Consider the following 450412-nt stretch of genomic DNA (forward strand, 5'->3'; position numbering starts at 1 on the left):
CGAGGAGGTCGAGCGCCTCCGCGACCTGCTCGGCCGGGATCCGGCCGCCGGCCACCACCTCGGCACCCGCGGCGCGCATCGCGCTGACGAACGGGCCGGCCCAGGTGTTCTCGTAGACGAGGAGCGCGACCGCCTGGCCGGGCTCGACCAGCGAGGCCGTCTCGGCGACGTCCTCGTCGTCGAGGAGCCCGGAGCGGACGCCCTCGAAGATCGCGAGGTCGAGCTCCCCGTCCCCGTCGAGGTCGGCGACCTCGACGGCGGTGACGGTCCCGTCCTCAGCGACGACGCCGACGACCAGGTCGAGGACGCGGATGATGCCCCGCTCGCTCAGGTCGATGAGCTCCTTCAGGCCGTCCCCCTGCATCTTCGCGGCCGGCAGCGCAACGGCGAGGTAGTCGATCGGTCCTACGTCCAGCTGGGTCATCGGGTCCTCCCTCGGCTCCGCGCCGGCACCGCACCGGCCGCGCCGATGGTCACACGCCGTCGGGTGGTCGAGCCCCACCCGGCGACGGGTGAGGCGGGACCACCCGTGCGGTCCGGAGGATGAGCCTCGGACGACGGCGGAGGAGGAGGACACATGACCACACTCCCGACGTACGACGCCGACCAGCTGGCCGGACTGCTCGAGGCGCTGCCCGGCGCGGACTCGGTGGAGCTCAAGCTGACCGTGCCGGGCGTGGACCACCGGGCGCTCGCCCACGACCTCGGCATCGACACCCTGGACGCCGTGGTGCGGCAGGTGGCCTTCGTCGACACCGCCGATCTCCGCTTGTCGGCGAGCGGCCTGGTGCTCCGGGTCCGGCGCACCCAGCGCAAGCCGGGGGACGTGACGGTCAAGCTCCGCCCGATGCTGCCCGCGGACGTGCCCGCCGAGCTGCGCGGGCTCCCCGGTCTCAAGGTGGAGGTCGACGCCTCCCCGGCCGGCTACACGTGCTCCTGCTCGCTGACCGCCTCGGTGTCGGACCGCAAGGCGCGCGCGGTCCTGCTCGGTCAGCGCCCGTTCGCGGACCTCCTCACGCCCGAGCAGCGCGCCGTGGTCGCGGACCGACTGCCGCCGGGGACCCGGATGGCGGACCTCCTGCTCCTCGGCCCGGTCCACCTCCTCAAGTGCCGGTTCGCGCTCGAGGACCAGCCACGGAAGATGATCGCCGAGCTGTGGTTCCTGCCCGGAGGAGCGCGTCTCCTCGAGCTGTCGACGAAGGCGCCGCCCGCCCGGGCCTTCCAGACCGCGGCCGAGACCAAGCTCGTCCTGACCCGGCACGCGATCGACCTCGGCGCTCCCCAGGAGCTGAAGACCCGCTCGGTGCTGGCGGCGCTGAGCGCCGAGGCGAGGTGAGATCGATGGCACCCCGCCCGCCCGCCCGCGACGAGCCGGACCTCGACCTGCTGGAGTACGTGCTGATCTCGGCCCCGAGCGTCTCGGCCCTGGCCCCGGCCGGCAGCGCGGCGGCCGCGCTCGTCGCCCGGGGCTCGATCCGCATCCTCGACGCGGTCGTGCTCGTCCGGCGGCGCGCACGCCCGCAGGTCGCGGTCGCCGACGTGTCCGAGCACGAGGAGCTCCAGTCGCTCGCCGCGGTGCTCAGCACCACCATGCTGCTCTCCACCCACGACACCGAGCTGGCGGCCCTGACCCTCGCTCCGGACGAGGCGGCGCTCCTCCTGCTCCTCGAGCACCGCTGGGCGGGCAGCCTCTCCGCAGCCGCCCGCGCCGCCGGCGGCCGGCTCGACGCCGGGGAGCGGATCCAGCGCGATCGCGTCATGGACGCCCTCACCGCCCACCAGGGCCACCAGCCCGCCGTCCGCGCCGAGAGCATCGATCTCCTCGTGCGCGGCCCGGGCGACGTCCCCGCGGTCGACCGGGCCGAGCAGGTGCGCGAGCTGGCCGGGCTCGTCGACCGCGGCGTGCTGTCCGTGGAGCTCTACGAGGTTCAGCGGCGGCGGTTGCTCGAGAGCTGAGCCGGCCTCCGGAGCGAGGTGAGCGACCGGGCGATCTCCGCCGCCTCGGCCCGCGAGGAGCAGCCGAGCTTGCGGTAGATCACCTTGAGGTGGAACTTCAGGGTGTTGATCGAGACGCAGAGCTCGTCGGCGATCTCGCGGTGTGTCAGGCGGCTCGGCAGCAGGCGCAGCACGTCCTGCTCGCGCTCGGTCAGCGTCTCGACCGACACCGCATCGAACTCCGGGGCCCCGAGGGTCAGCGCGCGTCGTACCCGGGCCAACCAGCCCTCGGGTGCCGTCCACCCGAGGCGCTCGATCGCCTCGACGACCTCGAACCCCTCCGACGCGACGGTCTGGACGAGGCCGTGGTCGGCGGCCACCCGCACCGCGACCACCAGGGCCTGCTCGGCGGCCACCGGGTCCGCGACGACCTGCGCGGCGACGAGATCGGCGACGACCCGGTGCCGGACGCAGCGCGGCTCCGCGGTCTTGAGCTCGTCGACGGCGGTGCCGCTCTCCTCCGCCATCGCGACGCGGGCACCGCACAGGCCGCTCCAGAACGGGTCGCGGACACCGGCCAGCCAGCCGCGAGCCTCGTCGAGGTCGTCGGTGGCCAGGGCGAGAGCGACACCGGTCCGCGCGAGCCAGGACCGGGCGCCGGGGCCGGGCATCTCGGTGTCGATGAGCTCCGAGGCGGCGCCGAACGCCCGCCGTGCCGCGGCCAGGTCACCGGACCCGGACCACGAGCGCGCGAGCGCGAGGTGGGCGAGCAGCTGGCAGTGCGGGGCGGCCTCGATCCGACCCGCCACCAGGCGCAGCAGCTCGGTCCGGGCCTCCGAGGTCTCACCCAGCTCCAGGCGCGCGAGCGCCTCCGCGGTGCTGACCTCGGTGTCCAGGATGGTCATGCTCGACAGCGCGGCCGCCTGCCGCGCGCCCGTCGCCACCCGCAGCGCGTCGACCGGCCGGCCCGCGAGCGCCTCGCCCAGCGCCCGGGTGCCCTCCAGGGTCATCCGGCGCTCCAGGACCACCGAGACGGCGCGGACGACGCGTCGGACCTCAGGCCCGTCGTCGGCCCACCGTTCCCCGAGCGCGATGTCCCGGCCCACCAGGTTCCACGCGAACTGTCCGAGGTAGTCGAGCCACCAGCCGTCGCCGAGCTGCTGGAGGGAGGACCTGGCGAGGGACGCTCCGTCCGCCCAGTGACCGCGCAGGGTGGCCGCCACCGACTGCAGGAGCTCGATCCTCCCCCGTTCCCGGGCCGCCAGCGTGAAGTCCTGGCTGGTCGCCTGGCCGAGCCGTTCGACGAGGGCGACGAAGCGGCGCCGGTCGATGAGCAGGTGGCACCACGCGAGCTCGGTGAGCGCCTCGACGTCGTCGACGACGGCGTCCGGGATCATGGCGACCGTCCGGAGGATGGCGCTCTCGTGGCCACCGTCGTAGAGGCCCGCGGCCTCCACGGCCAGCAGCCGGAGCGCGTCCCGCCAGCGTTCGGCCCGGGACCAGTGCTCCAGGGCCGCGATCGTGTGCCCGTGCGCCTCGTACCAGCCGGCGGCCCAGCCGTGGAGCCGCGCCGGCCGGTCCGGGGCCAGTCGGGTCATCATCGCGAGGAGGACCTCCCGGACGAGCTGGTGGACCTCGTACTCGCCCGTCGACTCCCGCCGCGTGACGAACAGCCCCCGCGTCGCGGCGAGGTCGAGGAGGGCCGCGGCGTCGGGACGGTTGGTGAGCACCTGCGCGAGGCCGGGGTCGACCCGGTCGACGATCGAGGTCGCCATCAGGACGTCGACGACCTCCGGCTGCTCCCCGGCGAGGATCTCCTCCCAGACGTAGCTGGCGAGGTGCTGCTGGACACCCTCCTCGCCCAGCACGTAGGGCAGGCCGCGCGCGCCGGCGGACCGGGCTGCGAGCGCCGCCATCTGGATGCTCGCCGCCCAGCCACCGCAGCGGCCCGCCACCGCGCTGGCGGTGTCGGCGGGCAGCCCGGGGGCGAGCCGGGTGAGCATCTCCCGGGCCTCGTCGAAGGAGAAGCGCAGCTCGGGGAAGCGCAGCTCGGCGAGCTGCCCCCGGGCCATCCACCGGTGGACGGGCAGGCGGGGGTCGCGGCGGCTGGCGACGACGACGTGCAGCCAGGCCGGCAGGTGCCCGAGGAAGAGCGCCACCGAGTCGGCCACCTCGTCGTCACCGTCGGCCAGGTGCAGGTCGTCGATCACCAGGACCGCGCGCTCGGGCTCCGGACCGCCCTGGCCCTCGGCGTCGAGCGCGTCCACGAGCGTCGACACGGTGTCGGCCACCCGCCCCGGCCGCCGCAGCAGGCGAGCGCACGGGTCGACGGCGTTCGGCGCGAGGGGTCGCAGCGCGGCCAGGATCCCCTGCCACCACCGGACGGGGTCCTCGTCGGCCTCGTCCACCGAGAACCAGACGCAGCGCACCGGCGTCCCCTCCGCCCACGACCGGAGCAGCGACGTCTTGCCGGCGCCGGCCGGTGCCACGACGAGGGTCAAGGGGGAGGCGGCGGTCGCCTCGTCCAGCAGCGCCACGAGCCGCGGTCGGGGCAGGAGGTACGCCGGGCTGCTGGCGGGCCGCAGCTTCGCTGCCAGCCCGGGTGGTGCGCTCCGCGGTGGTTCCGGTCGACTGTCGTGCATCAGCCCGCCTCGAGTCGGTGGCATCTCGCCCAGTCCTTCAGGCTGGCACCCGGCTGACGCGTGCGAATCCCCTGAATCGGGCGGAAATGCCACCGGGGCGACGCCCATCCCGCCCGGTGGCCGGCCGGGCACCCCCGATCACCTACCGCGGGCGCGCGCCTCAGTCCGCCCGCAACGCACGCTCCACGGCGAGCGCGATGGCGACCTCGCCACCCGGCGTCGGGTGGAAGGGCGCCGGGTCGTCGACGCCCTGCACGAAGGGGGTCGCACCGCAGAGCCCGTGCCCGTCGAAGTTGGGCTCCGCGGTCCTGAACGACGCCGCCTCGGCGCCGGAACGGAGGATCTCGTTGATCGCCGTGAGCTTCGAGAGCATCGCCTCCTGCTTCTCGGCGGTCACGCCCAGGTCGGCGAGACAGTCGATGTCGCCGGCGAACGGGTCGTAGTAGAGGTCGATGACGACCTCGGGCTGGGTCGGCAGCTGCTGGAGCGCCGAGAGCAGCTCGAGGTAGTCGACGCTGAAGGCGGAGAGGTCCTGCTGGAAGGCGGCCTGCTCGGCGTTGTTCTGGCAGCTGACCGACACGGCGCACACGAGGAGCTGGTCCGACCACCGGACGTCGTTGGCGCCGACACTCACGACGACGGTCGCGGCGTCGGCGAGTGCGCGCGAGCTGAGCTGGGCCGGCACGGTCCTGGATCCGGCTGCCTGCGGGCCGAGCAGGCCGGCGCGGATGGTGGCGCCGCTGCAGGCGAGGTTGGTGACCGGTGCGGTGCCGACGTTCGCAAGCGCGACCGCGAACGCGTCGGAGCTGCGGTGGCACGCCTCGTCGTCCGGGGTCGGATCCGGCAGGGGGCTGTTGCCGATCCCGGCTGCCGTCGAGTCGCCGATGACGACGACCCGTCCGGCCACGTCGTCCCGGGGCTGCTTCGCCGGCACCCGCAGCTCGGGGGCGTCCCCGACGAGTGCCTGCAGCGAGCGCACGTCGCCGAGCTTGTCGGGGGCGGTGTAGGCGGTCGACATGATGGCGCCGACGTTGATCGCCTCGGTGACCACGAGCACCAGCGCGATGAAGACGAGGCTCGCGCGCCAGCCGCGCCGCAGCCAGCCGGTCACCGCGCCGGCGATCAGCACGGCGACCACGCCGACGACCGCGATCTCCCAGTAGATGTAGCGCCGGAAGCCGTCGACGAGCGCACTCGACAGCGACGCCGCCGAGTCGCCACCGCCGCTCGTGAAGTCGCGCAGCTGTTGGGAGAGCGTGATGTGGGTGAGCCGGATGCGGGGGCGGACCGGTCCCGCGAACTCGACCGTCGTGTCGAGGCGCTGCCCGAAGAGGTCGAGCTCTCCGGGCCCGGAGAGGTCCAGCGTGGGCGCCGAGACGCCGACCTCGATCGTCTGGCCGGCGGTCGCGACCTGCTGGTCCGGGGTGACCACGAGACCCACGCCGATGGACACGGCGGCGATGAGCAGCGCGAGCACGACGAGGATGCCGCGCCTCACGTGTCGCCCCACGCGACCATGGTGACAGGAGCCTGCAACGAGCCCGCCTCCCCCAACGCCGAAGGCCCCGGTCAGCGCGTGCTGACCGGGGCCTTCGTGGTGAGTACCCCGTACGGGATTCGAACCCGTGCTTCCGGCGTGAGAGGCCAGCGTCCTGGGCCGCTAGACGAACGGGGCATGTCTCTTCACTTGTTACTGCGTGTGTCCTCCGGGGATCTCCCCGAACAACCTCGGAAAGGTTATCGGAGCCCGTCCTTCACACAAAATCGCGGCCACGGAGGGCCGCGATCTGGCTGGGATACTAGGACTCGAACCTAGAATAACTGGACCAGAACCAGTCGTGTTGCCAATTACACCATATCCCAATGGCCCGTCTCCGAGCCGAGAAGAAACCTTACACGCGACGCCCGGAGGCCACCAAAACGCCCGGTTCCCGGGTCGTGTCGGTGGTCGCGCTGGTGCCCAGGCGACGGGCTGCGAGGAGCACCAGGCCGAGGTAGACCAGCGACTGGGTGAGCGTCACCGGGATGGTCCACCAGCTGCCGCCGGTCGGGTTCAGGGTCGAGGCCATGTCGCCGTAGGCCAGGGCGAGGCCGAAGGCCAGCCAGTTGTTCAGCACGTGCATCGCGATCCCGGCCTCGAGGCCACCGGTGAGCACGACGGCCAGGCCGGCGACGACGCCGAAGGCGAAGCGGTCGAAGAAGACCGGCGGGCTCTGGCCGCCGTGCGCCAGCGCGAAGAGCACCGCGGGCAGGACGACCGCGGCCCACGGCCGGCCGAACAGTCCACCGAAGGCCTGGGTGAGGTAGCCCCGGAAGGCGTACTCCTCCCCCGCCGCCTGGAGCGGGGTCAGCAGCAGCACCACGAGCAGGAAGTCGCGGGTGGTCGAGGTGAAGTCGTTGAGCCCGCCGTTGACGTCGAGCGCCTCGCCCGACGAGGACGGCACGACCGCGGAGACGACGAGCGTCGCGAAGAGCGCCACGAACGACAGCGCGAAGCACACGAGGAGCCAGCGCCACCGGATCCGCGACGTCACCGAGGCGAGCCAGCCCGGCCGCAGCCCGTGCACGACCCGCGCGATCAGCCACGTGGTCGGGATCGCGCACGCCAGGGTGAGGTTGAGGTAGGCCAGCCCGAGGGGGGTCGGGTGGTCGAAGTCGAGCAGCTGCGTCAGCTCCGAGCTCACGTCCCGGCCGGCGATCGCGAGCCCGATCGCGAACGGCACCTGGAGCAGCACCGGGACCACGACCAGGAACGCCGCGACGAGCATGCCGACGCCCAGGAGCGGACGCCACGACCCGGGGCGACCACCACGCTGGATCAGGTGGTAAGGCAGGCCCGCCATCAGCCGGCCCCGCTCAGACGAGCACGGACTGGAGTCGCGCCAGCGAGCGCTCGCGCCCCAGCAGCTCCATCGACTCGAAGAGCGGCGGCGAGACCCGACGGCCCGTGACGGCGACACGGACCGGGCCGAACGCGTTGCGCGGCTTGATCCCCATCGCCTCGACCAGCTCGGCCTGCAGCGCGTCCTGGATGGCCGCTGTCGACCACTCGGTCAGGGTCTCGAGCTTGAGCAGCGCGCGGCGTACGACGGCGCGCCCGTCGTCGTTCAGCAGCTTGTCGGCGTCGGCCGCATCGACGGCGAAGTCGGCGTCGGCGACGAAGAGGAAGCCGAGCATGTCGACGGCCTCCACGAGCTTGTTGATCCGCTCGGCGACCAGCGGCATCGCCTGCTCCAGCAGCTCGGCGTCGGCGTCACCCACCGGGTCGGAGACGACGCCGGCGGCCTTGAGGAAGGGCAGCGCGCGGTCGGTGATCTCCTCGACCGGCAGCAGCCGCATGTGGGCGGTGTTGATCGCCTCGGCCTTCTTCAGGTCGAAGCGGGCCGGGTTGGGGTTGACGTCCTTGATGTCGAACGCCTCCACCATCTCCTCGAGCGTGAAGATGTCGCGGTCGGCGGCGATCGACCAGCCGAGGAGCGCCAGGTAGTTGAGCAGGCCCTCGGGCAGGAAGCCCTGGTCGCGGTAGAGGAAGAGGTGCGACTCGGGGTCGCGCTTGGAGAGCTTCTTGTTGCCCTCGCCCATCACGAACGGCAGGTGCCCGAACTCGGGGACGACCGTGCCGATGCCGAGGTCGACGAGCGCCTGGTGCAGCGGGATCTGGCGCGGCGTGCTCGAGAGCAGGTCCTCGCCGCGGAGCACGTGGGTGATGCCCATCAGCGCGTCGTCGACCGGGTTGACCAGCGTGTAGAGCGGATCGCCGTTGGCGCGGCAGAGCGCGAAGTCGGGGACGAACTGCGTCTCGAAGGTGATGTCGCCGCGCACCAGGTCGGTCCACGTGACCGAACCGTCGGGCATCCGGAAGCGGACGACGGGCTTGCGGCCCTCCGCCTCCCAGGCCGCGCGCTGGGCGGGGTCGAGGTCGCGGCAGAAGCCGTCGTACCCCATCACCTTGGAGCCGGAGGCCTTGCGACGGGCGTCGACCTCCTCGGTGGTGCAGAAGCAGTCATAGGTGTACGACGAGGCCGCGAGCCGCTCGAGCACGTCGCGGTAGAGGTCGCCGCGCTCGGACTGGCGGTAGGGGCCGTGCGGGCCGCCGACCTCCGGGCCCTCGTCCCAGTCCAGGCCGAGCCAGCGCATCGCGCCGAGCATCGCGTCGTACGACTCCTCGGTGGAGCGCTCCTTGTCGGTGTCCTCGATCCGGAAGACGAAGGTGCCGCCGTGGTGACGCGCGAACGCCCAGTTGTAGAGCGCCGTCCGGGCGAAACCGACGTGCGGCGAGCCCGTCGGGGACGGGCAGAAACGGACGCGGACGTTGTTCAACGCTGGGCCACCTTGTTCGTGAGAGTGCCGAGACCGGCGATCGAGACCTCGACCTCGTCACCGACCTCCATGGGACCGACACCCTCGGGGGTGCCGGTGAGGAGGACGTCGCCGGGCAGCAACGTCATGACGCTGGAGACGTAGGAGATCAGCGTCGGGATGTCGAAGATCAGGTCGGCGGTGCTGCCGTCCTGCTTGAGCTCGCCGTTGAGGTGCGTCTGCACCTGCCGGCCGACCTCGAAGTCGTGGGGGTCGAGGTCGGTCTCGATCCAGGGACCGAGCGGGCAGAAGGAGTCGAAGCCCTTCGCCCGGGTCCACTGGCCGTCGCTCTTCTGGAGGTCGCGCGCGGTGACGTCGTTGGCGATCGTGTAGCCGTGGATGACGTCGGTCGCCTGCTCGACCGGCACGTCGCGGCAGATTCGACCGATGACGACCGCGAGCTCCCCCTCGAAGTGGAGGTTCTGCGTCTGCGGCGGGTAGAAGATCGGGTCGCCGGGTCCGACCACACTCGTGTTGGGCTTGAGGAACATGAGCGGCTCGGTGGGGAGGTCGTTGCCCATCTCGGCCGCGTGGGCGGCGTAGTTGCGGCCGATCGCCACCACCTTGCTGCGCGGCAGCACCGGCGCCAGCAGCCGGACGTCCTCGAGCCGGTGCTCCTGGTCGAGCAGCTTCACGCCGACGTAGAGCGGGTCTCCCGCCAGCGCCACGACGACGCTGTCGGGATCGGGCTGCCCGAACTGGTCGAGCTCGCCGGTGACCACGCCGTACATCGGGTCCTCGCCCGTGGTGAATCTCGCGATACGCACCCACTGAGCCTATCGACCCACGTCGAGTCGAGGTCTTCCGCGTGACGAGTCGAGGTCTTCCGCGGCGTGCGCCCACGGAATCCCTCGACTCGACCGACGGAAACCCTCGACTCGACGGGGTAAGTCAGCCCAGGTGGACGGTGTCCACGAGCTGCTTGGCGATCTGCGCGTCCGTCCACGGGAAGGAGACCCAGCCCTCGTCGGAGTAGATCCGGGTCTGGTCGTTCGACCACGGCGAGGACGGGTCCTCGTAGAGGCCGTAGGTGAGGACGTTGCGGGCGATCACGCCGTTCTTGGTGAACGCGATCGCCTGGATGTACGACGACCCCTGGGTCACCCCGCCGATGGCCGAGCCGTTGTTCGACGCGGCGTTGGCATCGCCCGAGGAGTTGCCGACGCCGCCGCCCAGCGGGATGCCGGCCTCGTCGCCACGGTCGCCGGAGAAGTGCATCGAGCCGTACGGCGCGTCCAGCGCGTAGCCCTGGTCGCGCAGCGACTGGATCGCCGCCGCCATGGTGTCGACGACGTCCTGCGAGGTCGACAGCGTGTTCGGAGTCGTGAACGGCTTCGCCGCCGAGAACGGCGTCTTCCACAGGTCGACGCCGTTGGCGTCGGCGATGCGGACGAACTCCTCGAAGATCCCGGCACCGACCGAGGTCTTGTCGGAGCGGCCGTCCCAGTCGTGCAGGACCTGGCACGCCTCGGTCTCACCGGTGGCGTCGCAGACCTGGTCGAGGCGACCGCCCACGCGGGCGACCTCCGCGGCGTACACGCGGTTGGCGTACTCGTGCGAGCGCAGCGTCCGCGGGCTCTCCTTGCCCTTCTTCAGCTGGTTGCGCACGTAGGACATGACCACCTTGGTGCGCATCGAGCGCTCGCAGTCCTCGCAGCCGATGATCCGCGGGAAGCCGGTCAGCCGGGTGTCGTCGTTGGGCGCCCAGTAGGAGTTGTTGGCGTTCATCACCCAGCCCTTGGTGAGGACCGAGGGCAGGTGCTGCGGTCCGAGGATGCCGGGTCGCTCCGCGTCCGCATCCGTGCCCCACGCGCACCTGCTGTCGGCGTACGTGCCGTCGAGGCCGGGCAGACCGACCTGGCTGTACATCAGGCTGCCGACGCCGGTGACGCACTTCTTGGCGAGGGCGTCGGTGACGTTCGGGACGACCGAGTGGTCGGCGTAGAGCACGTGGCCGGTGCGGTCCGCCGCGATCGTGTTGACCCACGGCACGCCGCCGCCCTCGTCCTGGCGGTGGAGGAGGTTCTTGGCCGAGCTGGCCTGCCCCATCGAGAGGAAGGTGTCGAGGGTGCGGAGGTGCTCGGCGTTGGCGTCGCGCATCGCCCAGAAGCTGGTGGCCCGCCAGGACATGAGGTTCTCCGGCGAGTTGAGGACGTAGCCCTGCGGGGTGCGCCAGAGGGTCTTGGTGACGGTCTCGACGCCGTCGTCGGTCTTCACCTGGACCTGCACGTCGCGCCGCTCGAGCTGGGCCGTGCCGTTCGCGGTCTGGTAGCTGGTCGGGGTGCCGGCCGTCTTGTACTCGTACGGCGTGAAGCGGTAGGCCGTCGACACCGTGTGGCTCCACGCGACGTCGTCGTTGAAGCCGATGTTGATGGTCGGGAAGCCGACCAGGGCACCACCGGCGACGTCGAGCTTGCCGGGCACCGTCAGGTGCATCTCGGTGAACCGGTAGCGGCCCAGCCACGGGAAGTGCGGGTTGCCGAGCAGCATGCCGCGCTTCGTGGTGGTGTCAGCGCCACCGACGGCGGTCGCGTTGGACCCGAAGGACTCACCGCTGTCGCTGCCGAGGGTCTCGCGCAGGTCCGCCGCGGTGACGTGCGGGGCCGCGACCTTCGCGCCGCTGCCCGGCGGGGTGGCCGTGGTGATCGCGCCGAGGAACTTGGTGGTCGAGCCGATCAGCTGCGCGAGGTAGATGGCGTACCAGACGTCGGTCGAGGTGACGTCGGGCTGGATCCAGTCCTGGTCGGCACAGGCGGGGTCGGTGATCTCGTGGGTGCTCAGCCACTCGTCGATGCCGGCGGCCTCGGCCTCGACCATCGACTTCGCGCGGTCGCTCGGACCGGCGACCGGGTCGGCCAGGAGGCTCTCGACGACCTGGCGGTCGTGCAGGTCGGTGACCAGGGTGTCCCACTGCAGGTTGGTGCCGCTGCCGCCGACGCGGTCGGCGTACGTCGCGTCCGGGCCGAGCTCCAGCGAGCGCTCGCCGCGGGCGGTCAGGATCGTGTCCATCAGCGTGCACGTGACCGCGGCGGTCGTCGCCCAGCCCGCGCCGTAGGCCACGTCGGCGAACGTGTCGCCCTCGATGTGCGGGATGCCGTGCTTGGTGACCTGGATGGTCACGTCGTACGGCGAGTCCGCCTGCGCCGCGGCGTCGGCCGCCGTGCTCACGCCGGCGGTCGTCGCGATCGGCACCACCAGCAGCAGGCCGGCGAGGCCGAGGCGGATCGGCGACTGGTTACCTCTGAACTTCACGTGCGGCACGCTCCTTCTCCCGACGACCGCCGATGTGGCGGTCGTCACTCCCGCGCGCACGCTAACCCATGCTCTCTACATTCGTAGCGATCGGGTCCCCGGAACTACTCTCGTGGGCGTGGAGACGCTGGACCGGGCCCTGGAGCGTGCGCAGTGGGAGCCGCGCGCCGCGGCCCACGCCGCCCGGGTCGACGCCTTCGTCGAGCCCCACCTCGAGCGCCGGCAGACGCGGGTCAAGCACCCGGTCCACGACTTCCTCTTCACCTACTACTCCCAGCGGCCGGCGCAGCTGCGCCGCTGGCACCCGGGCTTCGGCGTCGCGCTCGCCGATGCGCCGGAGTACGACGGGCTGAAGGGCTACGAGGACGGCGCCGTGACGGACGCGTACGTCGCCTCCCAGCGTCCGCTGCTGGTCGCCCTGTCCCGGCTGCTGCGCGCGACCGCGTCGCGGCCGGCCAACTTCGGCTGCTTCGGGATGCACGAGTGGGCGATGGTCTACCGGCTCGACGAGGACGAGACCCGGCACGCCGACTGGCCGCTGCGGCTCGGCCCGGCCGGCACCGACGCGGTCGTCGAGTCGCACCGGATCGCGTGCTCGCACTTCGACGCCTACCGCTTCTTCACCCCGCCCGCCCTCCCGCTCAACACGCTGTCGCCGACGTCGGGTGACCGCGAGGAGTTCGAGCAGCCCGCCTGCCTGCACGCCGGCATGGACCTCTACAAGCACGCCTTCCGGCTGACGCCGATGATCTGCTCCGACCTGGTCGCGGACTGCTTCGAGCTGGCCCGCGACATCCGCGTCCTCGACATGCGGGCGGCGCCGTACGACCTCGTCGACCTGGGCTTCTCCCCCGTCGCCGTCGAGACCGCCGCCGGCAAGGCGGAGTACGCCGACGCGCAGCGGACCTTCGCGGAGCGCGGTGCTCCGCTGCGGGCCGCCCTGCTCGCCGAGTGCGAGCGACTGATGTCGGTCGCGGAGGCGCTGGTCGACGCCTAGGGTCGCGCCGTGCCGCTCTACCACGTGACCTCCAGCCTCAACCGGGCGTCGATCCGGGAGTTCGGCCTGGACTGGGACCGCATGGGAGCAGCGACGGGGATCGCCGGGAGCCGACGTCCCGAGACCGCGGGCTGCTTCCTGGCCTACGAGTGGTCCGTGGACTTCTTCCTGCGCTTCCACGAAGAGGGGTCCGTCGACGTCTGGCAGGTCGACGGCGTCGACGAGACCGCGCTCGTCGACTGGGACGGCTTCCACTACCTGCCCGCCCGGATCCCGCCCGCCCAGCTGACGTTGCTGCGGACCAACATCCCGCCCCGACGGTGACCGGGCGGGACCTTCGCCCCTGCTCCGCCGGCGGTCCGCGACCTAGCGTCGAGGACATGGCGAGGCCCGTCCCGCAGTGCCCGATCCGGCTCGGCGAGCCGTGCTCGCTGTGCGAGCCGGGCGTCACCGGCCCCGAGGACTGCGGGCTCGTCTGGCTGGTCATGAACGATCCCGACCTGCGTGCCCGGCTGGCCGAGCTGCGGCGCGAGCAGCGGCTGTGACGAACCTCCCAGATGGCGGCCCCGGGCTTGCGTAGTCGCCTGGGATCCGGCACGGTCCATTAGGTAAGCCTTACCTAAATCCGTTTCTCGGAAGGATCGACGGTGACCGCGATTCCGCCTGCCCAGAGACCGGCACAGACACCGGCACAGACACCGGCACAGACACCGCTCTCGCACCTGTTCCACCCCGACCACGCCGACGCGTACGTCGCCACGATGCGGCAGGGGATCGACCACCTCGCCGCCACCCTCACCGCCGTCCGCGGGCCGTCGGCGGGGGTCTCCCCGGAGGCCGCCGCGAAGGCGGTCGTCGACGTCGACCTCGACCGACCCCTGGGCGACGTCGGCGACGCGCTGGCGGAGATGAGCCGGCTCTGGCTCGACGACACGGTCTGGTTCCACGAGCCCGGGTACGCCGCGCACCTCAACTGCCCCGTGGCGATCCCGGCCCTGCTCGCCGAGGTCTTCGTCAGCGCGGTCAACCCGAGCCTGGACACCTTCGACCAGAGCGTCGGCGGAACCTTCGTGGAGCGCCACATCGTCGACTGGACGGCGGGCCGGATCGGCTTCGGGCCGGGCGCCGACGGGATCTTCACCAGCGGCGGCACGCAGTCCAACCTGCAGGGCCTGCTGCTCGCCCGGGACCACGCCCTCGCCGCCGGCGCCCGGAGCGCCGACCTGCGCATCGTCGCCAGCGCCGACGGCCACTTCAGCGTCCAGAAGGCCGCTCGCCTCCTCGGCCTGGGCGAGGGCGCCGTGGTCACCGTCGCGACCGACGGCGACCGGCGCATGGACGTCGGCGCCCTCGGCCGAGCCCTCGCCACGGTCGCGGACGCGGGCCACCACCCGATGGCCGTCGTCGCCACCGCCGGCACCACCGACTTCGGCGCGATCGACCCGCTCCCCGAGATCGCGGCGCTCTGCGAGGGGTACGGCGCATGGCTGCACGTCGATGCGGCGTACGGCGGCGGCCTGCTCGTCTCCCCCACCCACCGCCACCGGCTCCACGGCATCGACCGCGCCGACTCGGTGACCGTCGACTTCCACAAGACCTGGTTCCAGCCGGTCTCGGCCAGCGCGCTGGTCGTCCGCGACGGCCGCCACCTCGGCCACGTGACCTGGCACGCCGACTACCTCAACCCCCACGACGCGGCCCACCCCAACCAGGTCGACAAGAGCATCCAGACCACGCGCCGCTTCGACGCGCTCAAGCTCTGGATGACGCTGCGCGTGATGGGGCCCGACGCCATCGGCGGGTACGTCGACCACGTGGTCGCGCTGGCCGCCGAGGTCGGCGCGGTGCTCGGCGCGAACCCCGACGTCGAGCTGGCCGCGACCCCGCAGCTGAGCACGATCGTCTTCCGGCCCGCCGGTCTCGACGAGGCGCAGGCCGACGCCCTGCTCCCCCGGATCCGCGCGACCCTCTACGAGCGCGGCCGCGCGATGGTGGCCGCGACCCGGGTCGACGGCCGTCGCTGGCTCAAGCTCACGCTGCTCAACCCGCTCGCCACCACCGACGACGTGCTGGCCGTGACCGGCGAGGTCCTCGACGTCGCCGCCGAGCTCCGCCAGGCGGTGGCCAGGTGAGCAGCGGCGTGAAGGACTTCATCGGCATCGGCGTCGGCCCGTTCAACCTCGGCCTCGCCTGCCTCGCGGACCCGCTCGACGAGCTCGACGGGCTCTTCCTCGAGGCCCGCGAGGAGCTCTCGTGGCATCCCGGGATGATGCTCGACGACGCCACCCTCCAGGTGCCCTTCCTGGCCGACCTGGTGACGATGGCCGACCCGACCTCGCGCTGGTCGTTCCTCTCCTACCTCAAGGAGACCGGCAACCTCTACCCGTTCTACATCCGCGAGTCCTTCTACCCGCTGCGCCGCGAGTACGACGACTACTGCCGGTGGGCCGCCGAGCGGCTGCCGTCGGTCGAGCTCGGCCAGGCGGTCACCTCGGTCGAGCACGACGGCGCGTCGTACGTCGTCACCACCGGGACCGGCGACGTGCACCGCACCCGGCGACTGGTGCTCGGCGTCGGCACCTCGCCAAAGGTGCCCGAAAGCCTGCAGGGACTGGGGATCCACTCCTCGGCCTACCTCGACCACAAGCGCGACCTGCAGCGGCTCGACTCGATCACCGTCGTCGGCAGCGGGCAGAGCGCGGCGGAGATCTACCGCGACCTGCTCGCCGAGAGCCCCGACCACGGCTACCGCCTGACCTGGCTCACGCGCAGCCCGCGCTTCTTCCCGATGGAGTACACGAAGCTCACCCTGGAGATGACCTCGCCGGAGTACACCTCCTACTTCCACGACCTCCCCGACGCGACCCGCGAGCGGCTCGGCCGGGAGCAGCGCTCGCTCTACAAGGGCATCAGTGGCGACCTGGTGGACGAGATCTTCGACCTCCACTACCGACTCCGCGTGCAGGGCGACGGTCCGCACACGACGCTGGTCACCAACACCAGCGTCACGGACGCGTCGTACGACGGCGGCTACGAGCTCGCCTGCCACCACGACGAGACCGGCGAGGACTTCACGCTGCGCACCGACGGCCTGGTGCTCGCAACCGGGTACGCCGCGCAGGTGCCGGCCTTCCTCGAGCCGGTCCGGGACCGGATCCGCTGGGACGAGCAGGGCCGCTACGACGTCGCCCGCGGCTACACCATCGACCACCAGGACCGGGAGATCTACGTGCAGAACGCCGAGGAGCACACCCACGGCCTCGCTGCGCCCGACCTCGGGATGGGCGCCTACCGCAACTCCGTGATCCTCGCGGCGATGACCGGCCGCGAGGTCTACCCGATCGAGAAGCGGATCGCCGTCCAGAGCTTCGGGGTGCCGCGATGAGACCGACCCTCGAGCCGCTCGACCTGACCGAGCACCTGCCGCTGGTGCACGCATGGGTGACCCACCCGCGCAGCGTCTACTGGCAGATGCAGGACGCGACGCTCGCCGACGTCGAGCGGGAGTACCGCCTCATCGAGGACGATCCGCACCACCACGCCTGGCTGGGCCGCGTCGACGGGACGCCGGCCTTCCTCGCCGAGACCTACGACCCGGCGCACTCCGAGCTGGCCGGCCTGCCGGAGCTGCGGCCCGGCGACCTCGGCATGCACGTGCTCGTCGCGCCGACCGAGCGGCCCGTGCACGGCTTCACCCGCGCGGTCTTCGGGGCCGTGCTCGACCACTGCCTGGCCGACCCCGCCGTACGCCGCGTGGTGGTCGAGCCGGACGCCCGCAACCACAGGATCCGCGCGCTCAACCGGGAGTTCGGCTTCCGCGAGCTGCGCACCATCACCCTGCCGACCAAGGAGGCGACTCTCTCCGTGCGCACCCGCTCCGATCAGCAGAGCCACCTGACCCCCGACGTCCTGGCCGCTGCGCAGCGGCACCTGGTCACCAAGGCGATCAGCGAGCTCGCCCACGAGCGGGTGCTCGCGCCCGTGGCCGACGGCGACCGGTGGCTCCTCACCACGCCCGCCGGCGACACGACGTACTCCTTCGCCGCGGAGCGGCTGGCCCTGGACCACTGGGCCGTCGACCCCGCGACGGTGGTGCGGACCGTGAAGGACGAGCCGGCCGAGCTGGACGCGCAGGACTTCGTCGTGGAGTTCTCCGAGCTGCTGGGCGTCCCCGACGCCCTGCTGCCGACCTACCTCGAGGAGCTGGCCGCGACGCTGCAGTCGGCCTGCTGGAAGCTCGCCCACTCGACGCTCACGGTCGACGACCTCCTCCGCGCCGACCACCAGACGATCGAGGGCGCGATGACCGAGGGGCATCCCGGCTTCATCGCCAACAACGGGCGGGTCGGCTTCGGCGCCGACGACTACGCGGCGTACGCCCCCGAGACCGGCAGCGACGTCCGCCTCCACTGGCTCGCCGCCCGCAGGACGCTGAGCCACCACTCGGGCCCCGTCCAGTACGACGAGTCGCTGCTGGTCGACGCGGGCCTCGACCCGGCCGACTACCACCTGGTCCCCGTGCACCCGTGGCAGTGGACCAACAAGCTCGCGATCACGTTCGCGCCAGACGTCGCGCGCGGCGACCTCGTCCACCTCGGCGAGGGCCCGGACCGGCACCGGCCGCAGCAGTCCATCCGCACCTTCGCGAACGCGTCGCGTCCCGAGCAGCCCTACGTGAAGACGGCGCTGTCGATCCAGAACATGGGCTTCATGCGCGGCCTGTCGCCGACGTACATGGAGGCGACGCCGACGATCAACGAGTGGGTGCACGAGCTGGTCGTCGCCGACCCGACGCTCCGGGCGTGCGGCTTCAGCGTGCTGCGCGAGATCGCCTCGGTCGGCTACACCGGCGACGCCTTCCACCGGCTCGACCTGCCCTCGCCGTACCGCAAGATGATCGCCGGGCTGTGGCGCGAGTCGCCGGTCTCGCGGGTCGGCGACGGCGAGCGGCTGATGACGATGGCCGCGCTGCTGCACCGCGATGCCAGCGGCCGCTCGCTCGCCGCGGCGATGATCGAGGCCTCGCCGTACGACGCCGCGACGTGGCTGCGCAGCTACCTCGACGCCTATGTCCGGCCGATCGTGCACTGCCTGCTGGCCCACGACCTGGCCTTCATGCCGCACGGCGAGAACCTCGTCCTCGTGGTCCGCGACCAAGTGCCGGTGCGCGCGATCATGAAGGACATCGGGGAGGAGATCGCGGTGATGAGCACCGGGCGGCCGCTGCCCGCCGAGGTGGAGCGGGTGCGCGTCGACGTCGAGCAGGAGATCAAGGCGCTGGCTCTGCACACCGACGTCTTCGACGGCGTGCTCCGCCACCTGGCCGCGATCCTGCACACCGACGGGGTGCTCGACGAGGAGGTCTTCTGGTCGGAGGTCACCGACTGCGTGCGCCGGCACCAGGAGGACCACCCCGAGCTCGCGGACGCGGCGGCGGCGTACGACCTCTTCCGGCCGACCTTCCGGCACAGCTGCCTCAACCGGCTCCAGCTGCGCAACACGCTGGAGATGGTGGACATCTCCGACCAGGCGGAGTCGCTCATCTACGCGGGGACCCTCGATAATCCGATGGCATGAGCTCCCGGATGACCGAGATCAGCATCGACTGCGCCGACCCCGAGCGGCTCGCGACCTTCTGGTGCGGGGTGCTCGGCTACGAGGTGCTCGACGCCGAGGACGGCCTGGTCGAGATCGGACCGGCGGGCCGGCCGGACGCCGAGCTGCTCGACGCCGTACGCCGGGGGCCGGTGCCGCCGACGATCTTCCTGTGCCGCGTGCCGGAGCCCAAGCAGGGCAAGAACCGCCTGCACTTCGACGTCTCCCCCGTCGACGTCGCCCAGGCCGAGGAGGTCGCCCGGATCGAGGCGCTCGGCGCGACCCGGGCCGACATCGGGCAGACCGGCGCGGAGTCGTGGGTGGTGCTGGCCGACCCGGAGGGCAACGAGTTCTGCGTGCTGCGCAGCCTCGCGCCCGGGGAGTTCAGCCTCGGCTGACCTCGGTTAGCGTGAAGGCATGCGCCTCGGTCGCCTGCTGCTCGCCTGCCTGCTCGGACTCGGCCTGCTCGCCGGGCTCGCCTCGCCCGTCGACGCCAGGCCCGACCCGCGGTGGGTCTTCTACACCAAGGACAAGACCCGCTACACCTCGCCGTGGTTCGACGGGAGCCACCGGATCATGGTGCCGTTCGGCTGCACCAGCGCGCCCTACTACTCCCCCGACCCTCGGTGCAGCGACGACCGCGGCTTCCACCACGGCATCGACGTCGCGATGCAGTGCGGGACGCCGCTCTACTCCGGCCGGCGCTTCCGGGTCGTCTCGAACGACTCGCTCGGGCCGGCGTACGGCGACAACCCGGTGCTGATCCGCAACCGGCACCTGGGCTGGGACGTCGTCATCGGCCACACCGCGAAGGTCTACGTCTCGGTCGGCGACCGGGTGCGGAAGGGCACGATGTTCGCCCGGGCCAACGACCAGGGCGCGCCCGACGGCTGCCACCTGCACTTCGAGCAGCGCTCGGTCGGCGGCGGGCTGTCGACGGCGGTCTTCCCGCGCAAGCTGCTCGGCCTCACTCCCGTGAAGCGATGACCGCCGCCGACCCCGAGGCCGCCCGGGTCCTCTCGCACTTCCTCGACGAGGACGGCCGTCTCCACACGATCCCGTCGAAGCACGCCAAGCTGCTCGTGGTCCTCGACCACCTCGCGCAGTCCTTCGAGCCGGGCGACCGCTACGAGGAGGTCGAGGTCAACCTGGTGCTGCGTCGCTTCCACGACGACTACGCCGCGCTGCGCCGCTACCTCGTCGAGAACGGCTTCCTCACCCGCGAGGCCGGGATCTACTGGCGCAGCGGCGGCACGTACGACGTGTCGGATCCATCGTGATCGAGGTCGTCGATCCTGACCCGATCTGGCCAGCTCGGTTCGAGGGCCTGCGGCGCGAGGACGCCGCGGCATTGGAACGCGCTGGCGTGCCGGTCGTTGCCATCGAGCACGTCGGAAGCACCGCCGTACCCGGCCTAGCGGCCAAGCCCGTGATCGACTGCGACATCGTCGTGGCCGCGCACCACGTACGCGCGGCCTCCGATGTCATGGTCAGCCTCGGGTTCGAGCCTCTCGGAGAGCTCGGCATCCCAGAGCGATGGGCTTTCCGGACACCTGCACGACTCCCGGCCACTCACACCTACGTCGTTGTGGACGGATGCCTATCGCTCCGTAACCATCTGGGCGTCCGCGACATCCTGCGGGCGGACCCAGCACTTCGCGACGAGTACTCAGAGGTCAAGCGCCGCGCGGGCGCGGTGGCGTCCGACATCGATGACTATGGCAGTCGCAAGAACGCGATGGTCCAGCGACTGCTTGCAGCGGCAGGTCTCAGCGAGACCGACCGCTCATCGATCAACGGCAACCAGGTTCCATCCCACCGCGACGTCAACCGGTGACGTCGGCGAGACCCCCTTCGTCGTCCAGGCCCAACCATGCCGGTCGCGCGCATGCACAACGACGTACAGAAGTGGCTTCGGGCACGACCGGCCACGCTCAGCCGGGCGCCGGGAGTGGACTTCTGTACGTCGTTGTGACGGACGGTTCGCCGACGCTCAGCTCGCGGCCTTCCGGACCAGCTGCTCGATGGTCGCGGCGACGGCGTCGGTCATCGTGGTGACGGCGTACTCCGTCGGCCACATCTCGCCGTCGTCGAGGCGGGCGCCGTCGTTGAAGCCGAGGGTGGCGTAGCGCGCGCCGAACTTCGAGGCCGGCTTGAAGAAGAGGATCGCCTTGCCGTCGCGGCCGTACGCCGGCATGCCGTACCAGGTCTTGGCGTCGAGCTCGGGCGCGACGGCGGTGACGATCGCGTGGATGCGCTCGGCCAGGACCCGGTCCTCGTCGGGCATCTCCGCGATCTTGTCGAGCTGGGCCTGGAGCTCGTCGGCCTTCTTCACGCCCTTCTTGCCCTCGGCCTTGAGCTCGGCGGCCCGCTCCTTCATGGCGGCCCGCTCGGCCTCGGTGAACCCGCTGGTCTTCTGCTGCTTGGTGGTGGTCGTCATGCTGACAACGCTAGGAAGCACGGGGGCAGCGGTGCTTCTCGATTCCTGACCAGTGCTGGGAGACGGACATGGTGGACGAGCAGGTCATCGAGCTGTTGCGCACCAACCTTCATGGCGTGTTCGGGGAGCGTGACCGCGACCGACGCGTCGCGACCGCCGCCCGGGTCTATGTCGAGGTCCCGCGGTTCGTCGACCACGACGGCAGTGTCAGCGGGCGTGCCGCGATCGTCGAGCAGGCGCAGGCGGTCCTCGATCGGGTGCCGGACGACTTCGCGTTCAGCGAGGACGGGCCGGCGTACTCCCTGGGCGACAAGGTCGCGCTCCCGTGGCGCTTCGGACCGACGAGCGGGCCGGCCGTGGTGCGCGGGCTCGACCTCGTCACCGTCGTCGACGGCCGGATCGGCGTGCTCGAGGTCCTGCTGGCGGACTAGCCGGACCGGGCGCCGGCTCGGAGGCGGATGCCGTCCAGCACGATCGTCAGGCCGTCGGCGAAGTCCGAGCCTTCGCGAGGCGCTCCGTCGATGGCGCCGGCGGAGCCGGCCTGGAGGTTCGTCTGCTCGTCGAGCACGTGGCCGAAGGTGAAGTGCAGCAGCACCCGCGCGGCCGTCGGCACCAGGCCCGGGTCGAGGCCGGCGTCCGCGAGCGCGCCGGCCAGCTCGTCGTACGGCGCCGCCGCGCCCAGCTCGAAGGCGTGCACGGTCGCGACCAGCTCGGCACCGTCGCGGTAGGCGAGCATCGCGTCGCGCAGCTCCGCGCACACGGCGGCCGCACGGTCGTCCCACGCGATCGGCCGGTCGGCGCGGCGACCGCGGGCGAGGATCTCGTCGGCGACGGCCGCGAGCAGGGCCTGCTTGTTCGGGAAGTGGTGGTAGAGCGCGGAGGGCTGCACGCCGAGCTCCGCTCCGAGGCGGCGCATGGTGAGGTCGGCGAGGCCGTAGGCGTCCAACACGCCGAGCGCCTGCTCGACCACGTCCGCGCGGCGGTAACGCACGTCACTCGCTCCTTCTGGCTCGCTCCCGTTGACCGGTGCCGGGCCCGACCCTAACCTGAACGCCGTTCACCTGACCACCGTTCAGGTCCGTCCCGAAGGAACCGAGCATGGCCATGACCGAGACCCCCGCCACCTCCGCCCCAGCCGTCCGGCGGTCGACGACGACCGACATCGCGCTGATCGCGGCCTTCGCCGCGCTGATCGCCGCCTGCGCCGTCGTCGGCGGCATCCCGGTCGGCGGCGCCGGCGTCGACATCACCCTCCAGACCTTCGGCGTGATCCTCGCCGGTGCCGTGCTCGGCCCGGTCCGCGGCTTCCTCGCCAACGCGCTCTACCTGCTGCTCGGCGCCATCGGCCTGCCGGTCTTCGCGGGCCACACCGCGGGTCTCGCGCCCTTCACCGGCGTCTCGGCCGGCTACCTGTGGTCCTTCCCGTTCGTCGCGGCGCTCGCCGGGCTCCTGGTGCAGTACGTCGCCCGCGAGCGGCGTACCAGCGCCATCGTGGTCTTCCTCTGCTGCGTGCCAGCGATGGTGCTCAACCACCTGTGCGGCGTGGTCGGCATGAAGATCTACCTCGACGTCCCGTGGCACACCGCCTTCTCCTACGACGCGCCCTTCTGGCTCGGCGACACCGTGAAGATCCTGGTCGTGGCGCTGGTCGCGGCCGAGGTGCACCGGGCCTTCCCGCAGCTGCTCGCCCGGAGGCCGAAGGCTTGATCGAGCTCGAGGAGGCCTCGGTCGTCGTCCCCACCCCGGACGGCGACCGGACCATCCTGACGCCGACGTCGCTGCGGCTGACCGAGCAGCGGGTCGCGTTCATCGGGGCCAACGGCTCCGGGAAGTCGACGATGGCGCGGCTGGTCAACGGCCTCGTGCTGCCCAGCTCGGGCCGCGTGGTCGTGGACGGCCTCGACGTGGCGCGGGAGGGCCGCGCCGTACGCCGGCGGGTCGGCTTCTGCCTCACCGACCCCTCCGCGCAGCTGGTGATGCCGACCTGCGTGGAGGACGTCGAGCTGTCGCTGCGCCGGTCGGTCAAGGGAGCGGTCGAGCGGCGGCGGCAGGCGCTGGACGTGCTGACGCGCTACGGCCTCGCCGAGCACGCCGACCGCAGCGTCCACACGCTCTCCGGCGGTCAGCGGCAGCTGCTCGCGCTCGCCGGGGTGCTGGCCGTCGAGCCGTCGATCGTGGTCGCCGACGAGCCGACCACGCTGCTCGACCTCGCCAACACCCGGCTCGTCGGCGACGTGCTGCTCGGGGTCCCCCAGCAGCTCGTCCTGGTCACCCACGACCTCGACCTGGCCCGGCGGTGCGACCGGGTGATCGTCGTCGAGGACGCCCGCGTGCGCTTCGACGGGCCGCCCGAGGAGGCCGTCGCCGACTACGTCGGATCGGTCGCGACATGAGCTCGGCGTACCTCTTCGGGGTCTACCAGCCCGGCCACACGCTCCTGCACCGCGCGTGGGTCGGGGCGAAGGTCGCCGGGCTCGCGGCCTTCAGCCTGACCGTGGTCCTCGTGCGGAGCATGCCGGCGTCGTGGCTCTTCCTGGCGGTCGCCGCACTGCTCGCCGTGGTCGCCCGGATCGAGCCGCGCCTGCTGTTGCGCTCGTTGCGACCGGTGCTCTACATGGGGGCGATCTTCGGCGCGCTGCAGTGGGTGTTCTACGGTCCGTCGCGCGCGATCGAGGCGGTCGTCGACCTGCTCGCGCTCGCTCTGGCCGCGATCGTGGTGACCGCGACGACCCAGGTCAACGCCATGCTCGACGCCTTCATCCGCTGGATCCGTCCGCTGCGGCACGTCGGCGTCGACCCGGACCGGATCGCCCTCACCGTCGGCCTCGCCATCCAGGCGCTGCCCGGCACCGTCGCCCTCGCGGTCGAGACCCGCGACGCCGCACGCGCCCGCGGCCTCCGCCACCCTCGCGCCTACCTCACGCCCTTCGTGATCCGCGTCGTCGCCCGCGCCCACGAGACCGGCGACGCCCTCCACGCCCGCGGGATCGGCGAGGACTGACGCTGCCGGCCCGCGCGCGAGTTTTGTCGGCCGGCCGATGAAACTCTCGCCGGGACGATGAAGCTTCGTCGTCCCGGCACCAGATTCGTCGGCCGGCCGATGAATCTCCTCGTCAGCCGAGCGCGGCGACGCCGACAGCGACCAGCACCACCGCGGCCGGCGCGAACCCGACGAGCAGCACGACCCCGAGCTCGCGGCGGTGCCGCCAGCCCCACGCCGCGGCGGCCAGCGCCACCAGGAGCGACAGCACCTCGGTGCCGCCACCGACGGCGTTGCTGGCCCAGGTCAGGCCGACCGCGAGGGCGAGCAGGTAGCCGACGACGCCCGGTCGCTCACGGCCGCGCATGGTGCGGGCGAGGGCGACGAGCACGAGCGTGACCCCGGCGTACCAGATCGTGTGTCCGACGACCTCGTCCCACAGGTGCGCGGTCTCGCCCGGGTCGGCGTTGCCGACCGAGTTGCCGGCGAGGTGGATGCCGTGACCGGACGCGTAGGCGAGCGCGCCGGCGCCGAAGATCCACCAGGTGCGCTCGTCCGCGGGCGCCGCGCGCAGCGTCAGCGCCGCGGGCACCAGCACCAGCCACGGCACGAGGAGGTCGAGCCAGTCGGCGATGCGGGTGTCGTCCGGGCCGGCACCGAGGCCGTCGGGCAGCAGCCCGAGGTGGTGGAGGACGGCGTACGCCAGCGCGGTCAGCGCCAGCCACCGCGGGTACGCCGAGAGGTGCACGGCGTCAGTGTGGCGGATGCGCCGCGAGCCAGTCGGCAGCGCGCCGCTTCGACGCGCGGGACAGCCAGGCCTCCTGGACCACCTCGGTGATCTCGGCCAGCGACAGCTCACCGATCCGGCCGGCCCGCAGCAGCACGGACGGGTGGCCGTCGAAGTGCGGCGTCGTGAAGTAGGGCGTCGACGGGTCCTGCACCATCGGCTCCTTGTCCTCCATCGGCACCCAGAGCACGATCACGTCGTCGTACCGCTCCCCCGTCTCGGGGTCGAACGCATCGGGCCGCGGCGTCCGGAAGAACACGAAGGACTTGCCGCCGACCTGGTAGACGGGATTCTGCGCGCGCTCGCCATGCACGACGGTGACGTGCGGCATGGCCAGCGCCAGCTCGTGGACGTCCTCGACCCGGGCGCGGCGACTCATGGCCGAGAGCCTAGGTCGCGAGCGGCCGGCGGTCGTAGCATCCACCCATGGTCCGCAGGATCGCCCTGCTGCTCGCGGTCGTCGCGGGCGCGACCTGCGCGCTGCTGCTGTCCACGGGCGTGACGACGACGTACGACGGCCGCGACGTGTCCTGCTCCACCGTCGTCGGCGCGAGCGAGCTCGCCGACGCGCCGGCCCCGGTGTGCCGGGACGCCCTCGTCGACCGCACGCTGCTGGCCGGGCTCGCGGGTCTGGTCGCGGTGGTGGCCGGGAGCGGCGTCGTCTTCGCGGGACGGCCTCAGCCGGAGTACGTCACCTCGGAGCGCCACTCGCTCTCGTCCTGAGCGGCGGCGGCCCGGATCGCCTCCGCGACCCGGTCGGGGGTGAAGGCCCCCTCCCTGGACAGCGTGCCGCGGACCGTGACCGACACCGCGCGGATGCCGTCCTCCTTCAGGGTGGCGTCGAGGCTGTGCACCAGGTTGCGGACACCTGCCTTCTGCACGCCGAGCGACGCCGCCTTGTTCCAGGGCTTGTCCGCGGCCATGCTGCCGGTGACGGTCACGCGGCCGCCGGTGGACATGTACGGCCGCGCCGCCTGGACGGCGGTCAGCAGGGCACCGACCCCGAGGCTGACGTCCTCGAGCAGCTCCGGGACGGTCAGCTCGAGCGGGTCCTTCTCCCGGAAGGCGCTCGGGTTGAAGTGCAGCACGTCGATGTGGCCGGTGTGCTCGCCGAAGCGCGCGATCGCGGCCGCGGTCGCCTCCGCGTCCGTGACGTCGGCGACGGTGTGCCCGACGGTCGCGCCCAGCTCCTCGAGCTCGGCGGCCAGGCCGGTCAGCTGGTCGGCGTCCATGCCGAGCAGGCCCACGTCGTACCCGTCCCGCGCGAACGCGCGCGCCACCGAGCCGCTGACGCCCGGGCCTGCTCCGACGATGACGATGACCGGTCGGCTCATGGGGTCACGCTAGCCGCTGATGGAGGAACCACCGGTGGCCGAAGGGGTCACGGAAGACCGCGACCCGGCCGGCCGGCGGGCTGTCCTCGGGACCACGGTCGAGCGTCGTGCCCGACGCGGTCACCCGCGCGCAGGCCGCGTCGACGTCGGCCACGGTGAGGTGCAACGTGACCGCAGGGTGCCGGGCCGGATCGGGGGCGGCGACGCCGGCGCTGTCGAACTCGTCCGACATCATCCAGCGCGCGCCGTCGACGGCCAGCTCGACGTGCCCGACGCGACCGTCGTCCATCACGATCGGCTCGTGGGTGACCTCGGCGCCGAGCGCCGCGACGTACCAGTCGATCGCGGCACGGGCGTCCGCCACGCAGATGTACGGCGTCAGCTCGCTCACCAGACGTCGCCCTCGCGCCAGTCGCAGGTGATCGCCGCGTCGAGGTCGACCGGTGTGCCGTTGGTACGGACGTAGATCGAGCCGTCGTCGTCGGGTGTCGGCACGACCCCGACGGCGGTCGCGACCGACGAGGGGCCGCGCCAGACCTCCCAGCCGAGGGACTCGTAGAGCGGAACGCCGGCGGCCGAGGCGCTCAGCGCCAGCAGGTCGTAGCCCGGGGCGAGCTCCTCGAGCGCGGCCATGACGGCCGCACCGTGTCCGGCGCGGCGGGCGTCGTCGGCGACCGCGACGGCCTCGACGTACCCGCACCGCAGCCAGGCACTCTCGACCATCAGCCGGCGCAGCACGACGGCACCGTGCGCGACGATCCGGTCGTCGTCCTCGACGACGACGTGCATGCCGCCCAGCGCGTGGGTCCAGTCGGCGTCGGTGAAGTCGCCGAAGGACGACTCGCACAGGGCGCGCGCCTCCGTCAGCTCGGCCGGCGTCAGCTCCGCGGTGTGGCAGCGGCGCACGGTCGCGGCGTGGGTCGGGTTCACCATCCTGGGGCCTTCCTGTCGGCCCACGGCGCGGCCTGCTCGACCTGCGCCGCGAGCGAGATCAACAGCTCTTCCTCCGCCGGCCGGGCGGCCAGCATGACGCCGACGGGCAGGCCGCCGGACGTCCAGTGCAGGGGCAACGACACCGCCGGCATCCCGGTCACGTTCCAGGCGGACGTCCACGGCGTGAAGTCCTTCTGAGCCTCGAAGTCGGCCGCGGGGTCGGCGTCGTCCCGCATCGCCCCGACCTTCACCGGCGGGGTCGCGAGGGTCGGGGTGAGCACCGCGTCGTACGGCGCGAGCGCGGTGAGCGCCGCGGCCGCGTAGCGCCGCATCGCCCCGATCGCGAGGCCGAAGTCCGGGGCGCTGACCGCCCGGCCGCGCTCGGAGAGCCAGCGGGTCAGCGGGCGGAGCAGGTGCTCCTTCTCCGGGGGTACGACGGAGAGCGCGGTCAGCACCGCCCAGCAGGTCTCGAAGACGGGGACCGCCTCGCGAGGCAGCGGGACCGGCACGTCCTCGACGTCGTGACCGAGCGACTCCAGGAGTCGTGAGGCGTCCTCCCAGGCGGTGACGCACGCCGGGTCGACGGCAGTGTCGGTGATGACTGGTGTGATGAATCGACCGATCCGCAGCCGCCCCGGATCGCGGCGGCTGGCCGCCAGGAAGCTCTCGGAAGGAGGTGGCGCCCAGGCAGGGTCTCCCACCCGACGACCGGCGAGGACATCGAGCATCGCCGCCGCGTCGGCCACGGTCCGCGCGATCGGTCCGGCCGTGGCCAAGCCCACCGGGTCGCCGTACATGGGGTGACCGCTGATCCGCCCGCGGGTCGGCTTCAGGCCGACCAGGCCACAGCACGAGGCCGGGATCCGGATCGACCCGCCGCCGTCCGAGCCCTGGGCGAGCGGCACCAGTCCGGCCGCGACGGCGGCCGCGGCGCCGCCGGAGGATCCGCCGGCGGTGCGGGTCCGGTCCCAGGGCGTCACCGCGGGCGGGGCGACGTCCGGCTCGGTGTAGCAGGGCGAGCCGAACTCCGGGGTGTTCGTCTTGCCGAGGCTGACCAGGCCGGCCGCCTCGAGCGAGAGCGTGACGCCGTCGGAGGCCTCCGGGACGAAGTCGGCGAAGGCCGCCGAGCCGAAGGTGGTGCGCACGCCCGCGGTGAGGTTGAGGTCCTTGATCGCGGTCGGCACGCCGTAGAGGGGCCCGGCGTCGGCCGGACGGTCGGCCAGGGTCGCCGCGCGCTCCCGGGCGAGCTCGGGGGTGAGCGTGACGAACGCGCCGACCGTGTCGACTCCGGAGTCGATGCGGTCGGCGCGTTCGAGGTAGTGCTCGGTGAGCTCGAGCGGCGAGACCGTGCGGCGTCGCACCAGCTCGCCCTGCTCGAGCGCGGTCAGGTCGTGGAGGTCGGCCACGTCCCCGACCGTAGCCTCAGGCCGCGGCGGTCTCCACCTCGTGGTCAGCCAGCAGGCGGACCGCGTTGGTCAGCCGGGCGAGCACGTCGGGGTCGGTGAGCACGTCGACCTCGAGGGCCGACTGGGAGACGGTCACGTCCTCGACGACGACCGCCCCGGCGATGCCGGCCGAGCGGACGGCGTCGGCGTGGGCCCACTGGCCGCCGTACGGCGTCGGGGTCGTGCCGACCACGCCGAAGGGCTTCCCGGCGAGGGCGCCGGCCTGGTACGGGCGGGAGATCCAGTCGATCGCGTTGGACAGGACGGCAGGCATCCGGCCGTTGTACTCCGGGGTGACGGCGAGGACGCGGTCGGCGGCAGCGACGCGCTCGCGCAGCCGGGCGGCGGCGTCGGGCACGAGACCCGGGACGTCGACGTCCTGGTTGTAGAAGGGCACCTCGCCGAGCCCGTCGACGATGTCGAGGGTGACGTCGGCGGGGGCGAGGTCGCGCAGCGCCTCGGCGAGCTGGCGGTTCACGGAGTCGGCGCGCAGGCTGCCGACGAGGACGGCGATGGTGGTGGCGGTCATGCCAGTCAAACGGACCGCGGTCCGTTTTGTATTCCGGGGCATCGGGTGGCCTGCCTCACTAGGGTGACGGCGACATGTCCGACCCCCACTTCCTGCCGCTGGTCGGCGCTCCCCCGCCGGAGCGCCGGGACGCCGCGCGCAACCGCGAGCTGCTGCTCGATGCCGCCAAGAAGCTCGTCGAGCGGTGCGGCGCCCGGTCGGTCACGATGGACGCCGTCGCCGCGGCGGCCGGGGTCGGCAAGGGCACGGTCTTCCGCCGGTTCACCTCGCGCGAGGGCCTGATGGCGGCGGTGCTCAACCACTCCGAGACCGAGTGGCAGGCCCTGGTGATGGGCGGACCGGCACCCCTGGGCCCCGGCGCGGAGCCGTGGGACCGGCTGCTCGCCTTCGGTCGCTCCCGGCTGGACACGACGCTGCTGCACGCCGAGCTGATCCGCGAGGCCGGTCGGTCGGGCGGCCGCGCACGCGGTGCCTACTCCTTCGCCGCCACCCACGTGCGCTACCTGCTCACCCAGCTCGGCGTCACCGGCGACATCGCCCTCCTCGCCGTCGCGCTGCTCGCGCCGCTGGAGCTGCCGATCGACGAGCCGGAGACGCTCGACGACTTCCCGGCCGAGCGGGTCTTCGAGGGCTGGGTGGACCTGGCCCGCAGGATCGCCGGCCGCTGACCAACCGTCCGCCAACGCCGCGGGCGGACCCTCGAAGACGTGACGTCCGGTCACCGATCTCGAGGGAGGAAGCATGCACACACGCGGCGCGGTCATCAAGGAGGCTCCAGGCACGTACGAGGTGGTCGACCTCGATGTCGACGACCCCCAGCAGGGCGAGATCCAGGTCCAGATGACCGCCTCCGGCCTCTGCCACTCCGACGACCACGTCGCCACCGGTGACATCCCGGTCGGCGTCTACCCCTTCTGCGGCGGCCACGAGGGCGCCGGCGTCGTCCGCGCCGTCGGGCCGCACACGCCCGGGTGGGCGGAGGGCGACCACGTGGTCTTCTCGTTCCTGCCGTCCTGCGGCCGCTGCACGTGGTGCTCACGCGGCATGCAGAACCTCTGCGACCTGGGCGCGACCCTGCTGATGGGCTCGCGGTGGGACGACCCGACGAGCTTCCGGCTCTCGTACGACGGACAGCCGGTCGGCCAGATGTGCGGCATCTCGACCTTCGCCGAGGTCACCACCGTCGCCGTCGACTCGGCGATCAAGGTGCCCGACGACCTGCCGCTCGACAAGGCCTGCCTCGTCGGCTGCGGCGTCGGCACCGGGTGGGGTTCGGCGGTCAACTCGGCCGAGGTGCGGCCCGGCGACACCGTGATCGTGATGGGCGTCGGCGGCATCGGGATCAACGCGGTGCAGGCGGCGGCGTACGTCGGCGCCTCCCGCGTCATCGCGGTCGACCCGGTCGACTTCAAGCGCTCCAAGGCGCTCGAGCTCGGCGCGACCGATGCGTTCGCGACCATGGAGGAGGCGACCGAGCTCGCGCAGTCGCTCACCAACGGCCAGGGCGCCGACTCGGCCATCGTCACCGTCGGCGTCACCAAGGGCGAGCACCTCGGCCAGGCGATGGCCGCGATCCGCAAGGCCGGCACCGTCGTCGTCACCGGCCTCGGCAACATCGCCGACGTCGGCGCCCCGATCTCGCTGGCCGACATCACGCTCTTCCAGAAGCGCATCCAGGGCTCGCTCTTCGGCGCCTCCAACCCGAAGACCGACGTGCTCACGCTGCTCCGGCTCTACAGCGAGGGGCACCTCAAGCTCGACGAGCTGGTCACCCGCACCTACAAGCTCGACGAGGTCGCCCTCGGCTACGAGGACATGCACGCCGGCACCAACCTGCGCGGGGTGATCGTCTACTGAGCCGGCTCCCGTGCCTGGACGATGAAACTCCCGCGCGGGCCGGCCTCAGACCTCGTGCTTGCGCAGGCCGAAGGTGACGCCGTCGACGAGGGCGCCCCAGGACGCCTCGATGACGTTGGCGCCGACGCCGACGGTGACCCAGGAGGACTCGCCGTCGCTGGTCTCGATGAGCACGCGGGTGATCGCGTCGGTGCCGTGGCCCTGGTCGAGGATGCGCACCTTGTAGTCGATCAGCTCGAGCTTGGCGATGTCCGGGTAGGCCTGCTCGATCGCGGCGCGCAGCGCCTGGTCGAGGGCGTTGACCGGGCCATTGCCCTCGCCGGTGACGACGTACCGGACGCCGTCGGCGAGGAGCTTCACGGTCGCCTCGGAGACGGCGTCGTCGCCGGGCCGGGTCTCGGTGATGACGCGCCACGACTCGACGTCGAAGTACGACGGGCGCCGCCCCTCGACCTCCTCGAGAAGCAGCAGCTCGAAGGAGGCGTCGGCGGCCTCGAAGGTGTAGCCGCGCGACTCCAGTACCTTGACCCGCTCGGTGATCCGGGTCACCAGGTCGCGGTCGCCGGAGAGGTCGAAGCCGAGCTCGCGCCCCTTGAGCTCGATCGAGGCGCGGCCGGCCATGTCGGAGACGAGCAGGCGCATGTCGTTGCCGACACCGGCGGGGTCCATGTGCTGGTAGAGGTTCGGGTCGACCTTGATCGCGCTGGCGTGCAGGCCGGCCTTGTGGGCGAAGGCCGAGCTGCCGACGTACGGCTGCCGCGACGCGGGCGGGAAGTTGGTGACCTCGGCGACCGCGTGCGCGATCCGGGTCGCCTCGCCGAGCAGGCCCGGCGGGAGCACCGTCCGGTCCAGCTTGAGCTCGAGGTTGGCGACCACCGCGACCAGGTCGGCGTTGCCGGTGCGCTCGCCGTAGCCGTTGATGCAGCCCTGCACGTGCGAGGCGCCGGCGTCGACGGCGGCGAGCGAGTTGGCGACGGCGCAGCCGGTGTCGTTGTGCGCGTGGATGCCGACGCGGACGCCGGTCGACTCGATGACGTCGTGCACGGTGTCGGAGACCCAGGACGGCAGCATCCCGCCGTTGGTGTCGCAGAGCGCGATCACCGAGGCGCCCGCGTCGTACGCCGTGCGGAGCACCTCGAGCGCGTAGTCGCGGTTATCCCGGTAGCCGTTGAAGAAGTGCTCGGCGTCGAGGAAGACCTCCTGACCCTCGGCGCGCAGGTGGGAGACGGTGTCGCGGATCATCGCGAGGTTCTCCTCGAGCGTGGTCCGCAGCGCGAGCTCGACGTGCCGGTCGTGCGACTTGGCCACCAGCGTCACGACCGGGGCACCGCTGTCGCGCAGCGCCGCGACCAGCGGGTCGTCGGCGGCCTTCACCCCGGCACGGCGGGTGGCGCCGAAGGCCGCGAGCTTCGCGTGCTTGAGGTCGAGCTCCTGCTGGGCGCGCCGGAAGAACTCCGTGTCCTTCGGGTTGGCGCCCGGCCAGCCGCCCTCGATGTAGCCGACCCCCAGGCCGTCGAGCTGGCGCGCGATGGACAGCTTGTCGGCGACGGTGAGGTTGAGGCCCTCCTGCTGCGCGCCGTCGCGCAGGGTGGTGTCGTAGACGTGGAAGCCGCCGTGCAGGTCCATCGGGTTCTCTCTCGGTCGGTCAGCAAGCTGGTCGGAGCAACAAAAAAACCTCTCGAGGACGAGAGGTTGGCGCGTCGGGCTCTCCCGGGCGGGAGCGACGACGCGCTACGAAATGATGATCTCCTGGTGAGGCACGCCACCATCGTGCCACGCGACGCCCCCGTCGGCGAGGAGTCTCGCGATCTGGATCACGGGCTCGGCCACTGGCGGGATCACGGCCGGTCGGACAGCGGGCGCCGGTCACCCGGCGTCCAGCTGGTGCCGTCGATGTCGACGACCATCCCGAGCGCGACCCCGGCCGCGGTCACGAGCACGAGGGCGACCACCCACCGGCGCGGGTCGGCGGACAGCGGGTTCACCACCCGCGCGACGGGCCCGCGCAGCCGCGAGCCGCCCGGCCCCCACCACAGCGACACCGCGAGGGTGACGCCGCAGACGAAGAGCGCGAGCGCGACCCCGGTCGCGACGGCGTAGCAGATCAGCGCGGCCGACGCGGCCAGCGTCAGCCCCCACAGGCCCAGCAGCACCGCGCCCGGGATCGACTGCACGAGGTGCCAGGGCGCGGCGACGAGCAGCTGCACGCCGTCGTACCACTTGCGCCCCCGCAGCTGCCGGCGCTGACCGTGCGCGGACGCCGCGAGCGAGCCGCTGCGCAGCAGCCAGACCGCGAGCAGGAGGACGGACAGGCTGACCCAGGGGTACGCCGCGCAGGCGGCACCGACCACGACCGCGGCAGCGACCAGCAGCACCCCGCGCCGGAAGCGCTCGGCCGGCGCGACCCGCGGCTCGGCCGGGGCCGCGTCCCACGGCAGCGTCACGCCCTCCGGCGGCAGCGCGAGGGTGAACGGCTCGGCCTGCTCGTGGCCGGGCCACACGTCGGTCTGGTCGTCGGCCGCCGCCTGCGCGGCCAGCGCGAGCGGGACCGTGTAGGGGTCGTGCTCCGGTGCGGTCGGCGGCGCGACGGCGGGCCGCTCGGGCCGCGTCGTGAGCGGCCGCAACCAGGCCAGCACCTGCTCGAGCGTCGGGCGGTGGCGGGGCTCGGGGTCGAGCGCGGCCGCGACCACCTGGCGCAGGTCGTCGGGCAGCCCGTCGAGGTCGAACTGGCCGCGCCGGACCCGGTCCATGATCGCCATCGACGGGCCGCGGCCGAAGGGCGGTCGCCCGAGTCCGGCGTAGGCGACCGTCGCCGCCCACGAGTGCACGTCGGAGGCCTCGGTCGCGTCCTCGCCGTAGAGGATCTCGGGCGCGAGGTAGCCCGGGGTGCCGAGCAGCCAGCCGGTGTGGGTGAGCTTCGGGTCGTCGGCGACCCGGGCGAGCCCGAAGTCGATGAGGATCGGGGTCCGGCCCTCCATGAGCACGTTGGAGGGCTTCACGTCGCGGTGCAGCACGCCGACGGCGTGCACCGACGCGATCCCCTCGGCGAGGCAGGCCGCGAGCCAGGAGAGGTCCGGCCCGGTGATCGCGCCCTCCTCGACGACCAGGTCGTGCAGCGAGAGGCCGGGCACGTAGCGGGTCGCGACGTAGGGCACCTCGCCCCAGGGGTCGGCGTCGACGATCTCGGCCACCCACCGGCTGCGGATCCGGGACAGCGAGCCCACCTCGCGCGCGAGCCGCTGGCGGGCCTCCTGGTCGCCGACGATGTGCGGCCGCAGCACCTTCAGCGCGACCCGCTCCCCCTCGCCGCGACGGGCCAGGTGGACCACGCCCATGCCGCCCTCGCCGAGCGGCGCCAGCAGCGTGTAGCCGCCCACCGTGGGCCGGGGACCGGCGGGAGAGCTCGTCACGCGCCGAGGCTACCCGCGTCCGGGACGCCGGTCGGGGAGGGCGGCGTCGACACGACAGAAGGGCCTGGCTCCTCCTCGCTCGGAGGGGCCAGGCCCTTCACCGTCTGTCCGCTGGCGTTGTGGCGACGACGTCGGACAGGTCTATGTTAGGTGAGCCTAACCTTAACCCATGCCGGTCGTCGGTGCACGTCAGACGATGCGGTGCATCCAGCCGAAGGTGTCCTCGGCGCGGCCGAACTGGACGTCGACGAGCTGCTGGCGGATCTTCTGCCAGAGGCCCTCGCCCCCTTCGGGGGTGCCGACCGAGCCGCCGTCCCACTTGAGCTCCCCGACCGGGGTGACGACGGCAGCGGTGCCGCAGGCGAAGATCTCGATGATGTCGCCGGAGGCGACGCCCTCGCGCCACTCGTCGATGGAGAACTTCCGTTCCTCGACCTGGTGGCCCATCTTGCCGGCGAGCTCGATGATGCTGGCGCGGGTGATGCCCTCGAGGATGGTGCCGGTCTCGGGGGTGACCATCCGGCCGTCGGCGTAGACGAAGTACATGTTCATGCCGCCGAGCTCCTCGACGTACTTCCCCTCCTGGGCGTCGAGGAAGACGACCTGGTCGCAGCCGTGGCCGGAGGCCTCCTGCTGGGCGACCAGGGAGCTGGCGTAGTTGCCGCCGGTCTTGGCCGCGCCCATGCCGCCACGGCCGGCGCGGGTGTACTCCTCGGTGAGCCAGAGGCTGACCGGCTTCACGCCGCCCTTGAAGTAGGAGCCGGCGGGGCTGGCGATCACCATGAAGGTGACGTGCTGCGCCGGGCGCACCCCGAGGAAGGCCTCGGAGGCGAACATGAACGGCCGCAGGTAGAGGCTCTTCTCCCCCGACCCCTCGGCGGTCGTGTCCGGGACCCAGCGCTGGTCGACCTGGACGAGGGCGTCGACGGCCTGGACGAAGTCGGGGACGTCGAGGACCGGCAGCGCGAGGCGGTGGCTGGAGCGCACCATGCGGGCGGCGTTCTCCTCCGGCCGGAAGGACCAGATGGAGCCGTCGGGGTGCCGGTAGGCCTTCATCCCCTCGAAGGTCTCCTGCGCGTAGTGCAGGACCGCGGTCGCGGGGTCGAGGGTGAGGGGGCCGTAGGGCTCGATCCGCGCGTCGTGCCAGCCGGCGTCCGGGGTCCACTCGACCGTGAACATGTGGTCGGTGAAGTGGGTGCCGAAGCCGGGGTTGGCGAGGATCTCCGCGAGGCGCTCGTCCGAGACCGCCGCGCTCGACGTCGTGGTGCTGATCTCCATGGGGGACAACTTAGTAGGCCTTCCAGGTAAATGAGACCGGCCGGGCACACCAAGGTGTGCCCGGCCGTCCGTGCGAATGGACGAAGAGGCGTCAGCTCGATACTCGAGCGGCGATGGCGTCGCCGATCTCGGAGGTACGGCGGGCCTCGCCCGAGCGGGCGGCGATGTCCTCGACGGCCGCGGCCTCGATGACGGCGGCGGCGTCGGCGTACCCGAGGTGGTCGAGCAGCAGGGACGCGGAGAGGATCGCGGCGGTGGGGTCGGCCTTCTGCTGACCCGCGATGTCGGGCGCCGATCCGTGGACGGGCTCGAACATCGACGGCGTCGTCCGGTCGGGGTTGACGTTGCCGGACGCGGCGAGGCCGATGCCGCCGGTGATGGCGGCGGCGAGGTCGGTGATGATGTCGCCGAAGAGGTTGTCGGTGACGATCACGTCGAAGCGCGCGGGGTCGGTGGTCATGAAGATCGTGGCGGCGTCGATGTGCATGTAGTCCGTGGTCACCTCGGGGTACTCCCCGGCGACCTCGTTGAACAGGCGCCACCACACGGCGCCGGCGTTGACGAGCACGTTGGTCTTGTGGACCAGGGTCAGCTTCTTGCGCGGGCGCCGCTGGGCGCGCGCGAAGGCGTCGCGGACGACGCGCTCGACACCGAAGGCGGTGTTGACCGAGACCTCGGTGGCGATCTCGTGCGGCGTGCCGACACGGAGTGCACCGCCGTTGCCGGTGTAGGGACCCTCGGTGCCCTCACGCACGACCACGAAGTCGACCTCGCCTGGGTCGGCAAGCGGGCCCGGGACGCCGGGGAAGATGCGCGACGGCCGCAGGTTGACGTAGTGGTCGAGCTCGAAGCGCAGGCGCAGCAGCAGGCCGCGCTCGAGGATGCCGGGAGGCAGGTTCGGGTCGCCGGGCTTGCCGCCGACCGCGCCGAGGAGGATGGCGTCGTGCTCGCGGATCTCGCCGAGCACGGAGTCGGGCAGCACCTCGCCGGTCGCGAGGTAGCGCTCCGCGCCGAGGTCGTAGCGGGTCTGCTCGAACTTCACGCCGGCAGGGGACGCGACCTCGAGCACCTTGAGGGCCTCGGCGGTCACCTCCTGCCCGATGCCGTCGCCGGGGATGACGGCGAGCCTGATGGCGCCGGTGGCCGAGTTCGAGTCAGTGGTCATGGACGTGAGGCTAGTTGTCGTCCGGACGCTGACCGCCGTTGTCCCGCAGGTCGAGCGAGGCCTGGACGGCGGCGGAGATGTTCTCGTGGCTGCGCGGGTTGTCGGGGTGGTGCTGGGCGGGTCCCCACTCGGGGTACATGTCGTACATCGGTCTGCTCTTTCCTTGCGAGCCGCCCCCTGGACGGCGGTGGATGTGTCGTGGTGTTCCATTCGGCTCGGTACGCCTGGAACGAAGACACTCCGTGGCAAAGATCGGAGCGGGCTCGTGGATCACACGAGTGCTGACACCCAGCAGAGATGCGGATCGCGCGGATCTGTGGAGGAGATCCAGCCGCGGGGGTCTTCGATCGAGACGTACCGAGAGACCCGCAACGCCGAACACCGCGGCGAGGTGGCCTCTCTCAGGCCTCGCCGCGGCAGTCGATGAGTACGAAGACGCTCCGCATGGTGATGAAACCGTACGGTAACTCCCGCCTCCCGACCACGACATTTCGCAGAGTGTTCGCGATTCGAGACGGATGTCTCTCGATGAGAGACTGCCGAGCATGAGTGCTCCCCCGGACCTGCCCGAGATCGTGCAGCGTGCGTTCGACGTCTCCCGCAAGGCGGGCTACGTGTCGTTCTGCCGCAACGAGACCGGCCGGCTGCTCGCGGCGCTGGCCGCGACGCGGAAGGGGACGATGGCCGAGTTCGGCACCGGGTGCGGGGTCGGTACGGCGTGGCTGCGCTCCGGCGTACGCGGCGACGCCCGCATCCTCACCGCCGAGCTGAACGAGAAGCTCGCCGACGCGGCGGCCGAGATCTTCACCGACGACCCGCAGGTCGAGGTGCGCTCGGCGGACTGGTCGACGCTGCTCGACCAAGGCCCCTTCTCGCTGCTCTTCCTCGACTCCGGCGAGCCCACCGAGGTCGGCGTCGACTCCGTGGCCGACCTCCTGGAGGAGGGCGGCATCGTCGTGCTCGACGACTTCACCCCGTGCGAGCAGTGGCCGCCGGTCAGCTACGGCCGGGTCGACACCCTGCGCGAGCAGTGGCTCACCGACGACCGCTTCACCGCGGTCGAGGTGATGGTGGCGCCGGACGCGTCCGTCGTCCTCGCGACCCGGCGCTGATCGTCGGTCCCGCAGGTCTTGCCGGTGCGCCAGCCCTGAGCGCTAGCATGCGCATCCATGCCGACCCTGCCGCTCCCGGCGAGGCATGTCGGACCCGCGACGATCGCCGCCCTCCTGGTCGGCTACTCGGCCCTGTGGGCGCTCCTCCGCCCGGCGGGTGAGCCCACCCGCGCCTACGTCGGCCAGTACCTCGGCGCGGTGTCGGTCGTCCTCCTGTCGGCCGCGCTCGTGCTGATCAGCAGCCTGCCCTGGGTGGAGGCATGGTTCGACGGCATCGATCGCGCAGCCATCTGGCACCGGCGGATGGCCATCACCGGCCTGCTGCTCCTCGTCGGCCACATCCCCCTGGCCGCGAGCCCGATCCACTCCCGCTGGGGTGGCACCCTCGGCGCGATCGGCGCCTGGGGCATGGTCGGACTCGCCGTGTGGGCGATCCTGCCGCGCTGGCAGTCGGTCGTGCCGCGCCCGCTGCGGATCGTCGTCAGGCGGCTCAAGGACGTCGCAGGAGTCCGGCACGTCCGGCGGCTGTTCGGTGGCTACGACCGATGGCGCCAGGTGCATCGCCTGACCGGCGTCCTGGTCGGCGCCGCGTTCCTGCACGGGCTGCTGGACGGCTCACCGTTCCCCACGTCGGACGTCCTGCGATGGTCCTACGTCGTGCTCGGCGGAGTCGGCCTCGTCTTCTACCTCTACCGAGAGCTCATCGCTTCCTTCGTTCGCTCCCTGCACGACTACGAGGTCGACACCGTCACCCGGGTTGCCCAGGACCTCGTCGAGATCGCGCTGCGGCCACTCGGCAGGCCCATGACCTTCCGCCCGGGCCAGTTCGCCCTGGTCTACATCGAGGCCAAGGACGGGTGGCACCGCCACCCCTTCACGCTGGCGAGCGCCCCCAGCGAGGACCTCGTGCGCTTCACGGTCAAGGGACTGGGCGACTACACCCGGGCACTGCCCGAGCTGCTCGAGCCGGGGATGCCGGCGGTGATCGGCGGTCCGCACGGTCGCTTCGACCACCGCAAGGGCACCGCCCGCCAGGTCTGGATCGCCGGTGGCGTCGGCATCGCGCCGTTCCTCAGCTGGGTGCGGGCCATCGAGGAGCACCCGCCACCCGGCGAGGTCGACCTCTACTACGCGTTCACCGGCTCGCCGGCGCCGTTCGCCGAGGAGCTCGCGGCCCGGACGTCGGGAGCGGCCGCCGTACGCCTGCACCTGGCCGACTCGGCGGTGGCGGGACGCCTGACAGCGACCCGGGTGCTGGCCGAGGCCGCAGAATCCGTCCAGGGCCTCTCCGTCTTCATGTGCGGCCCCGAGCCGATGCTGCGTGACCTCCAGCGCGATCTCCGCGCCGCCGGCGTGCCCGCCCGACACATCCACCGCGAGTACTTCGACTGGCGGTGACCCCTAGCCCCGCTCGACGGGGTGGATCGTCCAGGCCGGCAGCCAGAGCTGGGTGAGCGGGCCGATCGCGAGGGCGTAGAGGACGGTCCCGATGCCCAGGGCGCCACCGAGCGAGAGGCCGACCAGGACCACGGCGATCTCGAGGCAGGTGCGCACCAGGCGCAGCGAGCGGCCGGTCCGGCGGGCGAGGCCGGTCATCAGTCCGTCGCGTGGGCCGCGGCCGAACTGCGCGCCGATGTACATCGCCGTCGCCAGCCCGCAGAGGGCCACTCCCCCGACCATGAGGCCGACCCGCAGCACGATCGCGTCGGGCTCGGGGAGGACCGCCGTGGTGGCGTCGATGGCGACGCCGATGATGACCGCGTTGGAGATCGTGCCGAGACCGGGGACCTCGCGCAGCGGGATCCACAGCAGGAGCAGCACGAAACTGACCACGATCACCGCCTCACCGAGGGTGAGCGGCACGTGCTGGATCAGGCCGGACTCGAAGACGCTCCACGGCGCCAGCCCGTAGCCGCTCTGCAGGAGCATCGCGATCGAGACCCCGTAGAGCACGAGCCCGACGTAGAGCTGGGGCAGTCGGCGGCCCAGGCGGCCGCTGCGGAGCTGGGCGAGGGGGCCGAGGTCGGCCAGGAGGATCGTGCTCACGGGACCAGTCTCGCCACGATTGGCCTTCTCCTGAATAGCCAATCGTGCGACAGTGGCCTGCATGTCCCCCACGATCGGCGCCTCGCGCGTGGCCACTCTCGTCGACGGCTTCGACCGCTCCCCCGCGTACGCCGGCCTCGCCGACGCGCTCACCCTCCTCATCGGCGACGGCCGGATCGGGGTCGGGCTGCGGCTGCCGAGCGAGCGCGAGCTGACCGAGGCGCTGGGCGTCTCGCGGACCACGGTGACCCGGGCCTACGCCGCGCTGCGCGAGGCCGGCTACGCCGAGGCGCGCCAGGGCGCCGGCACCTTCACCCGGGTGCCCGGGGGCCGTTCCCGGGCGCACGACCGCGCGCTGCTCCCCCGGGCCGGCGACGGCGACGCGATCGACCTCAACTGCGCGGCGCCGTCGGCCCCGCCGGGCATCGCGCACGCGTACGCCGAGGCGGCGGGCGACCTCCCGGCCTACCTCGGCGGGCACGGCTACTTCCCCGCCGGGCTGCCCGAGCTGCAGGCCGCGGTCGCCGCGACGTACGACGCGCGGGGGCTGCCGACCTCGCCCGAGCAGATCATGATCACGCCGGGTGCGCTGACCGCCGGCGCGATCGTGGCGCAGGCCTTCACCTCGCCCGGCGACCGGGTGCTCGTCGAGTCCCCGACCTACCCCAACGCGACCGACGCGCTGCGCCACGCCGGCGCCCGCCTGGTGCCGTCGCCGGTCGACCCGGACGGCTGGGACCTCGACGCCGTCGCCGCGACGCTGCGGCAGAGCGCGCCGCGGCTGGCCTACCTGATCCCGGACTTCCAGAACCCGACGGGGCACCTGATGACCGCCGGGCAGCGCGAGGAGTACGCCGCGGCACTGCGCCGGACCCGCACCGTCGCGATCGTCGACGAGGCCCACGCCTCCCTGGCCCTCGAGGGGCAGGAGATGCCGCGTCCCTTCGCCTGCTTCGCTCCGGACACGATCACGGTCGGGAGCGCCAGCAAGTCCTTCTGGGGCGGGCTGCGGCTCGGCTGGATCCGAGCGCCGCGGGAGCAGATGGAGCGGCTCACCCAGGCCCGCGTCTCCCTCGACCTCGGCGCCCCCGTGCTCGAGCAGCTCGTGCTCGCCCGACTCCTGGCCGACGCGTCCGCGATCCTCGCGGCCAACCGCGAGCGCCTGCGCGAGCAGCGCGACGCCCTCGCCACCGCCGTCGCTGCCTCCTTGCCCGACTGGGGGTTCCACCTCCCGACCGGCGGCCTCGCGCTCTGGTGCCGGCTGCCCGGCACCCACGGGACCGCGCTCGCCGCCGAGGCCGAGCGCCGTGGCGTGATCATCGCGCCCGGCCCCGTCTTCGCCGCCGAGGGAGGCCTCGACACCTTCGTCCGCATCCCGTGGACCCGCCCCGTCGACGAGCTCACCGAGGCGGTCCGCCGGATCGCCGACGCGTGGGCGGTCGTCCGTGAGCGGCCGACGTCGACCGGCCGGCCGAACCGGGTGATGGTCGCCTGACCACCGGGCGCGCCCGTCGCGCCACCTCCAGTCGATACCCAGACCACTCGAAGTGATCCCCAAGTGGACTGGACCACCGTTCGGACATCACTCATCCACCCGAACGGGAGAAGCACCGTGAAGACCCATCGCCTCATCCGTCGTGGCGCCGCCGCCACCGCGGCCCTCGCCGCCACGACCCTCGCCCTCGCCGGCCCCGCGGCGGCCGACGACACCACCGGGCCCACCGATGCACCGGCCAGCGGCGACACCTCCATCGAGGTGGCCGCCCTGGTCCAGCCGTCCGTCGTCTACGAGACCGTGACCTGGTCGGGCTACGTGTACGACCGCTACAACCGGCAGTACCTCACGACCGACAAGCCCTTCACCGTCACCATGCAGTGCACCGGATTCGTGGTGAACCCCGACGGCTACGTCGCCACCGCCGGCCACTGCGTCGACCCGCAGGGCGGCAAGGAGGCCGTGCGCGAGAAGGCGGCGCAGTGGGCCCTCGAGAACTACTACGGGTACAGCGGCAGCGTGCTCTCGGTCGACGACGTCGTCGGCGACTACCGCGTCGACATCCTGGGCAGCGACGACCAGGTCCACCGCGACCAGGCCGAGCGTGAGGTCAACGTGTCGTGGGGCGGCTCGGTCTCCGGCGTCGAGGTCCAGAAGCAGAAGCCCGCCCGCGTGCTCGCCTTCCAGAAGTACGAGGAGGGCGACGGTGCGCTCCTGAAGGTCGACGAGAGCGACCTGAACGCGATCGAGCTCGCCGACACCTCCGACGTCGAGATCAACTCCGGCGTGGTCGCCGTGGGCTACCCGGCCGTCATCGACTCCTTCACCGATCCCGACCTGACGCCGACGTTCGACCCGGGCACGGTCAGCTCGATCAAGACCGTCTCGCACGGCCTGCTCTCGGTCTTCCAGCTCTCGGCCGAGCTCTCCGGCGGCATGTCCGGCGGACCGACGGTCGACGCCGACGGGCGGGTCATCGGCGTGAACAGCTCCCACTTCGTGGGCGAGCCGTTCAACTACGCCGTACCGGCCGAGCGGATCCAGGAGCTGATGGCGAGCGCCGGCGTCGAGAACACCGTGTCCGACACGACCGCCACCTACCGCGACGGCGTCCGGGCGTTCTTCGGGGGCGACCGCGACGCGGCCGTCACCGACCTCCAGGAGGTGCTCGACGACCAGCCCGCCAACGGCCTGGCCGAGTCCTACCTCGAGAAGGCGAAGGACCTGCCCGCGCCGGCCGAGGACACCGACGGCTCCGGCTGGGCGGCCTGGGCGGCCCTCGCGGGCGCCGTGGTGATCGCCATCGGCGGCGGCCTCACGGCCCTGGTCGTCCTGCTCCGCCGGCGGCGCCGGCCGACCACGCCGACCACGCCGACCACCGTGATCGGCCCGTCGGCCCCTGCCGCGACGGCTCCCGTCGCCTCGGTCGCCCCGACCGCTGCGACGGCCCCGACCCCGACCGGCTTCGGCCCGGCACCCGCGCCGCCCGCGGCGCCGACGGCGGTCGCGAGCCGCCCGACGCCGTACTGCAGCAGCTGCGGTCAGCACCTCCACGAGGGCACCGCCTTCTGCGGGGCGTGCGGGGCGCGCCGCTCGTGACGCCACCACCTGCCCGCGCGAGGGCCCGGACCGTCAGGTCCGGGCTCCCGTCGGGCTCGGGGACCGCTTGCCCCACCAGGGCTTCCAGGTGCCGAAGAGCGCCACGCTCAGCAGCCAGGCCCCGAGGGCTCCGAGGCCGAAGAGCGGACCCCACCAGCCGCCCTTCCCGGGGAGGAGCTTGTCGGCGACCTGACCCTTGGCCCACCTGGTGCCTTCGTCGCGGCACTTGACCGTGGTGCTCTGGTCGTCGCCGACGAGGTCGCAGGGCGTGGTGGTCACCGCGTCCGTGTCCTCGGCCTCCGCCCCGGACCCGTCGTCGGCGAGCGCGGCCCGGTCGCGGACGGTGCCGCCGAGGCGGATGCCGACGTTGTCGTCGTCCTCGTACCAGTTCTCGAAGACCTGCAGCATCGCGGCATGGCCACGCTCGTTGGGGTGCAGGCTGTTGTGGTACCAGTTCTTCGGGTTGAACCGCTGCTCGGCGATGCCGCCGACCGACTTCAGGCCGATGTAGTTGATCCCGGGGTGGTCGTTGTTGCCGGGGTCGCAGAGCTGGAGGTGCGCGGACTTCAGCGAGTCCTCCATGTCCGCCAGGAAGAAGAAGCCCTGGCTCCGGGCGGCCTTCTGCACGGTGTCGTTCAGCATCGGCAGGAACTCGCTGATGAACGTCAGGTCGGCGGGCGACAGCGTGACCTGGGGGCAGTCGACCGGCCTCCCCTGCTCGTCGGCGTAGATCGGGTTCGGGTACGCCGTGACGACGACCGGGGTCCGCGGGAACTCGTCGGACACCTGCGCGAAGGTCGCCTCCAGGGCGGTCTCCACCTGGGGCAGGCTGCCCTCCCAGATGTCCTTCTCGTCGAGGCAGTCGCCGGGCGCGAGGCACATCGCACCGATGGTGGAGAAGCCCGAGTCGTTGCCCCCGAGGCTGATCACCGCCAGCTTCGGGGTGAAGGTGTCCGCTCCTCCCATGCTGTCGACGAACGCGTCGTACTGGTCGAGCTGGGTCGCCGGCTCGTTGTACTGCACCTTCTGGGGCGGATGCTCACCACCCTCCCGGTGCTGCACGTTGAAGGTGCGGGCACCCGAGCAGGCGAGGAACTCGACGGAGTCGAAGAGCCGTGGTGTCTGACCGGCGAGCGCGGCCCACGCGGTCGGTGCCCGGTTGCAGTGGTTCTCGTGGGTGCCCGCGTCCTCGTCGACGGCCTCCTCGTAGTAGGTCTTCGCTCCCTCGCCGGACATGTAGGAGTCGCCGAGTGCCACGAGCACCCGGCCCTGTCCGGGCTGCGGGTGGAGCGCATCGGGCTTCGGCTCCCGGGCGTTCGTGACCCCCATGAGGCAGACGAGGGCGATGACGATCGCGATGTCGGCCTGGGTGCTCGACACGATCGCGAGGACGAGGAGCCCGATGACCACGAACGCGATCAGGGCGACGCGCGGGGTGTCGACGCGGCTCATCGCCACACCCGTCGCCAGGCCGAAGAGGACCACGCCGGCGAGGCCGCCGGCCACGCCCCAGGGCCAGTGGCCGCGCCCCTGGACGAAGCGGGTGGCCGGCTCCGCCAGGAGCGCCAGGCCGATCGGCGCCACCAGCAGTCCCACCCCGGTCGCGGCGGCGGCCGCCAGACCACCGTCCGCCAGCGCCAGGAGGCCGACGAGGACGAGCACGACGGAGACGAGGAGGCAGCCCCCACCGACCGCGAGCCGGACGGTGACCGGGTGGCTCCGCCACCAGCCCCGGAAGCCGGGGTCCGGATCCCCCGGCTCCGGGTCGCGGTAGCCGCGGAACCTCATGAGCAGGTAGCCGAGGGCGAAGTAGGCGACGATCGCTCCGACCAGCAGCCAGGTCCCGCTGTCCCACCTCAGTCCGATGACGAGCAGGACGAAGCCGACCAGCGCGACGAGGCCGGAGACGGCGTAGGGGAACGCGTAGGGCCGGAGCGACTCGTCGTCCTGGCGCACCGCCTCGGTCGAGGCCTCGTACTGGCCGCGGACCCAGAGCGTCGCGGCCGCGACGTACAGGATGAAGACGATGCCGACCTGGACGGTCGAGACGCCCTCGCGACAGCGCCACGCGAGCAGGATCGCGGCGCCGATCATGAGGATCAGTCGCCAGGCGATACGTGCGATTCGGTATGTGTCCACAGCCGAGCCTCCGGAGCACCGAGTTGCTGGACTCTAGTGGCGCGGTGGGCCGGAGCCATCGCCCAAAGTGGGGGTGCCGACCTGGACGGCGCGGGCCTACTGCGAGCCGGTCTGGCGGAGCCTGCTCGCGATCGGCTCGAGAGCCGCGACCAGCTCGTCCAGCTCGTCGGCGTCGAGGCCGTCGTACGGCGCCTCCGCGAGCACGTCGGTGAGCGCCTCGACGCGGTCCTTCGTCGCTCGCCCGGTGTCGGTGAAACGACCGTCGGCGTCGACGAGGCCGCGGTCGCGGAGCCCGGCCATGAGCGCGGCGAGGGTGGGCTCCGGGAGGTGGTGGATGCGCCCGAACGACTCGGCCGGGTGGATGCCCATGTCCAGCGCCAGGAGCACGTGCGCCTCGAGGCCGGCGACCCGCTCGGACATCAGCGCGACGATGTGGCCGTCGCCGCGGTGCTCGCGGAGCATGTTGGCGGCGAACCACAGGCGGGCGACCGGCTCCTCGGGCACCGGCAACGACCGGAGGCCGGCGTACATCACGCGACCCTCGACCGGCGCGCTCACCGCGGCCTTCGCGAGGAGGTCGGCGGCGCGGACGAGCCCGGGAGTCTCGACGAGGTCTCCGAGGATCCGCCGGAGCGCGGCGACGCAGCCTCGCTGGCGCGCGGCGTGCGCGGCCTCGGGGGTGGTGGTGTCCCACACCTTCGGGAGGTGGCGGGCGACCTCGCCGGGGCCGAAGTTGTAGAACGCCGCGTCGACCACCTCGGCCGGGACGACGCCGAGGGGTGCGGAGCGGCCGGCGAAGTAGCCGTCCCAGTAGCGCGGCAGACCGATCGCCGCCATCTCCTCGTTGGGCTCGTCGGAGAAGAAGTTGACCAGGCAGATCGGCTCGGTGAGGTCGAACATCCGTCGGGCGACGGGCTCCACGTGCGGCATCGGGTCGGCTCCTCGTTCGTCGTACGGCGCCCTCGTGGGCACCCTCTCACCCGGACGACGAACGAGCGGGCCGCGATACGACACTCAGAGCGCGGTCGCGAACCAGGCCGCGAGGGCGGCGAGGAGGGCGAGCACCGCGTTCATCGACGACTCACGCTGCTCGCCGCGTCGCAGGTGCACCCGCAGGGCGAGCACTTGGAGCACGGTGAGGCCGATGGCCGCGGCCATCGCCAGCCCGACCGCGATTCCGGTCAGCGGCGGCAGCACCAGGCCGAGGGCGCCGAGGACCTCGACCACACCGATGAAGCGGACCGCGGGCATCGGGAGGTCGGTGCCGGCCCAGCCCATCATCGGCTGCAGCTGCTCCTGACTGCGCACGACCTTCATCGCTCCCGCGTACAGGTAGAAGACGGCGAGCAGAACAGCGACGATCCAGTACGCGATCTCCATGCAGGGCTCCTTGGTTATTCTCAGTAACTGACGCCATCATGGGTAACTGTCGGGCGGCGTACAAAAGGCACACGCGTGTGCCTGATGGAGAGGGGGGCCGATGTCGACCTACGAGCGGTCGTGCAAGATCCGCGGCGACGGCGGCCGCGCGATTCGCGGCATCCTCGACCGGATCGGCGACAAGTGGACGCTGCTGGTCGTGGCCACTCTGGACGGCCCGCCGCTGCGGTTCTCGGAGCTGCAGAGCCGAATCCCGGGCATCTCTCAGCGGATGCTGACCCGAACCGTGCGCCACCTCGAGCGCGACGGCCTGGTGTCTCGGACGGTGTACGCCGAGGTGCCGCCCCGGGTCCAGTACGAGCTCACCGCCACCGGCCGCACCCTCATCGAGCCCGCCGTCGCCCTCGCCGACTGGGCGATCGACCACAACCCGGAGATCGAGCGGAGCCAGGCGACGTACGACACGGGCACCGCCTAGTCCGACTACCGCGCGCCGGGGAAACCCTGCTGGCGCCAGGCCTCGTAGGTCACCACGGCCGCCGAGTTCGAGAGGTTGAGCGACCGCGGCCCGGCGACCATCGGGATGCGGAGGCGGTCGGTGACGCGCGGGTGGGCGAGCACCTCGTCGGACAGGCCGGTGGGTTCGGGGCCGAAGAGGAGGACGTCGCCGGGCTCGAACTCGACGTCGGTGTACCAGCGGGTGGCGTGGGCGGTGAACGCGAAGACCCGCGAGGACGCCAACGACTCGGTCGCCAGCGCGGTGTCGAGATCGGGCTGCACCACCACCGAGGCGAGGTCGTGGTAGTCGAGCCCGGCCCGCTTCAGCTGGGGCTCCGAGAGGTCGAAGCCGAGCGGCTCGACCAGGTGCAGCGTGGCTCCGGTGCCGGCCACCATCCGGATCGCGTTGCCCGTGTTGGGTGGGATCCGGGGCTCGAGGAACATCACGTGGAACACCCCTCGAGTATCCCGGACCCCACGTCACTCCACTGTCGGCAGGACGACGACCTTGCCGGCGAGGACGCCGTCCGCAGCACGCCTGTGGACCGAGGTGAGGTCGGACAGCAGGACTCGCTCCCCGATGTCGACGGTGAGCTCACCTCGGTCGACCCGCGCGGCCAGCTCCGTCAGCTCCGTGGCGTCGCTGCGGACGAACAGATCGATGCCGCGCACGCCGCGCACCTCGTCGGACGGGGCCGGCATCCACACGGTGGTGTTGACGATGACCCCACCGTCGCGGACGACGCCCAGCAGGGTGTCGAACTGCTCAGGGGAGATCGGCGCCACGTTGAGCAGCACGTCGACGGGCTCGGTGATCGCGTCGGCCACCTCACCCACGGAGTGGTCGACGACCTCGTCCGCTCCCTGCTTCTCGACCTGCCCGCGCGTGCGCGGGCTCGCGGTCGCGATGACGTGCGCACCCGCGGCCTTCGCCAGCTGGACGGCGTAGCCGCCGACCGCACCGCTGGCTCCGTTGACCAGGATCCGCTGCTTCGCCCGCAGGTCGGCGTGCTCGAAGAGCGCCTGCCAGGCCGTCAGTCCGACCAGCGGCAGCGCGGCGGCGTCGGAGAGCGGGATCGTGGTCGGGGCCGGAGCGAGGCTCGTGGCATCGGCGAGCACGTACTCGGCCGCGGCGCCGTCGGCACCGAAGGGCAGGAACCCGATCACCTGGTCACCGACCTCCACCCCGGTCACGCCCGAACCGACCGAGTCGACGGTGCCAGCCAGGTCGAGGCCCGGGGTGTGCGGCAGATCCATCGGCATCGGCCCCTGCATGCGGCCGGCCCGGATGTTCGCGTCGACGCCGTTGAACGAGGTGCCGGCGACGCGCACCCGGACCTCGCCCTCGCCGGGCGCGGGGACCTCGACGTCGTCGAGGCGCAGCACCTCGGGGTCGCCGTACTCGTGGAAGCGGATCGCCTTCATGGTCGCGTTCATGACTGGTCTCCTCTGTCGGTGTAGATGCTTCGAATCCGAAGCACTCCTGACGATAGGCGTACTTCGAATCCGAAGCAAGTGCTTCGAATCCAAACAATCCCGTAGGCTGGAGGGGTGACCTTCGCTGAGCCCTACTCCGACCTGGACCTCGACGACACCGAGCTCCGCGCCTACTTCGCGCTCATGGACGTGGCCGGCCTGCTCCGCCACAAGGTCGAGCAGCAGCTGCGACAGTCGGCCGACCTGACCTACGTGCAGTTCAAGGTGCTGGCCCGGCTCGGCCTGGACTCCCCCACCGGCAGCCTGCGGATGACCGAGCTCGCCGACGAGGTGGTCTACAGCCGCAGCGGCCTGACCTACCAGGCCGGCCAGATGGAGAAGTCCGGCTGGGTCGAGCGCAGTCCTTCCCCCGACGACGACCGTGGCGTGACCCTGACGATCACCGAGTCCGGACGCCAGCGGCTGGCGCGCGCCTTGCCCGGCCACGTCGATGTCCTGCGCGAGCTGCTGTTCGCGACCCTGAGCGGCGGCGACGTCGACACGCTCGCCACCCTGCTCGAGCCGGTGCTGGTCCACATGCGCGCCCTGCCGCCACGGTCGGCCTCGTCCCGCCGACGGTGACCGTCACCAGGGCTGGATGCCGGTCTCGTCGCGGAACGTGCCGGACGGGCCGCCGTCGGGCAGCGTGGCGAGCTCGAGGAAGATCGCGGCGCCCTGCTCCGGCGTACGGAAGCCCTGGAAGTTGTTGAGGTCCGTGGCGACGTAGCCGGGGCAGCCGGCGTTGATCAGCACGTTGGTCCCCGCGAGCTCCTTGGCGTACTGGATGGTGATCGCGTTGAGGTAGCTCTTCGTCGGCGAGTACGCCGCGGAGATCGGGCCGACCGCGTCGGCCTGGGCGGTCTGGAGGGTCAGCGAGCCGACCGTGCTGGAGACGTTGACGATGCGCGGCGACGGCGACCGGCGCAGCAGCGGAAGCATCGCGTTGGTGACGCGGATGACGCCGATGACGTTGGTGTCGACCACGCCGAGGACCTGCTCGGCGGTGACCTTCGTCGGCTCCTGCGGCATCCCGCCGGTGATGGCGGCGTTGTTGACCAGGACGTCGAGGCCGCCCTCCTGCTCGAGCTGCGCCGCGGCCGCGGCGACACTGGCGTCGTCGGTGACGTCGAGCGGGACACCGAACACGTCGTGACCCTCGGCCTGGAGCTTCGCCACCGCCTCCTCGCGGCGGCCGGCGTCGCGAGCGCCGACACCGACCCGGAAGCCCAGCCGGGACAGACCTGCCGCGATCTCGTAGCCGATGCCCTTGTTGGCGCCGGTGACCAGTGCTGTCTTCTTGTTCTCAGTGCTGTCTGTCATGCCTCGATCGTGGGCAGGCGACCGCCCTGCGTTCCAAGACCGATCGGGTCGGTGTCCATACCGCGGGGGTATGGCACCAGGTCAGGGGTACCGTCGACGTCGTGGAGACCCGCGAGCTGCGCTACTTCGTCGCCGTCGCCGAGGAGTCGCACGTCGGCCGCGCGGCCGAGCGCCTCGGCATGGCCCAGCCCCCGCTCTCCCGCGCGATCGCGCAGCTCGAGCGCCGGCTCGGCGCCGACCTCTTCGTCCGTACGCCGCGCGGCGTGGAGCTCACCAGCGCCGGCGAGACGCTGCTGCGCGAGGGCCGGACCGCGCTCGCCGCGGTCGAGGCCGCCGAGCGGCGTACCCGACGGACCGCGGCGGCCGGCGGCCGCGCGTCGGTGGTGCTCACCGCGAAGGCCGGCGCGCAGAGCGAGCTGATGGCCAAGCTGCTGGACGCCTACGCCGCCGAGCCGGACGCCGTCGAGGTCGACGTGGTGCTGAGCCCGCCGGGCCACCAGGCGGTGATGCTGCGCGACGGGCGCGCGGACGTGGCGATCCTGCACCGGCCGTTCGACGACCTGAGCGGCTTCGACATGGACGTGCTGGCGGTCGAGGAGCAGGTCCTGATCCTCCCCGCCGGCCACGCCGCGAGCGCCCGCCCCTCGATGACGGTCGCGGAGGCCTCGTCGATCCCCGACCTGCCGCTCCCCCGCTGGCCGAACCTCGACGGCTCCTACCCCGACGGCCCGGGGCCGGAGCTGCGCGACATGACCCAGATCCTCCAGCTGATCCGGCTCGGCCGGGCGGCGATCGTGCTGCCCGAGTCGGTCCGCGCCAGCGTGCGCGAGGGGCTGGCCGTCGTACCACTCACCGACGCGCCGCAGGTCACCACGGTCATCGCGTGGCCGCCGCACAGCACCTCGCCCGCCGTCGCCGGGCTGGTGCGCACCGCGAGCCGTCTCTGAGATGCCCGGCATCGTCTGGCTGCGGCTCGCGATGAGCCTCGACGGCTTCATCGCGGACGACGACGGGGGCTACGGGTGGATCCAGCCGGTGCCGAGCCCGGACCTCGACACCGAGCACCAGATCCCCTTCGACGACTTCCTCGACGAGATCGACGTGGTCGTGATGGGGCGGCGCTGCTACGACGAGGGCGCGCACCGCGACTACGGCCCGCTGGGCAAGGAGGTCCTCGTCGGGACCAGTCGGCCGCCCGAGCCGGTCGCGGGCGAGGAGCACGTCGTCTTCAGCACCGACCCGGTCGCCGACACGCTCGTCCGACGTACGGCGGGCGAGCGCTGCCTGCTCTTCGGGGGCGGCCTCCTGGTCGCGTCGTTCCTGGAGGCCCGGGCCGTCGACCGGTTCACCGTCAACGTGGTGCCCGTCCTGCTCGGCAGCGGTCGGCCGCTCTTCGGCGGCCACTACGACCCGCTGGAGCTGCGGCTGATCGACTACACGGTCGGCGACTCACAGGTCCGCATGGTCTACGAGCACCGCGCTCGCCGCTAGCGGGCGAGGCGGACGGTGATCCGTCCGGACTCCGACTCCTGGTAGCCGATCGAACCGTTGAACTTCGCGCTGAACGTCGGCGCGTGCTTGCCCTTCCGCGGCACGTGGTAGGTGAACCGGAAGTCGCCGGAGGCGTCGGTGGTGACGGTGCGGAACGGCTTGAACCACGAGGTCGTGCGCCACCACTTGAGCCTCCGGAGCAGGACCGGCTGCTCGTTGACGACGCTCAGGTGGCCGGTGATCGTGACCTTGTCGCCACGGTGCACCTTCGCCGTCGGCTCGTCGAGCCTGAGCTTCGTGCGGGCCTTGCCGTTGTGGGCGGTCAGCGAGTAGGCCCAGTCCTCGATGTCGCAGCAGGCCTCGTCCCAGACCGCGACGTAGAAGGTGGCGTCGCGCCACGGCGTGTAGGACATCGCGGTGGTGCCCGGACCGGACTCGAGGAGGCAGTCGGTCTCGTCGATGTTCTGGTCACTGGTCCACCAGGGCAGGAGGCACATCCGCGTGGTCCCGGCTCCCTCGACGTGCGTCAGGTCGAAGTGGGCGGTGAGCCCTTCCTGCAGCGGGATCGCCCAGTACTCGACACCGGCGTGCCCGGCGTGGTGCCACCGCAGCGCCTCAGGGTCGTCCGGGTCGACGATCTGCGAGGTGTCGACCGCGGTCGCCCCTCCGGTCTGTGCGGCCTCCACCGGCAGGGTCGGTGCCGTCGACGGCCAGCTCCCGCCGGCGGCCTCCGCGGCGGGGACGTGGGTCCAGCCCGAGATCCCGCACGCGATCAGGAGCAGGCTGAGGAGCAGCATCGAGCGATCGCGCATGCGGACATCCCACCGGCGACGCCTCCACCGGGGCATCGCTCGAATCGGGTAGGCGTCAGCTCTGCGGCTCGACCACCGCGATCGTGCACCGCGACACGCAGGTGGGCTTGCCGAGGTCGTCGACGATCCGGACCTCCCAGACCTGGGTACGCCGGCCGAGGGCGATCGGGCGGGCGGTGCCGGTGACCCAGCCGGAGCTGACCGGACGCAGGTGGTTGGCGTTGATCTCGAGACCGACGCAGGCCTTCCCGGGCTCGGCCGCGAGGGTCGCGGCGAAGCTGACGAGCGTCTCGGCGAGCAGGACCGACGCCCCGCCGTGCAGGATGCCGAACGGCTGACGGGTGCGTCGGTCCACCGGCATCCGGGCGGTCAGGTGGTCCGGGCCGGCGTCGGTGAACTCGATGCCGACGTGCCCGATGGTGCAGCCGGCGGCCAGCTCGTTGCACTGGGCGAGGTCGGGGGTGGTGCGCCAGATCGTGGTGGTCGTGTCCATGCCGACGATGCTCGCCGTACGAGCCCGACGGTCGCAGCCGTGGAACTACCGCACTTCCCGGCAGCGACCTCGAAACTCCGTTGGCGGGGCGGCCCCGACTCGCCAAGACTGACCACCATGGACCCAGCGATCACCGCGCCGCCGTACGACCGTCTCCTGCGCGTGGCCGAGGACGTCGCCCGGGAGCGGCCGGAGGTGGACCTGGAGCTCGCGCGGGAGATCTTCCTCGAGGCGGCGAGCCTGCTCCACAACGGGCTCGCGCTCGACGGGCTCGACGACCACGACGCCGATGCGGTCGTCGACGGGCTCTGCTCCGACCTCGTGGCCCCGGACCAGGGCGAGGCGATCCGGAGCCGGTCCCGTCGGGTGCTCGAGGAGCCCGGCGACCTGCACGACCCGGAGTCGGTGTCGCGGGCGCTGCTGATCGTGGTCTCCCTCTTCAAGCTCTGACGCCTCCCGCACCTGACGGAATGGTCGTGGATCGGCCGGATTCGCGACCATCTCGTCAGGTGCGTGGGCGGTTGTGCCCGCGGGAGCGATCCCGAATTCAGGTGGTTCCGTCGGGGGATACCGGGCCGGGGTCGGCGTACGGCGCTACCTTCCGTGGCGGGGACTGAAGGAGGTCCCATGCTCGTCGCCAGGTTCAAGGTCCAGGTACGCCCGGAGTACCTCTACGAGATGGCGGCACTGATCGCCGCGGTCGAGGCGCCCAGCCGCGAGCTGCCGGGCGTGGTGGAGTTCGACGTCCTGCGCAGCCTGTCGGAGCAGAACACGTTCGTGGTCAACGAGGTGTTCGAGGACCGACAGGCGCTGGAGCGGCAGAACCTCCTGCCCGAGGTCGCCGCCGTGCTCGACCTGGTCGGGAGGGGCGCGCTCACCCGCGACCTCGAGTGGACCGTCTGGGACGCGACCGAGAGCCTCTAGGCCAATCCCCCCACCGCCGTCAGCAGCCGGGCGCGCTCGTCCCCGGTCAACGGCACCTCGAGCGCGGTCAGCCAGTCGCCGAGCTCGCCGTCGCGGAGCGGTCGGTGCTCGGTCGGCTCCCCCGGGGTCCGCACCGTCAGGGTCCGGTGGGTGACGGTGATGTGGCGGCCGGGCAGGTGCTTGGTGAGCATCAGCGTCGTCGTGAAGTGCGAGGTCGGGAACGTGCTCGTGTAGTGGTGGGCCATCACCACGTCGACCGGCTTCACGGCGAGGTCGTCGGTGGTGTGCGCGACCTCCCAGCCGTCCGCACCCATCCGGCTCAGCACCCAGCCCTCGTCGGTGCGGGTCATCCGGTAGCGCCAGCCCGGGAGGTAGTCGTCCTCCGCGCCGTCGGCGAGCCCGATCGGACGCAGCAGGCTCATCCCGAAGCCCGGGTCGCAGAGCACCGACCGGCCGTCGACGGTCACCTCCACCACCATGTGGGTCCGACCCTGCTGGGTGCCGGCGGCCGGATCGCCGACCCGCCCGAGGTGGCGGCGTACGTCGTACCCGAGCCGCTCCAGCGCCGCCGCGAGCAGCGTGCTGTGCTCGAAGCAGTAGCCGCCCCGGCCGCGCCCGACGAACTTCTGCGACACGTCCTCGATCGCCACCCCGCGGTGCTGCCCCAGCAGCACGTCGATGTTGTCGAAGGTGAAGGTCCGCACGTGCGCCTCGTGCAGCTCGGCGAGCGCCGCCCCGCTCGGCTCACGCGCGGGTACGCCGACGCGCGCGAGGTAGCCCTCGAGGTCGAGCCGGTCGGTGCGCCACTCGTTCTCCACGGGGACAGTCAAGCGGATCAGGCGGACGACCCAGGCTCGAGCCGTGCGCCGGCCGGGAGGGTGACACCCGCTCCGACGGTCGAACCACGACCGATCAGGGTGATCGCGTCCGGGTCATCGGCGTCGACGTCCGGTGACCCGACGACGGCATCGGGCCCGACCACGCAGTCCTGGTCGACGACCGACCAGTCGACCCGAGCGCCCGCCCGGATCCGGGTGTCGCGGAAGACCACGCTGTCGCGCACCACCGCACCCGCCTCGACGACCGCGCCCGGGCCGATCACGCTCCGGACCACGGTGCCGCTGACGCACGAGCCCGAGCTGAGCAGGCTGTCGTGCACGTCCGCGCCGTCCAGCACTCGCGCGGCGGGGCGTTGGCTCTGGTGGCTGAGGATCGGCCAGTCGAGGTCGCCGAGCACGTCGAGGTCGTCGGTCAGGACGTCGTGGTGCGCGGCGAGGTACTTGTGCGGCTGGCCGAGGTCCTTCCAGTAGCCGGGCATCTCGTGGACGAAGGTGCGGCCCCGCTCGACGAGCCGCGGGACCAGGTGCTCGCCGTAGTCGCCCAGGCCCGTGTCGCCCTCCTCGGCCTCCGCGCCGAGCTCGCGGTGCAGCTCCTCCAGCACGGGCACGAGAACGTCGGGGTCGTAGACGAAGATCTCGGTCGCGACCGTCCCGGTCTCCGGGTCGTCGGGCTTGTAGGCGAAGTCCGTGACCCGGCCGTCGTTGTCGGCGACGACCGTGGCGTGGTCGACGGCCTCCTCGACCGGGATCGTGGTGACCACGATCGTGCACTCCGCGCCGGTGCGCCGGTGCGTCTCGACCGCGTCCATCACGTCGAAGCGGTAGACGTGGTCGGCACTCATCACGACGAGCGCCTCGGGCGCCTCGGCCATGACCTGGTCGCGGAAGCGGTAGAGCTCGTCCGCGTTGCCCTTCGCGAAGCCCTCCTCGTCGGTGGCTCCGGTGCCCTCCTGCGGCATCAGCAGCCGGAGGCCGCCGCGGTTGCGGTCGAGGTCCCACGGTCGTCCGTTGGCCACCTCCTCCCCCAGTCCGGCGCCCTGGAACTGCACCGAGAGCCACACGTCGCTGATGCCGCTGTTGGCGAGGTTGGAGAGCGGGAAGTCGACGAGCTGGAACACTCCCGCGAACGGCAGCGTCGGCTTCGCGCGCTCCCGCGTCAGGACGTCCATCCGCCCGCCGGCGCCGCCGGCCTGGACGAGGGCGAGCACATGGGACCGAGTCATCCCCTGCCCGTGCCCGGTCGGCGGGTCGGGCACACGCCGGCAGGCAACCGGATCAGGCGAGGTTGACGGCCCGCACGGAGGAGGCGTCGATGGCGTGCTGGATGTCGGCGAGCGCGTCGGCCGGGATCGCGGTGTCGACGGCGAGGGCCACCAGTGCGAGACCGCCCTTCTCCTGCCGGGAGACCTGCATGCCGGCGATGTTGATCCCGGCGTCGCCGAGGATCCCGCCGACCGTGCCGACCATGCCCGGTCGGTCGCCGTAGGTGAAGAAGGCGAGGTGCTCGGCGGGCTCGATGTCGACGTCGAAGCCGTTGACGGCGACCAGCCGCTCACGCTGGTTGATGCCGATGAGGGTGCCGCTGACCGACACCTGCGAGCCGTCGCCGAGGGTGCCGCGCAGCGTGATCAGGTTGCGGTGGTCGGGGCTCTCCGGCTCGACGACGAGGCGGACGGCGGTGCCGCGCTCGGCGGCGAGGAGGGGCGCGTTCACGTAGGAGACCTGCTCCTCGACGATGTCGGCGAAGACGCCCTTGAGGGCCGCCAGCTCGAGCACCTTGACGTCGTAGTCGGTGATCTCACCGCGCACCTCGACGTCGAGCTGCTGGGCGACCTCGCCCGCCAGGCCGGTGAAGACGCGGCCGAGCTTCTCGGTGAGCGGGATGCCGGGGCGCACGTCCTCGGCGATCACGCCACCCTGCACGTTGACGGCGTCGGGCACCAGCTCGCCGGAGAGCGCGAGCCGGACCGAGCGGGCGACGGCGAGGCCGGCCTTCTCCTGCGCCTCGTGGGTCGACGCTCCGAGGTGCGGCGTCGCGACGACGTTGTCGAGCTGGAGCAGCGGGCTGTCGGTGCACGGCTCCTCGGCGAAGACGTCGAGGCCGGCCGCCGCGATCCGCCCCTCCTTGAGCGCGGCGTAGAGAGCCGTCTCGTCCACGATCCCGCCGCGGGCCGCGTTGACGAGCACCAGCGAGGGCTTGGCGCGGGCCAGCTGGGCGGTGCCGACCAGGCCGATGGTCTCGGGCGTGCGCGGCAGGTGGACCGACATGAAGTCGGACTCGGCCACCAGGGTGTCGAGGTCGACGAGGCGTACGCCGAGCTGCGCGGCCCGGCCCGCCTGCACGTAGGGGTCGTGGGCGATGACCTGCATGCCGAACGGCGCGAGGCGCTGGGCGACCAGCACCCCGATCCGGCCGAGGCCGAGGATGCCGAGGGTCTTGCCGTGGAGCTCGGTGCCGGTGAAACGGGCCGCCCGCCACTCGCCCCGGCGCAGCGCCGCGTGGGCCGGTGCGACGTGACGCGCCGCGGCGAGCATCAGCGCGACGGCGTACTCGGCGGCGGAGACGGCGTTGGAGGTCGGCGCGTTGACGACCATGACGCCGGCCTGGGTGGCGGCGCGGACGTCGACGTTCTCGAGACCGACCCCGGCGCGGGCCACGACCTTGAGGCGGCGGGCGGCGGCGAGCACCTCGGGGTCGACCCGCGTCGCCGACCGCACGAGCAGGGCGTCCGCATCGGCGACCGCCGCCAGCAGCGCGGCGCGGTCGGCCCCGTCGCAGTGACGGATCTCGAAGTCGGGGCCGAGCGCCGCGACGGTGGCGGGGCTCAGCTCCTCGGCGATGAGAACGACGGGAAGGCTCACAGCGTGGGTCCTCGACAGCAGGTGAGTAAGGGGCTGCACGACGCTGTGCTCCGCACGACTGTACCCGAGCGAGGTCCGTAATCCGGTGGCGTCCGCCGGCACGGCCGACCTACCCTCGACGGCGTCCCATCGCCGAGACCGAGGCAGGCCCCGTTGGAGCTCTGAGGTGTCCCTGACCACCACCTCACTTCTGGAGCTTCCGCATGCCCGCATCCACCTCTGTCATCAGCGCGTCCGGCCTCGGCTTCGCCTGGCCCGACGGCACTCAGGTCCTCGACGACCTCGACCTCCTGGTCAGCCCCGGCCGCTCCGGACTGGTCGGCGTCAACGGCGCCGGGAAGTCCACCCTCCTCCGGCTGGTGGCGGGCGTCCTGCGCCCGACCGCCGGCCACCTCTCCGTCGCCGGCGAGGTCGGCTACCTGCCGCAGGACCTCACCCTCGACGTCGCCGAGCCGGTCGAGGACTTCCTCGGGATCGGCGGCGTACGCCGTGCGGTCCGGGCCGTCGAGGCGGGCGACGTCGAGCCGGCGGAGATGGCTGAGCACCTCGACACGATCGGCGACGACTGGGACGTCGACGAGCGCGCGGTCGCCGAGCTGGCCCGGCTCGGCCTGCCCGCCGACGTCCTCGACCGGCGGCTCGGCGAGCTGTCCGGCGGCGAGGTCACCCAGCTCGGGCTGGCCCGGCTGCTGCTGCGCCGGCCCGAGGTGCTGCTGCTCGACGAGCCGACCAACAACCTCGACGCCGACGCCCGGCAGCGCCTCTACGACGTCGTCGACGGCTGGACCCGGTCGCTGCTGGTGGTCAGTCACGACCGCGACCTGCTCGAGCGAATGGACCGGATCGGCGACCTGCGCGGCGGGTCGGTCCGCTGGTACGGCGGCGGCTACTCGTCGTACGCAGCCCAGGTCGCCGACGAGCAGCAGGCCGCGCGACAGGCCGTGGTGACGGCGAGGGCCGACCTGCGCAAGCAGCGCAACGAGCGGGTCGAGGCCGAGCGGCAGCTCGCCCAGCGTCGCCGTACCGCCAAGAAGGCCGAGCTGACCACGGGGCTCGGCAAGGCGGCGATCAACGCCAAGCGGCAGCAGGCCGAGGAGTCGGCGGCGCGCTACCGACGGGTCCAGGACGACCGCGTCGACCAGGCCCGCGGACGGCTCGACGACGCCGAGGCGCGGCTGCGCGAGGACCGGGAGATCCGGGTCGACCTCCCCGGCACCGAGGTGCCGCGCGGCCGGGTCGTGCTGGCGACCGACGCGCTCTCGGTCAACGGCCCGGACCGGATCGGCGTGGTCGGCCCGAACGGGTCGGGCAAGACCACGCTCCTGCGCGCGCTCGCCGGTGAGGCGCTGGTGCCGGTCGCTTTCCTCCCCCAGCGGCTCGACGTGCTCGACGACGAGGACACGGTGGTCGGCAACGTCGCCCGCCGGGCTCCCGGCGCCGACGCCAACACGGTCCGCGCCCGACTGGCCCGCTTCCTCTTCCGGGGCTCGGCGGCCGACCGGCGGGTCGGCGACCTGTCCGGCGGCGAGCGCTTCCGCGCGACCCTGGCGGCACTGCTGCTGGCCGACCCGGCGCCGCAGCTGCTGCTCCTCGACGAGCCGACCAACAACCTCGACTTCGCGTCGTACGACGCGCTCGTCTCGGCGCTGGAGTCCTATCGGGGGGCGCTCGTCGTGGTCAGCCACGACCCGGCGTTCCTCGACGACATCGGGGTGGACCGGATCGTCGACCTCGGGCCGGAGGCGGGCGACCCGGCGCACGGGGCCTGACCGCCGTACTTCTCAGGCTTCCCTGTCACTTCTCAGGCGTTGCAACGCCTGAGAAGTGCGGCATTCACCGGTGCACCGGTGAATGCCGCACCCGCCCGGTTGCGCGCCCGACTTATCCAGGTGCGGGGACTCATCGGAGCCTGCCAGGGTGGCGAGGTGCATCTCGAGACCGAACGCCTGCTGATCCGGCCGTGGCGGCACGACGAGGCCCCGCGGATGCTCGACATCCAGAGCCGCATGGAGGTCATGCAGTGGCTCGGCGACGGTGAGCCGGTGCTGATGAAGACCCTCGACGAGGCGCGGGCGCGCATCGACAAGTACGCCGCCAAGGACGACCCGCCCCGCGGCCAGTGGGCGATCGAGCGCGTCGAGGACGGCGTCGTCGTCGGCACCACGGCGCTGCTGACGCTGCCCAACGACGAGCACGGCGAGGTCGAGATCGGCTGGCACCTACACCCCGACTCGTGGGGCCGCGGCTACGCGAGCGAGGCGGCGCGGGCGGTGCTCGGCCACGGGTTCGCCGGCGGGCTGCCCGAGATCATCGCGGTGTCGCACACGAACAACGACCCGTCGATCGCGGTGATGCGGCGGATCGGGATGACCGACCACGGCGTCGTGCACACCTGGTACGAGGAGCCGTCCCGGTGCTTCGTGATGACCGCCGAGGAGTGGGCGGCGCAGCACTAGCGTCCTCGTGGCCACGGACGGCACGGCTCATCCACGCAGCGTGGCGAGGACGTCGTCGAGCAGCGGCGTGCCCGGGCGCCGCCCGACCTCGCGGAACCACTCGTGGCCGAGGACGAGCCGCCCGACCGGGCGAGGCAGCCGCAGGAGGAGGGCCAGCGTGCGGGTGTCCCCCACGCGCGCTCCGGCGGCCTGGCTGACGTGGGCGCCCAGCGCGGCCTCCTTGGCTGCCAGGTGGGCGCGGACGTCGACGCGGTGGGTGAGCTCGCTGCGCGGGGTGTACGCCGCGCGCACGTCGGGCAGCTCCGGCACGGGGAGGAGCCGCGACAGTCGTCGGAGCAGTCCGACCGCGCCGACGAGGTGCGTGCGGTCGAGCGTCGCCTCGAGCAGCAGCGGCGTGCCCGCGATCTCGGCGGCACGGGCACCGACGCGGTGCACCTGCACGTGGTCCGGATGGCCGTAGCCGCCGGCCGCGTCGTACGTCGTCAGCACGTCGGCGTCCTCCTCCCGCAGCAGCGCGGCGAGCCGCTGCGCGACGGGCTCGGTCGCGAGCTCGCTGAACGAGCCGGGGTCCACCGGTCCCGGGGCGCCCCAACCGGAGTCGCGGTAGTCGAGGCACTCGACCCGGGCCGCCCCGATCGCGCGGGCGGACTCCTCGAGCTCGCGGAGCCGCCGCGCGCCGAGCCCCGCGCCGGACCAGCCGTGCCCGGTCAGCCCCGCCTCGCCCGCGGTCGCGGTCACCAACACGACCCGGTGCCCCTCGGCGGCGAGACGCGCCAGCGTCCCCGCGGTCAGCAGCGCCTCGTCGTCGGGATGGGCGTGGAAGGAGACGACCGTGAAGGGACCGGGGCGCGCGCTGGTCATCGGCGGTCCCCGGTGTGGGGGACGAACGACGGCACCAGGCAGAGCAGGACCAGTCCGATGCCGAGCCCGAGCAGCCCGAGCTGGCCGATCCCGACCAGGGCGGTGACCACGACGGCCGCGGCCACCGGAAGGCGCACCACGTCCCGGCTGCGGACCCGTCCGCCGATCGCGATCAGCAGTCCGGCGAGGGCGGCGAGCGCCACCAGCAGGGCGAGCGCGAGCGGGTGCGAGCGCAGCACGGCGACCGCCACCAGGGCGCACGTGAGCGCGAGCGCGATCAGGCGGCGCACGTCGGGCGTCCCACCGGGTTGCGCCGCGGGTCGATGGTCAGCCGGCCGAGGACGACGGCGACGGCGCCGATCGCCAGACCGGCGAGGTCGTCGACGGCGAAGTGCCAGCCGAGGTAGACGGTCGCGACCAGCGTGCCGACGAGGAACACCGACAGGACGATGGTGGTGCGACGTAGCCGGTAGTAGGCCGCCATCAGAACGATGACCGTCGTGATGGCCACGTGCAGGCTGGCGAACGCCGAGATCTGGGCGAACGCGTCGTGTGCGGCCGGGTCGGCGAGCAGGTCGTCGCGCTGCGCCAGGTAGAGCGCCTGGGTGCGCGTCACGATGCTGACGGGCAGACCGGCGAAGTCCTGGGGGCTCTCGTGGAACGGGCCCAGCGACGGGATCGCGTAGTAGGACACCGTGCCGAGGACCCACGCCCAGCACATCGCCGCGATGAAGACCGCGCCCTCCCGCACCCGGTCGGCGAGGACGACCGCGGCGACGAAGGAGACGGTCACCAGCGTCGGGAAGGACTCGTAGACCCCGATCAGCACCCACGCGGCGACCCCCTCGCCGAGCACGTCGTGCAGCAGCACCGCCGGGGTGTGGCCGAGGAAGAGCCACTGGTCGACGCGGGCGAGCAGCGCGTCGCGCGGGGCGTTGAGCACGTCCCAGCTCTTGAGGTTGTGGTAGCAGAAGTAGACGAGGTGGTAGCAGACGAGCGCGGCCCAGGCGAGCCCGAGGCGCCGCGCGGTCCACCGCCGCCGAGCGGTGCGCACGACCTCGCGACCGCTGCGGACGCTGCGGCCGTCGCGGTGGGTCCGCACGACAGCGTCGACGACGACCAGCACGGCGAAGACGCCGACGCTGATGGCCATCTTGCCCACCAGGTACTGACCTCCGGGGTCGCGCAGTCCGATGCCGACCGCGTGGGAACGCCACAGCGTGACCGCGCCGAAGACGACCACGAGTGCGCCCAGGCGCAGCAGCCAGGCCGACCTCGACGTCATGGCCGCAGGGTGCCGCCCCGAACCTGTCGACAACCTGACTCCCGGCCCGGGCTCCGCTCCGCGCAGTCAGGTGGGTTGCAGGTGCCGCTGGCAACCCTTCCCGCGTGACTGCGCTCCTCGCCCCCGAGACCGGTACGCCGGAGCCGCCCACCCGTGCGCCCCGGCGGTGGCGGTACCTGCTGGGCGTGGCCGCCGGGGTCGGCCTGACGGCGGTCGCCGTACCGGGCCTGACCGGGGCCAGCTGGGCGGCGGTCGCGACCGCCGCCGGGCAGGTGCCGATCCCCTGGCTCGCAGCGCTGCTCGTCCTCTGGCTGGTCGGGCTGCTGGCCCACACCATCACGCTCACGGCGGCCATGCCGGGGCTGACCCATCGTCGAGCGCTCACCCTGAGCCTGACCGGCAGCGCGGTCGCGAACGTCCTGCCGCTGGGCGGTGCCGCCGGCATCGCCCTCAACTACCGGATGAGCCGGGCGTGGGGGCACGGCGGCCCGGAGTTCAGCGCCTACACGGTCGTGACCAACGTGTGGGACGTCCTGGCCAAGCTGCTGATCCCGGTCCTCGCGCTGCCCGCTCTCCTCGTGGCCGCGTCCTCGATCGGGCCCACGATCGCCCCGGCCGCGGCGATCGCCGCCGGCGTGCTCGCCGTCCTGACCGCCGTCGCCCTGGCGACGATCGCCTCGCCGCGGGCCGCCGAGCGGACCGGGTCGGCGGTCGACCGGCTCCTCGGAAGGTGGCTCCGACCCCGCTCGTGCCGGGCCGCCCTCGTGCGTCTGCAGGCCGAGGCCAGCCAGGTCGTGCGCACCCAGTGGCCGAGGCTGAGCCTGGGCATGGCCCTCTACTCGGCGCTGCTCTTCGCGCTCCTGCTCGGCTGCCTCACGGCCGCCGGCGCCGCGCTCCCGCTCGGAGCGGTCGCCGCCGGGTTCGCGGTCGAGCGACTGCTCACCCTGGCCGGCCTCACGCCGGGCGGCGCGGGCGTGGTGGAGGTCGGCCTGATCGCCGTGCTGGCGGCCTTCCCGGGGTCGTCGGTGGGCGTCGCACTGGGGGTGGTGCTCTACCGCGCCCTGACGTTCGTGATCGAGATCCCGGTGGGCGGGACGATCCTCGCCGGTTGGCTCTGGACCCAGCGGGGTCGCGCGACCGGGGCGGTGGTCTGATGCGCGTCCTGCACGTGACCGACTGCTACCTGCCGCGGCTGGGCGGCATCGAGGTCCACCTGCACGACCTCGTCACGCGGCAGCGGGAGGCCGGCCTCGACGCGCGCGTGGTCACCGTGACCCCGCAGACGCCGGACACGGAAGAAGATGACGACTGGGTCGTCCGCGTCGGCGGCGGCTCGGAGCTGGCGGCGCTGATCGACTCGTGGCGCCCCGACGTGGTGCACGTCCACGTCTCGGTCTTCTCGCCGTTCGCCACCCAGGCGGCCCGGCGGGCCTGCCGGTCGGGCCTCCCGACACTCGTGACGGTGCACTCGATGTGGAGCCGGCTCGGCCCGCTGCCGGCCGTGGCGAGGACGCTGCTCGCCCTCGACCGCTGGCCGATGGTGTGGTCGGCGGTCAGCGACGCCGCGGCACGGCCGTTGCGCGAGATGCTCGGCCCCGACACCGACGTCGCCGTGCTCCCCAACGCGGTCGATCCGGCCCGCTGGACGGCTCGTTCCGTCCGGTCCGGCACCGACCCCGTGACGCTGGTGAGCGTCATGCGCTTCACCCGGACGAAGCGCGCCCTGCCGCTGGCCAGGATGCTCCGCGCCGTCCGCGAGGCGGTGCCGGCCGAGACGCCGATCCGGGCCGTCGTCGTCGGTGACGGTCCGCAGCACGAGGCGTTCACGCGCTACGTACGCCGGCACGGCATGGCCGACTGGGTGGACCTGCCCGGCCGTCTCGACCGGTCCGAGGTCCGCGACCGGCTCGACCGCGCGGACTGCTTCGTCGCGCCCGCCGAGCTGGAGTCCTTCGGCATCGCCGCGCTCGAGGCCCGCGCCGTGGGCCTCCCGGTCGTCGCCTCCGCCCACGCGGGAGTGGGCGAGTTCGTGCGGCACGGCCGGGAGGGGCTCCTCGCCCGGGACGACGTCGCGATGGTGGCCGCGATCAGCCGGATGGTGACCGACCGGGGTCTGCGCGAGGCGATCGCCGCCCACAACGCCGGCACCCCCGTGGAGCACGACTGGGCGGCGGCCGGCGCGCGGACCGACGAGCTCTACCTCCGGGCCGCGAGGCTGGCCGGTGCGGTGCGCCGGCGCACCGCACCCCGGCTCGTCACGACCTGAGCGACTCCGTCTCGGGCTCCGGGTCGCCCGGCAGCTCGTGCGTCCGCCGGTGCGCCCCCTCCTCGTCGGAATGGGTGACCGCGACGTACGCGACGAGCGCGGCGAAGATCGCCAGGCCGATCGCGGTGACCGGGCCGGTGCCCCAGCCCAGCCCGCCGCCGGACGGCTTGGCGGCCAGGAAGTCCGCGACGCTGGCGCCGAGCGGCCGGGTGAGGGCGTACGACGCCCAGAAGCAGCCGACCGCGGGCGCACCGAGCCGCCAGATCCCGAGCGGCACCAGGATCGCCGCGCCGAAGAGCACGATCGACCACCCGAAGCCGAGGCCGGCATTGATCGCCGCCGCGTCCCCGAGCGCGGTGCCGAGCCCGAAGGTCATCAGCACGGTGCCCCAGTAGAAGCGCTCCCGGCGAGCGGTGACGATCGAGTGCACCGACAGGGTGCCCTCGCTGCGGTACCACCAGGTGAGGAGGCCGCAGAGGAGGACGAGGTAGACGATCGCGTCGAACCAGTACGGCGTACCGAGGGCCACGTGCGGTCCGTCGGCGATCATGGTGCCGAAGACGGCGACCATCAGCACGGTCACCCAGTAGCGCACGGGGTGATAGGTCTCGGCGCGCAGCTGCCACCACAGCGCCGCGAAGAAGCCGCCCACGCCGACGACACCGGCGACCGGGATGCTGTGGGTGCCCATGAAGTCGGCGGCGGTCTCACCGATCCCGGTGGTGAGCAGCTTGATGGCCCAGAAGACGAGGAAGACCTCGGGAACCTTGGGCGAGACGAAGGCGCGATTCTGCATGCGGGGAGGATGGGGGCGCGAACCTGCCGACAACCTGACCGGTCCGGTCAGTGCTGCGGCACCCGGGGTCCGCGGGCCCGGCCACGGACCACCGACACGGCGGCGGGCAGCAGCGAGACGGCGACCACGCCGAGGGTGATGAGCTCGATGTGCTGGCTCACCAGGGCGACGCCGCCGAGCAGGTAGCCCGCAGCGAGCATGAGGACGGTCCACGCGACCCCACCGATCACGTTGAAGGTCACGAAGGTGGGGTAGGGCATCCGCCCGGCACCGGCGGCGACCGGGGTGAAGGTGCGGGCCACCGGGACGAAGCGGGCCAGGACCACGGCGCGTGGACCGTGCCGGTCGAAGAAGGTGGCGGCCCGCTCGAGGTGCGCGGGCGTGAGCAGGCGCGACGACGGCCGGCTGAGGACCCTCGGCCCCGCGCGGCGCCCGATCAGGTAGCCGACCTGGTCGCCCGCGACGGCGGCCGCGGCGACGACCGGGGCGACCACCCAGATCGGGACGCCGATCGTGCCATGGGCGACGAGCAGGCCGGTGGTGAAGAGCAGGGAGTCACCGGGCAGGAAGAAGCCGGCGAGGATGCCGCTCTCGGCGAAGACGATCGCGGCGACGATGAGGACGGCGAGCGGTCCGAGCGAGGTCAGCAGCGAGTCGATGGCGCCGCTCATGCGGCGATCCGCCGCCGCGGTGACGCCAGGTCGGCCGCGGTCGGCGTCGACCGGAACCGCCACGTCAGCACCCGCCACAGCGCCTCGCGCACGATCGCCGCGGTCATCTTCGAGGCCCCCTCACGGCGCTCGACGAAGGTGATCGGGACCTCGGCGATGCGCAGCCCGAGGCGGGTCGCCCGCCAGGTCGTCTCGATCTGGAAGGAGTAGCCGTCGGCCTCGGTCCCGCTCGTGGCGATCCGGGCGAGGGCGTCGGACCGGTAGGCCCGGAAGCCCGCGGTGCAGTCGTGGACCGGCAGCCCCAGGACGAGACGGACGTAGGCGTTGCCGACCCGCGAGACCAGCCGGCGGTGCCAGGGCCAGTCGACCGTGCGACCACCGGCGACGTACCGGGAGCCGATCGCGAGATCGGCGTCCTCGAGCGCGACGACGAGCGCCGGCACCGACTCGGGCTGGTGCGAGCCGTCGGCGTCCATCTGCACGACGATGCCCGCGCCGTGCTCACGCGCCCAGGCGAAGCCCGCGCGGTAGGCGGCACCCAGGCCGTCCTTGCCGCCGCGCTCGAGGAGCAGGACCCGGTCGCCGTACGACGCGTGCGCCCGGACGACGTCGGGGGTGCCGTCCGGGCTGGCGTCGTCCACCACGAGGACCCGGAAGCGGTCCAGGTCGGGGACGGCCTGGATGCGGTCCAGGAGCGGACCGATGGAGGCTCGCTCCTCGTAGGTGGGGATGACGATCAGGTCCATGCACCGAGCGTGCGGCGGCTCCCCTGCAAGGGACCTGACTGCCGGTCAGCCGTGCAGCCCGAACGCAGTCAGAAGCGACGTCGCCGTGCGGGACGCGCGGAGCGGGTCGAACCCGCCGACCTCGGCGTAGGACCGGCCGAGCGAGTAGTGGTCGAGCGGCGCGGACACGACCGCGTGGTCGAGGCCCGGGTGGGCGACCACGGTGAGGATCTTGTTGTCGCCCGTGCGGTCGTCCTCGTCGGCGGTGATGACGATCGCGAGGTGCCCGGACCGCCAGTCGGGGCCGGTCATCATCTCACCCGCCACGCGCTCCAGCCACGCGTCCGCGACCGAGAGCGGGCAGTCGTGGGCGTCGTTGCAGAGATCGGGGATGACCATGCCGACGGCCGGCAGCGCGCCGGCACGGATGTCGGCGGAGAGCTGGTCGAGGGGGACGTCGTGCTGCGCGCACGCGGCCCGCTCGTCGACGAAGTAGGCCCACGGGTTGTGCTTGACGCCGTACCGGCCGTCCGGCTCGAGCTCGCACGTGCCGTGCATGGCGTCGGCGTACAGCGTGGCGGTGCTGCCCGCGTCGAGCGCGCTCCCGAAGATGCTCGGCCCGGATACGGGGTGGGCCGACGGCGGGTCGTCGTCGGCCACCCCGAAGAGCGATCCGCCGGCGATCGCCAGGTAGTTGGGCAGGGACGGATGCGTGAGTGCGTGGTAGTCCGTGGTGTAGCCGTACTTCTCCGCGATCCCGGTCGTCCAGGGCATCTGCGTGCGCATCTGCTCGAACGTCTTGTTCTCGACGATGAAGGTCACGAGCTTCTGCACCTGGCCCGACTGCGCGCTCGCGGAGGAGGACGCCGACGACCGGCCGGGCGTGGGGTCCGGCGTCGGAGCGTCCGACGCTCCGGAGCAGGACGCGAGCACGAGCACCGCGGCCGCGGTCGCGATCGCGACGAGACCAGGGGGCCGACGTCGGGGGATGGTCATCGATCCACCTCAGATCCGTTCGAAGACGTGCCAGTCACCCGAGCTGGTGACCTCGCGGTAGTGCTGGTCCAGCGCCCGCTGTCCGGTGGCCTCCTCGACCCCCCACGTTGCCAAGGATCCACCATCGACCACCACCCACCGCGGCGCACGCGGGCCGTCGAGGACGGACGCGAGATCGGCGAGGCGTGGGTCGCGGACCCGGACGGAGAGGCTCCACAGGTGCGGGTAGGGGCTCGGGAGACCGGCGTCGTGGACGATGTTCGGGTGGCCGAACGCCACCACCATCGTGTCGCCGGCACGGGCGTGTGCGCGCACGTACGCCGACACCTCCTGGTCCGAGCCGGGGCCCGGCACGTGGAGGCACAGGAACGCCCAGGCGACCGCCGCGGTCAGGGCGGACACGCCGACGGCCCATCGGAGCAGCTGGCTCCGAGGACCCGGGGGCAGGCCGTCGTACCGGTTCTCCGGCACGGTGGCGGCGACCAGGACGACGACCCCCGGCACGAGGGCGACCAGGTAGTGGAGCCAGTAGCTGCCGCCGAGCGCCGCGCCGGTGAGCTCCCACGCGACCATCGCGATCCCGGCCCAGCGCAGGTCCGGGCCGCGGCGCGGTCGACGGGCCGCCACCAGCGCCCCGGCGACGACCAGTGGCGCACCGGAGACGGCGGTGGCGAGCAGCAGCTCGTGGAAGCGGTGCGTGGTGGCGTCGTTGGCGTAGGCGTCGATCACGGACGCCGCCTGCGCCCGGAAGGTGACCAGCGCGTCCCAGAGCTCCCCCGGGCTCGTCCCCCGAGCGGACGCGACCCCCAGGGCGAGCCCGACGGTGACCCCGACGCCCAGGGCGAACGCGGCCAGCCGCTCGAGTGCCTCGCGACGACGACCGCGGAGGGCCAGCTCGGCGAGCAGCACGGCCGCGAGGACCAGCACGTCCAGCATGTTCTGCTTGATCAGGACCGCGCACGCCGCGCACACGCCGGCACCGGCCGCGGCCGCCGGCCGGTTCGACCGCACCAGCAGCACGGCACCGGCCAGCACGAACGGGACGGCCAGCAGCTCGCCGTCCACCGTCGTCGTCCCGAAGAGCGGCGTGGTCAGGAGGATCGCGGCGACCGCGGCCGCCCATCGGCCCCCCAGCCGACCGGCGAGGAGCACGGACGCGACGACGGCGACGATGCCGATGAGGCGGAGCGGCACCGCTCCGCCGAGCAGGTCGGCGAGGCGGAAGAGGCCGATGAGCAGCGGCGGCCGGTCGACGAAGTAGTCGCCGTACGTCGAGGTGCCGGGATGCCACTGGTCGGCGACGACGAGGTAGCCGCCCTCGTCGGGCGCCAGCGGCATCCCCAGGAACGGGAGCCGCGCCAGTCCGGCCCCGGCCGCCAGCAGGGCCGGCCACACCCACCACGACCGGCTGCCGGTGTCCGCGGCCGGCGCGGCCGCGGGTCGGGTCAGGACGGTCACGCGACCACGGTGCGGCCGGCGACCTGCAACGGACCTGACCGCCGCCAGGGGCCGCCGGCTGTCAGGTACGTTGCAGGTTCGCTGCCCCACGCTGGACCCAGCGCCGACCGACCGGCGCACCGGGAGGGAAGGACCATGGCGAAGATCGCGCTCTGCGAGGACGACCCGGCGATCCGGCGGATCGTGCTCGCCGCACTCGACCTCGCCGGGCACACCGCGGTCGTCGCCCACGACGGCCGCGAGGCGATCCGGCTCTTCGCCGAGGACGACGCCATCGACGTCGTGGTCCTCGACATCGGTCTGCCCGACGCCGACGGCCGCGACGTGTGCCAGGCGCTGCGCTCGGCCGGCCAGCCGGCACCGGTCATCTTCCTCACCGCCCTGGGCACCATGCACGACAAGCTGGCCGGCTTCAGCGCCGGCGCGGACGACTACCTGCCGAAGCCCTTCGACATCAAGGAGCTGATCGCGCGGGTCGAGGCGCTCGCCAAGCGGGGACGCATCGTCGTCGCCGAGTCGCCGGGCGACCTGCTCCTGGACCCCGCACGACACGCCCTGGTCTGCCACGATCAGGAGGTGCTGCTCACCCCCACCGAGTTCCGGATGCTGGCCGCGATCACGTCCCGGCCCGGCGAGGTCGTCCGCCGCCGCGCGGTCGTCGCAGCCGCGTGGCCCGACGGCGCGATGGTCAGCGAGAACACCATCGACTCCTACGTACGCCGGATCCGCACCAAGCTCGACCAGGTCGGGTCGCCGGTCCACCTCCAGACCGTCCGTGGCGTGGGGTTCACCCTCAGGTGAGGAGGCTGGTCCGGGCGGCCCGGCGCCGGCTGACCCCGAAGTCCTTCCGGGGACAGATCGTCGTCTCGACGGTGCTGCTCATGACCGCCGTCATGCTGGTGGTCGGGGTCGGTGTGCAGATCCTGCTGGCGTTCACCGCCCAGCGCGACATCGACAGCGTCCTGGACGACCGCGCCACCGCGGTGGTCGCCGCGATCGACGCGAGCTCGGAGGACGGACCCCGGCTCGAGGTCCCCGATGCCCTTCTCGAGCCCGGGGTCCGCGTCTACGACGGGGACGGGACGCTCGTCGCGGGCACCATCGAGCACGAGGCCCGGGACCGGGCCGACGACCTCGCCACCACGACCACCGCCCGCAACGTGGACGTCAACGACGAGGTGCGGCTGCGCGCGGTGCCGTTCACGACCGCCACCGGCCAGCACGGCGTCGTGGTCGTCAGCCAGGAGACGACGCCGTACGAGCGCGCCGAGATGTACGCGCTCTTCGCGACCATCGGGATCGGCGTGCTCGTCATCGCGATCTCCGCCGGCATCGCCAACCGCGTGACCTCGCAGGCACTGCGGCCGGTGACCCGGATGGCCGAGCGCGCGACCGACTGGAGCGAGCACGACCTGTCCCACCGCTTCGAGCTCGGCCAGGCCGACAACGAGCTCGCCCAGCTCGGCGCGACCCTCGACGGCCTGCTGGACCGGGTGGCGATGGCGATCCGCTCCGAGCAGCGGCTGACCTCCGAGCTCGCCCACGAGCTCCGCACCCCGCTCACGGCCATCCAGGGCTCGGCCGACCTGGCCCTCCTGCGGGGGGTCGAGGACCCGGCGACCCGCGACGAGCTCGAGCAGATCGCCGCCTCCGCCCGGGTCATGTCCGAGGTGATCACGACCCTCGTCGACGTCGCCCGCGACCGGGCGTCGGCCGGCTTGGCCTCCACCAGCTACGTGGGCGACGTGGTCGACGCGGTGCGCGCCCTGGTCCCGGCGCACCTGACCTTCGTCGACGAGACCGACGGGGCGGAGGGCCGGATCGCGGCGCCACCCGAGCTGGTCCTGCGGATGCTCGCGCCCCTCGTCGACAACGCCGCCGCCCACGCCCGGACGACGGTCCGCCTCGGTGCCGTCGACACCGCGACATCGGTCGAGGTCTCGGTCGCGGACGACGGGGCCGGGATCGACCCCGCCCTGCGCGACACGTTGTTCTCCGTCGGTGCCTCGGGCGGCGGCGGCACCGGCCTCGGGCTGGGCATCGCCCGACGGGTGGCGAGGTCCGTGGGCGGCAGCGTCGACGTCACGAGCCACGACCAGGGCGCCCGGTTCACGGTCAGCCTCCCGCGCGCCTGACCCTCGAGCGCCGCCGCGGTCAGGTTCTGTGCAGGAACCCTCGACCAGGCTCGCGACGTGCACGGAGACAGGTCAGGTCCGTCCTGGCGTCGACTCGCCGACCGCGAGGTCGCCACGTTCCTCGCCGTCGGGGGCGCCGGCTACATCACCGACGTCGCCGCCTTCAACTGGCTGCGCGACGCCGCCCTGCCGGGCACCCACGGCCCCCTCGCCGCCAAGGTCGGCGCGGTCGCGATCGCGACCGTGGTCACCTATCTCGGCAACCGGCTGCTGACCTGGCGCGGGCGCGGGTCGGCCAGCCGGCGTCGCGAGGTCGCCCTCTTTGCGGTCTTCAACGTGGTCGGGCTGCTGATCTCGGTGCTCACCCTGGCGCTGACCCACGACGTGCTGGGGCTGACCAGCCGACTGGCGGACAACCTCTCCGGCAACGTGCTCGGCGTCGGACTCGGCACCGCCTTCCGCTACTGGACCTACCGCCGCTTCGTCTTCGTCGGCGGGGAGCCGCCCGCCCAGCCGGACCACGAGCAGGCGGATCCCCTGCTGACGCGGTGAGAGGGCTGGATCAGGTGCGCTCGAAGAGCGATTGTCCGACGTACTCGTCGGTGCCGATGCCGGTGGGTACGGCGAAGAGCGCGGAGCCGGTGACCTTGACGTACTCCATCAGCGCGTCGGTCTTGGCCATGGCGTTCTGGACCGGGATGAAGTGGGTGTCGGGGTCGCGCACGTAGGCGATGAAGAACAGGCCGGCGTTGAGGCCGCCGAGGGCGTCCGAGCCGTCGACGAAGTTGTAGCCGCGGCGCAGCATCCGGACGCCGTCGTTGAAGTCGGGGTGCACGACCCGGATGTGGGCGTCCTTCGGGATCACCGGTCCGTGGCTGCCCGGCATCGAGAACTTCGGCTCGGTGAACTCCGAGCCGCCCGACAGCGGGGCGCCGGTGTCCTTGGTGCGGCCGATGAAGTCCTCCTGGTCGCCCAGCGTCTGCCGGTCCCAGATCTCGATGTTCATGTTGAAGCGGCGCGCGACCAGGTAGGAGCCGCCGGCGAGCCAGTCCGCCTTGGCGTCGTCGCCGGCGCCGACCCAGACGTGCTCCTCGACGTCCTGGGTCTCCTCGGACTTGATGTTGGCGGTGCCGTCCTTGAAGCCGAAGAGGTTGCGCGGCGTCGACTGCGAGACCGAGGTCGTCGAGGTCCGGCCGAAGCCGAGCTGCGACCAGCGGACGGCCACGGTGCCGAATCCGATCCGGGCGAGGTTGCGGATCGCGTGCACGGCGACCTGCGGGTCGTCGGCGCACGCCTGCACGCAGAGGTCGCCGTACGACTTCTCGGGGTCGAGCATGTCGCCCGGGAAGTGCGGGAGCGTCCGCAGCGCCGCGGGCTGCCGGTCCGCGATGCCGAACCGGTCGCGACCCTTCTCGTCGCGGAAGAGGCCGGGACCGAAGCCGAAGGTCAGGGTCAGGCCGCTCGCCGACAGCCCGATCGCCTCGCCGGTGTCGTCCGGCGGCAGGTTCGTGTCGCCCTCGGTGGGGCCGATCTCGCCGGCCGGGAGCCCCCGCGTCATCCGGTCGGCCGCCTCGGTCCACGCCTTCAGCAGCGCGACCAGCTGCGCCCGGGAGCCCGTGGTGACGTCGAAGGCCGCGAAGTGCAGGCGGTCCTGCGCCGGGGTGACGATGCCGGCCTGGTGGTCGCCGCGGAAGGAGTAGGCCGCGCGTGCGTCCGGCGCGGAACCGTCGTCGGTGGCCGCGCTCGCCCGGCCCGCCGCGAACGCACCGGCGGCGAGGCCGGCCGCGGCGACGCCGCCGCCGACCAGACCCCGCCGGGAGATGCCGTGCCGGGACTGCTCGGTCGCGTGCTCGGTCTCGGGCACCGTCTCGTGCTCGCTCAGGACAGCACCGCCGCGGTGAGCTTGGACAGCGGCTCGGACAGGGCGTTGACCGCGTTGGAGAACTGCTGGACCTCGTCCTGCGACAGGTCGGTGTAGACGGTCCAGCCGTCGCCGTCCTTCTGCGCGTCCAGGAGCGCCTGCACCGCCGCGAACCGCTCCGTGAGGCTCTTGGCCAGCGCCGGGTCCTTCTGCTCGACGATCGGCTTCACGCCCTCGAACGCTACGCGGGCGCCGTCGACGTTGGCCTGGAAGTCCCACAGGTCGGTGTGCGACCAATTCTCCTCCTCGCCGGTGATCTTGGACTTGGCGACCTCCTCGAGCAGGCCGCGCGCGCCGTTGGCGATCTGGTCGACGGTGTACGTCGACTTCTGGACCCGGGCGTCGAGCTTGCGGGTGTTGGCGAGCAGGTCGTCGCCGTACGTCGCCCGCTCAGCGGTGCTCAGCGTCTTGTACGACGGGTCGCTCTCGGGCCAGAGGTCCTTCTCGATCCGGTGCCAGCCGGTCCACTTCTGGCCCTCCTCGAGGTCGGTCTCGCGCAGGTCGAGCTTGGGGTCGAGGTCGCCGAAGGACTCCGCGACCGGCTCGATCCGCTCGTAGAACATGCGCGCCTGGGGGTAGAGGGCCCGCGCCTCGTCGTCCTTGCCGGCCTTGTAGTCGGAGACGAACTCCTGGGTCGCGACCAGGAGCTGGTCGGCCTGGTCGCGGACGTAGACCTGGTAGTTCTTGGTCGCCTGGTCGACCAGCTGCTGGTCGTCGGCGGAGACGCTCGGCTCCTCGGCGGACTTGCTGACGGTGAAGTCGCCGCGGATGCCGTCGCCCTTCATGCCCGGCTTGCACGCGGTGACGTAGCTGCCCTCGGGGGCGCTGACCACGAGCTGGCGGGAGAGCTGGGGGCCGATGTTCTCGATCTCGCCGACGATGCGCAGGCCGTCCGAGCCGAGGAGGTAGAACTCCGTGACCTTCGAGCCCTCGTTGGTGACGTCGAAGGTCAGGGTGCCCGACGGCGCGTCGGTCGAGGAGAGCTCGCACCCGTCGTCGGTGGAGGTCACCGAGACGGTCCGGGGGTCGCTGCTGTCGCCGCCGCCGTCGGTGTTCTCGGTGCAGGCGGACAGCAGCGGCGTGGCGAGCAGCAGGGTCGCAGGCAGGGCCACGAGCAGGGGCTTGCGCATCGGGTGTCTCTCGATCCTTCGAACGGGTCAGCTGACCGGAGTGGGGGTGGACGGCGCGGGCGCGTTGCTGCGGCGCCGGAGGGTGCGGAAGAAGAGCGTCATGACGGGGACGACGTAGAGGACCCAGACGGTGGCCTCGAGCACCGTGGTCTGCGGGGAGAAGTTGAAGATGCCCTTGAGGAGCGTGGCGTACCACGTGGACGGGTCGATCGTGTCCGAGACGTCCCAGGCGAGGTTGTTGAGACCGGGCAGGATGCCGGCCTCCTGGAGGTCGTGGACGCCGTACGAGAGGACGCCGCCGGCGACCAGGATCAGGAAGGCGCCGGTCCAGGTGAAGAACTTGGTGAGGTTGATCGAGATGGCGCCGCGGTAGAGCAGGTAGCCCAGGACGACGGCGGTCCCGATGCCGAGGGCGGCGCCCACGAGCGGCTGCCAGGTCGCGTTGGTGTCCCGCGACACGGCCTCGGTCGTCGACCAGAGGAAGAGGGCGGTCTCCAGGCCCTCGCGGCCCACGGCCAGGACGGCGACGAGCACGAGCGCGAACCACGATCCCTCGGCCGCGCTGTCGATCTGGCCGCGCAGCTCGCCGCTGAGGCTGCGCGCGGCCTTGGCCATCCAGAAGATCATCCAGGTGACCAGGCCGACCGCGATGATCGACAGCGAGCCGCCGATCGCCTCCTGGGCCTCGAAGGTCAGGCCGCGGGGACCGTAGAAGAGCGCGAACCCGAAGCCCAGCGCCACCGCGACTGCGATGCCGACGCCGAGCCAGATCCGCGGGAGCAGCTCGCGCCGGTCGGTCTTGACCAGGTAGGCGACGAGGATGCTGACCACGAGGCAGGCCTCGAGGCCTTCGCGGAGGCCGATCAGGTAGTTCGCGAGCACGAACCGGCACTGTACGCCTGCCTGATTAGGATTGCCTAACCAACATTGCGTACATCACGGTCCGGTCAGGTTCGGTGCAGGCTCCGGGCAGGTCGCCGGCAGGTGCGCGCCTCAGATCGGGCAGCCGTCGGGGCCGCAGGCCGCGTCGTCGGCGGCGTCTCCCCCGGCCATCTGCAGGACCGGGTGGGACGCCGTCCACGCCTGGTCGAGGACCTGGGCGAAGAGCTCGGCCGGCTGGGCGCCGGAGACGCCGTACTTCTGGTCGACGACGAAGAAGGGGACGCCGGTCGCGCCGTACGCGCGGGCCTGGGCGACGTCGGCCTCGAACGCGTCGGCGAAGTCCGAGCCGGCAAGGACCTCGCGGACGCGGGCCTCGTCGAGTCCGGCGCCGACCGCGATCTCGGTGAGCACGTCGTGGTCGCCGACGTTGCGGGCCTGCTCGAAGTACGCCGAGAGCAGCGCCTCCTTCAGGTCGCGCTGGAGCGCGGCGCCGCCGGTCTCGAGGGCCAGGTGGAGGAGCCGGTGGGCGTCGAGGGTGTTGGTGTGGACGGTCTCGAAGAGCTTGAAGTCGAGGCCCTCGACGGCCGCGAGGTCGATGAGCTGCTGCTGCATGTCGCGCATCTCGTCCTCGGTGCGGCCGTACTTGCGGGCGATGACGCCCGTGCTCAGCTCGTGCCCGTGCTGGGGAGCAGTGGGGTCGAGCTGGAAGGAGCGGTAGACGATCTCCACCTCGTCGCGGTGCGGGAAGCCCGCGAGGGCGGTCTCCAGGCGGCGCTTGCCGACGAAGCACCAGGGGCAGACGACGTCACTCCAGATCTCGATCTTCACGTCGAGCGCAACGCCGTCCGCCGCCTGGTTCTTCCCGTCGGTGCGGGCGGTCAGTGGCCGACCGGCTCCATGCCCTCCTCGGGCAGCTCGACCTCGCCGATCATCTCCTCGATCTGCTCGGTCGAGAGGGCGACGGCCATCGCCCAGTAGTAGACGACCAGGCTCCACACGGCGACGACCAGCATGTCCCAGCCGAAGCCGATGAAGGCGTCGTCGCCGTCGGGGCCGAAGTCGCTGAAGAAGACGATGAGGCCCATGACGACGAGGTAGGGAAGCAGCCACGACGCGGCCCGCCAGTCGAGCGTCGGCTTGTGCGGGTTGAGGCCGAAGACCCGGTTGCCGACCAGGATCGCGTAGCCAACCAGGATCGAGACGCCGAGCTTCCAGTCGGTGTCCCACCCGCTCCAGAGGATGATCAGGTTGGCGATGACGAAGGCGAGGGGCGAGAGGATCTCCGCGGCCGGCAGCCGGTAGGGCCGCTCCGCGTCGGGCAGCCGGCGCCGGAAGGCGCCCAGCGAGAGGGGCGCGCCGCCGTACATGAGGACGGACGCGCTGGTGATGAGGCCGACCAGCGACTGCCAGCTCGGGAACGGCAGGAAGCAGATGCAGCCGGTGACGAAGGCCGCGATCAGGCCCGCCCACGGGACGCTGCGCTTGTTGGTCCACTCGAAGACCGAGGGGACGTAGCCGTTGCGGGCCAGGCCGTAGGCCAGGCGGGAGGAGCCGGTCGTGTAGATGAGGCCGGTGCCCGCCGGGCTGATGATCGCGTCGAGGTAGATGATCGTCGCCAGCCACCCGATCGAGAGCAGGGTCGCGATCTCGGCGAAGGGCCCGGTGAAGGTCGTGTAGAGGCCGTCGCCCACCTGGTCCCACGTGTCGCCGATCGCGCTCGACGGCAGCGCCAGCAGGAAGGTGATCTGCAGCAGGATGTAGATGATCGTGCCGATCACGACCGAGCCGATGATCGCGAACGGGACGTCGCGCTTGGGGTTGCGGGACTCACCGGCGAGCTGGTCGGCCTGCTCGAAGCCGAGGTAGCTGAAGATGATGCCGCCCGTGGAGACGGCGGCGAAGATGCCCTTGAGCCCGTCGGGGTTGAAGCCGTTGGCGGCGGTCAGGTTGCCGGTGTCGAAGTTCGCGAACGCGAGCACCAGGATGGTGAGCAGCGGGATCGCGATCTTCCACCAGGTCGCCGCGCTGTTGGCGGTCGCGAGGCGCTTGACGCCGAGGAAGTTGATCGAGGTCAGGATCGCCATCAGGATGATCGCCACGATGATGCCCGTGGTGCTGAGCACCTGGGTGTCGGGGTTGATCCAGTCCTTGGCGAAGTCGTAGTGGCCGGCGTAGGTCAGCATCGCCGAGACCTCGATCGGGGCGACCGTCGCCGCGTTGAGCCAGGCGAACCAGCCGAACGACGCGCCGGCGACGCCGCCGAACGCGTAGTGCGGGAAGCGGGCGGTGCCGCCCGAGACGGGGTACATGCCGCCGAGCTCGGCGTGCACGAGCGCCAGGACGACGATCGCGACACCACCGATCAGCCAGGAGATGATCGCCGCCGGACCGGCCGCCTCGAGGGCCTCCTGGGGCCCGAAGAGCCAGCCCGAGCCGATGATCGAGCCCATCGAGGCCCACATCAGGCCGATCAGCCCGACCTCGCGCAGCAGCTTGGTGCTGCGCTCACGTGGTTGCTGCTCCGTCGCTGCCATCCGGGTCGCACCTCCTGGGCGCCGTCACCGGTCCTCCCGAGCGGAGGGGGCGCGAGCGCCGGAGATTGGTTACCCACTTCGTTCGGGAATCAACGTCCCGACCCGGAACTGCAGAACCTATATCCTCTATCGAGATCTCGGTGGCGGCCGGGGCCGCTGGGCCCGACAGTGGTCGCGTGCATCTTCGGATACCTCTGCTCGAGCACGACGACTCCCCGCGCGCGTTCATCGAGCCGACGGAGCAGATCACGCCACGCGACGTACCCGCCGCCTGTGTGATCACGTTCTTCGGCGACGTCGCCGAGCGACTCGTGGACCGCCGGGGTGCCCGGGTGCTCAGCGAGAACCGCTGGGAGGACGGCCCGCACCCGCTCCTCGAGATCGAGCACGAGGGCGAGCGGCTGGCGGTCCTGCGCGCCGGTGTCGGAGCGCCCCTGGCCGGCGCCCTCCTGGAGGAGACGATCGCCCTCGGGTGCACCCACTTCGTCGTCTGCGGTGGAGCCGGCACGCTGCACCCGGACCTCACCGTCGGGCATCTCGTCGTCGTGTCCTCCGCGATCCGTGACGAGGGCACGTCGTTCCACTACGCACCTCCGACCCGCGAGATCGAGCTCGACCCCGCTGCGCGCCGGGTCCTCGAGGACGTCCTCGACGAGCGCGGGGCGCCGTACGTCGTCGGCCGGACCTGGACCACCGACGCGCCGTACCGCGAGACGCCGACCAGGATCGCCGCCCGCCGCGACGAGGGCTGCCTGACGGTCGAGATGGAGGCATCGGCACTCGCTGCTGTCGCGGCGTTCCGCCGCGTACCCCTCGCCCAGGTCGTCTACTGCGGCGACGACCTCTCCGGCGAGTCCTGGGACCACCGCTCCTGGCAGACCCTGTCCGACGTCCGCGAGGACCTCTTCGATCTCGCCGCCTCCGCGGCCCTCGCACTCGCACGCGCCGACCTGGCTCTGAGGTCCGTGGATGGCTGAGGCGTGGCTGTTCGTCCAACGCTCGCTGGGAGTGTTGAGACCCGCCAAGGTGGAGTGCTCAGGTGCGCCGAAGAAGCCGAAGCCACCTCCCGCGTCGTGCCGGGACAGTCACTGAGACGTCCCCGTCCGAACGAGGTTCCCGATCAGCTCCGGCAAGCTTGATACCGGCATGGAAGGCAAGTACTTGCTGCTGGTCCTGGCCAAGGCCCGCCCGGTCCAACCAGCTCGCGATGCGCGCTCGCTGTCCCTCTGGAAGCGGCTCCCAGGTGGTTGCGGCACTGACGTCGAGCCAGTTTCTCAGACCGGTCCGACCGAGTCCCGACAGATGCGGGTCCGGGTCCGCGGCGCCGCGCAGGTCGGCTTCAACGCGGTGCCACCCGCCGGCAGCGCGAGCCAGGCGCCAGGCGGCACGTCGGCCCGACGGCATATCGGAGGACCACGCGGGCTCAGCGGCAGCAGGCGGCACGCCCAGGCGAGCCAGGGCTCGAGCCGCGGCGGTGCTGACCCGCGCACTCGGATCGACCAAGGCCGGCGTGAGCAGCTCCACCGCCTCAGCGCTGCTGGCGCGCGCTTCGACCGTGACGACGGCAGCAGCCCGGACCCGTCCGCTCGAATGCCGGAGTGCACTGACGGCGGCTTCGACGTCCTGCTCCCCGCCGAGGTCGGCCAAGCCGTCCAAACACGCGACAAGCACCCGCGGAGACGCGTTCTCGTCAGCGAGTGCGCGCCGGTAGAAGGCGGGGATGTCCCAGCCGCGCCGGCGCGCGCGCCAGCGTGCCTGTTCTCGAACCCGTGGCGCCCGATCGAGCAGGAGGCTGCCCAACGCACTGTCGCCAAGGATGGCCTCGGGCACGCGGGTCAGCCCGACAAGGCGCGCCTCGACGGACCTGGCACCAAGCAGGCGCGCCATCACACCTGGATCCGGTGCCTGCATGAGCCACTCGGCGCAGCTGGCTCGGATCCACTGGTCAGCGTCATCCTGGGCCGCCAGCACCAGCTGCTCGATCGTGAACAGGTCGCGCTCGTGGCCGAGCTGAAACGCCCAGCGACGCACCCGGCGCCGGTCGCTCTGTGCGAGCTGTGCCACCAGATCACTCAGTGGCACGTCGTCGAGAAGGGCACCGCTCGCCCTGTCGAGTGCCGCCGGGGAGTGCTGCCTGTTCACTCCCGCAAGGAGGACGTCGAAGACCGCCTCGGCGGTATCAGCGCGCAACAGATCTCGAAGCGACTCCCACGCCCGTTCCCGGACCGCTGGAACATGATCCAGCAGGCGTACAGCCAGGGCAGGCGCAGCGACTTCCCCGGGCATCGCACCCAGAACCCCTACGGCACGTTCCCGGAATCGGCCGTCCACGTGGAGGCTGGTGACGACGGCGACGAAGCCCGATGGCTCAGCAAGGGTCGTGCTCATCCATCCTCGAACCCCACTCACCGGGGTGCCGTCGCCATAGGTGGAAGCCCGGGCGCCCTGGTCGACGAGCAACCAGGAACGTCCGTCCAGCCGAGCCAGCACCGCGATGCCAGCGGCCCAGTCCGTAGTCACCTCGTCCGAGGCAGCGTCGGCGAGCTGCCGCGCGAGGGCTCGGGCCTCTGGCAGCGTCATCACAGACTCATTTTGTCTTGCGCGGCACTCGTGGGCTCACAGGTTTCAGCACTGGCCGAAGCGCAACGGCGTCGAGGCGCGCAACTGCGTGCTTGGTTGGGGCTTATTGGCGTCGATGGAAGCTGACCGAGCCGCTCGCGTCTCGGGTCATGTCGTAGGTGGTGTCGTGGGCGCGCATGTGGTGCCAGTGGCACAGGCCGATGGCGTTGGCCAGGTCGGTGCGTCCGCCCTTGGCCCACTCGATGAGGTGGTGGGCGTGGAGGCCGGTGGTCCGGTCGCAGCCCTCGGTCGCGCATTGGCCGTGTTGCCGCAGGGTGATCGCGATCCGTTGGGCCTGGGAGTGGAGCCGTTGTTCGCGGCCGAGATCGAGGATCTCGGACTTGCCGTTGAGGACGACGGGGAGGATCCCGGCCTCGCAGGCCAGCTGCCGGGCGAGGGCGGCGCTGATGCGGTCGCCGGTGTCGAGGATGGTCCCGGCCTGCTCCAGCCGCCCCAAGAGCGCGTCTTCGGGGATGGTGACGAGGAGGGTGGCGTTGAGGCCGCCGGTCTTGGGGAGCTTGTCCTTCGGGTAGCGCATGATCAGCTCGCTGAAGGCCTGTCCCATCTCCTCGGGTCCGGTCCCGGAGCCCTTCACCGCGTTCTGGTGCTTGGCCGCCATGGTCGCGAGGACGATCTTTGTGAACGCCGCCCCTTCGAGGGTGGGCATGACGCCTTGGTAGTGGGTCTTCCCGTGCCCGTCGTCCCAGATCCGCAGGTAGGTCGCCCTCAAGGCGGCTTGTTCTTGGCGGTCGAGGATCTCGGCCTCGTGGGCGTCGGCGCCGTCGGGGTCGATGACCTCCCACAACCGCCGCCCGAGCCGGTCCAAGGCTGTGGCGTCGTGCTCGGCCGCGAGGTCGAGCAGGTGCTGCTCCGCCTTGGTCTTCTGCTCGGCATTGGTCTCGTCGGGGAGGGTGTCGACCCAGCGGAGGATCACCCGGGCCTGGTCGCGACCGATCACCCCGGCAGCCAAGGCGGCTCGGGTGTACGGGTGGGCGTGGAGCTGCTTGCCGAGCTTCACGATCGCGTGCGCTGCCGCACGGGTGGTCCGGGTCTGGTTGGCCAGCCACACCGCGGTCGAGGACGAACCGCGGTCCTGCCCGACGTGCTGGTCGTCGGCGTGCCGGGCGAGGCGGGCCTCGAGCTCGGCGACCTGGGCCTTCAGTGACTGAAGCTCGACGAGCGCGTCCGCTGCTTCCTGGTCGGTCATCGACCATGCGGCAGTGTCGGCGACGGAGGCCAGATCAGCACTGGCGTGCGCGATCGCCACCGACACTCGGTGGGTGGGAGTCGCGCTCGTTGCCATGCCTCAACTCAAGCACTGGCCACCGACACTGAGATGCTCAGATCCGTTGTTTTGAACGGGATGTGGACAACTCTCGCGCCTCGATCATCGGGAGGGCTCAAGCCGCGGGGAGGGTGACGGTGAAGGTGGTGCCCTCGCCGAGGCGGGAGGCGACGTCGACCTTGCCGTCGTGGCGTTCGACGATGCTGGCGACGATGGTCAGCCCGAGGCCGGTGCCCTGCTCGCGGAGCGCGTCGGGGTTGGTGGTGCGGAAGAACGCCTTGAAGAGACCGCGCTGGTCCTCCTCGGAGATGCCGAGGCCGTCGTCGGCGACGCGGAGGACGACGTGGTCGCCGTGCCGGTCGGCGGAGATGTGGACGCCGCCGCCGGTGGGGGTGTACTTCACGGCGTTGCTGACCAGGTTGCCGACGAGCCGGTCGATCTCGGTCGGGTCGCCGGCGACGGTCAGCGGCTCGGCGGGCAGGTCGACGCCGAGCCGCACGCCCTTGACCTCGGCAGCGGAGTCGACCAGCGAGGCGACGTCGGTGACGACGTCGCGGACGTCGACGGCGATCCGCTCGAGCGGGTGCCCCGGGTCGCTGACCCGGGCGAGCAGCAGGAGGTCGTCGACCACCTTCTGCATCCGGACGGCTCCGCGGGTCATCGCCTGGTGGTGGGAGGCGACGGTGGGGTCGAGGTCGAGGGCACCGAGCAGCTCGAGGTTGCCGGCGATCACGGTCAGCGGCGTGCGCAGCTCGTGGGAGAGCGTCGCGACGAGGTGGCTGCGGTAGTCGTCGAGCTGCTGCAGCTCGGAGACGGCGAGCCGCTCCCGCTCCAGCGACCGGGCCGTCATCAGCGCGGCGCCGAGGTCGTGCCCGATCTGGATCGCCGAGTCGATCTCGACGGCCGACCAGGGCGGGTCGCCGACGAACCGGGAGAGCGCCAGAAAGCCGATGCACTCCGGACCCGCACCGAGCGCGACCGCCAGCGCCGTGTCGACCTCCATGGCCTCCAGCTCGCGGTGCACCGACTCCGGGATCTCCGGCGAGACGCCGACCTCCACGATCATCGCCCGCTGCTCGGCCCACAGGACCGGCGCGAGCGTGTGCGCGACCTCGACCGCCTCGTCGGAGAGCACGATCATGTCGCCGCTCCCCTTGCGGGCGTAGGCAACGCCCCGCGGATCGAGCACCTGGAGCCACGAGCCCCCCGCCTGGAAGCCGTCGACCAGGGGCCGGTGGGTGTGCTCGAGGACCGCGTCGAGGGAGACGTGCGCCGGTCGCGACGCCATCCGGATCATCCGGCGCGCGGCCTCGGCGTGTGCGATCTGCTCGACCATCTGCTCGCGCTCGATGGTGGTGAGGACGGCGCGCTCGGCCTGCGCGGCGTACCGCTCGAAGAGGCTGCGCTGCCGCGCGTCGGGCAGCCGACCCGTGACCGGCTTGTCGACCGAGATGATCCCGATGACCTCGCCGGCGTCGTCGCGCAGGATCGCCAGGAGGGCGTCCATCGGGTTCCACCCGTCGGGCCCGACGGCCTCGTCCTGCTCGAACCGGACCCAGTGCCCCTCGAGGTCCTGGGTGGTGCCCGCGGGCAGGTAGCGCAGTCGCGGTCCCCACTCCTCGGCGCGGGCCATGATGGGCTCGATGAGCGAGACCGGGTCGGGCCGGGAGAGGTACTCGCGGTGCTCCTCGGGCCCGTAGTAGGCCACCGTCACCAGCTGGTCGCCCATGACGACGGACAGCACGGAGTACTCGAAGCCGATCATCTCTCCGACCGACTCGGCCATCAGCTGCAGCACCGCGCGCGCGGAGGAGTCCGACCACCCGGCGCGGTCCGGGTCACCGGGTCGAGACGGTGGCTGCTCCTGCACGCGACCGAGTATGCAGGTCGACGCCCGCGACCGACGTGAACTCATGCGAAGTCTCGGCTATATGATCCCGCGGACCAGGAGGTTCGGATGCCACGTCCCTCTCGGACGGGGCCGTCCGTCCGCCCCATCGCGCACCGGTCGTTGGTCGATCGGGTCACCGACGAGCTTCACCGATCGATCCTGAACGGCGATCTGCCGCCGGACGGCGCCGTCTCCATCGTCGAGCTCTGTGAGCTCTTCGAGGTCAGCCACATCCCGGTTCGCGAGGCCCTGCGACGCCTCGAGCGGGAGGGACTGATCCACCTCCGCCCCGCACGGTCGGCCGTCGTCGCGGCACTGACCACGGACGACCTGGACCAGACGTACCGGCTGCTCGAGGTCGTCGAGGGCGATCTGATCATGCGGGCGGTGCCCGCGATGACCGACGACAGGCTCGAGCGCATCCGCCGGAGCCTCGCCGACCTGACCGAGCTCGACACGGCCGGCATCGAGACCGCGGCCCGCGCCGATGCCCACCGTGCCCTCCACCTCGCCTTCGTCGCCGACGTCGCCGGAGAGGTCGACCGCCGTGTGCTCGAGATGCTGTGGTACTCGGCGGACCGCTACGAGCACGTCCTCGCCGCGGCGCCCGAGTCGCGGTACGCCGAGGACCGCACGCTCGTGGAGCTGGCCCGCGCGGGTGACCCCGAGCGGCTGCGGACCGCTTGGATCGCCCACCTCCGCGACAGGTCCGCCGCTGTCCGCGAGGCCCTCCCCAGCGACTAGACCCGCCGGTGGGCGCGGCCGCCGAAGTGCAGGTACGTCGGGGTGCCGGCCGCATCGGCCGGGTCGAAGAAGACCGCGAGCAGCGCGCTGTCGGCGATCGGCAGCTCGAGCAGGAACGAGTCGTCGCGCTCCACCGGAACCAGCGGCAGCCGCTCCATCGGGGGCAGGCTCTGCATCTCGGCCGCGGCGTGCGAGGCGGTGATGGTCGCGACGAGCGCGCCGTCCGCCTCCTCGATCCGGAAGACCAGGCCGGAGCGCTCGTAGGTGCCGACGAACCGAGCCGGGTCGGCGACCACGAGGGAGTCCAGCGGCTCCGGGTCCTGCCGGGGCGTGACGCCGAGCCGCTCCTCGAAGAGCCAGGCGGCGAGCTCGCGGTACATCGACAGCGCGCTCTCGACGTTGGTCTGCAGGCAGAAGCCGAAGCGCTGCTCGGGGGCGACCCGCATGAAGGCGTTCTGGCCGAGCGAGTTGCCGTCATGGCCGATCACCGCGACGTCGCCGAAGTGGTCGAGGATCCAGCCGAGGCCCCAGGCCTCGCCGAGGACGGTGTCGTCGACGAGGGAGATCTGCGGCTGCTGCGCGGCGGCCACGAGGTCGGCGGAGAGCAGTCGGGTGCCGTCGGCGGCGACGCCGCCGTCGAGATGCAGCCGTGCGAAGCGGAGCACGTCGCCGGCGCTCGCGACCAGCGAGGCACCCATCGGGCCGCAGGAGCGGAAGAGCCCCCAGGGCTCGCTGACCCGCAGGCCGTCCGGGTTCTCGGGGTCGGGCTCGTGGCCGACGGAGTTGGGGTGCGGGATGACCTCCTCGGGGAAGACCACCGAGTGCTGGAGGCCCAGGGGCGCGAGCAGCCGCTCCTTCATCGCGGTCTCGAAGACCGTCTCCCCCACGACCTCGACCAGGCGGCCGAGGATCGAGAAGCCGCTGTTGCTGTAGCTCCAGATCGTGCCGGGCTCCGCGATCTGCGGCAGGTCGACGATCTCTTTCATGTAGCGCGGCAGCGCGTCGTCGCCACGACCGGTGTCGATGAAGACGTCACCGTCGAAGCCGCTGGCGTGGCGCAGCAGGTCGCGCACGGTGACGGTGTCGCGAGCCTCCGCGTCTCGGACCTCGAAGTCGGGGAGGTACTTCTTCACCGGCTGGTCGAGGTCGATGAGCCCCTGGTCGACGAGCATCAGCACGAGCGTCGCCGTGTAGAGCTTGCCGATCGAGCCGGGGAGGAAGAGCGCGTCGGTGGTGACCGGCGACCCGGTGCGGATGCTGAGCACCCCCGCGGCCACCTCGGTGATCTCGTCGCCGTCGAGGACCGCGAGCTGGGCGCCCGGGACGTGGTGCTGCTCGATGAGCTCGGCGAGCTTCGCCGCGAGCTCGGACTGGGTGAACGACACGATGCCTCCGATTCGCCGTACCTACACTGTAGGTAAGTAGTAACCTACACCGTAGGTAGACCTGTCAAGAGGCGAGGCGGAGATGGCGGCACTGACCCGGGAGCGGATCCTGCAGACCGCCGTGCGCCTGGCCGACCGCGACGGCCCGGACGCCGTCACGCTGCGCAAGATCGCGGCCGAGCTCGGCGTCCACGTGACCTCGCTCTACAACCACGTCCCGACCCGCGAGGCCGTCACCGACGGCATCGTCGAGCTGCTGCTCGACGAGGCGAAGCTGCCCACGGGCCCGGTGCCGTGGGACGAGTGGGTACGGCGGTACGTCGAGGGCATCGGCGAGATCGCAGCCACCCACCCAGGCGCCTTCCACGCCCTCGGCCAGCGTCCCGTCCAGGGGGCCCGGGCGGCCGCCTCCTTCGAGATCGCGCTCGCGGCCTTCGCCGAGGCCGGCTTCAGCGCCGCGGACGGCTTCGCGGCGCTCAAGGCGGCGTCGTACCTCGCCCTGATGATCGGCATGGAGCGCAGCATGGTCGCGCGCGGGCAGGTGCTCGAGACCCAGCTCGACGCGCTGCCCGAGGAGTCGTTCCCGATGGTCCGCTCAGTGGCGGCCGACGTCTCGGACTACGAGTACGTCTGGTCCTTCGGCGTCGAGACGCTGGTTGCCGGGCTCCGCGCTCAGCTCGGCCCGAAATGACGCCGACCCGGCAGAAGTGAGCGAGCCTGCGAGCTCGCCATCCAGAACTTCTGCCGGGTCAGCGATCAACTTGTGCCGGGTCAGCGGGTGGCGGTGCCCTCGGTGTAGTCCGAGTCGTGGCTCTTCACCCAGGCCATCAGCTTGCGCAGCTCGCGGCCGGTCGACTCGATCGGGTGCTGCTCGCCCTTCTTGCGCAGCTCGGTGAACTCCGGCGAGCCGGCGTCCATGTCGTCGATGAAGCGCTTGGCGAACGCGCCGTTCTTGATGTCGGCGAGCACGTCCTCCATGTTCTTCTTCACGTCGGGCGTGATGACCCGCGGGCCGGAGACGTAGTCACCGAACTCGGCGGTGTCGGAGACCGACCAGCGCTGCTTGGCGATGCCGCCCTCGTACATGAGGTCGACGATCAGCTTGAGCTCGTGGAGGCACTCGAAGTAGGCGACCTCGGGCTGGTAGCCGGCCTCGGTGAGGACCTCGAAGCCGTACATGACCAGCTGCGAGGCGCCACCGCAGAGGACGGCCTGCTCGCCGAACAGGTCGGTCTCGGTCTCCTCGGTGAAGGTGGTCTTGATGCCGCCGGCACGCAGGCCGCCGATGCCCTTGGCGTAGGACAGCGCGAGCGGCCAGGCGTTGCCCGACTCGTCCTTCTCGACGGCGACGAGGACCGGGACGCCGCGGCCGTCGACGTACTCACGACGGACCAGGTGGCCGGGGCCCTTCGGGGCGACCATGAAGACGTCGACGCCGGCCGGCGGGGTGATGTAGCCGAAGCGGATGTTGAAGCCGTGGCCGAAGACGAGGGTGTCGCCCTCGGCGAGGTTGGGCTCGATCTCCTCGGCGTAGAGCTTCCGCTGGTGCTGGTCGGGGGCGAGGATCACGATGACGTCGGCCTCCTCGGCAGCCTCCGCCGGGGTGACGACGCGCAGGCCCTCGGCCTCGGCCTTGGCGCGGCTCTTCGAGCCGGGCTGGAGGCCGATGCGGACGTCGACGCCCGAGTCGCGCAGGGACAGCGCGTGGGCGTGGCCCTGGCTGCCGTAGCCGATGACCGCCACGTTCTTGCCCTGGATCAGGGACAGGTCGGCGTCGTCGTCGTAGAACATCTCAGCCACTGGGGCTTCTCCTTCGTTGTTGTTTCGCTTGGTACGTCGGGGGGCGCCGTCAGCCAGCGGCCGGCGGTGCGGGGATGGCGACCGGGCGCAGGCTGCGCTCGGAGATGGACCGGGAGCCGCGACCGATCGCGACCATCCCGGACTGGACGAGCTCGCGGATCCCGAAGGGCTCGAGCACGCGGAGCAGGTCGGCCAGCTTGTCGGCGTTGCCGACGGCCTGGATGGTGACCGCGTCGGGGGCGATGTCGACGACCTTGGCCCGGAAGAGCTGGACGGCGTCGAGCACCTGGCCGCGCGACTCCACGTCGGCCTTGACCTTGACCAGGATCAGCTCCCGGTTGACCGAGGCGCCGCCGTCGAGCTCGACGATCTTGATGACCTCGACGAGCTTGTTGAGCTGCTTGGTCACCTGCTCGAGCGGGGACTCCTCGACGTCGACCACGATGGTCATCCGGGAGACCTCGGCGTGCTCGGTCGGACCGACCGCGAGCGAGTCGATGTTGAAGCCGCGGCGGCTGAAGAGACCGGCGATGCGGGCCAGGACGCCGGGCTTGTTCTCGACCAGCACCGACAGGGTGTGCTTGGTGTTGACCGTCGCGGTCATGCGCGGAGCTCCACATCTGCGTCGTCGTCGAACTTGGGGGCGAGGTCGCGGGCGTACTTGATCTCGTCGTTGCTGGTGCCGGCGGCGACCATCGGCCACACCATCGCGTCGCGGTGGACCCGGAAGTCCACGACCACCGGGACGTCGTTGATCTCCATCGCCTTCGCGATCGTCGAGTCGACGTCGTCCGGGCTGTCGCAGGAGAGGCCGACGCAGCCGTAGGCGTCCGCGAGCTTGACGAAGTCGGGGATCCGCTTGGAGTGCAGGTCGGTGTTGGAGTAGCGCTCGTTGTAGAAGAGCGACTGCCACTGCCGGACCATGCCGAGCGACTCGTTGTTGATGATCGCGACCTTGATCGGGATGTCGTTGATCGCGCAGGTGGCCAGCTCCTGGTTGGTCATCTGGAAGCAGCCGTCGCCGTCGATCGCCCAGACCGTGTCGTCCGGCCGGCCGACCTTGGCGCCCATCGCGGCCGGGACGGCGAAGCCCATGGTGCCGAGGCCACCGGAGTTGATCCAGGTGTTGGGCCGCTCGTAGCCGACGAACTGCGCGGCCCACATCTGGTGCTGACCCACCCCGGCGCAGTAGACCGACTCGGGGCCGGCGATCGCGCCGAGCCGCTCGAGGACGTACTGCGGGGCGAGGCTGCCGTCGGTCGGCTTGTCGTAGCCGAGCGCGTAGGTCTTCTTGATGCCCGCGACGAACTGCACCCAGCCCTCGTAGTCACCGGTGTGGCCGGCGTCCGCCTCGGCCTTGAGCGCCACGACCAGGTCGCTGATCACCTCGCGGCAGTCGCCGACGATCGGGACGTCGACCGCGCGGTTCTTGCCGATCTCGGCCGGGTCGATGTCGGCGTGGATGACCTTCGCGCCGGGCGCGAACGAGTCGAGGTTGCCGGTCACCCGGTCGTCGAAGCGCGCACCGAGGCTGATGATCAGGTCGGACTTCTGGAGGCTGGCGACCGCGGCGACCGTGCCGTGCATGCCCGGCATGCCGAGGTGCTGCGGGTGGCTGTCGGGGAACGCGCCCCGCGCCATCAGCGTCGTCACCACCGGGATGCCGGTGAGCTCGGCCAGCACCCGCAGCTCCTGAGCGGCACGCGCCCGGATCACGCCGCCGCCGACGTACAGGACCGGGCGCCGGGACTCGAGGATGAGCCGGGCGGCCTCGCGGATCTGCTTGGAGTGCGGCCGGGTCACCGGGCGGTAGCCGGGCAGGTTGAGCTCGGTGGGCCAGGCGTACGACGTCATCGACTGCAGCGCGGACTTCGCGACGTCGACGAGCACCGGGCCCGGGCGGCCGGTGGAGGCGATGTAGAAGGCCTCGGCGACGGTCCGCGGGATCTCGGCCGGGTCGGTGACCAGGAAGTTGTGCTTGGTGATCGGCATCGTGATGCCGCGGATGTCGGCCTCCTGGAAGGCGTCGGTGCCGATCATGCTGGCGCCGACCTGGCCGGTGACGGCCACCATCGGGACGGAGTCCATGTGGGCGTCGGCCAGCGGGGTGACCAGGTTGGTCGCGCCCGGGCCGGAGGTCGCCATGCAGACGCCGACGCGGCCGGTGGCCGAGGCGTAGCCCTGCGCGGCGTGGCCCGCACCCTGCTCGTGGCGTACGAGGATGTGCCGGATCGAGGAGTCCATGAGGGGGTCGTACGCCGGGAGGATCGCGCCGCCCGGGATGCCGAAGATCTCGGTGGTGCCTGCTGCCTCCAGCGACCTGATCAGGCTCTGTGCGCCCGTCATCTGCTCGCTCATCGATCCTCTGTCCTGTCTCGTTGCCTGCCGTGCCCTGCTGATGGTTTCAGCCCAACAAAAAACCCCTCGGCCCGGCTGGTGGGCGGCGAGGGGTGACGTGCGTGCGGAGTCTGCCGACTCAGCTCACACGTCGCGTGCGTACAAGAATGTCCTGGCGCATGGGCTCACCGTAGCCGCCCGGGCCTCCCGCCCGCACCCGAGTGTGACAGGCGTCCCAACATATGGGACGCCAGTCTCAGCCCGTGGAGGGCTCGCGGCCGTCGGCGGTGCAGACGCAGACCTTGTTGCCGTGGGCGTCGGCGAGCACCCAGAACGCCGGCACGGCGTCCTCGCTGACCAGCGTGCCGCCCGCCGCGACCGCCGCCGCGACCCGCTCCTCGGCGACCTCGCGCGGGACCACGATGTCGAGGTGGAAGCGCTGCTGCACCTCCCCCGTGGCGTCGGGCGCCTCCTGGAACCACAGCGTGTTGTTGCGGCCTCCGGGGTCCATGATCTCCGGCCACTCGTGGGGCTGCTCGTAGCCGAGCACGGCCGCCCAGAAGGGCTGCACCGCGGCGGCGTCCGGGACGTCGAGCGCGAGCTCGAGCGTCGAGACCTCGCGGGGCGCGGACTCGATGCCGAGCTCCGCGGCGATCGCGGAGATCCGTCGAGCGAGCGCGACGTCGCGGCTGGTGACGCCGCCGACGTCGTGGCTCTGCAGGTCGATGTCGACCTGGGGGTAGGTGAGCACCACGTCCGGGTGGTGATCGGCCTCCTCCGCCGCCTCGGTGATCCGGGTGACCAGCTCCAGCCCCTTCACGAAGCTCCCCGTCTTGAAGCGGGCGTGCAGCTTCACGAGGAAGAACCGCCAGTCGTCGAGGCCCTCCTCCCTCACCTGGGGGTAGCGCAGCTTCTGCTTCGGGTCGCTCACGGGATCACCATCTGTCCGATGTCCTGGGGGTTGTAGGCGATCTCCCAGCGATAGCCGTCGGGGTCGCCGAAGTAGCCGGAGTAGCCGCCCCAGTCGCGCTGCTCGCCGTCGTGCACCGGGTCGGCACCCGCCGCCCGGGCCGTCGCCAGCACCTCGTCGACCTCCTCAGTGGTCGCGAGGTTGTGGGAGAGGGTGATCGGCACGATCCCCGCCCCGCGGCGGATCGTCCCGACCTCCGCCTCGAAGCCGGCCTCCGCCCAGAACGACAGCACGAGGTGCTCCCCCGCCTTGATCATCAGCACCTCGCCCGGCACGAAGAGCTCGGGCGTCCAGCCCAGGCCGTCGACGTAGAAGGCCCGCGTGGCGTCGAGGTCGGCCACGGCGAGCGTGATGAAGCTGATCCGCTGGTCCATCTCATGCACTCTGGCACAGTCCGCCGACAGCCGCCCCCGGCGATCTCCGGTGGTTGAGGTGCGAAGGCGCTCTGGCGCCCTGGCGCCTCGAAACCCCCGGAACTGTCCCTAGCGTCCCTGTCCGTCTCATCTGGCGTGGCGACGAAAGACAGTCAGAGAAGTATGTGGTCACCGTTCGCTGTGGTCACCCGAAGCGATTTCCAGCTGCCTCCCGGCTTCGCCGTTCGCTCGGGTCGACCGTGGTGGCCCGGACCGAAGCACAGACATGGCTGTGGCCCCACCGGGTCCTTTCCGTCGGCCGGTGGGGTGGGGTCAGCGGGTTCGTCGTCGCTTGTGGGTGAGGTCGACGAGGTAGTGCTTGCCGGATGGTGAGGTCCATTCGAACCGGGTGCGGCCGAGTCTCCGGTAGGTCCAGTGGCCGAACGTCTTGAGGCGGTGGTGGTACCTGCACAGGGGGGCGAGGTTCCAGGAGGTGGTCTTGCCGCCGTGGGCGTAGGCGGTGATGTGGTCGAGGTCGCAGCCGCGGGCGTTCTTCGCGCAGCCGGGAAAGACGCAGGTGGGGCAGGTCAGGATCGCCTGCTCGCGCTGCTGGGCGGACGGTTCGTAGCGGTCGACGGAGAGTTCGGCGTCGAGCTCGAGGACGGGCTTGATGGTGACCTTGGTGCCGGCGAGCTGGCACCAGCCGGCGATCTGCTCGATGGTGGTGTGCCCGAGCCGGCCGTGGCGGCCCTCGATGTCGAGGATGTCGTGGATCTGGTCGGGCTCGTGGTGGGTGTAGACCACGACCTCACGCGACACGGCATCGCCGGTGGCGCCGAGTCGGCCGGCGGCCATCGCGCGGCGGATGTCGAGGTCGAGCTCGGGGTGGGCCTCGCCGAGGAGGGCGGCGCCGGTCTTGAGCCGGGCTTCCAGCGCCAGGGCGTCGGGGTAGTCCAGGAGCCCGGAGACGGGCACGAGGCCGCCGTTCAACGCGGCGGCGTCGAGGCGGACCTCGAGGTGCTGTTGCTGCCACCGGTCGAGACGCTCCATCTCCTCGTGCTCGTCGTCGACGCGTGCGGCGGCTGCGGCGACGGTCTTCTCGATCTGGGCGTAGGTGCAGGTCCCGATCACCGGCACCAGGGCGGCGTCGACTTCCGCGGCGGCGCCGGGTGGGAGGCGGCGGGTCTGTTCGGTGACCCGCCGCAGCTTCCACACCGCAACGTCACCGGCCATCACCTTCGACCAGAGGCGCGGGAGGCGGTAGTGGGCTTCGAGGGCGGCGCCGATGAGCGCCCTTCCTTGGTAGGTGGACAGTCCGCAGGCGGTGGCGAACTCCGCGATCGCGAACTCCGACATCCCGGGCGCACCCTCACCGGCCAACGTGGCGGGCTGGTCGGCGTACATGATCAGGTCGCCGAGCTCGTCGACGACGGCGTCGGTGACCGGCGCGGGGTGGGCCTGCGCCCAGCGCAAGGCGAGGGACAACCGCTCGGCCTCCGCCATGAGAGCGACCCGGGTCTGTTCCGCAGCAGCATCCAGCAGCACCGACGGTGAGGTCGGTGCGGTAGGAGTCTGCGTGGCGGCCATATCTGATTCTACATCGAATCGAACGGGTGTTCTAGTTCGATTCGAGCTTCTTTCTGGGTTCTTGGGCCCGGGCCACAGCGGTCGACCCGAGCCAACGTCGAAGCCGGGCGGCGGCTGGAAATCGCTCCCGGGTGACCACAGCGGACGGTGACCACGTATTTCTCGAACTGTCTTTCGTCACCCACGCCGGAGGACGCGCACAGGAACGCTGGGGACAGTTCCGGGGTTTCGAGGCACGGCCCTAGCGGGCCTCGCACCTCAACCAGCGGAGGAGCGTGAGTCCGAGAGAACGACCTGGCATGTCGAGAACGCGCATCCGGCACCGTCCCTGGGGTAGACCGGCAGGACGACCTCAGGAGGACCCATGCCCACGATCCACCGCTTCGACCACATCGGCGTCACCGTCAGCGACCTCGACACCGCCGTCGACTTCTTCGTCTGGCTGGGGTTGGAGGTCGAGGGGCGGACGTTCGTGGAGGGCGAGTTCCTCGACACCGTCTGCGGCATCCCCGGCGCGCGGTGCGAGGTGGTGATGCTGGTGCCGCCGGGGGGTGGGACGAAGCTCGAGCTGGCGACGTTCGTGCGACCGGAGCACGTGCCGGGCTCGCCGGACGCGATGGCCAACGAGATCGGGCTGCGCAACGTGTGCTTCCAGGTCGACGACCTCCCGGGCGTGGTCGACGCGCTCGCGACGAAGGGCTACGGGCTCGTCGGTGGGATCGGCGAGCACGAGGGCACCTGGCGGATGGCCTACGTGCGCGGGCCTGAGGGGATCATCGTGTCGCTGGCCGAGCAGATCGGGCAGGAGGGCTGAGCGGCGTCAGCTGCCGGCCGTCGGCGTCGAAGTTGGCGGGGTCGAGCCAGGCCTCGTGGGCGGCGCGTACGGCGGGCCACTCGGTGTCGGTGATCGAGAACCAGTCGGTGTCGCGGTTGCGTCCCTTGGTGACCAGGTGGTGCCGGAAGCGGCCCTCGTAGCTGAAGCCGAGGCGCGTGGCGGCGCGACGGGAGGGCTCGTTGAGCGAGTCGCACTTCCACTCGAAGCGGCGGTAGCCGAGCTCGTCGAAGGCGTGGCGCAAGGCCAGGTGGACGGCCTCCGTAGCGGCGGTCGTGCGCTGGAGCGCGTGGGAGTGGAGGACTCCGGCGACCTCGACCTGGCCGTGGGCCGGCTCGATCCGCATGAACGAGAGCATCCCCTGCGGCGCGGCGCCGGCCGGGACGATCGCGAACGTCTCCCAGTCCGGCGGCGCGAGGGTCGCCTCGACCAGCGCCGCCATGGCGGGTACGTCGGCGGGCGGCTCGGTCGGCCGGTAGGTCCAGAGGTCGTGGTCGCCGGGGCCGCACAGCGCGGCGTGCAGGTCGGCCGCGTGGTCGACGGAGAGCGGCTCGAGCGCGACGTACCGGCCCTCGAGGCGGGTCGCCACCGGCCACGGTCGCGGGGTCCACTCCGGGACCACGTCACCGACCGGTTGGCCGAAGGCATTGGTCGAGGGCATGCCCGAACCCTAGGTTGGCTCCATGACCGAGCGCGCGGGTATTGATCCGACCATCACCCCCAGCGGCACCGGCTGCGTCGAGTGCGACGCGGCGGGCGGGTGGTGGGTGCACCTGCGCCGCTGCACGCAGTGCGGCCACGTCGGCTGCTGCGACACCTCACCGGCGCAGCACGCGACCGCGCACTGGCGCGCGACCGGCCACCCGATCATCACCAGCTACGAGCCCGGCGAGGACTGGTTCTGGGACTTCACCACCGAGAGCGGCTTCGTCGGTCCGACGCTGCCGGACCCGCAGTGCCACCCCGAGGACCAGCCGACGCCCGGGCCGGCGGGCCGGGTCCCGACGGACTGGCGCGACCACATCCACTGACCGGCGACGCCTGACGCTCATGCGAGCGTCTGGGTGATCTCCCGCCGGTCACCGTCGACCACGACCCGCGCGAGCGCGCCGTTGACGAGCGGGAGGTACGGCGCGACGTGCCCGCACTCCACGTCGAGCACGATCGGGATGCCGAGGTCCCCGAGCGCGTCCGCGACGGCGCCGGCCTGGGTCAGGTCGGGGGCGTCCGGCGCGGAGGTGCGGCCGATCAGCACCGCGTTGGCGTGCGTGAACCAGCCCGCGTAGCGCAGCGCGTGCAGGGTGCGCGCGATCGTGTAGGCGTTGTCCTCGCAGGCCTCGAGGTAGACGACCAGGCCCTCGTCGGCGTGGTCTCGCCCGAACCTCGCCACGTCGCCGTACGGCGTGGCCGCGACCGGGCCGACGGTCTCGATGCAGCCACCGATCAGCCGCCCGGTCACGTCGACCTGCTGGTCGCCGAGCGTGCGCCAGGTGCCGGTCGACTCGAGCGTGAAGCGGCTGACGCCCGGCTCGGCGACGTAGTCGTCCCACCCGGCCGCCCGGTAGCGGCCCGGGCTGGTCTGGGTGAAGGGGCCCGGCCCGGACGCGAGGTCGGTCCAGTGCAGCAGGCCCTCGGGCGCGGCGTACGGCGTGTCCATGAGGTTCGATCCGTGCAGGGTCGCCCAGCCCAGCCGGAGCGAGATCGGCAGCATCAGCGTGGTGAGGTCGCTGAAGCCGACCAGCCAGGTGGGCTCGGCGTCCGCGAGCTGCTCCCAGCCGAGCCGGTCGAGCAGGTCGATCGCGAGCTCGCCGCCCCACGGCGGCACGACCCCGCGGATCGTCGGGTCGGCCAGCATCGCGGTCAGCTCGGCGGCGCGCTTCTCCTTCGGCGCCGACACCACGCCGTCGATGCCGAGGCAGTCGCCGAGGACCACCTCGTAGCCGCGCTCCTCGAGCGACCGCACCGCGGCCTCGAGCCGTGGCCGGTAGGACGGCTGCACGCCGCTCGACGGCGCCGTGACGCCGATCCGGTCGCCGGGCTGGAGTGGAGCAGGGCTCCGCAGCATCGGGAGGGGCATGAGGGTCAGGCTGTCATCCGCTCGAGGGAGTCGCGAACCGATTCCAGGCCGGCCCGCACCTCGGCGTACGACGTCGACAGCGGCGAGAGCCCGATCCGCAGGCCGTGGGGGTCGCGGTAGTCCGGGATCACGTCGCGCTCCCACAGGTCCGCGGTCACCTCGCGCATCAGCGGGTGGTTGAGGGTCACGTGGCCGCCGCGCAGCTCGGGGTCGCGGGGCGAGGCGACCACGACGCCGTACGCCGCGAGCAGGTCGTCGGCCAGGTCGATCGCGTGGGACGTCAGCCCGACCGACTTGGCGCGGACCGCGTCCATCCCGGCGCCCTCGACGAGCTCGAGCATGTCCTGGAGGGCGAGCATCCCGAGGATCGGCGGGGTGCCCGAGCAGAAGCGCCGGATGCCGGCGGCGGGGGCGTACGACGGGCCCATGAGGAAGGGGTCGACCGAGCCGAGCCAGCCCTGGATCGGCTGGGTGAGCTCGTCGAGGTGCCGCTCGGCGACGTAGCAGAACGCCGGCGACCCGGGTCCGCCGTTGAGGTACTTGTAGGTGCAGCCGACCGCCAGGTCGACGCCCCAGTCGTCGAGCGTGAGCGGCACGGACCCGGCCGAGTGGCACAGGTCCCAGAGCACGAGTGCCCCGGCTTCGTGGGCGATCCGGGTGAGCTCGCGGGCGTCGGCGAGCCACGCGGAGCGGTAGGCCACGTGCGAGACGACGACGAGCGCGGTCTGCGGCCCGACGGCCTCGGCCAGCAGCTCCGGGGTGACGCCGGCGGTGGGGTCGACCTCGATCCAGCGCAGGGTGAGCCCGCACTCGCGGGCGACCCCGTCGGCGACGTACCGGTCCGTCGGGAAGTTGTCCCGGTCGAGCACGATCTCGGTGCGGCCGGGGCGGGCGGCGACGGCCGCACGCATGAGCTTGTAGAGCAGCACGGTCGTCGAGTCGCCGATGGTGGTCTGCCCGGGCGCGGCGCCCAGCACGACGCGGGCGAGGTCGTCGCCGATCCGCTGCGGGAGATCGAGCCAGCGCTCGTCCCAGCCGCGGATCAGCCGGCCGCCCCACTCCTCCTCGACGAAGCGGGCCAGCCGCGGCCCGGTCACCGCGAGCGGCCGGCCGAGGGAGTTGCCGTCGAAGTACACGAGCCCGCTCGCGGCGCCCACGAAGTGGTCGCGGTACGCCGCGAGCGGGTCGGTGTGGTCGAGCTGGCCGACGTCCTCGGTGGTCACCCGAGGTTGTCTACCAGACCCGGCGCGCAGTGGTTCAGCAACGGCGCAGGGCCACGGCCTTCGTGACGGCGTGCGGGGCGACCGGCGGCGGCGGGGCGACGACCGAGACGGAGAAGTCCTCGTCGTAGGTGAGCCCGTCGAGGTCGGTCGCGCGGACCGTCACGGTGTAGGTGCCGATGCTCAGCGCGTCGGTGTTCGCCCAGAGCGCGGGCCCGCCGCAGCCGAAGACGTCGAAGGCGCCGTCCGGCGCCGGGACGTCGTCCTGGTCGACGGCACCGACGATGCTGAAGGTGACCTCGTCGTCCGCGTCCTGGTCGACCGCCGACAGGTCGCCGACGGGGTTCCAGCCGCTGTGGGCCTCGACCGAGGTCGCGTCGACGAGCGAGATGTCCGTCGGAGCCTCGTTGACGTCGTCGAGGTGGATCGTGAAGGACCCCTCGATCCAGGCGCCGTTGCTGTCGGTCGCGCGGATGGTGACCGGGAAGCTGTGCGGCGCGTCCTCGTAGTCCAGGTCGTACACGGACTTCAGCACGCCGGCGGAGGTGATGGTGAAGTAGCCGGCCGGGATCCGGCACAGCGACCGACGGGTCGAGGACGAGAGGCAGGCGCTGGTCAGCGTGTAGGTGACGCCCACGCCGTCGGCGACGGCGTTGCCGACGACGGCGTTCGTGCCGGCGTTCTCGTCGAACGAGTCGTGGGTGAGCCGCAGGTCGGTCGGGCCCTCCGAGACGTCGATCGCGTGGACCGTCAGCTCCTTGCTGACGGTCGCGCCGTGGGAGTCGGTCGCCTGCACCCGGATCTGGTAGGTCGGGTGGGTCTCGAAGTCGAGGGCGACGAAGGTCGTCAGCTGGTCCCCGTCGATCGCGAAGTAGCCGTTGTCGGTGGAGCCGGCGCCGTCGACGAGCGCGAACGTCGCCGTGTCGCCGGCGTCGGGGTCGACGGCGGAGAGCGTGCCGACGGTGAGGTCGGTCTGCCCCTCGGCCACGGAGTCCGGGCTCAGCTGGACGTCGGTCGGCGCCTCGTTGACGTCGGCGACGGTGATCGTGAAGTCCTTCTCGACCGTGTCGCCGGACTTGGCGACCGCCTGGACGCGCAGGCTGCGGGTCGCGGCCGCCTCGTGGTCGAGCGGCGCGGCCGTGACCAGCCGGTCGCCGGCGATCGCGAAGGCGGCGGCGTTCCCGTTGGAGAGGCCGGACAGGATCTTGTAGGTGTAGGCGCGTGGCGGCGTGTTGGGGTCGACCGTCGACAGGGTCCCGACGGTGGTGCCGGCGGGCTGGTTCTCGTCGACGGTGGTGCCCGAGAGCAGCAGGTCCGTGGGCGGCTGGTCGGCGACGTCGCGGACGTCGATCTCGAACCGGCCGTCGCGCGTGCGCCCGGTCTTGTCGGTCACGCGCACGCGGACCGAGAGCTCGGGAGCGGTCTCGAAGTCGAGGGCGCCGGCGACCTCGAGGCGCTTGCCCCGGATCCGGAAGAGGTCGTTGTCGTCGTCCCCGGCGCCGGTGACCAGCGAGAAGACGTGGCGGTAGCCCCGGTCGGGGTCGAACGACGTGAGCTTGCCGACCAGGGTGCCGCGGGCGGCGTCCTCGGCGACGCTGGAGCCGCTGAGCGAGATCTTGCCGGGGCGGTGGTGCACGGGCTGGGCGGCGGTGGCCGGGGCCGTGGCCCCGACGAGGAGTCCGCCGACGACGGCGGCGGAGCAGACGGAGGTGAGCAGGGCGCGCATGAGGTCCTCAGGGGTGGGTGTGGTGGCGCTTGACCCCGTTCCGATCGGCGCCTGTCCGAAATCCCTGAGGACCGGTCTGGTCAGGCCGGCTCGGGGCGCGGTGCCGTCATCTCCCGGACCGCGGCGTAGCGCTCACGCACCTGCGGCGTCGGGTCGACCCGGGTCTCGACCACGCCCTCCAGCGGCCATGCCGGCGGCTCGGCCGCGCCGGTGAGCACCCAGGCGGCCTGGCGGGCGGCGCCGCGCGCGACGTACTCCCCCGGCTCCGGCACGGTGACCGGCAGGCCGAGGACCGCCGAGGCGATCTCGCGGACCGCGGCCGAGCGGGCCGCACCACCGACGAGGATGATCCGCTCGATCGGGGTGCCGAGGGCGCGCACCGCGTCGACGGCGTCGGCGAGCCCGCAGATCATGCCCTCGACGGCGGCGCGGGCGAGGTACGCCGGGGTGGACGTCTCGAGCCGCAGGCCGTGGATCGCACCGGTCGCTTCGGGCTTGTTGGGGGTCCGCTCGCCCTCGAGGTAGGGCACCAGCGCCATGCCGCCGGCGCCCGCGGGCGCGGCGAGGGCGAGGTCGGACAGCTCGGCGTGCGTGACGCCGAGCATCCGCGCCGCCGCGTCGAGCACGCGGGCGGCGTTGAGGGTGGCGACGAGCGGCAGGTACCGGCCGGTCGCGTCCGCGAAGCCCGCGACCGCGCCGGTCACGTCGCCGACCGGCTGGTCCGCGACGGCGCAGGCCACGCCGGAGGTGCCGATCGAGACGACCACGTCGCCGGAGACGGCGCCGAGCCCGAGGGCGGCGGCCGCGTTGTCGCCGGTGCCGGCACCGAGCGGCGCACCGCTCGGAAGGGACAGGCCGGACTCGGCCGGGCCGAGCACCCGCGGCAGCACGACGTCGTGGCCGAGGCCGAGCTCGAGCAGGTCGCGGCGGTAGTCCTCGGTGAGCGGCGACCAGTAGCCGGTGCCGCTGGCATCGCCGCGGTCGGTGACGAGCGTGTCGAGGGAGGTGCCGCCGGCGAGCTTCCAGGTCAGCCAGTCGTGCGGCAGGCACACCGCCGCCGTACGCCGGGCGCTGTCGGGCTCGTGGTCGCGCAGCCACCGCAGCTTGGTGACGGTGAAGGACGCGACCGGCACGAGGCCGACGGCGTCGACCCACGCCTGCGGGCCACCGAGCTCGTCGATGAGGTCGAGGGCGGCCCGGGCGGAGCGGGTGTCGTTCCACAGCAGCGCCGGGCGGACGACCTCGCCGGCCTCGTCGAGGCAGACCATGCCGTGCTGCTGGCCACCGACCGCCACGGCCGCGACGTCGTCGAGCCCGCCGGCGGCCGCGATCGCCGCCTGGAGCGCCTCCCACCAGGCGTCGGGGTGGACCTCGGTGCCCTCCGGGTGCGGTGCCGAGCCGCTGCGCACGAGCGCGCCGGTCTCGGCGTCGCAGACGACGACCTTGCAGGACTGGGTGGAGGAGTCGATCCCCGCGACGAGAGCCACGGCCAGACCCTAGTACCGCCGTGACCCCCGTCTCTGCCAAGGTGTGCTCCGTGCGCGACCCAGCCGGCCAGAACCTCGTCCTCACCCACGGCGCCCACCGCGCCGAGGTCGTCACCGTCGGCGCGTGCCTGCGGTCCCTGAACCGTGACGGCATCGACCTCGTCGCCGGCTGGCCGGTCGGCGAGATGGCCCCCAGCTCGCGGGGCGCGGTGATGATGCCGTGGGTCAACCGGGTCGGCGACGGCCGCTACGACTTCGGCGGCCGGACCCTCCAGCTGGCGCTCAGCGAGCCGGCCAAGCACAACGCGATCCACGGCCTCGTCCACTGGGTGCCGTGGACCGTCGCCGACCAGGCCGACGACCGCGTCCTGCTGACCTACGCGCTCCCGCCGCAGGCCGGCTACCCCTGGCCGCTCGACCTCGAGGTCGACCACCGGCTCGGGGACGACGGCCTCACCACCACGCTGTCCGCGACCAACGTCGGCACCGAGGCGGCGCCGTACGGCTCCGGCCTGCATCCCTACCTCACGGTCGGCCGCCGGGTCGACGAGTGCGTGCTGACCCTGCCGGCCGACACCTGGTGCGCCATGGACGAGCGCGGCCTGCCGGCGCCGGCGGTGCCGGTCGACGGTACGGAGTGGGACTTCCGCGGCGGCCGGGCGATCGGTGACCTCGTCGTCGACCACCCGTACGGCGGGGTCGCCGACGGGGCGACCGCGACCCTCACCGACCCGGACACGGGCCGCTCGGCGAGCGTCACCGTCCACGAGGGGATCGGCTGGCTGCACGTCTTCACCGGCGACACCATCCGCGGTCACGAGCGCGAGGCGCTGGCCGTCGAGCCGGTCACCGCTCCCCCGGACTCCTTCCGCACGGGCGTCGACCTCGTCGTGCTCGAGCCGGGCGCCACGCACCGGGCCTCCTTCACGATCGCGGGTAGCGGACCCGCGTGAGGTAGCCGACCGCGAGCCCGGCGGCCACGCCGATCACGGTCTCGACGCCGCGGTCGGCGAGCAGCTCCGAGGTCGGCACCGGCACGGCCAGGTGCACCATCAGCAGCGCCAGCGGCGTGATCGCCACCAGCGCCAGCGCGTAGGTGCGGCCGACCACCAGCTCGGCCAGGGCCTGCAGCAGCGCGACGACCAGGATCACGGCGAGGCCGTCGAGGTCGAGCGCGAGCAGGCCGGCCGCGACGACCAGGCCGGCGGCGGTGCCGACGACGCGGTGCAGCCCGCGCACGACCTGGTGCCGGAAGTCCCGCGCCACCAGCGGCACCACGGCCGAGACCATCGCCCAGTAGGGGTGGCCGATCCCGGCGCCCGTCGCGATGCTGCCCGCGACGAAGACGCCCAGCGAGCAGGGCAGGACGTGCCAGCGCAGGCTCGCCCGGTACGACGGCCGCGGGGCGGGCTCACCCTCCTGCTGCCGCCACCAGGCGCCGGCGTTGCCGACCACGACCGAGAACGCAGCCGACCCGGCGCCCACCCCGAGCGCGACCGGCAGGTCGGCGTACGTCGACGGGATGGCGGCGCAGGCCGCGCAGGCGAAGACCAGGAAGAGCGGGCCGGGCGGGTGCCAGCCCTCGGCGTCGGAGGCGAAGGACCCCAGCGCCGCCACGCTCGCGGCCACCGGGATCGCCCACCACGCCCGGTCCGGCGAGGTGGCGACAAGGGTGCCGACGCCGATCGCGGCGGTGAGGTAGACGGCGAGCCGGGCCTGCAGCTGCAGCCGCGCGGCGCCGACGCGCTCGCGGCCGTAGAGCGAGGTGAAGGCCCCGAAGGTCGCGAAGATCGACCACTCCAGCCGGTCGGCCGCGAGCAGCACGAGCAGCGGCACCAGCACCGAGACGCTGGCCCGCAGCGCCACCCGTCTCGCAGTCATGGGGCGGTCACTGGAAGCTGACGAAGCGCACCCGCGGCCGCAGCGCGTGCACCTCGCGCGGCCCCATCCGGCGCACGTCCTCGTCGTAGAAGAGCTTGAAGCCCATCGTGAACTGCCGCGGCCGCGCCACCGCGTGGTACGTCGCCCGCTTCTGCCGCTGGGTGCCGAAGCCGTCGACGTGCTGCACCATCGCCAGGTCCGGGCGGTCGCGGACCTGCGCGATGTCCTCGACCATGTCGCGGCGGAACTGGTGGAGGACGAGGAGCTTCTGGGGCAGGTCGTGCCGGCGCACCATCCGCGCGAGCCAGGCCGTGGTGCGGTTGACCTCGCGGGCCCGGACCTGACCGACCGTGCGCGCCGGGACCTGGTGCGGTCCCATCCGCCACTCGGGGTCGAGCGCGAGCCCGACCCGCGGGTCCTTCAACGCCCACGCCCAGCGCTTCGCGACGTCGAGGAAGTCTGAGCGCCCGGGCTGGAGGTCGAGCAGGAGCAGCGCGTCGTGGCGGCGCGCGGCCGCGAGGTAGCGCTGCACCTCCGAGCGCGGGATGTCGTGGCTGTAGTCGCCGTCCGGTCCGGGCGACCCGTCCGCGATCGTGACGATCAGCTCGTAGACGTGCCGGACGTCGTAGCCGTGCCGGGCGAAGGGCTGCGCAGCGGCCCGGAGCCGCCGGTCAATCACGTTCGGCCGGCTCTCGCCGAGCACGCCGAGCGCCGGGGTCTGCCCGGAGCCGTAGTAGGCGACCAGGAAGGTTTGCCGGCCGAAGACCTTCGGCCGGACCTTCGTCCTCGGCGTGGCCTCCGCCGACGGCTCGGCGGTCGCGCTCGGGGACGCCGGCGACGGTGACGGTCTCCCAGCCGGGTGGGCGGCGGGCGCGGCACCGCCCGCGGACTCGTCCCGCGCGCCCCAGGCCACGACGAGGAGCGCGACGATCACCAGCAGGACCAGGAAGAGGATCGGTCCGCGGTGGTCGGGCTGCGATCCGGGCATCGCGGTCAGCTGGTGATGGCGCCGTGCGCGGCGGACTGCACGACCTTGGCGTACTTGCCGAGGACGCCGCGGGTGTACTTCGGCGGGCGCGGCTCCCAGCCGACCTTGCGCTGCTCCCACTCCGCCTCGTCGGCGCTCTCCACGTCCAGGCGACGGTTGGCCACGTCGAGGGTGATCTGGTCGCCGTCGCGCAGGAAGGCGATCGGCCCGGCGTCGACCGCCTCGGGGGCGATGTGGCCCACGCACAGGCCGGTGGTGCCGCCGGAGAACCGGCCGTCGGTGATGAGCAGGACGTCCTTGCCGAGACCGGCGCCCTTGATGGCGCCGGTGATGGCGAGCATCTCGCGCATGCCCGGGCCGCCCTTGGGGCCCTCGTAGCGGATCACCACGACGTCGCGGGCCTGGATCTTGCCCTGCTCGAGCGCGTCCATCGCCGCGCGCTCGCCGTCGAAGACCCGCGCCGTACCGGTGAAGACCGACTCGTCGAAGCCGGCGCTCTTCACGACCGCGCCCTCGGGGGCGAGCGAGCCCTTGAGGATCGTCAGGCCGCCGGTGGCGTGGATCGGGCGGTCGATCTTGCGGAGCACGTCGTCGTCGAGGCTCGGGGGGCTGAGCTCCTCGAGGTTCTCGGCCATCGTCTTCCCCGTGACGGTCAGGCAGTCCCCGTTCATCAGTCCGGCGTCGAGGAGCGCCTTCATCACAACGGGGATGCCGCCGATCTTGTCGACGTCGTTCATCACGTAGCGACCGAAGGGCTTGAGGTCACCGAGGTGCGGCACCTTGTCGCCGACCCGGTTGAAGTCGTCGAGGGTGAGGTCGACCTCGGCCTCACGGGCCATCGCCAGCAGGTGCAGCACGGCGTTGGTGGAGCCGCCGAGCGCCATGACGACGGCGATGGCGTTCTCGAAGGCCGGCTTGGTCATGACCTGGCGGGCCGTGATGCCCTGGCGGAGCATCGTGACCACGGCCTCGCCCGACTTGTGGGCGAAGCCGTCGCGGCGGCGGTCGACGGCCGGCGGGGCGGCCGAGCCGGGCAGCGACATGCCGATCGCCTCGGCGACCGCGGCCATCGTGTTGGCGGTGTACATGCCGCCGCAGGCGCCCTCTCCCGGGCAGATCGCGCGCTCGATGCGGTCGACCTCGTCTCGGCTGATCTTGCCGGCCAGGCAGGCGCCGACGGCCTCGAAGGCGTCGATGATGGTCACGTCGTTGCCGTCGACCTGGCCGGGCATGATCGACCCGGCGTAGAGGAAGACGCTGGCGAGGTCGAGGCGGGCCGCGGCCATCATCATCCCGGGCAGCGACTTGTCGCAGCCGGCCAGCAGCACCGAGCCGTCGAGCCGCTCGGCCATCATCACGGTCTCGACGGAGTCGGCGATCACCTCGCGGGAGACCAGCGAGAAGTGCATGCCCTCGTGGCCCATCGAGATGCCGTCGGAGACGGAGATGGTGCCGAACTCGAGCGGGTAGCCGCCGGCCGCGTGCACGCCGTTCTTGACCGCCTGCGCGAGCCGCTGGAGCGACAGGTTGCAGGGCGTGATCTCGTTCCAGCTGGAGGCGACGCCGATCTGGGGCTTCTCCCAGTCGTCGTCCCCCATGCCGACCGCGCGGAGCATGCCGCGGGCGGCGGTCCGCTCGAGGCCGTCGGTGACGTCGCGCGAGCGCGGCTTGAGGTCGGGGGTCGGGCGCGTCTCGGTCATGGAACCGAGGGTATGGCAGTACGACGAGCGGCATACCCTTGCGGCATGCCGACGCTTCGCTCCGCCACGTCCACCTCGGGCCGCAACATGGCCGGTGCCCGCGCCCTCTGGCGCGCCACCGGCATGACCGACTCGGACTTCGGCAAGCCGATCGTGGCGATCGCCAACTCGTTCACCGAGTTCGTCCCGGGCCACGTCCACCTGCGCGACCTCGGCAAGATCGTCGCCGAGCAGGTCGCCGCCGCGGGCGGCGTCGCCAAGGAGTTCAACACGATCGCGGTCGACGACGGTATCGCGATGGGCCACGCCGGCATGCTCTACTCGCTGCCCAGCCGGGAGCTGATCGCCGACGCGGTCGAGTACATGGTCCAGGCCCACTGCGCCGACGCGCTCGTCTGCATCTCCAACTGCGACAAGATCACCCCCGGCATGCTGATGGCCGCGCTGCGGCTCAACATCCCGGTCGTCTTCGTGTCCGGCGGCCCGATGGAGGCCGGCAAGACCCAGGCCATCGAGGGCATCGTCCACTCCAAGCTCGACCTGGTCGACGCGATGGTGCTGGCCGTCAACGACGCCGTGACCGACGAGCAGCTCGACGTCGTGGAGCGCTCCGCGTGCCCGACCTGCGGCTCCTGCTCGGGCATGTTCACCGCCAACTCGATGAACTGCCTGACCGAGGCGATCGGCCTGTCCCTGCCGGGCAACGGCTCGACCCTGGCCACCCACAGCTCACGCCGCGCGCTCTTCGAGGAGGCCGGCCGCCTCGTCGTCGAGATCGCCAAGCGCTACTACGAGGATGACGACGAGTCGGTCCTCCCCCGCAACATCGCCACCCACGAGGCCTTCGAGAACGCCTTCGCGCTCGACGTCGCGATGGGTGGCTCCACCAACACCGTGCTACACCTCCTGGCCGCTGCCCGCGAGGCCGGGATGACCTTCTCGGTCGACGACATCGACGCGGTGTCGCGCCGGGTGCCGTGCCTGTCGAAGGTCGCGCCGAACACGCCGAAGTACCACATGGAGGACGTCCACCGGGCCGGCGGCATCCCCGCCATCCTCGGCGAGCTGCACCGCGGCGGGATGCTCAACACCGGCGTCCACTCGGTGCACAGCCCGTCCCTCGACCAGTGGCTCGCGGAGTGGGACATCCGCAGCGGCACCGCGAGCCGGGCCGCGCTCGACCTCTTCCACGCCGCGCCCGGCGGCGTCCGCACCACCGAGGCCTTCTCGACCGACAACCGCTGGGGCTCGCTCGACACCGACGCCGCCGACGGGTGCATCCGCGACGTCGCGCACGCCTACACCGCCGACGGCGGCCTGGCGATCCTCAAGGGCAACCTGGCCGAGGACGGCTGCGTGGTGAAGACCGCTGGCGTCCCCGAGGAGATCTGGTCGTTCACCGGCACCGCCATCGTCTTCGAGAGCCAGGACGACGCCGTCGAGGGGATCCTGTCCAAGAGGGTCCAGGAGGGCCACGTGGTGGTGATCCGCTACGAGGGTCCGAAGGGTGGGCCGGGGATGCAGGAGATGCTCTACCCCACGTCGTACCTCAAGGGCCTCGGCCTCGGCCAGAAGTGCGCGCTGATCACCGACGGCCGCTTCTCCGGTGGCACGTCGGGCCTCTCGATCGGTCACGTCTCCCCCGAGGCCGCTGGCGGGGGCACGATCGCGCTGGTCGAGGACGGCGACACGATCACCATCGACATCCCGAACCGCTCGATCGTGCTCGACGTCGACCCGCTGGTGCTCGACCAGCGCCGGGCCGCCCAGGACAAGCGCGACCGCCCCTTCACCCCGCTCGATCGTGACCGGGTGGTGTCGGCCGCGTTACGGGCGTACGCCTCGATGGCGACGGCTGCGTCCGACGGTGCCTACCGCCTCGTTCCGGAGTAGTCCGGACCTCTAGCCTTTTCGGGTGACCGTGACCTGGAGCGAGTACGACGCCGTGCTGTTCGACCTCGACGGGGTGATCACCCCGACGGCCGAGGTGCACATGCGCGCCTGGGCGGAGATGTTCAACGCCTTCCTCGGCGAGTACGACGCCCCGGGCGCCGACACCGCGCCCTACACCGATTCCGACTACTTCGCCCACGTGGACGGCAAGCCGCGCTACGACGGCGTCCGCGACTTCCTCCGCTCGCGCGGCATCGACGCGACCGAGGACCTGGTCGTCGAGCTCGGCGATCGCAAGAACGACGCCTTCAACGAGGTGCTCGCGCGCGACGGGGTGCGCCCCTACCCCGGCTCGGTGCTGCTGATCGACCACTTGCAGGGCCTCGGCCTGCCGCTCGGCGTGGTGTCGTCGTCGGCCAACGCCCCGGCGGTGCTGGAGGCCGCGGGCCTGGCGGACCGCTTCCGCACCGTCGTGAGCGGCACGGTCGCCCACGAGCTCGGCCTGCCGGGCAAGCCCGCTCCGGACACCTTCCAGCACGCCGCGGAGGTCCTCGGCGCGGAGGCCGGCCGCTCGGTCGTGCTGGAGGACGCCGTCTCCGGCGTCCGGGCCGGCGCGGCCGGCGACTTCGGCCTCGTGGTCGGCGTCGACCGCGGAGCGGGCGCCGCGACGCTCACCGAGGCGGGCGCCGACGTCGTCGTCGACGACCTGGCCGACCTGGTGCCCGGGAGCGCGGCATGAGCCGGCACGTCGGCGCCGACCCGCTCGACCGCGGGCGCTTCCCGGTCGACCCCTGGGGCCTGGTCGAGGACAGCTACCAGGCCGACGACCTCGGCCTGACCGAGACGCTCTTCTCCGTCGCCAACGGCTACCTCGGCATGCGCGGCAACCCCGAGGAGGGGCGGCCGGCCTACTCCAACGGCACCTACGTCAACGGCTTCCACGAGACCTGGGAGATCCGGCACGCCGAGGCGGCCTTCGGCTTCGCGCGCACCGGCCAGACGATCGTCAACGTGCCGGACACCAAGGTGCTCAAGGTCTACGTCGACGACGAGCCGCTGACCTTCGGCACCTCCGACCTCGAGCAGTACGAGCGGTGCCTGGACTTCCGCGACGGCGTCCTGCGGCGCAGCCTGGTCTGGCGCACGCCGTCGGGCAAGCGGGTGCGGATCGACTCCACCCGGATGGTGTCGATGACCCAGCGCCACCTGGCGCTGATGACCGTCGAGGTCACCATGCTCAGCGGGGACGCGCCCGTGGTGATCTCCTCGCAGATCCTCAACCGGCAGGACGGCCGCGACGAGTACCACGGCCGGACGGCGCAGGGCTTGGTCGAGCACGCCGACCCGCGCAAGGCCGGCGCCTTCGCCGACCGGGTGCTGCTGCCGCGGATGAGCTACGCCACCGAGGACCGGATGCTGCTGGGCTACCAGTGCGCCAACTCCGGCATGACCGTCGCGGTCGCCGCCGACCACGTCCTCACGACGACCGACGTCCACGAGGTCGTCGCCCGCGCCGACGACGACCAGGCCAAGATGGTCTTCCGGATCGACGCGACCGAGGGCACCACGACCCGGCTCGAGAAGCTGGTCGCCTACCACTCCTCCCGCGGCGTACCGGTCCGCGAGCTGTCCGACCGCTGCGACCGCACCCTGGACCGCGCCGGGCGGCACGGCGTCGCCCACTACCTCTCCGACCAGCGCGCCTGGTACTCCCGCTTCTGGCAGACCGCCGACGTGGAGATCGCCACGGAGAGTCCCGAGGACGCCGCCGTGCAGCAGGCGATCCGCTACAACCTCTTCTCGCTCGCGCAGGCCAGCGCGCGCACCGACGGCATCGGCGTCCCGGCCAAGGGGGTGACGGGCTCGGGCTACGAGGGCCACTACTTCTGGGACACCGAGGTCTACGTCCTCCCGTTCCTCACCTACACCTCCCCCGAGGTCGCCCGGAACGCCCTGCACTTCCGCTCGGTCATGCTCCCGGCCGCGCGCGAGCGGGCCCGCGAGATGGCCCAGGCCGGGGCGCTCTACCCGTGGCGCACGATCAACGGCGAGGAGGCGTCGGCGTACTACGCGGCCGGTACGGCGCAGGTGCACATCGACGCCGACATCGCCTACGCGCTGATGAAGTACGTCCGCGCCACCGACGACCGCGGCTTCCTGCTGCGCGAGGGCATCGACATCCTCGTCGAGACCGCACGGATGTGGGCCGAGCTGGGCTTCTGGCGCAGCAACGGGGAGCCGTCCTTCCACATCCACGGCGTCACCGGGCCCGACGAGTACACGACGGTCGTCAACAACAACCTCTTCACCAACGTGATGGCGCGGGCCAACCTCGAGGAGGCCGCGATCGCGGTCGACCGGATCCGCACCCACGACCCCGAGGGCTGGGTCAAGGTCGCGAGCCGGCTCGGCATCACCGAGGAGGAGGTCGCGGAGTGGCAGGCCTGCGCGGACGGGATGACGATCCCCTTCGACGAGGGCCTCGGCATCCACCCGCAGGACGACTTCTTCCTCGACCGCGAGGTGTGGGACCTCTCCCAGACGCCGCCCGAGACGCGGCCGCTGCTGCTGCACTACCACCCGCTGGTCATCTACCGCTTCCAGGTGCTCAAGCAGGCCGACGTGGTGCTCGCGCTCTTCCTCCAGGGCGACCGCTTCACGCTCGAGGAGAAGCGCGCGGACTTCGAGTACTACGACCCGATCACCACCGGCGACTCCACGCTGTCGGCCGTGGTGCAGTCGGTGATCGCGGCCGAGGTCGGCTACCACGAGGCCGCGCTCGACTACTTCCACCAGGCGCTCTACGTCGACCTCGCCGACCTGCACGGCAACACCGTCGACGGGCTGCACGTCGCCTCGACCGGCGGCGTCTGGAGCGCGCTGGTCTACGGGTTCGGCGGGATGCGCGACTACCGCGGCGAGCTCTCCTTCGACCCGCGGCTGCCGGCCACCTGGCCGTCGCTGACCTTCCGGCTCTGCTGGCGGGGCTCGCTGCTGCTGGTCGAGCTGACCCAGGACGAGGCGCGCTTCTCGGTCGTCGAGGGCGACGCCGCGGTGCCGGTGACGGTCCGCGGGACGTCGTACGTCGTCGGCACGGACGCTCCGCTCGTCGTCGCGCTCCCCGACCAGGGCGCCCGCATCGACGGCCTGCTCGGCGACCACCCGGTCATCGGCGGGACGCGTGCGGACGGCAGCACGATCACCGCGGGCGTGCCGGAGCCGATCCAGCCGCCCGAGGAGCCGGACGCGACCGGGGAGCTCCCCGTCTACGCGCCCGATCCGTCGATCATGCCTCCGCCGCGGATCTGAGTCGCGCGAGCCCCTTCTCGAAGTCCTTGCCGACCAGCTTGTCCATGTTGATGAGCTTGCCGAGCACGCCCCAGACCCCCGACTGCTCGCCGCGCATGCGCCACTCGACCGTGGTGCCGCCGGCGCTGTCGGGGGCGAAGGAGAAGCGCACGTCGTTGGTCGCCGAGAAGGGCTTCTGGAAGACCAGCGCGACGTCGATGGCCTCGGGCGTGGACGCGACGATCTCCATGCTGCCCCGGCCGGCCTTGCGGTTGCCGCTCCACTCGTAGTGGGCGCCGACCCCGCTGTCGGGCCCGGTGTAGGTCCGCTGCATGGCCGGGTCGACGTCCTCCCAGGGCGACCACTGCTGCCAGTGGTGGAAGTCGTCGACGAGGGCGTGGATGCGGGCCGCGTCGGCGGCGATGGTCGTCATCCGGACGACCTCGTAGGAACCCATGGCGTGATCCTCGCTCAGATGGCCGCGGCCCGCACGACCATCACGTCCGGCAGGTCGCTGACGATCTCCCGCCAGGTCTCGCCCTCGTCGGCCGAGGCCCAGACGGCGCCGTTGCGGGCACCGAAGTAGAAGCCGGTCGTCGGCTGGTCGTCGGCGCACATCGCGTCGCGCATCACCGCGACGTAGAACGAGTCGGGCAGGCCGTCACCGAGCTCCTCCCACGTGTCGCCGGCGTCGCGGGAGCGCCATACCCGGGCCTTGGCCTCGGGCGGGTAGCGCTTGTCGCCGCCGTTGATCGGGAAGACGAAGACGGTGTCGGGCTCGTGCGGGTGCACGACGATCGGGAAGCCGAACTCCGCCGGGAGCCCGTCGGCGATCGAGGTCCAGGTCCGGCCCTCGTCGTCGGAGCGGTAGACGCCCCCGTGGTTCTGCAGGAAGAGCCGCTCGGGCCGGCTCGGGTGGCGGGTGATCTTGTGGACGCACTGGCCGAACTCGGGGTACTGCTGGCCCTCGGGGAGGAACTCCGCGCGGATGCCGTGGTTGCGGGCCTCCCAGCTCCCGCCGCCGTCGGCGGTCTGGTAGACGCCGCCACTGCTCAGCGCTGCCGTGACCGACCGCGGGTCGTCGGGGTGCGGGAGGATCGTGTGGAAGGCCTGGCCGCCGAAGCCCGCGCCCCAGTCCGGCCGGTGGGGGTGGTCCCAGAGCGCCCGCTCGAGGGTGAAGGTCTCCCCGCGGTCGGTGCTGCGGAAGACCGCGGCCGGCTCGGTGCCGGCGTAGACGACCCCGTCCTCGGGGCCGGGCACCAGCTGCCAGATGCGCTCGACGGTCGCGTCGGTGCCCTCGGGGAAGCGGACGGCGCCGTTGGGCGTCTCCTGCCAGCTCGCGCCCTCGTCGTCGGAGCGCCAGACCTGCGGGCCGAGCCAGCTCGACGACGCACCGACCAGCAGCCTCGGGGTCTCCCCGCGGCTGTCGACGAGGCAGGAGTAGACCTCCTCCATGTCGAAGTGCGGTCCGGTGAACCGCCACTCCTGACGGGCCGCGTCCGACGTCCCGATCCACAGACCCTTGCGGGTCCCGACCATCAACACCGTCTTGTCCGACATGCCTGCCTCCTGGTGCGCCCTTCGTCTCTTCTACCCTGACCCGGTGGTCGGCCGGAAGTCATCGCTCGCGCTGGTGTCCCCCGTCTGGCTGGTCCTGATCGGCATCCTGTCGGTCCAGTTCGGCGCCGGCATCGCCAAGTCGCTCTTCGACGAGGTCGCGCCGACCACGATCGTCTGGCTGCGGCTGGTGACGTCGGCGATCGTGCTCTCGCTCGTGGCCCGCCCCGTGCTGCGCGGGCGGACCCGCACCGACTGGCTGGTCGCGGTCGCGCTCGGCGTCTCCCTCGGCGTCATGAACTGGGCGATCTACCAGTCCTTCCAGCGGATCCCGCTGGGCTTGGCGGTGACGCTGGAGTTCCTCGGTCCCCTGACGCTCGCCGTCGTCGGCTCGCGGCGCGCCCGGGACCTGCTCTGGGTGGCGCTCGCCGCCCTCGGCGTGGCGGTCCTCGGGCTCGCCGGCAGCGGCGGGGCGCTCAGCCTGGCGGGCGCCCTCTTCGCGCTCCTGGCCGGCGCGATGTGGGCGTCGTACATCCTGCTGAGCGGCGCGACCGGCCGGCGCTGGCCGGGGCTCGACGGGCTCGCCGTCGCCTCGGTCGTCGCGACGCTGCTGCTCACCCCGCTGGCGCTGGCCGTCGGCGGCTCCGACCTCGTCGACCCGAGGATCCTGCTGCTCGGCGCCGCCGTCGGGCTGCTGTCCTCGGTGATCCCCTACAGCTGCGAGATGGTCGCGCTGCGCACCATCCGCCCGTCGGTCTTCTCGATCCTGATGAGCCTCGAGCCGGCCGCCGCCGCCCTCGCCGGCATCGTCGTGCTCGGCGAGTTCCTCTCGCTCGAGCAGTGGCTCGCGCTGGTGTGCATCGTCATCGCCTCGGTCGGCGCGACCCGCTCCACCCGGCCGGTGGCCCCCGCTCCGGACTGAGGCAGAGTTCACGGAACCGTCACACGGCGTTGACCGCGGGGAATCGGCGCCTGCCTACCGTGGAGGTCACCTCAAGCCAACTCGGGAGTGCCATGGGGGGCACGACATGAAGCTCGCACCACACCTGGTCGACCGGCTGGTCGAGCGTCTCGTCGACCCCATCGCCGACCGGGTGAGTCGTTGGGCCGTGGAGTCGCAGCAGCGATCCCGGCGCAACGCGATGATCGCCTCCACCGCCCTCGCACAACGGCGTGCAGAGCTCGACGACGTCGAGGAGTTCCTGGCCGCGCTCGGTCAGTCCACGGCGAGGGAGGTTGCAGCTCACGCTGCGCATGGCTGAGCTCACCGGGCGGGACCTGCCTCTCCCTGGCCGCCCGGTGAGCTCAGCACATCTGACTACCCTCTCCTCATGAGACGCCTCGTCGGAGTTCTCGCCACGGCCACGCTCGCCACCACGCTGCTCAGCTCGTGCAGCAGCAGCGACGAGAGCGACGGGGCGCCCGACGACACGGTCACCGCCGACGCTCCGTCGACCAGCGCGCCGACCACCGGGTCGAGCGGTTCGAGCGGGAGCAGCGGCTCGAGCGAGAGCGCCACCCCGACGTACGCCGGCCCGCCGAAGGTCGTCGGCGAGATCGCCACCGGCCTGGCGGCCCCGTGGGGCGTGGCGTTCCTCCCCAACGGGAACGCGATCGTCACCGAGCGGGACACCACGAAGGTGCTGGAGATCAAGGGTCCCGAGCACTCGGTCGACACCGTCGGGGTGCTCAGCGACGCGGTCGGGCTCGGCGACCAGGGCGGCGAGGCCGGCCTGCTGGGCGTGGCCGTGTCGCCCGACTTCGCGAGCGACCACCTCCTCTACTTCTACTTCAGCACCGACCACGACAACCGGATCGTGAAGGCCCGCCTCGCCCACGACCGCCTCGGGCCGATCACGCCGATCCTGACCGGCATCCCCAACGGCTTCATCCACGACGGCGGCCGGCTCGCCTTCGGGCCGGACGGCTACCTCTACGCCTCGACCGGCGAGACCGGCAACAGCGCGCTCGCCCAGGACAAGAGCTCGCTCGGCGGCAAGATCCTGCGGATCACCACCGACGGCAAGCCCGCTCCGGGCAACCCCTTCCCCGGCTCCCCCATCTGGTCCTACGGCCACCGCAACGTCCAGGGCCTCGCCTTCGACGACGACGGCCGCCTGTGGGCATCGGAGTTCGGCGAGCACACCTGGGACGAGCTCAACCTGATCCAGAAGGGCCACAACTACGGCTGGCCGACCGTCGAGGGCCGCGGCGACGTCGCCGGCCTCACGAACCCCAAGGTCGTCTGGGACACCGAGACCAACTCCCCGTCCGGGCTCGCCTACCTCGACGGCCACCTCTGGCTCGGCGCCCTCGCCGGCGAGCGGCTCTGGCGGGTGACGGTCGACGGCACGACGGCCAGCGACCCGAAGGGCTATTTCATCGGCCGCTACGGCCGGATCAGGACCGTCGTCGCCGCCCCCGACGGCCGCCTGTGGGTCACCACCAGCAACCGCGACGGGCGCGGCACCCCGCGGGCGGGTGACGACCGCATCCTGCTCGTCAGGCCCTGACTACCCGGCGACCGTCCCGGTCACGGTGGCCTTTCGCGAGGCCCGGCGCAGGGTGGTCAGCACCGCCGGGCCGAGCAGGACGATCGCGACCGCGTTGGTGATCGCCCGGATCGTGTCCCAGCTGCCGGTCGAGGTCAGCACCGTGTAGACGACGAACGTCCGCAGGTTGTCCCACACCGGCGCGCCCGCGACGTAGGACAGCGAGCCGGCGTGCCCCTGCACCACGATGCCGGCGATGAAGGGCCAGCTCGAGAGGTTCATCAGCAGCCCGAAGAGGTACGCCGAGACCACGCCGTACGCCGCCAGCATGGCGATCTCGGCCCGCCCGGTGACCCGTCGGGGCAGCAGGCCCGCGCCCATGCCGATCCACGCCGAGCACAGCATCTGGTAGGGCAGCCACGGTCCGACGCCCGCGGTCAGCAGGGCCGAGGCGAAGAGCGAGGTGCAGCCGAGCACGAAGCCGAAGCCCGGTCCGAAGACCCGGCCGGCCAGGATCAGCAGGAAGAACGTGAGCTCGACGCCGGCGGTGCCCGGCGAGATGCCGCGCAGGATGGCGTTGATCGCGCTCAGCACGCCGAGGACGGCCAGGACGCGCGGGTCGAGGCCGTTCTCGTTGAGCTCGGCGAGCACGACCGCCAGGATCACCGGCAGCAGGCCGAGGAAGAGGAACGGCGGGTCGACCCGGTCCCCCGCGTGCACCTGCAGCAGCAGCGGCCAGCAGAACATCGCGAGGCCCGCGAGCGAGGCGAGGGCCAGGATCAGCGCCGACCGCGGCCCGACCCGGACGGCAGCGACCCCGGCGCTCACGAGGCGTCCAGCTGCGCGGCGACCTCGTCGACCCGCAGCCAGGGCGGCCCGAGCACCTTGGTGACCTGCGGGGCGAAGGACGGCGACTCGGCGACCACGCGGCGTACCGGGCCGGACGAGACCACGTCGCCGTCGGCGAGCACGACCACGTCGTCGGCGGCCTGGGCGACGAACTCGACGTCGTGGGTGGCGACCAGCACCGAGCAGCCGTCGGCGGCGAGGCCCCGCAGGATGCCGGAGAGCACGTGCTTGGCGGCGTAGTCGAGGCCGCGGGTGGGCTCGTCGAGGAGCAGCACCCGGGGCCGCGAGACGAGCACGAGGGCGAGGGCCAGCGCCAGCCGCTGACCCTCGGAGAGGTCGCGCGGGTGCTGGTCGTCCGGGATGCCCGGCACCAGCCGGTCGAGCAGGTCCCGGCAGGCGCCGCTGCCGCCGTCCGCGGCGGCGCACTCGTCGGCGACCGTCTCGAGGTAGAGCAGGTCGGCGGCGTTCTGCGGCACCAGCCCGACCAGGGCCCGGCGTCCCTCGGGATCGAGGTCGGCGGGGTCGGTGCCCCAGGCCTCGACCCGACCGCCGGTCCGTCGGCCACTCCCCTGCAGCGCCCAGATCAGCGACGACTTGCCCGCGCCGTTGCGGCCCATAAGCGCGGTGACCCGGCCGGCGCCGAGGGTGAGGTCGACGTCGCGCAGCGCGACGGTGCGGCCGTGGACCACCTGGAGCCCGCGGACCTCGACCGCGGCCGCCGCGGCGCTGGTGGTCTCGACCGGCGGCCGCAGCCGCTCGCCCAGGTCGCGGGCCCGGCGGCGCGCGTCCCGGACGCTGAGCGGCAGCGGGCTCCAGCCGGCGGCGCGGCCGAGCTCGACGATCGGGGGTACGACGGGCGAGTCGACGAGCAGCTCGCCGGGCTCGCCCACGTGGACCCGTCCGTCGCCGGTGAGCAGGCACATCCGGTCGGCGAAGGGCACCACGCGCTCGAGCCGGTGCTCGGCGAGCAGCACCGAGAGACCGAGGTCGTGGACGAGCCGGGTCAGGGTCGCGAGCACCTCCTCGGCGGCCGTCGGGTCGAGGGCCGAGGTGGGCTCGTCGAGCACCAGGAGCCGCGGGTGCATGGTGAGGACCGAGCCGATGGCGACGCGCTGCTGCTGCCCGCCGGACAGCGTGCGCAGGTCGCGGGCGCGGAGGTCGGCGATGCCGAGCAGGTCGAGGGTCTCCTCGACCCGGCGGCGCATCGTCTCGGCCGGGAGGCCGAGCTGCTCCATGCCGTAGGCGAGCTCCTCCTCGACGGTGTCGGTGACGAAGCCGGCGGCGGGGTTCTGGCCGACGTACCCGATCGCATGGGCGCGCTCGCGCGGCGCGGTCCGCACGATGCTCGTCCCGTCGAGCAGCACGTCGCCGTCGAGGGTGCCGCCGGAGAAGCGCGGCACCAGGCCGGTGACCACGCCCAGGAGCGTGGACTTGCCGACGCCGGTCGGCCCGGAGACCAGCACCAGCTCGCCCTCGTCGACGGTGAGGTCGACGCCGTCGAGGACCGGGTCGTCGTCGTACCGGAAGGTGATGCCGCGCAGCTCGATCACGCCGCCACCAGCCTCGGGGCGGGCGACGCGAGCGGGCCGACGAGTGCGAGGACCACCATGAGCAGGGCGACGGCGCTCACCTGCGGGACGGCGTCGAGGTCGGGGTAGGCGATGGCCACCTGGTGCCGGCTGATCCACCAGCCCAGCGCGCCCACCAGGACGCCGGACGCGGCGACCGCGGCCTCGGGCCACTGCCACGGGTCGGGGCGGTACCGGCTGCGGCCGACCCGGCGTCCGGCGCTGACCAGCCCCGCGGCGGCGGCACCCACGCCGAGGGCGAGCATCGGCAGCGCGAGCACCCGCGGGGCGGTGGTGTCGAGCACGGCGTAGGTCCCCACGCAGATGCCGCCGAGTCCGACGAGCATGAGGGCGCCGGTGGTCCGCCGTTGCGCGGGCGTGCTGTCGCCGGACCGGCCGTAGCCGCGCGTGTCCATGCCCGCCGCGAGCGCCAGCGAGCGCTCCAGCGCGTCCTCGAGCACGGGCACCAGGAAGCGGCGCAGCCGGCGCACCCGGTGGGTGTCGCCGGCCCGGAGCGCCTGCGCGGCACGGACCCGCCGCGCGCTGTCGGCCAGCTGCGGGAGGACCGAGACGGCCACCACCAGCGCGGTGCCGATCTCGTAGAGCGCCGGCGGCACTGAGCGCAGCAGCCGCTTGGGGTTGGCCAGCGAGTTGGCGGCGCCGACGCAGATGACGATCGTCGCGAGCCGGAGCCCGTCGTAGAGGGCGAAGAGCAGCGCCTCGGCGTAGAGCGGCCCGAGCAGGGTCACGCCGGCGACCCAGTCGGGCAGCGGCACCGTGGGCAGGTCGAGCAGCACGTGGCCGCCGGTCCAGCCGCCGAAGACGACCCAGAACGCCAGCCGGATCACCACGATCACCAGGCCGAGGCCGACGTAGAGGCGGAAGGAACGGCCCCAGGGCTGGTCGGAGCGACGCAGCGACACCACCGTCGCGGCGGCGCCCACGAGCATCAGCAGCACGAACGGGTTGGTGGTGAAGGTCGCGGCGGCGCAGAGCCCGAGCGCCCACACCCACCAGGCGACCGGGTGCAGGTCGCGTGGGAGCCGGGTCCCGCTCACGACGCGCCCCGGCGGCGGCGTACGACGGCCACGCCGGCGGCGCCTCCGAAGAGCAGCACGACGACCACCGGCCCCACCCAGCCGGGCAGGCCTCCCTCGCCCGGGTCGGCCGGGTCCGAGGACGCCGGTACGGCGTCGCCGGTCGCCGTCGGCGACGCGGTCTCGGTCGGGTCGGTCGACTCCGTCGGCGTGGCCGACGCCGAGGCCGACCAGATCCGGTGCCGGTGCTTCGTGCCGGACGTCGAGGCCGAGGCGCCGTCCGTGGCGCTCGCCGACTCGGTCGGCCCGGCCGGCCCGGTCGAGGCGGAGCCCGACGGCGTGGAGGTGGTGCCGCTACCGGAGGAGGACGTCGGACGGCTGCTCGGCCGATGGGTGGGCCGCGTGGTCGGGGTGGCCGAGGCGGTCGGGTGGGGGCTCGGCGCCGCCCCGGGCTGGGCCCGGGTGGTCGAGCCCTGCCAGGAGAGCGCGACGTACCCGCCGTCGGGGACCCGCAGCCCACCGACGCCGGTCGTGGCGTACGTCCAGGAGCCCGACTCGCCGTCCGACCAGTAGAGCGCCCAGTAGGCGTCCGCTGGCGGGGTGTTGACGCAGGGGCTGTCCGAGGGGGATCCCGAGACCCGGCAGACGAAGCCGGGCTGGCGCTGCACGTAGGTGAGCGGGAAGCCCGCGGCCGGGAACAGGCTCGACGCGGCGTCGCCGCCGCCGCCCGGGACACACGCCGTCCGCACTCCGCCGCCGAGCTCGTGGAAGTCCACGACGACGCTCACGCCGGACCCCGTCGAGCAGGTCGCGGCGGATGCCGGGGGTCCCGGAAGCACCGCCGCGGCGACCACGAGGGCCGCTGCGGCGGTGCCGCGGAGCAGACGGGTCAGCAGCACGTCAGCGGACGGTGAAGCTGGCCTTGGCCTTGCGGTTGGCGAAGGCGCCCTTCACCTTCACCCGGGCGGTGCCGGCGTGCTTCGACGCGGTCAGCGAGGTGCGGACGACGCCCTGGCCGTTGGCCTGGCCGAAGGCGGACGTGCCGGAGCCGCTGTGGGCCGTCGACGGCCACGTGACATCGACCAGGACCGTCTCTCCCGGCGCGAGGCCGGAGACGCGGATGACCTGACGGCCACCCTTCGCGACCGACCGCTTCTTCAGCGACACGGTGAGCTTCTTCGCGCCGAGCGCGTTGATCGCGACGGTGTCGAAGGTGCCGCCGGCGTTGGCGACCTTGACCTTGCTCACCTTGGTCTTGTCCGGGATCGCGACCTTCAGGTCCACCTCGCCGTCGACGCCGGCGTACCCGAGGACGGACTGCTCGCCCCGCATGGCGCAGAGGGCCTCGCCCGGTGCGGCGTCGGTGACGCCGACCGGCTTGGCGCCGCCGGCCTTGACGTACTCGGAGGTGAAGTGGGCCTGCGGCTCGTCGGCGCTCGTCTGCGCGGCGAGCAGGCCCGGCAGGGCCTGCGCGGTGGCGCGGACCGCCTGGTCGTGCTTGGCCTTGCCCATGGCGTGCTTCTGGGCGTTGGCGAGCGCGGCGTCGTCGTAGGTGACCGCGCCGGCGTCGGCGTCGTCGTAGGAGACGCAGGTGGCGACGTTGGTCGCCTGGTGGGCGCGGAGCCACGCGGCCGCCCGGGCCGCCGCCTCCGGCTGGCCCGAGATGAGCAGGGCGTACGCCGCCGCGCCGGTGCTGTTGGCGTTGGCGGTCGGGATGTCCGCGTCGGAGCCGAAGCCGCCGTTGGCCTTCTGCTGGTCGACCAGCCAGTCGACGGCCTTGGCGACCTGGGCGGCGACGTCGGCGTCGTCGAGCTGGGACTGGAGCGCCTCGATCGCGAGCGCGGTGGCGTCGACGTTGGGCTGGCCGTCACTGCCGTCGCAGGTCTGGTCCGCCTCCAGGTCGACGGTGAAGTCCTGGCGGAAGTAGCCGTCCGCGCACTGCTGCTGGAGCAGGAAGTCGGTGACGGCGTCGGTCTTCGCGCTGCCGGCGGCGTCGAGCGCCTCGGCGGCGAACGCCTGCCCCAACACGTTGGCGTAGTCGGCGGCGTACTGGACGGTCGGGTCCCAGTCGTCCTGGATCCGGCCCGCGAGGGCGCCGTCGTCGCCGACGGTGCTCTCCAGGTCGCTGATCAGGTCCCGCCCGCCGTACGCCGTCGCGTCGTCGCCCGCGGCCTGGGCGAGCACCGCCGCCTTGGCGGCGCTGCCGGCCGACAGGTCGGTGCCGTAGCCAGGCGCCACGTAGCTGTCGATGGCGGCGGCCATCGCGTCGCTGATGCCCTCCACCACGGAGTGGGGCGCACCGGCCGACTCGAGCGTGTGGAAGGCGAGGCCGACGTCGATGGTCAGGCCGTAGTCGTCGAAGTCGTACTGCCGGTTGTGCACCAGGCCGTCGGTCAGCTGGCCACCGAGCCAGTAGCCGGCCGCGGTCGCCGGAGCGGGGTCGGTCGTGGCGTCGGCCGATGCCGGGGCCGACGTCGCGGCCAGCGCGGACATGGCGAGCGCAGGCACGGCCAGGACGGCCGCCGCTCCTCGGAGGGTGGGGCGCATGATGTTCCTTCCCGCAGCTGCGTTCCTCGACAGCGCGTGATCGGGACGCGTCGCGGAAGGTGCTCCGGCTCGCCGTCGTCCCCTCCGAGCGGGCGACGGCCTACGGTTGCGGGTCAGCGCCGGATTCGGACCGGCTTCCCCCACCACGGGCGTTCAGTTGGATTGCCCGCGCAGCATAACCCGCCGCTCAGCCGAGGACCTCGAAGGTCTTGGTGGCCGTCCGGCCGGCGACCTCGCCCTGCACGACGACCGTCACGGTCCGCGGCTTCCCGGTGACTCGGAAGCGGGTCGCGAAGGTCCCGTCGGACGTCGCCCGCCCACGGCCGACGCGGGCGCCGGCGATCTTCACCGTCACGCGCTCGGCCGCGGCGAGTCCGGAGACCCGGACGGTCTGCTGGTGGCCCTTGGCAACCTTCTTCCGCAGCGCGACCGCCAGCCTCTTCGGGCCCAGCCCCGTCAGCTCGACCGAGGCGAGGGTGCCGTCGACGGTGGCAGCCGAGAGCCGGAGGGACTCGCCGTCGTCCGGCCCGAAGATCACACTCTGGTAGCCGCCGGTGGCGTCGGCGCTGACGAGGACCCGTTGGAGGGGCGCCTCCGCCACTAGGCACAGCGCCTCGCCGGGGGCGAGACCGTCCACCCGGAAGGGATGCATCGCTCCAGCCGTCACGTAGCCGGACGGCAGGAGGGCTCGCGGCTCGCCAGCCCGACCCGGCGCCCACCGGAGGGCGGGCAGCGCCTCGGCGGTCGAGCGCTGGTACGCCGCGAGGTTCCCCTCGTCGATGTCGTCCTGGGAGGAGTAGGCGACCGCGCCCTCGTCGTCCGAGGCGTAGTAGTTGCACGTGCCCACATCGGTGAGCTGCCGGGAGCGCACCCAGGCGGCGGCCTCCCCCGCGGCCCCATCCTCGCCCAGGGCGCCGAGCGCGCGGGTGGCCAGCGCTGCGGTGGGGGTGTCGTCGAGGGAGCCCTGCTCCTGGAGGATCCAGTTCATCGCGTCGCGGAGGGCGTCGTCGACGGGCGCGGTGCCTTCCTGTCCCACCAGCGCGAGCACGGCCCGGGCCGTCGTCGCCATCGCATCGTCCCCGCACCCTGCACCGACGGCTGATGGGAAGGCCCCGTCGGTGCACTGTCGCGCGAGCAGATCGGCGGTCGCTTCTCCCAGCAGGTCGCTGTCGGCGAGGTCGAGGGCCTGGACACCCACGGCTTGCGCGCCCGAGTCCGCCGACACCCGCCCGCCGTCGGACAGGGACTCCAGCCGGGCGACCAGGTCGACGCCGCCGAAGTCGGTCGGATCGTCGCCGGTCGCAGCCGCGAGCAGGATCGTGTGCGCGGACGCCGCGGCGGAGCCCGCGGTCTCCTCGTCCGCCGTCGCGGCGACCTGGTCGCGGATCGACCCGACCGTCCCGGCGTACCCACCGACCTCGTCCAGCGCCAGTGCGACGTCGATGCTCAGCCCCGGATCGCCGGCGGGCAGGTGCGCCGCGAGCCAGGCGGCGCCGTCCTCGGCCGGAGCCGGATCGGCGGCGGCGTACGACGAGGTCGTGACGGCGAGCACCGGTACGGCGAGAGCGGGCAGGGTCAGGGCGGCGACGATGCCGCGGGCGAGAAGTTGCACGCGGCGATCATCCCCCGTCAGGACAGCTTCTCGAGGATCAATTCCCGAACTCGTCCGGCGTCGGCCTGGCCACGCATCTCCTTCATCACCGCACCGATCAGTGCCCCGGCCGCGGCCACCTTGCCGTCGCGGATCTTGTCCGCGACGTCGGGGTTGGCGGCGATCGCGCCGTCGACCGCGGCCGAGAGCGCGCCCTCGTCGGAGACGATCGCGAGCCCGCGCGCGGCGACGACCTCCTCGGGGGTGCCCTCACCGGCGAGCAGGCCGTCGAAGACCTGGCGGGCGAGCTTGTCGTTGAGCGATCCGCCGTCGACGAGGGCCTGGACGGCCGCGACCTGCGCGGGCGCGACCCCGAGATCGGTGATGTCCACCCCGGCGTCGTTGGCTCGTCGACCGAGCTCGGACAGCCACCACTTGCGCGCCGCCTGCGGGGACGCGCCGGCGGCGACGGTCTCCTCGATCAGTCCGACCACGCCGGCGGCGACGACGTCGCGCATCTCCAGGTCGGTGTAGCCCCAGTCGCCCTGGAGGCGGGCGCGCTTCGCGACCGGGTTCTCCGGGAGCGTGCCGCGCAGCTCCTCGACCCACTCGCGCGACGGCGCGACGGGCACCAGGTCGGGCTCCGGGAAGTAGCGGTAGTCCTCGGCGTCGGACTTCTCGCGGCCGCTCGTGGTCACGCCGGTGTCCTCGTGCCAGTGGCGGGTCTCCTGGAGGACCTTCTCCCCGGCGTCGAGGACCGCGGCGTGGCGCGACATCTCGTAGCGCACCGCGCGCTCGACCGAGCGGAAGGAGTTGACGTTCTTGGTCTCCGACCGGGTGCCCAGCGTTCCGGAGCCCTTGGGCGACAGCGACAGGTTGACGTCGGCACGCAGGTTGCCCTGGTCCATCCGGGCCTCGGAGACGCCGAGCGCGACGATCAGGTCGCGCAGCTGGGAGACGTACGCGCGGGCCACGTCGGGCGCCTTGGCCCCCGCACCGAGGATCGGCTTGGTGACGATCTCGATCAGCGGGATGCCGGCCCGGTTGTAGTCGATGAGGGAGTGGTCGGCGCCGTGGATGCGGCCGGTCGCGCCGCCCACGTGGGTGGCCTTGCCGGTGTCCTCCTCCATGTGGGCGCGCTCGATCTCCACCCGGAAGGTCTCCCCGTCGACGTCGACGTCCATGAAGCCCTCGAACGCGATCGGCTCGTCGTACTGCGAGGTCTGGAAGTTCTTCGGCATGTCCGGGTAGAAGTAGTTCTTCCGCGCGAACCGGCACCACTCCGCGATGTCGCAGTTGAGCGCCAGCCCGATCCGGATCGCCGACTCCACAGCCTTGCCGTTGACGACCGGCATCGCGCCCGGGAGGCCCAGGCAGGTCGGGCAGACCTGGGTGTTGGGCTCGGCCCCGAACTCGGTCGGGCAGCCGCAGAACATCTTCGTGACGGTGTTGAGCTCGACGTGGACCTCCAGGCCCATCGCCGGGTCGTACGACGCGAGCACGTCGTCGAAGGCCACCAGGGTGTCGGTCATGAGAGGTTCTCCTCCGGGGGAACGAGCGGGCCGCCCCACTGCTCGAGCAGCAGCGCCTCGAGGGCGGCGCCGACCCGGTAGCAGCGGTCGTCGGCGAGGGCCGGGGCCAGGATCTGGAAGCCGACCGGGAGGCCGTCCTCCGCGGCGAGGCCGGCCGGCACCGAGATGCCGGGGACGCCCGCGAGGTTGGCCGGGATGGTCGCGAGGTCGTTGAGGTACATCGCGATCGGGTCGTCGAGCTTCTCGCCGAGCTTGAAGGCCGTGGTCGGCGCGGTCGGCGAGACCAGCACGTCGACCTGCTCGAAGGCCGCCTCGAAGTCGCGGCTGATGAGGGTGCGCACCTTCTGCGCGGTGCCGTAGTAGGCGTCGTAGTAGCCGCTCGACAGCGCGTAGGTGCCGAGGATGATGCGGCGCTTGACCTCGTCGCCGAAGCCGGCGTCGCGGGTGGCCCGCATGACCTCCTCGGCGCTCGCACCCTCGGCGGGCCAGACCCGCAGGCCGTAGCGCATCGCGTCGAACTTCGCGAGGTTGCTCGACGCCTCGGCCGGGAGGATCAGGTAGTAGGTCGCCAGCGCGTGCACGAAGGTCGGGCAGGAGACCTCGACGACCTCGGCGCCGGCCTTGACCAGCAGGTCGACCGACTCCTGGAAGCGGGTCATCACGCCCGCCTGCCAGCCGTCGCCGGACAGCTCGGTGATGATGCCGACCTTGACGCCCGAGAGGTCGCCGGTCGCGCCCTGGCGCGCCGCCTCGACCAGTGGCGGGAGCGGCTGGTCGATGCTGGTGGAGTCGCGCGGGTCGTGGCCGCCGATGAGCTCGTGGAGCAGGGCGGAGTCCAGGACCGTGCGGGTCACCGGGCCGACCTGGTCGAGGGAGTTGGCGAGCGCGACGAGGCCGTAGCGGGACACCCCGCCGTACGTCGGCTTCACGCCGACCGTGCCGGTGACGGCTCCGGGCTGGCGGATCGAGCCGCCGGTGTCGGTGCCGAGCGCGAGCGGCGCCTCGAAGGCGGCCACGGCCGCGGCCGAGCCGCCGCCGGAGCCTCCGGGGATCCGGTCGAGGTCCCACGGGTTGTGGGTGGCGCCGTAGGCCGAGTGCTCGGTGGAGGACCCCATCGCGAACTCGTCCATGTTGGTCTTGCCGAGGATCGGCAGGCCCGCTGCACGCAGCTTGGCGACCACGGTCGCGTCGTACGGCGGGACCCAGCCCTCGAGGATCTTCGAGCCGCAGGTGGTCGGCAGGCCGTCGGTGGCGAGCACGTCCTTGACCGCGATCGGCACGCCGTCGAGCGCGTGGAGCGGGGCACCGGCCGCGCGCCGGGCGTCCGACTCGGCGGCCTGCGCCAGCGCGCCCTCGGCGTCGACGTGCAGGAACGCGTGCACGGGTCCGTCGACGGCGGCGATCCGGTCCAGGTGGGCCTGGGTGACCTCGGCCGAGGTCACCTCGCCGGCGGCGAGGGCGTCCGCGATCTCCGCGGCGGTCCTCCGGGTCCAGTCGGTCGTCACTGCTCGTCCCCCAGGATCCGCGGGACGGAGAAGCGCTGCTCCTCGACCTCGGGAGCGCCCGACAGCGCCTGCTCGGGCGTCAGACCCGGGACGACGACGTCGTCGCGGAAGACGTTGGTGAGCGGCAGCGCGTGCGACGTCGGCGGTACGTCGTCGCCGGCCACGCCGCTGATCGAGGCGACCGACTCGAGGATCACCGACAGCTGCGGTGCAAGGTGGTCGAGCTCGGCGTCGGACAGGTCGATCCGGGCGAGGTTCGCCAGGTGCGCGACCTCGTCTCGGGTGATCTCAGGCATGGGGTCAATCCTAGAAGCAGCATCGGGCGACGGCCCACCCGAGGGTGAGCCGCCGCCCGAGCCGCGCGGCCGGTGCTACTTCTTCTTCGGCGCCTTCACCTTCAGCACCGCGGTCGTCGAGCTGGCCTCGAAGTCACCGGTCGGCACGTAGGTGACGGTGACCCGCTTCTTGACCACCTTCGGCTTGGTCGACTGCCGGTGCGCCACGAACTTCACCGTGGCCTCGCCCGAGGTCAGGGTCGGACTGGCGACCTTGACCCCGTTGACCCGGACCACCACGGAGCCCGTCGGCGTCCCGCTCTCGGCGGTGACGGCGATCGCGACCGTGACCTTCTTCCCCTTCACGACCGTGCGTGGGGTGAGGGTCGCGCTGGTCGAGGTCTCGACGTCGACCGGGTCCGTCGGCGGGTCGGTCGGCTCGTCCGTCGGCGGGTCGGTCGGCTCGTCCGTCGGCGGATCCGTCGGCGTGGTGGTCGGCGGGCTCGTCGGCGTCTCCGTCGGGGCGATGATGCTGATCGTGCCCGCGTCGGCGGTGGAGGTCGTCGTGCCCTCGCTGCCGATGTTCATCACCGTGTCGACCGAGACCGACGTGGTGCCGGACCCGACCACCTTGAAGGTGAGGGTCGCCAGCCTGGTGTCGCCCTCCGCGCCCGGCGAGGTGCCGAGCTTGGTGTGGGTGACGGTCAGCGTGCCGTCGTCCGTCGAGGCCGCCGTGCTGCCGGTGGTGCCCGACGTGGCGGACACGAACTCCACGACGTTCGGGTCGTAGCCCAGCGACAGCTCGTAGGCGTAGAGGTCGTCCGCCGACTCGTCCACGGTGACCGTGAACGTCGACCCGACGTTGACCGTGGTGTCCGACGCGGCCACGACCACGCTGCCGTCGCCCGGGGCGTCGGTGTCGGTGCCCGGACCGGTCGTCACGTCACCGTCGATCGCGCCGTACAGGCTCGGCGTGGTGCGGTGCTCGGTGGCCTGCTCGTAGGAGTAGGCGTAGCCGAGCAGGTCGCCCTCGTCGTAGTCGCGACCGAGGAACTCCAGGTTCATGCCCGCACCGGGCAGCGTCTCGGCGTCGGTGGTCTGTCCGGCCGGCACCGTGACCGCCGGCATGCCCGTGTTGGGGCTGAGCCGGAGGTTGCTGCTGTAGGTCGTGTAGGGCAGCGCAGTCGGGTAGACGATGGCGTCGAGCCCGTCGCTGTCCATCAGGCTCGTGAGGTACGTCGAGCCGTTCTCGATCTTGGTCGTGTGGCTGCCGGTCGGCCCGGCCCAGGCGTCGTACGTCGACTGGGTGACGGCGTTGCGGCTGACGTAGGTCGACTTGTACCCGGGGACGAACTTGTTCGAGGCGATGATCGCGTCGAGCGAGTTGTTGGTGACGTCGTCGCCGAGGTGGCTGGCGATGTAGTTGTTCAGGTCGTGCTTGAACTCGTTGGTGCTGCCGGAGCCCTCACCGAGGATCCCCGAGATCGTGATCCCGGAGCTCGGGTCCGCCGCCAGGGTCGAGGGGTCGATCTCCGTGACCGTCGCGCCGGCCGCTCGCAGGTCGGCGACGGCGTCGAGGAAGATGCGTCGACCCGCGACCTGCGCCGCGTTGCTGGCCGAGGCCGGCGGCACCATCGAGGTGAAGTACGCGAAGTGCTTGCCCTCGAGCGCGTCCTTGTCGAGGTAGGAGGTGTAGGAGTCCGGGACGTGGGCGTCCGCGTCGGCGGTCGCCGCGTCGTTCGGGTCGGAGCCGACCACGGCGTCCAGCGCGATCGCGGCATCCTCGACGGACCGGGCGATCGGGCCGCCGGTGTCCTGGCTCAGCGCGAGCGGCACGATGCCGTCCCGACTGGCCAGGCCGACCGTGGGCCGCACACCGACGAGCTGGTTGTAGCTCGAGGGGTTGCGGATCGAGCCGCCGGTGTCGGTGCCGAAGCCGATCGCGCCGAGGTTCGACGAGATGGCCGCGCCGGTGCCGCCGCTGGAGCCACCGGCCGTCTTGGACGTGTTGTACGGGCTGGCGACGTACTTCACGCCGTTGGTGCTGGTCGCCGAGTCGTACGCCGAGCCCGCGCTGTAGGTCGAGGAGAAGCCGTAGGCGAACTCGTCCAGGCTGGCCTTGCCCAGGATGATCGCGCCGTCGCCGCGCAGGCCCTTGACCATGAACGCGTCGTCGTCGGTCTGGTTGTCCTCCCAGCACGCGCAGCCGGCGGTGGTCGGCATGTCCTCGGTGTCGTAGTTGTCCTTGAGCAGGATCGGGATGCCGTCGAGCATGCTGCGCGGGCCGCCGTTCTCCGCCCGCAGCCGGTCGCTCTCCGCCGCGGCCGCGAGCGCCTCGCCGCCGGTCGCGATGATCGCGTTGAGCGGTCGCCCGCCGGCACCGGTGTCGACGAGCGTGTCGTTGTACGCCGAGATGCGGTCCAGGTAGTCCTGGGTCAGCTCGACGGACGTGATGACACCGGCGTTCATCGCCTTCTGCATGTCGACCGCGCTGGCCTCGATGACGTCGAAGGAGCCGTCGTCGTAGATCATTCGCTGCGCGAGCGCGGCGAGGTCGAGGACGTCGAGGACGTCGTCACCGTTGAGGTCGGCGGCGGAGACGGCAGCCCAGCCCGGGTCGCCTGCCTGGGTGCCGAGCGCCGCGTTCAGGGCGTCGAGGTCGGCCTGGGTGATCTGGTCGTCACCCGTGAGGTCGCCCTCGGTGTAGTACGGCTCCAGGAAGGATGCCGTGGTGGTGGCGGCGGGGTCCGCCGCATTGGCCGCTGGGCCCGAGCCCACCGCCAGCGTGGACAGGGCGAGGCCGGCCGCCACCACGGCGGCACCGACTGCCCTGTTCTTGGAACGATTCACGTTCGATCTCCTTGTGCTGGATGTGGAGAGGCGAACGTAGATCGGGACTATTTCTGTCCAGTATCGATGGAGGCGGCGAGGATGACAGGGGCGTAACTTTCACCCGTCGGACCGACCCAACCGATCGCGACGCCGGCGCATCTTCACCGGTGACCGCTCGAGGAGGATCGATGGCGAGACGACAGACGGACGAGGAGTTCACCGAGTTCGTCCATGCGGTGTGGCCGGGGCTCTACCGCACGGCGTACCTCATGCTCGGCGACCACCAGCTCGCCGAGGACCTCGTGCAGACCTCGCTCGCCAAGACCTACGCCTCCTGGCGCCGGGTCAAGGAGCCCGCCGCCGCCCCGGCGTACGCCCGGACCGTGCTGGCCAACACCGCGGCCTCGTGGTTCCGGCGCCGGTCGTGGCGCAACGAACGACCGACGGAGACCATCCCGGACCACGGGGTCGAGCACGATGCCAGCACCCGACCCGCACTGGTCGACGCGCTGGCCACGCTCGCGCCGCGGCAGCGCGCCGTCGTCGTGCTCCGCTACTACGACGACCTCAGCGTCCGCGAGGTCGCCCACGCCCTCGGGATCAGCGAGGGCACCGTGAAGAGCCAGACCTCCGACGCGCTCGCGCGACTGCGGGTGCTGCTCGGCGACGAGATCGCCGCGAGCGAAGGAGCCTCCCGTGACTGACCGACTCTCCACCCTGATGCACCAGCAGGTCGACGCGCTCGAGGTGCCTCCGGCACCGGCCGCGCAGGTCATCGCCGCCGGCCGTGGACTGCGCCGGCGTCGTACGGCGGGGGTCGCTGCCGCCGTCGTCGCGACCGTGCTCGCCGTCATCGGCATCGCGGTCGTCGACCAGCGCTGGTCCGACGACGACGCGATCACCCCCGCCGAGCAGAAGGCCTACGTCGAGAAGGGTGCCTGGGCGGTCGGCAACGAGCTGCACATCGGCGACCACGTGGTCACGCTGCCCGGCATCGACCAGATCGGCTACTCCTCGCTCGGCGCCATCGTCTTCGACGTACGCCCAGGTCAGGACTACGACTCGACCACGTCCGAGACAGTGCTCGTGACGCCCGACGGGAAGGTGAGATCCCTTGCACTGCCGGGCCTGGATCTGCTGCTCAACCCTCCGGCGACAGACCCCACCTCACCGGTCATCGCCTATGTCCGTCCCTCGGACGCAGCGCAGGGCGACGTGGTCCTGGCGGACCTCTCGACGGGCGAGACCACCGTGTTCAGCGACGCCATTCCTCCCCATCAGGGCCAGGTGAGATCTGACCCCGTGGCGCTGACGCCCGACGCCGTGCTGGTGAACAACACCTGGTCGGTGGACCGGTCGACCGGCGACCGCACCCGTCTGCGTCTCGAGGGGCTCACCCCCCTCAGCGGTTACGCCCACGGCCTCCGTCTCACCTCCGACTGGCAGACGATGACCTTCCAGGTCCGTTCGGGCGACGACGTGCTCCTCGACCTGCCCGACACGAGCGGCACCAGCAACGGCCAGTCGCCGGCGCTTCTCTCCCCCGATGGGCGCTATGTCGCGGTTTCCACCGGCGACGCCGGCCTCGACGTCTACACGGTGGCGAGTGGGAGGTCGATCCACCTGGGCGGCGACTGGGACCTGGAGGACGTCGGCTGGACACCCGACGGGCACCTGGTCGGGAAGCAGTATCCGACCAATGCGTCCGAGGTGCAGACCTGCGATCCCGTGACCGGCACCTGTGTCGGCACCGGGATCACCGTCACCGAAGAGCTCCGGCTGGTCCGCGGTGCGGATGCGATCCCCAACTCATGACGATCAGCCGAGCGCGTCCGGACCACCTTCGAGCAGCGCCTTGAAGCCGTCCTCGTCGAGGACGGGGACGCCGAGCTGCTCGGCCTTGTCGGCCTTGGAGCCGGCGTTGTCGCCGACCACGACGTAGTCGGTCTTCTTCGACACCGAGCCCGCGGCCTTGCCGCCGCGGGACAGGATCGCCTCCTTGGCGGAGTCGCGGCTGAAGTCGACCAGCGACCCGGTGACCACGACGGTGAGCCCGTCGAGGGTGCGCGGGACGGACTCGTCGCGCTCGTCCTCCATGGTCACGCCGGACGCGGTCCACTTCTCCACGATCTCGACGTGCCAGGGCTCCTTGAACCACTCGATGACGGCCTCGGCGATCGTCGGCCCGACGCCCTCGGCGGCGGCCAGCTGCTCCTCGGTGGCCTCCCGGATCGCGGCCATCGAGCCGAACTCGGTGGCCAGCGCCCGCGCCGCGGTCGGCCCGACGTGGCGGATCGAGAGGGCCACCAGCACCCGCCACAGGGGAACCGCCTTGGCCTTGCCGAGGTTGTCGAGGAGGCGTTGCCCGTTGGCGCTGAGCTGCGGGCCCTCCTCCCCCTTCTTGGGCGCACGGGTGAAGAGCGGAGCGGCCATCACCTTCGCGGCGTCGAGGTCGAAGACGTCGCCCTCGTTGGCGATCGCACCCGCGTCGAGCAGCGCGACGGCGGCCTCGTAGCCGAGACCCTCGATGTCGAAGGCACCCCGGCCGGCGACGTGGAAGACCCGCTCCCGCACCTGGGCCGGGCACTTCTCGTGGTTGGGGCAGCGACGGTCCTTGTCGCCCTCCTTCTGCTCCACCAGCGTCGTGCCGCAGGCGGGGCAGTCGTCCGGGCCGACCCACGGCTCCAGGCCCTCGGGCCGCAGCGCCAGCACCGGGCCGAGGATCTCCGGGATGACGTCGCCGGCCTTGCGCAGGATCACGGTGTCGCCCGGGCGGACGTCCTTGCGCTCGACCTCGTGGTAGTTGTGGAGGGTCGCGTTCTCGACCGTCGAGCCGGCCACCCGGGTGGGCTCCATGACGCCGTACGGCGTGACCCGGCCGGTGCGGCCGACGTTGACCCGGATCTCGAGGAGCTTGGCGTTGACCTCCTCCGGCGGGTACTTGAAGGCGATCGCCCAGCGGGGCGCGCGGCTGGTCGACCCGAGCCGGCGCTGGAGCTGCACGTCGTCGACCTTCACGACCACGCCGTCGATCTCGTAGGGGACGATCGTGTGTCGCTTCTCCCCCGCGTTGGCGATGTAGGCCTCGACCTCCTCGAGCGTCGGGACCACCCGCACCTGGTCGCTGACCGGCAGGCCCCAGGCGGCCAGCGCCTCGTAGGCGTGGGACTGCGCCTCGGGCTCGAAGCCGCGGCGCTCGCCGATGCCGTGGCACACCATCCCCAGGGCCCGGGACGCCGTCACCCGGGGGTCCTTCTGGCGCAGCGAGCCCGCCGCGGAGTTGCGCGGGTTGGCGAACGGCGCCTTGCCGGCGTCGATCAGCGACTCGTTGAGCCGCTCGAAGGCCTCGACGGGCAGGAACACCTCGCCGCGCACCTCGATCAGCTCGGGCACCGGGAACTCGTCGGTCCCGGTCAGCCGGTCGGGCACCGCCTCGATGGTGCGCACGTTGGGCGTGACGTCCTCGCCGGTGGTGCCGTCGCCGCGGGTGAGCGCGCGGACCAGGCGGCCGGCCTCGTAGAGCAGGTTGATGGCGAGCCCGTCGACCTTGAGCTCGCACAGCAGCGCCGGCGACTCGACGCCGTCGCGGCCGAGCCGGGAGTACCACGCCTCGAGCTCCTCGGCGGAGAACGCGTTGTCGAGGCTCTCCATCCGGCGCAGGTGGTCGACCGCCGTGAACTCCGTCGAGACGGCGCCGCCGACCTTCTGGGTCGGCGAGTCCGGAGTACGCAGCTCGGGGAACTCCTCCTCGAGCGCCTCCAGCCGACGCATCCGCCGGTCGAAATCGGCGTCGTCGAGGGTCGGGTCGTCGAGCACGTAGTAGCGCCAGCGGGCGTCCTCGATCTCCTCGGCCAACTGTCGGTGCTCGTCCCTAGCCTCAGCAGGAGCGGCGTCGACCTGTGGCTCGGAAGGAGTGCTCATGCCCCGCATTCTGCCGGGACCCACCGACAGCCCGATGAGTCCGGGTCGGGGCGGCGGTCCAGATTTTCCTCCCAACTTTTTTCGATTGGCGGGAATGCATCGGCCGATCTACGCTGTTGGCGATGAAACGAAACCGTTTCGTTTCATCTTGGTTAACGAACGACGAACGAAGGACCGGCAGATGAGCCCCAGCACCGAGCGCCCCCGCATCGAGGGCGACCGCGAGCAGGAGATCTTCGACGCCACCCTCGCCGTCCTCGCCGACGTGGGCTACGACCGGCTCACGATGGACGCCGTCGCGGCGAAGGCCAAGGCGTCCAAGGCGACCCTCTACCGCCGCTGGAACAACAAGGTCAGCCTCGTCATCGAGGCGCTCCAGCACGAGAAGGGCGCGCACGACACCGAGGTGCCCGACACCGGGTCGCTGCGCGAGGACCTGCGGTCCGTCTTCTGCGGCGTCGGCGGCCTGACCGACCAGGACCAGGTCGCCCAGTTCGCCAGCGTCCTCACCGCCATCGCCCGCGACCCCGAGTTCGCGGAGGCGTTCCGCCGCGACGTCATCGGGCCCAAGATCGCCGTCACCCGGCAGCTCTGGGAACGCGCCCACGAGCGCGGCGAGCTGCGCGACGACGTGGACCTCGACCTGCTCGAGCCCGCCCTGGCCGGGATCGTCCTGCACCGACTCTTCGTCATGGGACAGATCCCCGACCCCGACACGATCACCCGCGTGATCGACCAGATCATCCTGCCGGCCGCCACCCGCGCCCCGGCCGACCACCAGCCAACCCAGAAGGAAGACTGATGACTGACGTCACGACGACGCCGGAGGCCCAGGCCTCGGGCAGGAAGCAACACCTGGGGTGGGCACTCGTGCTCATCTGCATCGCGCAGCTCATGGTGGTCCTCGACGGCACCATCGTGAACATCGCGCTCCCGTTCATCCAGAACGACCTCGACATCTCGACCGCCAACCTGCGCTGGGTCGTCACCGGCTACGCGCTGGCCTTCGGCAGCCTGCTGCTCCTCGGTGGCCGCCTCGGCGACCTCTACGGCCGTCGCAAGGTCTTCATGATCGGCCTGGTCATCTTCGGCGTGGCCTCGCTGCTCGGCGGTCTCGCCACCAACGAGGGGCTGCTGCTCGCGGCCCGGGCGTTCCAGGGCTTCGGCGCCGCGCTCGCCTCGCCGGCCGCGCTCGCGCTGATCACCACGACGTTCCCGGCCGGACCGTCGCGCAACCGGGCCTTCGCCGTCTACGCCGCCATGTCCGGCGTCGGGGCGGCCGTCGGCCTGCTGCTCGGCGGCTGGCTGACCGGCACCCACCTCGACATCGGCAGCCTCGACATCGACGGCTGGCGCCTCACCCTGCTGATCAACACCCCGATCGGCATCGCGGCCGCGCTCCTCGCCCCGCGGGTCCTGGCCGAGTCCGAGTCCCACCCGGGCGAGCTCGACCTGCCCGGCGCCGTCACCGGCACCCTCGGCCTGCTCGGCCTCGTCTACGGCATCAGCCGCGCCGGCAACGACGGCTGGAGCGACGTCTGGACGGTCGCCAGCCTGGTGGCCGGCGTCGCCCTGCTCGCGATCTTCCTGTGGGTCGAGAGCCGCGTCGAGCACCCGCTGCTCCCGACCCGGGTCTTCGCCAACCGCACCCGCGCGGCCAGCTTCGTGGCGATGTTCTTCGCCCCGGCCGCGATGTTCGCGATGTTCTTCTACCTCAGCCAGTACATCCAGACGGTCATGGGCTACAGCCCGATCAAGGCCGGCGTCGCGTTCCTGCCCTTCTGCGTCGGCCTGGTCGCCGCGGCGGGCATCTCGTCCAACCTGATCAACCGGATCGACCCGCGCATCCTCGCGGGCATCGGCACCCTGATGGCCGCCGCCGGCCTCTTCGGCTTCTCGCGGCTGCCCTACGACACCTCGCTGCCGATCCAGGACCTGCAGGCCAGCTACGCCACCGACCTGCTGCCCTACATCCTGCTGATGTCGTTCGGCATGGGGATGACCTTCGTCCCGCTCACGCTGACGGCGGTCCACCACCTGCGGGCCGAGGACTCCGGCATCGGCTCCGGCGTGCTCAACACCATGCAGCAGGTCGGCGGTGCGCTCGGCCTCTCGCTGCTCGCCACCGTCGCGACCCAGCGCATCGACGACCTCGTCAAGAGCGTCGGCGAGGCTGCGGCCAAGCTCGGCGGCACCCCGACCGCGGAGCAGCAGGCCGTCGCGTCCCACCAGATCTTCACCGCTGGTGCGACCGATGCGTTCCTGTTCGGCGCCGGCCTCATGGTCCTCGCCTCGCTGGTCACCTGGATCTTCCTCACCGTGAAGCACCAGGAGCTCGCGACCGACGGCCCCGAGGGCGTCCCGGTCCACGTGGGCTGACGCCGCACCGGCACCAACTGATCGCTGACCCGGCAGAAGCTCTCACTTCTGCCGGGTCAGCGTCATCTCAGGAGGCGAGGGCGTCCTGGAGGGCCTCGATGAAGGCCGGCAGGTCGTCGGGGTCGCGGCTGGTGATGAGGCCACCGTCGACGACGACCTCCTCGTCGACCCAGGTGCCGCCGGCGTTGCGTACGTCGTCGGCCAGGCTGGCGAAGCTGGTCAGCCTCTTCCCGCGCGCCAGGCCGGCCGAGACGAGCAGCCACGGACCGTGGCAGATCACCGCCAGCGGCTTGCCGTCCGCCAAGGTCTGCCGGACGATCTGCTGGGCCCTCTCCTCGGTCCGGATCCGGTCGGCGTTGACCGTCCCGCCGGGGACGACGACCGCCTGCACGGTCGAGACGTCGAGCTCGTCCAGCGTGCCGTCGACCTCGATCGTGTGCGTCGGGGTGGTGTCACCCTCGACCGCTTGGATCGGGTCGGTCCCGGTCGAGTAGATCCGGACCTCGGCGCCCGCCTCCCGCAGCGCATCCCGAGGCCTGACGAGCTCGGCCTCCTCGAAGAAGTCGGTCGCGATGATGGCCACGGTCTTGCCGGAGAGATCAGTCATGCCGGGTCGGTACCCGACCGGCCCCGGCGCACGCTCACCTGATCGGCCAGACCTGCAGGTGGAGGACGGGTCAGCGGGTCAGGTGACCGGCCGCCTGGCTGAGCAGATGGAGCGCGGCGCGGGCCCATCCCGGGGAGGCGCCGGCCAGGCCGCAGGACGGGGTGACCACCAGCCGCTCCCCCACCTCGGCCGGGTCGAGCCCGACCATGTCGAGCCAGCGCAGCACCGACTCGGTCACGCCCGCGTCGGTCGGTCGGGTCGACGGGTCGACGGACGGGACCACGCCGAGCGCGACCGTCCCACCCGCCTCGAGCGTCTCGGCGAGCGCGTCGTGGTCGGCGGCCGAGGTCATCGCCAGGTCCACCGACAGCCCCTGCGCGCCCGCGCCGCGGAGCAGCCCGAGCGGGGTACCGGCGGCGCAGCTGTGCACCCACGGCTCGGCCCCCGCCTCCGCGACCGCGGCGAGCACCCATCCGAGCGCCTCGGACGCCTCGGGCAGGTCGACGGTGCGGTGCCGGTGGAAGCCCGATGCGGTCGGGACCTTGCCGCCGAGCACGGCCGGCAGGGCGGGCTCGTCGACCTGCACCACGAGGCGCTCCACGCCCGGCAGCCGTCGGCGTACGTCGGCGACGTGGCCACGCACGCCCTCGGCGAGCGCCTGGGCGAGCTCGCGCCGGGCGCCGACGTCGGCGAGCACCTTGTCACCGCGCGGCTTCTCGACGGTCGCCGCGAGCGTCCACGGGCCGGCGACCTGGAGCTTGAACGCCGCGCCGAAGCCCTGCGCCTGCTCCTCGAGCCCGTCGAGGTCCTGGGCGAGCAGGCTCCGCGCCCGGCGGTGGTCGACGCCGCTGCCGTCGGTCCCGGTGAGCCGCCACCCGGCCGGCTGGAGGTCGGCGCCCAGGTCGGTGACCACGGCCAGCGCGCGACCGGTCATCGACGCGACGGCGCCCCGGCCGGGGACCTCGGGCAGGTGGGCCAGGTCGGTGAGCTCGCCGAGGACGACCTTGACGGCCTCGTCGTAGGCGGCCTGGTCGTCGCCGGGCATCGACCCGACGCCGGTCGCGAGGCTCACGCCGTCGCCGCGATCGTGGCCGACCCGACCACACGGGTGTCGTCGTAGATGACGGCGGCCTGGCCCGGCGCGATGCCGTACGCCGGGTCGAGCAGCTCGATGTCGACCGTGTCGCCGACGTGCACCCGGGCGCGGTGCTCGCCGCCGTGCGCGCGCAGCTGGACGGTCGCTTCCAGCCGCGACGGCACGGTGCCGCACCACCGCGGTGCGGTGCCCGTGAGCCGATGCACGGCGAGTCGCTCGCGCGGGCCGACCGTGACGGTGCCCGACACCGGCTCGATGTCGAGCACGAATCTCGGCTTGCCGTCGGCCGCCGGGACGCCGAGCCGCAGGCCGCGGCGCTGACCGATCGTGTAGGCGTAGGTGCCCTCGTGCTCCCCCACGACCGCGCCGGACTCGTCGACGATCGGGCCGCCGTGGTTGGGCGCGCGGTCGCCGAGCTTCTCGCGCAGCCAGCCCGCGTTGTCGCCGTCGGCGACGAAGCAGATGTCGTGACTGTCCGGCTTGTCCGCCACGAGCAGCCCGCGCTCGGCGGCCTCCGCGCGGACCTCCGGCTTGGTCGACCCACCGAGCGGGAAGAGCGAGTGCCGCAGCTGCTCCTGGTCGAGCACGCCGAGCACGTAGGACTGGTCCTTGCCGTGGTCGACGGCCCGGTGCATCTCGACCAGCCCGTCGGCGCCCGTGCGCAGCTGCGCGTAGTGGCCGGTCGCGACGGCGTCGAAGCCGAGCCCGAGCGCCCGATCGAGCACGGCGGCGAACTTGATCTTCTCGTTGCAGCGCAGGCAGGGGTTGGGCGTGCGGCCGGCGGCGTACTCGTCGAGGAAGTCCTCGACGACGTCCTCGTGGAAGCGGTCCGAGAGGTCCCACACGTAGAAGGGGATGCCGATGACGTCGGCCGCCCGGCGCGCGTCGTTGGCGTCCTCGATCGTGCAGCAGCCGCGAGCGCCGGAGCGGTACGACGCAGGGTTGCGCGACAGGGCGAGGTGGATGCCGGTGACGTCGTGGCCGGCCTCGACCGCTCGGGCCGCAGCGACGGCGGAGTCGACGCCGCCGGACATGGCAGCGACGACCCTCATCGAGCCCTCGCCGCCCGGGCGCGTTCGACGACCGGGCCGATCGCCTCGACGAGGGCGTCGACGTCGGACTGCGTGGAGGTGTGGCCGAGGGAGAACCGCAGCGAGTGGCGCGCCTGGTCCTCGTCGCAGCCCATCGCGAGCAGCACGTGGGACGGCTGCGGCACGCCGGCCGAGCAGGCCGAGCCGGTCGAGCACTCGATCCCGCGGGCGTCGAGGAGCATCAGCAGCGAGTCGCCCTCGCAGCCCGGGAAGCCGAGGTGGGCGTTGCCCGGGAGCCGCAGCTCGGGGTGACCGTGCAGGTGGGCGTCGGGCACCACCTCGATCACCCGGCGCACCAGGTCGTCGCGCAGGGCGGCGACCCGGGTCGCGTGCTCGGCCTGGTGCTTGACCGCCAGCTCGACCGCGGTCGCGAAGCTCGCGATGGCCGGGGTGTCGATGGTGCCGCTGCGGATGTCGCGCTCCTGGCCGCCGCCGTGCACCAGCGCGGTCACGTCGACCTCGCGGCGTACGACGAGCGCGCCGACGCCGAACGGGCCGCCGACCTTGTGCCCGGTCAGGGTGAGCGCGTCGACGCCGGAGGTGGCGAAGTCGACGGCCACGGCGCCGACCGCCTGGACGGCGTCGGTGTGCACCGGGATGCCGTACGACGCGGCCAGCTCGACGACCTCGCCGATCGGCTGGAGCGTGCCGACCTCGTTGTTGGCCCACATCACCGACACCAGCGCGACGGACTCCGGCTCGCGCTCGACCGTGGCGCGCAGCGCGGCGAGGTCGAGACGGCCCCGCTCGTCGACCGGCAGCAGCTCGACGTGAGCACCCTCGTCGGTGGTGAGCCAGTGCAGCGGGTCGAGCACCGCGTGGTGCTCGATGGCCGTGCTCAGCACCCGGGTGCGGCGCGGGTCGGCCGCGCGGCGCGACCAGTAGATGCCCTTGAGGGCCAGGTTGTCCGCCTCCGTCCCGCCGGAGGTGAAGACCACCTCGCCGGGTCGGCAGCCGAGGGCCTGCGCGATGGTCTCGCGGGACTCCTCGACGACCCGCCGGGCGTGCCGGCCGGAGGCGTGCAGCGAGCTGGGGTTGCCGACCTCGCGCAGGTGCGCCGTCATCGCCTCCACGGCCGCGGGCACCATCGGGGTGGTGGCGGCGTGGTCGAGGTAGACGGTCGGGCTGGACATCGCAGCGACCAGCGTACGGCGCCGGGTGGGCACACACCCACCCGACGCCGCCTGGTGGCTACTTGGTGACCTTCAGCGTCCCGAGCTTGGTGGGAGCGCCGTCAGCGACCGCGCACGGGAACGGCGAGGTCGGGACCGGCTGTCCGTCCTGGTTCAGGGCGTTGAAGGTGAACGCCTTCGGGATCGACACGACGTAGGAGCCGGGCTTCTTCGGCGCCTTGAAGCCGTTGGCGATGCCCTTGGCCTTGAGGGTCATGCCTCCCGAGTCGGGCACGTCGGTCTGCGGGATCTTGACCTTCGACAGCGGGACCTTCATCGAGCCCACGGCGTACTTGATCTTGCTCGCCGACCCGGAGATCGCGGTGATCCCGAGGATGTCGCGCATCGGCGTCACCAGGGTCTCCGGGAGCTTGACCTTCATGTTGACGGGGCGGGCGGCGACCTTGGAGCCCTTCTTCACCTTGGTCGGCAGGTCGATCTTGATGGTGACGCCGAGCGTCTGGTCGCCGAGCGCGGTCGTGCAGGTGTAGCTGCTGTTCAGCGATGCGGGCTTCGCCTCGGCCGCCGGGGCGGCAGCGACGACGCCTCCGGCGACCAGGGCGGTGGCGGCGCCGAACGCGGCGAGCCGGGTGGTGCGGACATGCGTGTTCACAGGTTCTCCCTCCGAGACCGCACCCCTCCCGGGTGCGGAGTGATCTCGAACCTGCCACTCCGCGCGAGAAGTTGCAACCCTCAGTTGCACTCCCTGTCGCGACTTTCTAGCCGACCACGGCCGCGGCGAGCAGATTGAGTGACTCCTCGAGCTGGTCCTCGCTGACGAGGGGGAAGCGCACCTTCTCCAGGATCGCCGGGTCGGTGACCTTGCCCCAGTCGTAGGTGAGTCGGACGTCGGTCGCGCCGGACCCCTGGGCGGTCAGCTCCCAGACCCACTCCCACCCCGGCGGCTCGGTGTCGGCCGGCGCCGTCTGCCACGCGAGCAGGTGGTTGGCGTCGTAGCCGGTGACGGTGTTGTCGGTCTGGTAGTCGCCGCCCATGTGGTCGCCCGTCATGTTCATCCGGAAGACCTGTCCGGCGGCGGTGATCCGGTCGGTCCTCTCGTCGCTGACCACGAAGCCGGAGCCGTCGAGCTCGGCGTGCCGCTCGGGGTTGGACAGCACGTCGAAGACCTCCGGAGTCGCGGCGTCGATGGTGCGCTGGACCGTGATGCTCGTGTCGGTGCTCATCACCCCACCGTTGCTCGCCGCCGCGCGAGACTCAAGGCGGGTCACTTGAGGGCGACGGTCGCGATCACGGCCCGGTGGTCGCTGCCCGGTACGTCGACCGTGCGCATCGAGATCGCAGCCAGCCGGGGACCGACGAGCACGTGGTCGATCTGCGCGAGTGGCAGGCCGAGCAGGTCGAAGGCGCCGGTGACCGGCCAGGTCGGCTGCCAGCCGTCGTTGGCCAGCTCCCCCACGTCGCGGTAGCCCTCGTCGGCCAGCGCCCGCATCGGCGCGTGGTCGACGGTCGCGTTGAAGTCACCGGCCAGCAGGTCGGGGTGCAGGTCGTCGACCGCCGCGGCGACGGTCGCCTGGTCGGCCGCCCAGTCGCCCTGCGTGCCCGGCGACCACGGGTGCACCGCGAGCACCGTGAGCCCGTCGGTGCGGAAGCTCCAGCCGCCCAGCTCGAGGTCGAGCGGCTGCGGGTCCTCGATCGGCGTCCGGGAGAACGCCATCGTGGCCGCGTCGCCGTAGCCGTCGCCGTCCGCCGGGGCCCGGTAGGGCAGCAGGTCGTCGAGCCCGGCCCGGTCCATGTCGGCCAGCACCGCCGGCGTCAGCTCCTCGAGCACGAGCAGGTCGACGTCCGCGTCGCTGACCCGGCGGACGAGCTCGATCCCGTCGGCCGCGCCCTGGTAGAGGTTCGCCGTCATCACCACCAGCGGCTGCGCATCGGCCGCGGGCGGCGGGTTGGCTCCGGTCACCAGCGGCGCGAACCACCAGCCGTGCAGCACGAGGCCCGCGACCGCGAGCACCGCGACGGGAGCCGGCCACGACCGCCAGGCCGGCCGGCGGCGGCGGCGGACCAGCAGGACCACGAGTGCGACCAGCAGCGCCGCGGCGTACAGCGCCAGCGCGAGCGGGGTGAACGCCTCGACCTGCACCCAGAACGTGCCGGTCGACTCGACCAGGCGAGCGATGGTCAGCAGCAGGGCAGGGAGCAGCAGCGCCGCCTCGAGGAGGCAGAGGAGGACGACCCGCAGACGCACCCGCAGAAACTATCGGTGCGACTCCAGCACGCGCGCGCCCTCGCGCCCCGTCGTGTTGCGCACGCCGGCCCGCGAGCCGGCGAGCTTGGCGCGGATGTGCTCGTCGACGGTGACCGCGTCGTACAGCCGCGGGTGGCCCTCGTCGACGCACGAGTCGAGCGGCACCACGACCGCCTCCGGGTTGCCGTCGTGGAAGTAGGCCGCGGACCGACGCCGCCGGATGGTCCCGTCGACCACGGGCGGCTTGACCCGGTGCAGGGTCGAGGACCAGCGCTCGTTGGTGAGCCGGGCGGTGAGGTCGCCGAGGTTGATCAGCAGCGCGCCGGGCGCCGGGCTGACGTCGTGCCAGACCCCGTCGCTGCCGAGGACCTGGAGGCCCGCGACGGCGTCGGCCCACAGGATCGTCACGATCCCGAAGTCGGTGTGCTCGCTCATCCCGACGAGGTCGCCGTCGAGGGTGACGTCGGTGCCCTCGGGCAGCGCGTAGTGGTTCATCCGCAGCACGTCGATCGACGGCGCGGTGAGCGCCGGGAAGAACGCCGCTGACAGGCCGAGGGCGTCGCCGAAGATCCGGGTCATCGTGCGGGCGACCCGACCCGCCTCGGCGAAGTAGGCCGAGACCTGCACCTCGAAGCCGGCCACCTCGGGCCAGGTGTTCTCGGCGAAGTGCTCCGGCACGAGGTCCATGCCGGGGAACTCGCTGGCCGCCCGGCCGACGTTGTAGGCCTCGAAGAAGTCGTTCATCCGGGTCGCGGACTCCACCCCGAGGCTGAGGCTCAGCGACTCCGACTTCGGCGGGGTGTAGCCGCGGTTCTCGACGGGCGGCCGCACGTAGGCCCGCTTGTCCTCCAGGCCGAGCCCGAAGAAGGCGTCCATCGCGTCGGTCAGACCGCCCACGACCGCGTCGGGCACGCCGTGCCCGAGCACCTGGATGAAGCCGACCTCACGGCAGGCCGCGTCGATCTGGCGGGCCACCTCGGCCCGCTCGTCGGGAGAGCCGTCGCCGACGTACGGCGCGATGTCGACCACGGGGACCTCGAACACGGGCGACAGCGTAGACCCGCCGCGATTTCAGCCGTGTGTCACAGGAGCACGAGGGCGTCGCGGTGCACGACCTCGCGCTCGTACTCCGCCCCGAGCTCGCGCTTGAGGTCGCTCGTGGAGCGGCCGAGCAGGCGCGGGAGCTCCTCGGCGTCGAAGTTGACCAGACCACGCGCGATCGGGGTGCCGTCGGGGGCGGCGATGTCGACCGGCTCGCCGGCGTGGAAGGTGCCCTCGACGGCCGTGATGCCGGCAGCGAGCAGCGACGCACGGCGCTCGACCAGGGCGCGGACGGCGCCCGCATCGAGCACCAGGGTGCCCTTGGGCTCGGTGGCGTGGGCCAGCCAGAGCAGCCGGGTGGGTCGACGCTTGCCGGTCGGGTGGAACAGCGTGCCGACCCGGTCCCCCGCCAGCGCCTCACCGGCGCGGTCGGCCGAGGTCAGCACCACCGGGATGCCGGCGCCGGTGGCGATCCGCGCGGCGTCGACCTTCGTCTGCATGCCGCCGGTGCCCACGCCCGCGGCGCCGGTCTTGCCGATCCGGACGCCGTCGAGGTCGTCGACGGACACCACCTCGGGGAGCAGCGAGCTGTCCGGGTGGCTCGGGTTGGCGTCGTACAGTCCGTCGACGTCGCTGAGCAGCACCAGCAGGTCGGCGTGGACGAGGTGCGCGACGAGGGCCGCGAGCCGGTCGTTGTCACCGAACCGGATCTCGGTGGTCGCGACCGTGTCGTTCTCGTTGACGATCGGCAGCACGCCGAGCTCGAGGAGCTTGGCGAAGGTCTGGTAGGCGTTGCGGTAGTGCGAGCGCCGGGTGACGTCGTCGACGGTGAGCAGCACCTGCCCGGCGATGACGCCGTGCCGCGCGAGCTCCTCGGTGTAGCGGTGCACGAGGAGCCCCTGGCCCACGGACGCGGCGGCCTGCTGCGCCGGCAGGGCCTTGGGGCGCTTCTTCAGGCCCAGCGGGGCCAGGCCCGCGGCGATCGCACCCGAGGAGACCAGCACGACCTCGGCCCCGCGGGAGCGGGTCGCGGCGAGGACGTCGACGAGCGCGCGCATCCGGTCGGGATCGATCCCGCCGGCTGCGGTGGTCAGGGAGGAGGACCCGACCTTGACGACCACCCGCTTCGCCTCGGTCACCTCGGTGCGCTCGCTCACTCGCCGGGGTCGTCCTCTGCCCAGTCGGGGTCGTCGGCGCTGCCGATCTCGTACGACGAGGGACCGTACCGCTCCGGCTTGTCCAGCCTGCGGGCGACGTCGGCGCGGGTCTCGTTCTCGCCCCGGTCGCCCATCGCCTCGTCGATCGCCCGGCGGCGGCGGGCCGCGGGGCGGGACTCGTCGAAGCGCTGGTCCTCGCCGCGGCGGCCGAGCATCTCGGCCCCCGCGTCGATGCCGGGCTTGAAGTCGAAGACGACGGCGTTGTCGGGGTGGCCGATGAGGACGGCGTCGCCCTCGACGGCACCGAGCTCGGCCAGCTTGGTCTCGACCCCGAGCCGGTTGAGCCGGTCGGCGAGGAAGCCGACGGCCTCCTCGTTGCTGAAGTCGGTCTGGCGGACCCAGCGCTCCGGCTTCTCGCCGCGCACCCGCCAGCCGTCACCGGTGAGCTTGACCGTGAAGGTGTCGCTGCCGTCGGCCGAGGCCGGGCGGAGCACGATCCGGGTGGCCTCGACGACCTCCTTGTCGGCCCGCGCCGCCTCGACGATCGCGGCCATCGCGAAGGTGAGCTCGCGCAGCCCCTCCCCCGAGGCCGCCGAGATCTCGAAGACCCGCAGGTCGCGCTCGCGCAGCTCGTCGAGGACGAAGCCCGCGATGTCCCGACCGTCGGGCACGTCGACCTTGTTGAGCGCCACGAGGCGCGGGCGGTCCTCGAGGCCGCCGTAGCGGGTCAGCTCGTTCTCGATCACGTCGAGGTCGTCGATCGGGTTGCGGCCCGGCTCGATGCTGGCGCTGTCGATCACGTGGACCAGCGCGGCGCAGCGCTCGATGTGGCGCAGGAAGTCGTGGCCGAGGCCGCGGCCGTCGGCGGCGCCCTCGATGAGGCCGGGCACGTCGGCGACCGTGAAGGTCGTGTCACCCGCGGTGACGACGCCGAGGTTGGGCACCAGGGTCGTGAACGGGTAGTCGGCGATCTTGGGCCGGGCCCGCGAGATCGCGGCGATCAGGCTGGACTTGCCGGCGCTCGGGAAGCCGACCAGCCCGATGTCGGCGACGACCTTGAGCTCGAGCACGATCTCGAGCTCGTCGCCGGGCTCGCCGAGCAGCGCGAAGCCGGGCGCCTTGCGCTTGGACGACGCCAGCGCGGCGTTGCCGAGACCACCGCGACCGCCCTGCGCGACGACCAGCTCGGTGCCGGGGCCGACCATGTCGGCGAGGACGTTGCCCTGCGGGTCGGTGACGAGGGTGCCGTCCGGGACGGGCAGCACCAGGTCGGAGCCGTGGCCGCCGTTGCGGTGCGCACCGGCGCCGTGGCCGCCGTGCTCGGCGCGCCGCTTCGGGCTGTGGTGGTAGTCGAGGAGCGTCGTGACGTCCGGGTCAACCCGGAGGATCACCGAGCCACCGGGACCGCCGTTGCCGCCGTCAGGGCCGCCGAGCGGCTTGAACTTCTCCCGGTGCACCGAAGCCACGCCGTTGCCGCCGCGGCCAGCGCTGACGTGCAGCGACACGCGGTCGACGAAGGTGGGGACGGCCATGGTGCCTACTCTCTCGAAATGCCGAAGAGCGCCCCGGGAACGGGACGCTCTTCGAGATGAAGCTGTGCAGCGAGCGTCAGGTCACTCGCCCGGGACGATGTTGACGACCCGGCGACCCCGACGGGTGCCGAACTCGACAGCACCGGGGATCAGCGCGAACAGGGTGTCGTCGCCGCCGCGGCCGACGCCGCTGCCCGGGTGGAAGTGGGTGCCGCGCTGGCGGACGATGATCTCGCCGGCGCCGACGACCTGACCGCCGAAGCGCTTGACGCCGAGCCGCTGAGCGTTGGAGTCGCGGCCGTTCTTGGTGGACGCCGCGCCCTTCTTGTGTGCCATCTGTTCAGTCCTTCGAGGGAGTCGTGGGTGCGATCAAGCCTGATCAGGCGTTGATGGCCGTGACCTTGACCTGGGTGTACTTCTGACGGTGACCCTGGCGCTTCTTGTAGCCGGTCTTGTTCTTGTACTTCTGGATGATGATCTTCGGGCCCTTGGTGGCGCCGAGGACCTCAACGGTGACCGACGCCTTGTCGAGCGCCTTCGCGTCGGAGGTGACCTTCTCGCCGTCGACGACGAGGACCACCGGGAGCTGCACCGAGTCGCCGGCCGCCGTGGTGACCTTGTCGATCTCGATGACGTCGCCCACGGCAACCTTCTGCTGCTTGGCGCCTGCGCGCACGATCGCGTACACCGCGGTCTCCTTCGTCGATCTGCTGGAACTGGAACGTCTATGTCTGGGGCGCAACGCTTGGGCGGCGCCGCACAGAAAGGGCGCGCTGAGCGCACCGAGAGTCAATAGTACGGATCTCGCCCCGACCGGGGCAAATCCGTGCCCGGAGCCCTCAGCGCTTGCGCGAGCCCTTCTTCTTGATCGGCACGTGCTCCACGTGCGGGTCGTCGGCGCCGGGCTCACCACCGGGCTCGGCGTCCGACGTGCCGGGCTCGACGATGCCGTCGGCCGGCGGGACGCCGATGCTGCCCACGGACCCCGGCGGCGGGGCCGCGGCCTCGCTGACCGGCTCGTCGGCCGGCGGGCCGGCCGGACGCGTCGCGCGGCGGCCGCGGGTGCGCGTGGTGACCTTGGGCGCGGCCGGCTCCTCGGGCGCGGGCTCCGGTGCGCTCTCGGGCTCGGGGGTCTCGACGGGCTCGACCACCGGCTCGACGACCGGCTCGACCGCGGGGGCCGGCTCGGGGGTGGTCGCGGGGCGGCTCGCCGAGCGACGGCTCCGGGTACGGGTGGTGACCTTGGGCGCAGCGGGCTCCTCGGCCACCGGCGTCCCGGCCGGCTCGACAGTCGGCTCGACAGTCGGCTCGGACTCGACCACGCTCTCCGGCGCGGTGTCGACCGGGGTCTCGGGCTCGTCCCCCTCGCCCTCGTGCTCGGGGCGGGCCATCGCGGCGACGTCCTTGGGCGACGGCGGCTTGGGGCTGCCGCCGCCGTTCCCGCCGCCGTTCCCGCCGCCGTTGCTGCCGCTACCGGCGTTGTCCTGGTCGCCACCGCGGCCGCGGCCACGGCTGCGGCGACCGCCGCGGCGGGACTCCTCCTCGCCGCCACCCTGCTTCGGCTCCACCGGGTGCTCGTGGATCACCACGCCGCGGCCCTGGCAGTGCTGGCAGTTCTCGCTGAAGGCCTCGACCAGGCCGGTGCCGATCCGCTTGCGGGTCATCTGGACCAGGCCGAGCGAGGTGACCTCGGCGACCTGGTGCCGGGTGCGGTCCCGACCGAGGCACTCGACGAGGCGGCGGAGCACCAGGTCACGGTTGGACTCGAGGACCATGTCGATGAAGTCGACGACGATGATGCCGCCGATGTCGCGCAGCCGGAGCTGGCGGACGATCTCCTCGGCCGCCTCGAGGTTGTTCTTGGTGACCGTCTCCTCGAGGTTGCCGCCGGAGCCGGTGAACTTGCCGGTGTTGACGTCGACGACGGTCATCGCCTCGGTACGGTCGATGATCAGCGACCCGCCCGACGGCAGCCAGACCTTGCGGTCCAGGCCCTTGGAGATCTGCTCGTCGATGCGGTACTCCGCGAAGACGTCGGCCTTGCCGCCCGCGCCGTGCGGGCCGGGGTCGTAGCGGACCAGCCGCTCCTCCAGGTCGGGCGCGACGTGCGCGACGTAGCCCTGGACGGTGTCCCAGGCGTCGTCGCCCTGGATGACCAGCTTGGAGAAGTCCTCGGTGAAGAGGTCGCGGACGACCTTGAGGGTGAGGTCCGGCTCGCCGTACAGGAGCTGCGGGGCGTTGCCGCGCGCCTTGGCCTCGATGTCCTCCCAACGGGCCTTGAGGCGCTCGACGTCGCGGGTCAGCTCGTCCTCACTCGCGCCTTCGGCGGCGGTGCGGACGATGACGCCCGCGGTGTCGGGGACGATCTCCTTGAGCAGCGTCTTGAGGCGGTTGCGCTCGGTGTCGGGCAGCTTGCGGGAGATGCCACTGGTGGTGCCGTCGGGCACGTAGACCAGGAACCGGCCCGCCAGGCTGATCTGGCTGGTCAGCCGGGCGCCCTTGTGCCCGATCGGGTCCTTGGTGACCTGCACCAGCACGGTCTGGCCGGAGCTGAGCACCGACTCGATCTTGCGGGGCTGGCCGTCCTTGTGGCCGAGCGCCGACCAGTTGACCTCGCCGGCGTACAGGACCGCGTTGCGGCCCTTGCCGATGTCGATGAACGCCGCCTCCATCGAGGGGAGGACGTTCTGGACCCGGCCGAGGTAGACGTTGCCGATCAGCGAGGTCTGGGACTCGCGGGCGACGTAGTGCTCGACGAGGACGCGGTCCTCGAGGACGCCGATCTGGGTGAGGTCCTCGCGCTGGCGGACCACCATGACCCGGTCGACGGACTCGCGGCGGGCCAGGAACTCGGCCTCGCTGACGATCGGGGCGCGGCGGCGGCCGGCCTCGCGACCCTCGCGGCGGCGCTGCTTCTTGGCCTCGAGGCGGGTGGAGCCGGAGACCGCGGTGATCTCGTCCTCGACCGAGCGCTGGCGGCGGACCCGGGTGACGGTGTTCTCCGGGTCGTCGGACGAGCCGTCGCCGCCCTCCTCGCCGGCGCGACGGCGCCGACGGCGCCGACGCGAGCTGCCGCCCTCGCTCGGGGTGTCGTCGGCGTCGCCGGAGTCGGCGCTGTCCTCGGCCGCGTCGGACGACTCGTCCTGGTCGGTGTCGGTGGGATCGGAGGAGTCCGAGGAGTCACCGGCCTTGCGGCGGCGGCGACCGCCCCGACGGCGACGGCGACGCGGTGCGCCGGTGCCCTCGCCACCCTCGCCACCCTCGGCGTCGTCGGTGTCGGCCTCGGTGGACTCGGTGGACCCGGTCGGCTCGGTGGACTCGGTCGGCTCGGCCTCGGGGGCCTCGGCGGGCGTGGTCTCCTCGGCCTCGGGCTCGGGTGTGGCCGCCTTCTTGGCCGTCGCCTTCTTCGCGGTGGCCTTCTTCGCGGTGGCCTTCTTGGCCGTCGCCTTCTTGGCCGCGGCCTTCTTCGCCGGTGCCGACTCGGGCACCTGGAAGAGCATCGCGGTGGCACCGGCCTCGCCCTCGGCGGCCGGGGCCTCGGTGGGCTCCGGCTCCGCGGCGGCCTTCTTGGCGGTGGTCTTCTTCGCGGCGGCCTTCTTCGCGGTCGCCTTCTTCGCGGCGGCCTTCTTGGCCGGCTTCTCGGAGGGCTCCTCCGCCTGAGCCGGCACGGGGGCCTCGGCGGGCTCCGGCTCCGCGGCGGCCTTCTTGGCGGTGGCCTTCTTCGCGGTGGCCTTCTTGGCCGTCGCCTTCTTGGCGGTGGTCCTCTTCGCGGCGGCCTTCTTGGCCGGCTTCTCGGCCGGCGCCTCCGCGGCGGGGGCGGCGTCCGGGGTGGTGGCGAGCGTGTCCTCGCCGACCTGGGTCTCGTCGGGCATCTGGTGTGCTCCTCGGCCCGACCGCGGGGCGGTCGAGCGGTTCCGAGCCGTCCGCCCGAGGTGGTCAAGGCGGCGGCGCTAAGCCTGCGTGTGGCGGCGACACCCTCCGCGGTACGTCACCCCGGAGCGACGTCCGACGCCTGCCGCGGTCGCAAGGCCTGGTCCCCTCGGTCAAGAGGGTGACCTGGTGGCGGGTCGCTGTCACCGACCTGCCGGCCGCGTCGCGGTCTGGCGCCGATCGTGCCTCGTGGTGTGCCGGGCCACGGATGGACCGGCGAGAACGTCGTCGGGTCGTCCCGGACGGGTGTCCGGTGCAACCAGGGCGAGTATCGCACACGACCGGCCGGAGTCCGTCACCGTCACGTCGCCAGCGGGTCGCCCACTGTTCCCTCGGCCTCGTCGAGCGGGCCCTGCGCGAGCCGCGTGAAGAGCGGCGCGCCGTCGGTGGTGAGGCCGGACACGGCTCCGAGGCCGGCGAGCACGTCGTCGGGTCGTACGGCGGGCACCGCGTGTCGCAGCACGAGGTCGATCCGGGCCCCGGTGTCGGTCGCGGTGGCGCTGAGGGAGACGACGGGGGCGCGGCAGTCGAACTCCCGCAGACCCTTCTTGGTCATCCGCTCGACGCCCACCTCGGGAGCGGCGAGGAACTGCTCGACCGCGGCGACCACCGGCTCGGCCGGGCCGGTCACGTCGATCAGCCAGTGGCTGGCCTGGAGCCGGTCGGCGAGGGCCCCGCCGGGCGACTCGACGACCTCGACGACGTCGAGGCCGTCGGGCAGCGCCTCCTCGAGCTGCGCGTGCACGACGGCCGGGTCGACGACCTCGGCGAGGGCGATCTCGAGGTACTCCGCCTCGCTGGCCGAGCCGGTCGGCGCGGCGCCGGCGTACGAGATGCGCGGGTGCGGGTTGAACCCCGAGGAGTAGGCCATCGGCACGCGCGCTCGGAAGATCGCCCGCTCGAAGGCCCGACTGAAGTCGCGGTGGCTGGTGAAGCGGAGCCGGCCACGCTTGGCGTAGCGGATCCGCAGCCGCTGGACGGGAGGGGCTTGCTGCTCGGGCTGGTCACGCACCGACCAAGGTTACGAGGAGAGAGCCTGCTTCATCGCAATCGACGGGTAGACCGTGCTCACCCGGTGGCCCTCCAGCCAGGTGGTGAGCCGGGCCGCCTCCAGGCCGAGCGCCGCGCGACCCTCGGCACCGACGTCCTCGAGGAGGTTCAGCACGACCACGCCGTCGGGGTCCTGGACCCAGCAGCCGACGATCCGGCCGTCCCACCAGGCGGTGGTGCCGGCGTTGCCGTTGGTGTCGAAGAGCATCGGCGCGTGCGGCCCGAGGTGGAAGTCGCGCTCCTTCCACCCCATCACGGTCGGATCGAGGACCGGCAGGAGCGCCGCCCAGGGCTCGACGGCGGCCTCGACCTCCAGGTCGTCCGCGTGCAGGTGGGCCGGACGGCCGTCCTCCAGCTCGACCTCGACCGCCCCGACGTCGGCGAGGGCAGCGCGGACCGCGGTCTTGGTGCCGCCCAGCCACCAGACCAGGTCGGCCTCGGTGCCCGGTCCGAAGGTCACCAGCCAGCGGCGCACGAGCTCGGCGTAGCCCTCCCGCTCCTTCAGCGGCTCCGGCACGGACCCCAGCCACGACGACATCGACGTCCACTGCGGCCGCGCGGTGCGCCAGTGGCCGCCGTTGCGGCCGCGGACGATCCGGCCCTCGACGCCGAGCTGGGTGAGCACGCGAGGAGCCACCGGGACGTTGGCGCCGTAGGACTTGCCCGGCGAGAGGTCGAGGCGGCCGGCGAGCTCGGGGACCGCCTCGCGGATCTCCTGCGCGGAGAGCTCGGCGCCGTCGGCGAGATGGGCCTCGGTCGCGGCCTCGGCGGCCGCGAGCCAGGCAGCCCCGTCGTCGGTCAGGCCGGCCTGCTCGACCTCCTTGGCGAGCCGGGTGCCGATCGCCCGGGCCACCCGCGCCGAGGCGCTCCCCCACGCGGCGGGCAACAGGTCGCGAGGGAAGACGAAGAGCGTGCGCCGCATCGCGAGCTGCTTGACCAGGGTGCGGTCGTCGTACAGCGCCCGGTCGACCTCGGCGACCGTCAGGCCGTCGACGCGTGCCCACAGCGAGAGGTAGACGCTCGGCGCCTCGGTCGCGTGGAGCACGGTCATCGCCCGCGTCGCGGTCTCGGGGTCGGCCGCGCGGTGACCGGGCGCGAGCGCGTGTCGGCGGGCGAGGCGGTGGCGTCTCTCGACATCGGTGACCCGGCGCATGTGAGTCATCCTGCCGAAGACGTCCGACACCGGCCCTGACACGATCCCCCGGTGAGCACTCCCGAGCGCCGTACGACGGCCCTGGTCCTGGTGGGCATCGTCCTGCTGTCGCTCAACCTGCGGCCCGCCGCGGTCAGCATCGGCCCGGTGCTCGACGAGATCCGGGACGCCTTCTCGATGAGCGGTCCGACCGCGGGCCTGCTGACCTCGTTGCCGGTGATCGGCTTCGCGGTCTTCGGGGCGATGGCGCCCGCGGCCGCGCACCGGATCGGGCTGCACCGGGTCACCCTGCTCGCACTCGTCGCCGCGGTCGTCGGGCTGACCGGCCGGGCGCTCACCGGCAGCGAGGCGCTCTTCCTCGCACTGTCGATGCTCGCGCTGGCCGGGATGGCGATGGCCAACGTCCTGCTCCCCTCCCTGGTCAAGCTGCACTTCCCCGACCGGATCGGCTTCATCACCGCGATCTACACCACCGCGCTCTCGACCGGCCTGACCGCGGCGCTGATGCTGACCGTGCCGCTCTCCGACGCGCTCGGCGGCTGGCGGTGGGGCATCGGCGCCTGGGCGCTGGTCGCGGCCGTCGCCGCCGTCCCGTGGATCGCGCTGGCCACCCAGGACCGGCACCTGGAGGTCACGCCGCGCACGATCTCCTTCCGCGACGTCGCCCGCACCCGGCTCGGCCTGGCGATGGCGGGCTTCTTCGGCCTCCAGTCGCTGCAGGCGTATGCCGTCTTCGGCTGGTTCGCGACGCTCTGGCGCGACAGCGGGTACGGCGCGACGACCGCGGGCATCCTGGCGGGTCTCGTCGCGGGGACGTCGATCCCGCTCTCGCTCTGGCTGCCGAACGTGCTGGTCCGCTCCGCGAACCCGGCCATGGTGCTCTTCGTCGTGATCGCGACCTACCCCGTCGGCTACGTCGGGCTGATGGTCGCGCCGTACGCCCTCGCGCCGCTGTGGGCGGTCGTCGTCGGGGTCGGCACGGTGACCTTCCCGCTGATCCTGACCCTGATCGGGCTGCGCGCCCGGACGCCCGAGGGCACCGCCGCACTCTCGGCCTTCACCCAGTCGACGGGCTACCTGATCGCCGTCGCCGGACCGTTCACCATCGGTGTCGTGCACACCGCGACCGGCGGCTGGAACATCCCGCTCCTGCTGCTCCTCGTGCTCGCGCTGCCGCTCTTCGCGCTGGCGGCGTACGTCACCCGGCCGATCTACGTGGAGGACCAGCTCGGCGTCGACGGGTTCAGCGAGCCTCGACGGGGGTAGACCCCGCGGCATGAGCGACCAGCCGCCGCGGAGTAGCGACCGCCGGCGTTGAACGGACGACCGGGACCCTGGAGGGCAGCCGACGCTGAGCCCGGCACCCCCGTCATCCGGTTGATCGCACGTTCGTACGGCGCCGTACGAACGTGCGATCAACGGCGGAGAGCCTCCCCGGAGCGAGGGCGCTGTGGAGAGGAGCTCGCGCCCCGCGCCGGCTCGTGATGGGTTGGCGCCATGCCCTCCCTGATCGACCCCGGCGGTCGCGTCGACGACCTGGTCAACGCCTGCCTGCACCTCATCGACACCGAGGGCGTCACGGCTCTCACCGTCCGCAAGATGGCGGCCGTCCTCCGGCTGAGCCCGTCCTCGCTGTCCGCGCACCTCACCAACAAGCACCGGATGCTGGACCTCGTCACGAAGCGAGTGGGGATGCGGCTCGTCCGGGTCATCGACTACCGGGTGCACCGCGACGGGGCTGCCGCGCTGGTGCCGGACGACGACACCTTGCCGTTCGTGCGCGCCTGGCTGGGGCTGGTGGAGCTCAGCAGGGCCGACGAGGTCACCGGGGCCGGAGTCGGGCTGCTCGACGAGGAGCTGCAGGCCGCGGTGGAGTCCGCCTACACGCGGAAGCGACACGACCCGGACGTCGAGATCCTCTGCTGCGTCGCCACCGGACTGTGGGCGGCGATGTGCGCTGCGGACCGTCCGATGTCCGCCGACCGAGCGCGCGACCTGATCACGCGTGCCGAGGCGTCGCTGGGGTTGGCGCTCCCGCCGGCGGCCTGACCCCCAGCCACTGCAGCGCCCCGTGGGCGGACCGCTAGACGACGCTGAGCGGGAGCAGCTGCCGACCCGTGGGACCGATCTGGATCTCGGTGCCCATCTCGGGGCAGACGCCGCAGTCGTAGCAGGGGGTCCAGCGGCAGTCCTCGACCTCGACGTCGGCGCTGCCGTCGGCGACCGCGAGGGCGTCCTCCCAGTCGGCCCACAGCCAGTCCTTGTCGAGGCCGGAGTCGAGGTGGTCCCAGGGCAGGACCTCGTCGTACTCGCGCTCGCGGGTGGTGAACCACTCGAGGTCGACGCCGCTCTGCCCATCGGGAAGGGCCGCGAGCGCGGACTCGGCCGAGGCGACCCAGCGGTCGTAGGAGAAGTGCTCGCTCCAGCCGTCGAAGCGGCCGCCGTCGCGCCACACCTGCTCGATGATCCGGCCGACCCGGCGGTCGCCGCGGGAGAGCAGGCCCTCGATGATGCCGGGCTTGCCGTCGTGGTAGCGGAAGCCGATGGCGCGGCCGTACTTCTTGTCCTCGCGGACGGTGTCGCGCAGCTTCTTCAGCCGCTCGTCGGTGGTCTCGTGGTCGAGCTGCGCGGCCCACTGGAAGGGCGTGTGCGGCTTGGGCACGAAGCCACCGATGGAGACCGTGCAGCGGATGTCGTTGCGGCCGGAGACCTCGCGGCCCTTGGCGATGACCTTCTTGGCGAGCTCGGCGACCTGGAGGACGTCCTCGTCGGTCTCGGTGGGCAGGCCGACCATGAAGTAGAGCTTCACCTGCCGCCAGCCGTGGGAGTACGCCGTCGCCACGGTGCGGATCAGGTCCTCCTCGGTGACCATCTTGTTGATCACCTTGCGCATCCGCTCCGAGCCGCCCTCGGGGGCGAACGTGAGGCCGGAGCGCCGGCCGTTGCGCGAGAACTCGTTGGCCAGCGTGATGTTGAAGGCGTCGACGCGGGTCGAGGGCAGCGACAGGGAGACGTTGGAGCCCTCATAGCGGTCGGCGAGGCCCTTGGCGACGTCGCCGATCTCGGTGTGGTCGGCGGAGCTCAGCGAGAGCAGCCCGACCTCCTCGAAGCCGGACTTGCGGATGCCGTTCTCGACCATGTTGCCGATCGTCTCGATCGACCGCTCGCGGACCGGGCGGGTGATCATGCCGGCCTGGCAGAAGCGGCAGCCGCGGGTGCAGCCCCGGAAGATCTCGACCGAGAAGCGCTCGTGGACGGTCTCGGCCAGGGGCACCAGCGGCTTGGCCGGGTAGGGCCACGCGTCGAGGTCCATCAGCGTGTGCTTGCGGACCCGGAAGGGGATGCCCGGCCGGTTGGGGACGACGGCCTCGATGGTGCCGTCGGCGGCGTACGTGACGTCGTAGAAGCGCGGGACGTAGATGTTGCCGCTCACCGCGAGCCGGCGCAGCACCTCGTCGCGACCGCCCGGCCGGCCCTCGGCCTTCCAGTCGCGGACGACCTCGGAGATGGCCAGGACGACCTCCTCGCCATCGCCGAGGACGGCGGCGTCGAGGAAGTCGGCGATCGGCTCGGGATTGAAGGCCGCGTGGCCGCCGGCCAGGACGATCGGGTCGTCGTCGGTGCGGTCGGCGCTGTGCAGCGGGATGCCCGCGAGGTCGAGGGCGTTGAGCATGTTGGTGTAGCCGAGCTCGGTGGAGAAGCTCAGGCCGAAGAGGTCGAAGGACCGGACCGGGCGGTGCGCGTCGACGGTGAACTGCGGGATCCGCTCCTCGCGCATCACCCGCTCCATGTCGGGCCAGACGGCGTAGGTGCGCTCGGCGACGATCCAGTCGCGCTCGTTGAGCACCTCGTAGAGGATCTGCACGCCCTGGTTGGGCAGCCCGACCTCGTAGGCGTCGGGGTACATCAGCGCCCAGCGGACGGTCTCGCCCTCGGGGGCGGCGTCCCAGTCCTTGACGGTGGAGTTGAGCTCGCCGCCGACGTACTGGATCGGCTTGGAGACCGACGGGAGACGCGGCTCGAGGAGCGGAAACACCGACTCCGGGGCCGACTCCGGGGCGCTCGCGGGCGCGGACATGCAACTACCTCGCACGACAGGGATCAGGGCAAGCCACCAGGGTACGTCGTGCGGCAGGGCGCCGACGAACCGTCAGTCGCCGTCCGTGAGCTCCTCGAGCGCCTTGCGCGCCTCGACCAGCTCGTCCTGGGCCAGTGCGATCAGGGTCTCGAGTCCGGCCACCCCGAAGCGGTTCGTGACGTGGTGGACGGCTTCGGCGATGTCAGGCTCGACGGAGTCGTTCATGTTCCCATCCCAACACACGCCGACCTCAGACCGGCGGCTCCACCGGCTCCGGCGGCGCGTCCTCGGCGCGGGCGGCCGCGGCGGCCGAGGTCGCGCGGAGCTCGACCGGCGGCATGAGGAGCAGCAGGATCAGGAAGCCCACGACGCCGACGCAGGCGGCGAGCAGGAACACGTGATCCATCGACTCGGCGAAGCCGACCTTGAACGGGTGCGCGATGACCGGGTCCATCCGGTCGATGACCGAGGAGTCGTCCTGCACCTGGGCGATCAGGTCGGGGCTCGGGCCGTGGCCCGCCGCGACCGCCTGCTGCCAGGCCGGTGTCTGGGACTCCTCCTGGATCGCGTCGGCGATGTTGCCGCCGACGGTCGAGAAGAGCACCGACAAGAAGACCGCGACGCCCATGGTGCCGCCGATCTGGCGGAAGAAGGTCGCCGAGCTGGTGGCGACGCCGATCTCCCGCGGCGACACCGAGCTCTGGATGATGAGCAGCAGCGGCTGCATGCAGTTGCCGAGCCCGAGGCCGAGCACCAGCATCGCGAGGCTGAGCTTCCACAGCGGGGTGTCCGCACCGGTGAGCGTCAGCAGGAAGAGGCCGATCGACATCACCGCGGACCCGGCGACGGGGAACCAGCGGATGTGCCCGGTGCGGGAGATGATCTGGCCCGAGCTGATCGAGCCGAACATCAGGCCGGCCACCATCGGCAGCATCAGCAGGCCGGACTCGGTGGGCGAGGCGCCGTGCACGATCTGGAGGTAGAGCGGCAGCAGCATGATGCCGCCGAACATCGCGACACCGACGATCACGCTGGCCACGATGGTGACCGCTGCCGCGCGGATCCGGAAGATCCGCAGCGGGATCAGCGCCGCGTCGCCCATGGCCCGCTCGGCGAGGTAGAAGGCGACGAGACCGATCGCCCCCACGACGTACGCCGTGACCGACCGCGGCGAGTCCCAGCCCCACTCGCGGCCCTGCTCGGCGACGGTCAGCAGCGGCACCAGGCCCACGACGAGCGCGGCGGCGCCCCACCAGTCGATCCGGATGCCCACGGCGCGGGTGTGGTGGACGTGCAGGGTGCGGTAGACGACCGCGAGGGCGGCGATGCCGATCGGGACGTTGACCAGGAAGACCCAGCGCCAGCCGCTGATCCCCAGGATGGTGTCGGCGCCGGCGAAGAAGCCGCCGATGAGCGGGCCGAGCACGCTCGAGGTGCCGAACATCGCCATGAAGTAGCCCGTGTAGCGAGCCCGCTCGCGCGGCGACACGATGTCGCCGATGATCGCGAGCACGAGCGTGAAGAGGCCACCGGCGCCGAGGCCCTGGAAGGCGCGCGCGGCCGCGAGCTCGTACATCGAGTCGGCGAACGAGCAGAGCGCCGAGCCGATCACGAAGACCGAGATCGCGAACATGAAGAGCTTCTTGCGGCCGTAGAGGTCGCCGAGCTTGCCGTAGATCGGCGTCGTGATCGTCGCGGTGATCAGGTACGCCGTGGTCACCCACGCCTGCACCGACAGGCCGTTGAGGTCGTCGGCGATCGTGCGGATGGACGTGCTCACGATCGTCTGGTCGAGCGCACCCAGGAACATGCCGAGCATGAGCCCCGAGAGGATGGTGACGATCTGACGGTGGGAGTACTCGCCGGAGTGGTCCTCGGCCTGCGGAGTGGTCTGCTCGGTCATCGCCGGCCAGCCTAGCCCGGCCGGTGCCCTATGCGGAGACTGTCTCCTCCAACGCGCACGCCGCCTCGAGGAGGAACCGGTCGCGGCCGTGCGCGGCGACGAGCTGGAGCCCGACCGGGAGTCCGCCGGCGGTCCGGCCGAAGGGCACCGAGATCGCCGGGCAGCCGGTCACGGTGATGAAGTACGCCGCCCGCATCCAGTCGAGGTAGGTGGCCATGGGGCGGCCGTTGATCTCGGTCGGGAACTCCTGGTCGGCCGGGAAGGGCGGCACCTGCGAGACCGGCAGCACGAGCAGGTCGTGCTGCTCGAAGAAGAGCCGCATCCGCTCCGCCAGCGCGGTGCGCTGGGCGTAGGCGCGGGCCACGTCGGCGCCGGTGAGGTGCTCCCCCGCCCGGATGTTGTCGGCCAGCGACTGCTTGAAGGCGTCGGGGTGGGCCGCGAGCCGCTCCCCGAACCGGGCCTGGAAGTGCCAGGCCCGCAGAGTGCGGAAGGTGTCGTCGGCCTCGGGCAGGTCGGGGTGGGCGTCGGTGACCGTGGCGCCGGCGGACGAGAGCACGGCGGCCGACGCGCCGACGATCGACGCGACCTCGTGGTCGACCTCGATCGACCCGCCGAGGTCCGTCGACACCGCGACCCGCAGGCCGGCCAGGCTGCCGCCGAGCGGCGGCGCGAAGGCCGCGCCGGGGTCGCCGAGCGCCTGCGGAGCCCGCGGGTCCGGGCCGGCCATCACGCTCAGCAGCAGGGCCAGGTCCCCCACGTTGCGCGCCATCGGGCCACCCACGGACGTGGTCTCCCACTGGTTGTAGAGCGGCCACTCCGGGACCCGGCCGAGGCTGGGCCGCAGGCCGACGACGCCGCAGAACGACGCGGGGTTGCGCAGCGACCCGCCCATGTCGGAGCCATCGGCGAGCGGCACCATCCCGGACGCCAGGGCGGCCGCTGCGCCGCCGGACGAACCGCCCGCGGACCGGGACGGGTCGACCGGGTTGAGGGTCGTGCCGAAGACGCGGTTGAAGGTGTGGGAGCCGGCCGCGAACTCCGGCACGTTGGTCTTGCCGATGGTGACCACGCCGGCGCGGCGTACGCGCTCGACGATCAGCTCGTCGTGGTCGGGCACGTGGTCGGCGTACAGGACGGAGCCGTAGGTGGTGCGCCAGCCGGCGACGGCGTGGGTGTCCTTGAACGCGAACGGCAGTCCGTGCAGCGGGCCGACCTCCCGGCCGGCGGCCAGCGCCTCGTCGGCGGCCGCGGCCCCCGACCGGGCGCGCTCCTCGTCGAGCGAGACGATCGCGTTGAGCTGCGGGTTGCGCTCCGCGATCCGCTCGAGATGCAGGTCGAGGAGCTCGCGCGCCGAGATCTCGCGGCGGCGTACGGCGGCCGCCTGGTCGCGGGCGGTCGAGTCGACGGTGAGAGCCGTCATCGCCGACCGAAGACGCGACCGACGATGACGCCGAGCACGACCAGGCCGGCACCGACGGCGATGCCCTTGAGGAAGTCTCCGTCTCCGCTGGTCGAGCTCGTCGAGACCCCCGGGCGCGCGAAGACCACGCCAGGTGCGTCGGCCGGGCCGGCGCCGGTCGGCGCCTCGACGGGCTCGACCACCGGTCCGCTCGTGATCGCCTGGCCGACGTTGCCGAAGAACTCGCCGGCCATCCGCTTGGACACGCTGGTGAGCATCCGCTGGCCGACCCCGCCGACCATGCCGCCGACGACCGCGTCGGCCTCGTAGGCGATCTGCGTCGCGCCGGGCGAGGGCTCGGTGAAGGAGACCTGGACGGTCGCGTCGATGGTGCCGGGCGCACCCGCACCGGACAGGCGCATGGTGAGACCGCGGTGCTGGTCGAGGTCGGAGAGCGTGCACTGGCCCTGGTAGGTGCCCTTGATCGCGGCGACACCGGCCGTGACCGTCATGTCGTAGGCGTGGTCACCGGGGCCGCCGGTCGCCACGAGCCGCTCGCAGCCGGGGATGGTGGCGACCAGGACGCGCGGGTCGAGCAGCGCGTCCCACACCTTGTCGACGGGCTGCTCGAGGACGTTGGTGCCGCTGATCTTCATGAGGAGTGCTCCTGGCGCAGGGTGAACAGTTCGGAGGGAGAGATCGGCATCGCGGTGATGGGGATGCCCTCGGCGTCCTCGATGGCGGCGGCGAAGACCGCGGCGGACGGGATCACCCCGGCCTCGCCCGCACCCTTGATGCCGAGCGGGTTGAGCGGCGAGGCGGTCTCGAGGTGGTCGACGTCGATGCCGTCGGGGACCTCGGTGACGTAGGGCATGAGGAAGTCCATGAACGACGCGTTGAGCAGCTGCCCGGACTCGTCGTACGCCATCCGCTCGTAGAGCGCTCCCCCGACGCCCTGGGCGACGCCGCCGTGGATCTGGCCCTCGACGATCATCGGGTTGATCAGCTTGCCGCAGTCGTGGACGACGGCGTACTTGAGGATCGTGATCTCGGCGGTGTCGGGGTCGGTCTCGACGATGACGGCGTGCATGCCGGACGCGAACGTCGCGCGCTCGGGCGAGTAGAAGTCCTTGCCCTCGAGCCCCGGCTCCTCGTCCTCGGGCACCGGCGGCTTGCCGGGGTCGCCGACGGAGAACTGGGTGGCGGCCTTGGACGCCTCGTCGAAGGCGTAGCGCAGCGGGTTGGAGAGCACGGAGACCGTGCCGAGGTCGATCGAGGTGCCGGGCGAGCCCTTCACCGACACGACGCCGTCGACGATCTGCAGGTCCTTCTCGTCGGCCTCCAGCGCCTCGGCGGCGATCTTGAGGACCTTCTCCTTGGCACGCTTGGCCGCGAGGTGGATAGCGGACCCGCTCATCACCGCCGCGCGCGAGGCGAAGGTGCCCACGGCGTACGGCATCCGGCGGGTGTCGCCGGTGACGACCTCGACGTCCTCGAACGGACACCCGAGCTCGTCGGCGACCAGCTGCGCGAAGACCGTCGCATGGCCCTGGCCCTGGGTGGTCAGGCCGGTGGCGACCTTCACCTTGCCGGAGGTCTCGATGTGGACGTGCGCGCCCTCGTAGGGACCGACGCCGGTGCCCTCGACGTAGCAGGCGAGGCCGATGCCGACCCGGCGGCCCTGCGCGGCCATCTCGGCCTGGAAGGCCGGGAACTCGTCCCAGCCGACGAGCGCCTTGATCTTCTCCAGCGAGGCCGGGTAGTCGCCCGAGTCGTACTCCAGCTCGCGGCCGTCCTGGAAGATCAGGCCCTGGTCGTAGGGGAACTCGTCGGGCTGGATGAAGTTGACCGCGCGCACCTCGGTGCGGTCCTTGCCGAGGTACGCCGCGATCGCGTCCATGGTGCGCTCCATGGCGTAGCAGCCCTGCGGCCGGCCGGCGCCGCGGTAGGGCGTCACCATGACCGTGTTGGTGTAGAGCGACTCGAAGACCACCCGGTAGTTCTGCGGCTTGTAGGGCCCGAGCAGCTGGGTGGAGGTGATGATCGGGACGATCAGGCCGTACGGCGTGAACGCGCCGTGGTCGTGCCAGAACTCCACGTCGAGCCCGAGCAGCCGCCCGTCGTCGTCGAAGCCGACCTCGATGTGGTGGACCTGACCGCGCTCGTGCGCGGAGGAGATGAAGTGCTCGCGGCGGTCCTCGGTGAACTTCACCGTGCGGCCGAGCGCCCGCGCGGCCATCGGGACCAGCAGCTCCTCGGGCCACGGGTGGTTGATCTTCACGCCGAAGCCGCCGCCGACGTCCGGGGTGACGACGTCGACCTGACCGAGGCCGAGGCCCATCTTCACCGCGACCGCAGCGCGAACACCGGTCGAGCTCTGCGTCGAGGTCCACACCTGCAGCCGGTGCAGGTCGGGGTCCCAGCGCGCGACGGTGCCGCGGCCCTCCATCGGCATGCAGGCGCTGCGCTCGACGGTGAGGTCCAGGCTCAGCGTGTGCGGCGCCCGGGCGATCGCGGCCTTGGCGTCGCCGACCTCCTGCTCGAGGCGGGCGCCGACGTTGCCGGGCACGTCGTCGTGGACGAGACGCTCCGCGGCGCGGGCGGCCGCGATCCCCACCACGGGCGGCAGGAACTCGTAGTCGACCCGGATCCGCGCGACGGCGTCCTCGGCGACGTACCGGTCCTCGGCCACGACGAAGGCGATCGCCTCGCCGACGTAGTTGACCTCGTCCTTGGCCAGCGCGTACTGCGTGCGGCCGTGGGTGAGCGCGGGGTGTGGGATCAGCAGCGGCAGCGGCTCGGCCATCGGACCGGTGAGGTCGTCGTAGGTGTAGACCGCGTGCACGCCCTCGACGTCGAGGACGTCGGCGACGTCGATGTCGAGGATCCGCGCGTGGGCGTGCGGCGAGCGGAGGACCGCGGCGTGCAGCACCTGCTGCTCGACGGCCACGTCGTCGACGTACCGGCCCAGGCCACGCAGGAAGCGCTGGTCCTCGACCCGCTGGACGCCCTGGCCCATCAGCTTGGTCGTCATGACGCACCTCCGGTGGTCGAGGTGCGAGCCTCGGAACCCAGCTCCGCTGCTCGCTCGACCGCCTTGACGATGTTCTGGTAGCCCGTGCAGCGGCAGAGGTTGCCGGCGATCATGTCGCGCGCCTCCTCGTGCGTGGGCTGGGGGTTGTCGCGCAGACCGGCGGTGATGGTGGTGAGGAAGCCGGGGGTGCAGAAGCCGCACTGGAGGCCGTGGCACTCCGCGAAGGCCTGCTGCACCGGGCTCAGCGAGCCGTCGGCGTGGGTGAGTCCCTCGACCGTGGTGATCTCGTGGTCCACCGCCGAGACGGCGAACATCAGGCACGCCCGCATCGGCTCGCCGTCGACCAGGACGGTGCACGCCCCGCACACGCCGTGCTCGCAGCCGACGTGGGTGCCGGTCAGCCGGAGGTCGTGGCGCAGCGCGTCCGACAGCAGCCGCCGCGCGGGCACCCGGATCTCGTGGCTGGCGCCGTTGACGGTCAGGCGTACGTCGTGCAGCTCCTCGCTCACCGTGCTCCCTCCGCGTGCTGGTCGGCCCACTCCCGAGCCGATCGAACCACCTTGCCGGTGAGCACCCGCACAAGCTGGGCGCGGTAGGCCGCGGTGGCGTGGATGTCGTCGGCGGGCTCGAGCTGCGCGAGCGCCGCCTCCCCCAGGTCCGCGTCGTCGACGCCCGAGAGGTCGACGACGGTGGGGACGTCGCTGACGGACAGGTAGCCGACCTCGACCGACTCACCCTCGACGAGGGCGGCCGCGCCGACAAGCGCGTAGTCGCCGTGCCGGCGGGCCAGCTCCTGGAAGGCCACACCCGCACCCGGCGCCAGCGCCGGGAAGAACGCCGAGACCGCGATCTCGTCGTGGTGCAGCGAGGACTCCAGCGGCCCGACGTACAGCTCGCTCGCCGGGATCGTCCGGCGGCCGCTCGGGCCGTCGACGTCGACCGACCCGCCCAGCAGGGACAGGACGACCGGCATCTCCGCGGCGGCGTCGGCGTGGATCAACGAGCCGACGGTGGTGCCACGGTTGCGGATCGTGGCGTGGGCGACGTGCGCGAGCGCCATCGGCACCAGCGGCTGCACCCGGCGCACGTCGGGTGAGGCCAGGACGGCGGCGTGCCGGGCGAGCGCACCGATGCGCACGCCGCCGTCCTCGACCTCGATGGCATCCAGGCCCGGGATCGCGTTGATGTCCACGAGCATCGCCGGGGCGGCGAGGCGCATCGACAGCAGCGGCACCAGGCTCTGGCCGCCGGCCAGCACCTTGGCGTTCGGCTCGCCGGCCAGGATCTGCACCGCCTCGGCGATCGATCCTGGCCGGCGGTAGTCGAACGGTGCTGGCTTCACAGGACCTTCGTCACCTCTCCGGAGGTTCGGTCGGTGTGGCTGCCCCGGCGGTTCACCAGGTGGAAGTAGACGATCACCATGATCGTGCCCAGGGCGATGCCGCTGAGCGAGAAGTCGTCGGTGATCTTCAGCGTCACGCCACCCACACCGGCGATGATGCCTGCCGCCAGGCCGACCATGTTGACTGGGTCGCCGAAGTCGACGCGGTTCTCGACCCAGATCTTGGCGCCGACCAGGCCGATCATGCCGTAGAGCACGACGGTGATGCCGCCGAGGACACCGCCCGGGGTGGCGTTGACGATCGCGCCGAACTTCGGGCACAGGCCCAGCAGGATCGCGACGATCGCCGCCACGTAGTAGGCGGCGGTCGAGTAGACCCGGGTCGCCCCCATGACGCCGATGTTCTCGGCGTACGTCGTGGTCGGCGAGCCGCCGAAGAGGCTGGCCAGCGCGGTCGCGCCGCCGTCGGCGGCGATGGCCCGGCCCATGTACGGGTCGAGGTTCTCACCGGTCATCTCGGCGACGGCCTTGACGTGGCCCGTGTTCTCCGCGATCAGCGCGATGACGCCGGGCAGCACCAGGAGGATGAAGGTCAGCGAGAAGCTCGGGCTGTGCACGGCGTCGACGCCGTCGGCGAGGGTGCCGCTCGGCAGGCCGATCAGGTCGGCGGCCTTGACCGCGGACCAGGACACGCGGTCGTGGGCGACCGGCTCGCAGCCGGTGCCACCGCAGGAGGTGATCTGCCCGAAGATGCCGTCGAAGATCCACGAGATCAGGTAGCCGAAGATCAGCGCGAGGAACACCGCGATCCGCGACCAGAAGCCGGGCAGCAGCACCGCGGCGATGATCATGAAGGTGGCGGTGAGCAGCGCCACCCACTGGTCCTGGGGCCAGTAGATGCCGGCCACGACCGGGGCCAGGTTGAAGCCGATCAGCATCACCACGGCACCGGTGACCGCCGGCGGCAGCACCTTGTGGATCAGGCCGGCACCGGCGAAGTGGACGAGGACGCCCACCGCGAGGAGGACCAGGCCGGAGACCAGGATCGCTCCGGTCACGTCGGCCGAGTCGCCGCCCTGGGCGCGGATCGCGGCCACACCGGCGACGAACGAGGCGCTGGTGCCGAGGTAGCTCGGGACCCGGTTCTGGGTGACCAGCAGGAACAGGATCGTGCAGATGCCCGAGAAGAGGATCGCGAGGTTGGGGTCCAGCCCCATGACGACCGGGAACACGAACGTGGCACCGAACATGGCGACGACGTGCTGGGCACCGATGCCCACGGTCTTGCCCCAGTTGAGGCGTTGGTTCGGCGCGACGGCCTCACCTGGTCGGGGATCGACTACATCCCACTTGAACATCGACATGACACACACCCTTTCGGCGTCAGGACGGGCCCGAGTCCGCTCAACCTAATGAGAGCCATGACACACCTTCGACGGCGACAGATGCCGAAGGAACGCCGTACCCACTGGCACCTCTTGTGGGCGGGTCGGGGCGCCGGAATCCCTGTCACACAGGCGTGATCGGCGTGTGATCAGCCGTTGACCGGGAGGGCGGTCAGGTGGCCATCTCGAGCACCCGCAGGGCCACCGCGACGTCGAGCCGCAGGTGCGGGTCCGTCGACAACGGGCCGAGCAGCCGCTCGAGCTTGGAGACCCGGTAGCGCATCGTGTTGTAGTGGAAGAACTGCAGGCGCGCGGCCTCCGCGACGTTGAAGTTGGTGTCCAGCAGCACCTGCAGGGTCTCGCGCAGGTCGGCGGCCTCCGTCGTGCGCTCGCCGAGCGGGCCGAGGACGTCCTCGACGAAGGCGCGCAGCTCGGCCGAGCCGGTCGGGGTGTCCGGGATCAGCGCGATCAGCCGGTGCAGGCCGAGCTGGTCGAAGAACGTCGTCGAGCCGCCGCCGTTGACCCGACGACCGACCTCGACCGCCCGCCGGGCCTGGGCGTACGCCGCCGGCAGCTCGTCGAGCCCGCGGGCGACCCGGCCCACGCCGACCGAGAAGGGCCGACGGCCGCCGCCCTTGTCGCCGGCCACCGCGGTGACGGCACGCCGGACGACGCCGTGGCCGTCGACGGGCTCGCCGTCGCCCTCCAGGATCGGCAGCAGCGTGACGACCTCGGAGGAGAAGTCGGCGGTGGGGATGCCGGGCTCCAGGGTGTCGGCGACCTGCCGCCAGGCGGCGGAGAAGCGCTCCTGCCACTGGCGCCGCTGGGTGCTCGACACGGGCTCCTCCCCGACGACCGGGTCGATCTCGGCGACCACGACGACGACCGGCCGGGAGAGGTCCCAGCCGAAGGTCTCGGCGTGCTCGGCGACGTACGCCGCGGACGCCGTACGACGCAGCAGGACGTCGCGCAGGAAGTCGCCCTGGTACTTGTTCTCGACCGCGGTCACGGCCTGCTCCCGCGTGATCAGCAGCGCGGCGACGGCCGCGGCCCGCTCGAGCGCGTGCACGTCGTCGTCGGAGAGCTGCTGGTCGGGGCGCACGGCGACCAGGCGCGCGAGGTCGACGCCGCCGGCGGCGACCCGGGAGACGTGGGAGGGATGGGGGCCGCCGGCCCCCATCCGCTCGACCCGCAGCCGACCGGTCGGGTCGACCAGACCGGCCTCCGCGAGCAGCTCGCGGTGGTCGTCGCGGAGCGCCGACGCCCGGACCCGACCGTCGGTCGAGGTGAAGGCGACGCCGACGTCGAGGACCCGGCCGACCTCGGCGGCGATGCCGTCGAGGTTGCCGCCCTCGAGCACGATCTGGGTCAGCCCGGTGTGCAGCGCATCGACCCGGGCGAGCGCCGCACTGGCGAGCTCCTCGCGGTCACCTGTTATCAACATCTGCACTCCCCTGCCCCCGCTGTTGGCACAACCTCACATCGGCAAACCGTAATCGACCCGGATAGCGTCGGGAAGGTGATCCCCGTCGGTGCACCTCTCCGCGTCCGGGATCACCTGCGCGGAGCGGCCGACGGAGTGGTGCCGGTAGTGCACCGCGGACGCGACGCGGTCTACCTCGACGTGGCCGGTCGCTGCGTCGGCGTCGTCGGGCGCCGGGCGACCGCCGTCCCGAGCGCGCTGCGCACCACTCTCGACGCCCTCGACGTCACCGCCGCCTCGCTCGCGGGTGGCGTGCTGCACCTCGACGGCGAGCCGCTGGTCGTCGGCCGGATCGTCGACGTGTCCGTGCCGTCGCTCCCCGGCGTCGTGATCGGGGCGGCCGTCGCCGCCCCGCCCCCGGGCGAGGTGGCGGCGATGATCGGGCGGGGCGACGGGCTGACGCCGTACGACGACGACGTGCTCTGCGGCTGGCTCGCGGTGCACCGCGCGGCCGGGATCGCGACGCCCGACGTCGACGCCGAGGTCCGCGCCCACCTGCACCGCACCACGCTGCTCTCCGCGACGCTGCTCGAGTGCGCGATGCACGGCGAGGCGATCCCCGAGTTCGCGGCCTGGCTGGCCGCACCCGACGACCCCGACCGCACCGCGGCCCTCGCCGCGGTCGGCCACACCTCCGGACGCGGGATGCTCCAGGGCGCCCGCGCCGCACTCCACTCCCTGAAAGAGGCCGCATGACCCACACTCACGTCGAGCTCCGGCCCGGCGCGTACGCCGACTCGGTGACGCTGCTGCAGGTGAGCCGGACCGTCCAGGGCCTCGACGGCGTGCTCGCCGCCCAGGTCGCGATGGCGACGCCGCTCAACGTCGAGGTGCTGACCGGCATGGGCTTCGAGGTCCCGGACGCGACGCCGAACGACCTCGTGGTCGCGCTCCGGCTCGCCGCAGCCGACGGGCTGGCGGCCGCGCTGGCCGGGGTCGACCAGGCGCTGCGCGACGCGACCAAGCGGGTCGAGGGTCCGACCGAGGTCGCGCCGCCCCGCACGACGGCCAGCGCGCTGCGCCGCTCTGCCGGGACTCCGGGCCATGACGCGATCGCGCTCGTCTCCGTCCCCGGCGCGAGCGCGCTGGTCGAGGCGATGGACGCGGTCGACGCCGGCCGCGACGTGATGGTCTTCAGCGACAACGTGCCGGTCGAGCAGGAGGTCGCCCTCAAGCGCGCCGCCGCCGAGCGCGGCGTCTTGGTCATGGGTCCCGACTGCGGCACCGCTGTCGTCGGCGGCCTCGGGCTCGGCTTCGCCAACGTGGTCTCCCCCGGCCCGGTCGGCATCGTCGCCGCGTCGGGCACCGGCTGCCAACAGCTGCTCGCGCTCCTCGACCACGCCGGGGTCGGCGTCTCGTCCGCGCTCGGCGTCGGCGGCCGCGACCTCTCCGCCGAGGTCGGCGGGCTGGCCACCCGGGAGGCCCTGCGCCGGCTCGATGCCGACCCGGCCGTCGAGCTGATCGTGCTCGCGTCGAAGCCCCCGGCGCCCGAGGTGGCCACCGAGATCGAGGCGTACGCCGCCTCGCTCGGCACCCCCGTCGAGCTCGCCCTGCTGGGGCCGGGCCAGCCCGACCTCACCGCGGCCGCCGAGAGCGTGCTGCGCCGGCTCGGTCGGGAGGTCCCCGCCTGGCCGGTCGTCGACCCGACAGAGGGCCTGCGTCGGGTCGACGGGGTGGTCCGCGGGCTCTTCGTCGGCGGCACGCTCAAGAGCGAGGCCCAGCTGATCGCCGGCACCGAGGGCGGTCACACGTTCGTCGACTTCGGCGACGACGAGTACACGACCGGCCGTGCCCACCCGATGATCGACCCGTCCCTGCGCCTGGAGCACCTCGCCCGCGCGGCCACCGACCCCGACACCGGCGTGCTGCTGCTCGACGTCGTGCTGGGCCACGGTGCCGAGCCCGACCCCGCGGCCGCCCTGGCCCCCGCGCTCGCCGGCATCGCCCAGCCCGTGGTGGTGGCCGTCGTCGGCACCGCCGCCGACCCGCAGGACCGCGACCGACAGGTCCGCGCGCTGGTCGAGGCCGGTGCCGAGGTGCACCTCTCCAACGCCGGCGCCACCCGCCGTGCCCTCGAGCTGATCGGAGCCCAGTCGTGACCACCCCCGCCGGAGTCGTGAACGTCGGTGCCGATCTCCTCGGCGACGCCGTCGCCGACCAGGCCACCCCGGTCACCCGTGTCGACTGGCGCCCGCCGATGGCCGGCACCGAGACCGACCTCGCGACCGTCGCCGCCGACCCCCGCCGCCGGGAGGCGAACGAGCGCGCGGTCGCCGCGATGCTCGACGTGACCGCGACCCTGGTCGACGTGCTGCCCGCCTCCGAGGCGCTGGGCCTGCAGCGCGGTGAGTTCCTGCACGCCGGCCCGCCGATCGGCTGGGACCGCGCGTCCGGCCCGCTGCGCGGCGCGCTCCTGGGCGGCGCCGCGCTCGAGGGGCTGGTCGAGGATCCCGAGGACGCCGCCGCGCTCTTCGAGTCCGGCACGTCCGTCTCGCTCGAGCCCTGCCACCACCGCTCCGCGGTCGGGCCGATGGCCGGCGTGGTCACCCCGAGCATGTGGATGTTCGTGCTCGAGGACGCCGCCAGCGGCCGCCGTACCTACTGCTCCCTCAACGAGGGACTCGGCAAGGTGCTCCGGTACGGCGCCTACTCACCCGAGGTGCTGACCCGGCTCCGGTGGATGGGCGACGTGCTCGGCCCGCTCCTGCAGAAGGCCGTGCGGGGCACGGCTCCGGTCGACGTCACCGGCATCCTCACCCAGATGCTGCAGATGGGCGACGAGGCCCACAACCGCAACCGCGCCGGCACCCTGATGCTGCTGCGCGACCTCTCACCCGCCATGGTCGCCGTGGGCGTCGACAGCGCGGACGTCGCCGAGTCGCTGCGCTTCATCGGCGGCAACGACCACTTCTTCCTCAACCTCGCGATGCCCGCCTGCAAGCTCGCCCTCGACGCCGCTCGGGGCACCGAGGGGTCGACGATGGTGGTCGCGATGGCCCGCAACGGCACCGACTTCGGCATCCAGGTCGCCGGCACCGGCGACGAGTGGTTCACCGGCCCGGCGCAGCTGGCCGACGGCCTCTTCCTCGGCGACTACGGCCCGGACGACGCCAACCCCGACATCGGCGACTCGGCGATCACCGAGACCGCGGGCATCGGCGGCTTCGCGATGGCGACCGCGCCCGCGATCGTCCGCTTCGTCGGCGGCTCGGTGCCCGACGCGCTGGCCACCACGCGCCGGATGCACGAGATCACGCTGGCCGAGAACCCGCGCTGGTCGGTGCCGGTGCTCGAGTTCCAGGGCACCCCGACCGGCATCGACGTCTCGAAGGTCTGCCGCACCGGGATCCTCCCGCAGATCAACACCGGCATGGCCGGCAAGGTCGCGGGCGTGGGTCAGGTCGGCGCCGGGCTCGTCACGCCGCCGGCCGAGATCTTCCCGAAGGCGCTGGCCCGGCTGGCTGAGCTGGCGGGTCAGTAGCGCAGCCAGCCCCGGAAGCCGATCACCGCGCCCTGGTCCCGGCTGGCGTCGAGGAAGACGTAGAGCGGCCCACCCGGGACGTGCTCGCGATCGGCGAGGACGCCGCTGCTCCGCTGCACCTCGTGGAAGTAGCCGTCGTAGCCGCGGATCTCCCCGCCGGTCACCACCATCGTGTGCCAGCCCTCGTCGCCCCAGCCGCACAGCCAGCTGTTCTGGCCGGTGCCGAGGTGCGAGGCGTAGACGTAGACCTCGTGCCGCCACACCCGGGAGTCGCGGCCACCCGGTGCGTCGCGGCAGCGGGTGGGCGTCGAGGCCCAGCGCACCTGCGTCGAGCTGCGGAACGGGTAGCTGTCGTACCAGGTGCGGGACTCGGCCCAGCCCTGGCAGATGCCGGCGTTGTCGCGCCAGCTGCCCTCGCAGCTGCCGGTCCGGACGTCACCGGTCCGGTAGGCGTTGATGTGGAAGTGCACGTGATGCCAGGAACCGCTGCTGCTGCCGGCGTCCTCGTCGTTCGCGGCCGCGCTCCCGACGGGGAGCACGAGGCTGGACAGCGCGGTCAGGATCGTGAGGACCGCGGCGGCGGCCCTGCCCGGAGACGTCATGCCAGGACGGTAGGGACGAGTACCGGACCGGCACTGTCGGCTTCCTGACAGATGGCAGCTCGGGCTCAGACCAGGTCCGGCGGTCTCCAGAAGGCCTTGGTGATGTCGACGCTGCCCGACGGACGCAGCGGCGTGCCCTCCTCGAGGTAGGCCTGGTGGGCCTCGCCCTGGTGGCTCTCCGGGAGCGACCCGTCGGCGCGCACCACCCGCCACCAGGTCGCTCCACCGCCGTGCCGCGCCATCGCCGACCCGACCAGCCGCGGGCCGCCGCCACCCACCACCGCACCGACCACCTCCGCGATGGCGCCGTACGTCGTGACCCGGCCGCGGGGCACCGTGTCGACGCACCGCAGCACCAGCTCGACGTACTCCTCGATGTCCAGGCTCACGGCTGCGCCTCCCGGTCGGAGCCGGCGAGCGCGACGGCGGCGGCGAGGGTGGCCGCCAGCGCGACCGCGACGCCGGTGACCCAGATGCCGTGCTGCGCGGTGTCGTCGCGCAGACCCCGGCCGAGCAGCCAGGTCGGCGGCACCACCAGCAGGACCAGGGCACCGCGGACCGCCCAGCGCCGGACCAGCGGTCCGTGCACCGGCATCTCGCCCGGTCCGTAGGACGCCAGCACGGCGGCGACGTGGGAGACGACCAGGGCGACGACGGCGACCAGCACCATCGGGTCGAGCCCGTCCTCGAGCGCGAGCGTCCACCAGGCCAGCACGGCGAGATAGGTCGCGATGCCGACCGACGACTCGGGCAGCGCGGCGAAGCCGACCGCGAGGGCCAGGATCGGCAGCAGCACCCACCACGGCGCCCACGACCCGGCCGGTCCGGTGGCGAGCACCGCGACGACGGGCCCGAGCAGGACGAGCCCGCGCAGCACCAGCTGGCTGGCCGTGAGGTCGCCGAGGCCCTCGGCCCAGCCCCTCACCGGCCCGCCACCCGCGGCAGGGCGGCGCGGCGGGCGAGGCTGCGCAGCACCCGGTCGATGGTGCCCGGGCCGCGCCACGGCACGACCGGGCAGCCCAAGGTCGCGAGCCGGTCGAGGACCAGGCTGCGCTCGAGGCTCCGCATCCGCCAGGCCAGGGCGGCGAGGGCGGGGTCAGTGTCCTCGGGCACGGCCGGTCGTACGTCGGGGGGCAGCGTGTCGACGACCAGGACGGCCACGCCGCGGCGGGTGAGCGTCGCGGCGGCGGTCCCGACGGACTCGGCCAGCATCGGGGAGAAGACCAGCACGACGGTGCCGCCGGTGACGCCGAGCTGGAGCAGTCCGCCGCCCTGCTCGGCCCGGCCGTCGAGCTCGCCGGGCCGGATCGCGGCGAGAGTGTGCTGCACCCGGCGGAGGTGCCGGGCGCCGGTGCCGTAGCCGACGTGCTCGCGACCGCGCCCGATCACCCGGAGCGCGACCCGGTCGCCGCTGCGGACGTGGTGCTCGGCGACGGCGGAGGCCGCACGGACCGCCACGTCCAGGCTGCTGGCCTCGCCGTCGATGCCGCCCGAGGCGCCGTGGTCGGCGAGCGCGTCGACCACGAGGAGCACGCCGGTGTCCTCCTCGGCGCGTGCCGTGACCACGTGCAGGTCACCGGTGCGGAGCGAGACCCGCCAGTTGACCCGCCGGAGCCGGTCGCCGGGCTGGAAGGGCCGGATCCCGTCGAGCTCGGTGCCGCTCCCCCGGCGCCGGGACCGGTGCGCGCCGACCAGGCCGAGCGGCTGGGGCACCTCCGCGCGGGAGTCGTACGGCGCCGGCCCGGGCAGCACCCGCACGAGCTGCCCGCCGGCGGTCACGGGGCCGAAGCGGTAGCCGGCCCACGGGGTGAAGAGCGCGACCCGCTCCTCGCCGAGCAGCCGCCGACCCCACCTCCGCGGTCCGATCTCGATGTCGGGCACCGGCTCGTCGCCGAGCAGCGCCGCGACCCGGCCGTCCCGCGGACGGGCGACGACGTACGGCGCCTCCTGCACGACCCGGGTCAGCACCTCGGCGTCGTCGGCGTCGGTGACGGCGAGCCGGGAGGTGGTGCCCTGGCCCTCGTGCAGCACCTGGTGGTCGAGCGCGGAGCCGACCGTCGGGGTGCGCTCGGGCCGGTGCAGCAGGCCGATGCCGGTGAGCAGCACGAACGGCGCCCCGATCACCACCAGCGACGGGTCGCTGAGCAGCAGCGCGCCGGCGACCGCGAGCGCTGCGGTCACCATGGATCGCGCCAGCGCCGCGGTCGGCCGCCAGCGTGCGTCGAGCGGCGCCTGGTTCATCGGTGGTGCTCGAGGGCGGTGGGCGTCGGGACCTGGCCGAGCACCTGGTCGACGACCGTCCGTCCGCTGGCGTCGCTCATCCAGAGCTCGGGCCGGACCGTGATCCGGTGCGCGAGCACCGAGCGTGCGATGGCCTTCACGTCCTCGGGGATCACGTAGTCGCGGCGGCGCATCACCGCGAAGGCCCGCGCCGCCAGCACGAGCCCGAGCGACCCGCGCGGTGAGGCGCCGGTGAGCACATCGGGGTGGGTCCGGGTGGCGGTGGCGAGGTCGACGCAGTAGCGGCCGACGCTCTCGTCGACCGTGACCGTCTCGACGGCCTGCTGCATGGCGAGCAGGCCGGCGGCGTCGGTGACCTCCTCGAGGTCGACCTCCTCCTTGCGGCGGTCGAGGCGCCGGGCGAGCACGTCGTACTCCTCCTGCTTGCCGGGGTAGCCGAAGCTGACCCGCAGCAGGAATCGGTCGAGCTGGGCCTCGGGCAGCGGGAAGGTGCCTTCGTACTCGATCGGGTTGGCGGTGGCGAGCACGTGGAAGGGCTGCGGCAGCGCGAAGGTCTCGCCCTCGACGGTGACCTGTCGCTCCTGCATCGCCTCCAGCAGCGCCGCCTGGGTCTTGGGCGGGGTGCGGTTGATCTCGTCGGCGAGCAGCAGTCCGGTGAAGAGCGGGCCGGGCCGGAAGTCGAAGCGCGACTCCCGCTGGTCGTAGACGAAGGAGCCGGTGAGGTCGGCGGGCAGCAGGTCCGGGGTGAACTGCGCGCGCCGGAAGTCCAGCCCGAGGGCGCGGGCGAAGGAGCGCGCGGCCAGCGTCTTGCCGAGTCCCGGGTAGTCCTCGAGCAGGACGTGGCCCTGGGCGAGGATCGCGGCCAGCACCTGCATCAGCGCCTCGCGCTTGCCGACGACGGCCTTCTCCACCTCGACGAGCACGCGGTCGGCGAGGTCGGCCGCCTCGGGGACGGTCAGTGTGGTCATGCTCAGAGCTCCTCGATCCGGGTCAGGCAACGGTCCAGCTGGGCGGGCGCGACGCGGCGTGGCGGCCCGGTGAGCAGGTCGGTGAGCTCCGGGCCGAGCAGCGTCGCGGCGCTCGGGTCGTCGCGGCCGACGCCGTGGCGCTGGCGCAGCACCTGGTCGGCCAGCACCCCGAGCCGGTCGCGCAGCGCCCGGTCGTCCTCCTTGGCGGACAGGTGCGACTCGAGGAGCGCGACGTAGCGGCCCAGGCGCGGGTCGCCGCCCGCACGTACGGCGTGCAGCTCGGACTCGACGGTCCAGACCGGCTCGTCGCCGGCGAGCGCGTCGACGACCAGGCCGACGAGGGCGGTGTAGGTGCCGACGAGCAGGGCCAGCCGAAGCGGGTCGGGGTCGAGGTCGAGCACCGTCAGCACGACCTCGAGCACGACGTAGACGACCACGGCGGCCGCGCCGCGGCGCCACCAGCGCGCCCTCGCGCTCACGCGGTGACCCCCAGGGACCGGCCGAGCGTGCGGTGGATGGTGTCGAGCGCCTCGAGCGCCTCGGCCCGGTGCTGCTCGGTCACGGGGTGCTCGGAGAACCGGGCCTCGCGGAAGAGCGCGGCCAGCCGGGCGACCGCCGAGGTGTCGGCGTCGACCAGGTCGAGCACGCGCAGGGTGTACTCCGCCGAGGTCTCCCAGGGGCGGCGCTCGATGCCCGCCGACGCGGCCTGGTCCTCGAAGCGGCTCCAGCAGGCGACGACGGCGTTGCGCGGGTCTCCCTCGGTGAGGGCCGCGCGCTGCGCCGCGGCGTCGGCGAGCATCTCGCGGGCCACGGCCGCGCCGTGACCCAGGACGTCGAGCTCGACGGCGGCGTCGCGCGCCGAGCGGGTGTGTCGTCGGCGCCGCTCCCGGCGTACCCGGACCGCCCAGCGGGTGCCCCGGTAGACGAGGTAGCCGGCGACGACGACGGTGGCCAGGTTGAGGATCAACGCCAGGACGGCGAAGACCTTGCCCTTGCCGGTGAGGTCCCGGTTGGGGTCGACGATCTTCTCGTCGGCGCGTCCCTCGCCGGAGTCGGACGTGGAGGCGTCGGTCGGCGACGCGGTGTTGCGCCCGGGCCCGTCGCCGCGCAGCACGTCGCCGGGGCCGATCGAGGCGGCCCAGGTGACCAGCAGGACGGCGAGCAGGGTGGTGACGACGACCGTCGCCACCGCCACAACACCAGCGCGCCGAGCGGACATGTGCGGCAACTTACCCGCACACGCCCGCCCGGCGGCGGCTCAGATCAGGTGGCGCAGCGGCTCTCTCAGAGAACCGGGTCGAACGGCTCGGTGCCGTTGACCAGCTGCAGGCCCGAGATGCCCGAGTGCGCCTGCGCGTAGGCGAGCTCCTTGCCGAGGTCGCCGATGTTGTTCGACGCCGGGAGCGGGGCCAGGCCGAGGGTCGAGAGGACGCCGATCGCCTTGCCGTCGGCGCTCACGAACGCCGAGCCCGAGTCGCCGGGGATGCCCGGGGAGACGGTGTAGAGCGGGTGCGACCAGCCACCGTCGGCGGCCTGGTCGCCGAGGCTGATGCCGGTGTGCGGCGACAGCACCGAGATGCCGGCCCGGAGGCTGGAGTTGCCGTAGGTCCAGACGCGGTCGCCGGCGGCGGTGCCGTCGGTGTCGATGCCGGTCGGGCCGCCCCAGAACGGGATCGACGGGTTGACCTTCGAGACGTCGGCGGCGTCGACCTTCACCAGGGCGAGGTCGTTGTAGGCGCAGGTGTTGGCGTCGGTCTCGCCGATGCTGTGCATGGTGTTCCACGACGAGTAGGCCAGGGTGCCGGAGCCGACCTGGGTGCCCTCGTCGATGAGGCTGCCGCCCTCGTTGAAGGTGACCTTGGTGCCGAGCGGCAGCGACTGGGTCGAGCAGCCGTCGGTGTCGGTGGACGAGCCGGTGCCGGCGCAGTGGGCGGCGTAGCCGACGTAGGTGGCGCCCGAGCCGTCGGTGAAGACGAAGTTGGCGGTGCACTGCGCACCCTCGGTGTACATCATCGTGCCGGGGTGGATGGCGGCGCTGTCGGCCGGCGCCCAGCTCTGGGCGGACGTGGCCGGCGCGGCGGTCGAGATGGCGGCGGCGAGGACGCCGGCGCTGATGATCGTGCCGGCGCCGATGAGGCGGTGAGTGATGCGCATGAGGTGGTGACCCTCCCTGGGATGTGCAGGTGCACGGACGGGGTCTCAACGACCCCCTCCCAGGGAGGGTTACGCCCCGGTAACGGACGGTTGCCGTCCGTCACCGGTCAGTACGAGGGCTGGCTCGGATCGATCTGGTTGACCCAGGCGACGACGCCGCCGCCGACGTGGACGGCGTCGGCGTACCCGGCGCCCTTCACGATGGCCAGCGTCTCGGCCGAGCGGACTCCCGACTTGCAGTGCATGACGATCTGCTTGTCCGACGGCAGCTTCTCGAGGGCGGACCCGTTGAGGAAGTCGCCCTTCGGGATCAGGATCGAGCCCGGGATCTTGTTGATCTCGTACTCGTTGGGCTCACGCACGTCGACCAGGACGAAGTCCCGGGTGCCCTCGGCGCGCTCCTTGAGCATGTGCTCGAGCTGGACGACCGAGATCGTCGAGCCGGCGGCCGCCTCGGCGGCGTCGTCGGAGATCGCGCCGCAGAAGGTCTCGTAGTCGATGAGACCGGTGACGGTCGGGTTGTCGCCGCACAGCGCACAGTTGGGGTCCTTGCGCACCTTGAGCTTGCGGTACTCCATCTCCAGGGCGTCGTAGATCATCAGCTTGCCGATCAGCGGCTCGCCGATGCCGGTGAGCAGCTTGATGGCCTCGTTGACCTGGATCGAGCCGATGCTGGCGCAGAGCACGCCCAGCACGCCGCCCTCGGCGCAGCTCGGGACCATGCCCGGCGGCGGGGGCTCGGGGTAGAGGCAGCGGTAGCACGGCGCGTCGTCGGCCATCGTCGGCGCGAAGACCGAGGCCTGGCCGTCGAAGCGGTAGATCGAGCCCCAGACGTAGGGGATGCCCAGGAAGTACGCCGCGTCGTTGACCATGTAGCGGGTCGCGAAGTTGTCGGTGCCGTCGACGATCAGGTCGTAGCCACGGAAGATCTCCATGACGTTGTCGTTGTCGAGACGGGTCTCGTGCACGATCACGTTCACGTAGGGGTTGGTCTCGGCGATCGACTCCTTGGCCGACTGCGCCTTCGACTTCCCGATGTCCGACTGGCCGTGGATGATCTGGCGCTGCAGGTTGGACTCGTCGACCTCGTCGAACTCCGCGATGCCGAGCGTGTGCACACCGGCCGCGGCCAGGTAGAGGAGGGCGGGGCTGCCGAGGCCACCGGCGCCGATGACCAGCACCTTGGCGTTCTTGAGCCGCTTCTGACCGGTCATCCCGACGTCCGGGATGATCAGGTGGCGGCTGTAGCGGCGGACCTCGTCGATGGTCAGCTCGTCCGCGGGCTCCACGAGCGCGGGAAAGGACACGGCGTACTCCTCAGGGTCGGTTCGTCGGCGCAACAACCTCCGACCTCGCCATGTTCCCCGCCAGGACGACACGTGCCGCGCCGTGTCCCGTCATCCGGACGCGGGTGACCGACCGGTATCTTGTGCGCGTGACGGCAGAGCAGTACGACGCCCCGGCGGCCCGGCCCCGTGGTGCCCGCATGCCCCGACGCGAGCGACGCGCCCAGCTGATGGCGTCCGCGCTCGAGGTCTTCGTCGCGCAGGGCTACCACGCAGCGGCGATGGACGACATCGCCGAGCGGGCCGGCGTCTCCAAGCCGGTGCTCTACCAGCACTTCCCCGGCAAGCTCGACCTCTACCTCGCGCTGCTCGAGGTCTCCTGCGACACGATCATCGCCAACTGCCGCGAGGCGCTGGAGTCGACGCACGACAACAAGCAGCGCGTGGCGGCCACGATGGACGTGTTCTTCGCCTACGTCTCGGCCGACACCGGCGCCTTCCGGCTGGTCTTCGAGTCCGACCTGACCAACGAGCCCGCGGTCCGCGAGCAGGTCGAGCGGGTCACCAGCGAGTGCGCGGCCCTGATCGCCCACGTGATCGCCGACGACACTGGCCTGCCGTCCGACGCGGCCCGGCTGCTCGCGGTCTCGCTCGTGGGCATGGCGCAGGTCAGCGCTCGCTACTGGCTCTCCGACCCCGGCGGCATCGGCCAGTCCGACGCCGCCGCCCTGGTGGCGGGCCTCGCCTGGCGCGGCATCCGCGGCTACCCCCTCACCGACGACCACTGACCCGGCACACTTGCCGGCGAACCATCAGACCAAGCAAGGAGGACCTCGTGGAGGTCAAGATCGGCGTCCAGAACGCTGCCCGTGAGCTCACCGTCGAGGTGGAGGACAGCCTCGAGAACCTCGAGAAGGCCGTGAGCGACGCGGTCGCCACCGAGGGCGTGCTGTCCCTCAGCGACAACAAGGGCCGCAAGGTCATCGTCCCGGTCGCCAAGCTCGCGTACGTCGAGATCGGCCACGGGGTCGCGGGCCAGGTCGGCTTCCGTTCGTAACGGATCCACAGGTAACGGAGTAGCGCCGGGCTGCGGCCCGGCGAGATGATGCGGCCATGGTCGCGGCGCTGCTCTGGGCCCTCGTCGGGGGCATCGTGCTCGGTTTCCTCGGCAAGCTCTTCGCGCCCGGAGACACCGACCGGGTGCCGCTGTGGCTCACGATCCTCTGCGGCATCGGCGGCGGCCTGATCGGCAACTTCCTCTACAGCCTCTTCTTCGAGCCCCAGACCCGCGGCATCGACTGGTGGCGGCACGGCTGGCAGGTCGCCACCGCCGCCGTCCTCGTCGGCCTCGCCGCCGGCGCCTCCACCCGCGAGCGGGTCTGACCCGGCGCTGGTTGAGCCCGCCCGCCCGCTGGTTGAGCCCGTCCGCTGGTTGAGGTGCGAAGGCGCCCCGGCGCCTGAGCCTCGAAACCCCGCAACTGTCCCTAACGTCCCTGTCCGCCTCCCCCGGCGTGGGTGACGAAAGACAGTTCGAGGAATACGTGGTCACCGTCCGCCGTGGTCACCCGGGAGCGATTTCCAGTTCGCTGTCGACTTCACCGTCCGCTCGGGTCGACCGCGGTGGCCCGGACCGAAAGAAGAAAGAAAGATCGAATCAGACTAGAACACCTGTTCGATTCGATGTAGAATCAGATATGGCCGCGACGCAGACTCCTACCGCACCGAACCCACCGTCGGTGCTGCTGGATGCCGCCGCGGAACAGACCCGGATCGCTCTGCTCGCCGAGGCCGAGCGGCTCGACCTGGCGCTGCGGTGGGCCCACGCCCACCCCGCGCCGGTCACCGACGCCGTCGTCGACGAGCTCGGCGACCTGGTCATGTACGCCGACCAGCCCGCCACCCTGGCAGGAGAAGGCGCGCCCGGCATGTCGGAGTTCGCGGTCGCCGAGTTCGCCACCGCCTGCGGACTCTCCACCTACCAGGGCCGCGCACTGATCGGCGCCGCCCTCGAAGCCCACCACCGCCTCCCGCGCCTCTGGTCGAAGGTGATGGCCGGGGACGTGGCGGTGTGGAAGGTCCGCCGGGTCACCGAACAGACCCACCGCCTCCCACCCGGCGCCGCCACCGAGGTCGACACCGTGCTCGCGCCGATCATCGGGACCTGCACCTACGCCCAGATCGAGAAGACCGTCGCCGCAGCCGCCGCACGCGTCGACGACGAACACGAGGAGATGGAACGCCTCGACCGCTGGCAGCAACAACACCTCGAGGTCCGCCTCGACGCCGCCGCCCTCAACGGCGGCCTCGTGCCCGTCTCCGGGCTCCTGGACTACCCCGACGCCCTCGCCCTCGAAGCACGGCTCAAGACCGGAGCCGCACTCCTCGGCGAGACCCACCCCGACCTGCCGCTCGACATCCGCCGCGCAATGGCCGCCGGCCGACTCGGCGCCACCGGCAATGCCGTGTCACGGGAGGTCGTGGTCTACACCCACCACGACCCCGACCAGATCCACGGCATCATCGACATCGAAGGCAGCCACGGCCGCCTCGGGCACACCACCCTCGACCAGCTCGACGACTGGTGCCAGCTCCCCAACACCCGCGTGACCATCAAGCCGGTGCTCGAGCTCGACGCCGAACTCTCCGTCGACCGCTACGAGCCATCCACCGCCCAGCGGGAGCAGGCCATCCTGACCTGCCCCACCTGCGTCTTCCCCGGCTGCGCGAAGAACGCCCGCGGCTGCGACCTCGACCACATCGTCGCCTACGCACAGGGCGGGAAGACCACCTCCTGGAACCTCGCCCCCCCTGTGCCGCTACCACCACCGCCTCAAGACCTTCGGCCACTGGACCTACACCAGGCTCGCCCGCACCCGGTTCGAATGGACCTCACCATCCGGCAAGCACTACCTCGTCGACCTCACCCACAAGCGACGACGAACCCGCTGACCCCACCCCACCGGCCGACGGAAAGGACCCGGTGGGGCCACCGTCATGTCTGTGCTTCGGTCCGGGCCACCACGTTCGACCCCGACGTACCCGCAAGCCGGGAGGCAGCTGGAAATCGCTTCGGGTGCCACAGCGGACGGTGACCCCTTGTGGACAGCTCCGGGGTTTCGAGGCGCCAGGGCGCCAGGGCACGCCTTCGCACCTCAACCGCCGGGTCGCCGTCAGTCGTCCCAGCAGATCGTCCAGTCGGCGTCGGCGCCGGAGGGGGTTGGGGTGAGGCAGCTGGAGGGGGCGGCGGGGCTCGGAGGCACCGGCTGCGGGTCGTCGGAGGTCAGGTGCGGGACGACCAGGGCGACGAGCGCGGCGACGGCGGCGACGCCGAGGGCGCCGACGACCACGCCGGCGTGCGGCGCGCGTCGCCCGTGGTGCTCGTCACCTGCCATGCAGGGATGGTAAGAGCGAGCGCCGTTCGCGAACGCCGAAACGCGATCAGCTGTCGAGGCCGAGCTCGGCCATCCGCTCCGTGTGCCGCTCGGTGATCCGGGTGAACATCCGACCGATCGCGGCGAGGTCGAGGCCGGGGCGGTCGACGCCGCCGGCGAGCAGCGCCGAGAGCGCATCACGGTCGGCGGCGACCCGCTGGGCCTGGGTGAGGGCCTCCCCCATCAGCCGGCGACCCCAGAGGGCGAGCCGGCCGCCGAGGCGCGGGTCCGCGGCGATGGCGGTCCGGACCCGGTCGACGACGAACGCCGAGTGCCCCGAGTCCTCCAGCGAGGCGACGACGAGGTCGCGGGTGTCGGCGTCGAGGTAGGCCGCGATCTCCCGGTAGAAGTCGTTGGCCATCCCGTCACCGACGTAGGCCTTGATCAGCCCCTCGTACCAGTCGTCGGGGGCGGTGTACTCGTGGAACCGGTCGATCGGCTCCCGGAAGGGCGCCATCGCGGCGAAGGGATCCGCTCCGAGCTGCTCGAGCCGCTCCCGCAACCGCGCGACGTGACCGAGCTCGGCGGAGGCCATCGAGGCGATCGCCAGCTTGTCCTCGAGGCTGGGCGCGAGCTTAGCGTCCTCGGCGAGCCGCTCGAAGGCGGAGATCTCGCCGTACGCGATCGCGCCGAGCAGGTCGACCACCGCCTCCCGATAGGTCGGGTCCTCGAACGCCACGGGTGTGGATGCGGTCACGTGCGCACCCTACCGATAGACTGAACACGTTCCAGGTCGCCCGGGCCACCGCGGCGGCCGCCGTATGTGCGCGGCAGGCGCCCATCGTCGACGCTGACGAAGCCAGCCGCATCCGACATTCACTCGGTTGATTCCGGCTGACTCACGAAAGCGACAAGACCCTGACCACGTTCCGAGAGCTCGGGGTGCTCCCCGAGATCTGCGACGCCCTCGAGCGCGCCAACATCACCACGCCCTTCGCCATCCAGGAGATGACCCTCTCCGTCGCGCTGATGGGCACCGACCTCATCGGCCAGGCCCGCACGGGCACCGGCAAGACCCTCGCCTTCGGCATCCCGGTGCTGCAGCGCAGCGTCGCCCCGAAGGACCCCGACTACGCCGAGATCCCGCAGGGCAAGCCGCAGGCGCTGATCGTCGCCCCGACCCGCGAGCTCGCGCTCCAGGTCTCCAGCGACCTCTCCCTCGCCGGCGCCGACCGCGGCCTCCGGGTCCTGACCGTCTACGGCGGCGTCGGCTACGAGCCCCAGATCGAGGCCCTCGAGGCCGGCGTCGACATCGTCGTCGGTACGCCGGGGCGCCTCATCGACCTCGCCAACCGGCGGGTCCTCGACATCTCCCACGTCCACGCGCTCGTCCTCGACGAGGCCGACGAGATGCTCGACCTCGGCTTCCTGCCCGACGTCGAGAAGATCCTGCGGATGACCCCGGAGACCCGGCAGACGATGCTGTTCTCCGCGACCATGCCGTCCGCGATCGTCGCGCTGGCCCGCATGCACATGCGGCACCCGATGAACATCCGCGCCGAGTCGTCGTACGAGAACGCCACCGTGCCGGCGACCGCCCAGTTCATCTACCAGTGCCACGACCTGGACAAGCCCGAGATCATCGGCCGCATCCTCCAGGCCGAGGACGTCGAGAAGATCATCGTCTTCACCCGCACCAAGCGGCAGGCGCAGCGGGTCGCCGACGACCTGGTCGAGCGCGGCTTCAAGGCCAGCCCGCTGCACGGCGACATGGCCCAGGTGGCCCGCGAGAAGGCGCTGGCGAAGTTCCGCGAGGACAAGATCCAGGTGCTCGTCGCGACCGACGTCGCCGCGCGCGGCATCGACGTCCGCGGCGTCTCGCACGTCATCAACTACACCTGCCCCGAGGACGACAAGACCTACGTCCACCGGATCGGCCGCACCGGCCGCGCCGGCGCGTCGGGCATCGCGATCACGATGGTCGACTGGCAGGACCTGCACCGCTGGAAGCTCATCAACAAGGCCCTCGACCTGCCCTTCGACGAGCCGCTGGAGACCTACTCGAGCTCCGAGCACCTCTTCCACGACCAGGGCATCCCGCCGGGCACCAAGGGCCGGATCGTCGACCCCGCCCCGGTCGAGCGCAAGCCCCGCGAGGACCGCTCGTCCGACCGTGGCGACCGGGGCGACCGCCCCTCGCGCAACCGCAACCGGACCCGCACCCGGACCCGCAGCGGCGAGACCGTCGCCGACTCCGGCCCGGCCGCGAGCTCCGAGGGTGGCAGCAGCGAGGGTGGCGAGTCGAAGGCCGGCGGCAACCGCAACCGGCGTCGCCGCCGTCGTCCGTCCGGCTCGGGCAGCAAGCCCGCCGCCGCGACGGAGTGAGCTGACCGCCTAGGCGGTCACGACGACCTTCGCGCCGATCGGCGCGAAGTCCCAGAGCGCGATCGCGTCCGGAGTGCGCTGCCGGATGCAGCCGTGCGACTGGGGCGTGCCCAGCTGCTGCTTGGTCTGCAGCGGGCTGCCGTCCTTGGTCGGGATCGTGTGGAAGCCGATCGCGGCGCCGCTCGGCCCCTGCGTGAAGCGGACGAAGTACTGCATCACGCCGGAGTCGTCGATGCCGACCGCCCAGCGCGACTTGCTGTAGACCGCGTAGGTGCCGGGGTCGAGGTTGTCGAGCTTGCTGCCGGAGACCAGGTAGGTACGGCGTACGTCGGTCCCGTCGTCGACCAGCCAGACCCGCTGGCGGCTCTGGCTGAAGACGATCCGCTTGCCGGTGCCCGAGCCGGCCGGGAGCGCGGTGTCCTCGGCCGGGTCGTCCGCGCTCTCGGAGACGCGCGGTGAGACCGAGGTGGAGGCGCTGGGGGTCGGCGTGGGCGTGGGCGTCGGCGCGGCCGTCGAGCTGCTCGCCGCGGGGTCGATCCTGGCCGCGGCAGGCCCGCCGGAGGTGCCGGGGAAGCCGGCCACGGCACCGACGACCGCCACCACGGTCACGGTGACCGAGGCGCCGAGGACGGCCAACCGCCCGTAGCGCGGCCGTACCGGGGCCCGGTGCCGGCTCACGACCGGCGCCCTGCCTTCCGGGACTTCTTCGCCTTCGGGCGCTGCGACCGCTCGACCAGGTGGCTGGCGACCTCCCGGTAGGCCTGGGCACCCTTGGACGAGCGGCTGGTCGCGAGGATCGAGCGGCCCGCGGCCGGCGCCTCGGCGAACTTGATCGTCTTGGGGATCGGCGGCTCGACGACCTCGAGGTCGTAGGTCTCGGAGATGGTGTCGAGCACGGCGCGCGCGTGGTTGGTGCGCCCGTCGTACAGCGTGGGCAGCACGCCCCACACCTCGAGGCCGCGGTTGGTGAAGCGGCGTACGTCGTGGACGGTGTCGAGCAGCTGCCCGACGCCGCGGTGGCTGAGCGTCTCGCACTGCAGCGGGATGAGCACGCCGTCGGCGGCGGTGAGCGCCGCGACCGTGAGCACGCCGAGGGAGGGCGGGCAGTCGAGGATCACCCAGTCGTACTCGACCTCGTCCTCCGCCAGCGTCTCGATCATCGTCTTGAGCACGTGCTCGCGGCCGGTGCGGGTGAGCAGCTCGGCCTCGGCGCGGGCGAGCTCGATGGTGGCCGGCACCAGGTCGACGCCGTCGTCGGTCTCGATGATGACCTCGGTGGGGTCGAGGCCCTTGGTCAGCACGTGGTGGACCGAGAGCTCAAGGTCCTCGGGGTCGATGCCGAGGGAGAAGGTGAGGCACGACTGCGGGTCGAGGTCGACCAGCAGGACCGACTGGCCGAGCTCGGCCAGGGCCGCCCCGACGGACGCCACCGTCGTGGTCTTGGCGACGCCACCCTTCTGGTTGGCGATCGCGAGTGTCGTGGTCATCGTGGCCCATCATGCCGGACGGGGGTGCCGACTCCCGGCAGCAACCTGTTTGAATGCGGCGCATGTCTACCGCGCTCGTGACCGGCCCCACCGCCGGCATCGGCAAGTCCTTCGCCCACCAGCTCGCCGCGCAGGGCCACGACCTCGTCCTGGTGGCCCGCGACCGGGCCCGGCTCGAGGAGGAGGCGGCCGAGCTGCGGGCGTCGTACGACGTCGCGGTGGAGGTGCTCCCCGCCGACCTGGTCGACCGCGAGGAGCTCGCCACGGTCGAGGCCCGGCTCGCCGACGCCGACCGCCCGGTCGACCTCCTGGTCAACAACGCCGGCTTCGGCCTGAAGAAGCGCTTCCTGGACAACTCCGCCGACGCGGAGGAGGCGATGCTCGACGTGCTGGTCACCTCGGTGCTGCGGCTGAGCCACGCCGCGCTCGGGCCGATGGCCGAGCGCGGCCACGGCGGCATCATCAACGTCTCGAGCGTCGCGTCCTTCCTGCCCCGGGGGACCTACGGCGCCGCCAAGGCGTGGGTCAACAGCTTCTCGGAGTGGGCGCACTACGAGTACGCCGACCGCGGTGTGGTCGTCACCTGCCTGTGCCCGGGCTTCACCAAGACCGAGTTCCACGAGCGGATGGACGTGCAGCGCGGCTCGGCCCCCGACTTCATGTGGCTCGACGCCGACAAGCTCGTCGAGACCGCGCTCAAGGACCACGCGAAGGGCCGGGCCTGGTCGATCCCGAGCGCGCAGTACAAGACGATCGCGACCGCTGCCCGCTACGTCCCGACCTCGCTGCTGCAGCGCTTCCAGTCGCTGGGCCGCCGCTAGCCCACGGTCTCAGCGGCGTACGACGGTCGGCGTCTCCCGGCTGCTGGCCGCCGAGGCCTCGGCGGCCAGGTCGAGCAGCCGCTCGAGCTGCTCGGGCGCCGTGGTGTTGCAGCCGAGGTCGTGGTCGGTCTTGCCGACCCCGTGGTAGTCGCTGGATCCGGTGGCGACGAGCCCGAGGTCGCGGGCGATCGCCCGCAACCGCTCGCGGGTGGCCTCGTCGTGGTCCTGGTGGTCGACCTCGATGCCGGCCAGGCCGACCTCCTGGAGCTCCCCCAGCGTGGTCTCGTCGGGCCGGCCGAGGCCGCCGCGGCCCCAGGGGTGGGCGATCACGCTGACCCCGCCGGCACCGGCGACCGCACGGATCGCCTCCTCGAGCGGGGCGGCGTAGCGGTCGACGTGGGCCGGCTTGCCCCAGCCGAGGTAGCGGTCGAAGGCGGCGGTCCGGTTGGGCACCACCCCGAGGGTGACCAGCGCGTCGGCGACGTGGGGACGGCCGCTCGCGGCGGCGCCCGGCGCGGCGCGGCGTACGTCGTCCTCGGTGATCTCGATGCCCAGCTGCTGGAGCCGGGCGACCATCACCGGCACCCGCGACTCGCGGCCGTCGAGGACCCGCTGGAGCTCGGCGGCGAGCGGTGGGTACGTCGGGTCGGGCAGGTAGGCCAGCAGGTGGACGCTGCGGTGCCGGTGCCGGGTGCTGATCTCCATGCCGCGCACCAGCGTCAGGCCGGCCGCGCTCGCCTCGTCCGCGGCCTCGGCCCAGCCGTCCGCGGTGTCGTGGTCGGTGATGGCGAAGACGTCGAGACCCGCGGTGGCCGCCGCCCGCACCAGCTCGGCGGGCGTGTCGGTCCCGTCGCTGGCACGCGAGTGCGTGTGCAGGTCGATGCGCACACCCTGACCCTAGTGTCGGGTCCTGTCACCAGCCTGGGCGGTGTCCCCCGAAGGGCAGCTCGACCAGCTGCGGCCCCGCACCCGAGAGGTCGCGGAGGATCCAGTCGTCGCGGAGCAGGAGGAGCGCGGAGGCGGGCCGCAGCACGATCCACAGCCACCGGCCCGCGGCCTCGCCGGCCAGGACCGACCGGTCGAACTCCCCGTCCGAGGTGCTCGTCGAGACGTCCCAGAGGTTGACCGGCTGGCTGCCGATCCGCACCCGCGCCGTCGGCGGCCGGTCGGCGATCTCGTGGCCGGGGTCGTCGTACCGGCTCCCCGCGCAGCGCGCGCCCAGGCCGGTCCCCGCCTCCTCGGCGACGACCAGGACGTCGACCGGCCCGTCCAGCTCGCTGGTCCCGGACGTGCAGGTCAGGGTGCCGCGCGCGTCACGGGTGCCGTCCGCGACCGACGCGAAGTCGGTGACGCTCCACCCCGGGCTGATCGGCCACGGCACGTACGTCGGGAAGTCCTGCGCCTTCGCGAGGTGCTCCGCGAACGCGTCGTACGTCGCCTCCTCCGGCCGCCAGAGCGCGGCCCGTCCCCCGTGGTCGGGACATGGGACCACGGGCGCCGAGCACCGCACGCAGCTGGCCGCCAGCGACATGCGCTCAAGCGTCCGGAACCGGGAGGGCCGCCGTCAAGCGTTCCAGCGACGCAGCACCGGCTCGGCGTGCTCCCAGCCGAGCACCGAGACGGTCGCGGTGTCGAGCTGGAAGAAGCGGCCGGTGGTGACCGGCCGACCCAGCCAGCGGGCGGCGAGGGCGCGCAGCGCGTGGCCGTGCCCGAAGGCGAGCGCGGGGCCGTCGACCGAGCGAGCGCGCGCGACGACGCGGTCGAGCCGGTCGGAGACCTGGTCGGCGGTCTCGCCGCCCGGGGTCGGGTGCGTCCAGATCGTCCAGCCGGGATCGGTCTCGCGGATCTGCGGGGTGGTGATGCCCTCGTAGTCGCCGTAGTCCCACTCGACCAGGTCGTCGTCGACCTCGGCGTCGGGGAAGCCCGCCAGCTCCGCCGTACGACGCGCCCGCTGCCGCGGGCTGGTCAGCACCAGCGCGAAGCCGACCTCCGCCAGCCGGGGCTCCAGGGTGCGCGCGACGTCCTCCCCCTCGGGCAGCAGCGGCAGGTCGGTCGTCGACGTGTGGCGACCCGCGACGCTCCACTCGGTGGGACCGTGCCGGACCAGCCAGAGCTCGTTCACGAGCCCCATTCAACAGGCCGGACGCCAGCCTCAGTCATTCCTGTCCCGTCGGCTCGATCCGTTCACACTCTCGACAAGCCACGCCGCCACGACCGCGGTCACGGATCCGACAACACCGATTCCTACGATCATGAGTGCAGCAGCCACCAGGCGCCCTGTCGTTGTCACGGGATAGAAGTCGCCATATCCGACCGTCGTCACTGTGGTCAGGGCCCACCACAGGGCATCGCCCGACGTCGTGATGGTCGCACCGGGGGCGTCCCTCTCTGCGTCGAGCACGGCCAGAGCGCCCAGACCGGTGGCGGCAACTGCGACACCGGCGACGTACACCGATACACGGCCAGCAAGGTTGCCGACCGCCGACCTGTTCAGGATGCGCGCGAACGCAAGGAGACGTAGTAGCCGAAGCGGTCGAAACACCGGAGCCGCGATCAGCACGACGTCATACCAGTGACGAACCGCGTAGTGGGCGGTGTCTTCGGCCAACCAGAGACGGATGAGGAAGTCGAAGGCGAAGGCCACCCAGATCGTCCAGCTCGCTACGCCGAGGACGTCGCCCAGGTCGTGATCCAGTCCAGGATCGAGGATGGGCCACGCATAGGCGACGAGAAAGGCGACGGCAAGCAGGAGAAGCGGGACTTCACTGGTCCGCTCCCAGCGCTCGACCCGCGATCTGCCGCCCGACATGGCGCTGACACTAGTGATCGCCGACGGCCGACCTCGGACAATCGCCTCGACACGCTTTCGATGGACGCACCGCTCGCAAAGACGCTCGGCGTGCCACGATGCGGGCCATGCCTCTCTCGCGGGCCCGCGCGGCCACCGCCGCCGGCTTCCTCACCCAGGGCCTGATCCTGCTCAGCCTGACCACGCGGCTGCCGGACATCCAGGACAAGTGGGGCTTCTCCGACGTCACGCTGTCGCTCGTGCTGCTGATGATGGTGCTGCTGGCCGGCGTCGGCTCGGTGATCGCCGAGACGCTGGCCAAGCGGCGCGACAGCGCGCTGCTCCTGCGCTCCGGCCTGCTGCTGATCGCGGTCGCCGTCCCGGTCCTCTGCCTGGCCCCCGCCGAGGGCGTCTTCATCGCCGGCATGGCCGGCTACGGCATCGGGCTCGGCGTGGTCGACGCCAGCACCAACATGCAGGCGGTCGCCCTCGAGCACCGCTACGGCCGCCCGATCCTGCCGTCCTTCCACGGCGCCTGGACCCTCGGCGGCGTGTTCGGCGCGCTCATCGGCCTCGCCACCGCGTCGGCCTCGGTCGAGGTCAACGCGGTCGTCGGGGTGCTGCCCCTCGTGGTCGCGTTCGCGCCGTTCCTGCCCCGCGACCACGGCCCGACCGAGCTGCCCGAGGCGCTGGCGGTGCCGTGGCGGCCGATCGTCCTGGTCGGCGTCGCGATGGTGCTCTTCTACATGATCGACACCGGCGTGCAGACCTGGGGACCGCTCTTCCTGGACCACACCTTCACCACGCCGGAGCGGTACGTCGCGCTCGCTGCGCTCGCCTACCTGCTCGCCAGCGGCGCCGTACGCCTCGCCGGCGACGGGCTGGTCGCCCGCTTCGGCGCGGTCCTGGTGCTGCGGGTCGGCGCGCTGGTCGGCGCGGCCTCCCTCGCCGTCGTGGTCTTCTCCCCCACCTGGCAGGTCGCGGTGCTCGGCTTCGCGCTGCTCGGCGCCGGCGTGGCCGTCGTGGCCCCGCTGAGCTTCTCCGCGGCCGCCCGGATCGCCGGCGGCCCCGACGGCGCCGGCCTCGAGCCCGCCGTCCGCCAGGCCCGAGTCGACGCCGTGATCGCCCGCTTCAACCAGTTCAACTACGTCGGCGCGCTGCTCGGCTCGGTGATGACCGGCCTGGTCGGCCAGGACTCCCTGCGGGTCGGCTTCGCGGTGCCGATGGTGCTGGTGCTCGGCATCATCCCGCTGGCCACGGCGTTCGTGCCGAAGGTCGCCGAGGTGGTCAGTGCACCCCGGCCATCAGCCTCCTGATCGGCTTCACCGCAAGCAGGAGCAGCACCCCGACGGCGATCGCGACCAGGCCGATGATCAGGAAGTAGCCGGTCTCGTCCTTCGGGTCGTAGTACTCCGCGAGGCGGCCGGACATGGCCGTGCCGAGGGCGATCGAGAGGAAGTAGAGCGCCACCATCTGGGTGTGGTACCTCGCCGGCGCGAGCTTGGTGGACAGCGACAGCCCGGGCGGGGAGATGAAGAGCTCGGCGAGGGTGAAGACGAGCAGCACCCCGGCCAGCGCCCAGAGGTTGACGGTGTTCTCGCCCTTCGGCAGCGGCAGGAAGAGCAGGAACGCCGCGCCCATCAGCACGGTGCCGACCCCGAACTTCACCGGGGTCGACGGCTGGCGTGAGCCGAGCCGGGTCCACACCGCGGCGAAGACCGGCGCCAGGGCGATGATGAAGACCGGGTTGATCGACTGCACCCACGAGACCGGCATCGTCCAGCCGAAGAAGTCGCGGTCGACGCGCTCGTCGGAGTAGATCGTGACCACCGTGAACTGCTGCTGGTAGAGCGACCAGAAGACCGCGTTGGTGACGAACATCGGCAGGAACGACCAGACCCGGCTGCGTTCGACCGCCGACACCTGGGAGCTGGTGAGCATCAGCGCGAAGTAGAGGATGCTGGCGGCCACGGTCACCCAGATCACCCAGTCGGACAGGTTGCCGGCGTTCATCCAGCCGAGCGCCACGAGCACGGCCACCACGACGACGAACGCGACCAGCGCGGCGACGTACCGGACCCGCTCGGCGGGCTGCAGCGGGTTGGGGACGACGCGGGTCTCGTCGGGGAGCCGGCGGCGGCCGATGGAGTACTGCACGAGCCCGAGGAACATGCCGATCGCGGCGAGCCCGAAGCCCCAGTGGAAGCCCTCGTTCTCCTGGAACCACCCGGTCAGGAGCGGGCCGACGAAGGCGCCGATGTTGATGCCCATGTAGAAGAGCGAGAAGCCCGCGTCGCGACGCTCGTCGTCCTCGCGGTAGAGGGAGCCGACCAGCGAGGTGGCGTTGGCCTTGACGCCGCCGCTGCCGAGCGCGATCAGCGCGAGGCCGATGCCGACGCCGGCGAGGTCGGGGATCAGCGAGAGCGAGATGTGGCCGAGCATGACCACGCAGGCGGCGTAGAAGAGCGTGCGCTCGGCGCCGATCAGCCGGTCGGCGAGCCAGGCGCCGAGGATGGTCGCCAGGTAGACGGCCCCGCCGTACGCGCCGACGATGCCGGTCGCGGTGGCCTTGTCGATGCCCAGGCCGCCCTGGTCGGCGGAGTAGTACAGGTAGATCAGCAGGATGCCCTGCATGCCGTAGAAGCTGAACCGCTCCCACATCTCCACGCCGAAGAGGTTGGCGAGGGGCCAGGGCTGCCCGAAGAAGCCGCGGTCCGGGGTGCTGCTGTCGTGCTGGGCGGTGCTGGAAGTGCTCACCAGAGGACCCTGCCCGGGCCCTCCGGCGAGCAAACGGTCACGCCTGAGCGGGGCCGCTCCAGTTCTTGTCCGGCACCGGGGTGGGGCGGCCGGGCTGCTCGCCGCCGCGGGCCTCGAGGTAGCTGTTCTTCGGCACCATCACCTTGCGCCGGAAGACGCACACCACGGTGCCGTCCTGCTTGTAGCCGATCGTCTCGACGTAGACGACGCCACGGTCGTCCTTCGACTTCGACTCGGTCTTGTCCAGGACCGTGGTCTCGCCGTAGATCGTGTCGCCGTGGAAGGTCGGCGCGACGTGGCGCAGCGACTCGACCTCCAGGTTCGCGATCGCCTTGCCGGAGACGTCCGGGACGGACATGCCGAGCAGGATCGAGTAGATGTAGTTGCCCACGACGACGTTCTTGCCGAACTGCGTGGTCTCCTGCGCGTAGTGCTCGTCGATGTGGAGCGGGTGATGGTTCATCGTGAGCAGGCTGAACAGGTGGTCGTCGTACTCGGTGACCGTCTTGCCGGGCCAGTGCTTGTAGACAGCGCCGACCTCGAACTCCTCATAGCTGCGTCCGAACTGCATGCGGACACTCTGCCCGTACGCCGCGCTCCGCGCACCCGGGGCTACGGGTGGGTAATGTCACGCGGTCGGCTCAGGAACCCCCGCCGCCGGCCTTCCGCCGGTGCATCTGCGGGGCGGCACCGCCGCTCACCTCGGAGCCGTGCGCCTTCTCCTTGAGCGGGGCGTCCTGGTGCACGCCCTTCTCGCGTGAGTTCTTCCGATCCAGTGCCTCCCGCATCTTGGCCTTGAGGTCGTCGTTGGCGTTCGACTCGGGCATCGGTCCTCCTGCGGAAAGGTGGCTGCTGGTCGTGGCCACTCTCGCACGTGGACCCTGGGGCGGCCACCTAGAATCGGCGCCACCAGACCCCGGGGGGACAGGACCGCACGTGGCAAGGAACATCCGCGACCTGGCGCCCCTGGCGTTCCCGGTCGCCGGGCTCGTGGCCGCGATCGGGGTCGCGGTGCTCGTCTTCGCGACCCACCATGGCCCGACGATCCCGGACGGCTCCCCCGGCGCCGCCTCGGTGTCCCAGGGCGCGAAGCCGCGCCCGCACCACGACCCGACCGCCCCCGGCAGCGCGAAGCCGCCGAAGCCCCCGAAGCCGGGCGAGACCTGCGTCCCTGCCGAGCGCACCGACGAGATCACCGTGGTCACCTTCAACATCCACTCGGCGCGGACCGGGACCGGCGCCGTGGGGCTCGCCCAGATCGGCGCCGAGCTGGCCGCGATGAAGCCCGACGTGGTGCTCCTGCAGGAGGTCGACCGGGGCCGGGCCTGGTCGGCCCGGCTCGACATGCCGTCGGTGCTCGCGAAGGACCTCGACATGCACTGGGCCTTCGGCGACAACGTGCGCCGGACGACGACCAACCAGTACGGCACCGCGATCCTCTCGCGCTTCCCGATCGTCAGCTGGCACAACCAGCTGCTCCCCCGCCCGCCCGGCACCCAGCAGCGCGGCCTGCTCGAGACGATCCTCGACATCGACGGCGTCCGCACCCACGTCTACGTGACCCACCTCGAGAACAGCTCGCCGACCGCCCGGCTGCTCCAGATGCGCGCGATCGCGCCGGTCCTCCGGGCCGACACCGGGCCGAAGCTGCTCGGCGGCGACTTCAACAGCGTGAGCACCTCCCCGGTCGGGGCGCTGGCTCGATCGGTGCTCTCCGACACGTGGCGCGCGATCGGGTCCGGGTCCGGCCTGACGGCCCCGGCCGGCGCGCCGCGGGTGCGCATCGACTACCTCTACTACGGCAACGGTGGCGACACGACGATCACGCCCCGGAGCATCGAGGTGATGCCGCGCTCGGCGGTCTCCGACCACCGCGCGGTGCGGGCGACGTACACGCTCTCGACGGGCAGCGCCGACAACGTCTGCGTCCCGGTCATCGGCCAGGACGACCTGCCGTAGGGCGACGCCCCTACGTCCCCTCGCGGCGACCCCGGCTCTTGCCGAAGGGGTAGGGCCCGTGGCCGGTGGTCCGGGTCTCGCGGAGCGCGGCCAGCAGCGCGTCGTCGCAGGAGCCGTGCACGAAGGTCGCGAGCCGCCGCAGCTGCTCGTCGGAGACGGCCTGGTCGTCGCTGGTGACCAGCTCGTAGCGCAGGTCGATCACGCGGTCGGGGCGGGTACGGCGCAGCTCGGCCTGGATCTCCTCGACCCGGCGGATCGCGCCGAGGACCTCGTCGCGGTCGTGGGACTGCCAGAAGCCCGAGCCGACGACGGCCTCCTGGTCGCGCTCGTTGAGCACGTACAGGCAGCCGGGGAAGGTGCGGTCCATGAAGTCGAAGAAGGCCTCGGTCTCGCCCGGCCGGATGCGGTGCCAGAGCACCTCCTTGAAGCCGAGCACGTCGACCTGGTCCGAGGACACCGACCCGAGCAGGTGACCGGTCACCAGCTCACGGGTGCTCTCGACGAAGCTGCGGGGCGTCACGTCGTTGAGCCCGTAGAACGCCGAGTGGCTGGCCTTCGGGTTGTGCTTGAGGTGGATCTTCCGGAAGGCCTGCGCGGTCGCCCGGGCGCGGAAGAGCGGCAGCAGGTAGAAGCCGTTCTCGCCCCGGACCAGGGTGCGCGGCAGGGTGTTGAGCAGGCCCTGGACCAGGGTCGAGCCGGACCGCCCGTAGGTCACCACGAAGACGTAGCGGTAGGTCTTCGGGCGCCGGGCGAAGCGGGCGCGGAGTCTCGACGTTCTCGACATGGGGTGGCCCTCCTCAGACCGTGCCGAGCAGCGTGCTCGGCACCCGGACCAGCGGCTGGTGGCGCAGCGCAGGGACCTGGCCCTGACCGGTGCTGCGGAACCAGTTGCGCTCCTGCTGGACGATCCCCGACAGCTCGACGGTGCGCGGGTCGAACTCCGGGACGCGCTCGGCGTCCACGTCGGCGACGGCCTTGTCGAAGACCTTGAGCAGGTCCTCGGAGCTCCGTGCCCAGCTGGACCCCTTGGCCCGGCCGTCGGCCTCGACCAGGGCTCGCCGGTGCGCCGCGACCTTCTCCAGTCCGTCGCGGTCGGCGAACTTCAGGTGCAGCATGAAGAGCTCGCGGTCGATCGCGAACGGCGCCTCGATGCCGTGGGAGGCCCAGCGCCAGCCGGCGGGGACGCGCTTGACCGACGGCTTGCACATGAGCGGGGTGAACTTCGCGAACCGGCGCTGGTCGAGGACCGGCTCGTCGGGACGCAGCGGGCCTTCGACGCTCGGCACCTGCACGACGTTGAGGGCGAGCGGGGCGAGCACGTCCTGGTCGGGACGGGCGGCGAGGTACGCCGGGAGGTCGGCGTGGTGGACCGGGTCGGGGAGGATGAACTCGTCGGCGTCGACGAAGACGACGTAGTCGTAGACGGCGAGGAAGCCGGCGGCCAGGCCGCTGAGCAGCGTCATCCGGGCCCGCTCGTACCCGGGACCCGGGAGCGCGGGCAGCCGGTGCACCGTGCACGGCAGGTCCTCGGTCGAGCCGTCGCTGCTGTTGTCGTCGAGCACAACGAGGTTCTCGGCTCCGACCTGCGCGGCGTAGTGGCGGACCCAGCGGGGCAGCATCTCGGCCTCGTCGCGGACCATCGTCATCACGCAGACGGTCGGCCGGGACGTCTCGGCCTCCTGCCCCTCGCTGCGGCCGCGGCGGAACAGGGGGCGGGCCATGCGCCGTACTCTAACGGCGCCCTCGAGGACCGGGCGTCGGGGCCGACGCTCCACCGATACCCTGGCCCCTCGTCGAGAGGATTGACATGGCACGCCGGGTGTTCCTGCACATCGGTCCACCGAAGACCGGGACCACGTTCCTCCAGGCCGCGTGGTTCAAGCACCGCCACGTGATGGCGGAGCAGGGCGTGCTCTACCCGGGCGACCAGCTGATGGACCAGTTCCGCGCCTCGGCGGTCGTGCTCGACAAGTCGCGGGTGACCGACCGGATGCCGGCCGCGGATCTCGCGTCGTGGGAGCGGCTCAGCGACGCGGTGCGCGCGTGGGACGGCGACGCGATCCTGAGCAGCGAGCACTACGCCATCGCGAAGGGGCCGCGGGTCCGCGCCGTCCTGGACGCGGTCGCCGACCTCGGCACCGAGCTGCACCTCGTGGTGACGGCGCGTGACCTGGCACGCTTGCTCCCGGCGGCCTGGCAGCAGAGCATCAAGCAGGGGAACGACGAGACCTTCGACGCTTACTGGCGCGGGCTTGCAGAGGAGCCGCACCAGCCGTTCTGGCGTGCGCAGGACCTCCCGCGGCTGCTCGACCGGTGGGCGGCCGATCTCCCGCCCGAGCGGGTGCACCTCGTGGTCCACGGCCGGCCCGGCACCCCCCACACGCTGCTGTGGGAGCGGATGTGCGCCGTCACCGGCGTCGACGCGGGGATCCTGAAGGAGGTCGACCGGACCAACGAGTCCCTCGGCATCGTCCAGGTGGAGTTCCTCCGGCGGGTCAACGCCGGCCTGCCGACCGACCGGGACCGGATGGACATGGGCCGGATGACGAAGAACTACATCACCAAGGAGGTGCTCGCGCTCACGGGTACCTCCACCCCGCTCGCCCTCCCCGACGAGGCCCGCGCGTGGCTGGTCGAGGTCGGCGACCGGGTCGTGGCCGAGCTGGAGACGAGGCCGTACGACGTCGTCGGCGATCTCGCCGACCTGCGGGGGGATGCCGAGGGCCGGCCGGGGCGCACCCCCGACTCGGTCAGCGACGCGGAGGTCGCCGACGTGGCGTCGGCGGCGTTCGCCCAGATGATGGTGCACGAGCTCGAGCGCAGGCGCGCCCAGCGGAACCGTCAGGCGGCTGCGGCGACCAGGCGCACCGCGAAACGGGCAGCGAAGAAGGTCGCCGCTCCCCCGCCGGGGCTGCTGGGTCGGCTGCGCCGCCGCCTGGCGGGCACCCGGTAGCCGGTCCCTGCGGCTACTTCCTGCCCTTCGGCCTCATTCGCCGCGCCAGGCCCTCCAGCCCGGCGACCGCGGCCGCGAGCTGCTCCTCCACCGGGACCGACGCGGGTGCGACACCGGGCACCGTCAGCGGCTCGAGCTCGGCGAGGTCGCCGACGACCCGGACGCCCGATCCGCGCAGCCCCTCGATCATCTTCCGCGAGCGCTGGTGCAGCCACGCCGGCGGCTCGAAGCCGACCGGCGGCTCCGCGCCGCGGCGGGCGCCGAGGGTCTTCTTCGCGAGGGGCTGCTTGACCCTCCGGACGTACTGGCCGTAGTCGAGGTCCTCGACGCGCGTGTTGAGCAGACGGAGCACCTCGGCCGACGCCGCCCCGAGGGACTCGTTGGCCGGGCCCGGCAGCTCCACGCCCGACGGGTCGACGCCGAGCGCCTCGGCGAAGCGCTGCCACAGCAGCTCGACGGTCGCGCCCGGGCGGGGCACGGTCACCACGGTCACGCCGGAGACCCCGGGCCCGGCAGCCCAGCGGCGCGCCACCGCGTCGGCATTCTGCTCGCGCCAGAAACGCCGGCCGAGGCCCTCCGCACGTGCCTGGACGCCGGCGACGTAGGCGTCGTAGGTGATGTCCCGGCCGTTCTTGAGCGCCTCCTGCCACATGGCGGGGACGCCGCGGCCCAGGTCGCGCGCCGTCACGAACACCTCGACGGGCAGGCCGCCGAGGGACTCGACCACCTCGGCGATCTTGGCGGGGCCGGCGGGGCCGAGGTACTCCATGGAGATCAGGGAGGTCCCGGGGAAGGCCGCGGCCTCGTCGACCAGGGACTGCCAGGCGCCGTCCTCGGGCTCGAGGGCGACGCGCTGGCGGTCGAGCACGTCGCTGACACCCCGCACCTGGGCGGCCCAGTTGTGGCCGAGGAAGAGCACGCCGCGCTCGGCCAGGAGGTCCCGGTTGCCGGCCGCCAGACGCTGCACGAAGCTGGTGCCGGACTTCATCAGTCCGACGTGCAGTACGACCCGTTGCGACACGTCCACTCCCGCCTCGTCCACTCTCCCGCAGCCCGCCCTCCGAGCCGGGTCTAGCCTAGGAGGCGCCGCCGCCACCGGGCGGCACGGGTCTCCGGCGGCAGCCGGAGCTCGGCCACCTCGGCGGCCAGGGCGTCGTTCTGCTCCTCGAGCTCCTCGATCCGGGCCCGCAGGTCTCGCGTCCGCAGGAGCATCTGGGCGACCACGTCCGGCATCCCGGCGAGCACCTCGTCAGCGGTCACGGTGTCCGGGTGCGGCGTCCCGGACGGCACGGGCGGCGAGATCAGCTCGTCGAGGTCGCCGTGCACCTGGTAGCCGCCGGTCCGGACCTTCTCCACCCACGCGTGCGCGAGCGGTGCGACCCGGTCGGCGACCGGGGCCGGGGTGATCGCGCGACGGGAGTCGACCGTGCTCAGCACGGACTGGGCGAACCAGCGCTTGACGACCTCGGCGTACCACGGCTGCGGCAGCCGGTCGCCGAGCGCGTCGAGCACCTCCCGGAGGAAGGCGACCTGCGGCGCGCCGAGGGACTCGTTGCGCCGTGACACCCGGGAGAGGTCGACGACGTCGGGCGGGAACCCGAGCGCGTCCGCGAACCGGTGCCAGAGCAGGTCCGGCTCGCCGCCCCGGCTGGGCGTGACGACGACGTGGATCCGCTCGGGCGGCGCCACCCGCTCCCAGTGGTCGAGGAGCCAGGCGAGGTTGTGCCCGCGCCAGAAGCCGGCCTCGGCCGGATCGGTCGGCAGGCCCTCGAGGACGCTCGCGGCGAACTCGTCGAAGGACTCGGCGAAGCCGTTCTTCACCCGTTCCTGCCAGCGGGCGGCCATCATCCGGACCGGGTCGCGCACGGTCAGCACGACGTGCGGCTCGAAGTCGGTGAGACGAGCGGCGATCTTCTTGATCTGCTTGGTGCGCGCCGTACCGAAGTTCTCGTGGCTGATCACCACGTCGAGGTCCATGCGCCGCCCCCGCCGCAGCAGGTGGTCGAAGGTCCCCTCGACCTGCTCCGCGGTGAGGCCCCACTGCTCGGGATCGCCGGTCATCTCCACGGCGGCGTGGAACATCCCCTCCTGCTGGACGTAGGGGTAGATGAACCCGTGCTGCTTCAACGCCTCGCGATTGTTGGCGAGGATCGCCTGGAGGTACGTCGAGCCGCTCTTCGGCATGCCGACGTGCAGGAACAGCCGGTGCCTCGTCGGGGGCTGTTCGGGCGCGGGCGCCTCGGGCACCTCGTGCGCGTCGGACATGGGGGTGAATCTATCGGCAGCGCGGACGCGAGCGATCAGCCGAGCTTGTAGTCCTTGAGCAGCGCGCGGCCGATGATCATCTTCTGGATGTCGGAGGTGCCCTCACCGATGAGCATGAACGCGGCCTCGCGGTAGAGACGCTCGATCTCGTACTCCTTGGAGTAGCCGTAGCCGCCGTGGATCCGGAAGGAGTCCTGGACGACCTCGTTGCAGTACTCCGCCGCGAGCATCTTCGCCATCCCCGCCTCGACGTCGTTGCGCTCGCCCTTGTCCTTCATCCCGGCGGCGCGGACCATCATCGTGTGCGCGGCCTCGACCTTGGTCGCCATCTCCGCGAGGCGGAACATGATCGCCTGGTGCTCCGCGATCGGCTTGCCGAAGGTCTCGCGCTGCTGGGCGTAGGCGATGGCCAGCTCGAAGGCGCGCAGCGCGATGCCGCACGCCCGCGCAGCGACGTTGACGCGGCCGACCTCGACGCCGTCCATCATCTGGTAGAAGCCCTTGCCGGGCTCGCCGCCGAGGACCTGGTCCGCGGCGATCTGGTGGCCCTCGAAGATCGCCTCGGTGGTGTCGACGCCCTTGTAGCCCATCTTGTCGATCTTGCCGGGGATCGTGATGCCCTGGCCGACCTCGCCGAAGCCGGGCTCCTTCTCCACCAGGAACGTCGTCATGTTCCGGTAGACGCTGTCGGCACCCTCGTCGGTCTTGGTGAGCAGCGCGATCAGGGTCGAGGTGCCGCCGTTGGTCAGCCACATCTTCTGACCGGTGATCGAGTACGACCCGTCCTCGGCCTTGGTGGCCTTGGTGGTGATCGCCGAGACGTCCGAGCCCAGGCCCGGCTCCGACATCGAGAAGGCGCCACGCACCTCACCGGCAGCCATCCGGGGCAGGTACTTCTGCTTCTGCTCCTCGGTGCCGTGCTGCATGATCATGTAGGCCACGATGAAGTGGGTGTTGATCACGCCGGACACGCTCATCCAGCCACGCGCGATCTCCTCCACGCACAGCGCGTAGGTCAGCAGCGACTCGCCCAGGCCGTCGTACTCCTCGGGGATCATCAGCCCGAAGATCCCCAGCTCCTTGAGGCCGTCGACGATCTCCTGCGGATACTCGTCCGCGTGCTCGAGCTCGGTGGCGACCGGCAGGATCTTCTCGTCCACGAAGCGGCGCACCGCCTTGAGGATCTCCTGCTGGTCCTCGGAGAGGCCGTCGGTCTGACACAAGCGACCCATGATGGATCCTTCCTGAGGGGCTGCTGGACCGGCAGCGATGCTAGCCGGACCTGACTCGCCGGTAACCGGCGTGTGACGTGGTCAATCGGTGAGGGATCTCACTCCGCCCTCACTCCACCCTCACTCCGCCGCCGTCGAGCGGCCGGTACGCCGGGGGCGCAGCCGGTCGAGGACGCCGGGACGGTCGACGCGGATGGCGCCGGTGCGGCGCTCGGCCTCGGTCTCCCCGCGCTCGGCCAGGAGCGTCGCGAGCGCGGAGACCGCCGACGCGGCGACGTCCCTCTCCCGAGGCCGACCGGAGCCGATGTCGAACGCGGCGTCGGGGCAGCGCAGGTCGTCGAGCGAGCCCTCGACCCGGTAGCCGGCAGCGGCGAGGGCCGCGATCTGGCGCTCGGCCGCGGCCTCGCACCAGGCGCGGAACTCGGCCGGCACCAGGCTCCGCTCCCCCGCCTGCCGGCCGAGCACCTGCGTGCCGAAGGACCGCTTGACGACGTCGTTGTAGACATAGCGCCGGTGCACCTCGTCGGGCAGCTCGGCGTTGACCCGGCGCAGCAGGTCGACCTGGACCCGCCCGAGGCTGGAGTTGCTGGGCCGGTCCTCGGGCACCAGCAGGCCCGGGTCGACCTCGAGGACGGAGGAGAACCGCTCCAGCAGCAGCGTCAGGGGGCTGCCGGGCGGCGGGACCGTGACCAGGTGCATCCGCTCGGGGCCCAGCGCCTTCGACCACCGGCGCAGGACGCCGGCGGCGTCGAGGTGGATCCACGGCTGCTTGAGCCGGCCGGCCTCCTCGAGCCGCTGCAGCTTGCGCAGGTAGCGCTCGAGCCGGGCGGTGCCGCCCGCCTTCACGTGCTCCTGCCACGACGACGGCAGCTGCCGGGCCAGGTCGCGGACCGTCACGACGACATGGACCTCGCGGTCGCCACACATCTCCAGCAGCCGGACGATCTGGCCCGGCCCGGCGCCGGCCAGCGACTCCTGGCTGAAGACCGCCCGCGAGCCGGTCGCCCGGTCGAGCTGGGCGCGGAACCGCTCGACGATGTTGCGGTCGGACTCCTCGTCGCGGCGCGACTCGTAGCGGTTGCGGACGACGACCATCAGCTCGAAGCACTCGCGCTTGCTCGGCGGGACGAGGTCGAGCCCCTGCGCGGCCAGGCCGTCGGCGCCGGCCAGCAGGGCCGCCTGGAGGTAGGAGGTGCCGGTCTTCTGGAGGCCGACGTGGAGGTAGAGCCGGCGCGGGTCAGCCACGCGGCCAGCCTACGGTCAGCCGATCACCCGGAGCATGCTGACGCCCTGGTTGAGGGCCAGCGGGCCGACGTTCACCGAGACGGTGGACTTCTTGAGGACCAGGTCCTGGGTGAGCTTGCGGCTGATGTCGTAGCGGGTCTGCCAGGCACCGGTGGCGTCGCTGACCATCAGCAGCGAGTGCGGCACGTTCGCGGCCCGCCACTTCTTCACGCAGGACGCCGGGCAGGCGTGCAGCCAGCTGTCGGGGTCGCCGCTGTTGGCGAGTGCCCGGGCGAGCCGCTGCTGCTGGACGGTCGGGTGGTTGTTGGCCGTGGTCACCCGGACGTGGACACCGCGGGCGACGGCCTTCTTGCTCGCCTTGAGCAGCCCGCCGAGGGCGAACTGCGGGGTCGCGAACCGGACCGTCGAGCCGGGCTCCGCGGCGCGGATCGCGCCGCTGAGCTCGGTGAGGACCGCGCGCTGCGCGGTCGCGTCGCCGCCCGGCTGGTTGCCGAAGACCGTGGTGTCGGTCGGCGGGTCGGTCGCCCAGGTCAGCCCGGCGACGACCGCGTCGTGGTCGGAGCGAAGCTCGACGGGGTACTGCAGCACCGGCGCGAGCACCTCGGGCTGGCTGCCGAAGATGTAGTCGATGGTGTTGCCGTGGTGGTCGCCGGTCGGGAAGTAGGCGCCCAGCGAGTCGTACGTCGGCACCAGGCCGTCCGCGGCGACGATGTCGCGCGGGTAGCGACCGCTCGTGTAGTGGACGTTGAAGTCGCCGCCGACCAGCACGGGCCCGGACGGCGCGAGCCGGCTGACGAGCATGCCGAGCCGCTTCATCGAGCGGTCCAGCAGGTCGGGCATGCCCTTCGTGAGCGGCGCGATGTGCGCGGAGACCACGGAGACGACCCGACCGTCGACACCCTGGAGGGTCACCCAGTTGGCCCAGCGGCGCCCGAGCTCGACCTGCTTGCCCGGCGGCTTGCCGCGCCAGTTGCTGATCATGAAGGAGCCCTCGTCGAGCGCGGTCCAGCGGTCGGTGCGCCACGCGACGGGGGTCGCGGCGGTGAACCGGTCGGTCATGTCGCGGTAGATCGAGTAGCCGGTCGGCGCCATCACCGCGTCGCTGCGGAAGGGCACCTCGTTGTAGGTGACGAAGTCGGGCTGCAGGCCCAGCACCGTCGCGACGTCCTTCTGGAAGCGCTCGACGGTCAGGCCGGTGTAGATGTTGGCCTGCACCATGGTCACGTCGGCGACCGGGTCGGTGCCCGGGTCGGAGCCGTTGCCCCCGGCGCGCTTGTCGGCCTGGGCGATCGGCGCGGTGCCGACGGCGGTGCCGACCAGCATCGCGAGGACGGCGCCGGCGGTCGCCACGCGGCGCCGCCAGGGGGTGTTGCTGCCCATGCCAGGGACCTCCGAGGGGGGTTCGCGCCCCCACCGGGCGCTACGTCACATCAATCACAACATTCACATCCGTCACGGGGCAACCGGTTCCGGAGAACTACAGACGTGTAGTTATCGGGTCACGCCCAACGCCGCCGCCAACGGGGTCGCGAGCCAGCGCGCGTAGTCCGGGGTGACGTGCTCGGAGTCGCGCAGGGTGATGTACTTCCCCACCACCGACGGGCACAGGTCCTGGGCGCAGAACCACGGCCCTGCATCGACGACGCCCGCCCCCGCGGCGCGCGCCGCCCGGAAGGACGCCTCGGCCTCGCGGTGCGCGTAGGGCCCGGGCGGGAAGGCGCAGTCGCCGAGGTCGGGGTGCCCCTGGCTCAAGCAGACGCCGGTCTCCCGGGGCAGCTTCGGGGTGTTGCCGACGACGAACACCCGGCCGGTGTCCGCCTCGAGGTCGTCGAACAGCTCCTCCCACCCCTGCTGGAGGACGGCGAGGTAGTGGTCGAAGTCCGAGCGGTTGCCGACCACGGCCCCGCTGCCGGCGTCCGCCGTCGGGTCCTCGTACCAGTTGGCCGAGGTGGAGACGACGACCAGGTCGGGATGGATCGAGGCGATGGTCTGCTTCGCCCAGGCCTTGAAGTCCTCGCACGGGTCCCACCGGCGGCCCGTGGCCCGGTCGATCTGGACCAGGTCGGTGGCCGAGCACCCGCTGTAGACCAGCACGTAGACCTTGAAGCCGTACTTCTTCCCGATCTCGTCGATGCCCGGCGAGAGCGCGCGGGCGTGGGAGTCGCCGAGCACCACGATGCTGCGGTCGGCGTCCGGGTCGCCGATCGGGCAGAGCTCGCGGGTGCCGGTGCGGTAGTCGCAGGCGCCGAGCGACGCGGTCTGCGCGCGGAGGTCGAACAGCCCGGGCGTGAGGTCGCCGGGGACCGCCCGGCCCTGCTTCGCCGCGAGAACGGATGCACGGACGAGGGCGACGTACGGGTCCGGGCCGAGCTTCTCGGTCCCGCCGTACTCCGCGGTGCTGATCGGCGGCTCGTGGGAGAACTCCCCCAGCTGGTAGCGGACGTACTGGGTCGAGCCGACGACCGTCACGAGCACCATCGCGATCGCGACCGGGTAGATGAGCAGGGCCCGACCGCGCCGCTTCCAGGTGCCGTGGCGGAAGGGCGTCTCGATCCACCGGTAGCTCGCCCAGCTGAGGACGAAGACGAAGACGAGCGTCCCGCCGCGGACGGCCGGACGGTCGAAGCTCTCGACGCCGAGGTGGCTGCGCAGCAGCACGATGATCGGCCAGTGCCACAGGTAGAGCGAGTAGGACCAGTCGCCCACCGCGACCGCCGGTCGCAGCGACAGGACGCGGCCGACGACGGTCGTGCCGCCTCCGCCGCCGGCGGCGATCAGCGCGACCGTCCCGAGCACCGGGACGAGCGCCCAGCCGCTGGGGAAGGAGGTCGTGGCCGAGAAGAAGAGGGCCGCGACCGCGATCGCCCCGATCCCGGCCAGCGCGAGGACCTGGCGCGCCGCGGCGGGCAGCGCCTCACGCCGGATCAGCAGCGCGAGGGCCGCCCCGGCGCCGAGCTCCCAGGCGCGGGTCAGCGTGGAGAAGTACGCCGTGACGGGCGAGTCGTAGGTCGCCCACACCGACCACGCGAGCGAGAGCACGCAGAGCGCCACGGTGAGCACGCCCGCGTCGCGGCGGAAGGTCCGCGCCGAGCCGCGGCGGCGCCAGCGCACCAGCAGCAGGACGCCGAGCAGGAGCGCCGGCCAGACGAGGTAGAACTGCTCCTCGACCGAGAGCGACCAGTAGTGACGCAGCGGCGAGGGCGGCTGGCCGATCGCGAAGTAGTCGGTGCCGACGTCGGCCATCCGGATGTTCGCACCGAAGAAGGTCACCCACACCGCGTCGGTGAGGATCGTGCGCACCCGCAGCAGCGGCAGCGTGACCAGCGAGACGGCGACCGTGGCCAGGGTGACCACGGTGGCCGCCGGCACGATCCGGCGGGCCCGGCGGGCGTAGAAGTCGGCGAGCGAGATGCGGCCACGGCGTACGACGTCGCCGAGCAGCAGCGAGGTGATCAGGTAGCCGGAGACGACGAAGAAGACGTCGACGCCGACGAAGCCACCGGTCAGCGTGCCCGGCGCGAGGTGGTTGGCGATCACCAGGAGCACCGCCAGCGCCCGGATGCCCTGGATGTCGGGCCGGAAGGTCAGTCCGTGACCGGGTGCGTCGCTGGGGGGTGTGCCGGTGTCGGTCGCCGCCTCACTCGACATGCGCGGTGGCACTGATGAAGTAGTGGTCGCTGATCCGGTTGGTGACCGGGCTGGTGTCGCGCCAGTAGCCGCTCCAGGAGATCTCCGAGGAGCCGACGACCCAGTCGACCGGGATCGGGCTCCGCGGCGGGACGCAGCCGGACGCGTAGCTGCCGCCGTTGGGCGCCGTCAGCGACGCCTGCGGGACCACGTTGCAGTAGAAGAGCTCGCGGTCGTTCATGTCGCCGGTCACGAAGACGGGCAGACCGCTCTCGGCACGGAGGTTGTTGACCACCGCGACCAGCGACGCGCGGCCGCGCTGGCGCTCGGCGGTGTACCGGCCGGCGCCGGCGGAGGGGTGGGTGTTGACGACGTAGAACTCGCGCCCGGTCGCGTTGTCCTCGAGCCGGAGGATCGGCTGCGGGTGCGGGTGGCTCATGAACGTGATCGTGAAGGAGCTGCCGCTGACGAAGGTGAAGCGGCTGGCGTCGTAGAGGATCGAGTTGTCGGTCTCCGTCGAGCCCCACGCGGTCCCCGGCCAGGCCGTCAGCCCGGTGCGCGAGGTGAGCGCGGCGAGCTGGTCGGGCTGGGTCTCCTGGGTGCCGACGATGTCGACGCCGTGGCGGATCATCAGGTTGGCCGCGCCGACCGAGCGGGTCGCGGCCGCCGGGTAGCGGCTGCGCTCGCCACCCGGGCCCGTGTGCTGGCTGCCGAGCACGTTGAAGGTACCGATCGTCAGGTCGAACGGCGCGGTCGGCTCCTCCTCCGCCTTGCGCGCGGTCCGCTGCGCGGCCTTACGGACCAGCTCGACCTGGGGCTTCTTCACCAGCGTGCGCGCCTGGACCACCGGCTGGGGGTCACTGGCCGGGGCGATGCTGGCGGCGGCGCGCGAGGCGCCGGCGGCCGGGGTCTTCGTCCTCGCCCCACCCAGGTCGGCGGCCGCGACCCGGGCCCCGTCGGTGGTGGTCTCGTCGCCCGACCCGGAGAGTCGGATCGCCGCGAAGACCGCGGTGCCGAGGCTCGCCACGATGAGGATCGTCAGCAGCGTCGTGAGCCGTCGCCCGGCCGGTTGAGGTGCTCGGTGGGCATGGCGCGACACCGAGGAAGGCTAACACCCGCTCACCGGTTGCTAGCCTTCCGCACATGCTCTTCACGGCCTCGACGGTCAAGGATTCCCTCGAGAACGTGGAGTTCTTCGTGGCCGCCAACCTCGCCTCCGGGGTGGACCACATGGTGGTCTTCCTCGACGCTCCCGAGGCGCGGGGCCAGGGCGAGGTCGCGGCGGCGCTGGACGCTCACCCGCACGTCACGTGCGTGCCGACGCGGCGCGCCGACTGGTGGGCCGGCGACCGGCCGCAGAGCCTCAACATGCGCCAGCGGATCAACGCCAACTGGACCCGGTCGGTGCTCGAGCCCTTCGACTGGGCCGAGTGGCTCTTCCACGTCGACGGCGACGAGGTCGCGTGCCTGGACCGCGACGCGCTGGACGCGGTCCCGGCGGGCGTCGACTCCGTCTGGCTGCCGCCCTGGGAGGCCGTCAGCGAGTGGGACCGGTCGGGTCGTCCGACCCGCTTCAAGCGACTGCTCGAGGACGGAGACCTCAACCTCCTGCACGTCCTGGGCGCCGTCGACGAGCCGTCCAACCAGAGCTACTTCCACGGCCACGTCATGGGCAAGTCCGGCGTCCGGCCGGGCTCCGGGCTCGGCCTGACCCTCCACGTGCCCGTCACCGCCGACGGCGAGCGACCCGAGCGCCACGAGGACCCGCGGCTGTGCGTGCTCCACTACGACGCACCGTCCGGTGAGGAGTTCGTGCGCAAGTGGACGGCGCTCGCCAAGGCCGGCCCGACCCGCTACCGCACCTCGCGGCAGCCGTCGGCGCGAGCCCTCAAGCGGCTCGTCTCGAGCGACCTGCCGCCCGAGACACGGGACAAGTACCTGCGCCGGATCTACGACCTCACCACCCGCGACGACGTCGAGCTCCTCGGCGACCTCCGGCTGCTCGCCGACCGCGACCCGCTCGCCGCCGGCGGCACCCCCGCGGACTTCCCCGCCGGCGCCCGCGAGGCCCTCGCCGAGCGGGTGACGGCGCTGTCCGCCGGCCCGAAGGCGGGCTACTTCGTCGAGGACCCGCGACCGGGGAACGACCGCCAGTCCCGCTGGCGCAAGCGCCTCAGCCCGCGGGACTGACCCGGCTCCTCCTGCTGCCGCGCCTCGCGCAGCGCCCGGACGTCGCCGAGCATCGTGGCCGCGAGGTCGACGGCGACGTCCGCGACCTCGGCGTCGGTCACCGACGTGGTGCTCCGCCGCGGCTCCAGCTCGGCCGGCACCCGCAGGTGCTCCAGCTCGCCGACCACGTCGTACGGCGCACCCCGGAGGTGCTCGATCGCGGCCTCACCCCGTCGACGACAGTCCTCGACCTGGTCCGGCTCGGGCCAGAACGACTCGCCCCGCCGCGGCACCAGGCGCTCGTCGGCCAGGAAGGTCCGGAGGTAGACGCCCTTGTCGAAGGCCTTCGTGAAGCCCTCGAGCCGGCCGTTGATGCGCCGCAGCGTCTCGGCCTCGGCGACCCCCATCGAGGTGTTGGGGAACGAGCCGGCCAGGTCGATCCCGTCCGGGTCGACGCCGAGGATGCCGGCGAAGCGCAGCCAGACGTCCTCGCGGGGCGCCCCGGGCGTCAGCACCAGGACGTGCACGCGCTCGGGCGGCACCGCCGCGGCCCAGCGCTCGAGGACCAGCCGCAGGTCGAGGGTCCGCCAGTTCCAGATGTCGGTCGGCCGGACCGAGACGTCGCGGCCGTAGTCGGCCATCGGCGTGGTCGAGCCGTTCTTCAGGCTCTCCTGCCAGCTCGCGGTGAAAAGACCCAGCGGCTCCCGCGCGGTGACCACCAGGTGCACCTCGGCCGGAGCCAGGGCCGCCACCATCGCGACGGCCTGTTCCGTGGCGGCGGCGGCGAAGAACTCGTGGCTGATCAGCCCGGTGCCCGCAGAGCGGTCCAGCTCGGCGCGGATCCGGTCCCAGGCGGTCCGGTGCTGCTCGGGCGCCCGGGTGTGGCTGCGCTGCTCCCGCACCGTGCGCGACGCCCACAGGTGGTCGCGCCGCTCCTCCCCCGGGACGACGAGGCCGCGCTCGCGCAGCGCGTCCCGGTTGGACCAGATGATCGTCTGCAGGTAGGTCGTCGCGGTCTTGGGCAGGCCGATGTGGACGAAGACCCGCTCGGTCATCGGGCCACCATCAGAGCGACTCCCGGAACCGTTCGATCGCCTCCTGGACGCGTGCCTCGTCGCGCGTGGCCACGGGGACCAGCAGCTCCTGGACGACGTCGACGATCTCGGCCAGCCGCAGGTTGTGCTGGCGCATCTCGGTGAGGTCGGCCTCGAGGTCGGCCACCCGCTCCTCGAGCCTGCGGATCGCAGCCCGGGTCCCACCCGGTCGCAGCGAGCTCAGCTCCACGTCACCACTCTCCCAGCACTCGCACGGCCCGACGGCCGTTCCGGTCAAACTCAACCACGTCGATGCCCGTGGCGCCCGCCCGGCGCAGGGCGGCCCGGAACGCCGCGACGTCCGGGGTGCCGACCAGCCACGCGGGCGGGTTCTTCGTGGTCGGCAGGTAGAACTCGGCGAGCAGCTGGCCGCCGTCGCGCAGCGCCATCGAGCACAGCCGGGCCAGCGAGTCGCGCCCGAAGCCGGAGGTCGCGTCGACGACGTGCCGCGCGAGGATCACCTTCGGGCCCGGCCGGCGCGCGAGCCAGGCCCCCTCGGCGAGCACCGAGCGCCACTCGGTCAGGTTCAGGTAGCGGGCCTCGAGGTCGAGGCCCTCCTCCTCCGCGGCGGCCTGGGCCATGCCGAGCGCGCGCGGCACGTAGTCGTACGCCGTCACGCGCAGCCCGCGGCGGGCCAGCCAGAGGCTGTCGGACCCGCGCCACGCCCCGACCTCCACGACCTCGGCCCCGATCGCCTGCGCGACCTTGCGCGCCTTGCGGGCCAGCCGCGACGGCTCGGGCGGCACCGGCTTGCGGAGCGTGACGGCCGAGCGGCGGTCCCACAGCCGGGACCCCGGCTTGGTGCCGCGGAACCAGTCGTCGAAGGCCCGGATGGTGCGCTCCGGGGTGGTGAACTTGAACGCCGGGTCCGGCACCTTCCAGCTGGGGCCGTACATCGCCTCGAGGAACTTCTCCGGCCGCGCCGGCACGGGCATCGGCCGCCCCTCCAGCTCGGCGGTCCCGAGCGGGAAGACCCAGGCCGGGTCGAAGTCCACGCCGACCTCGCCCATCAGGTAGAGCCGGCCCTGGTCGAGGAACCCGCCGAACACGTCGAGCCCGCGGGTCACCTCGGCCTCGGTGACCGAGATCTTGAAGGCGCCGCCGCTGTAGCGGGAGATCTCCCACCCGTCGGCGGCGAGCCGCCGCTGGATCTCGAAGGACTCGCGGACCACGTCCACGGGGTCGCTGTGCCGGCTGACGTAGCCGAGGTCGGCGTCGGAGTCGTGGCCGAGCACGGCACCCTCCCGCACCGCGCCGAGCAGCGTCCCGTAGGCGAGGAACGGCTCGACGCCGGTCGCTCGTACGGCGGCGAGCACGGCCTCGGTCGCGTCGAGCAGGGCCGCGATGTCGTCGTCGGACCGGCCGGCGAAGGTCGGCACGAGACGCCCCGACTTGTCGATGCCGAGGTCGACGCCCATCCGGTTCTGCACCAGGATCTCGCCCTCGCCCGACCCGAGCGCGACGTCGCGGTCGAAGCACACCTCCCCGGTCGCGGAGTCACGCAGGCTGATCCGCGCGCGACCGTCCAGGTGCCGCTGCAGGGACGCCGGCCACGCGACCCGCCGCACGGGCGCGATCCCCTGGAGGGGCCGCGGCGCGCGGGCCTCGGTGTCGCGTCGGCTCCAGAACGTCCAGACCCGGCGGTCGTCGACGCAGACGTCGACCGAGCGGTCCGCGGTGGTCGCGAAGGCGATGCCGCGGTCGTCGACCCGCCGGACCCAGAGGAACCGGGGCACCGGTCAGTCCGAGTCCATGTGGGCGTAGGGGTTCACGCCGGTGGTGGAGTACGGCGTGCCGTCCTCGAGCACGGCGTTCTTGCCGCTGCCGAAGACCAGCTCGTCGCCGGTGTCCTGGGCGTCGACCGCGCCGCGCCGCGCGGTGGTCGTGCCGTTGCCGCCGGTCGTGCCGTTGCTGGTGGTGTCGGACGGCTCGGACTTCGGGAAGTTGTCGTACCAGTAGTCGAGGTGGTCCTGGTAGCGCAGCGTCAGCGCCTTGTTCCAGTAGATGCCGAGGTTCTCGTCGCTGGACCGCGCCAGGCCCGACCAGTTGGCGGAGCCGTTGAGGACGACGTAGTTGCCCCGGTCGCCACCGACGTTCCCGACGATCGACATCGCCTTGAGGTGGAAGTAGTTGTCGAACTCACCGTCACCGTTGAAGTCCTGGACCAGGTGCTTCATCGGCACCGGGCCGCGGCCGCTCTGGCTGCGCAGCAGCTTGCCGATCGCGACGCCCACGACGGTGTAGCCGATGTGGATGTTGCAGCCGTTCTGCCAGAGCTGGCGCACCTTCTGAGCCAACCGCATGCCGCGCTCCTTGCGGATCACGTCGGGCGCGATCCGGAGGGTGGTGCGGTGGTTGGCGGTGTTGGTGGCGCGGCGGCACGTGACCTGGTTGAGCAGCTGCATCACCGGGTCCTTGGGGGTCTTGCCCTTCCGCGTCTTGCCGGCCAGCGGGAACATGATCTGCCGCGTGGCGCCGAAGCGCGCGGAGGCGAACGGCCGCTTCAGCGGCTTGTCCTGCTGAGCCTCCTGGAACCGCGCGAGCCAGAAGTTGTAGACGTCCTTGTTCCGGACGGTCGTGTAGATGTCGTTCCACTGGTTGTTGGTCGACGCGAGGGTGAGGTTGGCCGAGCCCTGCATCGCCACGTTGTGGGCCTTGCCGGCCTGCGAGAAGAGGAAGAACTTCGCGTGCGCCGAGCCGGTCTTGCCACGGCACGAACCCTGGCAGGTGCGCGCCCAGCTGAGGTTGGACTTCCTGTCGATGCCCTTGTTGCCCTTGCGCAGGCCGTTCTTCAGCCGACGGAACGGCTGGTTGGGGACCTCGTCGGAGTTGTTCTTCGCGTCCATGATGATCCGGACCGTGACGCCGCGGCTCTGGGCGCGCAGCAGCGCGTCGGTGCCCTCGCGCGTCAGGAAGTTCCAGGTGAAGAAGTGGATCCGGCTGCCGTGCGGGGCGGAGTTCACCGAGCGGAGGATCTTGCGGAAGATCGTCCGGCGCGTCTGGGTGTTGCCGATCGGGCTGTTGAACGTCGGCCCGGCGTGCGGCGTGAAGTGGTCCGGGGTCGCCGACGCCGGCGAGGCGGTCATCGGTAGCGCGAGGAGGCCGATCGTGACCAGCAGGGCTAGAAGTCTGGCCGCGCGCATGGGGCTCCTCATCGGTTCGGGGTCGTGTCGCTCTGTCGGGGCGCGCCACGGACCGGGGTCGGTCGCGCGGCGGCTGATGGTGCTCAGGCGCGGCACCTGCGCAGCGCCGCGCGGTAGTCGTGGTCCTTGAGGAGCGACACCGTCGTCATGTGGATGGTCCCGCCGGGCACGCCGTAGTAGCGGTCGTCGTAGGTGACGAGACGCTGGCCCGACGAGCAGCCGAGGCCGTGCACCTTCACGTAGGTGCCGTCGTCCTCGACACACCCGCGGTAGGACCGCGGCAGCGAGCCGTCCTCGGTCCACGTGTCGCCGCAGGTGGGCGCGTCCGCGGGTGCGGTGGTGGACGGCGAGGCGGAGTCGGTCGCCGAGTCGGTCGCCGAGTCGGTCGCCGACACGGTGGGGTCCGCGGCGGTGCCGTCGGAGTCCGAGGTCTCGTCGCCACAGCCGGCGAGGCCGCCTCCGAGCGCGATGCCGAGCGCGGCCGTGCCGAGGAGCACGGGCAGGCGCCGACGAGGCGAACGAGAGGCGAACATGCGTGGAGTATAGGTCGCCACGGGTGTCGGAACGGGCATCGACGGTGTACTCACAGGTTCGCCGGTAGCGTGTCCGGACGTGAGCACCACCCCTGCCCGCGTCTTCGCGGCCCGTCTCGTCGGGCTGCCGATCTTCGACCCCCAGGGCGACCAGGTGGGCAAGGTCCGCGACCTGGTCGTGGCGGTGCGCTCGGAGGTCCACCAGCCGCGCGTGCTCGGCCTGGTCGCCGAGGTGTTCGGGCGGCGCCGGATCTTCGTGCCGATGACCCGGGTGACCAACATCGACAGCGGCCAGGTCTACACGACCGGGCTGCTCAACATGCGCCGCTTCGAGCAGCGGCCGACCGAGACCCTGGTGATCGGGCAGATGCTCGACCGCACGGTCACCATCCGCGGCACCGGTGTCACGGGCACCGTCTACGACGTCGCGATGGAGCAGGCGCGCAACCGCGACTGGGTGCTCTCGCGGGTCGCGGTCCAGGAGCCCGCGAAGGGGCTGCGCCGCCGCGGCCAGTCCCACGTCGTGGAGTGGCGCGACGTCGACGGGCTCAGCCGGCGCGAGGAGGCGCAGGGCGCCACCCACCTGGTCGCCGCGCTCAACGAGATGCGCCCGGCCGACGCGGCGAACATGATCCACGACCTGCCGCCCGAGCGTCGTACGGCGGTCGTCGCCGCCCTCGACGACGAGCGCCTCGCCGACGTCCTCGAGGAGCTGCCCGAGGAGGACCAGGTCGAGATCCTCGAGCACCTCGACTCCGAGCGGGCCGCCGACGTCCTCGAGGAGATGTCCCCCGACGACGCGGCCGACCTGATCGCGGACCTGCCGCCGGAGACCGCCGAGGCGCTCCTGGAGCTGATGGAGCCCGAGGAGGCAGAGGACGTCCGGCGCCTGCTGTCCTACGTCGAGAACACCGCCGGCGCGATGATGACGCCCGAGCCGGTGATCCTCGGCCCGGACGCCACCATCGCCGACGCGCTCGCCCACGTGCGCAACCCGGAGCTGACCCCGGCGCTCGCGGCACTGGTCTACGTGTGCCGCCAGCCGCTCGAGCCGCCGACCGGCAAGCTGCTCGGGGTCGCCCACATCCAGCGGCTGCTGCGCGAGCCCCCCTCGACCCTGGTCGCGGGCGCCCTCGACGACTCGATGGAGTGGCTGCGCCCGGAGGCGACCATCGACGAGGTCGCGGCCCACCTGGCCACCTACAACCTGGTGGCGGCGCCGGTGGTCGACGAGGCCGGGCACCTGCTGGGCGCCGTGACCGTCGACGACCTCCTCGACCACATGCTGCCCGAGGGCTGGCGTGACCGGGCCGTCCGGCACCACGAGGACGTGTCATGAGCGACCGCTCGCCGCGCCTCGACACCCCGAAGGACCTCAAGCGCAAGCCGCTGGTCCGCCGCCCGTCGTACAACTCCGACACGTTCGGGGTCTTCGCCGAGGGCTTCGCCCGCTACATGGGGACCGCGCGGTTCCTCATGTGGATGACCGCGGTCGTCGTCTTCTGGGTCGTCTGGAACATCGTGGCGCCGCGCTCGATGCGCTTCGACGACTACCCGTTCATCTTCCTGACGCTGGTGCTGAGCCTGCAGGCGTCGTACGCCGCGCCGCTGATCCTGCTCGCCCAGAACCGGCAGGAGCAGCGCGACAAGGTCGTCGCCGAGCAGGACCGGCAGGCCAACGCGCGGGCGCACGCCGACATGGAGTTCCTGGCCCGCGAGGTCGCCTCGCTGCGGATGGCCGTCGGCGAGGTCGCGACCCGCGACTTCCTGCGCTCCGAGCTGCGCTCGCTGCTCGCCGACCTGGACGAGCGGGCGCTGGAGAGTGTGAAGGGTCACGCGGAGGATGACGACGCCGGCGTGGCCGGCGCCTGACCCCACCGTAGACTCGGCGATCATGAGCACCACCACCCTCGAGCACGTCCAGGCGGCCCTCGCGACCGTCCAGGACCCCGAGATCAAGCGTCCGATCACCGAGCTCGGGATGGTCGAGTCCGTCGAGGTCGACGACGCCGGCGTGGTCCGGCTGACCGTCCTGCTGACCGTGGCCGGCTGCCCGCTCAAGGACACCATCAACCGCGACGTGACCGCCGCCGTCGCGGGCGTCGCCGGCGTGACCGACGTCGACCTGTCGCTGGGCGTGATGACCGCCGAGCAGCGCGCCGGCCTCAAGGACATCCTCAGCGACGGCAAGGCGCAGCGCGAGATCCCGTTCGCCCAGCCCGGGTCGCTCACCAAGGTCTACGCGATCGCCAGCGGCAAGGGCGGCGTCGGCAAGTCCTCGGTGACCGTCAACCTCGCCCTGGCACTGGCCGGGCAGGGCCTCAAGGTCGGCGTCGTCGACGCGGACATCTACGGCCACTCGGTCCCGGCCATGCTCGGCGTCGCCGACCAGCGCCCGACCCAGGTCGACGACCTGATCATGCCGGTCCCGACCGCCAGCGGCGTCTCGGTGATCTCGATCGGGATGCTGAAGCCCCGCCGCGACCAGGTCGTCGCCTGGCGCGGCCCGATGCTCGACCGGGCGCTCGTGCAGATGCTCGCCGACGTCTACTGGGGCGACCTCGACGCGCTGCTCCTCGACCTGCCGCCGGGCACCGGCGACATCGCGATCTCGCTCGGCCAGCACCTGCCGGGCGCCGAGGTGGTCGTGGTGACCACCCCGCAGGAGGCTGCCGCGGAGGTCGCCGAGCGGGCCGGCACGATGGCCTCGATGATGCACCAGCGCGTGGTCGGCGTCGTCGAGAACATGAGCTACCTCCCGTGCCCGCACTGCGCCGCCGATGGCACCGACCACCGGCTGGAGATCTTCGGCTCCGGCGGCGGCGCGCGGGTCGCCGAGACGCTGTCGCAGCGCTTCGGGTACGACGTGCCCGTGCTCGGCGAGATCCCGCTGGACACCTCGCTGCGCGAGGGCGGCGACGTCGGCAAGCCGATCGTCGACGCCGACCCCACGGCCCCCGGAGCCGTCGCGCTCACCGCGATCGCGACCCGTCTCGCGGGCCGCGGCCGCGGGCTCGCCGGCATGCAGCTGGGCCTGACGCCCACGAGCAAGTTCTGACGCAGTAGGTTCTGCAGCGTGTTCGGGATCGGCCTACCGGAGCTCGCGGTGATCCTCGTGGTCGCCGTGATGGTCTTCGGTCCCGACAAGCTGCCCGACCTCGCGCGGCAGGCGGGGCGACTCATGCGGCAGGCGCGCTCGATGGCCAACGCGGCTCGTGACGAGCTGCGCGCCGAGCTCGGTCCGGAGTTCGCCGACCTCGAGCTGCGCGACCTGGACCCGCGGGAGATCGTCCGCAAGCACATCGCCGAGGCGATGGCGGAGGACGACGAGGACGAGGCCCCCGCCCGGCGTGCCCGGAGGGGCCAGCGGCCCCTCGGCGAGGGCGAGCGGCCGCCGTACGACGACGACGCGACCTAGGTCCTGGCGCTCAGTCCCGCCGTTGCACCGCGGCGAGGGTGGCGAACGCGACGAGGACCTCGCGGCCCTCCCCCACGACCAGCTCGGCGAAGTCCGCGCCGACCCGGTGGACCCGACCGTCGTGGCGGCGCCCGTCGACCAGGTGGACGACGCACCGGTCGCCCGCGTCGGCGACCCGCCGGAGCGCGGCGCCGAGCCCGAGCCGGGCCAGCGGCGACCAGGCGACCTCGGGGAGCGCCCGGGGCGAGGCGCCGTGGACGGCGGCGACGGCGTCGAGCCGGACCACCCAGTCCTGACCCGCGCCGCCGACCAGGCACCATCCGGTCGCGACGCGCTCGAGCACCCCGGTCACGACGCCGACACCGAGCACGTCGAGCGCGACCTCCGCACCGACCGTGGCCGCGAGCCGGCCCGCCAGGGTGACCTGCTGGTACTCCGCCCGGCTCCGGTCGGCCAGCTCGGCCTCCCGCTCGGCGTCGTAGAGCGCCTCCGCCTGTCCCTCGAGGTCGTCGAGGAGCGCGAAGAGCTCTTCCTCCCAGGTCACGCGCAGCACCGTACCGGGGCGCCTGGAGCCGCGCCCTACACCTCGAGTGCCCGCAGCGAGCGTCCCGCGGCGTCGCGCAGGGCATCCGTCACGTCCCGGTAGCCGGTGACGTCGACCTCGCCGGCGACGGAGCGCATCTGGTACGGGTCGTCGTCGAGGTCGTAGAGCTCGACCGCCCCGCCCTCGGCGTACCAGTCGATGAAGGCGAAGCTGTCCTGCCGGAGCATCGACCAGCCGAGCTTGGGGTTCTCGGAGTAGAGGCGCCGGCGCCAGCCCGCCCAGCTGCCGGAGCGCAGGCCGTCGAGCATCGACCTCCCGTCGAGGGCACGGCCCGCGTCGGGATCGAGGCCGGCCAGCGCGAGCGTCGTCGGCATCAGGTCGGCGGTGCTGACCAGTGCGGTCGACTCCCCGGCCGGTACGCCGGGGCCGCTCACCACGAACGGGACGCCCGTGGACTCCTCGTAGGGCTGCTTCTTCTGGAAGAGCCGGTGCTCGCCGAGCAGGTAGCCGTTGTCGGAGACCAGCATGATCACGGTGCGATCGAGCTGCCCCGTGTCGGCGAGCGTCTGCAGGAGCCGGTCGACCTGGTCGTCGAGGTCCTGCAGCTCCTCGAGCTTGCCCTCGTAGATCCGCCGCATCGTGAGCAGGTCCTGCGGCGGCAGCGACTGGAGGAACGCGGGCTTGTCGCTCATGTCGGCCTCGTTGAAGGCCGGCGGGTCCCACACCACGTCGTCGAAGTCGTGCCGGTGCCGACGGCTCGGGCGGTAGGGGTCGTGCGGGCTGGTCGGCGCGAACACCGCGAACCACGGCTCGGCGGCGTGGTCGCGCAGGAAGACCCGGCACTGGCGCGCGGCCAGGTGGTCGGGGGCCGCACCGCGATGCACCTCCTGCGGGCGCACCTCCCCGTCGACGTTGACCGCGTCGACGTGGTCGAGGGTGGTGACCCAGCGGGACCAGCCGGGCGCGACGTACGACGGCTCCTTGCCGTGGCCGTTGAGGTACTTCCCGAAGTAGCCGTTGGTGTAGCCGGCGGCCGCCATCCGGGTGGCCACGGTGTCGTGATCGAGGCCCTTGTGGAGGAAGAGCGGCAGGGTGTCGTTGGAGACCACCCCGTGGTTGTGCGCGTACATGCCGGTGAGCATCGTGGCCCGCGACGGGCCGCACCACGGCACGGCCACGTAGCCGTTGACGAAGTTGGTGCCGCGGGCCACCAGGCCGTCCATCGTCCGCGGCATCAGCTTGAGCATCCGCCGGGTCTGGTCGTCGGTGATGATCCACAGCACGTTGGGCGTGGGGGCGGCGGCCCGTCGGTGCCCGGACCCGGTCGCGGTGGCGTAGCCGGCGGCCGCGGCCAGCAGGCCGGCGCCGGTCGCGCTGCCGGCGGCACCCCACAACAGGCTGCGGCGCGTGAGCGCCGGAGGACGACCCGAGGACGGCATCTCGTCTCCTGCGTGTGGCTGGTCCCAGCACCCCGATCGATCAACCCGACCCATCCAAGCAGCCGGTCCAAGGTGCGGCGCTGGTCACGACGTGGCTGTGCACAAGCGGTTGACATCGTCGTTGAACAAGCGTTTCCTGATGCAAACAGACGCAAACACAAGGATTGGTATCTCGGGCCATGACCTTGACCGGACCCACGCTCCCCCGTGCACTCGCCGTCGTCGGTGCCGCGAGCGCGGCCGCCGCGACGATCGTGGTGGTGGCCGGCCCGGGCCTGCTCGGGGCGCGAGCCACGCCCGACGGTGCATTGGTCGCCGCCTGCGCCGCGGTCGCGCTCCTCGCCACCGCCTGGCTGTGGCTGACCACGTGCGTGATCGCGATCGCCGCCGTGCGCGGCCGCACCACGGTCCGCGGCGTACCGGCCCCGGTCCGCCGGGTCGTGCTCGCCGCCTGCGGGGTCGCCCTCGTGGCCGGCGCGGTCACGCCCGCCGACGCCACCCCGGGCGCCCCGCACGAGGACCACGCCCCGATCACCGGGCTGCCCTACCCCGACCGAGCCCTCGGCGGGCTCCCGGGCGGTGCGGTCCTGACCCTCGGCCGGATGCACCGGGCACCCCGGAGCACGCCCGCCACCGGCGTCCGGGTCACGGCCGGCGACTCGCTCTGGTCGATCGCCGCGGCGGACCTCGGACCGGGCGCCGGCGACGCCGCCGTGGACGCCCACTGGCGCGAGATCTACCGCCTCAACCGGGCCGAGATCGGCCCCGACCCCGACCTGATCCGTCCCGCCCAGCGGTTGCGGCTGCCCACGCCTGACCGCCCGTCCCGGAGGTAACCACGATGTCCCAGTCCACGGTGATCCCGCTCCCGGTGCCGCGACCGGTCCCGGTCAGCAGCGTCCAGGGCACCCTCGCCCTCGACCTGCAGCCGCGCCAGGACCCGCCCGAGCTCCGGCGCCACGAGGGCCGCCGCTCGGCGGACGTGATCGACATCGGCTCCCGGACCCGCGGGGAGGCCGAGCAGTGGGTGCACCGCTACGCGCAGGCGGCCGTCGAGATCGTCGGTGGTGACCGTCCGGTCAGCCAGCTGCTGCGCTGGAGCAGCCGCGACGTCTTCGAGGACCTCGACCGCCGGGCGCGGCTGGTCGCGCACGCCGGGCGGCACCAGCCCGGTCAGGGGCGGGTGCAGCCGGTCCGGCCGCGGGTGCAGGGCGTCCGCACCTGCTTCATCTCCGGCGACGTCGTCGAGGTCAGCGTCCGGGTGCGGTACGGCGACCGCTCCCGCGCCCTCGCCGCCCGCTTCGAGCGGCTCGCGGCCCGCTCCACCGGCCGCTGGGTCGGCCTGGAGCCGGAGCACCCCGGCGAGCGCCGTTGGTGCTGCACGGCGCTGGAGTTTGCGTAGGCAGCGTCGACGAGCGGAGCTCGTCGGCACGCGGCCTACCAGGTCGAGTGCCGCCGCGACCGAGCCTGCGAGGTCGCGACGCGGTGTATCGAGACCCGGTGAGACGACAGACGGCGGTGATCCGGAGATCGCCGCCGTCTGTTGAGTCTCAGAGGTCTCGATACGCTCGCTGGCGCTCGCTACTCGACCAACGAGTCGTCGCGGCTAGGAGACGCGCGCCGTGAGGCCGGTCGGGCCGCCGGGGCGGCCGTGGCACTGCTTGTACTTCTTGCCCGAGCCGCAGGGGCACTTGTCGTTGCGACCGGTGCCGGCGAACTCGTCCTCGGCGGCGACCGAGGTGGCCGTGACCGCGGCCTCGCCGTCCTCCGACGGGGCGGAGTAGGAGAGGTTCTGCGGCTGCTTCGGCACCTCCAGGCCCTTGGCCTTGATGCTCGGCTGCTCGGCCGAGGGGAGGTGGCGGGCCATGGGCTCCTCGACCTCGTCCTCCTCGATCTCCTCCTCCTCAACCTCCACCTGGACGTCGAGGTTGAAGAGGAAGCCGACCGACTCCTCCTTGATGCCGTCCATCATCGCGGCGAACATGTCGAAGCCCTCGCGCTGGTACTCGACCAGCGGGTCGCGCTGGGAGTAGGCGCGCAGGTAGATGCCCTCGCGGAGGTAGTCCATCTCGTAGAGGTGCTCGCGCCACTTGCGGTCCAGCACGGAGAGCACGACCCGGCGCTCCAGCTCGCGCATCACGACCTCGCCGATGGCGTCCTCGCGGGCGTCGTAGGCGAGGTTGGCGTCCTCCTTGAGGAGGTCCAGGAGCTCCTGCTGGTCGATGTGGTCGAGGCCGCCGGCGTCGGCGATGACCTTCTCCTGGTCGACGCCGACCGGGTAGATCTGGCCGAGCGCGGTCCACAGGGCGTCGAGGTCCCACTCCTCGGAGAACTCCTGCGTCGCGCCGCGGACGTAGCCCTCGACGGTGTCGTCGAGGAAGGTCCGGATCTGTTCCTGGAGGTCCTTGCCCTCGAGGACCTCGCGGCGCTCGCCGTAGATCACCTTGCGCTGGCGGTCCATGACGTCGTCGTACTTGAGGACGTTCTTGCGGGACTCGAAGTTCTGCGACTCCACCTGGCCCTGCGCGTTGGCGATGGCGCTGGTGACGCGCTTGTTCTCGATCGGGACGTCGTCCGGGATCTTCAGCACCTGGAGCACGCGGTCGACCCAGTCGGACTTGAAGAGCCGCATCAGCTCGTCCTGCAGCGACAGGTAGAAGCGCGACTCACCCGGGTCGCCCTGGCGGCCGGAACGACCGCGGAGCTGATTGTCGATGCGCCGCGACTCGTGGCGCTCGGTGCCCACGACGTAGAGGCCGCCGAGCTCACGGACCTCGTCGTGCTCGGTCGCGACCTGCTCCTTGATCCGCTCGAGCATCGCGGGCCAGGCCTCGTCGTACTGCTCGGCGGTCTCGCCGGACGGCTCGAGGCCCTGCTTGCGCAGCTCCTGGTCGGCGAGGAACTCGGTCGAGCCGCCGAGCATGATGTCGGTGCCTCGACCGGCCATGTTGGTCGCGACCGTGACGGCGCCCCGGTGGCCGGCCATCGCGACGATCTTCGCCTCGTCGGCGTGGACCTTCGCGTTGAGCACGGAGTGCGGGATGCCGCGCTTGCGCAGCTTCTGCGAGAGGTGCTCGGACTTCTCGACCGACACGGTGCCGACCAGTACCGGCTGGCCCTTCTCGTGGCGCTCGGCGATGTCGTCGACGACCGCGTCGTACTTGGCCTCCTCCGTGCGGTAGACCAGGTCGGGCTGGTCGATGCGCGCCATCGGCCTGTTGGTCGGGATCGGGACCACGCCGAGCTCGTAGATCTTGTCGAACTCCGAGGCCTCCGTCATGGCCGTACCGGTCATGCCGGAGAGCTTGTCGTACATGCGGAAGTAGTTCTGGAGGGTGATCGTGGCGAGGGTCTGGTACTCCTCGCGGACGGTCACGCCCTCCTTGGCCTCGATGGCCTGGTGGAGGCCGTCGTTGTAGCGGCGGCCGGCCAGCATGCGGCCGGTGTGCTCGTCGACGATGAGCACCTCGCCGTTCATGACGACGTACTCCTTGTCGTTGCGGAACAGCTCCTTGGCCTTGATGGAGTTGTTCATGAAGGAGATCAGCGGGGTGTTGACCGAGTCGTAGAGGTTGTCGATGCCCAGCTGGTCCTCGACCTTGGTGATGCCGGGCTCGAGCACCGAGATGGTGCGCTTCTTCTCGTCGACCTCGTAGTCCTCGTCCTTGACGAGGGTGCGCGCGATCTTGGCGAACTCGGCGTACCAGGCCACGTCGTCCTGGGTCGGGCCGCTGATGATGAGCGGGGTGCGCGCCTCGTCGATGAGGATCGAGTCGACCTCGTCCACGATCGCGAAGTTGTGGCCGCGCTGGACGCACTCCTCGATCGAGCCCGCCATGTTGTCGCGGAGGTAGTCGAACCCGAGCTCGTTGTTGGTGCCGTAGGTGATGTCGCAGTCGTACGCCGCGCGCCGGGCGTCGGGACGCATCTCCGGGAGGATCACGCCGACGGTGAGGCCGAGGAAGTGGTGGACGCGGCCCATCATCTCGGACTGGTACTTGGCCAGGTAGTCGTTGACGGTGACGACGTGGACGCCCTTGCCGGCCAGGGCGTTGAGGTAGGCCGGCGCGACCGCGACGAGGGTCTTGCCCTCACCGGTCTTCATCTCGGCGATGTTGCCAAGATGAAGCGCGGCGCCACCCATGATCTGGACGTCGAAGGGACGCAGGCCGATCACCCGGCGGGCGGCCTCGCGGACGGTCGCGAACGCCTCCGGCATCAGGTCGTCGAGGGACTCGCCGTCCTCGTGCCGCTTGCGGAGCTCGTCGGTCATGCCCTGGAGCTCTTCGTCGGTCATCGCCACGAAGTCGTCCTCGATGGCGTTGACCGCCTGCGCGACGGCCTCGAGCTGGCGCAGGATCTTGCCTTCGCCGATGCGGAGGATCTTGTCGAGAATGGCAGGCACGTGTGTCCACTTCCTGGAAGTAGCCGCGGATGGTCGAGCGGCGCCACTCTACCCAGCGGCCGAAGCGTGCCCTAACCGCCATCGGCAGACCTGGGCATTCGCGTCAATGCCTATTGACACGAATATCCGGCATCGATGTCAATGGGCACTGACATGAAAACCACGCGCCGCTACACCATGACCGCCCGGGCCGAGGCCGTCGAGCAGACCCGGACCCGGATCATCGAGGCCGCCCTGGCGCTGGCCGAGACCCGGCCGGTCTCCGCGATCACCCTCGACGCGGTGGCCGCGGCGGCCGGGGTGAGCGTGCAGACGCTGCTGCGCCGGTTCGAGAGCCGGGCCGGCCTGGTCGAGGCGGTCCGGCAGCACGCCGTCGCGATCGTCGCCGAGGAGCGGCGTACCCCCGTCGGCGACATCGACGCCGCGATCCGCACCGTGCTCGACCACTACGAGCTGCGCGGCGACGCGGTGCTCCTGATGCTCGCCGAGGAGCACGAGGACGCGGTGACCCGCGAGGTCACCGACCGCGGCCGGGAGTTCCACCGCGCCTGGGTCGCGAGCGCCTTCGCCCCCTTCCTGCCCTCCCACGACCGGGCGCGCGAGGAGCTCCTCGACCTCCTCGCCGTCGCGACCGACGTCTACACGTGGAAGCAGCTGCGCCGCGACCGCGGGCTCGACCTCGCCACCACCCACGAGCGCGTCGACACCCTCGTCCGCGCCCTGCTCGCCCACTGATCCCACCTGTCACCGGGAGCACCCATGTCCGACGTCCTCTTCGTCACCTGGGACGGCGGCGGCAACGTGCCGCCCGCCGTCGCGCTCGCCCACGAGCTGGTCGGCCGGGGCCACTCCGTCCGCTTCCTCGGCCACCCGACCCAGACCGCGACGCTGGCCGCGACGGGCCTCGACGTGGTCCCCTCGCACCACCTGCGTCCCTTCGACTCCGCGCGCGACTACTCCGCGCTGCGGATGCTCGGCACCTTCGCCGACCGGGGCACCGGCCGGGACCTCCTCGGCGCCGTCGCCGACCGCCCCGCCGACCTGGTGGTCGTCGACGCCCTCGCCTTCGGCGCGATGGACGCCGCGCGCCGCGCCGGGCTGCGGTACGCCGTCCTCGAGCACATGTACGACGCGGCCTACCGGTCCGGGATCCTCGGCGGCCCGATGGGCCTCAACCTCCGGCTGCGCCGGCTCGCGCCCCGTGCCGCGCTCGACGCGGCGGCCGTACGGGTGCTGACCACGCTCCCCGAGCTGGACCCGACCTCGGCGCCGAACCTGCGTCAGGTCGGCCCGGTGGTCGACTGGTCACCCCGGGTCGGGGCCGAGCCCACGGTCGTGATCAGCCTCAGCACCTTCGGGTACGGCGGGATGGCGCGGGTGCTCCAGCGGCTGGTCGACGCGACCGAGGGGCTGGACGCCCGCGTCCTCGTCTCGACCGGGCCGGTCGTCTCCCCCGACGACCTGCGGGACCGCCCGGGTGTGGAGGTGCATCGCTGGCTGCCGCACGCCGAGGTGCTGCCGGATGCGTCGGTGCTCGTGACCCACGGTGGGCACGGCTCGACCATGGCCGCGCTGGCCCACGACGTGCCGGTCCTCGTGGTCCCGCTCGACCCGAAGTCGGACCACCGGGTGATGGGGCGCAGCATCCAGGCCGCCGGCGCCGGCGCGACGATCTCCCCGAAGGCCGCTCCCGCCCAGCTGCGCGCCGCGCTCGCCGCCCTGCTCGCCGACGGACCGCACCGCGGGGCAGCGGCCCGACTTGGGGCGGCGATCCGGGCGACCGACGCGGTCGCGGCCGGCGCCGACGCGCTGGAGGCGGCGATCAGGGACGGAGCAGGGGCGCCAGGTCGCCGCGCGGCTCGACCGTGATCGAGGCGAGGCCCAGCCAGTCGGCGAGCCGACGCAGCTCGGCCGACAGCTCCTCGGCGGTCTCACCGGGAGCACCCGGCTCGGCGTACGCGCCCTTGACCACCAGCCGCCCCGCCCCGGCGTCGAACTGCCGGTCGGCCTTGAGGTCGACGCGCGCGACGATGCGGTCGCCGAGGAGGAAGGGCAGCACGTAGTAGCCGTGCACCCGCAGCTCGGCCGGCACGTAGATCTCGATGCGGTAGTGGAAGTCGAAGAGCGACTCGGTGCGCGCCCGCTCCCACACGACGGGGTCGAAGGGGCTGAGCAGCGCCCGGGCGTCGACCCGGCGCGGGAGGCGGGCGTCGCGGTGGAGGTAGGCGGGGCGCTTCCACCCGGCCACCTGCACGGGGAGCAGCTCGCCCTCCTCGACGAGCTCGGCGACGGCGGTCGCGGTGTCGGCGACCTCCATGCGGTAGTAGTCGCGCAGGTCCTGGATCGTCGCGACTCCGTGGGAGCGGGCGGCCCGGCGGACCAGCTCGCGGCCGGCCTCCGCGCGGGTGGGCGTCGGCAGCGCGAGGACGGCCGGCGGGATCACCCGCTCGGGCAGGTCGTAGCGGATCTCGAACTGGCTGTTGCGGCCCGCGATCGCCACCTGGCCGGAGGTGTAGAGGTAGTCGAGGACGCGGCGGGTCTCGGACCAGTTCCAGCCCCAGTTGTCCTTCTCCCGCGGCAGGCCGTCATCGAGGTCGCGCGCGGTCGAGGCGCCGCGGTCGGCGATCTCGGCGAGCAGGCTCTTCTCCAGCGCGATCACCTCCTCGGTCGCGGCGACGAAGCCCCACTTGCCCCGCTTGGCGCGGTAGTCCTCCATGCGGTGCTGCATCACCGGCCAGAGCTCGACCGGCATGAAGGCCTGGACGTGCGCCCAGTACTCGACCATCCGGCGCGGGCGTCGCTCCGAGGCGCGGCGCAGCAGCTCGGGGTCGTAGGGGCCCATCCGCGAGTAGAGCGGCATGTAGTGGGCGCGCTGGAGGACGTTGACCGAGTCGACCTGGAGCACCCCGGTGCGCTCGAGGGTGCGCTGCAGGGTGCGCATCGTCGGCTCGGCGTGGGGCTTGTCGAGGAAGCCCTGGGCGGCGAGCGCCGTACGACGCGCCTGCGCGACGGACATCGACTCCCGGGGCATGCAGTGAGGCTAGAGGAGCCCACGGACAGTCCCCGTCAGAATCCCTGAGTGTCAGTGACCCTGGCGTCCAGCGCGTGCTCTGGCAAGGCGGAGGACCGAAGGCGGCCTTTGAGCGGAGCGGGCCGTCGAGGGACGACAACGCAGCCAGAGTGCGTGATGGGCGTCAGGGCAGATCGAGGAGCTTCTCCTTGACGGCATACATGACGGCTTCCATCCGGGAGTGCAGCTGGAGCTTCTCGAGGATGTTGCGCACGTGATTCTTCACCGTGTTGTCGCTGATGTAGAGCTCCTTGGCGATCTCCCGGTTGTTCATGCCCTTGGCCACCAGCCGGAGCACCTCGAGCTCGCGGTCGGTGAGCCGGAGCCCGGGGACGTGGTCGCGCTCGGGGCGCAGCATCTGCTTGAACTCGTCGATCAGCTTGACCGCCATCGAGGGGCTGATCAGCGACTGGCCGTCGGCGACCACGCGCACGGCCTGGGCGACCTCCTCGATCGAGGAGTCCTTGAGGAGGTAGCCGGCGGCGCCGCTCTTGACCGCCTCGTAGAGGTCGGCCTCCTCGTCGGAGACGGTGAGCATCACGATCTTGGCCGACGGGACGGTCTCCTTGATCGCCACGCAGGCCTCGATGCCGGAGCGCTTGGGCATCCGGATGTCGAGGAGCACGACGTCGGGCGCGGTGCGCTCGGCGAGGGCGGTGCCCTCCAGCCCGTCGCTGGCCTCGCCCACGACCTCGATGCCGGGCTCGACGGCCAGCAGCATCGTCAGACCGCGACGGAAGAGCTCCTGGTCGTCGACCACGAGCACGCGAATCGGCTCACGATCGGCGTCAGTCGGCTCGGCCACCTGTGCATCATGGCACGGGTGGACCCCCCGGCGCGCGCGTGCGGGGGGCGGGGCATGCGAACGGGATGGCCCGAAAGGGCCATCCCGTCCTTGTGGAGCGGACCGCGCAGCACCGCCTGGATTGCCGGGCACCGGGCCCGGCCGGTGCTCAGACGGTCGCCTCCACGTCCAGCGAGATCACACCGTAGTCGTATCCGCGCCGGCGGTACACGACTGCGGGCCGATCGTTCTCCTTGTCGACGTAGAGGTAGAAGTCGTGACCGACGAGCTCCATCTCGTAGAGGGCCTGGTCGAGGGTCATCGGACTGGCCGGGTGGGTCTTCTCGCGGACGACGAGCGGACCGTCGCCGGTCACCGTGATCGGGCCGACCTGCCGGTCGGTCACCAGCTCGTCCTCGAGCGACTCCGGCACGAGCTCCTGGTCGTCCGCGAGCGCGGCGCCCACGGACACGGGGGTCCGGCCGCCCTTGTGCACCCGGCGCCGGTCGGCGGCCCGGCGCATCTGCGCGGCCATCTTGTCGAGCGCGAGGTCGAGGGCGGCCATCTTGTCGGCCGCGCACGCCTCGGCCCGGATCACGGGCCCCTTCGAGAGCGCCGTCAGCTGGAGACGTACGGCGCGGTCGGCCTGGCGCGGGTTCTTCTCACACTCGACCTCGACGTTCATCCGGATGATCCGATGATCGTGCTTCTCGAGCTTCGCCAGCTTCTCCTCGACGTGACTGCGGAACCGATCGGACAGCTCGCAGTGACGACCCGTGACCACAACTTCCATGTGAACCTCCCGATTGCACTGACCCCATGAGTGGGGGTTTATCGGTCAGCCCCGCGCACGACCTCCTTCGGGCGTGCCGGGGAACCGGCGTCCTCCGAGGACACCGACGAAGGTGGGTGGAGTCCGTCCGGCCGACCTGGTCTTCGACCCCACACTCGCCTGCTGAGGCTTCCGCAGCTTCTCCGCCACTAACGGCCTTCTCCCGGCGTCCGTCGTGTCTGACGACGGGGCCGGGGCAGGACTTACGACTAAGCCGCACCGTGCTCGCCGACCGCTCCCCCGACGGGGGCGGACCGACTTACGTGGACCGTTTCGCCTGCGACTGGCATCGGCTTGCCGGCTCAGCGCCCGGGACTCCCGGAGCGCCTCGACGACGCAACCACGGACCCGGACGGACTCCATGCACAGACGTTAGACCCTCCCCTCAAGTGATGAAAGGGGCCGGAGGTCCCGACCGCTCGAACGTCGGCGTGTCGCCGCCACCGCGGCCGCGGCGACGACCGTGAGACCCACTCCCTCGAGCGCGCGCTGGGCCTCCCGGAGGGTCGCCCCGGTGGTGATCACGTCGTCGCAGACGACCACCCGGGCCGCAGGTGTGCGCGCCGCGAGCCGGCGGAGCGGACCCGTCGGGCAGCACATCGAGCTGGCCAGGTTGGCGGCCCGGGCGGCGGCGTCGAGGCCGGCCTGGTCGACCACGCCGGACCGGCTGCGCAGCAGGGGCGCGACGCGTACGTCGCGCCCCTCGGCCCGCAGCCGTCGGCCCGCGGCGCGGGTGACGGCGCCGAGCGGGTCGTGGCCGCGGGCGCGGGCGCTGCCCCGGCGGGACGGCACGGGCACCAGCACCACCGGGCCGGGTGGGAGGTCGGCGACGGCCGCCGCGACGGCGACGGCGAGCAGGCGGGCCAGCGGCGGCCGGAGGCCGAGCAGCCGGCGCTCCTTGTGGCCGACCACCATCGCCCGCACGACGCCGGCGTACTCCCCCGCCGCCCACGGCGGCACCAGACCGGCCGGCACCGGCGTCGGCCAGGCGGGCCGGCCTCCGTCGGGCAGCGAGTCGGGCAGCGTGGCCGCGCACGGCTCGCAGAGCACGCGGCCGGGCCGGGCGCAGCCGACGCAGCGGCCGCCGAGCAGCAGGTCGACCCCGCCGTCGACGACGTCGCGGAACCCGCTGCCGGCCACGCTCCGATCGCACCACCCCAGGACCGCCGTCTCAACCGCGGCGGCGGCGCCTGTGGATCAGCCGCTGCCGGCGTAGGTCACGTAGGTGACGCCGTCGGCCAGGCCGGAGGCACGGGGAACGGACGTCGAGAGGTCGACCAGGCTGTTCGGGGTGACGCCGTAGACCGTGTCGTCGGCGGACGGGGAGCCGGCGAGGTCGCGCAGCTTGCCGGGAACGGTGCGGGTGGCGTTGTCGGCGGCGGGCGAGCCGTCGACCGTCGCGGAGCCGACCTGGGCGAGCGAGGACGAGAACGGGCTGAGGATCGCCAGGGCGGTCGGGCTGCGCCAGGTGACCGTGCGCACCGGCAGGTCGTTGTCCGGGACGCCGACGATCGTGTGCGCCGCCGTCGCCCAGAGGACCCGGCCGTTGCGGTTGTGGGCGATCCGGCTGACCACGACCGCGAAGCCGGCCGGGCGGCGTACGGCGGCGACGAGCCGGGTGCCGTCGCGCGACACCGTGAAGCTGCGGACGTCCGCGCCGCTGATGCCGCGGATGTCGACGGTCTGGCTGTCCCCGCCGGCCACCCAGCTCACGACCGCGCCGTCGGGGGTGCGGTCGACGAGCCAGAGTCGGCTCGCGAAGTCCCACACCGGTGGCAGCAGATCCGTGCCATCGTCGTACGCCGTCACGACCTTGCCCTTGTCGGCGCCGCTGACGGGCGCCTCCAGGACCGACCGGCCGTCGTCGGTGACGCCGGCCGCCGTGCCGGCGCCCAGGCTGATCCCGACGGTCCGGATGCCGACGGCGGCGGCGCCCATCGGTCCGCTCACCGGCTCGATCGCCCCGCCGGACGCACCCGAGGACAGCCGGCCGTTGCGCAAGGCGTAGAGGAGGGGGCTGGCGTTGGCGCCCGCTGGGTCGTACTGCGCGCCGCCGTCGATCCGGTAGGCACTGACCCCTCCCGGGAGGGCGAGCGCCTCGGTGTTGATCGAGACCCGGAGCGCGGTGATCCCGCGCACCTGACGCAGGGTCCAGGCGAGCTGGACCATCATCAGCTCGGTCGACTGAGGCGTGAGCTGGGCCGCGTCCCCTCGGAGCCCGATGTCCGCGATGCCGTCGTCCGAGACGTCGACCGAGAGCGAGAGCTTCATGCCGGCGGGGACGAAGCTCTGCGACACCCGGTCCAGCGTCGGTCCCGGTCCGAGCAGCAGCGCCTGGACGAGGTTGCTGGCCAGCTGCTGCCCGCTGGAGACGTAGACCGGCTCCGGCACGAGGATCTGCGCGGTCGGGTCGAAGTAGTAGAGCGACGCCGCCTGGTACCGCTGCTCGAACCACGACTCCGGCACGATCAGCGCGTCCGGGGCGGCGTCGATCCGCCACTCCCCGTCCTCGTAGGTCATCGGGAAGTCGATGGTGCGCTCGGACATGGGCAGCGAGCCCTGCCACGCGCCCTGCGCGTCGAGGTGGTGCGGGTCGGGCAGCGTGACCGCGACGCCGTTGGGGGTCTCGCGCAGCGGCGCGAAGTCGGCGTAGGTGATGGTCTGGTTCTCGGGGTTCCAGCTGGCCGCGGCGTCCTGGGAGAGGAACTCCTTGGCGGTGTTGGCCTGGACGGGATAGGCCTGCATCGCCTCCAGGAAGCCCCGGACGATCCCGGCCCGGGTGTCGCCGGCCTGCGGGGGCTTCGGGTCGATGTAGCCGCCGCGGATCCGGTCGGTCCCGCCGTCCGACCGGGTCTGCACGACCGGGCCGCTGGTGGGCATGCTCAGGCACCCGCTCAGGAGCAGCGCGGCGCACAGCACGACGCCGACCAGGGGGGTACGTCGCGCGCTCACGAGACGGGCTCCGTCACGTCGGCGGGCACGAGCGGCAGCGGGCTGTGGCGGAGCACCTGGCCCGCGCGGCGCGGCAGCGTCAGGCGGAACTGCGCACCCTCGCCCGGCCGGCCCCAGGCCTGGAGCCAGCCCCCGTGGAGGTGGGTGTCCTCGAGCGAGATCGAGAGGCCGAGACCGGTGCCGCCGCTGGTGCGGGCCCGCGCCGGGTCGGCGCGCCAGAAGCGGTTGAAGACCATCGACGCCTCGCCCGGGGCGAGGCCGACGCCGTAGTCGCGCACCGCGATCGCGGCGGCGTGCTCGTCGCCGTCGACCTGGACCACGATGCCCGGGTCGACGCCGTCGGTGGCGGCGTGGTCGATCGCGTTGGTGACCAGGTTGCGGACGATCCGCTCGACCCGGCGTACGTCGGCCTCGGCGAGGCAGGGGTGGCCCGGCGCCCGGACGACCACCGTCACCTGCCGCTGCTGGGCGAGCGGACGGGTGGCGTCGACGATCCGGTGGGCGACGTCGACGAGGTTGACGTCGTCGAGCTCGAGCACGGCGGCACCGGCGTCGAAGCGGCTGATCTCGAGCAGGTCGGCCAGCAGCACCTCGAAGCGGTCGAGCTCGGTCTGCAGCAGCTCGGCGGCGCGGGCGGTCGCCGGGTCGAAGTCCTGGCGGGCGTCGTGGAGCATGTCGCCGGCCATCCGGACGGTGGTGAGCGGGGTGCGGAGCTCGTGCGACACGTCCGAGACGAAGCGGCGCTGCACCCGGCTGAGCTCCTCCAGCTGGCGGATCTGGCGCTGGAGGTTGCTGGCCATCTGGTTGAACGAGGTCGCGAGCCGCGCGAGGTCGTCCTCGCCGGCCACCTTCATCCGCTCCTGCAGCTGGCCGGCCGCCAGCCGCTCCGCCGTACGCCGCGCCAGCCGGATCGGGCTGACCACCTGGCGGGTGACCAGCCAGGTCATCCCCGCCACCAGCACCAGCAGCAGGATCGCGGCGGTGAGGAGGGCGCGCGTGACGAGGGCCAGCGTCTCCTCCTGCTCGTCGAGCGGGAAGAGGTAGTAGAGCGTGTAGGTCTGGGCGTCGGCCGGCAGCACGACCTGCGACCCGACCACGATGCCCGGCTGCGCGGTGGTGACCCCGTCGCCGTCGGTGCTGCGGATGGTCGTGTAGGTCCACGCCGTCGAGCTCGACCCGTCGAAGTGCTCCTCGAGCGAGAGCGGGACGCTGCTGGTGGCGAGGCCCGGGGTCGAGTTGGTGCCGCCGTCGGCGATCCGGCCGCCCTCGCCGGTCGGACCGGCCAGCACCACCGAGAAGCCACGGGTCTCACCGCGCTGGATGATCGGCGTGACCAGGTCGCTCTTCTGGGTGGCCGCGTCGGCGTCAGTGCCGGGCACCGCGAGGAGCCGGTCGCGCGCGTCGGCGGTCTCGTCGTTGGCCTCGGCGACGACGGCGTCGACGCGGTGGTCAAGCAGGCCGTCGCGGGTCTGCTGGACGAGGTACCAGCCGACGATGCTGATCACCGCGGCGGAGAGCAGCAGGGTGCTCGCCACGACACGGGCCTGGATCGAGCGACGCCAGAAGGTGAGACCCCGGCGTACCGGCTCAGGGAGCCAGCGGGTGCCGCTCGGCCTCAGGTGCAGCATGCGGGGTCACGCGTTTCCGGCCTTGTAGCCCACACCGCGGACCGTCACGACGATCTCGGGGTTCTCGGGGTCGTGCTCGACCTTCGAGCGCAGGCGCTGGACGTGCACGTTGACCAGGCGGGTGTCCGCCGCGTGGCGGTAGCCCCAGACCTGCTCGAGGAGCACCTCGCGGGTGAAGACCTGCCACGGCTTGCGGGCCAGGCAGACGAGGAGGTCGAACTCCAGCGGCGTGAGGCTGATCGGCACCCCGGCGCGGACGACGGAGTGGCCGGCGACGTCGATCGAGAGGTCGCCGATGAGGAGGTTCTCCTGGGTGGGCGCGTCGAAGCGGCGGATCCGCGCCCGGATGCGCGCGACGAGCTCCTTGGGCTTGAACGGCTTGACGACGTAGTCGTCCGCCCCGGACTCGAGCCCGACGACCACGTCGACGGTGTCGCCCTTCGCGGTGAGCATGACGATCGGGACGCCGGACTCGGCGCGGATCTCCTTGCAGACGTCGATGCCGTCCTTGCCGGGCAGCATCAGGTCGAGCAGCACGAGGTCGGGCCGGTAGGCCCGGAACTCGTCCATCGCGAGGTCGCCGCGCGCGACCATCCGGCTCTCGAAGCCCTCCTGGCGCAGCACGATGGTGAGCATCTCGGCCAGGGACGCATCGTCGTCGACGACGAGGATGCGTCCCTTGGCCGAGGGCTCGCTCAGGTGGCCGGACGCAGCTCCGGCGGGCTCGCTCATGCTGTCCATACTGTCAGCAAGTGTGCCAGCCGACCGGTCGCCGGCGGCTGCTCCCCCGCTGGTCAGTAGCGGTACTGCTCCGACTTGTACGGGCCAGCCACGTCGACGCCGAGGTAGGACGCCTGGGCGTCGGTCAGCGTGGTCAGCTTGACGCCGAGCGACTCGAGGTGGAGGCGCGCGACCTCCTCGTCGAGGTGCTTGGGCAGCACGTAGACGCCGACGGGGTACTCGGCCGGCTTGGTGAAGAGCTCGATCTGCGCCAGCACCTGGTTGGTGAAGGAGTTGGACATCACGAACGACGGGTGACCGGTGGCGTTGCCGAGGTTCATCAGGCGACCCTCGGAGAGCACGATGATCGAGTTACCGGCCGGGAAGGTCCAGACGTCGACCTGCGGCTTGACGTTCTTGCGGGCGACCCCGGCGTACGACTCGAGGCCGGCCATGTCGATCTCGTTGTCGAAGTGGCCGATGTTGCCGACGATCGCCTGGTGCTTCATCCGCGACATCTGGTCGGCGGTGACGACGTCCTTGTTGCCGGTGGCGGTGATGATGATGTCCGCGACGCCGAGGACGTCCTCGAGGGTGGCGACCTGGTAGCCGTCCATGGCGGCCTGCAGCGCGCAGATCGGGTCGATCTCGGTGACGATGACGCGAGCGCCCTGGCCCCGCAGCGACTCCGCGCAGCCCTTGCCGACGTCGCCGTAGCCGCAGACGACCGCGACCTTGCCGCCGATGAGGACGTCGGTCGCGCGGTTGATGCCGTCGACGAGCGAGTGGCGGCAGCCGTACTTGTTGTCGAACTTGGACTTGGTCACCGAGTCGTTGACGTTGATGGCCGGGAAGAGCAGCGTGCCTTCCTTCATCATGTCGTAGAGACGGTGCACGCCCGTGGTGGTCTCCTCGGTGACGCCCTGGATGGCGTTGGCCTTGGGGGTCCAGTAGGACGCGTTGGCCGCGAGCTGCTCGTTGAGCACGTCGAAGATGACCTTCTGCTCGTGGCTCGTGGCGGTCGCCGGGTCGGGCGCCTGGCCGGACTTCTCGGCCTGGACGCCGAGGTGCACCAGCAGGGTGGCGTCGCCGCCGTCGTCGAGGATCATGTTCGGCTGCTCGTCGGCCCAGTCGAGGATCTGGCGGGTGCACCACCAGTACTCCTCCAGGGTCTCGCCCTTCCACGCGAACACCGGGACGCCCTGCGGGTCCTCGGGAGTGCCGTTCGGGCCGACCGCGATCGCGGCGGCGGCGTGGTCCTGGGTGGAGAAGATGTTGCACGAGGCCCAGCGGACCTCGGCGCCGAGCGCGACCAGGGTCTCGATGAGGACCGCGGTCTGGATCGTCATGTGCAGCGAGCCGGCGATGCGGGCGCCCTTGAGGGGCTGCTCCGCGGCGTACCGCTCGCGCATCGCCATCAGGCCGGGCATCTCGTGCTCGGCGAGCTGGATCTCGGTGCGGCCGAAGTCGGCCAGGCTGAGGTCGGCGACCTTGAAGTCCATCTGTTGTCTCCTCTGAGGTGCGGAGCTGGGTCTGCGTCGCGCATCTGCGCGCCTCGGGATCTCCCACGCGGACGGGAACCAGCGTAGGCCCGCTGTCCGCGGTTGGCGGAATCCTCGGCGACCGCTCGGTCTCCCCTGGCCTCCCCGGCCCGGTGTCAGTCGCCGACCAGCACCGGCCGCGCCGTCACGACCCGCAGGGCCTCGGTCCGACCCGGGATGGTCACCGTGCCCGCCACCGGCCGCCACGGCCCGTCGCCGACCCGGAAGTCCGCGGCGTACGTGACCGCGACGCTGGGCTGCACCCGCCCCTTCCGCAGGTAGCGGTGGGTGATCTCGAGGTGGGGGTACCTCGCGCCCGGGCCGTCGCTCTGCTGGCTGGCGCCGTCGCCGAACCGCCAGCCGTACGAGCTCGGCCGGATGCGGAGCTCCACCCGCTGCCCGAGCAGGTGCACCACCCGGGTCATCTCCCCGCGCTCGGTGTAGAAGTTCGTGTCGAAGTTGACCAGCGTCCGTCCGCCCGGCGGCTGCACCACCAGCTCCGCCCCCGGCAGCGGGAGGCGTCGGAAGGCGGAGGCGACGATGCCGGGGGTGATGGTCGCTGCGGGGACGACGGCGTCCGGAGGGAGGTCGCAGTACTCAAATGGATCAGCCTGCAAGACGATCGCCTCGCGCACACAGACCGCATCGAGATCGGAGTCTCGCGGCGGAGGGACATCCGATGTACCTATGACATGCGACGAGGATCCGCATGAAGGCACGCTCAACTGGGCGCCCAAGGTGATTGCGTTGTGCGCACTGGTCGCTGCGACCCCAGACGACCCGCCGCACGCCGCGACAGCCTCCGACGGGAGAAGGACCACCAGAGGCAGCAGCAGACTGGCGAGAAGGACCCTCATACAGGTATGTCCAGGTAGACCATTCGCCAGCCGTTCGGACTGTCGGCGACGTATGCGTACATGTACCCAGGACCGGCCTTGTATTTCGTCAACTTCCCGTTGTCGTCAGCCACCGTTTGTGACGAGATGTCCGCGGTGACGTAGCCAGCCCAGTCTGCCCCTCGATCAAGCGGCAGCGGCCTGACGCTCCTGGGTTCCCAAAGTCCCCCGCTCATCTCGCCGCCGGCTGAATACGTGTCGTCTATCGTCTGAGCGATCAGCGCACATGACTTGCAGCGATCGGCACTTAAGGACCTGAGTCTGGTGGTGTCACCGCTCTCGATCGAATAATTCAGAACCGTCAGCCAGTAGTTCACGAATGCCCGAGCCGCTGACTCCCCGTGGCCAAGGGCTGCCTCAGGCATGTCGGGGATCGGCTCGGTCGTGGGCGACGTGGCGACCGAGGAGGTGGCCGGCGACGAGGGCGCCCGCCGGGGCTCGGGGGCGCCCTCCCCGCAGGAGGCGACCCCGAGCACCAGGCTGGCAGCGGCAACCGCAGCAACGACCGCCCGAGATGCAGTCACGGCGTCGATCATTCCCCGGCTCGGCGCGGACCGAAACCGGGCTCCGGCAATCTGTGGACAACCGTCGGGCAAGCGCTGTCGGCGTACTTCTCAGGGAAGTCCGTCACTTCTCGGGCGTTGCAACGCCTGAGAAGTGCGGGAGTCACCGGTGCACCGGTGAATCCTGCACCGGTCGGTCAGTGCGCGCCCGACCGCTTCGGGAGCACGGAGACGACGGCGACGAGGAGCGCGCCGACGAGGAGGCCGAAGGCCGCGGAGAGGAGGGTGTTGGTCAGCCAGCCGAGCGTCGCCGCGAGCCAGCCGGCGACGTCCTCGAGGGCGTGGTGGACGTGGTGCTCGACGTCGTGGACGAAGTCGTACGGCGCGTGCCAGCCGAGCTCGTCGAGCCCGACCAGCTCGATGTGGCCGCCCACCCAGAGCATCGCGGCGACGCCGACCACGGAGATGACCGCCAGCAGGCGGGGGGTCCCCACCAGGAGTGCGTGGCCGACCCGGCCGAGGAAGCCGGTGGAGCGCTGGGTCAGCGCCAGGCCGATGTCGTCGAGCTTCACGATGATCGCGACGACGCCGTAGACCGCGATGGTGATCGCGATGGCGACGACGACCAGGATCAGCAGCCGGCTGAGGAAGGGCTCGTCGGTGACCTCGTTCAGCGCGATCACCATGATCTCGGCGGAGAGGATCAGGTCGGTGCGGATCGCGGCGGAGGTCATCGCCTTCTCGGCGTCCTCCCCCTCGGCGCCGACCGGCACCGGGTGGTGGTCGTGGCCGCGCAGCCGCACCCAGATCTTCTCCGCGCCCTCGTAGCAGAGGTAGCCACCACCGACCATGAGGATCGGCGTCAGCAGGCCGGGCAGGAACTGGCTGAGCAGCAGCGCCACCGGCAGGATGATGAGCAGCTTGTTGCGCAGCGAGCCGATGGTGATCCGCTTGATCATCGGCAGCTCGCGGTCCGCGGTCACGCCGTGGACGAACTGCGGCGTCACGGCAGTGTCGTCGACGACGACCCCCGCTGCCTTCGTCGTGGCCCGGCCGGCGGCCGCGCCCACGTCGTCGATCGAGGCCGCGGCCATCCGCGCGAGCGCCGCGACGTCGTCGAGCAGCGCGAAGAGACCACCAGCCATGCCGGAAAGGCTATCGGGACGCTAGCGGGACGCAGACTCCCGTACGTCGTGGTGCAGCCCCGCGTCGACGCCGGCCTCGATCTCGGCCTGGACCTCGGGCTGGACCTGGTCCTTCGCGGCGGTCAGCGCCACCGCGTGGCGGACGTGCCGCTCGCCGTAGCCGAGCGGGTCGACCAGCTCGGTGAGCCGCGATGCGACCGGACGGCTGGCGAGGGCCAGGGCCAGGGCGATCGCCGCGACCGTTGTCAGCGCGAAGGCGATGACGGCGTGCTCGTCGGCCCACCCCGAGTAGCCGGCGTACTCCGCGGACTTCACGAAGAACCCGTGGAAGAGGTAGACGACCAGCGTGTAGGCGCCCATCCGGGTGAACCAGCCGCCGACCCGCGGGACCAGCGCGAGGAAGGCGCACGCGCCGAGCGTGCCGATCGCGAGGACCAGCGCGCGGGTCAGGAGGGCGTGGAGGTCGTCGGCGTAGCCCATCTCGTCGTAGCGGGAGCGGTAGTAGAGCCACTCGGTGCTCGCCCACGCGTCGGTCCAGGTGGTGAGCACCCAGATGCCGACGAAGACGCAGACGGCGGCGACCTGCGCGGGCTTGCGGCGCAGCCACTCGAGCCGCTCGGGCGTTGCCTTCAGGCCCATCACGAAGAACGGCAGCAGGCCGAGGACGCGGGCGATGTCGAGGGTGTCGCCGGCGTACATGCCGGCGACGAGGCTGACGACGACGGCGACGGCCAGCCCACCCCACATCGGCTTGAAGACCGGGGTGAGCAACCGCCAGAAGAAGAGGGCGGAGAGGTACCACATCGGCCAGTGCGGGTCGCGGAAGAGGTCGTTCATCTCCTCGCCGCCGACGTAGATGCGGAAGAGCGCGAGCGCGCACTCGAAGACGAGGTAGGGCACCACCACGGTGCGGACCAGCTGCCACATCCGCGCGCGGGTGTAGGTGAAGCGCTGCGAGAGGTAGCCGGTCACGAGGACGAACGCCGGGACGTGCCAGGCGTAGAGGAAGTCGTAGCAGTGCTCGACGGCCGCGGTGTCGGGCAGCATCACCCACGAGTGACCGACGACGACGAGGGTCACGAGCGCCATCTTGGCGTTGTCGAGCCACGGGTCCCGGGTGGTAGTCACCTCTCGGTACTACCCGACAGATCGGGAGATCAGTCCTCGACGAGTCCGATTCTCAGGTACTCCGCAGCGTAGGTACCGCTGAGCAACAGGCTCGCGTAGCGGGCGACCTCGGTCGGCGCCTCGGTGGTCACCGTCTCGACGCGTACGCCGCGCGCGGTGGCCGCCGCCTGCAGCCGGCCGCGCTGCTCGCGGACGACGGGCTCCTCCGCGCCGTCGTCGAGCACCAGCAGCACGGGCCGGCGGTCGCCGGTGTCCTCGGCGAAGGGGTCGTCGAACACGTCGCGCTGGCGGGCCGCCTCGAGCACCGGGAGGAGGTGCTCGGCGTCGCCGGCCAGGGCGGTCCGGCCGGTCGAGCGGCGTACGGACTCCGCGACCCGGCGAGCAGCGCGGGCGGCGAGCACCGACCCTCCCCACACCAGTGGGGTGGCGTCGGCGAGGGCGATCGCGAGCATCTTGGCGGGGTTGATGGCGAGGTCGCGGTGGGGCGAGCAGGCGATCGCGACGTCGTCGAGCGCGGCCGCCACCGACTCGGCGTCGGCCTGCGGGCCGAGCGAGACGCGGCAGAGGTAGTCGAGGACGACGACCGCGGTCGCGAGCTGGTCGCGGACCGCGGTCGGCAGGATGGTGCTCCAGCGACCGGCGGCGTGCTCGGCGACCAGCGAGTCGGGCGGGCAGGCGACGACGACCTGGCAGCCGCGGCGGACCGCCTCCGCGACGGCGGACGCGGCGCCGGTGTCCGCGCCGTCGGGAGCGAGTACGACGACCAGGTCGAGGCTGCCGGCCCAGCCGGGCAGGGCGGGGGCCGGCCAGGCGACGAACGGCACCGGGCACCACGGCTCGAGCACCGCACGCAGCAGCCGCGAGTCCGGCCCGGCGGCGACGACGGCACGGGGCCGGGCCAGGTCCTCGGCCCGCACCACCGCCTCCGCGGTCGCCTCCGCGACGTCGCCGGCGGCGCGGCGTACGCGCGCCCCCGACTCCGCGAGCGTGCGCAGGCGCAGGTCACCGCCCGCGAGGGCGGTCTCGTCGTCCAGCCGGGACTCGTCGAACCACGTGGCCATCTCGTCGGCCGATCAGGCGGGCTTGCGGGCCTCGTCGACGAGCAGCACCGGGATGCCGTCGCGGACCGGGTAGATGAGCCCGCAGCCCTGGCAGACCAGCTCCTCGCCCTCGACGCTCACGCCCGCACGGCAGGCGGGGCAGACGATGATCGCCAGCAGGTCCGGGTCGAGCTCGCTCATCTCTCACTCCTGATCTGGGCCAGGACGCGGTCGCGCACCTCGGCCATGGTGTCCTCGTCGCGGCCCTCGACGTTGAGGCGGAGCAGCGGCTCGGTGTTGGACGGCCGGACGTTGAACGCCCAGTCCGCGTGGCTGACGGTGAGGCCGTCGAGGTGGTCGGTGGTGACGCCGTCGAGGGCGGTGTACGCCGCCTCGATCTCGGCCGTCACGCCGGACTGGTCGGCGACCTCGGAGTTGATCTCGCCGCTCAGCACGTAGCGCTCGTAGCGGTCGAGGAGCTCCGAGAGCGGCCGCTCGGTCTCGGCGAGCGCGGCGAGGGTGTGCAGGGCCGCGAGCATCCCGGAGTCGGCACGCCAGAAGTCGCGGAAGTAGAAGTGGCCGCTGTGCTCGCCGCCGAAGACCGCGTCCGTCTCGGCCATCGTGGCCTTGATGTAGGAGTGGCCGACGCGGGTGCGGACCGGGGTGCCGCCGAGCTCGGCGACCAGCTCGGGCACCGCGCGGCTGGTGATCAGGTTGTGGATCACCGCGGAGCCCGGCGACTTGGCCAGCTCGCGCTCGGCGATGAGGGCGGTCAGCGTCGACGGCGAGACCGCCCGGCCGCGCTCGTCGACGATGAAGCAGCGGTCGGCGTCGCCGTCGAAGGCCAGGCCGATGTCGGCGCCCTCGGCGAGGACCCGCTGCTGCAGGTCGACCAGGTTGGCGGGGTCGATCGGGTTGGCCTCGTGGTGGGGGAAGGTGCCGTCGAGCTCGAAGTACATCGGGACGAGCTCGACCTGGTCGCCGAGGCGGGCGAAGACGGCCGGGGCGGTGTGGCCGGCCATGCCGTTGCCGGCGTCGGCGACCACCTTGAGGCGGCGGCCGGTGACCGGCGCGAGCGAGAGCAGGTGCGCGGCGTACGCCTCGAGGACGTCCTGCTCGCTGATCTCGCCGACCGGCCCGGTGGCGGGCTCCTGCGCGCCGGCCGCCCCGGCCACGAGGTCGCGGATGTCGGCCAGGCCGGTCTCCGTGCCGACGGGGACGGCGTGGGCGCGGCACATCTTGATGCCGTTGTACTGCGCCGGGTTGTGGCTCGCGGTGAACATCGCACCCGGGTGGCCGAGGTGGCCGGAAGCGAAGTAGAGCTGGTCGGTCGAGGCGAGGCCGATCATCACCACGTCCGCGCCGGCCTCGCTGGCGCCGGCCGCGAACGCGCCGGCCATCCCGGGCGAGCTCGGCCGCATGTCGTGGCCGACCACGACGGTGGTGGCGCCGATGACCTGGACGAAGGCCCGGCCGGTGGCGTGCGCCAGGGCCTCGTCGACCTGGTCCGGGACGGTGCCGCGGACGTCGTACGCCTTGAAGACAGCGTGGACGTTCGCGGGGTCGAGGGTGTCGGCCATGACGCAAACCCTAGTGGGGACGCGTCAGCGGACCCACTGATGGTGGTCGAGCGAGCCGCGCGACCGAGGGACGAGGTCGCGACCGGCGTGTCGAGACCGGGACATTCAGTCCGTGGTCAACACCCTCAGGTGACCGCGGCGGGCGGTCTCGCGCCCGGTCTCGTCCTCGGGGGCGATCCGGACGGGCGCGACCGGGCGGGCCGCCTCGCGGACGGCGTCGGCCAGCGCGAGCAGGTCGTCGCTGGAGGGTCCCTGCGCCTTCGGGTCGGGAGCCAGGCGCAGGACCTCCCAGCCACGCGGGGCGGAGAGGCGCTCGCTGTGGACCTCGCAGAGGTCGTAGGCGTGCGGCTCGGCGTAGGTCGCGAGCGGGCCGAGCACCGCCGTCTGGTCCGCATAGACATAGGTCAGTGTCGCCACCGCGGCGCGGCCGCAGGCGGTGCGCGAACAGCGGCGGGAACTCACGTCGCAGACGGTACCTCCCGGGACCGACACACCCGATTAGGCTCGCTGTGTGGATCGGAGCGTGGATCGACCTCGACGTACCCGGGACCGGCGCGGGCGCGGGATGCGCGGGCCGGCCGTGCTGCCGCGGGTCCCCGGCCAGCCCGAGCTGCGCACTTCGCGCGAGCGCTTCGACGACCTCGCGCTCGGCATCGTGACCGAGATCGACGAGCGGTGGCAGGACAAGCTCGGGCTCGTGGAGTACGCCGTCGAGGACACCCCGCAGATCCCCGACGACTGGGCCTCGGGCACCGTGCCACTCTCCTCGCTGGTGCGCGGCAGCGGCGCGACCCCGACCCGGCTGGTGCTCTTCCGGCGGCCGATCGAGCACCGCTGCGAGAACCGCTCGGACCTCGAGGCGATGGTGCTCACGGTCGTCGTCGAGCAGGTGGCCGAGCTGCTCGGCATCGACGCCGAGCAGGTCGACCCGCGCTACGAGCGCGACGACGACTGAGGGCTACGGCAGGCCCGGTCGAACGGCGGGCACCAGGCTGCTGGTGACCGGCACGACCAGGGGCGCCACGGTCGCGCCGTCGGTCCGGGTGACCAGCACGGCGCCGCTCACCGAGGTCTTGGCCGGAGTGATGGTGACGAGGACGGCGGTCGCGGGCAGCTCGACGCTGACGCCACGGCCCGGGGTGATCTCGACCTTCGTGCTGTCGAGCGTCGAGCCGTCGGCGGCCCGCGACTCCACGGTGACGGTGCCGGCGCGGACGGCGCCGGCCAGGGCGAGGGTCTTGGTGGTCGCGCCGGCGCCGCGGGCCGAGCCCTCCGGGAGCAGGGTCGTGGCCGCGTCGGAGATCGCAGCGCCGGGGACGGCGTGCGAGAGGTCGCTGCGGACCTGGGAGCGCAGCGTCGAGGTCACCGGCGTCGTCGAGGTGATCGAGAGTCCCAGCGCGTCGTCGTCGATCGCGTCGCCGAGCACGCTGGTGAGCGTCACCCGCTTCACGGTCTGCGGCGGCACCCGCACCTCCTTGAGCCCCTCGGGCGCGAAGACCGAGTCGGGAGTCACCACCTTGACGCTCACGCGGGCCTCGTCGGTGCCGCCGTTGGCGAGGACGAGCGTGCGGGGGCCGGAGCCCGGCGCGAGGCCCATGAGCAGGCTGTGGGCCTCGGGCTCGGTCTGGCCGGGCAGCCAGTCCCGAACCATCGGCGCCGAGCCCACCCGGTCGAAGGTGTCGAGGAGGCTCGCTCCCACACGGCCGCGGACGGTCAGGAGGTCGAGCGCGAGCTCGCCCTTGCGCGGGATCAGCTGGGCGAGGTCGAGCCGCACGGTGCTGTGCCCGGGGACCGACACGCCCCGCAGGCGCGGCGCGTCCACCACACCGGCGCTGCCGAGGACCGTGATGTCGGCGAGCGCCGTGCCGCTGTCCGGGTTGGTCAGCTCGAGCGTCGACCGGTGTCCGGCGCCCGCGCCGACGCCGGTGAACCACTCGTGCGCGGTCGGCGGCAGGCACGCGGCCGTGGCCAGCTCGTCGCCACCGGTGCGCCCGGCGACCAGCCCGGGGGCCAGGTCCCCGGTGCCGGTGACGGCGGTGCCCTCGGCGGCGTCGACGGTGGTGACGCGGCCGGACCCGACCGTCGCGTCCGTGGCCTTGTCGCCGAGGCCGACGCTGACCTTGCCGTCCACCCCGTCGCCGGCGGACGTGATCGCCAGGCCGTCGTCGTCGAGCGGCCCGGGGCAGACGAGCGTGGCGGTGCTGAGCGTCGTCTCCGTCGGCGGGTGGGAGGCGGTGGCGTCGTCGTCGGCCCGGACCAGCAGCAGCGCGAGCACGCTGGCCAGGGGCAGCACGACGGCGAGGATCGTCGTCACGTTGAGACGGGTACGGCGCGCCGCGGACCGGCGTCCGGGGGTCGGGGTGGGCGTGCTCACGGCGTCGACCTCCTCCGGTTGACGGTCGGCAGGCAGAGCACGAGCACCACGACCACGGCGACGCCCTGGACGACGAGGAGCACCACGCGCAGCCACGAGGTCGGGCCGTCGAGCTGCGACCCGTCGAGCGGACGGTCGATCTGCCAGGCGCGGGTGGTGCGCTCCTCGGCGCTCGCCTGCACGAGCCCCGACGCGGAGTCGAGCACCCCGGCGACGTCGCCGTCGGCGGGGGTCGGCAGCACGACGTACTCGATGCCGGCGGCCGCGAGCTGGTCGACGACCTCGGGCGAGGGCCGCGAGACCAGCGCCTGCACGTCGTCGGTGAAGTCGTGGTCCTCGGCGGTGAGGGTGACGATCTCGTCCTCGCCGACGGTCATGCCGTCGCCGCGGCGGACGGTGTAGGTGAGGCCGTCCTCGACGGTGCCGCGCACGACGAGGATGCCGTGCTCGGGGCCCTCCTCGGAGCTCTGGACCATGTAGACGGGGATGTCGGTGTCGATGCCGTCGGTGACCGCGGCGTCGCTGCCGAACCACCAGACGATCCCGCCGAGCGGGACCACGGCGGCCGCGACCCCGAGCACGCCGGCGACCGCGCGGCGCCACGAGCGCAGGTCGGTGGCGAACCCGGCGGCGCCGAGAACGGCCGCCACCAGGAAGCAGCCCTGGAGGACCACGACCAGGACCCCGAGGCCGGCCGGCGCGGTGGCCGCGGCCAGGGAGAAGGAGACGAGCCCGAGCAGCGCGGCGACGACGGCGGTGACGAGGGCGACGATCCAGCAGACGAGGACCGGGATGCGGGTCGCCCGCGGCACCAGCGCGAGCACCGCCAGGACGGCGAGCACCACGCCGATCCACCACGGGGCGCCGAGGCCGTCGAGCCGGCCGCTGAGCAGGTCGAGGGTGTCGGCGGTCGGGACCGGGAGCCGGCCCACGTCCAGCAGCAGGCCTTCCGCGGCGCCGCGCTGGATCGCGGGGATCCACCAGGGCGCGAGCAGCAGCGGCACCAGCCCGATCGCGGCCGCCGGCGGGCCCCAGACGGAACGGTCGCGGACCGCGCCGCGGACCACCAGCGCGGCCGAGGACACCACGACCAGCCCGAGGGCGGCCGCGAGCACCCAGAGCACCGGCGCGAAGGCGCAGCCCAGCGCCAGGAGCAGGCCGACCCGCCACGCGGCGCGCCAGCGGCGTACCCCCTCGGGGTCGGCGAAGCCGAGCGCGGCGTGGGCGAGCCAGGGCAGCACGGTCGCCACGGCGACCAGGCCGAGCCAGCCATCGCCCCACGCGCCGCACACGACGGGCACCAGGGCCCAGCTGACCGAGCCCCAGAGCAGCACCCAGCGCGGCGCCCCGGTGACGACGACGAGACGGCCGACGACGCGGAGGAAGCGCCACGCGCCCCACATGCCGAGCGGGACGGCGAACAGGAAGACCGCCGAGACGGCGGCCAACGGGCTGCCGCCGAGGACGGTGGCGAGCAGCGCCATCGGGAAGACGTACGGCGGCGCCGGGACGGCCGTCCCGGTGCCGAGCGGGTGCCAGGTCTCGGTCTGGAGCCCCCACCAGTCACCGACGCCCGCCGGGGTGGGCGACAGCCCGCCGCCGGCCAGCGAGCCGAAGGCGGCGCGGGCGGCCACGAGCGCGACGACGACGGTGAGCGTGAGCAGCAGCGCGATCGGGTTGGTGAGGAAGCGCGCGACCAGGCCGCTGTCGTCAGCGAAGAGCTCGTCCTCCTCCGACTGCCGGGGCCGGGCGACCGTGCTCGCGGGGGCGTGCTCGGCCGCCGCCGCTCGGCGCCGCTCGGCGACGTCCGCGGCCTGGTTGGTGGCCGCGGCGGCGAGGTCGCCGAGGAAGTCGAGTCCGTGCCGGTAGGGCAGCCACCACGGCGCGAGCAGGCTGCGCGCGTGCTCCTCGGCCACGGCGCGGTCCTGCCGGGCCCTGCGGGCGGCGCGGATCTCGCCGGGGTGCGCGTAGAGGTTGAGCAGCGCGGCGAGGTCGTCGAGCGCCTCGCCGACCGAGCGGACCAGCAGGAAGCCGATCATCCGCAGCACGGTGCCGAACGCGAGCCGGACCACCAGCCACGGCAGCGCCCGCGCCCGCGCGTTGGCCAGCAGCGTGTAGAGCGCCGCACGGCGCTCCTGGTAGTGGGTGTGCCGGCCGGTCAGCGGCGTCCGTCGTACGCCGCGGTGCGCGGCCTCGGCGTGGAAGACGATCGCGTCCGGGACGATCAGCGTGCGGTGGCCGGCGGCCGCGGCCCGCCACCCGAAGTCGATGTCGTTGCCGAAGATCGGCAGCTGGGGGTCGAAGCCGCCGAGCTGCTCGAGGACGGTGCGACGCACCAGCATCCCGGCGCTGTTGACCGCGAGGACCTCCCGGACCTCGTCGTGCTGACCCTGGTCGTACTCGCCACGCTCGAGGCCGGTCTCGCGCCGGCCGGTGCCGGTGATGGTGACGCCCAGCTCGAGGAGGCGGCGCAGGGAGGGCCACTCCCGCAGCTTCGGGCCGAGCACGTCCGCGCCGGGGTCTGCGGCCGCGGCGGCCAGGAGGGCCTCGAGCGCGCCGGGGTCCGGGGTGGCGTCGTCGTGCAGGATCCAGATCCACTCGGGGAGCTGGCCCCGCTCGCGGACCCGCTCGAGACCGAGCTCGACGGCGGCGGGGAAGGACGTGGAGCCGGGGGCAAGGACGACCTCGTCGAAGGCCTGCTCGAGCAGGTCGGCGCTGTCGTCCTTGCTACCGGTGTCGACCGCGAGGACGGCCGCCAGCGGCGCCCGCTGGGCCCGGACGCCGTCGATGACGGTCGGGAGCCAGCGGCCGCCGTCATGACTGACCAGCAGGGCCACGACCGAGGAAACCACGATCGTGAACCCTAACTGTCGGGCGGTTGCGGCTCCGACTCGGCGGCGACGCCCGCCTCAGGTCAGACGGCGCGCTTCTTCAGCTTGCGGCGCTCCCGCTCGGAGAGACCACCCCAGATGCCGAAGCGCTCGTCGTTCATCAACGCGTACTCGAGGCAGTCGTCCCGCACCTCGCAGGTCAGGCAGACCTTCTTGGCCTCCCTGGTCGACCCTCCCTTTTCGGGGAAGAACGCCTCGGGGTCGGTCTGCGCGCACAGCGCGCGCTCCTGCCAACCCGCTTCCTCGGCTTCTGCGTCGAGGAGAAAAAGTTCCCTCACGGCCTTCGCCCTTTCGACCCGGTGTTGCTCCCACATCCTCGGATCTCGGACGGTTCAGCACCCCCGGGGAAGATCCGGGGCCCGGCACCGCGCCGAGACACGCGAACGACACTGTGGGAATTACATGCCTGTCGTACCCCGAAAGTCAACCCCGCATCTGCTATGGGCTCCAGCAGGACCGACCCACGGCTCCGGCGGTTGGCCGCGTGGGGCAAGGTATCCGCATGCGTGACATCACCGTGCTCTCCGGCGGCATGGGGGGCGCGCGGTTCCTGCAGGGTCTCCTGCACGGCATCGCGACCGGCCGGCTGCCGGGCGTCGACCCCGACGCCGTGGTCACGGTGGTGGCCAACACCGCCGACGACCTCTGGATCCACGGCCTCAAGGTGTGCCCCGACCTCGACACCGTCATGTACACCCTCGGCGACGGGATCGACCCCGGGCGCGGCTGGGGCCGCCGGGACGAGACCTGGTCGGTCAAGGAGGAGCTCGCGACGTACGGCGTGGAGGCGACCTGGTTCGGCCTCGGCGACCGCGACATCGCCACCCACCTGGTCCGCACCCAGATGCTCGACGCCGGCTACCCCCTCTCCCAGGTCACCGAGGCGCTCTGCGCGCGCTGGCTGGCCCCGACGTACGGCGACCGGCTGCGGCTGCTGCCGATGACCGACGACCGGGTGGAGACCCACGTCGCGATCGCCGACGCCGAGGCGCCGAGCGGTCGCCGGGTCGTGCACTTCCAGGAGTACTGGGTGCGGCTGCGGGCCGAGGTCCCCGCCGAGGCGCTGGTCTTCGTCGGCCTCGAGGAGTCCACCCCCGGGCCCGGGGTCGTCGACGCGATCACCGATGCCGACCTGGTCCTGGTGCCGCCGTCCAACCCGGTCGTGTCGGTCGGCACCATCCTCGGCGTGCCGCGGGTCCGCGAGGCGCTGAGGGCCACGCGCGCCCCGGTCGTCGGCCTGTCCCCCATCGTCGGCGGCCACCACGTCCGCGGCATGGCCGAGCAGATGCTCACCTCGATCGGGGTCGAGGTGAGCGCGGCGGGGGTCGGCCTCCACTACGGCGCCCGCTCGGCCGGCGGCGTGCTCGACGGCTGGCTCGTCGACCAGGGCGACGCCGACCAGCTCGCGCGGCTCCACGAGGCCGGACTGGCCGCGGCCGCCGTACCCCTGATGATGACCGACCCCGACGCGACGGCGGCGATGGCGTCGGCCGCGATCGGGCTGGTCGCCCCGTGATCCGACTCGGTGTCTACGCGCCGGACGGCGCCCCCGAGGTGATGCCCGGCGACGACCTGGTCGGGCTGGTCGTGGCCCTCACCGAGCTCGCCGACGGCGACGTGCTCGTGGTGACCAGCAAGGTCGTCAGCAAGGCCGAGGGCCGGATCCGGCGCGGCACCCGCGACCAGGCGCTCCCCGGCGAGACGGCGCGCGTGGTCGCGCGCCGCGGTGAGACCTCGATCGTGCGCAACCACCTCGGCCTGACCATGGCCGCGGCCGGCATCGACGCGTCCAACGTGCTGCCCGGCCACGTCGTGCTGCTGCCCGAGGACCCCGACCGGTCCGCGCGCGATCTCCGCGAGGGCATCCACGCCCAGACCGGCCTGAACGTCGCGGTCGTGGTCAGCGACACCGCCGGGCGGGCCTGGCGCGAGGGCCAGACCGACATCGCGATCGGTGCCGCGGGACTCGTCGTCGCCGAGGACTTCGCCGGTCGGACCGACGCCCACGGCAACGAGCTCGCCGTCACCCTGCCCGCCGTCGCCGACGAGATCGCCGGGGCCGCCGAGCTCGCGACCGGCAAGCTCGGCGGCCGCCCGTTCGCCGTCGTCCGGGGTCGCGCCGACCTCGTGCTCCCCGCCGGCGAGCACGGACCCGGCGCCGCGTCGCTGGTCCGCGCCGACGGCGCCGACCTCTTCGGGTACGGCGCCCGCGAGGCGGTCGTCCGCGCCCTGACCGGCGCCGAGGCGGACCGCCGCCCGTTCGGCGCCCCGGCGTCGGCCGACGAGCTGAGCGCCGTGATCCTCCGGGCCACCGGTCTGCACACGTCGCACACCCGCGCCGGCGGCGAGGGGCTGCTGGTCACCACGCCGCGAGGGCTGACCCGGGCGGTGCAGGCGCTGGCGTTCGCCCACGGCTGGGTGGCCGGCACCACCGACGCCGCCATGGAGCTCCGGCTCCGCCCCGCGGCGTACTGATCCACGGGTCTCCCCCGTAGACTCTGCCGTCGTCCGACCGACCATCCCCTGCACGACCTGAGGATCACGACGTGGCCAAGCCCGCCAAGACCGACCGCCAGGCGGTCATCGAGCAGATGCGCAAGAAGCAGAAGAGCGCAGAGCGCCGCCGCGGCACGATCATCGTGACCGTGTGCGTCGTGGCCGCCGTGGCCATCGTCGCCGCGGCCGCCGTGCCGATCCTCAAGGACAAGTGGGACAAGCGGCAGTTCACCGAGAAGTCGCTCTCCAGCATCGGCGACCCGGCCTCGACCTGCACCAAGATCACCACCAAGAAGGCCGACGGCAACCAGAACCACGTGCCGATCAACACCCCGGTCGACTACACGACCACCCCGCCCGCGTTCGGACCGCACTGGAACGAGACCGGCGTGGCCCCGGCCCCCTTCGCGCGGCACTTCTACACCGCCGAGGACCGTCCGGCGCTCGAGGCGCTGGTGCACAACCTCGAGCACGGCTACACGCTGCTCTGGTACGACGAGACCGTCGCCGACGACAGCGAGCTCATGACCGAGATCGAGGGCATCGCCGACAAGTTCGGCGACCAGAACTTCCGCGACAAGTTCATCGCGGTCCCGTGGCTGAAGAACGACGAGAACTACAAGCCGTTCCCGGACGGCGAGCACGTCGCCTTCACGCACTGGTCGGCCGGCGGCGACGGCGTGACCGACACCAGCAAGCAGGTCGGCGTCTTCCAGTACTGCTCCGGCGTGAGCGGCGAGGCGCTGTCGGACTTCATGGACAAGTACCCCTACACCGACTCGCCCGAGCCGACCGCCATGTGAGCACCCTCGCCCGAGCCTGCTCGGGCGAGGCCAGGCGCCAGGCCTCAGGTGAGGTCGGCTCGGCCCGACTGCTTGAGCCCCTCGACGACCTGCTTCACGTCCTGCGCGCGGGCGCGCGTGGTGACCAGCAGCGCGTCGGGCGTGTCGACGACCACCACGTCGTCGAGCCCGACCACCGCGATCACGCGCCCCGCGGCGGGGACGACGAGGCCCGAGGCGTCGACCGGCCGGACCAGGTCGTCGTCGCCGAGCACGGTGACCGAGCCGGCGCCGGTGAGCAGGGTGGCCAGGGCGTCGAAGTCGCCGACGTCCTCCCAGTGGAAGGCCGACGGCACGCTCGCCACCCGACCGGCGGCGGCGGCCGGCTCGGCGATCGCGTGGTCGAGCGCGATCTTGGGCAGCCCGGCCCACAGCTCGTCGAGGCGCTCCGGCGCGGCCGCGATCGCCCGCAGGTCCGCGGCGAACGCCGGGTGCCACCGTGCGAGCAGGTCCAGCAGCACGGTCGGCCGGACCACGAACATGCCGGCGTTCCAGCGGTAGCGCCCGGTGGCGACGTAGTCGGTCGCGACCGCGACCGACGGCTTCTCGACGAACTCCTGCACGTGCCGCGCGGCCGGGTGCCCATCGACCGGTTCGCCGAGGTGCACGTAGCCGAAGGCCGAGGAGGGGAAGGTCGGCTCGATCCCGATCGTCACCAGCCAGTCGTCGCGGGCGACCTCGACCGCCGTACGGACCGCCTCGCCGAAGCCGTGCGGGTCCGGGATCACGTGGTCGGCCGGAAAGGACCCCATGACGGCGTCGTCCGGGTCGCGCCGCTCGAGCAGCGCGGCGGCCAGGCCGATCGCGGCCATGGAGTCGCGCGGCGCCGGCTCGGCGAGGACCAGGTCGGGCGCCACCTCGGGCAGCTGGCCCAGCACCGCCTCCCGGTGCGGGCGCCCGGTCACGACGACGAAGCGGTCCTCGGCCAGCGGGGCGAGCCGGTCGCGGGTGTCCTGCAGCAGGGTGCGGCCCCCGCCGGTCAGGTCGTGGAGGAACTTCGGCACCGAGGACCGCGACAGCGGCCAGAGCCGGGTGCCGGCCCCGCCAGCGGGGATCACGGCCCAGAAGTGGTCGATCGCAGCCATGGTGGAACCCTAGTGTCGTGACGACCTTCACCGACGTCCTGGCACGCCAGCTGCGCGCCGACTCCGCCCGGCCGCTCATCACCTTCTACGACGAGGCGACCGGCGAGCGGGTCGAGCTGTCGGTGACGACGTACGCGAACTGGGTGGCGAAAACCGCCGGCCTGCTCGCCGACGAGCACGAGCTCGAGCGCGGCGGCGTGCTCTGCCTCGACCTCCCGACCCACTGGCTCGGTCCGGTCTTCCTCGGCGCCGCCTGGACCGTCGGGCTGACGGTGGTCGGGCCGGACGAGGCGGGCACCCCCGACGCGGTCGTCTGCGGACCCGACGGCCTGGAGCGGTGGGCGCCGTACGCCGGGTCGATGCCGGTGCTCGCCTGCGCCCTGCTGCCGCTGGGCGTCCGCTTCGCGGACCCGCTGCCGGCCGGCGTGCACGACGTCGGGATCGAGGTGTGGTCGCAGCCGGACGCCTTCGGCGCCTGGGACCCGCCGATCGGCGAGGACGCGGCGTACGTCGTCGACGGTGTGCCGACCACGCAGCAGCAGCTGTGGAGCGCGGCCGCCGCCGGGAGTCTCCTCACCGACGGCGGCCGCCTCCTGACGGAGGCGAACCCGGCTTCCCCACCAGGACTCGCCACCTTCGCCGAGCCGCTCACGAAGGGCGGCTCGGTGGTCCTGGTCGTGCACTCCGGACCGGGGCGGCTCGAGGCGATCGAGACCGCCGAGCGTGCCACGGCCCGCTTCCCTTGAGCGCGGACCGACCAGGACGTCTGAGGCCGGTCACCCGGCCAGGTCGTAACCCCCCATTCCGCCGCCGAGGTAGCGGCGCTTGCCGAAGCCGGACGCGGTGCCTGGGACGAGCCAGAGCGCTCCGGTCGCCTTGTCGCGCACGATGAGGTCGGCGTGGCCGTCGCGCTGGATGTCGCTGATCCCGATCACCCAGTCGTAAGGCGTGAGGTTCAGTCCCAGCGCCTTCGGGCTGGTCAGCCCGCCCGGACCGTTGCCGGGGTAGAGCGTCAGCTTCGACCCGTTGCGGAAGAGCGAGTCGGGCGCACCGTCGCCGTTCCACCGCCCGACCGCCACCTGGCGGCCTGCGGTGATGGCGCTGTGCGCGACGTAGCTCGCCTTGAGGCCGGAGAGGCCCGAGCCCGGGTAGATCCGCATCGAGCCGCCCTTCGGCTGTCCCATGAGGTCGGGGTAGCCGTCGCCGGTCATGTCGCCCACCGCCGCGAGGAGGCGGACCTTGCCGAAGCCGGTCCCGATCTTCACCGGCGCCGCGAAGTGGCCCTCGCCGTCGCCGCGGCGCAGCATCAGCGAGCCGTCCTTCTTGGTGCGGGTGATCACGTCGGAGTGCCCGTCGCGGTCCCAGTCGCCGGCGTTGAGGACGAGGTTCGCGCCGGGGATGAAGGTGCCGCTGGCGATGGGGGCGCGCAGCTCGGTGGTGCCGCGGTTGGGCAGCAGCCGCACCGTCGAGCCCTTGCGGAAGACGACGTCGGGGGTCTCGTCGTCGACGACCTGGGCGGCGCCGAGCATCGACCCCTTCTTGGTGAAGGCCTTGAGCGGGCCGAGCGCGTGGCCGTAGGTGCCGTCGCCCTTCGACGGGAGCACCCAGCCCTTGCCGGAGGAGTCCCGGGCGACCAGGTCGTCGTGACCGTCGCCGGTGAAGTCGCCGTACCCGCGCAGCGCGGTGTACGCCGACCACGACCCGGCGAGCGTGGTGCGCGCCTTGAAGCTGCCGGAGCCGGCGCCTCGGTGGAGCCACATGGCGCCGTCGGCGTCGCGGGCGATCAGGTCGGGATGACCGTCGCCGTCGACGTCGCCCGCGCCGACCAGGAGGTCGTAGCCGCCCCACCCGGTGCCGAGGTGGCGGACCTTAAAGCTGCCGCCCTTCCGGCCCAGGAAGGCGTCGAGCCGGCCGGTGGCAGGCACCCGGGCCACGAGGTCGCTGCGCCCGTCGCCGTTCAGGTCGCCGGCCGCCGTGAGCAGGTCGTGGCCGGCCGCGGCCTTGATGGTCCGACTGGGGGCGCCGAACGTGCCGGCGGCGCTGCCCGGCCGGACCTGGACCGCGCCGTCGGCACCCGTCACCACGAGGTCCGCCACGCCGTCACCGGTGAGGTCCGGCGAGAGGATGGCGCCGGCGTCGGCCGGCAGGTCGGTGGCCGCGGTCGTGGCGCTCGCGAAGGCGGTGAGCCCGCCGGTCGGGATGGTCACCAGTTGGTCGTCGCTGGTGCGTCTGGCGACGATGTCGGGGTAGGCCGCACCCGCGACGTCCGACTCGAGCTCGCGTCCCGACCAGCCCTTCTGGGTGGCCGCGGCGAGCTTGCGGATCTGCGGGATCTTCGCGTAGAGGTACTTGCCCGGGCAGGCGGTCGAGGCGGCGTCGCGGTGGCCGTTGATCGCCTCGAAGTAGCGGGACCCGACCCACTGCTTCGTCGAGGAGGCGTTGACGCCGTGGAGCGAGAGCTTCCAGGCGAAGAGCGCGCCGTACGCCTGGACCATCGCCTGCGAGGGCTGCTTGATGTCGTAGTTGCCGATCGCCGACATCGCGAAGGAGTAGTCGTTGTAGTTGAGGGTGTGGGCGCCGACCACCGGGCGGTCGACGCCGCCGTACCGGCCCTCCCAGATGCGGCCGAACCGGTCGACGAGGAAGTTGTAGCCGATGTCGGACCAGCCGCGGGACTGCGTGTGGTACGCGTAGATGCTGCGCAGGATGCCGGGCACCTCGGCGCGCGTGTAGTTGTTGGCGTTGACCGTGTGGTGGACGAAGCCGGCGTGCACCTCGTAGTAGTGCAACGAGCTCTTCTGCCGCATCGACTCGTCGGCGCCCCACTGGGCGCGGGAGTAGATCTTCGGCTTCGGGGTGAACATCGCCGCCTGGAGGTCGATCTGGTCCGAGCCGTCGGTGCCCTCGCCGGCGTCCGTCGCGATCGTCGTCGGCGTCGCCGCCGCGTCCGCGGCGGCACTGGCCGCGGCGGTCGCGTCGCCCCGCGTGCCGTCCATCGTCGAGGTGTCGAGGGCCGGCTTCTCCTCGGCGGTCCGCGCCGCGTGGCCGGGGTCGATGACGGCGAGCTTCATGTCCGGCGGCAGGCTGCCGTCGGCCGTCGTCGCCTGGACCTGGACGTCGTCGACGTCGCCGACCAGCAGGGCGTCGGTGCCCGGGCGGGCGTGCCGCGCCTCGGCGCTGCCCGGGTCGGGGGCGTGCTCCGGGTCGTAGTCGACGTCGATCCAGTCCGACCAGCTCGAGCCGGTGCGGGTGCGCACCTGGATGGTGATGTCGTCCTCGGCGATCGAGACGCCGTGCTCCCAGGTCACGCCGACCGAGCCGTAGCCGGTCACCGTCTGCGGGGTGCTCGTGAGCATCCCGCCGCTGCGGACCAGCGCCGCCTTGCTGCCCTCGCTGCCCTTGCCCGGCGCCACCCGGGCCGCGGTCGCCGGAGCCTCGGTGTTGGCGGCGACGCTCGTGCGCTGCCGCGCGGTGGCGCCGGTGGCCGCGGTGAGCGGCACCTCGCGCACGGTCGGGTCGACGACCTGGGTCGGCACCTTCGAGGCCCGGGCGGTCTCCCGCGTGTAGGCGCTGAGGGAGGCCGAGGTCGACGGCGTGGTCACGCTCGCGACGCCTCCCGAGGGGGTCTCCCGGACCACGTCGAGGCTGAGGACGGACGCCGCGGGCGTGAGCGCGGCGAGGACGACACCGAGCGCCAGGAGCTGCTGGCAGGCGGTGACGAAGCGGATCTTGCTGGGCGGCATGAGCGGTTACTCCAGTGCGGGGGAAGTTCACACGGGTAGCAACTTTCACACGCGTCACAGAGGTCGCGGAAGGAGAAGTGAGTAACTACAAGAGTGTAATTTCTACTCGACACGCCGATAAATCCGAGATTTGTCAAGAAATCTCATTCTTGTAATTCGACGCCGCGACAGAGAGTTTCGTCGGCCGGCCGATGAAACTCTCGCCGGGACGATGAAGCTTCGTCGTCCCGGCAGGAGATCTATCGGCCGGCCGATGAAACTCCCGCACGGCCGGCCGCCGCGCAGGGCGCCGACGGTCGGCTCACCGGGTCCGAGGGGCGCTCAGATGTCGGCGCCGAGCTCCTCGTCCTCGTTCTCCTGGCCGTCGTCGCCGGAGTCGTACTTGACGTACTTGATGCCCTCGTTGACCTCGCCGTCGAAGCCGACGCGGCCCTGCTCGAGGACGATGACCCGGTCGCACATCTTGCGGACCGAGCCGGCGGCGTGGCTGACGTAGACCAGGGTGCGGCCGCCGTCGCGGACCTCCTGCATCTTGGCCAGGCACTTCTGCTTGAAGGGCTTGTCCCCCACCGCGAGGACCTCGTCGGCGAGGAAGATGTCGGAGTCGACGTGGATCGCGATCGCGAAGCCGAGCCGCGAGCTCATGCCCGAGGAGTAGTGGCCGACCGGGGAGTCGAGGAACTTGCCGAGCTCGGCGAACTCCGCGATGTCGTCGAACTTGCGTCGGGTCTCGGCCTCGGACATGCCGAGGACGGCGGCGTTGAGGTAGATGTTCTCGCGGCCGGTCAGCTGCGGGTGGAAGCCGGCCCCGGTGGCGATCAGGCCGGCGATCCGGCCCCGGGTCAGCACCTGGCCGCCGTCGGGGCGCATCACGCCGTTGATCAGCTTCAGCAGGGTGCTCTTGCCGGAGCCGTTGAGGCCCATCAGGCCGATCGACTCACCCTGCTCGATGACGAAGGAGACGTCGTCGAGCGCCTTGAAGCTGTTGCTGATCTCCTGGCGTCGCAGGGCCGCGACGGTCATCTGCTTGAACGTGCGGTGGTAGCGCAGCGTGAAGCTCTTGGTGACCTGGTCGACGACGATCGACTCGCTGCCGCTCATCAGAGGCGCTCCGGGATCTTGTTCTCGAGCCGGGAGAAGACCAGCTGCGCGAAGCAGAGCAGCGCGACCCCGACCAGCAGCGCGAGGACCGAGTAGGCCCACAGGTCGCTCGGGAGGTGCTCGGCGGCGGTCTGCGCGGGGTCGTCCGTGGTGCCTACCCAGAACGCCTTCTGGAAGAGCAGGACGGCGCACGCGACCGGGTTGTAGAGGTAGTACTCCGCGGCACTGCCGAAGCGGTCCTGGACCATCGTGTACGGGTAGATCATCGGCACGCCGAAGCGGACGAAGTTGGTCAGGATCTGCCCGACGTTGGAGACGTCGCGGAAGTAGACGTTGGCCGCGCTGAAGAGCAGCGCCATCGCCGTCCCGACCGTGGCGATGATGAGCAGGGCCAGCAGCAGCGCGACGGCTCCCGCGAAGGTCGGCGTCCAGCCGAGGATCACGCAGGCGATCACCATGATCACCAGCTGGGGCACCACGTGGTAGCCGGAGACCAGCATCGAGGCGACCGGGAACATCTCCCGCGGCAGCGCCATCTTCTGCACCAGCGCCTTGTTGCGCACGATCGAGCGGGTGCCGGCGTTGAAGGTCTCGTTGAAGAAGTGGACGATGATGATCCCGCAGAACATGTGGATCGCGAAGACCGGCACGTTCTTGTGCAGCTGGAACAGCACGCCCATGACGAAGTAGTAGATGAAGAACTGCGTCAGCGGGTTGATGTAGGACCAGAGCAGCCCCAGGAACGAGCCCTGGTAGCGGGCGCTGATCTCGCGCCGGATCAGCAGCCGCAGCAGGTAGCGGCGGCGGAAGACCTCGAGCAGGCCGGTGGTCGCCGACGGCGGCGCGAGCGGCGCGTCGACGTGGTGCTCGGGTCGCTCGGGCCGCTCGGCGGCGGTCACCGGTTCGGTCACGTCAGTCATCGGTCCACGGCCGGAACGTCTCGTCCCACGCCTCCGGCGAGGTCACCTGCGCCAGCTGGGCGCGGTACTCCTCGGCCAGGCGCGGCCACTCCTTGCGCAGCCGCCGGTGGATGGCGACGGTCTTGGCCATCAGGTCCCGGAACTTGTCCGGGTCGCGCTCGTAGAGCGCGGCCGACGTGCCGTCGTTCATCGAGACGATCACGGAGTCGTACTTGGTCAGGCGGTACCACTGCGAGTCCATCGCCGGCAGCTCCGCCTCGGGGTGCTGGCGGCTGAGCTTGCGCACCGGCAGCAGCTGCCGGATCGGCGCCTTGAGCGCCGCGAGCTTGACCTCCATCGGGGTCGGGACGGCGGTGTCGTCACGGCCCTTCCTCGGCGGCTTGGACCGGCGTACGGCGGGGAACGCGTCGCGGTCGGCCTCGAGCCGGGCGTCGGTGAAGCCCTTCACGAACTCCCGGACCTCGGCGAGCCGGCTCGGCAGCATCTCGTGCAGGTGACCGGGGCCGGCCAGTACGTCCTCGAGCGCCTGGTGCCGGATCTCGACGGTCGAGTACTGCATCGACACCAGGTGCTTGATCTGGTGGTTGAAGCTCTCCTGGACCATCCGCCCGCCGTTGGGGTACGGCGAGTGCAGCAGCGCGGCCACGAAGCGGTTGCGGTGGTGGAAGTAGGCCTGCCAGTCGACGCCGTCGTTCTTGTCGGTCCACGGCACGTGCCACACCGCGGCGCCCGGGAAGGTCACCGTCGGGTAGCCGGCCTCCTTGGCGCGCAGGCCGTACTCCGAGTCGTCCCACTTGAGGAAGAGCGGCAGCGACAGGCCGATCTCGGCGATCACCTGTCGCGGGATCAGGCACATGAACCAGCCGTTGAAGTCGACGTCGATGCGCTTGTGGAGCCAGCGCGCCGAGCGCAGGTTGCGGGCGGCGAAGTCCCAGTCGTTGAAGACGCCGGGCGCCGACTGCCACCAGAAGCGCCACGGCTGCACGATCTCGCCGAAGCTGTGCATGCGGGACTTCGCGAAGAGGCTGAACATGTGGCCGCCGACGATCGTCGGCCGCTTGGCGAGATCGCCGAAGGTGACCGCCCGGATGATGCCCTCGGGCTCGCAGACGACGTCGTCGTCCATCATCATCGCGTACGTCGCGGTGCCCTTGCGGACCGACTCGAGCTGGCCGCGGGCGTAGCCGCCCGAGCCGCCGAGGTTGCCCTGCTCGATGATCCGCAGGGTGTCGCCGAGCGCGGCCTCGGCCTTGGCGAAGTACGCCGAGTCGGCGACCTTCTGGGTGCCCTGCTCCATCACGAAGACGGTGTCGAGGTAGGGCCGCAGCACCTCGTCCTCGCCGATCTGGCCGAGCAGCTCGGCGCAGAAGTCGGGCCGGTTCATCGTGGTGATCGCGATGTCGACGGTGCCGTGCTGGACGCGGTCCTCGGGCACCTCGGCGGTCCACTCGGCGCCCTCGACGACGACGTCCTCGTCGCCGGCGACGACGTTGTACCAGTACCAACCGCCGTCGACGAAGGGCTTGAGGGTCAGGTCGAAGGTGAAGGTCTCCGCGTTGCCGGACTGGGTGGTCTCGGCGTCCACGCGCTGCGAGCGGCCGTTGGCCATCGACTTGTAGACGATCACGGTCGCGCCCTTGCCGCGGAGCGTCACGGCGAGGCTGACCTCGTCGACGATCGTGTAGCGGCGCCAGTAGCTGGCCGGGAACGCGTTGAAGTAGGTGCCGAACGACAGCCGCTCCCCCATCGGCACCTGGAAGGCCGTGCGGGACCGGATCTGGTCGGGATGGATCGCCGCGTCGTCACCGATCGCCTGCCGCATCGAGGCGGCGTTCATCTCGCGGGCGTTGCGGTTGTGCCCGACCTCGTACTTGTCCGCGTCGAGGACGGCGGGACCGGCGTCGACGTACAGCGCCAGGACGTCGAGGTCACGGTCCAGGGGCAGGACCTGTCGCTGGAGCAGTCTCGTGGTCACTCGGGGTCCCCTCGAAAGTGCGGGCTGGAGGAGCGAAGCGGGGGAAGGCCGCAGTTTCGTGGGGTGATCACTCGTCAACGCCTCCGCTGGTGAGCGGCGCGCCCTCGGCGAAGTGCGGCCGCAGCTTGTTCTCGAACATGGAGAGGGCCGAGCCGATCGCCATGTGCATGTCGAGGTACTTGTAGGTGCCGAGCCGCCCACCGAACAGCACCATCGGCTCCTGCTTGGCCAGCTCGCGGTACTTGAGCAGCTTGGCACGGTCGTCGGCGGTGTTGACCGGGTAGTACGGCTCGTCGCCCTCCTCGGCGAAGCGGGAGTACTCGTGCACGACGATCGTCTTGCCCGGGAGATAGGTCCGCTCCGGGTGGAGGTGCTTGAACTCGAGCGTACGGGTGAACGGAAGGTCCTCGTCGTTCGCGTTGACGACGCCGGTGCCCTGGTAGTCGTCCACGTCGAGGGTCTCGCGCTCGAGGTCGATGGTGCGCCAGGAGAGGCGGCCCTCGGCGTTGCCGAAGTACTCGTCGACCGGGCCGGTGTAGACGATCGGGACCTGGCCCTTGTAGTCGTCGGCGACGTCGAAGAAGTCGGTGTCGAGCCGCACCTCGATGTTGGGGTGGGACGCCATCCGCTCGAGCCACGCGGTGTAGCCGTCGACCGGCAGGCCCTCGTAGGTGTCGTTGAAGTAGCGGTTGTCGAAGGTGTAGCGCACCGGCAGCCGCGTGATGATGTCGGCGGACAGCTCCTTCGGGTCGGTCTGCCACTGCTTGGCGGTGTAGCCCTTCACGAACGCCTCGTACAGCGGGCGACCGATCAGGCTGATCGCCTTCTCCTCGAGGTTGGTCGCGTCCTTGGTGTCGATCTCGCTGGCCTGCTCGGCGATCAGGGCGCGCGCCTCGTCCGGGGTGTGCGCCTTGCCGAAGAACTGGTTGATCAGCCCGAGGTTCATCGGGAACGAGTAGACCTGCCCCTGGTACTTCGCGAAGACCCGGTGCTGGTAGCCGGTGAAGTCGGTGAACCGGGTGACGTAGTCCCACACCTTCTTGTTGGAGGTGTGGAAGAGGTGCGTCCCGTAGACGTGCACCTCGATGCCGGTCTCCTCGTCGAACTCGCTGTAGGCGTTGCCGCCGAGGTGCGGGCGGCGCTCGAGCACGAGCACCTGGAGGCCGAGCTCCTCGGCGCACCGCTCAGCGATGGTGAGACCGAAGAAGCCGGAGCCGACGACGACGAGGTCAGGGGGCGACTCTGCACTGCTCTGAGGAGGGACTGACACGGTTGGTCAGTCTACGGATCGAGCGGGTGCGTGCCGCATTCCCCGCGCGTCGCGCATGGCTCGGATCACATTGGCCGCCTCACCGCGCCCCCCACGGACCGGGCTGAGCAGCACCACCATCGCGGCGATCAGGTAGGGCTTGAGCCGCACCAGCGCGTTCTCGCCGTACCGGAGGTGCACCGCGAAGAGGTTGCGGTACATGTAGTAGCCCTTCCACCCGCTCACGTCGTGCTGCTGGTCGAAGTCGAGCTGGCGCACGAGCACGGCGTCGCGGACGGCCCAGATCCGGAAGCCGGCGCGGCGGGCGCGGACGGCGAAGTCCACGTCGTCGTAGAAGATGAAGTACGACGGGTCGGGCAGCCCGATCGCGTCGATCACGCGGCGGCGTACCATGAAGCCCTCGAAGGCGACGTTCTCGAGCTCGACCCGCTCCGGCATCCGGTCGCGGCTGCCGAAGTCGGTCTCCACCATCCCGGTCTTGGGGCGGATGGCGAGCGGGTTGCGCAGGTCGAAGCGGGTGGCGGCCTTCTCCACCAGGTGCCCGGCGGTGTCCTCGCGGACCGCCATCAGGCAGTCCTCGTCGGTGTCCATCAGCACGGTCAGGCAGTCCGGGGCGGGGAGGACGTCGTCGTCCATCAGCCAGACCCGGTCGAAGCCGCGGGCATAGGCCTCGCGGACCCCGTGGTGGAAGCCGCCGGCGCCGCCGAGGTTCTCCGCCGAGCGGAGCACCTCCAGCTGCTCGACCGGCGCGGCGGCGAGCACTTCGGGCGTGTGGTCGGTGCTCGCGTTGTCGACCACGATCACCGCGTCCGGCTGCCGCTCGAGCGCGGCGAGCCCCTCGAGCATCCGGGCGAGCAGGTCGGCCCGGTTGTAGGTGACGACGACGATCGCGACGGTCTCGTCGGTCATCGGAGGTACCTCTCGTGACCGGTGAAGTCGCCGCGCACCCCGGCGTACATCGCCCGCAGGCTCAGGCCCAGGCGGTGCGCCGAGGGCTTGGTGAAGGTGTAGAACCACGCCGTCTTGGCGACGAACGCCAGCGCGTGCGGCCAGCCCTTGTAGTCGCGCAGGTTGACCAGGTTGTTGCGGGCCATGCAGTAGTGCTTGAGGTCGCTGGGGCTGTGGTTGTACGTCGTGCGGCTGAAGGCCATCGGGGTCCCGAGACTGCCCACGGCCGGGTGCCGGACCTGCGCACCGACGACCGTGGCGATCCGGGCGCCGGCGGCCTCGGCGCGGAGGCGGTACTCGTGGTCGTCGCCCCAGATGAAGAACTCCGAGCGCGGCAGCCCGATCCGGTCGACCAGGTCGCGGGTGACGAGGACGCCGTTGAAGGGGATCACGATCCCGTCGATCCGCCCGTCGCGGGCCGCGGCGACCACGTCGGCGAGCTCATGGACGACGCGGGTGCCACCGGGCAGCCGGATCGGGAAGACGAGGCGGCCGAGGGCCTCGCGGTCGACGACCAGCGGCCCCCAGAAGTCGAGGTCGTCCTCGGCGAGCAGCGTGGTCAGGCAGTCGGGGTCCGGGAGCCCGTCGTCGTCCATCAGCCACGCGAGGTCCGCGCCCCGCTCCATCGCCCAGGCGAGGCCGTCGTGGAAGCCGCCCGCGCCGCCGCTGTTGGTGGCCAGGGTGCGCCCGAGGACCGGCACCGTCGGGTGGTCGGCGCCGGCGTCGCGGTCGTCGAGGCCGGCCAGCCACTCCCCCGTGCCGTCGGTCGAGGCGTTGTCGACGACGAGCACCTCGGCCAGCCCGGGCACCTGGTCGAGCCGCTCCACGAGCTCCTGCAGCATCGCCAGCCGGTTGAACGTGACGACCACGGCGATCACGCGTCGGTCGTCGGCAGGCACGGCGTACACCCTAGAGAACGGCGTCCCCGATCAGCAGGCCGCGTCGAGGTCCTCGGACTCGTTGGCGGCGTAGCCGGAGCTGAGGGAGCCCAGCGAGCCGCCGGTGACGGTGCTGTTGGCGTGCTTCTTCGCCTTGCCGGGCGCGTCGGCCGTGCCCTCGGCGCGGTCGATCGCCTGGGCGACCTTGCTCTTGATCAGCTTGATGTCCGGGTCGGCGGTGTTGATCATCGGCGGGACCAGGGAGAGCGTCGAGATCTTCTGTCCGCGGGCCTTGAGCGCGAGGGAGATGAAGCGGTCGACCTCGCTGGCCGGGATGTCGGTGGAGATCATCGCCGAGCTGGCGTCGGCGATCTTCTCGAAGTTGCGGACCGCGACCTGCGGGCTGATCTGCTGGAGCATCGCGTTCATCACGCACTTCTGGCGCGCCATCCGCGAGTAGTCGTCGGAGTCGTAGCGCGCCCGGGCGAACCACAGGGTGTCGAAGCCGTCGAGCTTCTGCACGCCCGGCTCGATGTGCGTGTAGAAGGGGTCGGTCGGGAGCCCGACCGGGATCGACTGCCGGACGTTGAGGGTCACCCCGCCCACGGCGTCGACGAGGTCCTTGAAGCCCTCGAGGTTGACCATCGCCCAGTAGTTGATCTTCAGGCCGGTGATGCCCTCGATCGCCATGATGGTCGCGTCGATGCCGGGGGTCTTCGAACCGGGGAAGAGCTCGGTGTTGTCCAGCGCCCAGGTGTTGACGCCGTTGAGGTAGTCCTGGTCGAAGCCGTCGGGGAACTGCTGGTGCATCACCGACCCCTTCACGAAGGGGAAGTGCTGCATGTTGCGGGGCAGCGAGATGAGCACGGTCCGGCCGGTCTCGGCGTCGATGCTGGCGACCGTCATCGAGTCCGGCCGCAGGCCCCAGCGGCTCGCGCCGGAGTCGCCGCCCATGAGCAGCACGTTGTAGCGGCCGTCGTGAGCGCTGCTCGCGGTGCCGCTGCCGAACATGGTGAGGATGAAGTGGCGCTGCACGCCGACCAGGTGGGCGCCGAAGAGCAGCGCGCCGGCGACCGTCAGGCAGAGCACGCCGTTGACGCCGACCGCCGTACGCCGGTGCCCCATGCTCAGGGTGAGCGGCTGGCCGATCCGCCAGGCGTCGATGCAGAGGAAGGCCCAGCCGATCGCCGCGGCGGTCAGCACCAGCCGCAGCCAGAGGAGGGCGGCGGTGTCGGAGGCCAGCCAGAAGAAGAGCTCGTGGTCGAAGAAGCCCACCACCAGGACCCCGAGGGTCGCGACCACGAGGACGAACCAAATCCGCATCGCGATCCGGCCGACCTTGCGGTTGCCGGCGACCAGCTGGGCCGAGCCGGGCAGGACGAGGGTCATCAGCATGAGGGCCATGGCCCGGCGGAAGCGCACCCGAGCGGCGCGGTCACCCGCGGTGAACCGCGGGACCTGGCTGTCGAGCGACCCGGGGGAAGAGACGGGCGGCATCGAGGGCCTCTCTGCGTGAGGAGCTGGAAGCTGGAGGACAACGGGGAAGGTGATGCTGCCCGCAAGTATCACCAGTCACAGCCGCCACACGGGTCACGACGCGCCGGGCGGCCTGGCGTCGTCCGAACCAGTCGTGGGTCCGGAGACGGGTCCGGCGCCGCCGAGCGTGCTCCGGACGGTCACGGGCCGCACGGTAGCCTCCGCTGCATGACCGATCGTCCTCGGGATGATGGCGGGCCCGAGGACGGCTCCCCCGACTTCCACTGGCTGTACGGCGACCAGCAGCGCGCTGAGGGCGAGGAGCCCCGGCCCGACGAGACCCGGGTGATGCCCACCATGCCGCGACCCTCCGACCCGTCGGCCGCGACCCCGCCCACGCCGCCCCCGCCGTTCCCGGCCGGGCAGAACGCCCAGCCGCGCTCGGGTACGACGCCGCCGACCCCGCCGCCGCTGGCCCCGACCCCGGGCGCCCAGCCACCGAAGCGACGTCGCGGGTTCCGGTTCTGGCTGCGGATCGTGCTCGTGCTGCTCCTGCTGTGGGTGGTCTACCTGGTCGCGGTGCCGCTCTACGCGTGGACCAAGGTCTCGAAGATCGACTACGAGCCGTCCGGCAAGCGCCCCGACGACCAGCCCGGGCACACCTACCTCATGGTCGGCAGCGACTCGCGCGCCGGGCTCAGCGCCGCGCAGCGCAAGGAGTACGCCACCGGCAACGCGTCCGGGCAGCGCACCGACACGATCATGCTGCTGCACACCGGCAGCGGCCCCAACCTGCTGATGTCGATCCCGCGCGATTCGCTGGTCGACATCCCCGGCTACGGCACGACCAAGATCAACGCGGCCTACGCCTACGGCTACGCCAACGGCGGCGGCGAGGACGGCGGCGCGCAGCTGCTGGTCAAGACGATCGAGCAGAACACCGGCATCCGGATCGACGACTTCGTCGAGATCGGCCTCGGCGGCGTCGTCGACATCGTCGACGCGGTCGGCGGGGTGCAGATCTGCCCGACCGCCAACATGAAGGACCCGCTCGCCGGCCTGAACGTCAAGAAGGGCTGCCAGGACGCGGACGGCCGGACCGCGCTCGCCTACGCCCGATCGCGGCACACCTCCAACCTCGGCGACCTCGACCGCGCCAAGCACCAGCGCGAGGTCGTCTCGGCGGTGGGCAAGGAGGTGATGTCGCCCTGGACCTTCATCAACCCGGTCCGCTACTGGAAGGTGATGATGGCGATGCCGGACTCCTTCGCGTTCGGCGAGGGCATGTCGCCGGTGCAGGCCGGGCTCTGGGCGCTCGCGATGACGCGGGTGAACGGCGACACCGGCATGACCTGCGGCGTCCCGATCTCCGACCTCGCCGTGCACTGGGACGCGGACCGGTCGAAGCAGATGTTCGACTACATCAAGAACGACAAGACCGACGACATCCCCCAGAGCCTGTGCACGCCGAGCGGCCTCCCGAAGAGCGTGACCGGATGACCTACGAGACGCTCGACTGGTCGGTCGACGGCGACGGGGTCGCGACCCTGACGCTCGACCGCCCCGACCAGCTCAACGCCTTCGACCTGACGATGGCCGGCGAGCTGGAGCAGGTCTTCCGCACCGACGCGTGGGACGACGACGTCCGGGCGGTCGTGGTCACCGGCGCCGGCCGCGCGTTCTGCGCCGGGATGGACCTCTCCGCCGACGGCAACGTCTTCGGCCTCGACGAGTCGGTCCGCCCGACCGTGGCCGACTTCCGCGCGGCGTACGACGAGGCGCCGTACGCCGACGGCGTGCGCGACACCGGCGGCAAGGTGACGCTGGCGATCCACGCGCTGCCCAAGCCCGTGATCGCCGCGATCAACGGCCCGGCGGTCGGCATCGGCGCGACGATGACGCTGGCGATGGACCTGCGGCTGGCGTCGACGAAGGCCCGGATCGGCTTCGTCTTCGGTCGGCTCGGGATCGTGCCCGAGGCGGCGTCGAGCTGGTTCCTGCCGCGGATCGTCGGCCTCCAGCAGGCGCTGGAGTGGGTCTACTCCGCCGACATCCTCGACGCCGAGACCGCCCTCGCCGGGCGGCTGGTGCGCAGCCTGCACGAGCCCGACGACCTGGTGCCCGCGGCGCAGGAGCTCGCCCGGTCCTTCGTGGTCGGCCGGTCGGCCTCCGCCCTCGGCCTCGCCAAGCGCCTGGTCTACCGCAACGCCGCCGCGGCGGACCCGCTGGAGGCGCACCTGTCGGACTCCCTGGCGATGTACTGGCAGTCGATCGGCGACGGCAAGGAGGGCGTCGCGGCCTTCCTGGGCAAGCGCGCCCCGGAGTTCACCGGCCGCGCCTCGGAGCTGCCCGAGATCTACTGAGGCGTGGACCGGGGACGCCGGTCGCTGATCCGCTTCGCCTTGCCGAGCGACCGCTCGAGGGCGTGCGGCGCCAGCACCTCGACCCGGGCCGTGACCCCGATCCGCTGCTTGATCCGCTCCGCGAGCCGGGCGGCGAGCGCGCCGTCGTACGGCTCGGCGGCGGCCTCGACCTGCACGGTCAGCTCGTCGAGGTTGCCGGGACGGGTGAGCACGCAGAGGTAGTGCGGGGCCAGCCCCTCGACGGCGAGGATCTGCTCCTCGACCTGACTCGGGAAGACGTTGACCCCGCGCACGATCATCATGTCGTCGGTGCGCCCGGTGACCTTCTCCATCCGCCGGAAGGCGGGGTAGGCCGTGCCCGGCAGCAGCCGGGTGAGGTCGCGGGTGCGGTAGCGGACCACGGGCATCGCCTGCTTGGTCAGCGAGGTGAAGACCAGCTCGCCGCGCTCGCCGTCGGGCAGCGGCTCGAGCGTCACCGGGTCGACGACCTCCGGCAGGAAGTGGTCCTCCCAGACGTGCAGCCCGTCCTGCGTCTCGCCCGACTCCTGCGAGACCCCGGGGCCCATCACCTCCGAGAGGCCGTAGATGTCGACGGCCCTGATGCCCGACCGGGCCTCGACCGCGCGACGCATCTCGTCGGTCCACGGCTCCGCGCCGAAGATGCCGACCTCCAGGGCCGTGGACCGCGGGTCGACGCCCTGCCGATCCATCTCGTCGAGGATCGCGAGGAAGTACGACGGGGTCACCATGATCACCCGCGGTCCGAAGTCGACGATCAGCTGCACCTGCCGCTCGGTCATCCCACCGCTGACCGGGACCACCGTGCAGCCCAGCCGCTCCGCGCCGTAGTGGGCGCCGAGCCCGCCGGTGAAGAGGCCGTAGCCGTAGGCGACGTGCACGACGTCGCCGGGCCGCCCGCCGGCGGCGCGGATCGAGCGGGCCATCAGCTCCGCCCAGGTGTCGACGTCCTCCTGCGTGTAGCCGACGACGGTCGGCCGTCCGGTCGTGCCACTGCTGGCGTGCACCCGCACCACCTCCTCGCGCGGACGGGCGAACATGCCGAAGGGGTAGTGGTCGCGCAGGTCGGCCTTCGTGGTGAACGGGAAGCGCGCGAGGTCGGCGAGCGTGGTCAGGTCCTCGGGCCGCACTCCGGCCGCGTCGAACGCCCGGCGGTAGTGCGGGACCGCGTCGTACGCCGAGCGCAGCGTCGCGCGCAGCCGCTCGAGCTGGAGGGTCTCCAGCTCGGCGCGGTTCAGGTCCGGGACCGCCCCGATCACCAGAACGCGCCTCCCACCTCGCGGCTGCGGCCGACGAACGTCGCGACCACGGTGTCGCCGGCGAGCACGGTCACGTCGTACGTGCCGTCCCGCTCGTCGCGGTCGCGCTCGACCGCGGTGGCGACCAGCTCCTGACCGACCCGCGTCGGTGCCCGGAAGCGGATCTCCGCGCCGGCGGCGACCGTGCGGCGGTTGTAGGAGTTGCAGGCGACGGCGAAGGCCGAGTCGGCGAGCGCGAAGGTGAGGCCGCCGTGCCCGATGCCGTGGCCGTTGACCATGTCGTCCCGGACGACCATCCGCACCGTCGCGGTCCCCGGCCCCACCGCGTCGATGCTCATCCCGAGCGCGCGACTGGCGTGGTCGGCCGACCACATCGCGGTGGCACTCCCGGCGGCGACCTCGTCCGGCGTCACCCGGTCAGGTTAGACCCGTTGCACCCTCAGGCGGCCGGACCGGAGGACGCGTCGGCGTTCGCGACCAGCTGCGAGCGGAGTCGTCCGAGGATCCGGTTGAGCAGCCGGGACACCTGCATCTGGGTGACCCCGATGTCGGCGCCGATCTCGGCCTGGGTGCGGCCGCCGAAGAAGCGCAGCTCGAGGATCCGCCGCTCGCGTGGCGTCAGCCCCCGCAGCACGGCCGCGAGCGTGACCCGCGCCTCGGCGGTGTCGTACGCCGGGTCGAGCGATCCGAGTCGGTCGCCGAGTGCCTCGTCGCCCTCGCTGCTGGGCAGGTCGAGCGACGCGGGCGAGAAGCAGCCGGTGGCGCCGAGGGCGTCCAGGACGTGCTCGAGGTCGACCTCGAGGTGGCGGGCGAGGTCGGAGGGGCGCGGCGAGCGGCCCAGCTGCTGCGCGAGCTCGCCCTCGGCGCCCAGGATCCGGCCCTGGAGCTCCTGGATCGAGCGCGGCGGGCGCACCGCCCAGCCGAGGTCGCGGAAGTGGCGCCGCAGCTCGCCCCGGATCGTGGGGACCGCGAAGACGAGGAAGTCGACCTCCCGGCCGGGGTCGAAGCCGCGCACCGCCTTCACGAGGCCGAGGTAGGCGACCTGGTCGAGGTCGTCGGAGGCGATGCCCCGGCCGCGGTAGCGCTTGGCGCAGTCGCTGGCCACGCCCATGTTGATCCGCACGATCTCGTCGTGGAGCTGGTGCCGTTCCCCCTCGTCAGCGTTCAAGCTGCGGGCGAAGAGGTCCGATGTCTGCTGACGTCGGTCCATGTCCCTCACCCTCCTCGCCGCCCGGACGAGGCACACCACCCTTTCGGGCGGAGGGGACAGGACCCTCACAGGGTGCGCGCGAGCAACCCCTGGAGAGCAGCGAAGTGGCGCTCGGTACCGGCCTCGTCGTACACGGACGTGTCGGCCATGGAGTAGCCGTGCGCAGCGCCCTCGTAGATCTCGTTGACGTGCGGTCGGCCGGCGTCGGTGAGCACCTGCTCGAGCGCCTCGACCTGCTCGATCGGCATCGAGGAGTCCTGGTCGGCGTGGCCGAAGACGTACTCGGCGGTCGAGCCGGCGATGGCCAGGTGCGGGCTGTCCGGGGCGTCGGTCACGAGCCGGCCGCCGTGGAAGCCACCGACGGCGGCGACGGTGCCCGGGAACTGGCCGGCGGTGCGGACCGCGAGCCGCGCGCCCATGCAGTAGCCCGTGACGCCGATCGGTCCGTCGCCCGCGTGCTGCTCGAGCTCGGCCACCCAGGCCACGGCGTCGGCGGTCGAGAGCTCGGGCGTCAGCGCACCGACGCGCTCCATCACCCCGCCGCCGAAGAACGCCTCCCGCGCGCCGGGGTCGCGCAGGTCCGCCTTCGGGGCGAGGTCGGCGGCGCGGCCGTCGCGGTAGAAGACGTGCGGAGCGAGGACGACGTAGCCCCAGGCCGCGATCCGGTCGGCCATCTCCTCGATCCGCGGCCGGAGGCCGATCGCGTCGACGTAGAGGAGGACGCCGGGCTTCCCCGGCTCACCGGTCACGTAGGCGTCGGCGACGCCGTCCGGCGCCGTGATCTCGATCGTCTGTCCCATGCCGGCGAACCTACGGCACCCTCGTCGCCACCCCACGGGTGAGGTAGCCCCAGGGTCGCGAGGGGCCGGGCGCCAGGTAGCCGGTCTCGACCTCGGTGACCGCGAAGCCGGCCGCCTCGACCAGCGTGACCGGGTCGCGGGTCAGGTGACAGCCTCCGAAGAGGACGCTCTGCACCGGGTCGAGCCGGCGCTGCCAGCGGCGGACGCCCGCGTCGGGTGCGACCCCGTGCTCGAGGAAGTGCAGCGGCGTGCCCGGACGCAGCACCCGGTGCAGCTCCGCGAGTGCGCGGCCGGCGTCGGGGATGGTGCACAGGCTGAAGGTCACCAGCGCGGCGTCGTACGACGCGTCCGCGGCCGAGATCGCCTGCCCGTCGAGCCCGAGCCGTGCCACCTCGACGGCGGTGCCCTCGCGACGTGCGGCGGAGCGCGACCACGCCAGCTCGGACGGCTCGACCGCGTCGAGGGCGTCGACCTCGGGCGGGAGGCAGGGCAGGTTGAGGCCGCTGCCGAAGCCGACCTCGACCACCCGCCCGGACAGGCCGGCACAGACGCGCTCGCGGTGCTCCGTCACCGGCTCCTGCGAGAGCGACAGGTCGACCAGCCGCGGGACGACCCGCTCCTCCCACCAGCCCATGGCGTCAGGCTAGTGACGCGCGCGCGAAATCCGTGCCCGAGGTCGTGCTCCGAGTGCGTACCTCGCCAGGCGGCGGAGCGCAGGGCTACCGGGCGTATCTCCAGCTCTGCCAACGCAGCGAGGTGCGTGCTCGGGGTGCGACATGGGGTGCGGAGTTCACGTGCGGGTCACGAGAGACGTCACGCTCACCTCGAAGCCGTTGACCATCGCGTTGCCCGAGAGCGCGTCGACCAGGCGTCCGGGCGAGAGGACGTTGGAGTTGACGCCGGGCCGGGTCGCGGCGACGCCGAGCCGGGCGCCGGGCTTGTCGTGGCCCCACCCGTGGGGCGTGGAGACGACCCCGGTCATGATCCCGTCGTCGACCTCGAGCTCGATCTCGATCGACCCCGCCTCGGAGGTGACCCGGACCAGCTCGCCGTCGGCCAACCCGCGCCGCGCGGCGTCGCCGGGGTGCATGACCAGCGTGCAGCGGTTGCTGCCCTTCACCAGCGCCGGGACGTTGTGCAGCCAGGAGTTGTTGGAGCGCAGGTGCCGGCGGTTGACCAGCAGCAGGTCGGGCCGCGGCCGGTCCAGCCGCTCCTCGAGCCGGGCCAGGTCGGCGGTGATGTACGGCGGCGCGAGCACCAGCCTGCCGCTCTCGGTGTCGAGGACGTCGGCCAGCCGGGGCCGCATCGGGCCGAGGTCGATGCCATCGGGTGATGCCTGGACCTTGGCGAGGGTCAGCCCGTCGGGGACCTCGCCGTACCGGTCGCCGAACGGCCCGGAGCGGATCTGGAGGTCGAGCAGCCGCATCGGCCCGCCCTCGTCGTAGTGCTCGCGCGCGGCGGCGCCGTCGACGCCGTGGGCCATCGCGAGCACGTCGAAGAAGCCGTCGTCGATCGCGGCGACGTCGAAGTCGGCCATCGGGGTGCCGAGGCAGGCTCCGGCGAGCCGGATCAGGATCTCCCACTCCCCCGGCCGGTCCGGGTCCTCGGGGGCGAAGACCGGCGGCGAGAACTTGGCGTGGCTGCGGACGGCGAACATCCACAGCATGTCGTCGTGGTGTGGCGACTCCAGCGCGGAGAAGCCCGGGAAGATCACGTCCGCGTGCCGGGTGGTCTCGTTGATCCAGAGGTCGACGCTGATCATCGCGTCGAGGCCCGGCAGCGCGGCGTCCAGCTTGTCGCCCTCGGGCGAGGACAGCACGGGGTTGCCGGCGACAGTGAAGAGAGCCCGGATCTGGCCCTGGCCCGGGGTGCTGATCTCCTCGTGCAGGCAGGAGACGGGCACGTGGCCGAGCACCTCGGGCGCCCCGCGGACCCGGCTGCGCCAGCGGCCGAAGTTGGGCACGCCCTTCTCGAGCTCGGGCATCGGCAGGTCGCTGACCGTCCACGCCGACGGGAGGGGGAACATCAGGCCGCCCTCGACGTCGAAGTGCCCGGTGAGGATGTTGACGACCTCGACCAGCCAGCTGGCGAGGGTGCCGAACTCCTGGTTGCACAGGCCGATCCGGCCGTAGAGCGCCGCGCGCGGCGTCCCGGCGAGCTCGCGGGCCAGCGACCGGACCTGGTCGGCCGGCACGCCGGTGACGCCCTCGACCCGCTCCGGCGTCCAGGGCTCGGCGAGCAGGCCGAGGGCGTCGACCGGCGAGCGGCCGCCGTCGAGGTGCTCCTCGACGTGCCCGAGGTCCACGAGGCCCTCCGCGAAGAGCACCTGCACCATCGCCATCAGGAACGCCGCGTCGGTGCCGGGCACGATGGGGATCCACTCGCTGGCCTTGGCGGCGGTGCCGGTACGGCGCGGGTCGACCACGACCACCCGGCCGCCGCGGTCCTGGATCCGACCGATCTCGCCCATCAGGTCCGGGCAGGCCAGCAGCGAGCCCTGCGAGGCCTGGGGGTTGGCGCCCATGACGACGAAGAGGTCGGTCCGCTGGACGTCGGGCACCGGGATCTTCCACATCCCGCCGTACATCAGGTGCGCGCCGACGTTCTTCGGCCACTGGTCGACGACGCCCGGCGAGTAGATCATCGGGATGCCGGACATGCCGATCAGGATCCCGACGTAGCGGCTGAGGTCGAAGGCATGCGCGAGCGGGTTGCCGACGTACGCCGTGACGGCCTCGATGCCGTGCTCGGCGATGACGGGCGCGAGGAGCTCGTCGACGCGGGCGTAGGCCTCGGCGTACGACACCTCCTTGAAGCTGCCGTCCGGCTGCTTGACGACCGGCCGGCGGAGCCGGTCCGGGTCGTGGTGGAGCGTGCCGAGGGTCGTGCCCTTCGGGCAGATGTGGCCCTGCGACCACGCGTCGTCCTGGTCGGGCGTGATCCGCTCGACGCGGTCGCCGCGGACGTGGACGTTGAGGCCGCACATGGCCTCGCAGAGCGGGCAGGTACGGCGGTGCACCACCAGCGGCGGCTGCTCCGAGGTCTCGGTCATGTGCCGAGCATAGGGCCGCAAATTCCATCACGTGATGGAATTGATCGGGACGACGATAGGGTCCGGCGCGTGACCCAGCGCGACCAGCTCCTCGCCGCCGCCGAGCGGCTGTTCGCCGACCAGGGGGTCGACGCCACGTCGCTGCGGGCGGTGATGGCGGCGGCCGGCACCAACGTCGCGGCCGTCAACTACCACTTCGGCTCGAAGGACGCCCTGCTCGCCGAGGTGATCCGGCACCGCAGCGGCACGCTGCGCGCCGAGCGCGAGGAGCGCCTCGTCGCGCTCGAGGACGCCGACCCACCCGACGTGCACGCCCTCGCCGAGACCATCGTGGGGCCGGTCGCCGCGCTAGCCCGCCGCGGCGACGACGCCTGGATCCGCCTGGTGAACTCCATCGCCGCCACCCGCCGCGAGCCGGGCTGGACGCTGCTCAACGAGACCTTCGCCCCCCAGGCCGACCGCCTCGCGGCCGTGCTCCTCCGCATCCACCCGAACCTGCGTCGTACGACGCTCCGCTTCCGGATGGCCGAGGCGACGTCGATGGCCTTCCGGGTGGTCGGCGACCTCGACTTCGTCCGCCGCAACGTCGGGTCGGCCGCCCGCCCCGCCTCGGTGGACGCCGTCGTCGCCGACCTCACCGAGGCTGTCGCCGCGATCCTCGGCGGCTCCGGAGGTTGAGGTGCGAGGAGCGTCAGCGACGAGCCTCGACACCACCGGAGCACCGTCGGGCGGTCAGAGCTGCGACTGCACGCCCGCGAGGAGCTGGCGGGCCATCACGATCCGCTGGACCTGGTTGGTGCCCTCGTAGATCTGGGTGATCTTGGCGTCACGCATCATCCGCTCGACCGGGTAGTCGCGGGTGAAGCCGTAGCCACCGAGCACCTGGACGGCGTTGGTGGTGACCTCCATGGCGACGTCGGAGGCGAAGCACTTGGCCGCGGCACCGAAGAAGGTGAGGTCCTTGTCGCCGCGCTCGGACTTGCCGGCGGCGGCGTAGGTCATCTGGCGCGCGGCCTCGACCTTCATGCCCATGTCGGCGAGCAGGAACTGCAGGCCCTGGAAGTCGCTGATCGGCTTGCCGAACTGCTTGCGCTCCTGGGCGTAGCCGAGGGCGTAGTCGAGCGCGCCCTGGGCGATGCCGACGGCCTGGGCGGCGATGGTGACGCGGGTGTGGTCGAGGGTCTTCATCGCGGTCTCGAAGCCGGTGCCCTCGGCGCCGATCATCCGGCTGCCCGGGATCCGCACGTTGTCGAGGTAGACCTCACGCGTGGGCGAGCCCTTGATGCCGAGCTTCTTCTCCGGGGCGCCGAAGGAGACACCCTCGTCGGACTTCTCGACCACGAAGGCCGAGATGCCGCGGCTGCGCTTCTCGGGGTCGGTGACGGCCATGACGGTGTAGAACTCCGACTCGCCGGCGTTGGTGATCCAGCGCTTGACGCCGTTGAGCACCCAGTCGTCGCCGTCGCGGACGGCGCGGGTCTTCATGCCGGCGGCGTCGGAGCCGGCGTCGGGCTCGGAGAGGCAGTAGGAGAAGCCTCCCTCGCCGGCGGCGAGCTTGCCGAGGTAGTGGGCCTTGAGCTCCTCGGAGCCGGAGATCTGCACGGGCAGCGAGCCGAGCTTGTTGACCGCCGGGATCAGGCTCGAGGAGGCGCACGCGCGGGCGACCTCCTCGATGACCAGCACCGTGGCCAGCGCGTCCGCGCCGGCGCCGCCGTACTGCTCCGGGACGTGCGGGGCGTGGAAGTCCGCGGCCAGCAGCGCCTCGGCCGCCTCGTGCGGGTAGCGGGCGTTCTCGTCGACGTCGGCGGCGTACGGCGCGACCTTGGCGTCGCAGAGGTCGCGGACGGCCTCGCGGATCGCCTGGTGCTCCTCGGAGAGGGCGAACATCGGGTACTCGGAGCTCATGCGCGTGCCTTCGGTGTCGACGAAACGGTACTGCGTACCATATCCGCAGGACTTGATCCCACCAACGTAAGGCCCCCGCCATGGTCGCCTCCACCCGTCGCCGGCTCGTCGACAGCGCGATGGCGCTCTTCGCCGAGCAGGGCTTCGAGAGCACGAGCGTCGAGGACGTGGTGGCGCGCGCCGGCGTCGGCCGCACGACCTTCTTCCGCCACTTCCCCACCAAGGAGGACGTGGTCTTCCCCGACCACGACGCGCTGCTGGAGAAGGTCGATGCCCGACTGGCGACCGGGACCGCCGCCACCGCGCGCACGGCACTCGAGGAGGCGAGCGCGATCGTGCTCGACCACTACCTCGACGAGGGCGAGACGGCCCGTCAGCGCTACCGGCTGACCCGCGCCGTGACACCGCTGCGGCACCGCGAGCTGGCCAGCGTGCACCGCTACGAGCTGCTCTTCAGCCGGCACCTCCGGGCCTGGCTCGGCGACGCCGACGACGCCCCGCTGCGCGCCGAGCTCACGGCCGGCGCGGTCATCACCGCCCACAACCACGTGCTGCGCCGCTGGCTGCGCGGCGAGGTCGACGACCCGCAGGCGGCGTTGGCGGCGGCGCTCGACCTGGCCCTGGCTCCCCTGGCGCCGACACCGGACCCGCGCCGGCTGGGCGCCCGCGAGGTGGACGCCGTCCTCGCGGAGGTACGCCGCTCGCTGCTCGGCGGCTGACCCGGCAGACAGGGCCGGGCAGACGAACGCCCGGCCGGGGGGAGGCCCGGCCGGGCGTCGTCGAACAGGGTGGGGCTAGACCTCGACGGTCACTTCTTGACCTTCACGGTGATCGGGAAGGAGTCCCCGGCCGGGTTGGTCGAGGCGTCCCCGCCGTAGCTGACGACGAGCGTGTGGGTGCCCGGCTTGAGGCCCTTCACCGAGATCTTCGCCTTGCCCTTCTTCAGCGGCGCGCTCCCGACGACCTTCTTGCCCTCCTTGGCGACGACCTTCCCGGTCGCGGTCTTGAAGGCGCCGTTGACCACGACGGAGATCTTGGCGGGCTTGCCCTTCTGGATCGCCTTCTTCGGCCCGGCGGCCTTGGCGATGGTCGAGTCCTGCTTGTTGACGGTCATCGAGCCCAGCACCGGGCCGTCGCCGTCCGCGATCGAGCACGGCCCGGAGAGGAGGTCCCCCGTCGTGTCGGTCGTCAGGACCGCGTCGAACGTCGCCGGCATCAGGAGGTCGTAGGTCCCGGCCGCCGGAATGGTGATCGCCGCGTTGTTGGCCGCGGTCGGCAGCGTCAGGTCCGACCCGTCGGACGGGATGGCGGTGTTCGCCGCGGTCAGGGTCTGGACGGGCACCGAGCCGGCCGAGCCGATCCGGAAGGCGAAGTCGTCGGTGGAGACGCCGGCGGCGGTCGAGTGGGCCTGCTGCTGGAGGCCGGCCAGCACGGCGGCGGGGATGGTGAACGCCACGCCGATCTCGGCCGAGTCGGCCGGGACCACGAAGCCGGAGGCCAGGGGCGGGATCGACACGGCAGCCGTGGGCGTGGCGACCAGCGGGATCGTCTGGCCCATCATCGTGCAGTTGTAAAGGGTCGACGTGGCCTCATCCGCCGCGGTGGCCGGGGCCGCAGCAGCGAGCGCGCCGGCGGCGAAGAGGACGGAGACACTCGCGGCCGCGACGCGGGTGGAGTGGCGAGCTGACATGGGCAGGAACTCCTTGCTCTGGCTTCTACAGCCGTCGAGGTGACGGACGTCACGAACACTAGAACCTGTTCCAGTTCGGCGCAGGGAAACGCTCAACTCCCGGCCCCGGACGTGCGAAAGCCCGGCCGGAGCAGAACCCGGCCGGGCTTTCGACGATCGAACTCAGCTGGTCAGTCGGTCACTTCTTGACGGTGACGGTCGACTTGGCCTTGCTGCCGCTCACGCTCGGGATGCCGGCGTAGGTGACGGTGACCTTGTGCTTGCCGACCTTCAGCTTCTTGCCGAGGTTGACGACGGCCTTGCCCTTCTTGTTGAGCTTGCCGGTGCCGAGGGTCTTCTTGCCCTCCTTGACGGTGACCTTGCCGCTGGTGACCGGACCGCCGAGCGAGGTGCTGGTGACGGTGACGGGGAGCTTGGCGGCCTTGCCCTTCTTGACCGAGACGGCCTTGGCGGAGGTGGCCGAGCTCTGCTGGAGCAGCTCGAGGCTGGCCAGGGTCTGCGCGGTCTGGCCATCGGCGAGGACGCAGTCGAGCGGCACGTCGTTGCCGCCGATGACGGCGGTCACCGTCATGGCCGACGGCATGATCGCGGACGCGGTGCCCGGGTCAGGGGTGGTGAAGGCCTCGTTGGTGCCGGAGCCGTTCCAGGCGCCGTCCTCGACCGGACCGTCGAGCGGGACCGGGACGCTGGTGCCCTCCATGTCGAAGGCGAAGTCGTCGACGCGGAGCTCGGAGGCGCCGTAGCTCGCGAGCATGCCGGCGGTCGTCGAGTCGACCGTCGCGGTCACGGAGAGCAGGCCGGCCGGGACGGCCGCGCCGGCCCAGTACTGCGGCACCGGGAGGTCGCCGCTGACGGTCAGCGTGGAGTCGAAGGTCAGGCCGAGGCCGGCCTGGGTGCAGGTGTAGGTGTTGCCCGCCTCGGCGGCGTTGGCGGCCGTACCGGTCGCGCCGACGAGGGCACCGGCGGCCAGGGCGGTGGTGACGCCGGCGACGGCGGCGCGAGCGGTGATGCGACGAAGGTTCATGGAAAGTGCTCCCTCCCGAGCAACTCAGGTTCTGCGCTACCGGTCGGTAGCAGAGACGGCGGTCACACTAACCCGTTGCCGCAAGCCCCGCGACAGAACCCCGGTAAATGGGGCAAAACCACAGGTTCGGGGCTCCGACCTAGGCTTCGAGGCATGACCGCATGGCAGGACCCGGAGCGGATCACGGCGCTGCTCGACGACACCGAGACCTGGGCCGTCGTCGGCCTCTCGGGCGATCCGTCCCGCGAGGCGTACGGCGTCGCCCGCGTGCTCCAGCAGCACGGCAAGCGGATCGTGCCGATCCATCCCTCGGCTCCGACGGTGCACGGCGAGCAGGGCTACGCGACCCTGGCGGACGTGCCGTTCCCCATCGACGTCGTCGACGTCTTCCGCCGCTCCGAGGCGGCGGGCGAGTTCGCCGACCAGGCGGTCGCCGTCGGCGCACGCGGCGTGTGGTTCCAGCTCGGCGTCGTCGACGTCGAGGCCTACGAGCGCACGACCGCCGCCGGCGTCTCGATGGTCATGGACGTGTGCCCGGCGATCGAGTGGCGCCGCCGCGGGTGACCGCAGAGGACAATGGTCGCGTGGTCGCGTTCGGCTGGCTCGTCCTGACGCTCGTCTTCGTCGACGAGCTGCTCGCCGTCGCGGCGTACGGCGTCTGGGGCTGGCAGCAGGACCCACGGTGGCTGCTCGTGTGGCTGCTGCCGCTGCTCGCGATGACCGTGTGGTTCCTCCTCGCGTCGCCGAAGGCGCGCTGGGGCGGCGCCGTACGACGCCCCGTCACGAAGGTCGTGGTCTTCGGGCTCGCCTCCCTGGCGCTCTGGGACGCGGGCCACCCGGGCTGGGCGGTCGCGCTGCTGGTCTTCTCGGTCGTGGTCAACGCTCTCGCGCAGGTGCCCGCGATCGCCGCGCTCGCCCGCGAGGAGAGCCGTGCCTGACCTGCGGGTGCCCACCGGCCCTGGCATCCCGGACGGGCTGGTCATCCCGGCGGCCGAGCTGGTCGAGCGGTTCAGCCGCTCCCCCGGCCCGGGCGGTCAGTCGGTCAACACGACCGACAGCCGGGTCGAGCTGGTCTGGGACGCCGCGACGTCGGGGGCGCTCACCGAGGCCCAGCGCGCCCGGTTGCTCGCCCGGTTGCCCGACCCCGTCGTCCGGGTGGTCGCCACCGAGCAGCGCTCGCAGCTGCGCAACCGCGCCGCCGCGCGCGAACGGCTCGCCGAGCTGGTGCGCGCGGCGCTGGCGCCACCGCCTCCGCCCCGACGCCCCACCAAGCCGACCCGCGGCTCCCAGCGGCGCCGCCTGGATGCCAAGAAGCAGCGCGGCGAGACCAAGTCGCTGCGCGGCCGGGTCAGGGACGCCTGACCCGGCGGGGACCGGCTGCTGGCAGCCCTTCCCCGCGCAACACGCCGTTGCGCATCGGCGTGTCGTGCGGGTTACGGCTGCTGACAGCCGTTCCCGGCAACCCGGCGTGACCCCGCCCGGACGGCATCGACGAAGGCGGCGACGAGCGGGTGCACGGGCGCCCCGGCGAGGGCGCCGATGTGCGGCTGGAACATGCTGGCGACGTAGAACGGGTGGCCGGGGAACTCCAGCACCTCGGCCCCGGCGTCGGCGGCGGTCGCGCCGACGACGACGCCCGCGCCCTGCAGCCGCTCGACCGCGTCGGCGGTCGGGGCGTAGTGGCAGAAGTGCATGCCCACGAAGGGCTCGGGCACCCAGTCCGCGAAGCGGGTGCCGGGCACCGGCGTCACCAGCCGCTCCTCGCCGTCGAGGCTGCAGGCGAGCGCGCCCACCACGTTGTCCTCGGCCTCGCCGTCGGACTCCGCGTGCGTCGCGGCCTCCCCCAGCACCGAGCGGACGAACTCGACGACGGCGTACTGCATGCCGCCGCAGGAGCCGAGGAAGGGGACGCCCCGCTCGCGCACGGTGGTCAGCGCTCGCAGCACCGCGTCGTCGTCCGCGTACGGCGAGCCGGGGACCAGCCAGACCCCGTCGTACTGCTCGATGGCGAAGCCGGAGTCGGACGGCACCCAGACCATCTCGACGCCGAGCTCCGCGAGCATCGGTCGGAGCGCGTTGAGCTCCTGGTGGCTGCGGTGGCCGCGGTCCTCGCCCAGCAGGGCGACGACCGGATCAGGGTTTCGAGACAGGCGCAGAGCGCCTTCCTCAACCACCGAGTCTGCTCAGTTCCTCGTCGACGATCGACGGGTCGAGCTTGCGGAAGATCGGCGTCGGCTTCTCGACCGGGGTGCCCGGCACGACGGCCTTCCGCTCCCAGGCCGGGAAGTGGGAGTACTCGCCGGTGATGATCGGGTACGGCGCGCCGCCGTCGAGGTCCTCGACCTCCTCCAGCCGCGGCATCGGGGCGATGTCGCCGGCCCCGCCGAGGGCCTTGTCGACCTCGTTGGCCGCGAACGGCAGGAAGGGGCTCAGCACCAGGTTGAGGTCGGCCACGCACTGCGTCATCACGTGCAGGATCGTGCCGAGGCGCTCGCGCTCGTCCTCGCCCTTGAGCTTCCACGGGGTGCTGTCGGAGACGTACTTGTTGACGTCCGCGACCGCCCGCATCGCCTCGCCGATCGCCTGCTTCTGCCGGTGCCGGCCGATCAGGTCGCCGACGACGCCGAACGCCGCCGCGGTGGAGTCGAGCACGGCCTGGTCCTCGGCGGTCAGCTCGCCGGCCTTCGGGATCTCCCCGAAGTTCTTGTTCACCAGCGTCGCGGTGCGGTTGACCAGGTTGCCCCAGCCCGCGACCAGCTCGTCGTTGGTGCGCCGGACGAACTCCGACCAGGTGAAGTCGGAGTCCTGGCTCTCCGGGCCGGCCGCGGCGACGAAGTAGCGGAACGCGTCGGGCTGGTAGCGGCTGAGCAGGTCGCGGACGTAGATCACGACCCGCTTGGAGGAGGAGAACTTCCTGCCCTCCATGGTCAGGAACTCGCTCGAGACCACCTCGGTCGGCAGGTTGAGCTCGCCGTACTGACGGGGTGTGCCGCCCTTGTCGCCCTTGCCGGAGTAGGCCAGCAGCTCGGCCGGCCAGATCTGGCTGTGGAAGGTGATGTTGTCCTTGCCCATGAAGTAGTAGGACAGGGCCGCGGGGTCGTTCCACCACTCGCGCCAACGATCAGGCTCGCCGAGGCGGCGCGCCCACTCGATGGAGGCGGACAGGTAGCCGATGACCGCGTCGAACCAGACGTAGAGCTTCTTCGTCGGGTTGTCGCGCCAGCCGTCGAGCGGCACGGCGATGCCCCAGTCGATGTCGCGCGTCATCGCGCGCGGCCGGATCTCCTTGAGGATGTTCTGGCTGAAGCGGATCACGTTGGGCCGCCACAGACCCGTCGCCTCGCGGCCGTCGAGCCACTCCCCCAGCGCGTCGGCGAGCGCCGGCAGGTCCAGGAAGAAGTGCTGGGTCTCGATGAACTCCGGCACCTCGCCGTTGATCCGCGAGTGGGGGTTCTTCAGGTCGGCCGGGTCGAGCTGGTTGCCGCAGTTGTCGCACTGGTCGCCGCGCGCGCCGTCGTACCCGCAGATCGGGCAGGTGCCCTCGATGTAGCGGTCGGGCAGGGTGCGGCCGGTGGAGGGCGAGATCGCGCCGTACGTCGTCTGCTCGACGAAGTAGCCGTTCTCGTAGACGCCGAGGAAGAGCTCCTGCACCACCGCGTGGTGGTTGCGTGTGGTGGTGCGCGTGTAGAGGTCGTAGGTGAGCCCGAGGCTCGCGAGGTCCTCCGCGATGATCCGGTGGTTCTGGTCGGCGAGCTGCTGCGGGGTCAGCCCCGCCTCGTCCGCGGCGATGAGGATCGGGGTGCCGTGCTCGTCGGAGCCGGAGACCATGAGCACGTCGTGGCCGGCCATCCGCATGTACCGACTGAAGACGTCGGAGGGCACGCCGAAGCCGGCCACGTGGCCGATGTGGCGCGGGCCGTTGGCGTACGGCCAGGCGACTGCGGAGAGAACCTTGCTCATGGGGTGATCCTATTGACCCGGCGCCACCGGGTTCTCGGCGCCTGTTGGGGTGGTCAGACGGTGCGGCCGGCGAAGGCCGCGATCCGGGTGTAGGGGTCGGCGTCGGCGCCGACGGGCTGCTCGGCGCCGAAGGCTCCACCGCGGTTGTCACCGGTCAGGTTGGCGCGCATGAAGGCCAGGCCGACCTCGGCGACCTCCGGGTCGAGCCGCTCGATCGGGTAGCCGATCGCGGTCGCCAGGTCCCACGTGTGCACGGCCAGCTCCGCGACCTGCCAGGCCGCCGGGCTGACCTCCTGGCCGGCCTCCTGCTGGTGCCAGGCGTGGACGAGGTCGTCGCCCGCCGTACGGAAGGCCGGTCCCCAGGACTCCGCGACGTGGGGCGGCGGGGCCGACCAGTCCACGTCGTCGCCCCGCATCATCGCGAGCAGGTGTCCCGGCGCCGCCACGAGGTGGTCGGCGAGTGCGGCGACGTCCCAGTCCGCGCACGGCGTCGGATCCGCCAACGCGTCGGCGTGGACGTGGTCGAGCACGTCGCCGGCCTGGTCGACCGCACGGGAGAGGACGTTGACCTCGGTGTCCATGCGGCCAACCTAGGACGGGCCTCAGCTGAAGTCGAGGTCCTCGGTGCGGCTGCGCTTGAGCTCGTAGAAGTGCTCGTACTTCGACAACGTCACGAAGGCGTCCCACATCCGGCCGGCGTCCTCGCCGACGGGCTTCTTGCTGATCACCGGGCCGAAGAACGCGCGGCCCTCGAAGGCGATCGTCGGGGTGCCGACCTCGTTGCCGACCTGGTCCATGCCGCGCTGGTGCGACTCCGCGATGGCCTCGTCGTACGACGAGTCGTCCATCGCGTCGGCGAGGGCGACGTCGAGCCCGGCCTCCTCGAGGGACGCCACGATCATCGCGCGGTCCTTGTCCTGCTTCTCGATGTGGATGCGCGTGCCCATCGCGGTGTAGAGCGGCAGCAGCACCTCCTTGCCGTACTTCTGCTCGGCGGCCATCAGCACGCGGACCGGCTGCCAGGCCGTCTTGAGGAACTCCCGGTAGGTGTCCGGGATGTCCTTGTCCTGGTTGAGGTAGGCCAGGCTCATGATCTGCCAGGTGACCTCGATGTCGCGGACCTGCTCCACCTCGAGGATCCAGCGCGAGGTGATCCAGGCGAAGGGACAGGCGGGGTCGAACCAGAAGTCGGCGTTCGTCTTCGACGGGGTGCTCATGTCAGGCCCAACCGGCGTGGCCGGGGAGTATTCCCTCAGGTGGCCAGGGTCAGGACCAGCCCGGCGACGGCACAGACGCCCAGGGACCGCAGGACCGGCCAGCGCAGGCCGAAGACGAGCAGGCCGCCGACGGCGCCCAGCAGCGCCGGCTCCCACTGGAACGTGGACCAGTCGGGGAGGAGCAGACCGAGGTGGTCCCAGCCGACCCGCTCCGCGCCGGCGAAGAGCGTGTGCACCGCGAAGTAGAGGGCGAGGTTGGCGATCACACCCACGACCGCGGCCGTCACCCCGGTGAGCGCTCCCGAGAGCGGCTCGTTGCCGCGGAGGCGCTCGACGTACGGCGCGCCGAGGAAGATGAAGAGGAAACCGGGCACGAAGGTCACCCACACCACGAGCACGGAGGCGAGCACCGCGGCGACCCAGGGGTCGAGACCGGCCGGGTCGCGGAAGGCCCCCAGGAAGGCGACGAACTGGACCACCATGACCAGCGGCCCCGGGGTGGTCTCCGCGAGCGCGAGGCCGCGCACCATCTCCTGCGCCGTCAGCCAGCCGTAGTGCTCGACGGCGGCCTGGGCGACGTAGCTGAGCACGGCGTACGCGCCCCCGAAGGTCACGAGGGCCATGCCCCCGAAGAAGACGCCCTGGTCGACGAAGACGGTGCGCGACCCGTCCGCGAGGGCGAACGCCAGCGCGACGGGCGCCATCCAGAGCACGATCCCGACCGCCAGCACGACCAGGCTGCGCCGCGCCGATCGGGGCGCGGTGTGGAGGGCGTCGTCCGGGATCAGCGGCGCCTCCTCGTCGACCGCCGTCGGCGCCTCCGGCGCCCGCACCAGGTCGGGCCGGCGGCGCGAGAGGAGCCAGCCGGCGAACCCGGCAGCGAGCACGACGACGGGGAAGGGCACGGCCAGCACGGACAGGGCCACGAAGGCCGCCACCGCCATCGCCAGCAGGGCCCGGTTGCGGATCGCCCGGCTACCGAGGCGCAGTACCGCCTGCACGACGATCGGCAGGACCGCGGCCGCCAGCCCGAGCAGCACGCCCGTCACGATCGTCGACTCGCCGTGCGCGACGTAGACCCACGACAGCGCCAGGATCGTGAGGAACCCGGGGAGCACGAAGAGCGCGCCGGCGATGACGCCGCCGAGCCAGCCGTTGAGGAGCCAGCCGCTGTAGATCGCCAGCTGCTGCGCCTCGGGGCCGGGCAGCAGCATGCAGTAGCTCATGGCGTGCAGGAACCGCTGCTCCCCGATCCACCGGCGCTGCTCGACCAGCTCGCGGTGCATGACCGCGATCTGCCCGGCGGGGCCGCCGAAGGTCTGCCACGAGATCAGGAACCAGGCCCGCACCGCGGTCCGGAGCGGGACGACGTCCCTCCGCTGACCGGCCACGCGCCCATCCTGCCGGTCCGCGTGCTTTTCGGCGCGGAGGGGGCGGATGGCAGGATGCCGGACATGCCTGGAACCAACCTCACCCGGGACGAGGCCGCCACCCGCGCCGCACTCCTGGACGTCACGTCGTACTCCATCGACCTGGACCTCACGACGAGCGAGACGACCTTCGGATCGACGACCACCATCCGCTTCACCTGCGCGGAGCCCGGCTCCGACACGTTCGCTGACCTCGTCGGCGCAGAGGTCCACGAGATCACGCTGAACGGCCGCTCGCTCGACCCGGCGACGGCGTACGCCGACAGCCGCATCGCGCTGCCGGGCCTGGAGGCCGACAACGAGCTCGTCGTGGTCGCCGACTGCACCTACTCGCGCACCGGCGAGGGCCTGCACCGCTTCGTCGACCCCGCCGACGACCGCGTCTACCTCTACTCGCAGTTCGAGGTGCCGGACGCCCGCCGGGTCTACACGACCTTCGAGCAGCCCGACCTCAAGGCGCCGTTCACGTTCAACGTCACCGCGCCCGACCACTGGAAGGTCGTCTCCAACTCCCCCACGCCGGAGCCCGAGGCCCTCGCCGACGGCAAGGCGGTCTGGCGGTTCGCCCCGACCAAGCCGATGTCGACGTACATCACCGCGGTCGTCGCGGGCGAGTACCACGAGGTCCAGCACGTCTACCGCGGCAAGCACGGCGACATCCCGCTCGGCCACTACTGCCGCCAGTCCCTCGTCGAGCACCTCGACGTCGAGGAGCTCGTGAAGATCACCGAGCAGGGCTTCGACTTCTTCGAGGCCGCCTTCGACTACCCCTACCCGTTCGGCAAGTACGACCAGCTCTACGTGCCGGAGTACAACATGGGCGCGATGGAGAACGCCGGCTGCGTCACGCTGCGCGACGAGTACCTCCCGCGCAGCCGCCAGCCGCGGTCGTTCTACGAGTTCCGCTGCTCGGTGATCCTCCACGAGATGGCGCACATGTGGTTCGGCGACCTCGTGACCATGAAGTGGTGGGACGACCTCTGGCTCAACGAGTCCTTCGCCGAGTGGGCCTGCTACCACGCCGAGGTCGAGGCGACGGAGTTCACCGACTCCTGGACCGGCTTCGCCAACGCGCGCAAGCAGACCGGCTACCGCCAGGACCAGATGCCGAGCACCCACCCGATCGCCGCGGACAACTACGACCTGCGCGCGGTCGAGGTCAACTTCGACATGATCACCTACGCCAAGGGCGCGTCGGTGCTGAAGCAGCTCGTCGCCTGGGTGGGCCTCGACCCGTTCATGGCCGGCCTGCAGCAGTACTTCAAGGAGTTCGAGTTCTCCAACTCCGAGTTCACCGACCTGCTCCGGTCGCTCGAGAAGGCCTCGGGCCGCGAGCTGTCCGGCTGGGCGCGCGAGTGGCTGCAGACCGCGGGCGTCAACACGCTCGCCCCGGCTTTCGAGCTCGCCTCGGACGGCACCTACCAGTCGTTCGCGGTGCGCCAGAGCGCCCACCCGGACTGGCCGACCCTGCGCCGCCACCGGATCGGCATCGGCCTGTACGACGAGGTGGACGGTCACCTGGTCCGCCGTACCTCCATCGAGACCGACGTCGAGGGCGAGCTCACCGAGATCCCCGAGCTCGTCGGCCAGCTGCAGCCCGACCTGCTGCTGCTCAACGAGGGCGACCTGACCTACGCGAAGATCCGCCTCGACGAGCGGTCGCTGGCCACCGGCATCGCCGGGCTCTCGAAGCTCGACGACTCGCTCGCCCGGGCCCTGGTCTGGGGCGCCGCGTGGGACATGACCCGCGACGCCGAGCTGGCCGCGTCCGACTTCGTCGACCTGGTGCTGGCCAACATCGGCAGCGAGACCGACGCGTGGGGCGTCAGCCGGATCCCGACGTACGCGCTCCTCGCGGTCAACCAGTACGTCGCGCCCGAGAAGCGTGCGGCCGTCCGCGAGCGCTTCGAGGCCGGCTTCCGCGAGCTGATGCTCGCCGCGGAGCCGGGCAGCGACCAGCAGCTCACCTTCGCCCGCACCTTCGCCGCCGTCGCACACACCGACGCCGCGATCGCGGACCTCGAGGCGCTGCTGGACGGCGGGCTCGAGGTCGAGGGCCTCGCCGTCGACCAGGACCTGCGCTGGCTGCTGATCACCGCGCTGGCGGTCAACGGCCGCGAGGGGATGAGGATCGACGCCGAGACCCGGGCCGACAACACCATCTCCGGCCAGGAGCACGCCGCCGCGGCCCGGGCCTCCCGCCCGACCGCGGAGGCCAAGGCCGAGGCGTGGGAGATCGCGATGGTGCGCGACGACGTCCCGAACGAGACCCAGCGCAGCGTCGTCCTCGCCTTCCAGCGGGTCGGCCAGGACGACGTCCTCGCGCCGTACGTCGAGAAGTACCTCGGCGCCGCTGAGACGATGTGGGAGGAGAAGGGCACCGCCCGGGCCTCGACCGCCCTGGAGTTCATCTTCCCCAAGCAGCTGGCCAGCCAGGAGCTCCTCGACCGGGTCGACGCCTGGCTCGAGTCCTCCTCGGCCAACCCGGCCGCGCAGCGCTACGTGCGCGAGGGCCGGGCCGACGTCGCCCGCGCCCTGGCCGCCCAGGCCACCGACGCGCAGTAGCCGAGTCGGCGCAGACTCACCCTCGAGTCGGCGTTGATTCACCCCTCCTGGGGTGAGTCAGCGCCGACTCGGCGTCTCAGGGCTGCTCGGCGTGCAGCGTCTCGGGCGCGGCGGCGTGCTCGGCGAGCATCTGGATGCCGCGGCGGAGGCCGCCGACCAGGTCGCCGGCCGCGAACGACGACTGCATCTGCATCGTCGTGAGCTCGACCTCCTGGTCGCTCAGCGAGCGGCGTACGACGCCGCCGGTGACGACCTCGAGCGCCCGGGCGGCCGGGTCGAGCATGATCAGGATGCTGCGCGGGGGCGCGACCAGCTTGTTGTGCAGCTGCGTCGCGAAGGCGCGGGGGTCGGCGCCGGCTCGGCCGACGAAGACGCTGAACTCGAAGCGCGAGACCTGCTCCGCGGCGCGGATGGCCTCCTCTACCTGGAAGCGCTCCGCGGCGTTGAACTCACCAACGCCCACTTGCGCCACCAGCCTTCGACTCCTCGTTGTCGGGAGCCGGGAGCTCGGCGGTGCCCTGGCGCGGGCCGCCGAACCACTGGTCGGCGGTGGCCTGGCCACCGGGGGTGAAGCGCTCGCCCTTGACCACGCCCGGGATCACCACGAGCAGCGTGATCACCACGAAGAGCGCCAGCGGGATCCCGATCAGCACGAGCACGACGTGCCAGGGGTCGACCGGCTTGGGGTCGCTCCAGAACTCGGGGACGTCGGCGTTCGCCGGACCCGGCACCGCCAGCACCAGGCCGGCCACGAGCAGAGCGAGGGAGGTACGACGGAGCAGGTACGCGAGCTTGGTCACGGGCAGAAGAGTATCGCCCCCGCTCGCTTCGCCGGACCTTGCCCGGTGCGGTAGACATGGGGCCCATGTTCGCGTTCGACGCCTCACAGTCCTGTGACTCCTCCGACGCGCTCTGCAAGATGGTCTTCAGCTGGACCCACAACCAGACGCTGGCCAACGCCTCGGACCTCCTGATCGGCAAGCCGCTGGCGATCGCGTGGCTGCTGCTCCTCTTCTTCGTGGTGCGCTGGCTCCTGCAGCGCCTGGTCGACCGGCTGGTCGCCCGCGCCGAGGACGGCGTGCTCTCCGACAAGGTGAGCCGCTTCGGGCTGCGTGGGAAGGCCGCCAAGGAGATGACGGCCCGCGACCTGGCCGCCAGCACCCGCCGGGTCCAGCGCGCCAAGACCATGGGCGACCTGCTCAAGAGCATCATCACCGGGCTGCTGCTCGCGATCTTCGGGACGATGATCCTCAGCGAGCTCGGCGTCAACATCGCGCCGATCATCGCCAGCGCCGGGATCGTCGGCCTGGCGCTGGGCTTCGGCGCCCAGTCGCTGGTCAAGGACTTCCTGTCCGGCATCTTCATGATCTTCGAGGACCAGTACGGCGTGGGCGACGTGATCGACGTCGGGGAGGCCAGCGGCACCGTCGAGGCGGTCAGCCTGCGGGTCACGCGGCTGCGCGACCTCAGCGGCACGGTCTGGTACGTCCCGAACGGTGCCATCGTGCGGGTCGGCAACATGAGCCAGAACTGGTCGCGTGCGGTCGTCGACGTCAGCGTCGGCTACCACGAGGACCTGGCGCGCGTGAAGCGCGTGCTCCAGGAGGTCTCCCACGACCTGTGGGAGGACGACGAGTTCCGCGGCATCATCATCGAGGAGCCGGAGGTCACCGGGGTCGAGGCACTCGCCGCCGACGGCGTGACCCTGCGCGTCCTGCTCAAGACCGCGCCGATGGAGCAGTGGGGCGTCGCCCGGGCGCTGCGCCAGCGCGTGAAGGCCCGCTTCGACCACGAGGGGATCGAGATCCCCTTCCCGCAGCGGGTCGTCTGGCACCGCGACGAGCAGACGGGCCCCTCCCCCGCAGGGGAAGAGCCCGTCGGCAACTAGTGTCCTGAATCAAAAGTTCGTGTGCGCTTCGCGCACACATCGCACGCACCTCGCTGCGTTGCCGTCGCTCGCTGGACGACCTGGTAGAGCTTCGCTCCGGCGCCTTGCGATGCACCCACGCTGAGCACGCGCAGTGCGCATGAACTTCCGACTCAGGACACTAGCTGTCGGCGCGGCGTACGACGCTCAGGCGAGCGCCGCGTCCAGCTTGATCGGCACGGCGGCGAGCGCCTGGCTGACCGGGCAGCCCTCCTTGGCGGCGGTCGCGGCGGCGACGAAGTCGTCGTTGCTCATGCCGTCCACGACGGCCTTGACGGTGAGCCGGATCTCGGTGATGCCGGTGCCGGGCACGAAGTCGACCTCGGCGCTCGTGTCGAGCGAGGTCGCGGGGGTGCCGGCCTTGGCGAGCCCGTTCGAGAGGGCCATGGAGAAGCAGGAGGAGTGCGCCGCGGCGATGAGCTCCTCGGGGCTGGTCTTGCCGTTGGCGTCCTCGGCACGCGAGGCCCAGGAGACGTCGTAGGTGCCGATGCCGGACGACTGCAGCGTCACCTGTCCGGCGCCCTCGAAGAGGGTGCCCTCCCAGTGCGTGCTCGCGGTGCGGGTGGTGGCCATGTGCTGATCACTCCTCGTGCGTTGCTCGAAAAGACTTGGTGATCGCGAGTCTGGCACGCCGGTGTGCGAGGCGTTCCCGAGGATCGTCACAATGGGATGGTGACGACGTTCTACGAGGAGATCGGCGGCTTCGAGACGTTCCGGCGGATCGTGGCCAAGTTCTACGAGGGCGTCGCCGAGGACCCGGTGCTGCGGCCGCTCTACCCGGAGGAAGACCTCGGCCCCGCGGAGGAGCGGTTCCTGCTCTTCCTCGTGCAGTACTGGGGCGGGCCGACGACGTACTCCGACACCCGCGGTCACCCTCGCCTGCGGATGCGGCACGCGCCCTTCGCGGTCAACCCGGAGGCCAAGGACCACTGGCTGATGCACTTCCGAGCCGGGTTGGACGAGGTGCAGCTGACCCCCGAGCAGGACGCCCAGTTCTGGGACTACGTCACCCACGCCGCGCAGTTCATGGTCAACACCTTCGAGTGATCTCGGGATCGCTGTAACGCGGCGACGATCCCGTGACAGGTGTGGGGTGACCGGGCGGGACACCGCCACCCCTGACCAGGAGGTACCTCCATGCGCAGGACCACCGCAGCCCTCACCGCGAGCACGGCGATCGCCGCGGCCCTGACCTTCAGCGCCGCCTACGCCACCCAAGGCACGGGTGACGACCCGAGCGCGACGCCCGCTCCGGTGCTGAACAAGAACGGCCACGAGGTCAGCTCCCACGCCGCCAAGGGGCAGGCCAAGGCCGCTGAGGTGCACGCCCGCAACGCGGCCAAGCACGCGCTCGAGCACCCCGCCCCGACCGCGACCGAGACGCCGGCCGAGGAGCCGTCGGACGAGGCGTCCGAGACGGCCGCGCCGGAGCCGACCGAGACGGCCGAGCCGACCGAGGCGCCGGCGGCGACCACGACCGACGACCCGAAGGGTCCGTGCGACCACGACGGCGACAAGGGCGAGCACGGCGAGCACGCCGAGCACGCCGACCGCGGCCACCACTACGGCCAGGACCCGGCCCACCACGCGGAGCGCGGTGACCACGGCGACCACGGCTGGGGCCACCGCGGCGGCACCGACGACTGACCCGGAGGGGGACGCCCCGGCGCCGTTTGGCGCCGGGGCGGAACGGGGGAACAGGACAGACATGGACCACTCGCCACGGACACCCGCCGACGGTCTGCGGGTCGCGGTGCCCACGCTGGAGCCCGACGAGGTCTTCCTCGCCCAGCTGAGCGCCCTCGCGGCCGCCAGCGCAGCGGCAGAGGCCCACCCCGCAGCGACCGGTCGGACCGGGTCCGGCTGGCGGGTGGCACTGGCCGCCGCGAGCGTCGCCGCGGTCGTCGGCGGGATCGCCTGGCTCGGCCACGTCGGTTCGACCGACACGCCCGCGCCGATCGACCGGCCGACACCGACGACCCCGGTGTCGCCGCCCCAGCAGCCGAGCCCGGCCCCCACGGTGAGCGAGCGCCCGGACTCGAGCTCGGACTCCTCCGACTCGGACCCGGGGTCGAGCGAGCAGGGACAGGTCACCCAGGCACCACCGGCGTCCGGCCGGCCGACCAGCGGGAGCGACGCGTCCGACGACCAGCCCGACGCGGACCGGGGTCCCGGCGGCCATGACGGGCAGGCGTCCGACGAGAACGGCTCGGAGGGGCGCGGCCGACCCGACGCCCCGGGGGACCGCGGCCACCACTACGGGTGGTCCAAGGATCGTGGCCGATCCACCGACGACCACGGACGGAGCGGTCGGTCGGGAGAGTGAACCGCCGGGACGACGAGCAGGTCACGCGCGCCAAGCAGGGCGACGCGGAGGCGTGGCGCGCCCTCTACCGCGCCCACGCGGGCCGACTGCTGGTCTGGCTGGGCACCCGTCCGACCCAGGACTACGCGGTCGCGCCGGAGGACCTGGCCGCCGAGGCGTGGCTGGTGGCGGCGCAGAAGGTCCAGGACTTCCACGGTGACTCCGACGCGTTCGCCGGCTGGCTCTTCGGCATCGCCCGCCACCTGGGCAGCAACATCAGCCGCCGCGGTCAACGCCGGGCCACGACGCCCGCCGACACGCTCACCATGCCGCACCCGGCGGTGTCGGGCCCCGAGGCGGCGTACGCCGGGCACGACTGGGTGACCCGCGTGCTGGCCGGGCTCCCGCCACGCGAGCGTGACGTGGTCACCTGCTGCGACGTGGTCGGTCTCGACGTCGCGGCGACCGCCGAGGCGCTCGGGATGACCGCGGTCGCGGTCCGGGTGGCCAGGCACCGCGGGCTGCGCCGGCTCCGTGGGCTCGTCCCGGCCGATCCCGGCACGCGGACGGACCCCGAGCCGGCGGCTCAGGTCGGCAGCAGCGCGCGCAGCCGCTCGAGGTAGGGCTCCGCGGGCGCGGTCGAGCGTTGGGTCGCCTGGTCGAAGAAGACGATCACGACGCGCGCCCGCGCGAGCACCCGGTCGCCGTCGCAGATGAGCGAGTCGATGGTCGCGGAGCGCTGGCCGACCCGCGACACCCAGGACCAGGCGTCGTACGGCTCGGGCCGGAAGAGGATCGGGGCGCGGTAGTCGACGTCGGTCTGGGCGACCACGAGCGTGAGCGGGTCCAGCCCGCGCCAGAGGCGGGCGAACCCGGAGATCCGCGCCTCCTGGAGGTACTCGAAGTACTTCACGTTGTTGACGTGCCCGTAGACGTCGACGTCGGAGAAGCGGACGTGCACCGGGTAGTGCAGCACCTCGTCCGGCCGCGACCGGGCGAGGCGCGCACTCGGCGCCGAGTCGTCCGGCTCCAGGAAGCCGCCGAGGGTCTCGCGCTCGACCTCGGTGAGGCGGCGAGGCCGCTCGTCGGCGAAGACGTACGGCGTGAGCACGGTCTTCGCGCGCAGGTAGACCTGCCGGTCCCCCTCGGGCGTCTCGTGGAAGATCTCGTAGGCGACGGTGAACGTCGCCGCGCGGATCTCGGTCACCCACGACTCGATGCTGACGGGGCGGAAGCCGAAGTGCAGCGGCGCGACGTAGGTGACCTCGTGGCGGGCGACCACCACCCCCTCGGCGAGCTCGCCGGTGCTGGCGGCGGGGCCGTGGGTGCGCAGCATGTCGACGCGGGCCTCCTGGAGGTAGTCCACGTAGACGACGTTGTTGATGTGCCCGAGCTGGTCCATGTCGGCCCAGCGCATCGGGCACTCGTAGCGGTGCCGCACGGTCCGATGCTGCCAGACCGTGCGGCGACCGGTTGTCCGCGGTCGGTGCCGCGGACGGTCAGTGGCTGAGGAGCAGGCCGCCGTAGTAGCTGCGCATCGACTCGTGGCGGGCCAGGCGCACGCGGCGGTTGCTGGCGACGAAGCGACCCGCGACGGTGCCGGCGGAGGCCAGGGCCACGGCCGCGACGAGGGCGACGACGGCGGTGAGGACGACGGCGGTGGTGAGGCTGAAGGAGATCATCACAGATCCTTTCTACATCTGTAGTGTCTACGTATGTAGAAGGTACGCCGCTCCCCCGGCACGGGGCAAGCGGCGCGGTAGTGTCCCGCCTCACAGGCCCCGGGCCGCCGTCACGGAAGGACCCCATGCCCCCGCTCCCCGACCCCGCCGAGACCCCGGCCGCGCGCGGCGCGACGCTCTCGCCCCGACGCCGCCAGCTGCTCGAGGCGGCGCTGCACGTGATCGCCGACGAGGGCCTGCGCGGGCTCACGCACCGCGCCGTCGACCGACGTGCGGGCCTCCCCGAGGGCAGCTGCTCGGCCTACCTGCGCACCCGCAAGGCGCTCCAGGCGGCGCTCACGGAGTACGTCGCCGACCGGCTGGTCGCCGACGTCGACGAGCTCGCCGACCGGCTCCGTGGCAACCTCCAGAAGACCGGCAAGGCCGGCGGCGTCGACGGCGCGCTGGAGCTCTTCGGGCGCTGGCTCGAGCAGCGCGAGCTGCTCGTCGCGCGGCTCGAGCTCACGATGGCCGCCACCCGCGACGCCGACCTCGCCCGGCTGCTGGCCGACCACCGCTCGCGGCTGGTGCAGATCGTCGAGGCGATCATGACCTCGGCCGGCCGGGAGCACAGCGACGCGCGGGCGGAGGCGCTGGTGGCGTCGTACGACGGCATCCTGCTGGCCGCGCTGCTCCGCCCGGTGGACGAGCGGCGCGCCTTCCTCTCCCGGTCGCTGGAGGTCCTCGGCACCGCGCTGACCGGCGAGCTCGAGGCCTGAGCGCGGGCGTGACGAGCGTCTCGCCCGCGCCGTTAGAACACGGTCTAGTCTGACTGGCGGCCCACCCGCGTCATCTCGATCCAGAAGGACGGTTCCCATGCCCGAGGCAGTCATCGTTTCCGCGGCCCGCACCCCCATCGGCCGCGCCAACAAGGGCTCGATGACCGAGTTCCGTCCCGACGACCTGAGCGCGTTCATCGTGCAGACGGCGCTGGACAAGATCCCGGCCCTCGACCCGACGACGATCGACGACCACTACCTCGGCTGCGGCCTCCCGGGCGGCGAGTCCGGCAACAACATGGCCCGCGTCGTCAACGTGCTCAACGGCCTCGACGACGTCCCGGGTGCGACCATCACGCGCTACTGCTCCTCCTCGGTGCAGACCACCCGGATGGCCTTCCACGCGATCAAGGCGGGCGAGGGCGACGTCTTCATCTCCTCCGGCGTGGAGACCGTGTCGCGCTTCGTCAAGGGCACCTCCGACCACTGGCCCGACACCCACAACCACGAGTTCGACGAGGCCAAGGCGCGCACCGACAAGACCGCCGAGGGCGGCCAGGGCTGGCACGACCCGCGCGAGGACGGCCTGCTCCCGGACGTCTACATCGCGATGGGCCAGACCGCCGAGAACGTCGCCAAGCTGCGCGGCCTGAGCCGCCAGGAGCTCGACGAGTTCGGCGTCCGCTCGCAGAACCTCGCCGAGAAGGCCATCAACGACGGCTTCTGGGCGCGCGAGATCACGCCGGTGACCACGCCCAGCGGCACCGTCGTGAGCACCGATGACGGCCCGCGCGCCGGCGTCACCTACGACGGCATCAAGGACCTCAAGCCGGTCTTCCGCCCCGACGGCGTCGTGACCGCCGGCAACTGCTGCGCGCTCAACGACGGCGCGGCGGCCGTGATCATCATGTCCGACACCAAGGCGGCCGAGCTGGGCCTCGAGCCCCTGGCCCGGATCGTCTCCACCGGCGTCTCCGGCCTGTCCCCCGAGATCATGGGGCTCGGCCCGGTCGAGGCGACGAAGCGCGCGCTGGCCCACGCCGGCATGAGCATCGGCGACATCGACCTCGTCGAGATCAACGAGGCGTTCGCGGCCCAGGTCGTCCCGTCGTACCAGGAGCTCGGCATCGACCTCGACCGCCTCAACGTCAACGGCGGCGCGATCGCCGTGGGTCACCCCTTCGGCATGACCGGGGCCCGCCTCCAGAACACGATGCTCAACTCGCTGGACTGGCACGACAAGACCACCGGCCTGATCACCATGTGCGTCGGCGGCGGCCAGGGCATGGCGCTCATCCTCGAGCGACTCTGACCCACGGTTCCCGTCGCGTCGCCCGGCGCGACGGGAACGGCCCCCTATAGTGCGAACCGTGATCGACTCGGGGGAGAACGAGACACACTGGCTCGACGAGGACGAGCAGCGCTCCTGGCGTGCCCTGCTGATGGGCATGACGCTGCTCATGGATCGGCTGGACAACGACCTGCGCCGGGTCTGCGACCTCTCGCTGGTGGAGTACGAGATCCTGGTCCGCCTGTCCGAGAGCCCGGGGCGCCAGCTGCGGATGGCCCAGCTCGCCGACGCGCTCGCCCACAGCCGGAGCCGGGTCACGCACACGATCGCCCGGATGGAGCGGACCGGCCTGGTCGAGCGGGCCAGCTCGCCCGAGGACGGTCGCGGGGTCGTCGCGTCGATGACCGACCGCGGCTACGCACTCCTGGCCCGGGTCGCCCCCGTGCACGTCGGCGGCGTCCGGGACAACCTGGTCGACCTGGTCAGCGCCGAGGACTTCGCCGCGCTGGGCCGGGTGATGGACGCCGTGTCCGACCACCTCGTCGCCGGACACCCCGAGATGGAGATGCGCTGAGCTGACCCGGCAGGAACTGATCGCCGGGTGAGCGATCAGTTGCTGCCGGGTCGGCGATCAGTCGCGCGTGAGGCGCCGGTGGGTGACCCGGTGCGGGCGGGCGGCCTCGAGGCCGAGGCGCTCGATCTTGTTCTCCTCGTAGGACGCGAAGTTGCCCTCGAACCAGAACCACTTCGCCGTGTCCTCGTCGTCGCCCTCCCAGGCGAGGATGTGGGTGGCGACCCGGTCGAGGAACCACCGGTCGTGCGAGGTGACCACGGCGCAGCCGGGGAAGTCGAGGATCGCGTCCTCGAGCGATGACAGCGTCTCGACGTCCAGGTCGTTGGTGGGCTCGTCGAGCAGCAGCAGGTTGCCGCCCATCTTCAGCGTGAGCGCGAGGTTGAGGCGATTGCGCTCACCACCGGAGAGCACGCCGGCCTTCTTCTGCTGGTCCGGGCCCTTGAAGCCGAACGAGGCGACGTAGGCGCGGGAGTTCATCTCGAAGTTGGCGACCTTGATGAAGTCGAGCCCGTCGGACACGACCTCCCAGACGTTCTTGTTGGGGTCGATGCCGCCGCGGCTCTGGTCGACGTAGGAGATCTTCACCGTCTGGCCGACGTTGAGCTGACCCTCGTCGGGGGTCTCGGTGCCGGTGATCATCCGGAAGAGCGTGGTCTTGCCGACGCCGTTGGGGCCGATGACGCCGACGATGCCGGCGCGCGGGAGCGAGAACGAGAGGTCGTGCATGAGGGTGCGACCCTCGAAGCCCTTCGTGACGCCCTTCGCCTCGAGCACCACGTCACCCAGGCGCGGACCGGCGGGGATGTTGATCTCGGAGGTGTCGATCTTGCGGGCGCGGTCGGCCTCGGCCGCCATCTCCTCGTAGCGGGCGAGGCGCGAGCGGCTCTTGGTCTGCCGGGCCTTGGCGTTGGAGCGGACCCACTCCAGCTCCTTCTCCAGCATCTTGGCGCGCTTGGCGTCCTTCTGCCCCTCGATCTTGAGGCGTTCCTTCTTGGTCTCCAGGTAGGTGGAGTAGTTGCCCTCGTAGGGGTGCGTCTTGCCGCGGTCGAGCTCGAGGATCCACTCGGCGACGTTGTCGAGGAAGTAGCGGTCGTGGGTGATCGCCAGGACGGCGCCGGGGTAGGACTTGAGGTGCCCCTCGAGCCACTGCACGGACTCGGCGTCCAGGTGGTTGGTGGGCTCGTCGAGAAGCAGCAGGTCGGGCTGCTGGAGCAGCAGCTTGCACAGCGCCACGCGGCGGCGCTCGCCACCGGAGAGGTTGTCGACGATCGCGTCCGGCGGCGGGCAGCGCAGCGCGTCCATCGCCTGGTCGAGCCGGCTGTCGAGGTCCCACGCGTTGGCGTGGTCGAGGTCGGTCTGGAGGTCGCCCATCTCCGCCAGCAGCGCGTCGTAGTCCGCGTCGGGGTCGGCGAGCTCCTCCGAGATCTCGTTGAAGCGGTCGAGCTTGCCCTTGATGTCGCCGACGGCCTCCTCGACGTTCTCGAGCACCGTCTTGCCCTCGGTGAGCGGCGGCTCCTGCTGGAGCATCCCGACCGTCGCCTCGGGGTCGAGGATCGCGTCGCCGTTGTTGGCGTGGTCGAGGCCGGCCATGATCCGCAGCAGCGAGGACTTGCCGGTGCCGTTGGGACCGACCACGCCGATCTTCGCCCCGTGCAGGAACGAGAGGGTCACGTTGTCGAGGACGACCTTGTCGCCGTGGGCCTTGCGCACGTTGCGCAGGGTGAACACATACTCCGCCATGGTCCCCGAGCCTAGTTGGAGTCGGCGTGCGCGACCCGATCGGGGGTCGGCGGCCCCGGACGGGGAGGTCCGGGACCGCCGCGCTCAGGCGGCCGCCTCGGGTGCGTCCGGGGCGGGCGGGTGCTGCTCGGGGCGCGTCGCCCGGGTGAACACGCTCGTCCCCCGGCTCAGGTCGTGGCCGACGTGGATCGCGTCGATCTCGAACGAGACCACCTCGACGTTGTCGGCGTTGACGTAGGAGCGGGTCTCCAGCCGCCCGTGCACGACGACGGGGTCGCCGCGCCGCAGCGAGGCGGCGCAGTGCTCGGCCAGGGCACGCCAGACGTTCACGGAGAACCACTGCGTCTGGCCGTCGGACCACGACTCGGTGCGGCGGTTGAACTTGCGGGGCGTGCACGCGAGCCGGAAGCTGGCCACCGGCACGTCGCCGGCCCGGCGCAGCTGGACGTCGGCTCCGAGCCAGCCGCGGACGGTGATGGTGCTGTCGCTCATCGATCTCTCCTCGTCTCCGGGCCCGGGAGCGGGCCTCGTGGGTCGAGGACGAGGCAACGCGGCGGCACCGACGGTTCGCGTCCCGGCGTGGCCGGGCGGTGGAGAACGCGGTCCGAGCTCCGCCTGTGGACGGAAGGTGGCCCGGCTGCGCGGTGGACCGGAGGCTCAGGCCAGGGCGCGGGCGAGGCCGTTGCGGACCGTGGTGTAGGCCACCAGCTCGGTCTCGACGGGCTCGATGACGAGCTCGTGGGCCACCTCGTCCACGCCGTGCCGCAGCCGCTCGTCCGCGACGGCGGCGCGGGCGCGGGCCATCCGGCCCACGAGCACCCGGGCGACCAGGCCGAGCACCAGCCCGAGCACGATGCCCCCGACCAGCAGCACCACCGGGATCGGGGCGCCGGCGACCTGGAGGCTGTCGTCGCCGAGCCGGCCGAGCCCGGCCAGCGCACCGGTCCAGCCGAGGCCGGCGACCGCGGCCAGGAGCAGCAGCCACTGGAGGACCCGCACGAGCGTGCACCAGACGGGCAGCCGCGCGGCCCCGAGGTCGGTGGCCGCGAGCGCGCCGTCGAGCCGGTCGCCGAGCTCGTCGAGCCGGGACACGGAGGCGCGGCGCACGGCCTCGACCCACGGCTGGCCGAGGCCGGTCGAGACGTCGTCGGCGAGCGCCCGGACCTCGGCGTCGACGCGTTCGCGCTGGACGCCGGTCGCCTCGGGCACCGAGGTGCGGGTGCGGCCGCTGAGCCGCTCCCCCTCGTCGCCGAGGTCGAGGCCCAGCCGCTTGACCGGGTCGGTCTTGATGCCGGAGAGCCAGCCGATGATCGGCCAGCCGGTGGCCCGGTTGCCCCGGATCCGCAGCGACGCCTCGACGGCGTCGACCACGGTCGGGACGCCGGCGGCCTCCGCGAGCGCGGCGTCGAGCGCGGCCACCCGGGCCGGCTCGACCACGCGGGTCTGCCCGTCACCGGAGGCCGAGGACATGCGCTCGGCGGCGCCGCGGACGTCGGCGTCGAGGCGGGCGCGGGTGGACTGCTTCTGGGCGGCACGCGCGGCGATCTCGGCCCGCAGCTCCGGGACGCCGGTGCCGTTGCGGGCGCTCACGGCGAGCACCGGCACGCGGTCGAGCCCGTCGGCGTCGAGCAGCCGCCGGATGTCGTCGAGCATCGACTGGCGCCGCTCCTCGGGCACCGTGTCGATGTGGTTGAGGACCACGAGCATGACGTCCTGCTGCACCGCGGAGGGGGCGAGGTATCGCTCGTGGATGGCCGCGTCGGCGTACTTCTGCGGGTCGAGCACCCACACCATCACGTCCGCGAGGCCGATCAGGCGGTCGACCTCCAGGTGGTGGGAGACCTCGGTCGAGTCGTGGTCCGGCAGGTCGAGCAGGACCACGCCGTCGAGCTCGGCCTCGGCGCCGCGGCGGCCGCTGTCGAGCATCGAGTCGCGGGTGGTCTGGTGGCGCGGCGGGATGCCGAGCCACTCGAGCAGCTCGTCGGCGCCGTCACGGCCCCACACGCAGGCGGTCGCCCACGACGTCGTGGGCCGGCGTACGCCGACGGCGGAGAGCTCGAGCCCGGTGAGCGCGTTGAAGGTCGAGGACTTGCCGGACCCGGTGGCGCCGGCGATGGCGACCACGGTGTGCCGCGCGGAGAGGCGCAGGCGGCCCGCTGTGAGGTCGACGACCTGCTGGGCGGCGTCGACGAGCTCGTCGTCGAGCCGGCCCCGGGCGGCCCGGGTGGCGTCGTCGAGCCCGTCGATGCGGGCGCCGATGTCGGTGCCGCGGGTGACCAGGCGGTCGGTCCCCTCGAGCAAGGACGTCATCTTCTCCCTCGACCCGCTGTGTGACAGTGCGTTCCCACCCTAGGGCACGGGGATCAGGTCAGCAGATCCTGGTCCGGCCGGGCCTGCTCGTAGCGTCGGTCGTCGACCCGCCGGGCGGCCGCGCGCACCTGCTGGGCGGCGTCGTCGGGCACCGCGAGACCCTCCAGCAGTCCGAGGTAGCGGTCGCGCTCCCCCGCGAGCAGGGCGCGCACCCGCCGCTCGAGGTCGGCCCGGGCCCGCGAGACCAGGTCGCGGGTCAGCTCCGACCCGTACACCGCCTCCAGGAGGCCGCGCCCGGCGCCGACGCCGGAGTCCTCCTCGTGCGTGGGCACCGCGTCCGAGAGCGCGAGCACGATCAGGGTGACGCTGAGGCCGCGTACGCCGTAGGCGAGGTAGCGGGCGGTCCTCCGCTCCGGACCCTCGGCCTTGACCAGCTCGGCCACCGTGGCCTGCCAGGCACGGACCTCGGCCTCCGCACGACGGCGCAGGTCGGTCGACGCGCGACCGAGGCCGGGGTCCGCGGCGAGCAGCGGCTTGCCGTGGTCGAGCGCCGACCAGGCGTCGTACGCCGCGGTCGCGCCGCGCTCGGCCTGGTCGAGCACCATCAGCTCCAGCGCCGACTCGAGCGCCACGGAGACCCGGTCGGCCTGCTGCGCGGTGCCCTTGACCGCGCTGACCAGCCGGTCGCGGATCCGGCCGGCGCGCTGCTCGAGCGAGCGCAGCAGCTCGCCGGTGCCGACCAGCTCGCGCCAACGGCCGAGCACCTCGCCGCGCAGCAGCGAGCCGTCGGAGCACGCGGCGACCGCGGCCTCCTCGGCGTCGTCGTAGGCCGTCGTGGCCGACTGGCGGAGCCCGTCGAGCGACACGACCTGCTCGGCGACGGCGTCGGCGACGACGTGGGCCTGTCGGGCGAGGGTGCGGACGGTGCCGTCGAGGGTCTGCCGGACCACGGCGGACCGGGCGTCGGAGTCGTCGGCGAGCGACTCGAGCCAGGCGCGGACGTCGGCGACCTCGCGGGCCGGCAGCAGGCCCTCCTCGTCGATCGCGGCCTCGTTGACGGTGAAGAGCGGGGAGTCCTTGAGCCCGCGGCTCGCGAGCATCCGGGCCAGGTGGGCGGCGACGGTCTCGACGGCGTCCGCGGGGGTGCGGTCGAGCACGATCGCGACCGCGGTGGAGCGCTCGGCGGCACGCTTGAGGTACTCCCACGGCACCTGGTCGGAGTAGCGGGCGGCGGAGGTGACGAAGAGCCACAGGTCACCGGCCGCCAGCAGCTGCGCGGCGAGCCTGCGGTTGTCCTCCTCGACGGAGTCGACGTCGGGCGCGTCGAGGATCGCGAGGCCGGCGGGCACGGTGTCGGAGGCGACCAGCTGGAGCGAGTGGCGGTCGTCGGTCGAGTGGTCGACCCGGACCAGGTCGGGCAGCAGCCGGTCCTGGCCGAACCACTGCGCGTCGTCGGGGTGGTGGACGAGGACGGGCGACCGGGTGGTCGGCCGGAGCAGCCCGGACGCGGTGACGCGGCGGCCGACCAGCGTGTTGACCAGGGTCGACTTGCCCGCACCGGTCGAGCCGCCGACGACGGCCAGCAGCGGCGCGTCGAGGCTCATCTGCCGCGGCAGCACGTAGTCCTCGAGCTGGTCGACCAGCTGCGTGAGCGTCGTACGGCGTGCCTCGACCTCGGGCACGTCGAGCGGGAGCCGCACGGCCTGGAGCGCGTCGTGCAGCCGCACCAGGGCCGTGAGCATGCGGGACTCGTGGTCTGGGGAGACCGTCATCTCGTGGGTACCACCTGTCCAGGGAATGCGATCGACGGTCGGAGCGTGTCGATCCGCTGGAGGAACTCCTGTCCGCGCGCGGCATAGTCGGGCGGCGGGGTGCCTCGCAGGAAACGGTAGTGCAGGAAGCCGAGCTCGATAGCAGCCTGCTGGTAGTCGCGCATCGCCTGCTCTGCCGGTTTTCCGCCGACCTCCCGTGCGTAGGCCCTGCTGCGGCGCCGTGCGCCGAGGTCGACGACCCACCCGATGTCGGTCGCCGGGACCAGCCCGCGGGCGGCCGCGTCGGTAAGCGCGGAGGCGAGCAACCGACGCTCGGTGCTGCGCGACCAGACCGCGAGCGAGAACATGCCGATGAAGGCCGGGGCCATCAGCACGACGTACGCGAGCGCGAAGTTGCCGAGGCCGTAGACGGTCGCGGTGTTCCAGATCGCGTGCGCGGCGACGGCGCACGCGTAGCCCGCGAGCGGCCAGAGCGTGCGGCCCAGGCCGGTGCGGGACGCGACCGCCAGGCCGACGCCGACGCCGGTGAACGCCGTGAAGAGCGGGTGCGCGAACGGGCTGACCAGGCAGCGGACCACGAAGGTCGAGGTGACCGCCTCAGTGCCGCCCGGGCCCATGCCGTCGGTGCCGTTGTACGCCGCGGCCAGGTAGAGGATGTTCTCGGTGAACGCGAAGCCGATCCCGACCATGCCGGCGTAGACGATGCCGTCGAGGACGCCGTCGAGCTCGGCGCGGCGCCACCAGAGCAGCAGCACCAGGAAGAGTCCCTTGGTGGCCTCCTCGGTCACCGGCGCGACGATCTCGAGGCTCAGCGTGTCGGAGAAGCCGCCGACCAGGCCACCCACGCCCTGGAGCAGGATCGCGACGGCGGTCGCGACGAAGCCGCCCCACAGCAGACCCGCGGCGAGCAGGGTGCGCGGCTCGGGCTCGTAGCGGTCCAGCCAGATGTAGCAGCCGACCAGCGGGCCGACCGGCAGCGCCGCGAGCGCGGTCGCCAGGACCACGCTGCCGGGGGCGCCCGAGAGCGCGACGATCGCGAGCATCACGAGGGCGCCGAGCAGCACCAGCACGGTCACGACGACCGTGAAGGCCACCGACGACGCGGTGCCGCTCCGACGCGCTCCAGGCATGGGCGGCAGCCTATCGGGGGCAGGCCGTCCGACCCGTCCCCCGGCGTACAGTGGAGCGGTGAACGAGCAGCAGAGCGCCGACCCCAAGACCGAGAGCCACGACCCCGCCGTCCCGGAGGCCTACGCCGCGTTCATGCGCGAGGGCTGGGGCGAGCGCGAGCTCGACCTCCCGGTCCAGGACGTCGCCGGACCGGCCGCCGAGCGCCGGGCCCGCCTCGCCGCGGCGTTCCCGGGCGAGCGGCTCGTGCTCCCGGCCGGCACCTACAAGGTGCGCGCCTACGACACCGACTACCGCTTCCGTCCCGACACCGCCCACACCTACTTCTCCGGCAACCAGACCAGCGACGCCGTGCTGGTCGTCGAGGACGGCGAGTCCGTCCTCTACGCGCGGCCGCGGTCCTCGCGGGAGACCGACGAGTTCTTCCGCGACCGGCAGTACGGCGAGCTGTGGGCCGGCCGGCGCCCGTCACTGAAGGAGATGTCGGACTCCCTCGGCATCGAGGTCTGCCACGTCGACGACCTCCCGACCTTCGGTGACGACCGCAAGACCCGCGACCTCACCACCGACGCCGACCTCGCGCGCGTCGCCTCCGAGCTGCGGCTCGTGAAGGACGACTGGGAGGTCGCGCAGCTGCAGGAGGCCTGCGACATCACCACGCTCGGCTTCGAGGACGTCGTGCGCGAGTGGGACCGCTGCATCGAAATGGGCGAGCGCTGGGTCGAGGGCACCTTCTTCCGCCGGGCGCGGGCGATGGGCAACGACATCGGCTACGACTCGATCGTCGGCGGCGGCAAGCACGCCACCACGCTGCACTGGATCGAGAACTCCGGCCCGATCACGCCGGGCGAGCTCGTGCTGCTCGACATGGGTGTCGAGCAGCGCTCGCTCTACACCGCCGACGTGACCCGCACGCTGCCCGTCGACGGCACCTTCACCGACCTGCAGCGCCGCCTCTACGACCTCGTCCATGCCGCCCAGGAGGCCGGCATCGCCGCGGTCCGCCCGGGCCAGCCCTTCCGGGCCGCCCACCACGCCGCGATGGAGGTGCTCGCCCACGGGCTGGCGGACCTCGACCTGCTGCCGGTCTCCGTCGAGGAGGCCCTCGACCCGGACAGCCGCGTCTACGCACGCTGGACCCTCCACGGCACCAGCCACATGCTCGGCATGGACGTCCACGACTGCGGCATGGCCGCACCGGCGACGTACGCCGAGGGCACGCTGGCCGAGGGCATGGTGCTGACCGTGGAGCCGGGCCTCTACTTCCAGGAGGACGACCTGCTCGTCCCCGAGGAGCTGCGCGGCATCGGCATCCGGATCGAGGACGACATCCTCGTCACGGCCGACGAGCCGCTGAACCTCTCCGCCGCCCTCCCCCGCACCTCGACCGAGGTCGAGGAGTGGATGGGCCGGCTGCGCGGCTAAGCCACCTCTAGGCACAGCTCGGCCAGGCGCCCCAGCCCTGGCCGTTCTGGATCCGCTCGGCGACGCGGATCTGCTGCGCCTTGGTCGCGCGGTGCGGGTAGGCCGCGAACCGTCGCCCGCCGTACCCGTTCCAGGTGCGCTTGCTGATCTGCAGGCCGCCGAAGTAGCCGTTGCCGGTGTTGATGTGCCAGCGACCGCCGGACTCGCACTGGGCGATCCGGTTCCAGGTGCGGGCCGAGGCCGCGTCGGCGGAGGTGGCGGTGCCGACGACCGGGGTGATGGTGGCCGCCGCCAAGGCGGCCGTGGTCAGGAGCGTGCGCATGCGCATGGTTGATCTCCTCGAACGCCTGCGGGGTCGGAGGCCGCGGATGTGCGGCGCCACCGCTCCTGCCTCGGATCACATCGCGGGACTCCCGGTCGGGCAGGACGCGGCGGACCGGGGCCGCCCCGGGGTCACCCGGGGCGGATCGACCGTAGGCAGGTCCCCGGGCCGGAACTCAAGTCGAGGACGGCCGGGCCCCGCCCGGGTTGTGGTCGAGACCACGCAGCAGCGAGCGCCGCAGGCGTGGCCCGAACGGCCGCTCCACCCATCGGTGCACCGCCCACGCCAGGGTCGTGGTGGCACCGATCGCCACGGCGAGGACGACCCACTTGTCGACGTAGGGGTGCAGGGTCTTGATGATCCACAGCCCGTAGACCTGGTGGACGAGGTAGAGCGGGTAGGTGAGCAGCCCGGCCGTGCTCAGCCAGCGCCACTGCAGGTGCTGCAGCCGCGTCGTCGAGGCGAGGGCGACCAGCCCGAACGACCCGAGCAGCACCAGCGAGATGACCCACGGGTCCGGCGCGGCACCGGTGTGCTCCGTCGTGGCCGACATGTCCCCGGTGACGGTGGTGATGCACAGCGCGAGCTCGAACGCGATCCCCAGCACCAGCAGCGGCGACCAGCCCTCCCGGTGCACGAGGTAGAGGAGCATGCCCGCCGCGAAGAACGGCGCGCCGTACGCGTCGAGGAGCACGCTGAACGCCGTGTCGTCGTACTGGCTGAAGACGGCGCCGACGACCGGCCAGATCAGGGCGACGGCGATGACCCGGTCACGGGTGATCCCCCACATGAGGAAGAGACCGATCAGCAGGTAGAACCGCAGCTCCACCCAGAGCGTCCAGTAGACGCTGTCGACGTCGGTGGTGCCGAAGGCGCCCTGCACCATCGTCAGGTTCGTGACGGTGTCGAGCGGGTTGAAGACGCGCAGGTAGGCGCCGGCGGCGACGAGGAGGGTCGCGGTGAGCAGGACACCGGCCCAGTACGCCGGGAACAGGCGGCTCGCGCGGCTCGCGACGAACTGCGGGATCGACCGCCCCCAGGCGCTCATCAGGATGACGAAGCCGGACAGGAAGAAGAACAGCTGCACGCCGAGGTTGCCGTAGCGCGTGGCGTCGAAGAGGCGCGGGAACTGCCCGCCGGGCTCGAGGCCCCAGAAGGACGAGTGGATCGCGGTGAAGTGGTAGAGCACGACACCGGCGGCGGCCACGAAGCGGAGCCCGTCAAGGAGGGCCAGGCGACCGGCCCGCGGCCGCGCCGGTGTCGCAGTGGGTGCGGGTGGCGTCGAGCGGTCGGTACGGACGGGTGCCTCGATCGTCGTCTGCATCCGTTCGGACGCTACCGACGGAACCCAAGAACCACCTGAACGGGTGAGGGTGCCCTCGCTGTGCGCCGGGCACTGACCCCTCAGGAGGCGGCGGGCCCCGGCACTCCACTCACGCAGCGCAGCGACGGAACCCGCCGTCTCCGTCCACGTCCGGCGACCGGCATGCGGCATACTGACCGCGGCTCACAGCCGCCCGCCTCCGTAGCTCAGCTGGATAGAGCAGCGGCCTTCTAATCCGCCGGTCACAGGTTCGAGTCCTGTCGGGGGCGCTCACCACGATGCATGGATTCCACTGACCGGTGACGTGCGGGCCGTGGGCAGTCGCGTGGTGACACGTCTTCGGTCGACGGGTGGCGTCTCTGCAGCATCGCGGGTTTCGCCCGCGCGGGTGAGACGCCGATAACCCACGACGGTCATGCTGACTGCGGCCACGAGGCGTTGCCGCCGCCGTCACACTGGCCAGCCCTCAGATGACCGAGATCGCAGCCGATGCGAAGGGTGCACTACGGTGACCCGTTCCTCGAGCATCGGGGGCGCGAGCGAGGCTCGGGCAGCAGCTCACACCCAGTTCAACCTCAGATGACACGTCGACCGACCGGGGGTCCACCTTTGAGTCCCCGACGAGTCGCCGGCTTCGTCGGCCTCCTCGTGCTCCTGCTGCTGAGCGCAGGCGCACCGGCGCTCGACACCGCCTCAGGATGGGATGCGACGTCCTATGCCGGGTGGCCCGGAGTGGGTATCTCGGCGTGCTTGTTCGTCCGTGGCGGTGGTGCGTGGCGGTGGTGGAACTTCGCCATCCAGAGCCTGGCGCTGGGTCTGGTTCTCGGGGCTACGTACGACGTTCCCTGGTGGCAGGGAAGCGTGGCCTCCCTCGCGGTGACGGTGCCGGGCTCGTTGTCGGCCCATTGGGTTCGACCCGGCTCCGTCGCGCTGCGTCGATTCAACGAAGGCGAGGTCGACGCCTACCACGGGACGACCGCGCTCGCAGGGCTCGTGTGCGGCGTGCTGAGCGCCATGGCCGCCGCTGGAGCCGGACGTGGAGGGGTCGACCAGGTCGTGCTGACGGGCGTGGTCTCGTTCTTCGCGGCCACGACGGCGCAGCTGGTGCTGCTCCCGTTCGTCCTCCGGCGGGCCGGCGGGTGGTTCACAGCGGGCAACAGCGTTGAGCTCGCAGCGCAGCGCACCATGCTGTTGCTCTTCACCGCGGGGATCTTCGCTCCTCACGCGATGCTCCCGGTGACCTTCCTGCTCTTCCCGGTGCTGGGTTGGGCGGCGATCCGCGCGAAAGCTCCTGAGACCCACCTGCAGGTCTTGGTGGTCTCGGTGTCCGCATTCGTAGCCGCGCTCGCCGAACGCGGGCCGCTCGCGCTGGAGAGCATCTCTCACCACGATCAGTTCGCTCCCCTGCTCGTGTACATGTTCATGGCGTCGGTCTGCTACCTGCTGGTCCCGCTGGCGTTGACCGTGGAGCGACTGACGTCGGTGACTCGGCAGGCGACCAGGGCTGCCACGACCGTGCAACGGATGCTGGACTCAGCGACGGGCACCGTGTTCATCGCCACCGATCTCGACGGCCTGGTGACTCACTGCAACCCTGGGGCGGAGGCCGCGATCGGGGTGAGGGCGGCCGATCTCATCGGACGCTTCACCTTCTCGCTCCACGCGGAGGAAGAGGTCCGTCGACAGGCTGCCGCGCTTGGCGTCGACGGCAACGATCACCGGGGGCGGTACGAGGCCGCGGTCTCGGCTCAGATGGCTGCCGGGCTCAGGCGAGACTGGGAGTTCATCCGCGGCGACGGCGCACGGCGGGTCATCTCGCTCAATCTCAGTCGCCTGACCGAGCCCGGCGGCAGACCACTGGGCTACATCGCCAGCGGTGAGGACATCACCGAGCGCGTCAGGGCGCAGCAGGCACTGGAGCAGGCCTACAGACGGGAGCGGGCCGCGGCCGAGGCGTTCCGATCCGCCGACGAGATGAAGCAGGAGCTGGTGTCCATCGTCAGCCACGAGCTCCGCACCCCGATCACGAACATCAATGGCTACGCCGAGTTGTTACGGGACGGGGACATGGGCAGGCTCTCCGACTCCCAGGCGATGGCCGTGGCGAGGATCTCGCGCAACGGCACGCGCCTCCATGGGCTCGTGGACGACCTGCTGACCCTGTCGCGGGCCGAGGCAGGTGGGCTTGCGATCGACGTGAGGCCGGTCGATCTCAACGATGTCGCCTTGGCGGCGCACGACATGGTGACCACGCAGCTGGCCAACCGCAACCTGGTCGTCCGGGTGAGACTCGCGCCCTATCCGGTGGTGGTGCACGGCGACCAAGGACTGCTCGAACGCGCCGTCGCCAACCTGTGGAGCAACGCCATCAAGTTCACGCCCGACGGAGGAACGATCGATCTCGGCGTCGGCATGGAGCGGGGACCTTCGTCGCGCAGTCTCCGGTTCATCACCGTGCAGGACAGTGGGATGGGAATCCCCCCGGCCGAGCACGAGGACGTCTTCACCCGGTTCTACCGCACCGCAGCCGCGGGCGAACATGCGGTCCAGGGATCCGGCCTGGGTCTCAGCATCGTGAAGACGATCGTCGAGCAGCACGCTGGAACGATCGTGCTCGACTCGGCTCCGTCCTCGGGGACCACCATGCAGATCCGCCTTCCCGCCCCGAGCTCCTAGTGCTGCGGGTGGAAAGTATCTGGATGGTGGGTGTCGTCAGGGTGCGTGCACCTGCGTGGTCGTCGCGTCCGTGGTCGTTCAGGCGCCACCGCTCAGCGGGTCGTGTCGATCACGCGGAGCCGGTCCGGCTCGAAGCCGTTCTTCATCCCCCAGGCGACGGCCTGCGAGCGCCGGCCGACGTCGATCTTGCGGTACGCCGTCCGGATGTAGGTCTTGACCGAGTTGATCGACAGGTAGGTCCGCTCGGCGATCTCCTGGTTGCTCAGCCCCTGGGTGATCAGGGCGACCACCTCCGCCTCGCGAGCGGTCAGGCCGTGCTCGCGTCCGGGCCAGTCTCCGCTCGCCCCGGCCCCGACCTCGGTCGTGGACTCGGGCGGCGTCACCGTCTCGCCCCGGTGGACGGCCTCGATGCCGGCGACGATCTGGTCGGCAGCGAGCCCCTTCGACAGGTAGCCGCGCGCGCCGCGGTCGATCGCCTTGCGCACGAGCGCAGGCTGGGTGTTCCAGCTGAAGATGACCACCCGGGCATCGCTGCCGCGCACCAGGTCCTCCAGGTCGACGCCGTCACCCTGGATCTGGCCGAAGGTGTCGTAGAGGATCACATCGACGTCGCTGATGACCGGGAGGCCCGAGTCGAGCTCGATGATCCCGATCCGGTCGTGGTGGGGCGCGAGCATGGCGGCGACGCCGGCGACCACGAGCTCGTAGTCGTTGACGATCGCCACGCGGATCGGCGTGGAACCCATGGAACAACCCTAGTCCGCGGCGCGCCGTCGGTGACCGCAATGCACGTGATCGGTGCGATCGGGTCGACACGCGCGTCAATGCCGGGTTTCCGGACTCGCGCGGGTTAGAAAGGACTCGGCCCCGCTTGGTATGAGCTCGCGGGGCTCATTTCATTTCGGAGCCGGGCTCAGTCGACGGCAGCAGCGGCGTACGCGTCGATCTCGCCGAGCACCCGCGCCTTCACGTCCTCCTCGGCGAAGGACACGCGCACGGCGGTCCGCGCGAGCTCGGCGACGCCGGCCTCGTCGAGGCCCAGCAGGTCGGCGGCGATCTCGTACTCGCGGTTGAGCGTGGTGCCGAACATCGGCGGGTCGTCGGAGTTGACCGTGATCGTCACGCCGGCCTCGCGGAACGCGATGATCGGGTGCTCGTCCAGGGTGGCGACCGCCCGGGTCGCGATGTTGGACGACGGGCACACCTCGAGCGGTACGCCGGCGGCGGCGAGGTGCGCGAGGAGCTCGGGGTCCTGCGCGGAGGAGGTGCCGTGGCCGATCCGCTCGGCGCCGAGCAGCCGGACCGCGTCCCACACCGTCTGCGGGCCGGTCGTCTCGCCGGCGTGCGGGACGCTGTGCAGACCCGCCGCACGCGCGGCGTCGAAGTGCGGCTGGAACTGCGGCCGCGGGACGCCGATCTCCGGCCCGCCCAGCCCGAAGCCGACCAGCGCGTCGGTGCGGTGGTGCAGCGCGTAGTCGAGGGTGGCGTCGGCGGCCGGGAGACCGGACTCACCCGGGATGTCGTAGATCCAGCGCAGCACCAAGCCGAAGTCGCGCTCGACGGCGACCCGGGCGTCCTCGATGGCCTCCGTGTAGGCCTCGATCGGCATGCCCAGGTCGGCGGCGTCCGGGCGCACCGAGGTGTACGGCGTGCAGGTGAGCTCGGCGTACCGCAGGCCCTGCTCGGTCGCCATCTCCCGCCCGATCTCGTGGGTGAGGTAACGGATGTCCTCCGGGGTCCGGATCAGCCCGACGACGGCGAGGTACACCTCGACGAAGTGCGCGAAGTCGCGGAACTCGAAGAAGCGACGCAGCTCGTCGGGGTCGCTGGGCACCGTGCCCGGGTGGCGCTCGGCCAGCTCGGAGACGATCCGCGGCGACGCGGACCCGACGTGGTGGACGTGGAGCTCGGCCTTGGGGAGGTGGGCGATGAACGTGGAGAGGGACTCGTTCGGCACCCGCCGATCCTGCAGACCGGGATCGCGCTACTGCAACTCGGCGATGAGGTTCTTCGCGAGGTCGTCGACCGTGGTGCCGTCCTGGAAGACCTTGCCGTTGAGCAGGATGGTCGGCGTGCTCTGCACGCCGGCCGAGCCCGCGGCCTTGGTCGCCTTCGTGACCCAGTCGGTGCCCTCGTCGCCCTCGATCGCGTCGCGGACGTCGGACTCCTTCGCGCCCGCCTGGACGGCCAGGTCGGCGAGGTCCGAGCTGGTCGGGAACGACGAGCTGGACTCGCTGGGCTGGTTCTCGTAGAGCAGGTCGTGGAACTTCTTGGCGATCTCCGAGCCCGACTTGTCCAGGACGATCGAGAAGGCGCCCGCGGAGCGCACCGAGTAGCTCGACGGGTCCCCCTGGCCGAGCAGGTCGAAGGGGCGGTACTCGACCTGGACCTTGCCGTCGGCCGCCAGCTGAGCGAGGTCGTCGCGCGAGGCCTTCTCGAGCTCGCCGCAGTAGGGGCAGAGGAAGTCCTCGTAGATCACGACCTTGTTCGGGGCGTCGTCGGGACCGATGGCCACGCCGTACTGGCTGCTGGAGCTCGCAGCGTCGGCGTTGACGTCGGTGGTGTCGTCGAGGCCACGCGAGATCAGGAAGCCGGCGAGCACGATGACGACGAGGGCGATGACGACGCCGCCGACCATCAGGTTGCGGCGGCGGGCCTCCTGCCGGCGGCGCTCCTCGAGCGCAGCTGCAGCCCTGGCGGCGCGGTCCTCGGCACGGTTCTTCTTCGACATCAGCTTCCTTCGGGGACGGTACGGCGGAACATCAGCGAGTCCAGCGAGAGTCTGCTCGTCGGCAGCCAGGCCAGGTAGAGGGAGCCGACCAGCAGGGCGGCGTCGCGGGCGATCTCCCAGGGGTACTTCGACGCGGCGTCGGGGTCGTAGCCGCCCCCGCCGAAGCACCCGCAGTCGATGGTGATCCCGCGCGCCCACGCGGAGGAGATGCCGACGATGAACGCGACGAAGAGGATCGCCGAGAGCACCGCCGCTCCACGGGTCAGCAGACCCACCACGAGGCACAGGCCGACGACGAGCTCGACGACCGGCAGGAGCTGCCCCACGGTCGGCACGATCGAGGACGGCAGCAGCTGGTAGGCACGGACGGCCGCGACGCTCTGGGCAGGGTCGGGCAGCTTGACGACCGCTGCCGCGATCCAGACGCCCCCGACGACCAGGCGCACGACCAGGCCGATCCACTCCTTCACGCCCCCGACCCTAGAGGGGGCGCCTGAGCCGGAACTGAGAGTCGGAGGTCCCGGCCTTCCCCGACTAAGGTGCTGTCCCGTGAACGACAGACTGGTCTGGATCGACTGCGAGATGACGGGACTCGATCTCGGAGCCGATGCGCTCATCGAGGTCGCGGCCCTGGTGACCGACTTCGAGCTCAACGTGCTGGGCCAGGGCGTCGACCTGGTCATCAAGCCCTCCGCGGAGTCGCTGGACCAGATGAACGACTTCGTCCGCGACATGCACGAGAAGTCCGGCCTGCTGCGCGAGCTCGACTTCGGGATCACGCTCGACGAGGCCGAGGAGCGGGTGCTCGCCTACATCAAGGAGCACTGCCCCGACGGCAGTCGTCCCCCGCTGGCCGGCAACACCGTCGCCACGGACCGGGCCTTCCTGGCCCGGGACATGCCCCACCTCGAGTCCTTCCTCCACTACCGGATCGTCGACGTCTCCTCGATCAAGGAGCTCTCGCGGCGCTGGTTCCCACGGGCCTACTTCCAGGCGCCGGCGAAGCGGGGCAACCACCGGGCGCTCGCGGACATCCAGGAGAGCATCGAGGAGCTGCGCTACTACCGCGAGGCGGTGTTCGTGCCGTCGCCCGGACCGGAGAGCGACGTCGCGCGGGCGATCGCGCACCGGCACGGCGGGGCGCTGACCGGACTGTCCGACGACGTACCGGCCGCCGAGCCCGATTCCACGAACGGCGAGTAGTTCCCCTAGAATCTCCGACGGTCCTCCGGGACCGCCTTGGTGGGTATAGCTCAGCTGGTAGAGCGCTGCGTTGTGGTCGCAGATGTCGCGGGTTCGAGTCCCGTTACTCACCCCAGTCAGAGAGGGCCGTCGGCCTCGCGAGGGCGAGGTCGGCGGCCCTTTCTCATGCCCGTTCCGACTGCCTTGTCATTTTCTTGCGACACCCGTGCACCAAAGAATGTGACCACAAGCTGTCAATTTCAGTCACAATGGGCGAATGCAGGAAGCACTGATCGACCTCAGCCGCACCATCGACCTCGCCACCCTGGGCGACCGGGTCCGCGCCGCACGCCTGCGCGCCGGCCTCACCCAGGCCCAGGTCGCGGCCGACACGATGTCCGTCGGCTACATCTCTCGGATCGAGAGCGGCAGCCGCCGCCCTGACCCCACGCTCCTCGAGACGATCGCCGAGCGCCTCGGCGTGACCGTCGACGAGCTGCTCGTCGGAGTCTCCCCCGACCGGATGCTGGAGCTGCGGGTGATGCTCGACCACGCCGAGCTCGCCCTGGGCACCGGCTCCCCCCAGGCGGCGCTCGAGCCGCTGGCCCGGATCCTCTCCGACCCGCAGACCGAGTCGGTGCCGGACCTGCGCCGCCGCGCCAGCTACCTGCAGGCCAGCGCGCTCGAGGGCACCGGCGACCTCGAGGCGGCGATCATGCTCCTCGAGGACCTGGCCGAGAGCGGCCAGCAGGACCTCCAGTGGCTGACCGGCCTGACCACGCTGTGCCGCTGCTACCGGATCTCCGGGGAGCTCGGCCGGGCGATCGAGATCGGCAACCGGGGCATCCGCTTCATCCAGGAGCACGGCCTGGAGGGCCTCGACGAGGCGATCCGGCACACCCTGAGCATGTCGTCGGCCTACTTCGAGCAGGGCGACACCGGGTACGCCGCGCGGCTGTGTCGGCGCGCCATCGAGCGCGCCGAGGAGACGGCGTCGCCGATCGCCCGGGCCTCGGCGTACTGGAACCTCTCGGTGATGGAGTCCGAGCGCGGCAACGCCGAGCTCGCCCTGCCGATGACCGAGCGTGCGCTCCGGATCCTGGAGTCGACCGAGGAGTCGCAGAACATCCCGCGGCTGCGCTCGCAGCTGGGCATGATCCAGCTCCGCACCGACCCGCCGACGCCGGAGGACGCTCTCGAGATCCTCACCCGCGCCGGCCACGAGCTCGCGTTCACGGGCGCCGCCCCCACGGAGGTGGCGATCAACCGGCTCGGTCAGGCGCGGGCGCGCTTCCTCATGGGCGAGCTGCCCCAGGCACGCATCCTGGCCGACGAGACCGTCGAGGAGACGCGCAACAGTGCCCCGGTGCTCGCCGCCGAGGGGCTGGCCCTGCTCGGGCAGGTCGCTGCCCTGGACGAGGGCGCGCCGACGGCACGCACGTACTTCCACGAGGCCGTCCTGCTCCTGAGCGGAGTCGGCGCGGACCAAGCGGTGGCCCAGCTGTGGTTCGAGCTAGCGGGACTGCTCGAGGGCGTGGGTGACATGGAGGCGGCTCTGGACGCCTACCGGCGAGCGGGTGCCTCGACGGGCCTGGTCAGGCCCGTTGCGGTTCCCCAGCGCGACTACGTGCGCTGAGCAACGAGTGGTGGTTCAGCAGCACCAGTGGTTGCCGCCGGCGGTGGTGACCTTGCTGGAGTCGGCGGCGGAGGCGGGCGAGACCGCCTGAGTGACGCCCAGGAGCGACAGCGCGACGACGGCGGCGACGGCGACCTTCTTGACTGCGTTCATGACACGTTCCCCTTGTCTGTTGTGATCCCACATCGAGCGTGTGTGACAAATTGTGGTCACATCTTGTCAAGTTATGTGCGAGAATGGGAACAGATCCGCGCACGAGATAGTGGTCCCGGCACCCCAGGTGTCCCCCCACACCCCATCCGCCGGGCCACTTCTCGGGCGTGCGCGGCCTATCAACACCGCCTCCGCCGGGCCCTTCGGGACCCGGCGGAGTCATGTCCGGACCGGTCGTGACCGGTCCGGCATGTGGGACGGTGGCGGCGTCAGATGCCGGTCAACCGGCTGTCAGTCCGCAGTCAAGAGCGGTCAGCGCCACCCGAGGGCGGGCGCGAGGTCGCGCAGGACACTCTCGAGGACGTGCGCGTTGTAGTCGACGCCGAGCTGGTTGGGCACGGTGAGCAGCAGCGTGTCGGCGGCCGCGATCGCCTCGTCCTCGGCGAGGTCCTTGACCAGCTGGTCGGGCTCCCCGGCGTAGGACTTGCCGAAGCGGGCCAGCCCGCCGTCGAGGTGACCGACCTGGTCCTCGCTGCGTGACTCGTGGCCGAAGTAGGCACGGTCCATGTCGTTGACGATCGGGAAGATGCTGCGGCTGACCGACACCCGCGGCTCACGGTCGTGGCCGGCGGCCGTCCAGGCCTCGCGGAACCGCTGGATCTGCTCGGCCTGCAGCTGGTGGAAGGGCACGCCGGTGTCCTCGGTGAGCAGGGTCGAGCTCATCAGGTTCAGACCCTGCTCGGCGGTCCACTCGGCGGTCGCCCGGGAGCCAGCGCCCCACCAGATCCGGTCCCGCAGGCCGGGTGACTGCGGCTCGAGCGGCAGCAGTCCGGGCGGGTTCGGGAACATCGGACGCGGGTTGGGCTGGGCGAAGCCACGCCCGTCGATGACGTCGAGGAAGACGCGGAGGTGGTCGCGGGCCATGTCGGCGTGGTCGGCACCCTCCCCCGGCACGTAGCCGAAGTAGCGGAAGCCGTCGATCACCTGCTCCGGTGACCCACGGCTCACGCCGAGCTGGAGCCGGCCGCCGGCGATCAGGTCCGCCGCCCCGGCGTCCTCGGCCATGTAGAGGGGGTTCTCGTAGCGCATGTCGATCACGCCGGTGCCGATCTCGATCCGGCTGGTCCGGGCGCCGATGGCCGCGAGCAGCGGGAACGGGGCCGCCAGCTGACGGGCGAAGTGGTGCACGCGGAAGTAGGCGCCGTCCGCGCCGAGCTCCTCGGCGGCGACGGCGAGGTCGATGGACTGGAGCAGGGCGTCGGACGCGGACCGGGTCTGCGACTGCGGCGAGGGCGTCCAGTGCCCGAACGAGAGAAAGCCGATGTTCTTCACGTCGTCACAACGCTTGGTTGAACCCTCAATCTTCCCGCTCGGCGACATTCTCTGACTATAGTCAGAGAATGGTCTCCTCCGAGCTCGCGACCGACACGCTCCGCCGGTTCAACCGCACCTACACCCAGCGCATCGGCGCCCTCGACGAGTCCTTCCTCGGCACCGGACGACCGCTCGCCCTCTCCCGGCTGATCTTCGAGATCGGTCCCGCCGGCGCGACCGTGCGCGACCTGCGGGCCCGCCTCGACCTGGACTCGGGCTACCTGACCCGGATGCTCGGGCGGCTCGGCGACGCCGGGCTGGTCGAGGTCGTGCCCGATCCGGCCGACCGGCGCCGCCGGGTCGCCACCCTCACCGCCGCGGGGCGGGAGGCGTGGCGCGACCTGGAGGCCCGCTCCGAGGACCGGGCGCGGGCGCTCGTGGACCCGCTCACCGAGCGGCAGCGCGCCCGGCTGACCGACGCCTTGGCGACCGCGGACCTGCTCGTCCGGGCCGCGACGGTCCACCTCCGCGAGGTGCCGCCGACCGACCCCGCCGCGCTCGACGCCGCCGGCCGCTACTTCGCCGAGCTCGACCGGCGCTTCCCGCGGGGCTTCGACCCCGGCACACCCGACCACACGGGCACGTTCCTGCTCGCGACCAGCGACGGCGCGCCCGTGGCGTACGGCGGGGTGCAGCACCTGTCCGCCGAGACCGGCGAGGTCAAGCGGATGTGGGTCGACCCGGGCTGGCGCGGCGCCGGGCTCGGGTCGCGGATGCTGCGCGAGCTGGAGGGGCTGGCCGCGCGGCTCGGACACCGCCGGGTCGTGCTCGACACCAACCGGACGCTCGGCGAGGCGATCGCGATGTACGGCCGCGCCGGCTACACCGAGATCGAGCGCTACAACGACAACCCGTACGCCGAGGCGTGGTTCGAGAAGACGCTCACGCCGCGCCGAGCAGCGGGAGCCTGACCCGGAAGGTCGTGCCGACCCCCGGCTCGGACTCGACGCCGATCGAGCCGCCGTGCTGCTCGACGATCGCGTGGGTGATCGACAGGCCGAGGCCGCTGCCGGGGATCGCCCGCTCCTGGGCGAGCGAGGACCTGAAGAAGCGGCTGAAGAGCAGCTCGACCTCCTGCGGGGGGATGCCGATGCCCGTGTCGCTCACCGCGATGACGATCTCGTCCTCGAGGCTGAGGTCGACGTTCACCTTGCCGCCCTCCGGGGTGAACTTCACGGCGTTGCCGACCAGGTTGATCACCACCCGCTCGAGCATGTCGCGGTCGCCGAGGAAGGGCACCGGGTCCTCGGGGTAGGACACGTCGAGGGTGAGGTCGCGGTGCTCCAGCGCCGGCGCGACGACGGCGCAGCCGGCCGCCACCGTCTTGCGGAGGTCGACGACCCGGTCGAGGAAGCCGATCCCGCCGTCCTGGATCCGCGAGAGCGTCAACAGGTCGTCGATCAGCGACAGCAGTCGCGAGCTGTTGGCCGCGACGCGGCGTACGGCGTCCTGCTGGTCGGGCGCGAGCCGGCCGTACGCGCCGTCCTCGAGCATCTCGAGGTAGCCGAGGATGCTGGTGATCGGGGTGCGCAGCTCGTGGCTGACGCTCGAGACGAAGGCGTCCTTGACCTGGTCGACCTCGCGCATCCGCTCGAGCGCCTCGCGCTCGGTCTCGAGCGCGGCGACCAGCTTGCGCTCGGCCTCGACCCGTTCGGTGATGTCCTCCGAGGTGCTGACGTAGCCCGTGACCTCGCCGCGGTCGTCCTTGACCCGGTTGAGCGACATCGAGTGCATCCGCTCGACGCCGTCGGCGCGGACGAAGCCCATGTCCGTGGAGCCGATGCCCATCATCGCCTGGGCGACCGCGCTGAAGTCGACCTGCGTGCCGAGGGCCTCGGCCTTGGTCGCGATCGCCGTGTCGGAGTGGAGGTGCCGCGTGGTGCGACCGAGCATGTCGTCCTCGGCGTACCCGAGGAGCCGGACGGCGCCGGGGTTGAAGAGGGTGATCTCGCCGCGCGAGTTGGTGCCGATGATCGCGACGTTGGCGATGCCGTTGACGATGTTCTGGACCTTGTCGCGCTCCGTGGCGGTCAGCCGCGCGTTCTCGATCTGCTCGCCCACGGCCAGCATCAGCGGCACCACGACGAGCGCACACACGATGAGGAACGACGCGAGCAGGATGCCCTGGGAGTCGGCGCTGAAGCCGTAGCGCTTGCCGGCGTTGGCGAACGGCCCGCGCCCGTAGGAGGTCATCAGGATCGCGAAGGCCTCCACCGCGAGCATCTGGGCGAGCGCCTCGAACGGGCGGGTCCGCAGGGCGCACCACGCGAGCAGGGGGATCAGCACGAAGACGACCGACGGGAAGTCGTGCGGCGCGAAGACCAGGGGCGACGCGACCAGCACGGCCAGCCACTGGATGCTGCGCTCGGTCGGACCGGCCGCGCTGTCGTGGTTGCGGAGCAGGCAGAAGAACGGGACCAGGATCAGCTGGGAGGCGAGGTTGGAGGCACCCACCGCCAGGCCCAGGACCCACGGCTCGCCCCAGCCGCTGAGAGCGCTGGTGACCATCGCCGCGGTCCCGCCCACGAGGCTGCCGACGGTGGTCGCGAGCACCAGCCGCGACAGGTCGCCGCTGGTGAAGAGCTCCGGGCGCTCGCGCCGTCCGCCGGTCAGGATCCACCAGACGACACCGACCTCGATCGCCATGCCGATCCCGATGCCGATCGCGACGGCGTTGTCGCGCTCGGTGGCGATGGTGGCCACCCCGATCACGCCGGTCAGGACCAGCAGCACCGCTGTCGGCGGGCGGGTCGTCACGAGCAGGCAGCCGGTCGCGAGCCCGATCGGCCAGATGCCGATCGCGGTGCCGCCGTCCGGGGTGCTGTGGACCGCGGACAGGCCGAAGAGCGCGGTCGCCCCGAACAGGACGACCACGCGGACCACCCACGAGCTGACCACGGCGCTCCTCCCGACCCGGTGCGGCACCCCATCTTGTCGTGCTCGGCGCTCCGGGCGTCGGCGCAATGCCGAATCGGACTACGTTGGCCCGATGACCTCTGGGGAGAGACGGGACGTCGTCGTCGTGGGCGGAGGACACCACGGACTGGTCGCCGCGGCCTACCTGGCACGCGCCGGGATGTCGGTGCAGGTCCTCGAACGGCTGCCCCGCACGGGCGGCGCGGTGGCACCGGCGGACCCCTTCGCCGGCCGCTGGGCGACCTCCGTCGGGGCGCTGCCGGACCGGTTGCTCGGTGAGCTCGGGCTCGACCTGGAGCTGCGGACCGGACCGGCCGAGCCCGACGTACCCGACGCCGAGCGGGCAGCGTGGGACCGCTGGCTGGCCGACACCGGCCAGCTCGCGGACGCGGTCCGCACCACCCTGCTCGACCCGCTGCCCCTCGAGCGCGACCTCCGGGCCCGGGTCGACCCGGACGTGTGGCGCGACCTCGTGGTGCGGCCGCTCGGCGAGACGATCGAGGAGCGGTTCCGCGACGACGGCGTCCGCGGCCTGGCCGCGGTCGGCGCGCTCAGCGCCGGGGCCGTGTCGCTCCACGATCCGTCGCTGCGGCAGAACCGCGCGTTCCTCGACGACCTGCTGCAGCGGTCCAGCGGACGCCGGGTGCCGGTCGGCGGGATGGGCACGCTGGCCGCGGCGCTCGAGGGCACAGCGACGGAGGCGGGGGCCGAGATCCGCACGTCGGCGGGCGTGAGTCGCATCGACGCCGGCGACGACGGGGCCGAGGTGACCTGGGACGGCCCCGACGGCGCGGGCACGGTCGCGGCCCGCTGGGTGCTCGCCGACGTCGCCCCCTGGGTCCTCGAGATCCTGCTCGGTCACGGGGAGCACCCGGAGACCAAGCCGGTCGGCGCGCAGGTCACGGTCGACCTCCGCCTCGACCACGCCCCGGCCTGGCACTCGGGAGCACCTCCGACCTGGCTCGCCTCCGGTTACGGCCAGCTGACCGCGGCGTACGACGCCACGACGGCCGGTGTGCTCCCCGACCCCGTCCCGGGTCGGCTGGAGCCGACCGATGACCCTGCCGCGTGGACCTTCCACGGCCTGCTCACGCCCGCGACTCTCTTCGACGCCGACCCCGACGCCGGTCGCGCGATGGTCGCGGACCGGGTGGTCGCCGAGCTCGGCCGGCACCTGGTCGGGCCGGTGCGGGCCGACGCCCAGGTGTCGCTCCCCCAGGACGTCGAGCGCGAGCTGGCGATGCCCGGCGGGCACCCGCTGCACGGCGACCCCGAGTGGCCGTGGGCCGGCAACCGGGCCCGGCTGGACACCCCCGCCCAGCGGTGGGGTGTGCAGACCGACATCGCCTCCGTGTTGCTCTGCGGAGCCGGTTCACGACGCTCCGGAGGGGTCTCCGGGGTGGCCGGGCACGCCGCCGCGAGGGCCGTCCTGGAGGCGGCCGCGGAGGCCCGATGAGCGGCGTGCGGTCCCGATTTTTCGCACGCGTTCCCCGCTGGTAGAGTTCACGTCGCTTCGGAGCAATCCCTCGGGGTTGGTTCCTGAGCAGGGCGCCATTAGCTCAATTGGCAGAGCAGCTGACTCTTAATCAGCGGGTTCGGGGTTCGAGTCCCTGATGGCGTACCACCCAGCGAGGCCCTTCCCGATCGGGAGGGGCCTCGCTGCGTTCCGGTGCGGCCCGCGCGTCCCGGCTACGGTGGGAACCGTGCAGAACCTCTGGTCGTACGGCTCCCACCGCAGCGTCCTGTCACTGTGGTCGGACGGCTCGCTGCTGAGCATCGGCTCGGTCGGCTCGGTCGCCTCCCTCGGGAGCGTCGGATCCTTCGCGTCGATGTTCTCCTTCGGCTCCTCGATGTCCCGGCTCTCGGTGCTCTCCTTCCAGAGCGACGGGTCGGTGCTCTCCTCGCAGGCGAAGTCCTCGATCCTCTCCTCGCAGAGCCACCGGGCCGCGCTGGCCGAGCGCGAGCACGGCACGCTCCCCGCCGCCGCGGCACCGGCGATCGCACTCGCGACACTCGCCACTGCGGCCGCGGCGTACGTCATGATCCGGCGGGCGGTCGGCTGATGGAGATCGCCCGGGCCCTCGACGCCGTCCGCGCCAACCGCCAGGCGGTCCTGGTCACCCTCAAGCGCGACGGCCATCCTCAGCTCTCCAACGTCCTCGCCGCGGTCGGCGAGGACGGTCGGGTGCGGGTGTCGATCACCGAGGACCGCGCCAAGTACGCCAACCTGCGCCGGACCCCGTGGGCCGCGCTGCACGTCAACGGCCCCGACTTCTGGTCCTACGGCGTGCTCGAGGGCGACGTCGAGCTGTCACCGGTGGTCGCCGAGCCTCACGACGCGGCCGCCGACGAGCTGGTCGAGCTCTACCGCGCCCTCGCGGGCGAGCACGAGGACTGGGAGGACTACCGGGCCGCGCTGGTGCGCGACCGCCGGGTGGTCGTCCGGATCACGCCGACCCACGCGTACGGCGCCCTCCGGTAGAGCTGCAGTAACCCGCGGCGCCGACGGCTCGTTGTCCGGGCATGCGCCTCTCGCCGATGCCCGTCCTCGCCGCCGCGGCCGTCCTGGCCACCGCCTCCGTGCTCGTCGCGGCTCCGGCCGACGCCGGCGCCCGCTCGGGGCGCTGGGCGGCGGCCGCCGACGCGGCCATCCACCCCGGCACGATGATGTACACGAAGGGCGCCCAGTGCACCGCCAACTTCGTCTACACCGACGCCGCGGCGCACGTGTACGTCGGCTACGCCGCCCACTGCGCCGGGGAGGGCGAGGCCACCGACACCGACGGGTGCAGCACCGCGTCGCTGCCGCTCGGCACGAAGGTCACCTTCGCCGAGGGCGGCAGCCTCGTCGACGAGGGCACGAAGGTCGGCAGCGGCCGGCTCGTCTACTCGTCCTGGCTGAGCATGCAGGAGCGGAAGACGTCCGACGCGCTGGCGTGCGCCTACAACGACCTCGCCCTGGTCCGGGTCCGCGCTGCCGACGTCGCGAAGGTCAACCCGTCGGTGCCGGTCTGGGGTGGACCCACCGGCATCGACACCGACGGCACCGCCTCCGGCGACCAGGTCTACACCTACGGCAACTCCAGCCTCCGCGCCGGCGTCAGCGAGCTGTCGCCGCACACCGGCATCAGCCTCGGCGACCAGGTGGCCGACGGCGGCTGGTCGCACCCGCTCTACACCGTGACGCCGGGCATCCCCGGCGACTCGGGATCCGGCTTCCTCTCCGCCGACGGGACCGCCATCGGGGTGCTCTCGACCCTCGGTCTCGCCCCGCTGCCGGCCTCCAACAACATCGGCGACCTGGCCAAGGAGCTGGCCTGGGCGCAGCGCCACTCGGGGATCCACGGCCTGCGTCTCGTGCGGGGCACGGAGCCCTTCTCCGGCCTCTCCTGAGCGCTCGGGAGCGCTCCCAGACGGCTTCCCTCAAGATCGGCTCAGCGCTTCCCTAAGGTTCCCCGAGGTCTCCCCCAAGCCTGTTCCTCGCCTGTCACCCGCGTGTGACGCTTCTCCGGACACGTTCTCGAACCCCTGGAGCAGGCACGATGCGCACCACTCTCACCACGCTCGCGGCGGCCATCGCCGTGCCGGCTCTGCTGGCCCTCGGCGCCGCTCCCGCGATCGCCGGCAGCACCAGCCCCGGCGGGAACAACGGCACCGTCAAGATCGCCGAGATCGACGACGTCGCCACCCCGAGCAACGACCCGCACGTGAGCTGCTCCTTCGCCGTCGAGTGGTACGGCTTCGACCAGGGCTCGACCATCTGGTCCGACGTCACCTTCGAGAGCCAGGCCCCGACCGCCGACGCGACCATCGCGGTCACCGGCGCCACCCACGTCTTCGTCGGCGGCGACCCGGCCGGCGGCGGCACCGACCTCGACGGCCGCGTCGTCTACACCCTCTCCTTCACCGGCACGCCGCAGGCGCAGCAGGGCTTCCACGTGAAGATGACGACCGACACCGCCGGCTCCCACGGCTCGGACAAGAAGTCGAAGGTGTTCTGGGTGAGCCCGTGCGCGAGCTCGACCCCGACCACGGACCCGACCACGGACCCGACCACGGACCCGACGCCGACCACCGACCCGACCACCGACCCGACGCCGACCACGGACCCGACCACCGACCCGACGCCGACCACGGACCCGACCACCGAGCCGGTCACCGAGCCCGTCGTCTCCGACCCGAGCAACCCGGGTCCGACCGTGACGCCGTGGAGCTGGGACTGGACCTACGCCGCGCCGAGCTGCACCGCGCTGACCGTCGACTACCCGGCCAACCTCCCGTCGGGCCAGGCCAACGACGTCAACGTCCGGCTGGAGACCAACCTCGGCCAGGTCACGCTGAACTTCCACAACAACACCGGCACCTGGTCCGGCCACACTGTCTTCACCTTCGCCGCCCACCCGCAGTGGCCGGCGGGCGTCACCTCCGCTACCCCGGTGTGGGTCCAGGTCGGCGGCACCAACTACCACTGGCAGGGCACCTGCACCGACGCGACCGACACGGGCAGCACCGGCTCGACCGAGTCCCTGGTCAGCGGCTTCAGCAGCGGTACGACGCAGGTCACCCGCGGCGCGACCCCGCAGGCCGTCTGGGTCTCGGTGGCCGAGGACGCCACCGACGACTCCGTCGTCCTGCAGCGGCTCGCCTCCGGCTCGTGGCGCACCGCCACCACCGCCACCATCGACAGCGCGGGCCAGGCCCGGGTCGCGTTCCCGCGGCTGACCAAGCGCGGCTCCTTCAAGTTCCGCGTCTCGGTCGACGGTGTCGCCAGCAAGCCGATGGTCGTCAAGGTTCGCTGACCACGAACCGGCGCCCAGGGTCTGAGGCGCCTGGGTGCCGGTTCCCGGGGGAATCGCGGGGGAAGGGTGCGTGACCTGTGATGTCCCGTCGACGCCGACGGCTGGACCTACGCGATCCAGGACACGGTCGCCTGGGTGGACGACTCCGGTACCTACCACGACTCCGGCTGGCCGGAGTGCCTCGAGCCGCCGCGCTCGAGCGACGTGCGGACGAGCCGTAAGGAGGTGACGTTCCGGTTCGCGTCCGTGCACGCGGACACCGAGTACGTCAGCTGGCGTCCGGTCGTGCTGGTGGAGTGCTGACCTGATCGACTCGGACGGTCAGAGGTAGAGGCCGGTGGCCTCGTCGCCGACGCGGTCGGCGGCGACGGCGTGGATGTCGCGCTCGCGCATCACGACGTAGAGCTCGCCGTTGACCTCGACCTCGGCCTTGTCCTCGGCGTCGAAGAGCACCCGGTCGCCGACCTCGATGGTGCGGGCGTGCGGGCCGACGGCGACGACCTTCGACCAGGCGAGGCGGCGCGCGCCCATGGCCGCCGTGGCCGGGATGACGATGCCGCCGGAGGAACGACGCTCCCCGGACTCGCGGTCCACCTCGACCAGGATCCGGTCGTGGAGCATCTTGATGGGGGTCTTGTCGGACACCTGGTCGCTCAGCGGACGATCTTGCGGATCACCACGAAGGTGACGACGACGCCGACGACGCCCCCGACGACCTTGAGGATGTTGTCGGTGCGCGGCTGGCCGGTCTGGGTGTCGACGAAGTGGGCCTTGATGCTGCTCACCTCGCGGCTGACGATCGTCTTCGGGTGCGCGCGGTAGAGGAGCTGGTCGATCGTGGTCGCCAGGCGTTCCCGGGTCTCCTCGATCTCCTGCTCCAGAGCGGACAGCTGCTGGTCCTGGCCCACGGTTGCTCCTCGGTCGATGGTGTCGAGTGGAGGCTATCAATCGTGCGGACGCGCCATCGTCCGCGGGTCGAAGCCGAACGGCAGCTCCAGCCGGTGCTCCTTCATCAGCGCGTCGTCGGTGAGGACGTCGTACGTCGAGCCGTCGGCGACGACGGTGCCACCGCTGAGGATCACCGAGCGCGGACACAGCTCCAGGGCGTAGGGCAGGTCGTGGGTGACCATCAGGACGGTGACGTCGAGCGAGCGGAGGATGTCGGCCAGCTCGCGACGGGAGGCCGGGTCGAGGTTGGACGACGGCTCGTCGAGGACCAGGATCTCCGGCTCCATCGCGAGCACGGTGGCGACGGCGACCCGGCGCCGCTGCCCGAAGGAGAGGTGGTGCGGCGGGCGGTCGACGTACTCCTCCATGCCGACCCGCTCGAGCGCGCGCATCACCCGGGCGTCCAGCTCGTCGCCCTTGATCCCGAGGTTGGCCGGCCCGAAGCCGACGTCCGCGCGGACGGTGCCCATGAAGAGCTGGTCGTCGGGGTCCTGGAAGACCACGCCGACCCGACGCCGGATCTCGGCGAGGTTCGCCTTCTCGACCGGCAGGCCACTGACCGCCACCGAGCCCGCTCCGGCGGTGAGGATGCCGTTGAGGTGGAGCACCAGCGTGGTCTTGCCGGCGCCGTTGGGGCCGAGGAGGGCGACCCGCTCGCCCTGGTGGACGTGGAGGTCGACGCCGAAGAGCGCCTGGTGGCCGTCGGGGTAGGCGTAGGCCAGGCCGCGCACGTCGAGGACGGGGGTCACCGGAGCATCACCGGGGCATCTTCCCGGTGTAGCCGCGGGACAGCATCGCCAGGTGCACCCGCTCGCCGCGCTCGTAGGAGCGGATGAAGAGGGCGCCGGCCGAGCGCGCGAGGACCGGCCAGTGCCGCGGGTTGCGGGCGGTGAAGCCGCGGGACTCGCGGGCCACCTTCATCCGCCGCATCTCGTCGGTCACGACGTCGAGGTAGCGGACCATGAACGACATGATCTGCACCAGCTGCTGCGGCAGGCGCAGCCGCTCGAGCCCGAGCAGCAGGTCCTGGGGCTCGGTGGTCGCGGCGAGGGTGAGGCTGGCGAGCACGCCGAGCGTGCCCTTCACGAGCAGCGCGATGCCCGCCTCCAGGCCGTGCTGGCTGACGCTGACGCCGAGCACCTCGGTGCGCGGGCCGGTCGCGACGAACGGCAGCAGCACCGCGAAGAGCAGGAACGGGACCTCGACGACCGTCCGCTTCAGGAGGTACGTCGGGGGGACGCGCGAGACGCCGATGACGGACGTGATCGCCAGGAGGTAGACGACGAAGGCGGCGTACCAGTCGCGGGGCGTCGCCACCACGACGATCATGAAGGCCAGGAGCGCGAGGATCTTCAGGTGCGCCGGGAACCGGTGGACCGGCGAGTGCCCGTGGTAGTGCAGCGTGTGGCCGTGACCGGCGCCCACGTCAGGAGCGCTCGTCCCGGGACCGGCGACGGACGAGGTAGGTGACGCCGCCGGCCAGGGCCAGCACGACGAGGACACCGATCACGCCGGTCAGGCTGCCGTAGCCGTCGAAGAGCCCCTGGTGGGTGCGGCCGGTGCCGGCGAAGCCGTGGTCCTCGGACACCTTGGTCAGCCCGTCCGGGCTGCCCGAGGCGAAGCGGCTCACGACGCCGGCCAGCACCACGGCGACGACACCGACGCCGACCAGGACCCACTTGGTGGAGAGGTTCCTCATGCCGCCGCCCCCGTGCTGGTGCGGATCTCCAGCTCGCGGCGGGCGAGGACCGGACGCGCGCCGTACACGAGATCGGGGCGTACGGCGAGGACGGCGCCGACCGCGAGGAAGGTGATGATCCCCTCCCCGATGCCGATGAGCACGTGCACGCCGACCATCGCTGTCGCGAGGTTGTCGAGCGGGATGTCGGCGGTGCCGCCGACGGCGTAGAGAGCGACGAAGAGGAGCGCGGCCACCGGCACCGACACCAGGGCCCCGATGCCGGCCTGGACCGGGACCAGGGAGAGCCGCTTGGGCAGCACCAGCTGGAGTCCCTTGAAGACCAGCCAGCCCACCACGACCGTGGTCAGGCCCATCAGCGTGATGTTGGTGCCGAGGGCGGTGATGCCGCCGTCGGCGAAGAGCAGGCACTGGACCAGGAAGACCACGCTCAAGCAGAGCACCGCGGTCCACGGCCCGACCAGCACGGCCGCGAGCGCTCCGCCGAGGAGGTGGCCGCTGGTGCCGGACGCGACCGGGAAGTTGAGCATCTGCACGGCGAAGATGAACGCGGCGACGAGACCGGCCATCGGCGCGGTCCGGTCGTCGAGCTCCTTGCGGGCCTTCACCAACGAGACGCCGATCGCGGCCGCGGCGACGACGCCGGTCGCGGCGGACGTCGGTGCGTCGAGGAAGCCGTCGGGGACGTGCATGCGCGCTCCTGTCCAGCGGATAGGTTGGGGACGCCCGGGATATATCGCCGAGCCTACGTTATTGCACATCGTTTGCGACAAGGAGTCCGCCCCGTGACCGAGCGCCTCTCCCCCGGCGACACCGCACCGCAGTTCACCCTGACCGACGACACCGGCGCGGAGGTGTCGCTCGGCGACTTCCTCGGCCGCAAGGTGATCGTCTACTTCTACCCGGCCGCGATGACCCCGGGCTGCACCAAGCAAGCATGCGACTTCACCGACTCGCTCTCGTCGTTGCAGGCCGCGGGCTACGAGGTCGTCGGCATCTCGCCGGACAAGCCCGCGAAGCTCGCGAAGTTCCGCGAGCGCGACGGCCTCACCATCACCCTGCTCTCCGACCCCGACAAGTCGGTGCTGGCGGCGTACGGCGCGTTCGGGGAGAAGAAGCTCTACGGCAAGGTCGTGGAGGGCGTCATCCGCTCGACCGTCGTGGTCGACGAGGACGGCAAGGTCGCCGTCGCGCAGTACAACGTGAAGGCCACCGGCCACGTCGCCAAGCTGCGCAAGGACCTGAAGCTCGACGCGGTCTCCTGACGGGCCTGGCCCTCGTCGTACCTGACGGAATGGTCGTGGTGCGGGCCGGATCACGACCATTGCGTCAGGTACGACGGTCTCTGGGACACTGACGCCGCGCGCCCGTAGCCCAATGGGTAGAGGCACCAGGTTTAGGTCCTGGCCAGTGAGAGTTCGAGTCTCTCCGGGCGCACAGAAGTGGCACCCGGGTGACGCGCGTCACCTAGAGTCCCGCCATGGACTCGGCGCTCACCACGGTCGCCCTGCCGCTCGCGCTCGGCGTGATCATGTTCGGGCTCGGACTCGCACTGACGCCGGACGACTTCCGGCGGGTGCTGCGCGCGCCCCGGGCGGTCGGGGTCGCCCTCGTCTGCCAGCTGCTCGTGCTGCCGCTGGTCTGCTTCGGGATCGTGGTCGCCTTCGACCTGCCCGCGGAGCTCGGCATCGGCATGATGCTGCTCGCCGCGTCACCGGGCGGTACGGCGGCCAACCTCTTCAGCCACCTCTTCCGCGGCGACGTCGCGCTCAACATCAGCCTGACCGCGATCAACTCGGTGGTCTCGATCGTGTCGCTGCCGATCGTGACCAACCTCGCGATCCACTACTACGACCTCGGCGAGTCGGTGGATCTCCAGGCGCGGAAGGTCATCGAGGTCTTCGTCGTCGTCCTGGGGCCCGTGCTGCTCGGCATGCTCGTCCGCGCCCGCTCCGAGGACCTGGCCCACCGTGCGGACCGCCCGGTCCGGATCGCGTCCGCGGCCTTCCTCAGCGTCATCGTGCTCGGCATCATCGCCGCCGAGGCCGGCGACGCCGCCGGCGACATCGCCGACGTCGGCGTCGCGGTGTCGGTCTTCTGCGTGATCTCGCTGCTGGTCGGGTACGCCGTCCCGCGCGTCGCCGGCGTCACCGAGCGGCAGGCGGTCGCCTGCTCGTTCGAGATCGGGCTGCACAACGCGACCCTGGCCATCTACGTCGCCGTCGAGGTGCTCGACGTGGACCGGATGGCCGTGCCGCCCGCGGTCTACGGGCTGCTGATGTTCTTCTTCGCGATGGCCTGGGGCCTGGTCCTCACCCGCCGAGGATCCGCGCGACGATCGGCGCCATCCGCCGCAGCGCCCAGCCGCGGTGACTGATGGCGTCCTTGTCCTCGCGGGAGAGCTCGGCCGTGGTGAGGCCGGGGCGGTCCTCGGCCACGAAGAGGACGTCGTAGCCGAAGCCACCGCTCCCCCGGCACTCCCGGATCACGTGGCCGGGCATGGTGCCGGAGGCGCACTGCTCGTACGCCGGGCCGTCACCGTGCACGAACGCGACCGCGCACATGAAGTGGGCGCTCCGGCGCTCGTCGGGGACGTCGGCCAGCTGGGCGAGCAGCAGCTCGTTGTTGCGGTCGTCCGACTTGGGCGGGCCGGACCAGCGGGCGGAGAGCACGCCGGGCATGCCGTTGAGCGCGTCGACGCAGAGGCCGCTGTCGTCGGCCAGGGAGGGCAGGCCGGTCGCGGCGAAGCCGGCGCGGGCCTTGAGCAGCGCGTTGCCCTCGAAGGTGGCCTGGTCCTCGACCGGCTCGTCGTAGCCCTCGACGTCATCGATGCCGAGCACCTCGATGTCGGGCAGGTGCTCGAGGAGGATCCGCTCCATCTCCTCGATCTTCTTGCGGTTGCGCGAGGCCAGGAACACCTGGGTCATCGCGCCAGCGCCTCCTGCTGGAGCCGGGTCAGGTCGGCGCAGCCCTTCTCGCCCAGGGCGAGCAGCGCGTCGAGCTCGGCCCGGTCGAAGGCGGCGCCCTCGGCGGTGCCCTGGACCTCGACGAACTTGCCGTCGCCGGTCATCACGATGTTCATGTCGGTCTCGGCCCGGACGTCCTCGACGTAGGGCAGGTCGAGCCGGGGCGTGCCGTCGATGATGCCGACGCTGACCGCGGCGACCGAGCCGGTGAGCGGCTCGCCGGTCAGGGCGCCGGTCGAGCGGAGGTGGGCGACCGCGTCCGCGAGCGCGACGTACGCACCGGTGATCGCGGCGGTGCGGGTGCCGCCGTCGGCCTGGAGGACGTCGCAGTCGAGCTGGATGGTGTTCTCGCCGAGCGCCTGGTAGTCGATGACCGCGCGCAGCGAGCGGCCGATCAGGCGGCTGATCTCGTGGGTGCGGCCACCGATCCGGCCCTTGACCGACTCGCGGTCCGAGCGGGTGTTCGTCGAGGCGGGGAGCATGGCGTACTCCGCCGTCACCCAGCCGAGGCCGGAGCCCTTGCGCCACCGCGGGACGCCCTCGGACGCCGACGCGGCGCACAGCACCTTGGTCTTGCCGAACTCGACCAGCACCGAGCCCGCGGCGTGGTCGAGCCAGTGGCGGGTGATCGTGATCGGGCGGAGCTCGTCGTCGGCGCGGCCGTCCTCGCGGGGGGTCGTCATGCTCCGACCTTAGTGCGACCCACTCTCCGGTCGGTCACCGCCAGCCGCACCGCCAGCGGGCCCAGGTCCCGGGCTCGGCGCCCCACCCAGGGCGCGCCCTCGGCGACCATCCACATCACGTCGCGGCGCCAGCTGGGCTCGTAGCCGCCCTGGGCCTCGAGCCCCGGCAGCTGGAAGTGCATGCCCTCGCCGTGCAGCAGCTCGCCGTACGCGTGCGCCAGCGCGCGATGCCCGAGCTCGCTGGGGTGCAGCCGGTCGACCGACCAGAAGCGCCGGGTGGCCACCTCCGGCCGGGTCGCGAGGTCGAGGCGGATGCCGCCGTACGACGCGTAGACCTCGTCGTAGACCCGGTTGACCACCTCGATCCGGGCCGCGAGCGGCCGGCGCAGCACGCCCGGGAGCCCGAACACCGCGCCGTGGTCGTGGAAGCGCGCCGTCACGAGCATGGCGCCGGACCCGTGCAGCGCCTCGGCGCAGGTCATCAGATCCTCGCGGATCCGGACCGGGTCCCAGGTAGACCGCATGGTGTCGTTGACGCCGACGATCAGCGACGCCAGGTCCGGGGCGTGCGCCACCGCGTCGGCGAGCTGCTCGCTGCGGACATCGGCGCAGATCGCGCCGGACACGGCGAGGTTGCAGAACGAGACGTCGTACGCCGTGCCGAGCGACTCGGCGAGGAGCCGAGCCCAGCCGCGCCACCCGCCGGGCACCGGGTCCCCGATCCCGACGGTGGTGCTGTCTCCGAGTGCTGCCAGCCTCAGGTACACGCCTGGAGCGTGTCGGACCGGGCTTCGGGCTGCCCGACACGAGATGACGTGTCGGACAACCCTCGGTGAAGGGCTACTTCACCTCGGCGCGGAGGATCCGCCAGATGCCGAAGGTCAGGGGCACGACCAGCCAGAGGATCCCGGACACGACCAGCTCGGCCCAGTCCTTGCCGCTGCTCGACCACTCCCAGACGGCCTCCTGCGCGGACTGGAAGTCCAGCCACGGCCGGAGGTCGGAGAACCAGCCGATCAGCTGGGCGCCGATCTCGAAGAGACCGGGCAGGACCCACTTGTAGACGAAGAAGAAGACGATGGCCGCCGGGGTGTTGAGCAGCAGCGCGGCCAGCGCGAACCCACCCAGCATCGCGAGGACCTGGGTCACCAGGAACGCCGAGAAGTCGTCCCACCCGAAGGTCCAGTCGGCACCGCCCTGGAGGATCCCGTAGAGGGCGTTGCAGAGCGCGCCGACCGCGATCGAGACGACCACCGTGACCAGCGTCAGGGCCACGCCGACCAGCGCCTTGGCGGCGATGACGTGCGGCCGCCGCGGCTCCAGGGCGAAGGTCACCATCGCGGTGCGCTGGCTCCACTCCGTGGTGACCACCATGATCCCGAGGACCGGCAGCAGGATCGAGGTGAGGAACGCCGCGGTGCCCACGAAGTCGCCGAGGGCGACCGACTCGTCCTGGCTCACCACGACCGCGAGGACGATGATCTCGGCGGCGGCCACGATCAGGGCGATGGACGCGATCAGCCAGAAGCCGGCGCGGGTGTCCCACGACTTGCGCAGCTCGACGCGGACCAGGCGGGAGAACGGCGTCGGCGCGGTGCTGCCGAGGTCGAGGGTCATGGCGCTCACCTCACTTCACCTCCGCGCGCAGCACCCGCCAGACGCCGATCGCGAGCGGGATGACCAGCCAGAGGAAGCCCGAGACCGCGAAGTAGGCCCAGTCCTTGCCCGTCATCGTCGCGTCGACCAGCGGGCCCTGGGCGTAGTTGAAGTCGATCCAGGGCCGGATCCTGTCGAACCAGTCCATCAGCTGCGCACCGAGCTCGAAGAGCCCGGGGAGGACGAAGGAGTAGACCATGTAGATCACGATCGCGGCCGGCGTGTTGAGCAGGAGGGCGGCGAACGCGAAGCCGGTCAGCATGCCGATGACCTGGAGCAGCACGAAGGCCGCGGTGTGGGCGACGCCGGCGTTCCAGACGACCGGGTCGTCGCCGAGCGCGCCGTACAGACCGTTGCAGATCGTGGCGAGCACGAGGGCGATCGCGACCGCGACGACCGCGAGCGCCAGGCCGACGACGAGCTTGGCGGCGATCACCAACGGCCGGCGCGGCTCGAGCGAGAAGGACACCATCGCGGTGCGCTGGCTCCACTCGCTGGTGAGCAGCATGATGCCGATGACCGGCAGCAGCAGCCCGATCGAGAAGTTCGTCGAGGTGAGGAAGCTGTTGTAGGTGAGGAAGACGTCGTCCTGGCTGATCCCGACCGCGAGCTGGATCGCCATCACCACAGCGGTGAGGATCGCGGTGGAGATGAGCAGCCAGCGACCCGATCCCGTGTCGTAGGCCTTGCGCATCTCCACGCGCACCAGGCGCGAGAACGGCGTGGGCGTGGTGCCGGAGATGTCGAGCCCGTGGCCGAGGCCGGGGGCAGCGGTGCTGTTCATGCTCATGCCATCGCCTCCCGCTGGGTGTCGGAGGTGAGCTCGAGGAAGAGGTCCTCGAGGCCGCCCTCGCCGGAGCGCAGGTCGGTGAGCACGACGCCGGCCTCCAGGGCCGTGCGGCCGATCTCGACGGTCTCGGACTCGACCCGCAGACCCTCGCCCGCGCTGGCGACCGTGATGCCCTTGGCGCTCAGGGCCGTGGCGAGCGCCTGGTTGTCGAGCGCCGTGACGAAGGAGTGGGCCGCGCCCTTGGCGGCACCGGCGAGCAGCGTCTTCTTGTCGCCCTGGGCGACGATCCGGCCCATGCCGATGAGGATCATCTCGTCGGCGATCTGCTCGACCTCGTGCAGCAGGTGGCTGGAGAGCAGCACGGTGCCGCCGCGCTCGGCGTACCCCTTGAGGAGGCCGCGCATCCACCGGATGCCGGCGGGGTCGAGGCCGTTGGCGGGCTCGTCGAGGATCAGCACCGACGGGTCGCCGAGCAGCGCGTGGGCGATGCCGAGGCGCTGCTTCATGCCGAGGGAGTAGTTGCGCAGCCGGCGCTTGGACTCCGAGGCCGTGAGCGAGACCAGCTCGAGCATCTCGTCGACGCGGGTGCCGGGCAGACCCATCGTGCGGGCACCGATCTCGAGGATCTCGCGGCCGGTGCGCCCGGCGTGCTGCGCGGACGCATCGAGCAGGACGCCGACGTGACGGCCGGGGTTCGGGATGTCGCGGTAGAGGTGGCCGCCGATGGTGACCCGGCCCGAGGTGGGCGGGGTGAGGCCGACCATGACGCGCATCGTGGTGGTCTTGCCGGCACCGTTGGGGCCGAGGAAGCCGGTCACCCGGCCGGGCTGGCAGACGAAGCTGATGTCGTCGACAGCGGTGAAGGTGCCGTACTTCCTGGTGAGTCCCTGGACTTCGATCATGGCTCCACCTTGCCCGAGGCCGGCGCCCCGGCGCACGGGACGCACGGATGGACCGCCCTGACCAAAGTAGGGGTTCCGGCGCGACCCGAGTCCGCTGTACGCCGCGGACGCGGCCCCTAGCCTTGCGGGGTGGACCGTCCCTCGCCCCAGGAGTACCAGTCGCCGCTGCGGCTCTGGGGACACCTGTGGCGCCTCCTGGCCATGCTGCTGATCTCCGCGATCGCGTGGCTGCCGGTCGCCGACAAGCAGGAGGACATCTCCGAGCTGTGGGTGCTCGCCGACCTGGCGCTCGGCGCCGCGTCGTTCGTCCTCGTCTTCTTCCGGCGCCGGTGGCCGGTCACGGTCGCGCTGGTCCTGGCGCTGGTGAGCGCCGTGTCGGGCACGGCCTCCGGTCCGGCCGTGCTCGCGATCGTCTCGCTCTCGACGCGGCGCCGGTGGCGCGAGATCGCGGTGGTCGGCTCGGTCAGCTTCGCGGCGAGCCAGTTCTTCAGCACCGTGCTGCCGACCGGCGACGAACCCTTCTGGATCGACATCACCGTCAACCTGGTCGCCTCCGTCGCGGTGATCAGCTGGGGCATGTACGTCGGCTCCCGGCGCGAGCTGATCTGGACCCTGCGCAACCGGGCCGAGCGGGCCGAGGCCGAGCAGGAGCTGCGGCTCACGCAGGCGCGCAGCAACGAGCGGGCCCGGATCGCCCGGGAGATGCACGACGTGCTCGCCCACCGCATCTCCCAGGTGTCGATGCACGCCGGCGCGCTCGCCTACCGCGAGGACCTCACCGCCGACGAGATGCGCGCCAGCGCCTCCGTGATCCGCGACCAGGCGCACGAGGCGCTCACCGACCTGCGCGACGTGCTCGGCGTGCTGCGCGACGACGCCGGCGAGCGCCGCAGCAGCCCGCAGCCGACGTACGCCGACCTCACCTGCCTCGTCGCCGAGGCCCGCGAGGCCGGGATGCGGGTCGAGGTCGAGGACCTCTTCGGCGACGCGCCGGTGCCGGACGCCGTGGGCCGGACCGTCTACCGGATCGTCCAGGAGGGCATGACCAACGCCCGCAAGCACGCCCCGGGCGCACTGCTGACCGTCCGGATCAGCGGCAGCCGCGACGACGGCATCTCCGTGGTGCTCACCAACCCGGTCGGCTTCGGGCCGACGCAGACCCCCGGCGCCGGACTCGGGCTGGTCGGCCTCACCGAGCGCGCCGAGCTGCGGGGTGGGCGTCTGGAGGCGGGGCGTCGCGGGGCGATGTTCGAGCTCCACGGCTGGATACCGTGGGCGTCGTGACCACCCGCGTGCTCGTCGTCGACGACGACCCGCTGGTCCGCTCGGCCCTCCAGCTGATGCTGGGCGGGCAGCCCGACCTCGAGGTCGTCGGCGAGGCCGCCGACGGCGTCCACGGCCTGCGCCTGGCCCGGGAGCTGCGGCCGGACGTGGTGCTCATGGACATCCGGATGCCGCGCCTCGACGGGCTGGCCGCGACCCGCGAGCTGCACGGCGAGCCCCGGCCGCCGCGGGTGATCGTGCTGACCACGTTCGACGCCGACGAGCACGTCGTCGAGGCCCTGGGCTCGGGCGCCGACGGCTTCCTGCTCAAGGACACCCCGCCGGCCCAGATCGTCGAGGCGATCCGCAAGGTGGTCGCCGACGAGCCGATGCTCTCCCCCTCGGTCACCCGCACGCTGATCCGTCGGCTGCGCGCCGAGCCGGACGAGTCCGCGTCGTCGGCGGCGACCCGCGCGGCCGAGGCGGAGGCACGGCTGGCGTTGCTCACCGACCGGGAGCACGAGGTCGCGCTCGCCGTCGGGCGTGGGCTCAGCAACGCGGAGATCGCCGCCGAGCTCTACCTGTCGGTGCCGACGGTGAAGGCGCACGTCTCCCGGCTCTTCGAGAAGCTGACGGTCACCAACCGCGTGCAGATCGCCATCTGCGTCCACGACGCGGGCTACATGTCGTAGACCGCTCCGGGCCTCGCGAGCTCCACCGGGCCGTCGTACGCCGCGGTCGCCTCGCCGAGCGCGACGGCGGGGTCGTGCCAGGGCGGCACGTGGGTGAGCACGAGGCGCCGGGCACCGGCGCGGGTCGCGACGTCGCCGCCGTCGGCGCCGGTGAGGTGCAGGTCGGGCGGGTTGTCGTCACCGGTGCGGAAGGACGCCTCGGCGAGCAGCAGGTCGACGTCGCGGGCGAGGTCGTCGAGCGCCGCGCACGGACCGGTGTCGCCCGTGTAGGCGAGGGTGCGGCCGCCGGCGCTGACCCGCACGCCGTAGGCCGGGACCGGGTGCTCGACCTGGACCGGCTCGACCGTGAACGGCCCGATCTCGACGACGCCGTCCCAGGTGCGGAAGTCGAACTCGGCGGTCATGCCCGGGTCGGCCGGGAGGTCGTAGGCGCGGGCCATCCGCGCCGCGGTGCCGTCGGGCCCCCAGACCGGGATCCGCGGCTGGGCGCCGGTCGGGTGGTACTTGCGCAGGACGTAGTAGCCGCACAGGTCGAGGCAGTGGTCGGCGTGCAGGTGGCTGAGCAGCACGGCGTCGACGGCCAGCGGGTCGACGTAGTGGTGCAGCGCGCCGAGGGCGCCGCTGCCGAGGTCGAGCAGCACCCGCCAGGTGCGACCGTCGCGCTCCTCCTCGAGGAGGTAGCAGGAGGCCGGTGAGTCGGGTCCGGGATAGCTGCCGGAGCAGCCGACGATGGTCAGGCGCACGTCACACCGTCAGTCCGCCGACGAACTGGGACGCCGCCACCATCTCGGGGCCGAGGAAGCGCCGGCCGATGACCTCGAACTCGTCGGGCGAGCCCGTGGTCAGGAAGGTGTACGACGGGGTCCCACCCGGCCGCATCAGGTCGGTGCCGACGAGCATCTTGTAGACGTCCTTGGCGCACTCCTCGGCGCTGCTGACCAGCGTGACGTTGTCGCCCATGACGTAGGAGATGACGCCGGTGAGCAGGGGGTAGTGGGTGCAGCCGAGGATGACCGTGTCGACGCCGGCCGAGGTGAGCGGGTCGAGGTAGTCGTGGGCCACCGCGATCAGCTCGTCGCCGCCGGTCACGCCGGCCTCGACGAAGTCGACGAACTGCGGGCAGGCGCGGGTGAAGAGCTCGACGTGCGGCGCCGCCGCGAACGCGTCGTCGTAGGCCATCGACTCCGCCGTCGCGCGGGTGCAGATGACGCCGATCCGGCCGGTGCGGCTGGCCGCGACCGCGCGGCGGGTGGCCGGGAGGATCACCTCGACGACCGGGACGTCGTAGCGCTCGCGTGCGTCGCGGAGCATGGCGGCGGAGGCGGAGTTGCACGCGATGACGAGCGCCTTGACGCCGAGCGCGACCAGGTGGTCGAGGCACTCGAGGGCGTACTCCCGGACCTCGCCGATCGGCTTGGGGCCGTAGGGCTGACGAGCGGTGTCGCCGACGTAGACGATCGACTCGTGCGGCAGCTGGTCGATCACCGACCGCGCCACCGTCAGGCCGCCGAAGCCGGAGTCGAAGATCCCGATCGGGGCATCCACGTCGTCCACACCGAGAAGGCTAGAGCGTCGGACCCCCGACGCGGTGGCTGCGCGACTCAGGTCACGGGAGACGCCGGTCACGGCAGGTACGGTCAGGTCCATGACGTCTCGGACCGCGCGGCTGCTGCTCGTCCCCCTGCTGGCCACCACCCTCCTCGGACCGGCGGCCGCCGCCGAGGCCCGGACGGCGCCGCCGGGCCGGCTCGGCCACGCACCCGAGGTCACCGGGCGGGTGCTCGCGATCTCCGTCGACGGGCTCAACACCCAGGCGATCCGCAAGCTCGGCACCGACCGCGCGCCGACCTTCCACCGCCTCCTCGACGAGGGAGCCGGCACGCTCAATGCGCGCACGGAGTACGAGCAGAACGTCACCCTGCCCAACCACACGAGCATGATGACCAGCCGCCGGATCGACGCCGCGCGGGGCGGCCACGGTGTCACGTGGGACGACGACCGCCCGGCGATGACGGTGCAGAAGGCCGCCGGCCACGCGGTCGAGTCGGTCTTCGAGGAGGTGCACGACGCCGCGCAGAAGACCGCGCTCTTCACCACCAAGGAGAAGTTCGGCCTCTACGAGCGCTCGTGGCCGCACGCCATCGACCGCTACACCGTCCGCGAGAACCAGCAGCGACTCGTCCGGCTCGCGCGCAAGGACCTGGTGGCCAAGGACCGACGGTTCGTCTTCCTGCACGTCTCGCTGCCGGACCGGTTCGGCCACTCCGACGGCGGGATGTCCGCCGCCTACCTCGACGCCGTCGCGACCACCGACCGGCAGCTCGGCACGGTCGTCGACGCGATCGCCGACGACCCGCAGCTGAGCGACGTGCGGATCGTGCTGACCGCCGACCACGGCTTCGCGCCGGGGTCGACCAGCCACTCGGCACGGATCCTCGCCAACTACCGGATCCCGTTCGTGGTGTGGGGCGACGGCGTCACCGCGGGCGACCTCTATGACCTCAACCCCGACTACCGCGACCCGGGCAAGCGGCGGCCGGGGTACGCCGCGGCGCGGCAGCCCGTGCGCAACGGCGACCTGGGCAACCTCGCGCTCGACCTGCTCGGCCTGCCGAAGATTCCCGGCAGCGAGCTCGACGCCGCGCAGGACCTCGACGTCAGCTGAGGGGCCTCAGGCCCAGAGCTGGCCCTCGAGGCGGTCCTCGGCCTCGTCGACGGTGCCCTCGTAGGCGCCGGTGGAGAGGTACTTCCAGCCGCCGTCGGCGACCACGAACGCGATGTCGGCCGTCTCCCCCGCCTTGACCGCCTTGGCGGCCTGGCCGAGCGCGGCGTGCAGGATCGCCCCGGTCGAGACGCCGGCGAAGATGCCCTCGAGCTCGAGGAGCTCGCGGACCCGGCGGACGGCGTCGCGCGGGCCGACCGAGAAGCGGCTGTCGATCAGCTCGGCGTCGTACAGCTCGGGGACGAAGCCCTCGTCGAGGTTGCGCAGGCCGTAGACCAGCTCGCCGTAGCGGGGCTCGGCGGCGACGATCCTGACCTCGGGCTTGGCGGACCGGAAGAAGCGGCTGACGCCCATGAGGGTGCCGGTGGTGCCGAGGCCGGCGACGAAGTGGGTGATCGAGGGCAGGTCGGCGAGCAGCTCGGGGCCCGTGCCCTGCTCGTGGGCGAGGGCGTTGGCGGCGTTGCCGTACTGGTAGAGCATCACCCAGTCGGGGTGCTCGGCGGCGATCCGCTTCGCGACCCGGACGGCCTCGTTGGAGCCGCCCGCGGCCGGCGAGGAGACGATCTCGGCGCCCCACATCCGCAGCAGCTGACGGCGCTCCTCGGAGGTGTTCTCCGGCATCACGCAGACGATCCGGTAGCCCTTGAGCTTGGCGGCCATGGCCAGCGAGATGCCGGTGTTGCCCGACGTCGGCTCGAGGATGGTGCAGCCGGGTCGCAGCGTGCCGTCCTTCTCGGCCTCCTCGATCATCTTCAGGGCCGGGCGGTCCTTGATCGAGCCGGTCGGGTTGCGGTCCTCGAGCTTCGCCCAGAGGCGTACGTCGGCCGACGGCGAGAGCCGCGGCAGCCCGATCAGCGGTGTGCCGCCGACGGAGGCGAGCAGGTTGTCGTAGCGGGTCATCTGAGGAACGTCTCCGGGTCGAACTGGTCCAGCGGGATGATGCGGACGCGCGGCAGCGGGACCTTGAAGGCCATCACCTCGTCCTCGAGGTCGTGGACCTCGATGCCGCGGGCGTCGTACTGGATGCTGGTGTACTCGCGCAGCGCGATCACGCCGACCCGGCGCGACCCGTCGGCGAGCCGGTCGAGGTGGTCGACGAAGTCGGCGTCGTGGCTGACCAGCAGCACGTCGTCCTCGCGGACGACGAGGGCGTCCAGGGTGCGCTGGATGCCGATGTCGACGACCTTCTGGTCGGTGCTGCCGGCCAGCGGCACCGGGCGGTAGCCGATCGCCAGCAGCGCCTGGACGAAGGTCGAGGGCAGCTGGCCGTTGGAGGCGTTGAGGAAGAACAGGCCGGTGACCGGCTGGTCCCACAGCTCCTCGGCGTACGCCGTCACGCGCTCCCAGCGCGGCCGCTCCTCGGGGAGCGGGCGGCGCCCGAGCAGCGAGTTGCCGAGGGTCGCGTCGATGTTCTCGCCGTCGACGAGGACGAAGGTACGACGCTCGGCCATCGCGTCAGCCGATCAGTGTGCGCCGCCGGCGACCGCCGGCAGCACGACGACCTGGTCGCCGTCGGCGAGCTCGGCCTCGAGGCCGCCGATGAAGCGGACGTCCTCGTCGTTGATGTAGACGTTGACGAAGCGGCGCAGGTCGCCGTTGTCGATCAGACGGTCCTTGATGCCGGGGTGGTTGACCTCGAGGTCGTCGATGAGCGCGCTCAGGCTGGCGCCGTCCGCGCTGACGGCCTTCTCACCACCGGTGTAGGTGCGCAGGATGGTCGGGATCCGGACCTCGATGGCCATGGCTGTGACTCCTCGTGACACTCAGTTGCTGGGCAGCTCGTCGACCACGGTGACCTCTTCCTCGGTCACCTCGCCGTCGACGATCCTGTAGGACCTGAACTCCACCGGGCCCTCACTATTCCCGTGCTCGCGTGTGCTGACGAGCACGTAGTGGGCGTTCGGCTCGCTCGCGAGGCCGATGTCGGTGCGGCTCGGGTAGGCCTCGGTCGCGGTGTGCGAGTGGTAGACGACCACCGGCTCCTCGTCGTTCGCGTCCATCTCCTTGTAGAGCTGGAAGAGGTCCGTCGAGTCGAACTCGTAGAAGGTCGGCGAGCCGGCCGCGTTGACCATCTCGACCCACCGCTCCGGCCGGTCGCTGCCCTCGGGGCCCGCGACGATCCCGCACGCCTCGTCGGGGTGGTCGCGCTTGGCGTGGGCGACGATGGCGTCGTACGTCGCCCGGTCGATGGTCAGCACGCGGTCCAGACTACGAGACGGCGGACCGGAACCTGGTCGCGGTCTCACCGGCGAGGACGTCGTCGATCCGCTCGACCAGCCACTCGGGCATCGGCGGCAGGTCGGACAGCGGCCACCAGCGCACGTCGGTGTTCTCGTCGTCGTTGACCCGCGCCTCGCCGCTCACCCACGAGCAGGCGAAGGTCAGGTCGAGGTAGATCGCGAGGTCTCCGTTGGCGTGCGTGACCTGCGGGCTCACCTTCACCGAGGCCAGCCGGTCGACGCTGACCTCGACGGCGGCCTCCTCGAACGCCTCGCGCGCGGTGCCGACGGCGGGCTCCTCCCCCGGGTCGAGGATGCCGGTGATCGGCGCCCACTGGCCGTTGTCGAAGCGCAGGGTGAGCAGCACCTCGCGGGCCTCGGCCGGGCCGCGCAGCACGATCGCGGTGACGCCGGGCAGCCACATCTCGCGGGTGCCGATGAGGGCGCGCATCTCGGCGACGTACGGCGGGATCGGCATGGGACTCCTCGATCGGGTCAGTCGGTCAGGGCCTGCACGAGCGTCTCCTGCAGGTAGCCGACCCACTCGTAGATGTCGTGCGCCTGGGCGCGCGCGTCGTCGTCGGGCAGCGCGTACCAGAAGGCCTCGTCCCCCTCCTCGACGCCCAGCCGGGTGGCGAGCGCCAGGCGCAGGTCGGTGAAGGAGCGCATCCAGGTCTCGGCGGTCGGCTCGTCGAGCTCGACGTCGATGACCAGACCCTCCTCGGCCAGCTCGGTCGGCAGGCCGGCCTCCTCGAGGGTGTCGATGATCGTGATGGCGGCGTCGGCCTTGCCGTCGCGCAGGGTGCCCTCGGTGAAGCGCCGGAACTCCGCGGCGGCCTCCTCGTCGGCGGGGTAGGCCGTCGGGAAGAGCCGCGCGAGGACGGGATCCTCGGGCGCCTGCGTGGGACCGCTGAAGTCGAACATCGCCTCGAACGGGTCGGCGCTGTCGTCCCGCGGGACGGCCGCCTCGTTGCGGAGCAGCTCGACGAGCTGGCCGGCCAGGGAGCGCAGCAGGTCGGCCTCGAAGCCGGAGAAGTTGGCGATGATCAGCTTGCTGCGGCGATGCCTCTGGAACCCACCCACCCGGTCAGTCCTGCTTGTCCATCGTCGCCCACAGGCCGTACTCGTGCATGGCCTGCACGTCGCGCTCCATCTCCTCGCGGCTGCCGTGGCTGACCACCGACTTGCCGTCCTCGTGGACCTCCATCATCAGCTTCTCCGCCTTGTCCTTCGCGTAGCCGAAGTACTTCTGGAAGACGTAGGTGACGTAGGACATCAGGTTGACGGGGTCGTTCCACACGATCGTCACCCACGGCTTGGCGGTGAGGGTGATCTCGTCGGGCGTGAGGGTCGGCTCGACCTCGACGGGCGCGGTCACGACCCCATGTTGGCACACTGTCGGTCGTGGCCAACTCAACCGCGCTGTTGACCGATCACTACGAGCTGACGATGCTCCAGGCGGCCCTCCGATCGGGCACCGCGGACCGGCGCTCGGTCTTCGAGCTCTTCCCACGGAGGCTGCCGGAGGGGCGCCGGTACGGCGTGGTCGCGGGCGTCGGCCGGGCCCTGGACGCGATCGAGCGCTTCGTCTTCGACGACGAGGTGCTGGCCGCCCTCGACGGCGTCGTGGACCGGGCGACGCTCGACCGGCTGGCGGCGTACCGCTTCCAGGGCGACGTGTGGGGCTACGCCGAGGGCGAGGCCTACTTCCCGCACTCGCCGGTGCTGGTGGTCGAGTCGACCTTCGCCGAGGCGGTGCTCCTGGAGACCGTGCTGCTCTCGGTCTACAACCACGACTCCGCCATCGCCTCCGCCGCGTCCCGCATGACGCTGGCCGCGGGCGACCGGCCCTGCATCGAGATGGGGTCGCGGCGCACGCACGAGGAGGCCGCCGTCGCGGCCGCGCGGGCGGCGTACGTCGCGGGCTTCGCGGCGAGCTCCAACCTCGCGGCCCGGCATCGCTACGGCGTTCCCACGACCGGCACCAGCGCGCACAGCTTCACGCTCCTCCACGACACCGAGGACGACGCGTTCCGGGCGCAGGTCGGGTCGCTCGGCGCCGGCACGACCCTCCTCGTCGACACCTACGACATCGAGGCGGCCGTCGAGCGCGCGGTCGCGATCGCCGGGCCGGAGCTCGGTGCCGTGCGCATCGACTCCGGGGACCTCGGCCTGCTCGCGCACCGGGTGCGCGCCCAGCTCGACGGCCTCGGCGCGACCTCGACGCGGATCATCGTCACCAGCGACCTCGACGAGCACGCGATCGCGGCGCTGGCCGCCTCGCCGGTCGACGGGTACGGCGTCGGTACCGAGCTGGTCACCGGCAGCGGGCACCCGACCTGCGGCTTCGTCTACAAGCTGGTCGCCCGCGAGTCGGCCTCCGGCGACCTGGTCTCGGTGGCCAAGCGCAGCGTCGACAAGGAGTCGGTCGGCGGCCGCAAGTACGCCGTGCGCCGACGCTCGGCGAGCGGCGTGGCCGAGGCCGAGCTGATCGGCGTCGGCCACCCGCCGCGCGACGACGGGGACGACCGCGAGCTCCTGGTGCCGCTGGTCCGCGCCGGCGAGATCGTCGGGCGCGAGTCGCTCGACGCAGCGCGGGAGCGGCACCTCGCCTCGCGCGCGGAGCTGCCCGACGAGATCCGCCAGATGTCGCGCGGGGAGGCGGTCATCCCTACGGTGGGCGTATGAAGCGTGCGTTGATCGTCGTCGACGTCCAGAACGACTTCTGCGAGGGCGGCTCGCTGCCCGTCGCCGGCGGGGCGGAGGTGGCCGCCGACATCGGGTCGCTGCTGCGGTCCTGGTGCGCGAAGGGTCCGGAGTCCCCGACGTACGACCACGTCGTCGCGACCAAGGACCACCACGTCGACCCGGGCGCGCACTGGGCGAAGGAGCCCGACTACGTCGACTCGTGGCCGGTGCACTGCCGGGTGGGGACGGACGGGGAGGCCTTCCACCCCAACCTGGACCCGCAGCCCTTCGACGCGATCTTCCTCAAGGGTGAGCACGCGGCGGCCTACTCCGGCTTCGAGGGTCGCTCGGTCGACGGGGTCGCGCTGACGGACTGGCTGCGGACGCACGAGGTGACCGCGGTCGACGTGTGCGGGATCGCGACCGACTTCTGCGTGCGGGCCACGGCGCTCGACGCCGTCGGCAACGGCTTCGAGACCCGGCTGCTGGTCGACCTGTGCGCCGGCGTGGCGCCCGAGTCCACGACCGCGGCGCTCGACGAGCTGCGCACGGCCGGGGTGCACGTTGCCTGACCTGCTGACCTCGCTCGACGACGGGGTCCTGACGCTCACCCTGAACCGGCCGGACGTCTTCAACGCGATGAGCGACGAGATGTCCGACGGGCTCGCGACCACGCTCGAGCGGGTGCCCTCGGACCCGGACGTGCGGGTCGTCGTGATCACCGGCGCCGGACCGGCCTTCAGCGCCGGCGCCGACATCTCCGGCGAGGACGCCCACGAGCGCTTCGACGTCCGCGCCCTGGACCGGGCCAACCGGATGGTGCGCGCCGTCGTGTCCTGCGACAAGCCCGTGGTCGCGGCCGTGAACGGCGTCGCCGCCGGTGTCGGCTGCTCGGTCGCGCTGGCCTGCGACCTGGTGGTCGCCGGCGCCTCCGCGTCGTTCCTGCTCGCGTTCGCCCGGATCGGCCTGATGCCCGACGGCGGTACGACGTACACCGTCGCGGCCTCGGTCGGTCGCGCTCGCGCCATGCGGATGGCGCTCCTGGCGGAGCCGCTGTCGGCGGCCGACGCGCTGGAGGCGGGCCTGGTCACCCACGTCGTACCGGACGACGACCTCGCGGCGACCGTCGCGAAGATCGCCGGCCGGCTCTCCTCCGGACCGCCGCTGTCCTTCGCCGCGACGAAGAAGGCGATCAACGCCGCCACCCTGACCGGCCTCGACGACGCCCTGGAGCGCGAGCGCACGGGGCAGACGGTGCTGCTCCGCACCTCGGACGTCGCCGAGGGGATGCGCGCCTTCTCCGAGCGTCGCCGGCCGGTCTTCCGAGGAGAGTGACCGCGGCGCTCAGCGCTGGTGGTAGCGGATCTCCTTGTGCCGCTTGGGGCTGTAGCAGCTCGTGCCCACCAGGGCGCTCGGGACCTCGAAGCGCTTGAGCACGGGGCAGTAGAAGCTGTCCTGGGTGGCCTTCACCATCCGCCAGGATCCGCCGTGGCGCCGGCCGTCGGCGTAGTCGGTGTAGAGCGTGGCCGCGCCACCGCAGCTGCCCTCGGCGCCGGTCGCGTAGCCGAGGGTGTCGTACTTGGTGACCACGACCCCGGCCTGCTTCACGCACGACGGGCTCCCCCCGGCCTGCTTCTCCTGCCGCTGCACCACCTTGCTGCGGCCCACGACGTAGTCGCGGAAGTCCTGCGAGGTGCGGCCGAGCCAGCGGTCGGCCTGACGGTGGGTGTGGATCACGTGGATGCCCTTGATCGTGACCACCTTGCCCGGCGCCGCCTGCGCCGGCGCCACCGCCGCCCCGAGCAGGCCGAGGGTGAGTGCGGTCATCGTGAGAGCGGCCAGGAGGCCCTTGGCGAGACGGGAGAGCCCGAGAGAGGTCATGTCACTTCCTTGCGGTCGTCGTGTGCTGTCCTCCCTGGGACGACCCTGCCACGCGGTTGGTTGTCAGCTGATCGTGACGGGGGTGCCGCCGGAGACGAGGCGCCAGTCGACGGAGGCGAACTCGGCGGGGTCGATGGTGCCGTGCTCGGTGACCCAGTCGATGAGCAGCTGACGGATCTCGTTCTGCCGGTTGTAGACGACCGTGGCGGTCGAGACGGCCGGGAAGCCGCCGCCACCGGACTGGCGGTAGTTGTTGACCGCCATCACGAACTGGTCGGCGTCGGCGACGGGCGTTCCGTCGTACGCGAGGTTCAGGATCCGCGAGTCGACGGGCTGCGAGATGTCGATGTCGTAGGTCAGCGGGGCGTCGAGGCCGGCGACGGCGTCGTAGTTGTAGTCGGGCGTGCCGTTGGGCGCCGCCGTCGTCACCGCGTTGGTCACCTGGTCCATCGTGAACGGACCGCTGCCGGTGACCTGCTTGAAGTAGCGGGCGGAGTACTCGAGGTAGGCCTTCACGTCGGCACCGCTGACCTGCACCCCGAGCAGCGTGTTGTCGTAGATGTAGAGGCCCGCGACGTCGCGGACGGTGACCTCGCCCGCCGGGAACGACGCGGCGCGGTTGAAGGGCGCCGCGATCGACAGCACCGGCAGCGACGCGGCGTCACCGCTGAGCCCCGCCTTCACCGCGTCGGCCTGCACGTAGTTGACGAAGTCGATGATCGGGACGTCCTCGACCACCGCGCGGGCCGCGGTCAGCTCCTCGGCGGAGGTGCCGATGACGGAGTTGACGTAGTCGATCACCGTGTCGTGCTGCTCCTGCACCGCGCCGGCCACCGCGGTGTCCTCGTCGACGGTGTTGGAGTTGAGCACCTGGGAGCCGGCCTGCACGAGCAACCACTCCGGCTTGCCCCGCTTGGTGAAGACCTCCTGCACGACGAGGTCCATCACCGCGAGCCGGCGGCCCCAGTACGACGGCTCGCACAGCAGCACCTGCTGGCCGGTCTTCTTGTTGCGGACGAACTGCTGGGCGATCTCGACGTGCGCGTGACCGACCAGGATCGCGTCGACGTGCGGCACCTCCTCGGCCACCAGCGACGAGGCGTTCTCCGGGAAGGGCAGGGCGTCGCCGTACGACGACGAGGTGGTCGCGCCGGAGTGGGCCGAGACGATGACGAGGTCGCAGCCCTTCTTCTTCAGCAGTGGCACGAACTTCTTCGCCTGCTCGACGAGCCCGGGGAACTCCATCTTCCCCTCGACGTTGGCCTTGTCCCAGATCGCGATGCCGGGGTTGGTGAGGCCGAGGATGCCGACCTTGAGGGTCCGGCCCTTGCCGAGCTTGAAGGTCTTGATCAGATACGGCGGGAAGGCCGGCCGCTTGGTCTGCGGGTCGACCGCGTTGGCGCCGAGGAGCGGGAAGTCGAGCTGGTCCTCGAAGGTCCGCAGGGTGTCGAGGCCGTAGTTGAACTCGTGGTTGCCGAGCGCGGCCGCGTCGTACTTCACGAGGTTCATCGCCCGCGCCATCGGGTGCGTGGCGCCGTCGGTGATCGGGTCGATCTTGGCGTAGTAGTAGGCCAGCGGGGTGCCCTGGATCGTGTCGCCGGCGTCGAGGGTGAGGATCGGCTCGCCCTTGCGCTCCTTGCGCATCGCCTTGATCAGCGTGGCGACCTTGGCGAGCCCGATGTCGTTGTGCGCGGTGTCGTCGAACTCGGCGTTCTTGAAGTAGTCCCAGTTGTAGACGTTGCCGTGCAGGTCGGTGGTGCCGAGGACGGTGAGCCGCACCCGCTTCCCACCGCGCCGCGCGGCGGCGACCTCCGAGGTGGCGGCGTACGACGGTTCGGCGTAGCCCGCGGCGGTCAGGGCGGCGGCGCCGGTGACTCCCCCCGCGATGACGGCACGACGAGACGGCATGACTTCAGACACGACAGTTCCTCCCGAGAACGGACATGAGCGCAGGACGTTCTATCCCGCGGGGCCGCGCGAGCACAAGGGATGACATGATCCGCAACGCAATGTTCACCCGTTCCTCGGCCCTCGCCCCGCTTCACGAGCCGCGGTTCCGGTGGTACTTCCTCTCCCGCCTGGTCAACCTCGCCGGCTCGACCATGGCACCCGTCGCGCTGGCCTTCGCCGTCCTGGAGGTGAGCGACTCCGCGGGTGCGCTCGGCCTGGTCCTGGCCGCTCGCACCATCCCGGAGGTGGTGTTCCTGCTCTTCGGCGGCGTCGTCGCCGATCGCCTCGGCCGGGCGCTCGTCATCCAGGTCTCGAACCTCGGCGCGGCGGCCACGCAGGCGGCCATCGCCGCGCTGCTGATCTCGGGGCACGCCGAGCTGTGGCACTTCGTGGTCCTGGGCGCGTTCAACGGCACCCTCTCGTCGATGAGCATGCCGGCGATGGCCGGGATCGTCCCGGCGCTGGTGCCCCGTGACCAGCTGCAGCCGGCCAACCTGCTGATCGCGATGTCGCGCGGCGCCCTCACGATCATCGGACCGAGCGTCGCCGCCGTCCTCGTCGCCGGCGTGGGGCCCGGTTGGGCGCTCGCCGCGGACGCCGCGACGTGGCTGGGCGCCGCCGTCCTGCTCGCCCCGGTCCGGCTCCCTCCCCGCGAGCGCCACGGCAGCACCCCGTCGATGGCGCGCGAGCTGCGCGAGGGCTGGGACTACGTCCGGAGCACGACCTGGCTGTGGGTCGTCGTGCTGGCCTTCGGCTTCATGAACGTCATCCACGCCGGAGGTCTCCTCACGCTCGGCCCGGCGCTCGCCAACGACACCGACATCGGTGCGCACGGCTGGGGCCTGATCCTCTCGGCCGAGGCGTTCGGGGTGGTCGCGATGACCCTGGTGATGATGCGGGTGCCGGTGCGCCGGCCGCTCCGGTCCGGGATGCTCGGGGTCGCCTTCCTCGGGCTCCCGCTGATCGTCCTCGGCGCCCACCCGCAGACCGGCGCGGTCATGGTGGTGGCGGTCCTGGCCGGCATGGGCACCGAGGTCTTCAACCTCGGCTGGAACCTCGCCATGCAGGAGCACGTGCCCGACGAGATGCTCTCGCGGGCCTACTCCTACGACATGCTCGGCTCGTTCGTGGCGATCCCGGTGGGCCAGCTGACCTTCGGCCCTCTCGCCGCCGTGTTCGGCACCCGGGAGGTGATGCTGGCCGGCGGCGTGGTCTACGTCGCGATCGCGCTGCTGACCCTGCTGTCGCCGTCGGTGCGCGACCTGCGTCGGGTCGCCGCGGCCGGCGCCGTCAGCACCACTTCTCCGCCAGCGTCCTGATCACCGTCAGGTTGCGGTTGGTCGCGACCCCGAGGTGCTTCTCGACGGTCGCGTTGGTCAGCTTCGCCTCGTGGTAGTTGTCGCCGAGCAGCAGGTGCACCGCACGACCGCCGACCTTCGCGACCTCGTCGGCGGTCCCGACGGCCTCGACCTTCGCGACCGCAGCGGCCGACGGAGCCTCCTTGAGCAGCGAGACGTAGTGCCTGCCGCCGTGCCCGAAGGACTCCGCCTCGTCGGCGATCGCCGCGAGCTCCTTCTGCGTGAAGACGATGGTCGGCACCTCGAAGCCCCGGTCCTCGAGGTAGGCCTTCTCCAGCGCGGCCTCGATCCTCGCCCGCGACCGCATCGTCGTGTCGAAGCGGACGTTGCCGGTGTTGATGTGGGTCGCCACGTCGGTGAATCCCGCCGCCTCCGTCGCCGCGACGATCGCGTCCTTGGGGAACTTCCGGGTCGCGCCGAGGTTGATAGCCCGCAGGAACGCGATGTACGTCGCCATGCGCACATCCTGCCCGAGCGACGCCCCACTAGATATACATAGGTTTCCGATGTAATCTGGAGGCCGTGTCCGACATCGATCTCGCCTCCGACCTGGTCGTCCAGGCCGCCCGCCTGGTCCGCGCCGTACGCCGGGAGCTCGAGCTCCCGGCCGGGACCAGGGTGCTGAGCCTCCTCGACCAGTACGGCCCCCTCGGCATCACGCAGCTCGCCGAGCTGGACCGGTGCTCGCAGCCGACCATGTCCGGCGCGGTCGCGACGCTGGTCGAGCTCGGGCGGGTCGCCAAGGAGCCCAACCCCGAGGACGCGCGGTCCTCCCTGGTGACCCTCACGCGTGCCGGACGCGCCGAGCTCGCGCGGGTGCGGACGACGTACGGCGAGCACGTCGCCGCCGTCATCGCCGCCGACCCCGACCTCACCACCGACGACCTCGCCACCGCGGTCGCGGTGCTCCGCAGCATCCTCGAGAAAGGACCTCAGTGACCTCCCCGTCCGCCTCGTTCCTCAAGCAGCCCCGCGCCGTCTGGGCCGTCGCCTTCGCGTGCGTCATCGCGTTCATGGGCATCGGCCTCGTGGACCCGATCCTCAAGGAGATCGCGGCCGACCTCGGCGCCACCGGCAGCCAGGTGTCGCTGCTCTTCAGCAGCTACATGGCCGTCATGGGCGTCGCGATGCTGATCACCGGCGTCGTCTCCAGCCGGATCGGCGCCAAGCGCACGCTGCTCTCCGGCCTCGTCGTCATCATCGTCTTCGCGGCGCTCGCCGGCTCCTCCGACTCGGTCGGCGCCGTCATCGGTTTCCGCGCCGGTTGGGGCCTGGGCAACGCGCTCTTCGTCGCGACCGCGCTCGCCACGATCGTGCAGGCGTCGAAGGGCTCGGTCGCGCAGGCGATCATCCTCTTCGAGGCCGCACTCGGCCTGGGCATCGCGTCCGGTCCTCTCGTGGGCGGCCTGCTCGGCCAGCAGTCGTGGCGCGCACCCTTCTACGGCGTCTCGACGCTGATGGCGATCGCGCTGGTCGCGACCGCGTTCTTCCTCCCGAGCACCCCGCCTCAGGGCCGCCGTACGTCGCTCGCCGACCCGTTCCGCGCCCTCCAGCACCCCGCGCTGCTGCTGCTCGCCCTGGTCGCGATCTTCTACAACATCGGCTTCTTCACGCTCATGGCCGCGGGCCCGTTCGCGCTGCCGTCCTTCGGGATCATGCAGATCGGCTGGACCTTCTTCGGCTGGGGCGTCCTGCTCGCGATCACCTCGGTGGTCGTCGCGCCGTGGCTGCAGCGCCGGTTCGGCACGCTGCCGACCCTGACCGCGGTGCTCTCGCTCTTCGCCGTCGTCATGGCGCTGATGGCCGTCTTCGCCGAGCACGAGGCCGCGATCGCGGTCGGCATCATCGTGGTCGGCGCACTCCTGGGCATCAACAACACCCTGGTCACCGAGGCCGTCATGGACGCCGCCCCGGTCGAGCGGCCGGTCGCGTCCGCGGCCTACTCCTTCGTCCGCTTCACCGGCGGCGCCATCGGCCCCTACGTCGCGATGAAGCTCTTCGAGCACCAGGGCGTGCACGCGCCCTTCTGGTTCGGCGCGATCGCGATCGCCGTCGGCGTCGTGATCATCGCCGCGGGCTCTCCGGTCATCCGCAAGGCGCTGCACGGCGAGGTCGCCGGCGGCCACGGCGCGGACACCACCGAGGGCGAGGCCGAGGCCGAGCTCGTCGGGGACCTCGCCTGACCCAGCCGTAAATCCTTCGCGCCCTCCGGCCCACGACGTCTATCGTCGTGGGCCGGTCGTGGATCAGCAGCCGACCCGGTGTGCCGGGGTCGGTCCTGCGCGTCGTACCCCGACCGATTCCCCTGTGAAGGGATCTCCTGGCATACGCGCGATGTGCGCGGGGGTTCGACTCCCCCACCTCACCGGGCGGACGGGCGGGCGCGTGAGCGGCCGGCCACCAGCGGCCCGGCCGGTCAGCACGACGGACGGTGCCCCGTGACGGGTCGTGCGCCGGCCCGTCCGCCCCAGCACCAACCCGCACCATCCAGCACCACCCACCACCCCATGACCGAAGGAGGTCAGCCATGTCCCTGTTCAAGACCACCACGATCGTGCGTACCGGCGAGCGACTGCTCGAGTACGTCGACGGCACCTGCACCCGCGTGCTCGAGCCAGGCAAGCACCGGCTGGCCCCGAACGCCGAGGTCAAGCGGGTGCACGTCCTCGACCGGCTCGACGTCACCGCCCCGCAGGAGGTCCTGACCGCCGACGGCGTCGCCGTCCGCGTCACCACGGCCGTCCGCTGGGCGGTCACCGACGCGCGGCGCTACGTCGAGGCGGCCGTCGACCCCTTCGGGCTCGTCTACCTGGCCATCCAGGTCGCGCTGCGCGACGAGCTGGTCGACGTCACCGCCGAGGACGCGGTCCGCCGGGCCCGCCTGGCGCTCGGCGAGACGCTCGCCGGGGCCGCGCGGACGGCTGGTGCCGAGGTCGGCATCGCCGTGCGCACGGTCGTGGTCAAGGACGTGATCCTCCCGCACGAGCTGCGGGCGGCGTACGCCGAGCTGGTGACCGCGCGGGCCCGCGGCCTCGCCCAGCTCGAGGCGGCGCGCGCCGAGACGGCCGCCCTGCGGTCGCTCGCCAACGGCGCGAAGCTGCTCGACGAGCACCCCGCGCTGGCCCGGCTCCGCCTCGTGCAGGCGCTGCCGCACGGCTCGACCGTGGAGCTCACCACTGCCGAGTGAGGCGGCTCGCGGGGACCTCGTCAGAGGTTCCCGCGGGCCTCCTGCTCGCGCTCGATCGCCTCGAAGAGGGCCTTGAAGTTGCCCTTGCCGAAGCCGAGCGAGCCGTGCCGCTCGATGAACTCGTAGAAGACCGTGGGTCGGTCGCCCATCGGCTTGGTGAAGATCTGGAGCAGGTAGCCGTCCTCGTCGCGGTCGACCAGGATGCCGCGCCTCTTCAGCTCCTCGATCGGCACCCGCACCTCGCCGATCCGGGCGCGCAGCTCCGGGTCGTCGTAGTAGGAGTCGGGGGTGTCGAGGAACTCGATGCCGTTGTCGCGCAGGATGTCGACGCTGCGCAGGATGTCGTTGGTCGCGAGCGCGATGTGCTGGCAGCCGGCGCCGTCGTAGAACTCGAGGTACTCGTCGATCTGCGACTTCTTCTTCGCGATCGCCGGCTCGTTGAGCGGGAACTTCACGCGGTGGTTGCCGCTCGCGACGACCTTCGACATCAGCGCGGAGTAGTCGGTCGCGATGTCGTCGCCGATGAACTCGGCCATGTTCGTGAAGCCGAGGACCTTGTTGTAGAAGGTCACCCACTCGTCCATCCGGCCGAGCTCGACGTTGCCGACGCAGTGGTCGACGGCCTGGAAGAGTCGCTTCGGCCGGCCGGATCCAGCGGGGCCTTCGCGGCGCGCGACCTTCGTCGTCGCGGCGACGTAGCCGGGCAGGTAGGGGCCGGTGTAGCGGGACCGGTCCACGAGGGTGTGGCGGGTCTCGCCGTACGTCGCGATCGCGGCGATCCGCACGGTGCCGTGCTCGTCGGACTCGTCGTGGGGCTCGACCAGGATCGTCGCACCCATCGCGCGGGCGTGGTCGATGCACCGGTCCACGTCCGGGACCTCCATCGCGAGGTCGACGACGCCGTCGCCGTGCTTGCGGTGGTGGTCGAGCACCGGGCTGTCCGGCGTGACGCCGCCGGTGAAGACGAAGCGGGCGCTGCCCGAGCGGAGGACGTAGGACTTCGAGTCGCGGCAGCCGTTCTCGGGGCCGCGGTAGGCCTCGAGCTCCATCCCGAGCGCGAGCTGGTAGAAGGTCGCGGTCTGCGTGGCGTTGCCGACCACGAAGCACACGGCGTCCTGGGCCGTCACCGGGAAGGGGTCGTTGGCGGCGTCGTACTCCACGAGCCCGACCAGCTCCTTGAGCTGCTCGAGGGTGAGGTCGGCCTTGAGCTCGTCCGGGGTCAGCGTCATGGCGAGGAGCCTGACCGCGCAGGACAGGATGTGCAACAGTACGTCGAAACGCTGGTCAACTTGCCCAGGAGGAGGCGGCGGCGTGGACGAGCTGGACGGCAGGTTGATCGACCTCTTCAGCGCCGACCCCCGGATCGGGGTGCTCGAGGCCTCGCGCCGGCTCGGTGTCGCCCGCGGCACGGTCCAGGCCCGGCTCGACAAGCTGGCCGCCACCGGCGTGGTCACCGGCTGGGGCCCCGACCTCTCCCCCGCCGCGCTCGGCCACCCGGTCACGGCCTTCCTGACCCTGGAGATCCGCCAGGAGACGAGCGGCGGCGGTCACGACGCGGTCGCCCAGCACCTCGCGGCCATCCCGGAGGTGCTCGAGGCGCACACGATCACCGGCGCCGGCGACCTGTGGGTCCGCGTCGTGGCCCGTTCGAACGCCGACCTGCAGCGCGTCATCGACCACGTCCTCGACGACGCGCGCATCGTGCGCTCCTCGACGGTCATCGCCCTGGCCACGCAGGTCCCCTACCGGGTGCTGCCGCTGGCCCGCGCGGTGGCCGACGGTCCCTGAGGGCCTGCGCCCCTGTGGACGACGGATCCATCGCACGCTCAGCTCCCCGATGCTGGGTGCCATGGAGGTCGCGGAGGTGGTCAGCGAGATGGGCGGTGTCGCGACCCGGGCCGCCCTCCCGACCCCCGGGAGACGACCCTCCTCCACTGCCTGCGCTCGCTGCCGTTCGACGAAGCACTCTGCGTCGCGGACTCGGCGCTACGCGACGGAGATCAGACGATCCTCCGGCGGGTCGCCCGGACGGCGCGAGGCGCAGGCGCGGCGAAGGTCCGACGGGTGGCGTCGCTGGCCCGAGCCGAGGCGGCGAACCCGTTCGAGACGTGCCTGCGCGTCATCGCCGGCGAGGTGCCCGGGCTGCGGGTCGCGCCCCAGGTCACCCTGACGACGATCCCGGGTGCACCGCGCCCGGACCTGGTCGACGTCGACCTGCGGATCGTGCTCGAGGCCGACTCGTTCGAGTGGCACGGCGACCGCCGGGCACTGCGACGAGACGCGCGGCGCTACAACCTGATGGTCGTGCACGGATGGCTGGTGCTGCGGTTCTCCTGGGAGGACGTGATGCTCCATCCCGACGAGGTCCGCGAGGTACTGGTGGCGGCGACAGCACAACGACGTACAGAAGTCGGCTGTCGGCGATGCGTCGCCGCCTGAGCCGCCGCCCGATCAGGACTTCTGTACGTCGTTGTGCTGACAGGTCAGCGGGTGGCGAGCTCCCGGCCGGCGACGGAGGCGGCCTCCTCGGCCTCCTTCTTCATCAGCGCGGCGACCTCGGTGAACTCGTCGAGGGCGGGGTTGACGCCGACCAGGGTGAACTCGCGCTCGATCAGGGTGAGGTCGGCGCCCCAGATGTCGACCAGGATGCGGCGCAGGAAGTCGGTGCTGTGGTCCCAGCCCTCGCGCGGGGTGCCCTCGCCGTACGCGCCGCCGCGGGTGGTGACCAGGACGACCGGCTTGCCCTCGAGCAGGCGCGCGCCGTGGGGGCCGCCGGCGAGGACGAGGTCGAACCACGCCTTCACGTGCTGGGAGACGCCGAAGTTGTAGAGCGGGAAGGCGAGCACCACGGCGTCGGCCTCCTGGAGCTCGGTCGCGAGGCCGGCCGCGAGCGAGAGCGCCTCGGCCTGCGCGGGGGTGCGCTGGTCCTCCGGGGTGAACGAGCCGTGGATCGCGTTGGCCCACGCGTCGGCCGGCAGCGGGTCGGTGCCGAGGTGGCGGGTCACGACCTGCTCGTCGGGACGGCCGGCGCGGAACTCGCCGAGGACGAGGTCGGCCAGGGCGGCGCTCGCCGAGGCGGGTCCCTGGATGGTGGCGTCGATGCGGAGCAGGGTCACTGGGATCTCCCGGAGGTTGGATTTGAATGTTCAACTCCACGGTAAACCGGTCGACTTGAATGTTCAAGTCAGTACGCTGGAGAGATGACCGACGCGCCCTGGCTGGACGATGACCAGCTGCGCGACTGGAAGTCGCTGATCGGGCTCGTGATGACGCTCCCCGCGGCGCTGGACGCCCAGCTCAAGCGCGACACCGGGCTGAACATGTTCGAGTACCACGTGCTCGCCGCCCTCTCCGATGCCCCGCACGGCGCGCTGCCGATGAGCGACCTCTCCGTCCTCGCCCAGGGCTCCCCCTCCCGGCTCTCCCACGCGGTGACCCGGCTGGAGAACGCCGGCTGGGTCGAGCGCCGGGCGTGCGTCGAGGCCGGCCGGCGTACGGCGGCCCACCTGACACCCGCCGGCCGCCGCAAGATCGAGGAGGCGGCCCCGAGCCACGTGCGCGAGGCCCGCCGGCTCGTCGTCGACCGGCTCGGCCCCGAGCAGCTGGCCGCGCTCGGTGCCGCCGCGCGGTCGGTCGTCGAGGCGGTCGACGCCCCCTCCTGCACCGAGTGCTGAGGGCGCCGAGAGCGCCGAGCGGCTAGGCCAGGCGCTCGGCGAGCTCGGCCGCGGCCCGGGCGACCGCGGGCCCGACGGCAGCGGTGTCGATCTCCGGGTCCACGGTGACGATGCCGACGGAGGCCTCGAGGGCGGGGACGCCGCGCACCGGCGCGGCCAGGCCGCGGGCGCCGGCCTGGAGCTCGCCGGTGGTCGCGACGTACGGCGTGGGGTCGCCGTCGCGGGCGAGCAGGATCGCCTTGCCGGCCGCACCCTGGCTGAGCAGGTGCCGCGCGCCGACCCGGTAGCCCACGTGGAAGTCGGTCCAGGACGGCTCGACCACCGCGACGGCCAGCGCCTCGTCGCCGTCGGCGACCGTGAGGTGCGCGGTGGCGCCGACCTCCTCGGCCAGCCGCCGCAGCACGGGCGTGGCCACGTCGCGCAGCACCGGCTGCACCGCGGTCGCGAGCTGGAGCACGCCGAGGCCGATCCGCAGCCGGCCGCGGTCGTCGCGTCGGACCAGCGCGTGGGTCTCCAGCGTGCTCACCAGCCGGTGCACGATCGTGCGGTTGACCTCGAGCAGCGTCGCGAGCTCGGTGACGGTCAGCCCGTCCGGGGTCGCGGCGAGCACGTCGAGCACGCGCAGCCCACGGTCGAGCGTCTGCGAGGTCTCACCGGCCACCCGGAGACCCTAGCGAGGTCAGGAGCTCTTCCGGGTCGCCCACTCGCGCAACCGGTCGATCCGCGTCATCAGCTGGTCGCTCGTCGCGACCGCCGCGGCCGGGCCGCCGCACTCCTTGCGCAGCGCCGCGTGGGTGACACCGTGCGGCTGGCCGGTGCGGTGGTACCAGGCGGCGACCAGGCCGTTGAGCTCCCGCCGCAGCACCGCCAGCTGCTCGTGGGTGGAGACCTCGGCCAGGGAGTCGGCGGCCTCCTCGATGCGGGTCGCCTTCTGCTTCTTGGCCCGCTCGCTCTGCCGGCTATGCAGCAGCTCGCGCACCTGGTCGGGCTCGAGCAGGCCGGGGATCCCGAGGAAGTCCATCTCCTCCTCCGACCCGACGTGCACCTCGCCCGCGTGGCCGAACTCGCCGCCGTCGTAGAGCACCCGGTCGAAGCGCGCCTCCGAGCCGAGCGCCTCGAAGGAGAACTCGAGCTCGTCCGAGGCGCCCTCCCCGGCGTTGGCCTGGGCGAGCAGGTCGTTCTCGGCGGCGAAGATGTCGCCGTCGTCGTTGACCTTGCGGCCGAGCACGTGGTCGCGCTGGACCTCCATCTCGGAGGCGAAGCCGAGGAGGCTCGGCACCGACGGCAGGAAGATCGACGCCATCTCGCCGCGGGTCCGCGCTCGCACGAAGCGGCCGACGGCCTGGGCGAAGAAGAGCGGGGTCGAGGTCGTCGTCGCGTAGACGCCGACCGCCAGGCGCGGGACGTCGACGCCCTCGGACACCATCCGGACCGCGACCATCCAGCGCTTGTCGTTGGCGCTGAAGTCGCTGATCTTCTTCGACGCGGCCTTCTCGTCGGAGAGCACCACGGTGGCGCTCTCCCCCGACACCGTCTTGAGGATCTTGGCGTAGGCGCGAGCGGAGTCCTGGTCGGTGGCGATCACCAGGCCGCCCGCGTCCGGCACGTGGCGGCGGACCTCGGAGAGCCGCTTGTCCGCGGCCGCGAGCACCGACGGGATCCACGAGCCACCCGGGTCGAGCGCGGTGCGCAGCGCCTGGTTGGTGAGGTCCTTGGTGAGCGGCTCGCCCAGCCGCGCGGCGATCTCGTCGCCGGCGCGGGTGCGCCAGGTCATCTCGCCCGAGTAGGCCATGAAGAGCACCGGGCGGACGACGTGGTCCGACAGGGCGTGCGCGTAGCCGTAGGTGTAGTCGGCGACCGAGGTCGGCACGCCGTTGTCGCCGGGCGCGTAGGTGACGAACGGGATCGGGTTGATGTCGGAGCGGAAGGGGGTGCCGGTCAGCGCGAGCCGCCGGGTCGCGGGCTCGAAGGCCTCGCGCACGCCCTCGCCCCACGACAGCGCGTCGCCGGCGTGGTGCACCTCGTCGAGGATGACCAGGGTCTTGAAGCGCTCGGTGCGGATCCGCATCGCGAGCGGGTTGACGGCGACGCCGGCGTACGTCACGGCGATGCCGACGAAGTCCTGCGAGGTCTTGCCCTTGCCGGCGGAGTACGTCGGGTCGATCGGGATGCCGGCCCGGGCCGCGGCCTCGGCCCACTGGAGCTTGAGGTGCTCGGTCGGCGCGACGATCGTGACCCGGTCGACGACCCGGCGGCCGAGCAGCTCCGCGGCCACCGACAGCGCGAAGGTCGTCTTGCCGGCGCCGGGAGTCGCGACCGCGAGGAAGTCGCGCGGGTGAGAGTCGAAGTACTGCTTCATCGCGGCCGACTGCCACGCGCGCAGCGAGGTCGCCGTGCCCCAGGCGGCCCGCTCCGGCCAGGCAGGACTGAGCGCGTTCGGCTGCGGGCCGGGGTCCGGCCCGGTCACTCGTCGGAGCCGCTGTTGTCGCCGGCGTCGTCCTTGAGGGACTCCCAGACTTCCTTGCACTCCGGGCACACGGGGAACTTCTCCGGCGCCCGGCTCGGCACCCACACCTTGCCGCAGAGGGCGACGACGGGGGTGCCCATCACCATCGCCTCGGTGAGCTTGTCCTTCTCCACGTAGTGGGAGAAGCGCTCGTGGTCACCCTCGTCGGTCGGGACGGTACGGCGGTCCTCGCGGACGTCCGTGTCTGTCGAGAAGCCGATGGTGGTCACGGACCCAAGGGTACGTGACTTCGGGGTCAGTTGAGCTCGGGGTCGAACGGGCGTGTGGAGTGCCACGCCATCTCCCCCGGCTGGCGGCGGAGCACATCGCGCCACAGCTCGGCCGGGTCGTCGCGGAACGCGTCGGCGGCCTCGGCGGGGACGACGTACCAGCTGCCCTCCTCGATCTCGCCGTCGAGCTGGGCGGCACCCCAGCCCGCGTAGCCGGCGAAGATGCGCAGGCCGGCGAGGCTGCCCTCGAGCAGCTCGACCGGGGTGTCGAGGTCGACCAGCCCGAGCGCGCCCTCGACCGCGCGGAAGCCGACGGGGACGTCGGCCGCGTCGCGCAGCACGGCGACGGCGAGCGCGCCCTCCGGGCCGACCGGGCCACCCTGGAAGAGGACGTCCGGCTCGTCGACCGCGCCGGCCCAGGCGTCGAGCACGTCGCCGACGCGGATCACGGAGGGCCGGTTGAGCACCACGCCGAGCGCGCCCTGGTCGTCGACGTCGAGGAGCAGCACGACGGTGTCGACGAAGTTGGGGTCGAGCAGGGCAGGCGTCGCCACGAGCAGCATCCCGGCTCGCGCCTCGGTCATGTCCCCATCATCGCGCATGCCCGGGTGCTCGAGACGCACGACAGCCCCGGCCCGACGCGGGAGGGGGGAGTGGCGTCGGACCGGGGCTGCCTGGCCGGTGGTGCTGGTCGGTGGGTCAGGCCGCGAGCGCGGCCTTCAGGCGACCCAGGAGGGTGCGGGCCTCGGGCTCCTCGGGAGCCGGGGCGCCGACGTACGTCGCGCGGGCCTGCTCCTCGATCGCGGCGCCGACGCGCGCAGCGGCGGCGTCGGGGACGCTCACACGGCCGGCCATCATGGCCAGCAGGATGTGCTCCTTGGCGGCCGACTTCTCCATGGCCACCGCGATCTCGGGCGTGGCCGGGGTCGCGCGCTGGCGGTCGACGATCGCGAGGACGCCGGGGAGCTCGTCGGCGGTCGCCTGCCAGGCGGCGACGACCGCGCTCTCGAGGTCGAGCGGCTGGAGCATCAGCTCGCGCTCGATCCGGCCGGCCAGGCGGGTGTGCCACCGGAGCTGGAGGGCGCCGAGCAGGCTGAGCTCGTCGGGGAAGGTCTCGTGGACGCCGGGCACGTCGAGCGGCAGGAGGCCGTCGCGGCGGCGGTTGGCACTGGCGATGGCGTCGCGGAGGATCTCTCCGCGACGGTGGAAGGACGTCCAGGTCATGGTGTGCTCCTTCGATGAACGGGTGCATCGCGGTCACATACCGCGAGTACGTACCCACGGTATGCAGCCATACCGACGGTATGCAAGAAACCCCCCGGTGATCCGAGTCACCCGTACCGACGGTCGGTATTAGGCTCGCCCCCTGATGAGCAAAGGCGTGAGCAAGCCCTCGGTGTCCAAGCTGGTGCCCCGCGGCGTCCCGGTCCCGGGAGCGAGCCGCCGCCAGCAGTACTCCGCCTCGACGAAGCGGGCGCTGGTCGACGTGGCCGAGCAGCTCTTCACCGACAACGGGTACGCCGCGACCTCGCTGGACACGATCGTGGCCGGCGCGCGGGTCACCAAGGGCGCGCTCTACCACCACTTCAGCGGCAAGCAGGCGCTCTTCGAGGCGGTCTTCGAGCGGGTCGAGGGCGACGCCTCACGCGCCATCCAGAAGGCGCTCAAGGGCAAGAAGGACCCGTGGGAGAAGGCCATCGCCGGCCTCCGCGCCTTCCTCGAGGTGGTCCAGGAGGCCCGCTACCGCCGGATCGTGATCCAGGAGGGCCCCTCGGTCCTCGGCTACGAGCGCTACCGCGAGCAGGAGGAGCGCTCGACCTTCGCCAACGTGCTCGACATCGTCAGCTCCGTGCTCGAGGCCGGCGAGTGGGACCTCGACAAGGACCTGCAGCAGACCTTCGCCCGGATCTTCTTCGGCGCGATGTCGTCGGCCGGCGAGTCCGTCTCGAGCGCGCCCGACCCCGTCCAGGCGGCCGCGAACGTCGAGATCGCGATCGGCTTCATCCTCGAGGGCTTCCGCGTGCTCGCCGAGACCGGCGTGGAGCTGCCGGTCGTCGACGCGCTCGCGGAGGAGCCCGTCGAGGAGTGAGCCCTACTTCGTGTAGGTGACGTTGCCGTTGGCGGCCGGGACCAGCTCGATCCAGGTGTGGCCGGCGGGCACCGTCAGCTTGCCGGCCTTCGTGGACAGCGAGATCGGCGAGTCGAGGTCGGACTTGGACCAGGTGCCGCGGACCAGCTTGCCGCCGTGGAAGATCATCGCCTGGCCCTTGCCCACGAGCTTGGTCTCGGGCACCGGGTTGCCGGCCGGGTCGAGGTAGCCGGCGTCACCGACCTGCACGCGCAGCACGAGCACCGTGTCGGCCGGGAACTGGTCGTCCGGCGCGGCGTTGGAGTCGTCGTTGGTGTAGGTCTTGCCGTTGTAGGTCCAGTTGGTGGTGTGACCGCCGCCGAAGGAGGCCGCGATCTTGGTGGCCGCCTGGCCGTCCGGGAAGTCGTCGTCCGAGCCCCACGGCAGGTAGTCGGCCGGACGCGCGGCGTCCGTCTCGGCGGTCTTCGCGACCGTCTGGAGGTTCGCGAAGACGTTGTACGGCGCGCTGCGCGTGGTGTCGCGCGAGAGGCCGGCCGACCCCTCGGGGTAGTAGGTGATGCCGGCGGCCTTGATGATCTGGATGGTCTTGAAGGCCGCGCCGCTGGTCACGACCGAGGCGTCGACCGGAGAGACGATCCCGACGTCGCTGGCGCGCATCGACCGCACCGGGCCGACCCGCTCGGGCAGCTGGGAGTAGAAGAACGCCGCGAGCCGGGTCAGGCCGCCCTCGACCAGCTCCTCGACGACGAGGTCGGCCTCGCCGAGGCCGGCCTGCGGCGAGCTCGCCTCGGTGTTGTCGATCTTGGTCACCAGCACCGGGTGGGTCTGGCTCGCGCTCTCGTCGCCGGTGACCGGCAGCCCCGTGAGCGGCCAGTCCGAGGCGATCTCGTCGCCGCCGGCGACGCTCTGCGCCGCGGGCGTCTGGTCGTCGGAGGAGTCGGAACCGCCGCCGCAGCCGGCGAGCACGAGGCTCGAGGCGACGAGGACAGCTGCCAGAGATCGGGGGTACCGCAGGTGGGCACGGCGCACGACATCGCTCCGTTTCGTGAAACTCATGTGACTTGGTCGACTTCCAGTGTGCAGCCGCGATGGTCGCACGTGGGGAGGCGCGCCCGTGAATCCGGGCGCGCCTCCTGACGCGGGTGCGCTACCCGAGCTTGGCGCCGCCGTCGACGTACAGCGTCTGGCCGGTGACGTACGACGCCTCGTCGCTGCACAGGAACGCGGCCGCGGCCGCGATGTCCTCGGGGTAGCCCACGCGACGCACGGGGTTGGCCTCGGCGTTCATCTTGCGGAAGTCGTCGATGTCGATGCCGAGCCGGGCGGCGGTCGCGTCGGTCATCTCGGTGGCGATGAAGCCGGGGGCGATCGCATTGGCGTTGACGCCGAAGGGGCCGAGCTCGATGCCGAGGGTGCGGGTGAAGCCCTGGATCCCCATCTTGGCCGCGGAGTAGTTGGCCTGGCCGCGGTTGCCGAGCGCGGAGACGCTCGAGAGGTTGAGGATCTTGCCGTACTTCTGGGCGACGAAGTGCTTCTGCGCGGCCCGGGTCATCAGGAACGCACCGCGGAGGTGGACGTTCATGACGAGGTCCCAGTCGTCGTCGGTCATCTTGAAGAGCAGGTTGTCGCGGGTGATGCCGGCGTTGTTGACCAGCACGTGGATGCCGCCGAGCTCGGAGACGACCCGCTCGACCGCGGCCTCGGCGGAGGCGGCGTCGCTGACGTCGCAGCCGATCCCGATCGCCGTCGCGCCGTCGGTCAGCGGCAGCCTGCCCGCTGCCTCGGCCGCCTGGGACTCGTCGAGGTCGAGGATCGCCACCGAGGCGCCCTCCTCGGCGAACCGCGTCGCGGTGCCGAAGCCGATCCCGCGCGCTGCTCCGGTGACGACGACGATCCGCCCGTCATAACGACCCATCGATGCTGCTCCCGTTCTCGTGTCGGTGCTCGTGCTGGTAGTGGCTACCCCACAGTAGGGCAGGTCACAGCACGGCCCGGAGGCGGTCGGCGTACTCCGCGCTCTCGCCCTCGGCGTACGACGTGCGCGGCCAGAAGAAGCCGCGCAGCCCGTCGCCCTTGGTCCGGGGCACGACGTGGAGGTGCAGGTGGGCCACCGACTGGCTGACCACGTTGTTCATGGCCACGAAGCTGCCCTGGGCGCCGAGTCCGTCGACGACCGCGGTGGCGAGCCGCTGCGCGGCCTCGAGGAAGGGGTCGCGGAGCGCTGCCGGCAGGTCGGGCAGCGTCACCACGTGCTCGCGCGGGACCAGCAGGACGTGCCCCTTGAAGACCGGGCGACGGTCCAGGAAAGCGACCACGTCGGGCTCGTCGAGGACGACGTCGGCCGGCACGTCGCCGGCGACGATGTCGCAGAAGACGCAGCTCACGCCCGGCGCCCCACGCCGCCCTGGAGGAGGCCGAGCAGCACGAAGGGCAGGAGGCACGCGGCCGTGAAGCTCCACGCGGTGAGGCCGGACCAGGGGTCGGAGAGCACGAGGTTCATGCCCACTCCCCCGATCACGGCGCCGACGACGCCGACCAGGACCGTCAGCAGCGGCGCCGGGTCGTCCGGGCCGTGCCGCAGCACCCGCGCGAGCACGCCGAGGATGACGCCGGCGATGAGGAACGCGACCATGGCGGCACCCTAGTGTCCTGAGTCGGAAGTTCATGCGCACTGCGCGTGCTCAGCGTGTGTGCATCGCAAGGCGCCGGAGCGAAGCTCTACCCGGTCGTCCAGCGAGCGACGGCAACGCAGCGAGGTGCGTGCGATGTGTGCGCGAAGCGCACACGAACTTCTGATTCAGGACACGCGACACGTTCCGGTGTGGGGACCTCAGTCGCAGTAGCGGCGGCAGCGATCGGGAGCGACCGCGGCGCGGGCGTAGCTGCCGACGTAGTCGAAGTGCTGGGTGTCGCCGAGGCCGTAGGTCCAGCGCAGGCCGTGGCGCGCCATCACCTCGACCACGGCGTGGGTGGAGGACCGCCAGGCCACGCGCGGGTGCGAGTGCGACTGCCACCAGGTGTTGGGCACCGTGCCCTGGGCGGAGCGGTAGGGGTTCTCCCAGGTGTTGACGTCGAGCGAGCGTCCCCACGAGTGCGGCGAGCGCGTGCCCGGGCGGCCGGTGACGTCGCGGCAGTTGAACGCCGAGGTGTTGCCGGCGGCCATCGACGCGTAGTCGTCGCCACCCCGGGAGCGGGCGCCCCAGCCGAACCGGTCGACCCGGTACATCGCGCGGATCGGGAGGTCCCGCCGGTACATCTCGGCGAGCGCGCCGCCCATCGCGCGGGCGGCGTCGGCGTTGGCGACCAGCTCGCCGCGGCGGCGGTAGCCGCTGTAGTCCCAGTAGTTGACGCGGACCAGGCGCAGCTGGCTGCGGCCGACCGGGCAGCCCCGGTGCCAGGAGATCCCGGTCATCTGCCGCCAGATCCGGGCCGGGATCCGGCTGACCACGAGGTGCGCGCCGGTGCCGACGGCGTGCGACTGTGCGGGGAGGCTACGGCGCGGGCGCGGGGCGGCCTTCGGGAGCCGCACCGGCGTCCCCGGCGGTCGGTTGTCGATGCGGTGCACCGCGCTGCGGTCGCCGCGGACCCAGGGCAGGTCGGCCGCGCGAGCCTGCCAGCGGGTGTCGGTGCGCGGCCGCAGCGTGACCCGGGCGGTCCCGTCGCCGCCGGTGCGGACGGTCCGGGCGAGCCGCCAGCCCTGGGGCACCTTGCGGAAGAGGCGCACCGGTCCGGCGACCGGGTCGTCGTTGCCGGCCCGCCAGCGCACCACGAGGGTGACCTTCTGCTCGTCGACGACGCGGTGCGGGCCGGTGAGGCGGAGGGTGCTCGACCGCTTCGCCAGCGGCATCGTGGTCTCGTCGGAGGCGGCGGCGTGCGTCTCGTCGCCGGCGTACGACGCGGAGACGTGGTTGAGGTCGGGATCCCGGTCGGCGGTGAGCTCGGTGGCGGCCGTGCCGTCGTCGCCGGTGGTGACGACCTGGACCTGGTCGACACCGTCCGCCGGCCTCTCGAGCCGGACCTCGGCGCCGGCGACCGGCTGGCCGCCCGCATCGGTGAGCGTCACGGTGACGGTGCTGTGCGCCCCGGCGTACGCCCGGGTCGCCCCGACGGCGAGCGTCGTCGGCGCCGGCTCCGCGGCACCGGCCGGCGAGCCGAGACCGAGGGTGAGCGCCAGGAGCGCGACGAACAGGACCACCCGAGACGTGGACGACATGCGGGGCAGTCTGCCCCAGGCCCCGCCGCCGAACCTCGCCGACCGTGCGCGGCCGCCGCCTACCCCGGGCGGACGGCGAGGATCGTGACGTCGTCGCGGGTGGCGTGCTCGTGGTCGCGCACCTCCGAGCGGACGGCCCGGACGAGGTCGTCGACCGGGAGCGTGCCGGCGCGTCGTACGGCGTCGCGCACGCCCGCGTCGCCGAACTCCCGGCCCGCGTCGTCGCGAGCCTCCAGGACGCCGTCGGAGAAGGCGATGAGGAGGTCGCCGGGGCCGAACGGGACCTCGCGGACCTCCCAGGTCGCGTCGTCGAGGACGGCGCTGACCAGCGGTCCGGTGGGATCGAGGAGGGTCGCCCCGAGCAGCGGCGGCGGGTGGCCGGCGTTGACGTAGGAGAGGGTCTGCGTCTCGAGGTCGACGATCGCGACGACCAGGGTCACGAAGGTCTCCGGCGTCTCGTCCAGCAGGCCGCGGGCCACCGCCGCGACGTCCGCGAGGTGCCCGCGGTCCAGCGCCGTCTCGATCGCGATCTTGAGCCGGAGCCCGACCAGCGCTGCCGCCGGCCCGTGACCGGACACGTCGCCGAGCACCACGGCCACGCGGTGCTCGTCCAGCTCGACGACGTCGAGGAAGTCGCCGGCCAGCACTCCCTCCGCGGAGGCGATGTCACCCGCGACCGCCAGGTCCTGGCGGCGCAGCGGGCGCGGTGCGAGCGCGGCCTGGAGGGCGGCCACCGCGGGCTCGCCCAGCTCGAGCGCCTCGGCCGCGCGTCGCGAGGCGTCGAGCTCGTCGAGCTCGTCGAGCAGGTGGCGGCGCATGGTGTCGACGTCGTCGCCGACCTCGACCACCTCGCGCGGGCCGGTCGCACTGACCGACTGGTCGAGGCGACCGCCGGCCACCGCACGACTCTGCCGGCCGAGCACCGCGAGCGCCCGGAGCAGGGTGCGGTTGAACGCCGCCGCGCCGAGCAGGGTGGTGCCGAGGAAGGCGAGCACGGTCAGGGCGAGCAGGAAGGAGAGCCGCCGGAGCAGGCTGTCGGCGCGGTGGGTCGCCGCGAGCTGCTCGGCCGCGATCTGGTTGTCCGCCGCCGCGTGGGCGGCGCGGACCTGGTCGAAGAGCTCACGGCCGGTGCCGGTGGCGACCAGGTCGGAGGCCCGGCCGAGGTCGCCGCTGCGGGCGGCGGCCAGCTCCGGTCGGACGGCCTGTCGGAGCCACTGCTCGTGCGCGGCGTCCATGACCTGCACCAGCCGCCACACCGACGGGGACACCTGCTCACGCAGCAGCGCGAGGTCCTCGTCGATCTGAGGTCCGGCGGCGTCGTACGGCGCGAGGAACTCGTCGCGCCCGGTCAGGATGAAGCCGCGCTCGCCGGTCTCCTGGTCGACGTAGAGCGCGAGGACGCCGCCGAGCTCGACCCGGGCCGGGTTGAGCTCGTCCTCGATCCGGTCCTGCACGTCGACGAACTGGGCGACGGTGACGGTCAGCAGGATCCCGACGGCGATGCTGAGCAGGGCGACCACGGCGGCCACGCCGCGGACGACGGTGCGCGCCGAGTAGGTCGCGCCCGCCCCTGCCACCCCCGCATTCAAGCAGGTCAGCAGGCGGCCGGTACGCGCTTCGAGGCCAGGTGCTTGCTGCTGACGGTCGCCTGCCCGGTCGACGCCGGGAAGCCCCGCTGCCAGTCGGAGATGAGGCTCGTCTGGTCCATCTCCTCGTCGCCGTCCCCCAGCAGCGACAGCCGCAGGGTCATCGGCACGCCGGGGACGGCGTCGCGGTCGACGACCGAGCCGACGGCCGCGCCGTTGAGAAACCAGGTGAGGTGGTCGCCGGTGACCTCGACGGCGACGTTGTAGGCGTTGGCGAGCGGGGTGTAGCGCGCTCGCGCGGTGCCGGACCAGGTGGTCCGGCCGGAGCGGACGCCGTAGTGCACCTGCCGGGAGAACGGCGAGATGCTCGCGATGGTGACGTTGTGGGCGCCGCAGTCGTAGTCCGACGCCTTGGCGGGGACCAGCTCGGCGAGGACCTGGTAGGCGTTCCCACCGCGCTCGAAGGCGTTGCGGATGCGCAGGCTGGTCTCCCAGCGGCCGGAGGTCATCGCGTTGCCGGTCATCGTGGCCGTGGTGGTGCCGAAGTCGCCGGGGCCGGGTCCGGAGTAGCGCTTGCTCTCGAGGTCGAGGCCGCCGTTGTACTTCGCGACCCGGCCGGTGCCCGTCGAGCGGTCGACCCAGCTGCCGTGGAGGTCCGTGCCCCGCGACGGCGGGCTGGAGAGGGACTGGCCGTACTCCCAGGCGAAGTCGAAGACCGACGGGTACCACGCGTGCGCCTGGCTGGCGGTCTGCGGCTGGGCACCCAGTCGCGGGGTCGTCGTCGTCCGGGCGGCGGCCGTCGATGCGCGTCGGCCGGGCGGGTGGCTGACGGCGTACGACTCCTGCGCGTGCTGCCCGACGAGCACGTAGAGCGGGAAGGACTGGGTCCAGCCGATCCGGTTGCCGCGCACGGTGTAGTCCTCGGCGCGGACCCGGTAGACCGTGGTGCCGGCGCGGCCGGGGAGACCCGTGAAGCGGCCCGAGCCGTCGCTGCGCACCTTCGCGTGGGCGACCGTGCGCCACCTCCCGGCCTTGCCCACGCGCTTCTGGAGGGTGAGGTGGCGGCCGCGGAAGACCGGGAGGTCGGCCGAGTCGGAGGCGCGGACGAGGTCGTCGGGGGTGGTGTCGACCGTGATCCCGTAGGGCTCGCCGGCCGCGACCAGCGCCGGCAGGCCGGTGGTGCTCAGCGCCTGGCCGGTGACGCCGATCGTGAGGTCCTGGGTCTTCGCACTGAAGGTGTGCGCCGGGGTCGCCCGGCCGCCGCCGACGACGCGGTAGCTGATCCCGAACATGCTCGGCGCCTGGTAGTGGAAGGAGAAGCTGCCGTCCGCGCGGGACTTCGCGTGGAAGCCCTCGACGGTGTCCCAGACGCCGCCGACGACGCTGCCCATGTTGAACTGCAGCTGCAGCGGGCGTACGCCGCGCCTGCCGAGGGTGCCGGTCCAGGTGAGCCGCTGGCCTCCGACGTACACGCCCGGCGAGACGTCGAGGCGCGCCGGGTGCGGCCGGGCGGCGGTCGCCACGGGTACCGACGGTCCGATGGTCGTGACGAGGCCGGCCAGCAGCGCAGCGATCCCGAGAAGCGCAGTCTTCACCCCGGCAGTATCGGGAGGATCGGCTCGTCAGATGAGGGAAACGGCGAACCCGGCTCAAGGTGTCCGCATGATCACCGAGTAGCCGTAGCCGCCGTGGACCGAGGCGACGCGGTTGATCCCGCTGATCGCGACGGCGGTCGTGCGGGTGCCGCCCGAGACGCCGAGCTGACCCAGGTTGTTCAGGCCCCAGCCGTAGAGCTGCCCGCCGGCGCCGACGGCGAGCGCGTGGTCGCGGCCCGCGCCGATGACGGTGATCCCGGACAGGCCGTTGGCCACGCCCGGCGTGGAGCGGTTGGTCCGGTTGCCCGAGGACAGCTGGCCGTTGTTGTTGCGCCCCCACGTCCGCACCGTGCCGTCGGCGAGCAGCGCGACCGAGAACTCCGCGCCCGCGTGCACGGAGACGGCGTTGGTGATGCCGCTGACCAGGACCGGGGTGTTGCGGTTGGTCGTGGTGCCGTCGCCGACCTGGCCGTAGGTGTTGTCGCCCCACGCCATGATCCGGCCGTCGCTGCGCAGCGCGAGGACGTGGTTGCGCCCGCCCGCGAGCTCGGTGATGGTCATCCCGGCCAGGCCGCTCACCGGGCCGGGCGTCGTACGACGGGAGGCGTTGGTGCCGTTGCCGAGCTCACCGGCCGTGCCACGGCCCCAGGTGCGGACCGTCCCGTCGCCGAGCAGGGCCATCGCCATGTCGCGGCCGGCCGCGATCTGCGTGACGCCGGACAGCCCGGAGACCGTCACCGGCCTCGTGCGGGTGGTCGTCGAGCCGTCACCCAGCTGCCCGGTCGCGTTGTAGCCCCACGACCGGACCGTGCCGTCGGCCAGCCGCGCGTAGGAGCTGTAGTGGGCCGTGGTGATCTGCACGGCGGTGGTGATCCCGGCGACCTGCACCGGGCTGCGCTGGTCGGTCAGGTTGCCCTGCCCGGTCGCGCCCATGGACCCGTCTCCCCAGGCGTAGACCGTGCCGTCGTCGAGCAGTGCGAGCGCGTGCTCGCGACCGCCCGCGACGTCGGCGACATCGGTCAGCCCCGGCATCTGCCCGAAGCCGGTGCGGTTGGTGGTGGTGCCGTTGCCGAGCTGGCCGTCGGAGTTGAGCCCCGAGGTCCAGACGGTGTTGCCGGGCGCGGCGTACGCCGGCGACCCGACGACGAGGCCCGAGACGGTGACGACGGTGACGACGGCGACGGCGAGAAGCCGGCGGCGATGGAGTGGACGCATGGGAGACCCCTCAGTTCGAGCGCCCCCGTGCCGCTGCCGTCAGGCTATGTCGCTGTGGCTCTCCTGTGATCCCGAATCTGGGGGACGCCGGTACGCCGGTCAGAGGTCCTTGCGGAAGTGCACGTCGGACGACCCGACGACCGGCACGTCCTCCCAGCGGAAGATCTCGACGTAGCCGTGTCGCTCGTAGAAGCCCGGCGCCTGGAAGGTGAACGAGGTGACGAAGACATGGGTGCACCCTCGCCGTCGCGCCTCGGCCTCGAACTCGGCGAGCAGCCGGGCGCCGAGGCCGGCGCCGCGGGTGTCCTCACGCACCCACGTCATGCCGATCCCCGCTGCCACTCCCCACGTCCACCCGCTCATGCCGGCGGCGAGCACACCGTCGTCGTCGAGGACCTGCACCGTCAGCTCCCGGGCGGCGGCCGTGCCCCGCGTGGCCGCGGCGTTGACGAGGTCGAGCTCGTCGGACAGCCGCTGGTCGAGCGCGGGGACCGCGTCGCCCACGACGGAGCGGTAGCAGCGTCCGTCCTCGGCGGTCGGTGTGGTCGGGCTCTCGTCGGTCACGGTGACGGATGGTGCCACGGGCCCGACCGACCGGCGAACCGGCAGAGCCTCTACCCCGTCGCCATCGATCCGGCCAGCACGGTGTCGACGCTGGCGGCGGCCTGGGCGCCCGTGACCCGTCGGTGACCGACCAGCAGGCGATACCACTGCAGGCCGAGCAGGAGATCGACGAGGAGGTGCGGGTCGACATCCTCCCGCAGCTCCCCGCGGCGGATCCCTCGACGCACGGCTTCGAGCATGGGCTCCCGCCAGTGCTCGTGCAGCGTGCGGTAGGTCGCTGCGAACTCGTCGTTGGCCTGGGCGTGCGCCATCAGCGACCGGTTGGCGAGGGCGGTGCCGCGATCGCGACGCAGGTTCCGACGCGCCACCGGGACCACGATGCCGACGAGGTCCTCCCGCACGCTTCCGGTGTCGGGTGGCTCCAGGCGCTCGTCGCTGGCCCCGATGAAGGCCTCGACGACCAGGCGACCGAGGTCGCCGCCGTACCAGCGGTAGATCGTCTGCTTGCCCACCCGGGCGCGGGCCGCTATCCCCTCCACCGACATGGCTCCCCAGCCGCCCTCCTCCAGCAGCTCGACCGTGGCGGCCAGGATCGCCTTCTGGCTGGCGAGACTGCGCGGGCGTCCGGAGGGCACGGTGCCAGCATACCCACTTGCGAGACGCTCCGTCTCGTTCTACTTTTACGAGACGGAGCGTTCCATAGCGCTCCATGGGGAGGAGGCCGAGGAGAGCCATGATCGAGACAGCACTGGTGACCGGCGCCGGACGAGGGATCGGCAAGGAGGTCGCCCGCCAGCTGGCGGAGCGCGGGATGCGGGTGTGGGTCACCGCCCGCACGCGCGAGGCGGCCGCGGCCGCGGCGACCGAGGTCGGCGGCGAGCCCCTGGTGCTCGACGTCACCGACCCCGCGTCGATCGACGGCGCGGCGGCCGCGGTCGCGGACCTGGACGTCCTGGTCAACAACGCGGCGTCCTACCCGGACTGGGGTGCCACCGCGCTGACCGCCGACCTCGACGAGCTCGAGGCCGCGTGGCGCACGAACGTCGTCGGCCCGTGGCTGGTCACGAGGGCCTTCGTGCCGGCGCTGCGACGGTCGCCGAACCCGCGCATCGTCACCGTGACGAGCGGGTCCGGATCTCACGGCGACGAGCAGTTCGGACTGTCCAGTGGACCGGCCATGACGCCGTACGCCGTGACCAAGGCGGCCGCCAACGCCTGGACGCGCAAGCTCGCGGCCGAGCTCCCGGACATGCGGGTCAACGCGGTGGATCCGGGCCTGACGGCGACCGCGCCGGGCATGGCGGAGATGGGGGCGCGTCCGGTCCCCGAGGGAGCCGCCTCGGTGGTCTGGGCCGCCGTCCTGGACCAGGACGGGCCGACCGGGGGCTTCTTCCGCGACGGGGTCCCGCATCCCTGGTAGGGCGCGACCGGGTCGGCCGCTGCGTGCCAACAGAGAAGCCCGGACCCGTGAGGGTCCGGGCTGTCCGGGATCTCCGAGGAGATCATCGTGGAGCTGCGGGGAATCGAACCCCGGTCCTCGAGCGTCGAACCAGGTCTTCTCCGGGTGCAGTCCGTGATGTCGCTTTTCTCGGCCCCGGGGCTCGCACGGACACGTCCCCGACAGGCTCAGTCACGGAATAGTCCCGCTCACCCTCCGCGACCCGGAGTGAGCAGCAAGTCTCCTAGATGACGCCTGGGTCCGGGACGGAGACGGATGCCCGGTCAGACGCTTCGATCACCGCTCAGGCGGCGAGAGCGAAGGAACTGCGCTTAGCGTTGGCAGTTATAGGTTTCCAGCGAACGTTTACGAGATGACGCTGGCTTCTCGACCCGCTTCCCCTGGAACTAACGTCCCAAGTCGAAACCGATCAGCCCCTCTTGAGTTGTGACTCCAGTCTACGGGTCACAACGGAGCGACGGCATCAGGGATTCCCGCACCAGGCCCGCAGCGCGGGTACGCCGTCGCCGTCGAGCTGGTCGAGCAGGGCGCTGCGCCCGCTGAGCGCCATCGCCAGCGCCCGCGCCGGGCCCGCGACGCGCTCGCCGCTGCCGTGCGACCAGTCCAGGTCGGTGGCGGTGACCGCGAGACCGGGCCGGCCCTTCGGGACGAAGCCGCGGCGGGCGGCCGACGAGACCAGGAAGTCCAGCACGTCCCGCCAGGGCTCGAGCGACGCGGCCGCGTCGAGCCCCAGCGGGACGAGCATGTCCTGGGTGTGGATCCGCAGGTCGGTGAGCGGGGCGTGCCAGTCCATCGTGGGCGGCGTGAACCGGTGGTCGGCGTACTCACGCAGCCAGGCGGTCACCTGCTCCGGCTCCGCGTCCGCCCGCCAGCGCACGAGCAGCTGGTTGGCGCGGTCGAAGCTCCCCCGGCCGGCGGCGATCGCCTTGAGGAGGGTGAGCGCCGAGGTCGAGGGGCCGCTGGTGAGGTGCACCGCGACCTCCTTGACCGTCCACGCACCGCAGAGACTGGGCGTCGCCCACTGCGCCGCAGTCAGGCCGTCGAGCAGGTCGGCGAGGGAGCGACGCTCGGCCGCGATCTGGCTCCAGGGGTCCACGGAGCCAGTATCGGGGTCACATGTTTCAGGCGCCGGCGCGCAGGCCCTGCTTCTCCAGCCACTCCAGGCAGGAGGTGGCGACCTCCTCCCAGCCGCTGTCGATGGTCAGCGAGTGGCCGCGGTCCTCGAACTCGAGGAGCTCGGTGACGGCGCCGGAGTGGCGGTACTGCTTGAGCGTGGCCTTGGTGACCGCCTCGGGCACGGTGTGGTCCTGGCCGCCCATGATGAGCAGCAGGGGGCCGCGGTCCTCGTTGTCGGTGGCGACCTTGGCCGGTGAGTGCAGCGAGAAGTTGGCGGCCGCGGCCTCGAAGAGGGGCTTGCCCGGGGCCGGGATCGTCCACTGCTCGAAGAGCCGGTCGGACTCCTCCTCGGAGACCGCGTTGCCGAAGCTGTAGCGGAACTGCTCGGCGGTCAGCGAGACCGCGTGGTGCTTGTTGGCGGGGTTCTTGAAGACCGGCAGCGTCGCGCGCAGCGCGGAGAGCGGGAGCGGCAGCACGCCCTTGATCTGGGCGGCGTCGATGGCGATGGCACCGGCGGCCGCGTCCATGCCGAGCAGCTTCTCCGAGATCATGCCGCCGAAGGAGTGGCCGACCAGGATCGGCTTCTCGGGCAGGGTCTCGAAGTAGGCGAGGTAGTGCTCGACCACGTCGTCGATGCCGTGGTCGGCGATGGCATCGGGGTTGGCGCGGGAGCCCTCGACGGTCTCGGCGTCGCCGGGCCAACCGGGCGCGGTCGCGGCGTACCCGGCCCGATCGAAGAGCTCGACCCACGGCTGCCACGAGGTCGCGTGCAGCCAGAGGCCGTGGATGAAGACGACGGGTCGTCCGGTGTCGGTCATGGTTCCTCCATCGAGGTACGGGTGAGATCAGGTGAGTGGATCCATCGTGGCCCCGCGACGACGCAGTCGGCTTCAGTCATCTGACCGAAGAGGCCGCCCGACCCGCGCCCCTAGCGTCGTCGGCATGGACCTCGGACTCACTGGAACCACCGTCGTCGTCACCGGCGCCGGTCGCGGCATCGGGCTGGCGACCGTGCGGGCCTTCGTCCGCGAGGGCGCCCGCGTCGTCGCGGGGTCGCGGACGGCGACCGACGACCTGACCGCACTCGCCGAGGACGGCGTCGAGATCGTCGTCGTCGACCTCGCGAGCCCGGACGGGCCGGCCGAGCTCGTCGCGGCCGCCGGACCCGACCTCGGCGCACTCGTCGACAACGTCGGCTTCGTGCACCCGCGACCCGACGGCTTCACCTCCGTCACCGACGAGATGTGGGAGCAGACGCTCGGGCTCGACCTGCTCTCCCACGTGCGCACGCTGCGCGCCGCACTGCCGGTGATGGTCGCCCGCGGCGGCGGCAGCATCGTCACCATCGGCTCGGTCAACGCGGCCCTCCCCGACCCGCTCGTCGTCGATTACTCGGCGGCGAAGGCGGCCCAGGTGAGCCTGACCAAGGCGATCGCGCAGGAGTACGGCGCCCGCGGCGTCCGCGCCAACAGCATCAACCCGGGTCCCGTGGCGACCGACCTCTGGCTCGGCGCCGGCGGGGTCGCGGACGTGGTCGGCGCGGCCACGGGCCAGGACCCGGCCGCCGTGCAGCAGGGCGCGGCCGGCGCGAGCGCGACCGGTCGCTTCACCCGACCCGAGGAGGTCGCGGACCTCGCCGTGGTCCTCGCCAGCGGCCGGTGGCCCAACCTCACCGGAGCCGGCGTCACCATCGACGGCGGCCTGGTGCCCACCCTCTGAACGCCCCCGAAAGGAACTGCCATGAGCACGCGCCCCACCCTCGTCTTCGTCCACGGCGCCTTCGCCGACTCCAGCGGCTGGTCGAGCACGCTCGCCGACCTCGACGGCCGCGGCTTCCCGGTCCTCGCGGTCCCCAACCAGCTCCGCGGGCTGACCGCCGACGCCGACCAGGTCCGCTCGGTGCTCGCGACGATCGAGGGACCCGTCGTGCTCGTCGGGCACTCCTACGGCGGCGCCGTGATCGGCGAGGCCGCGCGCGGCGCCGACAACGTCCGGGCGCTCGTCTTCGTGGCGGCGTACGCCCTCGACGAGGGCGAGTCGATCGCGACGGTGCTCGACCCCGAGACCTACCCGGGCGGCCTGCTCGGCCCCGACACCACGGTGGTGCGGCCCTTCGGTGAGCAGGACGGCGACCTCTACATCACCGAGGACGACTTCGCGACGGTCTTCGCCGCCGACGTCGGCGCGGCCCGCAGCCGGCTGATGTACCTGACCCAACGGCCGCTGTCGCTCTCCGCCTTCGGCGGGACCGCGGCCGCCGACCCGGCGTGGCGGTCGCTCCCCTGCTGGGCGCTGGTCGCCGAGGAGGACAACGCGATCCCGCCCGCCGGTCAGCGGTGGATGGCCGAACGGGCCGGCGCCACCATCAGCAGCACGACCTCGTCGCACGCCGTCATGGTGTCGCGCCCGGAGGCGGTCACGGCAACGGTGCTCGCGGCTGCGGAGAGCGTGGGCTGATCGCGGCCGCCAGCTGGCTGCGGCTGGTGATCCCGAGCTTCGGGAAGATCCGGTAGAGGTGCGAGCCGACCGTCCGGTGCGAGAGGAAGAGCCGCTGGCCGATCTCGCGGTTGGACAGCCCCTGCGCGGCGAGCTCGGCGATCGTCGCCTCCTGCGCGGAGAGCGCCTCGCGCGGGCTGGCCGACGGACCCCAGCCGACCTCGCCGGTCGCCCGCAGCTCCTGGTCGGCCCGGTCCGCCCACGACGCGGCGCCGAGAGCGGCGAAGGCCCCCCGCGCGGCGCGCAACGGCTCCCGGGACTCGACCACGCGGCGCTGTCGGCGCAGCCACTCGCCCAGCGCGAGCTGGAGCCGGGCCCGGTGCCACGGATAGGGCCGGGCGGCGCCGTCGAGGGCGGCCGCGAAGAGCGCCTCGGCGGACGCGTCGTCGGCGAGCACCGCGGCGGCGTACTCCAGCGAGATCGCGGAGCCGAGCGCCGGCACCGGACCGGCCAGCTCGGCGCAGGCGGCGACCAGGTCGCGCACCGGCTCGCGACGGCCGGTGCGGACGCCCGCGTCTGCGAGGTAGCCGATGGTCCACAGCTGCTGCACGCGTTGGTACGACGGGTCCGCCGGGTCGAACGTGCGGTGCAGCTCGCCGTACGCCTGCTCGGGCCGGTCGGCGCCGAGCTCGGCCAGGGCTCGCGTCATCTGCACGCCGGCCAGCAGCGAGGAGCTCGCGTTGGGCAGCTGCACCGCGGTCTGCTCGGCCTCGGCGAGCAGCACGTGGCGGGCGTCGAAGCGGCCCGCGACCGCGTCGGACAGCGCGACCGCGGCCCGGGCGGTGGCGGCCCACACGGCCTGCCCCGTCTCGTCGCCGAGCCGCACGGCCTCGTCGGCCGACCGAGCGGGATCGAAGACGCCGAGGTTGATCTCGGCCCACGACCGGATGGCGAGCGCCTCCGCCAGCAGGCTGAGGCGACCCTGGGCGCGCAGCTCGTGGATCGCGGTGGTGAGGAAGGTGTCGGCGCGGTCGAAGTCGCCCACGCAGAAGGCGGCGATGCCGAGGAGCCCGGCCAGGTCGGGCCGGCCGTCGGCGTCGGCGGGCCACCGGCCGAGGTCCGCGACGATCGTCGCAGTCTGCTCGAAGGACTCGGCGAGGCCGAGGACGGCCAGCATCCGCGGGTCGTGCGGCGGGAGCGGGACCTGGCCCACGGCGGCGACGATCTCGGCGCGGACCTCGGGGCCCGGGTCGCGCCACCAGACCCGGCGGGCGGCGCCGAAGAGCAGCTGGACGGCGAGGTCGGGGTCGCCCTCGCGGGTCGCGGCGCGGGCGAGGCCGACGATCCGCCGGATCTCGGACGGCTCGCTGGACGCACCGTCGTGGAAGGCGCCGTCGAGCCAGGTCAGCCGCGACCGGTCACGGGCGTGCAGCGTCGTGCCGGCCACCCGCGCCTTCAGGTCCTCGACCTGTGCGTGCCGGCCGAGCTCGTAGGCGAGCTCGGCCGCGCTGAGCAGCCGGGAGGCCCGGGACTCGGGCTCGGGGCTGAGCGCGGCGGCGCGCTCGAGCCAGACCACGGCCGTCGTCACCGCGCCGCGGCGCCGAGCGTCGGCGGCGGCGGCCTCGAGCTCGGCGGCGACCTGCTCGTCCCGCCCCGGTACGGCGGCCGCGCGGTGCCACACGGCCCGGTCGTGGTCGGCGGCGAGCACCTCGGCAAGGGCCGCGTGCGCGGCGTACCGCTGGTGCCGCGACATGCTCTGCCGCAGCGCGGAGCCGATGAGCGGCGTGGCGATCCGGTAGTGGTCGCCGACGACCGCGAGCAGCCCGAGTCCCTCGGCGCGGTGGGCGGCGTCGGCGTCGACCGGCTCGCCCAGCAGGAGCGTGGCCGCCGCGAGCACCTCGGTGAGGTCGTCGCCATCGTCGACCGCGGCGACGTCGAGGACGGCGCGGGCCACGGGGTCGAGCTCGTCGGCCCGGGTGGCGAAGGCACCCTCCAGGCGCGCGGTCATCGGCAGGTCCTCGTCGAGCTCGGCCCAGGACTGCCGCCCGTCGGAGAGCGAGGTGGCGAACTCCGCGAGCGCGAGCGGGTTGCCGCCGGCCTGCCGGACGATCCGCTCGGCCAGCGACGCGGACAGCTGGGGCGCCCGCGTGTGGAGCAGCTCCAACGAGGTGGCGTCGTCCAGCCCCGCGAGCGTCGTCCAGGACATCGAGCGCGGGTCGCCCAGCTCCGGGACGAGCGCTCCGGAGGTCGCGACCACGACGACCCGCTCCCCCAGGATCCGGCGGACCACGAAGCCGAGCACGTCGAGCGAGGGCTGGTCCATCCGGTCGAGGTCGTCGAGGCTGAGCAGGACCGGGACGTCGGCGGCGGCGTCGACCAGCAGCTCGAGCGCGGCGAGGGACGTGAAGAACGGGTTGACCTCGATCGCCCCGCCCATCGCGAAGCAGGCCAGCAGCGCCTCCCCCTGCTGCCGGGGCAGCTGGTCGACCCCACCCAGGACGGGACGCAGGAGCTGGTGGAGGGCGGCGTAGGGCAGGTGCGCCTCCGAGCCGGTCCCGCGCGAGGCCAGGACCGTCCAGCCGAGCTCGCGGGCCTGCTCCTCGACGTGGCCGAGGAGCGCGGTCTTGCCGGACCCGGGCTCACCGAGCAGGCCGACGCCCGGCGCGTCGGTGCCGATCGCCGCGAGCAGGTCGGTCAACGCACGGATCTCGGCGTCGCGCCCGAGGAGACCCGGCCCGGTCGTGGTGGTCACCGCACGAGCATCAGGCCATGGGAGCGTTCCCGTCTACCGATCCGCTCGATCTGCCCCCACCCGGAGGAGGACCAGGGGCTGTCCCTCGGTGACCGAGGCGTCCGGCCAGCGCTCGACGTACGCCGCGAGCGCGCCCGCGTAGTCGACGTCGCCGGGCTCCACCAGCCGCGCCGTCGCGGGCGCCCAGACACCCTCGCGCAGCACCTCGACCGAGGTCGCGACGCGGTCGAGGTTGCGCCACCAGGTCTTGCGCTCGGGGCGGCCGGGGACGAGCACCAGACCGCCCGGAGCCAGGGCGTACTGCACGGGGAAGCGGAAGGTCCGGCCCGACGTCCGGCCGCGCACCGCGAGGCCGACAAGGGAGCCCTGCAGGCCCGCCGGGTGCCGCGACGCGAGCCGGCGGAGCATCCAGCGGCTCGACACGGACGGTCCGGAGAGGCTGGGCAGGAAGGGTGCGGTCAGGCCACCGAGCACACCGCCCGCGACGACACCGGTCGCCGTCCCGGTCGCGAGCACCGTCCACGTCGGCCAGCTCGCGTCGGGTGCGGTGGCACCGACGAAGATCACCGCCATGACCACGGGCCAGGCCGCGGCGTTGGCGACCGTCCACCGTCGGGGATGCCGGACGACGCCCCGCAGGGCGGTCGCCTGGGCCGCGCCGAGCACCGGGCCCAGCACCAGTCCCAGGGCCGCTGCCCCGAGGACGACGAGCAGCATCGGAGGCTGCTCGGCTTCGCCTCCACCGACGGCCGACGGCGCCGACGCCGCGGCCCAGCCCAGCCCGGCGACGAGCACCGTCACCGCCAGGTAGCGCGCTCGGGACAGGCCGGGGGCGATGCGGCCGAGGACGGCGCCCTGGGCGACACCCAGGGCCACTCCCTCCACCAGCCCGCCCGCCACGACGACGGCCAGGGCCGCCGCTGCCGCCATCCCGTCGGCCAGCACCGCCGCTCCCGCCGCGGCCGTCATCCCGACCGTCTCGGCCATCGCGCAGGCGACGACCCAGGACCGGTAGGGAGTGGCCCGCTCGGAGCGGACGGTGGTCTCGAGCACGACACCAGTCCACGCCTCGCGCCGCGGAGCGGTCAGGGTCGAAGGTCCTCGGTCGAGGTGCCGGTCAGCCGAGCGAGAAGGTGGCGAGGACCGCGTCGTGGTCGGAGGCCAGCTCGCGGGTCGACTGGGCGGTCGGCGTGATCCCCGCGGTGTGGAAGACGTAGTCGATGGTGTTGCCGCCGTGGTCGCCGGTGCCGCCCGCCGGGACGCCGAAGGTGTCGTACGTCGAGGTCAGCCCGGCGGCCGCGAGACCGGTGCCCGGCCAGAGCGGGCCGTGGTAGCCGGCGTTGAAGTCGCCGCCGACGAGCACCGGGCCGCTCGTCTCGAGCTCGTGGACGAGGTCGGCGAGGCCGGCGACGAAGATCGGCAGCAGGCCCGCCGTACGCCGCAGCGTCGGAGCGGGGTGGGCGGAGACGACGGTGACGACCTGGCCGGCGGCGTTGCGCAGGGTGACCCAGTTGACCGCTCGCTCGCCCCACTTCACCTTGCGGGTCGTCAGCCAGCGGCTGCCCTCGTCGACCGCGGTCCACCGGTCGGTGCGCCAGAGCACGGGCGTCTCGGCGAGGTAGGGCGACCCGGTCGCGCGGTAGGAGGTGTAGCCCGCCGGCCGGATCTGGGTGTCGGTGCGGTGGCCGGCCTCGTTGAGCGTGACGAAGTCGGGCTGTGTGGAGACGACGGCCGCGAGGTCCTGCGCGAAGGACGTGGCGGACATGCCCTGGTAGAGGTTCGCCTGGGTGATCGCGATCGTGGCCGGGCCGGCGGGGGCGGTCGGGCTGGGTGTCGACGCGGGCGTCGACCCCACGCGGGCGGCGGTCCGGGGCACGACCACCGGCTGGCCGGCGACGGGTGCGCTCGGGGTACCGGCGGACGGCGCGGCGGGGGTCGGGCTCAGGTGCAGGGTCGCACCCTGCCGGACCGGGGCGGGCTCGGGCGTGAAGGGCGCGATCGAGGGCGCCGGGGCGACGACCGCCTGCTGGTCGGCCGCCGACGACGCGAGGTGCCAGCGCACGACATCGCCGCCCACGACTCCGACCCCGGTGATCGCCGAGGCGATGACCAGGGGGACGAGGACGCGGTCGAGCACGTCCTGGTTATCGGTCGCTGCGGCTCAGACCTGAGGGGCGGAGACCTTCACGAGGATCCAGTTGCGCGGGTTGCCGTGCATCGCGGTGCGGGTCAGCGCGAAGATGCCGGTGAGCCGCTCGCCGTGCAGGTCGACCTTGATGTGGCCCGCCTCGATCGCGGTCGCGGCGTCGGGCTCGGTCAGGTTGTCGTAGGTCCCGCGGTCCCAGGTCGACTTGTGGTCGTCCTCGTAGTCGGCGTGCGCGAGCTCGTGGTCGTCGACGTGGACGGCCAGCCGCTTGATGTGCGGGTCGGTCGACGGCTCCTTCGGCACCGCCCAGGACACCAGCACGCCGTCGACCTCGAGCCGCAGGTCCCAGTGCAGCGTCGTGGCCTGGTGCTGCTGGACGACGAAGATCATCGGTCCCGCCCCAGGAGCGCGTGCCCGTTGTCCCAGCAGACCGCGCGCAGCCAGTCGTCGCCGAGGTCGAGCCGGGCCAGCCCCTCCAGCTGGTGGGCGTAGGGGTAGGGGATGGTCGGGAAGTCGCTGCCGAGCAGCACCTTGCCGGCGAGGCCGAGGTCGCGGACCCGCGGCACGAGCTCGTCGGGGTAGGGCGGGAAGAAGTCGGTGAAGACCATCGTGGTGTCGAGGCGCACCTCGTCGTACCGCTCGGCGAGGGCGAGGAAGTCCGCGCACTCCGGCGCGCCCATGTGCGCGATCACCAGCCGCAGCCGCGGGAAGCGGCGCAGGAGTCGCTCGGTCGAGGCGGGACCGGTGAACTCGTTGCCGACGGGACCGGAGCCGGCGTGCACCACGATCGGCGTCCCGGCGTCCTCGAGCGCGCCCCAGACGCCGTCGAGGAGCGGGTCGTCGGCGTGGAACTCCCCCACCTGCAGGTGCACCTTGAAGATCTCGACGCCCGCGGCGATCCGCTCTCCGACGTACGACGCCGCCTCGGGCTCGGGGAAGAACGTCGCCGACCACAGCGACTCCGGCACGTCGCGGGCGAAGCCGGCCGCCCAGTCGTTGAGGTACTCCGCGACGCCGGGCTTGTGGGCGTAGGGCAGCGTCGGGAAGTGCCGGATCCCCATCGCGCGCAGGAGCTCGACCCGCTCGGCGTGGTCCTGCCGGTAGCGGATCGGCCACTCCCGGCCGATCTTCGGGCCGGCCGCGTCGAAGACGGCGTAGACCGCGCGCTGGATGTTCGGCGGCAGGAAGTGCACGTGCACGTCGACGAGGCCGGGCAGCCCGAGCGACTCCCAGAAGCGGCGTACGGCGGGGGCGTCCGCCTCAGTCACTCATGCCCTTGAGCCGGCGTCCGACGGCCTGCTCGGTCTCGCGGTTGGCCTGGCGCTCGGCGAGCGCGGCGCGCTTGTCCCACGACTTCTTGCCCTTGGCGAGCGCGATCTCGACCTTGGCCCGGCCGTCCTTGAAGTAGAGGGACAGCGGGACGACCGTGAGGCCCTTCTCGTTGACCCGGCGCTCGATCTTGTCGATCTCGACCCGGTTGAGGAGCAGCTTGCGCTTGCGGCGGGCGGCGTGGTTGGTCCACGTGCCGTTGGCGTACTCCGGGATGTGCACGCCGTGCAGCCAGGCCTCGTGGCCGTCGATGTCGACGAACCCGTCGACGAGGGACGCGCGCCCCTGACGCAGCGACTTCACCTCGGTGCCCTGGAGGACCAGGCCCGCCTCGTAGGTGTCCTCGATGAGGTAGTCGTGCCGCGCCTTCTTGTTCTGCGCGATGAGCTTGCGCCCCTCTTCCCTGGCCATCCCACCATTCTCCCAGGTCGGGGCAATCCGGTTACGGCAGCCAGTTCATCGGGTCGACGGCGGTGCCGTTGACCAGGATCGTGAAGTGGAGGTGGCAGCCGGTGGACCAGCCGGTGGAGCCGACGTACCCGACGGTCTCGCCCTGGGTGACGTGGTCGCCGACGTTCACGCGGTAGCTGGTGGCGTGGTTGTAGACGGCGGTGACGTTCTTGCCGTTGATCTGGCCGAGGCTGACGTAGAGGCGGTTGCCGTAGACGTCCGACCAGTACTTCTCGATCACGGTGCCGCCGGCGATCGCCTTCATCGGCTCGCCGCAGGAGACGCCGAAGTCGGTCCCGTCGTGCAGGCCCCAGTAGTGGTAGATCGGATGGATCCGCCAGCCGAACGGCGAGGTGACGACCCCGGGGACGGGGCGGATGAAGAGGCCGTTGGTCGGGCCGGTGTAGCCGCCGCGGGCGCGCCGCGCCTGGGCCAGGATCTTCTGCCGGATCCGCTGCTCGCGCTGCTTGGCCCGGTGGAGCGCGCGGAGATCCTTCTGCCGGGCGTCGCGGGCGTCGGACTGCGCGGCCCGCCGGTCCTGGACGAGGTCGCGGACCCGGTCGCGGGCCTCGCGGGTCTCCTGGTGCAGCGCCTGCATCGTGACGAGGTGGTCGGCGGCGGCCTGCCGCTGGACCTCGACCTCGTCGCGGGCGTCCTGGACCTGGCGCTCCCGGACCTGGAGCAGCACCTCGGCGGCGTGGAGGTCGTCGTACGCCGCGGTCTGCTTGCCGACGATGACGCTGTGCGCCTCCTCGCGCCGGGTGAGGTCCGCGGTCGACCGGGAGTTGAGCAGGGCCCCGAAGGCGATCAGGTCGGGGTCGCCCTGCTCGTAGATGTCGGTGATCGTGTCGGTGACGGTCTGGCGCTGCTCCTCGAGCGCGGCCTGCCCGTCGGCCAGGTCCTGCTCGGCGGTGGCCAGCTTGGACTCGGCGGCGGCGAGCTTCTCCTGCATGTCGCGGTCGCGGACCTTCGCCGCGTCGAGCCGCGTCGAGGCCGACTGGTACGCCGCGCGGGCGCCGTCGAGCTGCTTCTGCGCCGAGTCGAGGGCGGCCTGGGCCTTGCGGAGCCGGCTGCTCGACTCGTCGAGGTCGCGCTGCGCGTGGTGGATCTTCGACTGCGCGTGCTGCTGCCGGTCCTTCAGCTGGTGCGGATCGGCGCTGGCCAAGGGGATGGCCACCGCGCCCACGGCCAGCGCGCAGACCGTGGTGGCCGCGAGCAGGCGAGGGCTGGCGGTACGGGGGAAGAGACGCACCGGGCTGCCTTCACGTGTTCGGGGAAGTGAACGCGACGACGGTAACCCGCCGGATTCAGGTTCTGAGGGATTTGCGGCTGACCAGGAGTGTCGGCACCAGCGTGAGCACCGGCGCGATGATCGCGATCCGGACCGCGGCGTACCAGAAGGCCGACCAGTCGATCCACGGGATGAAGCCGACCGACTCCCGCAGCCGGTCCTCGAGGCCGAACTGCATGACGGCCGCGAGGGTCCCGCCGACCAGCAGCACGGAGATCGCGGCGGTCACGATCGCCTCGAGCAGGAACGGCAGCCGGATGTAGAGGGACGACGCACCGACCAGCCGCATGATGCCGATCTCGCGGCGGCGGGCGAAGACCGCGAGGCGGATGGTGTTGGCCACCAGCAGGAGCGCCGCCACGACCAGGACGACGGCGATGACGGCCGAGAGGATCTGCATCAGCCGCATGCTCTTGAGGATCGGGCCCACGACGTCGCGCTGGTCACGGACGCTGCTGACGCCGTCGAGGCCGATGACCGCGCTGGTGATGCCTTGGTACTGGTCGGGGTCCTTGAGGGTGATCCAGATCGACTCGGGCATGTCGTCCGCGGTCGCGGCCGGGTTGGGGCCCTCGAACTTCTCCGGACCGAGGAGCTCCTTGACCTTCTCGAAGGCCTCCTCCTTGGTCTCGAAGTGGTAGTCCGCGACCTCGGGGCTCTCGTCGACGACCTTCGCGATCGCCTGCTTCTGGGCGTCGGTGACCTCGCCGGTGCAGGACGGGTTGTCGTCGCGCGCCTTGCACAGGAACGCCGTGATCTGGAGCTCGGAGCCCCACTGGTCCCGCGCCTTGTCCGACTGCTCGTGGATCAGCAGGCCGAAGCCGACCAGGGTCAGGGACACGAACAGGGTGAGGATCACCGCGATGTGCATCGACAGGTTGCGGCGCAGGCTCTGGCGGAGCTCGGAGAAGACGTAGCGAAGCTGCATGGGTGAGAAGTCGTCCTTGGGTCGGGAGTGCTCAGTGCTGGAAGCCGTAGACGCCCTGCGCCTGGTCGCGGACCACCCGGCCGTGGTCGAGCTCGATGACGCGCTTGCGCATCTGGTCGACGATGCCGGCGTCGTGGGTGGCCATCAGCACGGTGGTGCCGGTGCGGTTGATCCGGTCGAGCAGCTTCATGATCCCGACCGAGGTGCTCGGGTCGAGGTTGCCGGTGGGCTCGTCGGCGATGAGGATCTGCGGCCGGTTGACGAACGCGCGGGCGATCGCGACCCGCTGCTGCTCGCCGCCGGACAGCTCGTCGGGGAGCCGGTCGCCCTTGCCCTCGAGGCCGACCAGCTCGAGCGTCTCGGGGACCAGCCGCCGGATCTCGGTCCGCGAGCGGCCGATCACCTGGAGCGCGAACGCGACGTTCTCGTTGACGGTCTTGTTGTTGAGCAGCCGGAAGTCCTGGAAGACGGTGCCGATCTGCCGGCGCATCCGCGGGACCTTCCAGCTGGCGAGCCGGTTGATCTCCTTGCCCGCGACGTAGACCCGCCCGGCGGTGGGGCGGTACTCCCGGAGCACCAGCCGCAGGAAGGTCGACTTGCCCGAGCCGGAGGTGCCGACGAGGAAGACGAACTCCCCCTTCTCGACATCGACCGACACCTGGTCGAGCGCAGGGGCCACCTGGCCGGCGTAGGTCTTGACGACCTTCTCGAAGCGGATCACGGGAATCGACGATAACCGCACCGCCTGAGCGCATCGCGGACCGCATAGGTTGTCGGGCGTGCCTCCCGTGTCCCGCCTCACGACCGTGGCCGCTCTCGGCGCGGTCGCGCTGCTCGTCGCGCTCGGGCTCGGCGGGTGCGACGACGGGGACTCCGGACCCACCAGCGCGCCCACGCCGTCGAGCACCCCACTGGACGACTTCGACTCCTCGGGGCTGGTCGTGGGCCGCACCGGCTTCTGCGCCCGGGTCGCTCCCGCCGCAGTCGAGGAGGCGCTCGGCGGCTCCGTCACCGACAGCAGGACCTGGTCCAACGGCGACCGGGCCGAGGTCGAGCCAGGGGTGACCGACGTCGTGCACGAGTACGGCTGCTCGTGGACCTCGGACGGCGGCGAGGCGCGGGCCTGGGTCTTCGCGCCGCCGGTGACGATCCGGCAGGCGCGGGTGCTGGCGCGCTCCGCCGCAGGTCAGCGGGGCTGTACGACGATCGCGGACGCCCCGGCGTACGGCGCTCCGACGGCCGCGGTGCGCTGCCGCGCCGACGGAGCGGTGACGACCAGCTTCCACGGCCTCTTCGGCGACGCCTGGCTCTCCTGCTCCCTCACCACGCAGGACCGATCTGCCGCGATCCTCGAACGCGCGGGGCGGTGGTGTGTCACAGTCGCGCAGGCGTCGTCCTAGGCGCCCCGATCTCGGAGGTTCCTGCGTGCGCCGTGCCCTGGCCGTCCTGCTGCTCGTCCCCGGCCTGCTGGCCGTCGCCCCCGCCGCCGAGGCGGTGCCGACCTGCGGCGGGAAGAAGGCCACGATGGTCTTCGGTGACGGCGATGACGAGGTGCAGGGCACCCGTGGCGACGACGTCATCGTGCTCGGAGGCGGTGACGACTTCTTCACCGGCGGCCGCGGCGGGTCCGACATCGTCTGCGGTGGGGCCGGGGACGACCACCTGCACGACGCGGACCGTGCCCGCGGCGGGAGGGACCTCTTCGACGGCGGGCCGGGCACGGACTCGCTGACCTTCGCCGGTCACGGCGTGCAGGTGTCGGTGCCGGCCGGGCAGGAGTCCGGCCACGAGAGCGACCGGTTTCGGCGCATCGAGGTCTACCACGGCACATCGGGCGATGACGTCTTCGCCGGCAGCAGCAGGGCCGAGACGTACGTCGACGAGGGTGGCGAGGACCTCGTCGACCTCGGCGGCGGCGATGACGTCGCGACCGTGACGGGGTCCGGATCCCTGAGCGCGGGCGCGGGCGACGACGAGATCGCGGTCTCCTTCGCCGCGGAGCCGAGCATCGCCGCGGGCCCGGGCGACGACATCGTCCAGATCGCCGCCTCGCGCCCGTCGGTCGACGGTGGGCCGGGCAACGACTTCGTCGGGTTCTGGTACGACGGCGAAGGCGTGATCGTCGACCTCGCTGCGGGAAGCGTCAGCCAGGCGACCTACGGCGACTTCGGGGCGCTCGCCTTCGAGAACGTCTTCGGCACGGCCGGCGACGACACGATCTACGGGACCGACGGCCCGAACATCCTCCAGGGAGGAGAGGGCACCGACACGATCGACGGTCGCGGCGGCGACGACGCCTGCGCGGGCGAGGTCGTCGTCAACTGCTGAGCGGCTCCGCCGTGGCGTCGCCGTGGCGCACCGGGCAGCCCCGCTGGCCGGGCACCGGGAAGGTGCCGAGCTCCTCGACGCGGTAGCCGTCCGGGTAGCTGCGGATCTGGGGCAGGTCCTCGACCAGCTTCGGCTCCTTGCGCGCCGGGAAGGCACGGAGCAGGAGCGCGCGGGCCTTGAGCGCGCCGCGCGACGCGGCGATCACCCACGCCGGCGGCGTGGCGTAGCGGAACGCGGCGCGCAGCGGCGGATCCATGAGCGACCGGCTGAAGACGCCCATCACCGGCCGGGCGATCCGTGGCTGGAAGCCGACCATCAGCGCGAGGGTGGCGTCGGCGACCCGGCGGCCGCCCTCGTCGTACGCGAAGTGCTCGGCCTCGTAGGAGTCCATCAGCTCCTCGAAGCCGGCGTAGGTCTCCGGGATGTCCTGGATGCCCATGTGCCGGCCGAGGGTGCGGTAGTACTGCACGCTCGCCTCGAGCTCGATGGGCGTCAGCGGGCGCTTGCCGAAGTCGTCGAGCCAGCGCTTCGGGACCACGACGAAGGTGCTGAGCACGTAGCGGAACTCGTGGTTGGGGATGTCGTAGGCGCGGTGCATGGCGTTGATCCGGCGGATCGCGGCCTTGGACTCGGGGTCCTCGAAGCCCAGCCGGTTGGGCGGCTCGAGCAGCAGCGCGGTGTCGTCGTACCGCTTCTGCGTGCTGGCGGTGAACTCGCCCGTCTCGTCGAGCAGTCGGCCGATGCCGGGGACGGCGTAGGTGCGGAAGAGCGCGAAGCCGAGCGCTTGGTTCATGTCCCACGGGAACTCGTGGGCCACGACCTTGGCGTAGATGTCGACGTAGTCGGTCGCCGGGTCGAGCGCGTCGTTGTAGCGCCGCCAGTGGTCACGCCTCATGCGGCCGACCCTAGAACAGGTTCTGCCGCACCGGCAGGGGGCGTCGTACCTGACGTTACGGTCGTGGATCTCGCGAAAACACGACCATCTCGTCAGGTACGACGGTCGGCGGCGTGCCCGGCTAGTTGGACTCGGCCTTCTCCGCGCCGCGGCGCCAGCGGATGCCGGCCTCGATGAAGCCGTCGATGTCGCCGTCGAAGACGGCCTGCGGGTTGCCGACCTCGAAGCCGGTCCGCAGGTCCTTCGCCATCTGGTAAGGGTTGAGGACGTAGTTGCGCATCTGGTCGCCCCAGGCGGCGGCCACGTCGCCCTTGAGGTCCTTCTTGAGCGCAGCCTCCTCGGCCTTCTTCTTCGCGAGCAGCTTGGCCTTGAGGACCACCATCGCCGAGGCCTTGTTCTGCAGCTGCGACTTCTCGTTCTGGCAGCTGACCACGATGCCCGTCGGGATGTGGGTCAGACGGACGGCGGAGTCGGTGGTGTTGACCGACTGGCCACCGGGGCCGCCCGAGCGGAAGACGTCGACCCGGATGTCGTTCTCGTCCACCTCGATCTCGTCGGTCTGCTCGAGGACCGGCACGACCTCGACGGCCGCGAACGAGGTCTGGCGGCGGCCCTGGTTGTCGAACGGGCTGATCCGGACCAGGCGGTGGGTGCCGGCCTCGACCGACAGGGTGCCGTAGGCGTACGGCGCGTGGATCGCGAACTCGGCGGACTTGATGCCCGCCTCCTCGGCGTAGGAGACGTCGTAGACCTCGACGGGGTACTTGTGCTGCTCGGCCCAGCGCGTGTACATCCGCATCAGCATCTCGGCGAAGTCGGCCGCGTCCACGCCCCCGGCGCCGGAGCGGATCGAGACGATCGCCTCGCGCTCGTCGTACTCGCCGGAGAGCAGGGTGCGGACCTCGAGGGCCTCGACCGACTTGTGCAGCCGGCCCAGCTCGACCTCGGCCTCGGCGAGGGAGTCGGCGTCGCCCTCCTCCTGCGCGAGCTCGACGAGGACGCCGAGGTCCTCGATCCGGCTGCGCAGCGAGGTGATCCGCTCGAGCTCGCCCTGGAGGGCGGACAGGCGGCCGGTCACGCGGGTGGCGTTGGCCTGGTCGTCCCACAGGTCCGGCGCGGCGACCTGCTCGCCGAGGTCGGCGATCTCGGCGCGCATGGAGTCGAGGTCGAGCACGTGCTCGATCGTCCCCATCGTCGTCTGGAGCTGCTTGATCTCTGCGTCGAAGTCCGGTCCTGCCACGAGGGTCAAGGTTACGGGTCCGCGGCGTGCAGTCCTAACGGCGACCGAAGACCTGGGAGATCCACCACCGACCGTCGTCGTCGCGGCGGGCACCCATGCCCATGAGGCGGTACTGCGGCCGCAGGATGTTCTCGCGGTGGCCCTCGGAGTGCATCCAGCCCTGGTTGACCACCGATCGGCCGCTCGCGAATCCGTAGGCGATGTTCTCGCCGGCCATGGTCAGGTGGCAGCGGCGCATGATCGGGCCGAGCGACTGGTGGACCATGTCCTCGGTGCGCGCCATGTGGCGGGCCCACCGCTCGGCGAAGCCCTCGACGCACCGCTGGGAGCGCAGGTCACGGCGGTCGTGCCGGTCCCGCTGCTGGTTGGTCGCGGCGAAGGCCTGCTTCTCGTAGCGGTCCGACGGGCTGTCGGCCGACGCCGGCGCCGCGCTCAGCAGGCCGACGAGCAGCGCCACCGGCGCGAGCGCGATTGCGATCCTGATGGTCCGAGACATCGCCTCACTGTGCCACCGACCCGGCCGCGACGGCCAGTGTGCGGGTAGTGGCCTCGCTAGGGTCCACCCCATGCGACTCGGAGCGAGGACGGCGGCACTCGTGCCCGTGGTGGCGCTCGCGGCCGCCGGGTGCGCCCTGCTCGGCGGTGGCGCCGACGCCGGCGACACCGTCGCTGCGGAGGTCCAGGCCCTCGGCACCGACGCCGCGGTCGTGCAGCTGCCGACCGGCCGGCTCTCGGTCCTGCTCGGCGAGCCCGTCGACAGCGTCGCCGCGGACGAGGCGGCCGACCAGGAGGACCACGACCCGCCCGACGGGGGCGCGTTCGTCGGCGTCGGGTGGACCTTCGACCCGGGCGCGGGCCTGAGCACGACCCAGAAGGCGATGGTCCTCGACGACGACGTCACGCCGACCGTGACCCTGGTCGCGGGTGGCGACCGCTACCCGATCGACCAGGCCCTCGACGACGACCCCGCCCTCTTCGTCGCCGTGGCCGGCAGCGACGACGTACGGCTCGAGGTGGACTTCGACGGCGTCGTGCAGACCGTCAGCTCCGGCGGCCGGGTCGACGAGGGCGACGCCGCGGCGCTGTACGACGCCACCGGGTCGCGGGCTCCGCTGATCGACTGCTCCGACCAGCGGCTGCGGCCGCCGGCGGACCTCGACCTGCTCTGCAGTGCCGAGCTCGACCTGGTGCCCTACGTCAGCGGCCCCGGCTGGGCGGACGCCGGCGCAGCCTGGGCGGTGGTGCGCCTCGAGACCACGGTGTCCGGGGTCGAGGTGACCTCCACCGAGGACAGCTCCACGCTGGACGGCGACGACCCGACCCTGACCGTGCCGAGCGACGTCACCCGCCCGGGCTTCCGGAGCGACCAGCTCGTCTTCGACAGCAGCGCCGACGCCGCGCACGTGCTCGACGTCGCCCGCACCTACACGACCGCCGACGGGACTACCGACGGGACCACGCAGGTCACGCTGCGGCCGTAGGTCAGGCCGCCTCCCACGGGTCGTTCATCGCGCCGCTGAGCGCCTCGGACGGCCGCGGCCAGGTCTCGTTGGGCAGGCCGTTGTGGCCGAACGAGGCGGTCAGGCCGTCCCAGTCGCCGGCCGAGCCGATGTTGAGGCTGGCCCAGTAGGAGATGTACGTCGTGACCACGTTGCTGATGTCGGAGACCACGCCCGCGATCAGCTCGACCGCGACGCCCGCGCCCAGCGAGGCCCAGTTGCCGGCGTCTCCGATCTTGCCGGCGCTGGCGGCGAGGTTGCCGGCGAGGTCGACGATGTTCTGGAGCTGGTCGCTCCAGTGGTTGACCAGCGTGAGCGAGTTGTCGTCGAGCAGGTCGGCGGCGTTGAGCAGCATCTCGCTCATCCCGGACACCGCGTCGGTCTGGGTGCCGGAGGCCGTCGAGTAGGCGCCGTACGCGCGGCCGGTCCAGCTCGCGTCGAGCAGGCCGTTGACCTCCTTCAGCGAGGTCTCGATGGTGCCGAGCTCGCGGACGGAGTCGCGGTAGGCGCTGCTGATCGAGCTCATCATCAGCGGGTCGCCGAGGATCGAGCCGATCGACTCGCGGATCTTCTTCTGGCCGTCCTCCCACGCCGCCCACACCTGGTCCTGCGCGGCGTCGAACTTCTTCTCCAGCTCGTGCCCCGCGAGGCCGCCGAGGATGCCGCCGAGGGGCCCGCCGGCGATGGTGCCGAGGATGCCGCCCGCCTCGGTGAGGTGGTCGTTGACGAAGTTGGCCATCGCCTTGATGAAGCCGTTGACGGCGTCGGTGACGTCGTCGATCGCGTCGTTGACCTGGGTCAGGAAGACCTCCGGGTCCTTGGATGCCTCAGCCATCGCTGACCTCGTTCGTGTAGGTGCGGAAGTTGGCGGCCTGGTCGGTGTCGGTGTGCGAGAAGTCGTTGGCCGTCTCGACGAGACCGTCCGCGATGTAGGAGGTGATGTAGGAGCCGTCGAAGGCCGCCTGGCAGATCGAGTGGTTGAAGTCGGTGCGGAACTGGCCGGTCGTGTAGAGCGTGTCGGCCATCCCGAAGATCCCGACGTACCCCTCCCCCGGCTGGCAGAGGCTCAGCACCTTCTTGAGGCTGGAGGACACGTCGTCCCAAGTGTGGCTCGCGCCGATCAGGTCCTTGGCCTCGACCGAGAAGCCGCCGGCCGGGGCGTGCGGGACGCCGTGGTCCGGGTGGTCCTCGGGTGCTTCTCCGTACGGCGGCGGGCCGCCTCCGTCGCTGGGCCTCATGCCGGCTCCCCCTTCTCGTAGGCGTCCCGGAAGGCCTCCCTGAGCGCGTAGCGCACCTCGGGCTCCGGGGCGTTGCTCAACCAGTCGCGGTCCGCCTCGAGGCCGACGACCCCGATGGTCAGGCCGACGCGGACGCGGACCTCGGCGTACTTGGACGTCCCGACGACGACCTGGTCGCGGTCGGGGAAGGGCTCGCGGCGCGGGTCGTCGACGCGAGCGGTCGGCCGCTCGAGCCGCGGCAGCCGGGGGCGCGGGCGGGGCTCGACCCGGCGCTCGCCGGCGATGAGCTGGCGGCCGAGGTGCGCCTCCTCCTCGCCGTCGCCGCGGAGCTCCGCGTTGGCGGCCATCCGGCGCAGGTCGGCCGTCATCAGAGCCTCCTGCACGACCGCCCACAGGGTGAGCGGGTCGCGCATCTGCTCGGTGAGCCGGACGGTGGGTACGTCGATCACCCACCCGGTCGGGTCGACCAGCAGCTCGACGCGCTGCGCGCGGTCGGAGCCGGTGGTCGGCGTGGTCACCCGGTAGAGATCCGGGTCGAGGAGCGCACCGAGGCGGTCGAGCCGCCGTCGCGCGCCAGTGCTGAGCGTCGCTTCCGTCATCGTTCCCCCGATAGCCGAGCCGTCGTCTCCCGCCCTCTTCCCGCCCGGCTCGGAGCCGAAACCGCTCGCCGGTCGGACCGTCGGCGACCGGTCCCGGCGTTCGCGCTCCTGCCGAGCCTGGGCGGGACGAGGCACTTCCGGACGGATTTCGTCTCCACGAGCGCCGGTTGAGCCCCACACTGGGTGATCGTGCGCCGACCGACTCCCCACCTGCTCACCCTGACCGCCCTCGGGGCGCTGGCGTGCGTCGGCGCGCTGCTGCCCGTCGTGACCACGCAGGCGGCGCCGCGACCCGCGGTCGCGGACGGCTGGCGGGCACCGGTGCACCTGTCCTCCTCGGTCACCGGCCGCGACGCACTCGCCGCGCTGCGTGACCGGAGCGCGGTCGCTGACACCGCGGCCGCCAACGGGATGACCTCCGCCGGGCTGGCCGAGCTGCTGCGATCCGACGACACCGCCTGGCTGGACACCTCGGGACGGCTCTTCTACCGCGACACCGCCCGCTACCCCGCGCGGTCCGCCGCCCGGGCGGCCACCACCCAGGACCTCCCCTTCCCCGCGAGCGACGCCTTCTCGCTGCACAGCGACCCCGGGTCGCAGCGCACGCTCTACCTGAACTTCACCGGCGGCACGGTCACCGGCACCCAGTGGAACAAGGAGTCGGGGCGCAGCACGCTCACGGCGACGCCGTACGACATCGACGGCGACAGCTCCTCCTTCAGCACCGCCGAGCGCAACCTCGTCCAGCAGGCATGGCTGCGGGTCTCGGAGGACTACGCGCCCTTCGACATCGACGTCACCACCGAGCCGCCGACCAACGCGCAGCTCGTGCGGTCGTCGCCGAGCGACCAGGTCTACGGCATGGAGGCGATGATCACCGGCTCGGCGACCATCGAGAGCGCGGTCTGCGGCGGCGTCGGCGTCACCGGGGTCGCGTACGTCGGCGTGTTCGGCGAGGTCGGCGACGACTACCTGCCGGCCTGGGTCTGCGCCCACTCCTTCAGCGACCTCCTCAACGTCTCCGAGAGCGTGAGCCACGAGGTCGGCCACACCTTCGGGCTCCAGCACTGGGGCTCCGCGACCGCGGAGTACTACGCCGGTCAGGGCGGCTGGGCGCCGATCATGGGCAGCGGCGCCCAGCCGATCATCCAGTGGACCAACGGCTGGTACTCGGGGTCGAGGACCTTCACCGACGACGGCACCCAGGACGACGTCGCGGTCATCGCGCGGAACGCGCCCTACCGCACCGACGAGGCCGGCGACACCGTCGGCACCGCCGCCGCGCTGACCGGCGGCACGGCCGTCATCGGCAGACGCACCGATGTCGACGTCTGGTCGTTGGGCGCCTGCTCCGGCGCGACCACGATCGACGCCGAGCCCGCGGCGTACAGCCCCGACCTCGACGTCCAGCTCACCCTGCTCGACGCCTCGGGGAGCACCGTGGCCACCGTCGATCCCACCTCGTCGAAGGTGAGCGCCCTGGTCGCGTCCGGGATGAACGCCGTCCTGGCCCGCACCCTCTCCGCCGGCGACTACTACGTCGCGGTCGACGGTGTGGGCCGCGGGTCGAGGACGACCGGGTACGACGACTACGGCAGCCTCGGCTCCTACACGCTGAGCGTCACCGGCTGCGACGCGGTCCCGACGGACCCGACCGAGACGCCCACTGTCACCCCGACGGTCGACCCGACCGAGACCCCGACCGTCGCGCCCGGCCCGCCGAGCACCCCGGCCGCGCCGGCCGTGCGGCGTGGCGCGAGGGGCGGAAAGCGCACGATCCTCGCGTCGTGGGCCAAGCCGGGCACCACCGACCCGATCACCGGCTACCAGGTGCGGATCTACCGCGTGGTCTCCGGCGTGCCGCGCGTCTCCGCGACCTACTCCGTGCAGCCCTCGTGGCGCACCGGCGTGGAGATCAAGGTCCGCACGGGGACCTGGAAGCTCGCCGTCCGGGCTCGCAACGCCTACGGCGCCAGCGCCTTCGGCCCGCTCAGCAAGGGCGTCAAGGGGCGCTAGTGCCGCGGGAGAAAAGTCGTTGGACGGCTCGAGCCGCCATGGCATGCACCTGGCCGCGTTGGCATCGCTGGAGTGACGCCCGGTAGCCCGGCGCGACGCCGCCTTGCCAGGCACGCACCCTGACGACACCAACCATCCAGATACTTTCCACCCGCGACACTAGGCCGCGCCGCGGACCGGCTCGCTGACCGGCACCGGCTCGGTCACCGCCGGCGACGCCCGCCGCGCCATCACGACCAGCGTCAGGACGCCGACCACCGCCGCGGCGACGAGCAGCAGCGCGGGCACCGGTCCGCCGACCAGGTTGTGGCCCTGGGGGCGGTAGACGAAGTACCACTCCTGGTAGGCGATCGCGACCACGAACCAGGCGAGCATCGCGGTCGCCCACATCCCGGCGATCCGCCACTCGCGTCGCTCGAAGTGGATCGACCGCTCCCCCACGGCCCGCAGCGGGCGGCGGCGGACCGAGAGCATGGCGAGCGCGGCCAGGGTGGCGAAGAGCGGCATCACCGTCATCAGGTAACGGTCGTGGAAGCCGCCGCCGATCCGGATGAAGCCGATGATGTTGGCCCCGGTCAGGCCCGCGTTGACGACGAGCATCGTCCAGGACGGGTCGGGCCGCCAGCCGGGGCCGATCGCACCCGCCCGCACCCGGCGCACCACGACGTACGGCACGACCGTCAGGAAGACGACCAGCGGGATCCAGGCGGCGACCAGGGGCTCCCAGAGACCGGGCACGCCCCCGATCCCGGACAGGCTGGTGACGGGCACCCGCTGGAACTTCTCGATCAGCGCCTCCTGCCCGGTGAGGTCGCCGTACAGGTGCAGGTTGCGCAGGTAGAACCAGCCGGTCGCGAGGGCGGGCACGCCGCCGGTGACGACCGCGGCGAGCAGCCCGCGGCGGGTGCGACCGAGGCAGAGCAGCAGGGTCAGGCAGCAGACGGCGACGACGAGCACGCCGGGCGCGCGGGTGCCGGCGGCGAGCACACCGGCCGCCGCGGCGACCGCGATCCGGCGGTTCGTGATCGCGCCGGGGCCGCCCCGCAGCATCCGGATCGTCATCAACATCATCAGCAGGGCGGCGGCGCAGCCCCAGCCGTCGTTCATCAGGTATCCCGCGCGCAGCGCCAGCGTCGGTGTCACCGCGATCACCGTCGCCAGGGCGACGACGGCGGGACGGCGCGGCACGAGGTCGCGCGCGATCAGCCCGACCAGCAGCACCCAGAGGCCGTAGCCGGCCGTGTTGGCCAGCCGCATCGAGATCACCGCGTGGGTGAGGTCGCCGCCGAAGATCCACCAGAGCGGGACGAGCATCGCGTGGTAGAGCGGCGGGTGGTTGGCGGTCCAGATGTCCATGTGCGCGCCGTCCCACCCGACCAGGCCGAACGAGCCGGGCGGGTAGTCGGCCCAGCTCCGGACGATCGGCGAGTCGATCGTCGGCAGGTGTCCGTGGGCGAGCGCGACGACGTACCCGAGGTGGGGCGCCTCGTCGTTGCCCCAGCTGGGGATCTGGGTCGAGAGCGCGACGTTGGCGCCGATCAGGCAGATCAGCAGCGACATCAGCGCCGGGACGGCGAAGGGGTGTGCGCCGGCCCGGCGCCACAGATCTCTCATCAGAGGTCGGTCCTCCTGTCGGCCGGGCGGAGCCCGGGGCTGGGGCGGACGCCGGTACGCCGGGCGCGGAGTGCGGCGAGCCCGGCGATCGCGAAGTCGGCGGCCGCGTGCACGACCCGGGCGAGCAGCGCGGTCGCGATCGCCGCGTCCAGGCCGACGACCGGCTCGAGCAGCGCGATCAGCACCCCCTCCCGGGCGCCCAGGCCTGCCGGGGCGATGACGAGCAGCACGCCGGCGACATGGCTGAGCGCGAAGGCCGCGATGATCGCGGGGAGGTCGTCGAGCCCGGCCCGGGCCGGGCCGAGCAGCGCGAGCACGCCGACGCCGTAGGCGAGCCAGACGCCGGCCATCAGGACCATCGCGGGGCCGACGTCGCGGCGGACGACGGGGAGCGCCAGCACGACGGCGCCGGCCACGAGACCGAGCGCCCAGAGCCAGCGGGGGCCGCCGGCGTCGAGCACGCCGGTCACGACCGCCGCGGTGCCGACGACGGCGCCGGTGGCCGTGTGCACGAGCAGGAAGAGGCCGGACGCGGTGACGCTGCGCCGGGCCGGCACGTCGTGACGTCGGCCGAGCTGGGCCTGCGCCGCGAAGCTCCAGACCGACCCGGGGACGTACTTGCCGAGCTGGCCGACGAAGAAGATCGCCGACGCCGCGCGCTCGGGCACCGGCGAGCCGAGCCGGGCGAGGATCCGGCGCCAGAGGATCGCGGTGAGCGCGAGGCCGAGGAGGGTCACGAGCAGGGCGGCGGCCAGTCCGAGCGCGCTGGTGTCGGCGAGCGCGTCGGCGATCTCGTCGCCACGACCGCGGAACCCCAGCCAAGCGCAGCCGAGGGTCAGCAGGACGAAGAGGATCCGCGCCAGGTCCAGCGCACGGGCACGGGTCACGCCGGTCCCGCGAGCCGGAGGAGCGCCGTACGCGTCGGGTAGGGCAGCGCCGGGGTGAGGCCGCGCGTCGTGATCACGTCGAGCCGGCCGCCGAGGGCACCGATGGCGTCGCGGTAGCGCTGCCGGTCGACGTTGTCGAAGACGATGAGCCCGTCGGGGGCCAGCCGGCCGACCGCGCGCTCCAGGCACGCCTCGCGCGCCCGGCCGTCGATGACGACGACGTCGAAGAGGCCATGGGTCTCGTCGATCGCGGCGACGTACGTCGAGAAGTCGAGCCCGGCGTGACCGGGCTTGGCCGACCCGATGGCCGGCGCCGGGGTGGCGGTCGGCGGGACCAGCGTCAGGTCGACATTGGCCGGCAGCCGGGGTCGCAGCGCCTCCGCCCAGCCCGCGTCGTGCTCGACGGAGTGCACGGACCCGGACCGGGAGGCGAGCCACAGCGTGGAGGCGCCGGAGCCCCACTCGAAGACGCGGGCGCCCGGCCGGCCGGCCAGGAAGTCGGCGACGTGGTCGATCGAGTCGAAGGTCCACCACGGCACGTCGAGCCGGGCCAGCTCGTCGATGTCGTAGATGGCGAAGAGCGAGACCGCCCAGGTCGCGACGCGGGAGCGGGGCGCGCGGCGCTCGAGCCGGGCGAGGACGCCGAGGCTGCGCAGCAGGCCGCCGAGACCCCGGAGGACGCAGGTGTAGGCGCGCTTCACAGCGGCACCCGCCTCGGCGTCACCGGCCGCACGGTCGTCTCCGTCGGCAGCTCGGCCGCGGTCGCGCCGAACCGCGCGCGTTTGGTGTGCTCGAGGTTGGTCTCGATCAGCGAGCGGTTGGTGCGGATCAGGTCGGAGATGATCCCGAGCATCACGCACAGCGACGACATCAGGACGAGTGCGGCGCCGACCAGCAGCGACTGGAGGTGGCCGCCGCCCTCGGAAGACGCCTCGAGCCACGCGTAGCGGGCGAACGGCACCAGGCCCAGGGCGCCGAAGAGCACCGCGGCCCAGCCGAAGACCAGGTAGGGCCGGTACATGATGTAGGCCCGGACGATCGCGGCGGCCGAGCGGAAGACGTGCTGGCGCTGGGAGCGGAAGAGCCGCGACTCGCGGGTCTTCGGGTTGGTGACGACGGGGATGCTCGCGATCGCCATCCGCTTGTAGCCCGCCTGGATGATCGTCTCCATGCAGTAGGAGAAGCGGGTCACGGTGTTGAGCCGCATCAGGCTCTCGCGCGAGTAGGCCCGGAAGCCGCTGGCCGCGTCGGGCAGCTCGGTGCCGGCGGCCCGGTTGACCACGGCGCTGCCGAGGCGCTGCAGCCGCTTCTTGTTCGGCGAGAAGTGGTCGATCAGCTGCACCTGGCGGTCGGCGATGACGATGTCGGCCTCGCCGCGCAGGATCGGCTGGACCAGGTCCGCGATCCGCTGCTGGGGGTACTGGTTGTCGCCGTCGGTGTTGACGACGATGTCGGCCCCGACGGTGAGCGCGTGGTCGACCCCGTCGGTGAACGACCGGCCCAGCCCCTGGTTGCGGCGGTGCCGGATGACGTGGTGGACGCCGTACGCCTCCGCGACCTCGACGGTGCGGTCCGAGGACCCGTCGTCGATGACGAGGACCTCGATCTCGTCGATGCCGTCGATCCGGTCGGGGATCGAGCCGAGGACGTGCGGAAGCGTCGCCTCCTCGTTCAGGCACGGCACCTGGACGACCAGCTTCACTCCGGTCTCGCTCACTCTCGGGGACACTCGGGCACACCGTGGACACGCGATAGACGGTTGTCGAGCAGGATGTTGCGCACCGGGGACGGGATGCCCACGCGGGCCGGGCGTGTCGGTGTACGGCGGGTGAAGAGCCGACGAACCCACGCGTGAGCCCTGCCACCGCCGGTCGGGCGGCGTCCAGAATGTCGCCCGTGGTCCGACGCTGGTGGGTGCCGCTGGCGCTGTACGCCGGCGTCGCGCTCGTCTACCTGCTGACGATCAGTCCGGACCCGAGCCCGGACGTCTTCACCGCCGACTTCGCGGCCCGCCACATCGCCCTGACCGGCGACCCGGTGCCGCACATCCCCGACTTCCCCCGGCTCGACGACAACCCGATCCGGGAGACCTGGATCGTCGAGACGGCCGACGGGCGCGAGGCGGTCGGGCGGGCGCCCGGGGTGATCGCGGCCGTGGTGCCGGCGTACTGGCTGCTGCGGCCGGGCACCGTCTCCGCGGTCCCCGGCGGCATCACCGCTGCGCTGGTCACCGCGGGCACGGTGACGCTGCTCTTCTCGCTGCTGCGCCGCCACCTCGGCGACCGGCGGGCGCTGCTCGCCGCGCTGCTCTTCGGGCTGACCACGCCGATGTGGAGCGTGGCCGCCAACGGCGTGTGGCCGCACACGCTGACCAGCTTCGGGATCATCGGCTCGGCATGGGCGGCGGACCGCGGGCGGTGGTGGCTGGTGGGACTCTTCGGCGGCGTCATCCTCTGGGGACGGCTGCACGCGTCGGTGATCGTGGCGGTCCTCGGCGTCGGGGTGGCGTGCGTGCGGCGCCGGCCGTCCATCGCGCTGCGGGTGGGGGCCGTGAGCGCCGGGATGCTCGCGCTGATGATGGTGTGGACGCACTGGATGTACGGCCGCTGGGACCCGAGCTCGGGCTACCGCGCCGGCGACTTCACCGGGAACGCCGCCGGCAACGCGGTCAACGTCGTCAACTTCCTCGGCTTCTTCGTCTCCCCCGACCGCGGCCTGCTCGTCTGGACGCCGCTCGTCGCGCTGCTCACCCCCGCTCTCGTGCGCGCCTGGCGCGACCTCCCCGACTGGAGCCGCTCGCTGCTCGTCGGCGGCCTCGTCTACCTGGCGATCCAGGGACTGCTGGTGCGGTTCAGCGGCGGCGACCAGTTCTACGGCTACCGCACCAGCCTCGAGCTGCTCGCCTGCGCGACCCCGGCCCTGGCCCTGTCGGCCGACCGGATGGGGCCGCTGGCTCGCCGCCTCTTCACGCCGTTGGCCGTGCTCCAGCTGGTGATGATCGTCCCCGGCGCGGTGCTCGACGACTTCTACGTCGACGCCGCCGACGTCTGGCGCCACCAGGCCTTCGTCAACGGCGTCCTCGACCGGCCCCTCGTGATGGCGCTCTTCGTCGCCGGCTCACTCGTGGCGGCCCGGGTCGTCGCTATGTGGATGACCGACAACAAACCTCGCAGCACGTCACCTCTCGGCGACCACGACCGCCGACCCGGTCGCGCCGATGCTCGCGATGCCCGGTGAGCCCGGGACGGTGAGCGGGAGGTCGAGCGGGGCGCTGACGCGGACCTCGACGCTGGAGGTCGCGGGGTGGACGGCGACCTCGAAGGTGAGACCCGGGTAGGCGGCGTACGCGCCCGAGGCGGCGAGGTAGTCGTGCACGGCGCTGCGCACGGCGTCGGCGGTGACGTCGAGGCGACCGGTCGGGACGCCACCGGTGTAGACCTCGCGGCCGCTCGCGCCGAGGTCGGCGCCGCGCAGGGCGGCGCCGTCGGCGACGGTGTCGAGGCCCTGTCGCTGGAGGTAGGCCGCGGACGCGTCGACGACCATCGCGACCGCCATCGCCAGCACGAAGACGAAGCCGATGATCATCAGCGTCGCCTGGCCGTCCTCACCCCTGGGGCGCCGCACTGCTCACCTCCTGGAACTGACCGATCGGCACCGTGTGGGTCGCGTCCAGCGCGAAGCTCGGCGCTCCTCCACCGAGCACGTCGGGCAGCAGCGGCAGGTCGACGCGGGAGGCGACCACGACCGTGATCACCGAGGTGCCGCTGTGGCAGTCGTGCGGGTACGGCGTGCAGGTGACCGTCACGCGGACCGGCGCGTCGTCCGGGAGCCCCTGGTCGCTGAGCGCCTGCCGCGCCGCGGCCTCGGCGCGAGCCTGGCCCTCGGCGTCGGTCGGGGCGAGCGCGTAGGCGCGGCCGGCGGCGCGAGCGGCGCCGGAGACCCCGAAGGCGCCGCGCTGCACCTGGAAGACCGAGACGACGATCCAGACGATCGGGATCAGCAGCAGGATGCCGAGCCAGACCAGCTCGACCAGCGCGCTGCCCTCCTCGCCGCGGGTACGGCGACGCGGCCGTCTCACGGGCGTTGCTCCTCGACGGCGTGGCCGGTCACGGTCAGCTCGATGCCGGGGCCGCCGATGCCGAGCGCGGGCACGACCGCGTGCACGGTGACCTCGACGCCGGGCTGTCCGTCGACCACCGCCTCGTGGGCGTCGACGTCCTGGGCGAACCGCCCGGAGATCGCGCCGTCGATCTGGCTGCGGGTGCGGGCGGCGCCGTCGGCCGGCCCGCGGTCGAGGGTCGCGGCGTACCGGGCACCCTCGGAGGCGGCCGACGCGAGGGTGTTGCGGACCAGCATCACCAGCGCGACCTGGAGGACGCCGAGGAAGACCGGCACGAGCACGACGAGCACCAGCACGAAGTCCACGACTGCGGACCCGCGCTGGCCGCGCCGGCGCCGGAGGAGCACGGGTGGCTACTTCACGCTGTCGAGCGCCGACGCCAGCATCGACTGCAGCTGGGGCGCCGCGACCGCGGTGATCGCGACGACCAGGCCGGCGGTCATCACGGTGATCATCACCCAGCCGGGCACGTCGCCGCGCTCGTCGCGCTCGCGGGTCAGGGACAGGTGGAAGCGGATCAGCAGGTGTCGCATCGTCTCCTCCAAGAGGTGAGTGGGGTCAGGGGGTGGTCAGGTGCAGGCCCACAACGCCGGGCCAGAAGGCGAAGAGAACCGTCACGGGCAGGACGAGGAAGACGACGGGCACCATCATCAGGACCTCGCGGCGGGCGGCGGACTCGATGAGCTCGCGGCGTCCGGCCTCGCGGACGTCGGCGGCCTGCGCGTGCAGCACGTCGGCGAGCGGCGTGCCGCGCTCGACCGCGACGGCGATGCCCTGAGCGAAGCGGGCGACCAGCGGCAGGCCGCTGGCGGCCGCGAGCCGGTCGAAGGCGGCGCCGACCGGCTCGCCGGTGCGGATGTCGGCGAGCACCCGGCCCAGGTCGGCCGACAGCGCGCCGCCGCTGCGCTGCACGACGCGGTCGAGCGCCGCCACCGGGCTCTCGCCGGCCGCGACCGCCAGGGCGAGCAGCTCGGCGACGGTCGGGAACTCGGCCAGCACCTGGCGCTCGCGGCGGCGTACCTGGTGGGTGAGGTGGGTGTCGCGGGCGAGCACCCCGGTCACGAACGCGATCCCGCACAGCACGGTCCACACGAGCAGCGACCCGGGGTGGGTGAGCAGCCGCAGGACGCCGACGGCCGCGGTCGCGGCGAAGCAGCCGACGCCCCACAGCACCTGCTCGATCCGGAACTCGTGCACGGTCTTGTCGAGGTCGGCGCGCGCCAGCCGGCGGCGTACGGAGCTCGCGCCGCCGAGGATCCGCTCGACCGTGTCGGCCGCCGCCCGCAGAGGTGGGCCGAAGACGCCCGCCGTCGCGGACGTCGGCGGTGAGGGGACCCGCAGGCCAGGGGTGCGGCCGACCTGCGGGAGGTCGCGGACGTAGGGCAGCACCCGCAGCGCGAGCTGGGGACGGCGGATCGCGCGGACCCGGGCCGCGACCACCAGCAGCCCGGCGGCCGCGCAGCCGCCGAGCAGGGCGCCCCACATCGCCGGCGTCATGCCAGGATCCGATGCTCGGTGGGCAGCCGGCCGATCCGCATCATCAGCCGGTAGGCGACGACGCAGAGCACCGCGCCGACGACGAGGACGACCACGCCGGCACCGGAGGCGTAGCGGTGGATCACGCCGGACTGGAAGGACATGAGCAGCAGCACCAGCCAGGGCGAGGCGACCGCGAGCCGCGCGCCGTTGACGGTCCACGCCTGGCGCGCCTCCATCTCCGAGCGGGTGCGGAGGTCCTCGCGCAGGTACGACGAGAGGTTGCGCAGCAGGCGACCGAGGTCACCGCCACCGACCTCGCGCGCGACCCGCAAGCCCTCGACGACGCGGTCCCCGACGGGGTCGGCGAGCCGGTCCTTGAGGCGGTCGAGGGAGTCGCCGAAGCGGCCGGTCACCTGGTAGTCGAGGGCGAACTGGTCGAAGGCCGGCCGCAGCGGCGCCGGACCGCGCACGGCCAGCCCCGCGAGCGCCTCGGGCAGCGACAGCCCGGCGCGGACGGCGGAGGTCAGGTTGTCGACGGCCTCGGGCCAGACCTCGGCCAGCTCACGCTGGCGCCGACGCGCACGCCCCGAGACCATCGAGACCGGCAGCGAGCCTCCGATCAGCCCGAACGCGACCGCGACCGGCGGGGTGCCGGACACCACCTGGACGACGGCGGCCGCGCAGACGCCGACGACCAGGCAGAGCAGGACGAAGCCTGTCACCGACACCTCGCCCAGCCCGGCCCGGGCGAGCAGGTCGGCGAGCCGGCCGGAGCGACGCTCGTCCATCCGTGGACGCCGGGGCAGGAAGAACGCGCTCCACACCAGCAGCAGGCCGATGCCCACCCCGAGGCCGACGAGCGCACCCATCAGGCGCCGCCGGCCACGATCCGGTGCACGTCGATGCCGAGCCGGGCGAAGCGCTCGGGCCGGGCCGGCATCCCGCCGACCCAGCGCAGCTCGGGGCCTCGCCGCTCGAAGACGGACTCGATCTCGATGACGTCGTCCTCGGTGCGACCGGGGACGGAGACGATCTCGTCGACCCGGCGTACGCCGTGCTCGTCGATGCCGAGGTGGACCACGAGGTCGACCGAGGCGGCCACGGTGGGCACCACGAAGCGCGCCGAGATGTTCTCGCCCGCGAGCAGCGGCAGGGTGCACATCTTCACGAGGGCCTCACGGGCGCTGTTGGCGTGCAGCGTGCACATGCCGGGCAGCCCGGCGTTGAGGGCGAGCAGGAGGTCGAGACACTCCTCGGCGCGCACCTCGCCGACGACGATGCGGCTGGGCCGCATGTTCACACATATATACTTTTCGCATGAACAACGTCGTCGGGAGCGCTTCGCTCTACATCCGCTTGTCGAGGCAGGCCAAGGGATCGAACCTCAGCCTCGACGGGATGATCAACGACTGCCACAAGCTCGCGGCGAGCCTCGGTCTCCATGTCTATGCCGTCCACATCGACAACGGGAAGAGCGGAGCGATCCGCAACCGCCCCGAGTTCCTCGCCTGGCTCGACGACGCTCGCAAAGGCCATGTCGGGACACTCATCGGCAGCCACTCCGACCGGCTCACGCGCGAGGGTGTAAACGCCGCCGCGATGGTGCTGGACGTCGTCGAAGGCAAAGACCCGACCACCGGCGCCGTCGTCCGCTCCCCCGTTCGTCTCGCCACTGTCGACGGACTCGACTCCGAGAAGGACTCCGAGGCCTTCCGCTGGCGGTTCGTCATCGCCGCCGAGGTCGCTCGTGCCGAGCGAGAGCGCATCCGGGACCGCAACGTCGCGACGAAGGAGCGCCTTGCCGCGACGAAGCGCTTCCCGGGCGGCGCGATTCCCTACGGCTGCCAGGTCGTCGAGCGCCCCGACCCGCTGGACGGCGGGAAGGTCGGCAAGTACCTCGAACGCAAGGAGGAAGAGGCCATCGTGCTCGAGGAGGTGGCCGCGCGACTTCTGCGCGGTGACAGCGTGCGCTCCTGTGTTCACTGGCTCAGCACCGAGGGAATCAAGACCCGCCGAGGTCGCGAGTGGCAGCGCACCTCCCTGATCAGCACGCTGCTGAGCGCGCCATCCGGCGAGCACGTCTTCAACCCCGCGACTCACCGCGCCCTCGCCGAACGCCTGCAGCCCAAGCGACACGGCGGGGTCAAGCACAACGGTGGTCGCCCGGCTGCCCATCTCCTCGTCGGCGGCATCGGCAAGTGCGGAGGCTGCGGTGGGAACCTCACGACGGCCGGTGGACGGCCGAAGGATGACGGCACGGCCTACCCGACGCGCTACACGTGCATGGGCAAGTCGAAGGGCCAGGCCTGCCCGGGCGGCGCGACGATCAACGCGAAGGCATGCGACGAGGAGATCGAGCGCCGCTTCCTTAAGCGCTACGGCATCCAGCCGTACATGGAGATCCGCACGGTGCTCATGGGCGGCGAGGAGCTTGAGGAAGCAAAGGCCGCTGACGCCGCTGCCCAGAAGGCTCTGAGCGAGACGCTGAGCGCCGAGAACTTCGCGGCTGCCCAGGAAGCCCGCACGAAGCTTGAAGCCGCCCAGGCTCAGCCGATCCGGCGGCAGGACACACTCCACCTCACTGGCGAGACGTTCGCCGAGCGCTGGCAGTCGTCCAACCTCGAAGGGCGTCGCAAGTTGCTCATCGACAACCTCGCTGAGCCTGTGGTCGTGTTGCCCGGGAGGCCGAAGCAGGGGCCCGGTCGAGGCAAGGTCGTGAACCTCGACCGCATCGAGATCGCGTGGCTGATCGACGAGCCAGACGAGGACTAATCCATAAACCTCGTCTCTAGGGGTTGCTTTTATATGGGTAAACAGCGATAGTTCATACACCCGGGTATGCGAACTATCGACTATCACCAGGAGCGCCACATGTTGCACATCACCCTCGGCCCCGAGAGGCCCGTCGACCCCGAGCAGGACGAGCTCGGCCGCGACCGTGTCGGGTTCTCCCCCACCATGAGCGATCTCGCGCTCTACGACGCCAACCACGGCTGCTGGAAGCTCGGTCCGCGCGCCAACAAGGAGCGCTACATGATCGTCTCCTTCGACGGGATCGTGCGCCAGGCCATCGAGATCGACTCCATCGAGCCGGTGGCGCGCGGCAACCGAAGCGTCGTCAACGGCGAGATCCTGCGCGAGGGCCACCCGGTCTTCGAGAAGTACGTCGGCAAGACCTCCCCCGTTCAGGGCGTCCGCAACCCTGTCACGTACTTCGAGGATGACGTGGACGGTAAGCCGTGCCGTTGCGGCTGCGGAGGGAGCGTCAGCAGCAAGGACTTCCTGCCGGGCCACGACCAGACCGCGCTGCATGAGCGCGTGAAGCAGATCGGCACGGTCGCCGAGTTCCTCGACTGGTTCGACGTCGTGCGAGGAACCAAGACGGTTCGCTGATCACGACGAAGCATGTTGAAGCCCCCGAGCGTCGAACTGCTCGGGGGCCTCTGACTCTGCTAGCTGCTATCCCTGGGAGAACTCCCACAGGGCTGCCCGGTCGAGGATCTCGACGGCGGCAGCCTCGGCGTCCCGGCGAATCCAGCCATGCCGCTCGAAGAGGCACAGGGAGTCCCGGACCTTGCTGGACACCGAGTTGTGCTTGCCACCACCAGGCCTCGGCTTGACCGTGCCCGCCGGGAGCTGGGCGCGCAGCTCCCGGCGGTAGACGCGATCATGAGGCGACAGCGCGAGGTGCTCGGCGACCTGCTGGTCGATGCGGCCCACCGCGTCAGTCCGTGCGGCCCATGGCGCGGTCCCACTCGCGCGCACTGGGTGAGAGGACCGGCACGGGTGACAGATAGACGTGACCGAGCGCCTTACGGTCGATCGCCTCGCGGACGACGTGGTCCTCCGGGTGCTTCTTGCGGACCCGCCAGAGCACGGACTGGTCGAACTCCGTGCCGTGCTGCAGTGCCTCGGCGGTCCACTCCGGCAGCTCGCCCTCGGGAGTCGGGTCCTCAGCCAGGTACTCGCCGGACCAATAGGGGCTGTCCGAGTTGGCGAGGTCGCGGGCGCGGCGCAGGTCGCCGACCAGCGCCTCGGGACGGACCGACCGCGAGTCCTTGTGCTGGTGCCACGCCTTGTCGTAGGCGCCGCTGGCGATGTCGTGGTCCCGGACCTGACCCATGAGGCTCTGCCACTCCGCGAACGCGGCAGCGGCCTCGGTGAGGGCCTCGGCGGCACGCTGGCGAGCCGGCTCGATCCCGGCGACCAGGTTAGATCGCTGGGCCTCCCGGATGTCCTCGCGCTCCGAGACCCGGATGGCGTCACGGACGGCTGCCCTGGCGTCGTCGAGCGCATCGACGGCAGCCTGCTTCGCCTTCGGGCTCTTGGCCTTGCCGGGGGCCTCGGGGTGAGCGGCCTGGCGCTGGGCGTCGTACGCCTTCGCAATCGCGGCGCGGGCCGCAGCGATGGCGTCGGTCAGCTCGTCGGGCTGCCCATCGTGTCGGGCAATCTCGAAGAGCCGGTCCTCCTCAGCCCTGATGCTGCCTCGGCCGACGTTGCGCTGGGCCTGGCGCTGGGCCTGGCGAACCTTCGGCGGAACCCACTCGGTGAGCGGCTTGGAGTCGAAGGTGACGTCGGCGAACGGGTTGTCGCCCTGGGACGTCGGCAGGGCGTCGTTGAGGGCCTGACGCTCGCTGTCGGTCATCGGGGCGCTGCGCTCCGGGCCGTCGGGGTCGATGTCCTGCTCGTAGTGGTTCGAGGACTTGACGCTGTCGATCTCGTCCTGGGTGGGGGTGTTGTCGTTGAAGATGCTCACGGTGCCTCTTTCCGCGCCGTCGAATGCGGCGCTGTGTCTGGCCCCAGTCGGATGCTGGGACTCAAGGGATCTCCCTTCTCTCGTCGTTGTAGGACTTCGTCCCGACACTCAGTTCGACGCTCTGCCGTCGTCCGCTCCGGGATCAGGCTCGACGGGGGCGCGGCAGGCCTTGTCGAGCCGCCGGAAGCGGTTGTGTATGCGCCTCACCATGAGTAGCTCCGTCGCTTGGCAGCTCGTCGCTCGGCCAGCCGCGTCCTGTCCGCGTCTGTCATCTGTCGCGTCGTGATCGCTGCAGTGGCCTGCTCGTGCTGGCTGTCGTGGACGCTAACCCGCTCTGCCCGCTCGCTGGCCGACCTCGCCAGCGCCTCCGCCAGCGCTCGCTGATTGGCCGACTCACCGTCCTTTGCTCCGCCTGACTTCGCGCTCAGGGCGCCACCCTTCCGCTTGGGTGCGATGACGGCGGCGACCCGCAGAGCCACGGCGAGGGGAAGGTTCAAAGTGGCGGCGCTGACGCAGTCGCAGACCCGTGCGCCGTGCCCCGAACACACCCACCGCCTTCGGCGGACGTCGAACTCGACCAGCGACTCGTCGCCCCGCATCGACCGCACCACGGCGAGCATGCCGTCTCGCTCGGCCACGTAGCGGCGAATCTTGGATGGGCTCGTACTTGAGGTATTAGCCGTGGTGGTCATGCTTCCTCCGGGTGCTCGATGTGATTGAGGAAGTGCTTGGCTCGGCGCAAGGCGATCAGGTCGGACTGCCCAGCGGGTGCAAGCAGCGCCCGCGCGCGGTCCTCGACGCAGGGCGGGCCAGCCAGAGCCTCCGCACGCGTCGCGGCCACGTCACCGGCGGAACGGCCGCTGATGACCGCGTCGGGCACCTTGGCTCGAGAGCGCTGCAGGCGCTCCCACTGGCGCACGGCCTCGGCGAAGGTCGCCCGCGCCTTCGCGAGGTCGCCACCGGCTGCGGCGATGTGCTTCACGGCCTCCGGGTACAGCGGGTGTCCGTCGTCGGGGCTGATCTCCAACATGGAGAATTCGCCCACCTGGACTGCGTTTCGATCGATTGCCACGTCTACCTCCGTTAGTCGTTGGGTCCGTCTGCGGCGCGCTGGTACTTCCCGACCCGCTCGGCCTCTCGGCTCCACCGGGTCTGGCCGCCCTTCTGGCCACGTGCGGCGTGAGAGAACGGGCTGAGCCCGGACTCGTCCGGCAGCCGGAGCTGCCGCAGGTGCTTCGCCATCCGGTCGCGTGCGCGCTCGGCCTCGATCAGCAGCGGGTTGACCTGCATCCCGCCATGCGAGGCCCGCACCATCGGCTCCGGGTCGCGCGCGTAGGCAAGGGTCAGCTCCTCGGCGAGTGACAGCGACCGGCACGCCGCTTCGAGCACCGACCACTCGTCGGGGCGGAGCGTGTAGCGGTTGGCGATGTCGGCGTAGAGCGCCTGAGCGTCGGCCGTCAGGCCCGCTGGGATCACCAGTGCCTCACCCTCGGCGATCGCCGGAGTCAGCCCAGCCTCGGCGACCAGGTCGAGCGCCTTGGCCTGGTCCTCGTCGTTGAACGTCTCGTCGTCGGTCACAGGTAGACCCCCTGGTCCTCGGCGGCCCGCATGACGTCGCTGCGCAGCTCTTCGAGGATGTCGTTCTCGTCCTTGAGCGCGCGCACCTGAGCGGCCAGGTCGTCACGCTCGCGGCGCAGAGTCTCGATCTCGTCGAGGGCAGCCGACGGGCAGCAATGCTCCCGGATGCCCTGGATGGCCGAACACGTCGGGCAGATGAGAGTCACTGGTCCTCCTCGGGCTTGAGGTAGTTGATGGTGGTGACGCGGCGGCCGTTGGACTTGCGGCTATCGACGCGGACACCGATGGCTGCGAGCGTCTCGGTCGCGCGAGTCAGCGCAGCCGAGAAGCGGGTTCCGTCCCTGGGCACATACGTGTCGTGCGGGCCGAAGAAGTTCCCTGCCTCGCCCATCCAGCGCTTCCACGCGACGAGGAGATCGGTTGCCGTTCCGCTCTTGATGCACAGCGCGTCGGTCGCGACCCAGTCCCTGATCGCGGAGGCGAAGGGGTCCTGCTCGCCAGCCTCGCGCAGCGTGCTCTTCGTCGACAGGCGGTAGGCCTCGGCGCACTGCTCGTCGTGCGCGAGCAGGACCATCCAGTAGTCGACCATGCGCGGCCCCTGGGGGTTGGCGGCCATCACGTCGGGCAGCCTGTCCAGCACCCGTGCGACGCCGTCACACAGGGCGGCGAGCGCGGCCGGGTGGGCGGCCTCGAACGCGGACCGCAGTGCCCTCTCGGCCACCTTGGTCTCGCGGCGCTCGAAGTACAGCGGGATCACTCGCTCGAGTGCGTCAGATCGGAAGTACGGCAGCGTTACGGCCGTCATGACGCCGGTGCGCTTGTAAGCCAGGACGGTCAGGCCATCGTCGGAATAGAGCGTCCGCTTCTCCGTCGAGTCGCCAGTCACCAGTCGGCAGACGTGGTCGGAGAGGTTCTCCGAGACCGAGGTCAGGTTGTCGTAGCCCACGAGGAATCGGGAGGACGCCTTGACCTGGTCGTCGTCGAGGCTCTTGCCGAAGGACGACCCCAGCTCCTTGCGGGGGTCCAGCACGTTGACGATGGCGTGCCCGGTGTTGGTCTTCCCCGAACCGGGGGGGCCGATGGGGAACAGGATCGGTCGGGGGACGTCGCCGAAGACCGAAGCGACCAACCATCCGCGAGCGAGCAGCCAGCGCTCATCGTCGGCCGCGAGACCGAGGGTCTCGCGGAAGCCGTCCCACGACCCGTCCTCCGCCGGTTCCGGGAGCGGCTGCAGGGACGCGGGGCGTCGGAAGAAGATGCCCGCCGGGGGCTGGTCCTCTACCGACCAATTGCCGGGGCGGATGGCGACGCAGCGCGAGGACCCGGGGATGCCGAGGTCGATGACGACCAGGCCTCCGTCGGCGTACGCGCGCAGGTGAAGCGTGACGCGCTCACCGGCCTCGGCCCACTTAGCGATGAGGATCTCCATCGCGTCGTCGAGCACCTTCCCCGGAACGTTCGCGTCCTTCTCGTTCCAGAAGTGCGCCTTGACCTTGCGCGCCAACCGCGTGCCACGAGCGCCGAGCATGATCGGCAGAGCCGGAGCCCCGACCTCGATGGCGAAGAGGTCGCCGTCCTCGGTCAGGTAGAAGTCGAAGTGATCCTCGATGTGGGCGATGATCTGCTTGAGTCCGGGCCCCTTCTCCTGCTGCTTCGGGCGCTGCCCGGAGGGAGCAGGCGCGGGCGTGGCAGACGAGTGGGATTCCAGGGCGCGACCGATGGCGTCTCGGGCGTCGTAGGTGTCGACCGGTTTGCCGTCTACGTAGAGCAACGACTTGTCGTGCCGGATCCTCTCCGACGTCAGGCCGCGAGCGAGCCCATACGCGACCCACTGCGCAGCGGAATCCCAGATCTCGGGCAGCCGGGCGGGCGGCGAACTCCCCCGAGCCGTAGGACCCCCACTGCTTACGTCAGCGGCGGTCTTGATGTCGTTGGCCATCTCGCTCAGGCGTCCCGCTCGAACGGCGCCTCGATGAACTCGCCCGGCTCAACGTCAGCGACAAGGTTGTCGCGCTTGGCCCGGAGCGCCTGCACCTCCTCGACCAGCCAGAAGTAGGCGGGCACGCCGCGCGGGTTCTTGCTGGCGAAGCGGGTCAGACCGTGCTTCTCGGCCAGAGTCGGGAAGTACTTCGGCGTGACGCCGACGACGTACGACGCCTGGATCGTGCCCACGACCTCGCGGCCGTCGGGAAGGAGCTTCGGCCCCTTGGGCGGAGTGAATGCCACGGAATGCCTCCAAGATGCTGATCTCGCCGAGCCAGCAGGACTGCTGACTCGGGCTCGGCCAACCTGGGGGCTGGCCTCACAACTTGGAGCTCCTTCGTGGACTGGACGGCGGGACGTGTTCCCAGCCGACGTATCTACGGTAGATGACCTATCGACCCTCTCGCTGAGATCGGCCGATATTGCTGACCCAGAGGCGTGCAGGCCTTGCGGATGCTCGCCCCCGGACACTGACCATTGGTGCCGCCGCCGGAAGACAGGGTCGCTAGGGACGCTGGATCCGGCACCCTTATGTACTTCTTCCCCCACACCCCCCTTCTTCCTCCTTCTCAAGAATCGCAAGTAAGAGGTACCGCCTACAGCGTCCCTAGCGACCCTGTTTGAGTCACTAGAGGGGTCTGACCTGGGCATACACGCTCTCAGGGGCAGGGTCGCTAGCGATTTCCCAGCGACCCTCAGCGACCCTCAGCGACCCTCAGCGACCCTCAGCGACCCTGTCAGCGACCCTGCTGCGGGAGCTTCCACGCGGCGTGTAAACAGACCGACAGGTGGCGCACCACAACCCCTGAAGGCCCAGCTACCCCACAGGACGGCTTTGGCAGGTCAGCAAGGGGGCCTCCCCCACCCCCCGGATCGACGGCCGTGACGCGGTCAAGGGCAGGCGTCTGCTCGGCCAACCGCGCCCATCGTCGGGATCGTCGACAACAAATCGAGCGAACCTGTGTCGAGGACTTGCGAGGTGTCATACACCTGGCGCATACTCCGATCTCCCGAGGTGTATGACACCTCATCGACCCAAGGAGATCCGATGCCCCGCATCGTCCGCACGACCACCGGCAACGCTCACCAGGCGATCGCCAACCTGTCCCCCTTCGCCACGTCCGGCGCCCTGTCTGGCCGCGCCCCGCATGGTCAGCACTTCGGACCATGGGACTCCGGCCGCCTCCCCCGCGAGCACATCGAGTCGTTCCAGCGCGCGACCTACGCCGTGTTCTCCTACGCGACCCCGATCGCCTGGGTTGTCGATGGCGCCTGGGTCATCCCGACCACGCGCTACAGCCTCACGACCTCGCGCCACCAGTCGGCCGCACGTCACGGCGCCCACCTGTCCGGCCTCGACGTCACTGCGCAGGTGGCGGCATGAGCACCACGGAGACGACCACTGTCGATCTCGTCATCCGCCTGCACGTGGCTGGCGCGCCTGCCGACGTGGCGACCTACCTTGATCCGCTCTACTGCCTTGCCGACGTGATGGCGGTGCAGGCCGAGGACGGGCTCTGGTCGCTTGGCTCACCAGAGGCCGAGACCAACGACGGCCCAAGTCACTTCGTCGCCGACATCGATCGCGCACGTGTGCAGGCCATCCTCATCGAGGGACGCACGACGACCGGGAGGGAGTGAGCATGCGCGTCAAGATCGCTGCCATGGTCATGCTGCTGTTCCTGAGCTCGACCTTCCCGCCGCTGCTCCTCGTCGCTCTCCTCCTGGCGTGCAACATCCCCCTTGCAGGCCTCGCCCGGCGGCGACGAACGGCCGCGTTGAGACGTGCCGCCCTGGAACAGGAGCGCGAGCGGGAGCGCTTCCGAGCCCTGATGGAACTGTCATGAAGGATGGTGCCGTGGACGTCTACATCGAGAGCGCGCCCGAGAACATCACGCCGGAACTCGCGCTGAGGGCTGAGCGCGTGCTCGACGAGCGGTGGAACGGGTGGCTCCGACCGCTCGCGACCGTCAAGGCCTTCGGGCAGTTCCTCGACGCCTGGCGCGCCAACGATCCGAACGGGATCTGGGGCTACGCGACCGAGGTCGGCGACACCCTCGTGTGCACGGTCATCGACTCCGACGAGCCCGCCGACGAGTTCCCGCGAGCGGGCGAGACGGCCGACGGGACGCCCCTGTACGACCTGACGGGATGGGTCTGGGTCACGGCCGACCACTACGACGCGCGATGATGTCGGCATGGCGAACCAGCCGAAAACGACAGCGCGCGCTGTCCGGATCTCCGACGAGGTCTGGGACGCGGCCCAGACTCGGGCGAAGGGCGACGGCGTGACGACGACCGACGTGGTGCGCCGAGCGCTCGTGGAGTACCTCGGACTGCCGTCCGAGACGACCGGCTTTGCCAGCGACCGACAGAGGACGGGCCAGCGCTCGACCGATGACGTCTGATCCGCTGACCCCGCCGAGCCCGGGACGTCGGAGCGCGATGCGGCAGCAGCGCGTGAAGGACACCGAGCCCGAGATGCTCCTACGTCGGGCGCTGACTGCTCGCGGCCTGCGCTATCGCCTGCACCGTCGCCTGCTCAAGGACTCCCGTCGTACGACTGACATCGCCTTCGGTCCCGCACGGGTCGCGGTGGACGTGCGCGGCTGCTTCTGGCACGGCTGCCCCGAGCACTGCCGACGAGGCTCGGCAAACTCCGAGTGGTGGAACGCGAAGCTTGAGGCCAACATCGCCCGTGACGAGGACACCGAGCGCCGCCTCACGGAGGCCGGATGGCTCGTTCTCGTCGTCTGGGAGCATGACGACCCGAAGCTGGCGGCAGATCGGGTTGCAGCCGCTGTTCGGGCACGCACACTCGCAGCAGCATCCAGCCCCAATCCAGAGAAGGAACTGGAGAAGTGGCGACGGCTTTGGGGCAGCTGAGCTACGCGCCGCCGAGAAAGCGGGCTACCGCAGCGGCTACATTCGCCATCGTTCCGACAACCGGCGCTATCGACTTCAGAGCATCCCAGCTTGTCCGGAACACGGCCTTCTTCTCGTCCGCAGCGGCCTGAACCATCGCTTCGGCGAACTCGGTCGCGTCTGGGTTGTTCAACTTCTCCACCGTCGCCAGCAGGTCGGCGAGCGCCTCTTTCAGATCTGCGTCTCGTCCCTCGATTCGGTTGAAGGAACCAGCGATCACCGAGTCCACTGCCACTACCGCATTGCCGCTTGCCTTGATCTTCACCGTCTTGTTGGCCATCACGACCTCCTTCGCATAAAAACGCTCAACCCGTATGCCGCCTCGAGCCGCCTGAACAACGGCTTCTGCTTCCCGTGCCCGCTCGACAACGACCCGAAGGCGAGTTGCCAGTCCTTTGCTCTCTTCGCTCACGAGGTCTGCGAGCTGCTCTAGCTCCCTGAGGTTCAGTCTGCCGAATCCGGACGCAAGCGCGACCAACGGCGGCCGGGCTACCTTGCCGTCCCTGACGCTGGCGAGATTAGTTGACAGGGAGGCGACCAGGTCGGCGAGTGCTTGCAGGTCGAGCTGAAGCTTCCCCTTGCTATGGGTTCGGCCTACACCGCGCAGAAACTCGAGCTCCGTGTGCATTCTCCAGAGCGTGCCTCGGAAGCGACGAACCATTTTCAGTTGGCCGCGAGTCCCTACCATTCGGTACGACGGGACCATATATCCATGGACTCGGGCAGAGAGCGCTGCAGCGTCTGAGTTGGCAACCGTCGACTCAATGAGGACCGCTGGGCCGCAGTCAGTCACCGGGTTATGCGCGACCGCCACCGGTGCGCTGCCTGTCGAACGCGCGACAGCGAGGGCAAGCGGGCGACCGACATCTCGCAACGCTCTTGAGTGCTCAGACCTCCCGCCGACGGCGACCCGGAGCTGCAAGACGTCGTCGACGAGCCACTCCACCCGATGGCTTCCCGAGTCCGCGCAGGCAAGGCCGATGTCGAGCCGATAGCCGTACCGGAAGCCGTATAAGCGGCGGTACACGACCGAGAACGGCGCTCGGCAGGTGCCGGGATCGTCGACGAATCTCACTAGCCGACGCGCGTCACAATAGGCAGGCTCTCCATCCCAGCCGGCGATCGGACCCGATCGCCGCACCTGGACGCCGCCGATGGATCGTAGGAATTCGACCCCCGGCGTCGGGTCCGGCCAAGTCGGTCTCGCCAACCTATTAAGACCGGGATCCGCCAACACGGGACGTAGATCCAGCAGCGGGACTTGGAATACCACGAACTGGCGGCGCCCGCCGTCTGGCGCTAGGGCCGACGAGTGGGGCGCGTCACTCACGAGGCGATCCTATGGACGTTGAACTGAAGTGTCGACGAAATCGCGTGGTCCGCCGCCCCCGACCGCACTGCGGTATCCTGAACGAGGCCGGTGCCTGCGCGGTGCCGACCTAGCAGATTCGGCTCACGCGCAGCCAAACCGTCCATAACCCTCTGGTGAGGGGCCTCCAAGATTTGGAGCAGCTACGGGTTCGATTCCCCTGGCTTGGTGCGATCAACACGGAGCTGGCACGTTGCCCCACCGTTCGGCGGGGGGCGTCGTGTGCCTCGACGGGCCCTCCTAGATGGCGATCCGGGCGCGCAGGTACTCGCGGACGTCAGCCTCGATGTCCGCGCGAGTCTCGTTCCGCGTCTTGAAGTGCTCAGCCCATGCACGTCCGGGATGCAGAACGTCCCAGCGGGAGACCGTGCCCGCGCGCCGACCAACGCCCGGGTCGTGGTTGCCGAAGCCGTCCACGATGCTGTTCCACACCGGGGCGAAGCGACCGATCATCAGTGACTCACCGAGTGGGATCCAGATCTCCTGGGTGACGAGCCACCGGGCGTAGAAGTCTTCGATGTACAAGTTCTCCGCTGACACAATGCTGTTGGCGTGCTGCTTGAGCCTAGAGCTGAGCGCGGTTCCGCCGCTCGCAGTCGCGACCTCGACGCCCTTGCGCGAGCCCTTCGGCACCGCCTTCCCAACGTAGATCGGAACCTCGAAGGCCTCACGCTGGTTGACCGCGCCGAGAGTCTCGTAGGGCGCGGCGTCGCCGGTGTAGTAGATCGCGTAGACCCCGGCGCCAGTGAAGCGGCTCATCTGGTCCATGCGCGTAGGAGTCGAGTCCAGCAGCGCGTTCTCAACGCTGTGACCGAGGTTCTCCATACTGAGCGGGTTGTAGGGCTCGTCGGTCATGCCGTCGCTGCCCGCGACGTCTTGCCCCGACGGGCAGCGTGGGCAGCGCGGAAGTCCGCCAGAGCGATGTGCTCTGCGACGCTCCCCGCGACCTTCTGCGCGAGCACGACCGGCACGGCGTTCCCCAACTGGCGCATGGCTTCTCCCCAGGCGCCGTGGAGCTCGTAGCGGTCGGGGAAGGTCTGCAGGCGGGCGCTCTCGCGAATGGAGAAGTAGCGGATCGAACCATCCACGTTCAGCAACATGTTCTCGCCACCAGGGACACCATGCCCGCCAGCCTTCAGGGTCTTGGCAGGCATGTCGATGTGACTGCCCGTGTGGCCGGGATAGGAGCGCGCGCCCGGCTGCAGGATGTGGTTGTGGTGCATCCGGCTACCGCCGAGCGTCGGCTCCGGCAAGTCGCTGATCGCGTCCCGAACGGTGCGCCACGGCAGCGCGAGCTCCTCGGCCGGGACATGGCGAAGAGCAGCCACGCGCGTGGCTACTCGCGGGCTCATCTCGGGGCGATTCTTCTTCGCGACCTTATGCCGCTCCCAGTAAGTGCCGCTGACCCACTGAGCGTGCAGGAGGGCGTCGTATGAGTGGGTCGCCGCCGGGAAGGAGAACTCGGCCCCAAGATCGCTGCGGAAACCGATGATGAAGACGCGGTGGCGCTGCTGCGGGACTCCGTAATCCGCCGCGTTCACCAAGGTCGGGACGACGTTGTAGGTGAGGTCCTCGCCAGACTTGCTGTTGGTGTGCTCGCTCTGCAGACGCTGGAAGTGGTCAAACCAGGTCTCCCCCTCGCGGCTGGTGATCTCGGGGTGACCGAGCTGCAAGAGGATGTACTGGTAGTAGTTCGCGAACGCGGTGCGGGTCAGGCCCCGGACGTTCTCGAAGATGAAGGCCTTCGGGCTGAGGGTCCGTACGACCTCGATGGCGGCAGGGAACATGTCGCGCTTGTCGTCGGCCGCGCGGGCCTTGCCGCCCATGCTGAACGGCTGGCACGGCGGCCCACCGGTGACGAGGTCGACGGGCTCGGTGACCTGCGACCAGTCGACGGCGCGAACGTCGCCCTCATGCACCTTCCAGCCGTCGACCAGCGGGTAGCCCAGCGCCTGGTTCTCGCGGACGGTGTCACATGCCCAGCGATCCCACTCGACTACGACCTCCGGATGGAAGCCCGCGAGCTCACAGCCGAGAGCGAGACCACCGGCACCGGCGAAGAGTTCTACGGAGCGCACGCGGGCAGATTACCTCGGTGTAACTCTGTCTGCACCCCCATCTCGGCGTGTCCAGACGACACGCCGAGTGCGGACCTCAAGCCTCAACTAGAGGTCGAAGGTTTCCCGCAACCGCGCGATGAGCAGAGCCGCGATCTCGCGGTCTAGCTGGATCGTCTGACTGACCTTGGGTTCCGACTGGCGGTCGTCCGAACCATAGGTACTGAGTTGGAACAGGGTCACACCCTCTGCCCCGTGGACGACCTGCCAGCGGCAGTCGACCTCGGTGGGATGCACCCTGCTTCCGGCTCTTTCCTCGCGCTCGATAGTCCGCACCAGTGCCATGGCTGGACGATAGCTGTCGCCCAGCCCGAGGGGGCAGAAGCAAAAGCCTGCGGGCAGTCACAGACACGCCCACGCGAAGCGCGTCTCACGCAGGGCTTGAGATCTGGAGTATCATCCGCGCCCCCCAATGCGGCCAGCCCGACGGCCCCTGCGAAGACAAAACCGCAGGTCAGAGGCCTGATCAGGCCTCTACAGGAGCTAGATATGCGTCAGCCCCGGCGGCAACCGGGGCTGGCGAACGCTCTCCAACTGGCTATGGCAAGAAAGCGATGGCTCAATACTGGAAGTGAATAACTCAAAAGTCAAACACTCTAGACGAGACCAGGGGCTGGAAGAGGGCACGGCGAAGCGGCCCCCTAAGCAACAAACACTATACTACTCGTCCAGGCTCGTTACAAGACATAGCTCCATACGAGCGACCCAGCGGCCCTGCGCGAGATCGAAACCGCAGGTCAGAGGCCTGAAACGAGCACAACCCCGGCGGCAACCGGGGCTGTGGAAGCTCACTCCAACTGGCTATAGCAAGAGCGATAGCCCTAATCATTGTTTGTTCTTAATAGGAAGTCAATGACTGCGAGCGAACAAACTAACGACTCGAGCGGTAGTCAGTTCCAGCGATTCAAAAACCTACTATCGTACCCAGCTCAACAAAGCTAAGAGAGCGGGCGCGCCAGCCAATAGAAAGCGAACGGCGCCTGGCAGTCCAAGGGACTCCCAGGCGCCGACCTCAATTATGAGGGGCCACGCAGCAGCACAGTGATCAAGCCAGTAACGGCAACGATCGCGGCTGCGAGCGCCGTCAGAGTCGCAGAGCCAGCTCTCATGGCGAGGTACACCAGAACGAGCGAGGCCGCGAGTGCGACGACGACTACGAGGCCCCAGATCGGGGACCCCATAAGAATTCTCCTCTCTTGCCTATAGCCAGTTGGATTTCTTTTTCTCGTCCCACGCCCTTGGTTTGCCGCCCGGGAATGGGACTTGAGATGAACTATCTCACGAGGTCCGAGACTCGGCAAGCATTGATGCGCGCGCCCCGGTTATCCCGCGTCAACATGCGCTTCCGGGCGCCACGACTAACCCGTCTAGCCGTTCAGTCACTGAACCCCAAAGGCTCGTAATTGTGGTGTGAAAACTAGACATGTGTGTGCGCAGGCTCTCCTTGACCAGGTCGCGCAGCACGATCTCGCCGGTGCCCTCGAGGCCGGACTGCCGGGTCTGCAGCGGGACCCAGTCCGGGTGCGCGAACCGCAGCTCGAAGACCTCCTCGCAGGACACGACCCGGTCGCCGCCGGGGATCGCCGCCGCGAGGCAGTTGAGCATCGTGGTCTTGCCGGTCTGGGTGCCGCCGGAGACCAGCACGTTGAGGCCGGCCCGGATCGAGGCCTCGAGGAACGCCGCCGCCGGTGCGGACAGGCTGCCGAGCTGGACGAGGTCGGCGAGCCGCGAGGCGCGGACGACGAACTTGCGGATGTTGACCGCCGAGAAGCCGCGGCTGATGCCCTCGAGGACGACGTGGAGACGGTGCCCCTCGGGGAGCATCGCGTCGACGAAGGGCTGGCTGACGTCGATGCGGCGGCCGCTGGACTTGAGCATCCGCTCGACCAGCTCCTGCACCTGGGCCGTGGTGAGGACGAGGGTGGTGAGCTCGTGGCGACCGTTGCGGGCGACGAAGACCCGGGAGGGGTCGTTGATCCAGACCTCCTCGACCGAGTCGTCGTCGAGGAAGGGCTGGAGCGGGCCAAAGCCGGAGACCCGGGCGACCAGCTCGCCGACCAGGGCGTCCACGTCGGGGACCGGCGCGACCTGGCCGGTCAGGCTCCGCTCGTCGTGGGCGCGGACGACGCCCTCGGCCAGTCGCCGGACCAGCGCCGCGTCGCGCTGAGGGTCGACGCCCTCGCGGCGGACCAGCTCACGGACGTGCTGGTCGAGCTGCTCGACCAGGTCGTCGTGCGCGGGCGTGCCCGCGTCGACCACCGCTGCGTCGTACAACGACATGCGATCCCCCGATGGATTCGTCGCCGTGAGTTGCCAGCCTCTTGCCCGAGGCGGCCGGAGCGCAAACGCTCCGGCCGCTCCCTGTGGACAAGCTCGCTCGGGACAACGACGTCGCGGACCGGGGGTTCCGCGCGATCAGGGTCAGCGGGCGCGGAGGGTGCCCGGGAACCAGCTGTTGGTCCAGACCCGGTCGAGGCGCACGCGGGTGCCGGAGTAGGGCGCGTGCAGGACGACCGGGGTGCCGTTGGGGGCGCGGCCGGCGAAGACGCCGACGTGGTACACCCCGCCGCCGTCGTAGAAGAACATCAGGTCGCCGCGGTGCATGTGGGCGCGGGTGATCCGGCGGGCGAAGTGGGCCTGCGCCGAGGAGGTCCGCGGGATCCGGGAGAAGCCGGCGTGGCGGAAGCTGTAGTAGGTCAGGCCGGAGCAGTCGAAGCGGCCGGGGCCGGCGGCGCCGTACGCGTAGGGGTCGCCCTTCTGTGCGGCGGCGACGCGCATCGCCGCGGCGACCTTCGGGTAGGTGCGCTTCTTCTTGTGGTGGTGCTTCGCGGCGTGGTGCGTGGTCGCGGCCGTGTGGGTGGCCGTCGCCGCGTGGGCGTCGGCCACCGGGGCCGAGGTGAGCGGGCCGATGGCGAGCGCGCCGCTGAAGGCGAGGCGGACGCCGGTGCGCGAGCAGGCGCGCAGCATCGACGGGAGAGTGGTCGACATGGACGTGGTTCCTTCCCACGCCTGCGAGGTGAGCTGTCGGGTTCGGGCGGAAAGGTGCCCGGCCTGCTGGATGTCTGGCACCCAGGAGGCTTCACCCCGAGCGGCCGCACCGCGGCCGCGAAGATGGGTCCCCCACTCCTGTCCGACGGGTCATGTCACGCACCCGGGAGGACAGGACTCGGCGTGCCCGGGGACGGCCTGCCGGTGGGCAGACCGCTCGAAACTACCCACGGGCACTCGGCTTCCCACATCGTCAGACAACGGATGCCGTGGCCCAGGCCACACTCCCCGCGTGGATCCGTCGTCCGATTGGACCCAGATCACAGAGTGCGACGGCTGTGGTTCAGGTCGCCGCGTCCGTGACGACCCGCCCGTCCTCGAGGCGTACGACGCGGTCGGCGACCGCCCATACCCGCTCGTCGTGGCTGGCGACGAGGACCCCGGAGCCGGCCCGCGCGGCGCCGACCAGCACCCCGATCACCTGCTCCACGTGGTCGTCGTCCTGGTGGCCGGTCGGCTCGTCGAGCACCACCAGCCGGGGCGAGAGGACGAGCGCACGGGCGACCGCGGTGCGCTGCTGCTCCCCCAGTGAGGTCTCGGTGACCGCGCGGCGGGTGAACGCCCCCAGGTCGAGCGCCTCGGCGAGCCCGGCCAGCCGCTCGTCGAGGAGGGCGGCGTCGAGGCCGGCGCGATAGGCCGGGAGCGCGATGTTGTCGGCGACGCTGAGCCCGGCCAGCAGGCCGTGCTGCTGGGGCACCGACGCGATCCGGGCCCAGTCCGCGACCGACGGGCAGGCGTCGCCGTCGAGGGCGACGGTGCCGGCGTCCGGCGACTCGAAGCCGGCCGCGAGGTGGCAGACCGTGCTCTTGCCGGAGCCCGACGGGCCGGCCAGCGCGACCAGCTCCCCCGGCGCGACGCTGAGCGACACGTCGTGGAGCACCTCGAGGCGCTGGCCGCGCACGGCGTACCCGTGCGAGACGCCGACGACCCGGAGCCCGCTGTCAGTCATGGCTCTCCTCCGGCCGGCGCAGCCGCACCCCGTCGCCGTCGGCCTCGACCACGACCCGGCGGTCGGGGAAGAGGTCGAGCACCTCGGGCGGCAGCTGGAGGCGGCCGGTGCCGTCGATCACGGCCGCGGCGGTACGGCGGCCCGCGCTCTCGCTGGAGAGCACGCCGTGGCGCAGGCGGAGCAGCCGGTCGGCGCGGTGGGTGATCCGGTCGTCGTGGCTGCTGATCACCACGGTCGACCCGGCGGCCGCCGCGGCGAGGAGAGCGTCCATCACCCGGTCGGCGTTGGCGTGGTCGAGCTCGGCGGTCGGCTCGTCGGCCACCAGCAGCTCCGGGGCGCCGACGAGCGCCATCGCGACGGCGAGCCGCTGCTGCTCGCCGCCGGAGAGCGCGTACGGGCGGTGGTCGGCCCGGTCGGCGAGCCCGACCGCGGTGAGGGACTCGTCGAGGTGGCGGTCCGGGGCGCCGCGCCAGGCCGCGACCTGCCGGAGCTGGTCGATCGCGCGCAGGTGCGGGAAGACGGCGCCTGACGAGCGCTGCGGCACGAAGCCGATCCGGCGGCGGCGCAGCCGGCGCAGCTCGCGGGTCGAGGCCGCGCCCACGTCGTGGCCGAGCAGGCTGAGCTGCCCCGCGCTGGGCCGGTCGCGGGCGCCGAGCAGGGTGAGCAGGCTGCTCTTGCCGCTGCCCGACGGGCCGGCGACGACCGTGAGGGCGCCCGGACGGAGCTCCAGCCCGATCCCGCGCAGCGCGTGGGTCTCGCCGGTCGCCGACCGGAAGACCTTCATCAGGTCCTCGCAGGCCACGGTCGCGCTCATCTCAGCCGCCTCCACGCAGCACCTCCGCGGGGTCGTGCCGGCGGACCGGCAGCGATTCGGCGAGCCAGGCGAGCAGGACCAGCAGCGCCAGCCCGGCGACCGGCACCGCGGCGTCGGCGACGCCGGTGCGCGGGTGCGCGATCGGCGGGATGCTCGGGGACGCGTCGATGGTGGTAGGAGCGAGCAGCAGCACGCCGACGGCGGCGCCCGCTGCGAGGGCGGCCGTGGCGAGCGCGGCCGCGAGCTCCCAGGCGCGGGCGCGGGCGAGCTCGTCGTCGCGGAAGCCCATCCGTCGCAGCAGCACGTCGGAGGTGGTGTCGCGTTCGGCGAGCCGGAGCGCCAGGAGCAGGCCGGCCGCGAGGGCGAGGACGAGGAGGACCACGCCGAGCGCCAGGACGTAGCCGGCGGCCCAGGACGAGGCGACCAGGCCGTTGTCGATGCGGGCGTCGGCGGCGGTCGCGACGACGCCGTCGGTCGCGACGTCGGCCTGGTCGAGGTCCGCTCGCAGCCCCGAGGCGGAGTCGCGGCTCCACACGAACGACGTGAAGGCGCCGGGCGTCTTGCTCAGGGAGCCCTCCTTGCGCGGGTCGATCGTCGGCGGCACCAACCGGAAGAGCCAGCGACTGTCGGCGACCGCGGTGAGGACACCGGGGTCGGCCTCCGAGCCGGGGAAGGCCGGGACCACGCCGACCACGCGGATCGGGACCGACGAGCTGCCGTCGAAGACGATGATCGAGGTGGCGCCGACCTCCAGGTCGGTGTCGCCCACCAGGATCACCGGCAGCACCTTGCTCCTGCGGTCGAGCCGGGGCACGAGCCGCCGGCCGCCGGAGACGTCGTCGGACGCGCCCCAGTCGGCGACGTCGGCGAAGCTGTCGGGGTCGATCGCGAGCAGCGGGAACTGGCCGAAGTCCGGCGGCAGCGTCACGCCCCGGGTCCAGACGACCGTCGTGCCGTCGACGGGCGGCAGCACCGCCCGCTCCGTGCCGTGCGCGCGCAGGCTCTCGGCGACCTCGATCGTCGTGGGCGCCCCGGCCAGGGCGGCCGTCTTGTCGGCGACGCCGACGTCCACCCCGCGGCGGACGGTCAGGGAGTAGGAGAAGAGCGCGAGGGCCACGGCGACCACGGCGGTGAGCGCGGTGATCTCGCGGACGACGGGGCCGGTACGCCGGGCCGCGAGCCAGCGCGGGGTGCCCGGCCGGGCCCGCGTCGTACGACGGGAGCGGAGCCAGCCGACCGCCCGGATCACCACCATCGCGACGCTCGCGGCGACCAGGAACGCGAAGGCCGCGATGAACGGGCTGCGGTTGCGGTCGGACGGGTCGGCGGAGAGGACGCCGAACGCGACGACGGCCGTCGCGACCACCAGCAGGGCGCTCCACGGCACCACCACCCGGCCGCGGCCGAGCCGGGAGACCCGGTCGAGCCGGTCGGTGGCGAAGGCCGCGATGCCGGTGGTCGCGGCGAGGAGCAGCAGCGCGGCGCCGGCCGTGCGCGCGGCGAGCCCGACCTCGGGCGCGCCGACGGTCAGGATCGCGCCGTCGGACGGCCCGGCGGTGTGCACGCTGAGGACGGCGAGGCCCAGGCCGGCCGGGACCGCGACGAGGCAGGCGAGCAGCGCCTCGAGCCCGGCGAGCAGCGCGAGCTCGACCGGGTGGAGGCCGAAGCCGGAGGCGACCAGCTGCTCGCGGCGGCGGCTGCGGCCGAGGAGCACCCAGGCCGAGACGAGGAGCAGCACCGCGAGCGCCTGGCCGGCCAGGGCGTGGGGATGCACCTGGCGCTCGGCGGAGGTCGCGGTGAGGTCGGCGGACTCGCTGATCCGGGGCAGCCCGGAGATGGTGGTGAGCGTGGCCGGCCGTGGCTGTCCGGAGGCGAGCGCGAAGTAGAGGTCGGTGGAGCCGTCGAACGCCTCCTTGCCGAGGCGCTTCGTGCGCGCCACGGCCGCCGCGGCCCCGTCCGGCGTCACGTCGGGATCGAGCCGCAGGTCGGCGGTGTAGATGGGGGTGTCCGCGATCTTCACCATCATCCGGTCGAAGGTCGACCGGCCCAGGATCGCGAGCGGGAGGCTGACGGTCGGCGCCTCCGCGTTGGTGGGGTAGAACCACCGCCCGGCGTCCGGGTTCTTCGCGAGCTGCGCCGGCAGCACCCCGCCGGCGACGGGGTCGTAGGTGCCCGCGAGCACGGTGGGCGCGACGGTGAGGTCCTCGCCCAGGAAGGTCGAGATGGTGCCCAGCTTCACCTTGTCCCCGACCTCGAGGCCGAGCTCGTCGGCGACCTCGGTCGGCAGCCAGACGCCGTCGGCGTCGGGGTCGCCGCCCAGGGCCTCGATCGCGCCGTCGTGGTACCACATCGCCGCCGTCGAGGTGGCGCCGTTCGCGACCGCCACGGCCTTGAGGGAGATGCTCAGCGAGGTGTCGGCGGCGGTGAGCACCGGGTCGCCGTACGACGGCATCGCGGCCAGCGCGTCGAGCAGGTCGTCGGCGCCGTCTCGGTCGATCACCGCGTCCCAGGTGACCCGCAGGTCGCCGGAGCCCTCGCCGTAGCGGGTGCCGTCACCGGCCGCGAGCCCGGAGCGGAGCGCGGTCGCACCGGCGGTGTCGACGAAGAGCCGCGGCGCGACCACGGAGGCGACCACGAGCGTGACCGCCAGGAGGACCAGCGCGCCCCAGCCGGGTGAGCGCAGCAGCCGGCCGGGCGCAGCCCTCCACAGGGCGTGCGCGGCCGGCCGGATCACGCCGTCACCCTACGACCGTGGGAGCGCTCCCGCCAGGCACTTTCAGCCGTCGACCTCGGCCAGCAGGTCGGCCACCGAGTCGACGATCCGGGTCGGTCGGTAGGGGAAGGTCTCCACCTGCTCGGGCCGGGTCGACCCGGTCATCACCAGCACCGTGCGCAGGCCGGCCTCGAGGCCGCTGATGATGTCGGTGTCCATCCGGTCGCCCACCATCACCGTCGTCTCGGAGTGGGCCTCGAGCCGGTTGAGGGCGCTGCGCATCATCAGCGGGTTGGGCTTGCCGATGAAGTACGGCGTGCGTCCGGTCGCGGTGCTGATCAGGGCCGCGACCGACCCGGTGGCGGGCAGCATGCCGTGCTGGCTCGGCCCGCTCGGGTCGGGGTTGGTCGCGATGAAGCGGGCGCCGGCGGCCACCAGCCGGATCGCCCGGGTGATCGCCTCGAAGGAGTAGGTGCGGGTCTCCCCCAGCACGACGTAGTCGGGGTCACGGTCGGTCATCACGTAGCCCACGTCGTGCAGCGCGGTGGTGAGGCCGGCCTCCCCGACGACGTACGCGGTGCCGCCGGGGCGCTGGTCGTCGAGGAACTTCGCGGTCGCCAGCGCCGAGGTCCAGATCGCCTCCTCCGGCACGTCGATGCCGCTGCCGAGCAGCCGGGCGCGCAGGTCGCGCGGGGTGAAGATCGAGTTGTTGGTGAGCACCAGGAAGCGCCGGTCCGACGCCTTGAGCCTCTCGATGAACTCCTGCGCGCCCGGGATCGGCACCTCCTCGTGGACGAGCACGCCGTCCATGTCGGTCAGCCAGGTCTCCACGGGGCGCGAGGTCATGGCCGCATGATGGCAGAGCCCGGGGTCAGCGCCGCGGGAGCAGCACGTCGATGCCCTCGGCGGGGTGCTCCCCCTGGACCCGGCCGCCGAGCGCCTCGACGACGCCGCGGACCTGGGAGACCCGGTCGAGCTGGGGGCTGTCGCCGGCCTCGGCGTGCTCCTCGGCCTGGACGTGGACGCGCAGGTGGCCGCCGGGCTCGCCGCGGAAGACAAGCCGCACCGGGCCGGCGCTGCGGCGTACGACGTCGGCGAGCAGCAGGTCGGTGACGTGCTCGACGGGGCCGGGCGTGTAGGTGAGCTCGAGGTCGCCCTCGACCGCGGCGGCGAGGGTGCGGTTGCGGGCCGCGAGCCGGTCGGCCCAGCGCTGGGCGAGCTGCGTGGAGAGGTCGGCGAGGTCCAGCTCGGCGCCCGCGACCAGGGAGCCGCGCCGGGTGAGGTCGACGAGGTCGCCGGCCACGGCGTCGACGGTCTGGACGCTGGCCAGGGAGCGCCCGATCGCCTCCTTGGCGTCCTCGGGGACGTCGTCGCGCAGGGTGAGCTCCTCGAGCTCGAGCCGGATCCCGGTCAGCGGCGTGCGCAGCACGTGGGAGGCGTGCTCGGCGAACTCCCGCTCGCGGTGCAAGCGGTCCTCGAGCTGCAGGGCGCTCGAGCGCAGCGCGTCCGAGATCGACCGGGCTTCCGGGATCCGGGTCTCCGGGAGGTCGAGGTCGAAGCGGCCGCGGCCCAGCGCGGCGGCGGCGAGCGCGAGCCGCTGGAACGGCGCGGAGAGGACCGTCGCGATGAGGAAGCCCGCGATGCCCGCGGCGACGGCGATGAGCAGGAAGAGCGCGGCGATCGAGCCGATGTCGCGGCCGAGGATGTCGCGCATCACCGACCGGGACTGGCTGACGGTGACGGTGGTGCCGTCGCGCATCGAGCTGCCGGAGATGTCGTCCTCCGGGTCGGCGTCCTCGTCGTAGTCCGACCCCGAGGCCACCACCGGGGCACCGGTGCCGTCGTCGTAGGAGATCCGCTCGTCGTCACCGACCAGGCCGTCGAGCAGCTCGGGGGTGACCTCGCGCCCGTCGGCGGTCCGGTCGTGGAGGATCGCAGCCACCAGGTCTGCCTCCTGCGTGACCTGGACGGCGACCTGCTCGCGGATCACGTCGCGCAGCACGTAGGTGCGGACGGCTCCGGCCACGAAGAGGAGCACGATGCTCAGGACGACGAAGGCAGCGGTGAGGCGCTCACGCATCGGGGGTGCCGCCCTCGAGGCGGAAACCCACGCCCCGAACAGCCACCACCCGGTCCGTCACTCCCACGCTCTCGAGCTTCTGGCGGAGCCGACCGATGGTGACGTCGAGCGTCTTGGTCGAGCCGTACCAGTTCTCGTCCCACACGTCGGCCATCAGCCGGCCGCGGGAGACGACCTTGTCCCGGTTGGCGGCCAGGATCGAGAGCACCTCGAACTCCTTGCCGGTCAACGGGACCTCCTCGGTGCCCGCGTAGACCCGCCGCGCCTCGATGTCGATGCGCAGCCCGTCGTGGCGGGCGGGCTCGGCGGCATGGCCGCCGGCCGAGGAGGTACGGCGCAGCAGGGCGCGGACCCGCGCCTGGAGCTCGGCCAGGCCGAACGGCTTGGCCAGGTAGTCGTCGGCCCCGTAGTCGAGACCCACCACCCGGTCCAGCTCGCCCGCCCGCGCGGTCACGATGATGATCGCCCCGTCGTACCCGTCCTCCCGGGCACGGCGGCAGACCTCGAGCCCGTCGATGTCGGGCAGTCCGAGGTCGAGGATCACCAGCTCGGGCGACGACGCCAGGGTCTCCAAGGCCTTCTCGCCGTTGTCGACCCACTCGACCTCGTAGCCCTCACGCTCCAGTGTGCGGACAAGGGGGAACGCGATGTCCTCCTCGTCCTCCACGACCAGAACCCGGTGCGCCATGTGAGCGAGCATAGGGCCCGAGCGGTGTGTCCACGCGCGAGTACTCACGGGTTCGCCTCCTCGAGTTGCCCCCGTTCGACCTCCCCGTCGGCAGTGCCGTCGCCACCGTCGGCCGTCGGGCCGAGCAGCTGCGGGCGCCGGCGGCGGCCCCAGCGGTGCGTGAGCAGCAGCACGAGGGCCACTGCGGAGCACGCCGTGAGCAGCCAGCCCTGGGGGTGGAAGAGCACGATGTAGGCCCACCCGATCCAGGGCACGGTGAAGACCACGCGGGGCAGCGTCGGGCCGTCCGGGTGCAGCGTCCACGGGTCCGCGGCGCTGTGCGCGTCGGCCTTCGTGACGATGCCCTCGGGCCCGATCGTGACGATCCGGTGGGTCACCATGCCGTCCCCATCGGCCGTGGAAGGCGCTCGATAAGTGATCACGTCACCCGGTCGCAGGTCGCTCACCGGGACGGTGCGCTCGAAGACGATGGTGCCGCGGTCGATGGAGCCGGCCATGGAGTCGCCGGTCATCACGTAGCGCTGGAGGCCCAGACCGATCGGGAGCAGCACCAGCACCGTGACCGGGCCGAGCACGACCAGGAACAGCAGCAGGCGTCCCCACGGCGTCGCCGGGGGACGGTGTGGTGCGGTCTTGATCTCCATGGGGGCTGGCTTTCCGAGACAGCGGTCCGAGACTCGTAGGGACACGAGAGGGACCTGCCTGCTCGACGTACCCCCCAGCGCGTCGAGCAGACACGTCCACTCCCGATGGGACGGCGTACGCCGCGGCGCTCCCCCCAGATGCGCCGTGCGAGCCGTCCTGTGTGCCGCTGACGGCGATCGTCCGCGCTCCCCCCAGATACGCGGCGGCCACCCTCAGCCGCCGGGACCGACGGAGCGGTCCCGAGCCTTCTTCAGTTGTGCGGTGGTGCGGTGGATCAGTTCGAGTTGGTCCAGGTGTACGTCGCCACCGCCGGGTCTCCCTGGTTGGCGTACGGCGCGCTCTCCGGCAGCGAGACGGTGAACGTGAACGTGCTGGACCCGCCGGCCGGAAGACTCCCGACGTCCTGGGAGACGTCGTTCATCGCCCCGAACTGGCCGTCGTAGACGGTCACGCCGTCGTGCTCGATCGTCAGGTGGAGCTCACCGCCCGCGAACGTCGTCGGGTTCGCGTTCTCCTCGAAGGAGAGGCGCGACTCGGCCGATCCGGAGTTGCGGATCGTGACGCTCTTGGTGACGGAGTCGCCCGGCTCCAACGTGGTGATGGTCAGCTTGGCTCCCTGGTCCGCGGCAGCCGTGAGACGGACGCCTGCGGTTCCCTCGCTGGCGCTCGTCCACGGCACACCCAGCACCATCAGCAGCCCGCCGACGCCCAGGATCAGCACCAGCGGCAGGATGAGCCGCCGGGCGCCACCGGACGAGGTCCGAGCCGCGACGGGAATCGGCGTCCGCGCCGGTGTCGTCATGGTCATCTGGATTGCCCCCCGGATGCTGCTGTGTGATTCGCCTGAAACGTTAGGGCCGGCGCTGCCACGCTCGGTCCACACGGCCTCCACGCGGGACCCACTGTTTGGTAACAGATGAGCGCGAGAGCCTGGGATCTCTGAGGCGTGTGTGACGAATGTGTCAGGAGCGAAACAGGTCGCCGTGCTCGGCCACCCGGGCGAGCACGGCGTCGGGGCCGAACTGGTCGAGCCCGAGGGGGTCCTCGGCGCCCTCCTCGACCTCGTCCCAGGTGACCGGGGTGGCCACGGTGGGGCGCTCGCGACCGCGCAGGGAGTAGGGCGAGATCGTGGTCTTGGAGCCGGCGTTCTGCGACCAGTCGAGGAAGACCTTCCCGCCGCGGCGGGCCTTGGTCATGGTCGCGGTGACCAGCTTCGGGTGCTCGGCCTGGAGCTCCTCGGCGACCTCCTTGGCCAGGGCCGTGGACTCGTCGGAGGGCAGCCGGGTCGGCAGGTCGGCGTACAGGTGCAGGCCCTTGCTGCCGCTGGTGACCGGCTTCGCGACGAGGTCGCGCTCGGCGAGCCGGTCGCGCACGAGCAGCGCCACCTGGCAGCACTCGTGCAGCCCGGCTGGCTCCCCCGGGTCGAGGTCGATGACGAGGCGGTCGGCGTTGCGCGGCTGCCCGTTCCGGCCGACCGTCCACTGGTGCACGTGCAGCTCGAGCGCGGCCAGGTTGACCAGCCAGGTGAGGGTGGCCAGGTCGTCGACGATCGGGAAGACGAGGGTGTCTCCCCCGGATCTGGCAGAGGAGGACTGCGCACGGGAGCCGGTCGTCGGGACCTTCGCGGTGTGCACCCAGGACGGCGTGCCGGCGGGGGTGTTCTTCTCGAAGAAGCTGCCCTCGGCCACGCCGTGCGGCCAGCGGATCCGGGTCACGCAGCGGTGGGCGAGGTGCGGGAGCAGCACCGGCGAGATCTGCGCGTAGTAGTTGAGGACCTCGCCCTTGGTGTAGCCGGTGCGGGGGTAGAGCACCTTGTGGAGGTTGCTCAGCGTCAGTGTGCGGCCGTCGACGTCGACGCGGACCTCTTCACGCTCGGCCGCGGGTGGCGCCATCAGCGGCCGATCCCGATGACCGGCGCGAGGTCGGGGTCGAGCCGGCGGACCAGCGCCCGGATGAACCACCGCGGCGCGCTGGCGCAGCCGGCGGTGGCGCCGGAGCCGTTGACGTGGAGGAAGATCCCGGCGCCGCGGTGGCGGACCTGCCGGTGGTTGAAGCCGGTGACGATCGACCACTCGTACTGCGTCGGGTAGTCGGTGAGCCGCTCGGAGGAGTTGTCGTCGCTGCTCGGCAGCCACCAGCGGAAGCCGCCCTGCCGCTGGTTGCGGTAGCGGTTGTAGAAGTCGGAGCCGTTGTCCTCGACCCAGAAGTCGCCGCGGCGGATCCTCCGGTAGGGCAGCGCGCCGGCGTCCCCGCGGGGGTGGGTGCCGAAGACGGAGGTGAGCCGGTAGGTGCCGAGCGGCGTCGTACCGGTGCCCTGGTGCCGGCGCGGGCCGCGGACCAGGCCGCCGTAGCCGGTGCGGCCGTCGGCGGCGCGGAGGATCCGGTCGACGCTGCCGTCGTGGCGGATCCGCCACAGGCTCACCCGGGCGTGCCAGCCGCGGGTGTGCTTGACGGTGACGACCTGCCGGGTGTGCTTGCGGAGCACCACGTCGACCCCGTCGAGCCGGACGTGGGCCCGCTCGGAGCGCGGCTGGGCGCTCGATCCCGCGGCGTGCGCCGTCGGGACGGCGAGCAGCGTCGTCAGCAGCACGAGCGGGATGAGTGCGAGCCTCACAGGTCCTCCGGGGTCAGGTCGGTGCGGACGCCCTGGAAGGAGGGCTGTCGCAGACGGTCGTACCCACGTCCGTGGGTGTCGATGTCCACGACCAGCACCGGCTCGAGCCAGTGCGTGCCGGTGGCGTCGATGCGCGGCACCTCGTCCGCGAAGGGACTGCTGGTGCGCCCGAGGTCGGCGACCAGCCCGGTCAGCACGGCGCTCTGCCGCGGCCCGATCCCGCTGCCCACCCGGCCACGGTAGACCAGCCCCTCGGGGGTCTGCTCCCCCACGAGCAGCGCCGCCAGCCGGTCGGACGTGCCCTCCTGGGGACGCCAGCCGCCGACGACGTACGAGAGGCGGTGACGGTGGGCGAGCTTGCGCCAGTGGGGCGTGCGCTCGCCCGGGCGATAGGTCGAGGTGAGCCGTTTGCTGACGACGCCCTCGAGGCCCTGCTGCCGGGTCGCGTCGAACAGCATCGCGCCGTCGTCGTACCCGGCCGGCACCTGCCAGGACCCGTCCAGCCCGAGCCCCTCGAGCAGCTCGCGGCGCTCGAGGAGCGGCCGGGAGGTGAGGTCGTCGCCGTCGAGCCGGAGGAGGTCGAAGACCATGTAGATCGCCGGCACGGCGTCGGCGAGGCGGGCGGCGGTGCGGGCGTTGCGGACGTGCATCCGCTCCTGGAGGGTGCGGAAGTCGGGCAGCCCGCGGTCGTTGAGGGCGATCACCTCGCCGTCGACGAGCAGGTCGCGGTCGCCGAGCGGGCTGTCGGCGAGCTCGGGCCACGCGACGGTGATGGTGTTCTCGTTGCGGCTGGTCATCCGGAGGACGCCGTCGCGGACGTCGGTGAGCGCGCGGACCCCGTCCCACTTCACCTCGTGCGTCCACCCCTCGCCGACGGGCACGTGCTCGGTCTTGGTGGCGAGCATCGGACGCATGCGCCCCATCATGCCCGCGTGCCACACTGAGCCGCATGCGTGCGATCTGGAAGGGCGCGGTGTCGTTCGGGCTGGTCAGCGTGCCCGTGAAGCTCTACTCCGCCACCGAGTCCCACGACGTCTCCTTCCGGCAGGTCCACGCCAAGGACGGCGGGCGGATCAAGTACCAGCGGATCTGCTCGCTCGACGGCGAGGAGGTCGCGTACGCCGACATCGCCAAGGGCTACGAGACCGAGGACGGCGAGATGGTCATCCTTACCGACGACGACCTGGCCGAGCTGCCGTCGACGTCGTCGCGGGAGATCTCGGTGGAGAAGTTCGTGCCGTCCGACCAGATCGACCCGATGCTCTTCGAGAAGTCCTACTACCTCGAGCCCGAGAACCCCGGCGCCAAGCCCTACGCGCTGCTGCGCCAGGCCCTGCTGGACGCCGACCGGATGGCGGTCGTGACCGTCGCGCTCCGGCAGCGGACCACGGTCGCGGTGCTGCGCGTGCGCGACGACGTCATCGTGCTGCAGACGATGATGTGGCCCGACGAGATCCGCACCCCCGACTTCTCCGTCGAGACCGGCGACGTGAAGCCGTCCGAGGTCAAGATGGCCACCATGCTGGTCGAGACGCTGGCCGGCGACTTCGACCCCGCGGAGTTCGAGGACGACTACGCCGAGGCCGTCGAGACCCTGGTGAAGACCAAGATCGAGGGCGGCGAGGTCAAGCGCACCGAGACCTCCACCAAGTCCTCCGGCGAGGTCGTCGACCTGCTGGCGGCGCTGCAGCGGTCGGTGGACGCGGCGAAGTCCGCACGGGGCGAGTCGGGCTCGTCGGCGGACGAGAAGCCCGCGAAGAAGGCGGCGACCAAGAAGGCGCCGGCGAAGAAGACCGCCGCCAAGAAGTCGGCCGCCAAGAAGTCCGCGACGAAGACGGCGGCCAAGAAGACCACGGCGAAGACCACGGCGAAGAGCACGAAGAAGGCCGCCGCCAAGAAGGCCAGCTGACCCGGCTGACCGGGCGGCGGTGGGTTCCGCTCGGTTCCTCCTGGCAGGAACGGGCCGAACCCACCGCCGACCGGAGTCAGGCAGGTGGGTAGATCGACTTGACCTCGGTGTAGTGCGACAGGCCCTCGGGGCCGAACTCGCGGCCCACGCCGGAGGCCTTGTAGCCGCCGAACGGCGCGGCGAAGTCCATCGTGTAGGTGTTGACGCCGTAGGTGCCGGTGCGCACCCGTCGGGCGACGTCGATGCCGCCCTCCACGTCGCCGGTCCACACGGTGCCGGCCAGGCCGTACTCCGAGTCGTTGGCGATCCGGACGGCGTCGTCGACGTCGTCGAAGGGGATCACCGAGAGGACCGGGCCGAAGATCTCCTCCTGGGCGATCCGCATCCGGTTGTCGACGTCGGCGAAGACGGTCGGGCGGACGTACCAGCCGCTGGAGAGGCCGTCGGGCATGCCGTTGCCGCCGAGGACGACGCGGGCGCCCTCCTCCTGGCCGAGCGCGATGTACTTCTCGACGCGCTCCTGCTGGCGCTGCGCGACCATCGGGCCGATCTCGGTGGCCGGGTCCATCGGGTCGCCGACCTGCATGCCGGCGACGGTCTCGGCGAGCGCGTCGACGACGTTGCCGTAGTTGGCGCGCGAGGCGAGGATCCGGGTCTGCGCGACGCAGGCCTGCCCGGAGTTCATCAGCGCGGTGAACTTCAGGCCCTCCATCGTCGCGGCCAGGTCGGCGTCGTCGAGGACGATCGCGGCCGACTTGCCGCCCAGCTCGAGCGAGACCCGCTTGAGCTGCTCGCCGCAGACCGCGGCGATCTTGCGGCCGGCGGCGGTCGAGCCGGTGAAGGCGACCTTGTCGACGCCCGGGTGGGCGACCAGGTGGGCACCGGCCTCACGGTCGGCGGCGACGATGTTGACGACACCGGCGGGGACGCCGGCCTCGTGCAGCAGCTCGGCCATCAGGTAGGTGTCGAGCGGCGTCTCCGGAGCCGGCTTCACGACCATCGTGCAGCCCGCCAGCAGTGCCGGGACGACCTTTGACATCGTGGTGAACTGCGGGACGTTCCACGGCGGGATCGCGGCGACGACGCCGACCGGCTCGCGGCGCACGATCACGTCGGTGCCGAGCGCGCCGGTACGCCGTTCCTCCCACGGGAACTCGCGCGCGATGCCCAGGAACGTCTCGATCTGCATCCAGGGCGCGGGCGACTGCGCGAGGTTGGCGAAGGAGGTCGGCGAGCCCATCTCCAGGGTGATCAGCTCGGCCATCTCACCGAGCTTCGCGGCGTACAGGTTCGAGAAGTTCTGGACGACGTCGATGCGCTCCTGCGGCGACATCCGGGGCCACGGGCCCTCGTCGAAGGCGCGGCGGGCGGCCGCGACCGCGGCGTCGATGTCGGCGGTGCTGCCCTCCGGGACGGTCGCGATCACCTGCTCGGTGTGGGGCGAGACGACCCGGATGGTGTTGCTCGTGGCCGGGGCGGCCCAGTCGCCGTCGATGTAGAACGCGGTGCGGTCGAGAGACATGCGGTTGCTCCTGGGGTGGTGGTCAGGGGGCGAGGGTGAAGAAGTCGGTGAAGCCGGTCGGGTCGTGCCGGCCGATGCAGAAGTGCTCGAAGAGGCCGAAGCCCTCGGCGCCCTGGTCGGGGCCTTCGGTCACGACGGCGCGGCCGACGTGGTCGACGCAGCCGAACATGAAGCGGCCCTGCACGGCGTCGTCGGCCATGTCGTAGGTGAGGCGCTCGGTGAACTTCTCGCCCTTCCACATGCCGTGGGTCCAGTCCGGGTCGCCGCCGTACCCGCCACCGACGTGGAGCGGCACGGCGAGGCGCGACTCGACCTCCAGGACCAGCGGGGTCCCGTCGGGCGTGGTCGCGCGGATGGTCGCGCCGGTCGGCGTCCGGGTGCCGGAGGTGTAGTGGACGTCGATGAGCGGCCAGCCGAGCTGCTCGACCCGGCCGTCCGTGAAGACCCGCGAGCAGTCGTTGAGGCTGCGGTGGCCGTCCGGCTCCTCCTGGATGATGAAGACCACGGCGTACTCGTCGAACTGGATCGGCACGTAGAGCCACCACATGCCCTCGAACGGCGGGTTGGCCGGTGCTCCCGCGGGCTCCGCCTCCCCCACGGGACGGATCCCCCAGGACCGGTCCCTGCTGCCGAGCCAGAGGTCGGGGGTGACGTCGATGTCCTCGCCGTCGATGGAGACGGTGCCGCTCCAGGTGCCGAGCTGCGCGAACCGCTGGGCGTCCAGGGTGACCCGGCTGCCGGAGCGCAGCATGTGGGGCAGCTCCTGGACGACCGGGCACGTTCCGTCCCAGGTGAGGTCGGCCGAGATGCCCTCGGTCTCCTCGATGGTGATCCGGATCTTCTGCATCGGCTCGACGACCTCGAGGCGGTAGTTGCCCACGTGCTGGTTGAGCCGGTCGCCGTCGATGAGGTCGGAGAAGTGCAGGGCCGTGTGCTTGCCGCCGCGGCTGACCAGGAAGTAGGCGTCCTTGGTGCCGAGGTTGGGGTAGTAGCCCAGGCCGGTGATCAGCATGATGTCGCCGCTGCGGTCGTGGGCGTTGAAGTAGCACCGGTCGTAGAAGTTGCGGTCGCTGCTGGCGGCCCACTCGACGGGGAGCGGGGCCTGGTGGATGGGGTACTCGTCGAGAGGACCCATGCCGTTGATCGCCATGTCCTAAGCCTTTGCCTGCTCGAGGAGCCGCTCGACGAGCGGCCGGTGGTGGAAGACGGTCTCGATGTCGTCGGGGCGCTCGATCTCGCCGAAGTGGATCTGGCGGGCGCCGGTGCGCATGAAGACGATGTTCCACTGGACGGCGTTGTAGACGTCGTACCAGAGGAGGTCGCCGAGCTCGACGCCCGTGAGGCGGGTGTACTCGGCGCGGATCTCGTCCTCGCGCATGAACTCCGGCATGCCGGGCATGCCCATCACCTCGGTGATCGCCTCGAAGACCTTGTGGGCGAACATGATCCAGGAGACGTCGAGCTCGCGCGGGCCGATGGCGGCCATCTCCCAGTCGAGGACGGCGACCGGCTCGAAGTCGCGGTACATCATGTTGCCGATCCGCGAGTCACCCCAGCACAGCACGGTGTCGTGGCTCTCCGGGTGGTTGGCCTCCAGCCACGCGAGCGCGCGCTCGGTGAGCGGCGACCGGCCGGCGTCGGGGACGGCGTACTCGTACCACGCACGGACGCTCGCGAGCTTGCGCTCGAGCAGCGTCGCGCCCTGGTGGCCGTGCGCGGCCGGGTCGAGGAAGCCGAAGGTCGTGCCGGCGTCGGGGATGGCGTGCAGGTCGGCGAGCACCTTGACGCTGAGGTCCTGGAGGCGCTTCTGGTCCTCGGCCGGGGCGTCGAAGAGCCAGTTGTCGCCGAAGTTGTAGGGCAGCACGTCCTGCGGCACGACGCCCTCGATGCGGTCCATGAGGAAGAACGGCGTGCCGAGCACCTCGCCGGTGGCCTCCATCCAGCGCACGGCCGGCACGGGGACGCCGGTCTGCTCGCCGACGATCCGCATCACGTCGTACTGGTCCTGCAGCTCGTAGCTCGGGAAGACCGGGACGTCGGTGAGGGACGGCGCCACGCGCGCGACGTACTCGCCGAGGCGCTGCTCGCCCCCCTCGGTCCACGCGACGTCGAGGATGAGCGTCTCCGAGGACATGCCGTTGGCGTCGATTCCGCTGTGCAGCGTCACGACGGGCTCGGCGCCGTCGGGCAGCACCGTCGCCATCCACGCGGTCAGCCGATCTCGTGCCTCGCTCGGGTCCCTGCTCGACCGTTGCATCCTCATGTCCGCCGGCGGGGGCGCCTGGGTCACGTTCCCTCCCTGGGTGCTGCTGTGACGTGGCTCTCAGCATGGGTGGAACGTGTTCTAGTTGTCAACGACTCGGTGGCTGTTCTTGACGCGCGTCAGACGGCGGGTTTCCCCGGCCGGCCGGGGAAACCCGCCCGACATGCCCACGGCCCGCGGCGTGTCGGGCGGCGAACGGCTGACGACCCCGGAGCGTCGGCGGCACCGGACCAGAATCCGTCCACAGGGCTTCGACTGGGGCGGTTCTCCACAGCGCCACGGTCGGCAGCCTGCAGCGAGACCCGGTACGACGATCAATGGACCCATGATGCTTCCACCGAGGGCCGACCTCCGAGACGACCGCTTGATGCTGACGCGCGAGCTCCTCGCCGGCGGCTACACCGACAAGGCCATCGCCCGTCTCGTCCGCCGGGGCGTCCTCGTCAGCATTCGTCATGGCGCGTACGCCTATGCCGACATGTGGCCGCGTCTGAGCCCCGTGGAGCGTCGTCAGCTGATCGCACTCGCCGTGCTCCGATCGGCGCGTTCGCCGGTCGCCCTGTCCGGCCCGAGCGCCGCAGAGGCACTCGGCGTACCGGTGTGGGAACCGGGCGAGGAGACGCATCTCCTCCGCCTCGATGGGAAGGCGGGACGGCGCGAGGCCGGGCGCGTCGAGCACCGTGGCCACGCCATCGCCGAGGACCTCACGTTCAAGGCGGGACGCCCCATCACGTCAGGCACGCGGACCGCCATCGACATGATCGCAATCTCCGACACACCACACGCCTTGGTGACCGTCAACGGCCTGCTGAACGCCGGCGAGACGACGCTGAAGCAGATCGAGTACCGGATGCGGAGCATGCGCACGGATCCACATCTGCTCAACAGCCACGTCGTGCTCGGCCTGGCGGACCCACGGATCGAATCGGCGGGCGAGAGCCTCGCCTCGTGGATGTTCTGGCGCCAGCACCTACCTCGGCCGACGCCACAGTACGAGGTACGCAACCGGAACGGGAGGGTGATCCACCGAGTCGACTTCGCTTGGCCAGAGCTGGGCGTGTTCCTCGAGTTCGACGGCAAGGAGAAGTACCTGCGCCATCGCCGCCCCGGCGAGTCGGTCGTCGATGCCGTGCTCCGCGAGAAGCGCCGTGAGGAACTGATCTGCGGGCTCACGGGCTGGCGCTGCATCCGCATCATCTGGTCGGATCTCTTTCGTGCCGAGCGCACGGCCGCCCGCATCCTCGCCACGCTCGAAGGGCGCCCTTGGGCCGCCTAACCCCGGGGTCGTCAGCCGAAACCCGCCCGCCACGCCGGTGCAGGACCGGCGTAGCGGCGGGTTTCCCCGGGCAGCCGGGGAAACCCGCTCCAGACCGTCACACGATGTCGGAGACCTGCACCCGCGCCTCGTCGGCCTCCTGGTCGGTGAGCATCCGCTGGGAGCGACGCTCGGCCTCGACGCGGCGGAGGTAGTGGTCGACTTCGTCGGCGGTGCGGGTGGGGTCCCAGCCGAGCTCGGCGGCCATCAGGGCGGCGACGCCGGGGGCGGCGGAGACGCCGCGGTCGAAGGTCTCGATGGAGATGCGGGTACGGCGGGTGAGGACGTCGTCGAGGTGGCGGGCGCCCTCGTGGGTCACGGCGTAGACGACCTCGGCGGCCAGGTAGTCCTCGGCACCCTCGAGCGGTACGCCGAGGACGCGTCGCGACTCGACCAGGTCGAGGAGGTCGTCGACGAGGCCGCCGTACCGGCCGAGGAGGTGGTCGATCCGGGCGACGTGCAGACCGCTGCGCCGGGCCAGCAGGACCCGCTGGTTCTGCCGCGTCTCCCAGTCGGCCGCGCCGACGAGGGGCACCCGGTCGGTGATCGAGGCCCGCACGGTGAAGCCGCCGAGCGTGGAGGTCAGCGAGTGGGCGGCGGCGTCGACGGCGTCGCGACCCATGACGCGGTACGTCGTCAGCTTGCCGCCGGCGATCATCACCAGCCCGGGCACGGGCGTGACGACGGTGTGCTCGCGGGAGATCCGCGAGGTCGGCTCCGACTCGCCGGAGAGGAGCGGCCGCAACCCGGCGTACACGCCCTCGACGTCCTCGTGGTCGAGCGGCTCGCGCAGGATCGCGTTGACGTGCTCGAGGATGTAGTCGATGTCGGCCTTGGACGCAGCCGGGTGCGCCTTGTCGAGCGACCAGGGGGTGTCGGTCGTGCCGATGATCCAGTGCCGGCCCCACGGGATCACGAAGAGCACGGACTTCTCGGTGCGCACGATGAAGCCGGCCTCCGAGCGGATCCGGTCGCGCGGGACGACGAGGTGGATGCCCTTCGACGCCTGCACGTGCAGTGCGCCGCGGCCGCCGACCAGCTCCTGGATCTCGTCGGTCCAGACACCGGCCGCGTTGACGACCACCCGCGCGCGGACCTCGAAGTCCTCCTGGGTCTCCAGGTCGCGGGCGCGTACGCCGACGACCCGCTCGCCCTCGCGGAGGAAGCCGGTCACCTCGACGCGGGTCGCGACGTGCGCGCCGTGGGCGGCGGCGGTCCGGGCGAGGCTCAGCACGAGCCGGGCGTCGTCGACCTGGCAGTCGTAGTACTGGATGGCGCCCGCGAGCGAGGCCGGGTTGAAGTCGGGGGCGAGCCGCTGCACGGCCCGGCGCGACAGGTGCCGGTGCCGCGGCAGCCCGCTGCCGTAGCGGCCGGCCATCGCCATGCCGTCGTAGAGGGCCAGGCCCGCGCCGACGTACGGCCGCTCCCAGCCGCGGTGGGTCAGCGGGTAGAGGAACGGCACCGGACGGACCAGGTGCGGCGCGAGCCGGGTGAGCAGCAGGCCGCGTTCCTGGAGCGCCTCGCGGACCAGCCCGAAGTCGAGCATCTCGAGGTAGCGCAGGCCGCCGTGCACCAGCTTGCTGCTGCGGCTGGACGTGCCGCTGGCCAGGTCGCGCTGCTCGAGGAGCCCGGTGTTCAGGCCGCGGGTCACCGCGTCGAGCGCGGTGCCGGCGCCCACGACCCCGCCGCCGACGACGAGGACGTCGAGCTCCCCCTGCCCCTCGATCCCCCGCATCGCGGCGAGCGACGCCGAGCGGGCCTGCGGGCTCAGGGCACTGGACCGAGACATGGGTCCATCCTCGCAAACCGATGTGTCCGCGATGTTCCCTGCCCGCGCTAGAAGACCCAGCGAGTGGCGCCACCCTCACCGGTGGTGGCGAGCGCCGTCGCGGATCGTACGTCGAGGCGGTAGACGTGCCACGGCGGCGGACCGGCGGACGGGGCGCTGAACTCCGCGGTCAGCGCGAGCCCGCTCTCGTCGACGCGGCACGGCCAGTCGACGGCCCAGTCGGCGGCCCGCGCCGCGACGACCTCGGGGTCCGTGACCAGCGACGCGGTGCCCTCGACGACCAGGTCGAACTCCTGGGTGGCGACGCTCAACGCGCAGCGCGGGTCACGCTCGACGTTGCGGGCCTTGCGGGTCGACCGCCCGGTCTCGAACCAGAACGCAGCGTCGATCCACAGGGCGCCGACGCCGGTGACGTGCGGGCTGCCGTCGGGGTTGATCGTCGAGAGCCAGCTGGAGTGGCGGTCGGGTCCACCCGAGCCGGGCGCCTGCCCGTAGCCGCGGTCGAGCCGGTCGGCGACCGCCGTCCACTCCAGTGGTGGGAGGTCGTAGAGGTCGGCGAGGTTGCGCGTCTGCATGACGTGTCGACCCGCCGCGGCCGGCGGACTCATCGCCTCAGGACCGCAACCGCGGCCCCAGGCTCGTGCGGTGGTCGGCGATCATCGTGTGCCGCTCCCGGAACGCGGCGACCACCTCGGTGTCGATCTCCGCGATGGCCAGCCCCTCCTCGACGCCGATCCGCGCGAGCGGGCGGCCCTCGGGGTCGTAGACCGCCGAGCCGCCGATGAAGTCGAAGGCACCGCACCGACCGGTGAGGCCGGCGAGCACGACGTACATGCCGTTCTCGACCGCCCGCGCGGCGTAGTAGAGGTCGCGCCGGTGCTCACCGCCGGGGAAGTACGCCGCGGACGCGAGGTAGCCGAGCGCCCCGTCGCGCGCGGCGGCCTGGGCGTGCTCGGGGAAGCAGCCGTCGTAGCAGATCGACAGGCCCAGCTCGACGCCCTGGACGGCGATCGAGGCGCCGTGGTCACCGACCGTGAAGAGGCTCTTCTCGAGGCCGTCGAGGTGCTGCTTGTCGTACGGCGCGGTCGTGCGACCGTCGGGCCGCACCACGACCTGGCTCAGCCGGCGCTCGCCGTCGCGCTCGAGCGCGGTGCCGACCACGACCGTGAGGTCGCCCAGGACGGCGGCCGTCCGGAGCGGGTCGAGCCAGGGCGCGTCGAGGTCGGCGACGGCCGGCAGGCGGCCGGTGAACGCGTCGACGTCGTAGCCGGTGAGGAACGCCTCCGGCAGCACCAGCAGCCGCACGTCCTGCGTGGCCGCGAGCCGGACGAGCCGGACCGCGGTCGCGACGTTGGCGGCGACGTCGCCGGCGACCGAGGCGGCCTGGCCGGCGGCGACCAGGAGGCGGGTCATGCCGGGGATGCCGCGGCGACCGCCTCGGCCAGCCCGCGGGCCGCGAGCCGGTCGGCGCGCTCGTTGCCCTCGTCGCCCGCGTGGCCCTTCACCCAGTGCCACTCGACCTCGTGACGCGCACAGGCCTCGACCAGCCGGCGCCAGAGATCCTCGTTCTTGACCGGCTGCTTGGCGCTGGTCCGCCAGCCGTTGCGCTGCCACGACGTCACCCAGGAGGTGATGCCGTTCCGGACGTAGGTGCTGTCGGTGTAGAGGTGCACGACCGAGGGGCGGGTCAGCGCGTCGAGTGCCTCGATCGGCGCGGTGAGCTCCATCCGGTTGTTGGTGGTCGTGCCGGCGTCGCCGCCGCACAGCTCGCGCTCGTGCGCGCCGTACCGCAGCAGCGCGCCCCAGCCGCCCGGACCCGGGTTGGGGACGCACGCCCCGTCGGTGTGGATGGTCACCTCGCTCACTGCCGCAGGGTAGCCGCCGACCGGTTTGTCGGATTGTCCGACAAGAAAATACGGACACGTAACGTCGTCGAAACAGGCGCTCCCTAGGTTGCAGGTCGACCCGCCTCTCTCGGACCCCACGGCGCGGGCCAAGCACCCCCGAGAAGAGAGAGGCGAGATGACACTCGCACGACTGACGGCGCGCGGCGCGGTCCTGGCCATGACGGCCGGACTGCTCGCGGTCAGCGCCACCTCCGGCCCCGCCCAGGCGGCCGTGGACCCGATCGCGGGCGGCCAGACGGCCTCCCCGGCGGACACCCTGTTCCCCAACCAGGGCAACAGCGGCTACGACGTGAGCCACTACGACATCGACTTCAAGGCGAACTTCACGCCCTCGACGACCGCGAACGCGGTCGGCACCAGCACCCTCCCGGACGCCACGACCACGATCACCGCGTCGACCACGGGCGCGCCGCTGTCGTCGTTCTCGTTCGACTTCCAGGGCTCGGCGGGCAACCTGGCCGCTAGCACCCTCAACGTCGACTCCGTGACCGTCGACGGCGTGCCGGCGACCTTCACCCGGATCGAGAACACCACCGGCGGCTCGTCGAGCAGCGCCGCGAACGACGTGCACAAGCTGATCATCACGCCCGCGACCCCGGTGAGCGGCCCGTTCACGACCGTCGTGAAGTACCACGGCAGCCCGGTCGCCCACACCGACGCGGACGGCTCGTCCGAGGGCTGGAACAACACCACCGACGGCGCGACCTTCGTCAACCAGCCGGTCGGCTCGATGACGCTCTACCCGAACAACAACACCCCGCGCGACAAGGCCACGTACACCTTCACCGTCGACGTGCCCTCGAAGCTCTCGACGTCGAACTACGCGAACGCCGGCGGCAAGCCCTACGCGTCCGCGGTCGCCAGCAACGGCGAGCTGGTCTCCACGACCCCGAGCGACGACGGCAGCCGAACCACCTGGGTCTGGAACGAGACCAAGCCGATGGCGAGCGAGCTCGCGTTCGTCTCGATCGGGCGGTACGACGTCTACTCGTCGAACATCACCCTGGCCAGCGGCCGGACGATCCCCGAGTGGACCTTCATCGACCCGGCGATCTCCACCGCCAACCAGACCACGACGCTCGGCACCCGCGCGCAGCTCAAGCAGATCCTCGACTTCTTCGAGACCAAGTACGGTCCCTACCCGGGCGACAGCACCGGCCTGGTGACCGACGTCGTCCCGTCGGCGATCAACTACGCGCTCGAGACCCAGGACCGGCCGTTCTTCCCGAACAGCGCCGGCCGCGGCACGACGTACCACGAGATCATGCACCAGTGGTTCGGCGACAACGAGTCGCCCTTCGACTGGAACGACATCTGGCTGAACGAGGGTCCGGCCACCTACTCGGAGACCCAGGTGCCCTACGAGGCCGCCGGGTCTTCGGTGAGCTCGCAGGGCGTAGCCACGACCTCAACCGTTCCGCCTGAGACCTCGATCTACAACTCGTTCAACTCCTCCTCGAGCGGAAGCTCGCTGTGGACCGTCCCGGTCGCCGCGATGTCCAACGCCTCGCAGCTCTTCGGCAGCCCGACCTACACCCGCGGCAACTACACGCTCCACGCGCTGCGCACGGCGATCGGCGCGGACACCTTCGCGACGCTGATGAAGACCTGGCAGACGCGGTACGGCGGCCAGAGCCACACCACGGCCGACTTCATCGCCCTGGCCCAGGAGCTCTCGGGCAAGGACCTCGCGTCGTTCTTCAACACGTGGGTCTACACGACCGGCAAGCCTGCCTGGCCGGCGAAGTACACCTACGGCGTGACCGGGCCGACCGGTCTGGTGAGCAGCGGCGACGCGGCCACCTACACCCTCGGCGTCCGCAACACCGGCAAGGTCGCGATGACCGACGGCCAGGCCGTGATCTCGGTCGACGTCTCCGACCTGACCGACGACGGCACCATCGGCACCCTGCCGGCCGGCGTCAGCCGGAGTGGCAGCACGCTGACCTGGAGCGTGCCGGCGACGGCCCTCGGCGCCACCTCGACGGTGGACATCCCGTTCACGGTCACGGGCGCCACGGGCACCACCCTGAAGGCGGTGGCCAGCACCGGCTCGACCGTCCTCGGCGGCACCTGCGTCTCCTGCACGGCCAGCACGGTCGTCGGCCGCTCGCCGATCACCCCGGCGCCGGCCCCGACCATCGACGGGCTGACCGGCGGCGCCCCGGTCGTCGGCCAGACCCTGACCGCCACCACCTCCGACTGGCCGGACGGTCCGTCGCTGGCCTACCAGTGGTTCATCGACGGCACCCCCGTCGCCGGTGCGACCAGCGCGACCTGGACGCCGGGCATCGACGTGGTCGGCTCGCCGGTCACGGTGACCGTGACCGGCACCCAGAGCGGGTTCCTCCCGACGTCCGCGACCAGCACCGCCACCGCGGTCGGGGTCCGGGCGAGCCTGACCACGGGGACGCCGACCATCTCGGGCACCCCGAAGATCGGTGAGAAGCTGACCGTGGACCCGGGCACGTGGTCGCCGGGCACGTTCTTCACCTACCAGTGGCGCGCCAACGGGACCAACATCTCCGGCGCCACCGGTCCGTCCTACACCCCGGCCGTCTCCTCGCAGGTCGGCCAGACCATCGACGTGGTCGTGACCGGCAACAAGGGCGGCTACAACACCGGCACCGGCACCAGCGCCGCCACGGCGGCGGTCGCGGCCGGTGACGCGCTCAGTCTCACCCCCACGCCGGTGCTCTCGGGGACGCCCAAGGTCGGGACGCCCTACGCCCCGTCGTACGGCGCCTGGGACGACGGCGTCACGCTCACCTTCCAGTGGGCGGCCAACAGCGTCAACGTCAGCGGCTCGGCCGGCACCGGTGGCTCGATCACCCCGACGGCCGCCCAGCTCGGTCAGACCCTCACCCTCACGGTGACCGGCACCAAGCCGGGCATCACGCCGGTGGTGAGGACCAGCAACGTCAGCGTCGCGATCGCCAACGGCACCCAGGTGCTCCAGCCGATCCCGACCATCACCGGGACGGCGCGGGCGCAGTCCGAGGTCACCGGCGTCCCCGGCGCGTGGGACTCCGGCACCACCCGCACCTACCAGTGGGCGGTCGACGGGACGCCGGTCGACGGCGCGACGGGGACGACGTACACCCCGACGCTGGCGCAGATCGGTCACCAGCTCACGTTCTCGGTCACCAGCACCAAGACCGCGTACGACCCGGTGACCACGACCAGCGAGCCGAGCACCATCGTCGGCCTCGCCCAGACCCTGCGGCCGACCCCGACGATCTCGGGCACGCCGAAGGTCGGGGTGGCGCTGACCGCCGACCCGGGCACCTGGGACGACGGCACCAGCCAGGTCTTCCAGTGGTACGCCGACGGTGAGCCGGTCGACGGCGCGACCGCGTCGACGTTCACGCCGACGGGACACGAGCTGGGCGCGGCGATCACCGTCGCCGTGACCAGCACGAAGGCCGACTACGAGGAGGTCACGAGGACGAGCGACCCGACCGGCACGGTCGACGTCGGCACCCTGGGCTCGACCCCGACGCCGATCATCACCGGCACGCCGAAGGCCGGTGAGCGGCTCACCGTGGAGGGCCTCAACTGGGACGCGGGCACGCACCTGGCCATCCAGTGGTCCGTGGGCGGCACGCCCGTGGACGGTGCGACGGATCCGACCTTCACGCCGACCGTCGGCCAGGTCGGCTCCGTGGTGACGGTGGCGGTCACGGGCTCGAAGGACGGCTACGTCTCGGTGACGAGGTCGAGTGCTCCGACCGCCGCGATCGCCCCCGCCGACCTGAAGAGCGCGGTGCCGGTCATCGGCGGCACCGCGAAGGTCGACCACGCCCTGACCGTCTCCACCGGCGACTGGGAGGACGGCACGACCTTCGCCTACCGGTGGCTCGTCGACGGATCGCCGGTCGCCGGCGCGACCGGGTCCGGCTACACGCCGGCCCCCGCGGACGCCGGGTCGGTGGTGACGGTCGAGGTGACCGGCACCAAGACCGGCTATGCGACGGCGACCCGGACCAGTGAGGGCGTCACGGTGGCGGCGGGTGACCTGACCCGTACGCCGGTGCCGGTCGTCAGCGGTCCGGTCCGGGTCGGCAAGCGGGTCACCGCCGACGTGGGCACCTGGGACGCCGGCACCGAGCTGGCCTACCAGTGGACGCTGGACGGCGCACCCATCGCGGGGGCGACCTCGGCCGGCTACCTGCCGGTCCCGGCCGACAAGGGCCACGCCCTGGCCGTGACCGTCACCGGGACCAAGGCCGGCTACCTGCCGGTCAGCACCGACAGCGACGCCACCAAGGTCGCGGCCGGCGTGCAGGCTCTCCGGCCGGTCCCGACCATCACCGGCAAGGCCAAGGTGGGCAAGACGCTCTCGGTCGCGAAGGCGACGTACGACGAGGACGTCAAGGTGACCTACACCTGGTACGCCGGCGGGCAGGAGGTCGGCGGCCACGGCCGCACCCTGAAGCTGAAGAAGGGAATGGTGGGGACCTGGATCACCGTGGAGAGCACGGCCACCAAGGCCGGCTACAAGACGGTCGTCCTCACCAGCGCGGCGACCAAGAAGGTGAAGAAGTAGCCAGCTGAACGACGCGACGGGCCCCGTCACACCTCCGGGTGTGGCGGGGCCCGTCGTCGTCAGGGGCGGACGTGGCTACTCGACCACGACCTCCACGCGCTGGAACTCCTTGACCTCGGTGTAGCCCGTGGTCGCCATCGAACGGCGCAGCGCGCCGACGAGGTTCATCGTGCCGTCGGCGACGCGGCTGGGGCCGAAGAGGATCTCCTCGAGGGTGCCGACCGTCTCGAACTGCACCCGCTGACCGCGCGGCAGGTCGTGGTGGTGGGCCTCGGTGCCCCAGTGGAAGCCGCGGCCCGGCGCATCGGAGGCGCGGGCGAACGGCGAGCCGACCATGACCGCGTCGGCGCCGCAGGCGATCGCCTTCGCGATGTCGCCCGACTTGCCGATCGAGCCGTCGGCGATCACGTGGACGTAGCGGCCACCGGACTCGTCGAGGTAGTCGCGGCGGGCGGCGGCGACGTCGGCGACGGCCGAGGCCATCGGGACGGCGACGCCGAGGACGGTGCGGGTCGTGTGGGCCGCGCCCCCGCCGAAGCCGACCAGGACGCCGGCCGCACCGGTGCGCATCAGGTGCAGCGCCGCCTGGTGGGTCGCGCAGCCGCCGACGATCACCGGGACGTCGAGCTCGTAGATGAACTCCTTGAGGTTGAGCGGCTCGGCCTGGGAGGAGACGTGCTCGGCGGAGACGGTGGTGCCGCGGATGACGAACATGTCGACGCCCGCGTCGACGACGGCCTTCGCGAACTCCTTGGTCTTGCCCGGCGACAGCGAGCCGGCCACGGTCACGCCGGCCTCGCGCATCGCACGCAGCCGCTCGGTGATGAGCTCGCCCTTGATCGGCTCGGTGTAGATCTCCTGGAGCCGGCGGGTTGCGTCGGTGCCCTGCAGGCCGGCGACCTCCTCGAGCAGCGGGTCCGGGTCCTCGTAGCGGGTCCACAGTCCCTCGAGGTTGAGCACGCCCAGGCCGCCGTACCGGCCCAGTGCGATGGCGGTGTCCGGGGACATCACGGAGTCCATCGGTGCGGCGAGGACCGGGATCTCGAAGCGGTAGGCGTCGATCTGCCAGGCGGTGCTGACCTCCTCGGGGTCGCGGGTGCGCCGGGACGGCACGATCGCGATGTCGTCGAAGGAGTAGGCGCGCCGGGCGCGCTTGGCCCGGCCGATCTCGATGTCGGTCACCGAGCCAGCCTATCGAGCCGCGCTCCGCCGCCCGGGCGCCCCCGACGCACCGCACTCCCCCGTGGACCGGTGCCGCCGGAGGCGCCGTCGCCCCGGTCTCGTGCGAGACGCCGGACGTCCCCGTGCCGCCCGGCTGCTGCGCTGGTCCGTCGAGACCTGGGACCAATTGGATACCGAAAGACCGTAATCAATAAACCTGGGTCGCATGGGCGTTTGCGGGAACCCTCACCCCGGGCGCAGGGCGGTCCGCAACGACCGGCGCAACCAGGCGGCGTACCGCTCGACGGTCCAGCCGCGCTGCTGCACGAAGGCGAGGTAGGTCTCGGCCAGGGTGAGCACGTAGACCTCGTCGACGGCGTCCGCCCCCACCGGCCCGGACGCCAGGAGCCGGACGACCTCGCGCGACGTCGCGGCGTGCCCCTCCTTGGCCGCGTCCACCAGCCGGCGCAGCTCGTCGTCCTGCTCGGCACCCGCGGTCATCACCGGCACCAGCGGCGCCATCGGTTGGAGCGCCGTGCACGCGAAGGACACCAAGCGGTCCAGCCGGAGCTCGAGGTCGGGCTCCAGGTCGAGCCGCAGGTCGGCGAAGGCCGTGGGCAGGTCCACGCCTCCCTCGAAGCTCGCGCGACGGAAGGCCGCCATGAACAGGCCCGGCTTGCCGCCGAAGGCCTTGGCGACCAGCTCGACGGAGACCCCCGCCCGGTCGGCGACCGCGGCGACCGTGGTGCCGCCCCAGCCGCGCTCCGCGAACATCGCCGCCGCGATGTCGGCGACCCGGTCGCGGCGCCCCTGGGCGGCCGCCCGCCGGCCGGCTGCGTCGTAGGAGCGCTTCGTCACGGCCAGATCCTAGGTCCGCGGGTGGTCCGCGGGTCGGTCTCCGGGTCGGGGCAACCTCCGAGGTGGTCCAGGTGGTCGGGCAGGGTATGGAGGCCCTGACGATCTCGGGAGGCGACGTGGCGGTGGTGGAGTTCGACGACTTCGTCGCCGCCCGCTCGACCGGGCTGCTGCGGACGGCGTACCTGCTCACCCGCGACCACGCCCTGGCCGAGGACCTGCTGCAGACCGCGCTGACGAAGGCGTGGTTCTCGTGGTCGCGGATCCAGGGCGACCCCGAGCCCTACGTGCGCAAGATCCTGGTCAACACGTTCGCGTCCTGGTGGCGGCGCAAGTGGAACGGCGAGCACGCCCACGCCGACGTGCCCGAGCCGGAGCCCCCGGCCTCGTCCGGGGACGACGACCGGCACGACCTCTGGACGGCGATGGGCCGGCTGCCCCGACGGCAGCGCGCGGTGATCGTGCTGCGCTTCGTCGAGGACCTCAGCGAGGCGGAGACCGCCCGGCTGCTGGGCATCTCGCCCGGCACCGTGAAGAGCCAGACCAGCAAGGCGCTCGCGAAGCTGCGGATCGACCCCGCGCTCGCGAGCCGCGAGGAGGACCTCCGATGAGCACGCTCCGCGATCTCCGCACCGTCCTCGTCGAGCGCGCCGACGCCCTCGACGATCCCGACCGCTACATCCGTCCGGTCGCCGTCCGGGCCCGGATCCGCACCGCCCGCCGGCGGCGGACCGGCGTGGTCGCGGTCGCCGTCGCGGCCACGGTGGTCCTGGCCGCTGTCGTCGTGGGAGCGGTCCGCGCCCCGGCCGGGATCCAGCCCGCCGACGTCGCGGGCGTCGAGGTGCCCGGGTCGATCCAGGTGCTCGGATTCCCCTACGACCGCGACCACACCGCGACCCTCGGGAGTGACGACCAGGACCGACTCGGCGAGACCGACCGGGAGCGCGCGGTCGTGCTGGTCGGCAGCGGCCTCGGCGACGGCTCGGCGACCTTGTTCGCCGACAGCGAGGCCGTCGCCCGGGTCCGGTCGGGCAGCCAGACCTCCGTGCCGGTGTCGGTCAACGCCCCCGACGCCGTCCTGCGGATCCGGTACGACGGCACTCCGGTCGGCGCCCGGGCCGGCGTGGCGGTCTACGAGTCGACCGGCGAGCTGGCGGCCGGCGTCAGCGACGGGGAGTCGGTCTTCCGCGAGAGCTATGCCGGCCAGCCCCTGCTGGGCGCGGCCTTCGCCGACGAGGGCGCGCCGAGCGTCGACTTCCAGGCCGACGGCGCGGGCTCGATGCGGTTCGTCACCTCCTGCGACAGCGAGGGGCACTACTACGTCAACGTCGACGTCGACGGGAAGCCGGCGCTGGCGATCGGCTGCAGCGGCACCTGGGCCGACGCCGCCTCCGGCAGCGCCGGCACGCTCGACCACCTGGACCCGGGGACGCACGACGTCCACGTCTACCTCTCGGACGACGGCAAGGACGGCACGCCGATCGCGGTCGACGGCGTCAGGTTCGGCGCCGCCGTCTACGCCGAGGACGACACCGTCGAGTACGCCGGTCGCGCCTGGCGCCTCGTCGCCACCCGCCACCCCGAGGACGGCCGCACGACGGTCGACACCACGGACGGCGACGTGCTGCTCGGGGTCGCCGGGCGTGGCAACCACACGCTCTTCTGGACGGGGCAGCTCAGCAAGGGCCGCTCCCTCTCCCAGATGCGCGGCTACGGCAGCACGCTGGCCGGGGTCCTCGTCGCCGGCGACGTCTACCAGGTGCGCGCCGCCCGGCCCGACGTCGCGATCCGGGTCTACCGGCCGGAGTAGCCGGGGTCAGGCCGTGTGGTGCACCTCCTGGAGCCCGTAGACGGGGGTGTCGATGCCCTCGAACCGAGCCTTGAGCTGCAGGGCCAGGTAGAGCGAGTAGTGGCGGGACTGGTGGAGGTTGCCGCCGTGCATCCAGAGGTGCTCGACGTTCGTCGGCTTCCACATGTTGCGCTGTTCGCCCTCCCAGGGCCCCGGGTCCTTCGTCGTCTCCGACCCCAGGCCCCAGCACTTGCCGAGCCGGTCGGCCGTCTCCTGGTCGATGAGGTCGGCGACCCACCCGTTCATCGAGTTGTAGCCGGTCGCGAAGACCACGACGTCGGCGGGCAGCTCGGTGCCGTCCTCGAGCACCACGGCGTCCTCGGTGAGGTGCGTGACCTGGCCGTGGGCGAGCCGCACCTCGCCGTCGGCGACCAGCTCGGCCGCGCCGACGTCGATGTAGTAGCCCGACCCGCGGCGCAGGTACTTCATGAACAGCCCGGACCCGTCGTCGCCCCAGTCGAGCCAGAAGCCCGACCTCTCGAGCCGGTCGTAGAAGTCCTTGTCCCGCGCGGCCATCGCCTCGTACGCCGGGATCTGGAAGGTGTGCAGGATCCGGTAGGGCAGCGACGCGAAGATCAGGTCGGCCTTCTCGGTCGTGACGCCGGCGGCGAGCGCCCGCTCCGAGTAGAGATCGCCCAGCCCGATGTCCATGAGGCTGTCGCTCTTCACGATGTGCGTCGACGAACGCTGCACCATCGTGACGTCGGCGTCGTTCTCCCACAGCGCCCCGCAGATGTCGAAGGCGGAGTTGTTGCTGCCGATCACGACCGCCCGCTTGCCGCGGTAGGCGTCCGGACCGGGGTGTGCCGAGGAGTGGTGCACGTCGCCGCGGAACGTCTCGATCCCGGGCACGTCGGGCATCCGCGCCTTCCCGCTCATGCCCGTGGCGAAGACCAGCTGCGTCGGCCGCAGCGTCAGGGGGCGTCCCTCCCGCTCGAGCTCGACCGTCCACTCACCGGTCTCGTCCGACCAGGTCGCCGACCGCACCTCGGTGCTCGACCAGTACGGCACCTCCATGACCTTCACGTACGACTCGAGCCAGTCGCCGATCTTGTCCTTGGGCGCGAAGACCGGCCAGTTGTCGGGGAACTTCAGGTAGGGCAGGTGGTCGTACCAGACCGGGTCGTGCAGGCAGAGGGACTTGTAGCGGTTGCGCCACTGGTCCCCCGGCCGCGGGTGCTTGTCGACGACGAGGGTCGGGACGCCGAGCTGGCGCAGCCGCGAGCCGAGGGCGATGCCGCCCTGCCCGCCGCCGACCACGAGGACGTACGGCTGGGTGGTGCTGCCGAGGCTCTCCGCCTCGTCCTGGCGGCGCTCCTTCCAGGTGCGGCGGTGCTTGTCGGCGCCGTGCTCGGCGCCCATCGGCCGATGGGTGCCGCGCGGCTCCTCGTGCCCCTTCAGCTCGTAGAGCGCGGTGAGCAGCGTCCAGGCGCGGTCCTCGCCGTCCTCCTCCACCAGCCGGAGCAGCCCGTTCGCCCGACCGACCGCCGTCTCGAAGCCGATCCACGCGGTGACGACGCCGTCGGCCTCCTCCGGCGCCTCGGTCGTCGCGAAGCCGGTCGCGGCGGTCCCGGCCGCGCGAGAGGTCACCAGGTCGGCGACCTGGTCCCGCCCCTCGACCGTCTTGAGGTTCCAGGTGAAGGCGACGAGGTCGCGCCAGTAGCACTCGGTGGCGAAGAGCGCCGCCACCGCATCGGCGTCGGCGGCGCCCAGGCCGCGCTCGAAGGCCGACAGCCACGCGTCGACCCGGGCCTGCGGACCGGGTGCGGCGGTTGCGGTCCCGGTGTCCGGGTCCAACGTCTGGGTCATCGGGTCCTCCAGGTGCTCGGGGCCACCCGGTCGCGTGGCCGTCGTCACAGCAGACACCGGGCCGCGGGCGGCCGCGAGCGTTGCAGCGCGTTGCAAACCGAGACGGGTCGACCTGTGGCGTGGCTCACACGAGCGACCTATCCTCCGATCAGGAGGAGCGCCATGTCGATCGCCGGTCAGGGCGCGGTCACGCCCGGCACGGACCTGTCCGTGCACGCCCGCGAACTGCGCCGCGTGCACGACGCCGTGCTCTCCGGATCACGCAGCGCCGGTGAGCCACGGGCGGTCGTCGCCCGCTCCTGGCGGCGCGTGCTCGCCGTGGGCCTGGACGCCGACGGGCGCAACGCCCGCGACCCGCTCCCCCTCACCGAGACCCTGCAGCGGCGTGAGGGCTCGCCGATCGCGCTGGTCATCGACGAGCTGCGGCACGTGCTCACCTCGGTCGCCGATGCCTCGACCTTCCTGATGGTCGTCACCGACGCCGACGGCGTGGTCCTGTGGCGCGAGGGATCGTCGCGCGTGCGGCGCCAGGCCGACACGCTCGGTTTCGCCGAGGGCGCACTGTGGACCGAGGAGACCGTCGGCACCAACGCGATCGGCACCGCGCTGGCCGAGGCCGCGCCCGTCGAGCTCTTCTCGGCGGAGCACTTCGAGCAGGCCCAGCACCCGTGGTACTGCAGCGCGTGGCCGATGCACGACCCGCGCACCGGCGAGCTGCTCGGCGTGGTCGACGTGAGCGGGCCGGCGCTGACCCTGCACCCCGCGATCCGGGTGCTCGTCGAGAGCGCGGTCCGGCTGGCGGAGACCCGCCTGGTCGACCTCCACCGCGGCCGGCTCGAGCGGCTGCGGCGTACGGCGGAGCCGCTGCTCGGCGGCGCGGGCGGCCCGCTGCTGGTCGTCGACGACCTCGGCTGGGTGGCGCACAGCTCGGGGGTCGCCCGACGCGACCGGATCCAGGCGCCGCAGCCCGATCTCCCGATGGCCGTGCCCGGGCTGGGGCGGTGCGTGCCGGAGCGGCTGGGCGAGGGCTGGCTCCTCCGACCCGGCCGGACCGTCGACCGGGTCACCGCACGGCTCGACGTTGCGGGTCGGTCGCTCGAGGTCCGCAGCGGGGACGGCACCTGGCGCACGGATCTGAGCGGCCGGCACGTCGAGCTCCTCCGACTCGTCGCCGCTGCCGGCCGCGGCGGGGTGTCCGCCGTCCAGCTCAGCGCCGCCCTCTTCGGCGACGTCGAGCACGTCGTCACCGTGCGGGCGGAGCTGTCCCGGCTGCGCCGGAAGGTCGGCGCCCTCGTCGACCCGCACCCCTACCGGGTGGCCGACGGGGTCGAGCTGACCGTCCTCGATCAGCGACCGGCGTAGTTGGGCGCCTCGACGGTCATCTGCACGCCGTGCGGGTGGCTCTCCTGGAGCGAGGCCTGGGTGATCCGCACGAACCGGCCCTTCTCCTGCAGCTCCGGGACGGTCGCGGCGCCGACGTAGAACATCGACTGGCTCAGCCCGCCGATGAGCTGGTGCGCGACGGCCGCGAGCGGGCCGCGGTAGGCGACCTGGCCCTCGATGCCCTCGGGGACGATCTTGTCGTCGCTCTCGACCTCGGCCTGGAAGTAGCGGTCCTTGGAGTAGGACTTCTTGCCGCGGCTCGACATCGCGCCGAGCGAGCCCATGCCCCGGTAGGACTTGAACTGCTTGCCGTTGACGAAGACGAGGTCGCCCGGCGACTCCTCGCAGCCGGCCAGCAGCGAGCCGATCATGACGGTGTCGGCGCCGGCGACCAGCGCCTTGGCGATCTCGCCGGAGTACTTGAGGCCGCCGTCGGCGATGACCGGGACGCCGGCCGCCTTGCAGGCCAGCGACGCCTCGTAGACCGCGGTGATCTGCGGGACGCCGACGCCGGTGACGACGCGGGTGGTGCAGATCGAGCCCGGCCCGACGCCGACCTTGACCGCGTCGGCGCCCGCGTCGACGAACGACTGGGCGCCCTCCTTGGTCGCGACGTTGCCGCCGACGACCTGGACGTGCTTGGTGGCTGGATCGGTCTTCAGCCGCTGGACCATGTCGAGCAGCATCCGCACGTTGCCGTGGGCGGTGTCGGCGACGAGCACGTCGACGCCCGCCTCGATGAGGGTCGTGGCGCGCTGCCAGGCGTCACCGAAGTAGCCGATCGCCGCGCCGACCATGAGGCGGCCGGCTCCGTCGTACGACGCGTTGGGGAACTGCTCGCCCTTGACGAAGTCCTTGACGGTGATCAGGCCGGTGAGGTGGCCGGCGTCGTCGATCAGCGGGAGCCGCTCGCGCTTGTGCTTGCGCAGCAGGACGGTCGCCTCGTCGCGGGTGATGTCGGAGTGGCCGGTGATGAGCGGCATCGGCGTCATCACCTCGTCGACCTTGGTGGTCGCCCACTCCGCGACCGGGGTGAAGCGCAGGTCGCGGTTGGTGATCATGCCGATCAGCCGGTTGTCGGTGTCGACGACCGGGAAGCCGGAGATGCGGTACTCGCCCGCGAGCTTGTCGAGCTGCTCGAGCGTGGCGTCGGGGTTGATCGTGACCGGGTTGGAGATGATCCCGGTCTGGGTCCGCTTGACGAGGTCGACCTGGTAGGCCTGGTCCTCGATCGAGAGGTTGCGGTGCAGCACGCCGAGGCCGCCCTGGCGGGCCATCGCGATGGCCATCCGCGACTCGGTCACGGTGTCCATGGCCGCGCTGACGAGCGGCACCTTGAGCGAGATCTCGCGGGTCAGCCGCGAGGTCATGTCGATGTCCGCCGGCGCCAGGTCGGAGTGACCCGGCAGCAGGAGGACGTCGTCGTAGGTCAGGCCCAGGCTGGCGAACTTCTCGGGAACCTCCACTCCCCCAGCCTACCGTCGGGGTGGGGCTACTTCCGAAGTGGCTTGAGGTCCCGGACGGGCACCCGGACGGTGAGCGTGTCGGCGGCCATCCGGATCCGGCCACGCAGGCCGGCGGCCATCACCATCGGCAGCACCGCCTGGTTGTCCGAGCGGGTGGTGAGCACGATCTCGGCGGCCCCCATGCTGCTCGCCAGCCGGGCCACGTCGACCAGCAGGCGGGTGCCGATGCCGCGGCGCTGCCAGGCAGGGTCGACGCGCAGCGTGACGGGGCGTACGTCGGGCTCGTCGGCCGCGGGCCGCACGACGGCCAGGCCGACGGAGACGCCGTCGACCATCGCGGAGACCGAGTCGTCGCCCGCGACGTACTCGGGGCTGGTGCCGCCGCCGACGCGGCGGCCGAGGCTGGGGACCATCGCGCTCTCGCGGGAGCGCTCGAGGACGTCGGAGACCAGGTCGGCCATCGCCGCGCCGCGGGCGTGCTCCGTGGCGGTGAACGGCGCAGCCCGGCGGACCTGCATGAGCACGTCGCCGACGGTCATCTCCATGAGGTCGAGCGTGTCGTCGCCGGCCGACTCGGGGTCCGCGTCGGCGTCGAAGAGCCGCGCGACGACCTCGGGGAAGGACGCGGGCTGGGCCAGGATCGAGCGGGCCGCCTGGACGTAGCGCGTCGGCTGGTCGGTCAGCGCGGCCTCGGTGCACGGCCCGGCGCTGACCGAGGTGCCGCCGGAGCGGCCGATGAGGTCCGCGATGTCGGCGACCGCCCAGTCGTCGGGCGTGGCGAGCACCAGCTCGTCGGTGACGGACTCGACTCCCGGGAACACCTGGACGCCGAGGATGTTCACGCCGGCCTCACCGCAGGTCGCGGCCAGCGAGGCGAGTGCTCCCGGGCGATCGGGCAGCGTCGTACGGACCCTCCACAACATGGCCACAGGGTGCTCTCACCGCATTGCGCGATGGCAACTCCCGTGTTTCCGGCGCTTTACGCTGCACCCCGTGACGTTCCTCCGCCGGCATCCGGTCGCCGTCGCCGTGGCCGTCGCGATCCTGGCGCGGCTCCCCGCGCTCACCCGGCCGATCCGCGCCGACGAGGCGGGCTTCCTGCTCGTGGCCCGGGCGTGGGACCCGCAGGCGGACAGCCCGTTCGGGCCCTTCTGGGTCGACCGGCCGCCGCTGCTCATCGCCGTCTTCCGCGGCATCGACTGGCTCGGCGGGGAGACCGCGCTCCGGGTCGTCGGCGCCCTGGTCGCCGGACTGTCGGTGCTGCTCGCCGCTCGCCTGGCGGCCGCGGTCGCGCCGGGGCGTGCCGTGCCGTGGGCCGCCGGTGTCGCCGCGGCGCTGCTCTCCAACCCGATGATCGACGTGGTCGCGGTCAAGGGCGAGCTGCTGGCGGTGCCGGTCGTGCTGGGCAGCATGCTGCTGACGCTCCACGCCGTACGCCGCCGCTCGGCGTGGCTCGCATTGGCGGCCGGCGTCCTCGGGGCGCTGGCCGTCGGGCTGAAGCAGAACCTCGCCAGCGCGCTCGTCTTCGCCGCCGTGCTGCTCGCGGTCGCCGCCCTCACGGGCCGGCTGCCCCGGCGTACGGCGCTCGGGCTGGGCGTCGCGGGCCTGGCCGGAGCGGCGCTCCCCGTGCTCGGCACCGTCGTGTGGGCGCGCGCGGAGAGCGTGCACCTGCATGCGGTCTGGTACGCCGTCTACGGCTTCCGCTCCGACGCCGCCCGGGTGATCGCCGACGGCGCGTCGGCGGCGCCCGAGCGCCGCGCCTGGCTGCTGCTCGCCATTGCGCTGGGCAGCGGCCTGCTCCTGGTGCTCGGAGGACTGGTCGCGAACCTCCCCCGACTCTGGCGCGACGACCCGCCGGTCGTGGCGGCGACCGTCGCCGTCGTCGGCTTCGACGTGGCGGCGCTGGTCGCGGGCGGGAGCTACTGGCAGGACTACCTGACGCCGCTGGTGCCGGGCGCCGTGCTCTGCGTCGCGCTCGTCGCCGGGCGGGCCGACCGGCCGGGCCGGATCATGCGCGGCGTGGTCGTCGCGACCGGAGCGTCCGCGGTCGCGGCGATGGCCTTCTGGCTGGTCTGGAACGCCACGGGCCGGCAGGAGTTCGACGAGGTCCACACCGGCGAGGCGATCGCCGGCGCCGCGGAGCCCGGCGACACGCTCGTGGTCTTCGGGGGCCGCGCCGACCTCCAGGACACCAGCGGCCTCGGCTCGCCGTACCCCTATCTCTGGAGCCTGCCGATGCGCACCCGGGACCCCGGGTACGCCGACCTCACCGACCTCCTCGCCGGCCCGGCTGCGCCGACCTGGCTGGTCGAGTGGGTGTCCTTCGACGCCTGGTCGGACGACGGCGTCGCCGACCTCGAGCAGGTCGTGCAGGAGCGGTACGTCGAGCACGGCACCACCTGCAACGGCCACCCGGTCTACCTCCTGAAGGGCGTCGACCGACCACCCGTGCAACCGAGCTGCGACTGACTGACCCCGAAATGCCGAGTCGGGGGGGGGGGGGCCCGGGGGGGGGGGGGGGGGGGCGGGGCGGGGGGGGGGGGGGGGCCCGGGCGGGGGGACCAGCGTCTCGGTCGTGAGCAGCATGCCCGCGATCGAGGTGGCGTTGACCAGCGCGGAGCGGGTGACCTTGACCGGGTCGAGGACGCCCTGGGCGACGAGGTCGCCGTACTCGCCGGTGGCGGCGTTGTAGCCGTTGCCGACACCGAGCTCGCGCACCTTGGTGGTGACGACGTAGCCGTTCTCGCCGCCGTTCTCGGCGATCCAGCGCAGCGGCTCGTCGGCCGCCTTGCGAACCACGCGGACGCCGATCGCCTCGTCGCCGGTGAGGCCGAGGTCGCCCTCGAGCACCGAGACCGCGTGGACGATGGCGGAGCCGCCGCCGGCGACGATGCCCTCCTCGATCGCGGCGCGCGTCGCGGAGACGGCGTCCTCGATGCGGTGCTTCTTCTCCTTCAGCTCCACCTCGGTGGCGGCGCCGACCTGGATCACACAGACACCGCCGGCGAGCTTGGCGAGGCGCTCCTGGAGCTTCTCGCGGTCCCAGTCGGAGTCGGTCGACTCGATCTCGGCCTTGATCTGGTTGACGCGGCCCTCGACCTCGGCGGCGTCGCCGGCGCCGTCGACGATCGTGGTGTTGTCCTTGGTCACCACGACGCGGCGGGCCTGGCCGAGCACCTCGAGGCCGACCTGGTCGAGCTTGAGGCCGACCTCGGGGGCGACGACCTGACCACCGGTCAGGGTCGCGATGTCCTGCATCATCGCCTTGCGGCGGTCGCCGAAGGCCGGGCTCTTCACCGCGACGGCGTTGAAGGTGCCGCGGATCTTGTTGACGACCAGGGTCGACAGGGCCTCGCCCTCGACGTCCTCGGCGAGGATGAAGAGCGGCTTGCCGGACTGGATGACCTTCTCCAGCAGCGGGAGCAGCTCGGCGACGGCCGAGATCTTGCCCTGGTGGAGCAGGATGTACGGGTCGTCGAGGACGGCCTCCATGCGCTCCGGGTCGCTGACGAAGTACTGGCTGATGTAGCCCTTGTCGAACTGCATGCCCTCGGTGAACTCGAGGTCGGTGCCCATCGAGTTGGACTCCTCGACGGTGATGACGCCGTCCTTGCCGACCTTGTCGAAGGCCTGCGAGAGCAGGTCACCGATGTGGCTGTCGCGGCTCGAGATGGTGGCGACGGAGGCCATGTCCTCGACGGACTCGACCTCGCGGGCGGCCTCCTTGAGGGCGTCGCCGACGGCCTCGGCCGCGGCGTCCATGCCGCGCTTGAGCGCCATCGGGTTGGCGCCGGCCGCGACGGCGCGCAGGCCCTCGTGGACCATCGCCTGGGCGAGCACGGTCGCGGTCGTCGTGCCGTCACCGGCGACGTCGTTGGTCTTGGTCGCGACCTCCTTGGTGAGCTGGGCACCGAGGTTCTCGAACGGGTCGTCCAGCTCGACCTCACGGGCGACGGTCACGCCGTCGTTGGTGATGGTCGGGGCGCCCCACTTCTTGTCGAGCACGACGTAGCGGCCCTTGGGGCCGAGGGTCACCTTGACGGTGTTGGCGAGCGCGTCGACGCCGCGCTCGAGGGCGCGCCGGGCGTTCTCGTCGAACTCCAGGATCTTGGGCATTTCTCTCCCTAACGAAGTCAGGTCGTGAGTCCCAGCGGGCGCGTCAGCGCACCGTGGGACGCACCACCCCGGGGGAATAAGGCAAACACCGG

Annotated in this window: 452 protein-coding genes, 6 tRNA genes, 1 other RNA gene, 1 pseudogene and 1 riboswitch (1 of these 461 running past the window's edge); of the genes and pseudogenes, 150 read left to right on the top strand and 310 right to left on the bottom strand. The window is 72.0% G+C overall.

What is annotated here, in order from left to right:
• Nucleotides 1-424, bottom strand: the 5' portion of a protein-coding gene (locus K8U61_RS02935) for a DUF6325 family protein (RefSeq protein WP_224121466.1). It extends 11 nt beyond the left edge of the window; only the first 424 of its 435 coding nucleotides appear in the window; its start codon is at nt 422-424; its stop codon lies beyond the left edge, outside the window.
• 153 nt (nt 425-577) lie between these two features.
• On the opposite strand from K8U61_RS02935, the gene K8U61_RS02940 reads away from it, so the two are divergent.
• A complete protein-coding gene (locus tag K8U61_RS02940) occupies nt 578-1336 on the top strand; it encodes a CYTH domain-containing protein (RefSeq protein ID WP_224121467.1) in 759 nt (252 codons plus the stop codon).
• Between the two features lie 5 nt (nt 1337-1341).
• Nucleotides 1342-1956, top strand: coding sequence for a hypothetical protein (locus tag K8U61_RS02945; RefSeq protein ID WP_224121468.1), 615 nt, complete (start codon nt 1342-1344; stop codon nt 1954-1956).
• On the opposite strand, the gene K8U61_RS02950 is transcribed toward K8U61_RS02945, so the two are convergent.
• The 8 genes from K8U61_RS02950 to K8U61_RS02985 all read right to left on the bottom strand — a co-directional run bounded on the left by K8U61_RS02950 (nt 1929) and on the right by K8U61_RS02985 (nt 12188).
• Entirely contained in the window at nt 1929-4577 is a 2649-nt protein-coding gene (locus K8U61_RS02950) for a helix-turn-helix transcriptional regulator (RefSeq protein WP_224121469.1), read from the bottom strand. The genes K8U61_RS02945 and K8U61_RS02950 overlap by 28 nt on opposite strands.
• A gap of 160 nt (nt 4578-4737) precedes the next feature.
• Nucleotides 4738-6087: a GDSL-type esterase/lipase family protein gene (locus K8U61_RS25330; protein ID WP_224121470.1), complete on the bottom strand. Its 1350-nt coding sequence runs from the start codon at nt 6085-6087 to the stop codon at nt 4738-4740.
• Nucleotides 6088-6179: 92 nt separating this feature from the next.
• A tRNA-Glu gene (locus K8U61_RS02960) sits at nt 6180-6252 on the bottom strand.
• Nucleotides 6253-6365: 113 nt separating this feature from the next.
• Nucleotides 6366-6440, bottom strand: a tRNA-Gln gene (locus tag K8U61_RS02965).
• A 29-nt stretch (nt 6441-6469) separates the two neighbouring features.
• Nucleotides 6470-7420: a CPBP family intramembrane glutamic endopeptidase gene (locus K8U61_RS02970; RefSeq protein ID WP_224121471.1), complete on the bottom strand. Its 951-nt coding sequence runs from the start codon at nt 7418-7420 to the stop codon at nt 6470-6472.
• A gap of 13 nt (nt 7421-7433) precedes the next feature.
• Nucleotides 7434-8897, bottom strand: coding sequence for a glutamate--tRNA ligase (gltX, locus tag K8U61_RS02975; protein ID WP_224121472.1), 1464 nt, complete (start codon nt 8895-8897; stop codon nt 7434-7436).
• Nucleotides 8894-9703, bottom strand: a complete 810-nt coding sequence (locus K8U61_RS02980) for a fumarylacetoacetate hydrolase family protein (protein WP_224121473.1) — start codon at nt 9701-9703, stop codon at nt 8894-8896. The genes gltX and K8U61_RS02980 overlap by 4 nt, the downstream gene beginning before the upstream one ends.
• A gap of 124 nt (nt 9704-9827) precedes the next feature.
• Complete coding sequence (locus tag K8U61_RS02985) at nt 9828-12188, bottom strand: penicillin acylase family protein (RefSeq protein WP_224121474.1); 2361 nt, start codon at nt 12186-12188, stop codon at nt 9828-9830.
• Nucleotides 12189-12306: 118 nt separating this feature from the next.
• On the opposite strand from K8U61_RS02985, the gene K8U61_RS02990 reads away from it, so the two are divergent.
• The 10 genes from K8U61_RS02990 to K8U61_RS03035 all read left to right on the top strand — a co-directional run bounded on the left by K8U61_RS02990 (nt 12307) and on the right by K8U61_RS03035 (nt 20617).
• Entirely contained in the window at nt 12307-13185 is an 879-nt protein-coding gene (locus K8U61_RS02990) for a 3-methyladenine DNA glycosylase (protein WP_308043081.1), read from the top strand.
• Between the two features lie 9 nt (nt 13186-13194).
• Nucleotides 13195-13509 (top strand): hypothetical protein, encoded by a 315-nt coding sequence (locus K8U61_RS02995; RefSeq protein ID WP_224121475.1) that lies wholly within the window; start codon nt 13195-13197, stop codon nt 13507-13509.
• A 56-nt stretch (nt 13510-13565) separates the two neighbouring features.
• A complete protein-coding gene (locus tag K8U61_RS03000; RefSeq protein WP_224121476.1) occupies nt 13566-13730 on the top strand; it encodes a DUF6767 domain-containing protein in 165 nt (54 codons plus the stop codon).
• A 216-nt stretch (nt 13731-13946) separates the two neighbouring features.
• On the top strand, nt 13947-15317 hold the full coding sequence (locus tag K8U61_RS03005) for a pyridoxal phosphate-dependent decarboxylase family protein (protein ID WP_224121477.1): 1371 nt from the start codon (nt 13947-13949) through the stop codon (nt 15315-15317).
• A complete protein-coding gene (locus K8U61_RS03010) occupies nt 15314-16570 on the top strand; it encodes a lysine N(6)-hydroxylase/L-ornithine N(5)-oxygenase family protein (protein WP_224121478.1) in 1257 nt (418 codons plus the stop codon). The genes K8U61_RS03005 and K8U61_RS03010 overlap by 4 nt, the downstream gene beginning before the upstream one ends.
• Nucleotides 16567-18762 (top strand): GNAT family N-acetyltransferase, encoded by a 2196-nt coding sequence (locus K8U61_RS03015; protein ID WP_224121479.1) that lies wholly within the window; start codon nt 16567-16569, stop codon nt 18760-18762. Before K8U61_RS03010 ends, K8U61_RS03015 begins: the two co-directional genes overlap by 4 nt.
• The gene (locus K8U61_RS03020) at nt 18759-19178 is read left to right on the top strand and encodes a VOC family protein (RefSeq protein WP_224121480.1); all 420 of its coding nucleotides are present in this window, start codon (nt 18759-18761) and stop codon (nt 19176-19178) included. Before K8U61_RS03015 ends, K8U61_RS03020 begins: the two co-directional genes overlap by 4 nt.
• Before the next feature lie 19 nt (nt 19179-19197).
• Nucleotides 19198-19767: a M23 family metallopeptidase gene (locus K8U61_RS03025; protein WP_224121481.1), complete on the top strand. Its 570-nt coding sequence runs from the start codon at nt 19198-19200 to the stop codon at nt 19765-19767.
• Nucleotides 19764-20060: a DUF2087 domain-containing protein gene (locus K8U61_RS03030; RefSeq protein WP_224121482.1), complete on the top strand. Its 297-nt coding sequence runs from the start codon at nt 19764-19766 to the stop codon at nt 20058-20060. The genes K8U61_RS03025 and K8U61_RS03030 overlap by 4 nt, the downstream gene beginning before the upstream one ends.
• The gene (locus K8U61_RS03035) at nt 20057-20617 is read left to right on the top strand and encodes a GrpB family protein (protein ID WP_224121483.1); all 561 of its coding nucleotides are present in this window, start codon (nt 20057-20059) and stop codon (nt 20615-20617) included. The genes K8U61_RS03030 and K8U61_RS03035 overlap by 4 nt, the downstream gene beginning before the upstream one ends.
• Nucleotides 20618-20773: 156 nt before the next feature.
• On the opposite strand, the gene K8U61_RS03040 is transcribed toward K8U61_RS03035, so the two are convergent.
• Nucleotides 20774-21220 (bottom strand): iron chaperone, encoded by a 447-nt coding sequence (locus K8U61_RS03040; RefSeq protein WP_224121484.1) that lies wholly within the window; start codon nt 21218-21220, stop codon nt 20774-20776.
• A 68-nt stretch (nt 21221-21288) separates the two neighbouring features.
• On the opposite strand from K8U61_RS03040, the gene K8U61_RS03045 reads away from it, so the two are divergent.
• Nucleotides 21289-21651 carry a nuclear transport factor 2 family protein gene (locus K8U61_RS03045; RefSeq protein WP_224121485.1) on the top strand — a complete coding sequence of 121 codons (363 nt, stop codon included), beginning with the start codon at nt 21289-21291 and terminating at the stop codon, nt 21649-21651.
• Here the strand turns inward: K8U61_RS03045 and K8U61_RS03050 are convergent.
• Nucleotides 21648-22211: a TetR/AcrR family transcriptional regulator C-terminal domain-containing protein gene (locus tag K8U61_RS03050; protein ID WP_224121486.1), complete on the bottom strand. Its 564-nt coding sequence runs from the start codon at nt 22209-22211 to the stop codon at nt 21648-21650. The two genes, K8U61_RS03045 and K8U61_RS03050, sit on opposite strands and share 4 nt — an antisense overlap.
• 107 nt (nt 22212-22318) lie before the next feature.
• Here K8U61_RS03050 and K8U61_RS03055 point away from each other — a divergent pair, with 107 nt between their 5' ends.
• From K8U61_RS03055 to K8U61_RS03065, 3 genes are read left to right on the top strand one after another with little or no spacing between them, the layout of a single operon-like run.
• Nucleotides 22319-22927, top strand: coding sequence for a biotin transporter BioY (locus tag K8U61_RS03055; RefSeq protein WP_224121487.1), 609 nt, complete (start codon nt 22319-22321; stop codon nt 22925-22927).
• Nucleotides 22924-23613, top strand: a complete 690-nt coding sequence (locus tag K8U61_RS03060) for an energy-coupling factor ABC transporter ATP-binding protein (protein ID WP_224121488.1) — start codon at nt 22924-22926, stop codon at nt 23611-23613. The genes K8U61_RS03055 and K8U61_RS03060 overlap by 4 nt, the downstream gene beginning before the upstream one ends.
• Nucleotides 23610-24221, top strand: coding sequence for an energy-coupling factor transporter transmembrane component T family protein (locus K8U61_RS03065; RefSeq protein ID WP_224121489.1), 612 nt, complete (start codon nt 23610-23612; stop codon nt 24219-24221). The genes K8U61_RS03060 and K8U61_RS03065 overlap by 4 nt, the downstream gene beginning before the upstream one ends.
• 112 nt (nt 24222-24333) lie before the next feature.
• Here the strand turns inward: K8U61_RS03065 and K8U61_RS03070 are convergent, their stop codons facing one another.
• Nucleotides 24334-24948: a hypothetical protein gene (locus tag K8U61_RS03070; RefSeq protein ID WP_224121490.1), complete on the bottom strand. Its 615-nt coding sequence runs from the start codon at nt 24946-24948 to the stop codon at nt 24334-24336.
• A 4-nt stretch (nt 24949-24952) separates the two neighbouring features.
• Nucleotides 24953-25366 carry an MmcQ/YjbR family DNA-binding protein gene (locus K8U61_RS03075; RefSeq protein ID WP_224121491.1) on the bottom strand — a complete coding sequence of 138 codons (414 nt, stop codon included), beginning with the start codon at nt 25364-25366 and terminating at the stop codon, nt 24953-24955.
• A 47-nt stretch (nt 25367-25413) separates the two neighbouring features.
• Here K8U61_RS03075 and K8U61_RS03080 point away from each other — a divergent pair, with 47 nt between their 5' ends.
• The gene (locus K8U61_RS03080) at nt 25414-25710 is read left to right on the top strand and encodes a hypothetical protein (protein ID WP_224121492.1); all 297 of its coding nucleotides are present in this window, start codon (nt 25414-25416) and stop codon (nt 25708-25710) included.
• Here the strand turns inward: K8U61_RS03080 and K8U61_RS03085 are convergent.
• The 5 genes from K8U61_RS03085 to K8U61_RS03105 are packed head-to-tail and all read right to left on the bottom strand — an operon-like array spanning nt 25665 to nt 29228.
• On the bottom strand, nt 25665-26321 hold the full coding sequence (locus K8U61_RS03085) for an SDR family oxidoreductase (protein ID WP_224121493.1): 657 nt from the start codon (nt 26319-26321) through the stop codon (nt 25665-25667). The two genes, K8U61_RS03080 and K8U61_RS03085, sit on opposite strands and share 46 nt — an antisense overlap.
• A 4-nt stretch (nt 26322-26325) precedes the next feature.
• Nucleotides 26326-26712 carry a VOC family protein gene (locus K8U61_RS03090; protein WP_224121494.1) on the bottom strand — a complete coding sequence of 129 codons (387 nt, stop codon included), beginning with the start codon at nt 26710-26712 and terminating at the stop codon, nt 26326-26328.
• Nucleotides 26709-27254, bottom strand: coding sequence for a GNAT family N-acetyltransferase (locus K8U61_RS03095; RefSeq protein ID WP_224121495.1), 546 nt, complete (start codon nt 27252-27254; stop codon nt 26709-26711). Before K8U61_RS03095 ends, K8U61_RS03090 begins: the two co-directional genes overlap by 4 nt.
• The gene (locus tag K8U61_RS03100; protein WP_224121496.1) at nt 27248-28660 is read right to left on the bottom strand and encodes an amidase; all 1413 of its coding nucleotides are present in this window, start codon (nt 28658-28660) and stop codon (nt 27248-27250) included. The genes K8U61_RS03095 and K8U61_RS03100 overlap by 7 nt, the downstream gene beginning before the upstream one ends.
• Before the next feature lie 16 nt (nt 28661-28676).
• Entirely contained in the window at nt 28677-29228 is a 552-nt protein-coding gene (locus K8U61_RS03105; protein WP_224121497.1) for an NAD(P)H-dependent oxidoreductase, read from the bottom strand.
• A 74-nt stretch (nt 29229-29302) separates the two neighbouring features.
• On the opposite strand from K8U61_RS03105, the gene K8U61_RS03110 reads away from it, so the two are divergent.
• Both K8U61_RS03110 and K8U61_RS03115 read left to right on the top strand, forming a co-directional pair.
• Nucleotides 29303-29896: a TetR/AcrR family transcriptional regulator gene (locus K8U61_RS03110; protein WP_224121498.1), complete on the top strand. Its 594-nt coding sequence runs from the start codon at nt 29303-29305 to the stop codon at nt 29894-29896.
• A gap of 73 nt (nt 29897-29969) precedes the next feature.
• Nucleotides 29970-31085: an NDMA-dependent alcohol dehydrogenase gene (locus K8U61_RS03115; RefSeq protein WP_224121499.1), complete on the top strand. Its 1116-nt coding sequence runs from the start codon at nt 29970-29972 to the stop codon at nt 31083-31085.
• A gap of 45 nt (nt 31086-31130) precedes the next feature.
• On the opposite strand, the gene cimA is transcribed toward K8U61_RS03115, so the two are convergent.
• The 5 genes from cimA to K8U61_RS03140 form a co-directional block, all read right to left on the bottom strand.
• Entirely contained in the window at nt 31131-32711 is a 1581-nt protein-coding gene (gene cimA / locus K8U61_RS03120; RefSeq protein ID WP_224121500.1) for a citramalate synthase, read from the bottom strand.
• A gap of 212 nt (nt 32712-32923) precedes the next feature.
• Complete coding sequence (locus tag K8U61_RS03125; protein WP_224121501.1) at nt 32924-34495, bottom strand: serine/threonine-protein kinase; 1572 nt, start codon at nt 34493-34495, stop codon at nt 32924-32926.
• A 189-nt stretch (nt 34496-34684) separates the two neighbouring features.
• Nucleotides 34685-35773 (bottom strand): branched-chain amino acid aminotransferase, encoded by a 1089-nt coding sequence (locus K8U61_RS03130; RefSeq protein WP_224121502.1) that lies wholly within the window; start codon nt 35771-35773, stop codon nt 34685-34687.
• Between the two features lie 91 nt (nt 35774-35864).
• A complete protein-coding gene (locus K8U61_RS03135) occupies nt 35865-36938 on the bottom strand; it encodes a 3-isopropylmalate dehydrogenase (protein WP_224121503.1) in 1074 nt (357 codons plus the stop codon).
• Between the two features lie 10 nt (nt 36939-36948).
• Nucleotides 36949-37086: a hypothetical protein gene (locus K8U61_RS03140; protein ID WP_224121504.1), complete on the bottom strand. Its 138-nt coding sequence runs from the start codon at nt 37084-37086 to the stop codon at nt 36949-36951.
• A gap of 397 nt (nt 37087-37483) precedes the next feature.
• Here K8U61_RS03140 and K8U61_RS03145 point away from each other — a divergent pair, with 397 nt between their 5' ends.
• Together K8U61_RS03145 and K8U61_RS03150 are read left to right on the top strand one after the other, a co-directional pair.
• Nucleotides 37484-38050: an O-methyltransferase gene (locus K8U61_RS03145; protein ID WP_224121505.1), complete on the top strand. Its 567-nt coding sequence runs from the start codon at nt 37484-37486 to the stop codon at nt 38048-38050.
• Between the two features lie 57 nt (nt 38051-38107).
• Nucleotides 38108-39448, top strand: coding sequence for a ferredoxin reductase family protein (locus K8U61_RS03150; protein ID WP_224121506.1), 1341 nt, complete (start codon nt 38108-38110; stop codon nt 39446-39448).
• Between the two features lie 3 nt (nt 39449-39451).
• Here the strand turns inward: K8U61_RS03150 and yczE are convergent, their stop codons facing one another.
• Nucleotides 39452-40096 carry a membrane protein YczE gene (yczE, locus tag K8U61_RS03155; protein WP_224121507.1) on the bottom strand — a complete coding sequence of 215 codons (645 nt, stop codon included), beginning with the start codon at nt 40094-40096 and terminating at the stop codon, nt 39452-39454.
• A 61-nt stretch (nt 40097-40157) separates the two neighbouring features.
• Between yczE and yczR the strand changes: the two genes are divergently transcribed.
• Nucleotides 40158-41591, top strand: a complete 1434-nt coding sequence (yczR, locus tag K8U61_RS03160; RefSeq protein WP_224121508.1) for a MocR-like transcription factor YczR — start codon at nt 40158-40160, stop codon at nt 41589-41591.
• 117 nt (nt 41592-41708) lie between these two features.
• Nucleotides 41709-43190: a trypsin-like peptidase domain-containing protein gene (locus tag K8U61_RS03165; protein WP_224121509.1), complete on the top strand. Its 1482-nt coding sequence runs from the start codon at nt 41709-41711 to the stop codon at nt 43188-43190.
• A 33-nt stretch (nt 43191-43223) separates the two neighbouring features.
• On the opposite strand, the gene K8U61_RS25335 is transcribed toward K8U61_RS03165, so the two are convergent.
• The 3 genes from K8U61_RS25335 to K8U61_RS03180 all read right to left on the bottom strand — a co-directional run bounded on the left by K8U61_RS25335 (nt 43224) and on the right by K8U61_RS03180 (nt 46709).
• Entirely contained in the window at nt 43224-45329 is a 2106-nt protein-coding gene (locus K8U61_RS25335; protein ID WP_224121510.1) for a GDSL-type esterase/lipase family protein, read from the bottom strand.
• Nucleotides 45330-45425: 96 nt separating this feature from the next.
• Nucleotides 45426-46259 (bottom strand): SCO6745 family protein, encoded by an 834-nt coding sequence (locus tag K8U61_RS03175; RefSeq protein ID WP_224121511.1) that lies wholly within the window; start codon nt 46257-46259, stop codon nt 45426-45428.
• An 84-nt stretch (nt 46260-46343) separates the two neighbouring features.
• The gene (locus tag K8U61_RS03180) at nt 46344-46709 is read right to left on the bottom strand and encodes a DoxX family protein (RefSeq protein WP_224121512.1); all 366 of its coding nucleotides are present in this window, start codon (nt 46707-46709) and stop codon (nt 46344-46346) included.
• A gap of 100 nt (nt 46710-46809) precedes the next feature.
• Here K8U61_RS03180 and K8U61_RS03185 point away from each other — a divergent pair, with 100 nt between their 5' ends.
• Nucleotides 46810-47187, top strand: a complete 378-nt coding sequence (locus K8U61_RS03185) for a winged helix-turn-helix transcriptional regulator (protein ID WP_224121513.1) — start codon at nt 46810-46812, stop codon at nt 47185-47187.
• A 5-nt stretch (nt 47188-47192) separates the two neighbouring features.
• Here the strand turns inward: K8U61_RS03185 and K8U61_RS03190 are convergent, their stop codons facing one another.
• A complete protein-coding gene (locus tag K8U61_RS03190; RefSeq protein WP_224121514.1) occupies nt 47193-47663 on the bottom strand; it encodes a tRNA (cytidine(34)-2'-O)-methyltransferase in 471 nt (156 codons plus the stop codon).
• 24 nt (nt 47664-47687) lie between these two features.
• On the bottom strand, nt 47688-48644 hold the full coding sequence (locus K8U61_RS03195) for an NADP-dependent oxidoreductase (protein WP_224121515.1): 957 nt from the start codon (nt 48642-48644) through the stop codon (nt 47688-47690).
• 114 nt (nt 48645-48758) lie between these two features.
• Between K8U61_RS03195 and K8U61_RS03200 the strand changes: the two genes are divergently transcribed.
• A complete protein-coding gene (locus K8U61_RS03200) occupies nt 48759-49265 on the top strand; it encodes a MarR family winged helix-turn-helix transcriptional regulator (protein WP_224121516.1) in 507 nt (168 codons plus the stop codon).
• 3 nt (nt 49266-49268) lie between these two features.
• Here the strand turns inward: K8U61_RS03200 and K8U61_RS03205 are convergent, their stop codons facing one another.
• On the bottom strand, nt 49269-50003 hold the full coding sequence (locus tag K8U61_RS03205; RefSeq protein ID WP_224121517.1) for an SDR family oxidoreductase: 735 nt from the start codon (nt 50001-50003) through the stop codon (nt 49269-49271).
• A gap of 101 nt (nt 50004-50104) precedes the next feature.
• Between K8U61_RS03205 and K8U61_RS03210 the strand changes: the two genes are divergently transcribed.
• Together K8U61_RS03210 and K8U61_RS03215 are read left to right on the top strand one after the other, a co-directional pair.
• Nucleotides 50105-50950, top strand: coding sequence for a LysR family transcriptional regulator (locus tag K8U61_RS03210; protein ID WP_224121518.1), 846 nt, complete (start codon nt 50105-50107; stop codon nt 50948-50950).
• A gap of 1 nt (nt 50951) precedes the next feature.
• The gene (locus K8U61_RS03215) at nt 50952-51494 is read left to right on the top strand and encodes a dihydrofolate reductase family protein (protein ID WP_224121519.1); all 543 of its coding nucleotides are present in this window, start codon (nt 50952-50954) and stop codon (nt 51492-51494) included.
• On the opposite strand, the gene K8U61_RS03220 is transcribed toward K8U61_RS03215, so the two are convergent.
• Together K8U61_RS03220 and K8U61_RS03225 are read right to left on the bottom strand one after the other, a co-directional pair.
• Entirely contained in the window at nt 51491-52306 is an 816-nt protein-coding gene (locus K8U61_RS03220) for a hypothetical protein (protein ID WP_224121520.1), read from the bottom strand. The two genes, K8U61_RS03215 and K8U61_RS03220, sit on opposite strands and share 4 nt — an antisense overlap.
• A 55-nt stretch (nt 52307-52361) precedes the next feature.
• Nucleotides 52362-52799, bottom strand: coding sequence for a hotdog fold thioesterase (locus K8U61_RS03225; protein ID WP_224121521.1), 438 nt, complete (start codon nt 52797-52799; stop codon nt 52362-52364).
• Nucleotides 52800-52916: 117 nt separating this feature from the next.
• Between K8U61_RS03225 and K8U61_RS03230 the strand changes: the two genes are divergently transcribed.
• Both K8U61_RS03230 and K8U61_RS03235 read left to right on the top strand, forming a co-directional pair.
• Nucleotides 52917-53249 carry a hypothetical protein gene (locus K8U61_RS03230; RefSeq protein WP_224121522.1) on the top strand — a complete coding sequence of 111 codons (333 nt, stop codon included), beginning with the start codon at nt 52917-52919 and terminating at the stop codon, nt 53247-53249.
• Nucleotides 53250-53426: 177 nt separating this feature from the next.
• On the top strand, nt 53427-53723 hold the full coding sequence (locus tag K8U61_RS03235; protein WP_224121523.1) for a putative quinol monooxygenase: 297 nt from the start codon (nt 53427-53429) through the stop codon (nt 53721-53723).
• Here K8U61_RS03235 and K8U61_RS03240 read toward each other — a convergent pair.
• The 3 genes from K8U61_RS03240 to serA are packed head-to-tail and all read right to left on the bottom strand — an operon-like array spanning nt 53720 to nt 57424.
• Nucleotides 53720-54541 (bottom strand): arylamine N-acetyltransferase family protein, encoded by an 822-nt coding sequence (locus K8U61_RS03240; RefSeq protein WP_224121524.1) that lies wholly within the window; start codon nt 54539-54541, stop codon nt 53720-53722. The two genes, K8U61_RS03235 and K8U61_RS03240, sit on opposite strands and share 4 nt — an antisense overlap.
• 17 nt (nt 54542-54558) lie before the next feature.
• Nucleotides 54559-55785: a glucose-1-phosphate adenylyltransferase family protein gene (locus tag K8U61_RS03245; RefSeq protein ID WP_224121525.1), complete on the bottom strand. Its 1227-nt coding sequence runs from the start codon at nt 55783-55785 to the stop codon at nt 54559-54561.
• A 52-nt stretch (nt 55786-55837) separates the two neighbouring features.
• Nucleotides 55838-57424: a phosphoglycerate dehydrogenase gene (gene serA / locus K8U61_RS03250; RefSeq protein ID WP_224121526.1), complete on the bottom strand. Its 1587-nt coding sequence runs from the start codon at nt 57422-57424 to the stop codon at nt 55838-55840.
• Between the two features lie 203 nt (nt 57425-57627).
• Here serA and K8U61_RS03255 point away from each other — a divergent pair, with 203 nt between their 5' ends.
• Both K8U61_RS03255 and K8U61_RS03260 read left to right on the top strand, forming a co-directional pair.
• Nucleotides 57628-59193: an ABC-F family ATP-binding cassette domain-containing protein gene (locus K8U61_RS03255; protein ID WP_224121527.1), complete on the top strand. Its 1566-nt coding sequence runs from the start codon at nt 57628-57630 to the stop codon at nt 59191-59193.
• A gap of 156 nt (nt 59194-59349) precedes the next feature.
• Nucleotides 59350-59880: a GNAT family N-acetyltransferase gene (locus tag K8U61_RS03260; protein WP_224121528.1), complete on the top strand. Its 531-nt coding sequence runs from the start codon at nt 59350-59352 to the stop codon at nt 59878-59880.
• A 27-nt stretch (nt 59881-59907) separates the two neighbouring features.
• On the opposite strand, the gene K8U61_RS03265 is transcribed toward K8U61_RS03260, so the two are convergent.
• The 3 genes from K8U61_RS03265 to K8U61_RS03275 are packed head-to-tail and all read right to left on the bottom strand — an operon-like array spanning nt 59908 to nt 62026.
• A complete protein-coding gene (locus tag K8U61_RS03265) occupies nt 59908-60741 on the bottom strand; it encodes a PIG-L deacetylase family protein (RefSeq protein WP_224121529.1) in 834 nt (277 codons plus the stop codon).
• Nucleotides 60738-61031, bottom strand: a complete 294-nt coding sequence (locus K8U61_RS03270; protein WP_224121530.1) for a hypothetical protein — start codon at nt 61029-61031, stop codon at nt 60738-60740. Before K8U61_RS03270 ends, K8U61_RS03265 begins: the two co-directional genes overlap by 4 nt.
• Nucleotides 61019-62026, bottom strand: a complete 1008-nt coding sequence (locus K8U61_RS03275) for a phosphatase PAP2 family protein (protein ID WP_224121531.1) — start codon at nt 62024-62026, stop codon at nt 61019-61021. The genes K8U61_RS03270 and K8U61_RS03275 overlap by 13 nt, the downstream gene beginning before the upstream one ends.
• Before the next feature lie 104 nt (nt 62027-62130).
• On the opposite strand from K8U61_RS03275, the gene K8U61_RS03280 reads away from it, so the two are divergent.
• Both K8U61_RS03280 and K8U61_RS03285 read left to right on the top strand, forming a co-directional pair.
• Nucleotides 62131-63180 carry a lysylphosphatidylglycerol synthase domain-containing protein gene (locus K8U61_RS03280; RefSeq protein WP_224121532.1) on the top strand — a complete coding sequence of 350 codons (1050 nt, stop codon included), beginning with the start codon at nt 62131-62133 and terminating at the stop codon, nt 63178-63180.
• A complete protein-coding gene (locus K8U61_RS03285) occupies nt 63180-64292 on the top strand; it encodes a glycosyltransferase family 4 protein (RefSeq protein ID WP_224121533.1) in 1113 nt (370 codons plus the stop codon). Before K8U61_RS03280 ends, K8U61_RS03285 begins: the two co-directional genes overlap by 1 nt.
• Here K8U61_RS03285 and K8U61_RS03290 read toward each other — a convergent pair.
• Genes K8U61_RS03290 through K8U61_RS03310 form a run of 5 tightly spaced genes read right to left on the bottom strand, consistent with a single transcriptional unit; the run spans nt 64282 to nt 68938 of the window.
• Complete coding sequence (locus tag K8U61_RS03290) at nt 64282-65088, bottom strand: COG4705 family protein (RefSeq protein WP_224121534.1); 807 nt, start codon at nt 65086-65088, stop codon at nt 64282-64284. The genes K8U61_RS03285 and K8U61_RS03290 overlap by 11 nt on opposite strands.
• Before the next feature lie 47 nt (nt 65089-65135).
• Nucleotides 65136-65759 (bottom strand): DedA family protein, encoded by a 624-nt coding sequence (locus K8U61_RS03295; protein ID WP_224121535.1) that lies wholly within the window; start codon nt 65757-65759, stop codon nt 65136-65138.
• Entirely contained in the window at nt 65756-66505 is a 750-nt protein-coding gene (locus K8U61_RS03300) for a polyprenol monophosphomannose synthase (protein WP_224121536.1), read from the bottom strand. The genes K8U61_RS03295 and K8U61_RS03300 overlap by 4 nt, the downstream gene beginning before the upstream one ends.
• Nucleotides 66506-66550: 45 nt before the next feature.
• The gene (locus tag K8U61_RS03305) at nt 66551-67480 is read right to left on the bottom strand and encodes an alkaline phosphatase family protein (protein ID WP_224121537.1); all 930 of its coding nucleotides are present in this window, start codon (nt 67478-67480) and stop codon (nt 66551-66553) included.
• 9 nt (nt 67481-67489) lie between these two features.
• Entirely contained in the window at nt 67490-68938 is a 1449-nt protein-coding gene (locus tag K8U61_RS03310; RefSeq protein WP_224121538.1) for a hypothetical protein, read from the bottom strand.
• Between the two features lie 135 nt (nt 68939-69073).
• Between K8U61_RS03310 and K8U61_RS03315 the strand changes: the two genes are divergently transcribed.
• From K8U61_RS03315 to K8U61_RS03325, 3 genes are read left to right on the top strand one after another with little or no spacing between them, the layout of a single operon-like run.
• Entirely contained in the window at nt 69074-69739 is a 666-nt protein-coding gene (locus K8U61_RS03315; protein WP_224121539.1) for a response regulator transcription factor, read from the top strand.
• The gene (locus K8U61_RS03320; protein WP_224121540.1) at nt 69736-71073 is read left to right on the top strand and encodes a sensor histidine kinase; all 1338 of its coding nucleotides are present in this window, start codon (nt 69736-69738) and stop codon (nt 71071-71073) included. The genes K8U61_RS03315 and K8U61_RS03320 overlap by 4 nt, the downstream gene beginning before the upstream one ends.
• Nucleotides 71074-71130: 57 nt before the next feature.
• Complete coding sequence (locus K8U61_RS03325) at nt 71131-71625, top strand: GtrA family protein (RefSeq protein WP_224121541.1); 495 nt, start codon at nt 71131-71133, stop codon at nt 71623-71625.
• A 10-nt stretch (nt 71626-71635) separates the two neighbouring features.
• On the opposite strand, the gene efeB is transcribed toward K8U61_RS03325, so the two are convergent.
• The 5 genes from efeB to K8U61_RS03350 all read right to left on the bottom strand — a co-directional run bounded on the left by efeB (nt 71636) and on the right by K8U61_RS03350 (nt 77540).
• Complete coding sequence (efeB, locus tag K8U61_RS03330; protein WP_224121542.1) at nt 71636-72937, bottom strand: iron uptake transporter deferrochelatase/peroxidase subunit; 1302 nt, start codon at nt 72935-72937, stop codon at nt 71636-71638.
• Between the two features lie 14 nt (nt 72938-72951).
• Nucleotides 72952-74124, bottom strand: a complete 1173-nt coding sequence (efeO, locus tag K8U61_RS03335) for an iron uptake system protein EfeO (protein ID WP_224121543.1) — start codon at nt 74122-74124, stop codon at nt 72952-72954.
• 27 nt (nt 74125-74151) lie between these two features.
• Nucleotides 74152-75006, bottom strand: coding sequence for an iron uptake transporter permease EfeU (gene efeU, locus K8U61_RS03340; RefSeq protein ID WP_224121544.1), 855 nt, complete (start codon nt 75004-75006; stop codon nt 74152-74154).
• A gap of 111 nt (nt 75007-75117) precedes the next feature.
• Nucleotides 75118-75834, bottom strand: a complete 717-nt coding sequence (locus K8U61_RS03345) for a DsbA family oxidoreductase (protein ID WP_224121545.1) — start codon at nt 75832-75834, stop codon at nt 75118-75120.
• Between the two features lie 50 nt (nt 75835-75884).
• On the bottom strand, nt 75885-77540 hold the full coding sequence (locus K8U61_RS03350) for an APC family permease (RefSeq protein ID WP_224121546.1): 1656 nt from the start codon (nt 77538-77540) through the stop codon (nt 75885-75887).
• Between the two features lie 176 nt (nt 77541-77716).
• Between K8U61_RS03350 and K8U61_RS03355 the strand changes: the two genes are divergently transcribed.
• Complete coding sequence (locus K8U61_RS03355; RefSeq protein WP_224121547.1) at nt 77717-78517, top strand: nucleoside phosphorylase; 801 nt, start codon at nt 77717-77719, stop codon at nt 78515-78517.
• A gap of 58 nt (nt 78518-78575) precedes the next feature.
• On the opposite strand, the gene K8U61_RS03360 is transcribed toward K8U61_RS03355, so the two are convergent.
• The 3 genes from K8U61_RS03360 to K8U61_RS25340 form a co-directional block, all read right to left on the bottom strand.
• Entirely contained in the window at nt 78576-80120 is a 1545-nt protein-coding gene (locus K8U61_RS03360; protein ID WP_224121548.1) for a HEAT repeat domain-containing protein, read from the bottom strand.
• Between the two features lie 103 nt (nt 80121-80223).
• Nucleotides 80224-81366 (bottom strand): HNH endonuclease, encoded by a 1143-nt coding sequence (locus K8U61_RS03365; protein ID WP_224121549.1) that lies wholly within the window; start codon nt 81364-81366, stop codon nt 80224-80226.
• Between the two features lie 193 nt (nt 81367-81559).
• Nucleotides 81560-83314, bottom strand: coding sequence for a sensor histidine kinase (locus K8U61_RS25340; RefSeq protein WP_224121550.1), 1755 nt, complete (start codon nt 83312-83314; stop codon nt 81560-81562).
• Between the two features lie 87 nt (nt 83315-83401).
• On the opposite strand from K8U61_RS25340, the gene K8U61_RS03375 reads away from it, so the two are divergent.
• Nucleotides 83402-84079, top strand: a complete 678-nt coding sequence (locus tag K8U61_RS03375; protein WP_224121551.1) for a GntR family transcriptional regulator — start codon at nt 83402-83404, stop codon at nt 84077-84079.
• On the opposite strand, the gene K8U61_RS03380 is transcribed toward K8U61_RS03375, so the two are convergent.
• A complete protein-coding gene (locus K8U61_RS03380) occupies nt 84076-85464 on the bottom strand; it encodes a serine hydrolase domain-containing protein (RefSeq protein WP_224121552.1) in 1389 nt (462 codons plus the stop codon). The genes K8U61_RS03375 and K8U61_RS03380 overlap by 4 nt on opposite strands.
• An 82-nt stretch (nt 85465-85546) precedes the next feature.
• Between K8U61_RS03380 and K8U61_RS03385 the strand changes: the two genes are divergently transcribed.
• Nucleotides 85547-86155, top strand: coding sequence for a TetR family transcriptional regulator (locus tag K8U61_RS03385; protein ID WP_224121553.1), 609 nt, complete (start codon nt 85547-85549; stop codon nt 86153-86155).
• Nucleotides 86156-86235: 80 nt separating this feature from the next.
• Here the strand turns inward: K8U61_RS03385 and ilvC are convergent, their stop codons facing one another.
• The 6 genes from ilvC to K8U61_RS03415 all read right to left on the bottom strand — a co-directional run bounded on the left by ilvC (nt 86236) and on the right by K8U61_RS03415 (nt 92511).
• A complete protein-coding gene (ilvC, locus tag K8U61_RS03390; RefSeq protein WP_308043083.1) occupies nt 86236-87264 on the bottom strand; it encodes a ketol-acid reductoisomerase in 1029 nt (342 codons plus the stop codon).
• 49 nt (nt 87265-87313) lie between these two features.
• Nucleotides 87314-87868 (bottom strand): acetolactate synthase small subunit, encoded by a 555-nt coding sequence (gene ilvN, locus K8U61_RS03395; RefSeq protein ID WP_224121554.1) that lies wholly within the window; start codon nt 87866-87868, stop codon nt 87314-87316.
• Complete coding sequence (locus K8U61_RS03400) at nt 87865-89622, bottom strand: acetolactate synthase large subunit (protein WP_372454172.1); 1758 nt, start codon at nt 89620-89622, stop codon at nt 87865-87867. The genes ilvN and K8U61_RS03400 overlap by 4 nt, the downstream gene beginning before the upstream one ends.
• Nucleotides 89623-89857: 235 nt before the next feature.
• Complete coding sequence (locus tag K8U61_RS03405; protein ID WP_224121555.1) at nt 89858-90532, bottom strand: 4a-hydroxytetrahydrobiopterin dehydratase; 675 nt, start codon at nt 90530-90532, stop codon at nt 89858-89860.
• Nucleotides 90529-90945, bottom strand: a complete 417-nt coding sequence (locus K8U61_RS03410; protein ID WP_224121556.1) for a VOC family protein — start codon at nt 90943-90945, stop codon at nt 90529-90531. Before K8U61_RS03410 ends, K8U61_RS03405 begins: the two co-directional genes overlap by 4 nt.
• A gap of 312 nt (nt 90946-91257) precedes the next feature.
• Complete coding sequence (locus tag K8U61_RS03415) at nt 91258-92511, bottom strand: HNH endonuclease signature motif containing protein (RefSeq protein WP_224121557.1); 1254 nt, start codon at nt 92509-92511, stop codon at nt 91258-91260.
• A 364-nt stretch (nt 92512-92875) separates the two neighbouring features.
• Between K8U61_RS03415 and K8U61_RS03420 the strand changes: the two genes are divergently transcribed.
• Entirely contained in the window at nt 92876-93325 is a 450-nt protein-coding gene (locus K8U61_RS03420) for a VOC family protein (RefSeq protein ID WP_224121558.1), read from the top strand.
• Here K8U61_RS03420 and K8U61_RS03425 read toward each other — a convergent pair.
• Complete coding sequence (locus K8U61_RS03425; protein WP_224121559.1) at nt 93285-94004, bottom strand: GNAT family N-acetyltransferase; 720 nt, start codon at nt 94002-94004, stop codon at nt 93285-93287. The genes K8U61_RS03420 and K8U61_RS03425 overlap by 41 nt on opposite strands.
• Before the next feature lie 22 nt (nt 94005-94026).
• On the opposite strand from K8U61_RS03425, the gene K8U61_RS03430 reads away from it, so the two are divergent.
• Nucleotides 94027-94374 (top strand): UBP-type zinc finger domain-containing protein, encoded by a 348-nt coding sequence (locus tag K8U61_RS03430; protein WP_224121560.1) that lies wholly within the window; start codon nt 94027-94029, stop codon nt 94372-94374.
• A 17-nt stretch (nt 94375-94391) separates the two neighbouring features.
• Here K8U61_RS03430 and K8U61_RS03435 read toward each other — a convergent pair whose 3' ends face one another.
• The 4 genes from K8U61_RS03435 to xylB form a co-directional block, all read right to left on the bottom strand.
• On the bottom strand, nt 94392-95420 hold the full coding sequence (locus tag K8U61_RS03435; RefSeq protein WP_224121561.1) for a S66 family peptidase: 1029 nt from the start codon (nt 95418-95420) through the stop codon (nt 94392-94394).
• Between the two features lie 5 nt (nt 95421-95425).
• Nucleotides 95426-96643, bottom strand: coding sequence for a kynureninase (locus tag K8U61_RS03440; RefSeq protein WP_224121562.1), 1218 nt, complete (start codon nt 96641-96643; stop codon nt 95426-95428).
• Between the two features lie 34 nt (nt 96644-96677).
• Nucleotides 96678-98366, bottom strand: a complete 1689-nt coding sequence (locus K8U61_RS03445; protein ID WP_224121563.1) for a cadherin repeat domain-containing protein — start codon at nt 98364-98366, stop codon at nt 96678-96680.
• Between the two features lie 80 nt (nt 98367-98446).
• Nucleotides 98447-99853, bottom strand: coding sequence for a xylulokinase (gene xylB / locus K8U61_RS03450; RefSeq protein ID WP_224121564.1), 1407 nt, complete (start codon nt 99851-99853; stop codon nt 98447-98449).
• A 50-nt stretch (nt 99854-99903) separates the two neighbouring features.
• Between xylB and K8U61_RS03455 the strand changes: the two genes are divergently transcribed.
• Nucleotides 99904-100806, top strand: coding sequence for an aldose 1-epimerase family protein (locus tag K8U61_RS03455; protein WP_224121565.1), 903 nt, complete (start codon nt 99904-99906; stop codon nt 100804-100806).
• On the opposite strand, the gene K8U61_RS03460 is transcribed toward K8U61_RS03455, so the two are convergent.
• Genes K8U61_RS03460 through ilvD (K8U61_RS03470) form a run of 3 tightly spaced genes read right to left on the bottom strand, consistent with a single transcriptional unit; the run spans nt 100778 to nt 104422 of the window.
• Nucleotides 100778-101734, bottom strand: a complete 957-nt coding sequence (locus tag K8U61_RS03460; protein WP_224121566.1) for an FUSC family protein — start codon at nt 101732-101734, stop codon at nt 100778-100780. The two genes, K8U61_RS03455 and K8U61_RS03460, sit on opposite strands and share 29 nt — an antisense overlap.
• Before the next feature lie 7 nt (nt 101735-101741).
• Nucleotides 101742-102722, bottom strand: a complete 981-nt coding sequence (locus K8U61_RS03465; protein WP_224121567.1) for a hypothetical protein — start codon at nt 102720-102722, stop codon at nt 101742-101744.
• Between the two features lie 5 nt (nt 102723-102727).
• Nucleotides 102728-104422 carry a dihydroxy-acid dehydratase gene (gene ilvD, locus K8U61_RS03470; RefSeq protein ID WP_224121568.1) on the bottom strand — a complete coding sequence of 565 codons (1695 nt, stop codon included), beginning with the start codon at nt 104420-104422 and terminating at the stop codon, nt 102728-102730.
• Between the two features lie 45 nt (nt 104423-104467).
• Here ilvD (K8U61_RS03470) and ilvD (K8U61_RS03475) point away from each other — a divergent pair, with 45 nt between their 5' ends.
• Genes ilvD (K8U61_RS03475) through K8U61_RS03485 form a run of 3 tightly spaced genes read left to right on the top strand, consistent with a single transcriptional unit; the run spans nt 104468 to nt 109624 of the window.
• Nucleotides 104468-106315 (top strand): dihydroxy-acid dehydratase, encoded by a 1848-nt coding sequence (gene ilvD / locus K8U61_RS03475; RefSeq protein WP_224121569.1) that lies wholly within the window; start codon nt 104468-104470, stop codon nt 106313-106315.
• Between the two features lie 28 nt (nt 106316-106343).
• Nucleotides 106344-107054: an HAD family hydrolase gene (locus K8U61_RS03480; RefSeq protein WP_224121924.1), complete on the top strand. Its 711-nt coding sequence runs from the start codon at nt 106344-106346 to the stop codon at nt 107052-107054.
• The gene (locus K8U61_RS03485) at nt 107051-109624 is read left to right on the top strand and encodes a glycoside hydrolase family 65 protein (protein WP_224121570.1); all 2574 of its coding nucleotides are present in this window, start codon (nt 107051-107053) and stop codon (nt 109622-109624) included. The genes K8U61_RS03480 and K8U61_RS03485 overlap by 4 nt, the downstream gene beginning before the upstream one ends.
• Here the strand turns inward: K8U61_RS03485 and K8U61_RS03490 are convergent.
• The gene (locus tag K8U61_RS03490; protein WP_224121571.1) at nt 109602-110060 is read right to left on the bottom strand and encodes an SRPBCC family protein; all 459 of its coding nucleotides are present in this window, start codon (nt 110058-110060) and stop codon (nt 109602-109604) included. The two genes, K8U61_RS03485 and K8U61_RS03490, sit on opposite strands and share 23 nt — an antisense overlap.
• Before the next feature lie 14 nt (nt 110061-110074).
• Nucleotides 110075-111163, bottom strand: coding sequence for a WD40/YVTN/BNR-like repeat-containing protein (locus K8U61_RS03495; RefSeq protein ID WP_224121572.1), 1089 nt, complete (start codon nt 111161-111163; stop codon nt 110075-110077).
• 43 nt (nt 111164-111206) lie between these two features.
• Between K8U61_RS03495 and K8U61_RS03500 the strand changes: the two genes are divergently transcribed.
• From K8U61_RS03500 to K8U61_RS03510, 3 genes are all read left to right on the top strand, one after another.
• The gene (locus K8U61_RS03500) at nt 111207-112082 is read left to right on the top strand and encodes an EamA family transporter (protein ID WP_224121573.1); all 876 of its coding nucleotides are present in this window, start codon (nt 111207-111209) and stop codon (nt 112080-112082) included.
• Between the two features lie 106 nt (nt 112083-112188).
• A complete protein-coding gene (locus tag K8U61_RS03505) occupies nt 112189-112422 on the top strand; it encodes a hypothetical protein (protein WP_224121574.1) in 234 nt (77 codons plus the stop codon).
• A 69-nt stretch (nt 112423-112491) separates the two neighbouring features.
• The gene (locus K8U61_RS03510; RefSeq protein ID WP_224121575.1) at nt 112492-113673 is read left to right on the top strand and encodes a PQQ-dependent sugar dehydrogenase; all 1182 of its coding nucleotides are present in this window, start codon (nt 112492-112494) and stop codon (nt 113671-113673) included.
• Here the strand turns inward: K8U61_RS03510 and K8U61_RS03515 are convergent, their stop codons facing one another.
• The 10 genes from K8U61_RS03515 to K8U61_RS03560 form a co-directional block, all read right to left on the bottom strand.
• Nucleotides 113674-114480, bottom strand: a complete 807-nt coding sequence (locus K8U61_RS03515; RefSeq protein WP_372454175.1) for an ECF transporter S component — start codon at nt 114478-114480, stop codon at nt 113674-113676.
• Nucleotides 114477-116051 carry an ABC transporter ATP-binding protein gene (locus K8U61_RS03520; protein WP_224121576.1) on the bottom strand — a complete coding sequence of 525 codons (1575 nt, stop codon included), beginning with the start codon at nt 116049-116051 and terminating at the stop codon, nt 114477-114479. The genes K8U61_RS03515 and K8U61_RS03520 overlap by 4 nt, the downstream gene beginning before the upstream one ends.
• A complete protein-coding gene (locus K8U61_RS03525; protein ID WP_224121577.1) occupies nt 116048-117127 on the bottom strand; it encodes an energy-coupling factor transporter transmembrane component T in 1080 nt (359 codons plus the stop codon). Before K8U61_RS03525 ends, K8U61_RS03520 begins: the two co-directional genes overlap by 4 nt.
• Nucleotides 117124-118005: a hypothetical protein gene (locus K8U61_RS03530; protein ID WP_224121578.1), complete on the bottom strand. Its 882-nt coding sequence runs from the start codon at nt 118003-118005 to the stop codon at nt 117124-117126. The genes K8U61_RS03525 and K8U61_RS03530 overlap by 4 nt, the downstream gene beginning before the upstream one ends.
• Before the next feature lies 1 nt (nt 118006).
• Nucleotides 118007-119653 carry a hypothetical protein gene (locus K8U61_RS03535; protein ID WP_224121579.1) on the bottom strand — a complete coding sequence of 549 codons (1647 nt, stop codon included), beginning with the start codon at nt 119651-119653 and terminating at the stop codon, nt 118007-118009.
• A gap of 187 nt (nt 119654-119840) precedes the next feature.
• Entirely contained in the window at nt 119841-121265 is a 1425-nt protein-coding gene (locus tag K8U61_RS03540; protein WP_224121580.1) for a prenyltransferase/squalene oxidase repeat-containing protein, read from the bottom strand.
• 17 nt (nt 121266-121282) lie between these two features.
• Nucleotides 121283-122776: an Asp-tRNA(Asn)/Glu-tRNA(Gln) amidotransferase subunit GatB gene (gene gatB, locus K8U61_RS03545; protein WP_224121581.1), complete on the bottom strand. Its 1494-nt coding sequence runs from the start codon at nt 122774-122776 to the stop codon at nt 121283-121285.
• Nucleotides 122773-124281 (bottom strand): Asp-tRNA(Asn)/Glu-tRNA(Gln) amidotransferase subunit GatA, encoded by a 1509-nt coding sequence (gatA, locus tag K8U61_RS03550; RefSeq protein ID WP_224121582.1) that lies wholly within the window; start codon nt 124279-124281, stop codon nt 122773-122775. The genes gatB and gatA overlap by 4 nt, the downstream gene beginning before the upstream one ends.
• On the bottom strand, nt 124278-124577 hold the full coding sequence (gene gatC / locus K8U61_RS03555) for an Asp-tRNA(Asn)/Glu-tRNA(Gln) amidotransferase subunit GatC (protein WP_224121583.1): 300 nt from the start codon (nt 124575-124577) through the stop codon (nt 124278-124280). The genes gatA and gatC overlap by 4 nt, the downstream gene beginning before the upstream one ends.
• A gap of 75 nt (nt 124578-124652) precedes the next feature.
• Nucleotides 124653-127406 (bottom strand): amidase family protein, encoded by a 2754-nt coding sequence (locus tag K8U61_RS03560; RefSeq protein ID WP_224121584.1) that lies wholly within the window; start codon nt 127404-127406, stop codon nt 124653-124655.
• Nucleotides 127407-127576: 170 nt separating this feature from the next.
• Here K8U61_RS03560 and K8U61_RS03565 point away from each other — a divergent pair, with 170 nt between their 5' ends.
• Nucleotides 127577-128092 (top strand): SigE family RNA polymerase sigma factor, encoded by a 516-nt coding sequence (locus K8U61_RS03565; protein ID WP_224121585.1) that lies wholly within the window; start codon nt 127577-127579, stop codon nt 128090-128092.
• Nucleotides 128085-129203, top strand: coding sequence for a hypothetical protein (locus K8U61_RS03570; RefSeq protein ID WP_224121586.1), 1119 nt, complete (start codon nt 128085-128087; stop codon nt 129201-129203). The genes K8U61_RS03565 and K8U61_RS03570 overlap by 8 nt, the downstream gene beginning before the upstream one ends.
• 3 nt (nt 129204-129206) lie before the next feature.
• Here K8U61_RS03570 and ligA read toward each other — a convergent pair whose 3' ends face one another.
• Nucleotides 129207-131309 (bottom strand): NAD-dependent DNA ligase LigA, encoded by a 2103-nt coding sequence (gene ligA, locus K8U61_RS03575; RefSeq protein ID WP_372454177.1) that lies wholly within the window; start codon nt 131307-131309, stop codon nt 129207-129209.
• Nucleotides 131310-131490: 181 nt separating this feature from the next.
• Between ligA and K8U61_RS03580 the strand changes: the two genes are divergently transcribed.
• Both K8U61_RS03580 and K8U61_RS03585 read left to right on the top strand, forming a co-directional pair.
• Nucleotides 131491-132111, top strand: a complete 621-nt coding sequence (locus tag K8U61_RS03580) for a TetR/AcrR family transcriptional regulator (RefSeq protein WP_224121588.1) — start codon at nt 131491-131493, stop codon at nt 132109-132111.
• Complete coding sequence (locus tag K8U61_RS03585; protein ID WP_224121589.1) at nt 132111-133688, top strand: MFS transporter; 1578 nt, start codon at nt 132111-132113, stop codon at nt 133686-133688. Before K8U61_RS03580 ends, K8U61_RS03585 begins: the two co-directional genes overlap by 1 nt.
• Nucleotides 133689-133755: 67 nt before the next feature.
• On the opposite strand, the gene K8U61_RS03590 is transcribed toward K8U61_RS03585, so the two are convergent.
• The 15 genes from K8U61_RS03590 to K8U61_RS03660 form a co-directional block, all read right to left on the bottom strand.
• On the bottom strand, nt 133756-134295 hold the full coding sequence (locus K8U61_RS03590; protein ID WP_224121590.1) for a type 1 glutamine amidotransferase domain-containing protein: 540 nt from the start codon (nt 134293-134295) through the stop codon (nt 133756-133758).
• Nucleotides 134296-134365: 70 nt separating this feature from the next.
• Nucleotides 134366-135367 (bottom strand): uroporphyrinogen decarboxylase/cobalamine-independent methonine synthase family protein, encoded by a 1002-nt coding sequence (locus tag K8U61_RS03595; protein ID WP_224121591.1) that lies wholly within the window; start codon nt 135365-135367, stop codon nt 134366-134368.
• Entirely contained in the window at nt 135364-136443 is a 1080-nt protein-coding gene (gene mnmA, locus K8U61_RS03600; RefSeq protein WP_224121592.1) for a tRNA 2-thiouridine(34) synthase MnmA, read from the bottom strand. Before mnmA ends, K8U61_RS03595 begins: the two co-directional genes overlap by 4 nt.
• Nucleotides 136440-137615, bottom strand: a complete 1176-nt coding sequence (locus tag K8U61_RS03605) for a cysteine desulfurase family protein (protein WP_224121593.1) — start codon at nt 137613-137615, stop codon at nt 136440-136442. The genes mnmA and K8U61_RS03605 overlap by 4 nt, the downstream gene beginning before the upstream one ends.
• Nucleotides 137616-137673: 58 nt before the next feature.
• The gene (locus K8U61_RS03610) at nt 137674-138267 is read right to left on the bottom strand and encodes a DUF6801 domain-containing protein (protein ID WP_224121594.1); all 594 of its coding nucleotides are present in this window, start codon (nt 138265-138267) and stop codon (nt 137674-137676) included.
• Between the two features lie 106 nt (nt 138268-138373).
• The gene (locus K8U61_RS03615) at nt 138374-138838 is read right to left on the bottom strand and encodes an SRPBCC family protein (RefSeq protein ID WP_224121595.1); all 465 of its coding nucleotides are present in this window, start codon (nt 138836-138838) and stop codon (nt 138374-138376) included.
• Nucleotides 138839-138879: 41 nt separating this feature from the next.
• Nucleotides 138880-139860, bottom strand: a complete 981-nt coding sequence (locus tag K8U61_RS03620; protein WP_224121596.1) for an endonuclease/exonuclease/phosphatase family protein — start codon at nt 139858-139860, stop codon at nt 138880-138882.
• Nucleotides 139861-139869: 9 nt separating this feature from the next.
• Nucleotides 139870-140904, bottom strand: a complete 1035-nt coding sequence (locus K8U61_RS03625; RefSeq protein WP_224121597.1) for an isopenicillin N synthase family dioxygenase — start codon at nt 140902-140904, stop codon at nt 139870-139872.
• Between the two features lie 38 nt (nt 140905-140942).
• The gene (proB, locus tag K8U61_RS03630; RefSeq protein ID WP_224121598.1) at nt 140943-142058 is read right to left on the bottom strand and encodes a glutamate 5-kinase; all 1116 of its coding nucleotides are present in this window, start codon (nt 142056-142058) and stop codon (nt 140943-140945) included.
• On the bottom strand, nt 142055-143590 hold the full coding sequence (gene obgE, locus K8U61_RS03635; protein WP_224121599.1) for a GTPase ObgE: 1536 nt from the start codon (nt 143588-143590) through the stop codon (nt 142055-142057). The genes proB and obgE overlap by 4 nt, the downstream gene beginning before the upstream one ends.
• An 81-nt stretch (nt 143591-143671) precedes the next feature.
• Complete coding sequence (gene rpmA, locus K8U61_RS03640) at nt 143672-143926, bottom strand: 50S ribosomal protein L27 (protein ID WP_224121600.1); 255 nt, start codon at nt 143924-143926, stop codon at nt 143672-143674.
• 43 nt (nt 143927-143969) lie between these two features.
• The gene (gene rplU, locus K8U61_RS03645) at nt 143970-144278 is read right to left on the bottom strand and encodes a 50S ribosomal protein L21 (protein ID WP_224121601.1); all 309 of its coding nucleotides are present in this window, start codon (nt 144276-144278) and stop codon (nt 143970-143972) included.
• 151 nt (nt 144279-144429) lie between these two features.
• Nucleotides 144430-147462 carry an Rne/Rng family ribonuclease gene (locus K8U61_RS03650; protein ID WP_224121602.1) on the bottom strand — a complete coding sequence of 1011 codons (3033 nt, stop codon included), beginning with the start codon at nt 147460-147462 and terminating at the stop codon, nt 144430-144432.
• Nucleotides 147463-147821: 359 nt separating this feature from the next.
• Nucleotides 147822-148532 carry a TIGR03936 family radical SAM-associated protein gene (locus K8U61_RS03655; protein WP_224121603.1) on the bottom strand — a complete coding sequence of 237 codons (711 nt, stop codon included), beginning with the start codon at nt 148530-148532 and terminating at the stop codon, nt 147822-147824.
• A 9-nt stretch (nt 148533-148541) separates the two neighbouring features.
• Complete coding sequence (locus K8U61_RS03660; RefSeq protein WP_224121604.1) at nt 148542-149723, bottom strand: winged helix DNA-binding domain-containing protein; 1182 nt, start codon at nt 149721-149723, stop codon at nt 148542-148544.
• A 51-nt stretch (nt 149724-149774) separates the two neighbouring features.
• Between K8U61_RS03660 and K8U61_RS03665 the strand changes: the two genes are divergently transcribed.
• Together K8U61_RS03665 and K8U61_RS03670 are read left to right on the top strand one after the other, a co-directional pair.
• Complete coding sequence (locus K8U61_RS03665; RefSeq protein ID WP_224121605.1) at nt 149775-150989, top strand: MFS transporter; 1215 nt, start codon at nt 149775-149777, stop codon at nt 150987-150989.
• Nucleotides 150990-151220: 231 nt separating this feature from the next.
• Complete coding sequence (locus K8U61_RS03670) at nt 151221-151772, top strand: TetR/AcrR family transcriptional regulator (RefSeq protein WP_224121606.1); 552 nt, start codon at nt 151221-151223, stop codon at nt 151770-151772.
• Nucleotides 151773-151806: 34 nt separating this feature from the next.
• Here the strand turns inward: K8U61_RS03670 and K8U61_RS03675 are convergent, their stop codons facing one another.
• From K8U61_RS03675 to K8U61_RS03720, 10 genes are all read right to left on the bottom strand, one after another.
• Nucleotides 151807-153801, bottom strand: coding sequence for a TIGR03960 family B12-binding radical SAM protein (locus K8U61_RS03675; RefSeq protein WP_224121607.1), 1995 nt, complete (start codon nt 153799-153801; stop codon nt 151807-151809).
• A gap of 72 nt (nt 153802-153873) precedes the next feature.
• A complete protein-coding gene (locus K8U61_RS03680) occupies nt 153874-154026 on the bottom strand; it encodes a hypothetical protein (protein ID WP_224121608.1) in 153 nt (50 codons plus the stop codon).
• A gap of 25 nt (nt 154027-154051) precedes the next feature.
• Nucleotides 154052-155704, bottom strand: a complete 1653-nt coding sequence (locus tag K8U61_RS03685) for an MDR family MFS transporter (RefSeq protein WP_224121609.1) — start codon at nt 155702-155704, stop codon at nt 154052-154054.
• 28 nt (nt 155705-155732) lie between these two features.
• The gene (locus K8U61_RS03690; RefSeq protein ID WP_224121610.1) at nt 155733-157124 is read right to left on the bottom strand and encodes an amidase; all 1392 of its coding nucleotides are present in this window, start codon (nt 157122-157124) and stop codon (nt 155733-155735) included.
• Nucleotides 157121-157759 (bottom strand): SRPBCC family protein, encoded by a 639-nt coding sequence (locus K8U61_RS03695; RefSeq protein ID WP_224121611.1) that lies wholly within the window; start codon nt 157757-157759, stop codon nt 157121-157123. The genes K8U61_RS03690 and K8U61_RS03695 overlap by 4 nt, the downstream gene beginning before the upstream one ends.
• Nucleotides 157756-160137: an aerobic carbon-monoxide dehydrogenase large subunit gene (gene cutA, locus K8U61_RS03700; RefSeq protein WP_224121612.1), complete on the bottom strand. Its 2382-nt coding sequence runs from the start codon at nt 160135-160137 to the stop codon at nt 157756-157758. Before cutA ends, K8U61_RS03695 begins: the two co-directional genes overlap by 4 nt.
• A complete protein-coding gene (locus K8U61_RS03705; protein ID WP_224121613.1) occupies nt 160134-160646 on the bottom strand; it encodes a (2Fe-2S)-binding protein in 513 nt (170 codons plus the stop codon). Before K8U61_RS03705 ends, cutA begins: the two co-directional genes overlap by 4 nt.
• Entirely contained in the window at nt 160643-161479 is an 837-nt protein-coding gene (locus K8U61_RS03710) for an FAD binding domain-containing protein (RefSeq protein ID WP_224121614.1), read from the bottom strand. The genes K8U61_RS03705 and K8U61_RS03710 overlap by 4 nt, the downstream gene beginning before the upstream one ends.
• Nucleotides 161476-162843 (bottom strand): uracil-xanthine permease family protein, encoded by a 1368-nt coding sequence (locus tag K8U61_RS03715; RefSeq protein WP_224121615.1) that lies wholly within the window; start codon nt 162841-162843, stop codon nt 161476-161478. The genes K8U61_RS03710 and K8U61_RS03715 overlap by 4 nt, the downstream gene beginning before the upstream one ends.
• Before the next feature lie 193 nt (nt 162844-163036).
• Nucleotides 163037-164308 (bottom strand): PucR family transcriptional regulator, encoded by a 1272-nt coding sequence (locus K8U61_RS03720; protein WP_224121616.1) that lies wholly within the window; start codon nt 164306-164308, stop codon nt 163037-163039.
• Between the two features lie 147 nt (nt 164309-164455).
• On the opposite strand from K8U61_RS03720, the gene K8U61_RS25345 reads away from it, so the two are divergent.
• From K8U61_RS25345 to K8U61_RS03735, 3 genes are read left to right on the top strand one after another with little or no spacing between them, the layout of a single operon-like run.
• Entirely contained in the window at nt 164456-165043 is a 588-nt protein-coding gene (locus K8U61_RS25345; protein WP_224121617.1) for an oxamate carbamoyltransferase subunit AllH family protein, read from the top strand.
• The gene (locus tag K8U61_RS03730; RefSeq protein ID WP_224121618.1) at nt 165040-166446 is read left to right on the top strand and encodes an AllF/FdrA family protein; all 1407 of its coding nucleotides are present in this window, start codon (nt 165040-165042) and stop codon (nt 166444-166446) included. Before K8U61_RS25345 ends, K8U61_RS03730 begins: the two co-directional genes overlap by 4 nt.
• The gene (locus tag K8U61_RS03735) at nt 166443-167828 is read left to right on the top strand and encodes a YlbE family protein (RefSeq protein ID WP_224121619.1); all 1386 of its coding nucleotides are present in this window, start codon (nt 166443-166445) and stop codon (nt 167826-167828) included. Before K8U61_RS03730 ends, K8U61_RS03735 begins: the two co-directional genes overlap by 4 nt.
• On the opposite strand, the gene K8U61_RS03740 is transcribed toward K8U61_RS03735, so the two are convergent.
• The 9 genes from K8U61_RS03740 to moeZ all read right to left on the bottom strand — a co-directional run bounded on the left by K8U61_RS03740 (nt 167822) and on the right by moeZ (nt 175100).
• Nucleotides 167822-168430: a hypothetical protein gene (locus tag K8U61_RS03740; protein ID WP_224121620.1), complete on the bottom strand. Its 609-nt coding sequence runs from the start codon at nt 168428-168430 to the stop codon at nt 167822-167824. The genes K8U61_RS03735 and K8U61_RS03740 overlap by 7 nt on opposite strands.
• A gap of 65 nt (nt 168431-168495) precedes the next feature.
• Complete coding sequence (locus tag K8U61_RS03745; protein ID WP_224121621.1) at nt 168496-168819, bottom strand: MGMT family protein; 324 nt, start codon at nt 168817-168819, stop codon at nt 168496-168498.
• A complete protein-coding gene (locus tag K8U61_RS03750) occupies nt 168816-169355 on the bottom strand; it encodes a hypothetical protein (protein ID WP_224121622.1) in 540 nt (179 codons plus the stop codon). The genes K8U61_RS03745 and K8U61_RS03750 overlap by 4 nt, the downstream gene beginning before the upstream one ends.
• Entirely contained in the window at nt 169352-170671 is a 1320-nt protein-coding gene (locus K8U61_RS03755) for a DUF58 domain-containing protein (protein WP_224121623.1), read from the bottom strand. Before K8U61_RS03755 ends, K8U61_RS03750 begins: the two co-directional genes overlap by 4 nt.
• Nucleotides 170668-171639, bottom strand: a complete 972-nt coding sequence (locus tag K8U61_RS03760) for an AAA family ATPase (protein WP_224121624.1) — start codon at nt 171637-171639, stop codon at nt 170668-170670. The genes K8U61_RS03755 and K8U61_RS03760 overlap by 4 nt, the downstream gene beginning before the upstream one ends.
• 2 nt (nt 171640-171641) lie before the next feature.
• Nucleotides 171642-172118, bottom strand: a complete 477-nt coding sequence (locus tag K8U61_RS03765; protein WP_224121625.1) for a hypothetical protein — start codon at nt 172116-172118, stop codon at nt 171642-171644.
• Nucleotides 172115-172858, bottom strand: coding sequence for a DUF4129 domain-containing protein (locus K8U61_RS03770; protein ID WP_224121626.1), 744 nt, complete (start codon nt 172856-172858; stop codon nt 172115-172117). The genes K8U61_RS03765 and K8U61_RS03770 overlap by 4 nt, the downstream gene beginning before the upstream one ends.
• 65 nt (nt 172859-172923) lie before the next feature.
• Nucleotides 172924-173793, bottom strand: coding sequence for a serine protease family protein (locus K8U61_RS03775; protein ID WP_224121627.1), 870 nt, complete (start codon nt 173791-173793; stop codon nt 172924-172926).
• Between the two features lie 107 nt (nt 173794-173900).
• Nucleotides 173901-175100 (bottom strand): adenylyltransferase/sulfurtransferase MoeZ, encoded by a 1200-nt coding sequence (moeZ, locus tag K8U61_RS03780; protein ID WP_224121628.1) that lies wholly within the window; start codon nt 175098-175100, stop codon nt 173901-173903.
• 128 nt (nt 175101-175228) lie between these two features.
• Between moeZ and K8U61_RS03785 the strand changes: the two genes are divergently transcribed.
• The 4 genes from K8U61_RS03785 (at nt 175229) to K8U61_RS03800 (ending at nt 178171) form a co-directional block, all read left to right on the top strand.
• Complete coding sequence (locus K8U61_RS03785; RefSeq protein ID WP_372454181.1) at nt 175229-175867, top strand: TetR/AcrR family transcriptional regulator; 639 nt, start codon at nt 175229-175231, stop codon at nt 175865-175867.
• A 47-nt stretch (nt 175868-175914) separates the two neighbouring features.
• Entirely contained in the window at nt 175915-176136 is a 222-nt protein-coding gene (locus K8U61_RS03790) for a DUF3107 domain-containing protein (protein ID WP_224121629.1), read from the top strand.
• A gap of 56 nt (nt 176137-176192) precedes the next feature.
• Nucleotides 176193-176462 (top strand): GlsB/YeaQ/YmgE family stress response membrane protein, encoded by a 270-nt coding sequence (locus K8U61_RS03795; protein ID WP_224121630.1) that lies wholly within the window; start codon nt 176193-176195, stop codon nt 176460-176462.
• Nucleotides 176463-176620: 158 nt separating this feature from the next.
• Nucleotides 176621-178171 (top strand): HNH endonuclease signature motif containing protein, encoded by a 1551-nt coding sequence (locus K8U61_RS03800; RefSeq protein WP_224121631.1) that lies wholly within the window; start codon nt 176621-176623, stop codon nt 178169-178171.
• Nucleotides 178172-178249: 78 nt separating this feature from the next.
• On the opposite strand, the gene K8U61_RS03805 is transcribed toward K8U61_RS03800, so the two are convergent.
• Nucleotides 178250-178471, bottom strand: coding sequence for a hypothetical protein (locus K8U61_RS03805; RefSeq protein WP_224121632.1), 222 nt, complete (start codon nt 178469-178471; stop codon nt 178250-178252).
• A gap of 46 nt (nt 178472-178517) precedes the next feature.
• A complete protein-coding gene (locus K8U61_RS03810) occupies nt 178518-179207 on the bottom strand; it encodes a ferritin-like fold-containing protein (protein WP_224121633.1) in 690 nt (229 codons plus the stop codon).
• A gap of 251 nt (nt 179208-179458) precedes the next feature.
• On the opposite strand from K8U61_RS03810, the gene K8U61_RS03815 reads away from it, so the two are divergent.
• Nucleotides 179459-180835, top strand: a complete 1377-nt coding sequence (locus K8U61_RS03815) for a DEAD/DEAH box helicase (RefSeq protein WP_372454190.1) — start codon at nt 179459-179461, stop codon at nt 180833-180835.
• Between the two features lie 9 nt (nt 180836-180844).
• Here K8U61_RS03815 and K8U61_RS03820 read toward each other — a convergent pair whose 3' ends face one another.
• Both K8U61_RS03820 and K8U61_RS03825 read right to left on the bottom strand, forming a co-directional pair.
• Nucleotides 180845-181513, bottom strand: coding sequence for a L,D-transpeptidase (locus tag K8U61_RS03820; protein WP_224121635.1), 669 nt, complete (start codon nt 181511-181513; stop codon nt 180845-180847).
• Nucleotides 181510-182322: a ParA family protein gene (locus tag K8U61_RS03825; protein ID WP_224121636.1), complete on the bottom strand. Its 813-nt coding sequence runs from the start codon at nt 182320-182322 to the stop codon at nt 181510-181512. Before K8U61_RS03825 ends, K8U61_RS03820 begins: the two co-directional genes overlap by 4 nt.
• A 62-nt stretch (nt 182323-182384) precedes the next feature.
• Between K8U61_RS03825 and K8U61_RS03830 the strand changes: the two genes are divergently transcribed.
• Entirely contained in the window at nt 182385-183143 is a 759-nt protein-coding gene (locus K8U61_RS03830) for an SDR family NAD(P)-dependent oxidoreductase (protein WP_224121637.1), read from the top strand.
• A 9-nt stretch (nt 183144-183152) separates the two neighbouring features.
• Here K8U61_RS03830 and K8U61_RS03835 read toward each other — a convergent pair whose 3' ends face one another.
• The 4 genes from K8U61_RS03835 to K8U61_RS03850 are packed head-to-tail and all read right to left on the bottom strand — an operon-like array spanning nt 183153 to nt 185952.
• Nucleotides 183153-184031 (bottom strand): PHP domain-containing protein, encoded by an 879-nt coding sequence (locus tag K8U61_RS03835; protein ID WP_224121638.1) that lies wholly within the window; start codon nt 184029-184031, stop codon nt 183153-183155.
• A 25-nt stretch (nt 184032-184056) separates the two neighbouring features.
• Nucleotides 184057-184674 carry a DUF6758 family protein gene (locus K8U61_RS03840; RefSeq protein ID WP_224121639.1) on the bottom strand — a complete coding sequence of 206 codons (618 nt, stop codon included), beginning with the start codon at nt 184672-184674 and terminating at the stop codon, nt 184057-184059.
• A 33-nt stretch (nt 184675-184707) separates the two neighbouring features.
• Nucleotides 184708-185274 (bottom strand): histidine phosphatase family protein, encoded by a 567-nt coding sequence (locus tag K8U61_RS03845; protein WP_224121640.1) that lies wholly within the window; start codon nt 185272-185274, stop codon nt 184708-184710.
• A 21-nt stretch (nt 185275-185295) separates the two neighbouring features.
• The gene (locus K8U61_RS03850; protein WP_224121641.1) at nt 185296-185952 is read right to left on the bottom strand and encodes a potassium channel family protein; all 657 of its coding nucleotides are present in this window, start codon (nt 185950-185952) and stop codon (nt 185296-185298) included.
• A 107-nt stretch (nt 185953-186059) separates the two neighbouring features.
• Here K8U61_RS03850 and K8U61_RS03855 point away from each other — a divergent pair, with 107 nt between their 5' ends.
• On the top strand, nt 186060-187247 hold the full coding sequence (locus tag K8U61_RS03855; protein ID WP_224121642.1) for an MFS transporter: 1188 nt from the start codon (nt 186060-186062) through the stop codon (nt 187245-187247).
• On the opposite strand, the gene K8U61_RS03860 is transcribed toward K8U61_RS03855, so the two are convergent.
• From K8U61_RS03860 to K8U61_RS03870, 3 genes are all read right to left on the bottom strand, one after another.
• Nucleotides 187219-188688 (bottom strand): peptide MFS transporter, encoded by a 1470-nt coding sequence (locus K8U61_RS03860; protein WP_224121643.1) that lies wholly within the window; start codon nt 188686-188688, stop codon nt 187219-187221. The genes K8U61_RS03855 and K8U61_RS03860 overlap by 29 nt on opposite strands.
• Before the next feature lie 37 nt (nt 188689-188725).
• Complete coding sequence (locus K8U61_RS03865; RefSeq protein ID WP_224121644.1) at nt 188726-189259, bottom strand: MaoC family dehydratase; 534 nt, start codon at nt 189257-189259, stop codon at nt 188726-188728.
• A gap of 70 nt (nt 189260-189329) precedes the next feature.
• The gene (locus K8U61_RS03870; protein WP_224121645.1) at nt 189330-189515 is read right to left on the bottom strand and encodes a DUF5302 domain-containing protein; all 186 of its coding nucleotides are present in this window, start codon (nt 189513-189515) and stop codon (nt 189330-189332) included.
• A 109-nt stretch (nt 189516-189624) separates the two neighbouring features.
• Here K8U61_RS03870 and K8U61_RS03875 point away from each other — a divergent pair, with 109 nt between their 5' ends.
• Nucleotides 189625-190647, top strand: a complete 1023-nt coding sequence (locus tag K8U61_RS03875) for an endonuclease/exonuclease/phosphatase family protein (protein ID WP_224121646.1) — start codon at nt 189625-189627, stop codon at nt 190645-190647.
• Between the two features lie 10 nt (nt 190648-190657).
• Here K8U61_RS03875 and K8U61_RS03880 read toward each other — a convergent pair whose 3' ends face one another.
• Together K8U61_RS03880 and K8U61_RS03885 are read right to left on the bottom strand one after the other, a co-directional pair.
• Nucleotides 190658-191431, bottom strand: a complete 774-nt coding sequence (locus K8U61_RS03880) for a sulfotransferase (protein ID WP_224121647.1) — start codon at nt 191429-191431, stop codon at nt 190658-190660.
• A gap of 13 nt (nt 191432-191444) precedes the next feature.
• Nucleotides 191445-192368 carry a glycosyltransferase family 2 protein gene (locus tag K8U61_RS03885; RefSeq protein WP_224121648.1) on the bottom strand — a complete coding sequence of 308 codons (924 nt, stop codon included), beginning with the start codon at nt 192366-192368 and terminating at the stop codon, nt 191445-191447.
• A gap of 86 nt (nt 192369-192454) precedes the next feature.
• Between K8U61_RS03885 and K8U61_RS03890 the strand changes: the two genes are divergently transcribed.
• Nucleotides 192455-193600 (top strand): hypothetical protein, encoded by a 1146-nt coding sequence (locus tag K8U61_RS03890; RefSeq protein ID WP_224121649.1) that lies wholly within the window; start codon nt 192455-192457, stop codon nt 193598-193600.
• Between the two features lie 13 nt (nt 193601-193613).
• Here the strand turns inward: K8U61_RS03890 and K8U61_RS03895 are convergent, their stop codons facing one another.
• The 7 genes from K8U61_RS03895 to K8U61_RS03925 all read right to left on the bottom strand — a co-directional run bounded on the left by K8U61_RS03895 (nt 193614) and on the right by K8U61_RS03925 (nt 203068).
• Nucleotides 193614-194627 (bottom strand): hypothetical protein, encoded by a 1014-nt coding sequence (locus tag K8U61_RS03895; RefSeq protein ID WP_224121650.1) that lies wholly within the window; start codon nt 194625-194627, stop codon nt 193614-193616.
• Nucleotides 194628-194671: 44 nt separating this feature from the next.
• Entirely contained in the window at nt 194672-195865 is a 1194-nt protein-coding gene (locus K8U61_RS03900; RefSeq protein WP_224121651.1) for a coiled-coil domain-containing protein, read from the bottom strand.
• 35 nt (nt 195866-195900) lie between these two features.
• Nucleotides 195901-197097, bottom strand: a complete 1197-nt coding sequence (locus K8U61_RS03905) for an acyl-CoA dehydrogenase family protein (protein ID WP_224121652.1) — start codon at nt 197095-197097, stop codon at nt 195901-195903.
• 120 nt (nt 197098-197217) lie between these two features.
• Complete coding sequence (locus tag K8U61_RS03910) at nt 197218-198342, bottom strand: hypothetical protein (protein WP_224121653.1); 1125 nt, start codon at nt 198340-198342, stop codon at nt 197218-197220.
• A gap of 15 nt (nt 198343-198357) precedes the next feature.
• The gene (locus tag K8U61_RS03915) at nt 198358-199722 is read right to left on the bottom strand and encodes an endonuclease/exonuclease/phosphatase family protein (RefSeq protein WP_224121654.1); all 1365 of its coding nucleotides are present in this window, start codon (nt 199720-199722) and stop codon (nt 198358-198360) included.
• A 111-nt stretch (nt 199723-199833) separates the two neighbouring features.
• Nucleotides 199834-201990, bottom strand: coding sequence for an acyltransferase family protein (locus K8U61_RS03920; protein ID WP_224121655.1), 2157 nt, complete (start codon nt 201988-201990; stop codon nt 199834-199836).
• Nucleotides 201980-203068 (bottom strand): endonuclease/exonuclease/phosphatase family protein, encoded by a 1089-nt coding sequence (locus K8U61_RS03925; RefSeq protein WP_224121656.1) that lies wholly within the window; start codon nt 203066-203068, stop codon nt 201980-201982. The genes K8U61_RS03920 and K8U61_RS03925 overlap by 11 nt, the downstream gene beginning before the upstream one ends.
• A gap of 44 nt (nt 203069-203112) precedes the next feature.
• Between K8U61_RS03925 and K8U61_RS03930 the strand changes: the two genes are divergently transcribed.
• Nucleotides 203113-204159: a glycosyltransferase family protein gene (locus tag K8U61_RS03930; RefSeq protein ID WP_224121657.1), complete on the top strand. Its 1047-nt coding sequence runs from the start codon at nt 203113-203115 to the stop codon at nt 204157-204159.
• Here the strand turns inward: K8U61_RS03930 and K8U61_RS03935 are convergent.
• The 5 genes from K8U61_RS03935 to K8U61_RS03955 form a co-directional block, all read right to left on the bottom strand.
• Nucleotides 204084-205193, bottom strand: a complete 1110-nt coding sequence (locus K8U61_RS03935; protein WP_224121658.1) for a hypothetical protein — start codon at nt 205191-205193, stop codon at nt 204084-204086. The two genes, K8U61_RS03930 and K8U61_RS03935, sit on opposite strands and share 76 nt — an antisense overlap.
• Before the next feature lie 10 nt (nt 205194-205203).
• The gene (locus tag K8U61_RS03940) at nt 205204-205422 is read right to left on the bottom strand and encodes a DUF6752 domain-containing protein (protein ID WP_224121659.1); all 219 of its coding nucleotides are present in this window, start codon (nt 205420-205422) and stop codon (nt 205204-205206) included.
• 1 nt (nt 205423) lies between these two features.
• Complete coding sequence (locus K8U61_RS03945; protein WP_224121660.1) at nt 205424-206968, bottom strand: LicD family protein; 1545 nt, start codon at nt 206966-206968, stop codon at nt 205424-205426.
• A 3-nt stretch (nt 206969-206971) separates the two neighbouring features.
• The gene (locus tag K8U61_RS03950) at nt 206972-208375 is read right to left on the bottom strand and encodes a phospholipase D-like domain-containing protein (protein WP_224121661.1); all 1404 of its coding nucleotides are present in this window, start codon (nt 208373-208375) and stop codon (nt 206972-206974) included.
• 83 nt (nt 208376-208458) lie between these two features.
• On the bottom strand, nt 208459-208908 hold the full coding sequence (locus K8U61_RS03955) for a hypothetical protein (RefSeq protein ID WP_224121662.1): 450 nt from the start codon (nt 208906-208908) through the stop codon (nt 208459-208461).
• A gap of 79 nt (nt 208909-208987) precedes the next feature.
• Here K8U61_RS03955 and K8U61_RS03960 point away from each other — a divergent pair, with 79 nt between their 5' ends.
• The 4 genes from K8U61_RS03960 to K8U61_RS03975 are packed head-to-tail and all read left to right on the top strand — an operon-like array spanning nt 208988 to nt 212326.
• Nucleotides 208988-210247, top strand: a complete 1260-nt coding sequence (locus K8U61_RS03960; protein ID WP_224121663.1) for a magnesium transporter MgtE N-terminal domain-containing protein — start codon at nt 208988-208990, stop codon at nt 210245-210247.
• Nucleotides 210244-210780: a DUF1003 domain-containing protein gene (locus tag K8U61_RS03965; protein WP_224121664.1), complete on the top strand. Its 537-nt coding sequence runs from the start codon at nt 210244-210246 to the stop codon at nt 210778-210780. Before K8U61_RS03960 ends, K8U61_RS03965 begins: the two co-directional genes overlap by 4 nt.
• Before the next feature lie 22 nt (nt 210781-210802).
• Entirely contained in the window at nt 210803-211966 is a 1164-nt protein-coding gene (locus tag K8U61_RS03970; RefSeq protein ID WP_224121665.1) for an Mrp/NBP35 family ATP-binding protein, read from the top strand.
• An 18-nt stretch (nt 211967-211984) separates the two neighbouring features.
• The gene (locus K8U61_RS03975; RefSeq protein ID WP_224121666.1) at nt 211985-212326 is read left to right on the top strand and encodes a sec-independent translocase; all 342 of its coding nucleotides are present in this window, start codon (nt 211985-211987) and stop codon (nt 212324-212326) included.
• 10 nt (nt 212327-212336) lie between these two features.
• Here K8U61_RS03975 and K8U61_RS03980 read toward each other — a convergent pair whose 3' ends face one another.
• Complete coding sequence (locus tag K8U61_RS03980; RefSeq protein WP_224121667.1) at nt 212337-212870, bottom strand: hypothetical protein; 534 nt, start codon at nt 212868-212870, stop codon at nt 212337-212339.
• A gap of 35 nt (nt 212871-212905) precedes the next feature.
• Entirely contained in the window at nt 212906-214309 is a 1404-nt protein-coding gene (locus K8U61_RS03985) for a sulfatase family protein (RefSeq protein ID WP_224121668.1), read from the bottom strand.
• 179 nt (nt 214310-214488) lie between these two features.
• Here K8U61_RS03985 and K8U61_RS03990 point away from each other — a divergent pair, with 179 nt between their 5' ends.
• Both K8U61_RS03990 and K8U61_RS03995 read left to right on the top strand, forming a co-directional pair.
• Nucleotides 214489-215145, top strand: coding sequence for a LysM peptidoglycan-binding domain-containing protein (locus K8U61_RS03990; protein ID WP_224121669.1), 657 nt, complete (start codon nt 214489-214491; stop codon nt 215143-215145).
• 5 nt (nt 215146-215150) lie between these two features.
• The gene (locus tag K8U61_RS03995) at nt 215151-215711 is read left to right on the top strand and encodes an Rv3235 family protein (protein ID WP_224121670.1); all 561 of its coding nucleotides are present in this window, start codon (nt 215151-215153) and stop codon (nt 215709-215711) included.
• A 204-nt stretch (nt 215712-215915) separates the two neighbouring features.
• Here the strand turns inward: K8U61_RS03995 and secA are convergent, their stop codons facing one another.
• On the bottom strand, nt 215916-218714 hold the full coding sequence (gene secA / locus K8U61_RS04000) for a preprotein translocase subunit SecA (protein ID WP_224121671.1): 2799 nt from the start codon (nt 218712-218714) through the stop codon (nt 215916-215918).
• 153 nt (nt 218715-218867) lie between these two features.
• Between secA and K8U61_RS24810 the strand changes: the two genes are divergently transcribed.
• Both K8U61_RS24810 and K8U61_RS04010 read left to right on the top strand, forming a co-directional pair.
• Nucleotides 218868-219449, top strand: coding sequence for a TetR/AcrR family transcriptional regulator (locus tag K8U61_RS24810; RefSeq protein WP_263426491.1), 582 nt, complete (start codon nt 218868-218870; stop codon nt 219447-219449).
• Between the two features lie 24 nt (nt 219450-219473).
• Complete coding sequence (locus tag K8U61_RS04010) at nt 219474-220583, top strand: glycosyltransferase (protein WP_224121672.1); 1110 nt, start codon at nt 219474-219476, stop codon at nt 220581-220583.
• On the opposite strand, the gene K8U61_RS04015 is transcribed toward K8U61_RS04010, so the two are convergent.
• The 16 genes from K8U61_RS04015 to K8U61_RS04090 form a co-directional block, all read right to left on the bottom strand.
• Nucleotides 220537-221745 carry a winged helix-turn-helix domain-containing protein gene (locus K8U61_RS04015; protein ID WP_224121673.1) on the bottom strand — a complete coding sequence of 403 codons (1209 nt, stop codon included), beginning with the start codon at nt 221743-221745 and terminating at the stop codon, nt 220537-220539. The genes K8U61_RS04010 and K8U61_RS04015 overlap by 47 nt on opposite strands.
• Before the next feature lie 163 nt (nt 221746-221908).
• Nucleotides 221909-222589: a response regulator gene (locus K8U61_RS25350; protein ID WP_224121674.1), complete on the bottom strand. Its 681-nt coding sequence runs from the start codon at nt 222587-222589 to the stop codon at nt 221909-221911.
• A gap of 148 nt (nt 222590-222737) precedes the next feature.
• Entirely contained in the window at nt 222738-223361 is a 624-nt protein-coding gene (hpf, locus tag K8U61_RS04025; RefSeq protein ID WP_224121675.1) for a ribosome hibernation-promoting factor, HPF/YfiA family, read from the bottom strand.
• A 411-nt stretch (nt 223362-223772) separates the two neighbouring features.
• On the bottom strand, nt 223773-224540 hold the full coding sequence (locus K8U61_RS04030) for a ComF family protein (RefSeq protein ID WP_224121676.1): 768 nt from the start codon (nt 224538-224540) through the stop codon (nt 223773-223775).
• A gap of 57 nt (nt 224541-224597) precedes the next feature.
• The gene (locus K8U61_RS04035; protein WP_224121677.1) at nt 224598-226352 is read right to left on the bottom strand and encodes an LpqB family beta-propeller domain-containing protein; all 1755 of its coding nucleotides are present in this window, start codon (nt 226350-226352) and stop codon (nt 224598-224600) included.
• On the bottom strand, nt 226349-227980 hold the full coding sequence (mtrB, locus tag K8U61_RS04040; protein ID WP_224121678.1) for an MtrAB system histidine kinase MtrB: 1632 nt from the start codon (nt 227978-227980) through the stop codon (nt 226349-226351). Before mtrB ends, K8U61_RS04035 begins: the two co-directional genes overlap by 4 nt.
• Before the next feature lie 6 nt (nt 227981-227986).
• A complete protein-coding gene (gene mtrA / locus K8U61_RS04045) occupies nt 227987-228721 on the bottom strand; it encodes an MtrAB system response regulator MtrA (RefSeq protein WP_308043084.1) in 735 nt (244 codons plus the stop codon).
• 53 nt (nt 228722-228774) lie between these two features.
• Entirely contained in the window at nt 228775-230202 is a 1428-nt protein-coding gene (gene ahcY / locus K8U61_RS04050) for an adenosylhomocysteinase (RefSeq protein WP_224121680.1), read from the bottom strand.
• Nucleotides 230203-230357: 155 nt separating this feature from the next.
• Complete coding sequence (locus K8U61_RS04055; RefSeq protein WP_224121681.1) at nt 230358-230876, bottom strand: hypothetical protein; 519 nt, start codon at nt 230874-230876, stop codon at nt 230358-230360.
• Nucleotides 230877-231094: 218 nt separating this feature from the next.
• Complete coding sequence (locus K8U61_RS04060) at nt 231095-231673, bottom strand: DUF6318 family protein (protein WP_224121682.1); 579 nt, start codon at nt 231671-231673, stop codon at nt 231095-231097.
• Nucleotides 231674-231837: 164 nt separating this feature from the next.
• Nucleotides 231838-232785 (bottom strand): DUF808 domain-containing protein, encoded by a 948-nt coding sequence (locus tag K8U61_RS04065; RefSeq protein ID WP_224121683.1) that lies wholly within the window; start codon nt 232783-232785, stop codon nt 231838-231840.
• A 21-nt stretch (nt 232786-232806) separates the two neighbouring features.
• Nucleotides 232807-233913: an acyltransferase family protein gene (locus K8U61_RS04070; protein ID WP_224121684.1), complete on the bottom strand. Its 1107-nt coding sequence runs from the start codon at nt 233911-233913 to the stop codon at nt 232807-232809.
• 29 nt (nt 233914-233942) lie between these two features.
• On the bottom strand, nt 233943-234974 hold the full coding sequence (locus K8U61_RS04075; protein WP_224121685.1) for an SIS domain-containing protein: 1032 nt from the start codon (nt 234972-234974) through the stop codon (nt 233943-233945).
• Between the two features lie 12 nt (nt 234975-234986).
• A complete protein-coding gene (locus K8U61_RS04080) occupies nt 234987-235154 on the bottom strand; it encodes a Trm112 family protein (RefSeq protein WP_224121686.1) in 168 nt (55 codons plus the stop codon).
• On the bottom strand, nt 235151-236533 hold the full coding sequence (locus K8U61_RS04085) for a phosphomannomutase/phosphoglucomutase (protein ID WP_224121687.1): 1383 nt from the start codon (nt 236531-236533) through the stop codon (nt 235151-235153). The genes K8U61_RS04080 and K8U61_RS04085 overlap by 4 nt, the downstream gene beginning before the upstream one ends.
• Nucleotides 236534-236638: 105 nt before the next feature.
• Nucleotides 236639-236995 (bottom strand): DUF3499 domain-containing protein, encoded by a 357-nt coding sequence (locus tag K8U61_RS04090; RefSeq protein ID WP_224121688.1) that lies wholly within the window; start codon nt 236993-236995, stop codon nt 236639-236641.
• Nucleotides 236996-237056: 61 nt separating this feature from the next.
• Between K8U61_RS04090 and K8U61_RS04095 the strand changes: the two genes are divergently transcribed.
• Nucleotides 237057-237488, top strand: coding sequence for a metallopeptidase family protein (locus K8U61_RS04095; RefSeq protein ID WP_224121689.1), 432 nt, complete (start codon nt 237057-237059; stop codon nt 237486-237488).
• Between the two features lie 3 nt (nt 237489-237491).
• On the opposite strand, the gene K8U61_RS04100 is transcribed toward K8U61_RS04095, so the two are convergent.
• From K8U61_RS04100 to K8U61_RS04110, 3 genes are all read right to left on the bottom strand, one after another.
• On the bottom strand, nt 237492-238907 hold the full coding sequence (locus K8U61_RS04100) for a DUF5719 family protein (protein ID WP_224121690.1): 1416 nt from the start codon (nt 238905-238907) through the stop codon (nt 237492-237494).
• Nucleotides 238904-241759, bottom strand: coding sequence for a glycosyltransferase family 2 protein (locus tag K8U61_RS04105; RefSeq protein WP_224121691.1), 2856 nt, complete (start codon nt 241757-241759; stop codon nt 238904-238906). Before K8U61_RS04105 ends, K8U61_RS04100 begins: the two co-directional genes overlap by 4 nt.
• Nucleotides 241760-241821: 62 nt before the next feature.
• Nucleotides 241822-242076, bottom strand: coding sequence for a WhiB family transcriptional regulator (locus tag K8U61_RS04110; protein WP_224121927.1), 255 nt, complete (start codon nt 242074-242076; stop codon nt 241822-241824).
• A gap of 224 nt (nt 242077-242300) precedes the next feature.
• On the opposite strand from K8U61_RS04110, the gene cofD reads away from it, so the two are divergent.
• The 3 genes from cofD (at nt 242301) to K8U61_RS04125 (ending at nt 245097) form a co-directional block, all read left to right on the top strand.
• Entirely contained in the window at nt 242301-243314 is a 1014-nt protein-coding gene (gene cofD / locus K8U61_RS04115) for a 2-phospho-L-lactate transferase (RefSeq protein WP_224121692.1), read from the top strand.
• Nucleotides 243311-244273 (top strand): coenzyme F420-0:L-glutamate ligase, encoded by a 963-nt coding sequence (cofE, locus tag K8U61_RS04120; RefSeq protein WP_224121693.1) that lies wholly within the window; start codon nt 243311-243313, stop codon nt 244271-244273. The genes cofD and cofE overlap by 4 nt, the downstream gene beginning before the upstream one ends.
• Before the next feature lie 71 nt (nt 244274-244344).
• Nucleotides 244345-245097 carry a DUF3105 domain-containing protein gene (locus tag K8U61_RS04125; protein ID WP_224121694.1) on the top strand — a complete coding sequence of 251 codons (753 nt, stop codon included), beginning with the start codon at nt 244345-244347 and terminating at the stop codon, nt 245095-245097.
• A 44-nt stretch (nt 245098-245141) separates the two neighbouring features.
• Here K8U61_RS04125 and K8U61_RS04130 read toward each other — a convergent pair whose 3' ends face one another.
• Entirely contained in the window at nt 245142-246221 is a 1080-nt protein-coding gene (locus tag K8U61_RS04130; protein ID WP_224121695.1) for a mannose-1-phosphate guanylyltransferase, read from the bottom strand.
• Between the two features lie 17 nt (nt 246222-246238).
• On the opposite strand from K8U61_RS04130, the gene K8U61_RS04135 reads away from it, so the two are divergent.
• Nucleotides 246239-246967 carry a TIGR03089 family protein gene (locus K8U61_RS04135; RefSeq protein WP_224121696.1) on the top strand — a complete coding sequence of 243 codons (729 nt, stop codon included), beginning with the start codon at nt 246239-246241 and terminating at the stop codon, nt 246965-246967.
• A gap of 30 nt (nt 246968-246997) precedes the next feature.
• Here the strand turns inward: K8U61_RS04135 and K8U61_RS04140 are convergent, their stop codons facing one another.
• From K8U61_RS04140 to K8U61_RS04175, 8 genes are all read right to left on the bottom strand, one after another.
• Nucleotides 246998-249964 (bottom strand): FG-GAP-like repeat-containing protein, encoded by a 2967-nt coding sequence (locus K8U61_RS04140; protein ID WP_224121697.1) that lies wholly within the window; start codon nt 249962-249964, stop codon nt 246998-247000.
• A gap of 321 nt (nt 249965-250285) precedes the next feature.
• On the bottom strand, nt 250286-251065 hold the full coding sequence (locus K8U61_RS04145; RefSeq protein ID WP_224121698.1) for an ABC transporter ATP-binding protein: 780 nt from the start codon (nt 251063-251065) through the stop codon (nt 250286-250288).
• Nucleotides 251065-251985, bottom strand: a complete 921-nt coding sequence (locus tag K8U61_RS04150; RefSeq protein WP_224121699.1) for an ABC transporter permease — start codon at nt 251983-251985, stop codon at nt 251065-251067. Before K8U61_RS04150 ends, K8U61_RS04145 begins: the two co-directional genes overlap by 1 nt.
• Entirely contained in the window at nt 251978-253960 is a 1983-nt protein-coding gene (locus tag K8U61_RS04155; protein WP_224121700.1) for a glycosyltransferase, read from the bottom strand. The genes K8U61_RS04150 and K8U61_RS04155 overlap by 8 nt, the downstream gene beginning before the upstream one ends.
• Before the next feature lie 67 nt (nt 253961-254027).
• Complete coding sequence (gene glf, locus K8U61_RS04160; RefSeq protein WP_224121701.1) at nt 254028-255230, bottom strand: UDP-galactopyranose mutase; 1203 nt, start codon at nt 255228-255230, stop codon at nt 254028-254030.
• Nucleotides 255231-255236: 6 nt separating this feature from the next.
• Nucleotides 255237-256139 carry a glycosyltransferase family 2 protein gene (locus K8U61_RS04165; RefSeq protein ID WP_224121702.1) on the bottom strand — a complete coding sequence of 301 codons (903 nt, stop codon included), beginning with the start codon at nt 256137-256139 and terminating at the stop codon, nt 255237-255239.
• Nucleotides 256136-257077 (bottom strand): glycosyltransferase family 2 protein, encoded by a 942-nt coding sequence (locus tag K8U61_RS04170; RefSeq protein WP_224121703.1) that lies wholly within the window; start codon nt 257075-257077, stop codon nt 256136-256138. Before K8U61_RS04170 ends, K8U61_RS04165 begins: the two co-directional genes overlap by 4 nt.
• 30 nt (nt 257078-257107) lie before the next feature.
• Entirely contained in the window at nt 257108-258553 is a 1446-nt protein-coding gene (locus K8U61_RS04175; protein WP_224121704.1) for an LCP family protein, read from the bottom strand.
• Between the two features lie 207 nt (nt 258554-258760).
• Between K8U61_RS04175 and K8U61_RS04180 the strand changes: the two genes are divergently transcribed.
• Both K8U61_RS04180 and K8U61_RS04185 read left to right on the top strand, forming a co-directional pair.
• A complete protein-coding gene (locus K8U61_RS04180) occupies nt 258761-260032 on the top strand; it encodes an LCP family protein (protein ID WP_224121705.1) in 1272 nt (423 codons plus the stop codon).
• The gene (locus K8U61_RS04185; RefSeq protein ID WP_224121706.1) at nt 260029-260895 is read left to right on the top strand and encodes a crotonase/enoyl-CoA hydratase family protein; all 867 of its coding nucleotides are present in this window, start codon (nt 260029-260031) and stop codon (nt 260893-260895) included. Before K8U61_RS04180 ends, K8U61_RS04185 begins: the two co-directional genes overlap by 4 nt.
• Here K8U61_RS04185 and paaK read toward each other — a convergent pair.
• From paaK to K8U61_RS04215, 6 genes are all read right to left on the bottom strand, one after another.
• Nucleotides 260889-262172, bottom strand: coding sequence for a phenylacetate--CoA ligase PaaK (paaK, locus tag K8U61_RS04190; protein ID WP_224121707.1), 1284 nt, complete (start codon nt 262170-262172; stop codon nt 260889-260891). The two genes, K8U61_RS04185 and paaK, sit on opposite strands and share 7 nt — an antisense overlap.
• The gene (gene paaI, locus K8U61_RS04195) at nt 262169-262585 is read right to left on the bottom strand and encodes a hydroxyphenylacetyl-CoA thioesterase PaaI (RefSeq protein WP_224121708.1); all 417 of its coding nucleotides are present in this window, start codon (nt 262583-262585) and stop codon (nt 262169-262171) included. The genes paaK and paaI overlap by 4 nt, the downstream gene beginning before the upstream one ends.
• Nucleotides 262586-262611: 26 nt before the next feature.
• Entirely contained in the window at nt 262612-263382 is a 771-nt protein-coding gene (locus tag K8U61_RS04200; RefSeq protein ID WP_224121709.1) for a sigma-70 family RNA polymerase sigma factor, read from the bottom strand.
• 65 nt (nt 263383-263447) lie between these two features.
• Nucleotides 263448-264182: a dienelactone hydrolase family protein gene (locus tag K8U61_RS04205; protein ID WP_224121710.1), complete on the bottom strand. Its 735-nt coding sequence runs from the start codon at nt 264180-264182 to the stop codon at nt 263448-263450.
• A gap of 10 nt (nt 264183-264192) precedes the next feature.
• Nucleotides 264193-264816 carry a class I SAM-dependent methyltransferase gene (locus K8U61_RS04210; protein ID WP_224121711.1) on the bottom strand — a complete coding sequence of 208 codons (624 nt, stop codon included), beginning with the start codon at nt 264814-264816 and terminating at the stop codon, nt 264193-264195.
• 156 nt (nt 264817-264972) lie between these two features.
• Nucleotides 264973-267234: a molybdopterin oxidoreductase family protein gene (locus K8U61_RS04215; protein ID WP_224121712.1), complete on the bottom strand. Its 2262-nt coding sequence runs from the start codon at nt 267232-267234 to the stop codon at nt 264973-264975.
• 69 nt (nt 267235-267303) lie between these two features.
• Here K8U61_RS04215 and K8U61_RS04220 point away from each other — a divergent pair, with 69 nt between their 5' ends.
• The gene (locus K8U61_RS04220) at nt 267304-267912 is read left to right on the top strand and encodes a TetR/AcrR family transcriptional regulator (RefSeq protein ID WP_224121713.1); all 609 of its coding nucleotides are present in this window, start codon (nt 267304-267306) and stop codon (nt 267910-267912) included.
• A 54-nt stretch (nt 267913-267966) separates the two neighbouring features.
• Here the strand turns inward: K8U61_RS04220 and K8U61_RS04225 are convergent, their stop codons facing one another.
• Nucleotides 267967-269139: an acyl-CoA dehydrogenase family protein gene (locus K8U61_RS04225; protein ID WP_224121714.1), complete on the bottom strand. Its 1173-nt coding sequence runs from the start codon at nt 269137-269139 to the stop codon at nt 267967-267969.
• 80 nt (nt 269140-269219) lie between these two features.
• On the opposite strand from K8U61_RS04225, the gene K8U61_RS04230 reads away from it, so the two are divergent.
• Nucleotides 269220-269858, top strand: a complete 639-nt coding sequence (locus K8U61_RS04230) for a TetR/AcrR family transcriptional regulator (protein WP_224121715.1) — start codon at nt 269220-269222, stop codon at nt 269856-269858.
• 89 nt (nt 269859-269947) lie between these two features.
• Here K8U61_RS04230 and K8U61_RS04235 read toward each other — a convergent pair whose 3' ends face one another.
• Nucleotides 269948-270829 carry an Ig-like domain repeat protein gene (locus K8U61_RS04235; RefSeq protein ID WP_224121716.1) on the bottom strand — a complete coding sequence of 294 codons (882 nt, stop codon included), beginning with the start codon at nt 270827-270829 and terminating at the stop codon, nt 269948-269950.
• Nucleotides 270830-271007: 178 nt separating this feature from the next.
• Nucleotides 271008-271853: an Ig-like domain repeat protein gene (locus K8U61_RS04240; protein WP_224121717.1), complete on the bottom strand. Its 846-nt coding sequence runs from the start codon at nt 271851-271853 to the stop codon at nt 271008-271010.
• A 153-nt stretch (nt 271854-272006) separates the two neighbouring features.
• Between K8U61_RS04240 and K8U61_RS04245 the strand changes: the two genes are divergently transcribed.
• Genes K8U61_RS04245 through arfB form a run of 3 tightly spaced genes read left to right on the top strand, consistent with a single transcriptional unit; the run spans nt 272007 to nt 273215 of the window.
• Nucleotides 272007-272417 (top strand): CoA-binding protein, encoded by a 411-nt coding sequence (locus tag K8U61_RS04245; protein ID WP_224121718.1) that lies wholly within the window; start codon nt 272007-272009, stop codon nt 272415-272417.
• A 20-nt stretch (nt 272418-272437) separates the two neighbouring features.
• Nucleotides 272438-272791, top strand: coding sequence for a DUF2568 domain-containing protein (locus tag K8U61_RS04250; protein WP_224121719.1), 354 nt, complete (start codon nt 272438-272440; stop codon nt 272789-272791).
• On the top strand, nt 272784-273215 hold the full coding sequence (gene arfB / locus K8U61_RS04255; RefSeq protein ID WP_308043085.1) for an alternative ribosome rescue aminoacyl-tRNA hydrolase ArfB: 432 nt from the start codon (nt 272784-272786) through the stop codon (nt 273213-273215). The genes K8U61_RS04250 and arfB overlap by 8 nt, the downstream gene beginning before the upstream one ends.
• 71 nt (nt 273216-273286) lie before the next feature.
• Here the strand turns inward: arfB and K8U61_RS04260 are convergent, their stop codons facing one another.
• From K8U61_RS04260 to chrA, 5 genes are read right to left on the bottom strand one after another with little or no spacing between them, the layout of a single operon-like run.
• Nucleotides 273287-274027, bottom strand: coding sequence for a glutamine amidotransferase-related protein (locus tag K8U61_RS04260; protein ID WP_224121720.1), 741 nt, complete (start codon nt 274025-274027; stop codon nt 273287-273289).
• A complete protein-coding gene (gene metG, locus K8U61_RS04265) occupies nt 274020-275813 on the bottom strand; it encodes a methionine--tRNA ligase (RefSeq protein ID WP_224121721.1) in 1794 nt (597 codons plus the stop codon). Before metG ends, K8U61_RS04260 begins: the two co-directional genes overlap by 8 nt.
• Nucleotides 275814-275866: 53 nt before the next feature.
• Complete coding sequence (locus K8U61_RS04270; RefSeq protein ID WP_224121722.1) at nt 275867-276394, bottom strand: TIGR03086 family metal-binding protein; 528 nt, start codon at nt 276392-276394, stop codon at nt 275867-275869.
• A gap of 21 nt (nt 276395-276415) precedes the next feature.
• A complete protein-coding gene (locus tag K8U61_RS04275) occupies nt 276416-277030 on the bottom strand; it encodes a mycothiol-dependent nitroreductase Rv2466c family protein (RefSeq protein WP_224121723.1) in 615 nt (204 codons plus the stop codon).
• A 35-nt stretch (nt 277031-277065) separates the two neighbouring features.
• The gene (chrA, locus tag K8U61_RS04280) at nt 277066-278421 is read right to left on the bottom strand and encodes a chromate efflux transporter (protein ID WP_224121724.1); all 1356 of its coding nucleotides are present in this window, start codon (nt 278419-278421) and stop codon (nt 277066-277068) included.
• 63 nt (nt 278422-278484) lie between these two features.
• Between chrA and pepN the strand changes: the two genes are divergently transcribed.
• Entirely contained in the window at nt 278485-281025 is a 2541-nt protein-coding gene (gene pepN, locus K8U61_RS04285) for an aminopeptidase N (protein WP_224121725.1), read from the top strand.
• A 76-nt stretch (nt 281026-281101) separates the two neighbouring features.
• On the opposite strand, the gene K8U61_RS04290 is transcribed toward pepN, so the two are convergent.
• Both K8U61_RS04290 and K8U61_RS04295 read right to left on the bottom strand, forming a co-directional pair.
• Nucleotides 281102-281488, bottom strand: a complete 387-nt coding sequence (locus tag K8U61_RS04290; RefSeq protein ID WP_224121726.1) for a DUF5130 family protein — start codon at nt 281486-281488, stop codon at nt 281102-281104.
• Nucleotides 281475-281825: a hypothetical protein gene (locus K8U61_RS04295; RefSeq protein WP_224121727.1), complete on the bottom strand. Its 351-nt coding sequence runs from the start codon at nt 281823-281825 to the stop codon at nt 281475-281477. Before K8U61_RS04295 ends, K8U61_RS04290 begins: the two co-directional genes overlap by 14 nt.
• A 65-nt stretch (nt 281826-281890) precedes the next feature.
• Here K8U61_RS04295 and K8U61_RS04300 point away from each other — a divergent pair, with 65 nt between their 5' ends.
• Entirely contained in the window at nt 281891-282913 is a 1023-nt protein-coding gene (locus K8U61_RS04300; protein ID WP_224121728.1) for a mechanosensitive ion channel family protein, read from the top strand.
• 186 nt (nt 282914-283099) lie between these two features.
• Here K8U61_RS04300 and K8U61_RS04305 read toward each other — a convergent pair whose 3' ends face one another.
• A complete protein-coding gene (locus tag K8U61_RS04305) occupies nt 283100-283525 on the bottom strand; it encodes an OsmC family protein (RefSeq protein ID WP_224121729.1) in 426 nt (141 codons plus the stop codon).
• A gap of 96 nt (nt 283526-283621) precedes the next feature.
• Here K8U61_RS04305 and K8U61_RS04310 point away from each other — a divergent pair, with 96 nt between their 5' ends.
• From K8U61_RS04310 to K8U61_RS04325, 4 genes are all read left to right on the top strand, one after another.
• On the top strand, nt 283622-283999 hold the full coding sequence (locus K8U61_RS04310) for a globin (protein WP_224121730.1): 378 nt from the start codon (nt 283622-283624) through the stop codon (nt 283997-283999).
• A gap of 90 nt (nt 284000-284089) precedes the next feature.
• A complete protein-coding gene (locus tag K8U61_RS04315; RefSeq protein WP_224121731.1) occupies nt 284090-284599 on the top strand; it encodes a RodZ family helix-turn-helix domain-containing protein in 510 nt (169 codons plus the stop codon).
• A gap of 61 nt (nt 284600-284660) precedes the next feature.
• Nucleotides 284661-285278 carry a hypothetical protein gene (locus tag K8U61_RS04320; RefSeq protein WP_224121732.1) on the top strand — a complete coding sequence of 206 codons (618 nt, stop codon included), beginning with the start codon at nt 284661-284663 and terminating at the stop codon, nt 285276-285278.
• Nucleotides 285275-285880 carry an RNA polymerase sigma factor gene (locus K8U61_RS04325; RefSeq protein ID WP_224121733.1) on the top strand — a complete coding sequence of 202 codons (606 nt, stop codon included), beginning with the start codon at nt 285275-285277 and terminating at the stop codon, nt 285878-285880. The genes K8U61_RS04320 and K8U61_RS04325 overlap by 4 nt, the downstream gene beginning before the upstream one ends.
• On the opposite strand, the gene K8U61_RS04330 is transcribed toward K8U61_RS04325, so the two are convergent.
• Complete coding sequence (locus tag K8U61_RS04330) at nt 285844-286698, bottom strand: acyl-CoA thioesterase (RefSeq protein WP_224121734.1); 855 nt, start codon at nt 286696-286698, stop codon at nt 285844-285846. The two genes, K8U61_RS04325 and K8U61_RS04330, sit on opposite strands and share 37 nt — an antisense overlap.
• Before the next feature lie 58 nt (nt 286699-286756).
• Nucleotides 286757-286939 carry a hypothetical protein gene (locus tag K8U61_RS04335; protein WP_224121735.1) on the bottom strand — a complete coding sequence of 61 codons (183 nt, stop codon included), beginning with the start codon at nt 286937-286939 and terminating at the stop codon, nt 286757-286759.
• Nucleotides 286940-287064: 125 nt separating this feature from the next.
• Between K8U61_RS04335 and K8U61_RS04340 the strand changes: the two genes are divergently transcribed.
• From K8U61_RS04340 to K8U61_RS04350, 3 genes are all read left to right on the top strand, one after another.
• Entirely contained in the window at nt 287065-287697 is a 633-nt protein-coding gene (locus K8U61_RS04340; protein ID WP_224121736.1) for a TetR/AcrR family transcriptional regulator, read from the top strand.
• Between the two features lie 97 nt (nt 287698-287794).
• Nucleotides 287795-289009 (top strand): acetyl-CoA C-acetyltransferase, encoded by a 1215-nt coding sequence (locus K8U61_RS04345; protein WP_224121737.1) that lies wholly within the window; start codon nt 287795-287797, stop codon nt 289007-289009.
• A 58-nt stretch (nt 289010-289067) separates the two neighbouring features.
• A complete protein-coding gene (locus K8U61_RS04350; protein ID WP_224121738.1) occupies nt 289068-289562 on the top strand; it encodes a MarR family winged helix-turn-helix transcriptional regulator in 495 nt (164 codons plus the stop codon).
• 57 nt (nt 289563-289619) lie between these two features.
• On the opposite strand, the gene ettA is transcribed toward K8U61_RS04350, so the two are convergent.
• The 5 genes from ettA to K8U61_RS04375 form a co-directional block, all read right to left on the bottom strand.
• On the bottom strand, nt 289620-291302 hold the full coding sequence (gene ettA / locus K8U61_RS04355) for an energy-dependent translational throttle protein EttA (protein WP_224121739.1): 1683 nt from the start codon (nt 291300-291302) through the stop codon (nt 289620-289622).
• 84 nt (nt 291303-291386) lie between these two features.
• Complete coding sequence (ssb, locus tag K8U61_RS04360) at nt 291387-291794, bottom strand: single-stranded DNA-binding protein (protein ID WP_224121740.1); 408 nt, start codon at nt 291792-291794, stop codon at nt 291387-291389.
• 165 nt (nt 291795-291959) lie between these two features.
• A complete protein-coding gene (locus K8U61_RS04365; protein WP_224121741.1) occupies nt 291960-293612 on the bottom strand; it encodes a GTPase in 1653 nt (550 codons plus the stop codon).
• A gap of 53 nt (nt 293613-293665) precedes the next feature.
• The gene (locus tag K8U61_RS04370) at nt 293666-295354 is read right to left on the bottom strand and encodes a dynamin family protein (RefSeq protein ID WP_224121742.1); all 1689 of its coding nucleotides are present in this window, start codon (nt 295352-295354) and stop codon (nt 293666-293668) included.
• Between the two features lie 26 nt (nt 295355-295380).
• Entirely contained in the window at nt 295381-296514 is a 1134-nt protein-coding gene (locus K8U61_RS04375; RefSeq protein ID WP_224121743.1) for a PrsW family intramembrane metalloprotease, read from the bottom strand.
• 58 nt (nt 296515-296572) lie between these two features.
• On the opposite strand from K8U61_RS04375, the gene K8U61_RS04380 reads away from it, so the two are divergent.
• Entirely contained in the window at nt 296573-297937 is a 1365-nt protein-coding gene (locus K8U61_RS04380) for an aminopeptidase P family protein (protein WP_224121744.1), read from the top strand.
• 7 nt (nt 297938-297944) lie between these two features.
• Here K8U61_RS04380 and K8U61_RS04385 read toward each other — a convergent pair whose 3' ends face one another.
• Both K8U61_RS04385 and K8U61_RS04390 read right to left on the bottom strand, forming a co-directional pair.
• Entirely contained in the window at nt 297945-298265 is a 321-nt protein-coding gene (locus K8U61_RS04385) for a transglycosylase family protein (protein WP_224121745.1), read from the bottom strand.
• Between the two features lie 169 nt (nt 298266-298434).
• Nucleotides 298435-299583, bottom strand: a complete 1149-nt coding sequence (locus tag K8U61_RS04390) for an acyltransferase family protein (RefSeq protein ID WP_224121746.1) — start codon at nt 299581-299583, stop codon at nt 298435-298437.
• A 195-nt stretch (nt 299584-299778) separates the two neighbouring features.
• Here K8U61_RS04390 and K8U61_RS04395 point away from each other — a divergent pair.
• Both K8U61_RS04395 and K8U61_RS04400 read left to right on the top strand, forming a co-directional pair.
• Nucleotides 299779-299852, top strand: a tRNA-Arg gene (locus tag K8U61_RS04395).
• A 379-nt stretch (nt 299853-300231) separates the two neighbouring features.
• On the top strand, nt 300232-302259 hold the full coding sequence (locus K8U61_RS04400; protein WP_224121747.1) for an ATP-binding protein: 2028 nt from the start codon (nt 300232-300234) through the stop codon (nt 302257-302259).
• Between the two features lie 92 nt (nt 302260-302351).
• Here K8U61_RS04400 and K8U61_RS04405 read toward each other — a convergent pair whose 3' ends face one another.
• The 4 genes from K8U61_RS04405 to K8U61_RS04420 all read right to left on the bottom strand — a co-directional run bounded on the left by K8U61_RS04405 (nt 302352) and on the right by K8U61_RS04420 (nt 305460).
• Complete coding sequence (locus K8U61_RS04405; RefSeq protein WP_224121748.1) at nt 302352-303005, bottom strand: response regulator transcription factor; 654 nt, start codon at nt 303003-303005, stop codon at nt 302352-302354.
• A gap of 167 nt (nt 303006-303172) precedes the next feature.
• Complete coding sequence (locus K8U61_RS04410) at nt 303173-304216, bottom strand: adenosine deaminase (protein ID WP_224121749.1); 1044 nt, start codon at nt 304214-304216, stop codon at nt 303173-303175.
• A 27-nt stretch (nt 304217-304243) separates the two neighbouring features.
• Nucleotides 304244-304990 carry a DsbA family protein gene (locus K8U61_RS04415; protein WP_224121750.1) on the bottom strand — a complete coding sequence of 249 codons (747 nt, stop codon included), beginning with the start codon at nt 304988-304990 and terminating at the stop codon, nt 304244-304246.
• Entirely contained in the window at nt 304990-305460 is a 471-nt protein-coding gene (locus K8U61_RS04420) for a MauE/DoxX family redox-associated membrane protein (protein WP_224121751.1), read from the bottom strand. Before K8U61_RS04420 ends, K8U61_RS04415 begins: the two co-directional genes overlap by 1 nt.
• 79 nt (nt 305461-305539) lie before the next feature.
• Between K8U61_RS04420 and orn the strand changes: the two genes are divergently transcribed.
• The 3 genes from orn to K8U61_RS04435 all read left to right on the top strand — a co-directional run bounded on the left by orn (nt 305540) and on the right by K8U61_RS04435 (nt 307808).
• On the top strand, nt 305540-306193 hold the full coding sequence (gene orn / locus K8U61_RS04425; protein ID WP_224121752.1) for an oligoribonuclease: 654 nt from the start codon (nt 305540-305542) through the stop codon (nt 306191-306193).
• A gap of 39 nt (nt 306194-306232) precedes the next feature.
• Nucleotides 306233-306308: transfer RNA gene (locus K8U61_RS04430), tRNA-His, on the top strand.
• Nucleotides 306309-306449: 141 nt separating this feature from the next.
• Nucleotides 306450-307808 (top strand): helix-turn-helix domain-containing protein, encoded by a 1359-nt coding sequence (locus tag K8U61_RS04435; protein ID WP_224121753.1) that lies wholly within the window; start codon nt 306450-306452, stop codon nt 307806-307808.
• 15 nt (nt 307809-307823) lie between these two features.
• On the opposite strand, the gene K8U61_RS04440 is transcribed toward K8U61_RS04435, so the two are convergent.
• Both K8U61_RS04440 and K8U61_RS04445 read right to left on the bottom strand, forming a co-directional pair.
• Nucleotides 307824-307961: a hypothetical protein gene (locus K8U61_RS04440; RefSeq protein ID WP_224121754.1), complete on the bottom strand. Its 138-nt coding sequence runs from the start codon at nt 307959-307961 to the stop codon at nt 307824-307826.
• A gap of 312 nt (nt 307962-308273) precedes the next feature.
• Nucleotides 308274-309293, bottom strand: a complete 1020-nt coding sequence (locus K8U61_RS04445) for an LLM class flavin-dependent oxidoreductase (protein WP_224121755.1) — start codon at nt 309291-309293, stop codon at nt 308274-308276.
• Nucleotides 309294-309361: 68 nt separating this feature from the next.
• On the opposite strand from K8U61_RS04445, the gene K8U61_RS04450 reads away from it, so the two are divergent.
• Entirely contained in the window at nt 309362-310246 is an 885-nt protein-coding gene (locus K8U61_RS04450) for a GNAT family N-acetyltransferase (RefSeq protein WP_224121756.1), read from the top strand.
• On the opposite strand, the gene K8U61_RS25355 is transcribed toward K8U61_RS04450, so the two are convergent.
• Nucleotides 310218-312233 carry an ATP-binding protein gene (locus K8U61_RS25355; protein WP_224121757.1) on the bottom strand — a complete coding sequence of 672 codons (2016 nt, stop codon included), beginning with the start codon at nt 312231-312233 and terminating at the stop codon, nt 310218-310220. The two genes, K8U61_RS04450 and K8U61_RS25355, sit on opposite strands and share 29 nt — an antisense overlap.
• Nucleotides 312234-312324: 91 nt before the next feature.
• Here K8U61_RS25355 and K8U61_RS04460 point away from each other — a divergent pair, with 91 nt between their 5' ends.
• The 7 genes from K8U61_RS04460 to K8U61_RS04490 all read left to right on the top strand — a co-directional run bounded on the left by K8U61_RS04460 (nt 312325) and on the right by K8U61_RS04490 (nt 317353).
• A complete protein-coding gene (locus tag K8U61_RS04460; RefSeq protein WP_224121758.1) occupies nt 312325-313707 on the top strand; it encodes a phytoene desaturase family protein in 1383 nt (460 codons plus the stop codon).
• A 92-nt stretch (nt 313708-313799) separates the two neighbouring features.
• Nucleotides 313800-313875: transfer RNA gene (locus K8U61_RS04465), tRNA-Lys, on the top strand.
• Between the two features lie 79 nt (nt 313876-313954).
• Nucleotides 313955-314314, top strand: a complete 360-nt coding sequence (locus K8U61_RS04470) for a hypothetical protein (RefSeq protein ID WP_224121759.1) — start codon at nt 313955-313957, stop codon at nt 314312-314314.
• Complete coding sequence (locus K8U61_RS04475; protein WP_224121760.1) at nt 314314-314733, top strand: PPOX class F420-dependent oxidoreductase; 420 nt, start codon at nt 314314-314316, stop codon at nt 314731-314733. The genes K8U61_RS04470 and K8U61_RS04475 overlap by 1 nt, the downstream gene beginning before the upstream one ends.
• 41 nt (nt 314734-314774) lie before the next feature.
• Nucleotides 314775-315644, top strand: coding sequence for a hypothetical protein (locus K8U61_RS04480; protein ID WP_224121761.1), 870 nt, complete (start codon nt 314775-314777; stop codon nt 315642-315644).
• 149 nt (nt 315645-315793) lie between these two features.
• Nucleotides 315794-317050: a hypothetical protein gene (locus K8U61_RS04485; protein ID WP_224121762.1), complete on the top strand. Its 1257-nt coding sequence runs from the start codon at nt 315794-315796 to the stop codon at nt 317048-317050.
• A 135-nt stretch (nt 317051-317185) separates the two neighbouring features.
• The gene (locus K8U61_RS04490) at nt 317186-317353 is read left to right on the top strand and encodes a hypothetical protein (protein WP_224121763.1); all 168 of its coding nucleotides are present in this window, start codon (nt 317186-317188) and stop codon (nt 317351-317353) included.
• An 18-nt stretch (nt 317354-317371) separates the two neighbouring features.
• Here K8U61_RS04490 and K8U61_RS04495 read toward each other — a convergent pair whose 3' ends face one another.
• The 6 genes from K8U61_RS04495 to K8U61_RS04520 are packed head-to-tail and all read right to left on the bottom strand — an operon-like array spanning nt 317372 to nt 320389.
• Entirely contained in the window at nt 317372-317671 is a 300-nt protein-coding gene (locus K8U61_RS04495; protein WP_224121929.1) for a GroES family chaperonin, read from the bottom strand.
• 32 nt (nt 317672-317703) lie between these two features.
• Nucleotides 317704-317958, bottom strand: a complete 255-nt coding sequence (locus tag K8U61_RS04500) for a DUF3618 domain-containing protein (RefSeq protein WP_224121764.1) — start codon at nt 317956-317958, stop codon at nt 317704-317706.
• A gap of 36 nt (nt 317959-317994) precedes the next feature.
• Entirely contained in the window at nt 317995-318747 is a 753-nt protein-coding gene (locus tag K8U61_RS04505; RefSeq protein ID WP_224121765.1) for an energy-coupling factor ABC transporter ATP-binding protein, read from the bottom strand.
• A 7-nt stretch (nt 318748-318754) separates the two neighbouring features.
• Entirely contained in the window at nt 318755-319423 is a 669-nt protein-coding gene (cbiQ, locus tag K8U61_RS04510; RefSeq protein ID WP_224121766.1) for a cobalt ECF transporter T component CbiQ, read from the bottom strand.
• Nucleotide 319424: 1 nt separating this feature from the next.
• Nucleotides 319425-319697, bottom strand: coding sequence for a PDGLE domain-containing protein (locus K8U61_RS04515; RefSeq protein ID WP_224121767.1), 273 nt, complete (start codon nt 319695-319697; stop codon nt 319425-319427).
• Nucleotides 319694-320389 (bottom strand): energy-coupling factor ABC transporter permease, encoded by a 696-nt coding sequence (locus tag K8U61_RS04520; RefSeq protein ID WP_224121768.1) that lies wholly within the window; start codon nt 320387-320389, stop codon nt 319694-319696. The genes K8U61_RS04515 and K8U61_RS04520 overlap by 4 nt, the downstream gene beginning before the upstream one ends.
• 93 nt (nt 320390-320482) lie before the next feature.
• On the opposite strand from K8U61_RS04520, the gene bcp reads away from it, so the two are divergent.
• The 3 genes from bcp (at nt 320483) to K8U61_RS04535 (ending at nt 322074) form a co-directional block, all read left to right on the top strand.
• Nucleotides 320483-320962, top strand: coding sequence for a thioredoxin-dependent thiol peroxidase (gene bcp, locus K8U61_RS04525; RefSeq protein ID WP_224121769.1), 480 nt, complete (start codon nt 320483-320485; stop codon nt 320960-320962).
• Nucleotides 320963-321060: 98 nt separating this feature from the next.
• Nucleotides 321061-321134, top strand: a tRNA-Leu gene (locus K8U61_RS04530).
• A gap of 43 nt (nt 321135-321177) precedes the next feature.
• On the top strand, nt 321178-322074 hold the full coding sequence (locus K8U61_RS04535) for a bile acid:sodium symporter family protein (protein WP_224121770.1): 897 nt from the start codon (nt 321178-321180) through the stop codon (nt 322072-322074).
• On the opposite strand, the gene rdgB is transcribed toward K8U61_RS04535, so the two are convergent.
• The 6 genes from rdgB to K8U61_RS04565 all read right to left on the bottom strand — a co-directional run bounded on the left by rdgB (nt 322010) and on the right by K8U61_RS04565 (nt 326694).
• Nucleotides 322010-322624 carry an RdgB/HAM1 family non-canonical purine NTP pyrophosphatase gene (rdgB, locus tag K8U61_RS04540; RefSeq protein ID WP_224121771.1) on the bottom strand — a complete coding sequence of 205 codons (615 nt, stop codon included), beginning with the start codon at nt 322622-322624 and terminating at the stop codon, nt 322010-322012. The two genes, K8U61_RS04535 and rdgB, sit on opposite strands and share 65 nt — an antisense overlap.
• Complete coding sequence (gene rph / locus K8U61_RS04545; RefSeq protein ID WP_224121772.1) at nt 322621-323346, bottom strand: ribonuclease PH; 726 nt, start codon at nt 323344-323346, stop codon at nt 322621-322623. Before rph ends, rdgB begins: the two co-directional genes overlap by 4 nt.
• The gene (locus K8U61_RS04550) at nt 323343-324113 is read right to left on the bottom strand and encodes an SGNH/GDSL hydrolase family protein (protein WP_224121773.1); all 771 of its coding nucleotides are present in this window, start codon (nt 324111-324113) and stop codon (nt 323343-323345) included. Before K8U61_RS04550 ends, rph begins: the two co-directional genes overlap by 4 nt.
• A gap of 73 nt (nt 324114-324186) precedes the next feature.
• Nucleotides 324187-324963 (bottom strand): ABC transporter permease, encoded by a 777-nt coding sequence (locus K8U61_RS04555; protein ID WP_224121930.1) that lies wholly within the window; start codon nt 324961-324963, stop codon nt 324187-324189.
• Nucleotides 324964-324973: 10 nt separating this feature from the next.
• The gene (locus K8U61_RS04560; RefSeq protein ID WP_224121774.1) at nt 324974-325792 is read right to left on the bottom strand and encodes an ABC transporter permease subunit; all 819 of its coding nucleotides are present in this window, start codon (nt 325790-325792) and stop codon (nt 324974-324976) included.
• Nucleotides 325789-326694, bottom strand: a complete 906-nt coding sequence (locus tag K8U61_RS04565; protein WP_224121775.1) for an ABC transporter ATP-binding protein — start codon at nt 326692-326694, stop codon at nt 325789-325791. The genes K8U61_RS04560 and K8U61_RS04565 overlap by 4 nt, the downstream gene beginning before the upstream one ends.
• A gap of 129 nt (nt 326695-326823) precedes the next feature.
• On the opposite strand from K8U61_RS04565, the gene K8U61_RS04570 reads away from it, so the two are divergent.
• A complete protein-coding gene (locus K8U61_RS04570; protein WP_224121776.1) occupies nt 326824-327978 on the top strand; it encodes a sensor histidine kinase in 1155 nt (384 codons plus the stop codon).
• Entirely contained in the window at nt 327975-328649 is a 675-nt protein-coding gene (locus K8U61_RS04575) for a response regulator transcription factor (RefSeq protein ID WP_372454187.1), read from the top strand. Before K8U61_RS04570 ends, K8U61_RS04575 begins: the two co-directional genes overlap by 4 nt.
• Here K8U61_RS04575 and K8U61_RS04580 read toward each other — a convergent pair.
• Together K8U61_RS04580 and murI are read right to left on the bottom strand one after the other, a co-directional pair.
• Complete coding sequence (locus K8U61_RS04580) at nt 328637-329392, bottom strand: MBL fold metallo-hydrolase (protein ID WP_224121778.1); 756 nt, start codon at nt 329390-329392, stop codon at nt 328637-328639. The two genes, K8U61_RS04575 and K8U61_RS04580, sit on opposite strands and share 13 nt — an antisense overlap.
• Nucleotide 329393: 1 nt before the next feature.
• Nucleotides 329394-330203, bottom strand: coding sequence for a glutamate racemase (murI, locus tag K8U61_RS04585; protein WP_224121779.1), 810 nt, complete (start codon nt 330201-330203; stop codon nt 329394-329396).
• A 91-nt stretch (nt 330204-330294) separates the two neighbouring features.
• On the opposite strand from murI, the gene K8U61_RS04590 reads away from it, so the two are divergent.
• The gene (locus tag K8U61_RS04590) at nt 330295-331314 is read left to right on the top strand and encodes an alkaline phosphatase family protein (RefSeq protein ID WP_224121780.1); all 1020 of its coding nucleotides are present in this window, start codon (nt 330295-330297) and stop codon (nt 331312-331314) included.
• 6 nt (nt 331315-331320) lie between these two features.
• Here the strand turns inward: K8U61_RS04590 and K8U61_RS04595 are convergent, their stop codons facing one another.
• Genes K8U61_RS04595 through clpS form a run of 7 tightly spaced genes read right to left on the bottom strand, consistent with a single transcriptional unit; the run spans nt 331321 to nt 334968 of the window.
• On the bottom strand, nt 331321-332271 hold the full coding sequence (locus K8U61_RS04595; RefSeq protein ID WP_224121781.1) for a PLP-dependent cysteine synthase family protein: 951 nt from the start codon (nt 332269-332271) through the stop codon (nt 331321-331323).
• Nucleotides 332268-332822: an NYN domain-containing protein gene (locus tag K8U61_RS04600; protein ID WP_224121782.1), complete on the bottom strand. Its 555-nt coding sequence runs from the start codon at nt 332820-332822 to the stop codon at nt 332268-332270. The genes K8U61_RS04595 and K8U61_RS04600 overlap by 4 nt, the downstream gene beginning before the upstream one ends.
• Before the next feature lie 12 nt (nt 332823-332834).
• Nucleotides 332835-333113: a MoaD/ThiS family protein gene (locus tag K8U61_RS04605; RefSeq protein ID WP_224121783.1), complete on the bottom strand. Its 279-nt coding sequence runs from the start codon at nt 333111-333113 to the stop codon at nt 332835-332837.
• A gap of 21 nt (nt 333114-333134) precedes the next feature.
• On the bottom strand, nt 333135-333569 hold the full coding sequence (locus tag K8U61_RS04610) for a M67 family metallopeptidase (protein ID WP_224121784.1): 435 nt from the start codon (nt 333567-333569) through the stop codon (nt 333135-333137).
• A 10-nt stretch (nt 333570-333579) separates the two neighbouring features.
• Nucleotides 333580-334068, bottom strand: a complete 489-nt coding sequence (locus K8U61_RS04615; protein WP_224121785.1) for an NUDIX hydrolase — start codon at nt 334066-334068, stop codon at nt 333580-333582.
• A 17-nt stretch (nt 334069-334085) separates the two neighbouring features.
• Entirely contained in the window at nt 334086-334673 is a 588-nt protein-coding gene (locus tag K8U61_RS04620) for a DUF2017 domain-containing protein (RefSeq protein WP_224121786.1), read from the bottom strand.
• Nucleotides 334674-334677: 4 nt separating this feature from the next.
• On the bottom strand, nt 334678-334968 hold the full coding sequence (gene clpS, locus K8U61_RS04625; protein ID WP_224121787.1) for an ATP-dependent Clp protease adapter ClpS: 291 nt from the start codon (nt 334966-334968) through the stop codon (nt 334678-334680).
• A gap of 26 nt (nt 334969-334994) precedes the next feature.
• Between clpS and K8U61_RS04630 the strand changes: the two genes are divergently transcribed.
• The 3 genes from K8U61_RS04630 to K8U61_RS04640 are packed head-to-tail and all read left to right on the top strand — an operon-like array spanning nt 334995 to nt 337613.
• Nucleotides 334995-336278: a nicotinate phosphoribosyltransferase gene (locus K8U61_RS04630; protein WP_224121788.1), complete on the top strand. Its 1284-nt coding sequence runs from the start codon at nt 334995-334997 to the stop codon at nt 336276-336278.
• Nucleotides 336275-336850, top strand: coding sequence for an isochorismatase family protein (locus tag K8U61_RS04635; protein WP_224121789.1), 576 nt, complete (start codon nt 336275-336277; stop codon nt 336848-336850). The genes K8U61_RS04630 and K8U61_RS04635 overlap by 4 nt, the downstream gene beginning before the upstream one ends.
• On the top strand, nt 336843-337613 hold the full coding sequence (locus tag K8U61_RS04640) for an enoyl-CoA hydratase (protein ID WP_224121790.1): 771 nt from the start codon (nt 336843-336845) through the stop codon (nt 337611-337613). Before K8U61_RS04635 ends, K8U61_RS04640 begins: the two co-directional genes overlap by 8 nt.
• Before the next feature lie 9 nt (nt 337614-337622).
• On the opposite strand, the gene K8U61_RS04645 is transcribed toward K8U61_RS04640, so the two are convergent.
• The gene (locus K8U61_RS04645; protein ID WP_224121791.1) at nt 337623-338159 is read right to left on the bottom strand and encodes a hypothetical protein; all 537 of its coding nucleotides are present in this window, start codon (nt 338157-338159) and stop codon (nt 337623-337625) included.
• 63 nt (nt 338160-338222) lie between these two features.
• Entirely contained in the window at nt 338223-340067 is a 1845-nt protein-coding gene (locus tag K8U61_RS04650) for a bifunctional metallophosphatase/5'-nucleotidase (RefSeq protein ID WP_224121792.1), read from the bottom strand.
• A gap of 86 nt (nt 340068-340153) precedes the next feature.
• Here K8U61_RS04650 and K8U61_RS04655 point away from each other — a divergent pair, with 86 nt between their 5' ends.
• Nucleotides 340154-341428, top strand: coding sequence for an MFS transporter (locus K8U61_RS04655; RefSeq protein WP_224121793.1), 1275 nt, complete (start codon nt 340154-340156; stop codon nt 341426-341428).
• Here K8U61_RS04655 and K8U61_RS04660 read toward each other — a convergent pair.
• Nucleotides 341400-341924 carry a DUF1697 domain-containing protein gene (locus tag K8U61_RS04660; protein ID WP_224121794.1) on the bottom strand — a complete coding sequence of 175 codons (525 nt, stop codon included), beginning with the start codon at nt 341922-341924 and terminating at the stop codon, nt 341400-341402. The two genes, K8U61_RS04655 and K8U61_RS04660, sit on opposite strands and share 29 nt — an antisense overlap.
• A 65-nt stretch (nt 341925-341989) precedes the next feature.
• On the opposite strand from K8U61_RS04660, the gene K8U61_RS04665 reads away from it, so the two are divergent.
• The 3 genes from K8U61_RS04665 to K8U61_RS04675 all read left to right on the top strand — a co-directional run bounded on the left by K8U61_RS04665 (nt 341990) and on the right by K8U61_RS04675 (nt 344654).
• Nucleotides 341990-342406, top strand: a complete 417-nt coding sequence (locus K8U61_RS04665; protein ID WP_224121795.1) for a MarR family winged helix-turn-helix transcriptional regulator — start codon at nt 341990-341992, stop codon at nt 342404-342406.
• A complete protein-coding gene (locus K8U61_RS04670; RefSeq protein ID WP_224121796.1) occupies nt 342403-343650 on the top strand; it encodes an MFS transporter in 1248 nt (415 codons plus the stop codon). The genes K8U61_RS04665 and K8U61_RS04670 overlap by 4 nt, the downstream gene beginning before the upstream one ends.
• Nucleotides 343651-343994: 344 nt before the next feature.
• Entirely contained in the window at nt 343995-344654 is a 660-nt protein-coding gene (locus tag K8U61_RS04675) for a slipin family protein (RefSeq protein ID WP_224121797.1), read from the top strand.
• A 20-nt stretch (nt 344655-344674) separates the two neighbouring features.
• Here the strand turns inward: K8U61_RS04675 and hppD are convergent, their stop codons facing one another.
• A complete protein-coding gene (hppD, locus tag K8U61_RS04680; RefSeq protein ID WP_224121798.1) occupies nt 344675-345883 on the bottom strand; it encodes a 4-hydroxyphenylpyruvate dioxygenase in 1209 nt (402 codons plus the stop codon).
• A gap of 82 nt (nt 345884-345965) precedes the next feature.
• On the opposite strand from hppD, the gene K8U61_RS04685 reads away from it, so the two are divergent.
• Together K8U61_RS04685 and K8U61_RS04690 are read left to right on the top strand one after the other, a co-directional pair.
• Nucleotides 345966-346442, top strand: a complete 477-nt coding sequence (locus K8U61_RS04685; RefSeq protein ID WP_224121799.1) for an Lrp/AsnC family transcriptional regulator — start codon at nt 345966-345968, stop codon at nt 346440-346442.
• A 276-nt stretch (nt 346443-346718) separates the two neighbouring features.
• Entirely contained in the window at nt 346719-347093 is a 375-nt protein-coding gene (locus K8U61_RS04690) for a DUF559 domain-containing protein (RefSeq protein ID WP_224121800.1), read from the top strand.
• Between the two features lie 44 nt (nt 347094-347137).
• Here the strand turns inward: K8U61_RS04690 and K8U61_RS04695 are convergent, their stop codons facing one another.
• Complete coding sequence (locus K8U61_RS04695; RefSeq protein ID WP_224121801.1) at nt 347138-347770, bottom strand: FMN-dependent NADH-azoreductase; 633 nt, start codon at nt 347768-347770, stop codon at nt 347138-347140.
• 84 nt (nt 347771-347854) lie between these two features.
• On the opposite strand from K8U61_RS04695, the gene K8U61_RS04700 reads away from it, so the two are divergent.
• Complete coding sequence (locus tag K8U61_RS04700) at nt 347855-348328, top strand: MarR family winged helix-turn-helix transcriptional regulator (protein ID WP_224121802.1); 474 nt, start codon at nt 347855-347857, stop codon at nt 348326-348328.
• Nucleotides 348329-348350: 22 nt separating this feature from the next.
• Here K8U61_RS04700 and K8U61_RS04705 read toward each other — a convergent pair whose 3' ends face one another.
• The 5 genes from K8U61_RS04705 to K8U61_RS04725 all read right to left on the bottom strand — a co-directional run bounded on the left by K8U61_RS04705 (nt 348351) and on the right by K8U61_RS04725 (nt 352288).
• Nucleotides 348351-348989 (bottom strand): IclR family transcriptional regulator, encoded by a 639-nt coding sequence (locus K8U61_RS04705; protein ID WP_224121803.1) that lies wholly within the window; start codon nt 348987-348989, stop codon nt 348351-348353.
• A gap of 18 nt (nt 348990-349007) precedes the next feature.
• On the bottom strand, nt 349008-350687 hold the full coding sequence (locus K8U61_RS04710) for a DEAD/DEAH box helicase (protein ID WP_372454191.1): 1680 nt from the start codon (nt 350685-350687) through the stop codon (nt 349008-349010).
• Nucleotides 350688-350791: 104 nt separating this feature from the next.
• The gene (locus tag K8U61_RS04715) at nt 350792-351055 is read right to left on the bottom strand and encodes a DUF3039 domain-containing protein (protein ID WP_224121931.1); all 264 of its coding nucleotides are present in this window, start codon (nt 351053-351055) and stop codon (nt 350792-350794) included.
• Nucleotides 351056-351090: 35 nt separating this feature from the next.
• The gene (locus K8U61_RS04720; protein WP_224121805.1) at nt 351091-351648 is read right to left on the bottom strand and encodes a YqgE/AlgH family protein; all 558 of its coding nucleotides are present in this window, start codon (nt 351646-351648) and stop codon (nt 351091-351093) included.
• 115 nt (nt 351649-351763) lie between these two features.
• Nucleotides 351764-352288, bottom strand: a complete 525-nt coding sequence (locus K8U61_RS04725; RefSeq protein WP_224121806.1) for a hypothetical protein — start codon at nt 352286-352288, stop codon at nt 351764-351766.
• A 145-nt stretch (nt 352289-352433) separates the two neighbouring features.
• Between K8U61_RS04725 and K8U61_RS04730 the strand changes: the two genes are divergently transcribed.
• Nucleotides 352434-353153 carry a TetR/AcrR family transcriptional regulator gene (locus K8U61_RS04730; protein ID WP_224121807.1) on the top strand — a complete coding sequence of 240 codons (720 nt, stop codon included), beginning with the start codon at nt 352434-352436 and terminating at the stop codon, nt 353151-353153.
• A 3-nt stretch (nt 353154-353156) separates the two neighbouring features.
• Here K8U61_RS04730 and K8U61_RS04735 read toward each other — a convergent pair whose 3' ends face one another.
• From K8U61_RS04735 to K8U61_RS04780, 10 genes are all read right to left on the bottom strand, one after another.
• Nucleotides 353157-354182, bottom strand: a complete 1026-nt coding sequence (locus tag K8U61_RS04735; protein WP_224121808.1) for a DUF3048 domain-containing protein — start codon at nt 354180-354182, stop codon at nt 353157-353159.
• A gap of 118 nt (nt 354183-354300) precedes the next feature.
• Nucleotides 354301-355068 (bottom strand): SDR family NAD(P)-dependent oxidoreductase, encoded by a 768-nt coding sequence (locus tag K8U61_RS04740; protein WP_224121809.1) that lies wholly within the window; start codon nt 355066-355068, stop codon nt 354301-354303.
• Nucleotides 355069-355132: 64 nt separating this feature from the next.
• Nucleotides 355133-355537, bottom strand: coding sequence for an HIT family protein (locus K8U61_RS04745; RefSeq protein WP_224121810.1), 405 nt, complete (start codon nt 355535-355537; stop codon nt 355133-355135).
• Complete coding sequence (locus K8U61_RS04750) at nt 355534-355785, bottom strand: hypothetical protein (RefSeq protein ID WP_224121811.1); 252 nt, start codon at nt 355783-355785, stop codon at nt 355534-355536. Before K8U61_RS04750 ends, K8U61_RS04745 begins: the two co-directional genes overlap by 4 nt.
• Before the next feature lie 198 nt (nt 355786-355983).
• The gene (locus tag K8U61_RS04755; RefSeq protein ID WP_224121812.1) at nt 355984-357366 is read right to left on the bottom strand and encodes an invasin domain 3-containing protein; all 1383 of its coding nucleotides are present in this window, start codon (nt 357364-357366) and stop codon (nt 355984-355986) included.
• 59 nt (nt 357367-357425) lie between these two features.
• Nucleotides 357426-358943, bottom strand: coding sequence for a PP2C family protein-serine/threonine phosphatase (locus K8U61_RS04760; protein ID WP_224121813.1), 1518 nt, complete (start codon nt 358941-358943; stop codon nt 357426-357428).
• A 17-nt stretch (nt 358944-358960) separates the two neighbouring features.
• Entirely contained in the window at nt 358961-360547 is a 1587-nt protein-coding gene (locus K8U61_RS04765; RefSeq protein ID WP_224121814.1) for a LamG domain-containing protein, read from the bottom strand.
• A 54-nt stretch (nt 360548-360601) separates the two neighbouring features.
• Nucleotides 360602-361762: an RCC1-like domain-containing protein gene (locus K8U61_RS04770; protein WP_224121815.1), complete on the bottom strand. Its 1161-nt coding sequence runs from the start codon at nt 361760-361762 to the stop codon at nt 360602-360604.
• A gap of 99 nt (nt 361763-361861) precedes the next feature.
• A complete protein-coding gene (locus K8U61_RS04775) occupies nt 361862-362326 on the bottom strand; it encodes a GNAT family N-acetyltransferase (RefSeq protein ID WP_224121816.1) in 465 nt (154 codons plus the stop codon).
• A 50-nt stretch (nt 362327-362376) separates the two neighbouring features.
• Nucleotides 362377-362961: a TetR/AcrR family transcriptional regulator gene (locus tag K8U61_RS04780; RefSeq protein WP_224121817.1), complete on the bottom strand. Its 585-nt coding sequence runs from the start codon at nt 362959-362961 to the stop codon at nt 362377-362379.
• A gap of 98 nt (nt 362962-363059) precedes the next feature.
• Between K8U61_RS04780 and K8U61_RS04785 the strand changes: the two genes are divergently transcribed.
• On the top strand, nt 363060-363746 hold the full coding sequence (locus tag K8U61_RS04785) for an SDR family NAD(P)-dependent oxidoreductase (RefSeq protein WP_224121818.1): 687 nt from the start codon (nt 363060-363062) through the stop codon (nt 363744-363746).
• 85 nt (nt 363747-363831) lie between these two features.
• Here K8U61_RS04785 and ssrA read toward each other — a convergent pair.
• From ssrA to K8U61_RS04800, 3 genes are all read right to left on the bottom strand, one after another.
• Nucleotides 363832-364202: a transfer-messenger RNA gene (gene ssrA / locus K8U61_RS04790) on the bottom strand.
• 46 nt (nt 364203-364248) lie between these two features.
• On the bottom strand, nt 364249-364881 hold the full coding sequence (locus tag K8U61_RS04795) for a maleylpyruvate isomerase family mycothiol-dependent enzyme (protein ID WP_224121819.1): 633 nt from the start codon (nt 364879-364881) through the stop codon (nt 364249-364251).
• A 25-nt stretch (nt 364882-364906) separates the two neighbouring features.
• On the bottom strand, nt 364907-365719 hold the full coding sequence (locus K8U61_RS04800; protein ID WP_224121820.1) for an alpha/beta hydrolase: 813 nt from the start codon (nt 365717-365719) through the stop codon (nt 364907-364909).
• A gap of 124 nt (nt 365720-365843) precedes the next feature.
• Here K8U61_RS04800 and K8U61_RS04805 point away from each other — a divergent pair, with 124 nt between their 5' ends.
• Both K8U61_RS04805 and K8U61_RS04810 read left to right on the top strand, forming a co-directional pair.
• Complete coding sequence (locus K8U61_RS04805; RefSeq protein ID WP_224121821.1) at nt 365844-366620, top strand: SDR family NAD(P)-dependent oxidoreductase; 777 nt, start codon at nt 365844-365846, stop codon at nt 366618-366620.
• Nucleotides 366621-366641: 21 nt separating this feature from the next.
• The gene (locus K8U61_RS04810) at nt 366642-367358 is read left to right on the top strand and encodes an alpha/beta fold hydrolase (RefSeq protein ID WP_224121822.1); all 717 of its coding nucleotides are present in this window, start codon (nt 366642-366644) and stop codon (nt 367356-367358) included.
• On the opposite strand, the gene K8U61_RS25360 is transcribed toward K8U61_RS04810, so the two are convergent.
• The 9 genes from K8U61_RS25360 to ftsE form a co-directional block, all read right to left on the bottom strand.
• On the bottom strand, nt 367318-370089 hold the full coding sequence (locus tag K8U61_RS25360; protein WP_224121823.1) for an ATP-binding protein: 2772 nt from the start codon (nt 370087-370089) through the stop codon (nt 367318-367320). The two genes, K8U61_RS04810 and K8U61_RS25360, sit on opposite strands and share 41 nt — an antisense overlap.
• 33 nt (nt 370090-370122) lie before the next feature.
• Nucleotides 370123-371142, bottom strand: coding sequence for a PNPOx family protein (locus K8U61_RS04820; protein WP_224121933.1), 1020 nt, complete (start codon nt 371140-371142; stop codon nt 370123-370125).
• Between the two features lie 64 nt (nt 371143-371206).
• Complete coding sequence (locus K8U61_RS04825; protein WP_224121824.1) at nt 371207-372226, bottom strand: endonuclease/exonuclease/phosphatase family protein; 1020 nt, start codon at nt 372224-372226, stop codon at nt 371207-371209.
• Nucleotides 372227-372250: 24 nt separating this feature from the next.
• Entirely contained in the window at nt 372251-372625 is a 375-nt protein-coding gene (locus K8U61_RS04830; protein ID WP_224121825.1) for a DNA polymerase ligase N-terminal domain-containing protein, read from the bottom strand.
• Nucleotides 372622-373503 carry an amidohydrolase family protein gene (locus K8U61_RS04835; protein ID WP_224121826.1) on the bottom strand — a complete coding sequence of 294 codons (882 nt, stop codon included), beginning with the start codon at nt 373501-373503 and terminating at the stop codon, nt 372622-372624. The genes K8U61_RS04830 and K8U61_RS04835 overlap by 4 nt, the downstream gene beginning before the upstream one ends.
• Entirely contained in the window at nt 373496-373975 is a 480-nt protein-coding gene (gene smpB, locus K8U61_RS04840) for an SsrA-binding protein SmpB (protein ID WP_224121827.1), read from the bottom strand. Before smpB ends, K8U61_RS04835 begins: the two co-directional genes overlap by 8 nt.
• 31 nt (nt 373976-374006) lie before the next feature.
• Nucleotides 374007-375266 (bottom strand): peptidoglycan DD-metalloendopeptidase family protein, encoded by a 1260-nt coding sequence (locus K8U61_RS25365; RefSeq protein WP_224121828.1) that lies wholly within the window; start codon nt 375264-375266, stop codon nt 374007-374009.
• A 55-nt stretch (nt 375267-375321) separates the two neighbouring features.
• Nucleotides 375322-376233 carry a permease-like cell division protein FtsX gene (ftsX, locus tag K8U61_RS04850; RefSeq protein ID WP_224121829.1) on the bottom strand — a complete coding sequence of 304 codons (912 nt, stop codon included), beginning with the start codon at nt 376231-376233 and terminating at the stop codon, nt 375322-375324.
• A gap of 31 nt (nt 376234-376264) precedes the next feature.
• Entirely contained in the window at nt 376265-376954 is a 690-nt protein-coding gene (ftsE, locus tag K8U61_RS04855) for a cell division ATP-binding protein FtsE (RefSeq protein WP_224121830.1), read from the bottom strand.
• Between the two features lie 58 nt (nt 376955-377012).
• Here ftsE and K8U61_RS04860 point away from each other — a divergent pair, with 58 nt between their 5' ends.
• Nucleotides 377013-377633 carry a hypothetical protein gene (locus tag K8U61_RS04860; RefSeq protein WP_224121831.1) on the top strand — a complete coding sequence of 207 codons (621 nt, stop codon included), beginning with the start codon at nt 377013-377015 and terminating at the stop codon, nt 377631-377633.
• Nucleotides 377634-377658: 25 nt separating this feature from the next.
• On the top strand, nt 377659-378561 hold the full coding sequence (locus K8U61_RS04865) for a calcium-binding protein (RefSeq protein ID WP_224121832.1): 903 nt from the start codon (nt 377659-377661) through the stop codon (nt 378559-378561).
• Here K8U61_RS04865 and K8U61_RS04870 read toward each other — a convergent pair.
• From K8U61_RS04870 to K8U61_RS04880, 3 genes are all read right to left on the bottom strand, one after another.
• Nucleotides 378551-379456 carry an oxygenase MpaB family protein gene (locus K8U61_RS04870; RefSeq protein ID WP_224121833.1) on the bottom strand — a complete coding sequence of 302 codons (906 nt, stop codon included), beginning with the start codon at nt 379454-379456 and terminating at the stop codon, nt 378551-378553. The genes K8U61_RS04865 and K8U61_RS04870 overlap by 11 nt on opposite strands.
• 121 nt (nt 379457-379577) lie before the next feature.
• Nucleotides 379578-380696, bottom strand: coding sequence for a peptide chain release factor 2 (prfB, locus tag K8U61_RS04875; RefSeq protein WP_224121834.1), 1119 nt, complete (start codon nt 380694-380696; stop codon nt 379578-379580).
• 34 nt (nt 380697-380730) lie between these two features.
• The gene (locus tag K8U61_RS04880) at nt 380731-381192 is read right to left on the bottom strand and encodes a CAP domain-containing protein (protein WP_224121835.1); all 462 of its coding nucleotides are present in this window, start codon (nt 381190-381192) and stop codon (nt 380731-380733) included.
• 70 nt (nt 381193-381262) lie between these two features.
• On the opposite strand from K8U61_RS04880, the gene K8U61_RS04885 reads away from it, so the two are divergent.
• Nucleotides 381263-382177 carry a hypothetical protein gene (locus K8U61_RS04885; RefSeq protein WP_224121836.1) on the top strand — a complete coding sequence of 305 codons (915 nt, stop codon included), beginning with the start codon at nt 381263-381265 and terminating at the stop codon, nt 382175-382177.
• A 1-nt stretch (nt 382178) separates the two neighbouring features.
• Here K8U61_RS04885 and K8U61_RS04890 read toward each other — a convergent pair whose 3' ends face one another.
• The 3 genes from K8U61_RS04890 to K8U61_RS04900 are packed head-to-tail and all read right to left on the bottom strand — an operon-like array spanning nt 382179 to nt 384032.
• Nucleotides 382179-383030 carry a hypothetical protein gene (locus K8U61_RS04890; protein ID WP_224121837.1) on the bottom strand — a complete coding sequence of 284 codons (852 nt, stop codon included), beginning with the start codon at nt 383028-383030 and terminating at the stop codon, nt 382179-382181.
• A complete protein-coding gene (locus tag K8U61_RS04895; protein WP_224121838.1) occupies nt 383023-383433 on the bottom strand; it encodes a hypothetical protein in 411 nt (136 codons plus the stop codon). The genes K8U61_RS04890 and K8U61_RS04895 overlap by 8 nt, the downstream gene beginning before the upstream one ends.
• On the bottom strand, nt 383430-384032 hold the full coding sequence (locus tag K8U61_RS04900; protein WP_224121839.1) for a hypothetical protein: 603 nt from the start codon (nt 384030-384032) through the stop codon (nt 383430-383432). The genes K8U61_RS04895 and K8U61_RS04900 overlap by 4 nt, the downstream gene beginning before the upstream one ends.
• A 189-nt stretch (nt 384033-384221) precedes the next feature.
• On the opposite strand from K8U61_RS04900, the gene K8U61_RS04905 reads away from it, so the two are divergent.
• Nucleotides 384222-386048 carry a zinc-dependent metalloprotease family protein gene (locus K8U61_RS04905; protein WP_224121840.1) on the top strand — a complete coding sequence of 609 codons (1827 nt, stop codon included), beginning with the start codon at nt 384222-384224 and terminating at the stop codon, nt 386046-386048.
• Nucleotides 386049-386207: 159 nt separating this feature from the next.
• Here the strand turns inward: K8U61_RS04905 and K8U61_RS04910 are convergent, their stop codons facing one another.
• Genes K8U61_RS04910 through K8U61_RS04925 form a run of 4 tightly spaced genes read right to left on the bottom strand, consistent with a single transcriptional unit; the run spans nt 386208 to nt 390266 of the window.
• Nucleotides 386208-387662 carry a glycosyltransferase family protein gene (locus tag K8U61_RS04910; protein WP_224121841.1) on the bottom strand — a complete coding sequence of 485 codons (1455 nt, stop codon included), beginning with the start codon at nt 387660-387662 and terminating at the stop codon, nt 386208-386210.
• Nucleotides 387662-388549: a lysylphosphatidylglycerol synthase domain-containing protein gene (locus K8U61_RS04915; RefSeq protein ID WP_224121842.1), complete on the bottom strand. Its 888-nt coding sequence runs from the start codon at nt 388547-388549 to the stop codon at nt 387662-387664. The genes K8U61_RS04910 and K8U61_RS04915 overlap by 1 nt, the downstream gene beginning before the upstream one ends.
• Nucleotides 388546-389250 carry an O-methyltransferase gene (locus K8U61_RS04920; protein WP_224121843.1) on the bottom strand — a complete coding sequence of 235 codons (705 nt, stop codon included), beginning with the start codon at nt 389248-389250 and terminating at the stop codon, nt 388546-388548. The genes K8U61_RS04915 and K8U61_RS04920 overlap by 4 nt, the downstream gene beginning before the upstream one ends.
• Nucleotides 389247-390266, bottom strand: coding sequence for a glycosyltransferase family 2 protein (locus tag K8U61_RS04925; RefSeq protein WP_224121844.1), 1020 nt, complete (start codon nt 390264-390266; stop codon nt 389247-389249). Before K8U61_RS04925 ends, K8U61_RS04920 begins: the two co-directional genes overlap by 4 nt.
• A 179-nt stretch (nt 390267-390445) precedes the next feature.
• Here K8U61_RS04925 and K8U61_RS04930 point away from each other — a divergent pair, with 179 nt between their 5' ends.
• On the top strand, nt 390446-391786 hold the full coding sequence (locus K8U61_RS04930) for a hypothetical protein (protein ID WP_224121845.1): 1341 nt from the start codon (nt 390446-390448) through the stop codon (nt 391784-391786).
• On the opposite strand, the gene K8U61_RS04935 is transcribed toward K8U61_RS04930, so the two are convergent.
• Genes K8U61_RS04935 through K8U61_RS04965 form a run of 7 tightly spaced genes read right to left on the bottom strand, consistent with a single transcriptional unit; the run spans nt 391727 to nt 395442 of the window.
• On the bottom strand, nt 391727-392173 hold the full coding sequence (locus K8U61_RS04935) for a pilus assembly protein TadG-related protein (protein ID WP_224121846.1): 447 nt from the start codon (nt 392171-392173) through the stop codon (nt 391727-391729). The genes K8U61_RS04930 and K8U61_RS04935 overlap by 60 nt on opposite strands.
• Nucleotides 392154-392627, bottom strand: a complete 474-nt coding sequence (locus K8U61_RS04940) for a hypothetical protein (protein ID WP_224121847.1) — start codon at nt 392625-392627, stop codon at nt 392154-392156. Before K8U61_RS04940 ends, K8U61_RS04935 begins: the two co-directional genes overlap by 20 nt.
• A complete protein-coding gene (locus tag K8U61_RS04945) occupies nt 392624-393016 on the bottom strand; it encodes a TadE/TadG family type IV pilus assembly protein (RefSeq protein WP_224121848.1) in 393 nt (130 codons plus the stop codon). Before K8U61_RS04945 ends, K8U61_RS04940 begins: the two co-directional genes overlap by 4 nt.
• A gap of 6 nt (nt 393017-393022) precedes the next feature.
• Nucleotides 393023-393202: a hypothetical protein gene (locus tag K8U61_RS04950; RefSeq protein WP_224121849.1), complete on the bottom strand. Its 180-nt coding sequence runs from the start codon at nt 393200-393202 to the stop codon at nt 393023-393025.
• Nucleotides 393203-393227: 25 nt separating this feature from the next.
• Nucleotides 393228-394166 carry a type II secretion system F family protein gene (locus K8U61_RS04955; RefSeq protein ID WP_224121850.1) on the bottom strand — a complete coding sequence of 313 codons (939 nt, stop codon included), beginning with the start codon at nt 394164-394166 and terminating at the stop codon, nt 393228-393230.
• Nucleotides 394163-395017, bottom strand: a complete 855-nt coding sequence (locus K8U61_RS04960) for a type II secretion system F family protein (RefSeq protein WP_224121851.1) — start codon at nt 395015-395017, stop codon at nt 394163-394165. Before K8U61_RS04960 ends, K8U61_RS04955 begins: the two co-directional genes overlap by 4 nt.
• Entirely contained in the window at nt 395017-395442 is a 426-nt protein-coding gene (locus K8U61_RS04965) for an ATPase, T2SS/T4P/T4SS family (protein ID WP_224121852.1), read from the bottom strand. Before K8U61_RS04965 ends, K8U61_RS04960 begins: the two co-directional genes overlap by 1 nt.
• 23 nt (nt 395443-395465) lie before the next feature.
• Between K8U61_RS04965 and K8U61_RS04970 the strand changes: the two genes are divergently transcribed.
• Together K8U61_RS04970 and K8U61_RS04975 are read left to right on the top strand one after the other, a co-directional pair.
• Nucleotides 395466-396920: a recombinase family protein gene (locus K8U61_RS04970; RefSeq protein WP_224121853.1), complete on the top strand. Its 1455-nt coding sequence runs from the start codon at nt 395466-395468 to the stop codon at nt 396918-396920.
• A 66-nt stretch (nt 396921-396986) separates the two neighbouring features.
• On the top strand, nt 396987-397541 hold the full coding sequence (locus K8U61_RS04975; protein ID WP_224121854.1) for a hypothetical protein: 555 nt from the start codon (nt 396987-396989) through the stop codon (nt 397539-397541).
• A gap of 66 nt (nt 397542-397607) precedes the next feature.
• Here K8U61_RS04975 and K8U61_RS04980 read toward each other — a convergent pair whose 3' ends face one another.
• The 8 genes from K8U61_RS04980 to K8U61_RS05015 all read right to left on the bottom strand — a co-directional run bounded on the left by K8U61_RS04980 (nt 397608) and on the right by K8U61_RS05015 (nt 402708).
• Complete coding sequence (locus K8U61_RS04980; RefSeq protein ID WP_224121855.1) at nt 397608-397868, bottom strand: hypothetical protein; 261 nt, start codon at nt 397866-397868, stop codon at nt 397608-397610.
• Between the two features lie 4 nt (nt 397869-397872).
• Nucleotides 397873-398904 carry a hypothetical protein gene (locus tag K8U61_RS04985; protein ID WP_224121856.1) on the bottom strand — a complete coding sequence of 344 codons (1032 nt, stop codon included), beginning with the start codon at nt 398902-398904 and terminating at the stop codon, nt 397873-397875.
• 203 nt (nt 398905-399107) lie between these two features.
• A complete protein-coding gene (locus tag K8U61_RS04990) occupies nt 399108-399596 on the bottom strand; it encodes a hypothetical protein (RefSeq protein ID WP_224121857.1) in 489 nt (162 codons plus the stop codon).
• On the bottom strand, nt 399593-399976 hold the full coding sequence (locus K8U61_RS04995; protein ID WP_224121858.1) for a hypothetical protein: 384 nt from the start codon (nt 399974-399976) through the stop codon (nt 399593-399595). The genes K8U61_RS04990 and K8U61_RS04995 overlap by 4 nt, the downstream gene beginning before the upstream one ends.
• Before the next feature lie 11 nt (nt 399977-399987).
• Entirely contained in the window at nt 399988-400482 is a 495-nt protein-coding gene (locus tag K8U61_RS05000; protein WP_224121859.1) for a hypothetical protein, read from the bottom strand.
• Nucleotides 400479-400688 (bottom strand): hypothetical protein, encoded by a 210-nt coding sequence (locus K8U61_RS05005; protein ID WP_224121860.1) that lies wholly within the window; start codon nt 400686-400688, stop codon nt 400479-400481. The genes K8U61_RS05000 and K8U61_RS05005 overlap by 4 nt, the downstream gene beginning before the upstream one ends.
• A complete protein-coding gene (locus tag K8U61_RS05010; RefSeq protein WP_224121861.1) occupies nt 400685-402421 on the bottom strand; it encodes an AICE element replication initiation protein in 1737 nt (578 codons plus the stop codon). Before K8U61_RS05010 ends, K8U61_RS05005 begins: the two co-directional genes overlap by 4 nt.
• Before the next feature lie 5 nt (nt 402422-402426).
• Nucleotides 402427-402708, bottom strand: coding sequence for a hypothetical protein (locus K8U61_RS05015; protein ID WP_224121862.1), 282 nt, complete (start codon nt 402706-402708; stop codon nt 402427-402429).
• Nucleotides 402709-403513: 805 nt separating this feature from the next.
• Between K8U61_RS05015 and K8U61_RS05020 the strand changes: the two genes are divergently transcribed.
• From K8U61_RS05020 to vsr, 6 genes are read left to right on the top strand one after another with little or no spacing between them, the layout of a single operon-like run.
• The gene (locus K8U61_RS05020; protein ID WP_224121863.1) at nt 403514-403849 is read left to right on the top strand and encodes a DUF8033 domain-containing protein; all 336 of its coding nucleotides are present in this window, start codon (nt 403514-403516) and stop codon (nt 403847-403849) included.
• The gene (locus tag K8U61_RS05025) at nt 403846-404106 is read left to right on the top strand and encodes a hypothetical protein (protein WP_224121864.1); all 261 of its coding nucleotides are present in this window, start codon (nt 403846-403848) and stop codon (nt 404104-404106) included. The genes K8U61_RS05020 and K8U61_RS05025 overlap by 4 nt, the downstream gene beginning before the upstream one ends.
• Nucleotides 404107-404108: 2 nt before the next feature.
• The gene (locus tag K8U61_RS05030) at nt 404109-404312 is read left to right on the top strand and encodes a hypothetical protein (RefSeq protein ID WP_224121865.1); all 204 of its coding nucleotides are present in this window, start codon (nt 404109-404111) and stop codon (nt 404310-404312) included.
• Nucleotides 404313-404323: 11 nt separating this feature from the next.
• Entirely contained in the window at nt 404324-404656 is a 333-nt protein-coding gene (locus K8U61_RS05035; RefSeq protein WP_224121866.1) for a hypothetical protein, read from the top strand.
• A 7-nt stretch (nt 404657-404663) separates the two neighbouring features.
• On the top strand, nt 404664-404873 hold the full coding sequence (locus tag K8U61_RS05040) for a hypothetical protein (RefSeq protein ID WP_224121867.1): 210 nt from the start codon (nt 404664-404666) through the stop codon (nt 404871-404873).
• The gene (gene vsr / locus K8U61_RS05045) at nt 404863-405351 is read left to right on the top strand and encodes a DNA mismatch endonuclease Vsr (protein ID WP_224121868.1); all 489 of its coding nucleotides are present in this window, start codon (nt 404863-404865) and stop codon (nt 405349-405351) included. The genes K8U61_RS05040 and vsr overlap by 11 nt, the downstream gene beginning before the upstream one ends.
• A 1-nt stretch (nt 405352) precedes the next feature.
• Here the strand turns inward: vsr and K8U61_RS05050 are convergent, their stop codons facing one another.
• The 17 genes from K8U61_RS05050 to ligD (K8U61_RS05130) form a co-directional block, all read right to left on the bottom strand.
• The gene (locus K8U61_RS05050) at nt 405353-406720 is read right to left on the bottom strand and encodes a hypothetical protein (RefSeq protein WP_224121869.1); all 1368 of its coding nucleotides are present in this window, start codon (nt 406718-406720) and stop codon (nt 405353-405355) included.
• 279 nt (nt 406721-406999) lie between these two features.
• Nucleotides 407000-407614, bottom strand: a complete 615-nt coding sequence (locus tag K8U61_RS05055; RefSeq protein WP_224121870.1) for an Eco29kI family restriction endonuclease — start codon at nt 407612-407614, stop codon at nt 407000-407002.
• Nucleotides 407611-408837, bottom strand: a complete 1227-nt coding sequence (locus K8U61_RS05060; RefSeq protein WP_224121871.1) for a DNA cytosine methyltransferase — start codon at nt 408835-408837, stop codon at nt 407611-407613. Before K8U61_RS05060 ends, K8U61_RS05055 begins: the two co-directional genes overlap by 4 nt.
• 87 nt (nt 408838-408924) lie before the next feature.
• Nucleotides 408925-409161 carry a hypothetical protein gene (locus tag K8U61_RS05065; protein WP_224121872.1) on the bottom strand — a complete coding sequence of 79 codons (237 nt, stop codon included), beginning with the start codon at nt 409159-409161 and terminating at the stop codon, nt 408925-408927.
• Nucleotides 409162-410208: 1047 nt separating this feature from the next.
• A complete protein-coding gene (locus tag K8U61_RS05070) occupies nt 410209-411156 on the bottom strand; it encodes a TadA family conjugal transfer-associated ATPase (protein ID WP_224121873.1) in 948 nt (315 codons plus the stop codon).
• 141 nt (nt 411157-411297) lie between these two features.
• On the bottom strand, nt 411298-411864 hold the full coding sequence (locus K8U61_RS05075; protein ID WP_224121874.1) for a C40 family peptidase: 567 nt from the start codon (nt 411862-411864) through the stop codon (nt 411298-411300).
• A 5-nt stretch (nt 411865-411869) separates the two neighbouring features.
• Nucleotides 411870-412058, bottom strand: a riboswitch (cyclic di-AMP (ydaO/yuaA leader).
• Between the two features lie 149 nt (nt 412059-412207).
• The gene (locus K8U61_RS05080; RefSeq protein ID WP_224121875.1) at nt 412208-412873 is read right to left on the bottom strand and encodes an ABC transporter ATP-binding protein; all 666 of its coding nucleotides are present in this window, start codon (nt 412871-412873) and stop codon (nt 412208-412210) included.
• The gene (locus K8U61_RS05085) at nt 412866-413687 is read right to left on the bottom strand and encodes an ABC transporter ATP-binding protein (RefSeq protein ID WP_224121876.1); all 822 of its coding nucleotides are present in this window, start codon (nt 413685-413687) and stop codon (nt 412866-412868) included. Before K8U61_RS05085 ends, K8U61_RS05080 begins: the two co-directional genes overlap by 8 nt.
• A gap of 1 nt (nt 413688) precedes the next feature.
• Nucleotides 413689-416421: a hypothetical protein gene (locus K8U61_RS05090; protein ID WP_224121877.1), complete on the bottom strand. Its 2733-nt coding sequence runs from the start codon at nt 416419-416421 to the stop codon at nt 413689-413691.
• 42 nt (nt 416422-416463) lie between these two features.
• Nucleotides 416464-417246, bottom strand: a complete 783-nt coding sequence (locus K8U61_RS05095) for an HAD-IIA family hydrolase (protein WP_224121878.1) — start codon at nt 417244-417246, stop codon at nt 416464-416466.
• Between the two features lie 25 nt (nt 417247-417271).
• Nucleotides 417272-418480 carry a sensor histidine kinase gene (locus tag K8U61_RS05100; RefSeq protein ID WP_224121879.1) on the bottom strand — a complete coding sequence of 403 codons (1209 nt, stop codon included), beginning with the start codon at nt 418478-418480 and terminating at the stop codon, nt 417272-417274.
• Entirely contained in the window at nt 418473-419168 is a 696-nt protein-coding gene (locus K8U61_RS05105) for a response regulator transcription factor (protein ID WP_224121880.1), read from the bottom strand. The genes K8U61_RS05100 and K8U61_RS05105 overlap by 8 nt, the downstream gene beginning before the upstream one ends.
• Nucleotides 419169-419212: 44 nt before the next feature.
• A complete protein-coding gene (locus K8U61_RS05110; protein ID WP_224121881.1) occupies nt 419213-419812 on the bottom strand; it encodes a S24/S26 family peptidase in 600 nt (199 codons plus the stop codon).
• Nucleotides 419813-420087: 275 nt separating this feature from the next.
• Complete coding sequence (locus tag K8U61_RS05115) at nt 420088-420621, bottom strand: COG1361 family protein (RefSeq protein ID WP_224121882.1); 534 nt, start codon at nt 420619-420621, stop codon at nt 420088-420090.
• A gap of 154 nt (nt 420622-420775) precedes the next feature.
• Nucleotides 420776-421705, bottom strand: coding sequence for a non-homologous end-joining DNA ligase (gene ligD / locus K8U61_RS05120; RefSeq protein WP_224121883.1), 930 nt, complete (start codon nt 421703-421705; stop codon nt 420776-420778).
• The gene (locus K8U61_RS05125; protein WP_224121884.1) at nt 421705-422427 is read right to left on the bottom strand and encodes a L,D-transpeptidase family protein; all 723 of its coding nucleotides are present in this window, start codon (nt 422425-422427) and stop codon (nt 421705-421707) included. Before K8U61_RS05125 ends, ligD (K8U61_RS05120) begins: the two co-directional genes overlap by 1 nt.
• Nucleotides 422424-423341: a non-homologous end-joining DNA ligase gene (gene ligD / locus K8U61_RS05130; protein ID WP_224121885.1), complete on the bottom strand. Its 918-nt coding sequence runs from the start codon at nt 423339-423341 to the stop codon at nt 422424-422426. The genes K8U61_RS05125 and ligD (K8U61_RS05130) overlap by 4 nt, the downstream gene beginning before the upstream one ends.
• Nucleotides 423342-423376: 35 nt before the next feature.
• Between ligD (K8U61_RS05130) and ku the strand changes: the two genes are divergently transcribed.
• On the top strand, nt 423377-424336 hold the full coding sequence (ku, locus tag K8U61_RS05135) for a non-homologous end joining protein Ku (RefSeq protein WP_224121886.1): 960 nt from the start codon (nt 423377-423379) through the stop codon (nt 424334-424336).
• Between the two features lie 76 nt (nt 424337-424412).
• On the opposite strand, the gene K8U61_RS05140 is transcribed toward ku, so the two are convergent.
• Genes K8U61_RS05140 through K8U61_RS05150 form a run of 3 tightly spaced genes read right to left on the bottom strand, consistent with a single transcriptional unit; the run spans nt 424413 to nt 428148 of the window.
• Complete coding sequence (locus K8U61_RS05140; RefSeq protein ID WP_224121887.1) at nt 424413-425858, bottom strand: aldehyde dehydrogenase; 1446 nt, start codon at nt 425856-425858, stop codon at nt 424413-424415.
• 22 nt (nt 425859-425880) lie between these two features.
• Complete coding sequence (locus K8U61_RS05145; protein ID WP_224121888.1) at nt 425881-427008, bottom strand: Rv3169 family protein; 1128 nt, start codon at nt 427006-427008, stop codon at nt 425881-425883.
• 3 nt (nt 427009-427011) lie between these two features.
• Complete coding sequence (locus tag K8U61_RS05150; protein ID WP_224121889.1) at nt 427012-428148, bottom strand: phosphotransferase family protein; 1137 nt, start codon at nt 428146-428148, stop codon at nt 427012-427014.
• Between the two features lie 340 nt (nt 428149-428488).
• On the opposite strand from K8U61_RS05150, the gene K8U61_RS05155 reads away from it, so the two are divergent.
• Nucleotides 428489-429397, top strand: a complete 909-nt coding sequence (locus K8U61_RS05155) for a type IV toxin-antitoxin system AbiEi family antitoxin domain-containing protein (RefSeq protein WP_224121890.1) — start codon at nt 428489-428491, stop codon at nt 429395-429397.
• A gap of 97 nt (nt 429398-429494) precedes the next feature.
• Here K8U61_RS05155 and K8U61_RS05160 read toward each other — a convergent pair whose 3' ends face one another.
• From K8U61_RS05160 to rnhA, 4 genes are read right to left on the bottom strand one after another with little or no spacing between them, the layout of a single operon-like run.
• Entirely contained in the window at nt 429495-431225 is a 1731-nt protein-coding gene (locus K8U61_RS05160) for a glycerol-3-phosphate dehydrogenase/oxidase (RefSeq protein WP_224121891.1), read from the bottom strand.
• 47 nt (nt 431226-431272) lie between these two features.
• On the bottom strand, nt 431273-431800 hold the full coding sequence (locus tag K8U61_RS05165) for a pyridoxamine 5'-phosphate oxidase family protein (protein ID WP_224121892.1): 528 nt from the start codon (nt 431798-431800) through the stop codon (nt 431273-431275).
• 37 nt (nt 431801-431837) lie between these two features.
• A complete protein-coding gene (locus K8U61_RS05170) occupies nt 431838-432638 on the bottom strand; it encodes a carbon-nitrogen hydrolase family protein (RefSeq protein WP_224121893.1) in 801 nt (266 codons plus the stop codon).
• Nucleotides 432635-433090: a ribonuclease HI gene (gene rnhA / locus K8U61_RS05175; RefSeq protein WP_224121894.1), complete on the bottom strand. Its 456-nt coding sequence runs from the start codon at nt 433088-433090 to the stop codon at nt 432635-432637. The genes K8U61_RS05170 and rnhA overlap by 4 nt, the downstream gene beginning before the upstream one ends.
• A 157-nt stretch (nt 433091-433247) precedes the next feature.
• On the opposite strand from rnhA, the gene K8U61_RS05180 reads away from it, so the two are divergent.
• The gene (locus K8U61_RS05180) at nt 433248-437681 is read left to right on the top strand and encodes a M1 family aminopeptidase (RefSeq protein WP_224121895.1); all 4434 of its coding nucleotides are present in this window, start codon (nt 433248-433250) and stop codon (nt 437679-437681) included.
• A 75-nt stretch (nt 437682-437756) separates the two neighbouring features.
• Here K8U61_RS05180 and K8U61_RS05185 read toward each other — a convergent pair whose 3' ends face one another.
• Together K8U61_RS05185 and K8U61_RS05190 are read right to left on the bottom strand one after the other, a co-directional pair.
• Entirely contained in the window at nt 437757-438863 is a 1107-nt protein-coding gene (locus tag K8U61_RS05185) for a GuaB3 family IMP dehydrogenase-related protein (protein ID WP_224121896.1), read from the bottom strand.
• A 225-nt stretch (nt 438864-439088) separates the two neighbouring features.
• Complete coding sequence (locus K8U61_RS05190; protein WP_224121897.1) at nt 439089-439700, bottom strand: TetR/AcrR family transcriptional regulator; 612 nt, start codon at nt 439698-439700, stop codon at nt 439089-439091.
• A 71-nt stretch (nt 439701-439771) separates the two neighbouring features.
• On the opposite strand from K8U61_RS05190, the gene K8U61_RS05195 reads away from it, so the two are divergent.
• Together K8U61_RS05195 and K8U61_RS05200 are read left to right on the top strand one after the other, a co-directional pair.
• On the top strand, nt 439772-440308 hold the full coding sequence (locus tag K8U61_RS05195; RefSeq protein ID WP_308043089.1) for a SigE family RNA polymerase sigma factor: 537 nt from the start codon (nt 439772-439774) through the stop codon (nt 440306-440308).
• Nucleotides 440305-441507 carry a hypothetical protein gene (locus K8U61_RS05200; protein ID WP_224121898.1) on the top strand — a complete coding sequence of 401 codons (1203 nt, stop codon included), beginning with the start codon at nt 440305-440307 and terminating at the stop codon, nt 441505-441507. Before K8U61_RS05195 ends, K8U61_RS05200 begins: the two co-directional genes overlap by 4 nt.
• A gap of 6 nt (nt 441508-441513) precedes the next feature.
• On the opposite strand, the gene K8U61_RS05205 is transcribed toward K8U61_RS05200, so the two are convergent.
• Nucleotides 441514-443355, bottom strand: a complete 1842-nt coding sequence (locus K8U61_RS05205; RefSeq protein ID WP_224121899.1) for a flavin-containing monooxygenase — start codon at nt 443353-443355, stop codon at nt 441514-441516.
• Nucleotides 443356-443517: 162 nt separating this feature from the next.
• Between K8U61_RS05205 and K8U61_RS05210 the strand changes: the two genes are divergently transcribed.
• The gene (locus K8U61_RS05210) at nt 443518-444717 is read left to right on the top strand and encodes a GAF domain-containing protein (RefSeq protein WP_224121900.1); all 1200 of its coding nucleotides are present in this window, start codon (nt 443518-443520) and stop codon (nt 444715-444717) included.
• On the opposite strand, the gene guaB is transcribed toward K8U61_RS05210, so the two are convergent.
• Nucleotides 444702-446204 carry an IMP dehydrogenase gene (guaB, locus tag K8U61_RS05215; protein WP_224121901.1) on the bottom strand — a complete coding sequence of 501 codons (1503 nt, stop codon included), beginning with the start codon at nt 446202-446204 and terminating at the stop codon, nt 444702-444704. The genes K8U61_RS05210 and guaB overlap by 16 nt on opposite strands.
• A gap of 26 nt (nt 446205-446230) precedes the next feature.
• Complete coding sequence (locus K8U61_RS05220) at nt 446231-447127, bottom strand: GNAT family N-acetyltransferase (protein ID WP_224121902.1); 897 nt, start codon at nt 447125-447127, stop codon at nt 446231-446233.
• A gap of 70 nt (nt 447128-447197) precedes the next feature.
• Between K8U61_RS05220 and K8U61_RS05225 the strand changes: the two genes are divergently transcribed.
• Nucleotides 447198-448673 carry a hypothetical protein gene (locus K8U61_RS05225; protein ID WP_224121903.1) on the top strand — a complete coding sequence of 492 codons (1476 nt, stop codon included), beginning with the start codon at nt 447198-447200 and terminating at the stop codon, nt 448671-448673.
• Between the two features lie 90 nt (nt 448674-448763).
• Here K8U61_RS05225 and groL read toward each other — a convergent pair.
• Nucleotides 448764-450320: pseudogene (groL, locus tag K8U61_RS05230) on the bottom strand (chaperonin GroEL); the annotation flags it as partial.
• Nucleotides 450321-450412: the final 92 nt, after the last annotated feature.

The sequence above is a fragment of the Nocardioides mangrovi genome, from assembly GCF_020073815.1.
Classification (GTDB): Bacteria; Actinomycetota; Actinomycetes; order Propionibacteriales; family Nocardioidaceae; genus Nocardioides; species Nocardioides mangrovi.

Coding starts and splice junctions, on each gene's coding strand:
- K8U61_RS03915 (WP_224121654.1), bottom strand. CDS start 199,722: ATGGGCAGCAACACCCCCTGGCGGCGCCGCGTGGCGACCGCCGGCGCC.
- K8U61_RS05155 (WP_224121890.1), top strand. CDS start 428,489: ATGCTGACGCGCGAGCTCCTCGCCGGCGGCTACACCGACAAGGCCATC.
- K8U61_RS04405 (WP_224121748.1), bottom strand. CDS start 303,005: ATGGGTTCCACGCCGATCCGCGTGGCGATCGTCAACGACTACGAGCTC.
- K8U61_RS04065 (WP_224121683.1), bottom strand. CDS start 232,785: ATGGCTGGTGGTCTCTTCGCGCTGCTCGACGACGTCGCGGCGCTCGCG.
- K8U61_RS04495 (WP_224121929.1), bottom strand. CDS start 317,671: ATGCTCCACGACCGGATCCTGGTCGAGGTGGACCGCGAGTCCGGGGAG.
- K8U61_RS04340 (WP_224121736.1), top strand. CDS start 287,065: ATGCCCCCGCTCCCCGACCCCGCCGAGACCCCGGCCGCGCGCGGCGCG.
- K8U61_RS03850 (WP_224121641.1), bottom strand. CDS start 185,952: ATGTCGGGCGGCAGATCGCGGGTCGAGCGCTGGGAGCGGACCAGTGAA.
- K8U61_RS03930 (WP_224121657.1), top strand. CDS start 203,113: ATGCTCTTCACGGCCTCGACGGTCAAGGATTCCCTCGAGAACGTGGAG.
- vsr (WP_224121868.1), top strand. CDS start 404,863: ATGACGTCTGATCCGCTGACCCCGCCGAGCCCGGGACGTCGGAGCGCG.
- K8U61_RS03805 (WP_224121632.1), bottom strand. CDS start 178,471: ATGGCAGGTGACGAGCACCACGGGCGACGCGCGCCGCACGCCGGCGTG.
- K8U61_RS03685 (WP_224121609.1), bottom strand. CDS start 155,704: ATGACCGAGCAGACCACTCCGCAGGCCGAGGACCACTCCGGCGAGTAC.
- K8U61_RS04720 (WP_224121805.1), bottom strand. CDS start 351,648: ATGACCGAGGCGCGAGCCGGGATGCTGCTCGTGGCGACGCCTGCCCTG.
- K8U61_RS04990 (WP_224121857.1), bottom strand. CDS start 399,596: ATGACCACCACGGCTAATACCTCAAGTACGAGCCCATCCAAGATTCGC.
- K8U61_RS04895 (WP_224121838.1), bottom strand. CDS start 383,433: ATGAGGCCCAGCGACGGAGGCGGCCCGCCGCCGTACGGAGAAGCACCC.
- ftsX (WP_224121829.1), bottom strand. CDS start 376,233: ATGCAGCTTCGCTACGTCTTCTCCGAGCTCCGCCAGAGCCTGCGCCGC.
- K8U61_RS03565 (WP_224121585.1), top strand. CDS start 127,577: ATGGCGAGACGACAGACGGACGAGGAGTTCACCGAGTTCGTCCATGCG.
- K8U61_RS04480 (WP_224121761.1), top strand. CDS start 314,775: ATGCGCCTCTCGCCGATGCCCGTCCTCGCCGCCGCGGCCGTCCTGGCC.
- K8U61_RS04475 (WP_224121760.1), top strand. CDS start 314,314: ATGGAGATCGCCCGGGCCCTCGACGCCGTCCGCGCCAACCGCCAGGCG.
- K8U61_RS05095 (WP_224121878.1), bottom strand. CDS start 417,246: ATGACCTCGCGCCCCGTGGAGACCTGGCTGACCGACATGGACGGCGTG.
- K8U61_RS04150 (WP_224121699.1), bottom strand. CDS start 251,985: ATGACTGACGTGACCGAACCGGTGACCGCCGCCGAGCGGCCCGAGCGA.
- K8U61_RS03755 (WP_224121623.1), bottom strand. CDS start 170,671: ATGAACCAGGCGCCGCTCGACGCACGCTGGCGGCCGACCGCGGCGCTG.
- K8U61_RS04175 (WP_224121704.1), bottom strand. CDS start 258,553: ATGCCGCCCGTCTCTTCCCCCGGGTCGCTCGACAGCCAGGTCCCGCGG.
- K8U61_RS05080 (WP_224121875.1), bottom strand. CDS start 412,873: ATGACTGACAGCGGGCTCCGGGTCGTCGGCGTCTCGCACGGGTACGCC.
- K8U61_RS04210 (WP_224121711.1), bottom strand. CDS start 264,816: ATGGGCTGGTGGGAGGAGCGGGTCGTCCCGCGGCTGGTCGACCTGTCG.
- mtrB (WP_224121678.1), bottom strand. CDS start 227,980: ATGCTGCACCTGAGGCCGAGCGGCACCCGCTGGCTCCCTGAGCCGGTA.
- K8U61_RS04955 (WP_224121850.1), bottom strand. CDS start 394,166: ATGACGCCGGCGATGTGGGGCGCCCTGCTCGGCGGCTGCGCGGCCGCC.
- K8U61_RS05145 (WP_224121888.1), bottom strand. CDS start 427,008: ATGGCGATCAACGGCATGGGTCCTCTCGACGAGTACCCCATCCACCAG.
- K8U61_RS03465 (WP_224121567.1), bottom strand. CDS start 102,722: ATGCCCGGATCGCAGCCCGACCACCGCGGACCGATCCTCTTCCTGGTC.
- K8U61_RS03415 (WP_224121557.1), bottom strand. CDS start 92,511: ATGGCCGCCACGCAGACTCCTACCGCACCGACCTCACCGTCGGTGCTG.
- K8U61_RS05165 (WP_224121892.1), bottom strand. CDS start 431,800: ATGCAGACGCGCAACCTCGCCGACCTCTACGACCTCCCACCACTGGAG.
- K8U61_RS04165 (WP_224121702.1), bottom strand. CDS start 256,139: ATGACCGACGAGACCGTCGCGATCGTCGTCGTCACCTACAACCGGGCC.
- K8U61_RS03295 (WP_224121535.1), bottom strand. CDS start 65,759: ATGAGCGGCGCCATCGACTCGCTGCTGACCTCGCTCGGACCGCTCGCC.
- K8U61_RS04555 (WP_224121930.1), bottom strand. CDS start 324,963: ATGACCCTCGACCTCGGCAGCACCGCGCCGACGCCGTTCTCCCGCCTG.
- K8U61_RS04310 (WP_224121730.1), top strand. CDS start 283,622: ATGGTGACGACGTTCTACGAGGAGATCGGCGGCTTCGAGACGTTCCGG.
- K8U61_RS04335 (WP_224121735.1), bottom strand. CDS start 286,939: ATGATCTCCTTCAGCCTCACCACCGCCGTCGTCCTCACCGCCGTCGTC.
- K8U61_RS03795 (WP_224121630.1), top strand. CDS start 176,193: ATGGTCGCGGCGCTGCTCTGGGCCCTCGTCGGGGGCATCGTGCTCGGT.
- K8U61_RS04655 (WP_224121793.1), top strand. CDS start 340,154: ATGATCCGCAACGCAATGTTCACCCGTTCCTCGGCCCTCGCCCCGCTT.
- ilvD (WP_224121569.1), top strand. CDS start 104,468: ATGCCGACGCTTCGCTCCGCCACGTCCACCTCGGGCCGCAACATGGCC.
- K8U61_RS03185 (WP_224121513.1), top strand. CDS start 46,810: ATGTCGACCTACGAGCGGTCGTGCAAGATCCGCGGCGACGGCGGCCGC.
- K8U61_RS04085 (WP_224121687.1), bottom strand. CDS start 236,533: ATGGCCGACACCCTCGACCCCGCGAACGTCCACGCTGTCTTCAAGGCG.
- K8U61_RS03605 (WP_224121593.1), bottom strand. CDS start 137,615: ATGTCCAGCCCGACCGTCTACCTCGACCACGCCGCCACCACCCCGATG.
- K8U61_RS03460 (WP_224121566.1), bottom strand. CDS start 101,734: ATGACTGCGAGACGGGTGGCGCTGCGGGCCAGCGTCTCGGTGCTGGTG.
- ligA (WP_372454177.1), bottom strand. CDS start 131,309: ATGAGCACTCCTTCCGAGCCACAGGTCGACGCCGCTCCTGCTGAGGCT.
- K8U61_RS03425 (WP_224121559.1), bottom strand. CDS start 94,004: ATGCCCTCGACCAATGCCTTCGGCCAACCGGTCGGTGACGTGGTCCCG.
- K8U61_RS03225 (WP_224121521.1), bottom strand. CDS start 52,799: ATGGACACGACCACCACGATCTGGCGCACCACCCCCGACCTCGCCCAG.
- K8U61_RS03360 (WP_224121548.1), bottom strand. CDS start 80,120: ATGACGCTGCCAGAGGCCCGAGCCCTCGCGCGGCAGCTCGCCGACGCT.
- K8U61_RS05200 (WP_224121898.1), top strand. CDS start 440,305: ATGAGCACGCTCCGCGATCTCCGCACCGTCCTCGTCGAGCGCGCCGAC.
- K8U61_RS03955 (WP_224121662.1), bottom strand. CDS start 208,908: ATGTTCGCCTCTCGTTCGCCTCGTCGGCGCCTGCCCGTGCTCCTCGGC.
- K8U61_RS04240 (WP_224121717.1), bottom strand. CDS start 271,853: ATGAACCTTCGTCGCATCACCGCTCGCGCCGCCGTCGCCGGCGTCACC.
- K8U61_RS03040 (WP_224121484.1), bottom strand. CDS start 21,220: ATGACGACCACCACCAAGCAGCAGAAGACCAGCGGGTTCACCGAGGCC.
- K8U61_RS03740 (WP_224121620.1), bottom strand. CDS start 168,430: ATGACGTCTCCGGGCAGGGCCGCCGCCGCGGTCCTCACGATCCTGACC.
- K8U61_RS02950 (WP_224121469.1), bottom strand. CDS start 4,577: ATGCACGACAGTCGACCGGAACCACCGCGGAGCGCACCACCCGGGCTG.
- K8U61_RS04605 (WP_224121783.1), bottom strand. CDS start 333,113: ATGGCCATCGAGGTCCGGATCCCGACCATCCTGCGCACCTACACCGGT.
- K8U61_RS03255 (WP_224121527.1), top strand. CDS start 57,628: ATGCCCGCATCCACCTCTGTCATCAGCGCGTCCGGCCTCGGCTTCGCC.
- K8U61_RS05065 (WP_224121872.1), bottom strand. CDS start 409,161: ATGGCACTGGTGCGGACTATCGAGCGCGAGGAAAGAGCCGGAAGCAGG.
- K8U61_RS03385 (WP_224121553.1), top strand. CDS start 85,547: ATGGCGGCACTGACCCGGGAGCGGATCCTGCAGACCGCCGTGCGCCTG.
- K8U61_RS03275 (WP_224121531.1), bottom strand. CDS start 62,026: ATGACGTCGAGGTCGGCCTGGCTGCTGCGCCTGGGCGCACTCGTGGTC.
- K8U61_RS04880 (WP_224121835.1), bottom strand. CDS start 381,192: ATGTCTCGGACCATCAGGATCGCAATCGCGCTCGCGCCGGTGGCGCTG.
- K8U61_RS04200 (WP_224121709.1), bottom strand. CDS start 263,382: ATGGACCGACGTCAGCAGACATCGGACCTCTTCGCCCGCAGCTTGAAC.
- hppD (WP_224121798.1), bottom strand. CDS start 345,883: ATGACGCTGACCCCGGACGAGCTCAAGGCCGACCTCACCCTCGAGCAG.
- K8U61_RS03510 (WP_224121575.1), top strand. CDS start 112,492: ATGAGACGCCTCGTCGGAGTTCTCGCCACGGCCACGCTCGCCACCACG.
- K8U61_RS03235 (WP_224121523.1), top strand. CDS start 53,427: ATGCTCGTCGCCAGGTTCAAGGTCCAGGTACGCCCGGAGTACCTCTAC.
- K8U61_RS03205 (WP_224121517.1), bottom strand. CDS start 50,003: ATGACAGACAGCACTGAGAACAAGAAGACAGCACTGGTCACCGGCGCC.
- K8U61_RS03995 (WP_224121670.1), top strand. CDS start 215,151: ATGTCCCAGTCCACGGTGATCCCGCTCCCGGTGCCGCGACCGGTCCCG.
- K8U61_RS03315 (WP_224121539.1), top strand. CDS start 69,074: ATGGCGAAGATCGCGCTCTGCGAGGACGACCCGGCGATCCGGCGGATC.
- K8U61_RS03265 (WP_224121529.1), bottom strand. CDS start 60,741: ATGACCAGCGCGCGCCCCGGTCCCTTCACGGTCGTCTCCTTCCACGCC.
- K8U61_RS04960 (WP_224121851.1), bottom strand. CDS start 395,017: ATGGGTGCGCTCGTCGGCCTCGGGGTGGGCATCGGCCTGCTGCTGGTG.
- K8U61_RS04345 (WP_224121737.1), top strand. CDS start 287,795: ATGCCCGAGGCAGTCATCGTTTCCGCGGCCCGCACCCCCATCGGCCGC.
- K8U61_RS03230 (WP_224121522.1), top strand. CDS start 52,917: ATGGACCCAGCGATCACCGCGCCGCCGTACGACCGTCTCCTGCGCGTG.
- K8U61_RS03885 (WP_224121648.1), bottom strand. CDS start 192,368: ATGGCCCGCCCCCTGTTCCGCCGCGGCCGCAGCGAGGGGCAGGAGGCC.
- K8U61_RS03215 (WP_224121519.1), top strand. CDS start 50,952: ATGCCCGGCATCGTCTGGCTGCGGCTCGCGATGAGCCTCGACGGCTTC.
- K8U61_RS04710 (WP_372454191.1), bottom strand. CDS start 350,687: ATGAAGCAGTACTTCGACTCTCACCCGCGCGACTTCCTCGCGGTCGCG.
- K8U61_RS03285 (WP_224121533.1), top strand. CDS start 63,180: ATGCGCGTCCTGCACGTGACCGACTGCTACCTGCCGCGGCTGGGCGGC.
- K8U61_RS03485 (WP_224121570.1), top strand. CDS start 107,051: ATGAGCCGGCACGTCGGCGCCGACCCGCTCGACCGCGGGCGCTTCCCG.
- K8U61_RS03695 (WP_224121611.1), bottom strand. CDS start 157,759: ATGAAGATCAGCGGCACCAACGTCCTCGAGCAGCCCGTCGACAAGGTG.
- K8U61_RS04305 (WP_224121729.1), bottom strand. CDS start 283,525: ATGGCCACCACCCGCACCGCGAGCACGCACTGGGAGGGCACCCTCTTC.
- K8U61_RS05040 (WP_224121867.1), top strand. CDS start 404,664: ATGGCGAACCAGCCGAAAACGACAGCGCGCGCTGTCCGGATCTCCGAC.
- ilvD (WP_224121568.1), bottom strand. CDS start 104,422: ATGACCGAGACGCGCCCGACCCCCGACCTCAAGCCGCGCTCGCGCGAC.
- K8U61_RS04660 (WP_224121794.1), bottom strand. CDS start 341,924: ATGGCGACGTACATCGCGTTCCTGCGGGCTATCAACCTCGGCGCGACC.
- K8U61_RS03300 (WP_224121536.1), bottom strand. CDS start 66,505: ATGGACCTGATCGTCATCCCCACCTACGAGGAGCGAGCCTCCATCGGT.
- K8U61_RS05110 (WP_224121881.1), bottom strand. CDS start 419,812: ATGGAGATCAAGACCGCACCACACCGTCCCCCGGCGACGCCGTGGGGA.
- cimA (WP_224121500.1), bottom strand. CDS start 32,711: ATGGACCTGCACGGCGGCTTCCACGTCTACGACACCACCCTGCGCGAC.
- metG (WP_224121721.1), bottom strand. CDS start 275,813: ATGAGCAAGGTTCTCTCCGCAGTCGCCTGGCCGTACGCCAACGGCCCG.
- K8U61_RS03180 (WP_224121512.1), bottom strand. CDS start 46,709: ATGGAGATCGCGTACTGGATCGTCGCTGTTCTGCTCGCCGTCTTCTAC.
- K8U61_RS03290 (WP_224121534.1), bottom strand. CDS start 65,088: ATGCAGAATCGCGCCTTCGTCTCGCCCAAGGTTCCCGAGGTCTTCCTC.
- K8U61_RS03720 (WP_224121616.1), bottom strand. CDS start 164,308: ATGTTGATAACAGGTGACCGCGAGGAGCTCGCCAGTGCGGCGCTCGCC.
- K8U61_RS03815 (WP_372454190.1), top strand. CDS start 179,459: ATGACCCTCTCCGTCGCGCTGATGGGCACCGACCTCATCGGCCAGGCC.
- K8U61_RS03760 (WP_224121624.1), bottom strand. CDS start 171,639: ATGACCACACTGACCGTCCCCGAGGCGGCCGACCTCGCCGACCGCGTG.
- K8U61_RS04590 (WP_224121780.1), top strand. CDS start 330,295: ATGACGTCTCGGACCGCGCGGCTGCTGCTCGTCCCCCTGCTGGCCACC.
- K8U61_RS04730 (WP_224121807.1), top strand. CDS start 352,434: ATGAGCAAAGGCGTGAGCAAGCCCTCGGTGTCCAAGCTGGTGCCCCGC.
- K8U61_RS03020 (WP_224121480.1), top strand. CDS start 18,759: ATGAGCTCCCGGATGACCGAGATCAGCATCGACTGCGCCGACCCCGAG.
- K8U61_RS02970 (WP_224121471.1), bottom strand. CDS start 7,420: ATGGCGGGCCTGCCTTACCACCTGATCCAGCGTGGTGGTCGCCCCGGG.
- rph (WP_224121772.1), bottom strand. CDS start 323,346: ATGACGACCCCCCGCGAGGACGGCCGCGCCGACGACGAGCTCCGCCCG.
- K8U61_RS03445 (WP_224121563.1), bottom strand. CDS start 98,366: ATGCGCGCCCTGCTCACCTCCGTCTGCTCCGCCGCCGTCGTCGGCGGA.
- ku (WP_224121886.1), top strand. CDS start 423,377: ATGCGTGCGATCTGGAAGGGCGCGGTGTCGTTCGGGCTGGTCAGCGTG.
- pepN (WP_224121725.1), top strand. CDS start 278,485: ATGCCTGGAACCAACCTCACCCGGGACGAGGCCGCCACCCGCGCCGCA.
- K8U61_RS04900 (WP_224121839.1), bottom strand. CDS start 384,032: ATGACGGAAGCGACGCTCAGCACTGGCGCGCGACGGCGGCTCGACCGC.
- K8U61_RS04270 (WP_224121722.1), bottom strand. CDS start 276,394: ATGGACACCGAGGTCAACGTCCTCTCCCGTGCGGTCGACCAGGCCGGC.
- K8U61_RS03375 (WP_224121551.1), top strand. CDS start 83,402: ATGCCACGTCCCTCTCGGACGGGGCCGTCCGTCCGCCCCATCGCGCAC.
- K8U61_RS03535 (WP_224121579.1), bottom strand. CDS start 119,653: ATGCGCCCCACCCTCCGAGGAGCGGCGGCCGTCCTGGCCGTGCCTGCG.
- K8U61_RS04785 (WP_224121818.1), top strand. CDS start 363,060: ATGATCGAGACAGCACTGGTGACCGGCGCCGGACGAGGGATCGGCAAG.
- rdgB (WP_224121771.1), bottom strand. CDS start 322,624: ATGACCCAGGTGTTCCTGGCCTCGCGCAACCGCAAGAAGATCGAGGAG.
- K8U61_RS04245 (WP_224121718.1), top strand. CDS start 272,007: ATGACCGCATGGCAGGACCCGGAGCGGATCACGGCGCTGCTCGACGAC.
- K8U61_RS03495 (WP_224121572.1), bottom strand. CDS start 111,163: ATGTCGGACAAGACGGTGTTGATGGTCGGGACCCGCAAGGGTCTGTGG.
- K8U61_RS04320 (WP_224121732.1), top strand. CDS start 284,661: ATGGACCACTCGCCACGGACACCCGCCGACGGTCTGCGGGTCGCGGTG.
- K8U61_RS03675 (WP_224121607.1), bottom strand. CDS start 153,801: ATGTCCGCGCCCGCGAGCGCCCCGGAGTCGGCCCCGGAGTCGGTGTTT.
- K8U61_RS03175 (WP_224121511.1), bottom strand. CDS start 46,259: ATGCCGCACGTGGAGCCCGTCGCCCGACGGATGTTCGACCTCACCGAG.
- K8U61_RS03825 (WP_224121636.1), bottom strand. CDS start 182,322: ATGACCACGACACTCGCGATCGCCAACCAGAAGGGTGGCGTCGCCAAG.
- K8U61_RS02945 (WP_224121468.1), top strand. CDS start 1,342: ATGGCACCCCGCCCGCCCGCCCGCGACGAGCCGGACCTCGACCTGCTG.
- K8U61_RS03690 (WP_224121610.1), bottom strand. CDS start 157,124: ATGACGGCTCTCACCGTCGACTCGACCGCCCGCGACCAGGCGGCCGCC.
- K8U61_RS04975 (WP_224121854.1), top strand. CDS start 396,987: ATGCGAACTATCGACTATCACCAGGAGCGCCACATGTTGCACATCACC.
- K8U61_RS03055 (WP_224121487.1), top strand. CDS start 22,319: ATGGCCATGACCGAGACCCCCGCCACCTCCGCCCCAGCCGTCCGGCGG.
- K8U61_RS03830 (WP_224121637.1), top strand. CDS start 182,385: ATGTCTACCGCGCTCGTGACCGGCCCCACCGCCGGCATCGGCAAGTCC.
- K8U61_RS04515 (WP_224121767.1), bottom strand. CDS start 319,697: ATGAGGAACCTCTCCACCAAGTGGGTCCTGGTCGGCGTCGGTGTCGTC.
- K8U61_RS04810 (WP_224121822.1), top strand. CDS start 366,642: ATGAGCACGCGCCCCACCCTCGTCTTCGTCCACGGCGCCTTCGCCGAC.
- K8U61_RS04215 (WP_224121712.1), bottom strand. CDS start 267,234: ATGACCGAGACCTCGGAGCAGCCGCCGCTGGTGGTGCACCGCCGTACC.
- K8U61_RS05205 (WP_224121899.1), bottom strand. CDS start 443,355: ATGACCCAGACGTTGGACCCGGACACCGGGACCGCAACCGCCGCACCC.
- K8U61_RS03410 (WP_224121556.1), bottom strand. CDS start 90,945: ATGGACCAGCGGATCAGCTTCATCACGCTCGCCGTGGCCGACCTCGAC.
- K8U61_RS03870 (WP_224121645.1), bottom strand. CDS start 189,515: ATGCCCGAGTCGAACGCCAACGACGACCTCAAGGCCAAGATGCGGGAG.
- K8U61_RS05160 (WP_224121891.1), bottom strand. CDS start 431,225: ATGTCTCGGTCCAGTGCCCTGAGCCCGCAGGCCCGCTCGGCGTCGCTC.
- K8U61_RS04950 (WP_224121849.1), bottom strand. CDS start 393,202: ATGCGACACCTGCTGATCCGCTTCCACCTGTCCCTGACCCGCGAGCGC.
- K8U61_RS03855 (WP_224121642.1), top strand. CDS start 186,060: ATGCCTCTCTCGCGGGCCCGCGCGGCCACCGCCGCCGGCTTCCTCACC.
- K8U61_RS04485 (WP_224121762.1), top strand. CDS start 315,794: ATGCGCACCACTCTCACCACGCTCGCGGCGGCCATCGCCGTGCCGGCT.
- K8U61_RS04520 (WP_224121768.1), bottom strand. CDS start 320,389: ATGCACGTCCCCGACGGCTTCCTCGACGCACCGACGTCCGCCGCGACC.
- K8U61_RS04560 (WP_224121774.1), bottom strand. CDS start 325,792: ATGAGCATGAACAGCACCGCTGCCCCCGGCCTCGGCCACGGGCTCGAC.
- K8U61_RS04675 (WP_224121797.1), top strand. CDS start 343,995: ATGTCCCTGTTCAAGACCACCACGATCGTGCGTACCGGCGAGCGACTG.
- K8U61_RS04145 (WP_224121698.1), bottom strand. CDS start 251,065: ATGAGCGGCAGCGAGTCGATCGTCGTCGACCAGGTCACCAAGAGCTTC.
- K8U61_RS03430 (WP_224121560.1), top strand. CDS start 94,027: ATGACCGAGCGCGCGGGTATTGATCCGACCATCACCCCCAGCGGCACC.
- K8U61_RS03065 (WP_224121489.1), top strand. CDS start 23,610: ATGAGCTCGGCGTACCTCTTCGGGGTCTACCAGCCCGGCCACACGCTC.
- K8U61_RS04130 (WP_224121695.1), bottom strand. CDS start 246,221: ATGGCTGCGATCGACCACTTCTGGGCCGTGATCCCCGCTGGCGGGGCC.
- K8U61_RS04750 (WP_224121811.1), bottom strand. CDS start 355,785: ATGGTCGCGTTCCTCATCGCCGGCGTCATCCTCGGCGTGCTCGCGCGG.
- K8U61_RS04460 (WP_224121758.1), top strand. CDS start 312,325: ATGACCTCTGGGGAGAGACGGGACGTCGTCGTCGTGGGCGGAGGACAC.
- K8U61_RS03140 (WP_224121504.1), bottom strand. CDS start 37,086: ATGTACGACATGTACCCCGAGTGGGGACCCGCCCAGCACCACCCCGAC.
- efeO (WP_224121543.1), bottom strand. CDS start 74,124: ATGCGCAAGCCCCTGCTCGTGGCCCTGCCTGCGACCCTGCTGCTCGCC.
- K8U61_RS05210 (WP_224121900.1), top strand. CDS start 443,518: ATGTCGATCGCCGGTCAGGGCGCGGTCACGCCCGGCACGGACCTGTCC.
- K8U61_RS03105 (WP_224121497.1), bottom strand. CDS start 29,228: ATGACCGCCACCACCATCGCCGTCCTCGTCGGCAGCCTGCGCGCCGAC.
- K8U61_RS03490 (WP_224121571.1), bottom strand. CDS start 110,060: ATGGGTTCCTACGAGGTCGTCCGGATGACGACCATCGCCGCCGACGCG.
- K8U61_RS04415 (WP_224121750.1), bottom strand. CDS start 304,990: ATGTCGAAGAAGAACCGTGCCGAGGACCGCGCCGCCAGGGCTGCAGCT.
- K8U61_RS04700 (WP_224121802.1), top strand. CDS start 347,855: ATGACCGACGCGCCCTGGCTGGACGATGACCAGCTGCGCGACTGGAAG.
- K8U61_RS05115 (WP_224121882.1), bottom strand. CDS start 420,621: ATGACCATGACGACACCGGCGCGGACGCCGATTCCCGTCGCGGCTCGG.
- K8U61_RS03590 (WP_224121590.1), bottom strand. CDS start 134,295: ATGACTGATCTCTCCGGCAAGACCGTGGCCATCATCGCGACCGACTTC.
- K8U61_RS03115 (WP_224121499.1), top strand. CDS start 29,970: ATGCACACACGCGGCGCGGTCATCAAGGAGGCTCCAGGCACGTACGAG.
- K8U61_RS04375 (WP_224121743.1), bottom strand. CDS start 296,514: ATGCCTGGAGCGCGTCGGAGCGGCACCGCGTCGTCGGTGGCCTTCACG.
- K8U61_RS03615 (WP_224121595.1), bottom strand. CDS start 138,838: ATGAGCACCGACACGAGCATCACGGTCCAGCGCACCATCGACGCCGCG.
- K8U61_RS04365 (WP_224121741.1), bottom strand. CDS start 293,612: ATGACGTCCTTGCTCGAGGGGACCGACCGCCTGGTCACCCGCGGCACC.
- mnmA (WP_224121592.1), bottom strand. CDS start 136,443: ATGAGGGTCGTCGCTGCCATGTCCGGCGGCGTCGACTCCGCCGTCGCT.
- K8U61_RS03135 (WP_224121503.1), bottom strand. CDS start 36,938: ATGACCACTGACTCGAACTCGGCCACCGGCGCCATCAGGCTCGCCGTC.
- K8U61_RS04075 (WP_224121685.1), bottom strand. CDS start 234,974: ATGGCCACGTGGTTCGACGAGTCCCGGCTGGACGACGAGACCGCCCTC.
- K8U61_RS03025 (WP_224121481.1), top strand. CDS start 19,198: ATGCGCCTCGGTCGCCTGCTGCTCGCCTGCCTGCTCGGACTCGGCCTG.
- K8U61_RS03670 (WP_224121606.1), top strand. CDS start 151,221: ATGCCCTCCCTGATCGACCCCGGCGGTCGCGTCGACGACCTGGTCAAC.
- K8U61_RS04060 (WP_224121682.1), bottom strand. CDS start 231,673: ATGATCGACGCCGTGACTGCATCTCGGGCGGTCGTTGCTGCGGTTGCC.
- K8U61_RS04275 (WP_224121723.1), bottom strand. CDS start 277,030: ATGAGCACCCCGTCGAAGACGAACGCCGACTTCTGGTTCGACCCCGCC.
- K8U61_RS03030 (WP_224121482.1), top strand. CDS start 19,764: ATGACCGCCGCCGACCCCGAGGCCGCCCGGGTCCTCTCGCACTTCCTC.
- K8U61_RS05075 (WP_224121874.1), bottom strand. CDS start 411,864: ATGTCGACCACTCTCCCGTCGATGCTGCGCGCCTGCTCGCGCACCGGC.
- K8U61_RS04435 (WP_224121753.1), top strand. CDS start 306,450: ATGCAGGAAGCACTGATCGACCTCAGCCGCACCATCGACCTCGCCACC.
- K8U61_RS04205 (WP_224121710.1), bottom strand. CDS start 264,182: ATGGGACAGACGATCGAGATCACGGCGCCGGACGGCGTCGCCGACGCC.
- K8U61_RS04565 (WP_224121775.1), bottom strand. CDS start 326,694: ATGATCGAAGTCCAGGGACTCACCAGGAAGTACGGCACCTTCACCGCT.
- ahcY (WP_224121680.1), bottom strand. CDS start 230,202: ATGGACTTCAAGGTCGCCGACCTCAGCCTGGCCGACTTCGGCCGCACC.
- K8U61_RS05025 (WP_224121864.1), top strand. CDS start 403,846: ATGAGCACCACGGAGACGACCACTGTCGATCTCGTCATCCGCCTGCAC.
- K8U61_RS03840 (WP_224121639.1), bottom strand. CDS start 184,674: ATGTCGCTGGCGGCCAGCTGCGTGCGGTGCTCGGCGCCCGTGGTCCCA.
- K8U61_RS03005 (WP_224121477.1), top strand. CDS start 13,947: ATGCGGCAGGGGATCGACCACCTCGCCGCCACCCTCACCGCCGTCCGC.
- K8U61_RS05020 (WP_224121863.1), top strand. CDS start 403,514: ATGCCCCGCATCGTCCGCACGACCACCGGCAACGCTCACCAGGCGATC.
- K8U61_RS03015 (WP_224121479.1), top strand. CDS start 16,567: ATGAGACCGACCCTCGAGCCGCTCGACCTGACCGAGCACCTGCCGCTG.
- yczR (WP_224121508.1), top strand. CDS start 40,158: ATGTCCCCCACGATCGGCGCCTCGCGCGTGGCCACTCTCGTCGACGGC.
- K8U61_RS03660 (WP_224121604.1), bottom strand. CDS start 149,723: ATGCGCCGGGTCACCGATGTCGAGAGACGCCACCGCCTCGCCCGCCGA.
- cofD (WP_224121692.1), top strand. CDS start 242,301: ATGCGTGACATCACCGTGCTCTCCGGCGGCATGGGGGGCGCGCGGTTC.
- K8U61_RS24810 (WP_263426491.1), top strand. CDS start 218,868: ATGAAAACCACGCGCCGCTACACCATGACCGCCCGGGCCGAGGCCGTC.
- ssb (WP_224121740.1), bottom strand. CDS start 291,794: ATGAGCGACAGCACCATCACCGTCCGCGGCTGGCTCGGAGCCGACGTC.
- K8U61_RS05085 (WP_224121876.1), bottom strand. CDS start 413,687: ATGAGCGCGACCGTGGCCTGCGAGGACCTGATGAAGGTCTTCCGGTCG.
- rpmA (WP_224121600.1), bottom strand. CDS start 143,926: ATGGCACACAAGAAGGGCGCGGCGTCCACCAAGAACGGCCGCGACTCC.
- K8U61_RS04535 (WP_224121770.1), top strand. CDS start 321,178: ATGGACTCGGCGCTCACCACGGTCGCCCTGCCGCTCGCGCTCGGCGTG.
- hpf (WP_224121675.1), bottom strand. CDS start 223,361: ATGGAAGTTGTGGTCACGGGTCGTCACTGCGAGCTGTCCGATCGGTTC.
- K8U61_RS03350 (WP_224121546.1), bottom strand. CDS start 77,540: ATGGCAGCGACGGAGCAGCAACCACGTGAGCGCAGCACCAAGCTGCTG.
- K8U61_RS04385 (WP_224121745.1), bottom strand. CDS start 298,265: ATGCGCATGCGCACGCTCCTGACCACGGCCGCCTTGGCGGCGGCCACC.
- ligD (WP_224121883.1), bottom strand. CDS start 421,705: ATGGCGCCACCCGCGGCCGAGCGTGAAGAGGTCCGCGTCGACGTCGAC.
- K8U61_RS04965 (WP_224121852.1), bottom strand. CDS start 395,442: ATGCGGCCCAGCCGCATCGTCGTCGGCGAGGTGCGCGCCGAGGAGTGT.
- K8U61_RS04015 (WP_224121673.1), bottom strand. CDS start 221,745: ATGCCCCGGGAGTCGATGTCCGTCGCGCAGGCGCGTCGTACGGCGCTC.
- gatC (WP_224121583.1), bottom strand. CDS start 124,577: ATGCCTGAGATCACCCGAGACGAGGTCGCGCACCTGGCGAACCTCGCC.
- K8U61_RS03365 (WP_224121549.1), bottom strand. CDS start 81,366: ATGACCGACCAGGAAGCAGCGGACGCGCTCGTCGAGCTTCAGTCACTG.
- K8U61_RS03435 (WP_224121561.1), bottom strand. CDS start 95,420: ATGCCCCTCCCGATGCTGCGGAGCCCTGCTCCACTCCAGCCCGGCGAC.
- K8U61_RS04725 (WP_224121806.1), bottom strand. CDS start 352,288: ATGACCTGGACGTCCTTCCACCGTCGCGGAGAGATCCTCCGCGACGCC.
- K8U61_RS04830 (WP_224121825.1), bottom strand. CDS start 372,625: ATGATCTTCGTCGTCCAGCAGCACCAGGCCACGACGCTGCACTGGGAC.
- K8U61_RS04370 (WP_224121742.1), bottom strand. CDS start 295,354: ATGCTCACGGCCCTGGTGCGGCTGCACGACGCGCTCCAGGCCGTGCGG.
- K8U61_RS03110 (WP_224121498.1), top strand. CDS start 29,303: ATGTCCGACCCCCACTTCCTGCCGCTGGTCGGCGCTCCCCCGCCGGAG.
- K8U61_RS03935 (WP_224121658.1), bottom strand. CDS start 205,193: ATGACCGAGCGGGTCTTCGTCCACATCGGCCTGCCCAAGACCGCGACG.
- K8U61_RS04645 (WP_224121791.1), bottom strand. CDS start 338,159: ATGACCTCTCTCGGGCTCTCCCGTCTCGCCAAGGGCCTCCTGGCCGCT.
- K8U61_RS05030 (WP_224121865.1), top strand. CDS start 404,109: ATGCGCGTCAAGATCGCTGCCATGGTCATGCTGCTGTTCCTGAGCTCG.
- K8U61_RS03905 (WP_224121652.1), bottom strand. CDS start 197,097: ATGGGTCGCTTGTGTCAGACCGACGGCCTCTCCGAGGACCAGCAGGAG.
- K8U61_RS03775 (WP_224121627.1), bottom strand. CDS start 173,793: ATGCGCATCACTCACCGCCTCATCGGCGCCGGCACGATCATCAGCGCC.
- K8U61_RS03890 (WP_224121649.1), top strand. CDS start 192,455: ATGGCACGCCGGGTGTTCCTGCACATCGGTCCACCGAAGACCGGGACC.
- K8U61_RS03730 (WP_224121618.1), top strand. CDS start 165,040: ATGACCCACACTCACGTCGAGCTCCGGCCCGGCGCGTACGCCGACTCG.
- K8U61_RS03580 (WP_224121588.1), top strand. CDS start 131,491: ATGAGCCCCAGCACCGAGCGCCCCCGCATCGAGGGCGACCGCGAGCAG.
- K8U61_RS03920 (WP_224121655.1), bottom strand. CDS start 201,990: ATGTCGAGTGAGGCGGCGACCGACACCGGCACACCCCCCAGCGACGCA.
- K8U61_RS04450 (WP_224121756.1), top strand. CDS start 309,362: ATGGTCTCCTCCGAGCTCGCGACCGACACGCTCCGCCGGTTCAACCGC.
- K8U61_RS03900 (WP_224121651.1), bottom strand. CDS start 195,865: ATGTCCGACGCGCACGAGGTGCCCGAGGCGCCCGCGCCCGAACAGCCC.
- K8U61_RS03195 (WP_224121515.1), bottom strand. CDS start 48,644: ATGAACGCGACCATGAAGGCGATCCGCTTCCACGAGTACGGCGACCCC.
- K8U61_RS03420 (WP_224121558.1), top strand. CDS start 92,876: ATGCCCACGATCCACCGCTTCGACCACATCGGCGTCACCGTCAGCGAC.
- K8U61_RS05070 (WP_224121873.1), bottom strand. CDS start 411,156: ATGTCGTTGTACGACGCAGCGGTGGTCGACGCGGGCACGCCCGCGCAC.
- cutA (WP_224121612.1), bottom strand. CDS start 160,137: ATGACGACCAAGCTGATGGGCCAGGGCGTCCAGCGGGTCGAGGACCAG.
- K8U61_RS03085 (WP_224121493.1), bottom strand. CDS start 26,321: ATGAGCCGACCGGTCATCGTCATCGTCGGAGCAGGCCCGGGCGTCAGC.
- K8U61_RS05105 (WP_224121880.1), bottom strand. CDS start 419,168: ATGGCGCACCGGGTTCTGGTCGTGGAGGACGAGGAGGACATCGCGTTC.
- K8U61_RS04970 (WP_224121853.1), top strand. CDS start 395,466: ATGAACAACGTCGTCGGGAGCGCTTCGCTCTACATCCGCTTGTCGAGG.
- K8U61_RS03845 (WP_224121640.1), bottom strand. CDS start 185,274: ATGGGGCTCGTGAACGAGCTCTGGCTGGTCCGGCACGGTCCCACCGAG.
- K8U61_RS04180 (WP_224121705.1), top strand. CDS start 258,761: ATGACCGATCGTCCTCGGGATGATGGCGGGCCCGAGGACGGCTCCCCC.
- K8U61_RS03080 (WP_224121492.1), top strand. CDS start 25,414: ATGGTCCGCAGGATCGCCCTGCTGCTCGCGGTCGTCGCGGGCGCGACC.
- K8U61_RS04440 (WP_224121754.1), bottom strand. CDS start 307,961: ATGAACGCAGTCAAGAAGGTCGCCGTCGCCGCCGTCGTCGCGCTGTCG.
- K8U61_RS04740 (WP_224121809.1), bottom strand. CDS start 355,068: ATGGGTCGTTATGACGGGCGGATCGTCGTCGTCACCGGAGCAGCGCGC.
- K8U61_RS03505 (WP_224121574.1), top strand. CDS start 112,189: ATGAAGCTCGCACCACACCTGGTCGACCGGCTGGTCGAGCGTCTCGTC.
- K8U61_RS03130 (WP_224121502.1), bottom strand. CDS start 35,773: ATGGAGATCAGCACCACGACGTCGAGCGCGGCGGTCTCGGACGAGCGC.
- ilvN (WP_224121554.1), bottom strand. CDS start 87,868: ATGACCGCGACGGTCAACACCAAGCACACCCTGTCGGTGCTGGTCGAG.
- K8U61_RS03585 (WP_224121589.1), top strand. CDS start 132,111: ATGACTGACGTCACGACGACGCCGGAGGCCCAGGCCTCGGGCAGGAAG.
- K8U61_RS05170 (WP_224121893.1), bottom strand. CDS start 432,638: ATGACCCGCCTCCTGGTCGCCGCCGGCCAGGCCGCCTCGGTCGCCGGC.
- K8U61_RS03965 (WP_224121664.1), top strand. CDS start 210,244: ATGAGCGACCGCTCGCCGCGCCTCGACACCCCGAAGGACCTCAAGCGC.
- mtrA (WP_308043084.1), bottom strand. CDS start 228,721: ATGGACAGCATGAGCGAGCCCGCCGGAGCTGCGTCCGGCCACCTGAGC.
- K8U61_RS03985 (WP_224121668.1), bottom strand. CDS start 214,309: ATGCCGTCCTCGGGTCGTCCTCCGGCGCTCACGCGCCGCAGCCTGTTG.
- K8U61_RS03145 (WP_224121505.1), top strand. CDS start 37,484: ATGAGTGCTCCCCCGGACCTGCCCGAGATCGTGCAGCGTGCGTTCGAC.
- K8U61_RS04185 (WP_224121706.1), top strand. CDS start 260,029: ATGACCTACGAGACGCTCGACTGGTCGGTCGACGGCGACGGGGTCGCG.
- K8U61_RS03150 (WP_224121506.1), top strand. CDS start 38,108: ATGCCGACCCTGCCGCTCCCGGCGAGGCATGTCGGACCCGCGACGATC.
- K8U61_RS03770 (WP_224121626.1), bottom strand. CDS start 172,858: ATGTCCGCTCGGCGCGCTGGTGTTGTGGCGGTGGCGACGGTCGTCGTC.
- K8U61_RS04870 (WP_224121833.1), bottom strand. CDS start 379,456: ATGAGGCGTGACCACTGGCGGCGCTACAACGACGCGCTCGACCCGGCG.
- K8U61_RS04910 (WP_224121841.1), bottom strand. CDS start 387,662: ATGAGAGATCTGTGGCGCCGGGCCGGCGCACACCCCTTCGCCGTCCCG.
- K8U61_RS03950 (WP_224121661.1), bottom strand. CDS start 208,375: ATGCGCGCGGCCAGACTTCTAGCCCTGCTGGTCACGATCGGCCTCCTC.
- ettA (WP_224121739.1), bottom strand. CDS start 291,302: ATGGCGGAGTATGTGTTCACCCTGCGCAACGTGCGCAAGGCCCACGGC.
- K8U61_RS03245 (WP_224121525.1), bottom strand. CDS start 55,785: ATGACTCGGTCCCATGTGCTCGCCCTCGTCCAGGCCGGCGGCGCCGGC.
- K8U61_RS05055 (WP_224121870.1), bottom strand. CDS start 407,614: ATGACCGACGAGCCCTACAACCCGCTCAGTATGGAGAACCTCGGTCAC.
- K8U61_RS04800 (WP_224121820.1), bottom strand. CDS start 365,719: ATGACCGACACCGGACGACCCGTCGTCTTCATCCACGGCCTCTGGCTG.
- K8U61_RS03305 (WP_224121537.1), bottom strand. CDS start 67,480: ATGACCATCCCCCGACGTCGGCCCCCTGGTCTCGTCGCGATCGCGACC.
- K8U61_RS03715 (WP_224121615.1), bottom strand. CDS start 162,843: ATGTCGATGTTCAAGTGGGATGTAGTCGATCCCCGACCAGGTGAGGCC.
- K8U61_RS03045 (WP_224121485.1), top strand. CDS start 21,289: ATGGTGGACGAGCAGGTCATCGAGCTGTTGCGCACCAACCTTCATGGC.
- K8U61_RS04885 (WP_224121836.1), top strand. CDS start 381,263: ATGCGACTCGGAGCGAGGACGGCGGCACTCGTGCCCGTGGTGGCGCTC.
- K8U61_RS04300 (WP_224121728.1), top strand. CDS start 281,891: ATGTTCGCGTTCGACGCCTCACAGTCCTGTGACTCCTCCGACGCGCTC.
- K8U61_RS04635 (WP_224121789.1), top strand. CDS start 336,275: ATGAAGCGTGCGTTGATCGTCGTCGACGTCCAGAACGACTTCTGCGAG.
- K8U61_RS03970 (WP_224121665.1), top strand. CDS start 210,803: ATGAGCACCACCACCCTCGAGCACGTCCAGGCGGCCCTCGCGACCGTC.
- K8U61_RS03680 (WP_224121608.1), bottom strand. CDS start 154,026: ATGAACGACTCCGTCGAGCCTGACATCGCCGAAGCCGTCCACCACGTC.
- ligD (WP_224121885.1), bottom strand. CDS start 423,341: ATGCGTCCGATGCTCGCCACCAAGACCGAGCACGTGCCCGTCGGCGAG.
- K8U61_RS03220 (WP_224121520.1), bottom strand. CDS start 52,306: ATGCGCGATCGCTCGATGCTGCTCCTCAGCCTGCTCCTGATCGCGTGC.
- K8U61_RS04225 (WP_224121714.1), bottom strand. CDS start 269,139: ATGAGCTCCGAGTACCCGATGTTCGCCCTCTCCGAGGAGCACCAGGCG.
- K8U61_RS04230 (WP_224121715.1), top strand. CDS start 269,220: ATGGTCGCCTCCACCCGTCGCCGGCTCGTCGACAGCGCGATGGCGCTC.
- K8U61_RS04010 (WP_224121672.1), top strand. CDS start 219,474: ATGTCCGACGTCCTCTTCGTCACCTGGGACGGCGGCGGCAACGTGCCG.
- K8U61_RS04755 (WP_224121812.1), bottom strand. CDS start 357,366: ATGTCGTCCACGTCTCGGGTGGTCCTGTTCGTCGCGCTCCTGGCGCTC.
- obgE (WP_224121599.1), bottom strand. CDS start 143,590: ATGGCCGTCCCCACCTTCGTCGACCGCGTGTCGCTGCACGTCAGCGCT.
- K8U61_RS03880 (WP_224121647.1), bottom strand. CDS start 191,431: ATGTCGAGAACGTCGAGACTCCGCGCCCGCTTCGCCCGGCGCCCGAAG.
- K8U61_RS04650 (WP_224121792.1), bottom strand. CDS start 340,067: ATGCCGTCTCGTCGTGCCGTCATCGCGGGGGGAGTCACCGGCGCCGCC.
- K8U61_RS05140 (WP_224121887.1), bottom strand. CDS start 425,858: ATGTCTCTCGACCGCACCGCGTTCTACATCGACGGCGACTGGGCCGCC.
- K8U61_RS04390 (WP_224121746.1), bottom strand. CDS start 299,583: ATGCAGACGACGATCGAGGCACCCGTCCGTACCGACCGCTCGACGCCA.
- K8U61_RS03095 (WP_224121495.1), bottom strand. CDS start 27,254: ATGGTGAACCCGACCCACGCCGCGACCGTGCGCCGCTGCCACACCGCG.
- K8U61_RS05010 (WP_224121861.1), bottom strand. CDS start 402,421: ATGGCCAACGACATCAAGACCGCCGCTGACGTAAGCAGTGGGGGTCCT.
- K8U61_RS04140 (WP_224121697.1), bottom strand. CDS start 249,964: ATGCCGCCCAGCAAGATCCGCTTCGTCACCGCCTGCCAGCAGCTCCTG.
- K8U61_RS03865 (WP_224121644.1), bottom strand. CDS start 189,259: ATGCAGTTCGGACGCAGCTATGAGGAGTTCGAGGTCGGCGCTGTCTAC.
- K8U61_RS03990 (WP_224121669.1), top strand. CDS start 214,489: ATGACCTTGACCGGACCCACGCTCCCCCGTGCACTCGCCGTCGTCGGT.
- K8U61_RS05180 (WP_224121895.1), top strand. CDS start 433,248: ATGACACTCGCACGACTGACGGCGCGCGGCGCGGTCCTGGCCATGACG.
- gatB (WP_224121581.1), bottom strand. CDS start 122,776: ATGACCGACACCCTGGTGGCCTTCGACGACGTGCTCGCGTCGTACGAC.
- K8U61_RS04600 (WP_224121782.1), bottom strand. CDS start 332,822: ATGGCCGAGCGTCGTACCTTCGTCCTCGTCGACGGCGAGAACATCGAC.
- smpB (WP_224121827.1), bottom strand. CDS start 373,975: ATGGCCAGGGAAGAGGGGCGCAAGCTCATCGCGCAGAACAAGAAGGCG.
- K8U61_RS03400 (WP_372454172.1), bottom strand. CDS start 89,622: ATGAGCGAGCAGATGACGGGCGCACAGAGCCTGATCAGGTCGCTGGAG.
- K8U61_RS04890 (WP_224121837.1), bottom strand. CDS start 383,030: ATGGCTGAGGCATCCAAGGACCCGGAGGTCTTCCTGACCCAGGTCAAC.
- K8U61_RS04080 (WP_224121686.1), bottom strand. CDS start 235,154: ATGAGCGAGCTCGACCCGGACCTGCTGGCGATCATCGTCTGCCCCGCC.
- K8U61_RS04235 (WP_224121716.1), bottom strand. CDS start 270,829: ATGTCAGCTCGCCACTCCACCCGCGTCGCGGCCGCGAGTGTCTCCGTC.
- K8U61_RS04805 (WP_224121821.1), top strand. CDS start 365,844: ATGGACCTCGGACTCACTGGAACCACCGTCGTCGTCACCGGCGCCGGT.
- K8U61_RS03000 (WP_224121476.1), top strand. CDS start 13,566: ATGGCGAGGCCCGTCCCGCAGTGCCCGATCCGGCTCGGCGAGCCGTGC.
- K8U61_RS03075 (WP_224121491.1), bottom strand. CDS start 25,366: ATGAGTCGCCGCGCCCGGGTCGAGGACGTCCACGAGCTGGCGCTGGCC.
- K8U61_RS05100 (WP_224121879.1), bottom strand. CDS start 418,480: ATGCGTGAGCGCCTCACCGCTGCCTTCGTCGTCCTGAGCATCGTGCTC.
- K8U61_RS05220 (WP_224121902.1), bottom strand. CDS start 447,127: ATGTTGTGGAGGGTCCGTACGACGCTGCCCGATCGCCCGGGAGCACTC.
- K8U61_RS04315 (WP_224121731.1), top strand. CDS start 284,090: ATGCGCAGGACCACCGCAGCCCTCACCGCGAGCACGGCGATCGCCGCG.
- K8U61_RS04770 (WP_224121815.1), bottom strand. CDS start 361,762: ATGCGTCCACTCCATCGCCGCCGGCTTCTCGCCGTCGCCGTCGTCACC.
- K8U61_RS03650 (WP_224121602.1), bottom strand. CDS start 147,462: ATGCCCGACGAGACCCAGGTCGGCGAGGACACGCTCGCCACCACCCCG.
- K8U61_RS04615 (WP_224121785.1), bottom strand. CDS start 334,068: ATGCCGATCCCGCCGTACGTCGCCGAGATGCGCGCCCTCATCGGCACC.
- K8U61_RS02940 (WP_224121467.1), top strand. CDS start 578: ATGACCACACTCCCGACGTACGACGCCGACCAGCTGGCCGGACTGCTC.
- K8U61_RS04595 (WP_224121781.1), bottom strand. CDS start 332,271: ATGACCCGCTACGACAACCTGCTCGCCTCCGTCGGCGGCACACCGCTG.